Source organism: Fulvivirga ligni (assembly GCF_021389935.1).
GTDB classification, from domain to species: Bacteria; Bacteroidota; Bacteroidia; order Cytophagales; family Cyclobacteriaceae; genus Fulvivirga; species Fulvivirga ligni.
Window position 1 is genome coordinate 1,970,606 of sequence record NZ_CP089979.1, and the last position, 461,373, is coordinate 2,431,978.

Annotated in this window: 401 protein-coding genes, 2 tRNA genes and 1 pseudogene (2 of these 404 only partly in view); 260 read left to right on the forward strand and 144 right to left on the reverse strand. The window is 39.3% G+C overall.

Annotation, left to right across the window (positions count from 1 at the left end; translation table 11 throughout):
• On the forward strand, positions 1–1,885 hold the 3' portion of the coding sequence (gene galB, locus LVD16_RS08775) for a beta-galactosidase GalB (RefSeq protein WP_233773555.1). 860 nt of this gene lie to the left of the window's left edge; the window shows 1,885 of its 2,745 coding nt (coding positions 861–2,745); its start codon lies off the left edge, out of view; it ends in the stop codon at positions 1,883–1,885.
• A 15-nt stretch (positions 1,886–1,900) separates the two neighbouring features.
• A complete protein-coding gene (locus tag LVD16_RS08780; protein ID WP_233773556.1) occupies positions 1,901–3,862 on the forward strand; it encodes a sialate O-acetylesterase in 1,962 nt (653 codons plus the stop codon).
• A gap of 48 nt (positions 3,863–3,910) precedes the next feature.
• Here LVD16_RS08780 and LVD16_RS08785 read toward each other — a convergent pair whose 3' ends face one another.
• Genes LVD16_RS08785 through LVD16_RS08795 form a run of 3 tightly spaced genes read right to left on the reverse strand, consistent with a single transcriptional unit; the run spans position 3,911 to position 8,740 of the window.
• On the reverse strand, positions 3,911–6,757 hold the full coding sequence (locus LVD16_RS08785; protein ID WP_233773557.1) for a glycosyl hydrolase 115 family protein: 2,847 nt from the start codon (positions 6,755–6,757) through the stop codon (positions 3,911–3,913).
• Between the two features lie 10 nt (positions 6,758–6,767).
• The gene (locus LVD16_RS08790; protein ID WP_233773558.1) at positions 6,768–7,598 is read right to left on the reverse strand and encodes an aldo/keto reductase; all 831 of its coding nucleotides are present in this window, start codon (positions 7,596–7,598) and stop codon (positions 6,768–6,770) included.
• A gap of 11 nt (positions 7,599–7,609) precedes the next feature.
• Positions 7,610–8,740: an endo-1,4-beta-xylanase gene (locus tag LVD16_RS08795; protein WP_233773559.1), complete on the reverse strand. Its 1,131-nt coding sequence runs from the start codon at positions 8,738–8,740 to the stop codon at positions 7,610–7,612.
• Positions 8,741–9,063: 323 nt separating this feature from the next.
• Here LVD16_RS08795 and LVD16_RS08800 point away from each other — a divergent pair, with 323 nt between their 5' ends.
• From LVD16_RS08800 to LVD16_RS08810, 3 genes are read left to right on the forward strand one after another with little or no spacing between them, the layout of a single operon-like run.
• Complete coding sequence (locus LVD16_RS08800; protein WP_233773560.1) at positions 9,064–10,002, forward strand: TRAP transporter substrate-binding protein; 939 nt, start codon at positions 9,064–9,066, stop codon at positions 10,000–10,002.
• Positions 9,999–10,475 (forward strand): TRAP transporter small permease, encoded by a 477-nt coding sequence (locus tag LVD16_RS08805; protein WP_233773561.1) that lies wholly within the window; start codon positions 9,999–10,001, stop codon positions 10,473–10,475. The genes LVD16_RS08800 and LVD16_RS08805 overlap by 4 nt, the downstream gene beginning before the upstream one ends.
• On the forward strand, positions 10,465–11,757 hold the full coding sequence (locus LVD16_RS08810) for a TRAP transporter large permease (RefSeq protein ID WP_233773562.1): 1,293 nt from the start codon (positions 10,465–10,467) through the stop codon (positions 11,755–11,757). Before LVD16_RS08805 ends, LVD16_RS08810 begins: the two co-directional genes overlap by 11 nt.
• A gap of 2 nt (positions 11,758–11,759) precedes the next feature.
• On the opposite strand, the gene LVD16_RS08815 is transcribed toward LVD16_RS08810, so the two are convergent.
• Positions 11,760–12,572 carry an SDR family oxidoreductase gene (locus tag LVD16_RS08815; protein WP_233773563.1) on the reverse strand — a complete coding sequence of 271 codons (813 nt, stop codon included), beginning with the start codon at positions 12,570–12,572 and terminating at the stop codon, positions 11,760–11,762.
• A 375-nt stretch (positions 12,573–12,947) separates the two neighbouring features.
• Between LVD16_RS08815 and LVD16_RS08820 the strand changes: the two genes are divergently transcribed.
• Complete coding sequence (locus LVD16_RS08820; RefSeq protein ID WP_233773564.1) at positions 12,948–13,976, forward strand: LacI family DNA-binding transcriptional regulator; 1,029 nt, start codon at positions 12,948–12,950, stop codon at positions 13,974–13,976.
• 32 nt (positions 13,977–14,008) lie between these two features.
• On the opposite strand, the gene LVD16_RS08825 is transcribed toward LVD16_RS08820, so the two are convergent.
• The gene (locus LVD16_RS08825) at positions 14,009–16,198 is read right to left on the reverse strand and encodes a glycoside hydrolase family 3 N-terminal domain-containing protein (protein WP_233773565.1); all 2,190 of its coding nucleotides are present in this window, start codon (positions 16,196–16,198) and stop codon (positions 14,009–14,011) included.
• A gap of 190 nt (positions 16,199–16,388) precedes the next feature.
• Here LVD16_RS08825 and LVD16_RS08830 point away from each other — a divergent pair, with 190 nt between their 5' ends.
• The 10 genes from LVD16_RS08830 (at position 16,389) to LVD16_RS08875 (ending at position 29,097) form a co-directional block, all read left to right on the forward strand.
• Positions 16,389–18,521, forward strand: coding sequence for an alpha-glucuronidase family glycosyl hydrolase (locus LVD16_RS08830; RefSeq protein ID WP_233773566.1), 2,133 nt, complete (start codon positions 16,389–16,391; stop codon positions 18,519–18,521).
• Between the two features lie 21 nt (positions 18,522–18,542).
• A complete protein-coding gene (uxuA, locus tag LVD16_RS08835; protein WP_233773567.1) occupies positions 18,543–19,709 on the forward strand; it encodes a mannonate dehydratase in 1,167 nt (388 codons plus the stop codon).
• 93 nt (positions 19,710–19,802) lie between these two features.
• Positions 19,803–21,374 (forward strand): hypothetical protein, encoded by a 1,572-nt coding sequence (locus LVD16_RS08840; protein ID WP_233773568.1) that lies wholly within the window; start codon positions 19,803–19,805, stop codon positions 21,372–21,374.
• A gap of 61 nt (positions 21,375–21,435) precedes the next feature.
• A complete protein-coding gene (locus tag LVD16_RS08845) occupies positions 21,436–21,936 on the forward strand; it encodes a GNAT family N-acetyltransferase (protein WP_233773569.1) in 501 nt (166 codons plus the stop codon).
• Between the two features lie 223 nt (positions 21,937–22,159).
• The gene (locus LVD16_RS08850; RefSeq protein WP_233773570.1) at positions 22,160–22,663 is read left to right on the forward strand and encodes a DUF2911 domain-containing protein; all 504 of its coding nucleotides are present in this window, start codon (positions 22,160–22,162) and stop codon (positions 22,661–22,663) included.
• Positions 22,664–22,747: 84 nt separating this feature from the next.
• Complete coding sequence (locus tag LVD16_RS08855; RefSeq protein ID WP_233773571.1) at positions 22,748–23,188, forward strand: ATP-dependent zinc protease family protein; 441 nt, start codon at positions 22,748–22,750, stop codon at positions 23,186–23,188.
• Positions 23,189–23,238: 50 nt separating this feature from the next.
• Entirely contained in the window at positions 23,239–24,150 is a 912-nt protein-coding gene (rimK, locus tag LVD16_RS08860; RefSeq protein ID WP_233773572.1) for a 30S ribosomal protein S6--L-glutamate ligase, read from the forward strand.
• On the forward strand, positions 24,143–25,084 hold the full coding sequence (locus tag LVD16_RS08865) for a succinylglutamate desuccinylase/aspartoacylase family protein (protein WP_233773573.1): 942 nt from the start codon (positions 24,143–24,145) through the stop codon (positions 25,082–25,084). The genes rimK and LVD16_RS08865 overlap by 8 nt, the downstream gene beginning before the upstream one ends.
• A 22-nt stretch (positions 25,085–25,106) precedes the next feature.
• Complete coding sequence (locus LVD16_RS08870; RefSeq protein ID WP_233773574.1) at positions 25,107–28,109, forward strand: ATP-binding protein; 3,003 nt, start codon at positions 25,107–25,109, stop codon at positions 28,107–28,109.
• Between the two features lies 1 nt (position 28,110).
• A complete protein-coding gene (locus LVD16_RS08875; protein WP_233773575.1) occupies positions 28,111–29,097 on the forward strand; it encodes a mechanosensitive ion channel family protein in 987 nt (328 codons plus the stop codon).
• 12 nt (positions 29,098–29,109) lie between these two features.
• On the opposite strand, the gene LVD16_RS08880 is transcribed toward LVD16_RS08875, so the two are convergent.
• Positions 29,110–30,798, reverse strand: a complete 1,689-nt coding sequence (locus LVD16_RS08880; RefSeq protein ID WP_233773576.1) for a L,D-transpeptidase family protein — start codon at positions 30,796–30,798, stop codon at positions 29,110–29,112.
• 295 nt (positions 30,799–31,093) lie between these two features.
• Here LVD16_RS08880 and LVD16_RS08885 point away from each other — a divergent pair, with 295 nt between their 5' ends.
• Positions 31,094–31,831 carry a murein L,D-transpeptidase catalytic domain family protein gene (locus LVD16_RS08885; protein ID WP_233773577.1) on the forward strand — a complete coding sequence of 246 codons (738 nt, stop codon included), beginning with the start codon at positions 31,094–31,096 and terminating at the stop codon, positions 31,829–31,831.
• 3 nt (positions 31,832–31,834) lie between these two features.
• On the opposite strand, the gene LVD16_RS08890 is transcribed toward LVD16_RS08885, so the two are convergent.
• Genes LVD16_RS08890 through LVD16_RS08900 form a run of 3 tightly spaced genes read right to left on the reverse strand, consistent with a single transcriptional unit; the run spans position 31,835 to position 35,474 of the window.
• Positions 31,835–33,424, reverse strand: a complete 1,590-nt coding sequence (locus LVD16_RS08890) for a L,D-transpeptidase family protein (protein WP_233773578.1) — start codon at positions 33,422–33,424, stop codon at positions 31,835–31,837.
• The gene (gene corA, locus LVD16_RS08895; protein ID WP_233773579.1) at positions 33,421–34,539 is read right to left on the reverse strand and encodes a magnesium/cobalt transporter CorA; all 1,119 of its coding nucleotides are present in this window, start codon (positions 34,537–34,539) and stop codon (positions 33,421–33,423) included. Before corA ends, LVD16_RS08890 begins: the two co-directional genes overlap by 4 nt.
• Positions 34,540–34,586: 47 nt before the next feature.
• Complete coding sequence (locus LVD16_RS08900; RefSeq protein ID WP_233773580.1) at positions 34,587–35,474, reverse strand: alpha/beta hydrolase family protein; 888 nt, start codon at positions 35,472–35,474, stop codon at positions 34,587–34,589.
• A gap of 54 nt (positions 35,475–35,528) precedes the next feature.
• On the opposite strand from LVD16_RS08900, the gene LVD16_RS08905 reads away from it, so the two are divergent.
• Entirely contained in the window at positions 35,529–36,503 is a 975-nt protein-coding gene (locus tag LVD16_RS08905; protein ID WP_233773581.1) for a polyprenyl synthetase family protein, read from the forward strand.
• Between the two features lie 67 nt (positions 36,504–36,570).
• Entirely contained in the window at positions 36,571–37,938 is a 1,368-nt protein-coding gene (locus tag LVD16_RS08910; RefSeq protein ID WP_233773582.1) for an FAD-containing oxidoreductase, read from the forward strand.
• Here the strand turns inward: LVD16_RS08910 and LVD16_RS08915 are convergent.
• Positions 37,935–39,374: a redoxin domain-containing protein gene (locus LVD16_RS08915; RefSeq protein WP_233773583.1), complete on the reverse strand. Its 1,440-nt coding sequence runs from the start codon at positions 39,372–39,374 to the stop codon at positions 37,935–37,937. The two genes, LVD16_RS08910 and LVD16_RS08915, sit on opposite strands and share 4 nt — an antisense overlap.
• A 173-nt stretch (positions 39,375–39,547) precedes the next feature.
• Between LVD16_RS08915 and gldA the strand changes: the two genes are divergently transcribed.
• The 5 genes from gldA (at position 39,548) to dnaN (ending at position 45,044) form a co-directional block, all read left to right on the forward strand.
• Positions 39,548–40,474 carry a gliding motility-associated ABC transporter ATP-binding subunit GldA gene (gldA, locus tag LVD16_RS08920; RefSeq protein ID WP_233773584.1) on the forward strand — a complete coding sequence of 309 codons (927 nt, stop codon included), beginning with the start codon at positions 39,548–39,550 and terminating at the stop codon, positions 40,472–40,474.
• Positions 40,471–41,199, forward strand: coding sequence for a gliding motility-associated ABC transporter permease subunit GldF (gldF, locus tag LVD16_RS08925; RefSeq protein WP_233773585.1), 729 nt, complete (start codon positions 40,471–40,473; stop codon positions 41,197–41,199). Before gldA ends, gldF begins: the two co-directional genes overlap by 4 nt.
• Positions 41,193–42,884: a gliding motility-associated ABC transporter substrate-binding protein GldG gene (gldG, locus tag LVD16_RS08930; protein ID WP_233773586.1), complete on the forward strand. Its 1,692-nt coding sequence runs from the start codon at positions 41,193–41,195 to the stop codon at positions 42,882–42,884. Before gldF ends, gldG begins: the two co-directional genes overlap by 7 nt.
• 3 nt (positions 42,885–42,887) lie before the next feature.
• Positions 42,888–43,844, forward strand: coding sequence for a DUF4340 domain-containing protein (locus LVD16_RS08935; RefSeq protein WP_233773587.1), 957 nt, complete (start codon positions 42,888–42,890; stop codon positions 43,842–43,844).
• 75 nt (positions 43,845–43,919) lie between these two features.
• Complete coding sequence (gene dnaN / locus LVD16_RS08940; protein ID WP_233773588.1) at positions 43,920–45,044, forward strand: DNA polymerase III subunit beta; 1,125 nt, start codon at positions 43,920–43,922, stop codon at positions 45,042–45,044.
• A gap of 118 nt (positions 45,045–45,162) precedes the next feature.
• Here dnaN and LVD16_RS08945 read toward each other — a convergent pair whose 3' ends face one another.
• A complete protein-coding gene (locus LVD16_RS08945) occupies positions 45,163–46,728 on the reverse strand; it encodes a hypothetical protein (protein ID WP_233773589.1) in 1,566 nt (521 codons plus the stop codon).
• A gap of 162 nt (positions 46,729–46,890) precedes the next feature.
• Here LVD16_RS08945 and LVD16_RS08950 point away from each other — a divergent pair, with 162 nt between their 5' ends.
• From LVD16_RS08950 to LVD16_RS09020, 15 genes are all read left to right on the forward strand, one after another.
• The gene (locus LVD16_RS08950; RefSeq protein ID WP_233773590.1) at positions 46,891–48,057 is read left to right on the forward strand and encodes a 2-isopropylmalate synthase; all 1,167 of its coding nucleotides are present in this window, start codon (positions 46,891–46,893) and stop codon (positions 48,055–48,057) included.
• A gap of 14 nt (positions 48,058–48,071) precedes the next feature.
• The gene (leuC, locus tag LVD16_RS08955; protein WP_233773591.1) at positions 48,072–49,466 is read left to right on the forward strand and encodes a 3-isopropylmalate dehydratase large subunit; all 1,395 of its coding nucleotides are present in this window, start codon (positions 48,072–48,074) and stop codon (positions 49,464–49,466) included.
• A gap of 7 nt (positions 49,467–49,473) precedes the next feature.
• On the forward strand, positions 49,474–50,067 hold the full coding sequence (gene leuD / locus LVD16_RS08960) for a 3-isopropylmalate dehydratase small subunit (RefSeq protein WP_233773592.1): 594 nt from the start codon (positions 49,474–49,476) through the stop codon (positions 50,065–50,067).
• 84 nt (positions 50,068–50,151) lie between these two features.
• On the forward strand, positions 50,152–51,228 hold the full coding sequence (leuB, locus tag LVD16_RS08965) for a 3-isopropylmalate dehydrogenase (RefSeq protein ID WP_233773593.1): 1,077 nt from the start codon (positions 50,152–50,154) through the stop codon (positions 51,226–51,228).
• Positions 51,229–51,467: 239 nt separating this feature from the next.
• On the forward strand, positions 51,468–52,358 hold the full coding sequence (locus LVD16_RS08970) for a branched-chain amino acid transaminase (RefSeq protein WP_233773594.1): 891 nt from the start codon (positions 51,468–51,470) through the stop codon (positions 52,356–52,358).
• Positions 52,359–52,366: 8 nt separating this feature from the next.
• A complete protein-coding gene (gene ilvD / locus LVD16_RS08975; protein ID WP_233773595.1) occupies positions 52,367–54,046 on the forward strand; it encodes a dihydroxy-acid dehydratase in 1,680 nt (559 codons plus the stop codon).
• A 2-nt stretch (positions 54,047–54,048) separates the two neighbouring features.
• Positions 54,049–55,779, forward strand: coding sequence for a biosynthetic-type acetolactate synthase large subunit (gene ilvB / locus LVD16_RS08980; RefSeq protein WP_233773596.1), 1,731 nt, complete (start codon positions 54,049–54,051; stop codon positions 55,777–55,779).
• A gap of 18 nt (positions 55,780–55,797) precedes the next feature.
• A complete protein-coding gene (gene ilvN / locus LVD16_RS08985) occupies positions 55,798–56,349 on the forward strand; it encodes an acetolactate synthase small subunit (protein WP_233773597.1) in 552 nt (183 codons plus the stop codon).
• Between the two features lie 25 nt (positions 56,350–56,374).
• Positions 56,375–57,421 (forward strand): ketol-acid reductoisomerase, encoded by a 1,047-nt coding sequence (gene ilvC / locus LVD16_RS08990; RefSeq protein ID WP_233773598.1) that lies wholly within the window; start codon positions 56,375–56,377, stop codon positions 57,419–57,421.
• 66 nt (positions 57,422–57,487) lie between these two features.
• Positions 57,488–58,753, forward strand: coding sequence for a threonine ammonia-lyase IlvA (gene ilvA / locus LVD16_RS08995; RefSeq protein WP_233773599.1), 1,266 nt, complete (start codon positions 57,488–57,490; stop codon positions 58,751–58,753).
• 218 nt (positions 58,754–58,971) lie between these two features.
• Positions 58,972–59,178, forward strand: a complete 207-nt coding sequence (locus tag LVD16_RS09000) for a hypothetical protein (protein ID WP_233773600.1) — start codon at positions 58,972–58,974, stop codon at positions 59,176–59,178.
• A gap of 115 nt (positions 59,179–59,293) precedes the next feature.
• Positions 59,294–60,049 (forward strand): hypothetical protein, encoded by a 756-nt coding sequence (locus LVD16_RS09005; RefSeq protein WP_233773601.1) that lies wholly within the window; start codon positions 59,294–59,296, stop codon positions 60,047–60,049.
• A 5-nt stretch (positions 60,050–60,054) separates the two neighbouring features.
• Positions 60,055–60,900, forward strand: coding sequence for a helix-turn-helix domain-containing protein (locus LVD16_RS09010; protein ID WP_233773602.1), 846 nt, complete (start codon positions 60,055–60,057; stop codon positions 60,898–60,900).
• A 67-nt stretch (positions 60,901–60,967) separates the two neighbouring features.
• Entirely contained in the window at positions 60,968–61,363 is a 396-nt protein-coding gene (locus tag LVD16_RS09015; RefSeq protein WP_233773603.1) for a hypothetical protein, read from the forward strand.
• Positions 61,364–61,512: 149 nt separating this feature from the next.
• Positions 61,513–62,274, forward strand: a complete 762-nt coding sequence (locus LVD16_RS09020; protein ID WP_233773604.1) for a transporter — start codon at positions 61,513–61,515, stop codon at positions 62,272–62,274.
• On the opposite strand, the gene LVD16_RS09025 is transcribed toward LVD16_RS09020, so the two are convergent.
• The 6 genes from LVD16_RS09025 to LVD16_RS09050 form a co-directional block, all read right to left on the reverse strand.
• On the reverse strand, positions 62,275–62,889 hold the full coding sequence (locus LVD16_RS09025; protein WP_233773605.1) for a chemotaxis protein CheB: 615 nt from the start codon (positions 62,887–62,889) through the stop codon (positions 62,275–62,277). It abuts the gene before it with no gap.
• A gap of 128 nt (positions 62,890–63,017) precedes the next feature.
• Positions 63,018–63,587: a T9SS type A sorting domain-containing protein gene (locus LVD16_RS09030; protein WP_233773606.1), complete on the reverse strand. Its 570-nt coding sequence runs from the start codon at positions 63,585–63,587 to the stop codon at positions 63,018–63,020.
• 369 nt (positions 63,588–63,956) lie between these two features.
• Entirely contained in the window at positions 63,957–64,391 is a 435-nt protein-coding gene (locus tag LVD16_RS09035) for a MarR family winged helix-turn-helix transcriptional regulator (RefSeq protein ID WP_233773607.1), read from the reverse strand.
• Positions 64,391–64,867, reverse strand: a complete 477-nt coding sequence (locus tag LVD16_RS09040; RefSeq protein ID WP_306309389.1) for a glutathione peroxidase — start codon at positions 64,865–64,867, stop codon at positions 64,391–64,393. The genes LVD16_RS09035 and LVD16_RS09040 overlap by 1 nt, the downstream gene beginning before the upstream one ends.
• 92 nt (positions 64,868–64,959) lie before the next feature.
• Positions 64,960–65,145: a hypothetical protein gene (locus tag LVD16_RS09045; protein ID WP_233773608.1), complete on the reverse strand. Its 186-nt coding sequence runs from the start codon at positions 65,143–65,145 to the stop codon at positions 64,960–64,962.
• 70 nt (positions 65,146–65,215) lie between these two features.
• Positions 65,216–65,584 carry a hypothetical protein gene (locus tag LVD16_RS09050; RefSeq protein ID WP_233773609.1) on the reverse strand — a complete coding sequence of 123 codons (369 nt, stop codon included), beginning with the start codon at positions 65,582–65,584 and terminating at the stop codon, positions 65,216–65,218.
• A gap of 55 nt (positions 65,585–65,639) precedes the next feature.
• Here LVD16_RS09050 and LVD16_RS09055 point away from each other — a divergent pair, with 55 nt between their 5' ends.
• From LVD16_RS09055 to LVD16_RS09165, 23 genes are all read left to right on the forward strand, one after another.
• A complete protein-coding gene (locus tag LVD16_RS09055; RefSeq protein WP_233773610.1) occupies positions 65,640–66,068 on the forward strand; it encodes a DUF3052 domain-containing protein in 429 nt (142 codons plus the stop codon).
• Between the two features lie 70 nt (positions 66,069–66,138).
• Positions 66,139–67,134: a hypothetical protein gene (locus tag LVD16_RS09060; protein WP_233773611.1), complete on the forward strand. Its 996-nt coding sequence runs from the start codon at positions 66,139–66,141 to the stop codon at positions 67,132–67,134.
• Positions 67,131–69,455, forward strand: coding sequence for a tetratricopeptide repeat protein (locus tag LVD16_RS09065; RefSeq protein WP_233773612.1), 2,325 nt, complete (start codon positions 67,131–67,133; stop codon positions 69,453–69,455). The genes LVD16_RS09060 and LVD16_RS09065 overlap by 4 nt, the downstream gene beginning before the upstream one ends.
• Before the next feature lie 98 nt (positions 69,456–69,553).
• On the forward strand, positions 69,554–69,922 hold the full coding sequence (locus tag LVD16_RS09070; protein ID WP_233773613.1) for a DoxX family protein: 369 nt from the start codon (positions 69,554–69,556) through the stop codon (positions 69,920–69,922).
• 166 nt (positions 69,923–70,088) lie between these two features.
• Positions 70,089–70,550, forward strand: a complete 462-nt coding sequence (locus LVD16_RS09075) for a hypothetical protein (protein ID WP_233773614.1) — start codon at positions 70,089–70,091, stop codon at positions 70,548–70,550.
• Positions 70,551–70,567: 17 nt separating this feature from the next.
• On the forward strand, positions 70,568–71,476 hold the full coding sequence (locus LVD16_RS09080; protein WP_233773615.1) for a hypothetical protein: 909 nt from the start codon (positions 70,568–70,570) through the stop codon (positions 71,474–71,476).
• Between the two features lie 6 nt (positions 71,477–71,482).
• Positions 71,483–73,177 carry an NAD(P)/FAD-dependent oxidoreductase gene (locus tag LVD16_RS09085; RefSeq protein WP_233773616.1) on the forward strand — a complete coding sequence of 565 codons (1,695 nt, stop codon included), beginning with the start codon at positions 71,483–71,485 and terminating at the stop codon, positions 73,175–73,177.
• Positions 73,178–73,318: 141 nt separating this feature from the next.
• Entirely contained in the window at positions 73,319–74,464 is a 1,146-nt protein-coding gene (darB, locus tag LVD16_RS09090; protein ID WP_233773617.1) for a dialkylresorcinol biosynthesis protein DarB, read from the forward strand.
• 81 nt (positions 74,465–74,545) lie between these two features.
• Positions 74,546–74,971, forward strand: coding sequence for a flexirubin biosynthesis protein DarG (gene DarG / locus LVD16_RS09095; RefSeq protein ID WP_233773618.1), 426 nt, complete (start codon positions 74,546–74,548; stop codon positions 74,969–74,971).
• Positions 74,937–75,971 (forward strand): BtrH-related acyltransferase DarH, encoded by a 1,035-nt coding sequence (darH, locus tag LVD16_RS09100; protein ID WP_233773619.1) that lies wholly within the window; start codon positions 74,937–74,939, stop codon positions 75,969–75,971. Before DarG ends, darH begins: the two co-directional genes overlap by 35 nt.
• A gap of 3 nt (positions 75,972–75,974) precedes the next feature.
• The gene (locus tag LVD16_RS09105; protein ID WP_233773620.1) at positions 75,975–76,712 is read left to right on the forward strand and encodes an ABC transporter ATP-binding protein; all 738 of its coding nucleotides are present in this window, start codon (positions 75,975–75,977) and stop codon (positions 76,710–76,712) included.
• On the forward strand, positions 76,712–77,989 hold the full coding sequence (locus tag LVD16_RS09110) for an ABC transporter permease (protein WP_233773621.1): 1,278 nt from the start codon (positions 76,712–76,714) through the stop codon (positions 77,987–77,989). Before LVD16_RS09105 ends, LVD16_RS09110 begins: the two co-directional genes overlap by 1 nt.
• A gap of 28 nt (positions 77,990–78,017) precedes the next feature.
• Positions 78,018–78,287, forward strand: a complete 270-nt coding sequence (locus LVD16_RS09115; RefSeq protein ID WP_233773622.1) for a phosphopantetheine-binding protein — start codon at positions 78,018–78,020, stop codon at positions 78,285–78,287.
• Between the two features lie 5 nt (positions 78,288–78,292).
• On the forward strand, positions 78,293–79,492 hold the full coding sequence (locus LVD16_RS09120; protein ID WP_233773623.1) for a beta-ketoacyl-[acyl-carrier-protein] synthase family protein: 1,200 nt from the start codon (positions 78,293–78,295) through the stop codon (positions 79,490–79,492).
• A gap of 5 nt (positions 79,493–79,497) precedes the next feature.
• Complete coding sequence (locus tag LVD16_RS09125; protein WP_233773624.1) at positions 79,498–80,544, forward strand: beta-ketoacyl synthase chain length factor; 1,047 nt, start codon at positions 79,498–79,500, stop codon at positions 80,542–80,544.
• Between the two features lie 109 nt (positions 80,545–80,653).
• Positions 80,654–81,127, forward strand: a complete 474-nt coding sequence (locus LVD16_RS09130) for a hypothetical protein (protein ID WP_233773625.1) — start codon at positions 80,654–80,656, stop codon at positions 81,125–81,127.
• Between the two features lie 153 nt (positions 81,128–81,280).
• On the forward strand, positions 81,281–81,844 hold the full coding sequence (locus tag LVD16_RS09135) for a TetR/AcrR family transcriptional regulator (protein ID WP_233773626.1): 564 nt from the start codon (positions 81,281–81,283) through the stop codon (positions 81,842–81,844).
• A gap of 100 nt (positions 81,845–81,944) precedes the next feature.
• Positions 81,945–82,514, forward strand: coding sequence for a hypothetical protein (locus tag LVD16_RS09140; protein WP_233773627.1), 570 nt, complete (start codon positions 81,945–81,947; stop codon positions 82,512–82,514).
• Between the two features lie 69 nt (positions 82,515–82,583).
• Complete coding sequence (locus tag LVD16_RS09145; RefSeq protein WP_233773628.1) at positions 82,584–83,054, forward strand: hypothetical protein; 471 nt, start codon at positions 82,584–82,586, stop codon at positions 83,052–83,054.
• A 30-nt stretch (positions 83,055–83,084) separates the two neighbouring features.
• Entirely contained in the window at positions 83,085–83,849 is a 765-nt protein-coding gene (locus LVD16_RS09150; RefSeq protein WP_233773629.1) for a cyclase family protein, read from the forward strand.
• A gap of 11 nt (positions 83,850–83,860) precedes the next feature.
• Positions 83,861–84,763 carry an alpha/beta fold hydrolase gene (locus LVD16_RS09155; RefSeq protein WP_233773630.1) on the forward strand — a complete coding sequence of 301 codons (903 nt, stop codon included), beginning with the start codon at positions 83,861–83,863 and terminating at the stop codon, positions 84,761–84,763.
• 91 nt (positions 84,764–84,854) lie between these two features.
• Complete coding sequence (locus LVD16_RS09160) at positions 84,855–85,502, forward strand: hypothetical protein (RefSeq protein ID WP_233773631.1); 648 nt, start codon at positions 84,855–84,857, stop codon at positions 85,500–85,502.
• Positions 85,503–85,777: 275 nt separating this feature from the next.
• A complete protein-coding gene (locus LVD16_RS09165; protein WP_233773632.1) occupies positions 85,778–86,155 on the forward strand; it encodes a hypothetical protein in 378 nt (125 codons plus the stop codon).
• Positions 86,156–86,171: 16 nt separating this feature from the next.
• On the opposite strand, the gene LVD16_RS27725 is transcribed toward LVD16_RS09165, so the two are convergent.
• Complete coding sequence (locus LVD16_RS27725; protein ID WP_255697896.1) at positions 86,172–86,294, reverse strand: hypothetical protein; 123 nt, start codon at positions 86,292–86,294, stop codon at positions 86,172–86,174.
• A gap of 116 nt (positions 86,295–86,410) precedes the next feature.
• Between LVD16_RS27725 and LVD16_RS09170 the strand changes: the two genes are divergently transcribed.
• The 3 genes from LVD16_RS09170 (at position 86,411) to LVD16_RS09180 (ending at position 90,818) form a co-directional block, all read left to right on the forward strand.
• Positions 86,411–87,031 carry a hypothetical protein gene (locus LVD16_RS09170; RefSeq protein ID WP_233773633.1) on the forward strand — a complete coding sequence of 207 codons (621 nt, stop codon included), beginning with the start codon at positions 86,411–86,413 and terminating at the stop codon, positions 87,029–87,031.
• 145 nt (positions 87,032–87,176) lie between these two features.
• Positions 87,177–88,892: an amidohydrolase family protein gene (locus LVD16_RS09175; RefSeq protein WP_233773634.1), complete on the forward strand. Its 1,716-nt coding sequence runs from the start codon at positions 87,177–87,179 to the stop codon at positions 88,890–88,892.
• 177 nt (positions 88,893–89,069) lie between these two features.
• Entirely contained in the window at positions 89,070–90,818 is a 1,749-nt protein-coding gene (locus LVD16_RS09180) for a SpoIIE family protein phosphatase (RefSeq protein WP_233773635.1), read from the forward strand.
• A gap of 71 nt (positions 90,819–90,889) precedes the next feature.
• On the opposite strand, the gene LVD16_RS09185 is transcribed toward LVD16_RS09180, so the two are convergent.
• The 7 genes from LVD16_RS09185 to kduI form a co-directional block, all read right to left on the reverse strand.
• Complete coding sequence (locus LVD16_RS09185) at positions 90,890–91,561, reverse strand: bifunctional 4-hydroxy-2-oxoglutarate aldolase/2-dehydro-3-deoxy-phosphogluconate aldolase (protein WP_233773636.1); 672 nt, start codon at positions 91,559–91,561, stop codon at positions 90,890–90,892.
• Between the two features lie 3 nt (positions 91,562–91,564).
• On the reverse strand, positions 91,565–92,578 hold the full coding sequence (locus tag LVD16_RS09190; protein ID WP_370687637.1) for a PfkB family carbohydrate kinase: 1,014 nt from the start codon (positions 92,576–92,578) through the stop codon (positions 91,565–91,567).
• Positions 92,579–93,979 (reverse strand): glucuronate isomerase, encoded by a 1,401-nt coding sequence (gene uxaC / locus LVD16_RS09195; RefSeq protein WP_233773637.1) that lies wholly within the window; start codon positions 93,977–93,979, stop codon positions 92,579–92,581.
• A 10-nt stretch (positions 93,980–93,989) separates the two neighbouring features.
• Positions 93,990–95,417 carry a tagaturonate reductase gene (locus LVD16_RS09200; protein WP_233773638.1) on the reverse strand — a complete coding sequence of 476 codons (1,428 nt, stop codon included), beginning with the start codon at positions 95,415–95,417 and terminating at the stop codon, positions 93,990–93,992.
• Between the two features lie 75 nt (positions 95,418–95,492).
• Positions 95,493–96,521: a LacI family DNA-binding transcriptional regulator gene (locus tag LVD16_RS09205; protein ID WP_233773639.1), complete on the reverse strand. Its 1,029-nt coding sequence runs from the start codon at positions 96,519–96,521 to the stop codon at positions 95,493–95,495.
• Positions 96,522–96,547: 26 nt separating this feature from the next.
• Positions 96,548–97,336: a gluconate 5-dehydrogenase gene (locus LVD16_RS09210; protein ID WP_233773640.1), complete on the reverse strand. Its 789-nt coding sequence runs from the start codon at positions 97,334–97,336 to the stop codon at positions 96,548–96,550.
• 3 nt (positions 97,337–97,339) lie between these two features.
• On the reverse strand, positions 97,340–98,179 hold the full coding sequence (gene kduI, locus LVD16_RS09215; RefSeq protein ID WP_233773641.1) for a 5-dehydro-4-deoxy-D-glucuronate isomerase: 840 nt from the start codon (positions 98,177–98,179) through the stop codon (positions 97,340–97,342).
• Between the two features lie 456 nt (positions 98,180–98,635).
• Here kduI and LVD16_RS09220 point away from each other — a divergent pair, with 456 nt between their 5' ends.
• The 21 genes from LVD16_RS09220 (at position 98,636) to LVD16_RS09320 (ending at position 131,764) form a co-directional block, all read left to right on the forward strand.
• Positions 98,636–101,851 (forward strand): SusC/RagA family TonB-linked outer membrane protein, encoded by a 3,216-nt coding sequence (locus LVD16_RS09220; protein ID WP_233773642.1) that lies wholly within the window; start codon positions 98,636–98,638, stop codon positions 101,849–101,851.
• A 19-nt stretch (positions 101,852–101,870) separates the two neighbouring features.
• Positions 101,871–103,655 carry a RagB/SusD family nutrient uptake outer membrane protein gene (locus LVD16_RS09225; RefSeq protein ID WP_233773643.1) on the forward strand — a complete coding sequence of 595 codons (1,785 nt, stop codon included), beginning with the start codon at positions 101,871–101,873 and terminating at the stop codon, positions 103,653–103,655.
• A 56-nt stretch (positions 103,656–103,711) separates the two neighbouring features.
• Positions 103,712–105,256 carry a DUF5123 domain-containing protein gene (locus LVD16_RS09230; RefSeq protein WP_233773644.1) on the forward strand — a complete coding sequence of 515 codons (1,545 nt, stop codon included), beginning with the start codon at positions 103,712–103,714 and terminating at the stop codon, positions 105,254–105,256.
• 86 nt (positions 105,257–105,342) lie between these two features.
• Positions 105,343–106,692: a pectate lyase gene (locus tag LVD16_RS09235; RefSeq protein ID WP_233773645.1), complete on the forward strand. Its 1,350-nt coding sequence runs from the start codon at positions 105,343–105,345 to the stop codon at positions 106,690–106,692.
• Entirely contained in the window at positions 106,689–107,942 is a 1,254-nt protein-coding gene (locus LVD16_RS09240) for a glycoside hydrolase family 88/105 protein (protein ID WP_233773646.1), read from the forward strand. Before LVD16_RS09235 ends, LVD16_RS09240 begins: the two co-directional genes overlap by 4 nt.
• Positions 107,942–108,913: a pectinesterase family protein gene (locus LVD16_RS09245; protein WP_233773647.1), complete on the forward strand. Its 972-nt coding sequence runs from the start codon at positions 107,942–107,944 to the stop codon at positions 108,911–108,913. Before LVD16_RS09240 ends, LVD16_RS09245 begins: the two co-directional genes overlap by 1 nt.
• 6 nt (positions 108,914–108,919) lie before the next feature.
• Positions 108,920–110,578, forward strand: a complete 1,659-nt coding sequence (locus tag LVD16_RS09250; protein ID WP_233773648.1) for a glycoside hydrolase family 43 protein — start codon at positions 108,920–108,922, stop codon at positions 110,576–110,578.
• A gap of 7 nt (positions 110,579–110,585) precedes the next feature.
• Positions 110,586–111,839 carry a DUF4861 domain-containing protein gene (locus LVD16_RS09255; RefSeq protein WP_233773649.1) on the forward strand — a complete coding sequence of 418 codons (1,254 nt, stop codon included), beginning with the start codon at positions 110,586–110,588 and terminating at the stop codon, positions 111,837–111,839.
• Between the two features lie 12 nt (positions 111,840–111,851).
• Complete coding sequence (locus LVD16_RS09260) at positions 111,852–113,519, forward strand: glycoside hydrolase family 28 protein (protein ID WP_233773650.1); 1,668 nt, start codon at positions 111,852–111,854, stop codon at positions 113,517–113,519.
• Between the two features lie 73 nt (positions 113,520–113,592).
• Entirely contained in the window at positions 113,593–114,333 is a 741-nt protein-coding gene (locus LVD16_RS09265) for a rhamnogalacturonan acetylesterase (protein ID WP_233773651.1), read from the forward strand.
• Position 114,334: 1 nt separating this feature from the next.
• Positions 114,335–115,810, forward strand: a complete 1,476-nt coding sequence (locus tag LVD16_RS09270) for a right-handed parallel beta-helix repeat-containing protein (RefSeq protein ID WP_233773652.1) — start codon at positions 114,335–114,337, stop codon at positions 115,808–115,810.
• Positions 115,811–115,815: 5 nt separating this feature from the next.
• On the forward strand, positions 115,816–116,616 hold the full coding sequence (locus LVD16_RS09275) for a rhamnogalacturonan acetylesterase (protein ID WP_233773653.1): 801 nt from the start codon (positions 115,816–115,818) through the stop codon (positions 116,614–116,616).
• 3 nt (positions 116,617–116,619) lie between these two features.
• Positions 116,620–119,082, forward strand: coding sequence for a glycoside hydrolase family 95 protein (locus LVD16_RS09280; RefSeq protein WP_233773654.1), 2,463 nt, complete (start codon positions 116,620–116,622; stop codon positions 119,080–119,082).
• 1 nt (position 119,083) lies between these two features.
• Positions 119,084–120,076, forward strand: coding sequence for a pectinesterase family protein (locus LVD16_RS09285; RefSeq protein ID WP_233773655.1), 993 nt, complete (start codon positions 119,084–119,086; stop codon positions 120,074–120,076).
• Positions 120,077–120,096: 20 nt separating this feature from the next.
• A complete protein-coding gene (locus tag LVD16_RS09290) occupies positions 120,097–121,155 on the forward strand; it encodes an oxidoreductase (RefSeq protein WP_233773656.1) in 1,059 nt (352 codons plus the stop codon).
• Entirely contained in the window at positions 121,152–122,090 is a 939-nt protein-coding gene (locus LVD16_RS09295; RefSeq protein ID WP_233773657.1) for an alpha/beta hydrolase, read from the forward strand. Before LVD16_RS09290 ends, LVD16_RS09295 begins: the two co-directional genes overlap by 4 nt.
• Before the next feature lie 129 nt (positions 122,091–122,219).
• Entirely contained in the window at positions 122,220–126,173 is a 3,954-nt protein-coding gene (locus LVD16_RS09300; RefSeq protein WP_233773658.1) for a hybrid sensor histidine kinase/response regulator transcription factor, read from the forward strand.
• Between the two features lie 136 nt (positions 126,174–126,309).
• Positions 126,310–128,352 (forward strand): pectate lyase family protein, encoded by a 2,043-nt coding sequence (locus LVD16_RS09305; RefSeq protein ID WP_233773659.1) that lies wholly within the window; start codon positions 126,310–126,312, stop codon positions 128,350–128,352.
• 504 nt (positions 128,353–128,856) lie between these two features.
• A complete protein-coding gene (locus LVD16_RS09310) occupies positions 128,857–129,243 on the forward strand; it encodes a VOC family protein (RefSeq protein WP_233773660.1) in 387 nt (128 codons plus the stop codon).
• 4 nt (positions 129,244–129,247) lie between these two features.
• A complete protein-coding gene (locus tag LVD16_RS09315; protein ID WP_233773661.1) occupies positions 129,248–130,243 on the forward strand; it encodes a Gfo/Idh/MocA family protein in 996 nt (331 codons plus the stop codon).
• 84 nt (positions 130,244–130,327) lie between these two features.
• Complete coding sequence (locus LVD16_RS09320) at positions 130,328–131,764, forward strand: bifunctional metallophosphatase/5'-nucleotidase (RefSeq protein WP_233773662.1); 1,437 nt, start codon at positions 130,328–130,330, stop codon at positions 131,762–131,764.
• A gap of 198 nt (positions 131,765–131,962) precedes the next feature.
• Here the strand turns inward: LVD16_RS09320 and LVD16_RS09325 are convergent, their stop codons facing one another.
• Together LVD16_RS09325 and LVD16_RS09330 are read right to left on the reverse strand one after the other, a co-directional pair.
• Complete coding sequence (locus LVD16_RS09325) at positions 131,963–132,397, reverse strand: acyl-CoA thioesterase (RefSeq protein ID WP_233773663.1); 435 nt, start codon at positions 132,395–132,397, stop codon at positions 131,963–131,965.
• 68 nt (positions 132,398–132,465) lie between these two features.
• Entirely contained in the window at positions 132,466–133,500 is a 1,035-nt protein-coding gene (locus LVD16_RS09330) for a sodium:calcium antiporter (RefSeq protein ID WP_233773664.1), read from the reverse strand.
• A 144-nt stretch (positions 133,501–133,644) separates the two neighbouring features.
• On the opposite strand from LVD16_RS09330, the gene LVD16_RS09335 reads away from it, so the two are divergent.
• A complete protein-coding gene (locus tag LVD16_RS09335) occupies positions 133,645–134,232 on the forward strand; it encodes a porin family protein (protein ID WP_233773665.1) in 588 nt (195 codons plus the stop codon).
• Positions 134,233–134,276: 44 nt separating this feature from the next.
• Positions 134,277–134,705, forward strand: coding sequence for a nucleoside deaminase (locus tag LVD16_RS09340; protein ID WP_233773666.1), 429 nt, complete (start codon positions 134,277–134,279; stop codon positions 134,703–134,705).
• A 113-nt stretch (positions 134,706–134,818) separates the two neighbouring features.
• Here the strand turns inward: LVD16_RS09340 and LVD16_RS09345 are convergent, their stop codons facing one another.
• Positions 134,819–136,465, reverse strand: a complete 1,647-nt coding sequence (locus LVD16_RS09345) for a UxaA family hydrolase (RefSeq protein WP_233773667.1) — start codon at positions 136,463–136,465, stop codon at positions 134,819–134,821.
• A 146-nt stretch (positions 136,466–136,611) separates the two neighbouring features.
• Here LVD16_RS09345 and LVD16_RS09350 point away from each other — a divergent pair, with 146 nt between their 5' ends.
• Positions 136,612–137,034, forward strand: a complete 423-nt coding sequence (locus LVD16_RS09350) for an EVE domain-containing protein (RefSeq protein ID WP_233773668.1) — start codon at positions 136,612–136,614, stop codon at positions 137,032–137,034.
• On the opposite strand, the gene LVD16_RS09355 is transcribed toward LVD16_RS09350, so the two are convergent.
• A complete protein-coding gene (locus LVD16_RS09355) occupies positions 137,031–137,720 on the reverse strand; it encodes an NUDIX hydrolase (protein WP_233773669.1) in 690 nt (229 codons plus the stop codon). The two genes, LVD16_RS09350 and LVD16_RS09355, sit on opposite strands and share 4 nt — an antisense overlap.
• Before the next feature lie 286 nt (positions 137,721–138,006).
• On the opposite strand from LVD16_RS09355, the gene LVD16_RS09360 reads away from it, so the two are divergent.
• The 18 genes from LVD16_RS09360 (at position 138,007) to LVD16_RS09445 (ending at position 166,089) form a co-directional block, all read left to right on the forward strand.
• Positions 138,007–141,018 carry a SusC/RagA family TonB-linked outer membrane protein gene (locus LVD16_RS09360; RefSeq protein WP_233773670.1) on the forward strand — a complete coding sequence of 1,004 codons (3,012 nt, stop codon included), beginning with the start codon at positions 138,007–138,009 and terminating at the stop codon, positions 141,016–141,018.
• 18 nt (positions 141,019–141,036) lie between these two features.
• Positions 141,037–142,671, forward strand: a complete 1,635-nt coding sequence (locus LVD16_RS09365; RefSeq protein ID WP_233773671.1) for a RagB/SusD family nutrient uptake outer membrane protein — start codon at positions 141,037–141,039, stop codon at positions 142,669–142,671.
• A gap of 130 nt (positions 142,672–142,801) precedes the next feature.
• Positions 142,802–145,918 carry a SusC/RagA family TonB-linked outer membrane protein gene (locus tag LVD16_RS09370; RefSeq protein ID WP_233773672.1) on the forward strand — a complete coding sequence of 1,039 codons (3,117 nt, stop codon included), beginning with the start codon at positions 142,802–142,804 and terminating at the stop codon, positions 145,916–145,918.
• Between the two features lie 25 nt (positions 145,919–145,943).
• Positions 145,944–147,509, forward strand: a complete 1,566-nt coding sequence (locus LVD16_RS09375; RefSeq protein WP_233773673.1) for a RagB/SusD family nutrient uptake outer membrane protein — start codon at positions 145,944–145,946, stop codon at positions 147,507–147,509.
• An 87-nt stretch (positions 147,510–147,596) separates the two neighbouring features.
• Complete coding sequence (locus tag LVD16_RS09380; protein WP_233773674.1) at positions 147,597–149,093, forward strand: arabinan endo-1,5-alpha-L-arabinosidase; 1,497 nt, start codon at positions 147,597–147,599, stop codon at positions 149,091–149,093.
• 19 nt (positions 149,094–149,112) lie between these two features.
• Positions 149,113–150,663: an alpha-N-arabinofuranosidase gene (locus LVD16_RS09385; protein WP_233773675.1), complete on the forward strand. Its 1,551-nt coding sequence runs from the start codon at positions 149,113–149,115 to the stop codon at positions 150,661–150,663.
• A gap of 9 nt (positions 150,664–150,672) precedes the next feature.
• The gene (locus LVD16_RS09390; RefSeq protein ID WP_233773676.1) at positions 150,673–152,643 is read left to right on the forward strand and encodes an alpha-L-arabinofuranosidase family protein; all 1,971 of its coding nucleotides are present in this window, start codon (positions 150,673–150,675) and stop codon (positions 152,641–152,643) included.
• Positions 152,644–152,666: 23 nt separating this feature from the next.
• A complete protein-coding gene (locus LVD16_RS09395; protein ID WP_233773677.1) occupies positions 152,667–153,653 on the forward strand; it encodes an arabinan endo-1,5-alpha-L-arabinosidase in 987 nt (328 codons plus the stop codon).
• Between the two features lie 28 nt (positions 153,654–153,681).
• Positions 153,682–154,677 carry a glycoside hydrolase family 43 protein gene (locus LVD16_RS09400; RefSeq protein WP_233773678.1) on the forward strand — a complete coding sequence of 332 codons (996 nt, stop codon included), beginning with the start codon at positions 153,682–153,684 and terminating at the stop codon, positions 154,675–154,677.
• A gap of 2 nt (positions 154,678–154,679) precedes the next feature.
• Positions 154,680–154,895, forward strand: a complete 216-nt coding sequence (locus LVD16_RS09405; protein ID WP_233773679.1) for an HTH domain-containing protein — start codon at positions 154,680–154,682, stop codon at positions 154,893–154,895.
• A gap of 76 nt (positions 154,896–154,971) precedes the next feature.
• Positions 154,972–156,585 carry a family 43 glycosylhydrolase gene (locus LVD16_RS09410; protein WP_233773680.1) on the forward strand — a complete coding sequence of 538 codons (1,614 nt, stop codon included), beginning with the start codon at positions 154,972–154,974 and terminating at the stop codon, positions 156,583–156,585.
• Positions 156,582–158,246, forward strand: a complete 1,665-nt coding sequence (locus LVD16_RS09415; RefSeq protein WP_233773681.1) for a family 43 glycosylhydrolase — start codon at positions 156,582–156,584, stop codon at positions 158,244–158,246. Before LVD16_RS09410 ends, LVD16_RS09415 begins: the two co-directional genes overlap by 4 nt.
• 248 nt (positions 158,247–158,494) lie before the next feature.
• A complete protein-coding gene (locus LVD16_RS09420) occupies positions 158,495–160,189 on the forward strand; it encodes a ribulokinase (protein ID WP_233773682.1) in 1,695 nt (564 codons plus the stop codon).
• On the forward strand, positions 160,182–160,883 hold the full coding sequence (locus tag LVD16_RS09425) for an L-ribulose-5-phosphate 4-epimerase (protein WP_233773683.1): 702 nt from the start codon (positions 160,182–160,184) through the stop codon (positions 160,881–160,883). Before LVD16_RS09420 ends, LVD16_RS09425 begins: the two co-directional genes overlap by 8 nt.
• A 34-nt stretch (positions 160,884–160,917) precedes the next feature.
• Positions 160,918–162,426 (forward strand): L-arabinose isomerase, encoded by a 1,509-nt coding sequence (gene araA, locus LVD16_RS09430; protein WP_233773684.1) that lies wholly within the window; start codon positions 160,918–160,920, stop codon positions 162,424–162,426.
• 86 nt (positions 162,427–162,512) lie between these two features.
• Positions 162,513–163,691, forward strand: coding sequence for an aldose epimerase family protein (locus LVD16_RS09435; RefSeq protein WP_233773685.1), 1,179 nt, complete (start codon positions 162,513–162,515; stop codon positions 163,689–163,691).
• Positions 163,692–163,934: 243 nt separating this feature from the next.
• Positions 163,935–165,548, forward strand: a complete 1,614-nt coding sequence (locus LVD16_RS09440; protein ID WP_233773686.1) for a sodium:solute symporter — start codon at positions 163,935–163,937, stop codon at positions 165,546–165,548.
• Positions 165,549–165,675: 127 nt separating this feature from the next.
• A complete protein-coding gene (locus LVD16_RS09445) occupies positions 165,676–166,089 on the forward strand; it encodes a hypothetical protein (protein WP_233773687.1) in 414 nt (137 codons plus the stop codon).
• Positions 166,090–166,162: 73 nt separating this feature from the next.
• On the opposite strand, the gene LVD16_RS09450 is transcribed toward LVD16_RS09445, so the two are convergent.
• A complete protein-coding gene (locus LVD16_RS09450) occupies positions 166,163–167,470 on the reverse strand; it encodes a tetratricopeptide repeat protein (RefSeq protein WP_233773688.1) in 1,308 nt (435 codons plus the stop codon).
• Positions 167,471–167,576: 106 nt separating this feature from the next.
• Here LVD16_RS09450 and LVD16_RS09455 point away from each other — a divergent pair, with 106 nt between their 5' ends.
• Positions 167,577–168,110: a GNAT family N-acetyltransferase gene (locus LVD16_RS09455; protein WP_233773689.1), complete on the forward strand. Its 534-nt coding sequence runs from the start codon at positions 167,577–167,579 to the stop codon at positions 168,108–168,110.
• Between the two features lie 13 nt (positions 168,111–168,123).
• Here the strand turns inward: LVD16_RS09455 and LVD16_RS09460 are convergent, their stop codons facing one another.
• The 10 genes from LVD16_RS09460 to rpsT all read right to left on the reverse strand — a co-directional run bounded on the left by LVD16_RS09460 (position 168,124) and on the right by rpsT (position 176,142).
• Positions 168,124–168,783, reverse strand: coding sequence for an HAD family hydrolase (locus tag LVD16_RS09460; RefSeq protein ID WP_233773690.1), 660 nt, complete (start codon positions 168,781–168,783; stop codon positions 168,124–168,126).
• 70 nt (positions 168,784–168,853) lie between these two features.
• Positions 168,854–170,419 carry a ribonuclease Y gene (rny, locus tag LVD16_RS09465; protein ID WP_233773691.1) on the reverse strand — a complete coding sequence of 522 codons (1,566 nt, stop codon included), beginning with the start codon at positions 170,417–170,419 and terminating at the stop codon, positions 168,854–168,856.
• Between the two features lie 192 nt (positions 170,420–170,611).
• Positions 170,612–170,896 (reverse strand): cell division protein ZapA, encoded by a 285-nt coding sequence (locus tag LVD16_RS09470; RefSeq protein WP_233773692.1) that lies wholly within the window; start codon positions 170,894–170,896, stop codon positions 170,612–170,614.
• 11 nt (positions 170,897–170,907) lie between these two features.
• Positions 170,908–171,204, reverse strand: a complete 297-nt coding sequence (locus LVD16_RS09475) for a hypothetical protein (protein ID WP_233773693.1) — start codon at positions 171,202–171,204, stop codon at positions 170,908–170,910.
• A gap of 116 nt (positions 171,205–171,320) precedes the next feature.
• A complete protein-coding gene (gene pheT, locus LVD16_RS09480; RefSeq protein WP_233773694.1) occupies positions 171,321–173,738 on the reverse strand; it encodes a phenylalanine--tRNA ligase subunit beta in 2,418 nt (805 codons plus the stop codon).
• A gap of 137 nt (positions 173,739–173,875) precedes the next feature.
• Positions 173,876–174,178, reverse strand: coding sequence for a type II toxin-antitoxin system RelE/ParE family toxin (locus LVD16_RS09485; RefSeq protein ID WP_233773695.1), 303 nt, complete (start codon positions 174,176–174,178; stop codon positions 173,876–173,878).
• Positions 174,178–174,399, reverse strand: a complete 222-nt coding sequence (locus LVD16_RS09490; protein ID WP_233773696.1) for an addiction module protein — start codon at positions 174,397–174,399, stop codon at positions 174,178–174,180. Before LVD16_RS09490 ends, LVD16_RS09485 begins: the two co-directional genes overlap by 1 nt.
• Before the next feature lie 67 nt (positions 174,400–174,466).
• Entirely contained in the window at positions 174,467–175,072 is a 606-nt protein-coding gene (locus tag LVD16_RS09495) for a DUF1684 domain-containing protein (RefSeq protein ID WP_233773697.1), read from the reverse strand.
• Positions 175,073–175,075: 3 nt separating this feature from the next.
• The gene (gene radC, locus LVD16_RS09500) at positions 175,076–175,771 is read right to left on the reverse strand and encodes a RadC family protein (protein ID WP_233773698.1); all 696 of its coding nucleotides are present in this window, start codon (positions 175,769–175,771) and stop codon (positions 175,076–175,078) included.
• A 119-nt stretch (positions 175,772–175,890) separates the two neighbouring features.
• On the reverse strand, positions 175,891–176,142 hold the full coding sequence (gene rpsT, locus LVD16_RS09505) for a 30S ribosomal protein S20 (protein ID WP_233773699.1): 252 nt from the start codon (positions 176,140–176,142) through the stop codon (positions 175,891–175,893).
• Positions 176,143–176,263: 121 nt separating this feature from the next.
• Between rpsT and LVD16_RS09510 the strand changes: the two genes are divergently transcribed.
• On the forward strand, positions 176,264–177,244 hold the full coding sequence (locus LVD16_RS09510; RefSeq protein ID WP_370687638.1) for a zinc dependent phospholipase C family protein: 981 nt from the start codon (positions 176,264–176,266) through the stop codon (positions 177,242–177,244).
• A gap of 21 nt (positions 177,245–177,265) precedes the next feature.
• On the opposite strand, the gene LVD16_RS09515 is transcribed toward LVD16_RS09510, so the two are convergent.
• Positions 177,266–177,793 carry an SRPBCC family protein gene (locus LVD16_RS09515; protein WP_233773701.1) on the reverse strand — a complete coding sequence of 176 codons (528 nt, stop codon included), beginning with the start codon at positions 177,791–177,793 and terminating at the stop codon, positions 177,266–177,268.
• Between the two features lie 118 nt (positions 177,794–177,911).
• Between LVD16_RS09515 and LVD16_RS09520 the strand changes: the two genes are divergently transcribed.
• Positions 177,912–179,792, forward strand: a complete 1,881-nt coding sequence (locus LVD16_RS09520; RefSeq protein WP_233773702.1) for an ABC-F family ATP-binding cassette domain-containing protein — start codon at positions 177,912–177,914, stop codon at positions 179,790–179,792.
• Between the two features lie 60 nt (positions 179,793–179,852).
• Positions 179,853–180,617, forward strand: a complete 765-nt coding sequence (locus tag LVD16_RS09525) for a TMEM175 family protein (RefSeq protein WP_233773703.1) — start codon at positions 179,853–179,855, stop codon at positions 180,615–180,617.
• Here the strand turns inward: LVD16_RS09525 and LVD16_RS09530 are convergent.
• Positions 180,604–182,067, reverse strand: coding sequence for a S8 family serine peptidase (locus LVD16_RS09530; protein ID WP_233773704.1), 1,464 nt, complete (start codon positions 182,065–182,067; stop codon positions 180,604–180,606). The two genes, LVD16_RS09525 and LVD16_RS09530, sit on opposite strands and share 14 nt — an antisense overlap.
• 39 nt (positions 182,068–182,106) lie before the next feature.
• On the opposite strand from LVD16_RS09530, the gene LVD16_RS09535 reads away from it, so the two are divergent.
• A complete protein-coding gene (locus tag LVD16_RS09535) occupies positions 182,107–183,396 on the forward strand; it encodes an aminopeptidase P family protein (RefSeq protein WP_233773705.1) in 1,290 nt (429 codons plus the stop codon).
• Between the two features lie 47 nt (positions 183,397–183,443).
• Here the strand turns inward: LVD16_RS09535 and LVD16_RS09540 are convergent, their stop codons facing one another.
• Entirely contained in the window at positions 183,444–183,647 is a 204-nt protein-coding gene (locus LVD16_RS09540; RefSeq protein ID WP_233773706.1) for a hypothetical protein, read from the reverse strand.
• A gap of 54 nt (positions 183,648–183,701) precedes the next feature.
• Between LVD16_RS09540 and LVD16_RS09545 the strand changes: the two genes are divergently transcribed.
• The gene (locus LVD16_RS09545) at positions 183,702–184,124 is read left to right on the forward strand and encodes a RidA family protein (RefSeq protein WP_233773707.1); all 423 of its coding nucleotides are present in this window, start codon (positions 183,702–183,704) and stop codon (positions 184,122–184,124) included.
• Between the two features lie 47 nt (positions 184,125–184,171).
• Here the strand turns inward: LVD16_RS09545 and LVD16_RS09550 are convergent, their stop codons facing one another.
• Entirely contained in the window at positions 184,172–184,498 is a 327-nt protein-coding gene (locus LVD16_RS09550) for a HesB/IscA family protein (RefSeq protein WP_233773708.1), read from the reverse strand.
• Positions 184,499–184,509: 11 nt separating this feature from the next.
• Positions 184,510–184,923 (reverse strand): hypothetical protein, encoded by a 414-nt coding sequence (locus LVD16_RS09555; protein WP_233773709.1) that lies wholly within the window; start codon positions 184,921–184,923, stop codon positions 184,510–184,512.
• A gap of 118 nt (positions 184,924–185,041) precedes the next feature.
• Between LVD16_RS09555 and mce the strand changes: the two genes are divergently transcribed.
• Complete coding sequence (gene mce, locus LVD16_RS09560) at positions 185,042–185,449, forward strand: methylmalonyl-CoA epimerase (RefSeq protein ID WP_233773710.1); 408 nt, start codon at positions 185,042–185,044, stop codon at positions 185,447–185,449.
• Here the strand turns inward: mce and LVD16_RS09565 are convergent.
• A complete protein-coding gene (locus tag LVD16_RS09565) occupies positions 185,436–185,612 on the reverse strand; it encodes a hypothetical protein (RefSeq protein WP_233773711.1) in 177 nt (58 codons plus the stop codon). The two genes, mce and LVD16_RS09565, sit on opposite strands and share 14 nt — an antisense overlap.
• A gap of 181 nt (positions 185,613–185,793) precedes the next feature.
• Here LVD16_RS09565 and thiL point away from each other — a divergent pair, with 181 nt between their 5' ends.
• Positions 185,794–186,825, forward strand: coding sequence for a thiamine-phosphate kinase (gene thiL, locus LVD16_RS09570; RefSeq protein ID WP_233773712.1), 1,032 nt, complete (start codon positions 185,794–185,796; stop codon positions 186,823–186,825).
• A gap of 67 nt (positions 186,826–186,892) precedes the next feature.
• On the opposite strand, the gene LVD16_RS09575 is transcribed toward thiL, so the two are convergent.
• A complete protein-coding gene (locus LVD16_RS09575; protein WP_233773713.1) occupies positions 186,893–187,261 on the reverse strand; it encodes a hypothetical protein in 369 nt (122 codons plus the stop codon).
• 61 nt (positions 187,262–187,322) lie between these two features.
• Positions 187,323–187,907, reverse strand: a complete 585-nt coding sequence (locus LVD16_RS09580) for an acyl carrier protein phosphodiesterase (RefSeq protein ID WP_233773714.1) — start codon at positions 187,905–187,907, stop codon at positions 187,323–187,325.
• A 144-nt stretch (positions 187,908–188,051) separates the two neighbouring features.
• On the opposite strand from LVD16_RS09580, the gene LVD16_RS09585 reads away from it, so the two are divergent.
• From LVD16_RS09585 to LVD16_RS09605, 5 genes are read left to right on the forward strand one after another with little or no spacing between them, the layout of a single operon-like run.
• Positions 188,052–188,744, forward strand: a complete 693-nt coding sequence (locus tag LVD16_RS09585; protein ID WP_233773715.1) for a class I SAM-dependent methyltransferase — start codon at positions 188,052–188,054, stop codon at positions 188,742–188,744.
• A 42-nt stretch (positions 188,745–188,786) separates the two neighbouring features.
• Positions 188,787–190,124 (forward strand): ethanolamine permease, encoded by a 1,338-nt coding sequence (eat, locus tag LVD16_RS09590; RefSeq protein WP_233773716.1) that lies wholly within the window; start codon positions 188,787–188,789, stop codon positions 190,122–190,124.
• A 3-nt stretch (positions 190,125–190,127) separates the two neighbouring features.
• Positions 190,128–191,513 carry an ethanolamine ammonia-lyase subunit EutB gene (locus LVD16_RS09595; RefSeq protein ID WP_233773717.1) on the forward strand — a complete coding sequence of 462 codons (1,386 nt, stop codon included), beginning with the start codon at positions 190,128–190,130 and terminating at the stop codon, positions 191,511–191,513.
• Position 191,514: 1 nt separating this feature from the next.
• The gene (eutC, locus tag LVD16_RS09600) at positions 191,515–192,258 is read left to right on the forward strand and encodes an ethanolamine ammonia-lyase subunit EutC (protein ID WP_233773718.1); all 744 of its coding nucleotides are present in this window, start codon (positions 191,515–191,517) and stop codon (positions 192,256–192,258) included.
• A gap of 27 nt (positions 192,259–192,285) precedes the next feature.
• Entirely contained in the window at positions 192,286–193,572 is a 1,287-nt protein-coding gene (locus tag LVD16_RS09605) for an amidohydrolase family protein (RefSeq protein WP_233773719.1), read from the forward strand.
• A gap of 63 nt (positions 193,573–193,635) precedes the next feature.
• Here LVD16_RS09605 and LVD16_RS09610 read toward each other — a convergent pair whose 3' ends face one another.
• Positions 193,636–194,169, reverse strand: coding sequence for a DUF4924 family protein (locus LVD16_RS09610; protein ID WP_233773720.1), 534 nt, complete (start codon positions 194,167–194,169; stop codon positions 193,636–193,638).
• A 172-nt stretch (positions 194,170–194,341) separates the two neighbouring features.
• Here LVD16_RS09610 and lepA point away from each other — a divergent pair, with 172 nt between their 5' ends.
• The 6 genes from lepA (at position 194,342) to LVD16_RS09640 (ending at position 204,382) form a co-directional block, all read left to right on the forward strand.
• A complete protein-coding gene (lepA, locus tag LVD16_RS09615; RefSeq protein WP_233773721.1) occupies positions 194,342–196,126 on the forward strand; it encodes a translation elongation factor 4 in 1,785 nt (594 codons plus the stop codon).
• Positions 196,127–196,157: 31 nt separating this feature from the next.
• Positions 196,158–197,051, forward strand: a complete 894-nt coding sequence (locus tag LVD16_RS09620; RefSeq protein WP_233773722.1) for a bifunctional 5,10-methylenetetrahydrofolate dehydrogenase/5,10-methenyltetrahydrofolate cyclohydrolase — start codon at positions 196,158–196,160, stop codon at positions 197,049–197,051.
• Between the two features lie 61 nt (positions 197,052–197,112).
• Entirely contained in the window at positions 197,113–199,032 is a 1,920-nt protein-coding gene (locus tag LVD16_RS09625; protein WP_233773723.1) for an OmpA family protein, read from the forward strand.
• 161 nt (positions 199,033–199,193) lie between these two features.
• On the forward strand, positions 199,194–202,166 hold the full coding sequence (locus tag LVD16_RS09630) for a SusC/RagA family TonB-linked outer membrane protein (protein ID WP_233773724.1): 2,973 nt from the start codon (positions 199,194–199,196) through the stop codon (positions 202,164–202,166).
• An 11-nt stretch (positions 202,167–202,177) separates the two neighbouring features.
• Positions 202,178–203,572 carry a RagB/SusD family nutrient uptake outer membrane protein gene (locus tag LVD16_RS09635; protein ID WP_233773725.1) on the forward strand — a complete coding sequence of 465 codons (1,395 nt, stop codon included), beginning with the start codon at positions 202,178–202,180 and terminating at the stop codon, positions 203,570–203,572.
• Positions 203,573–203,581: 9 nt separating this feature from the next.
• Positions 203,582–204,382 carry a hypothetical protein gene (locus tag LVD16_RS09640; RefSeq protein ID WP_233773726.1) on the forward strand — a complete coding sequence of 267 codons (801 nt, stop codon included), beginning with the start codon at positions 203,582–203,584 and terminating at the stop codon, positions 204,380–204,382.
• A 57-nt stretch (positions 204,383–204,439) separates the two neighbouring features.
• On the opposite strand, the gene LVD16_RS09645 is transcribed toward LVD16_RS09640, so the two are convergent.
• Positions 204,440–205,686 (reverse strand): IS3 family transposase gene (locus tag LVD16_RS09645; RefSeq protein ID WP_370687639.1). Its coding sequence is split into 2 segments (ribosomal slippage): positions 204,440–205,335 and positions 205,335–205,686, totalling 1,248 coding nucleotides; the frame shifts between segments, so codons are not numbered across the junction.
• 348 nt (positions 205,687–206,034) lie between these two features.
• Between LVD16_RS09645 and LVD16_RS09650 the strand changes: the two genes are divergently transcribed.
• The 11 genes from LVD16_RS09650 to LVD16_RS09700 all read left to right on the forward strand — a co-directional run bounded on the left by LVD16_RS09650 (position 206,035) and on the right by LVD16_RS09700 (position 218,865).
• Positions 206,035–206,511 carry an Lrp/AsnC ligand binding domain-containing protein gene (locus tag LVD16_RS09650; protein WP_233773728.1) on the forward strand — a complete coding sequence of 159 codons (477 nt, stop codon included), beginning with the start codon at positions 206,035–206,037 and terminating at the stop codon, positions 206,509–206,511.
• Positions 206,512–206,625: 114 nt separating this feature from the next.
• A complete protein-coding gene (gene sufB / locus LVD16_RS09655; RefSeq protein ID WP_233773729.1) occupies positions 206,626–208,071 on the forward strand; it encodes a Fe-S cluster assembly protein SufB in 1,446 nt (481 codons plus the stop codon).
• A gap of 77 nt (positions 208,072–208,148) precedes the next feature.
• Complete coding sequence (gene sufC / locus LVD16_RS09660) at positions 208,149–208,910, forward strand: Fe-S cluster assembly ATPase SufC (RefSeq protein ID WP_233773730.1); 762 nt, start codon at positions 208,149–208,151, stop codon at positions 208,908–208,910.
• Positions 208,911–208,921: 11 nt separating this feature from the next.
• Positions 208,922–210,250: a Fe-S cluster assembly protein SufD gene (gene sufD, locus LVD16_RS09665; protein ID WP_233773731.1), complete on the forward strand. Its 1,329-nt coding sequence runs from the start codon at positions 208,922–208,924 to the stop codon at positions 210,248–210,250.
• A gap of 1 nt (position 210,251) precedes the next feature.
• A complete protein-coding gene (locus LVD16_RS09670; RefSeq protein ID WP_233773732.1) occupies positions 210,252–211,499 on the forward strand; it encodes an aminotransferase class V-fold PLP-dependent enzyme in 1,248 nt (415 codons plus the stop codon).
• The gene (locus LVD16_RS09675) at positions 211,499–211,933 is read left to right on the forward strand and encodes a SufE family protein (protein ID WP_233773733.1); all 435 of its coding nucleotides are present in this window, start codon (positions 211,499–211,501) and stop codon (positions 211,931–211,933) included. The genes LVD16_RS09670 and LVD16_RS09675 overlap by 1 nt, the downstream gene beginning before the upstream one ends.
• 10 nt (positions 211,934–211,943) lie before the next feature.
• Positions 211,944–212,279 (forward strand): SUF system Fe-S cluster assembly protein, encoded by a 336-nt coding sequence (locus LVD16_RS09680; protein WP_233773734.1) that lies wholly within the window; start codon positions 211,944–211,946, stop codon positions 212,277–212,279.
• Positions 212,280–212,303: 24 nt separating this feature from the next.
• A complete protein-coding gene (locus tag LVD16_RS09685; RefSeq protein ID WP_233773735.1) occupies positions 212,304–212,720 on the forward strand; it encodes a BrxA/BrxB family bacilliredoxin in 417 nt (138 codons plus the stop codon).
• Positions 212,721–213,059: 339 nt separating this feature from the next.
• Positions 213,060–214,022: an ion channel gene (locus tag LVD16_RS09690; RefSeq protein ID WP_233773736.1), complete on the forward strand. Its 963-nt coding sequence runs from the start codon at positions 213,060–213,062 to the stop codon at positions 214,020–214,022.
• A gap of 222 nt (positions 214,023–214,244) precedes the next feature.
• Positions 214,245–217,364, forward strand: a complete 3,120-nt coding sequence (locus LVD16_RS09695; protein WP_233773737.1) for a SusC/RagA family TonB-linked outer membrane protein — start codon at positions 214,245–214,247, stop codon at positions 217,362–217,364.
• Positions 217,365–217,374: 10 nt separating this feature from the next.
• Positions 217,375–218,865 carry a hypothetical protein gene (locus LVD16_RS09700; RefSeq protein ID WP_233773738.1) on the forward strand — a complete coding sequence of 497 codons (1,491 nt, stop codon included), beginning with the start codon at positions 217,375–217,377 and terminating at the stop codon, positions 218,863–218,865.
• An 80-nt stretch (positions 218,866–218,945) separates the two neighbouring features.
• Here LVD16_RS09700 and rfaD read toward each other — a convergent pair whose 3' ends face one another.
• Positions 218,946–219,902 carry an ADP-glyceromanno-heptose 6-epimerase gene (gene rfaD, locus LVD16_RS09705; RefSeq protein ID WP_233773739.1) on the reverse strand — a complete coding sequence of 319 codons (957 nt, stop codon included), beginning with the start codon at positions 219,900–219,902 and terminating at the stop codon, positions 218,946–218,948.
• A gap of 109 nt (positions 219,903–220,011) precedes the next feature.
• Here rfaD and LVD16_RS09710 point away from each other — a divergent pair, with 109 nt between their 5' ends.
• Entirely contained in the window at positions 220,012–220,428 is a 417-nt protein-coding gene (locus LVD16_RS09710) for a 6-pyruvoyl trahydropterin synthase family protein (RefSeq protein WP_233773740.1), read from the forward strand.
• A gap of 6 nt (positions 220,429–220,434) precedes the next feature.
• Complete coding sequence (gene lpxB, locus LVD16_RS09715) at positions 220,435–221,532, forward strand: lipid-A-disaccharide synthase (protein ID WP_233773741.1); 1,098 nt, start codon at positions 220,435–220,437, stop codon at positions 221,530–221,532.
• 55 nt (positions 221,533–221,587) lie between these two features.
• Here lpxB and typA read toward each other — a convergent pair whose 3' ends face one another.
• The 5 genes from typA to LVD16_RS09740 form a co-directional block, all read right to left on the reverse strand.
• Positions 221,588–223,393, reverse strand: coding sequence for a translational GTPase TypA (typA, locus tag LVD16_RS09720; RefSeq protein ID WP_233773742.1), 1,806 nt, complete (start codon positions 223,391–223,393; stop codon positions 221,588–221,590).
• Positions 223,394–223,814: 421 nt separating this feature from the next.
• Positions 223,815–223,985 (reverse strand): hypothetical protein, encoded by a 171-nt coding sequence (locus LVD16_RS09725; RefSeq protein WP_233773743.1) that lies wholly within the window; start codon positions 223,983–223,985, stop codon positions 223,815–223,817.
• A gap of 32 nt (positions 223,986–224,017) precedes the next feature.
• Positions 224,018–224,164: a hypothetical protein gene (locus LVD16_RS09730; protein ID WP_233773744.1), complete on the reverse strand. Its 147-nt coding sequence runs from the start codon at positions 224,162–224,164 to the stop codon at positions 224,018–224,020.
• 48 nt (positions 224,165–224,212) lie between these two features.
• Positions 224,213–224,359, reverse strand: coding sequence for a hypothetical protein (locus LVD16_RS09735; RefSeq protein WP_233773745.1), 147 nt, complete (start codon positions 224,357–224,359; stop codon positions 224,213–224,215).
• 48 nt (positions 224,360–224,407) lie between these two features.
• Positions 224,408–224,554 carry a hypothetical protein gene (locus LVD16_RS09740; RefSeq protein WP_233773745.1) on the reverse strand — a complete coding sequence of 49 codons (147 nt, stop codon included), beginning with the start codon at positions 224,552–224,554 and terminating at the stop codon, positions 224,408–224,410.
• Positions 224,555–224,982: 428 nt separating this feature from the next.
• Here LVD16_RS09740 and LVD16_RS09745 point away from each other — a divergent pair, with 428 nt between their 5' ends.
• From LVD16_RS09745 to LVD16_RS09760, 4 genes are all read left to right on the forward strand, one after another.
• Positions 224,983–227,016 carry an ATP-binding protein gene (locus LVD16_RS09745; protein ID WP_233773746.1) on the forward strand — a complete coding sequence of 678 codons (2,034 nt, stop codon included), beginning with the start codon at positions 224,983–224,985 and terminating at the stop codon, positions 227,014–227,016.
• Positions 227,017–227,057: 41 nt separating this feature from the next.
• Positions 227,058–227,474: a cysteine peptidase family C39 domain-containing protein gene (locus tag LVD16_RS09750; RefSeq protein WP_233773747.1), complete on the forward strand. Its 417-nt coding sequence runs from the start codon at positions 227,058–227,060 to the stop codon at positions 227,472–227,474.
• A 66-nt stretch (positions 227,475–227,540) separates the two neighbouring features.
• The gene (gene metG, locus LVD16_RS09755) at positions 227,541–229,637 is read left to right on the forward strand and encodes a methionine--tRNA ligase (RefSeq protein ID WP_233773748.1); all 2,097 of its coding nucleotides are present in this window, start codon (positions 227,541–227,543) and stop codon (positions 229,635–229,637) included.
• 73 nt (positions 229,638–229,710) lie between these two features.
• The gene (locus LVD16_RS09760) at positions 229,711–232,314 is read left to right on the forward strand and encodes an ATP-binding protein (RefSeq protein ID WP_233773749.1); all 2,604 of its coding nucleotides are present in this window, start codon (positions 229,711–229,713) and stop codon (positions 232,312–232,314) included.
• Here LVD16_RS09760 and pth read toward each other — a convergent pair.
• The 6 genes from pth to purL form a co-directional block, all read right to left on the reverse strand.
• Positions 232,304–232,864: an aminoacyl-tRNA hydrolase gene (gene pth, locus LVD16_RS09765; RefSeq protein WP_233773750.1), complete on the reverse strand. Its 561-nt coding sequence runs from the start codon at positions 232,862–232,864 to the stop codon at positions 232,304–232,306. The genes LVD16_RS09760 and pth overlap by 11 nt on opposite strands.
• 80 nt (positions 232,865–232,944) lie before the next feature.
• Complete coding sequence (locus tag LVD16_RS09770; protein WP_233773751.1) at positions 232,945–233,562, reverse strand: 50S ribosomal protein L25/general stress protein Ctc; 618 nt, start codon at positions 233,560–233,562, stop codon at positions 232,945–232,947.
• Between the two features lie 34 nt (positions 233,563–233,596).
• Positions 233,597–234,529 (reverse strand): ribose-phosphate pyrophosphokinase, encoded by a 933-nt coding sequence (locus tag LVD16_RS09775; protein ID WP_233773752.1) that lies wholly within the window; start codon positions 234,527–234,529, stop codon positions 233,597–233,599.
• A gap of 57 nt (positions 234,530–234,586) precedes the next feature.
• A tRNA-Gln gene (locus LVD16_RS09780) sits at positions 234,587–234,659 on the reverse strand.
• A 90-nt stretch (positions 234,660–234,749) separates the two neighbouring features.
• Entirely contained in the window at positions 234,750–235,331 is a 582-nt protein-coding gene (locus LVD16_RS09785) for a DUF4136 domain-containing protein (protein ID WP_233773753.1), read from the reverse strand.
• Positions 235,332–235,434: 103 nt separating this feature from the next.
• Positions 235,435–239,124, reverse strand: coding sequence for a phosphoribosylformylglycinamidine synthase (gene purL / locus LVD16_RS09790; RefSeq protein ID WP_233773754.1), 3,690 nt, complete (start codon positions 239,122–239,124; stop codon positions 235,435–235,437).
• Positions 239,125–239,335: 211 nt separating this feature from the next.
• On the opposite strand from purL, the gene argB (LVD16_RS09795) reads away from it, so the two are divergent.
• The 4 genes from argB (LVD16_RS09795) to argJ are packed head-to-tail and all read left to right on the forward strand — an operon-like array spanning position 239,336 to position 243,625.
• Positions 239,336–240,151, forward strand: a complete 816-nt coding sequence (gene argB / locus LVD16_RS09795) for an acetylglutamate kinase (RefSeq protein ID WP_233773755.1) — start codon at positions 239,336–239,338, stop codon at positions 240,149–240,151.
• Positions 240,151–241,353, forward strand: coding sequence for an aspartate aminotransferase family protein (locus LVD16_RS09800; RefSeq protein ID WP_233773756.1), 1,203 nt, complete (start codon positions 240,151–240,153; stop codon positions 241,351–241,353). The genes argB (LVD16_RS09795) and LVD16_RS09800 overlap by 1 nt, the downstream gene beginning before the upstream one ends.
• A gap of 1 nt (position 241,354) precedes the next feature.
• Positions 241,355–242,389 (forward strand): N-acetyl-gamma-glutamyl-phosphate reductase, encoded by a 1,035-nt coding sequence (gene argC / locus LVD16_RS09805; RefSeq protein WP_306309390.1) that lies wholly within the window; start codon positions 241,355–241,357, stop codon positions 242,387–242,389.
• A 24-nt stretch (positions 242,390–242,413) separates the two neighbouring features.
• Entirely contained in the window at positions 242,414–243,625 is a 1,212-nt protein-coding gene (gene argJ, locus LVD16_RS09810) for a bifunctional glutamate N-acetyltransferase/amino-acid acetyltransferase ArgJ (RefSeq protein WP_233773758.1), read from the forward strand.
• Positions 243,626–243,664: 39 nt separating this feature from the next.
• Here the strand turns inward: argJ and LVD16_RS09815 are convergent, their stop codons facing one another.
• Positions 243,665–244,030, reverse strand: coding sequence for a hypothetical protein (locus LVD16_RS09815; RefSeq protein WP_233773759.1), 366 nt, complete (start codon positions 244,028–244,030; stop codon positions 243,665–243,667).
• A gap of 75 nt (positions 244,031–244,105) precedes the next feature.
• Positions 244,106–244,897, reverse strand: coding sequence for an alpha/beta hydrolase (locus LVD16_RS09820; protein ID WP_233773760.1), 792 nt, complete (start codon positions 244,895–244,897; stop codon positions 244,106–244,108).
• Between the two features lie 69 nt (positions 244,898–244,966).
• Between LVD16_RS09820 and LVD16_RS09825 the strand changes: the two genes are divergently transcribed.
• The 8 genes from LVD16_RS09825 (at position 244,967) to LVD16_RS09860 (ending at position 254,013) form a co-directional block, all read left to right on the forward strand.
• On the forward strand, positions 244,967–245,362 hold the full coding sequence (locus LVD16_RS09825; protein ID WP_233773761.1) for an RNA polymerase sigma factor: 396 nt from the start codon (positions 244,967–244,969) through the stop codon (positions 245,360–245,362).
• Positions 245,363–245,370: 8 nt separating this feature from the next.
• Entirely contained in the window at positions 245,371–245,547 is a 177-nt protein-coding gene (locus LVD16_RS09830) for an RNA polymerase sigma factor (protein ID WP_233773762.1), read from the forward strand.
• A gap of 2 nt (positions 245,548–245,549) precedes the next feature.
• Positions 245,550–245,933, forward strand: a complete 384-nt coding sequence (locus LVD16_RS09835) for a hypothetical protein (RefSeq protein WP_233773763.1) — start codon at positions 245,550–245,552, stop codon at positions 245,931–245,933.
• A gap of 101 nt (positions 245,934–246,034) precedes the next feature.
• A complete protein-coding gene (locus LVD16_RS09840) occupies positions 246,035–246,679 on the forward strand; it encodes a TetR/AcrR family transcriptional regulator (RefSeq protein ID WP_233773764.1) in 645 nt (214 codons plus the stop codon).
• Entirely contained in the window at positions 246,669–248,018 is a 1,350-nt protein-coding gene (locus LVD16_RS09845) for a TolC family protein (protein WP_233773765.1), read from the forward strand. The genes LVD16_RS09840 and LVD16_RS09845 overlap by 11 nt, the downstream gene beginning before the upstream one ends.
• A 29-nt stretch (positions 248,019–248,047) precedes the next feature.
• A complete protein-coding gene (locus LVD16_RS09850; protein ID WP_233773766.1) occupies positions 248,048–249,220 on the forward strand; it encodes an efflux RND transporter periplasmic adaptor subunit in 1,173 nt (390 codons plus the stop codon).
• A gap of 14 nt (positions 249,221–249,234) precedes the next feature.
• Positions 249,235–252,654: an efflux RND transporter permease subunit gene (locus LVD16_RS09855; protein WP_233773767.1), complete on the forward strand. Its 3,420-nt coding sequence runs from the start codon at positions 249,235–249,237 to the stop codon at positions 252,652–252,654.
• Between the two features lie 111 nt (positions 252,655–252,765).
• Positions 252,766–254,013 (forward strand): metallophosphoesterase, encoded by a 1,248-nt coding sequence (locus LVD16_RS09860; RefSeq protein WP_233773768.1) that lies wholly within the window; start codon positions 252,766–252,768, stop codon positions 254,011–254,013.
• On the opposite strand, the gene LVD16_RS09865 is transcribed toward LVD16_RS09860, so the two are convergent.
• Together LVD16_RS09865 and LVD16_RS09870 are read right to left on the reverse strand one after the other, a co-directional pair.
• Positions 254,010–254,468: a hypothetical protein gene (locus tag LVD16_RS09865; RefSeq protein ID WP_233773769.1), complete on the reverse strand. Its 459-nt coding sequence runs from the start codon at positions 254,466–254,468 to the stop codon at positions 254,010–254,012. The two genes, LVD16_RS09860 and LVD16_RS09865, sit on opposite strands and share 4 nt — an antisense overlap.
• Before the next feature lie 8 nt (positions 254,469–254,476).
• The gene (locus tag LVD16_RS09870) at positions 254,477–254,869 is read right to left on the reverse strand and encodes a DUF3127 domain-containing protein (protein ID WP_233773770.1); all 393 of its coding nucleotides are present in this window, start codon (positions 254,867–254,869) and stop codon (positions 254,477–254,479) included.
• Positions 254,870–255,138: 269 nt separating this feature from the next.
• Here LVD16_RS09870 and LVD16_RS09875 point away from each other — a divergent pair, with 269 nt between their 5' ends.
• Entirely contained in the window at positions 255,139–256,344 is a 1,206-nt protein-coding gene (locus tag LVD16_RS09875; RefSeq protein WP_233773771.1) for a hypothetical protein, read from the forward strand.
• Here the strand turns inward: LVD16_RS09875 and LVD16_RS09880 are convergent.
• Together LVD16_RS09880 and LVD16_RS09885 are read right to left on the reverse strand one after the other, a co-directional pair.
• Complete coding sequence (locus LVD16_RS09880; RefSeq protein ID WP_233773772.1) at positions 256,341–258,404, reverse strand: ComEA family DNA-binding protein; 2,064 nt, start codon at positions 258,402–258,404, stop codon at positions 256,341–256,343. The two genes, LVD16_RS09875 and LVD16_RS09880, sit on opposite strands and share 4 nt — an antisense overlap.
• Entirely contained in the window at positions 258,401–259,219 is an 819-nt protein-coding gene (locus LVD16_RS09885; RefSeq protein WP_233773773.1) for a PorV/PorQ family protein, read from the reverse strand. The genes LVD16_RS09880 and LVD16_RS09885 overlap by 4 nt, the downstream gene beginning before the upstream one ends.
• Positions 259,220–259,287: 68 nt before the next feature.
• On the opposite strand from LVD16_RS09885, the gene LVD16_RS09890 reads away from it, so the two are divergent.
• The gene (locus LVD16_RS09890) at positions 259,288–259,893 is read left to right on the forward strand and encodes a toxin-antitoxin system YwqK family antitoxin (RefSeq protein WP_233773774.1); all 606 of its coding nucleotides are present in this window, start codon (positions 259,288–259,290) and stop codon (positions 259,891–259,893) included.
• Here the strand turns inward: LVD16_RS09890 and LVD16_RS09895 are convergent.
• The 6 genes from LVD16_RS09895 to LVD16_RS09920 form a co-directional block, all read right to left on the reverse strand.
• Positions 259,890–261,335, reverse strand: coding sequence for a POTRA domain-containing protein (locus LVD16_RS09895; RefSeq protein WP_233773775.1), 1,446 nt, complete (start codon positions 261,333–261,335; stop codon positions 259,890–259,892). The genes LVD16_RS09890 and LVD16_RS09895 overlap by 4 nt on opposite strands.
• Positions 261,336–261,421: 86 nt before the next feature.
• Positions 261,422–262,606 carry a prolipoprotein diacylglyceryl transferase gene (locus tag LVD16_RS09900; protein ID WP_233773776.1) on the reverse strand — a complete coding sequence of 395 codons (1,185 nt, stop codon included), beginning with the start codon at positions 262,604–262,606 and terminating at the stop codon, positions 261,422–261,424.
• A 9-nt stretch (positions 262,607–262,615) separates the two neighbouring features.
• On the reverse strand, positions 262,616–264,457 hold the full coding sequence (gene nadE / locus LVD16_RS09905; RefSeq protein ID WP_233773777.1) for an NAD(+) synthase: 1,842 nt from the start codon (positions 264,455–264,457) through the stop codon (positions 262,616–262,618).
• A 47-nt stretch (positions 264,458–264,504) separates the two neighbouring features.
• Positions 264,505–265,248, reverse strand: coding sequence for a ribonuclease III (rnc, locus tag LVD16_RS09910; protein ID WP_233773778.1), 744 nt, complete (start codon positions 265,246–265,248; stop codon positions 264,505–264,507).
• Positions 265,249–265,250: 2 nt separating this feature from the next.
• Complete coding sequence (gene fabF / locus LVD16_RS09915; RefSeq protein ID WP_233773779.1) at positions 265,251–266,501, reverse strand: beta-ketoacyl-ACP synthase II; 1,251 nt, start codon at positions 266,499–266,501, stop codon at positions 265,251–265,253.
• Between the two features lie 36 nt (positions 266,502–266,537).
• A complete protein-coding gene (locus LVD16_RS09920; protein ID WP_202245760.1) occupies positions 266,538–266,777 on the reverse strand; it encodes an acyl carrier protein in 240 nt (79 codons plus the stop codon).
• A 269-nt stretch (positions 266,778–267,046) separates the two neighbouring features.
• Between LVD16_RS09920 and LVD16_RS09925 the strand changes: the two genes are divergently transcribed.
• Both LVD16_RS09925 and pyk read left to right on the forward strand, forming a co-directional pair.
• Entirely contained in the window at positions 267,047–267,466 is a 420-nt protein-coding gene (locus tag LVD16_RS09925; RefSeq protein ID WP_233773780.1) for an IPExxxVDY family protein, read from the forward strand.
• Position 267,467: 1 nt separating this feature from the next.
• Positions 267,468–268,898, forward strand: a complete 1,431-nt coding sequence (gene pyk / locus LVD16_RS09930; RefSeq protein WP_233773781.1) for a pyruvate kinase — start codon at positions 267,468–267,470, stop codon at positions 268,896–268,898.
• A 54-nt stretch (positions 268,899–268,952) separates the two neighbouring features.
• Here the strand turns inward: pyk and LVD16_RS09935 are convergent, their stop codons facing one another.
• Genes LVD16_RS09935 through LVD16_RS09955 form a run of 5 tightly spaced genes read right to left on the reverse strand, consistent with a single transcriptional unit; the run spans position 268,953 to position 274,285 of the window.
• Positions 268,953–270,503, reverse strand: coding sequence for an NFACT RNA binding domain-containing protein (locus LVD16_RS09935; protein WP_233773782.1), 1,551 nt, complete (start codon positions 270,501–270,503; stop codon positions 268,953–268,955).
• 4 nt (positions 270,504–270,507) lie between these two features.
• Positions 270,508–271,269: an MBL fold metallo-hydrolase gene (locus LVD16_RS09940; protein ID WP_233773783.1), complete on the reverse strand. Its 762-nt coding sequence runs from the start codon at positions 271,267–271,269 to the stop codon at positions 270,508–270,510.
• Positions 271,266–271,541 (reverse strand): hypothetical protein, encoded by a 276-nt coding sequence (locus LVD16_RS09945; RefSeq protein ID WP_233773784.1) that lies wholly within the window; start codon positions 271,539–271,541, stop codon positions 271,266–271,268. Before LVD16_RS09945 ends, LVD16_RS09940 begins: the two co-directional genes overlap by 4 nt.
• Complete coding sequence (locus tag LVD16_RS09950) at positions 271,541–271,912, reverse strand: response regulator (protein ID WP_233773785.1); 372 nt, start codon at positions 271,910–271,912, stop codon at positions 271,541–271,543. Before LVD16_RS09950 ends, LVD16_RS09945 begins: the two co-directional genes overlap by 1 nt.
• A gap of 12 nt (positions 271,913–271,924) precedes the next feature.
• Positions 271,925–274,285 (reverse strand): PAS domain-containing sensor histidine kinase, encoded by a 2,361-nt coding sequence (locus LVD16_RS09955; protein WP_233773786.1) that lies wholly within the window; start codon positions 274,283–274,285, stop codon positions 271,925–271,927.
• A gap of 100 nt (positions 274,286–274,385) precedes the next feature.
• Between LVD16_RS09955 and miaA the strand changes: the two genes are divergently transcribed.
• The 3 genes from miaA (at position 274,386) to LVD16_RS09970 (ending at position 275,923) form a co-directional block, all read left to right on the forward strand.
• On the forward strand, positions 274,386–275,285 hold the full coding sequence (miaA, locus tag LVD16_RS09960) for a tRNA (adenosine(37)-N6)-dimethylallyltransferase MiaA (RefSeq protein WP_233773787.1): 900 nt from the start codon (positions 274,386–274,388) through the stop codon (positions 275,283–275,285).
• A 64-nt stretch (positions 275,286–275,349) separates the two neighbouring features.
• Complete coding sequence (locus LVD16_RS09965; RefSeq protein ID WP_233774635.1) at positions 275,350–275,547, forward strand: hypothetical protein; 198 nt, start codon at positions 275,350–275,352, stop codon at positions 275,545–275,547.
• On the forward strand, positions 275,483–275,923 hold the full coding sequence (locus tag LVD16_RS09970; RefSeq protein WP_233774584.1) for a thioredoxin family protein: 441 nt from the start codon (positions 275,483–275,485) through the stop codon (positions 275,921–275,923). The genes LVD16_RS09965 and LVD16_RS09970 overlap by 65 nt, the downstream gene beginning before the upstream one ends.
• Here LVD16_RS09970 and LVD16_RS09975 read toward each other — a convergent pair.
• On the reverse strand, positions 275,920–276,528 hold the full coding sequence (locus tag LVD16_RS09975; RefSeq protein ID WP_233773788.1) for a trimeric intracellular cation channel family protein: 609 nt from the start codon (positions 276,526–276,528) through the stop codon (positions 275,920–275,922). The two genes, LVD16_RS09970 and LVD16_RS09975, sit on opposite strands and share 4 nt — an antisense overlap.
• Positions 276,529–276,666: 138 nt before the next feature.
• Here LVD16_RS09975 and LVD16_RS09980 point away from each other — a divergent pair, with 138 nt between their 5' ends.
• The gene (locus tag LVD16_RS09980; RefSeq protein ID WP_233773789.1) at positions 276,667–277,095 is read left to right on the forward strand and encodes an FKBP-type peptidyl-prolyl cis-trans isomerase; all 429 of its coding nucleotides are present in this window, start codon (positions 276,667–276,669) and stop codon (positions 277,093–277,095) included.
• Positions 277,096–277,171: 76 nt separating this feature from the next.
• Here LVD16_RS09980 and LVD16_RS27730 read toward each other — a convergent pair whose 3' ends face one another.
• From LVD16_RS27730 to LVD16_RS09995, 4 genes are all read right to left on the reverse strand, one after another.
• A complete protein-coding gene (locus tag LVD16_RS27730) occupies positions 277,172–277,306 on the reverse strand; it encodes a hypothetical protein (protein WP_255697902.1) in 135 nt (44 codons plus the stop codon).
• A gap of 105 nt (positions 277,307–277,411) precedes the next feature.
• The gene (locus LVD16_RS09985) at positions 277,412–278,740 is read right to left on the reverse strand and encodes a dihydrolipoamide acetyltransferase family protein (RefSeq protein WP_233773790.1); all 1,329 of its coding nucleotides are present in this window, start codon (positions 278,738–278,740) and stop codon (positions 277,412–277,414) included.
• Between the two features lie 46 nt (positions 278,741–278,786).
• Complete coding sequence (locus tag LVD16_RS09990; RefSeq protein ID WP_233773791.1) at positions 278,787–280,052, reverse strand: competence/damage-inducible protein A; 1,266 nt, start codon at positions 280,050–280,052, stop codon at positions 278,787–278,789.
• Positions 280,053–280,166: 114 nt separating this feature from the next.
• The gene (locus tag LVD16_RS09995; protein WP_233773792.1) at positions 280,167–281,552 is read right to left on the reverse strand and encodes a sodium-dependent transporter; all 1,386 of its coding nucleotides are present in this window, start codon (positions 281,550–281,552) and stop codon (positions 280,167–280,169) included.
• Positions 281,553–281,707: 155 nt separating this feature from the next.
• On the opposite strand from LVD16_RS09995, the gene LVD16_RS10000 reads away from it, so the two are divergent.
• Positions 281,708–282,430 carry a DUF4197 domain-containing protein gene (locus tag LVD16_RS10000; RefSeq protein WP_233773793.1) on the forward strand — a complete coding sequence of 241 codons (723 nt, stop codon included), beginning with the start codon at positions 281,708–281,710 and terminating at the stop codon, positions 282,428–282,430.
• Here the strand turns inward: LVD16_RS10000 and LVD16_RS10005 are convergent.
• Genes LVD16_RS10005 through LVD16_RS10015 form a run of 3 tightly spaced genes read right to left on the reverse strand, consistent with a single transcriptional unit; the run spans position 282,427 to position 286,072 of the window.
• Positions 282,427–283,323, reverse strand: a complete 897-nt coding sequence (locus LVD16_RS10005; protein ID WP_233773794.1) for an SMP-30/gluconolactonase/LRE family protein — start codon at positions 283,321–283,323, stop codon at positions 282,427–282,429. The two genes, LVD16_RS10000 and LVD16_RS10005, sit on opposite strands and share 4 nt — an antisense overlap.
• A gap of 25 nt (positions 283,324–283,348) precedes the next feature.
• Entirely contained in the window at positions 283,349–284,239 is an 891-nt protein-coding gene (locus tag LVD16_RS10010; protein ID WP_233773795.1) for a diacylglycerol/lipid kinase family protein, read from the reverse strand.
• A 3-nt stretch (positions 284,240–284,242) separates the two neighbouring features.
• Positions 284,243–286,072 carry an LTA synthase family protein gene (locus LVD16_RS10015; protein ID WP_233773796.1) on the reverse strand — a complete coding sequence of 610 codons (1,830 nt, stop codon included), beginning with the start codon at positions 286,070–286,072 and terminating at the stop codon, positions 284,243–284,245.
• Positions 286,073–286,190: 118 nt separating this feature from the next.
• Here LVD16_RS10015 and LVD16_RS10020 point away from each other — a divergent pair, with 118 nt between their 5' ends.
• Complete coding sequence (locus tag LVD16_RS10020) at positions 286,191–287,150, forward strand: CDP-alcohol phosphatidyltransferase family protein (protein WP_233773797.1); 960 nt, start codon at positions 286,191–286,193, stop codon at positions 287,148–287,150.
• Here LVD16_RS10020 and LVD16_RS10025 read toward each other — a convergent pair.
• Positions 287,140–289,974: a S8 family serine peptidase gene (locus LVD16_RS10025; RefSeq protein WP_233773798.1), complete on the reverse strand. Its 2,835-nt coding sequence runs from the start codon at positions 289,972–289,974 to the stop codon at positions 287,140–287,142. The genes LVD16_RS10020 and LVD16_RS10025 overlap by 11 nt on opposite strands.
• A 216-nt stretch (positions 289,975–290,190) precedes the next feature.
• Here LVD16_RS10025 and LVD16_RS10030 point away from each other — a divergent pair, with 216 nt between their 5' ends.
• The 4 genes from LVD16_RS10030 to LVD16_RS10045 all read left to right on the forward strand — a co-directional run bounded on the left by LVD16_RS10030 (position 290,191) and on the right by LVD16_RS10045 (position 293,882).
• Entirely contained in the window at positions 290,191–290,994 is an 804-nt protein-coding gene (locus LVD16_RS10030; protein WP_233773799.1) for a M57 family metalloprotease, read from the forward strand.
• A gap of 321 nt (positions 290,995–291,315) precedes the next feature.
• A complete protein-coding gene (locus tag LVD16_RS10035) occupies positions 291,316–292,116 on the forward strand; it encodes a M57 family metalloprotease (protein ID WP_233773800.1) in 801 nt (266 codons plus the stop codon).
• 273 nt (positions 292,117–292,389) lie between these two features.
• Complete coding sequence (locus tag LVD16_RS10040) at positions 292,390–293,187, forward strand: M57 family metalloprotease (RefSeq protein WP_233773801.1); 798 nt, start codon at positions 292,390–292,392, stop codon at positions 293,185–293,187.
• Positions 293,188–293,357: 170 nt separating this feature from the next.
• Positions 293,358–293,882, forward strand: a complete 525-nt coding sequence (locus LVD16_RS10045; RefSeq protein ID WP_233773802.1) for a YceI family protein — start codon at positions 293,358–293,360, stop codon at positions 293,880–293,882.
• Positions 293,883–293,952: 70 nt separating this feature from the next.
• On the opposite strand, the gene LVD16_RS10050 is transcribed toward LVD16_RS10045, so the two are convergent.
• Positions 293,953–294,591: a YceI family protein gene (locus tag LVD16_RS10050; protein WP_233773803.1), complete on the reverse strand. Its 639-nt coding sequence runs from the start codon at positions 294,589–294,591 to the stop codon at positions 293,953–293,955.
• A gap of 179 nt (positions 294,592–294,770) precedes the next feature.
• Positions 294,771–295,259, reverse strand: a complete 489-nt coding sequence (locus tag LVD16_RS10055; protein WP_233773804.1) for a hypothetical protein — start codon at positions 295,257–295,259, stop codon at positions 294,771–294,773.
• A 231-nt stretch (positions 295,260–295,490) separates the two neighbouring features.
• Between LVD16_RS10055 and LVD16_RS10060 the strand changes: the two genes are divergently transcribed.
• From LVD16_RS10060 to LVD16_RS10070, 3 genes are all read left to right on the forward strand, one after another.
• Complete coding sequence (locus LVD16_RS10060) at positions 295,491–296,486, forward strand: DHH family phosphoesterase (RefSeq protein WP_233773805.1); 996 nt, start codon at positions 295,491–295,493, stop codon at positions 296,484–296,486.
• A 62-nt stretch (positions 296,487–296,548) separates the two neighbouring features.
• Positions 296,549–296,938 carry an RDD family protein gene (locus tag LVD16_RS10065; RefSeq protein WP_233773806.1) on the forward strand — a complete coding sequence of 130 codons (390 nt, stop codon included), beginning with the start codon at positions 296,549–296,551 and terminating at the stop codon, positions 296,936–296,938.
• A 489-nt stretch (positions 296,939–297,427) separates the two neighbouring features.
• The gene (locus tag LVD16_RS10070; RefSeq protein ID WP_233773807.1) at positions 297,428–298,081 is read left to right on the forward strand and encodes a hypothetical protein; all 654 of its coding nucleotides are present in this window, start codon (positions 297,428–297,430) and stop codon (positions 298,079–298,081) included.
• Positions 298,082–298,914: 833 nt separating this feature from the next.
• Here LVD16_RS10070 and LVD16_RS10075 read toward each other — a convergent pair.
• Positions 298,915–299,349 carry a hypothetical protein gene (locus tag LVD16_RS10075; protein ID WP_233773808.1) on the reverse strand — a complete coding sequence of 145 codons (435 nt, stop codon included), beginning with the start codon at positions 299,347–299,349 and terminating at the stop codon, positions 298,915–298,917.
• A 400-nt stretch (positions 299,350–299,749) separates the two neighbouring features.
• On the opposite strand from LVD16_RS10075, the gene LVD16_RS10080 reads away from it, so the two are divergent.
• The 12 genes from LVD16_RS10080 (at position 299,750) to trxA (ending at position 313,216) form a co-directional block, all read left to right on the forward strand.
• Complete coding sequence (locus tag LVD16_RS10080; protein WP_233773809.1) at positions 299,750–300,202, forward strand: ankyrin repeat domain-containing protein; 453 nt, start codon at positions 299,750–299,752, stop codon at positions 300,200–300,202.
• Between the two features lie 2 nt (positions 300,203–300,204).
• Positions 300,205–301,017, forward strand: a complete 813-nt coding sequence (locus LVD16_RS10085; protein WP_233773810.1) for a hypothetical protein — start codon at positions 300,205–300,207, stop codon at positions 301,015–301,017.
• Between the two features lie 395 nt (positions 301,018–301,412).
• Positions 301,413–301,970, forward strand: a complete 558-nt coding sequence (locus tag LVD16_RS10090; RefSeq protein WP_233773811.1) for a hypothetical protein — start codon at positions 301,413–301,415, stop codon at positions 301,968–301,970.
• A gap of 74 nt (positions 301,971–302,044) precedes the next feature.
• Positions 302,045–302,458, forward strand: coding sequence for a YybH family protein (locus tag LVD16_RS10095; RefSeq protein ID WP_233773812.1), 414 nt, complete (start codon positions 302,045–302,047; stop codon positions 302,456–302,458).
• 87 nt (positions 302,459–302,545) lie between these two features.
• Positions 302,546–303,754 carry a threonine aldolase family protein gene (locus tag LVD16_RS10100; protein WP_233773813.1) on the forward strand — a complete coding sequence of 403 codons (1,209 nt, stop codon included), beginning with the start codon at positions 302,546–302,548 and terminating at the stop codon, positions 303,752–303,754.
• 11 nt (positions 303,755–303,765) lie between these two features.
• Complete coding sequence (locus LVD16_RS10105; RefSeq protein ID WP_233773814.1) at positions 303,766–304,443, forward strand: XAC2610-related protein; 678 nt, start codon at positions 303,766–303,768, stop codon at positions 304,441–304,443.
• A gap of 322 nt (positions 304,444–304,765) precedes the next feature.
• Positions 304,766–305,884: a shikimate dehydrogenase gene (locus tag LVD16_RS10110; RefSeq protein WP_233773815.1), complete on the forward strand. Its 1,119-nt coding sequence runs from the start codon at positions 304,766–304,768 to the stop codon at positions 305,882–305,884.
• Positions 305,885–306,723: 839 nt separating this feature from the next.
• The gene (locus LVD16_RS10115) at positions 306,724–307,752 is read left to right on the forward strand and encodes a ligase-associated DNA damage response exonuclease (protein ID WP_233773816.1); all 1,029 of its coding nucleotides are present in this window, start codon (positions 306,724–306,726) and stop codon (positions 307,750–307,752) included.
• A complete protein-coding gene (locus LVD16_RS10120) occupies positions 307,752–309,341 on the forward strand; it encodes an ATP-dependent DNA ligase (RefSeq protein WP_233773817.1) in 1,590 nt (529 codons plus the stop codon). The genes LVD16_RS10115 and LVD16_RS10120 overlap by 1 nt, the downstream gene beginning before the upstream one ends.
• A gap of 20 nt (positions 309,342–309,361) precedes the next feature.
• A complete protein-coding gene (locus LVD16_RS10125) occupies positions 309,362–310,357 on the forward strand; it encodes a potassium channel beta subunit family protein (protein ID WP_233773818.1) in 996 nt (331 codons plus the stop codon).
• A 3-nt stretch (positions 310,358–310,360) separates the two neighbouring features.
• Positions 310,361–312,817, forward strand: coding sequence for a ligase-associated DNA damage response DEXH box helicase (locus LVD16_RS10130; protein ID WP_233773819.1), 2,457 nt, complete (start codon positions 310,361–310,363; stop codon positions 312,815–312,817).
• Positions 312,818–312,919: 102 nt separating this feature from the next.
• Positions 312,920–313,216 (forward strand): thioredoxin, encoded by a 297-nt coding sequence (trxA, locus tag LVD16_RS10135; RefSeq protein WP_233773820.1) that lies wholly within the window; start codon positions 312,920–312,922, stop codon positions 313,214–313,216.
• Here trxA and LVD16_RS10140 read toward each other — a convergent pair.
• Positions 313,200–314,198 (reverse strand): hypothetical protein, encoded by a 999-nt coding sequence (locus LVD16_RS10140; protein ID WP_233773821.1) that lies wholly within the window; start codon positions 314,196–314,198, stop codon positions 313,200–313,202. The genes trxA and LVD16_RS10140 overlap by 17 nt on opposite strands.
• Positions 314,199–314,420: 222 nt before the next feature.
• On the opposite strand from LVD16_RS10140, the gene LVD16_RS10145 reads away from it, so the two are divergent.
• From LVD16_RS10145 to LVD16_RS10170, 6 genes are read left to right on the forward strand one after another with little or no spacing between them, the layout of a single operon-like run.
• On the forward strand, positions 314,421–317,501 hold the full coding sequence (locus LVD16_RS10145) for a SusC/RagA family TonB-linked outer membrane protein (RefSeq protein ID WP_233773822.1): 3,081 nt from the start codon (positions 314,421–314,423) through the stop codon (positions 317,499–317,501).
• 10 nt (positions 317,502–317,511) lie between these two features.
• A complete protein-coding gene (locus tag LVD16_RS10150; RefSeq protein WP_233773823.1) occupies positions 317,512–318,924 on the forward strand; it encodes a SusD/RagB family nutrient-binding outer membrane lipoprotein in 1,413 nt (470 codons plus the stop codon).
• A 19-nt stretch (positions 318,925–318,943) separates the two neighbouring features.
• The gene (locus LVD16_RS10155; RefSeq protein WP_233773824.1) at positions 318,944–319,366 is read left to right on the forward strand and encodes a hypothetical protein; all 423 of its coding nucleotides are present in this window, start codon (positions 318,944–318,946) and stop codon (positions 319,364–319,366) included.
• A 7-nt stretch (positions 319,367–319,373) separates the two neighbouring features.
• Positions 319,374–320,420, forward strand: a complete 1,047-nt coding sequence (locus tag LVD16_RS10160) for a S66 peptidase family protein (protein WP_233773825.1) — start codon at positions 319,374–319,376, stop codon at positions 320,418–320,420.
• Positions 320,421–320,440: 20 nt separating this feature from the next.
• Complete coding sequence (locus LVD16_RS10165) at positions 320,441–321,544, forward strand: N-acetyltransferase DgcN family protein (protein ID WP_233773826.1); 1,104 nt, start codon at positions 320,441–320,443, stop codon at positions 321,542–321,544.
• 14 nt (positions 321,545–321,558) lie between these two features.
• Complete coding sequence (locus tag LVD16_RS10170; protein ID WP_233773827.1) at positions 321,559–322,626, forward strand: mandelate racemase/muconate lactonizing enzyme family protein; 1,068 nt, start codon at positions 321,559–321,561, stop codon at positions 322,624–322,626.
• Positions 322,627–322,715: 89 nt separating this feature from the next.
• Here LVD16_RS10170 and LVD16_RS10175 read toward each other — a convergent pair whose 3' ends face one another.
• On the reverse strand, positions 322,716–323,759 hold the full coding sequence (locus tag LVD16_RS10175; protein WP_233773828.1) for a hypothetical protein: 1,044 nt from the start codon (positions 323,757–323,759) through the stop codon (positions 322,716–322,718).
• A gap of 151 nt (positions 323,760–323,910) precedes the next feature.
• On the opposite strand from LVD16_RS10175, the gene pdeM reads away from it, so the two are divergent.
• The 11 genes from pdeM to LVD16_RS10230 all read left to right on the forward strand — a co-directional run bounded on the left by pdeM (position 323,911) and on the right by LVD16_RS10230 (position 331,126).
• Entirely contained in the window at positions 323,911–324,552 is a 642-nt protein-coding gene (gene pdeM / locus LVD16_RS10180; RefSeq protein ID WP_233773829.1) for a ligase-associated DNA damage response endonuclease PdeM, read from the forward strand.
• 362 nt (positions 324,553–324,914) lie between these two features.
• Entirely contained in the window at positions 324,915–325,433 is a 519-nt protein-coding gene (locus LVD16_RS10185) for a GFO_1088 family ECF-type sigma factor (RefSeq protein ID WP_233773830.1), read from the forward strand.
• Complete coding sequence (locus LVD16_RS10190) at positions 325,420–325,935, forward strand: PG0215 family putative anti-sigma factor (RefSeq protein ID WP_233773831.1); 516 nt, start codon at positions 325,420–325,422, stop codon at positions 325,933–325,935. The genes LVD16_RS10185 and LVD16_RS10190 overlap by 14 nt, the downstream gene beginning before the upstream one ends.
• A gap of 11 nt (positions 325,936–325,946) precedes the next feature.
• Positions 325,947–326,474 (forward strand): DUF4252 domain-containing protein, encoded by a 528-nt coding sequence (locus LVD16_RS10195; RefSeq protein WP_233773832.1) that lies wholly within the window; start codon positions 325,947–325,949, stop codon positions 326,472–326,474.
• Between the two features lie 58 nt (positions 326,475–326,532).
• Positions 326,533–327,039, forward strand: a complete 507-nt coding sequence (locus LVD16_RS10200) for a DUF4252 domain-containing protein (protein ID WP_233773833.1) — start codon at positions 326,533–326,535, stop codon at positions 327,037–327,039.
• Positions 327,040–327,110: 71 nt separating this feature from the next.
• Complete coding sequence (locus LVD16_RS10205; RefSeq protein WP_233773834.1) at positions 327,111–327,581, forward strand: DUF4252 domain-containing protein; 471 nt, start codon at positions 327,111–327,113, stop codon at positions 327,579–327,581.
• Positions 327,582–327,688: 107 nt separating this feature from the next.
• The gene (locus tag LVD16_RS10210) at positions 327,689–328,306 is read left to right on the forward strand and encodes an ABC transporter ATP-binding protein (RefSeq protein WP_233773835.1); all 618 of its coding nucleotides are present in this window, start codon (positions 327,689–327,691) and stop codon (positions 328,304–328,306) included.
• Positions 328,282–328,587 (forward strand): hypothetical protein, encoded by a 306-nt coding sequence (locus LVD16_RS10215; RefSeq protein ID WP_233773836.1) that lies wholly within the window; start codon positions 328,282–328,284, stop codon positions 328,585–328,587. Before LVD16_RS10210 ends, LVD16_RS10215 begins: the two co-directional genes overlap by 25 nt.
• Positions 328,580–329,380, forward strand: coding sequence for a DUF2705 family protein (locus LVD16_RS10220; protein ID WP_233773837.1), 801 nt, complete (start codon positions 328,580–328,582; stop codon positions 329,378–329,380). The genes LVD16_RS10215 and LVD16_RS10220 overlap by 8 nt, the downstream gene beginning before the upstream one ends.
• 116 nt (positions 329,381–329,496) lie before the next feature.
• Positions 329,497–330,624, forward strand: coding sequence for a sensor histidine kinase (locus LVD16_RS10225; protein WP_233773838.1), 1,128 nt, complete (start codon positions 329,497–329,499; stop codon positions 330,622–330,624).
• A 40-nt stretch (positions 330,625–330,664) separates the two neighbouring features.
• On the forward strand, positions 330,665–331,126 hold the full coding sequence (locus tag LVD16_RS10230) for a DUF4126 family protein (RefSeq protein ID WP_233773839.1): 462 nt from the start codon (positions 330,665–330,667) through the stop codon (positions 331,124–331,126).
• Between the two features lie 3 nt (positions 331,127–331,129).
• Here the strand turns inward: LVD16_RS10230 and LVD16_RS10235 are convergent, their stop codons facing one another.
• The gene (locus tag LVD16_RS10235; RefSeq protein WP_233773840.1) at positions 331,130–331,747 is read right to left on the reverse strand and encodes a DUF1684 domain-containing protein; all 618 of its coding nucleotides are present in this window, start codon (positions 331,745–331,747) and stop codon (positions 331,130–331,132) included.
• Positions 331,748–331,803: 56 nt separating this feature from the next.
• Between LVD16_RS10235 and LVD16_RS10240 the strand changes: the two genes are divergently transcribed.
• A complete protein-coding gene (locus LVD16_RS10240; protein WP_233773841.1) occupies positions 331,804–332,673 on the forward strand; it encodes an alpha/beta hydrolase in 870 nt (289 codons plus the stop codon).
• Here LVD16_RS10240 and LVD16_RS10245 read toward each other — a convergent pair.
• Positions 332,663–333,367 (reverse strand): hypothetical protein, encoded by a 705-nt coding sequence (locus tag LVD16_RS10245; protein ID WP_233773842.1) that lies wholly within the window; start codon positions 333,365–333,367, stop codon positions 332,663–332,665. The two genes, LVD16_RS10240 and LVD16_RS10245, sit on opposite strands and share 11 nt — an antisense overlap.
• A gap of 133 nt (positions 333,368–333,500) precedes the next feature.
• Between LVD16_RS10245 and LVD16_RS10250 the strand changes: the two genes are divergently transcribed.
• The 3 genes from LVD16_RS10250 to LVD16_RS10260 are packed head-to-tail and all read left to right on the forward strand — an operon-like array spanning position 333,501 to position 336,961.
• On the forward strand, positions 333,501–335,231 hold the full coding sequence (locus tag LVD16_RS10250; RefSeq protein WP_233773843.1) for an amidohydrolase: 1,731 nt from the start codon (positions 333,501–333,503) through the stop codon (positions 335,229–335,231).
• A gap of 29 nt (positions 335,232–335,260) precedes the next feature.
• Complete coding sequence (locus LVD16_RS10255; RefSeq protein WP_233773844.1) at positions 335,261–335,875, forward strand: DUF2911 domain-containing protein; 615 nt, start codon at positions 335,261–335,263, stop codon at positions 335,873–335,875.
• A 9-nt stretch (positions 335,876–335,884) separates the two neighbouring features.
• Positions 335,885–336,961 carry an alanine racemase gene (locus LVD16_RS10260; RefSeq protein WP_233773845.1) on the forward strand — a complete coding sequence of 359 codons (1,077 nt, stop codon included), beginning with the start codon at positions 335,885–335,887 and terminating at the stop codon, positions 336,959–336,961.
• A 70-nt stretch (positions 336,962–337,031) separates the two neighbouring features.
• On the opposite strand, the gene LVD16_RS10265 is transcribed toward LVD16_RS10260, so the two are convergent.
• The gene (locus tag LVD16_RS10265; RefSeq protein ID WP_233773846.1) at positions 337,032–337,463 is read right to left on the reverse strand and encodes a tellurite resistance TerB family protein; all 432 of its coding nucleotides are present in this window, start codon (positions 337,461–337,463) and stop codon (positions 337,032–337,034) included.
• Positions 337,464–337,756: 293 nt separating this feature from the next.
• Here LVD16_RS10265 and LVD16_RS10270 point away from each other — a divergent pair, with 293 nt between their 5' ends.
• Together LVD16_RS10270 and LVD16_RS10275 are read left to right on the forward strand one after the other, a co-directional pair.
• On the forward strand, positions 337,757–338,443 hold the full coding sequence (locus tag LVD16_RS10270; protein WP_233773847.1) for a head GIN domain-containing protein: 687 nt from the start codon (positions 337,757–337,759) through the stop codon (positions 338,441–338,443).
• Positions 338,444–338,868: 425 nt separating this feature from the next.
• Entirely contained in the window at positions 338,869–339,579 is a 711-nt protein-coding gene (locus LVD16_RS10275; protein WP_233773848.1) for a GH25 family lysozyme, read from the forward strand.
• Here the strand turns inward: LVD16_RS10275 and LVD16_RS10280 are convergent.
• A complete protein-coding gene (locus LVD16_RS10280) occupies positions 339,568–343,710 on the reverse strand; it encodes a S8 family serine peptidase (RefSeq protein WP_233773850.1) in 4,143 nt (1,380 codons plus the stop codon). The two genes, LVD16_RS10275 and LVD16_RS10280, sit on opposite strands and share 12 nt — an antisense overlap.
• A gap of 173 nt (positions 343,711–343,883) precedes the next feature.
• On the opposite strand from LVD16_RS10280, the gene paaN reads away from it, so the two are divergent.
• From paaN to LVD16_RS10295, 3 genes are all read left to right on the forward strand, one after another.
• Positions 343,884–345,548, forward strand: a complete 1,665-nt coding sequence (gene paaN, locus LVD16_RS10285; protein ID WP_233773852.1) for a phenylacetic acid degradation protein PaaN — start codon at positions 343,884–343,886, stop codon at positions 345,546–345,548.
• 186 nt (positions 345,549–345,734) lie between these two features.
• Complete coding sequence (locus tag LVD16_RS10290; protein WP_233773853.1) at positions 345,735–346,199, forward strand: MaoC family dehydratase; 465 nt, start codon at positions 345,735–345,737, stop codon at positions 346,197–346,199.
• Positions 346,200–346,472: 273 nt separating this feature from the next.
• Positions 346,473–348,146, forward strand: a complete 1,674-nt coding sequence (locus LVD16_RS10295) for a T9SS type A sorting domain-containing protein (protein ID WP_233773854.1) — start codon at positions 346,473–346,475, stop codon at positions 348,144–348,146.
• A gap of 123 nt (positions 348,147–348,269) precedes the next feature.
• Here LVD16_RS10295 and LVD16_RS10300 read toward each other — a convergent pair whose 3' ends face one another.
• From LVD16_RS10300 to LVD16_RS10315, 4 genes are all read right to left on the reverse strand, one after another.
• The gene (locus LVD16_RS10300; protein ID WP_233773855.1) at positions 348,270–349,130 is read right to left on the reverse strand and encodes an FKBP-type peptidyl-prolyl cis-trans isomerase; all 861 of its coding nucleotides are present in this window, start codon (positions 349,128–349,130) and stop codon (positions 348,270–348,272) included.
• 100 nt (positions 349,131–349,230) lie between these two features.
• The gene (locus tag LVD16_RS10305; protein ID WP_233773856.1) at positions 349,231–349,788 is read right to left on the reverse strand and encodes a GNAT family N-acetyltransferase; all 558 of its coding nucleotides are present in this window, start codon (positions 349,786–349,788) and stop codon (positions 349,231–349,233) included.
• A gap of 64 nt (positions 349,789–349,852) precedes the next feature.
• Positions 349,853–350,719 (reverse strand): DUF5694 domain-containing protein, encoded by an 867-nt coding sequence (locus LVD16_RS10310; RefSeq protein WP_233773857.1) that lies wholly within the window; start codon positions 350,717–350,719, stop codon positions 349,853–349,855.
• A gap of 20 nt (positions 350,720–350,739) precedes the next feature.
• A complete protein-coding gene (locus LVD16_RS10315; protein ID WP_233773858.1) occupies positions 350,740–351,339 on the reverse strand; it encodes a hypothetical protein in 600 nt (199 codons plus the stop codon).
• A 114-nt stretch (positions 351,340–351,453) separates the two neighbouring features.
• Between LVD16_RS10315 and LVD16_RS10320 the strand changes: the two genes are divergently transcribed.
• Positions 351,454–352,503 carry a phosphatase domain-containing protein gene (locus LVD16_RS10320; RefSeq protein WP_233773859.1) on the forward strand — a complete coding sequence of 350 codons (1,050 nt, stop codon included), beginning with the start codon at positions 351,454–351,456 and terminating at the stop codon, positions 352,501–352,503.
• On the opposite strand, the gene LVD16_RS10325 is transcribed toward LVD16_RS10320, so the two are convergent.
• Positions 352,500–352,979, reverse strand: a complete 480-nt coding sequence (locus tag LVD16_RS10325; RefSeq protein WP_233773860.1) for a hypothetical protein — start codon at positions 352,977–352,979, stop codon at positions 352,500–352,502. The genes LVD16_RS10320 and LVD16_RS10325 overlap by 4 nt on opposite strands.
• 810 nt (positions 352,980–353,789) lie before the next feature.
• Between LVD16_RS10325 and LVD16_RS10330 the strand changes: the two genes are divergently transcribed.
• Entirely contained in the window at positions 353,790–354,269 is a 480-nt protein-coding gene (locus tag LVD16_RS10330) for a DinB family protein (protein WP_233773862.1), read from the forward strand.
• A gap of 223 nt (positions 354,270–354,492) precedes the next feature.
• Here the strand turns inward: LVD16_RS10330 and LVD16_RS10335 are convergent, their stop codons facing one another.
• From LVD16_RS10335 to fmt, 3 genes are all read right to left on the reverse strand, one after another.
• A complete protein-coding gene (locus tag LVD16_RS10335; protein WP_233773863.1) occupies positions 354,493–355,281 on the reverse strand; it encodes an SDR family oxidoreductase in 789 nt (262 codons plus the stop codon).
• Positions 355,282–355,402: 121 nt separating this feature from the next.
• Positions 355,403–355,909: a dihydrofolate reductase gene (locus LVD16_RS10340; protein WP_233773864.1), complete on the reverse strand. Its 507-nt coding sequence runs from the start codon at positions 355,907–355,909 to the stop codon at positions 355,403–355,405.
• A gap of 225 nt (positions 355,910–356,134) precedes the next feature.
• A complete protein-coding gene (gene fmt, locus LVD16_RS10345) occupies positions 356,135–357,061 on the reverse strand; it encodes a methionyl-tRNA formyltransferase (protein WP_233773865.1) in 927 nt (308 codons plus the stop codon).
• Between the two features lie 281 nt (positions 357,062–357,342).
• Between fmt and LVD16_RS10350 the strand changes: the two genes are divergently transcribed.
• Positions 357,343–358,962 (forward strand): ABC-F family ATP-binding cassette domain-containing protein, encoded by a 1,620-nt coding sequence (locus LVD16_RS10350; RefSeq protein WP_233773866.1) that lies wholly within the window; start codon positions 357,343–357,345, stop codon positions 358,960–358,962.
• Between the two features lie 97 nt (positions 358,963–359,059).
• Here LVD16_RS10350 and LVD16_RS10355 read toward each other — a convergent pair whose 3' ends face one another.
• The 5 genes from LVD16_RS10355 to LVD16_RS10375 form a co-directional block, all read right to left on the reverse strand.
• Complete coding sequence (locus LVD16_RS10355; RefSeq protein WP_233773867.1) at positions 359,060–360,346, reverse strand: M1 family metallopeptidase; 1,287 nt, start codon at positions 360,344–360,346, stop codon at positions 359,060–359,062.
• An 82-nt stretch (positions 360,347–360,428) separates the two neighbouring features.
• Entirely contained in the window at positions 360,429–360,971 is a 543-nt protein-coding gene (locus tag LVD16_RS10360) for a DUF1569 domain-containing protein (protein ID WP_306309391.1), read from the reverse strand.
• Positions 360,972–361,047: 76 nt separating this feature from the next.
• Positions 361,048–362,763, reverse strand: coding sequence for a glycosyl hydrolase family 28-related protein (locus LVD16_RS10365; RefSeq protein WP_233773868.1), 1,716 nt, complete (start codon positions 362,761–362,763; stop codon positions 361,048–361,050).
• A gap of 13 nt (positions 362,764–362,776) precedes the next feature.
• Positions 362,777–363,604, reverse strand: coding sequence for a prolipoprotein diacylglyceryl transferase (lgt, locus tag LVD16_RS10370; protein ID WP_233773869.1), 828 nt, complete (start codon positions 363,602–363,604; stop codon positions 362,777–362,779).
• A 13-nt stretch (positions 363,605–363,617) separates the two neighbouring features.
• On the reverse strand, positions 363,618–364,790 hold the full coding sequence (locus tag LVD16_RS10375) for an exo-beta-N-acetylmuramidase NamZ family protein (protein ID WP_233773870.1): 1,173 nt from the start codon (positions 364,788–364,790) through the stop codon (positions 363,618–363,620).
• Between the two features lie 51 nt (positions 364,791–364,841).
• Between LVD16_RS10375 and LVD16_RS10380 the strand changes: the two genes are divergently transcribed.
• Complete coding sequence (locus LVD16_RS10380; RefSeq protein WP_233773871.1) at positions 364,842–366,062, forward strand: ABC transporter permease; 1,221 nt, start codon at positions 364,842–364,844, stop codon at positions 366,060–366,062.
• An 81-nt stretch (positions 366,063–366,143) separates the two neighbouring features.
• On the opposite strand, the gene LVD16_RS10385 is transcribed toward LVD16_RS10380, so the two are convergent.
• Positions 366,144–366,521 carry a MotA/TolQ/ExbB proton channel family protein gene (locus LVD16_RS10385; RefSeq protein ID WP_233773873.1) on the reverse strand — a complete coding sequence of 126 codons (378 nt, stop codon included), beginning with the start codon at positions 366,519–366,521 and terminating at the stop codon, positions 366,144–366,146.
• A gap of 214 nt (positions 366,522–366,735) precedes the next feature.
• Here LVD16_RS10385 and LVD16_RS10390 point away from each other — a divergent pair, with 214 nt between their 5' ends.
• Both LVD16_RS10390 and LVD16_RS10395 read left to right on the forward strand, forming a co-directional pair.
• Positions 366,736–367,827, forward strand: coding sequence for a sensor histidine kinase (locus tag LVD16_RS10390; protein ID WP_233773874.1), 1,092 nt, complete (start codon positions 366,736–366,738; stop codon positions 367,825–367,827).
• Positions 367,824–368,531, forward strand: coding sequence for a LytR/AlgR family response regulator transcription factor (locus tag LVD16_RS10395; RefSeq protein WP_233773875.1), 708 nt, complete (start codon positions 367,824–367,826; stop codon positions 368,529–368,531). Before LVD16_RS10390 ends, LVD16_RS10395 begins: the two co-directional genes overlap by 4 nt.
• On the opposite strand, the gene LVD16_RS10400 is transcribed toward LVD16_RS10395, so the two are convergent.
• Complete coding sequence (locus LVD16_RS10400) at positions 368,516–369,259, reverse strand: polyprenol monophosphomannose synthase (protein WP_233774586.1); 744 nt, start codon at positions 369,257–369,259, stop codon at positions 368,516–368,518. The two genes, LVD16_RS10395 and LVD16_RS10400, sit on opposite strands and share 16 nt — an antisense overlap.
• A 130-nt stretch (positions 369,260–369,389) precedes the next feature.
• Between LVD16_RS10400 and LVD16_RS10405 the strand changes: the two genes are divergently transcribed.
• Entirely contained in the window at positions 369,390–369,893 is a 504-nt protein-coding gene (locus LVD16_RS10405) for a D-glycero-alpha-D-manno-heptose-1,7-bisphosphate 7-phosphatase (protein WP_233773876.1), read from the forward strand.
• Between the two features lie 68 nt (positions 369,894–369,961).
• Here LVD16_RS10405 and LVD16_RS10410 read toward each other — a convergent pair whose 3' ends face one another.
• On the reverse strand, positions 369,962–371,362 hold the full coding sequence (locus LVD16_RS10410; protein WP_233773877.1) for a type III PLP-dependent enzyme domain-containing protein: 1,401 nt from the start codon (positions 371,360–371,362) through the stop codon (positions 369,962–369,964).
• Positions 371,363–371,519: 157 nt separating this feature from the next.
• On the opposite strand from LVD16_RS10410, the gene LVD16_RS10415 reads away from it, so the two are divergent.
• The 10 genes from LVD16_RS10415 (at position 371,520) to LVD16_RS10460 (ending at position 385,401) form a co-directional block, all read left to right on the forward strand.
• Positions 371,520–372,437 carry a dimethylarginine dimethylaminohydrolase family protein gene (locus LVD16_RS10415; protein WP_233773878.1) on the forward strand — a complete coding sequence of 306 codons (918 nt, stop codon included), beginning with the start codon at positions 371,520–371,522 and terminating at the stop codon, positions 372,435–372,437.
• Positions 372,438–372,443: 6 nt separating this feature from the next.
• Positions 372,444–373,385, forward strand: coding sequence for a citrulline utilization hydrolase CtlX (gene ctlX / locus LVD16_RS10420; RefSeq protein WP_233773879.1), 942 nt, complete (start codon positions 372,444–372,446; stop codon positions 373,383–373,385).
• Between the two features lie 28 nt (positions 373,386–373,413).
• The gene (locus tag LVD16_RS10425) at positions 373,414–374,388 is read left to right on the forward strand and encodes a deoxyhypusine synthase family protein (protein ID WP_233773881.1); all 975 of its coding nucleotides are present in this window, start codon (positions 373,414–373,416) and stop codon (positions 374,386–374,388) included.
• Between the two features lie 7 nt (positions 374,389–374,395).
• The gene (locus LVD16_RS10430) at positions 374,396–375,937 is read left to right on the forward strand and encodes a bifunctional GNAT family N-acetyltransferase/carbon-nitrogen hydrolase family protein (protein WP_233773882.1); all 1,542 of its coding nucleotides are present in this window, start codon (positions 374,396–374,398) and stop codon (positions 375,935–375,937) included.
• 93 nt (positions 375,938–376,030) lie between these two features.
• Positions 376,031–377,824 carry an arginine--tRNA ligase gene (gene argS / locus LVD16_RS10435; RefSeq protein ID WP_233773883.1) on the forward strand — a complete coding sequence of 598 codons (1,794 nt, stop codon included), beginning with the start codon at positions 376,031–376,033 and terminating at the stop codon, positions 377,822–377,824.
• Between the two features lie 10 nt (positions 377,825–377,834).
• Positions 377,835–378,728 (forward strand): 1,4-dihydroxy-2-naphthoate polyprenyltransferase, encoded by an 894-nt coding sequence (locus LVD16_RS10440; RefSeq protein WP_233773884.1) that lies wholly within the window; start codon positions 377,835–377,837, stop codon positions 378,726–378,728.
• A gap of 72 nt (positions 378,729–378,800) precedes the next feature.
• Positions 378,801–379,664 carry a formate dehydrogenase accessory sulfurtransferase FdhD gene (gene fdhD / locus LVD16_RS10445; protein ID WP_233773886.1) on the forward strand — a complete coding sequence of 288 codons (864 nt, stop codon included), beginning with the start codon at positions 378,801–378,803 and terminating at the stop codon, positions 379,662–379,664.
• 12 nt (positions 379,665–379,676) lie between these two features.
• Positions 379,677–380,042: a DUF7009 family protein gene (locus LVD16_RS10450; RefSeq protein WP_233773887.1), complete on the forward strand. Its 366-nt coding sequence runs from the start codon at positions 379,677–379,679 to the stop codon at positions 380,040–380,042.
• A 2-nt stretch (positions 380,043–380,044) separates the two neighbouring features.
• Positions 380,045–382,333 carry an FdhF/YdeP family oxidoreductase gene (locus LVD16_RS10455; RefSeq protein WP_233773888.1) on the forward strand — a complete coding sequence of 763 codons (2,289 nt, stop codon included), beginning with the start codon at positions 380,045–380,047 and terminating at the stop codon, positions 382,331–382,333.
• A gap of 62 nt (positions 382,334–382,395) precedes the next feature.
• On the forward strand, positions 382,396–385,401 hold the full coding sequence (locus LVD16_RS10460) for a sensor histidine kinase (RefSeq protein WP_233773890.1): 3,006 nt from the start codon (positions 382,396–382,398) through the stop codon (positions 385,399–385,401).
• Here LVD16_RS10460 and ypfJ read toward each other — a convergent pair.
• Entirely contained in the window at positions 385,389–386,222 is an 834-nt protein-coding gene (gene ypfJ / locus LVD16_RS10465; RefSeq protein WP_233773891.1) for a KPN_02809 family neutral zinc metallopeptidase, read from the reverse strand. The genes LVD16_RS10460 and ypfJ overlap by 13 nt on opposite strands.
• A 107-nt stretch (positions 386,223–386,329) precedes the next feature.
• On the reverse strand, positions 386,330–387,115 hold the full coding sequence (locus LVD16_RS10470; RefSeq protein ID WP_233773893.1) for a PKD domain-containing protein: 786 nt from the start codon (positions 387,113–387,115) through the stop codon (positions 386,330–386,332).
• Positions 387,116–387,318: 203 nt separating this feature from the next.
• On the opposite strand from LVD16_RS10470, the gene LVD16_RS10475 reads away from it, so the two are divergent.
• On the forward strand, positions 387,319–387,897 hold the full coding sequence (locus tag LVD16_RS10475; RefSeq protein ID WP_233773894.1) for an O-methyltransferase: 579 nt from the start codon (positions 387,319–387,321) through the stop codon (positions 387,895–387,897).
• Between the two features lie 97 nt (positions 387,898–387,994).
• On the opposite strand, the gene argH is transcribed toward LVD16_RS10475, so the two are convergent.
• The 9 genes from argH to LVD16_RS10520 form a co-directional block, all read right to left on the reverse strand.
• Positions 387,995–389,278, reverse strand: a complete 1,284-nt coding sequence (argH, locus tag LVD16_RS10480; protein ID WP_233773895.1) for an argininosuccinate lyase — start codon at positions 389,276–389,278, stop codon at positions 387,995–387,997.
• Positions 389,279–389,281: 3 nt separating this feature from the next.
• A complete protein-coding gene (locus LVD16_RS10485; RefSeq protein ID WP_233773896.1) occupies positions 389,282–390,340 on the reverse strand; it encodes a M20 family metallo-hydrolase in 1,059 nt (352 codons plus the stop codon).
• Positions 390,337–391,110 carry an acetylglutamate kinase gene (gene argB / locus LVD16_RS10490; protein WP_233773897.1) on the reverse strand — a complete coding sequence of 258 codons (774 nt, stop codon included), beginning with the start codon at positions 391,108–391,110 and terminating at the stop codon, positions 390,337–390,339. Before argB (LVD16_RS10490) ends, LVD16_RS10485 begins: the two co-directional genes overlap by 4 nt.
• Entirely contained in the window at positions 391,107–392,042 is a 936-nt protein-coding gene (locus LVD16_RS10495) for an N-acetylornithine carbamoyltransferase (protein WP_233773898.1), read from the reverse strand. Before LVD16_RS10495 ends, argB (LVD16_RS10490) begins: the two co-directional genes overlap by 4 nt.
• Positions 392,020–393,180 (reverse strand): aspartate aminotransferase family protein, encoded by a 1,161-nt coding sequence (locus LVD16_RS10500; RefSeq protein WP_233773899.1) that lies wholly within the window; start codon positions 393,178–393,180, stop codon positions 392,020–392,022. Before LVD16_RS10500 ends, LVD16_RS10495 begins: the two co-directional genes overlap by 23 nt.
• On the reverse strand, positions 393,177–393,986 hold the full coding sequence (proC, locus tag LVD16_RS10505; RefSeq protein WP_233773900.1) for a pyrroline-5-carboxylate reductase: 810 nt from the start codon (positions 393,984–393,986) through the stop codon (positions 393,177–393,179). Before proC ends, LVD16_RS10500 begins: the two co-directional genes overlap by 4 nt.
• A 2-nt stretch (positions 393,987–393,988) precedes the next feature.
• Positions 393,989–394,963 carry an N-acetyl-gamma-glutamyl-phosphate reductase gene (argC, locus tag LVD16_RS10510; protein WP_233773901.1) on the reverse strand — a complete coding sequence of 325 codons (975 nt, stop codon included), beginning with the start codon at positions 394,961–394,963 and terminating at the stop codon, positions 393,989–393,991.
• 166 nt (positions 394,964–395,129) lie between these two features.
• Positions 395,130–396,323, reverse strand: coding sequence for an argininosuccinate synthase (gene argG, locus LVD16_RS10515; protein ID WP_233773902.1), 1,194 nt, complete (start codon positions 396,321–396,323; stop codon positions 395,130–395,132).
• The gene (locus tag LVD16_RS10520) at positions 396,296–397,000 is read right to left on the reverse strand and encodes a GNAT family N-acetyltransferase (protein ID WP_233773903.1); all 705 of its coding nucleotides are present in this window, start codon (positions 396,998–397,000) and stop codon (positions 396,296–396,298) included. The genes argG and LVD16_RS10520 overlap by 28 nt, the downstream gene beginning before the upstream one ends.
• 342 nt (positions 397,001–397,342) lie before the next feature.
• Here LVD16_RS10520 and LVD16_RS10525 point away from each other — a divergent pair, with 342 nt between their 5' ends.
• A complete protein-coding gene (locus LVD16_RS10525) occupies positions 397,343–397,834 on the forward strand; it encodes a tetratricopeptide repeat protein (protein ID WP_233773904.1) in 492 nt (163 codons plus the stop codon).
• Position 397,835: 1 nt separating this feature from the next.
• Here LVD16_RS10525 and LVD16_RS10530 read toward each other — a convergent pair whose 3' ends face one another.
• The 6 genes and pseudogenes from LVD16_RS10530 to LVD16_RS10555 all read right to left on the reverse strand — a co-directional run bounded on the left by LVD16_RS10530 (position 397,836) and on the right by LVD16_RS10555 (position 403,226).
• A complete protein-coding gene (locus LVD16_RS10530) occupies positions 397,836–399,518 on the reverse strand; it encodes a glycosyl hydrolase (protein WP_233773905.1) in 1,683 nt (560 codons plus the stop codon).
• Positions 399,519–399,634: 116 nt separating this feature from the next.
• Complete coding sequence (paaD, locus tag LVD16_RS10535; protein WP_233773906.1) at positions 399,635–400,117, reverse strand: 1,2-phenylacetyl-CoA epoxidase subunit PaaD; 483 nt, start codon at positions 400,115–400,117, stop codon at positions 399,635–399,637.
• Between the two features lie 37 nt (positions 400,118–400,154).
• Entirely contained in the window at positions 400,155–400,907 is a 753-nt protein-coding gene (gene paaC / locus LVD16_RS10540) for a 1,2-phenylacetyl-CoA epoxidase subunit PaaC (RefSeq protein ID WP_233773907.1), read from the reverse strand.
• Positions 400,908–400,910: 3 nt separating this feature from the next.
• Positions 400,911–401,522: a phenylacetic acid degradation b gene (locus LVD16_RS10545; protein WP_233773908.1), complete on the reverse strand. Its 612-nt coding sequence runs from the start codon at positions 401,520–401,522 to the stop codon at positions 400,911–400,913.
• Positions 401,523–401,609: 87 nt separating this feature from the next.
• A pseudogene (gene paaA / locus LVD16_RS10550) lies at positions 401,610–402,597 on the reverse strand (1,2-phenylacetyl-CoA epoxidase subunit PaaA).
• Positions 402,598–402,641: 44 nt separating this feature from the next.
• Positions 402,642–403,226, reverse strand: a complete 585-nt coding sequence (locus tag LVD16_RS10555; RefSeq protein WP_233773909.1) for a TetR/AcrR family transcriptional regulator — start codon at positions 403,224–403,226, stop codon at positions 402,642–402,644.
• 68 nt (positions 403,227–403,294) lie between these two features.
• Between LVD16_RS10555 and LVD16_RS10560 the strand changes: the two genes are divergently transcribed.
• Together LVD16_RS10560 and LVD16_RS10565 are read left to right on the forward strand one after the other, a co-directional pair.
• On the forward strand, positions 403,295–403,801 hold the full coding sequence (locus tag LVD16_RS10560) for a hypothetical protein (RefSeq protein ID WP_233773910.1): 507 nt from the start codon (positions 403,295–403,297) through the stop codon (positions 403,799–403,801).
• Positions 403,802–404,035: 234 nt separating this feature from the next.
• Positions 404,036–405,310 carry a glycosyltransferase family 4 protein gene (locus LVD16_RS10565; protein WP_233773911.1) on the forward strand — a complete coding sequence of 425 codons (1,275 nt, stop codon included), beginning with the start codon at positions 404,036–404,038 and terminating at the stop codon, positions 405,308–405,310.
• 130 nt (positions 405,311–405,440) lie between these two features.
• Here LVD16_RS10565 and LVD16_RS10570 read toward each other — a convergent pair whose 3' ends face one another.
• The 6 genes from LVD16_RS10570 to ruvC form a co-directional block, all read right to left on the reverse strand.
• Positions 405,441–406,103, reverse strand: a complete 663-nt coding sequence (locus tag LVD16_RS10570) for a class I SAM-dependent methyltransferase (protein WP_233773912.1) — start codon at positions 406,101–406,103, stop codon at positions 405,441–405,443.
• A complete protein-coding gene (locus LVD16_RS10575; protein ID WP_233773913.1) occupies positions 406,096–406,977 on the reverse strand; it encodes a glycosyltransferase in 882 nt (293 codons plus the stop codon). Before LVD16_RS10575 ends, LVD16_RS10570 begins: the two co-directional genes overlap by 8 nt.
• Positions 406,977–407,513, reverse strand: a complete 537-nt coding sequence (locus tag LVD16_RS10580; RefSeq protein ID WP_233773914.1) for a hypothetical protein — start codon at positions 407,511–407,513, stop codon at positions 406,977–406,979. Before LVD16_RS10580 ends, LVD16_RS10575 begins: the two co-directional genes overlap by 1 nt.
• 518 nt (positions 407,514–408,031) lie before the next feature.
• On the reverse strand, positions 408,032–408,943 hold the full coding sequence (locus tag LVD16_RS10585; protein ID WP_233773915.1) for an FkbM family methyltransferase: 912 nt from the start codon (positions 408,941–408,943) through the stop codon (positions 408,032–408,034).
• Between the two features lie 3 nt (positions 408,944–408,946).
• On the reverse strand, positions 408,947–410,431 hold the full coding sequence (locus LVD16_RS10590) for a lipopolysaccharide biosynthesis protein (RefSeq protein WP_233773916.1): 1,485 nt from the start codon (positions 410,429–410,431) through the stop codon (positions 408,947–408,949).
• A 63-nt stretch (positions 410,432–410,494) separates the two neighbouring features.
• Positions 410,495–411,064 carry a crossover junction endodeoxyribonuclease RuvC gene (ruvC, locus tag LVD16_RS10595; protein WP_233773917.1) on the reverse strand — a complete coding sequence of 190 codons (570 nt, stop codon included), beginning with the start codon at positions 411,062–411,064 and terminating at the stop codon, positions 410,495–410,497.
• Positions 411,065–411,120: 56 nt separating this feature from the next.
• On the opposite strand from ruvC, the gene LVD16_RS10600 reads away from it, so the two are divergent.
• From LVD16_RS10600 to LVD16_RS10660, 13 genes are all read left to right on the forward strand, one after another.
• The gene (locus LVD16_RS10600; protein WP_233773918.1) at positions 411,121–412,029 is read left to right on the forward strand and encodes a lysylphosphatidylglycerol synthase domain-containing protein; all 909 of its coding nucleotides are present in this window, start codon (positions 411,121–411,123) and stop codon (positions 412,027–412,029) included.
• On the forward strand, positions 412,026–413,138 hold the full coding sequence (locus tag LVD16_RS10605; RefSeq protein WP_233773919.1) for a glycosyltransferase family 2 protein: 1,113 nt from the start codon (positions 412,026–412,028) through the stop codon (positions 413,136–413,138). Before LVD16_RS10600 ends, LVD16_RS10605 begins: the two co-directional genes overlap by 4 nt.
• A 65-nt stretch (positions 413,139–413,203) precedes the next feature.
• On the forward strand, positions 413,204–414,424 hold the full coding sequence (locus LVD16_RS10610; RefSeq protein WP_233773920.1) for a SpoIIE family protein phosphatase: 1,221 nt from the start codon (positions 413,204–413,206) through the stop codon (positions 414,422–414,424).
• A gap of 4 nt (positions 414,425–414,428) precedes the next feature.
• Complete coding sequence (locus tag LVD16_RS10615; protein WP_233773921.1) at positions 414,429–415,052, forward strand: polysaccharide deacetylase family protein; 624 nt, start codon at positions 414,429–414,431, stop codon at positions 415,050–415,052.
• Complete coding sequence (locus tag LVD16_RS10620) at positions 415,049–416,131, forward strand: glycosyltransferase (protein WP_233773922.1); 1,083 nt, start codon at positions 415,049–415,051, stop codon at positions 416,129–416,131. Before LVD16_RS10615 ends, LVD16_RS10620 begins: the two co-directional genes overlap by 4 nt.
• Positions 416,132–416,179: 48 nt before the next feature.
• The gene (locus LVD16_RS10625) at positions 416,180–416,950 is read left to right on the forward strand and encodes a TatD family hydrolase (RefSeq protein WP_233773923.1); all 771 of its coding nucleotides are present in this window, start codon (positions 416,180–416,182) and stop codon (positions 416,948–416,950) included.
• On the forward strand, positions 416,947–418,017 hold the full coding sequence (locus tag LVD16_RS10630; protein WP_233773924.1) for an asparaginase: 1,071 nt from the start codon (positions 416,947–416,949) through the stop codon (positions 418,015–418,017). The genes LVD16_RS10625 and LVD16_RS10630 overlap by 4 nt, the downstream gene beginning before the upstream one ends.
• Before the next feature lie 90 nt (positions 418,018–418,107).
• Positions 418,108–418,195: transfer RNA gene (locus LVD16_RS10635), tRNA-Ser, on the forward strand.
• 89 nt (positions 418,196–418,284) lie between these two features.
• The gene (locus tag LVD16_RS10640; RefSeq protein ID WP_233773925.1) at positions 418,285–419,124 is read left to right on the forward strand and encodes a MotA/TolQ/ExbB proton channel family protein; all 840 of its coding nucleotides are present in this window, start codon (positions 418,285–418,287) and stop codon (positions 419,122–419,124) included.
• 40 nt (positions 419,125–419,164) lie between these two features.
• Entirely contained in the window at positions 419,165–419,491 is a 327-nt protein-coding gene (locus tag LVD16_RS10645) for a hypothetical protein (RefSeq protein ID WP_233773926.1), read from the forward strand.
• Complete coding sequence (locus LVD16_RS10650) at positions 419,491–420,072, forward strand: ExbD/TolR family protein (RefSeq protein WP_233773927.1); 582 nt, start codon at positions 419,491–419,493, stop codon at positions 420,070–420,072. The genes LVD16_RS10645 and LVD16_RS10650 overlap by 1 nt, the downstream gene beginning before the upstream one ends.
• A 6-nt stretch (positions 420,073–420,078) precedes the next feature.
• A complete protein-coding gene (locus LVD16_RS10655; protein WP_233773928.1) occupies positions 420,079–420,540 on the forward strand; it encodes an ExbD/TolR family protein in 462 nt (153 codons plus the stop codon).
• A gap of 73 nt (positions 420,541–420,613) precedes the next feature.
• A complete protein-coding gene (locus tag LVD16_RS10660; RefSeq protein WP_233773929.1) occupies positions 420,614–421,930 on the forward strand; it encodes an MFS transporter in 1,317 nt (438 codons plus the stop codon).
• Here the strand turns inward: LVD16_RS10660 and LVD16_RS10665 are convergent.
• Positions 421,927–423,717, reverse strand: a complete 1,791-nt coding sequence (locus tag LVD16_RS10665) for an SLC13 family permease (RefSeq protein ID WP_233773930.1) — start codon at positions 423,715–423,717, stop codon at positions 421,927–421,929. The genes LVD16_RS10660 and LVD16_RS10665 overlap by 4 nt on opposite strands.
• An 85-nt stretch (positions 423,718–423,802) precedes the next feature.
• On the opposite strand from LVD16_RS10665, the gene LVD16_RS10670 reads away from it, so the two are divergent.
• Positions 423,803–424,246: a type I restriction enzyme HsdR N-terminal domain-containing protein gene (locus tag LVD16_RS10670; protein WP_233773931.1), complete on the forward strand. Its 444-nt coding sequence runs from the start codon at positions 423,803–423,805 to the stop codon at positions 424,244–424,246.
• Positions 424,247–424,287: 41 nt separating this feature from the next.
• On the opposite strand, the gene ald is transcribed toward LVD16_RS10670, so the two are convergent.
• A complete protein-coding gene (gene ald / locus LVD16_RS10675; protein WP_233773932.1) occupies positions 424,288–425,403 on the reverse strand; it encodes an alanine dehydrogenase in 1,116 nt (371 codons plus the stop codon).
• A 303-nt stretch (positions 425,404–425,706) separates the two neighbouring features.
• On the opposite strand from ald, the gene LVD16_RS10680 reads away from it, so the two are divergent.
• Positions 425,707–428,112: an alpha-ketoacid dehydrogenase subunit alpha/beta gene (locus tag LVD16_RS10680; RefSeq protein WP_233773933.1), complete on the forward strand. Its 2,406-nt coding sequence runs from the start codon at positions 425,707–425,709 to the stop codon at positions 428,110–428,112.
• Here the strand turns inward: LVD16_RS10680 and LVD16_RS10685 are convergent.
• Positions 428,109–428,852, reverse strand: coding sequence for a hypothetical protein (locus LVD16_RS10685; RefSeq protein ID WP_233773934.1), 744 nt, complete (start codon positions 428,850–428,852; stop codon positions 428,109–428,111). The two genes, LVD16_RS10680 and LVD16_RS10685, sit on opposite strands and share 4 nt — an antisense overlap.
• 43 nt (positions 428,853–428,895) lie before the next feature.
• On the opposite strand from LVD16_RS10685, the gene LVD16_RS10690 reads away from it, so the two are divergent.
• The 3 genes from LVD16_RS10690 (at position 428,896) to ade (ending at position 431,895) form a co-directional block, all read left to right on the forward strand.
• Positions 428,896–429,891, forward strand: coding sequence for an acyl transferase (locus tag LVD16_RS10690; protein WP_233773935.1), 996 nt, complete (start codon positions 428,896–428,898; stop codon positions 429,889–429,891).
• A 100-nt stretch (positions 429,892–429,991) separates the two neighbouring features.
• A complete protein-coding gene (locus LVD16_RS27735; protein WP_255697912.1) occupies positions 429,992–430,123 on the forward strand; it encodes a hypothetical protein in 132 nt (43 codons plus the stop codon).
• Between the two features lie 149 nt (positions 430,124–430,272).
• Positions 430,273–431,895 carry an adenine deaminase gene (gene ade / locus LVD16_RS10695; RefSeq protein WP_233773936.1) on the forward strand — a complete coding sequence of 541 codons (1,623 nt, stop codon included), beginning with the start codon at positions 430,273–430,275 and terminating at the stop codon, positions 431,893–431,895.
• Here the strand turns inward: ade and LVD16_RS10700 are convergent.
• Genes LVD16_RS10700 through LVD16_RS10710 form a run of 3 tightly spaced genes read right to left on the reverse strand, consistent with a single transcriptional unit; the run spans position 431,881 to position 434,845 of the window.
• Positions 431,881–433,131 carry a serine hydrolase domain-containing protein gene (locus tag LVD16_RS10700; RefSeq protein WP_233773937.1) on the reverse strand — a complete coding sequence of 417 codons (1,251 nt, stop codon included), beginning with the start codon at positions 433,129–433,131 and terminating at the stop codon, positions 431,881–431,883. The genes ade and LVD16_RS10700 overlap by 15 nt on opposite strands.
• A gap of 11 nt (positions 433,132–433,142) precedes the next feature.
• Positions 433,143–434,021, reverse strand: a complete 879-nt coding sequence (gene cysM / locus LVD16_RS10705; protein ID WP_233773938.1) for a cysteine synthase CysM — start codon at positions 434,019–434,021, stop codon at positions 433,143–433,145.
• Positions 434,021–434,845, reverse strand: a complete 825-nt coding sequence (locus LVD16_RS10710; protein ID WP_233773939.1) for a serine O-acetyltransferase — start codon at positions 434,843–434,845, stop codon at positions 434,021–434,023. Before LVD16_RS10710 ends, cysM begins: the two co-directional genes overlap by 1 nt.
• A gap of 229 nt (positions 434,846–435,074) precedes the next feature.
• On the opposite strand from LVD16_RS10710, the gene LVD16_RS10715 reads away from it, so the two are divergent.
• The 3 genes from LVD16_RS10715 (at position 435,075) to rpsA (ending at position 439,296) form a co-directional block, all read left to right on the forward strand.
• Positions 435,075–435,761 (forward strand): ABC transporter ATP-binding protein, encoded by a 687-nt coding sequence (locus LVD16_RS10715; RefSeq protein ID WP_233774587.1) that lies wholly within the window; start codon positions 435,075–435,077, stop codon positions 435,759–435,761.
• A gap of 5 nt (positions 435,762–435,766) precedes the next feature.
• Positions 435,767–437,131 carry a TolC family protein gene (locus LVD16_RS10720; RefSeq protein WP_233773940.1) on the forward strand — a complete coding sequence of 455 codons (1,365 nt, stop codon included), beginning with the start codon at positions 435,767–435,769 and terminating at the stop codon, positions 437,129–437,131.
• 173 nt (positions 437,132–437,304) lie between these two features.
• Positions 437,305–439,296, forward strand: a complete 1,992-nt coding sequence (gene rpsA, locus LVD16_RS10725; RefSeq protein ID WP_233773941.1) for a 30S ribosomal protein S1 — start codon at positions 437,305–437,307, stop codon at positions 439,294–439,296.
• Between the two features lie 336 nt (positions 439,297–439,632).
• Here the strand turns inward: rpsA and LVD16_RS10730 are convergent, their stop codons facing one another.
• Entirely contained in the window at positions 439,633–442,107 is a 2,475-nt protein-coding gene (locus tag LVD16_RS10730) for a TonB-dependent receptor (RefSeq protein ID WP_233773942.1), read from the reverse strand.
• Between the two features lie 157 nt (positions 442,108–442,264).
• Positions 442,265–442,459, reverse strand: coding sequence for a hypothetical protein (locus LVD16_RS10735; protein WP_233773943.1), 195 nt, complete (start codon positions 442,457–442,459; stop codon positions 442,265–442,267).
• Positions 442,460–442,970: 511 nt separating this feature from the next.
• Between LVD16_RS10735 and LVD16_RS10740 the strand changes: the two genes are divergently transcribed.
• From LVD16_RS10740 to LVD16_RS10775, 8 genes are all read left to right on the forward strand, one after another.
• On the forward strand, positions 442,971–446,129 hold the full coding sequence (locus LVD16_RS10740; RefSeq protein WP_233773944.1) for a SusC/RagA family TonB-linked outer membrane protein: 3,159 nt from the start codon (positions 442,971–442,973) through the stop codon (positions 446,127–446,129).
• A gap of 18 nt (positions 446,130–446,147) precedes the next feature.
• Positions 446,148–447,863, forward strand: coding sequence for a RagB/SusD family nutrient uptake outer membrane protein (locus tag LVD16_RS10745; protein WP_233773945.1), 1,716 nt, complete (start codon positions 446,148–446,150; stop codon positions 447,861–447,863).
• Between the two features lie 17 nt (positions 447,864–447,880).
• A complete protein-coding gene (locus LVD16_RS10750; RefSeq protein WP_233773946.1) occupies positions 447,881–449,029 on the forward strand; it encodes a glycan-binding surface protein in 1,149 nt (382 codons plus the stop codon).
• 16 nt (positions 449,030–449,045) lie between these two features.
• Complete coding sequence (locus tag LVD16_RS10755; protein ID WP_233773947.1) at positions 449,046–450,593, forward strand: IPT/TIG domain-containing protein; 1,548 nt, start codon at positions 449,046–449,048, stop codon at positions 450,591–450,593.
• A 222-nt stretch (positions 450,594–450,815) separates the two neighbouring features.
• Positions 450,816–454,916, forward strand: coding sequence for a hybrid sensor histidine kinase/response regulator transcription factor (locus LVD16_RS10760; protein ID WP_233773948.1), 4,101 nt, complete (start codon positions 450,816–450,818; stop codon positions 454,914–454,916).
• Between the two features lie 183 nt (positions 454,917–455,099).
• On the forward strand, positions 455,100–457,940 hold the full coding sequence (locus LVD16_RS10765; protein ID WP_233773949.1) for a TIM-barrel domain-containing protein: 2,841 nt from the start codon (positions 455,100–455,102) through the stop codon (positions 457,938–457,940).
• 138 nt (positions 457,941–458,078) lie between these two features.
• Positions 458,079–461,183, forward strand: a complete 3,105-nt coding sequence (locus LVD16_RS10770; RefSeq protein WP_233773950.1) for a SusC/RagA family TonB-linked outer membrane protein — start codon at positions 458,079–458,081, stop codon at positions 461,181–461,183.
• Positions 461,184–461,195: 12 nt separating this feature from the next.
• Positions 461,196–461,373, forward strand: partial view of a RagB/SusD family nutrient uptake outer membrane protein gene (locus LVD16_RS10775; protein ID WP_233773951.1) — the 5' portion only. Its footprint extends 1,409 nt past the window's final position; 178 of the gene's 1,587 nt are visible here — the first part of the coding sequence; the start codon lies at positions 461,196–461,198; its stop codon lies off the right edge, out of view.

A 461,373-nucleotide genomic window follows, 5' to 3' on the forward strand; every position in this document is an offset into this window, starting at 1 on the left:
AATTGAAATTGAGAATAATGCTTTTGAAGAGAAGGAAATTTCTCTGCAAACAGATGTCTATGAAATCAATGAAAAAGGCGAAAGAACGGGCGCTATAGTTTCCTCTTTTGAGCCATCAACCCTAAGGATAGCGGGTAAAACATCAGTTTCTCATGCCGGAATTACAACCTTGAAGAATCCTAAATTATGGGGCCCTCCTCCTAATCAAACACCAAATTTATATGTAGCGGTCACTACGCTTTTGGAAGATGGAGAGCCTATAGATCATTATGAAACCACTTTTGGAGTCAGGTCAATCAAGTTTGATGCTGATAAAGGCCTTTTAGTCAATGGTGAACATGTTTTTATAAAAGGAGTAAACCAACATCATGATCTGGGTGCATTGGGAGCAGCTTTCAATGCCAGGGCTGCTGAGAGACAGTTGGTAATGCTGAAGGAGCTGGGGGCTAACGCCATACGAATAGCCCATAATCCGCCGGCACCAGAGTTATTGGAAATGACTGATCGTATGGGCTTTCTGGTAGTGGATGAATTGTATGACTGCTGGGAAAGAAAAAAGAATCCGCTGGATTTTCATTTGATCTTTCCCGATTGGCATGAACAGGATTTAAGAGCCTTGATCCGAAGAGACAGGAATCATCCCTCAGTGATCATGTGGAGCACTGGCAATGAGGTAGGTGAGCAATATACAGGTGAAGATGGGGCCAGGGTAGCTCAAGTGCTCAGAGAAATAGCGAATGATGAAGATCCCACCAGGCCAACTACCACTTCTATGAATTATGCCAAGCCCAATATGCCCATATCTGAGGAAATGGAAATTATGAGTCTAAACTATCAGGGTGAAGGCATAAGAAATGCTACAGCTTACAGCCATCTAAAAGGCATTAATACCGCCCCACTTTACCCCGCCTTTCATGATAAATTTCCAAATAAAATGATTGTGAGTAGTGAAAATGCTGCAGCGCTCAGCAGTAGAGGAACATATTTATTTCCTGTGGCTGAGGAGATTAGCTCGCCCATTGGCCAAGGTATTGGCGGAGATCCTGAGAAAATGTATGTAAGCGCCTATGAATTGTATACTGCTGATTTTGGATCATCAGCTGACAAAGTTTTCGCCTCTATTGATAAGCATCCATATGTCTCAGGAGGCTTTGTTTGGAGCGGGTGGGATTATCTTGGTGAACCGACTCCGTATTATTTAGCCCGGAGTTCTTATTTTGGTCTTATTGATCTCGCCGGATTCAAAAAGGATAGGTTTTATCTGTACCAGGCCAGATGGAGACCCGATTATCCTATGGCACATATTCTTCCTCACTGGAACTGGCCGAATAGAGTAGGGAAGGTTACTCCTGTGCATATTTTTACTTCTGGCGATGAGGCAGAATTATTTCTCAATGGGAAATCGTTAGGCAAAAAGAAAAAAGGAGAGTACGAATATCGCCTTCGCTGGGATGATGTGATCTATGAGCCAGGAGAGCTGAAGGTAATTGCCTATAAAGATGGAAAGCAATGGGCAGAGGAAATAGTGAAAACGACAGAGGCGGCCAATAAAGTAATTTTAGAAGCTGATAAAAAAGAATGTTATGCTGATGGCAAGGACCTGATATTTATCACAGCCAGAGTGGCTGATCATCATGGTAGTACTGTTCCGCAAGCCGATAATCTAATTGAATTTTCAATAGATGGGCCAGGAGAAATTGTAGCTACTGATAACGGTGATCCTACAGATATGACTGCTTTTCCATCGCATTCAAGAAAAGCTTTTGGAGGTTTAGCTTTGGTAATTATAAAAGCAAAAAAAGGAGAAAGCGGCATTATCAAGATCACTGCAAAATCCTCAGAGCTTAGTGCTGGCCTGCAAAATATTGCAATAATCAACCCTTAGAAGAACCTTAATATCATGAATAAAAACTTCATCCCTTTTCTGCTACTACTCCTTATTATTGGACAGATGAACTGTGCCACTGCTGAAGTTCAATTACCTCAGCTGGTCAGCGATGGCATGGTTTTGCAACGAAATGCAAAATTGAAGATTTGGGGCTGGGCAGATACGGGCGAGAATATAAAGGTAAAGTTCAAAGGCAAAAGCTATAAGGCAAAAGCTGATCATGAAGGAAATTGGTCAGTTTTACTTTCTGCCTCAAAGGCTGGTGGCCCCTATGAAATGGAGATAGCTGGTGAGAATAATAGTATCACTTTGAAGAATATATTAATTGGCGATGTCTGGCTGTGCTCAGGGCAATCTAACATGGTTCATTACTTGGGAGTACATCAGGATAGGTATTCAAAGGAAATTGCTCTGGCAAATTATTCTGAAATAAGACAGTTTTTTGTGCCTACTCTGGCTGTTTTCCCTGGACCGGCCAAAAATTTACCAGAAAGTAGCTGGAAGGAAGCCAATCCTGAAAATGTACTTCAGTTCTCGGTGGTGGCCTATTTTTTTGCCAAGAAGATCTATGAGAAATACAAAATTCCTATTGGCCTGATCAACTCTAGTGTTGGGGGCTCTCCCATTGAAGCCTGGATCAGTGAAGATGGCTTGAAAGATTTTGATGATCTCCTTAAAACAGTGGAGCAGAATAAAGATACGGCTTATGTATATGGTACCAACAGAAAAGCTGAAGCTTACCAGAGAGAAATGGCCAAGGATATGCCCAAAGACAAGGGGTTAGAGGAAGATGTGAAATGGTATGATCCTGATTATCAGTTGAAAAACTGGAGCCAGATGAATATCCCGGGCTACTGGGAAGATCAGGGAGTAAGTAATTTGGATGGAGTGGTTTGGTTTAGAAAAGATATTGAAATACCAGCATCTATGGCGGGAAAAGCAGCCAGGGTGGCACTTGGAAGAATTGTAGATGCCGATCAATTGTATGTAAATGGAAAGGAAGTTGGCAGTACCGGCTACATGTATCCTCAGCGTAGATATGATATTCCTGAAGGCTTGTTGAAAGCAGGTAAAAATACCTTTACCATTCGAGTGACTAATAACTTTGGAAAAGGTGGGTTTGTGCCTGATAAACCATATTATCTGGCGGTTGGCAAAGATACCTTGGACTTGAAAGGTTATTGGCAATATAAAGTGGGAGCAGTATATCAGCATAAGCCGAATAACGGGCCCAGAGGTATCGCTATGAGGAATCAGCCGGCAAGCTTTTACAATGGTATGATAGCTCCATTTATAAATTATTCTATTAAAGGCATTCTCTGGTATCAGGGAGAAAGTAATGCTGGTAGACCAGGCGAATACCTTGCATTACAGAAGGCTTTGATTCATGACTGGAGAACTCAGTTTCAAAATGAAAACTTACCTTTCTTATATGTACAGCTTCCTAATTTCATGGAGGTTAATTACCTGCCATCGGAGAGTAGCTGGGCAGAACTTAGGGAGGCACAACTACAATCTCTGGAAGCCCCAAATACTGCCATGGCCGTAGCTATCGATCTGGGAGAATGGAATGATATTCACCCGGATAGAAAAAAGCCTGTAGGAGATCGTTTGGCTCTTGCCGCGGAGAATCTGGTTTATGGAGACAAAAGCATAGTGTTTTCCGGCCCTATTTTTAAGTCTGCTTCAGTGGCTGATGGGAAGGTTCAGCTAAGCTTTGATCATACAGGAAGCGGCCTGATCTCTAATGATGGGGAGGAACTGAGGTGGTTCTCCATTGCTGGTGAAGATAAGCAGTTTGTGTGGGCTAAAGCCGAAATTAAAGGTGATCAGGTGGTAGTTTGGAGTGAGGAGGTGAAAGATCCGAAATATGTCCGATATGCCTGGGCTGATAATCCTGATCAAGTGAATTTTTACAATAAGGAAGGGCTTCCTGCTTCGCCATTTAGAACCAAAGAAATAACTCAAAAATGATCCATATTCAGCCACTAAATTTTAGGTGTGGCTGAATATGGATCGTACTCATTTAAGGTTCTTGGTTACGGTAGGACCTAAATAATTCGTTTCAGATGATTCGGACCTGGTCATTGAAAGCTTTTGCAGAACCACTCCAGGGTCTACCAACCAGTACTTCAGTGTATGCTTTCCTGACTTTTCTACCATTAGTTTAGTGCTGACAGTTCTAATGTTGTTGCTCACAGATTGTCCCCAAGTGTATCCATTTTCACCTTGGTGCATATTTAAAATTTGTGGGGCCTGATCATCTATGGAAATAGCCAGGCGAAGACCTTTATTATGATATGGTAATGTAGGCGATAAGTAGGCCGTCACATTTAGTTCTCCCTTATCTAGAAGGTAAATATCATACTCAAGGTGAGGGCTATTCTGGCCAGGTTTTTCCACTGTTTTGGTCACCGGCATAGCACTAACAGCCGAGGAGGTACGACCTAGATTAGGGATTTCTGTCCAGCTAATACCTTCTGTATTTATCGCTTTGGTGTAATCTTTTGGTTCAATGGAGATGACTCCGTTTTCTTCTACATAGGCCACTCCTGTAGGGACATCAATTTTCAAGGCCTCAATATTCACAACCACCTGCTGATCTGTGCCTGAAATGGTGATGGAGCCATTATTTGAACCACTTTTCTTAAGCTGATCCCAGTTTATGCTTATCCAAATTCGTTGTTGATGTTGAATTTTTCCTTCACTGCTGGAGATATTAATCCAGGGTTGTTCGGTAGATATAGTGTATTGAAAAGGTTTATTACCAAGATTAAATATATCTAAATACCATTTGTTTAATGGATTGATGCTGCTAAAAGCTGGAAGTGCAAGTGACCCTTGAGAATATGTCTCCTTTTTGCCTTCAATGGCTATTCCCATTTCAGCTTCTTGCTTTAAAGTTACACTTTGAGTGTTCGGAATAATGTTCTTCCTGGGCTCCTGCCAGCTAGTGTAGCCGATATGGGTTTGGTCCATCATATGGTTCCATTTGCCATTCAGGAGCTGGTGGTATTCATCGGCCAATTTCTGATCTTTATTGAAAAGTTCTTCGACTCTATTAGCCAAAGAGTCAGTAGCAGACCGGCCCTGCTGAGCGTACAGATTATTGAGTGCTGCGGCATAGTAAAGTTCATTGATATTGGCACTTGCCTTCACAGGGTAAGACACCAATTGAAAGTAAGCTGCTTGATAAGGTTCGGATAGCAGCTGTTGAATGCTATCAGTTTTTTCTACCAGCTGCTGATATTCATTTACTATAGTTTCAAACTCACCGTTGGTGATATTATAGGTCTCCGGAGAGAGTAGTTCTGGTTTTCGTCTACTATTGTATTTGGTGTACTTCTCCAGTATGTCACTAATAGCTTTTTCGTGTTCTTTGCCAAACTGAGAGGCAGTCCAGTTAATGGTGTAATCTGGCAGTTTATCAGCTGAAAGAGTAGGGTCCCAGGCGTAGTCCATAAAAAAGCTAATGGGATATTCCATAGGCTTGATGTCACCCACGTTTACGATCCATATTTTATCCGCATTGTAGTTGTAGGCTAGATTCATTTGCTCCCATGTTCTTGATATCTGATTAGTATTCAGCCACTTGTAGTTTCTTGGCCCACCTACATAATCGAAATGGTAATAAATGCCATATCCGCCGCTACGCAAGCTGTCGGATAATGCGGGTAGCTTGCGAATATTGCCCCAGTTGTCGTCACAAAGCAGTAGTGTAACATCATCTGGTACGCGCATACCTTTGTCATAATAATCCTGCACTTCCTTGTAAAGTGCCCAAAGTTGAGGAGTTTCTTTGGCGGGTTTTCCTGTTACTTCCTCAATGATTTCTCGCTGATCTTTTACTATATTTTCCAGCAGCTGAATATTACTATCCTCACTCATGGGCTCATCACCGTCACCCCGCATAGCAATGGTTACGATGCTTTCATTATTCTCCATTCGCTCCATGCCTTCTCGCCAAAATTCCTGTAAGATCTGTTTGTTTTTGCTGTAGTCCCACGGTCCCTTTCCGTATCTGCTCCATTCTACATGTGCTCGCATAAGAGGTTCGTGGTGCGAGGTGCCTATCACTACACCTAGTTTATTGGCTAAACGTGCACTCAGGCTATCATCATCGTAAATCGCACGGCCCCACATGGCTGGCCAAAGGTAATTGCCTTTCATTCTAAGTATGAGTTCGAAAACATGATTATAGAACTCATGATTGAAATCGCCGAAGTTTTCCTGCACCCAGCCTGATAGGGCAGGAGCCTCATCATTGATGAAAATTCCTCGGTATTTTACCTTCGGTGCATCAGTAAAGTTTTTAGTGATATAAATATTCTGCTGATGGATTACAGGCACATCTGCCCACCAATACCAGGGAGACACTCCAATCTTTTCTGAGAGGTCCATCATGCCATAAATAGTACCTCTTTTGTCACTACCGGCAATAATCAAGGCCTCATCAACTCCTTTAAATGGCTTTTTTATTTTTTGAATGAGAAAATGCTCCCACTTTCCGTCAATGCCGCTCACATCCAATTGACCGTTTTTTACCAGCTTGTCAATCAATGGATTTCTTCCTAATGTACCAATAATCACCAATTGCTCTGATTTAGGTGCCTTTTTGTCAATGAAAATCTCAGGCTTTATATTAGTAACCCTTTGAATATCAGATTGTAACCATCCAGCTATCTCCTGCACACCTTCAAACTCACCCGGGCTGAGATAGAAGGAGGTGGCCTTATTTTTAGCCACAAGAGGAAATGAGCCAGCCACGGCATTATAACTGACGTAATTTTCCTCTGGATCGAAGTTTTTTTGAGCCTTTAGGCTAATACAGAGACAAATTAAAAGATAGGTGATTAGGAAGCGTTTCATTTGAGTAGGTTTAGAAATTGAAGTTGGCAGGGTTCGGTCCCAGCCGCCTGTTTTGGTTGAGTTGATCAATGGTCTGGATATCTTCTTCCGAAAGTTCAAAATCGAAAATGTCGCTATTTTCTTTTATTCGTCCAGGATTAGTGCTCTTGGGTATGGTAGCCATGCCTTTCTGTAAATCCCATCTTAGAATAACTTGAGCAGCAGTTTTATTATGCCTGGCACCAATTTCTTTCAGCGTAGCATGGTTAAGATCTCCTTGCATCAATGGGCTCCAGGCCTGTGGCTGTATTTGGTGCTTCTGACAAAAGTTGATTAGATCTTGCTGTATCAGTTTGGGATGGAATTCAAATTGATTGACCATCGGTACAATGTCACTAGAGCCCATCAGATCTTCAAGTTGATCAATCAGGAAGTTACTTACACCAATGGCTTTAATTTTCCCGTCATTGTAAAGCGTTTCAAGGGCCTTCCAGGTTTCTTTGTATTTGCCTTTTACGGGCCAATGAATCAAGTATAAATCCAGGTATTCTAAATTCAGCTCATTGAGAGATGATTCAAAAGCCTTGATAGTTTTATCATATCCCTGATCACTATTCCAAACTTTGGTGGTTACGAATACATCTTTACGATCCAGCTTGTGTGAGTTGACTGCCTCACCTACACCTGCCTCATTTTTGTACATAGCCGCTGTATCAATGGCCCTATAGCCGCAGTCAAAAGCAGAATGAATAGCATTAATTACTTCTTTTCCATCTTTTGCTTTATATACACCTAAGCCTAAATAAGGCATTTGTACACCGTTATGTAGTGTTACCGTTCCTTGTACGTCAGAAATATTCATGTTAGTTATGGTTATTGATTATCATTATTATTGAAATCAACAACCTCCCAATAGGCTTGTTTACGATTAAAGTTTTGATCAAAAAGTAGTGGATAATTTTTTCTTCCCGGCACGGGATAGGTATCTAGCCAGCTGTATTTGTCGGAGATGTTCCAAAAAGTGACACCGGTAATTGTGTCTTTATACTCCCTGAATACACGAAAAAACATAGCATACTTTTTAGATTGTTTTTTCTGTAGCTCAGCTGTATACTCATCAGACTCACCTGGTTTTCTTTCCCTTACGTTCTTTTCCCAAGGATAAATGGAAACGTCAAGCTCTGTGATTTGTACCTCAAGTCCGAGAGATGCATATTTTTCAATGGCTGTTTTTAGTTCATTTTCCGAAGGCTCGAAAATTGACCAGTGACCTTGAATACCTACACCATCAATAGGTACTCCATTATCAATCAATTCCTTGAGGAAAGTATAAACTCTCTCACGCTTTTCCGGTCTTACTATATTGTAATCATTATAAAACAGTTTAGCATTAGGATCGGCGGCTTTGGCGTATTCAAATGCTTTAGCCACAAACTCTTTACCGCAGATCTGGTGCCATTTAGAGTCCCTATAAATCATGGTGGAATCATCGGCCACGGCTTCATTCACTACGTCCCAGGCATAAATGGTACCTTTATATCTATTCACTACAGTAGTAATATGATCCTTCAATCTGGCTAGCAGCTCCTCTTTATTTACATCATTACCCAGGCTATCTTTAAAGAGCCAGTTAGGTGTTTGCTGATGCCAGCAAAGTGCATGCCCCCTCAGCTTAAGGTTGTTTTCTTTTGCAAATGCAGCAATTTGATCGGCGTCTTTCCAGTAATATTCATCAGGTTTAGGATGGATAGGCCCCATCTTCATCACATTTTCCGGAGTCATACCGTTAAATTCTGAGGTGATGAGCTTTGCTTCTTCTCCCTTTAAGGCAGATGGATATACGGCTACGCCCACTGGGAAATAGTTTTGATAGTAGTCTTTTAGCCCTTTTGTAGAATCTAAAGCGATCTCTCCACTCACTTTGGAGGTAGGGGAGCTACAAGATGTTATTAAAAGCACAAAAAGTATGATAACAGGGCTTATGAGGGATGATTTGATCTGCATCTTAGTTGATTAGAAATAAAAATTTTTGATTAATTTAAACAATCGATTGCGTAAATGGAAATCATTGACTTAATTAATTTTAGAAAAGGATTGAATTTTGAATATGGGACGTCAGCAGTTCCATCAAGGGTATAAATATGTCCTGGAATTAAATTTTATTTTTTTATCATTTCTTAAATGATATATTTGTGTACAATCGATTGCACACATAAATTCTATGTCTCAAGGTCGATAAAGCAAGCTACTATCTGTTATATTTAGAGAAGATGTGTTATAAACTGAAAACGATTGAGAAGTTTCACATAGTCATAATCTTGCTGGGAGTGTTACTTTCAGGATGTGGCGGTGGAGAAAATGTAAAGAGCATTAAGCTAGGACACGGTCTGGACGTAACGCATCCGGTGCATCAGGCTATGGAGTTTATGGCTAAGCGTGTAGATGAGAAGTCTGGTGGTAAATTACATATCGAAATTTATCCCAGTCAGCAGTTGGGTACCGAAAGAGAATGTCTGGAGCTCCTTCAAATAGGCAGTTTAGGTATGACCAAAGTAAGTACAGGAGTTCTGGAAAATTTTGCTCCAGGAATGAAAGTTTTTGGTTTGCCATTCCTTTTTAGAGATCGTCAGCACTTTTATGATGTATTAGATAGTGATCTTGGAAACAGCCTATTGGCCGAGGGCGAGCAATATTGGTTAAAAGGACTAGCCTATTATGATGCAGGAAGTCGTAGTTTTTATACCATTGATAAACCAATTCATAAGCCGGAAGATCTTGCTGGTTTAAAAATACGAGTACAGGAAAGTGCCACTTCTATTGACATGGTAAAGGCCCTTGGCGGATCGCCTACTCCAGTAAGCTGGGGAGAGCTATATACCGCTCTACAGCAGGGCATTGTGGATGGAGCTGAGAATAACCCACCTAGCTTTTATCTTTCCCATCATTACGAAGTATGTAAATATTACAGTCTGGATGAGCATACCTACCTACCAGATGTACTGATCATGAGCACCATTGTTTGGGATAAACTCACGGATCAGGAAAAGCAGTGGATTAGTGAAGCCGTGACGGAGTCTGTTGGTTTCCAGAGAGAACTGTGGCAGAAGGCTGAGAAACAGGCGCTTGATTCTGTGAAAGCGCATGGTGTGGAGGTGATTTACCCCGAGAAAAATCTATTTAGCGATAGGGTGAATGACATGTACAATACATACGGTTCAGAAGCTAAAATGAAGAGTTTAATTCAAGAGATTCAGAATACAAAATGATTAAAAAAGTTATAGATAAAGTACTGGCTAACCTGCTGGTGGCCCTCATGGTGGTCATGGTGTTAGACGTACTATGGCAGATTTTTTCCAGGTATATTCTGGTTTCGCCAAGCTCATTTACTGACGAGCTGGCTCGATATCTTTTGATTTGGATTGGTGTACTTGGGGCTGCTTATGCTTCAGGTCAGGGTAGTCACCTGGCTATCAACTTACTGTCCGATAAGCTTAATGATAAACAGCAGATAAGGCTAAAGATCATACAGAACATTTTGATCATCATTTTTGCCTTGGCGGCCATGATTATTGGAGGAGGAAGATTAGTTTACATCACGTATGTACTGTCGCAAAATTCCCCTGCACTCAATATACCGCTATCCTTGATTTATGCAGTTATACCGGTGAGCGGATTGCTCATTCTTATTTATAAGGTATTAGAAATTATCTCTCCTAAAAATATTACCGATGGCCAGTGAAGTTATAATCCTCGTACTTAGTTTTTTAATCCTTTTAGGAATAGGCCTGCCAGTGGCTTGGAGTATTGGTATTTCTACCTTGTTCACCATGCTTATTTCTATTGATTCAGTGCCGGCAGTGACAACTATTGCACAAAGAATGGCTACCGGATTGGATAGTTTTGCCTTGCTGGCGATTCCCTTTTTTGTGCTCTCAGGGCAAATTATGAATCAGGGAGGTATAGCTAATCGACTCATTGCCTTTGCGAAAGCACTGGTGGGTTCTTTCCCTGGTGGCTTAGCCTATGTGAACATTATTGGAGCCATGTTATTTGGAGCTATTTCAGGCTCTGCTGCAGCGGCAGCCTCAGCTATTGGAGGTATTTTAGGCCCCAGAATGGAAAAAGAAGGCTATCCGAGAGAGTTTGGTGCCGCTATTAACATTACCAGTGCTACCACAGGTTTGGTAATACCACCATCAAACATCCTGATTGTTTACTCTCTGGCGAGTGGAGGGGCATCTATCACAGCCTTGTTCTTAGCAGGATATATTCCTGGAATTATCACTGGTTTAGTACTTATGGCCGTGGCGGCATATTGGGCTAAGAAGAAAAATTACCCTACTGGAGATAAGTCATCATTAAAGGATTTGGCGGTTAAGTTTTTCCATGCATTACCTAGTTTATTCCTTTTGGTAGTGGTTATAGGTGGTATTGTTACTGGTATTTTCACCGCTACTGAAGCTTCTGGCGTGGCAGTACTTTATACGTTCGTTTTAGCAATGATCTATGGTGAAATGGACAAGAAGAGATTCTTTGATATTTTCATCAAATCCATAGTTACTACCAGCGTGGTATTGTTGCTGATAGGTACTTCTATGAGTATGTCATGGGTTATGGCCTATGCAGATATACCCCAAAGTTTCAGCCAGGCTTTATTAGGGTTAAGCGATAACAAGTATGTTATCTTGCTTATAATCAACTTGATATTGCTGTTCATTGGTGTTTTTATGGATATGACGCCTGCGGTGTTAATCTTTACACCAATTTTCCTTCCTGTGGTAAAGAACCTGGGGATGGACCCGATTCATTTCGGGATTATCATGGTGCTCAATTTATGTATTGGGTTATGTACTCCACCGGTAGGGTCTGTGCTGTTTGTGGGGGTAGGTGTGGCTAAAACGTCTATTCAGAAAGTGATAAAACCACTTTTACCACTGTTCATAGCCATGTTAATTGTACTGTTATTAGTGACCTATATTCCTGGATTAAGTTTATGGTTACCTAAGGCGTTTGATTATTAATATCAAACGCCACTAAAGGCACTGAAACCTCCGTCTACAGGAATTACAGTGCCTGTTATGAAGCTGGCTGCCTCGGAGCACAGAAACTGCACTATTCCATTCAGCTCTGTAATTTCCCCAAAGCGACCCATAGGTGTTTTGTTGATGATCTTTTTACTACGATCAGTTAACTCTCCATGCTCATCTAAGAGAAGGCTACGGTTCTGCTCACCTATGAAAAAGCCAGGAGCTATGGCGTTTACTCGTACTTTGTCTCCATATTTATGAGCCATTTCGCAAGCCAGCCACTGGGTAAAGCTGTTGATGCCCGATTTAGCCACAGAATAAGCTGGAACTCTGGTAATGGCTGATTCAGCAGCCATAGATGAAACATTAATTATGGAGCCCGATCCATTCTTAGCCATTATTTCCCCAAAAATTACTGACGGATATATGGTGCCTTGCAAATTCAATTGAACGGCGGTATCAAAATGCTCTAATTTTATGTCAAATATGTTTTGATCGGGTTGAAGAGTTGCGCCATTGGTATTGCCTCCGGCAGCATTTATTAAAATATCTATGGTTTTAAAAGTGGCCACAATTTTCTCTGCCGCCGTTTTTAGCGAGTTGACATTTAGAACATCACAGGTAATCCCTATCACCTCAGCAGAAGCGGCTTTTAGCTCATGTACTATATGATTAACTTTCTCCTCTGTCCGTCCGATAATAACGATTTTTGCACCTGCCTGAGCAAAACTTTTAGCGATATTGCTCCCCAACACACCGGAACCACCAGTGATTACCGCTACTTTATTTTCTATACTAAAATTGATCATTTATGATGTTTGAATTATTTAGGATCTAAGCTGGTAAAGGTAAAGAATTTATTTAACGGCCCGCAACCGGTTGTTTTTAGTGTTTAGATTTCAGGTCTTAAAACTTCATTGTTACATGAAAAAACCGGAGTACAGTTTTGAACTTACCCCGGTTTTATACCCTTACCTCATAAAGAATATGCGCTCATTCCTTAGGGTTGTGGTTGAAATGAACACAAGTTAAATACACTTACGAGTACAAGTTAGCAACAATATTGAATTTACACAATCGATTGCGTAATTTTTTCGTATATTCATTTTTCAATTTATTTTGTACTCTATACTTTTAATAAATAAGTTTGGACAGACAGATCGTCCTAAAAAATTGATGGAGAAATGAAAAACAAAAAGGGAGTAACCATTTATGATATCGCCAGTGAGCTAAAAGTTTCTCCATCTACGGTATCCCGTGCCTTGAAAGATCATTATAGCATTAGTAAAGAAATGATCAAAGAGGTAAAGAAGCTGGCTCAGAAAAGAGGCTACAGGCCTAATAGCATAGCTGCCAGTCTCAGAAGCAATAAGACTAACAATATTGGTGTAATTATTTCCTGGATCAATCGCCCTTTTATTTCTTCATTAATCAGTGGAGTAGAGGAGGAGGCTAATAAGGCGGGTTATAATGTTATCATCTCACAGAGCCATGACAGTTATGAAAATGAAGTGGCCAATGCCAGAGCACTCTATGACAGTAGAATTAGTGGTTTGGTAGTGTCGCTGGCCATGGGTACGCAGAACTATGATCACTTCAGTCAATTCATTAAGAATAATATTCCAGTAGTTTTTGTAGATCGGGTTACTGATGAGCTGAATTCAGACAGAGTGGTAATTGATAACTATGCTGCTGGTTTTAATGCTACAAAGCATTTGATAGAGCAAGGATGTAAGAATATAGCCCTGGTTTGTGGTTCACAATCAAGAAACATTTACAGAGAACGGGAAAGTGGTTATCTGGCCGCTATGCGCGAGCATAATATGCATATAAATGAAGATTATATCTATCATAATGATGTGCTAAATGCAGAGGAAGGCTTCCGTATTGCTGAACATCTTTTATCTATGGATACACCACCGGATGGAATCTTCACGGTAAATGATACTTCAGCGGTGAGTATTATTCAGTACGCTAAAGATAAAGGTATAAAGATACCTGATGAGCTCGCGGTTATAGGTTTTAATAATGATCCGGTATCGTTAATCATTGATCCTCAGCTTTCTACAGTGGGGCATCCTGCTATAGAGATGGGTAGGCTTGCGGCTCAGCAGGTTTTGAAGCAAGATAAGTTCAAAGACGTGGTTAAATCAGAAACGGTAATGCTACGCACAGAGCTTTTAGTGAGGGCATCTACCTTAAGAAAGAAATAGAAGATAGCCCAAAGGACTATCTTCCAAACCATTTATTTTAAAGTCAACGTAGTTTTTGCCACTTCAGGCATGCCTAATGCCTTACTTCTCTCACCAGGAAGTGAGCCACCGATAAATATATCGAAATCGCCTTTTTCTAATTTGCTTTGTCCTTCGTCATCAATGAGGTAAAGCATGTCTTTAGTGATGGTAAAAGTCACTCTTTCAGAAGCACCTGCTTTCAACTTCACTCTCTTTATGCCGTGCAAAGAGAATAATGGGGTTCTTGTACTTGCGTCTTTATCAGTGATATATAATTGCACTACCTCTTCTCCTTCAGTTTTGCCAGTATTTTTCACTAATGCGGAAACGGTTAGCGGCTCAACCTTTTTGGTTTTTGCTGTTTTGGTAGAAAGCTGAATATCAGAATATGTGAAGGTGGTGTAGCTTAAACCATACCCAAAAGGATAAAGAGGCTCCTTGGTCATGTATTTATAAGTACGGCCTTCCATGTCATAGTTTTCATAATCAGGCAACTGATCGAATGATTTCGGAAAAGTAATAGGCAATCTGCCCGATGGAGAAGTTTTTCCAAATACAATATCAGCTACAGCATTACCTCCTTCTTCACCCGGATACCACACCAAAAGTACAGCATCAGCTATTTCCTGAACCTCTGCCAGATTCATGGGGCTGCCTCCTGTTACAATGGCAATTACCGGATTGTCATTTCCATTTTTAAGCTTTCTTAAATAATCAATTTGATTCTTGGGCAAGTTGTAATCCAGGCGATCACCATAATGCTCAGAAGCAATAGATTCACCTTCTTCGCCTTCAATCAGGCCATTGATACCCATTACCATAAAGGTAGCATCGCTTAATTTAGCCACATCGCTCGACCAGTCAATGGGGTTAACATTGTTCCTGTCCAGCAAAACGCCTGGTCTGTATTGTAGCTGACTTCCCGGTTGAATGGCTTTGGTGATGCCTTCCAAAACCGTTACCATTTCAGGATTTACACCATAATAGTTTCCGACTAATGACTCCACATTAGCAGCATTTGGACCTGTTACATAATAAGTGGGAAGGTCATTTTTCAATGGAAGAACACCATTGTTTTTAAGTAGCACGATGGATTTGGAGGCCACTTCCTTGGCTAATGCTCGGTGCTCTTTGCTGTTGATTACCTCGGGAGAAATATTGTTGAAAGGTACGTTCTCTTTAGGATCAAACATGCCTAGTTTGAAGCGTGTTTCTAATAAATGAGCCAGGGCATTGTCAATGGTTTCTTCAGAAATCAAGCCTTGCTTTACAGCTTCTACCAGAGCAGGATATTCATCACCACAGTTAAGATTGACGCCCGTGTTCACTGCCAAAGCAGCGGCTTCGGTTACATTTTCAACATTTTTATGCCCCTGGTAAAAGTCTACAATGGCCCAGCAGTCACTCACCACATGCCCATCGAAACCCCAGTCTTTTCTCAGTAGCTCTTGTAGTAGATATTTATTAGAGCAGCAGGGCTCACCGTTGGTGGCATTGTATGCACACATAACTGCTTCTACATCAGCATCTACCAGTGCATGAAAGGCTGGTAAGTAAGTCTCAAAAAGGTCTTTCTTGCTGGCTACCGCATTGAACTCGTGTCTTAATCTTTCCGGGCCGCTATGCACAGCAAAGTGTTTAGCGCAGGCCGCTGTTTTTAAATATTTGGGATCATTTCCCTGAAGACCTTTTACAAACGAAACACCTAACTGGGAGGTAAGGTATGGATCTTCTCCATAAGTTTCCTGTCCACGGCCCCATCTGGGATCTCTGAAGATATTAATATTAGGAGTCCAGAAGGTGAGCCCACCATACTTTTGATGATAATCTTTAGCAAGAGCTGCATTATACATCGCTCGCGCTTCATCAGAAATGGCGGTGGATACTTTCAATGCCAGGTCTGAATCAAAAGTAGCCCCCAGAGCTATGGCCTGAGGAAATACCGTTGCTGATCCGGAACGGCCTACTCCATGCAGTGCTTCGTTCCACCAGTTGTAGGCGGGTAAATCCAGTCGCGGTATGGCAGGGGCAGTATGCATCATTTGCAATACCTTTTCTTCCAAAGTCATTTTGCTCACCAGATCTTTGGCTCTGGCTTCAATGGATTGGTTTGGGTTTTTGTAAATAGCGTCTTGCGCGAACAAGGAGCCGGAGAGAATGAATGATAATAGTGTAAATAGAATTTTAGGGTAGGTTTTCATGAGTATAACGTTTAAAGTATTGTAGCCATCTATTTCAGATAGTCTCAGAAGAGAAGTAGCTTCGAATACCTATATAGTAAAATTGACCATTTCATGTATGGATTTTAAAATTATAAACTTCTTCAATTTAAACAATCGATTGCGTAAAATATTTTTTAATTTAGGATCGTACTAATCCCTCTTGAATCAGATGAAATTTAAACTGCTGTTGTTCTTCCTTTTTGTTACTTCAATCTGCCTGGCTGAAGATGGTTATGACTTATGGTTAAGGTATAAGCCCATAGAAGATACGGCTCTTAAAAGTCAATACAAAGAGCTTTTACACAAGTATGTGGCTAATGAAAGTAGCCCTACCATGGCGGCTGCCGTTCAGGAATTAAAATGTGCCTTAAATGGACTTTTGGACTATCAAATAACAACTGAGTCCAAGCCTTCTGGTAAAACCTTGTTGATGGGAACGCCAGAAAACTCAAAGTATATTGCTTCCATGAAGCTGGATAAAGATCTGCAAAAGATTGGAAATGAAGGCTTTATCATAATATCTCAAAAAGGAAATACTGTAATAACCGCCAATACCGATGTAGGGGTGTTATACGGCACTTTTCATTTTCTTCAGCTCGTGCAGATGCATCAACCTATTGAGCGCTTGCATATTGTGAGTAGCCCTAAAGTGAAACTCCGTGTACTTAACCACTGGGATAACCTGGACAGAACAGTGGAGCGGGGATATGCCGGATTCTCTTTGTGGGATTGGCACAAGCTTCCCGATTATATTGACCCAAAGTATATTGATTATGCCAGAGCCAATGCTTCCATAGGTATAAATGGCACCGTGCTTACCAACGTAAATGCCAACGCTCTGATTTTAACTGATACTTACATTCAAAAAGTAAAGGCCTTAGCCGATGCATTCAGACCTTATGGCCTAAAAGTTTATCTCACAGCCAGGTTTAGTGCACCCATAGAAATTGGAGGTCTGAAAACTGCAGATCCTCTCAATGAAGAAGTAAAGCAATGGTGGAAGGATAAAGTAGATGAAATTTATAAGGCCATTCCGGACTTTGGTGGGTTTTTAGTGAAAGCCAACTCTGAAGGCCAACCTGGTCCACAGAATTATGGCAGAACCCATGCTGATGGCGCTAATATGATGGCAGACGCGGTATCTCCTCACGGCGGTGTAGTGATGTGGCGCGCCTTTGTTTATAGCAATGAAGAACCTGACGACAGAGCCAAGCAGGCGTATAATGAATTCAAGCCGTTAGACGGAAAGTTCAGGGAAAATGTGATAATTCAGGTGAAGAATGGTGCCATCGACTTCCAGCCCAGAGAGCCATTTCACCCTCTCTTTGGCGCTATGCCCAAAACACCTTTGATGATGGAGTTTCAAATTACACAAGAATATTTAGGGCAGGGTACCCACCTGGCCTATCTGGCGGAAATGTATAAGGAATGTCTTGATGCAGATACTTATGCTCAAGGCAAAGGGTCCACAGTGGCTAAAGTGATAGATGGTTCTCTGGATAATCATCAGCTCACTGGTATGGCTGGGGTGTCTAATATTGGAACAGACAGAAACTGGACAGGACAGATCTTTGGTCAGGCCAACTGGTACTGTTTTGGGCGTTTGGCGTGGGATCATCAGCTTACCTCAGAGGCTATTGTCGAAGAGTGGATCAGAATGACTTTTTCTAACGAGCCACAAACAGTAAAAACCATTAAAAATGTAATGTTAGGCTCACGTGAGGCGGTAGTCAATTATATGACTCCACTTGGCCTGCATCACATGATGGGCTGGGGACACCATTATGGACCGGGCCCATGGGTAGCTAATAAGCACCGGGCCGACTGGACCTCAGTATATTACCATAAAGCTGATAAAGAAGGGATAGGTTTCGATCGAACCGCTTCGGGTAGCAATGCCGTGAGTCAATATTTCCCAGAAGTGGCTAAGCAATTTTCCTCATTGGATGAATGTCCTGAGAAGTATTTGCTGTGGTTTCATCATTTGCCCTGGACTTACACCATGAAGTCTGGCAGAAGCCTTTGGGATGAACTCTGCTATAAATATCAAGCCGGAGTGGACAGTGTAGGACAGATGCAAGAACAATGGAATAGTTTGCAGGGGAAAGTGGATGAAGAAAGATTTGATCAGGTAAAGTCCTTTTTGCAAATTCAAAAGAATGAGGCTGAATGGTGGAGAAATGCATGTCTGCTATATTTTCAGACCTTTTCGGGAAAGCCCATTCCGGACGACATTCCCAAAGCAGACCATACTTTGGAGTACTATGAAGAGTTATCTTTTCCTTATGCTCCAGGGCATTAATTTAGACTAATCAGAATTGATATGAAGAAATATTTGATGGAGCAAACCATGAGATGGTATGGCCCTAATGATCCGGTAAGTTTAAGTGATATTCGCCAGGCAGGCTGCACGGGCGTGGTTACAGCCCTGCATCACATACCTGTAGGTGAGGTGTGGTCAGTGGAGGAGATTATTAAAAGAAAGCAGACTATTGAACAAGCCGGTATGTCCTGGACGGTAGTAGAAAGCCTGCCGGTGCATGAAGATATAAAAAAGCAGACCGGAGATTATGAACAGCTCATTGCTAGCTATCAGGAAAGTCTGAAGCATCTGGCTATGTGTGGTATTAAGGTAGTGACCTATAACTTTATGCCCATTTTAGACTGGATGCGTACTGAGCCATTTTACGTTTTGGAGAATGGAAGCAAAGCATTAAGGTTTGAGAAACTGGCATTTATTGCTTTTGATCTGTTTCTACTGAAAAGGCCTGGGGCTGAAGAAGATTATTCTGAAGATGAAATAAACCAGGCTAAAATTCATTTCGATCAAATTACTCAGGATCAGAAAGATGACCTCTTTCAGCAGGCTTTGCTGGGACTTCCGGGTAGTGATGAGAGGTTTACGCCAGAAGGCATCTTGTTAGCCTTGAAAAATTATGAATTTATAGATGCCAGACAGTTGAAACATCATCTGGCTTTCTTTTTACAGCAGGTAGTACCTGTGGCAGAACAAGTAGGAATACAGCTGGCCATTCACCCGGATGATCCTCCCTATTCTATCCTAGGTCTCCCACGCATAGTAAGCACAGAACAAGATCTGGATGATATTCTTGAAGCAGCACCTTCTCCTGCTAACGGACTTTGCTTCTGCACTGGAAGCCTGGGCATAAGGCCTGATAATGACATCCTTCGCATGCTGAAAAAGTATGCCAGCCATGTGCATTTTCTTCACTTGAGAAATACCAAAAGAGATGAACACGGCAACTTTTATGAAGCCAATCACCTGGATGGGGACACCGATATGGTAGCCGTAATCCAGGAAGTATTAAATATAATGAATTCAGAAAATCGGTCTATCCCTATGAGGCCCGATCACGGTCACCAAATGTTGGATGATTTAAGAAAAGTGACCTATCCTGGTTATACGGGCATTGGAAGATTGAAAGGGTTAGCAGAGTTGCGAGGGGTGGAGCGGGCTTTGGCAAGTTAAGAGTTATAATAAGTACCGCTTGCGTATTTTTCTTTTAAGATAAATCTTCATTACATAAATTGCACCTTTTTTAAACTTAAACAAGAAGATACCTTGAAGAAAATTGGCCTTTTATTTTTGTTGTTAACCTCCTTATTATCAAACTCTTCTATTGCACAGAACTTTACGATAGAAGAAAGTGAGGCATTAGAACGTGAACCTGTCGAAGGTTGGATGAAACTTTTGTATTTGTCAAATGGTAATACGGCGCTGATTCATTTTACAGAGGAGCAAGGTATTGAATTAAGGGTTTATGGCACTGATCGTAAATTGTTATTAGAGCAGGTTGCAAGACCTCAATATAATTCTAAAGGCGCCATCCATCTTGATAAGTCTAAAATAGAAGGGGTCTTTAGTTTTGGTGCTGATTTGGTTTCCTTTATCAATATTTATAGCAAGGAGGGGCCAACTCTCTATAGGGTGATCATAGACCTTAACACTGGTAAACTAAAGTCAGAAGAGGCTATAGCGACACTCATGCCGGAAAAAAAAGTATCCACAAACTACTTTGTAGTTAGAAAAGATGAAAACTCGGATAATTATGCAGTGGCTGTTTGTAATAGAACTGAATTTGATAAAAACAAACAGATAAAAATCTCCTATTATAATGGCACTCATAAAAATATAGCAGAATCTTATTTTGTAGCACCAATAAATGATTTTAAGGCATTTGATTTGGTAGATATGTATGTTTTCAGTAGCAAAAAGGTTGTTGCTTTGGCCAGAAGCTATGGGAAAGAGGAAGATCAATACGGACTTTATATCGGAGCGTTGGAAGCAGGTTCTGATTATTTTGTGGTAAAGGAAAAGGAGGCAAAAGAGCTAAAATGGATACAAGAAGGGGCATTAAGGTTTGATGCTAAGAATAATAATTTGGTTCTCCTATCTCTCTCCGCTTACAGACGAGGGTTCGATATTTACTTCACCAATATTGTAATATTCAATTCAGATAATCTTGATACCAAATTTATTAAAACCCTTGACCTGCCTGATGTAGAGTTAAATTATATAACCTATGGACAAACGTCAAAGAGATATACCGGAATACCTCAAAATTTGGTGCTAAATGATGATGGCACCTATTCCATAGTTTATGAAATAAAATTTACTCGGTCTAAAGGTAACATCGTAGAAGGAACAGGGCTTGGTGGTGCCGTGGTTTCCGTACTGAGTCCAGAGCTTAAAACACTTAAAAGTACACTTATAGCTAAAGGACACTGGCTTACAGGCGCTGTAGATGACCTTTTACCTTATTCAAATGAAAATAAGGCTACGAAATTATTTGTATCGAATCATTATAAATCCATTGCTTATGTTGATGGCGCTACTGGTAAATATGCCATATATAATGATTTCATGGAGAATGAAAAGAAAATAGAAGAAACAGGAAAGCTTCGAAATTTAAACGGTGTAACTGATACAGATGCTTTCTATATAAATTGCAGCCCTGATGCAGAGTCACATAAAAAAACCTTGCTTTATGGTGAAAATGCGACTGCAAGAGATCACAAATTTACAATGGTTGGGGTTTCTGCTTTTGATAAACAATCTCATACCTATATCACTCTAAAATTAGTTCAGAGCAGAGAAGGTAAAAAGTTGAAAGTAGTATGGATCAAAATGTAAATTTAAGATAAAATTAATCTTGATAAGCTAATCAATAGAATGAAACTCAGTAAATTGTGGCATGCTTTCCATTAATACTGAAAGACTGTCGCTTCTGGAAATTACTGAGGCAGACTGTGAATTTATACTTGAGCTGATGAATACAGCAGGATGGCTCAAGTTTATAGGAGATCGAGGAGTTAAATCTGTGGATCAGGCTAAACAATATATTGAAAACCGCATAAGAAGTAGCTATCTGGAATACGGCTTTGGGATGAATAAAATAGTCCTAAAAAATGATAATGTGCCTATCGGTATGTGTGGTTTAGTAAAGAGAGATTATTTGGAAGGGCCAGACATCGGCTTTGCTATATTGCCTGAATATGAGGGGTTTGGCTATGCTTTTGAAGCGGCCCAGGCCGTATTAAACCATGCAATTCATGAACTGAAGTTAAGCAATGTGATGGCCATTACGGATCCTGATAATGAACGTTCCCAGAAATTAATACGAAAGCTCGGTATGAAAGAAAGAAGCAGCATTGATCCTCAAGGGAAGAGTATCAGCATGTTTTCATACCGATAAAACCATAATATTTTGATATTTCAAAACCTTAAACCGTATACAGCCGTATATTATAATGGTTTACAGGTTGAAAATAAATGAAAGTTGAAAAAGGTTGAAGTCTTCGGATTTCAACCTTTTTTGTTTTTAACAATATGGTGTAAAATCCTGTTAGTGCTGTAGTGTAATCTGGCAAAGATATTGTTGATTACGACTATAGGTATAAAATGTAAAAACTATAAAAATGAGAAATAGAATATATACTACATTATTACTAATGCTTATTTCTGTTGTGGCATTCGGACAGAAGAAAATGAAAAGTCCGGCCGCAAGTTCGGAAGGAAGTATTGATGGGGTAAAGGTTGAAGTAAAATATCACCAACCCTCAGTTCAAGGAAGACAAGTTATGGGTAAGCTAGTACCTTACGGCCAGGTTTGGAGAACAGGAGCGAATAATGCCACTACTATCTCCTTTGATCAGGATGTTAAGGTGGAAGGTAAAGCCCTGCCTAAAGGTACCTATGCTCTCTTTACCATCCCAGGTGAAGGCGAGTGGGAGATCATTTTCAACAAAAATGCTAACCAGTGGGGCGCATTTAATTATGACAAGGCTGAAGATGTACTACGAGTGAAAGTGAAATCTAAAGCTACATCCTCTATGGTAGAAGCATTTACCATTACCGTGGGAAGCAATGATGTTTCAATGGCCTGGGAGAATACGGAAGTGAAATTTAAAGTGAGCAAATAGAAATTTTTCACATAAAAAGTGGAAATTCTATTTAAATGTGATTTCCTAGGGCTAATTTGAGCTCGGAAATATGAATTTGATTGAATGAAGCAAAAAATAGTTATCGGCAGAAATGATAAAATTGATCTGCCGAAATTACATTTATATGACCTGGACGCCAAGGTAGATACTGGCGCTTTTACCTCAGCCATTCATTATCACATGGCAGAAGTAATTGAAAAAGAGGGCAGAAGAGTGCTGCATTTTACTCTTTTAGATCCTTCTCACCCTGATTATAACGGGAAGAGCTTTTACTTCGAGAATTTTGAAGAAAGAGAAATAAAAAATTCTTTCGGAGATTCTGAAAGAAGGTATATTATCAGCACTATAATACATATCTTCGGCCGCGATTTTGAAACTGAATTCTCCCTGAGTAATAGAGGCAACTTAAAGTTTCCCATCCTCTTAGGGCGTAAGCTTTTGAAAAAGGGTTTTTTGGTAGATGTATCATACAAAAACCTTTCCTTTAATCAGAAGCAGAAATAATTATAAACCGGCATAAGCCATAAAATTTTAAACTAGCAAAACCAACAGACATGAAGGTAGGAATCCTATCCCGGAACCAAGATTTATATTCTACACGCAGATTAGTAGAGGCTTGTGAAGTGCGAGGGCATGAGTGTGAGGTGATCGACCACCTTAAGTGTACCCTGGTAATGGAGCAAAACAACCCTACGGTAATATACAAAGGACGTCACCTGGATGACTTCAATGCTATTATTCCTAGAATAGGTGCCTCTGTAACTTTCTATGGCTCAGCAGTGGTAAGGCAGTTTGAAATGATGAAAGTTTTCACCGCTGTGGAATCTCAAGCCTTAATCAGGTCGAGAGATAAACTGAGAAGTTTGCAAATTCTCTCTAGAGCGGGTTTGGGATTACCTAAGACAGTATTCACAAACTATTCCAGAGATACTGATGATATTTTGAATGGCGTTGGCGGAGCTCCTGTTATTATAAAGTTATTAGAAGGTACTCAGGGTCTAGGGGTGGTGCTGGCTGAAAATAAAAAAGCAGCGGCCTCTGTTATTGAAGCTTTTCATGGACTTAAAGCAAGAGTGATAGTGCAAGAATATATCAAAGAAGCTGGTGGTGCTGATATTAGAGCTTTCATTGTAGATGGCGAAGTAGTTGGTGCTATGAAAAGACAAGCTAAAGAAGGTGAGTTCAGATCTAATCTGCATAGAGGAGGTACATCTCAGGTGATTAAACTATCTCGTAAAGAGAAGTCTGCGGCCATCACTGCTGCAAAGAAAATGGGTCTGGGTGTAGCTGGTGTTGATATGCTTCAGTCATCTAGAGGGCCATTAATATTGGAGGTAAACTCTTCACCAGGATTAGAAGGAATTGAAAATGCTACCGGTTTGGATATTGCAGGTAAAATTGTTGAATATCTGGATCGAAACAGTAGCAAACAGAAAAGAATACAAAAGGATAAAGTGAATGCCTGATATTGTTATTGATGGCCATAAGGTGTCTCCGGGGCAAGATATTCAAATTAATGCCCTGATTGCCAGATTGCCTACCAGAACACCAATAAATATTCCCGTTTTTGTGAGCCGGTCTACCAAGCCCGGCCCTACGCTTTTGGTTATGGCTGGTGTGCATGGAGATGAAACCAACGGGATTGAAATCTTAAGAAGAATCATCATAAATAACTATCACAAGCCTACTAAGGGTACGGTGATAGCTATTCCTGTTTTTAACGTTTATGGTTTTATAAATCATTCACGTGGATTGCCAGATGGAAGAGATCTGAATCGATCCTTTCCTGGATCTAAAAATGGATCTTTAGCAAGTCGTGTGGCTCATTTTATGACCAGCGAAATACTGCCTCAGGTAGACTTTGGAATAGATTTTCATACCGGTGGGGCTAGTCATAACAACTTCCCGCAGATTCGAGGTGTTTTTAATACCGTGAAGGAAATGGAAGTTGCTAAGGCTTTTGGTGCGCCATTTATTATAGAATCTCCTTTTAGAGAGAAGTCGTTAAGGAAAACGGCGGATAAGGCCAATAAAACTATTTTGGTTTATGAAGGAGGAGAAACACTTAGGTTAAGGAAAAAGGTGATTGACACCGGCGTGGATGGCATGCTAAGAGTAATGAAATACCTTGGAATGAGAGATGATGCTCCGGAAATAGAGCAAAAGTCTATCTATCTAAAAACCTCCACCTGGGTAAGAGCCAAGTATGCAGGGCTACATCACGCTGATGTCCGAAATGGTAGCAGAGTCGAGAAAAATGAAGTTTTAGGCCTTATTACAGATCCTTACGGTCAATTTGAAAAGAAAATAAAATCACCTGTAAATGGTTTTGTGATTGGAATAAATAACTATCCGGTCGTAAATATGGGAGACGCTATTTTACATATAGGTAGCGAATAGAATTAATTTTTATATTGCATTAATGAATCCTGAACTTCAAGGGCAATACAACAACCTAAAAACCATCTTAAATGATAAGTTTCTCTCTGTTTTATGTAGAGAAATTAACGGCCACATTGATTTTCTTAAAAGAGTAAAGTCTTTAGAATCTAAGATTATTAAAGCTAATATCAGTACTCAACAGTATGATAAATCACTAGCCATAATCAAGGATTATAAGTCTACCCTTATTGTAGAAGTAGAAAAGCAGTTTACTCCTCCTGAGATTGTAAATTTTGATGTTGACTTCCTGAATTTTAATCAGGATATAACAGATTATATTGCACAACTAGAACTAGATTATGTAAGGAAGCAGGAAGAGTCGCGCTTTCAACCCACAGATGGTGACTCAGTTTTACTCAAGGTTAAAAAATGGTTCAAACGCTTTTTTTATAATACGAGTAAACTGCCGGTCAGAACAGGTAACGCTTTTAGAAAGCTTTTCAAAAAGCCAGTTAAGGAGCTTAAACCATGGACTCATCATATTCATTTACAGGACCTTACTGCTTATTTCTTCAAAGAGAAGCTGCCTTGTCAGCTTTTGCCGATCATTGATAAGCTCAACTTAAGATTGAGTCATGCTACTAAAGTGGCCTGGAAGATTGACGAGCAGATAGAGGTAATATGTAATCAGCTGGTAGAGCAGGATGATTACACCAGTGAACTGACCTTGGAGGTTCTAGAGCCTCTCGATCAGGCCATCACTAATCTGGAGGAGTTCAAAGGTGAACTCAAAAATGACTTAATTGAGGCATTTGAGAATGTTTTTGGTAAGTATGAAGATGCGTTTCTGAAAGTGGGAACCATGGAGCTTAGTAATAATAAGTTTAAGCCTGTGAAATCTTCTAAGCTGCATTCTGAATTACTTAAGCAATACAAATCTAAGCGAGAAGGCTGGTATCATCTATTTACCGTATTGTCAGATGACTGGGAAATAGACCTGGAACTATATTTCATTCTTTATTCGGGCTTATTGGAGTATCACCGTACACTACATATTCTTAAGCAGAAGATAGACACCGCGGTTATTTCTAAACTAGAGACTATAGCCTCTTATCTTGAAAGTATCAAAGATCAGATTCAAAAGGCCCCAGATGAGGCTGCTTTGAAAATGGTGATGGAACAAAATATGAAGGCTGTTAGGGGTGAACTTACTCCTAAAATTCTGCCCGAAACTAATGACCTTATTTTAAGGCAGGATCTTCCTTCTTTGGTAAATAATATTGAATCCAAAATTGATAAACTCATCTCTTCTGTTTCCGAAAAGAGGGCGGTTGTGAAAGGTCTCAACTATGATGAAGCTATTAAAAGTTCATCCATTAGTTATGTGTCTCCTTATGAGTTAATTCATTTTGAATCCTGGCCAGAGCTGGTTAAAGAGATTAAGGCCATCAAAATAAAGCTTACCGAGCAGCTCAGTGTTATTCAAAATGACATTTCCGGGCTGGGTCAGATAGCCGAGTTTAATTTGGAATCAGCCATGTCGCTTTTCAATGAGGAGGATAGAAAAGATCAACCTGATGTAATAGCATTACAAGGAATAGATCGCACGATCGAAAGAGTGAAGGCTATCCAGTTATCATTTCAAAGCTTTGAAAATGACGTGGAGAGTGTTTTATATGAGGGTATTCAGCAATTCAATAAAAGGCTGGTTCAGTTTACCAATAATGAGAATATCTATGACATTAGGGTAAGAATAGCCAAAGGAAAGGCACTACAGAGGAGTAAGGAGTGGCGGGAGCAGGCTATTTATAAGCTGAAGAACATTGTGCCTACGGTTATTTCTTTCGCAAGGCTCAACTATCAGAAAGTCAATCATTTTGTAACTACAACTTATAAAAAGTATGGCTTGACCAGCCAGCCTGAGAGTATTACAGCAGAGCTGGCAGACTTCCTTGCTGAGACTAAAGGTGCAATAGAAAAACTTCCTTTTGTCTATCAAAGGCTGTTTAAATTGGAGCCTTTGTCGGATATCAACTTTTTTGAAGGTAGGGCAGAGGAAATGCTTACGTTGAATACGGCTTATAATAATTGGATGAAAGGCCGTTTTGCTGCCACCGTTTTATTGGGAGAAAAAGGTAGTGGAGCTACTACGTTGCTTAATTTCTATCTAAGCGATCTTGGAACGTCAAGTGCCGTACACCGATTGGTTCCAAAGTCCAGCATTTCAAGTATTGAGGAGTTGCTTGAATGGTTCTCGATATCTTTTGAGCAAAATTTTAAATCAGCTGATGAGCTAATCATATTTCTAAATCAGAAGAAGAGAGTACTGGTGTTAGAAGATATTCAAAAGCTGTATTTGAAAAAAGTGAAGGGTTTTGAAGCTCTAAAATGGTTGTCAGAAATTATTGCGCTTACTAATGAGAAGGTATTTTATGTATGTAGCTGCACCAAATATGCGTGGAGTTATTTAGATAAGACCATTCAGTTATCAGAGCACTTTAGTTATCATATTTCATTAAACGATATGGCTGATGGTTCCGTGGTCAATGTGATAGAGAAAAGGCACCGTGTTAGTGGGTATAATCTTAAATTTGAACCCACCGTTTCCGAGTTAAATAATAAGAAATTTAAGAAACTGCCTGAACAGGAACAGCAGGTGGTTTTAAGGGAGAGGTATTTTTCTTCTATGAATAAAATTGCCAAGAGCAATGTCAGCCTGGCACTAGTTTATTGGCTTAGGTCGACCAGACAAATTACAGGTAATACCATCCATATAGGATCTCTCAAAGAGATTGATTTTTCCTTTATGAAAGGCCTCTCTATGAATAAAGTGTTCGCTTTGGCTAACATAGTATTGCATGACGGGCTTACCGAAGATGAATGTGTAGCTATTGAACGAAGTTCTGTAAGGAAGGTGAGGTCTACACTTTATCCTCTATTTGAAGACGGTATTCTCGTGAAAAATGAAGGTAAATATTATATTAACCCTTTGCTGTACAGACATACTATCCAACTGCTAAAATCTAAAAACATAGTTCATTAACGTGAAAAAAGCTTTTTTTATACTGATCTTATTCATTAACTCATGTATAGCATGGGCTCAGGCTGACTCTGTGAAAGATACTACTGTTATGGTAGTGGCGATTAAGGCAGACTCTACAGTGCCCGTTGCTGTAAAAGTAGATACAGCAACCGTTACGGCTGATGAGAAACTTAATAATGAGATCAGCGATTTGAAGAAAGATATCCCATCACTTTCTGATCTAATCTCCATTGGTAAGGTCTTTTGGGCCATTGTATTTCTATTTGGAGGATACTTTACAGTCCGCTTCATTGGGTCCATTCTGGAAAAGCTTGCAGAGAAGAGTACTAACTATCGAATTACTATTAAGGGTCTCGTCCCAGTGATAAAGATATCCGTTTGGATGATTGTCCTATTTATCATCATTATGGGGATTTTTCATCCTCCCGTGAATGGTATAATAGCCGCTACAGCTTCCATAGGTATTGCAGTAGGTTTTGCTGCTCAGGATATTCTTAAAAACATCTTTGGCGGTATCATGATCCTTTTTGACAGACCGTTTCAGGTGGGAGATAAGATTGAGATTGGAGAGTACTACGGTGAAGTCCTTGAGATTGGCTTGAGGTCTACGAGAATTGTTACACCTGATGATTCACTTGTAAGTGTTCCAAATGGAGAGTTAATGAACAAGTCGGTATCTAATTCTAATACGGGAGAGGCTAATTGTCAGGTAGTTGCAGAGATATACCTGCCTATTACCGTGGATACTGCTGAAGTGCGCAAGATCGCTATAGAATCAGCTCAGGTTTCCAGATTTATCTACCTTAATAAGCCCATTACTGTACTGTTCTTTAACGAAGTGAAGGAGCGAAGGTCATATTTGAAGATGAGATTAAAGGCCTATGTTTCTGATATAAGGAATGAGTTTGCCTTTAAAAGTGATATGACTGAGATCGTTATGAGAGAACTTTTAAGTCAAAAGGTGATTTCACCTGATGACTTAAAATAATTCCCTTATCATTTATAGCAAGCTAGCCATCTGCTGTTCTTGCATGCTTTTTAATTTCACCAACTGAATTTTATCTACATCATAGATGTCTTTTCTGAAGTTGATAAGGCCATTAGTGTCAACCCAAGAGGTTCTGTATACTAAGAATACTGGCACATCTTCAGTAAGCTTTACATTAACGGGTTCATCCTTTTCCATGTATTCTTTCACCTTGAAGCTATCCCAATCCTGATCGCTTAATAAATACTCTGCTAATTTATCCGGTTGTTCTAATCTCACACATCCATGGCTAAATGCTCTTTTGTCTCTTGAGAATAAATAATCAGAAGGAGTATCGTGCAAGTATATGCTTCTGCCGTTCGTTAGAGGGAATTTAACAAGACCTAAGGCGTTTCTTCTACCTGGCTTTTGTACAACTCTTAAATTATTTATGTTAACCGTTTCCCAGTTTACTGTTGCAGGATCAATAGGATCAGTAGAGTCCCATCCTTCAAATAAATCATAACCATTTCTGCTTAAGTAGGTGGGGTCATTCTTCATCCTACCCAACATTTCATTCTGAATGATCTTCTGAGGAATAGTCCATGTTGGGCTAAATACAAGGTAGTGCAATCTATCTATCATTACCGGAGTGGCATGATCGGTTTCTCCTGTTATAACTCTCATCTGTAGAGGAACTCTGTTGTTTTCATATACATATAGCTGATATTCAGGTATGTTTACGTAAATGAATTTCTTACCCAGATCACCAGGCATCCATCTTATTCTTTCCAGGTTTAGCTTTATTTGAGCTATTCTCTCGTCTAGAGAAATATTCATTACAGATGCTGTTCCTTTACCAACGATGCCATCAGAGGTTAAGCCATTTCTAGTTTGGAATCTTTTTACAGCGGACTCAAGTTCAGTGTCAAAATAAATTGAATCGGCTGTGGTTTTTAATTTTCTGTCCTTAAGATCATGAGTTAAGATCAGTCGTTGTTTAAGAGCCGCTACGTAGTTGCTGCTGTCACCCACTCTGATGTTGATGTCATCTGGAAGTGCCTTCCAGCCACCATTAACATTGATTGTTCTATAAAAAGCCAGGGCTTTAACTAACTCTTTATAGTTTTCATTCTTGGGAGTAACTTTCTCAATCGCATCTTGTACATCATTGGTGGCTAAAGTATGAGCTACAGGTTCAGGCGTGTATTCGCAATTCCAAAGTTTATCAATCTGAATGGGCTTTATTCTGCCATTTTGTAGGTGGTAGGCATAAGAAAGGTAAGCTATAGATAGGCGGACATCAAGCTGTATCAATTCAAACGCATTCACATTTTTAGCATTGTAAACCTCTTGTTCGTAGTTGATTAATTTTGAAATATCATAATCTGCAGTATTTAGACCTTGGGCGGAAGCATTGAGAAGTTCTCCTTCAAGAATTTTAACCTTGTCCTCTGGCTTTTTGTAGGTTAACCAAAACAGTCCTGAGTTATTTAAAGTATAAAAACTATCCAGTTCTTGCTTTATCTCAACCCGGTTAATATTATCTTTGATATAGTGGGCTGTGTTTAAAGTATCTAAAAACTGAGATAGGTAAGTTTTTAGTTGATTATCAGATAGTTTAGTCAGGTTACCTTGAGGAGGCTTTACTGTATATTTAAATGTATCATTAGGGTCATGATTCATGAGTCCTTTTGACTCAACCTTAGAAGTGGTCTTCATTCTGTTGTTACACTGGGAAAACACCAGTGGAATCAGCAAGAGTAGAAAAAAAGTTTTTATATAACGGTGCGACATACTTGTATCAATTTTTATAAACTAATACAAGTAAAAGCTGTGCCAGACTCTTGAAATGACGTTTTTTAAGAGCTTTTAAGATTGTGACAATGGAAGTTTGTGTAATTTTTTTCCCGAGATGAGAATTTTTTATACGTAACGGAAATTTTTTTGTGGTGATGTTCGTTTCTCATCTGGACATCAAAAAAGTATCAATTTTTAACCTATAAAAACCAACTGAATGACAAGAAAAGCTATTCTCTTCTTAGTAGTTGTGCTTATTCCTTTCTATAACATTTTTGCTAGCGTTCCGGTATCCGAAAAAGCTAAGGCCTTAGGGACTTACATCGAGAACAACTATGCTTCATTAATATTCGAAGGTCCTAAACCAGATTACGAGTTATTCAAAAAAGGCCTTATCGGTTATCTTAATTTAAAGAAGCAAAACAAGCTGTCAGACAATGGACTACTTACTTTGATTGACTTTAGAATGTCATCAAATAAGAAGCGTCTGTGGGTGATCGATTTAAAGAAGCACAAGGTGTTGTATCATACACTTGTTGCTCATGGTAGAAACACAGGAAATGAGTTCGCTAAAACTTTTTCTAATGTACCAAATTCTAACAGTAGCAGCCTGGGCTTCTACGTTACAGGTGAGACTTATTATGGTAAGCACGGCTTATCTATGAGATTAGACGGTGTGGAATCAGGCTTTAATAACAATGCTCGTCAGAGAGCAATAGTAATGCATGGAGCTGATTATGTAGACAAGTCTTACACTAAAAGTTATGGAAGGATTGGAAGAAGCTTTGGATGCCCATCAATACCGATGAAATATCATAAAGAGATGATTCCAAAACTGGCGAATAAAAGCTGTCTGTTTATTTACTATCCAGATGCTGAATATTTAGAAAATTCAAGCCTTATTGATGAGGAAGTGGCCTATGAGGCCATCTCCACCCTTCAATATTTGCTCTAATATTTATATAGAAGGAGGGTCTTGTAATAAGGCCTTCCTTAATATGTTATCCCTCTCATAGATATCTAACCTAAAATTGGTGTTGCCGTTTTCATCAACAAAGGCAGTCCAATATAATAAGTGAACCATAATATCTTTCTTGATCATCATGGTCAAGTTTTTTGAGGTTCTAATCACTTCATCTACACGCTTTTCATCCCATTTATCAGTATCACTGTTGAGGATGTAAGCGGCCATTTCTTTGGGTCTTGATAGTCTTATACAGCCTGAACTGAGTGCTCTGTCTGTATTTCCAAAAAGCTCCCGGTGGTTGGTATCATGCATGTACACGTTATAGGGGTTAGGGAAGATAAACTTCACTATTCCCAAGGCATTATTTAAACCAGGCTCTTGTCTTAGCTGATATGGAAAGTTCCTCGGCGTAGTAGTCGCCCAATTGATGGTATTAGGATCTATTATTTGATCTCCGTTTACTACTTTAATGTTTATGCTGTTCAGGTAGTTCGGGTTTTTGCGAATGGCTGGCAAAATATCCTGAGATAAGATGGTTGGAGGAACGGTCCAGTATGGGTTAAACACCAGGTATCTGAGCTTTTCGCTAAATACAGGGGTTTTTCTGAATGGCTTCCCTACCACCACATTCATTTTTAATTCAGTCTTACCATCTTTTACTGCCTGTAATTCAAAATTCGCGATATTCACTATGATATGTTCCTTTCCTAAATTAGTAGGCAGCCATCTGCATCTTTCCAGATTAACTATAATCATATCTATGCGCTCATCTACCGAGAAATTCATGGCGGAAAGCGTTCCTTTACCTATAGCACCATCAGACGCTAAGCCGTGCTTCTTTTGGAAATCTTTAACTGAAGCAGCTAGTCCTTCGTCATAGAATGAAATTAAAGAATCGGGCAGGTTCGGTAACTGATAGGTTTCAGTTACAGCAAGCCTCTTCCTTATGTCTTGAACTCGTGGATCAGTATCACCTGGTTTTATAGTTTCTCCTGCTGCTATGGGCTGCCAGCCTCCTTTTTCCTTCAGATCTCTATATTTTGCTAAAGCCTTTTTTAATTTGATATATGTCTCATACTTAGGCTTAAGGCTATTTATGCTTCTGGCTACCTCTATTTCTGATACGGCATGATTTAAAGTTTGCTTCAGGTCTACATCTTTGGTGCTTACAATCCATTCAGGGTCAATGGTTTTAGCGTTCACCTTACCAGAAATCAAATGGGAGGTAAGTAGTAAATAAGCATCTGTGAGCAAAATATCCTGAAGAGCCGTTACTTCTTTGGCAGTGGTAATGTTCTTTAAAAGGTAGCTCAAATGATAATCCTCAGGCTCTAATCCGTCCTCATGGATTCGCTTAATCTGCTCAATAAGCTCGGCGATATTGTCGTCATTAGTCCAGGCGGGTTCAAATCCTCTGTCCAGATAAAATTCTGGAATAGACTTCTTTCCAAATATTCTCTGACCATCTATTTCAAAGGTTTTGTTTTCAACCCATCTTCTTATTTCCTCACTAGGCTCTATAGGAGCGGCAACTAATTTTAAATTTAGTAGGATAAAAGCTGCTATTAGCAGATTTCTCATAACCAGTCTTTCTTTTTAAAGTAAAACAACATTGCAATAAATATGGAAATCATCACACCCCAGGTGACATAGTAACTGTATTTCCAATGGAGTTCAGGCATATGATCGAAGTTCATGCCATAGATTCCAGCAATAAATGTAAGCGGTATAAATATGGTAGCAATGATGGTGAGGACTTTCATTACCTCATTCATTTTATTGCTTATACTGGTCATATACATATCCATAAGACCAGTGGTAAGGTCACGATAGGTTTCCACCGTTTCTATGACATGTATGGTGTGGTCATAAACATCTGAGAAGTAAGTGAGTGTTTCATTGCTAATAATGGCATACTCACCTTTCATGATTTTGCTTATGGATTCCCTTAAAGGATATACAGATTTTCTAAGAAAAATAAGCTCTTTTTTAAGCTTTTGAATCTGCTTTAAAGTTTTTTGAGTCGGTTCTAAATAGACTTCATCTTCCAGTTCTTCTATCTTTTCACCTATTTGCTCAAGTACCACATAGTAGCTATCAACAATGGTATCTATTAAACGATAAAAGAGATAATCAGCCCCTTTTTTACGAGCTCTAATCACACTGGTAGTTTTGTCTTGCCTCAATCGACCTCTTAAACTATCAAACAAATCTCCTTCTTTTTCCTGAAAAGAAAGTAGATAGTTAGAGCCTAACACAAAGCTCATCTGCTCATAATTGATCACATCTCCCAAGTCACCTTCCTCCTGAATGGAGTGTAGTGTTTTCAAGGTAAAGAATAGATGATCTTCATAATCATCAGACTTTGGCCTTTGGTCCGGGTTTAAAATATCTTCTAGCAAAAGGGGGTGAAGTTTATAGTGTTCACCTATACTCTCAATGAGTTGAATATTGTGAAGGCCATCAACATTTAGCCAGTTTACATTCAGCTCATCGGTATGTGGGAGTATTTCGTCAATACTTTTACCAGTAGTTTCATGTATTTCATTTTCATTATAGGAAATGAGCTCAATTTGCGATTTGTCAGTAAGCTGATTTCCTGTATATATTAAAGTGCCTGGGGGCAAACCCGCTGTTTCTTTGGAGTTTCTTATGCCCAGTACTTTAGATAATTTAGTGAGGCGTGGTAAATTCATATTTACTAAATTCAGTAATCTCTATACTTAATAATTAATAAGACCTTTTAGTTATGGTCAGAGCTCGGCTGAGTGGCCTTTTTTAAGAATTCCAGTGTTTTATCAAAAGCTTTTTGAGCGTCTTCGGGTAAAATTTCACTGTCATAAGGATGACTTCCTCCCAGCACATGGTTAGCATCTTCTATAAGAAATAGCTCAGACGTAGGATTCATTTCATGGAGCATAAGAGCTTCACGGTGCTCTACAGTTTCATCGTTAGTGCCGTGAACTATGAGCTGTGGAATGGTTAAATTTTCTGCGGCCTTTGAGATAGTAAATCTTTCTTCGTTTGCGAAGAAGTCTTCCACAATTTGATAGTCAAGCGGCATTTCCTGCTTAGTCCTGCTATTTGTAATGTAGATAGTTTGATCTTTTTTCCATTGGCCTAAAGCGGCCTCGGGCCATCTCATTTTAAAATCAGCAACAGATGCCCAGGTTACAATACCTTTTATTCTACTATCTTCTGCGGCCTTTAAAATTGAAACGCCCCCGCCACGGCTATGCCCCATAATGAATACTTTCTCAAGGTCCATTTCGCTGGCAGGTAGTGGGCAATCTTCAGTAAATAAATAATTAATGACCTCATCAATGTCATCTAGCTCTATGGTGAAATTGTTTTGACCAAAGGCCTTTAGATCGCTGAATTCACTAGGGTTTTCTGGTGTGGTACCGTTATGAGAGAGATTTAGTTTTAAGAAGACAAAACCATTATCAGCGAAATTATCGGCCATTATATTAAAATAACCCCAATCTTTGAATCCTTTAAAGCCGTGAATAAATATAATTACAGGTTTTTTCTGATTATTTGATAGATATCTGGCATCTACTAATATTTTTGCAGCATTATGCTTAGCAGATAGTAGGATGTTATCTTTCAATTTAATGGAGTTGGTCATTTTATATTTTGATTAGGTCTTTTTCGTCATTATTATTGTAGCTCATTAGTCCACATGGCTTTAAAACTACGCGATATTCAGTCCCCGATAGCTTCAGAGATGGAGGAATTTGAAAAAAAATTCCGTGCCTCTATGAAGACCAAAGTGTTGCTTCTCGATAAAATAATGAGTTATATCGTAAAGCGCAAAGGTAAGCAAATGCGACCTATGTTCGTGTTTTTAACCGCCGGCACTTGTGGTGAGATCTCAGAAGCCACCTACCGGGGAGCATCATTAATAGAACTTTTGCATACTGCAACTTTAGTACATGACGATGTAGTAGATGACGCCAACTATAGAAGAGGCTTCTTTTCTGTAAACGCTTTGTGGAAAAATAAGATCGCGGTTTTGGTGGGTGACTACCTTTTGAGTAGAGGATTACTTTTATCTGTAGATAATGAAGATTATCATCTGCTTAGAATAGTGTCACAGGCAGTAAAACTGATGAGTGAGGGTGAACTACTTCAAATGGAGAAAGCCAGAAGGCTGGATATCACTGAAGAGGTTTATTATGAAATTATTCGTCAGAAAACGGCTTCTCTTATCTCTTCTTGTTGTGCTGTGGGTGCTGCTTCTGTTCAGGATAACCCTGAAGTAATTGAAAAGATGCAGCAGTTTGGAGAGAAGGTCGGTATGGCTTTTCAAATTAAGGACGATCTTTTTGACTATGGTGAAGATGAAGTGGGCAAGCCGCTTGGTATCGATATCCGTGAAAAGAAAATGACCCTTCCACTTATTCATGCTTTGCAAAAGGCTCCATGGCTAGAGAAAAAGCGTATTTTGAATATGGTGAGAAACCATAATGATAATACCAATAAGATCAACCAGATTATTGAATATGTGAAGTCTTCGGGAGGCCTCGAGTATGCTCAGGAAGTGATGTACCGCTACTATAATGAGGCGATTGCTATTCTTGATGATTTTGCAGATACACCTTACAAAAACTCTTTAAGGCAATTGGTTCAGTTTACCATTGAGCGCAATAAATAACCTTTCTTTAGTTTAAACAAAACACACATTTCCGGCGTATTACATAGGTACTTACCTAAGTGTAGTTATGGAATACGATGCGATAATAATTGGTGCCGGACAGGCTGGTCCTCCTTTGGCTTTTAAGCTGGCAAAGGCTGGTCATAAAGTAGCTATTATTGAGCGAAAATATTTTGGTGGAACTTGTGTCAATACTGGTTGCACTCCCACAAAAACCATGATTGCCAGCGCCAAAGTAGCTTATACCGTGAAAAGAGCTCAAAAGTATGGTATTAGCGGGGTTTCCAATTTCAAAGTAGACTTCCATAAGGTAAGGGAGAGGAGAGATGAAATTGTGCTCAACTCCAGAGATGGCTTGAAATCTTCCTTAGAAAATGCTGAGAATATCACAGTTTTTGAAGGGCATGCAAAATTCACCAGCAATAAATCCATTCTAATTAATAATCAGGAGCTTCATGCAGAGAAGATATTTATAAATACCGGAGGTAGAGCCAGGGTAGGAGACCATGAAGAAGGTTTGGATTGTTTAACCAATAGCTCCATGATGAAGCTGGAAGAACTTCCTGAGCATCTGGTGATTATTGGTGGTAGTTATATAGGTATTGAATTCGCGCAAATGTTTAAGCGCTTTGGTAGTAAGGTGACTATAGTGGAGAAGGGCCCTTGCCTGGTGAGTCGTGAAGATGAAGAGGTATCTAAAAACGTACAGGATATCCTGGAGAAAGAAGGAATTCAAGTACGGACCAATGCCGAATGTATTTATGCTAAACACTCTGAAGATGGCGGTGTGGAGGTAGAGATAAACTGTGAGGATGGTGATCCCAGTGTTTTTGGAACTCGTTTATTGTATGCTATAGGTAGACAGCCAAATACTGATGAATTGGGCTTAGAGAATACTGAAATTGAAATGTCTGAGGAAGGATTTATAAAAGTTGACGAGCACTTACAAACTTCAGTAGCAGGTATTTATGCTTTAGGTGATTGCAATGGCCAGGGAGCTTTTACCCATACGGCGTATAATGACTATGAGATTGCTATTGATCATGTGCTGGGTGAAGGGAAGCGCAAGCTTTCAGATAGAAAGTTATGTTACGCACTTTATATGGATCCTCCCTTGGCGAGGGTAGGTCTAAATGAAGCGGAAGTTAGAGAGAAGAATATTAAGGTTCTAAAGGCTGAAATGCCAATGGATAAGGTGGCAAGGGCTAGAGAAAAAGGTGAAACAGAAGGATTTATGAAAATCCTTATAGATAAAGAAAGTGACCTGATTTTGGGTGCAGTGATCCTGGGAACTGGGGCAGATGAAATCATACATTCTATTTTAGATGTAATGTATGCGGAGAAACCTTATGCTCTAATAAGAGATGCTGTACATATTCATCCTACCATTTCAGAACTGATCCCTACAATGCTTGAAAATTTGCAGGAGCTTTAGTTTGTATTATTATCAGCGGCCTTTCTTTGCTCCATAGCTTCATATTTCGATAAGAAATCTTCCAAGCGCTCTGCAGGTAGTTTTTTAGCTATAATTTTCTTCTTTTCATCCAGCACATAAATGGTTGGAGTAGTCATAGCGTCGTAAAGATTTTTATAAGACTCTGTATATGTTCTGGGGCCATCTACAGTAGTCCAGTCTTCCATCTTCATGGTTTTGATGTAATCCTTCATTTTTACCATAGATGTATCTGCAGAAACAGCATAGATGCCTATGTCAAAGGCTGTTTCATCATAAAACTTCTTCAACTTAGGAGTCTCTTTCTTACAGTGGCCACAATCAGGATCATAGAAGTATATAAGTGTGTACTTATTCTTCATGTCATAAAGTGATTTTGCCTGAAGATTTTCATCTAGCATAATCAGATTAGGCGCGGTCTTTCCTATCAGGCTGCCTCTCAGTTGGTTGGCTCTTTCCTTGAGGTTTTTAACAAGGCTTGCATTAGCCCAGTAACTCATTTCTCCAGATTCGAAATAAGTATCATAAAGGTGTACAAAGACCTCATCTAAGCCCATAATTTCAGGATGCTGGTATTTAATAGTTGCTATCCATATAAAATACTTGTAGGTATCTTCATTTTGTTTAGCTACCTGAGCTAATTCATCAATGGCTTTGCTCACACTATCAGGATGTTGATAGATTAACTTGTCTAGATAATCTTCCATTTTACGCTTGTATAGAGGTTCATTGAGCCTTATCATAGCAGGATCTGCCAGATTAAAGTTGTCCCAATAATGGGCTTTATAATATCTGTAGCTAAATGTAGAGTCGATAGAGCCATTATCTAATTGAGGTGCTTCAGGTACGTCTATTTTCTGATTTGCCTTTAGTATTTTAGAATATAAAGTGTTAGGGTGCTTCTTGATGATTTCATCCTGATGCGCCATTACTTTGTCATTCAGCTTGTTCAGAAACTCTCTAGATTCTTTTTTGTCAGCTTCAGAGCTGGTGCTGTCTTTCAGCGTTTTTACATAAGGCATAGCTTCTTCATTACGCTTTTCATTATAAAGCATATTCTGGAAGAAGATTTCATTATCTACATCACCATTTACTTTTGCAGACTTTACAAATTCCGGGTTGGTAGTTTCTATGCTGAATTGCTGGTCTTGATTAATGATGATATCAAAGAGCTTATTCTTATTTAAAACCAGAAAGTAAATTCCGGGCGTTAAAGTTTTTGAGCCATCAAAAGTGAATTTTCCATCATTTCCTGCCTGAGCAGTATCTGTAAGGTAGGTGCTTTCACCGAAGAAATTGCCTAAATAAATGGTGGTGTCAGCAAGGCCGTGAATCTGAAAATCAAGCTGATATCCTTGCTGGGCCTGGCTGGTGAAAAAAATGATAAGTAGTGAAAAAGTGAAAAAGAGTTTTCGCATGGCTTTAAAAAACTATTCCTTAAAAACAGGAGAACATTGACCAGGAAAGTAAAGTTTCTGGCCGTTCCTGCACAATTTTAGTTAATTTCGATCAAAAATTCCCATTATTACTAATAAGGATATTTTTTTGTATAAATACATCATCTTAATACTTTTGTCGTTCATTTGGTAATATGTCGATATCGGTCAAAAATCTCACTAAAGTATTCGGACAACAAAAGGCTATTGATAATATCTCATTCGAGGTTAAAAAAGGAGAGATCCTAGGCTTTTTAGGTCCAAACGGTGCGGGAAAATCTACAACTATGAAAATTGCTACGTGCTACCTGCCACCCACGGAAGGTACAGTAGAGGTTTGTGGTTTAGATGTAATAGAAGAATCTGTTGAAGTAAGGAAGCATATAGGTTATCTGCCTGAGCATAATCCACTTTATCTGGAAATGTACGTACGTGAGTATCTGCATTTTATCGGAAAAATATATGGATTGTCTGGAAAGAAGCTAAAAAGTAGGGTAGATGATATTATCTCACTGTGCGGATTGACTAAGGAGCAGAATAAAAAGATAGAGGCGTTATCTAAAGGCTACAGGCAAAGAGTTGGACTGGCGCAGGCGCTTATTCACGATCCTGAGGTGCTAATATTGGATGAGCCTACCACAGGTCTGGATCCTAACCAAATTGTAGAAATCAGAAATCTTATTAAAAATATAAGTCAGGATAAAACCGTGATTTTTTCTACTCACATTATGCAAGAAGTGCAAGCTTTATGTGATAAGGTGGTGGTGATTAATAACGGTAAAATTGTGGCGAACGATGAGATCAATCAACTGAAGAATACCACCCGGAAAGTAGCTGTTATTACAGTGGAATTTGGTTCTGAAGTGGATGAAAATGGTCTCAAAGAAATAGAAGGGGTTTTAGAGGTTGAGAAAATTCAACAGAATAAATATAGTATCACCGCTTCGATAGAAAAAGATGTAAGACCAGCCATATTCAATTATGCTGCGAGTAAAAATATCACCTTGTTAGGCCTTCAGCAAGAGGAGGTTACAATAGAAAATGTATTCCAGGAATTGACGAAAGGAGGGAAAGTAGAATGATCCAGATTTTTGTCAAGGAATTTAATAGCTTCCTGAATTCTCTCATTGCCTATATAGTAATAGCGGTTTTTCTTACAGGAATTGGTCTACTCATGTGGGTATTTCCAGATACCTCGGTTTTAGAATACGGCTATGCTGATATGGAAACACTATTTGTGTTGGGGCCATATGTGTTTATGTTCCTAATACCGGCCATTACCATGAGAATGTTTGCTGAAGAAAAACGTGGAGGCACCATAGAGTTATTGCTCACCAAGCCACTTACTGATTGGCAGATTATATTCGGCAAATATCTGTCTGGCCTGGTCTTAGTGATCTTTGCAATTGTACCTACTATCATATACTATTGGTCTGTTTATCAACTAGGTAGCCCGGTCGGAAATATAGACACTGCCGGAGTGATGGGTTCATATGTTGGGTTAGTATTATTGGGAGCGGTATTTACTGCCATAGGCATCTTTTCTTCAGTGATCAGTACTAACCAGATTGTATCATTCATTGTAGCAGTATTCTTCTGCTTTATCGTGTACTCAGGGTTTGGTTCAATTGCTTCTATTAATAATTGGGGAGCCTTCTCCGCTTTGATAGAGCAGCTCGGTATTCTTTACCATTATGATGCATTGAGCAAAGGCCTAATTGATAGTAGAGATGTGATTTACTTTTTAAGTGTCATATCCGTGGTTCTATTAGCAACTAAACTAGTTTTAAGTAGTAGAAAATGGTAGTGTTGAATAGTAGAAAACTAGAATCGTTCTTAAGGTTTTTCATTGGCCTGGTGGCTGTGGTGCTTATCAATATTGTAGCTGGAACTAATTTCTTCCGTCTAGATCTTACGGAAGAAGGGAGATATACGATTAAAGAGCCCACCAAGGAAATGCTTCATGATCTGGACGACGTCGTTTATATAGAGGTTTATCTTGATGGTGATCTTAATTCCGGTTTCAAGAGGCTTCAAAGATCCATAAGAGAAACTTTAGAAGAGTTTAGAATATATTCAGGAGATAATATTCAGTATACTTTTAATGATCCTACCGCAGCTATGAGCGAAAAAGCTCGAGGTGAATTTATGAGAGATCTGATGGCAAAAGGTATACAGCCAACTAATATTATTGATAATCAGAATGGTAACAGGGTAGAGAAACTGATATTTCCAGGAGCTCTGGTTTCTTATGGAGGTACTGAGGCTGGAGTAATGCTTTTGAAAGGCAACCAGGCGGCAAGTGCGGAGGAGAAGCTTAATCAATCTATTGAAAGCATAGAGTATGAGTTGGCCTCAGCCATACGAGAGCTAACCACACTTACTCGAAAGAAGGTGGCAATAGTGCGCGGCCATGGAGAATTAGATTCATTGCAGATGGCTAGTTTCACTTCCGCCTTATCTCAGAGATATGATTTGGGTAAAGAGCGCCTGGATAGAGATTTAAGTAGTTATGATGCGATGCTGATAGCTAAGCCGCAAAATAAATTTTCAGATCAGGAGAAGTACTATTTAGATCAGTACCTGATGAAAGGTGGTAAGGTAATGCTCCTTTTGGATAAGCTGCAGGCTAATATGGATAGCGCTTCGGCTCCAATGAATTTTGCTTTTCCTTATGATGAAAACCTTGATGATCAGCTTTTTAAATATGGCATCAGATTTAATAACGATCTTATTCAGGATCAACGGGCGGCTAGTTATCCTATTGTGGTTGGTAACATGGGTGATCAGCCTCAGTTAAGTCTTGAAAATTGGCCATTCTTTCCGATTGTTAATCAGTTTGCTAATCACCCCATCACCAGAAATATGGATGCGGTGTTGCTGAAATTTGTCTCTACAATGGATAGTATTAAAGTGGATGGTGTGAAGAAAACGCCGCTGCTATTTACATCACAGTATTCAAGGTCAGTGACATCGCCTGTAAATGTATCTGTGCAAGATTTGAGGAAGAATCTAACCCCTGAAATGCTCAATAAACCGCATCTTCCAGTGGCATTTTTGCTAGAAGGCACTTTTACTTCTTTATATAAGAACCGCTTTAAGCCCGAAGGAATTAATGCGGATAATGCTATTGATGATTCGGATCCAAGTGCAAAAATGCTGGTGGTGAGTGATGGCGATATTGCAGAAAATGAGATCAACAAAAGAACCGGTGATCCACAGCCTCTCGGGTTTTACCCTTTTGCACAAAGTGAATTTGCTAATCAAGACTTTTTACTCAACTCACTGGCATATATGCTAGACGACGGAGGATTGATCACCGCAAGAAACAAAGAGGTGAAAATAAGGCCTTTAGATAAAGTGAAGATCGATAGAGAGAAAACTAAATGGCAGATCATTAACCTGGTACTGCCCGTCTTGCTGATCATCATTTACGGACTGATAAGGTTTTATCTCAGAAAGAAAAAATATACTGGTTTTACAGGAGAATAATCCATGCAGAGAAAAAGAAATATAAAGCTTATCGTTGTATTAGTAGCATTAATAGTGTCTACTGTGCTGGCGTATTTCTTTACGCGGCCTGCGGATAAGATTAAGGTGGATAGAACCATTTTTGCGTACGAAGATCCTGCGGGTATCAATCAGGTGGTTTTCGAAAAAGCTAATCACAGCGATACTCTTCAATTCGATGGGTCTTTCTGGAGAGTAAATGATACTTATGATGCTGATCCTCAGCGTGTAAGTGTAATTTTTGCTATATTGAAGCAGGAGAGGGTAAGGAGAAAGGTAGCTAAGCAACAAGAGGATTCTTTACAGCAAGCTTTTGAGCAAAATGGGGTTCATGTTACCTTCTATGAGAATGGTAGTGCCGTGAAAGATTTCTATGTGCTTGGAGATGATGCGAGTAAGATGACTTACATGGCGGAAAGGCCTGATGAACAAGCATATATCGTTGAGATTCCTGGTTATAGAAGTTACCTGGCAGGTATTTATGAGCTAGATGTAAATGGCTGGAGAAACCCCAGGATATTCGATTTTAACTGGGCTAATCTTAAAGGTGTGGATGTTCTGTATCCGCAGAGTGAAAAAGGATTTAAAGTAGGGTTTGATCAAAGTTTTTATCAGGTGCACGGTTTGGCTGAGACAGATTCCTCCAGACTCACTGATTTTCTGGATGATGTGTCGTTGCTATATGCCAATGATTTCCTTGACCCAAAAGAAGTTGAAAAATATAAAAATCAGGTTTCAGTAGAGCCTCAGGCTGTTATTTCAGTATATGATGTAGGAGATAAAGCCTACACATTAGAGGTGTATGAAACCCTTCCAAATAATCGTGAAATAATCGGTAGAAAAGATTCTTCTGATTATGTTATATTTGATGTTTCACGGATTCGTAAAGTTTTAAGGCCGAAGAGCTTCTTTCAGAAAAAAGAAAGCGCTGATTTAAAATGATAACGTTTCCTGAGAATGATTTTATTTTTAACTTTACCGAGTTTTAAAATTAACTATACGTAATCAACATCAGTAATGAAATTTATAGTCTCGTCATCAGCACTTTTAAAGCAGCTTGCTAGTATCAATGGTGTAATTACTACTAATCCTGTAGTGCCTATTCTTGAAAATTTCCTTTTTGAAATTGAAGATGGTAAGCTTACAGTTACAGCATCTGACTTGCAGACTTCTATGATCACTGAGATTGATGTTGAGTCGAAGGAAAGTGGAAATATTGCCGTGCCTGCAAAAATATTATTGGAAACGTTGAAAAACCTTCCTGAGCAGCCAGTGACTTTTACTATAGATGAAGATACGTACAGCGTAGAGATTAGCAGTGATAACGGACGTTATAAGCTGGCAGGTGAAAATGCTACGGACTTCCCGAAAGTGCCTACCGTTTCTGATGATTTTTCTGTGGATATGTCTACAGAGGTGTTGAGCAGTGCTATAAATAATACGATTTTTGCTACCAGTAATGACGAACTAAGACCCGCTATGACTGGTGTTTATATGAATCTTACTGATACTAATACAACTTTTGTTTCTACTGATGGACACAGGTTAATTAGATATAGAAGAGTAGATGTGGCTTCTGATAATGGTAATGCCATCATTATCCCTCGTAAGGCGCTAAACCTTTTAAAATCTACATTGCCATCAGAAAATACGAATGTATCGGTAGAATTTAACGTTTCTAATGCTTTCTTCAGATTCAACAATATCAGAATGATCTGTAGATTGATTGACGAGCGTTTCCCAGATTACGAAAACGTAATTCCTGTTGATAATAACAATAATATGGTAATCGATCGCTCTGAGATATTGAGCTCACTAAAAAGGATTGCTATTTATGCTAACAAAACTACTCACCAGGTAAGATTAAAAATAACTGGCAGCGAGCTTCAGATCTCTGCTGAGGATTTAGATTTCGCTAACGAGGCAAATGAAAGACTCTCTTGTGAGCATGACGGAGAAGATATCGAAATCGGATTCAACGCCAAGTTCTTAATTGAAATGCTTAACAATGTAGACTCTGATAAGGTAGAACTAAGACTTTCAGAGCCAAATAAAGCAGGTCTACTTATTCCATTAGATAAAAATGATAACGAAGATATCCTTATGCTGGTAATGCCAGTTATGTTGAATAACTACGTTTAAGGAAAGATATACATATAAAATCACAAGGGTCGCAAGACCCTTTTTTTATGACCAAGAATTAACCCAATAACCAATAACCAATAACCAATAACTCAATAACCCAACAACTCAATAACCATCACCCTTCCTTCTCCTCCCTCAAAATAGCATCAGCCTTAGCTCTAATCACCTTACCCACAGGCTTCTTCTGAATCTTGCTCTCAAGCCACTCGATAATATCAAAATAGATAAAAGCACGCTTTTCGTATGGGTTTTTCTTTAATGGTATAAGCTGGTTTCTTAGTTTTTCGAATTCAGGTATCAACTCATCTTCCGTGATCTGATAACTTAGTTTTTTCAGGAAGTTGAGAATGTACTTCTGGAAATTATGTAAATCGTCTTTCTTTAGTAAAAAGCGATAAGTAGAGCGGATGTAATAGTCAATTACATCTACGTTGCCGAGCTCATAATGACTGATCAGGTTAAGGATTCTGGCGAAGGAGTGGATGTCTTCTCTGATGTCTACATTTTCTGAATTCAATATTCTGTTTAGCCAGAAGATAGCCTCATGATAATCGCCATTTCCAAAATACAGGCAAGACATTTTATAGTACATAATCAGTTTGGAATGGTTGTCTATCTGGTTGATAAACTGCTCTAAACCTGGCTTGATTTTGTTCATAAGAGCTACTCCAATTTCAAAATCGCCAAGCATAAAAAAGCGATTGAATTCATGTACGTAGGTGTATTTTAGCAGGCGCAGTTGAATATTCTCATTCATTACATTTCTAGGAAAATGCCTGATCTCCCTCAGCTGCCTGCTGGTCTGTACGAATTCATAATATTTATAAAGCTTGTACTGAGCTATTAAAAGGTTGTTAATAGCCCGGATGTAGGATTCCAGCTTTGATACTTTAATTTGCTTATACTGCTCAAAAAGATTGACCCATTTGCGTGCATACTTGTATCCGTTTTCAAAATCCTGAATAAAGAAATAATACCCCACATATAAATTGTAGAGATTTAGTTTTTCATCAAGGGATAGCTTTTGCTCTTCATATACAGGTAGGCTGGCTTTAAACATGCCAGTGATTCTGTCGTAATCACTTTCATTTCTGATGAAACCTATCTTCATGTAAGAGGCATTTAGCTTGGCCGCCAGGTTGGTGAAAATATTTATGTTGTTAATGCGATTATTGCAGTCCTGAACCTCTTCTATAATTTTATTTACACGCACCTGATTTCCAGGTCCTACTGTCTGGTTAAGGACGTTCTTTTCCCATTTTAATATTTCCAGCTGTAGCTCTAGATTACCAATTTTCTGAGCCTGCTTTTTCGCTTTCTTTAAAACGCTGGCGCACTGATCATACAGGCTTCGATTAAAGAGAATCTGGGCATAATCGATCATTTCCCTGATCTGTATGTCTATTACTGATCCTTGATTGTACTGCCTTATGCATTGTAAGATTTTTTTGTATAAATGAGATTTTAAGTTGGAAAGCTGGGTAGGATTTAATGATGAATCTTTTCTTAAAATATCATTTTCATTAAAGTGTGTTTGCGCGTCAATAAGCTCGAATAACCTTACATACTTTCTGCTCGCACTATCGCTTTCTGCATTTACAGATACCTTGAAATATCGTTTTTCACTTTTTTTAAGTGATTTTATTAATAAAAATAAAGCGTCTGATTTCTCCTTAGGCATCGTATTTATAGATATTAAAATATATGCCTAAATATAGTAATTAGCGGATTATGTTGAAAATATTACCATTTAGAAATTGTATTTAATCCCTTTTTAGGTAGCTCGTAAGCTTTGCTGGTCTGTTACATTTGATGTCAATATTTGAAACGAGACCATTTTATTATGAATAACAGAATCCAAATTTTTGATACTACCTTGAGGGATGGCGAGCAGGTGCCAGGTTGTGGCTTATCTAAAAACGAAAAAATAACCATAGCAAGAGCACTCGAAGAACTGGGAGTAGATGTAATAGAAGCTGGATTTCCTATATCAAGCCCTGGAGATTTTCAATCTGTAGTGGCTGTTTCAAAAGAAATTAAAAACGCAACAGTTTGTGCTCTTTCAAGAGCCATAGAGAAAGATATAGATGCTGCCGCTGAGGCTGTAAAACATGCTGCAAGACCTAGAATACATACAGGTATTGGTACTTCAGATCAGCACGTTTTTACTAAAATCAGAACTACACGAGAGGATATTTTAGTGAGAGCCGAAAGATGCGTGAAATATGCAAAGAAATTTGTTGAAGATGTAGAATTCTATGCTGAAGATGCCGGAAGAACAGATAATGAGTTTTTAGCTCAGGTCATCCAAGTGGCAGTGAATGCCGGTGCAACTGTGGTAAATATTCCTGATACTACAGGATATTGCTTGCCAGAAGAATACGGTAAAAAAATCAAATTCCTTTGCGATAATGTAATTGGAATAGAGCATGTTACCATCTCAACTCATTGTCATAATGATCTTGGCTTGTCTACAGCAAACAGTATAGAGGCCATTAAAAATGGTGCTCGTCAGGTAGAGTGTACCATTAACGGTATCGGAGAGAGAGCCGGAAATACTTCTTTAGAGGAAGTGGTAATGATTCTTAAAAAGCATAACTGGTTAAACTATGACACTGGTATAGATTCTACTAAAATATACCCAATCAGCCAGTTAGTGTCTTCTACCATGAATATGCCTGTGCAGCCTAATAAGGCTATTGTAGGAAGCAATGCTTTCGCTCACTCGTCAGGTATTCACCAGGATGGTGTAATCAAAAACAGAGATAACTATGAGATCATTGCTCCTGAAGAAGTAGGGGTAGATGAGTCTTCAATTATATTAACAGCACGTAGCGGAAGAGCTGCATTGAACTTCAGAGTTGGGAAATTAGGAGTACAGTTGAGTAAAGATGAATTGGAAAATGTATACTCAAGATTCCTGGAAGTGGCAGATAGAGTAAGTGTGGTGAATGATGCAGAACTTAAAAATTTGGTGAGCCAGTATTTGATCACCAATACAAACTTTTAATTTTTAAAAATCAAATGAGTAAAACGCTTTTTGATAAGATTTGGGATAAGCATGTGGTTCAGGAAATAAAAGATGGACCACAAGTTTTATATATAGACCGTCATTTTATACATGAGGTAACTAGTCCGCAGGCTTTTGCGGGACTTAAAAATAGAGGCATTGGAGTTTTCAGACCAGACCAAACCGTGGCTACTGCTGATCATAACGTGCCTACCAAAGACCAGCATCTTCCTATAAAAGATCAGCTTTCAAGGCATCAGGTTGATACACTGGTTCAAAACTGTAAAGATTTTGGTGTTGAGCTATATGGCTTGGGCCATCCATTTCAGGGAATTGTGCACGTAATAGGGCCAGAGTTGGGTATTACTCAGCCGGGCATGACTATAGTTTGTGGTGATAGCCATACATCTACACACGGGGCCTTTGGAAATATCGCTTTCGGTATTGGCACCAGTGAGGTAGAGCAGGTGTTTGCTACTCAGTGTATCCTTCAGAAGAAACCTAAAACCATGAAGATTCAGGTGGATGGTCAGCTTAGAAAAGGAGTTACTTCAAAAGATATTGTTCTGTACATCATCTCTCAAATCACTACTGGAGGAGGAACAGGATATTTTATTGAGTTCTGTGGTACTGCCATTGAATCACTTTCTATGGAGGCTAGAATGACCATTTGCAATATGAGTATTGAGATGGGGGCCCGTGGTGGAATGATCGCTCCAGATGAAATCACTTTTTCATATCTGAAAGGCAAAAAGTTTGCTCCGGAAGGAGAAGAATGGGATAAGAAATTAGCCTATTGGAAGACCCTAAAGACTGATGCTGACGCCACATTTGATAAGGAGTATGTTTTTAAGGCTGAAGACATAGAACCGATGATCACTTATGGTACTAATCCTGGAATGGGCATTGGTATTACCCAGAGCATACCTGGAGGAAACGGGCAGATGGATGCCGGGTTGAAAAAATCACTTGAGTACATGGACCTAAAAGGAGGTTCTCAGCTTTTGGGTAAAAGGATCGATTATGTATTTATTGGAAGCTGTACTAACTCCAGAATCGAAGATTTGAGATTAGTTGCTAATCTGGTAAAAGGGAAAAGAAAAGCTGAACATGTAAATGCTATGATCATCCCTGGCTCTAAGCAGGTGGAGGATCAGGCTAAGGCAGAAGGTATAGATAAAATTTTGGCAGAGGCGGGCTTCGAGCTGCGTCAACCAGGATGCTCAGCATGTTTGGGTATGAATGAAGATAAGGTGCCAAGAGGAAAATATTGTGTTTCTACCTCTAACAGAAACTTTGAAGGCAGACAAGGACCGGGTGCCAGAACTATGTTGGCTAGTCCTTTAACAGCGGCAGCTGCGGCTTTGAATGGCTATATCACTGATGTTAGAGAAATGATAGAAGACTAAAATTGAGATGGATAAATTCGATACATTAATATCAACATGCGTTCCTGTTCCCTTTCAGGATATAGATACTGACCAGATTATTCCGGCCAGATTTTTAAAGGCTACCACCAGAGAAGGATTTGGAGATAATCTGTTCTGTGACTGGAGGTATGATGACCAGGGTAATCCTAATGCTGACTTTGTGTTAAACAAGGATACTTATACTGGAAAAATATTAGTAGGTGGTAGAAACTTTGGCTGTGGATCTAGTAGAGAGCATGCTGCCTGGGCCATCTATGATTATGGGTTTAAAGTGGTGATTAGCAGCTTCTTTGCTGACATATTTAAAAATAATGCGCTTAACAATGGTCTTTTGCCAGTGCAGGTGTCTGATAGCTTTTTAGAGAAGCTTTTTAGCGCCATAGAAGATGATCCTGAGGCGGAGGTGAAAGTAGACCTTGATGAGCAAACTGTGAGCCTTTTGGGCTCTAATCTAAGCGAGAAATTTGAGATCAATCCTTATAAGAAGCATTGTCTTAAAAACGGCTTTGATGACATAGATTTTCTGCTGAGCAGTCTTGATAAAGTGGAGGCTTACGAGGCGGAAAATACAATAAAGTAATGATGGGTGAAACATGCCCCTCGTAGAGATATGGTTTAGGTTGACCTTTCTACGGGGGCTGTTTCTATTATAGCAAATATAACAATGAAGAAAAATATCGCAATATTGCCTGGAGATGGTATAGGGCCGGAAGTAACAAAACAGGCTTTAAAAGCATTACAATCTATAGAAGAAAGTTTCGGACATGAGTTTACCTATAAAGAAGCTCTTGTAGGTGCGGCAGCCATAGATGCTACTGGCAACCCTTTTCCTGAAGAAACTGAAAATACATGCCGTGAGGCAGATGCTATCTTGTTTGGGGCTATCGGTGACCCTAAATATGATAATGACCCTAAAGCAAAAGTGAGACCTGAGCAAGGTCTGTTAGCCATGAGAAAGAAATTAAATCTCTTTGCTAACGTGAGGCCAGTGAAAAGTTATGATGCTTTGTTATCAAAATCACCATTAAAAGAGAGCATTATTCAGGGTACTGATTTTGTTGTATTCAGAGAGCTTACCGGAGGTATTTATTTCGGCCAGCCCAGAGGTAGATCGGAGGATGGAAGTAGCGCTTTTGATACCTGTAACTACAGCAAAGAAGAAATAACCCGAATAGCTAAGTTGGCTTTTGAGGCCGCTGGAAATAGGAGTAAGAGATTGACACTGGTAGACAAAGCCAATGTATTAGCCACTTCGCGCTTGTGGAGAGAAACCGTGCAGGAGATGGCTGCAGATTACCCTGACATAGAACTAGACTATATGTTTGTGGATAACGCAGCTATGAAGATTATTCAAAATCCAAAAGGATTTGATGTAGTACTAACTGAGAACATGTTTGGTGACATTATCACAGATGAGGCTTCGGTAATAGCTGGCTCATTAGGTATGTTGCCATCAGCTTCAATAGGAACAGAACAAAGTTTGTTCGAACCCATTCACGGATCGTTTCCTCAGGCTGCAGGAAAGAATTTGGCTAACCCTTTCGGCGCCATTCTTTCGGCAGCCATGCTGCTGGAGTATTCCTTTGGCCTGGTAGAGGAAAGTAAAGCAATACAAGAAGCTGTTTTAAAAGCTGTAGAAGAAGGATTTGTTACTGAAGATATTAACAGCGATAATCCTAAAACTACAGAAGAGGTAGGAGACAAGGTTGCTGCCTACATCAAGGAGGCATTAGCAGTTTAAGAATAGTTATTATGGAAAAAAACATGCCACAGCGTTGTTATTTCAAAAACTATTTGGTTAGCTTTAAATCAAAGAACAAGAATGAAAAGTCTAAGCATCAATATTATTTCCCTGATTATTATTAACGTCATCGTGGTGACTTCCACGAGGGATTGGTGATGCTTTGTATATAAAATAATACTAAGCGCCAATCCTCAGGGTTGGCGCTTTTTTTATGTCAAAAAATTAAATGTATAGCCATGTATTACAACAATGAGACCACTGTATTTCAAAATGGCAAATGGTTAAAGGCCAAAGATGCCAAAGCCAGCATGTACAATCAAACATTGCACTATGGTATTGGAGTGTTTGAAGGAATAAGATCGTATAAAAATGTGAATGGCTGCAATATATTCAGAGCCAAAGAACATTATGACAGGCTCCTGTATTCTGCAGAAAAAATGCATATAGAGGTGCCTTATACTGTAGAAGAATTAGTAGGTATTACTTATCAGCTGCTTGATAAGAATAACCTTAGTGACGCATATATCAGGCCATTGGTTTATCAGGGTATGAACATGGCGCTAACACCAGCTTCTGAAACAAATGTTTTCATAGGAGCCTGGGAATGGGCTAAATATCTGGGTAATGAACCTTTAAATGTAATGATTTCATCATACCAAAGGCCAAATCCTAAGTCTTGCGTGATGGAAGCGAAAGTAGTGGGTCATTATACTAACTCGGTATTGGCTACTACAGAGGCTAGAAAGCTGGGCTATGACGAGGCTCTTTTATTAGACATACATGGTTATGTAGCTCAGGGGCCAGGCGCTAATTTCTTCTATGAGAAAGATGGTGTTTTATATACTCCACCGGCAGGAAATATTCTTCCGGGAATTACCAGAGCAACCATCATGGAGTTGGCTAAAGAATTAGAAATCAGAGTGATAGAGAGTCATTTTACTGTAGATGAGGTATATGATGCAGACTATGCTTTCTTCGCCGGTACCGCCGTGGAAATAACCCCGATCGGTGCTATAAACGGCGAGAAATTTAAGGCCAATTGGGAGGAATCTGCTGGTCATAGCATATATCAGATGTATCGCACTAAAGTGCAACACAACGAATATCAAGGACTTACAATCGTATAAAATTTATAATGTCAGAAATACTTAACAAATATAGCCGTACCGTAACTCAAGACCCTACGCAGCCAGCTGCACAAGCCATGCTGCACGCCATAGGTTTAACTGATGATGATCTTAAAAAACCACAAATCGGAATAGTGAGTACAGGTTATGAGGGCAACCCTTGTAACATGCACCTTAACGATTTGGCTAAGGTGGTGAAAGAAAGCACTAACGAGCAGGATCTTGTAGGACTTATCTTCAACACTATTGGTGTAAGTGATGGTATCTCTATGGGGACTCCAGGAATGAGATATAGCTTACCTTCTCGTGATGTAATTGCTGATTCAGTAGAGGTAGTAGTAAATGCGCAGTCATACGATGGTGTAGTTACCGTGGTTGGTTGTGATAAGAATATGCCGGGAGCTATGATTGCCCTGGGTAGATTAAACAGGCCGGCTATTTTGGTATATGGAGGTACAATTGCTCCAGGATGCTATAAAGATAAAAAACTAGATGTAGTAAGTGCTTTTGAAGCTTTAGGTCAGAAAATAGCAGGTTCTATTTCTGAGGAAGACTTCAGTGGTGTAGTTCATAATGCTTGCCCAGGTGCTGGTGCTTGTGGAGGTATGTATACTGCGAATACCATTGCATCGGCCATTGAAGTTTTAGGCTTGAGCTTGCCTTATGGTTCTTCAAACCCTGCTGTGAGCGGTGAAAAAGGTGAAGAATGTAAGAGAGTAGGTGAGGCCATGAAGTTGCTTATTGAAAAAGACCTTAAGCCAAGAGATATTGTTACAAAAGCATCATTTGAAAATGCTGTGAAGCTGATCACCGTTCTTGGTGGTTCTACTAATGCAGTGCTTCATTTATTGGCAATGGCCAAAGCATTTGATATTGATTTTGATATCAACGACTTCCAAAGAATAGGTAATGAAACGCCATTCCTGGCAGACCTTAAGCCAAGCGGTAAATACCTAATGGAAGACCTGCACATCAACGGCGGTGTGCCTGCAGTAATGAAACTTATGCTGGATGAAGGCCTGCTAGATGGTAGCTGTATGACAGTGACTGGCAAAACAATAGCAGAAAACTTAGCTGATTTACCAGGATTAAAAGAAGGACAGGATATTATTCGTCCGGTATCAAACCCTATTAAATCATCAGGTCATATTAGAATCTTGAGGGGAAACTTAGCTCCTGATGGAGGTGTAGCTAAGATCACCGGAAAAGAGGGTGAAGTATTTGAAGGGCCAGCCCACATTTTTGATAGTGAGTATGACGCTAATGATGGTATCAGAAATGGCGAAGTGAAAGCTGGAGAAGTAGTAGTTATTCGCTATGAAGGACCAAAAGGTGGCCCAGGTATGCCTGAAATGCTTAAGCCTACCGCTGCCATTATGGGCGCAGGTTTAGGAAATTCAGTGGCCCTGATTACAGATGGTCGTTTTTCTGGAGGTACTCATGGTTTTGTGGTGGGGCATATTACTCCTGAAGCACAAGACGGCGGTGCCATCGCATTGATTGAGAATGGTGATATTATAAAAATAGATGCTACCAAAGACACTATTGAGGTGATGGTAGATGAGGCCGAAATGAAGGCCAGAAAAGATAAATGGGTTGCTCCACCATTGAAAAAAACATCAGGAGTACTGTATAAATATGCAAAAAGTGTTTCATCCGCATCCCAAGGGTGCATAACAGATCTTTAATTATGGATACATTGACCAAAACAGTTGGTGAAAAACAAATTGAAAAGCAAAGTATGGCCGGTTCTGAGGCGGTCATCAGATCGTTGCTAGCCGAGGGTGTCGAGACTGTCTTTGGTTACCCGGGCGGTGCTATAATGCCGGTCTATGATTCACTTTGGCATTTTCAGGAAGAGCTTAAGCACATCCTTACCAGACATGAGCAAGGGGCTATTCATGCCGCTCAGGGTATGGCTAGAGTTACCAACAAGCCTGGGGTAGTTTTCGCTACATCAGGTCCTGGAGCTACTAACCTGATCACTGGTTTGGCAGATGCTAAGATTGATAGTACGCCGTTGGTATGTATTACCGGTCAGGTAGCTTCACCATTATTGGGAACTGATGCTTTTCAGGAAACAGATATCATCAGTATATCTATGCCAGTAACCAAATGGAATACGCAAGTAACTAAGGCTGAGGATATTCCAAGTGCCATTGCCAAGGCGTTTTATATTGCTACTTCGGGTAGGCCAGGTCCTGTATTAATAGATATAACCAAAGATGCTCAATTTGCATCTCTTGATTTCTCTTATAAAAAATGTAACGGCTTCAGAAGCTACGTACCTAAGCCTGCCTTAGATCATGATGAGGTAGAAAAAGCGGCAAGACTGATTGATTCAGCTAAAAAGCCATTCATACTTTTCGGTCAGGGTATAATACTTTCAGAAGCGGAGAATGAGCTAAAGGCTTTCGTAGAAAAAACAGGTATACCTGCGGCATGGACTGTCTTAGGACTTTCAGCAATGCCTACTGACCATCCTTTAAATGTAGGAATGCTGGGTATGCATGGAAACTATGCTCCCAATAAACTTACCAATGAATGCGATGTGCTCATTGCTGTAGGTATGAGATTCGATGATCGTGTTACCGGCGATCTAAGTCGCTATGCTAAGCAAGCGAAAGTGGTTCATTTGGAAATAGATCCGGCCGAAATAGATAAAAATGTAAAGACAGATATAGCCATTCTGGGTGATGCTAAAGAATCATTGCAGTTGCTCACTTCGCTATGTAGTGAGAACAATCATGATGATTGGGTACAGAAATTTCATGATCTGAAAGCCATTGAATATGATCAGGTCATACAGAAAGAGCTAAATCCTGATAAGCCTGGCCTAACTATGGGCGAGGTAATAAGAAGAGTAAACGGGCTCACAGATAGCGAAGCTGTGGTAGTAACTGATGTAGGTCAGCACCAGATGGTGGCCTGTAGGTATGCTACCTTCAAACAAACTAAAAGCAACGTTACTTCTGGAGGTTTGGGAACTATGGGCTTCTGTTTGCCGGCAGCCTTGGGGGCTAAATTGGGAGCTCCTGAAAGAGCAGTAGTAGCGGTAATAGGAGATGGTGGTTTTCAGATGACCTTGCAGGAATTAGGCACTATATTCCAGACTAATGCGGCGGTGAAGATTATTATTCTAAACAATAACTTCCTGGGCATGGTGCGCCAATGGCAGCAGCTTTTCTTTGATAAGCGCTATTCATCTACAGAGCTGGTAAACCCTGATTTTGTGACTATCTCTAAAGGTTTTGGAATAGAGGCTAGCTCAGTAAGTGAAAGACAGTATTTGGATGCTGCATTAAAAACCATGATGGATCATGATGGTCCTTATCTACTAGAGGTAATGGTGGAAAAAGAGGATAACGTATTCCCAATGGTTCCTACCGGAGCTTCAGTAGAAGATGTAAGATTATCATAATCTAAAAAGAAGAAGATCATGAAAGAGACATTCACCATAGTAGTATTTACTGAGAACAAAATCGGTTTGCTAAACCGTATTTCGGCTCAGTTTACTCAGAGACATATAAATATAGAAAGCTTAACTGCTTCAGAATCAGAATACCCTGGTATTCATAGGTTTACAATTGTAATCAATGAAGATGAAGAGAAGACCAGAAAGGTAGTCAAACAAATAGAAAAGCAGGTGGAGGTATTAAAAGCTTATTGCTTTAAAGATTCTGAAACCGTGCATAGTGAAATTGCTTTGTACAAAATTAAAATGGATCCGAGCCTTGATAGGCCAAAATTGGATAATGTGCTCATTACCCACGGAGCTTTTGTGCAAGAGCAGGTTGGCAGCTTTATGATCATCGCTAAAACCGGCACCAAAGAAGAGACACATCAACTCTTTGAGGATTTGTATCCATTTGGTTTACAGGGTTTTGTGAGATCAGGAAGAGTCTCCCTTTCTAACACCATGAGTACATTTAAAACATATTTACAAGCTTTAGAAACACATTCTAAAGAAATAATAACAGACAACTTTTAAAAAGAATAACTAATTCAACAAAACAATGGCAAAAATTAACTTTGGCGGAGTAACAGAAGATGTAGTAACAAGAGAGGAATTTCCTCTAGATAAAGCTCAGGATACATTAAAAGACGAAACTATTGCTATTATCGGTTATGGTGTGCAGGGCCCAGGTCAGGCGTTAAACCTAAGAGATAATGGCTTCAATGTAATCATTGGGCAAAGAAAAGAATCTAAAACATGGGATAAAGCCGTTTCTGACGGATGGGTGCCTGGTGAAACTCTTTTCGAAATTGAGGAAGCTTGCCAAAAAGGAACTATCATTCAGTATCTGTTATCTGATGCCGGCCAGATTAGTTTGTGGCCTACTGTGAAAAAGAATTTAACTGCTGGTAAAGCACTTTATTTCTCTCATGGTTTTGGTATTACTTATAAAGAGAGAACAGGCATTGTTCCTCCATCAGATGTAGATGTAATTTTAGTAGCGCCTAAAGGATCAGGTACTTCACTAAGAAGAATGTTCCTTGAGGGTAGAGGTTTGAACTCTAGCTACGCTATTTTCCAGGATGCTACCGGAAAAGCTAAAGACAGAGTAGTGGCTTTAGGTATTGGTGTAGGATCAGGATATCTTTTCGAAACTGACTTCAAAAAAGAGGTTTACAGTGACCTTACTGGTGAGCGTGGTACACTTATGGGTGCTATCCAGGGTATCTTTGCTGCTCAGTATGAAGTGCTTAGAGCTAATGGACACTCTCCATCTGAGGCTTTCAACGAAACAGTGGAAGAGTTAACTCAATCACTTATGCCGCTGGTAGCTGAAAACGGAATGGACTGGATGTATGCTAACTGTTCTACTACAGCTCAGAGAGGTGCATTAGACTGGTGGAAAAAATTCCGTGATGCTTCTAAGCCTGTATTTGAAGAGCTTTACAGCGAAGTGGCTGCAGGAAATGAGGCACAGCGCTCAATAGATAGTAACAGTAAGTCTGACTACCGTGAGAAACTCGAAGTAGAGCTGAAAGAGCTTAGAGAGTCTGAAATGTGGCAGGCAGGAAAAGAAGTAAGAAAGCTAAGACCTGAAAACGGTTAATTAATTACAATAATTTATCAGGCAGTCAAATTTTGGCTGCCTGTTTTTATCTGATAAAAGGAGATTATGAAGTCTGAAGTGAACAAAGCAAAAATATCGATAGATAACATATTAGCAGCTGCCGAGAACCTTAAAGGTGTAGCTATTCGCACCCCATTAATGCCAAATCCAATTCTTTCTGAAAGATTTGGAGCTAATATTTTGCTTAAAAGAGAAGACCTTCAGGTAGTAAGATCTTATAAAATTCGTGGAGCTTATAACAAGATTCAAAGTCTTGCTCCAGAACAGCTAACTAACGGAGTAGCCTGCGCAAGTGCAGGAAATCATGCTCAGGGAGTAGCTTTTGCATGTGCTAAAAAACAGATTCAGGGCACCATATTTATGCCTGCACCTACACCTAGTCAAAAGGTGAATCAGGTGAAAATGTTCGGTAAAGAATTTGTAAAAGTGGTGCTCACCGGAGATACCTATGATGATGCTTTTCATGAAGCCACTAAATTCTGTGAAGAGAATGAAGTGATGTTTATACCTCCTTTTGATGACCCCAAAATCATAGAAGGACAGGCAACCGTAGGTAAAGAAATTATAGAAGATAGCTCAGATCCCATTGATTATCTGATACTTCCTATTGGTGGAGGAGGCCTAGCTGCAGGCTTAAGTAGCTATTTTAAAACCCTTTCGCCCTCTACCAAAATAATAGGAGTAGAGCCAGAAGGAGCACCAGCTATGAAGGCTTCTCTCGAAAAAGGAGAGGTAGTGGTTCTCAGTAAAATAGATAAGTTCGTAGATGGAGCAGCGGTGAAAAAAGTAGGTGATCTTACTTTTGAAATCTGTCAGGAGCTGCTCGATGATGTAATTACCGTGCCTGAAGGTTTGGTTTGCGGTGAGATATTAAGACTTTACAACGAACAGGCCATTGTTGTGGAGCCTGCGGGAGCATTGGCCATCACTGCTCTTGAAAAACTAAAGGACCAGATTAAAGGCAAAAATGTAGTGTGTATTGTCAGTGGCAGTAACAATGACATCACCAGAACCATGGAGATAAAAGAAAGATCCATGCTTTATGAAGGACTTAAGCATTATTTCATAGTCAACTTCCCTCAAAGAGCCGGAGCTTTAAGAGAATTCCTTATTGATGTATTAGGCCCAGATGATGATATCTCCCACTTTGAATATTCCAAAAAGAACGCCCGCGACAGAGGCCCGGCACTAATCGGCATAGAACTTAAACGCCGAGACGATCTGGAGCCTTTAATGGAGCGCATGCAGCGTAAGAAATTTAAATTCGAATACGTGAACGATCAGCCGCATCTGTTTCATTTTTTGATTTAGCTATTGTGCCGTTAAAGAATGTTTTCATAATGTTATTAATTGGCTTTGTTCTCGAAGCCTGTAACTTGAAAAATAGTGAGAAAATTACTAGTATAACATCTTCTTCCAAATGGCTCAGAGAAAATCAGAACTGTATTGATTCTCTAATCTTCAGGGATGACATGGGATTCTTATTTGATTGCTACAATCAACATTATTTATTATTCACAACTCAAAAAATGGATTCGGATTCAATTATGCTTGAGGTTTCAACCGTTACTTCAATGCATCCTGATCACGACTCTGTTTTTATAGCAGGGCCATCAATTTCATTAAAGTATAAACTGATAGGCGATAATGATAGTATAAGGTTGATTGGTATTCAAAATAGTAATGGCTCGGTCGGGCCATTATCGGAGGAGGAACTTGTGTTCAGACGATTGTGAATTTAGCTTATTTTTTATGAGCTTTCAACCTGTAGTTTTAATTGCCTTAATATACTCCTTGTCGTAATTATATGGTAAATGGGAGGCTATAATTCTCTCTTCTCTGCACGTGTCTATGCCTATTAAAATACTTCCGCTCTTCCTTCTATTACAATTTTACTCCCACATCATCAGAGCACAAGACCCTTTTGAAGTTTATCCAGCTATTAATTATACAACCTTTGGTGACTGGATTACCTATGATAGATCGGAAGAACAGAATAAAATTCATTATACGAATACAGTTCCCGATTTCTTTGCTAATGGTGATTCCCTAACCATTCAGCTGACCACTTTTGTTGGCCAATGGGACAGCTCCTTCGTTCGAATTTATAGAAACCACGAGTTCTTGGCAAGGTATGAGGAGCCAATGGGGATAGCGCATGTAGGCGATCATATGCCTTTGATAATTATGGATGTGAATGGCGATTCCTTGAAGGATATAAAAATAGTTATTCCCTATTATGGAAATGGAATAGCTGCGCTCAATGTTCGGGTAATTTATTTCCTCAGTCAGCCTGATGGAAGCTTTGTGAAGGTTTCATACGATGATAAATTGAGTGAAAATAGGGTTGAGAGAGATTTTAATGGAGATGGAAGTTATGAGATAATAACTATGACCTTGCAGGGTTATGAAGGACATAATTATTGGCTTTATAATCTTTTTAATTTGGGTGAGGACGGCCTGGTCACGGTGAATGAACTGTATGATTATCCAATTATGATACAATTACTATTTAGGGAGAATCACCAGATAACAAAAAATTTAACAAGGGGAGAAATGAAGCAATTTGCTCATGAAAAGCCAAAGGGTTATTCTATAAGTCATTAATTGCCATGATCTTATCACGAAAAATATGGCCATATAAAGGTATTCCTCTTGTCGAGCGAGTTTCTATTCGCTTGCCATATCGTTATGAGACAGTATTTGAGGAGGAGGGGTGCTTTGTTTTTGTGAAGGATCTTGGGTCAACCGTCTTTTCAATTGATGGTACGGCCAATGTGTCGGCAAATGAAGCGATGCTTCTTAAGTGTGGAACCTATTTTGTTGACTGGGTGAAGGAAACTTCTTTGACAGAGGTGGAGGTGATTGCGGTACATTTAAATTCAACTGTGGTTCAGGAGTTATATCATGATGGGATTCCAGATGTGAGGGGTGAGCAATCTGATCTTCAGCAGGTTAAGAGGATATTGCCAAATGAAGTGCTTTATAAATTCATTGAGAGCCTGGAGTTCTATTTTGATCATCCGGAACTCATCAATGATGAAATTTTGAAACTGAAAATAAAGGAACTTGTCTTGCTTTTAATTCAGTTTGGTGGTGGTATTTCAGTGCAACAATTACTATCAGATCTGCTGTCGCCAGTTGAAATATCCTTGAAGAAGATTATCAAAGCGCATTTATATTCTAACCTGACTATCGAAGAATTGGCTAAGCTTTCGGGGATGAGTCTTTCAGGGTTTAAACGGAAATTTCAAACAGTTTTTGGGACTTCACCCAATCAATATTTAAAAGAGCAGCGCATAAAGAAAGCCTGTGAGTTGTTAAGAAACTCTTCCAGAAATATTACTGAGATTGCCTTCGAGGTAGGGTATAACGACCCTTCATATTTTACAAGGATCTTCAAAAAAGTCACCGGTACCACACCAATGGCTTATAAACTTTCTTTAGCCATGAGCTGATTGTCCTATAATCAGAGCTAAATGTCCGGAAGTTGAATTTATTAAACACTGATTTTTGAAATAAAAAATGAAAAAGTCAGTAAAAGTCATCAGCCTATTTTTGGGTGTATCTATGTTTATGTTTGGTGTCCTTAAATTTATTGATCCTTTCAAAAGCTGGTACACCGTGCAGGTGCAAAGCAGTGAATTGCCATTCCCTAGCTATTGGGCAGGTCAGCTGGGAGAGATCTTTTCTGGGATACTTTTTTTGCTGCTGGTAACAAGGTTTCATTCCTTACCGGCAAAAGCATTTAAAATCTTGTTTTTGATGGATAATCTCTTGGTAATCATTATGATGGTGGTAGCATTTTACGTGCATCTACACCCTAATGTGCCTCAGGATGTCTTGCCTTTAAAGTTCAGGCCACCGGTTATTCCAGCGGTATTTTTAATATTGGCAGTTATCAATCTTGTATTGAATTGAAGGCCAGCTCATGAGCCGTCCATAAAATGATTGAAGCTATAAGGTTGTTTCAATAGGGAATAATTTGGCATGCGAAGTTTTACTTATCGATGTTATCGCTAAACTTTCTATCACAAATCTTCTTATTATAGCAATCTTTAAAATTTGCTATGAATAAATTTCTACTCTTAACCATTACTGTTCTATCCTCTTTTCAGTTATCTATGGCTCAGGATGCCATTTTCACCGACAGGCCTAACACCACCGATGCGGCTCAGCTACTTGAACCAGGGGTTTTTCAGGCTGAGCTGGGATATGCTCGGATGAAGGATGGGGATTACTCTAAAACAGATGTTCCGAACGTGAATTTGAAATACGGAATATTGCCATGGTTAGAGATGAGGGTACAGACAAATTATAGCAGGACCCAGCTCAGTGTAGATGGAATAGATACGGTGGACTATGATGTGAATGGCCTAACTCCAATCACCCTAGCTCCGAAAATAAAGCTGATCGAGCAAAATTTCGCCATCCCGGCTATCACCTTGACTCCACTCTTAACTCCAGGTCATATTGGGGCTGAAGGCTTTCAAAATGACCACTTTAATTACGGTTTTAGGTTTCTTTTTGAGAATGTACTAAATGATAAGTTTACCTGGGGTCACGGTTTTGGTGCTGATTGGGACGATTCAAGGGAAACCACCTGGGCATATTCATCAGCCCTTTCTATGTCAATTACAGACAAGCTTGGCTCGTTTGCTGAAATCTACGGTTACTTCGCCAATGATTATCCTTCACAGCACGTTTTTGATGCGGGCTTAACCTACACGGCTACCTCAGATCTCCAATTTGATATAGCCGGAGGTATACCGCTCAACGAAAATGCACCAGACTATACTTTTACTATTGGGGTGAGCTATAGGGCTAATTAACTATTTCGGAAAGTCTGATTGAGCGGTAGTTCTTAAATCTCTGTTCTGGGCGTTTTCCACTAGGTATTTAATTAGGGAAAACATCTCATCTACCCTCATTACAAAGTCAGGATGGTCTCTTTTAATAGTGGTCATGGGCATGTCTTCGTAATGAGCCGTTGCAGGATCTTGCACTATCACCACGCCATTGTATTCTTCTATGTCTTTGCAGCCTTTACTGCCATCGTCTCCTGTGCCGGAGAGTATAATTCCTACAGTTCTGTCACCTGCTTCTTGAGCTAAAGCAGAAAATGTAGCGTCAATGGTATGGTTGATTTTTTCATCATCTTTTCGCTCAACTAATTTAAAGTGCCCGTCAGAAAGTTCAGCATAATGAGATGGAGGGCATACAAATACCTTATTGCCAGATATTTCCATATTCTCTTTAATGGCTAATATGGGTAGCCCGGTATACTTTTTAAGTATCTGAGGTAATAGACTTTTATGGCTTCTTAGGGCGTGCTGAATGATAATATAACAAATGTTTTCATCCGGCTCTACCGTTTTCATGAAGCTTTGTACTGTGTCTAATCCACCCGCCGAGGCTCCAATAGCCACAATGTAAGGGTTGCTCATTATGCAAGAAAGATTGATGCTTAACTTTATAACACAATCTACAATAGTAAGTTTGGTTTTTGGAAATAAAAAAAGCTCAAGCCGGTCGACGTGGCTTGAGCTTTAGTGGTAAACTAAATTGCAGTTATTTATAATTTGAAGTTTTTAACCTCTCCATCTATGATCACTTCCATTTCATAATCATGATTTGGAGTAAGTTGATCAAGGTTGTAAACCTCGCTATATCCGTTCTCAATCTTCTTCATATCAGAGTAGATCTCATAACCATTTTGGAAAATTCTTACTTTGGCTACTGATTTATCAGAGATGATTGTTAATTGGTATTTTTTATCTACTGGTCTTAAGCTAATGAAGTTTATTGATGAAGATCCAGTGGTGGTGTTGCCATGCTGAATAGTTTCAGTAGTGGTGCCATTGTGATCTGTAACCTTAAGCGTATAATTACCAGCAGGTAATTCACTTAAGTTATAAGGACGTTTAAATGATCCGTTAGCTTTGATTGATTCTGAGAATACAATTTTACCAGCCGGAGAAATGATTTCTACAGATACTTTTTTAGCATCTTCACCTCTATAATAAAGAGTATATACATCATTGTCAGAAGACATTTTCACATTAACAGTGGTTTTGTCTAGTTCAGTAGCGAATGCTGAGCTCGAAACTATTAGGAGTGCAGCGATTAATTTCATTGATTTCATTATAACCATTAAATTTTTTGCGGTCGTGTGAAATTTTATTTCGATGCAAATCTCCGAAAGATTATTTTTCTGGCATTTATGGAATATTCAACTGTTTATTAAGTGTCTGTAACCAGAAAGCTGCATTTTATGATGTTTATTATCATTCAATTAAATGTATTAAAAGAAGATTTTTAAGGCTGAAATAGGGAATACTGATTGAGTTTGTTTACACAAATTTCTATAGAGATATTGGTTGGTTTTGCCAAATATGTCATGGTAAACATGGTGAAATGCCAAATTCAAAATTCCTTAACATTGGCGTAACATTGGGTAACCACTTTTAACCTAAAAATTAAATTATTATAATTAAGCTGTGAAAAGCTTCCATTATTGATTGTCCAGCTGTTTCAGAATCTTCCACATCATATCCTTAAGATGAAGTAATTCATCCACTGACATATTCATGTTCTTGGCCAATTCATAAGGAATACATTCGGCACTTTCTCTTAGCGCTTCACCACTACTTGTTAGTGTTATAAAAACGGTTCTTTCATCTTCATTAGATCTGTTTTTTGTTATGAGTCCTTTAGCTATAAGTTTGGAAATCAGAGGTGTAAGAGTATTGGTGTTTAAAAATATTCTCTTGCCTATTTCAGTGACCTTCTGCTCCCCATGCTCCCAAAGTACCATCATTACAAGATACTGTGGGTACGTCAGCCCGATCTTATCTAACAATGGCTGATAGAGCCTGGTGATAAGTCGAGATGACGCATAGATGGGGAAACAGATCTGCTCACTGAGCTTTAAAATGCTGCCCTCCATTATTTTAGTATGGCTTTAATATCCCCTTCTATCTTTTCAGGTTTGGTAGTGGGAGCGTATCGTTTAAATGGTTTCCCATCAGGAGTAATTAAGAACTTGGTGAAATTCCATTTGATCTTCTTGCCGAAAGTTCCTCCTAAATTATCCTTTAGATATTTGAACACAGGGTGAGTGTCCTTCCCATTAACATCCACTTTTTTGGTTAGCTGAAAAGTTACTCCATGATTGATTTTGCAACTTTCTTCCATCTGATCATTACTAAGAGGTTCTTGCCCCATAAATTGATTGCAAGGAAACCCTAGCACTACTAGTCCTTTAGCTTGATAATCCTGATGTAACTTTTCCAGTCCTTCAAACTGCGGAGTAAGGCCACATTGGGTGGCGGTATTTACAACTAATACCGCTTTGTCTTTGAAATCACCCATAGAAATTTCTTTTCCTTGTGGGGTCTCAGCTTTTAAATCGTAAAATTCCATATTTATATCTGTTATGATTATATCGTGTGCGATATAAATTTAATAATTATCTTATGAAAGAGAAGCCTTTCGTAAGAATCTTTGCTAATAATCTAATTCTTTTCGTCTTCAAAGTCGGATTCATCATCTCTCTTTTCTACTAATTCAATTTTAATATTTTCTTTTTCAGGTCTTCGGAAAACAGGAACTATGGCACCGTTAATGCCTAACCCAGCAGAGGCCAATATGATGATAATAGCTAGCCCCAGAAGCCTGAGTAGCTTTTTAGTTTTTTGCATAGCATAGTTTTTAAGGGCGGAGGCGCCCAGTAGATGATGGAATGAAAAGATGAGGGGTTAACCCAAAAGATTAGGAAAGATCTACTTCCTTGTTACTCTGAGGGGTGGTTTTTGGCCTACCATGCATAAAGATAGTGTCGTAAGAAGGTTTAGCTTCAGAGAATAGTCTTAGTTGAGTGGCTACTTTATCTTGATAAATTGAAAGAACAATATTATAATCGGGATCACTTTTTCCTAAATTGTACGCAAGGTTTCTGTATATAAGGTAGCTAGAAGTTGTATTATCATAATTTTTAATACTTAGCTCAATATTGGAAGCAGTGGCTGAGGTATTATAAGTGATCGTCTCAAGATGAACTCCAAAGCACATTACACTTACTAAAAGTAATATAAGATGATAATTTAATGCTCTGTTTCGGTTCTTCGGCAGCCTGCTCATATTTAAAGATAAGAAGAAATCTGAAGCAACTTTATTTCAATGTCATTCGTTTGTGATGAAAAACTTAAAGCTAGATCCTATGGCGGGTTATTCTGGAACACCTTTGGCGAAAAAGCTTGGAATTAAATCTGGCCATTTTCTAAGATTACTCAATCAGCCAGCTTATTATCATGAGCTTTTTAATGACTTTCCTGATAACGTCAATTTTGAAGAATTAAATGGAAGGGCAGATATAATCCATTTTTTCACTCAGAATGCATATGAGCTAATGGAACAACTACCTTTGCTAAAAGGTGAAATCAAACAAAATGGTATGATTTGGGTGAGTTGGCCTAAGAAGGCTTCTAAAGTGCCTACTGATGTTACTGAGGATGTAATTAGAGATTTAGCTTTAAAAATTGGTTTGGTAGATGTTAAAGTTTGTGCGGTGGATGATGTTTGGTCTGGACTTAAATTGGTCATTCCCTTAAAAGATAGAAAATGAGCGATATTTTGTTTAGAAATAGATTTTCAATCATACTTTTTCACTAATTATGCTCTCTAATCTTTGAGTTTTGAAGCATATTATTATCATTTGTTTGCTGATCTGTTGTTTTTCCTGCTCCAACCCCAAACCAGAAGTATCCTTCTATCATTGGAAAGCTAAAGCAGAATATTCTGAGCCTATTAAGACTACGCTTAGGTCTTTGGAGGCCAATGATATATATCTACACTATTTCGATGTAGATGATGTGAAGGATCCGTCTTATCAAAATGATGGTTTGTATCCTGTTTATGTTCTGCGGCAGGTGGATAGTGCTTATAGAGATTATAATATCATTCCAGTGATTTTCATTGCCAATGAAGCATTGAAAAAGGCTTCAATAGATCAGTTGGCTGATCGGATACATGCACTAACAGATCAAATCAGTGGGTATCATTTTGGAAAAATCCTTACAGATATTCAAATTGATTGTGATTGGACACAGACTACAGCTAATGCTTATTTTGATTTACTGAAAAAGCTCGAGGCTTACTATAGGGTGAGTGTCACCATTAGATTGCATCAGATTAAATATAAAGATAAAACCGGCATACCGCCTGTGTATGAGGGTGTTCTGATGCTTTATAATATGGGTAAGCTCAACGATGAGAAGGCAAACTCAATTCTTAGTACTAATATCATTTCTAGTTACATTAATAAAGAGAGTGATTACCCTCTCACGCTCAAGGTGGCCCTTCCGTTGTTTTCTCAGACAGTGATTATTAATAAGAATGGAGAAGTGAAACTCATTAATCATGTGAATGAAAGTACGTTTGCTGAAAGTTCTACATATTTTGATCGGGTAAATGATCATCTTTTCGAGGTGAAAAAAGACACACTATTTCATGGCTTCTACCTTACTAATGGTTATAAGATAAAGCTTGAAAAGGCATCGCCGAATGATATTGCTAAAGCCTATCATTTAATCACGCAAAGTAAAATAAAAACAGACGGCATTATTTTTTATCACCTGGATGATGCTATTTTTAGACACACTAATCCTACTGAAATCTTAGACCAGCTATGAAGAGGTTTTTAACTGTTGCTTTTTGTTTTATTGGAGTCACCGCCTTTAGCTGCGGATGGTATCCTACTGATGATCTTTATTTCTTCTATAACCTGTTCAATCAGCAGAATATTTCTTCGAAAGCATATTACCCTTTCCTTCGGGAAGATGCTAACACCTTTTATCAAACCGAATGGGGGCAGGAGTTTCATGAGGGCAATGTGCAGTTATGGCAACAGCTTTTGCCTGGCTGGAAAGAAGCTAATGTAAGAAAGGCTCTTCACGCTGATACGGATGAGTTTAACAAGCTTTGGATAAATCATCAATCTGATTTAGAGCAGCAGGTGAAGGAGTATATGCTCTTTGCCAGAAAGTGCAGTCAGACTTTCGCTTATAGGAAAAGAGAATCATGGGATTACCAGGAAATTTTAAAAGAAAATACCTCTGATACCGAGGTGCTTACCGATGAAGGTAGTCAACTTTTTGCAAAAGCGGAGAATAGTCAATTAAAATTACGCTATGCTTATCAGCTTATTCGGGCTTATCACTACAGCTCTCGTTATCAAGAGGCCGTTGATTTTTATAATGCTCAAATAGCGGGAAAATATGATAAGAATGAGATCTTTTACTATTTGCAGGATCAGTTGGCAGGCTGCTATTATTCTTTAGGTGATTTTGAAAAAGCTGCTTATCTATTTCTGGAAGTATTCAATAACAGCCTTGATAGAAAAACCTCAGCTTATTTAAGCTATAGATTTTGTGTAAACAAAGGTGCTGATGGTCGTTCACTGTTCACCTCAACTGCTGATGAAGCAGGCTTTATCACTATCAATAGTGTGAGTGGCGTGAAAGATAATTTTCAGGCGTTGGAAGAATTATATCAGGTATCTCCGAATGATAAGCAGGTAGAGCTTGTGTTCATGCGTGCGCTGAACAATCTGGAAAGACAAATTTGGCCCACAAGAGTAGGAGTGAAATCTGAAACCTTACCTACAATCGGGGAGGAGCGAGGTAAGCTTAATCAGCTTTATGATTTTGCTGATAAAATGGCTGGTGATAAGAAAATAGATAATAAGAGTTTTTGGCTTATGGCATCTTCTTACCTGGCATTTTGTAAAAATGATATGAGCTTGGCTAACAGCCTGTTGGATAAAGTGAAAGGCTCAGATTTCTCTGATCAAAAATCCATTTTGACTAAAGTTTATACGGTTTTTTCATGGCAGGAAATGAATGCTAAACATGAGGAATACCTGTCTGGATTTTTGTCAGACATCATAACCGCAGAAGGAATTGACGACTGGCAAAATATGGAGCCTTCCTGGAAATATCTCATTATGGATCAGGTAGCCCACCTTTATTATAAAGAGGATAAGCTGGCCAAATCATTTCTTATGCATAATAAGGTTCAGCATATAATTAGGGTATCATCTTTACCTGTAATTAATGACTTGATCGCCTTCACTTCAAAGGCTGATAAAAACAGTTTTGAAAAGCTTTTGGCTAAGAGAACGGAAGGTATAGAAGGTGGTTATGCAGCGGTTGATTATCTGAAATACATAAAAGGTATGTTTTATTTGAGAAATGGACAATCTACAGATGCATACAAATGGCTGAAAGATTCTCCTTTGAATAACGGAGGTAATTCCATTTCAGAGTTAGTTTCTTCTAAAATTTTCAGTAATAATATCACTGAATGCTTTAGCTGCTCTGACGCTATCATGGAAGATTCCGTTTTCCTGGCCTCGCCTTATGCTTTTATAAAAAGCACCTTCAATAAAGCAGAACTAGCAGATTATCTCATTCAGTTAGAAGATATGGCTGCTAATAATTCTGCTCAGTGGAAACGTAAGCTGGCCAATTATCTATTGGGTAACTATTACTTTAATGTTTCTAATACAGGGTATTACCGCGGCGTGCTCATAGGCGGATCAAACTGCTGTGACTATGAATTTATACTTCGTAGTTATGATGATAAAGTAAGAGCCAGTGAGATAATCAATAAAAAGAAAGGCTATAACCTACTTGATTTAGATGGGCATTACGATACTTATTACGGGTTGTCTAAAAAATCATACATGCATTATGAGAATGTTTTAGCGCAATCTACTGATAAAGAGCTGAATGCAAGGTGCTTGTATATGATGGCGAAATGCGAACTCAATGTGATGTACAATGAATACGAAATGCCAGGCTTCGGCGGATATAATGGAGATATAACAGCGGATATTTTAAAGTATAAAAAGAGCTTTGAGCGCCTAAAAAAGGAATATAGTGATGCACAGTTTTATCAGGATATAATTGAAGAGTGCAGTTTTTTCAGGTATTATACCTCTAACTATTAAGTTTTAAAGGGGTGTCGTTATCATCCCTTCATATTGGCATTTTTACACCGGCTTTAATCTGAAATTTGTAACTACTTTCGTTAAAAATTTAATCAACTATGAAACAGAAAACTGCTAAAATCATCTTTTGGGTTACGACTACACTAATATTCTTATTCGAAGGGGTAGTTCCTGCCCTTACCTCTCAAACTGAAATGGCTAAAGAAGGTATCAGTCATTTAGGGTATCCACTATACTTTGGAAATGCGCTCATTGTCTTTAAAGTATTGGGAGCATTGGCTCTTATCATTCCGGCTGTACCGAAGCGGGTGAAAGAGTGGGCTTATGCTGGTTTTGCCTTTGATTTCATCTTTGCCTGTATTAGTCATTGGGCAGTTGATGGCTTTAGTTTCGAAGCTATATTTCCTTTGATCGTACTGGCCATATTAATGACTTCTTATTACACTTATCATAAGATCACAGCTTAACTGTTGCTATTCCTACACAATTTTTTATCAAAAATTCCATGTTGTGAGGATAGAATCAGGTGATGAAGGTGAATATTACTATTTTTAAGCTCAGTTTTTAATTTATCGGCAGGTTGGTAGCAAAATTGCATAGGTCTACCTGTAGTTAAATCATAAATAAAAGAAAATGAAATTTGTATTAAGTATACTATTCACCTCAATCCTTTTTGCAACAGAATATAGAAATGCCGTATATCCAGCTTTAAACAGTGGCTCTTTAGATAAAGTAGAATCTGTTATAGCTTCATTAAAGGGTAGCGGTGCTGAGATAGATGCCTATAAAGGAACCTTACTCATGAAGAAAGCTGATCTGGTAAAAGGACCAGCCAAGAAGCTAGACTTATTTAAAGAAGGACATGAATTACTTGAAAATGCCATAGCTGCAGACTCAGATAACCCTGAGTTTAGATTTTTAAGGTTATCTATACAGGAACATGCGCCGAAAATATTAAATTATAATGATGAAATAGAGGCTGATAAGGCAGTTATTGTCAAAAGTTACTCAAGCCTGGATTCTGATCTTAAGAAATGGGTGAAGGATTATGTTTCACATTCTACTGTGCTAAAAGCTGAAGATTTAATAGATTAGGGGGAATTTTTATCCCTATGAAGAAAATCTTGGCGATCAGCTACAGCCAATCTGGCCAGCTAGACGAAATTTTAGATAACTTTTTAAAACCTTTTTCGAGTTTTGATATAGACAGAGTGAAGGTGAAGCCTGTTAATGACTTTCCCTTTCCCTGGACATCTCCGGTGTTCTTTGATGCTATGCCGGAAACCGTATTAGAAGAACCACGTGAGCTAGCTCCCTACGAGCTGGCTCATGATCGTTATGATCTGGTCATACTTGGTTATCAACCCTGGTATTTATCTCCATCACAACCTGCGGCCGCCTTGCTACAGGATCCTAAGTTTAGAAATGTTCTGAAAGATACACCAGTAGCCACGGTTATTGGCGCTCGAAACATGTGGTTGAAATCTCAGGAGAGTATTGTGAGGGAGGTGGAGTCAGCGGGAGGATTTTTGGTAGCTAATGTGCCATTGATTGATCGCGTGCAAAACCATGTGAGTGCCTTCACGATCTTACATTGGATGCTTACCGGTCAAAAGACTAAAAAATGGGGGTTTTTGCCAGTTCCTGGTGTTAGCCACGAAGATATAGTAACCGCAGATAAATATGCTGAGCCTTTAGCCGCAGCGTTACCAACCGCCAATTTTAAAGGAGTGCAGAAGCAAATCCTGGATAAAGGTGGTATCAATGTTTTTGCCTCAATTATGTTGGTAGAGTCCAGAGGTAAAATGCTGTTTAAAGTATGGGCTAATCTAATTAAGAAAAAAAGTACCACTCCTGAGATTCGCGCTAAGTGGGTCAATCGCTTCAAGTGGTATTTAGTAACGGCCCTTTTTGTTATTTCGCCTCCAATACTTATAATATACACTTTGCTGCGACCAATTATGTTTATGAAAATTCGAAAAAATAAGCAGCATTATTTATATCTTGGAATCGAAAATTAATTGACCATGCCTGATTTTGATGTAATAATTCTAGGAGGTGGTATGGCCGGTCTTACACTGGCTATGCAGCTGAAAAAAAATGAGCCCGAATTAAACATTGCGCTGTTGGAAAGGAGAGGAAAAGCAGCTCCTGATGCAGCACATAAAGTAGGGGAGTCTACCGTAGAGCTGGGTACTTATTATTTAAGAGAGGTACTTGGATTAAAAGATTATTTAGAAGAAAATCACCTGCATAAGCACGGTCTTAGGTTCTTCCTATCACCGCAGCTAAAAGGTAAAGACATTGATAAAAGAGTGGAATATGGCGCACGGAACGAGCTGTTTGTGCCTAGCCACCAGATAGATAGAGGTACTTTTGAAAACGACCTCTTACAAATGATATCAGACCTGGGCGTTCATGTTTACATGGGTGCCGGTGTGAAGGAGGCAGAGTTGAAGGAAGATGATGTTCACACCGTGTCATTTCTGCATGATGGTGAAACTATTACAAAAACGGCCTCATGGGTAGTAGATGCTACTGGTAGAGCTAGTTTCCTCAAAAGAAAGCAAGGCTTGTCTAAAGACATCGAGCATAACATTAACTCTGTTTGGTTTAGAGTACCTGGAGAAGTGGATGTTGCTGACTGGTCTGATAATGAAGAATGGGTGAAGTTTATAAATCCAGGCCTCAGAAGGTTAGGTACCGTCCATTTAATGGGTAAAGGGTATTGGGTGTGGCTTATTCCATTATCTTCCGGAAATACCAGTGTAGGTATAGTGGCCGACCCTCGTTTTCATGATTTTTCTAGTATTAATACGCTAGATAAAGCTTATCAGTGGCTGGAGGCTAACGAACCACAGTGCGCAGAAAGACTGGCCGAGAAGAAAGATGTAGTGCTAGACTTTAAAGTGCTGAAGAAATATTCTTATGACTGCGAGGCATTTTACTCTGTAGATAACTGGGCTGTAGTGGGCGAAGCAGGAGCGTTCCTTGATCCCTTCTATTCACCGGGCACTGACTTCATTTCAATGAGTAATTCCTGGGTGGCTGATCTTATTATCAGAAGCCATAAAGGTGAAGATACCTATACACGTACGATCGTCTATGATAAGGTGCATGCCCAGCTTTTCAAAAACTGGATACCTATCTATTTAAACAAATACGAACTGTATGATAACACTCAGGTAATGACTGTTAAAATAACCTGGGATTTTGCCGTTTACTGGGCCATACCATCTTTAATGTTCACAAACAAGGCATTCATCAATATGGATGTTCTGAAAGAGCTATTCACAACCAAAAATAGCTTTGGCGAGCGTTTCGGCAAACTCAATAAAAACGTGCAGGATTTCTATCTTGACTGGGGTAGAATGGAAAATATAGAAGTAAGTGAGGCTTACATAGATCCTATGTACGTGTCATTTATGAAAGATCTACAGAAAGGTATTGAAACAGTACATTCTTCTGATGAGCTACTGGTTAAGAAGCTTGAAGAAAACCTGGCCTTGCTCGAGAAAACAGCTGCTGAATTATTCCGCGTGGTAAGTCATAAACTGCTTGGTACACCAGAAGATATGTCGGTAAATCCTTACACTATGTCATTGCAGCTTGGAGCAGAGCAGTTACTGGAGCAAAGTAAGGAGGCTGACGCCCTTGCTGTAGATGAGCAAATCAGCATGGCGGTATCACCCCTATGGATGTATGAAATGGCAGGCATGTAAAATCTGCTGTTTTCATATTAACCTCTGAGTTTGAATTGATTTACTCTAAACGAAAAGATTATTTTTTAGTCTAACTTTTGAAAAAAAAAGATAGTTTTACGATTACATTTTATTGGTTAAATTCCCCTAAATATTTTTTTAATGATAAAAGATGTTTTTATAAACAGAGCCTCAGCATTTCTTCCTAATGACCCGGTATCTAATGACGAACTGGAAGAGTACTTAGGTTATATTAATAATAAACCATCAAGATCTAAACAGATCATTTTAAGAAGGAACGGTATCAAGAATAGATATTACGCTATTACCAAAGACGGTAAAGCTACACATACTAATGCGGAGATGGTGGCGAATGCAGTAAAGGGTCTTTTTAAGGATAATCCTGCAGAACTAGCAGAGGTAGATTTATTAAGCTGCGGTACTTCAAGTCCAGATCAGCTTATGCCTTCTCATGCCGTGCAGGTACATGGCTGTCTTCCTGAAACTCAAAATATTGAAGTAGTTTCTCCATCAGGAGTTTGCTGCTCTGGGATGCATGCCTTAAAATATGCTTTCATGTCTCTTAAACTTGGAGATAAGAAGAAAGCAGTAACTTCTGGTTCTGAGAGATTGGCCATTACCATGACATCAGATAACTATGAAGATGAAGTGCAGAAATTAGCTGAGCTTGAAGAAAATCCATATATCGGTTTTGAAAAGGACTTTTTAAGATGGATGCTTTCAGATGGTGCAGGAGCATTTTTATTAGAAACAGAGAAGAATTCAGAGGGAATTTCTTTAAGAATAGACTGGATGGAAGCTTGTTCTTTCGCCCATAAATTAGAGCCATGCATGTACATGGGGGGTGAAAGAGATGAGAATGGCGTATTCCAATCTTACAAAGACTATGAGCCAAATGATTTGGTGAGCAAGTCTTTAATGAGTATTAAACAAGATGTGAAGTTATTGGGTGACAACATCGTGCCTTTGGGTAACGAGTTGCTTTTATCTTCATTGAAAAAACATAACGTAAACATTGAGGATGTAGATTATTTCCTTCCTCACATGTCTAGCTACTTCTTTAAGCAGCAAATAGCTGATATTTTGGCTGCTGACGGATTACATATTCCGGAAGAGAAGTGGTTTACAAACTTAGCTACCAAAGGTAATGTGGGCTCTGGCTCTATTTATCTAATGGTAGAAGAATTATTCAACAGCGGCCAGCTGAAAGTAGGAGACAGATTATTGTTAATGGTGCCAGAAAGCTCCAGATTCTCTTATGTATATGCTTGGATGACAGTAGTTTAATTCAGAAATTGTGAGATGTCAGCTAAGCTTAATTATAAGATTGTTTGGCATTTCATGTGATCTTTAAATAACTATTTAGGTATGAAAAAAGATAGCCTTCCACAAGACTCTTCCGCATTAAAGGATTTCACCCGTGAGGTGTGTTATGTTAAAGATGATAATGGAAAATATGAGCAGGGTTTAAGTACCGGCTGGAAGGTAAAAGCAGATGCTCTTGATGAGGCATGGGCTGATATCAACGATCGAATATTAGAATCAGCACAGGAAGTGGCGGCAGGCCAAAAAAGCCCTGTGCTGTTTTTTATGGAATTAAACTTAATGGATTTTCCTACACTTACCGGATATACTGGTTTTTGGAAATGGACCATTAAGAGGCATATGAAACCTGCCGTATTTAAAAAGCTGAGTGAAAAGAAACTGGCCAAGTACGCCAAAGCGTTCAAGATTTCAGTGGAAGAATTGACAAGTTTTGATGGAAGAAATATTGACAAGTACACCAAAAAATAGCAGACAGCATATACAAACTGCTCACTGTGAAAATGGAGTAGTTACCACTTTGCTGCAGCATCATGGAGTAGACTTCATGAACGAACCCTTGGCTTTTGGTATTGGAGCGGGCATGTTTTATGTGCACTTACCTTTCTTAAAAGTAAATAACGCACCTGCCATTGCTTTCAGAATTATGCCTGGTTATATCTTCAGAGATACTTGCAAGGCACTAGGCGTAAACATTTCCAGAAAGAAATTCCGTTCGCCAGAAACAGCCAGAGCTTATTTGGATAAAAAACTGGAAGAAGGACATCCGGTTGGTTGCCAGGTGGGAGTATTCCATTTGCCCTATTTCCCTAGAGAGTATAGATTTCATTTCAATGCGCATAACATCATTGTGCATGGTTTTGAAAACGGCAGGTACATTGTAAGTGATCCTGTTATGGAAGAGCTTACCAGCCTTTCTCCAGAAGAATTAGACGAAGTACGCTTTGCAAAGGGACCTCTAGCACCTAACGGACAGATATATTTCCCTACTCAGGTAGGCGAAATAGATGAAGCCAAACTAAAGAAAGCAGTTAAGAAAGGAATTAAGAAAACTACCTGGTGGATGACACAGGTGCCTATTGAGCAGATTGGTGCTCGTGGGTTTAATTATACTGCCAAGAAAATACGCAAGTGGAAAGAGCAACTGGGCGACCGTAGAGCGGCGCTTTACTTGGCTCAGATCGTGCGTATGCAAGAGGAGATTGGTACAGGAGGTGGAGGTTTCAGATTTATCTACGCCGCTTTCCTGGAGCAGGCAGCTGAAATCTTACAAAAAGATGAGCTAATGGCTTTTTCTGAGGAAATGACCAAGTCTGGTGATTTGCTAAGACAAAATGCTGTGCGAATGGCTCAGATTATAAAAGGAAGAACATCGGATCAGAAAGACTATGATGAGGTAGCGGATGCTATGGCTGAAATTTCTGCTCTGGAACTTAAAACATTCAAAAACCTGCGTAAACTGCGATTATAGTCAATGACCGATAATTGCATTAAAATAGAGCGCTTAACCAAAAGGTATCCTGGTGAGTCTAAGGATACCCTGTGTGGTATAGATCTTACCATCAGAGAAAAAGATAAATTCGGCATTTTAGGTCCTAATGGAGCGGGTAAAACTACCCTCATCTCTATTTTGTGTGGCATTATAGAAGCTTCTACCGGCCATGTTTATTATTGGGATCAGGTGCAAACACCTAAAGTAATCCAGCAAAAAATTGGCTTTGTGCCTCAAGAATACGCCTTTTACGGAGAGCTTACTCCCATGCAGAACCTTGAGTACTTTGGAGCCATGTACAAACTGACTGCCGCTGAAATCAAGGAGAAATCTATCGAAATATTGACCAGATTAGGACTGGGCGATGTTAAAAATAAAAAAGTTCGAGCCTTTTCTGGCGGCATGAAGCGTAGGATGAACCTGGCCATAGGTATCATTCATGATCCTGCTATTTTGTTCTTAGATGAGCCCACGGTAGGGGTAGATGTGCAGAGTAAAATGGCCATTATGAAATTACTGGAAGAGCTCAACCAAAAAGGAACTACAGTTATCTATACCTCACACCACCTGGATGAGGCTGAGGAATTCTGTAATCATATTGCTTTGATTGATCATGGCACCATCATCACTGAAGGAAACACTTCAGAACTACTCAAAGAGCATGCAGTAGACTTAAAAGGCCTTCTTATTAACCTAACCGGAGAATCATACAGAGACTGATGTTTAGATTTTGGATAGCGTGTAAAAAGGAGTTACTCATTCTCTGGAATGATAAAACAGGGTTGGCGCTGATGTTTCTCATGCCTGTGCTTTTGGTTTTTGTAATTACGATCATTCAGGATAGTGCTTTTCAAATCGTTAATGAGAACAAGATCAGCATTATTATTTCCAACAGAGACCAGGGAGAAGAAGGCAAACGGCTGATAAGTATGCTGGAGGACTCCAGATTTTTCACTATTACTGAAAATGATGATTTAGACAGCGAAAGCATAAAGAAGGAAATGAACGATGGTAATCAGATCACAGGATTGATTATACCAACAGATTTTTCTGAAAAGCTTATCCTTAAATCTCAGATGGTGGGTGATATCATGCTTGAAGAGCTCGAAATTAAAGAGCAAACAAATACCACCTCAGATCTACAGATGCCCGCACTACAGTTTTATCATGATCCTGTACTTCAGGAGAATTTTAATTCATCCATAGTAAATGTGATCAATGCCTTCGTTAAAAGCATTGAAGGTGATTTATTAATCAAAGAAATATCGGCTCAGTTAGAGTTAAAGGAAGCGCCTAAGAGACTGGAAAAGGCTTTGGCCTCTAATCAGGTAACCATACAGCAGTTTGCAGCCACACTCTCTGAAAATGAAATTATACCTAACTCTACCCAGCATAATGTGCCGGCATGGACAATTTTCGCCATCTTTTTCATGGTTATTCCTATGGGTAATAACATAGTGAAGGAGAAGTTAAATGGCAGCTTTATGCGATTAAAAACAATGCCTACCAATTTCGCCTTGGTGTTATGGGCCAAGCTGTTTGTCTATTTGCTGGCTGTAGTGCTTCAGGTATTTATCATTTTTGCGTTAGCTAAACTTACATTTCCATCTATCGGTTTGCCAGAATTGATTCTGCCATCTAATTTGCTGGCTTGTTTAGTTGTGGTGGTTATGACCGGTTTGGCAGCAATAAGCTTTTCAGCCGCTGTGGGTACTGCGGCTAAGACTCAGGAGCAGGCTAATGGCTTCGGAGCGGTGGCTATTGTGATCTTTGCTGCTATTGGCGGAGTACTAGTTCCAAGCTTTGTTATGCCTGAATACATGCAGATAATAAGCCATGGATCACCATTATACTGGTGTCTGGAAGCGTTTTATACATTGTTCCTGAGAGGGGGAGATTGGCAGGTACTAGGCCCGGATTTATTAGGTTTAGCAATTTTTTGTTTAGTTTGCTTTGTAGTAACCTACTGGCAGCTGAAAAAGAGTAGAATTATTTAAAATCAACATCAATATATTTTAATAGCATATGGCTAGTGAAGAATTAATATTAAAATTAAAGAAGCAGATTATCCAATACTTAAACCTTATGGATGTTCAGCCTGAAGACATTGAAGCTGATGAGCCATTATTTGGCCCTGAAAGTAATATTGCCTTAGATTCTATAGACGCCATAGAGCTTAGTGTGCTATTAGAGCGTGAGTATGATCTTAAAATTACTGACTCTAAGCAGGGTAAGAAGATCATGGCAAGTGTAGAAAAACTAGCTGAGTTCATCACCGAAAACGGTAAAGCATAAGCTATATGAGTAAGCGTGTTTTTGTTACGGGAATGGGCATTATTTCGGCATTGGGCAATGGCGTTCTGGAAAATAGAAACCAGCTCGAAGCAGGAGCTACGGGCATAAAGAAAGCCACCATCCTAAAAACACGTTATACAGACATTTTTCCTTTTGGGGAGGTTCCTCTTACCACCGATCAGCTGCTTGAAATGGGAGAAGTGATTGGTGAAAAAGGTATTTCAAGAACGGAAGCCCTGGCCATGGTTGCCATAAGGCAGGCCTTAAAAGATGCGGGCCTTAAGCAGGAGCAGGTGGAAGATTACAGTATGTCATTATTGTCTGCCAGTACGGTAGGAGGTATGTCACGAACTGATCAGTTGCATAAAGATGCCAATAAATTGGAGCCTGCATCAGAGTATTTGGCTTCATACAATGTTGGTGAACATACTAGCGGTATAGCCAAAAGATTAAATGTAAAGGGAGCTTCTACCACCTTTAATACAGCTTGTTCCTCATCAGCTAACGCTATAATGTATGGAGCCAAGCTAATCAAGTCTGGAAGGGCTACCCGAGCCATCGCAGGCGGTACGGATGCATTAGCCAAGTACACCGTTAATGGGTTTAACTCCTTACAAATACTGGCTGAAGAGCTATGCAAGCCATTCGATAAAAATCGGGTAGGTTTAAATTTAGGAGAAGGGGCAGCCTATCTGATCCTGGAATCGGAAGATGTAGTAGGAGATAAAAAGATATACGGTGAGGTGTCAGGCTATGGTAATGCTAATGATGCCTTTCATCCATCATCTATTTCAGATGAGGCCTTTGGGGTAATAGCGGCCATTGAAGGAGCACTGGAAACGGCTCAGATTCCACCAGAGCACATTGATTATATCAACACTCATGGCACAGGAACACCTAATAATGATATAACGGAGCAAACGGGTATGCATAAGGTGTTCAAAGGGCAGATTCCTCCCTTTCAATCCACTAAAACCTATACAGGGCATACTTTGGGAGCGGCAGGTGCGATAGAAGCTGTATTCAGCCTGTTAGCACTAAATCATAACGAATTATATACCAGTCTCAACTGCGCTGATCCGATTGATGATTACGGAGTGGTGCCTATCAATAAGTATCAGGATAATTACGAAATCAACCATGTGCTTTCTAGTTCATTTGGCTTTGGAGGTAATTGTTCATCTTTAGTATTTTCAAAAGTATAAGCTTTATGTTCATAAGAGATATGTCATGTATTTCCGCACAGGAAACTTATCACGGTGAGTTGTTTACTGATGGAGTAAAGTTTTTTGACGAATCTAAGCTTTGGGCTAAAGAACCAAACTATAAAGGCATAATTCCCATGGGCTTACTCAGACGCATGAGTAAGCTGGTAAGGATGAGTGTAGCCACCGGCATGCCACTTATAGATAAGCATCAGGATGTGGAGGGAATTATCTTCGGATCATCTAATGGTAGTGTTGATCATTCGTTACGCTTTCTTAATCAGATAGTTGAGTATAGTGAAGGTACACTTACCCCAACTGACTTTGTACAGTCTACCTCTAACTGCGTGGCGGGTATGCTGGCGCTTATGGGTAAAAAGAGAGGATATAACACTACACATGTTAACCAGGGATTATGCTTTGAATCATCTGTTTTAGATGCGAAGATGCTTTTCGAAGAAGGAAAGTATAAAACTTTGCTAATAGGTGGGGGAGAAGAGCAATCTGCCAGCAACTACAACATCGAATCTCAGCGTGGGCTCTATAAAATAGAGGAAATCTCAAGTAAAGATTTGTTAAATACCAATACACCTGGTACACTTCCTGGTGAAGGTGTGGCCATGTTTGTAGTGGAGGCAGAAAAGAGCAATGATAGTATTGCCCAGATTGTGGCGGTAGATTCTATTCAGCATGTTGATACTGAGGGACTTGCAGATAAGTTGGAGATTTTCCTTAAAAACAATGGCCTTACTGTTTCAGATCTGGATAGCGTGGTATTAGGTAGAAATGGTGATGTAGTGGCTGATCAATTCTATAATCATCTTGAAAAGGATCTTTTTACGGATCACAATATATTCGTCTACAAGCACCTCAGTGGTGACTATTATTCAGTTCCCGCTTTTTCTTTATGGCTTACAGCCCAATTATTATCAGGCACTAAGCTACCTGAAGAATGTGTTTGGAAAGATCAGGGCAAAACACCTAAGAATATCCTTCTTTATAACAATTGCGAAGGCAAGCAGCATGGATTTATGCTGATAAAAGGTTGCTAATAAAACCTTCGGAATAAAAAACTCAAAAAAAAATTCTGGAAGATGTGATTTTTATCGACTGTCATCTACTAATGGGTTAAATGATGTGAAACACATAAACTCTATTAGAATGAAAGCGATGGAAACTAATCAAAATCAAGCTCCTTTAAATTTCAATAAAATACGAAAAGGTGAAATGTCAGGACTAATGGTCACCTATGGCGGAGCCATTTGCTTGATGGTGAATTTTACCGATGTATCTGGCTTTACCATGAAGTTGTTTATGATTGTGGCCATACTGGCGCTGGTTACACTCCCCATCATTTCGCTCTATTTACTCAAACGCCTACGAAAGGCTGATCCCTCTCAGCCAAATAACCTGCTGCAGCACAAGATGAGATTTAAAAAGTTTCAAGTACTAAGCGTGTCCATCGGACTTTTCATGCTATTGATCATGACTCCTCTTCTGGCAGCCATTAAAGGTAAAAATATCACCGACGATCCATACTTCTGGACGGTACGTTTTCCCCTCGCTGTAGCCTTGTTTTTAGGCTATGCTTTCTGGGTACATAGATCGTATAAGAAAGCATTGAAAATGGTGTAGGCACACCTAACTCTTCAATTAAATAATTCACTTTACATAAAAGATGACCGGTTCGGAACTTGTCGCAATTGCGATAGATTGAACTGTACCGTTTAAACGTTAGCGTTTATAAAAATTAAATGCTAAATTATATAGACGCTAACGTTTAGAAATATGCCTCTAAAAAAGGTCCATAAAAATGAATGGCTTAAGCACGGTTTATCCCAGTTTTCTTCATTGGGTTTGGCCGGAATTAATGTAGAAAAAATGTCTAAGGCATTGAAATGCAATAAGTCTAGCTTTTATTGGCACTTTAAAACCAGACAAAATTTCTTCGAAGAATTAATTCAGTTTTGGCAGGATCAACAAGAATCTCTGATCCAAAAACTGCATATGGAACATTCACCCTCTGAACGTTTCAAGAACTATCTCAGATTTCTATTTCGTAAAAATCAATATGGAGACTTGCTATTCTTTATTCAAAGAGAGGCTTTGCATGATAAGTTCCTAAAAAAGGTCCTTCGTAATTATAATCAGCAAAATAATGAACTGGCATTTATACTTATCTTAGACTTAGGCTATGATGAAGAACAGGGCAAACAGAAGACTGATTTGTTGCTCCATTTTCATAGAGGCTGGTACGAACAGCATAAGTATCAGAGAGTTTCCAAGCCAAAGGTGGAGGATGCAATGAAGTTGGTGAATGATTTTATAGAATTTGAAGGGGAGAAGGACTGAATTTCAGAAGCTATTTATATCATTTCAGATAGATTTTTTGAATGAAAATGGGTATTATTAATAAGAGATTTATGATCCTCAAAAGAGTCATTCAGAAAATATGAAATATGTTCTTTTTACATTCCTTTGCTGTTTTGTTTTGATAAACGCATCGAATGCTCAGTCTGCTTCAGATACTCTAAGAGTAGGGTATACTTATTGGTGGCCAAAAGCAGGGCCATTTATTGGAATGTGTGGGGAGCAGTATTCATTGGTTTTTATAGGTGAGATAAAATCATTGAGCAAACCACACCTCTCTGATACTGAGAATTATACCAGTCAGGAGGGTGTAGTATCTATTGACAAGGTGCTGCATAAAAAGACATTGGACCAGGCTAGTTATAAAGGGCAAAGCTATTTCACCACCAATTGCTTTAACGAATCAGGATTGAAGGTGGGGGATAAGGTGCTGATCGTTTGCTATAGTTATGAAGAGCATTTTAGCATTCCAGGAAGAGAATCCATATTGAAAATAACAGGTAAGAAGGATCCGCTTGTAAAATCCTTGAAAAAATACATCACGTCTAACCAAAATGCCAGGGTGATAGAAAAAGATTTGTCATTATGGGAAGAACGTGGATTTGGAGATGATCTAAAGCAAATTCTGGAATGCAAAGATGTTATGAAATGAGGTCGTGCGCTCCACTTTTTATCTGTCATTAAACCTGTTATCTTCGCCACCGACTAAACAAAAAACCACATGAAAAACTTATCAACCTTATCAATAATCATTTGCTCTCTACTGGCTTTGGTATCATGCGACGCACTTACCGGTGAAGAAGTTGGCAGAATACCTGTGAATGAAGTAAGTACAGATGATGAACATCTGATCCTAAAGGAAACCTCCGTTGACTTGAAGCAAGGAGATGACGTTGGCATTTGGTCTGATATGGATTTGGAATATGAGGGTGATGTGGTGGTAAGCTTTAGAATGGAGGTGCTGAAAGACGGGGTGAAATTTGGTGGGATGGAAATAGATCCTTTTGAAAAGGATATTACCATGAATGAAACTAAAACTACCATAGGCGGCGATACCAAATGGAAGTTTAGTGGTCGCAATGCTAATTTGATGATTGAAGAAGATGGAAATTATACCTTTCAGGCCATTTTGGTGACCTCTGATAATCCTTCATTAAAGATCAATAAGGCAGAAATAGTGCTGAAAAAATAAGCACAATTCCCTGCTAGAAATAAAGCCATCATGAAAATCATCGACCTATCTAAGCCTATTCAATATAACAAGGATGATCCCTGGTTTATGAAAGTGAAAATCAAGCATAAACCTCATAAGAAAGCAAAATGGTTGATTCGCTTCTTGGGACTTCCGTTTAAGCTTTTCCCCAAAAATTTTGATGGTTGGGCAGATGATACTATTCAAAAAATGGGAGTGCATTCTACCACACATATTGATGCTCCCTGGCACTATTCACCTATAGTAAAGGGTGAAAAAGCCAAAACTATAGATGAAATTCCTTTAGAGTGGTGCTTTGGTGAAGGTCTTGTTATTGATATGAAGCATAAGCCTGATTTTGAGGCTATTGAGGTTGCTGATATTGAAGATTTTCTGGCCAAAGAAAGCTTGGAACTTGCTCCAGGTTTGATCGTGTTGATTAAAACTGGCCGTGACAAGTTTAACGGTAAGAAAGACTTTCATAAAAAAGGCACTGGCATGAGTGCGGCCGCTACTGAGTGGCTAATCAAAAAAGGGATAAAGGTGATGGGCATAGATTCCTGGGGATGGGATCTGCCACTTCCATATATGTTGCAGAAAGCGAAGGAAACCAATAACTCTGAGTTGTTCTGGGAAGCACACCTAGTGGGGCGTGACCATGAATATTGCCATATGGAGCAGTTAGTGAATCTGGATGCACTGCCCTACACAGGTTTTAAAGTGGCCGTTTTTCCATTAAAAATTGTAGGTGCCTCTGCGGCCCCGGCCAGAGTGGTAGCTATGCTGGATAATTAAAAATCTGGACGATGCGCAAAATAAGAATTATAGGCTGTGTTTGTTTTCTTATTTTAAATACATGCGTCTACGCTCAAAAATCTCATTTTGCTCCATCCAAAGATCTAAAGATTCATTATCAGGTATTGGGCATTGGAGAGCCTGTTTTAATTATAAATGGTGGCCCCGGATTTAGTAGTGAAGGCTTTTTACCATTGGCCAGGAAAATAGCCTCTCTCGGATATCAAGCTATTCTCTATGATCAACGTGGTACTGGTAAGTCATCCATCCAGCCATTAGACAGCACCACCATCACTATGGATCTGATGAATGCCGATATTGAAGCCATCCGTAAGCATTTGGGTTATGAGAAGTGGATAGTTTTGGGCCATTCCTTTGGTGGAATTATGGCCTATTATTATACCTCTAAATATCCTGAAAAGGTAAAAGGTATGATTCAGTCATCTTCTGGCGGCATAGACCTTACCCTGCTTTCGACTTCTGGTATTTTATCTCGTCTCACAACCTGGGAAAGAGACTCTCTTCAGTATTGGAATACTCGTATGTCAGAACATATTGCAGGAGCTAGAGAACATTACTACAGCTACCTAGCGCGGGCATATGTGTTAGATAAGTCTCACGTAGCGGCTGTTACAGAAAGATTATTACAGGGTAACTTATTTCTTAACGGACTCGTTTGGCAAGATCTGAGACGTATCAATTATGATTGTAAAGAACAACTGAAAAACTTTCAGGGGCCCGTTTTAATTATTCAAGGCCAGCAAGATGTAGTAAGCATGGAGCTTGCAGAGATAGCTGAAGGTACATTGCCTAATAGTGAAGTGGTGATTTTACCTGAATGTGGACACTACGGTTGGCTAGATCAGGAGGCAAAATATTTCAGTGCCATAGCATCATTTCTGGATACTTTTTAAATTCTCATTATAATTATTCTTTCTATATTATTATATTGGAGCCCATTTCTGGTTTCCGGAAATTATAAATTGTCACATTAGTTGCTTTAATATGGAAAGATCTGAACAATTAAAATTCTGTCAAGCTTGCTTAAATAGGCAGTTCGACATTAATAAAGGTGTTATTTGTGGACTAACAAACGACATAGCCACTTTTGAGGGGCACTGCCCAAGCTATGCTGAAGACTTCAAAGCTGCGGAAGAACTAAAACAACGAGAGGCCGTTTTGCAAGACGCTGCAGTTGGTCAGCCTTATGGCACATATTCTGAGAATCAGGCCGAAAAGGCAGTGAAGAGTGGTGCCAATTGGTTTTATTGGATAGCGGCGCTCTCTATGATCAATTCATTTATGTTTTTGGCTGAATCGGATTTTGGTTTTATAGTAGGGCTTGGCATAACGCAGATTGTTGATGGCATTCTTTACGGTCTCTTGGAAGAGGTTAGCTTGTGGGGCATTATCCCAACCTTATTTTTCTCTGGTATTTTCGTGATATTGGGCTACAATGCTCACAAATACAGTAAAGCCGCATTCATCGCAGGTATGATTGTGTATGGATTAGATTCCTTGATATTTATGGCAGTTGGAGATTACTTTGCTGTGGCCTTCCATGCATTTGCCGTTTTCATGATATATAAGGGCTTTAGCCATTTGAAGGAAATTAAAATAGAAGTAATGGAAAATAGACCTACTTTGGATTAGTGAAAGTTCTACTAACCACTGCCTGGGTCTTCTCAATCACCTTCTTTAATATCTCTACGCCTCTGTCGGTGTCTTCACCGACAGACTCTGTCTCATAATAATAAATCTCTCTTATGCCCCTGTCTGTGTCCCCACAGACAGGTTCTAAGATATTGACTTGAATCTCCTAAACTCTGTCTCATAAGATGAGAGCTTTCTCTTTTAATTAAATTTTATTGTTTAATAATACAACCATGAACTATTAAGTTGGGTCATATTATAAAAAATAAAAATTTATGAAAAAGATATTTGTTGCGTTTGCTTTACTGTTTGTGAGTCTGTTTGCCTGTAAAGAAGAAGACGAAGAAATCAATTTGTATAATGTACGAATTGAGAATAAGGTAGATTCAGATTTGAATGATGTAGTGGTACGTTTTGGAAGTGAAAAATTGGACTTTGATGTAGTATCATCAGGGGTTCTTACAGACTATAAATCACATTCCAGCCAAGACTATATGGAAATGGATCTCATGTATAAAGGCAGAGAATACTTTTTTAAATTTCAACCCATTGAATTCATAGATGCAGACGTGCCTGCACCATTTACCACCATAGTAATTATTTCGGATGAAAAGGGTAATGGTATAGATATGTACTTTGAAATAAGACAATAAACGAAGTATTCTCCTTCTATCTTCCTCCTTCTACGCTGGTATAGCTTGTGTTTGTGATGACACAAACACAGGCGAAAACCCATGATCTCTTGTTGGTCAGCACATCTGCGCCTCTGTCTGTGTCTTCACAGACAGTCATTCTCAAGATTAAATTTCACCAACGATCTACCAGTTCGCACAGAATGACACAAAAGACTCAAATTCATTTGTAAGCCAGAAATTGAAATATTATTTTTCGAAAAAACTTTTTCAAATATGATTAGAGCTCTATTTCTCCTCATTTTTTCAGTTTTTACTCATTATACATTTGCTCAGGAGGAAAAGTCAATTACTTATCTCAAGCTTGAAGAACGAGGTGATTATACGAATGGTTATATCATTACTAAAGATCATCACCGGATCAACGGACTGATAGAAAGGTTGGATGATAAATTGTACAAAGTAATCAGTTTTGTGCATTATGATGGACGTGAAATAGGATACCGCCCACCAGATATTTCAGAGTATGGCTTTAATGGTCATCGCTACGTGTCTGACGGGGACGGATTTTATGAAATGATTATGATGGGGACCAAAATTGGTTTGTTCATTAGAGAAAACAATGAAACTTATCTCAGGTATGATGCTTTCAATCAGCCGGGTACCGGGATAATGGGTAGCCACTTTAACGTGATAAAAAATAGAAGCGGCGTAATGATTTTTGTTAAGAAGACTGATGAGTCAGAATTCAAACGCGTTCGGCTTACTGATTTTAAGATGAATTTTATTCCCTATTTCCAGGATTGCCAGATTGTGGTAGATGCCATTGAGTATGACGTACTTACCTATAAAGACATTGAGGACATATGCACGTTATATAATACCTGTGAGGATTAAATTTTATCCTTATGCTGCTGAGTTGAGGTAAGTACAAACCTATACTTCGTTCTTGAGAGATAATTTACGCTAACCAAACCAGCAAATCCTTCCTTTTACCTTCTCCTTTTTTTATATTTCATTCTTAAACCCTAGCCTGTTTCTCATGAAAAACATATTAATCATTTTGTGCCTGCTGATAGCCAAGACAGCTTTCGGTCAATCCAATCCGTCTGTATATATTAAAAATGCCACCTATTTAGATGTAAAAAAGGGGAAATATGTCACAGGAGTCAATATCTTGATAAGCGATGACCAAATCATTGACATAGGTAAAAAGGTGGCAAAGCCAGCAGGAGCTGCTGAGTTGGACGCTACGGGTAAGTTTATTATCCCTGGACTGATTGATGCTCACATCCACTTCTTTCAGTCTGGAGGGCTATATACACGTCCGGATGCTATTGATTTAAGAGACGTGAGGTCATATGATGATGAGATAGCTTTCATGCATGAAAATTTGGATAACACGTTAGACCGATATTTAAAAGTTGGAATTACCACCGTATATGATGTTGGTGGACCTATGGCCAATTATGAGATAAGAAAAATGGCTAATGAAAAGGAGGTAGCTCCAAACGTTTTTCTTACCGGACCGCTGGTTTCGACCTATCAGCCTAAGGCCTTCGAAATTGAAGATCCACCTATTATTAAAGTGCACACAGAGGAGGAAGCAAGGGAAGTGGTGCGAAAGCAGTTGCCTTTCAAACCGGATTTTATTAAAATTTGGTATATCAATTTACCAGATTTAACTGCTGACCAAACTTTTAAGCTTATTCAGGCTGCCATCGGCGAAAGTCATAAGCATGATCTACCTGTGGCTGTGCATGCTACGGAGCTAAGTACCGCTAAGCTGGCAGTAAAGGCAGGTGCCAATTTCCTTGTTCATAATGTGGATGATGAGCCTGTGGATCAGGAGTTTATAAAGCTATTGAAAGATAACAATGTCACTTTGATACCAACTATGATAGTGGCTGGCAAATACAGTCAGGTATTTTCTCAGGATAATCATCTTACCACAGCAGACTTTAAGTATGCTGATCCTTTTGTGCTAGGGTCATTATTTGATCTTCAACACATCACAGGAAAAGATGATATGATTCAAAAGTATAAAGACTATAGTGTAAAAGGTCAAAGTAGGTTGGCTAACGAAGATGCTATGAGAAAATCTAACCTAAAAGCGTTGTTTGATGCCGGGGTGAAAATAGCTACAGGTACTGATGCAGGTAATGTGGGTACTCAACACGCCAGTTCTTATTATGAAGAATTAGAATGGATGAAAGCAAGTGGAATGACAAATCTTGATATCATAAAAGCATCTACCATAAATGCTGCAGAGATCTTAGGTAAGAGTCAGTTGGGGAGTATCAATAAAGGCATGCAAGCGGATTTGGTCATTACCAATATAGACCCATTAAAGGAAATCAATTTTGTAGATGGAATAGAGTACACAATTTCTGCGGGGCACCTTATCAAAACTGACACCCTGCTTGCGGATACTCCCGAAGTGTTAGCTCAGAAGCAACTTAATGCCTATAACGCCAGAGATATTGAAGCTTTTCTGGAGCCATATGCCGAAGACGTGAAGATATATCAGTTTCCTAATCAGTTGAGTATGGAAGGAAAAGAGGCCATGAGGAAGAGCTATTCTGGGATGTTCGAGCGCATTACTAATCTGCATTGCGAGCTGGTAAACAGAATAGTTCAGGGAAACACTGTAATAGATCACGAATCTGTAATTGGGTTTGGAGAGGATAGGTTTGAGGCTGTAGCAGTTTACAAAATAAAGGACGGTAAAATTGCTGAGGTGTACTTTATCAGATAGCAATTAAATGAGGTCTTTTATAACATGGAATATGATAAAACTTGGGATTAATTGCTATTTTTTCTACTTGCGGTTACCCGCTACTTATTAGTGTGATGTATAGTAATTATTGATAGACTATATTGGCCTTATTTAGGTACAGTTATGCATAAAAATCTTATACGTTCTGCTGCTTTTTTGATAACAATAATCGGACTTATTTTTAGTCCGTCTGTCTTTTCCCAAAAGATAGATAAAAGCAAACTGGAGCAGGATCTGAAAACGGTAGTGGAGAGCAAGGATTATGAGAAAGCTGCATATTACAGCTATCAGTTAGCTAAATCCAGCTACAGCCAAAAGGAAAATAAAGAGGCGCTGGATTACTTAGATAAATACTTTGATTATAGTAAAAAGTCTGAGGATGAGCTACTTGAATATCTCGCATATCAGTTAGAAGGTGACATTCATTTAAGTATGAACGATGCCGGCAAGGCACTGAACAGTTACAAAAAATCACTGAAAGCAGCTAATAGAATAGGTAGGGCAGACTTCGAAATAGAAGCATCATTAGCTACAGCCAGCGCATTTATGGCACAAGGCAGACATAAGCGTGCTATCAGCCCGTTGGAAGAAGGCCTTTCTTTATCTATAGTGAATCATAACATTGAAGCACAGGAGCGCGCCTATGATCTTTTGATACAAAGTCATAAAGCCTTAGGCAATTCTGATAAGGTAAAAGAATATGAAACCTTATTGTCAGATTTGGCGCCCATAGCTGAAGAGGATAATTCAGGTTTAGAGGCAGATGTTGATTCCCAAGCTACAGGTACCACAAGGAGAAGGGTCAGGAGAAATAATGGAGGCCTGGATAAATTAAGGCAGGTGGAGGATTCTTTGCTAGCAGTAAGATATTCTTTAGAGGAAACGGAACAGTCGCTCAGAAATATGGAGGCGGTAAGTGAGAAGCAGCTGCTGGAAATAGACTTGCTGAATAAGGATAAGGAGCTGGCTGATTTAGAAATAAAAGCTCAAAATGCCAGGCTGAAGAATGCGGCTTTGATCCGAAATTTCATCATTGTGGCTTTGTTGTTAACTGCAGCATTGGTAGTGGTACTTATTCGCAGTTACAGAAAAAAGATAGAGGCCAATAAAGAAATTGACAGGCAGAATAAAAACATTCAGAGTAGTATCAATTACGCTAAGCGAATTCAGGATGCTATGCTGGTAAACGCTTCAGTGCAAGAGAGTTTAATACCGGAATCATTTATATTATTCAAACCCAGAGATTCTGTAAGTGGTGATTTCTACTGGTTTTCAGAAATTAAAAGTTGGTATGACCCTGATGTGGTTTTTGCGGCGGTTGACTGTACAGGCCATGGTATACCGGGAGCATTCATGTCATTGGTGGGGATAAACGCCCTGAATAATATTGTGAACAGGGGAGAGGCGGAGTCTAACCAGATACTTGAAAACCTGGATATTGAAATACGCCAGGCCTTACAGCAAGAGACTACCGGGAACCGTGACGGTATGGATATTGCCCTTTGTATCTATAGAAAGGAAAAGAATATTCTGGAGTTTTCAGGAGCTAAAAATCCATTGATATACATTCAGGACGGAGAGCTACACCAGATCAAAGGTGATTCAAGAGCCATTGGAGGTTATAGACCTACCAAAAAGAAGCCTGGACCATTCAAAAAACATGTGGTACCTATAGATCAGCCCACTATGATCTATGTTTTCTCTGATGGTTTTCAAGACCAGTTTGGTGGTGGTGACAACAGCAAGTTTATGATCAAGAAGTTCAAAGAATTACTGTTGAGCATTCATCATTTGCCGCTAGCAGAACAGAAGAGAGAGCTTGATAAGACTATTGAAGATTGGAAAGGCAAAGAGCACCAAACAGATGATATCCTGGTAATGGGTATCCGCTTGGATGAAGTATGATGTGCTCGTGAAGAGCAGAAAATAAAAAAAAGGTCCTCAAAGTTTTTATTCTCTTTGAGGACCTTTTTTATTTAAGGTCTTACAGAATCTACCAATAACATGGTCTCCTGTACTTTATTCTTTAGGCCTTCGTAATCATTATTCGAAATGAAATTAGAAGTGATCAATTGAGATCCCATCCCTACGCAATGTGCGCCAGCTGCAAACCACGAAATGAGGTTATCATGAGTAGGTTCTACACCACCTGTAGGCATAATGCTAGCCCATGGCAATGGTCCTTTTACAGCCTTGATGAAATCCGGTCCGCCTACCTGGCTGGCAGGGAAGATTTTTACTACTTCAGCTCCAAGTTCCTCAGCTTTAGATATTTCAGAAACAGATCCACAACCAGGTGACCACATGATTTTTCGTCTGTTACAAACTTTCGCCATATCTTCATTGAGCACCGGAGATACTATAAAGCTAGCTCCAAGTTGAATATAAAGTGCTGCTGTAGGCGCATCTACAATAGAGCCTACACCTAGAATAAGACCACTAGCGTGCTGCTTGGCATACTTTTCTAGCTCTCCGAAGATTTCATGAGCGAAATCACCACGATTGGTGAATTCAAAAACTCGAAGGCCTCCGTCATAGCAGGCTTTTAATACTTTTTTACAGACTTCTAAATCAGGATGATAGAAAACGGCAACTAAACCAGTTTCTTTCATCTTTAGTGCTACTTGAATGCGTGTAAATCTTGCCATAATTTATCTTACTATTCTTCCGGAAGTATTTCCGTTCATTAAACTTTCAATTTCTTCTACAGTAGCCAGGTTAGCATCACGCTCTATTGTATGTTTCAAAATAGAAGCTGCCACGCCAAAATCAATGGATTTTTGATCATCCTCATAAACTAACTGACCGTAAATAACACCAGCAATAAAGGCATCACCTCCACCTACTCTGTCCACTATTGGGTTTACCTCAAATACTTCTGTTTTTAGCATTTCAGCTCCATCAAATAAATGTCCTGTTAAGGTATTATGTGATGCACTGATGGAATCTCTTTCCGTAGTTACTATTTTCTTCACTTTAGGAAACTGAGTGGTGATCTGACTAAAAACAGTCAGTTCTTTATGTTTGATGTCTTGAGAATCTATTCCCAAAATGTCCTTTGCATCATATGTGCTGGCCACTAGCAGGTCACAACCCTCAATAAGTTCAGGCATAATTTCAGTAGCTTTCTTACCATATTGCCACAGGTTCTTACGATAGTTTATATCACCTGAAACAGTTATCCCTTTCTTATTAGCCACTTTAATGGCTTCCTTGCAGCAGTCTGCAGCACCTTGTGAAATAGCCGGCGTTATTCCCGTCCAGTGAAACCAGTCGGCACCATCTAAAATTTTATCCCAGTCTAGCATGCCGGGTTGAATATGAGCAAAAGCAGAATCAGCCCGGTCATAAATGATTTTGCTCGGACGTACGCTGCTGCCCGTTTCAAGAAAGTATAATCCCATTCTATGATCACCATAAACAATGGAATCAGTGTTTACTCCAAAGCTTCTGAGTTGATTAGAGGCAGCCTTACCTAATTCATTATCAGGAAAGCGAGTAACATGAGCAGCCTTTAGGCCCAGCTGAGCTAAAGATACCGCTACGTTTGCCTCTCCACCGCCATAAGTAGCATCAAAGCTGGTTGACTGAACAAAACGAGAATGGTTGGGAGTAGAAAGGCGAAGCATTACTTCGCCAAATGTCACTACCTTTTTAGTCATCATTTAGAAGTTGAAATAGTTCTTGGCGTTGTTATAACAAATATTCTCCACTAATTCACCCATCCAGGCCATCTCACTAGCAGGGAGTTCTCCATTCTCAACGTCATTTCCGATTAAATTGCATAAAATTCTTCTAAAATATTCATGCCTTGGGTAGGAGAGGAAGCTTCTGGAGTCTGTAAGCATACCTACAAACCTGCTTAGAAGTCCCATGTTTGAAAGCGCATTCATTTGCTTGATCATGCCATCTTTTTGATCTAAAAACCACCAGGCAGAACCATACTGGATTTTACCAGCCACAGATCCGTCATTGAAGTTACCGATCATAGTAGCATAAAGCTCGTTCTGGCTAGGATTGAGATTGTATAAAATGGTCTTAGCCAGTTGGTTAGTATTATCCAATCTATCCATGAATTTGGCTAAAGCCGAGGCGACACCAAAGTCACCGATGGAATCAAAACCGGTGTCAGGGCCAAGCTCACGCATCATTCTGGTGTTGTTGTTTCTCAATGCACCCAGGTGGAACTGCTGAGTCCATCCTTTAACATGATCCATAACGGCCATATCATAAAGCATTGCTGATCTAAACTTGCTCACCTCTTCAGGAGAAAGAGCTTGTTTGTTAAGTGCCTTGCTGAATATGGCTTTTATTTCGCTTTCAGTATAATCATCAGCATAAACAGTTTCAAGGCCATGATCTGATAGTCTGCAGCCCATTTCATGGAAGAAATCATGTCTGTTTTTAAGGGCAGTTAAAAGATCATCATAGCTTTCAATGCCTACTCCCGAAACCTCACTTAATTTGTTAAGATAAGGTAGGAATACATCACTGTTTTCTATGGCCAGAAGTTTATCAGCTCTAAAAGCAGGCAAGATATGTACATCAAATCCGTCTTGCTTTATTTTCTGGTGATGCTCCAAGCTGTCAATAGGATCATCAGTGGTGCAAACCACTTTTACATTCATCTGCTTCAGAATATTTCTTACGCTGAATTCTTTGGTTTGAAGCTTCTCAGTGCAAGCGTCATAAATCTCTCTGGCAGATTCTGGTTTTAATATTTTATTGATACCAAATGGCTTTTTAAGCTCCATGTGTGTCCAATGGTATAATGGATTACGCATGGTATAAGGCACGGTAGCAGCCCATTTTTCAAACTTTTCATAGTCAGAGGCATCACCGGTACAGTATTTTTCATTCACACCATTGGTACGCATAGCTCTCCACTTATAGTGGTCACCGTTCAACCATATTTTGGTGAGGTTTTCAAAATTTTTATCACTGGCTATTTCATCAGGAGGTAGGTGACAGTGATAATCTATGATGGGCATTTTAGCCGCATGATCATGATATAATTGTTGTGCTGTCTTTGTTTCCAGCAAAAAATTCTCTGATAAAAATGACATGTTATCTCAATTATTGTAAGTACGATTTTTCTTTTTCAGCCTTAACCAAACTGTTAATTTCAGTCTGTAGCTCACTTTCCAGTCCCTCAACCTTGGTTAAGTCTGTATCCCACAGAGCAGTGTTAGAAAGTACCTTCTGCGCAATTTGCTCCTGATCTCCATTCCAAATTTGCCCAAAAAACTCCATCACATCTGCAGAGTCATTGAGGGCAATCTTCTCATCTCTCCATTCGCCTTTGTAAAATACTATGAGCGCAGCCAATGCATGTACCAGATGATGTGGTAAACTGTTTTTACGGTTATAGTATTCCAAAACTGATGGAAGAACCCTTACCTTATACTTAGAAGTAGAGTTAAGCGCAATGGAAATTAACTCATGTCTGATGAAAGGATTTTGAAATCTTTCCAGTACGGCATTAGCAAACTTCTCTAATTCCTCCTGAGGCAGATCCAACGTTGGTACAATTTCATCAAATATGGTTTCTTTAATGAATTCACCAGTGTAATCATCTTCCACAGATTCTCGTACCGTTCTCACGCCATGCAAATAGGCTACAGGCACCAAGGAAGTATGTGCACCATTAAGAATTCTTACTTTTCTGGTTCTATATGGCGTAATGTCTTTTACAAAAAGTACATCCAGATCAGTCTTATGAGTAGGGAAGGCCTCTTTTACGCCTTCAGGGGCGTCTATCACCCAAAGTAAGAAGGGCTCAGCCTTTACCACCAAATTATCTTCAAAGCCTAATTCAGCCTGAATTTCTTTTATATTCTCTCTTGGATATCCAGGTACTATCCTGTCAACCAAGGTGTTGCAGAATTTGTTACTGCTTTCTATCCAGCTAATAAATTCATTGGATAAGGCCCAATGTTCAGCATATTGTAATATGGCCTTTTTAAGATTCACTCCATTATTTTCAATCAGTTCGCATGGAATTAAGGTTAGCCCCTTATCAGCTGCACCATTGAAATGCTTAAATCTATGATAAAGTAAGGCAGTTAATTTACCAGGAAAGCTGTCTGGAAGGCTATCCATTCTCTTATCAGATTCATCGAATCTAATACCAGCTTCGGTGGTATTGGAAATGACAAACTCCAGATCAGGATTTTCTCCTAACTGCAGATATGCTTTATAATCTTCATAAGGATTAGAAGCGGAATTAATACTGGTGATCAATCTTTTATCATCAATTGTTTCTCCATTCTGAATGCCCTGAAGCAATACATGATAAAGGCAATCCTGGTCATTCAGCATGTTGACCATGCCTTGTTCAATGGGTTGTACCACATGAATACCACCATTGAAATCGGCCTTTTCATTTAATATATCAATTACCCAGTCTACGAAGGCCCTAAGGAAATTACCTTCACCAAACTGAAGCACTTTTACCGGATGATTCTTCTGAATTCCGGCTGTTTGTTCATTGAGGGGTTTCATATCTTATCTCTTTAAATACCTTTAAAAAACAATCGATTGTTTATGTATATTTAATCTTAACAGTAGCCTATTCTATTATCCTTTTTTCAAGGATGATTGTCTAATGATCAATTCAGGTTTAAGTACGGTTTTTTGAGGAAGCTCCTTTTTGTTGCCTGCTTTTATCTGTTTAAAGAAAAGCTCGGCACAAACTTTACCCATGGTGATACTCAGCTGATCTACAGTGGTGAGTGTTGGATCTGTAAAGGAGGTGAAAGGCTCATTACTGAATCCTGCCAGCGCCACATCCTGAGGTATATTTAAACCCTGCTCTTTCAGTACCTGCATGGCGCCCATGGCACCGTAATCACTGGCAGAGAAAACCGCATCCGGTCTATTATCTAAGGCCAAAAGCTTTTCCATGCTTTCTCTTCCATCTTCCAGCTGCATATTGCTTTCTACAATAAGATCATCATCTATTTTGATGTTATTATCTCTTAAAGCATCCAAATAACCTCTGAGTCGATCTTTATAAATGTTGATTTTTATAGGGTTAGTGAAGTGAGCGATGCGCTTACAACCTTGCTCAATCAGGTGCTCAGTAACTTTATAAGCTCCCAGATAATCATCAATCATTACCTGGCCGGTCTCTATTTCATCGGTAGTACGGTCAAAAAGAACAACAGGTGTGCCACGATCCTGAGCTTTCTTAAAGTGCTCAAAATCAAGGGTATTCTTGCTGATAGAGGCAATTATTCCGTCTACGCGTGCACTTAGAAGAGCATCAATAGTTTGCACCTCCTGGTCATAATCTTCATATGACTGGCAGATGATAACCTTGTAATTAAGCTTATTAGCGATTTCTTCAATCCCTCTTACAACAGAGGAGAAAAAGGCCCTGTTAGCTGTAGGTACTACTACACCAATGATATGGCTCTTACCATTTCTAAGTGCCGCCGCAATATTATTAGGCTGGTAGTTGAGCTCTTTAGCTACTTTTTGTACAGCTTTTCGGGTGTTTTTACTTATTCGGGGGTTATTATTTAACGCCCTGGATACCGTAGATGCCGTAATATTTAGCGCTGAAGCGATATCATGAATTGTAGTTTTTCCTTTTCCTGCCATTTTTATGGTTACGCCCGTATTATAGTTTAAGCTTCGTTAGTGGGTTTGCCTATGGTTGCTAATATACCACCATCTACATAAATAATCTGTCCATTAACGAAGTTGCTTGCTTTGCTGGCGAGGAATATGGTAGTCCCGCCCAGGTCTTCAGGATCTCCCCATCTTCCGGCAGGGGTCCTGTTTACTATAAAGTCATTAAAAGGATGGCCATCCACTCTTATTGGAGCAGTCTGGTCTGTAGCAAAATAGCCAGGGCCAATGCCATTGACCTGAATGTTATATTTTGCCCATTCCGTAGCCAGGTTTCTGGTGAGCATTTTCAGCCCTCCTTTAGCAGCAGCATAGGCTGACACCGTATTTCTTCCCAGCTCACTCATCATAGAGCATATATTAATGATCTTTCCTCTCTTCCTTTCCACCATGTATTTAGCTACCTGCTTGCTCATAATGAACGGCCCGGTAACGTCTACATCTAATACTTTTCTGAAGTCTGCCACTTCCATCTCCAGTGCTGGCACTCTTTGAATCATGCCGGCATTGTTCACTAAGATCTCAATGGGTCCGATTTCACTTTCTATCTTCTTAATGTTGCTAGCCGCTTCTTCTTCGTTAGTAACATCAAACAAAAACTCATATGCCTTATAACCACCAGCTTTGTATTCTTGCATTGCCTCTGTCATTTTAGCGGGGGTGTGGCCATTAATAACCAGCGTTGCTCCGGCATCGCCTAGTGCTTTGGCCATAGCCATACCCAGACCATGCGTGCCACCAGTGATAAGCGCTACTTTTCCGGTTAAGTCAAATAGATTGGTCATAGCTTATCTCAGGTCAGTTGGTTCTACTTTGTCCATATCTCCATAATCCAGGTTTTCTCCAGCCATACCCCATATAAAGGTGTAATTAGAAGTTCCCGCACCACTGTGGATTGACCATGGTGGTGATATCACTGCCTGGTGATTTTTCATCCAAATATGACGTGTTTCATCAGGTTCACCCATAAAATGGCATACAGCGGCATCTTCAGGAAGTTCGAAGTAGAAATAAGCTTCCATTCTTCTGTCATGAGTATGCGCCGGCATAGTGTTCCATACACTACCTGTTTTAAGTTCGGTTACTCCCATTTGTAACTGACAGGTAGGCACTACAGAGTTTACTAAGACCTTTCTGATGATTCTATGATTTGAACTTTCCATGCTGCCCAGCTCTACTGTTTCGGCCTCATCCAGAGATACCTTTTTGGTAGGGTAGTTCCTATGAGCCGGAGCAGAGTTGAAATACAACTTCGTTTCTCCTTCTAATGATGGGTGAAACAGAACCTCTTTTGTTCCCATGCCTATATATAAGGCCTCTTTGTTTCCTAGCTCATAATCACTACCGTCTACTGTTACTTTAGTAGGAGCAGCTACATTTATAATTCCTATTTCTCTTCTATCCAGAAAGTTTTCTGATTTCAGAGTGTCAAATGTTTCTAACTTTAAAGCTTTGTTTACAGGATTGATACCACCAACAATTAATCTATCATAGAGCGTATAAACGGCGTGAATAGTATCTTCTTCAAATAGCGTTTCTATTAAATAAGAGCTGCGCAATTTTTTGGTATCATAGTTTTTGCTGTCCTCATGATGAATTGCATGCCTTACTGAATATTTTATGCTCATAATGGAATAAATTAAAGTTGTGTAAACGATTGCTCAAAAATAGGGATAAATTCAAATACATGGCTACTGTTTCAGATTTATCTCCTGGCTAACATAAAATAAAATATTGATATTTCCGCCAAAATCATCCCAAAAGATTGTGTTTGAGAAAAAAGTTTCGATTTCATTTTGGATTAAGATTAATAATTGCTAAAATGCAATCGATTGCACATTAACCCCTGGTTTTTGATCAATAGCAGATGTCTTAAATTCTAAATGAAACGCACAAAGACGCTGATAAATGCTTGAAAATCAGATAGTATTATTCAGTTTGTGCAATCGTTTACATTTTCGAAGGTTGTTACATTTCTAGTTTGTAATTTTATATCGTTTGCAAAACATTAGGAATCTAATTTCCATAAAATGGAATCGATTGCACTTAATTAAATTTAAGAATAACAAACAAACCCACACGCTATGAGTAAAATTCTTCTACTGTTTAAAAACAAGATTACAGCCCTGGTGCTGCTCGGTGCAGTCCTGCTGCTGCCGTATCATGGTTACTCCCAGAGTGATATGATTACAGGGACTGTATCATCTGAAGATGGCGAAAGACTGCCTGGTGTTTCGGTCATTATTAAAGGCACAACTAATGGTACCACCACAGATATGGATGGTGCTTTTCAGTTGAAGGCAAGTTCTAACGATATACTGGTATTTTCCTTTATAGGAATGAGGTCGAGAGAAATTGAAGTTGGAGCACAGACTAATTTAAAGGTTGTGCTTATTGAGGATATAGCCCAGCTAGACGAAGTGGTAGTAGTGGGTTATGGTACGCAGAAAAGATCAGAGCTGACAGGTTCTGTAGTTTCTGTAGAAGGTGATGCCTTAAAGAAAGTGCCTGTGGCTACTGTGGCTGAGTCTTTGACCGGTCGTTTGGCAGGTGTACAGGTTACAAGTTCAGAAGGTTCACCTGATAATGAGGTTAGAATTAGAGTAAGAGGTGGAGCCTCATTAACACAGGATAACTCTCCTTTATATATAGTAGATGGATTTCCTGTAAATAGTATTTCTGATCTTACACCTTCAGATATAGCAAGTATAGATGTACTTAAAGATGCATCTTCTACTGCAATTTACGGATCAAGAGGTGCTAACGGGGTAGTTATCATCACTACTAAAAGTGGTAAGCAGGGTAAGGTTACGGTGAGTTATAACTCGTTCTACGCTGTAAACAAAATTGCCAATAAATTAGATGTACTTAGCCCGGGAGATTACGCCAGATGGCAGTACGAATATGCCATGTTGAAAGACTCTGAAGATATTTCTTCTTATGAAGATTATTTTGGTTTGTTTCAGGATATTGATCTTTATGATGGTCTTCCTGCTAATGACTGGCAACAGCAAGTGTATGGTAGAACCGGCCATGTATTCAGTAATGATTTAAGTGTAAGAGGTGGAAGCGAGAAATTTAATTACTCTGCTAACATTGCTCGTTATGATCAAAAGGCGATCATGGTAGGCTCAGACTATTTAAGAAATAACCTTACTCTTAAATTAAATAACAAGCCTCATAAAGATGTGAACTTGAATTTTTCAGTTCGTTATTCTGATACAGATATTTCTGGAGGTGGTGCTAACGAGCAAAATGAGGTTTCTTCTGCAGATTCTCGTTTAAAGCATAGCATTGGTTACTCTCCAATTCCGATAGATGGGCTTACTAGCAGTAACGTTACAAATACTAACGAGCAAACAGCCGGTGATCTAACCAATCCATTAACATCGGTTGCGGATAATAACAGAATCCAAACTCGTAAAAACTATAACCTTGCAGGTGGTGTGTCCTGGAAGATTGCTGATTTCTTAACATTAAAAAGTGATTTCGGTCTTGATAACTATTATTATAATGATAATCGCTTTTATGGTTTAACTACTTACTATGTAAATAACAAACCTTCTGCTGAGCAGCAAGGTCAGCCTGCTGCTTCTTTGAGTGATAGAAGAGATGTTCGTTACAGAACAACTAATACACTCTCTACAGAAAACTTGCTAAAAGGTGAAAATAAATTGACTTTACTTGTAGGGCAGGAATATTTACTCACCCAGAGAACACAAAATACTAATGTGATTCATGGTTATCCAAAGCAGTTTACCTCAGAAGAGGCCTTTAAATTAACTACTCAGGGTACTCCGTTTACAATTGATAATTATTTGAACCCTGATGATAAGCTCTTGTCATTTTTTGGAAGATTCAACTATCAGTATAAAGACAGATATCTGTTAGAAGGAGTTTACCGTGCAGATGCTTCCAGTAGATTTTCTGGCGATAATTTCTGGGGATACTTTCCATCTATATCAGCAGGTTGGAAGATATCAGAAGAGAACTTCATGAGAGGTGTTTCCAGTTGGGTTAATCTTTTGAAATTAAGAGCTAGTTACGGTATTGCAGGTAATAATAATATTCAACTGGGGCAGACAGTTCAGTCATATGTTTCAAACAATACATCATGGCTTAATAACATTGATACATATTGGGCTCCTCAAAGTCGCTTAGCCAATCCTGATCTTAAGTGGGAGACTACGGCTACGAAAAACATAGGTCTTGATTTTGGAATACTAAAAGGCAGAATTAATGGTTCGGTAGAAGTGTATCTAAACAACACAGATGGAGTACTTATTGACTTCCCTATTCCAGGTACTGGATATGAATCTCAATTCAGAAATATGGGTGAAACCCAAAATAAAGGTCTAGAATTAGCACTTAGTGCCATAGCTATCGATAAAGAGGATTATGGTTTCAGTGTGAATTTCAACGTGGCCTTTAATAGAAACGAAGTGAAGTCTTTAGGACTTATGGAGGAATTTGGCCAGCCTACTAACTGGGCTTCGACTCAAATCAATAACGATTACTTAATTACTACAGGTCAGCCGGTGGGTATTATGTATGGTTACAGAAATGATGGCCGTTATGAGGTGTCTGATTTTAATTACGATGCTTCTACAGGAGAATACACTTTAAAAGATGGTATTCCTGATGTAGACTTTCTTTCAGTTGTGCCTGGAATGATGAAGTTAAAGGATCTTGATGGTGACGGTACAGTTACTGTAGCTGACCAGGAAATCATTGGTAATGCTAATCCTAAGCACACAGGTGGTATTGTATTGAACGGTTATGCTTATGGTTTTGATCTTACTGCTGCATTTAACTGGAGCTATGGCAATAATATCTATAACGCAAACAAGATTGAGTTTACCACTGCTAATCAGAACAATCAGTATAGAAACCTTATAGATATGCAGGCAGAGGGTAAGCGTTGGACGAATATCGATTGGGAAACAGGTGAGCTAGTGACTGATCCTCAGCAGCTTGCAGCGATGAACGCAAACACTACTATGTGGTCTCCATATATGGATAGATATGTTTTCAGTGACTGGGCTGTGGAAGATGGTTCATTCTTAAGGTTAAATACTTTGACTTTAGGTTACACTTTACCTGCTTCATTAACTAGCAAAGCACACATTGAAAAATTAAGGTTTTATGTGACAGGTTATAACGTATTTGTACTTACTAACTATTCAGGTTTTGATCCTGAAGTTTCTACAAGGCGAAAAACAGCTTTAACACCAGGTGTTGATTATTCAGCGTATCCTAGAAGTAGACAAATCTCTGTGGGCTTAAATCTTACTTTCTAATTTATTGAAGATGATTAATATGAAAAAGATTATATATATAGCGGGAGTAATGATGGGACTGTTCTTAACATCTTGTGAAGATGGTCTTGAAGCTCCAGCAAAATCAACTTTAGATGAATCTACCATTTTTTCCAACTATGATTTGGCTAAAGGAGCGGTAGATGGCATCAAAGAACCTTTCGGGCAAACTAATTCTTACCGAGGGAGATTTTTACCCTGGTATGGAATGAACACTGATATAGAGTGGTATAACTCTTCAACAAGTGGTAATGATAATTCTGACTTGGTAACTTATGATGCCAAGCCTAATAACTCTAACATGAACTCGGCTAATAATGCCTGGGCCATGATGTATTCAGGTATTGAAAGGGCTAATCTTTGTATCAACGGTTTAAGAACTTACGGTGATGCTGTGCCTGGAACCGATATGGGATATTTATTGGGAGAAGCATTAACATTAAGAGCCATTTACTATGCAGACCTAATGAAAGCATGGGGAGATGTGGTGGCCAGATTCGAACCTATTAATACAAGTACACTCTATTTACCTAAATCTAATAGAGATATCATCTACAAGCAGCTATTAGACGATTTAGCAGAGGCATCAGAACTTGTGCCTTGGCCTAATGAATCATCATTAACAGGTACAGTAGAGCAGGTGAACAAGGCTTTTGTTAAAGGATTCAGAGCACGTTTGGCGCTAGTGGCCGGTGGGTATTCTCAGTACCCTGATGGAGTGCGCTTGAGCACAGATCCTGATTTATCAAGAGATAAAATGTATGCTTTGGCATTACAAGAATGTAAAGATGTAATCGCTAGTGGTACAACTCAGCTTGAAGGCTCTTTTGAAGAGTTATGGAGAAAATATAACCGAGATGAGATAAACGCTGGTGGAGAGTCTCTTTGGGAGATACCTTTCTCATCAGGTAGAGGTAGATGGTTATTTACATTTGCTGTACGCCATAGAAGTGTTGATCAATACACTGGCCAAGCCAGAGGTGGTCAGGGTGGTCCTACACCTTTCATGTTCTACGAATATGATCCATCAGATCTTCGTCAGGATGTAACTTGTGTGCCTTATGAGTGGGGCGATGCTGATAAAGATACTAAAATTGCTCAGCAACAGCTTACTGGTATAGACTCTTGGGCTTTTGGTAAGTTCAGATATGAGTGGAAAGATAGCTATGTGACCTCAAGTAATGATGATGGTACTAACTTCATGTATATGAGATATGCCGAGGTTGTGCTTATGGCAGCTGAAGCAGCTAACGAGCTGGAAGGTCCTGGTTCTGCAGCTCCATACTTAAGAATGCTGAGAGAAAGAGCTTTTGATCCTGCTGACTGGTCAACTATGGTTGATGGTTATATCAACGGATTAGGAAGTAAAGAGGAAATGTTCCAAGCTATAGTGAAAGAGCATAAGCTTGAATTCTGTGGCGAAATGTTGAGAAAGCAAGCGCTTATCCGTTGGAATCTTTTAGGTGATAAATTAGAAGAAGCTAAAGCTAAAATGTATGATTTGAGAAACACTACTGGCGAATATTCAGATGTACCTCAGACCGTATATTATGAGATAGGAGAGGATGGCGAATCATTAGTTACCTATGGTATAGAGCGTGGAGAAACAGATAACAGATCTGCAGATTTTGCTTATTCTATGGATTGGGCTACGCCTGATGAAATAGAAGATGAGAAGATAGAAACACTCTATACTTTTGATCCTGATCAGCATCAGTTCTGGCCAATTTGGCAAGTATTTTTAGATGCTAGCAACGGACAGTTGAAAAATGATTACGGGTATTAATCAAGGATAATAGGAGTGTTTAAGGCACTCCCATTTCTGAATAAAATTATACAAACATGAAAAAATCATTCAAATATATATTTCTAGCCTTCGGTTTACTCCCTGTGATCATGACATCATGTTCTGATGACATAGATCCGGTAATAACGGAGCTTGATACCGATAGAGCTTTTGCTCCAGTTGGCCTCACAGCTTTCGTGAGAAACCAGACTACAATAGAATTAAAGTGGGATGTAAAAGAGGGTGTAGATCATTATGAAGTAGAGTTTAGTCAGGATAGCCTGGAATTTAACTCTATCATTCGTACTGTAACAGTGATGCCTGACGAGGTGCCTATTCAGGAAGCCTTTGAAGGAGAAACTCAATATTCTGCACGTGTGAAGGCAGTGAGAGAAGATGGAAAAGAATCAGGCTACGCTACTATTGCAGTGATGACTGCTATCGAAAATATCTTCTTGCCTTTAGAAGGAGAAGATATTGCAGCTAAGGAAGTTACTCTTAAATGGCCTGCAGGTAGTGAAGTAACTCATTTAATAGTAAATCCAGGCAATGTAAACAGAACCATAACTGCAGATGAAAAAGCAGCGGGTGAAGTGACCATTGAAGGGCTTACAGGAGAAACTGAGTACACCATCACTCTTTATAACAATACTAAAAGAAGAGGTGTAGTTACATTCGAAACGCTGGTAGATATAGGTGATGCTATAGCTGTACACCCTGAAGATGATTTATTAGCTATGATTGCAGCGGCTAACGACGGCGACGTACTAGTTCTTTTCCCTGGAGAATATGGTTCTGCAGAAGCTGGGCTAACTATTAATATTGAGAAATCAATTAAGCTAAGAGGCTTGTATCCGTATGACAGACCTGTTGTTTATGGTCAAATCACCTGTAATGCTGCGGTGGGCTTGTTAGAAGTGAGAAGCATCATCTTCGAAGGAACAGGATATGGTCAGTTCTTTAATGTATCTGGTTCTGATTGTAACGTAAGCACTTTAACTGTAGAAGATTGTGACATAAGTGGTTATTCTAACAACCTGATTTACAATAACAACTCAGGAGTATTTGGTACCATCAACATCAATAATTGCTACATCCATGACATACTAGGTAGTGGCGGTGATGGTATTGATTTCAGAAGTGGAGAAATCGGTGCTCTTAATGTTACTAATTCTACTTTCGCTAATGGTTTCAGAACATTCTTAAGAATGCAGGCAGAATGTAACTCGGTTTTCGAGAGCTGCACATTCTATCAGGTAGCTAACGTAGATAGTGGAAACAACAGAGGTCTTTTCAGATCTAGTGGTGGAGGTACCATTAAAGTAAGTGATTGTTTATTTGTACGCACTGGTCTGGAAGGTACTACTACCAGAGGATGGTGGACTAAAGCCGGTGATATGTCAGCCTCAACTACTTACGCTGATAATTACTTCTTCAATGTATTCAACTTATTTGCTGATGGCAGTGAGTATACTGATCCAGCGCAGGTTGATGCCACTGAATTAGATCCTGGCTTTGTAGATGCTGCCAATGAAGACTTTACAGTGACTAACCAAACGCTTATAGATGAGCAAATTGGTGACCCACGTTGGTTAAATTAAAAGTTTAGGTTTTGTGATTTTAAACTGCCTCTGTGAATAGATTTTGTCTTAGCAGAGGCAGTTATTTCTTAATTATTAACCATTAGATGAAGAGAACAATTATGATTAAAAACACGAAGGGTCAGATAAGATTAGTATGGGTGGTTTTGTGTACAATAATGATCTCTACATCTTGCATTAGCGCTCAAACCCCAGCTTTTCCGAGTGCTGAAGGATACGGTAAATTTACCACCGGAGGCCGAGGAGGCAAAGTGCTGATAGTCAGTAATCTAAATGATGATGGCCCAGGAAGTTTAAGGGCAGCCATTCAGGAGAAAGGCCCAAGAATCATCACCTTTTCCATTTCAGGAACAATAGCACTTAAATCTAACCTACCCATAGATAATGGAGATGTTACCATTGCCGGACAGTCGGCTCCCGGAGATGGTATTTGCATCAAAAACTACCCTGTGAGAATATCAGCAGATAATGTGATAGTAAGATATGTCCGCTTTCGTCTGGGCGACGAAATGAAAGTGGAGGATGATGCTATCAATGGCCGAAGAAGTAAAAACCTTATTATTGACCACTGCTCTATCAGTTGGTCAACAGACGAATGTGCTTCTTTTTATGGTAATACTAATTTTACCATGCAGTGGTGTATTGTGTCAGAAAGTCTTAATAACTCAGTCCATCATAAAGGAAATCATGGTTATGGTGGTATCTGGGGTGGAATTGGAGCTAGCTTCCATCATAATCTTTTAGCCCATCACACCAGCAGAAATCCAAGGTTTAGTGGTTCGGCCACTACTCCCAATAGCCCTCTGGAACATGTAGATTTCAGAAATAATGTGATTTATAACTGGGCTCATAACAGCACTTATGGCGGTGAAAAGGGGAAATACAACATGGTGAATAACTATTATAAACCAGGCCCTGCCACAGATAAATCGAAAAGAGATAGAATAGTTAATCCTAGTGAGCCATACGGACAGTTTTACGTGGCTGGCAACTTCGTAGAAGGCAGTGAGGAGTTAACTAAGGATAACTGGAATGGCGGTATTCAATGCGATGATCCCGAAGCCACCAAGGCCTCGGAGCAGTTTGAATATGTATCCACAGGTTCTGAAGAGTCTGCAAAGCAGGCCTATGAGTCAGTTTTGGCTAAAGCAGGAGCTAGTCTGAATAGGGATGCCGTTGATGAGAGAGTGATAAAGGAAGTGAAAACGGGTACAGCAGCTCATAATGATGGAATAATCAATTCACCGCAGGATGTTGGTGGCTATCCTGAGCTGCAGAGTAAACCTGCCCCAAAAGACTCAGATAATGATGGTATGCCAGATAGTTGGGAAAAGAAGCATAAGCTAGACCCTAAAAATGCCGATGATGCATCCGGCTTTACTGTAGATAAGAATTATACAAATATTGAAGTATACTTAAACGAATTGGTTCAATGAGAATTCAACCTAAAAAGTACTATAAAGTATTATTAGCGAGCTTGATAGCTACATTTTGTGCAGGTATGTTCACCTCATGTTCTACCTCAAAATCTGAAACTACTTCAGCTGATTCACTGGCAGTGGAGCAACCGGCAGAAAAGGCTCACTTATCAGTGAAAATGGCACAGTCTGAGATGCACCGTACGCCGGATGCTCAGTATTTAGACTTCAGACCGAAGCCGAAGTGGGAGTATACCAATGGTCTGATGTGCTCTGCTATGCTCAGAGTTTATGATAAAACAGGTGATAAGGCGTTCTTTAATTATGCAAAGGCTTATGCTGACTCAATGGTCAATGAGCAAGGACAGGTGAAAACCTATAAACTAACAGACTACAATATTGATCGTGTAAATCCCGGTAAATTCCTTATTGATCTGTACAATGAAACCGGACAAGAAAATTATAAAAAGGCCATTGAAATGCTTCGTGATCAAATGAGGGAGCATCCTCGTACCAGTGAGGGTGGCTTTTGGCATAAGAAAAGGTATCCTCATCAGATGTGGCTGGATGGTATTTACATGGGATCTCCATTCCTTGCTAAATATGCCGCCACCTTTAATGAACCACAGCTTTTTGATGACGTGGCTAATCAGATTTACCTGATTGATAAACATAACTATGATCCCGTGACTGGCCTTTATTATCATGGCTGGGATGAAAGCAAAGAGCAGGATTGGGCCAATAAGGAAACAGGTCTATCCGAAAATTTTTGGGGCAGAGGTATGGGCTGGTTAGCTATGGCTCTTGTAGATGTTTTGGATTATTTCCCTCAAGATCACCCAAAGAGAGAAATGATTCTACAAATAGCTGATAAAATGGCTCAAGGAGTGGTGAAATATCAGGATGAGAAAACAGGAGTTTGGTATCAGGTTTTAGATAAAGGGGAAAAAGATGGTAATTATTTAGAGGCGTCAGCTTCAAGTATGTTCGCTTATTTCTTACTCAAAGGCGTAGAGAAGGGCTATTTAGATCCAAAATATAAGGATACTGCCATAAAAGCTTACGACGGTGTGGTAAAGCAATTTATAAAGAATGAGTCAAATGGTGATGTGAGCATCATCGAAGTGTGCGCAGTTGCTGGTCTGGGTGGAGATCCTTACAGAAGCGGCACTTATGAGTATTACATCAATGAGAAGAAGAGAGACAATGATCCAAAAGCCGTAGGGCCTTTCATCATGGCCTCTTTATACTATGAAAATCTGAAATAATGAGAAGGTTAGGCATCATACTATTATTCTTAATTACTAATTCGGTCAATGCTCAACAGTTTGACTTTACTGTGGCGGCTGACGGAAGTGGCGATTTTAAGATGATTCAACAAGCTATTGATGCAGTGCCGGATATGAGGAAATCCGAAACCAGAATTTTCATTAAAAATGGTATTTATAAAGAAAAGCTGGTGCTTTCAGCTTCAAAAACCAACGTTACTTTCATAGGAGAAAGCGTGGAGAAGACCATCGTCACTTATGATGATTACGCCTCTAAAAAGAATCGTTTTGGAGAGGAAATAGGCACCTCAGGATCATCAGGATTCTTCGTGTTTGGAGAAGGCTTCATGGCTCAGAACATAACATTTGAAAACTCGTCAGGCCCTGTAGGTCAGGCAGTAGCGGTGAGGATAGATGGTGATAAGGTAATCTTTGATAATTGCAGGTTTCTAGGGTTTCAGGATACACTGTACCCTCATGGCGATAGAAGCAGACAGTATTACCGAAACTGCTACATAGAAGGTACCACAGATTTTATTTTTGGCTGGTCTACCGCTGTTTTTGATAACTGCGAGATCTATTCTAAAAAGAATGGAAGCTACGTTACAGCGGCATCAACTTTAGAAGAAACTGACTATGGATTTGTCTTCCTAAACTGTAAGCTTACAGGAGATGCTCCAGAAAACTCAGTTTACCTGGGCAGACCGTGGAGACCATTTGCCCAGACAGTTTTTATCAATTGTGACTTAGGAAAGCATATAAAGCCAGAAGGGTGGCATAATTGGAATAAGCCAGACGCTGAAAAGACCACCTTTTATGCAGAATATAACTCAAAAGGTCCGGGAAGTAACGGAGAGCGCGTGGATTGGTCTCATCAATTATCTGATGATCAGGCCAATAAGTACACGTTGGCCAATATATTTAAAGACTGGAATCCTCTCGATAAACTAAAGACCGCTATGGAAAACTAGAATTTTATGAACCCTACCCAGCTAATCCGAACTACCCTTACTCTATCACTTTTAGTGCTGGCATTGCTGTCAGTTACTCAAGTCCTGGCTCAGAAAAGCTCAGGCCTGTCGCAAGTATGGGTGTCAGATCAGGGTGATGGCACTTATAAGAATCCTATACTTTATGCCGATTATTCAGATCCGGATATATGCAAAGTGGGAGATGATTTTTATATGACTGCCTCTAGCTTTAATGCTATTCCGGGTTTACCCATTTTGCATTCTAAAGATCTGATTAACTGGCAACTAATGAGCTATGCTCTGGATAGACAACCACCTTTTGATCATTTCTCTATCCCTCAGCACGGCAATGGTGTTTGGGCTCCTTCCATCAGATATCACAATGATGAGTTTTACATCTATTATGGAGACCCTGACTATGGTATTTACATGGTTAAAGCCAAAGATCCTAAAGGGCCGTGGGAAGCTCCGGTTTTGGTGCAGGAAGGTAAAGGACTCATCGATCCATGTCCTCTTTGGGATGAAGATGGAAAAGCTTACCTGGTGCACGCCTATGCTGGCAGCAGAGCAGGTATTAAAAGCATCCTGGTTGTAAATAAAATGAGCCCTGATGGAACGCATCTATTGGATGAAGGTACCATTGTATTTGACGGACACGAGAACCATCCAACCATAGAGGGCCCCAAATTTTATAAGAGAAATGGTTACTACTACATCTTCGCACCTGCTGGTGGTGTGCCTACAGGATGGCAAATGGTATTGAGATCTAAAAATGTATTTGGCCCTTATGAAGATAAAATAGTTATGGATCAAGGCGCTACCGAAATCAATGGGCCTCATCAGGGCGGATGGGTAGAATTAGAATCAGGCGAAAGTTGGTTCGCCCATTTTCAGGACAGAGATGCGTACGGTAGAATCGTGAATTTACAACCCATGATCTGGAAGAATGACTGGCCAGTCATTGGTGTTGATAAGGATTCAGATGGCAAAGGAGAGCCGGTAATTACTTATAAAAAACCAAATGTAGGCAAGAGCTACGGCAAGCAGACGCCACCTGATACTGATGAATTCAATGAAAATAGTCTAGGGCTACAATGGCAATGGCACGCTAACCCAAAGGCTACATGGGCTTTTCCTAATGCATCGCAGGGATACCTGAGATTATATACAGATCAAATTCCTGAGGATGCAAGCAGCTATTGGTCGGTGCCGAATTTGTTACTTCAGAAGTTTCCGGCACAGGAATTTGCTGTTACCACCAAGCTCAGCTTTTTTCCTAATGAAAAGTTACAAAACGAAAGAACTGGTTTGATAATTATGGGTGAGGATTATGCCCATATTAATCTGATGAGTAAAGAAGATGGTCTTTATATAGAATATGCCGTAGCTCATGATGTAAGACATGGCAATAAAGAAAATCAGCAGATCATAAAGAAAATAAAAGGTAATGATGTTTACTTCCGGGTAGAAGTAAGTAAGGGTGCGAAATGCCAGTTTAGCTACAGTGAAAACGGTAAGAAGTTTACAGATGTAGGAGATGAGTTTACAGCGGTACCCGGACGCTGGATAGGAGCTAAGGTTGGCATTTTCGCGTTAAGACAAGATAAAATTAATGATTCAGGATACGCCAATTATGATTGGTTCAGATTTACACCTTTAAATTAACATGAACATGAGTAGAAATTTATGGCTCGCGGCTTTAGTAGTGCTTTTCGGTTGCAATAGCAATACAAAAAATGAAAGTGAAAGCACTGATGCAGAAAGTATTACCGAATTCACTGTTGTGGTGAATAACCCATTGTCTCAAGTACGAACGGGTACATTGGTAATGATCAAAGCAGCAGATTTGCCTTCAAATTTTAATAAAAATGCCTTTACCGTAATGCTTGGAGAGCAGGAAGTGCCATCTCAGTATAATACTAAAGGAGAGGAAGGGATCGCTTTTGTGATAGATACTCTTGCTGCTGAGGCTAAGGTGGAGTACACCATAGATTTTGATGTGGATGGTGAGAGAAAACATGACTACCCTAAAAGAACTCAGGCCGAGCTGTCTATTAAGAAAGGTGGCAAGTTTGAGAACAGAGAATATATGGGTGGTGAGTTTGAGAACATAGATTCACTGAGAGTTCCAGATGAACACACTGATCATTCATGGTTTATCCGCTATGAAGGTCCGGGATGGGAGTCTGATCTTGTTGGCTATCGATTCTATCTTGACTGGAGAAATGCTACTGATGTGTTTGGTAAAACCGGTCATGGTATGGAATTACAGCATGTAGGGAAAGATAATTTCGATTCTTATCATGAGCTCAGCGATTGGGGCATGGATGTATTGAAGGTAGGTGAATCATTAGGCGTAGGATCAATAGCTACTTACTATAATGACAAAGCCATGAGAGTAGCAGAAACTGACAGCGTAATAAGCAAAGTATTAGAAAATGGACCAGTTTACTCTGCCGTTCAAACTGATTACTTTGGCTGGAAAGTGGCTGATACTGAGCTTGATCTGGAGTCTGTTATCAGTATTCATGCAGGAACCAGACTATCTAAAGAGCAGCTTACCCTGGAAAATAGTCTTGAAAATATCGCTACTGGCCTTCATAAAGATAAAGGTACTGATCTATTCACCTCAGAAGGTGATGAAAATAGCTGGGGCTATCTGGCTACTTACGGAGCACAAAGTTTGAACAACGACAATCTGGGTCTTGCGATTTTGTTCCCTCCTAAAAGCCTGAAAAACTTCACTGAAGATGCTCATAGTCATGTTGTTACATTAAACCCTGAAGGAAATGAAGTGACTTATTACTTTTTAGCTGCCTGGGAGAAGGAAATGGATGGCATAACTACTAAAGAGCAATTTGTTGAGTACCTGAACAAAACTGCCAAAGAATTGGCACATCCTGTGGAAGTATTAGTTACGGAATAAAAGAATTTACTTATGAAGCTACTATATAGATTTTTTACACTCTTTTTGGTGGTATCGTTTTACTCAGCTTCCGGACAAACCATGGAGGATATCTATGCCGGTGTTGAGTTTGATATGCCAAAAGTACAGGAGCCGACTTTTCCTGATCACTCGGCTTCTATTACGGATTTTGGTGCTGTGGGAAATGGTATGCATGATAATACTGAGGCCTTTGCTAACGCAATCAATGCGGTTGCTAAGAAAGGTGGAGGTAAGGTTGTGGTGCCTAGAGGAGTTTGGTTAACTGGTCCCATAGTGTTTAAGAGCAATATTAACCTTCATACGGAAGCTGGCGCTCTGATCATATTTAGCGCTGATAAAAGCAAATATCCATTAATACAAACCAGCTTTGAAGGGCTGGATACTTACAGATCACAATCACCTATTTCTGGCGAGGGTCTGGAAAATGTAGCTATTACTGGAAAAGGAATTATTGACGGTTCGGGAGGCACCTGGAGACCAGTGAAAAAGAGCAAAATGTCTCCTTCTCAGTGGAAGGCCTTGGTAAAGTCTGGTGGTATTCTTAGTGATGATGAGAATACATGGTACCCAAGCAAAGCCTACGAAGAAGCCAATAAATTGACTCAGAACTTCAATGTTCCTCCTTTTAAAACCAAAGCAGAGTTTGAGGCGGTTAAGGACTTTTTACGACCTGTGATGGTAAGCTTTGTGAAATGTAATAAACTACTGCTAGATGGTCCTACCTTTCAAAACTCACCAGCATGGAACCTACATCCGCTAATGTGCGAAAATGTTATTCTCAGAAATCTTACTGTGCGTAATCCATGGTATTCTCAGAATGGTGATGGCCTGGATTTAGAGTCATGCAAAAATGCCTTGGTGTATAATAACTCCTTCGACGTAGGTGATGATGCTATTTGCTTTAAGTCAGGTAAAGATGCTGACGGTCGTAAGCGAGGCATACCTACAGAAAATGTTATTGTAAAGTATAACACGGTGTATCATGGTCATGGTGGTTTTGTAGTGGGCAGTGAGATGTCCGGAGGTGTGAAAAACGTTATGGTGTCCAAATGTACTTTCATCGGCACTGACGTGGGCCTTAGGTTTAAAAGCACAAGAGGCAGAGGCGGCGTAGTTGAGAACATCTACATATCAGATATTGATATGATTGATATACCTACCGAGGCTATCCGATTTAATATGTTCTATGGTGGTGCTTCTCCCATTCCAGAGGAAGGACAGGAAGCTATGGATATAGGTGAAACAGAAGCCGTGCCTGTAACCGAAGAAACGCCTTCATTCAAAAATATCTTCATGAAAAATATTACCGTAACAGGCTCTGGTACAGCAGCTTTGTTTCAAGGCTTGCCTGAAATGAAACTGGCCAATGTGAAGTTGGAAGATGCTGTTTTGGAAGCTAAAAACGGCATTACGATGATAGATGCTGACCAGCTGGTATTGAAAAATGTAAAGGTGATGAATGAGAAAGGTAAAACCATCACAATTTATAATAGCTCGAACGTGTCTTTGGATCATTTTACTTACGAAACCAAAACCACAGAAGCTATAAGAATACTGGGTACAGGTACAGACAAGATTAATATCACCAACAGCGATATTAAGGAAGATGCCATCAACCAGGGTAAGGAAGTAAAGAAAAAGGCGGTAAAGCTGAAATAATCAAGTTGGAGAGCAGTAAATATCCTGCTCTCCACTTTTCTGTAATACCTGAGCCCTTCAAAGACAGCTAATCATGAAAAACCTCATACTACTACTTTTACTCATACCTCTACAAAGCTTCTGGCAAGATGATGATATAACCATTTTTTTAGTGGCAGATTCTACCGTAGCTAATAAACCTTTCAAAGATGGCAATCCTGAAAAAGGCTGGGGACAGGTGTTCCCGCTGTATCTGAAAGAAGGAATTAAGGTAGATAATCATGCTGTCAATGGCAGAAGCACCAAGAGTTTTATGGATGAAGGCCGTTGGGATAAGGTCTTATCCTTGATGAAGCCGGGTGACTATGTGATCATTGAGTTTGGTCATAATGATGAAAAGATTAAGGACCCTTCAAGATATTCAGATCCGGATACCGCCTACAGAGCTAACTTAAAAAAGTACATAGCGGATGCCAGGGCCAAGGGCGGAAAGCCCATTTTAGCCACACCAATTGTAAGAAGAAAGTTTGATGAGAATGGTGTGTTCGTAGAGTCACACGGTAGATACCCTGAAGTGGTAAGAGAAGTAGCAAAAGAAGAAAAAGTACCATTGCTAGACCTGCAAAAAGAAACCAAGGCCTTATTGATGGCTTATGGTGAAGAAAGTTCAGCCAAATTATACTTGCACATAAAGCCCGGTGAGTACCCTTCTTTGCCTGACGGCAGAGATGATGATACGCATCTATCACCTTATGGGGCATTCAGAGTGGCAGATTTAGTGGTGGCCGAGATAAAGAAAAATTTACCTGAGTTGGAGAAATTTATTAAGGAATAAGATGAAATTAAATATAAAAATATACCAGCTATTATTAGCATGCATGGTCTTCACAAGCTGCGTGGCATGTAAGGACGAAAATTCTGATGATCTAAATAAATATGTTACTAGTGTTCAGCTCATTGGTAATGACATTAAAAACGGAACTAGCAGCCAGGTTTCAGCTATAATTTTACCTGAAGAGGCGGATGACCGATCAGTCACATGGTCGTCTTCAGATGAAGCTATTGCTACTGTAGATCAAAACGGATTAGTTACGGCTACAGCCAATGGGACCGTAACCATTACTGCCACCGCTAATGACCGTGGCTCTGTGAAAGGGACAGTTCAAATAACTATCAGCTCTTTCGAAGAAGAACAGGAAGCTACAGTTGTAGTGAATACATTAGCTGCTCTTATCACAGCCGTTGAAAATGCAGAAGCTGGAGATGTTATAGAAGTGGCAGCTGGCACTTATGCTTTTACAAGCAGATTAGATATCGAAGTTTCTGGGTCAGAGAGCAAGATGATTGTTTTAAGAGCTGCCGCAGATGGAGGCAGACCTAAATTTGACTTCTCTGCCATGTCTGAAAGTTCATCAAATCAGGGGGTAATTCTGAACGCTGATTACTGGCATATCAAAGGCATTGATTTTTATAAAGCAGGAGATAATGGCCTTAAAATTCAGGGAAGCAACAATATCATTGAGTTCTGCACTTTTTCAGAGTGTTCTGACAGCGGCCTTCAAATAGATAGCGGTGGTGCAAACAATACTATACTCAATTGTGATTCTTATTTCAACGCCGATTCATCCATTGAAAATGCAGATGGATTTGCTTGTAAGCTTACGGCTGGTACAGGTAATAAATTTATCGGTTGCCGAGCATGGCAAAACCTGGATGATGGCTGGGATGGATACCTCAGAGGGGCCGATAATATCACCACAACCTATGAAAACTGCTGGGCTATAAAAAATGGATACCTTAAAAATGGCACTCAGGGTGGTGGCGATGGTAATGGCTTTAAAACAGGTGGTAGTGACGATAAGCAGCTGAAACACAATGCAGTATACCATCACTGTTTGGCAGTAGGTAACACTGCAGATGGTTTTGATCATAACAGCAACCGTGGCACCGTAACTTTATTTAACTGCTCCGCCTATGATAATGGCAACAATCTCAATTTCAGTAATACCAATCCTCTGGAGAAACTCATCATTAAGAACAGTGCTGTACTGGGTACAGTGGGTTCATTAAATGCTACCAGCAAAGAGATTTCTAGTAACGCCTGGGATCTTGGAATTACCGTTTCTGAAGAGGATTTTGAGAGCATTGATATTGACCTTCTTTTAGCACCGAGAAAAGCTGACGGAAGCTTGCCAGATGTAGATTTCATGCGTTTGAAAAGCGATAGTGACATGATTGATAAAGGTGTGGATGTTGGCTTGTCATTTAATGGTGCAGCACCTGATCTTGGGGCATTTGAATCTGATAATTAACAGGCATGTATAGACCAATAATAGGAATACTGATTTATGTTACACTGATTATCACCGCTTTTACTTTTAAGAGCAAATCGATTACAGTGTACCTCATTGGTGATTCTACCATGGCGGATTATGCAGATAATTACGAGCCAGGAAAGGACTATATGAAAACCAGATACCCGGTTACGGGCTGGGGGCAGGTTTTTCAGCAATTCATGGTGGCTGATAGCCTTTTGCAAGTGAAAGGTATCATTAAATCGGATAGTGTGCTGGTGGATGATCGGGCAAGAGGAGGAAGAAGTACCAGAACCTTTTTTCAGGAAGGTAGATGGCGGAAAGTTTATCAAAACCTAAAGAAAAATGATGTGGTCATTATGCAGTTTGGTCATAATGATGCCGCAGATACAAAGCAGGAAAGGTATGTGGATGTAGAAGGCTACAAGGAGTTTTTAAGATTGTATGTGGAGCAAAGCTTGCAAAAAGGAGCTGTGCCCATTGTTTTAACTCCTGTTTGTAGAAATTACCCATGGGAGAATGGCCATCTGGAGAATGTTCATGGCGAATATCCTCAGGCCGCTAAAGATGTAGCTGCTGAATATAAGGTGCCATTGATAGATCTGAACCAATTGTCTATGGATGCATTTAGCAAAAAGGGTAAGGAATATGTGTCAGATCATTATTTTATGAACTTACCAGCCGGAAAATATGAAGCCTATCCGGAAGGCCAAAGTGATAATACTCATTTCCAGCCAGAGGGTGCTAAGGCAGTAGCTCAGTTGGTTTTTAATGCCATGAAAGAACTGAAACTAGACCATTAAATTATGCGCAAGATTCTGATTATATGCATTTTATATTGCTTTGCCATTCAGTTGGGCTATAGTCAGGAGAGTGATCTTAAACTATGGTATAACCATTCGGCTAATAATTGGAATGAAGCCTTGCCTATCGGCAATGGTAGGTTGGGAGCCATGGTTTTTGGAGGTACGGCAGAAGAACATTTACAGCTTAATGAAGAAACCATTTGGGCCGGGGAACCAGGTAATAATATACCTCCCGGCTTTGCAGAGGTGCTACCTGAAGTTCGTAAACTGATTTTTGAAGAGAGATATAAGGAAGCGGAAGCTTTGCTCATGACTCGTGTGCCCAGGCATGCTCCTGAAAATAATAATTATGGCATGCCTTATCAGCCAGCGGGGGATCTATTCATTAACTTCCCCGGGCATGACAATGTAAAAAACTATAAGCGGGATCTGGATATTGCTCAAGCCATGGCTTCAGTAAGCTATGAGGTGAATGATGTTACTTATAAAAGGGAGATTTTCTCATCTTTCGCAGATAACGTTATTATGGTGAGGCTAACTGCCAGCCGCCCTAAAAGTATTACCTGTAAGCTCAACCTTTCCACACCACAACTGCACCATCAGGTAGTGGTGGAGAAGGATGTCTTAAAACTCTCCGGAGTATCAGGCGATGTTGATAATAAGAAGGGTAAGATAAAATATACCTGTCTTGCTAAGCCAGTAGCTGAGGGAGGGAAGGTGAAATTCTCAGAAAAAAGCATCAGCATTGAACGTGCTAACAGTGTAACCATCTATATATCAGTATCTACCAACTTTGAAAGTTATAATGATCTGGGAGCTGACCCTGAAAATAAAGCCTTGTCTATTTTAAATGCGGCCCTTAAAAGGACTTACGCAGAAGCCAGAAAGGATCATATAACTGACTATAAGAAATACTTTGATAGAGTTAGCCTTACACTGAGTGAAAAGGCACAGTCAAATGAACCTACTAATGAGAGGCTAGCAAATTTTTCAAAAGAGCATGATTTATCATTGGTCTCATTGTACTTTCAGTATGGAAGATATTTGCTGATAAGCAGCTCACAACCAGGTACTCAGCCAGCTAATTTACAAGGTATCTGGAACGATCAGCTCTCTCCACCATGGGATAGCAAGTATACAGTGAATATCAATACGGAAATGAATTATTGGCCGGCAGAGGTGACCAACCTATCTGAAATGCATGAGCCGCTGTTTGATATGATAAAGGATCTGGCCAAAACCGGAGAGCAAAGTGCGAGAGAAATGTATGGAGCACGAGGCTGGAACATGCATCATAATACAGACATATGGAGAATGACCGGCCCAATAGACGGTGCGTTTTACGGTATGTGGCCTATGGGAGGCGCCTGGCTTACACAGCACATGTGGCAGCATTATCTATATACCGGCGATAAGGAATTTCTGGAAGAGGTGTACCCAATTCTTAAAGGAGCAGCACAGTTTTATGTAGATGTGTTACAGGAGGAGCCGTTAAACCATTGGCAAGTGGTAACGCCTTCCATGTCACCCGAAAACAGACATGCTGGAGGTACATCGTTGGCAGCCGGTAATACTATGGATAATCAGCTGGTATTCGATGTGTTTTCCAATTTTATTCAGGCCTCAGAGCAGTTGCAGAAATCTGGTCCTCTGGTGGCTGATGTAAATACAAAACTCAAGGAACTACCGCCTATGCAAACTGGCAAATTTGGTCAGCTGCAAGAGTGGATGAAAGACTGGGATGACCCGGGTGACAAACATCGGCATGTTTCACATTTGTATGGATTATTTCCGTCTAATCAAATTTCGCCCTTTTATCACCCTGAATTATTCAGTGCCTCCAAGAACTCCCTGGTACATCGCGGAGATAAGTCTACCGGTTGGTCCATGGGCTGGAAAGTCAATTTATGGGCCCGCCTTCTTAATGGAGACAGAGCTTTTAAACTTATTGAAGATCAGCTTACTCCAGCTATGGAAGGAGAAAGTGGCGAAGGCGGTGGCACTTATCCTAACCTGCTAGACGCGCACCCTCCCTTTCAAATCGACGGTAATTTCGGCTGTACATCAGGAATAGCGGAGATGCTTATGCAGAGTCATGACGGAAGTATTTATATACTACCTGCTTTGCCTTCTCAGTGGAAAAAGGGAGAAGTAAAAGGATTGGTGGCCAGAGGAGGTTTCGAAATAGATCTTAGCTGGGAAGACGGTAAAATAAAGCAGATAAGAATCACCTCAAAACTAGGAGGTAACTGTAGGGTGAGAACAGAATTTTCGCTTAAAATCAATAAAGGTCAATTAAAAGACGCTAGTGGCGACAATAGTAATCCACTCTATCAGACAGCCATGATAAAAGATCCGCTCATTAATTATCCAGATCAGATTGTGGAGAACAAAATACCTGAAACTCTGCTATATGACTTTGATACAGAAAAGGGAAGTACCTACGTTTTAGAATTGAAATAATATGATAAAATCTGTCTTTTACATACTGATTATTCAATGGATCTTTTGCTGGTCAGGTGAAGCTGTCAGCCAAAAGGTGGATTATCTGATTACAGTAGCAAAAGACGGCAGTGGTGATTATAGTTCCATTCAGGAAGCCATCAATAATACTAAGGCTTTTCCAGATAAAAGGATAACTATTTATGTGAAAAACGGCATCTATCACGAAAAAGTGAAGGTTTATTCCTGGAATAATATGGTCACCTTAAGAGGAGAAAACAGAGACAGCACCATCATAACCTACGATGATTATTTCAATAAAATAGATAAAGGACGAAACAGCACCTTCATGACTCCGACCCTTTTGGTTCAGGGAAATGATTTTATAATGGAAAACCTTACCATTGAAAATACTGCTGGTCCGGTAGGGCAGGCGGTAGCATTGGCCATTGAAGCAGACCGATGCGTTGTGAGAAAGTGCAGTATCAAAGGAAATCAGGATACGCTTTATACCGCAGGTGAGGGAGATAGGCAATATTTTTATAAGTGCTACATCGAAGGAACCACTGATTTTATCTTTGGCGAAGCCACCGTTGTATTTGATAAATGTGAAATACATAGTAAATCAGATTCTTACATTACTGCAGCATCTACGCCGGAGAATATTGAATTTGGCTATGTATTTATGGATTGCAACATCACCGCAGACCGAGGAGTTTCAAAGGTTTACCTGGGGCGTCCATGGAGGCCTTATGCCAAAACAGTGTTTATACATTGTAACCTGGGTGATTTTATAAGGCCAGAAGGATGGCACAATTGGTCTAAGCCAGATGCAGAAAAAACTTCGTTATATGCTGAGTATCAAAATAATGGAGATGGGGATCATCCAGATAAAAGAGTAAGCTGGTCTCATCAGCTAAGTAAATCAGAAGCAGAAAAGTATACTGTAGAGAATATTTTGGGAAGCAAATTAACCACTCAAGCAGAAGATTGGTTTAATAGAAAAGGGAATTAACTACAGTAAAAGAAATGACCATGAAGAATATAAAAGTAGGATTAATAGGCTATGGAATGGGAGGACGTGTTTTTCACGCGCCATTGATTCATTACGTGGAAGGCCTGGAGTTGGTGAAAATTAGAGAAACGCGTGCAGAGAATATATCCATAGCTAATGAGCGATATCCTAATGCCAAAATTGTATCTGATGCTCAGGAGATTATCCAGGATAGTGCTATCGATTTAGTGGTGGTAGCGGTACCGAATAAGGCACATTACTCCCTGGCCAAGGAGGCTTTGCTGGCAGGTAAGCATGTGGTGGTAGAAAAGCCTTTTACAGTGACCTCCAAGGAAGCCGATGAATTAATCGCTTTGGCTAAAGAAAAGCAAAAAGTACTGTCAGTATACCATAATCGCCGATGGGATAGTGATTTCATTACAGTACAGAAAGTATTGAAAGATGACAAACTGGGAAGATTGGTAGAGTTTGAAAGTCATTATGATCGGTTTAGAAATACCATCAGACCTAATACCTGGAAAGAGGAGGGGAGCCTGGGTACCGGACTTTTGTATGATTTAGGATCTCATCTTATTGATCAGGTGCAGGTGTTGTTTGGATTACCACATTCACTCACGGCCTTCATTTCTACGCAACGAGATAATGGTAATATTGCCGATAATTTTGAGCTTCTTCTTCATTACGATCAACTCAAAGTGACCATAAAATCAGGAATGCTGGTGAAAGAACCGCTGCCTAAATATATCATGTTGGGTACCAATGGTGCATTCGTAAAATATGGATTAGATGTGCAAGAAGCGGCCTTAAATGAACATACAAAATCCCTTGATGATGAAGACTGGGGTAAGGAGCCGGAAAATAAATGGGGAGTTATTCACTATGAAGAAGATGGTGAAGATTTTAGGTATCCGGTAAAAAGTGAACCTGGAAACTATCCGGCGTTTTACCAAAATGTCTATCAGGCTATTGTGGGGGAAGGTGAGCTTATAGTTACTCCTGAGCAAGCAAGAAATACTATTAGAATAATTGAATTGGCTATGCAAAGTCATGAAGAGAAAAGAACAGTGAAATTCGAATGAGACTTGTCTTTACCATATTGATTTTCATCTTCAGTGCGGTGGCCTTAAAAGCGCAAGATTATCCCAGGGATACTTCATACAATATCTATAGTGCCTATCTCAAATTGAAAAAGCACAACCCTGAGGTTACGCCTATAGAACCGTTTAATTACAAGAATATTAGAGAAAACTACAATGTTCCATATGTGGATGTAGGCCGTGAACTAACGGTAGATGTATTTTATCCTCTTGATAATTCTAAGCAATACCCTGCTGTACTGTTAATTTTCGGTGGGGGATGGAGCTCCGGTGAGAAGGCCAATCAGGTGCCTATGGCGCAAAGTCTTGCCAAGGCTGGCTACGTGGCAGTGGTGCCAGATTATAGATTAAGCCCTGAAATTGCTTATCCTGCAGGTGTTCATGATTTAAAAGCAGCTATCAGATGGATGAGGGCTAATTCTTCTGATTATCAAATAGATACAACACAAATAGCGGTGCTGGGATGCTCGGCAGGTGCTCAGTTGGCCACCTTATTGGGGGTAACTGGAGACCTGCCGCAGCTGGAAGGTGAAGAAGGAGATCTGAATCATTCCAGCAGTGTGCAAGCTATTGTGAATATAGATGGCATTGTGTCATTTATTCACCCGGAAGCGGAAGAAGGAAAATATGCGGCAAAATGGCTGGGAGGCTATAAAGATGAAGTTCCAGAGGTGTGGAAGGAGGCGTCGCCGCTTGAGTATGTAGATGAAAGCACACCACCGACGCTTTTCATCAATAGTGCACAGCCCCGGTTTCATGCGGGAAGAGATGATATGCTCAGCATTTTAAACAAACACGAAATATTCAACCAAACCCATACATTACCTGATTCTCCTCACTCTTTTTGGCTGGTTCACCCCTGGTTCGAACCTACCTTGAAGTATACTGTGGAGTTTTTAGATCATGTATTCAAATAAAAAGAGAATGTAGTATGTGATTGATTTTAAGGTACGCCTTATTTCGATGACGGATCTATTATTCTCACTTCTTTAAGTTGGCTCGCTAGATTTTTCTAATGACAGAATAGTCATTAGCGTTTGGTTGATATGCTTTTAGAAGTAATGAGAAGTCATATTATCCATATCATAGTTATCTTGCTATTTGCTGTAATTCAGGCTCATAGCCAGAATAATGACTACCAGTTTAGAAACTTTACTGCGGGGTTTAACTTCTCCGGAGATAACGTTCGCTGTGTCTATCAGGATAGCAAAGGCTTTATCTGGATGGGGCTCGAATCTGAAGGACTCTGCAAGTTTGATGGCAGTAAATACGAGGTGTTTTCTGAAAATATCGCCTCGAATTACATCAATGATATTAATGAAGATGCATACGGTAATATCTGGGTAGCCACTGAAAATGGGCTCAATATTTTACAGCAGGAGTCTTCCCGTTTCACCAATCCTACCGGTCGTTCTGATGAGGTTTTCATGCTTTTTAGAGATCAACAGGACAAAATGTGGGTGGGAGATGCCACAGGCTTATTTCAATATTCAGTTACAAAATCAGACTCAGGCTATAATTACAAGCAGGAAAAGCACTCCATTACTGAGAAGCTAAAAGGTGAAACAGTCTTGTCTTTCCTTTGGGAAGATTCTGTGTCATGCTGGATAGGTACTAAAAATGGCCTTTTTTATAATTCTCCTACAGTTTTCAAACAATGGAAATCATCTAATCATAAACCATTTGCTTTAAGCGACAACGAGGTACACTCAATTGTGCAGCTGGACAATAGAGATCTGCTCCTGGCTACAGATAATGGAGTCAATATCCTGAATCATAGTAACCTACAGGTACAAAGACTAGAATTTAAGAATAGTGGAGTTTACAACAATGGCAAGGTCGGCGTGGTGAAAATTCTTAAAAGTTCAGACAATATGATCTGGATCGGAACCACCACTTATGGCATTCTCACAGGTAAGCTGATAACATCAGAAAATGGTGTTTCTCAGTCTGATTTTAAAATTCCAGAACACATCACAGGCCTCAGTAGTGCTTATATCACTGATGTTATGGAAGATCAAAACCGCCAAATTTGGGTCTCTACTAAGTTTGGCGGTCTATTTATTCATGATAGAAGAGGGCAGATCTTTCGTCACTATGAGCTAGATGAACAGGAAAATCAAAGCTTTATAATATCGGTTGCTGAGGATAATGAAGGTCAAATTTGGTTGGGAACACGAGAGGCTGGGTTGGTCAGGTTCAACCCTAACCAGAGTACTTATCAAAAAGTGGAGGTGTTTCAGAATGGTGAGGAGGTACGCAGAATTGAGAGTTTATTCTGCGATAGTGAGGGAAAACTATGGATTGGTCATAAAAAGGGTATCAATAAGTTAGATCCCAAAACACTGATGAGTGAATATTTTAATTTGCCCAAAGTCATATCAATTGCAGAAGGGATTGATAAAATATGGGTAGGTACCACGGCAGGATTATTCACATATACTAAGGATCTGGATTTTACCAGATTTAAATCCTCTCAGGTACTTTTTGATAAGGCTGATGTTAAATTTTCAAAGCTACTTTGGGATAATTCGAGCACTTTCTGGCTGGGCACCAATAGTCATGGGTTATACCAGTATTTTATTCAAAAAGACAGTTTATCACATGTTAATACCAATGATCTCGCCAATGCCACCATAAGGGAGCTTTATCAGGACAGCAAATCTAACATTTGGATTGGCACCAAGTCCTCAGGTTTATACCGTTATGAAAAAGGTGATTTTCAGTATTTTACAATTAAAAATGGACTTCCGAGCCACACTATCTTTTCGGTGCTGGAAGATAATGCTGGTAAAATATGGCTTACCACTAATAAGGGAGTTTCAAGATATGATCCATCCATAGAAGAGTTTAGAAATTTCAATAGCTATCATGGCCTTCAGGGAAATGTGTTTGAGAAAAATGCCGCCATAAAACTCCAGTCTGGATTTTTGTTAATGGCAGGAAATAACGGCTTTAACCTTTTTGATCCTCAGAAAATTAACATTGAAAATTTCACGCCACCATTGGTGATTAATGCCTTAAAGGCGAATGGCCAATTGGTCATAAAAGATGCTTTCTATAATCAGAGCCTCCAGTTGCCTTATGATCAAAACCTACTCTCTCTGGAATTCTCAGCTTTAGATTATCGTGATATTGGTGCTTTGAAGTATAAATACAGACTTCTGGGCTTGGATAATCAATGGTCTGAGGCTGGTAACAAAAATACAGTAACCTATTCTAATCTTGAACCTGGCATTTATTCCTTTCAGGTTTTCTCTACCGATGCAGATGGCAAATGGACGGATAATCTCATAAGTCTGGAAATTGAAATAGCCTCACAGCCATGGCTTTCCTGGTGGGCCAAGCTTTTATATGCAATAGCGTTAGCCGCAATCGTATTTCTGGTATATTGGGTGATTGCCCAGCGCGTTAAATATCATCAGAAAATGAAATTGAAAGACATGGAACTGAGTCATGTCTCAGAAATGAACGATCTGAAAATCAATTTCTTTACCAACATTTCTCATGAATTGAGAACGCCATTAACACTAATTATGACACCGCTAGAGAGGTTGCTCAATACTTATAAGGATGAGTCCATAACCAGCCATGTGAAAATGGCGCATGCCAGTGCCAAGAAACTACTGAATCTTACTGACCAGCTTATTGATTTCACAAAGATCGAGCATGGAGCCATGCAGCTGCAAGTACAGTTAGTAAAGGTAAAGGAGTTTTTTGATCAGCTTATCATGCCCTATTCAGATTATGCAAGAAGTAGAAGTGTGGATTTGAAGGTGCAGATTTTTAATCAGGAGCAGGAAGCTTTATTAGATGTAGATAAGGTGGAAAAGGTGTTTAATAATTTGATTATCAATGCTTTAAAATATACTCAATCTGGTGGAGAGATTATCTTAACTATTGAGGCTGATGCATACAATTTAACTTTTAGCATTAGCGATACAGGAAAGGGTATAAGCCAGGCTAATCTTCAGCATATTTTTGATAGGTATTATCAAGTGAATACCCTGCAGCCTGGAGGTGGAATTGGACTAGAATTGGTTTACAACCTGGTGAGCTTGCATAAAGGGAAAATTCAGGTGGAAAGTGAAGAGGGAAAGGGGAGTACTTTCACCGTGAGCCTACCAATAGGTAGCGAAAGTTACGGTGATGATGAAGTGAAGCGGGAACCAGGTGTCCTAAAATTTCAAGGCTTTATTGAAGGTGATTTTAAAAGAGAATACGAGATTGAGAAAAGAGAATTATCGAATGAAGCTTACAAGATTTTAATTGTTGATGACAATCAGGAGCTGTTACACATGTTAGCTGAAACCTTTTCAGATAAGTTCTTTCTAGATATAGCCGCTAGCGGCGAAGAAGCATGGAATATCATATTGAAAGAGGCGCCTGATATTGTAATTACTGACATAACCATGGCTAATGGAGATGGATTGGAACTGTGCCGACAAGTGAAGGAAAATGTGGATACAAACCATATCCCTGTGATCTTACTCACGGCAAGAAGCATGACCGATCAGCAGTTGGAAGGATTTGGTTCTGGAGCCGATGCTTATGTAGTAAAACCGTTTGACCTGGCCATATTGGAGGCACAGATTTATAGTCTGATAGAGAATAGAAGAAGATTATGGAAACATTATAATGGTCAATCTACCGAAATAGAGATTACGGAGAATCCATTAGATGATCATTTCCTGAAAAAGTTAGCTGACGTTATTAGAAAAAATTATACAGATCCTGACTTTAGCGTGGAGGCACTGGCCTTTGATTTGGGAATGAGCCGTAGTCAACTGTTTAGAAAGCTGAAAAGCCTAACTAACCAAACACCTTCAGAATATCTATACGCATACCGAATAAGAAAAGCATCTGATTTACTCAAAGAAGGCAGACTGGGAATAGCTGAAATAGCCTACAAAACTGGTTTTAGTTCGCCTAATTCTTTCACCAAAACCTTCAAAAAACACCTCGGTATTTCTCCTACCAAATACTCTAAAAACTACTGAAATTGGTGAATGGCACTTCTGTTCATGTGTGCACCCTCCATTCACTTCATTCAACCCACGGTCATACATTTGGCATTTCTAATCATATGCGTACTGGTACATTTATTCCCATTATGTTTAATCTAAACACATGGAAATGAACGCTACAAACAAAAAATCATGGTTGGCTACTGTGTTATTAGCTATGCTTTTCTTCCCCGGATTTGCATCCGTAGAAAAAGCAAAGCACAGCACAGAGACCAACGATCTTCTATTTGCTACTACCAGAATAGAGGATTCAGACGCAGGTACTGTCTCGTATGACGGTTCTTTGAAATCATATAGCGCCGCCAGCAATGGTAAAGCTATTAACCTTTCTAACGATCAGGGTAAACAAATTGTGTGGAGTTATAATGCCAGTTCTAGTGGCAGCCATACGCTTACTGTAAGGTATACGCGTAAATCAAGCATGAACCCATCAGTAAGTATAATAGTAAATGGCTCATCGCAAACATTAAATCTGCCCGTTACCTCAAGTTCTTCTTTTGCTACAGCCTCTCTTTCAGCTTCACTGAGTAGCGGTAGTAATCAGATCATTCTTCGTACCAATGCAGGTAATGAAAGCGCTGACATAGACTGGATTGAAATCAGTGATGGTGGCAGTGGTGGAGGAGGCGGAGGAGGTTGCACACCAACCTCGATTACGCCTTATCTTCAAGTGAATGGAGGCTCTTGGCAGCAAGGATCTAGTGTAACTATTAATGCAGGATCATCTGTTAAATTTGGTCCTCAGCCTACCAGCGGTGGTTCTTGGAGCTGGAGCGGATGTGGTACATCAGGCTCTTCCCGTGAGCAAACGGTTAGCCCTTCAAGTTCATGCACAGCCACGGCTACTTACACCAATAGTCAGGGATGTACTAGCACCCAAAGCTTCACTGTTACTGTAAACGGTAACAATGGAGGCGGAGGTGGCGGCAATGGCGGTGATGCCAACTATGATATCATAGGCTGGGCCACACAAGCCGGAGGTACTTCTGGTGGTCAGGGTGGTGTAACTGTAACTTGCTCTACAGGAGATTGTATCCTGAACGCGATTGATCAAAAGAAAGACGGAGTGATCACTCAGCCACTCATCATTTTCGTAAATGGTACCATTACATCTTCAAACACATCAGCTTCAAAAATTGATGTTAAAGAGGTGAGAGATGTTTCCATTATAGGAGTAGGCTCTAGAGGTATATTCAATGGTATTGGTATTAAAATCTACAAAGCAGGAAATATAATCATTCAGAATGTGGCAGTGCACCATGTGAACATTGGTGATAAAGATGCCATAAGTATCGAAGGTCCTGCTGATCACATTTGGGTAGATCACTGTGAGCTTTATGCTGAATATCAAGGAGTTGGTAAAGATTACTATGATGGTTTGCTAGATGCTAAGAAAAACTCTGAGTATATCACCTACTCATATAACTACCTGCATGACAGCTGGAAAACTATGCTCGTAGGTAGCAGTGATAGTGATAACTACGACAGGAAGATTACTGCGCACCATAACTATTTTGATAATTGTAATTCCAGAATGCCACTGTTCAGATTTGGAAATGGCCACTTTTTTAATAACTACTATTCTGGTGTAGCTTCTACCGGATTGAACTCAAGAATGGGAGCCTGTTTGAGAGTAGAAAATAACTATTTCAAAAACTCTCAAAACCCAATAGTTTCAGCCTACAGTGATGATCCTGGAGGCGTTGATGAATCAGGTAGCATCTTTGATAATGTGACCTGGGCATTGTCAGGAGATGTTGAAGAGCCTTATGATTGTAATGCTTACATTCCATACTCTTACAGCTCATCATTAAACAGTACCTCACAAGTACCATCAGTGGTTGTAGCCAATGTAGGTATCGGAAAAATTTCAGGTAGCTCCAGAAAGGCGAGTAGTGTAAATGATGCTGTATTAGAAAGTGAGTTCAGCGCTTACCCTAACCCTGTACTTAATCAGATTACCGTTACCATCCCTGAGTACAAAGGCGATGAGCAGATTAGAATAGTGAATATTATAGGAGTAGAGGTGATGAATGTAAAAGCCACCTCAGCTCAGCCCACGTTAGACATCAGCGACTTCAAACCAGGTAGTTATATCATGCAGGTGAAAACCGAAGGACATACCTACCTAAGAATGATTGTGAAGGAATAGATTACAGTTGTGGAGTTTGTAAAAAGCCATCCCACGAAAGTGGGGTGGCTTTCTTATGTATCACCAATTTTTCCTCTGAGGCTCACAAAAGCAAAGCAACCACATTTGCCTTTTCGCCCTCGTTTGTGCCCCCACAAACGAACCTACTATCCATCATAAGTTAAAGCTCTCTCCATCGAATCTCCCTGCCTTGGCCTTTGTTGGAGTTATCTCCAACAAAACTACTGACTGACCCCATCCTGCTTAGCCACTAAAACATCCCCGTCGCCCTAGTTTGTGTCCCCACAAACGAAACTACTATCTTCTACGAGCAACGTATCTCCACCAAAACCATCAGCCTTTGTTGGAGTTATCTCCAACAAAACTACCGACTGACCAGGCCCTGCTTAGCCACTAAAACATCTCAAATCCCACCCTTATAAGCATTATTAGTTTACATGAAAAGCTTATTGCACTCCACCTATTTTATCTATAGTTTTAAACCTGAATTATGAACCTTTAACAATGAAATTAGAACACTTTGCTGTAAACGTGAAAGAACCATTAGCCATGGCAGACTGGTATGTGGAGCATATGGGAATGACCATAGTAAAACAGCTGAAAGATAGCCCATACATGACTTTTCTGGCCGATGATAGCGGACAAATAATGATTGAAATATATGGTAATCCCTTGGCCGTAGTGCCAGATTATGCTAATCAGCATCCACTAATCGTTCACCTGGCCTTTGTTTCTGAAAATCCAGATGAAGATAGCCAGAGGCTACAGCAAGCTGGTGCGATTGAGCTTACTAATGATAAAATGGAAGATGGCTCACACCTGATCATGATGAGAGATCCATGGGGTCTGGCACTTCAGCTTTGTAAGAGAGGTGTACCAATGCTAAAATAATCACATGAAAAAGATAGTTGATTCAGAAGTAGTTTGGGGAGTAATAGGAGCCGGCGACGTGTGTGAGAAGAAGAGCGCTCCTGCCATGAATAAGATCCCTAATTCACGAATAGGTGCCGTTATGAGTCGGAACGAGGAGCGAATAAAAGATTATGCTTCTCGCCATCACATCCAGAAATGGTATACAGATGTTGATCAGCTCCTCAACGACCCTGAAATCAACGCTATCTATATCTCTACCCCACCAATTTCTCATGCAGCACTAGCCATAAAGGCGGCTCAGGCCGGAAAGCCAGTTTATGTGGAAAAACCCATGGCCCGTACGTATGCCGAATGTATGGAAATGATCTCAGTTTTTACTGAGGCTGATTTACCATTATATGTGGCTTATTACAGACGAGCACTACCTAATTTCTTAAAAGTAAAAGAATTGATAGATAACGGTGAAATTGGTGATGTTAGAACCGTTAGTATTGAAATGTACAAGGCATCAAACACCGACACGGTAGCTCAAACAGCTCATCCATGGCGTTTGGATCCTGATGTTTCCGGAGGTGGCTATTTCCATGATCTAGCCTCTCACCAGATGGACCTTATGAACTTTTTATTAGGCCCGATGCACGACGCACATGGCTACTCCGTTAACCAGTCACAAAGTACAAAAGCTGATGACGTAACTACTGGTACATTCAGGTTTGAATCAGGTATTCTGGGGGTGGGTAGTTGGTGCTTTAATGCATCTCAAGCCTCTGAAAAAGAGCTTACTACCATAATCGGCAGCAAAGGAAAGATAGAGTTTGCCACTTTTGATAATACTGATGTCATAGTGACTACAGAGCAGGGAAGAAGCACTCTACAGTTTACGATGCCCGAGCATATTCAGCAGCCGTTGATAGAGCAGGTGGTGGCAGATTTATTAGGACATGGAGTATGCAACAGCACGGCAGAGACCGGAGCCAAGGCTAGTTGGGTTTTAGATAAGATGACCGGCGCACTTTAGTAAATGTTAAGAATTAATTAACAACGTTTTATATACAGCTTTAATTAAATATCAGCATCATTGCTGGTCTATATTCAAACTATCATGAAATTACAGCACTTATTAATCATCTCATCATTTGCATTCCTCTCTGCTTTCAGTTGCAAAAAAGATAAAACTGATGATCCCCAACCACAGGATAGCACAGAAGTAAACGACTCTCTCACCATCTTCTTCATGAACGATATGCACGGCGAGATTAAAAACTTCGCCAAAGCAAAATACATCATTGATAAAGAAAGAGAAAAGTCAAAGGTATTAGTGGTTTGTGCTGGAGATATATTTTCTGGAAACCCTGTGGTGGATCAATACGATCCCAAAGGTTTACCTATGGTAGATATGCTCAATGAGATAGGAGTAGATGTGGCAGTGTTGGGTAATCATGAATTTGATTATGGTATAGAAACGTTAAAAGATCGCATGGCTCAGGCGCAATTTAGTTGGATATGTGCAAACATGGATGTACAACAGTCCGTGTTGCCTCAAACAGAACCATATGCCATAAAGACATTGGAAGATTTGAAAATAGCGGTATTAGGTGTGGTAGAAACAAACGGTAAACCCGGCGATACTATTCCTCTTACGCACCCGTGGAGAGTAACTGATCTAAAGTTCACGCCATTTGAGAATGAATTGCCAAAATATGAGACATTGAAAGAAGATGAAGGGGCTGATTTATATATGCTCTTAACGCATTTGGGCTCTTCGGTGGACACTAAGATCGCCAACGAGCATAAGGAATTTGATCTCATTGTTGGTGGTCACTCTCATGAAAAAATAGATAAGAAAATAGGCGGAACACCTGTGGTGCAAGCTGGAGCTAATTTTAGTCTTCTTGGTAAGTTGAATTTGGTGATAATGGATGGTGAAATATTGAGTAGTAGCACTACCTTCATTGAATTAGATAAAGAAGACAATATTGATCAGGAGTTACAGAATAAAATAGATGATTTTATGGCAGGAGTAAACCTTGATAGTGTGGTTGGATATTCTCAAAACAACATGCCTAAAAGTGCTATGGGCTGTTTTTATACAGATGCTTTAATGACTTACCTCGGCACCGATATGGCCTTACAAAACACAGGTGGAGTAAGATCTGTATTTGATGCTGGTGATATTACCACAGGAGAAGTATTTGATATGGATCCATTTGGTAATAAATGCGTTACCTTCAAAATGTCAGTAAAGGAACTGGAAAATTTCTTTGTCCAAAGCAACCAGGGCTTTTACGTTAGCGGACTTACCTTTGGAACCGATAATACAGGATTTGCTCTAATAGATATGAATGGCCAGCCTATGCCAGAAACAGATTCCATTAAAATCGGAGTAAACGACTATATCCCAGCCGTATTTGATAACTTCTTCCCCTACGAAAGAGCCAACCTTCAGGAATTAACCACCGCCGAAGCCATAGTTAATTACCTGGAAACAACCGAAGCACCAATAGACTACAACGGCTGCAATAACTATCAGTCTTATTAGTGAATAGTATTGAGTAAATAGATTTAAGTATCGAGTAAATAGATTTGAGTATTGAGTAAATAGACCTGAGTATTGAGTACTAAGTAATTAGATGTAGGCATTAAAACCATAATGAGCAACTAATAACCAATAACCCAATAACCCAATAACTAAATAACCTAATAACCAATAACTCAATAACCTATAACCAATAACCAACTACCCAACAACAAACTCCTCATCCTTCGGAAGAGTCATAAACTTCTCCGCCAGCTCCTCCGGAAGAACAGCTAGTTTGCGTTGTACCAGGTCGAGCCAGGCGCCGTCTACATTAATTTGGGCAGCTTTCACGCCATCGCTGCGGAATACTTCATGCTTTATGCTCCAGCGGGAGCCGTCTTGTCTGCATTTAACCAGGTCTGCGGTAATGGTGATGATATCATTAGGGGCTACTTCTCTCAGGTATATCATTTCTTCTCTGAATAAGATTGGTCCTATTTTTAATTTTTGAAAAGTGGCCATATCAAAGCCAATGTTCTGTAGTGCTTGCACACGAGCCTGGGCTCCAAAATCCGCGTAAGCAGAATGTCTTAAATGTTGGTTAGCGTCTATTTGTGACCAAAGGATTTTAAAAGAATAGGTAATGTTACTCATAATGAAAAAATGTTATGCATGACGAGTAAATATAAAACAAATAAAAATGAACTAAAAGAATACGCAGGTTAAGCTGCCTGACTTTCTCTTAGCCAGGACATATCTCCAAAGGTTTCTAGAATCATCCATAAAACGAACAGAGCATAGACTATCAGTAATATCCAACTCTCTAAATGGTTGATGCCCAGCTTGGTGCGCATCATAGCAAAGAGTAAAATGGTTGCGAAAGTAAGAAATAGCATGAGCGGCACGGCCAGAGCAAAATCAATTTCAGAACTTCCCGCAATAAGTACACCTACCGGTATGGCAACTAATAAATCAAAAATATTGCTGCCAATTACATTGGCCAAGCTGATCATACCTTTACCATGTCTGGCCATTTTTACACTTACAAAAGCATCTGGTATACTAGTGGCTGCTGCTATTACCGTGATACCCCAGAAAAAACTAGGGGTATTCAGATATTCTCCCAGAAATAATGAGCCTCTCACCAGCCCCTCTACGCCAGCCACAATCAGTACCAGGCTACCCAGAAGTTTCAACCATTCTTTGCCAGGTTTTATATCACTAACGTCATGATCGTCCGTTCCTTCCTTTTGATAATCAGATGTTTCCTGCTGTTGTAGGAAGATGTAAAGCACATACAAGAGCAACGGTATTAGCGCAATTGATCTGGTCATTTCGCCTACCAGTTCTTTGCCTTCTACCGGATTATAGATCACCGCCAAGGAAAAAGTTAACAACAAAACGGCAACAGAAGTAATGTAAAATTGAGCGTCTTTATAGATCAGAATACGGTCTGCGTCAAGCTTTTTAGATACCAGGCCCGAGAGTGCGGGTATCATTAAAATATTAAAAATGGCAGATCCTACAATAGCGCCCACACCCAGTTCAAACTCACCGTGAATTAACGTAGATAACACAGTGGTAGATAATTCTGGAAAGCTTGAACCAATGGCCGTGATGATGGCACCCTGGACAACCTCAGGTAATTTATAGTAGGAGGCAAGCTTTTGAGAGCTGGTTTCTAACAAGTCACTGCTCTTCCAAACTACTATGGTAGAGATTATGATTACTACGATGTAAATGATCAAAGAAGTCAAGATAATCTGGGTTGATTTACATGTAATAACCTTTGAGAGACCAATGGGTTTATAATTTTTTAAGTAGTTCCTTTTTCGGGGTTACAATTAACATGGGCAGATCAATAAATGGTCTAACGATAAAACCAACTAACGTATTTTAAAATGAAAAGAACCTTACTTGCAGCTTTCATAGCTATAGTATGTATTTCTACCAGTCAGGCACAAGTTTCTGGTGGAGCAAAGGCGGCTTTAAACATTGCAACTACTGTTTCCAAAGATGGAACACATCATGCAGATGCCAGATTAGCGCCAACTTTAGGCGGCTATTTGAATATCAACTTATCCAACGGGTTTGCTTTTCAGCCTGAATTGTTATTCTCATTTCAGGGGTCGAGATGGGAGGCTAATGGACATACTTACACGCGTAACTATGTGTATTTAAATGTTCCTTTAATGCTAGAATATCATGTAGGTAAAGTTTTTTATTTGGAAGCAGGTCCTCAATTGGGCTTTTTGGCCATTGCCAAGTTCAAAGATAAATCAGATGGACATGTGGAAATTACTGATCAGAAAGGTAATATGAACGGAACTGTGGTAAGTCTTAATCTAGGTTTAGGGCTTGATTTTAATAAAATGCATTTTAACCTGAGACATTGCTTTGGCTTATCAGACATATATGATCACGACTATTATGATGATCCGGTAAGAAATTCGGTCTACCAATTAGGCATAGGTTACAGATTATTCTAATAAATTAGGGGTATTTCAAACGAGATACCCCTAATTATTTATATATGGATTTTTATAAAGAAGCATTAAACCAGGCCAAAAAAGGCCTCCATGAGGGCGGAATTCCTATTGGAGCAGTACTGGAGAAAGACGGGCAGATTTTAGGACAGGGGCATAATCAGAGGGTTCAGCAAAATAACCCCATTCTTCATGGCGAGATGGACTGCATACAAAATGCTGGCAGACAGAGCTCTTATGAAGGAGCCACCATGTATACCACTTTGAGCCCGTGCATGATGTGCACCGGGACTATTCTTCAATTTAAGATCAAGAAAGTAGTAATTGGTGAGAATGTAAATTTTGAAGGCAATATTCCCTTTCTGGAATCACAAGGGGTGGAGGTAGTACTTTTAAATGATAGTGAAACCATCGAAATGATGAGCACCTTCATCAAAGAAAATCCTAAGCTGTGGAATGAAGATATTGCTGAATAGGAGAGGTAAGTATTCTTGATCAATGAACCCAATCTAAAAAAGGCTTTTAAAGGATTGTCATAAAAAAAGCCACTCCTTTTACAGAGTGGCTTTTCAATATGGATCGATGTAAATTAAAGCGAAACACCTCGCTTCCAGGGTATGAAATCAGCCTGATCTAATTGCATAGCCTTGGTTTTAACATTTCCGCTGGCGACCTCAATGATATGATCTAATAAAACTGTTCCCATTTCTTCAATAGTTTTCTCACCAGCAATGACAGGTCCTGTATCTACATCAATGATGTCCGGCATTTTCTCAGCTAATTTAGTATTGGATGATACTTTGATTACCGGGGTCACAGGGTTTCCCGTAGGTGTACCTAAACCGGTGGTGAATAATATTATGTTAGCGCCAGAACCAGCCATGGCTGTGGTGCTCTCAACGTCATTTCCTGGGGTACAAAGCAGGTTTAAGCCCGGTTTGGTAGCATATTCAGTATAATCCAAAACGTCAACTACCGGTGATGTACCTCCTTTCTTTGCTGCCCCTGCTGATTTAATAGCATCGGTTATAAGGCCGTCTTTAATATTTCCAGGGCTAGGGTTCATATCAAAGCCTGATCCAACTGCCTCAGCAGCGTGGGCATAAGCCCTCATAAGCGATGAGAATTTAGTGGCTATATCATCATTCACGCAGCGATTGATCAATTCCTGCTCCACGCCACATAATTCCGGAAACTCTGAAAGAATAGATTTTCCTCCCAACTCCACAATAAAATCAGACACCTGACCTACAGTAGGGTTAGCAGATATACCAGAGAAACCGTCTGATCCACCACATTCTAACCCAATAACCAACTTGCTGAGAGGTGCTGGTTCTCTCTTTTGCTTGTCAGCATCAACCAATGCCAGGAATGTCTTTCTAATGGCTTTAGCCAGCATTTCCTGCTCGGTACCTTCCTGCTGTTGCTCTAAAATGATAACGGGCTTAGACTGGTTTGCATTGATTTTGTTAAGCTTCTCCTGCAAAATGCTGATCTGTGCATTTTGGCAGCCCAGGCTAAGTACGGTTGCACCGGCCACATTAGGATTATTAATATATCCAGCCAATAGGCCACAAAGCATTTCAGAGTCTTGTCTTATGCCGCCACAGCCACCTTCGTGAGTCAAAAAGCGAATGCCATCTACGTTTTCAAATAGCCTTGTTTGCTGGGCAAGTTCAGTTTCCTGAAAGGCCAGCGTTTCTATCTCTGCTGTTTTGCCAGACTGGTAAAGGTCTACCATTTGCTGTACATATGACTTATATACATCCTGATGGCCAAAGCCAAGCTCATCCATAAAGGCTTGCTTGATGGTATTTACATTTCTGTTTTCACAGAAGACCAAAGGTATTACCAGCCAATAATTGGCTGTACCTACCTGACCATCAGCTCTATGATAACCCATAAATGTTTTGCCTTCCCATTTACTCACATCAGGTCCAGACCATTGAAACTGACCTGTCCTTTCCGTAAAGCCAGAGGCTTCATGTTTTACATTAGCGGTGGTAAGTACTTCACCCTCAGGTATCAACTCCACTGCCTTACCCACCAGATTACCGTACATAAGTATTTTATCACCTTCATGAAGGTCTACTTGTGCAAATTTGTGCTTGGCGGGTACATCATGAATTAATGTGATGTCTTTTCCCTCATATTGCACTGTTTCCCCTGCTTTCAGGTCATCTAGTGCCACCAGAACATTATCCTTAGGATGAATTTTTAGTAATCTGTGCGCCATATCTCTCTGATTTATGTGCAATCGATTGCACATTACAATTATACAAATATTTTATGGAATACAAAATTCTTTTCTGCACGTGTAAAAAAATGTTCATTCTTACTTTAGTTTTAGAAAGGATCTTTATTAACTTATCCGCCAAGCATATGAAGAATTTTATAATAGTTGTATCAAAAGATCATGCAGAGCGTGGTAAGCAGGCCGGGTTTGTACAGTCCGGGCATGGGAATAAGTTTTTCCTTAACAGAATGTCTAAAGGAGACCATGTGATTTTCTATGCCTCAAAGAAGAAAAATGGAGATACAAAGCCCTATCAAAAATTTACTGCCATAGCCAAAATTATGGATGATGAGCCTTTTCAAACTGAGGTGTCTGATACTTTTAAGCCCTGGAGGCGTAAAGCAGAATATGTGAAAACGTCAGATCAGGACATTCAGCCATTAATAGATAAGCTAAACTTTATACCACTGAAAAATAAATGGGGACACCCTTTAATGTCAGGCTTTGTAGAAATAGGGCAGGAAGATTTTGAGCTGATAGCTTCTAATATGGAGGTTTCAGAGTCTTAAACTTTGAAAGAAAAACCGTCCATGACCTTCTCCTTGTATTTTTGCTCATCAAACTTGAACAGGTAAGAACCTTTCTTGGAAGAGGTCATGTCCTTTTCATCAAGCCTTAGGAGTAAATCCATTCCATTGATCTTTTTAGTGAAGTTCCTTTTATCCAGTGTTTGATCATAGATGGCTTCATACAATTTCTGTAGTTGCCTCATAGTAAACTTTTCGGGAAGAAGCTCAAAACCAATGGGTTGAGTGGCTGTTCTGTATCGTAGTCTGCGTATGGCATGCTGTACCATGGCATCATGATCGAAAATAAGCTTCGGCATGTCTTTTAAGCTAAACCACTTAGCAGAATGGCTCTCCGTTAATTCTTTATCATGATCATTCAAATTGATCAAAGCGAAATAAGCAACTGAAATGGTCCTTTCCACCGGGTCTCTATCTAGCTCACTGAAGCTGTAGAGCTGCTCCATGTATACATCGTGTAAACCAGTGAGGTGAGTAAGAACGCGGCTGGCAGCTTCGTTGAGGGTTTCATTTTGCTTAAGGAAACCACCCATAAGAGACCATTTACCTTTTTCCGGCTCAAAATCCCTTTTGATAAGTAATAGTTTTAACTCTTCGTTATCAAAGCCAAAAATTATACAGTCTACCGCTAATAGAGTTTTATCCTCGTTCTTGTACTGGTTGATCATTAGGGTACAAAAAAATTAAATCTGAGCTTCAAAAACCAGTAAAACACAGAAATATTCATTTAATACAGAGATTGACGAACCTTTGACGTAATCTGACACTAATCACCCTAATCTTACCAATATCTTCTAAAAGTTATAATATCAATCGATTTAGATTATCAATAATCATAATTACAATCGATTACACATAAAATATTTTCAATAAGTACTTGATTATATGATAAATCTTTAAGTTATTTATAAATGTATAAAATACACTTAATATTTTATCACTAAACCTAACACCATGATAAAAACTCTACTACTACAATTTTCCTTCATTCCTATTCTCCGAAGGGGAGCCTATCTAATGGGAGTGTTGGTGCTGCTCTGTGTGTCTGAGCTTCAGGCTCAGGATGTTAGAACTGTTACAGGAAAAGTAACGTCTTCAGAAGAGAATGAGGCTTTGCCCGGTGTAAATGTCCTGATTGAGGGTACCACTAAAGGTACCGTTACAGGTGTGGATGGAACTTATTCTATCCAGGTATCCAATAATGATGTGCTGGTTTTTTCATTCGTAGGCTTTGTTACCAAACAGTTGCCGGTAGGAAATATGACTACCATGGATGTGAAACTAGAGCTTGACATTACCTCGTTGGATGAGGTGGTGGTTTTAGGATATGGTAAACAGCTGAAGTCTGATGTTACAAGCTCTGTCGCCGCCGTTAAAGATGATGAATTTATAAAAGGAAATGTGGTAGATGCGGGCCAGCTTATTCAGGGCAAGGTAGCTGGACTCACCGTTTCTATGCCTAGTGGTGATCCTACCTCCGGGACGCAGATACTACTAAGAGGGCAAAGTACAATTTTAGGAACTAACGTAAGTCCGCTCATACTTATAGATGGAATTCCTGGAGATTTCAAAACCGTGCCACCAGAAGATATTGCTTCCATCAGTGTATTGAAAGATGGCTCCGCAGCGGCCATTTACGGTACCAGAGGTACCAATGGAGTTATTCTTATCACCACTAAAAGAGCCAGCGGAAGCCTGAATGGACTGGATTATTCGGTGAGCTTCAGTACTCAGCAGATCACCAGAAAACCAGAGTTATTAACCGCCGGTGACTATCAAGCCCAGATAGCAGCAGGCGACAGGGCAGCTCAGTGGGATCTTGGAAGTTCAACGGACTGGTTGGATGAAATCACTCAAACACCTTTCAGCCATGTGCACAACCTTACTTATCGGGGAGGAAATACTACTACCAATTACTTGGCTAATATCAACTATAGAGATCTAGAGGGGATCTTCCTAAAATCTGATAATCAAACCTTTACTGGGCGTATCGATATAAACCACGCCATGTTTAATGATAAGCTTAAATTTAACTTAGGTCTATTAAGCTCAGCGAATAACTTCACTAGTACTGGAGATGGGGCCAGCTTCAACGGTTACACTTACAGACAAGCACTTCTTTATAATCCTACTTCGCCTATTTATAATGATGACGGCTATTACTATGAGCAAACCGGTTTGTTTAATTATGAAAACCCATTGGGAAGAATCTATGAATCGGATGGCGAGCACAGATCTCAAAATGTAAGGTATACTGCCTCAGTAAGCTATTTGCCCGTAACAGGCCTAGAGCTTAAATCTAATTTTTCAGTAAACAGATACAATCAAACCAGAGGCTATGCCGAATCGAAGCATCATATTTCTACTTTAAGAGATGGCAGAAATGGTTTTGTATCTAATGGCACCAGAGAAACCCAGGATAGATTAATGGAGCTTACGGCCAACTATTCTACGGTTTTCGGTAATCATAATATTTCTGTTTTGGCGGGCTACAGCTACCAGGATTTCTACTATAGAGATTATTGGATGCAAAACTGGGATTTTCCTACTGATATTTTCAGCTACCATAATATAGATCAAGGTCAGGCTATAAGAGAGGGGGAAGTAAATGTACCTATAGATGGCTTCACTTCTAAAACTAACTTAATAGGCTTTTTTGGTCGGGTAACTTATTCTTATGAAGATAAATATCTGTTCATGGCCAGCCTTCGTCATGAGGCGGCCAGTCAGTTGGTGGGTACAGAAGATCCATGGGGAACCTTCCCGGCGGTATCAGTAGGCTGGAAAATATCTAATGAGTCATTTCTTTCAGGAAGCAATATAGTAGAACTACTAAAGTTAAGAGCTGGCTATGGTGTTACAGGTTCCCAAAACTCAGCGCCTTTCGGAGCGGTAGCATTATTGTCTTATAATAATTTCTACTATTTCAATGGTTCATGGGTGCCTACACTTTCACCTTCACAAAACTTTAACCCATATCTTCAGTGGGAAGAGAAAAAAGAACAGAATTATGGGATAGATTTTAGTTTACTGAAGGGCAGGGTTTACGGATCAGTAGACTATTACATCAGAAATATTGATAACCTGTTGTATGATTTCGCTGTGCCCAGCCCGCCAAACCTCTACAATACTACCCGCGCTAATGTGGGAGTGATGGAAAATAAGGGATTGGAGGTATTGGTGAACATTGTGCCTATAAAAACTCCGGATTTTGAATGGACTACCTCTCTTAATTTCTCTACTAACCAAAATAGCCTCAAGAGTTTATCTAATGACTTGTATGAAGCTACTAATGACTGGTTTGTAACGGGAGCCACCGGTGAGCCGATCCAGACATATACTCACCGGGTAGAGGTGGGTGAGGATATTGGCAATTTCTACGGTTTTAAAGTGGTGGATGTAGGTGAAGATGGTTTGTGGATTTACGAAAATGCTGAGGGTGAGAGAGTTGCTTACGCTGATTTCACTCATGCTGAAGAAGATAAGCAGGTCTTAGGAAACGGTTTGCCCAACTATTATGCAGGTTGGAATAATACTTTCCGGTATAAAAACATAGACCTGTCTATAACCATGCGGGGAGCTTTTGATTACCAGATTCTCAATTTCCAGCGCATGTATTATGAAAATCCTACCATTCAAAACTACAATAGACTGGCTTCTTCTACTGACCCGGTATTTGGTAAGGCAGCACTAACCGCACCTTTAGAATATAACAGCTACTATATAGAAGATGGAGACTTCTGGAAGATCGATAATATTACCCTGGGGTATAACATTCCAGCCATTGGTAATAACTTCATAAAGAGAGCACGTATTTATGCCTCAGCTCTAAATGCTTTTGTATTTACTGGCTATAGTGGCATAGATCCTGAAGTGAATCGTTTGGGGCTGGATCCCGGTAATGACGGTAGAGATAAATATCCCACCTCTCGTACCTACACCGTTGGTTTTAATATTTCTTTCTAGGGCCTAAAGCATACTTCAATGAAAAAGTTAATTAATCATAAAACACTTATAGCTAGTATCTTCATAATTACAGCCCTTTTTTCTTGTACTGAGCTGGAAGATGAAAGCTTCAATAATATAGTTTCCAAAGATTTTACACCCACCACTGAGCAGGAGATTGCCTCAATTGTAGGATCTACCTATGTGGCCTGGAGACAGACCTTTTTGCTATGGAATGGTGTATGGCGCAGTCAGGAAGTATCTGCAGACCAGATAGTGATACCCGCACGCCCTAATGGCTGGGTAGATGGTGGTGTTTACAGACGGATACATGAACATAATTGGACAGCTCTCGAAGATAATGTATTCCAAGGCTGGAATAGAACTTATGCAGGTATTACTAACTGTAACAGAGTTATTTATCAGATAGAATCAGACATTTTGCCTTTAGGTGAAAATGCGGCTTCTACCTTGGCAGAGCTCAGAGTGCTAAGGGCTTCATATTATTACATTCTTATAGATTTGTATGGAAATGTGCCCATAGTTACAGACTTTGATGTGCCTGAAGGCTTTTTACCTGAGCAGAAAAGTAGAGAAGGGGTATATCAGTTTGTAGTGAAGGAAATACTGGATAACATAGATATGCTTAGCGAGGCAAACGATGGCACCACCTATGCCAGGTTTAATAAATGGGCGGCCTATACCTTATTAGCTAAGATTTACCTAAATGCAGAAGTTTACACAGGCATCGAGCAGTGGGGCAAATGCATAGAGGCGTGTGATGCTGTGATTAATTCTGGCGCTGGCTATATCTTGGAGCCTGATCAGAAAAATGTTTTTGTAACAGAAAACGAAGGATCAAAGGAAATAATTTTCGCGCTTCCTATAGATGAAACATACACCACCGATTGGAATGCTTTTGATGTACATATGCAATCTTTACAACCGGCAAATCAGGCCACTTATAAACTGCTCTTTAGCCCTTGGGGTGGTATGTGTGCCATTCCACAGTTCATAGATACATTTGACCCCGAAGACAGCCGACTGACTCAAAACTTTATCTATGGGCAGCAGTACTCCGCTAGTGGAGAAATGCTTATGGGAACGTTAGGAGCCTCAAGCGGCCAGCCTTTGGCCTATATTAATGAGCTACCTGGAGTAGATCAATCAGAAGAAATTCATGGCTATCGTTTTGGCAAGTTTGAAATAGAAGTAGGCTCATCCAATATTCTGAATAATGACTTTCCATTATTCAGATATGCAGATGTACTCATGATGAAAGCTGAGTGTCTGCTAAGAAACGGTAAAGCTGATGAAGCAGCTCAGATAGTATCTCAGGTGAGAGAGAGAAGCTTCAAGGCTAATCCCTCCAAAGCTACCGTTACCGGTGATCAGCTAATGCAAGGAAGCGTGTATGATTATGGCCTTAGAAACCACTTGGAGACTACCGCAGAAGGTGGTGCCGATGTAGAGTACGGACGCTTTTTAGATGAGCTGGCCTGGGAGTTTAACCAGGAGGGCCGCAGAAGACAAGATATGATCAGATTTGGAGTGTATACTACCAAATCTTGGTTGTCTCATTCAGCCAGTGCTGATTACAAAAAGCTTTATCCTATTCCACAGACGGAAATCAATAACAATATCAATTTGGGGCAGAACTTCGGATATGATTAAAATCGTCAACAGCAGGTTCTCATATAGGTACATGACTTTATGAGATCCTGCTTTTAAACATTCAAACTAAATTTTTTTATCTAAATAAATGTGAAAAATACACTTAAATAAAAACTAAACCTATCTACTCATGAATGAAAAATTACACTTACTGTTTAGGCATCGTTTCGGCTGCATTAGCATAAGGCTACTCGGAATGGTGATTATGCTACTATTATCATTACCCACCTGGGCACAAAATGATAAGCTCATCAGCGGTAAAGTTCTTTCTGCTGATGAAAACGAACCTCTACCCGGAGTAAATATCGTCATTAAGGGTACGCTTGAAGGCACTGTTTCAGGAGCTGATGGCAGCTATTCTTTACAAGCTTCATCTGATGATGTGCTGGTATTTTCTTTTGTCGGCTTTGCCACTAAGGAGGTAAAAGTAGGATCGCAATCTCAAATAGATGTTTCTTTAGCCTCAGATTTCACCTCTTTGGAAGAAGTGGTGGTGGTGGGATATGGTACGCAGCAAAAATCTGATATCACCGGCTCCGTGGGTATTGTGGATGCTGACGAAATGAAAAAGTTTGCTACCAGTGATGTGTCTCAGCTACTACAGGGTCGAGTATCCGGAGTGCAGGTGAATAGCGATGGTCAGCCAGGAGCTGCACCCAGCGTGCGAATTCGGGGTTTTAGTACATTCGGTAATGCTCAACCTCTTTATGTTATTGATGGCGTGCCTATTGGTACATCGCCTCGAGATTTCAATCCAAATGATGTAGAATCTGTGCAGGTACTTAAAGATGCTTCAGCAGGAGCAATTTATGGATCTCGTGCCGCCAACGGAGTGATCATTATTACCACGAAAAAAGGAAAGCAAAATACTCCTTTAAAAGTGAGCTATAGTGGCTATTACGGCATTGATAAAGTTTGGCAGATCATACCAGTATTAGAGCGAGAAGACTATCAGATGATTGTCAACGAAGTGCGATCTAATGCCGGCTTGTCTTTGTTGCCAGGAAATGATCCTAACTCACCGGTCTTTATTGATGACGTAAATACAGACTGGCAAGAGAAAGGGCTGAAAACCGGATCACGACAAAACCATAATATCAATTTTTCTGGCGGTGGTCAGAATATGACTTATAACGTTTCTTTAGATTATTTCGATAATGAAGGCACATTTGTCGGAAACGGACCTGACTACAAACGTTACTCTGCCAGAATAAATACCACTACTGAAAAAGGGATTTTCAAATTTGGTCAGTCCTTTTATTATGCACACTCGCATGAAAATACCCTGACTTATAATTCTACAGTGCTCAAGGGTAGTCGTCCACCATTAATTATTGATCTGGTGGAGGCCGTGCCAACCCAAAAAATCTATGATGACAACAATGTTGGTGGATATGGAGGTACTGAAGCAGAAATTCATAATGTTATTTCGCTGAATGCCATTGGTATCAACAGCATGTTTGAAAATTATACAGATGTAGACCGTATTCTCGCTTCTGGCTATGGAGAGCTGGCACTTATAGATAATGACAAACATAAGTTGAAATACAAGTTGAATCTCAGCTATGATAAAACAGTGGCTCATGATTTCTCTTTTATCCCTGCTTTTGATTTGGGTTATTTCTTTAACCTTGAAAATGCTCAAATGGATGAGGGAAACAGAACTTATACCACCGGCCTTGTGGAAAATACACTTAATTATAGTTTAAAGCTCGAGAAGCATACATTAGATGTTTTGGTTGGTCAGATGTATCAAAATGTGAGTTTTTATGATGCTTTCGGCCACACTGAAAATCTTACAGAGCCATATTTCCCTACTTTAAACAGTGGTTCTAATAAATCAGCGTCGGGAGGTAAAAGCGAAAGTGTGCTTTCATCTTATCTAGGAAGAATTAACTATAATTATGATGACAGATATTTATTAACGGCAACTATTAGAAGAGACGGTTCTTCACGTTTCGCACCGGATTATAGATATGGTAATTTCCCATCCATAGCACTAGGTTGGAGGCTTTCCAATGAGAGCTTCCTGAAGATGCCTACCTTCATTGACGATGTGAAAATTAGAGCCAGCTATGGCCAACTGGGTAATCAAAATATTGGTGACTACCTCTATTCTCCATACATCAACTCTAACATTCCCTATAACTTTAATGGTGTAAAGGTCATAGGCGGCCTGCAAACCAGCGTGGTTTCAGAAAGGATAAAGTGGGAGGTGAAAACTTCTACCAACATTGGGGCGGACGTATCCTTATTTAATGGCAAGGTTGACTTCTCAGCTGAGTACTATAATAGTAAAACAGAAGATCTTTTGGTAGGAGTACCTATTCCATTTACCGTAGGGTCCGTGAACTTCAGGCCTACGGTAAATGCAGGTAGTATGCGAAACCGCGGTTTTGAGTTTGTGCTTGGCTATCATAAACATAGTGGCGATTGGAATTTTGATATATCAGCCAACCTTTCTACGCTGAAAAACGAAGTACTTTCCTTAGGAGGAAACGATGAGCCGATCTACGGCGCCGGATCAAAAACGGAGGTAGGAAGTGAAGTAGGTCAGCATTTTGGATATGAGGTGCTCGGCATTTTCCAGAGTGAGGCAGAACTATTAGAGCATGCTGAGCAAAGTGCAGCTACAGCTCCGGGAGACATCAAATTTAAGGATCAACTTACTGTGGATACTGATGGTGACGGTGTGCCTGATGCTGCCGATGGTATTATAAATGCCGATGACAGAGTGTATTTAGGCAGCGCTATTCCTAATCTGACTTATGGTCTTAACGTTTCCATTGGTTATAAGAACTTTGATTTTACCTTATTTACATCAGGCGCTTCAGGCTACAAGATCAATAGCCGCATGTACAGAGATCTCATGCTTACCACCGATTACATCAACAGGCATGAAGATATCCTGGACCGCTGGACGCCAGAGAATACAGATACTGATATCCCACGATTGGTGTCTGATGATCCTAATGGAAACCAAAGAGACTCTAACCGTAAGGGATTCTTGCAAGATGGTGATTATCTGAGAATTAACACCGTCTCGCTAGGGTATACATTGCCAAGAGGTCTGGTGAAAGGGTTGGATAATGCTCGGGTGTACCTTACCTGTCAGAACCTGTATAGCTTCCAGTCTTACAAAGGTTATAACCCTGATTTTACATCAGATGTATTTTCTCCGGGGTTTGACTTTGGCTCATTTCCAAAGCCCAGAACTATCATGTTAGGCGTTCAGCTAGGTTTTTAATCAATCACCTTAGATCATAAGTAAAATGAAAATATTAAAATATTACATAGCACTGGTGCTGCTAATAATGATGGCACCAGCCTGTGACGATAAATTAGAATTGACTAACCCCAATAGTCAGACTGCGGATACCTTTTGGAAGAATCAAGATCAGGCAATAGCCGCAGTTAATGCTACCTATACCGGATTTATTACCGATGGTGGTTATATGAGAATGTTCCCTGCTCTAACAGATGGTAGGGGCGATGATTTCCGAGGAGATAGTCCATGGCCAGATCTGGTACAGGTGGCTAATTTCACCATTTTGCAAACTTCAGGACCAGTGCGCTGGATATGGGAGGCTCATTATCAGATAGTATTCAGAGCTAATCAGGTGATAGCTTATGTTCCTGGTATTGAGATGGATGATGACCTTAAAAACAGACTTTTAGGACAAGCATATTTTCTAAGAGGAATGGCCTTTTTTAACTTGGCCAATACTTACAAAGAAATTCCTATTGTAACTGAACTACCTCAATCCACAGATGACTATTATCCTGCTACAGATACTGAACAGGTGATCTGGGAGCAGATATTTTCTGATTTTGAAATGGCTAAGTCTATGCTTCCAGTATCTTACTCTAATGTGTCCGGCCCGGATCAGGGTCAATTGGGGAGAGCTACAAAGGGTGCTGCCACTGGCATGTTAGGTAAGGCTTTGCTTTACAGGCAAGAATGGACCAGAGCCATTAATGAGTTTAAGTTATTGGTAGACGGACCAGAATTAAATATTTACAGCCTGGTGCCGGAGTACAGAGATAATTTTAAGCCTTTTAATGAGAATAACTCCGAGTCATTGTTTGAAATTCAATTTGCTGATCCGAACACCGTAGGTGGTACCATCTATAACTATGGTGGAGATCCGAATGCTAACTGGAAGCAGGTGAACTCCATTGGTCATACTTATGCTATGGAAGGCTTTGGTTATTCAGACTTTCTACCCACTACCTGGATCTATGAAGAATTTAGGAAAGAGAAAACAGTAGATGATAAATATGATCCCAGGATGTATACAACTATTGCTTCTTATGAAGCAGGCGTTTCAGAAACAGCTTACGGTGGCCCATGGATAAATCCACAGGATAAGATTTACCCTAGAAAATATACTCACGATGGTATTGAAGGCTTCACTAATGAGAACAACGGTACCGAAAACTCAGGGATCAATTATCGAATTTTAAGATATGCAGATGTGCTGCTCATGTATGCCGAAGCTTTAAATGAAGACGAGAGAACTGCTGAAGCTTACCCATATATTCAACAGGTGAGAGACCGCGCCAATTTACCTGATCTGGCGGCTACAAAACCTAATATGACTAAAGCACAAATGAGAGAGCAGCTGGCTCATGAGCGCGCTTTGGAGTTGGCAATTGAAAGCATTCGCATCCATGATATTATCCGCTGGGGATGGTTGTATGATGATGCTAAGCTGGCTGAATTGCGTACGCATGATCCTGACTTTGATACCTGGAGACCAGGCCATGAATACCTGCCTATTCCTCAGGAAGATTTAGATTCTAATCCTAACCTAAGCCCAAATCCGGCTAATTAGTGACAATAAGAGATGGTGCCATACTTTTAAGTAAGGGTTTTTAGTATGGGCCATCTCTTTACTATAAAAACAACCTGAACAGTGTTTATGAAACCTAGCATATCATATAAATTAATCCTTTTTGCTTTGGCTTGGGCCATGCTTTTTTCCTGTAAGGAAGATAAACCGGGTAGTAATCCTGATCCGGAACCAGATACTACCACCGTATCAACAGATTTTGATCCCGGTACTATTACAGATACTTATGGAGCAATTGCTTCAGGGCCATCTTCTTTGTGGGGACCCTACAATGTTCATGATCCATCTATATTGAAGGATGGCGATTTTTATTATTGCTACTCTACTGATGTTGCCTATGGACAAGCTGTGGTATTTGGTACTACTGCGGGGCACCAGATCAGAAGATCAGAAGATCTTTTAGAATGGAAATATAGAGGAACTGCTTTTGGTAAATATCCACCTAAAGCTGAGGGTTTTATTAAGGCTAATGGAGGTGAACCCGTGGAGAACTTATGGGCACCTTATATCTTAAAGCATAATAATGAATATCGCCTGTATTATTCTTTAGCTTCATCCATTGGCAGGCTTAGTGCGATAGGTCTCGGCGTAGCCAACAGCCCTGATGGTCCCTTTATAGAGAGAGATACTGTGGTAACATCTTACGGGGATAACAGCCAGCATACCAATGCCATTGACCCAACCATAGTGACTACTCCTGATGGAGATCAATGGATGGCCTACGGCTCTTCCTGGGATGGTATATGGATGTTGGAGCTGGATCCTGATACCGGATTACCTAAAAATCCGGGTAGTAATGGTCAGAAAATAGCACACCGTGGCTTTACCAATAACACCATCAATGGGAATATTGAGGGAGCAGAGATTATTTACAATCAGCAGTTTGATAAGTACTACATGTTTATCGCTTATGATTGGCTGGCTACAAAATATAATGTGAGGGTGGTGAGAGCTGATCATCCTGAAGGACCATACTATGATTTTAATGGGGCGGATGCCATTGATTATCAGGATAATGCGCCAATGATTTTAGCTCCGTATAATTTTAAAGGGCACAGCGGCTGGCAAGGAGTATCTCATCCCGCTGTATTTTCGGATGGCAATAATCAATATTTTATCGCTCATCAGGGAAGGCCAGTAGTAGACCCTGCTTTCATGGTGCTGCATGTTCGCAAAATTCATTGGACAGAAGATGGATGGCCCATAGTGTCGCCAGAGCGCTATGCAGAGGTGGAGCAAACTGAAATTGCAGAGGAAGACATTGCCGGTGGCTGGGAACAGATCATTCTAGGTTATCAGGTAGTGCCTGGGTTTGGAAATGAGCAGTTGTCTCCAGATTTACAAAGCGCCTTTGATCTGACGATAAATGCTGATGGATCGCTTAATGATGATGCCGGCACATGGACCTGGGAAGCCCCATGGCTCATCATGACCTGGAATAATGGTTTTACTGACAAAGTTCATGTAGAGTGGGCGCGCGATTGGGAGAATCAGGTGGAAAAAACGCTGGTTTTTACCGGCCTGAATAATGATGGTACGTCCATCTGGGGTAAAAAAATCAATTAAAATTATAATAGATTAATTCATGAAATCAAACTTCTTATACTTAAACCTAATCATAGCTTTTTTTGCAGTGGGCCTGGCTCATGGGCAGGAGGCCACTGTAAAACTTCAGCCTGCAGATAATGCTCCGGTTATTAATAAGCACATTTATGGCCATTTTGCCGAGCACTTGGGCAGATGCATTTATGGAGGTTTCTACGTGGGCGAAGGAAACACCAAAATCCCTAATACTAATGGAGTTAGAAATGACATTATTGAGGCTCTTAAAGAACTTCAAATCCCTAATTTAAGATGGCCAGGTGGTTGCTTTGCAGATACTTACCATTGGAAAGATGGCATCGGTCCGAAAGCAGATAGACCTACCATGGTGAACCGCTGGTGGGGCGGGGTGACGGAAGATAATAGTTTCGGTACCCATGACTTTCTAAATATGTGCGAAGAAATAGGTGCAGAACCTTACCTGGCAGCCAATGTAGGAAGCGGAACAGTAAAAGAGCTTACCGACTGGGTGCAATATGTAGGTCATGAAGGTGGAAGCCCAATGTCTAAATTAAGATTGGAAAATGGGCGTAAAGAACCATGGGACGTTACCTTCTGGGGAGTTGGTAATGAAATGTGGGGCTGCGGTGGCAATATGACGCCTGAATATTATGCTAACTTGTATAAGCAATATGCCACCTTTATGACGGATTGGTCTAATAGCGATAGTCTGTTTAGAATAGCTTCCGGAGCTAACGTAGCAGACTATCACTGGACTGAAGTACTCATGCGCGATATACCCAAAAATTTGATAGAAGGAGTGGCACTTCATTCTTACTCATTTGTAGAATGGCATAAGAAAGGTTCTGCCACCGCCTTTGACGAGGCGCAGTATTTTTCTACCATGCAAACCGCATTGAAAATGGATGAATTGGTAACAAAGCACTCGGCTATTATGGATAAGTATGATCCGGAAAAGAGGATAGCTCTGGTAGTAGATGAGTGGGGCGGCTGGTATAATGTGGAAGAGGGAACTAACCCCGGATTTCTTTATCAGCAAAACACTATGCGCGATGCCATGATTGCAGGTACTACCCTGAATATCTTTAACAATCATAGCGAAAGAGTTCGAATGGCTAACCTGGCTCAAACCGTAAATGTGTTGCAGGCCGTTATCCTTACCGATGGTGAGAAAATGTTGCTCACACCTACCTACTATGTGCTAAATATGTACAAGGTGCATCATGATGCCACGCTGATACCTGTAGATCTGAAAACGGCTGATTATCAGTTTAATGGAGAAAAACTGCCGGCGGTTTCAGTATCAGCTTCTAAAGATAAGAATGGAGCCGTTCACATTACTTTGGTAAATATCGATGCAGCTAAAAGCCAGTCGGTAACTATCAATTTGGGTAATATCGACGGTAAAAACCTTACAGGACAAATCCTTCAATCAGATAAATTGCAAAATCACAATACCTTCGATCAGCCAAATGCTATACAACCAACTGATTTTAAAGATTTTAAACATAAAAAGAACGAATTAACGGTGAAGCTACCTGCGTTTTCGGTAGTAATGTTAGAGATAAAATAAGAAATGAGAATGATATCTAAATACCTATTGATTGTATGTTGCAGTCTTGCCTTATCTACGACTGTTTTTGCTCAAGAATATAACTGGCAGCTAGATACTAAGCCCAAAGCTAACATTCAGCCCACTATGTATGGTGTCTTCTTCGAGGATATCAACTTTGCCGCTGATGGAGGCCTGTATGCCGAACTGGTGAAGAACAGGTCTTTCGAATTTGATGAGCCGCTCATGGGGTGGATACAGCCTAACAGCGATAGACATTCTTTAAATGAAAAGTCGGGGATAGCCAATGTAATTAAACGAGGAGATGAACCTAACAATCATTTTGCGAGAGTTAATGTGAAAAATGCTAGTGGTTATCAATTGATTAACGAAGGTTTCCGAGGCATGGGCATCAAGGATGGAGCACAGTATAATCTTACGCTTCAAGCCAGGTTAATCGGTGAGATCAAGGCCATTAAGGTGCAGCTTATCAACGAACAAAACGCTGAAATAGCTGCAGCTATTATAAAGCCTGGCGCGAAAGACTGGAAAGAATATTCGGCTACTTTAACAGCTAATGGTACGGCAGGAAAAGCCAAAATGAAGCTCACTTTTGAAGGGGCTGGAGAGATAGACCTGGACATGATCTCACTATTTCCTGAAGACACCTGGAAGGGGCGAAAAAGAGGTCTTAGAAAGGATTTGGTACAACTATTATATGATCTAAAACCTGGCTTTTTAAGGTTTCCCGGCGGCTGTATTGTTGAGGGAAGAACCTTGGCTAAAAGATACCAGTGGAAGAAAACTGTAGGCGATGAGGAGGACAGGGAAATGCTTATCAACCGCTGGAATACAGAGTTTGGCCATAGATTGACACCTGATTATTACCAAAGCTTTGGAATAGGCTTTTTTGAATACTTTCAACTTTCAGAAGATCTTGGTGCAGAGCCACTTCCCATTTTAAGCTGTGGTATGGCTTGCCAGTTTAACACCGGAGAGCTGGTGCCTATGGATCAACTCGATCCGTATGTGCAAGATGCACTTGACCTCATAGAATTTGCAAATGGTGACACCAGCAGCAAATGGGGTAAATTAAGAGCTGATATGGGCCATCCGGAACCTTTTAATCTGAAATACATAGGTGTAGGAAACGAACAGTGGGGCCCAGACTACTTTGATAGACTCAAGGTGTTCATAAAATCTATCAAGTCTCAATATCCTGATATGATTGTGGTTTCTGGTACCGGTCCTTTCCCTGACGGAGAGCAGTTTGAGTATGCCGAAAAGCAGCTGGAAAACCTGGACACTGAAATAGTGGATGAACACTATTACCGCAGCCCAGAATGGTTCTTGGATAATGCTGATCGATATGACAGCTATGACCGTGATAGGTATAAGATTTTTGCAGGAGAATATGCAGCCCAAAGTGTGGCCATCGCCAGCCCGGAGAATAAAAACAATTGGAATTGCGCCCTATCGGAAGCTGCCTACATGACCGGCCTGGAAAGGAATGCCGATGTGGTGTATATGACCTCTTACGCGCCACTCTTTGCCCATGTAGATGCCTGGCAATGGACTCCCGATTTGATCTGGTTTGATAACCTAAAGTCTTATGGTACAGCTAATTATTATGTTCAGAAGTTATATTCTAATAACCCAGGTACTAAGCTGCTTTCCATAACCAATGGAGAACAACCCATTAAAGGGCAGGACAGACTTTATGCGTCCGCGGTGCTGGATGACAAGACAGGAGAGGTGATAGTAAAACTTGTGAATGCTAACACTACCTCTAAAAAAGTGAATATCTCGCTTAAAAGCGGGAAAATGGCCACCAAAGGTACCGTTCAGATCTTGCGATCATCAGATCTTGATGCAGTAAACTCTTTGGATAAACCTATGAATGTCAGCCCTGTACAGCAAGATTTGAAGCTTAAAGGAGGTAAATTATCAATGGAACTAGAGCCTGGCAGCTTTTATGTGATTAGAACCAAAACGAAATGATAACCCGTTTGAAATCTGCCTTTTTGATAATAATAGTTCTTATCATTTCAAATACGGTAATGAGTGCCCAGGAGTTGAGTGATGACATCATTGTTCATGATCCTGTTATGATCAAAGAGGCAGATACTTATTATCTATTTTGCACAGGTTGGGGTATTTCTGTCTATAGTTCTAAGGATAGGAAGAATTGGAAGAAGGAAAAGCCTGTTTTTGCAGCTCCTCCGGCCTGGGCATTAGAAACGGTATCAGGATTTAAAGGGCATATTTGGGCTCCTGACATCTCCTTTTATGACGGAAAGTATTACCTGTATTATTCCATTTCCGCTTTTGCTAAAAACACTTCAGCCATAGGGTTAGTGGTAAATAAAACATTAAACCCTGCAAGTCCTGATTATCAGTGGGTTGATCAGGGTCTGGTAGTTCAATCTGTACCCTATCGTGACTTTTGGAACGCCATAGACCCGAACTTGGCTATAGATGAAACCGGTCAGCCCTGGTTGAGCTTCGGTTCATTTTGGGGTGGATTGAAAATGGTGAAGCTCAGTGATGACAGAAAATCATTAGCCCAGCCAGAAGAATGGTGTTCTATTGCCAAAAGGCAAAGAACTGACTTTTTGGATGATAAAGATCCTGGTGATGCAGCTCTGGAAGCCCCTTTTATCTTCAAGAAAAATGACTACTACTATTTATTTGCCTCCTGGGACTATTGCTGCCGTGGGGCGGAAAGCACTTACAAAATGGTGGTGGGCAGATCACAGAAAATACAAGGGCCTTATCTGGATAAAAGCGGAAAAAGCATGGCAGAAGGAGGAGGCACTATACTGCTTCAGGGAAATGAAGTATATCCTGGTGTTGGGCACAATAGCGCTTATGCTTTTGACGGTAAAGATTATTTACTCTTTCATGCCTATGACATGAAGGATGACGGAAAACCTAAACTGAAAATTACTGAAATGACCTGGGATGAAGAAGGTTGGCCTATGGTGTCAACAGAAGTTTTGTCTGAATAGCCCAGGTTATTGCAAACCTAACTTACTCATGAAGAATCTACATACACTTACCATAATTGCAACTTTGATATTATCAGGCTGCCAAAACAATAATGAAACTCAGGAAGAAATTGATAAACCATCTACCGATAGTGTAGCCGCCTACAATCCGGTTTTTAAAGATATTTATACCGCCGATCCTGCGGCCATGGTTCATGACGGTACATTATATCTATACACAGGACATGACGAGCAGGCAGTGGGAGCTCAAGGCTTTCTGATGAATGATTGGCTTTTGTTTTCTACTAAGGATATGGTGAATTGGGAAAAGCATGGACCAATATTAAAAACCACCGATTTTAAATGGGCTAACGGCCAGGCCTGGGCATCTCATGTGGTCGAAAAAGAAGGCAAGTTCTATTGGTATGTCACTCTGGAGCATGCCAGTGTCCCGGGAAAATCTATTGGTGTAGCAGTGGCCGATTCACCGGCTGGCCCATTTAAAGATGCTATTGGCAAAGCGCTGATTACTAATGATATGACCAAGCAGACAGACATCGGCTGGGATGATATTGACCCAGCGGTATTCGCGGATGACGATGGTCAGGCCTATATCTATTGGGGCAATACGGTTTGTAAGTGGGCCAAATTAAAGGATAATATGATAGAGCTGGAAGGAGAAATTCATACCATCGATTTACCATCTTTCACTGAAGCGCCGTGGGTACATAAAAGGGGAGATCATTATTACCTTAGTTTTGCTGCTCAATTCCCGGAAGTGATAGATTATGCCATGGCTACTAGTCCGGAAGGACCATGGGAATACAAAGGCCGACTGAATGATTTAGTGCCTCATTCACCTACAAACCACCAGGCCATACTAGAGTTTAATGATCGCTGGTACTTCATTTATCATAACGGATTGCTGCCCCAGGGTGGAGAGTTCAGGCGCTCAGTGTGCATAGAAAATCTTTATTATAATGAAGATGGCACCATACAGAAGATAGTCCAAACCAAAGAAGGTGCGTCGGACGAGTTGGATTAATCATGTTGAAAACTACAGGTATGGATCATTTTACTTATTCTAAAAGGTTGTCATATATTTTGGAACTCATAGAAAAGAGAAGGCTAAGCTCACCGAAGGACCTAACAGATAAATTCGGATGCTCCGAAAGAACGGTTAGAAAGATGATTAACGATCTCCGACGAGATGGCCATAGCATTCGATATTCACGTAAAAATTTTAAATATTTCCTGGAATAATGTAGGCGGAAGATAGGCTTCCGTGTGGGTAGTTAACTTGGCTTGTATGTTCAACTACCTTAAATAAACCTACGTTATGAAGCAATTTAACAAACAACTGAAAGCTGGTATGGTCACGGCCATACTAGCTTTGGTGGGGCACCTGGCTTTTGCTCAATATCCGCCTAGCCATGATCCATCTACCATGATTCGAAACACGGATGGTCGCTATTGGATTTTTACCACAGGGCAGGGCATCTGGGCCATGTCTTCCAGCAATGCCAATTTTACTGATTGGCGGGTAGAGCCCACACCATTCCCAACTAACTCTTGGCCCGGGTGGATCAGTAACTATGTATCAGGCTTTGGAGGCTTCTTTTGGGCTCCTGATGTTATAAAAATTGGTAATACCTATTTCCTTTATTATTCATGTGCCGGAAATGGTGCACCGGCCGCAATCGGTGTGGCTACGGCCACTAACCTGGCAGGTCCCTGGACAGATCGAGGTATGGTGGTAGCAGGAAATAATGCCATTGATCCTGCTCTGCTTTTAGATAATGGCCGCCTATGGATGTCTTGGGGTAATTGGCAAAGTGGTATAGACATTATCGAGCTGAGTACCAGCACCGGGAAACCCATTTCTGGTTCTACTCATCTGGTGTCTGGCCAGGTAGAAGGGCCAGGACTTTTTAAGAGTGGTAGCTACTATTATCTCTTTTATCAACGAGGCCTTTGCTGTAATGGCGTTAACTCCAGCTACTACATGGTGGTGGCGCGTTCTACCAGTATTACCGGCCCATACACTGGAGAAAGGGTTTTCTTGCCTAATCAAAACGGTAATGTGGTGGGGCCAGGGCACTTCGGATATGGAGAGGGGCGGCTCACCTATCACTTTTATGATGCTAATGATAATGGTAATGCCAAGTTGATGATCCGTACTGACTTTGGAGTCTCCAATGGGTGGCCATATGTGGGCAGCCCACCGTCTTCAGGACCTGTGGTTTCAGGTGGCACCTACCGGATTACTCCACGGCATAGCGGAAAGGCAGTAGATGTAGTAGCCTGCGGAAATACCAGTGGCACCAATGTGAATCAATGGACCTGGCTTAACAATAACTGTCAGAAATGGGTGTTCACAGATGTGGGCGGATCTTACCGAATATCGCCAATAAATGCGACCAATCTGGCCTTAGATGTTGAGAACTGTAACAGTGCCAACCTCACCAATGTAAGACTTTGGAGTTGGCTCAATAATAACTGCCAAAAATGGGAACTGATAAATAGAGGAAGCGGCTATTATTCCATTCGATCGCTGGCAACCGGTAAATGTTTGGATGTCAACGGTATATCAACAGCCGATGGGGCCAATGTAATGCAGTACGATTGTATTTCGGGTAATTATAATCAGCAGTTTCGCTTCGAAAGTGCCTCCGCATCTTTATTGGCCAGGCAGGGAGGTGAAGAATCCGAAATCCAACTTGACGGTGCTTATCCTAACCCAGTATCAGATCATCTGAACATTAGAATCACCACGCCTTTCGAGGAAGAAACTACTTTTGAAGTAATTGATACATCTGGAAAAATATTAAAGCAGGGTGCTTTTAGAGGAGCAGAGTATAGCATCGATATGAATGACCTGCCGACGGGAGTTTACATTCTCAATTATAAAAATATCGCAGGTTCTCACACTCAAAAAATAAGCAAGCTATGATTACAGGAGCTTCAAATATCAGGTACTTAATGGTAATTATCGGCCTGTTTATAACTGTGCATGTACAGGCCCAATATCCACCAAGCCATGATCCGTCTCAGATTATAAGGGATGGCAGCAAATACTATATCTTCAGCACTGGTGACGGCATTTGGACCATGTCTTCGAGCTCGCCGGATTTTACTACCTGGCAGGCCGAGCCAGCACCTTTTGCTAACGGGTGGCCCTCATGGATCAATAACTATGTTTCTGGTTTTCAAGGTTTTTTCTGGGCACCGGACTGTATTTATATGAATGGGCGGTATTATTTATATTATTCAGCCTCTACCGGGCAAAGACCATGTGCTATCGGAGTGGCATCCACGGCCTCTCTCAATAATCCTAATTGGGTAGATCATGGTATGGTAGTTTATTCAAACAATAGCACCCCTTACGGTTCAATAGACCCAGATGTGTTTTTTGATCAACAAGGAAGGCTTTGGCTGGCATGGGGGTCTCATCTCATGGGCATAGTGCTTACAGAGTTGAACCCATCCACCGGTAAGCCTTATAATGCTAATAACTATTACAATTTGGCAGATAGTCCGGCCCACGATTTGGAAGCGGCCTCTATTATTTATCGAAACGGCTATTATTATTTATTTTTTAATAGGAATACCTGCTGCGCTGGTACCAGTAGCACCTATACCATCTACATGGGTAGATCCACCAGTGTTACAGGACCCTATCTGGATAAAAATGGCAATAACTGCTTGAGCTCAGGAGGCTCAGTTTTCTTAAGCTCTTCGGGGCGATTTATCGGCCCTGGACATTTTGGCTACTCCGAAAACCGGCTCACTTATCATTTCTACGACGGACAGGATAATGGAGCCCCTAAGGTTCGAGTATCTACTTTAGGCTGGGATAACGGCTGGCCTTATGCTGGCTCTACGCCGCCATCAGGCCCCGTGGTTTCTGGAGGTACTTATAGAATTACGCCTCGCCATAGTGGCAAAGCTATCGATGTAGTTAATTGTGGTAACACAGATGGAACAAACGTAAACCAATGGAGCTGGCTTAATAATAACTGCCAAAAATGGGTGTTTACAGAGGTTGGTGGCTCTTACCGAGTATCACCTGTAAGTGCTACTAATATGGCTTTGGATGTTGAAAACTGTAATAGTGCTAATCTCACTAATGTGCGGTTGTGGAGTTGGCTGAATAATAACTGTCAAAAGTGGGAATTGCTGGATCGTGGCAGTGGTTATTATTCCATGAGATCCGTGGCTACAGGTAAGTGCCTAGATGTCAATGGAATATCTACAGCTGATGGAGCCAATGTGATACAATATGATTGTATTTCTGGCAATTACAATCAGCAATTTAGGTTCGAAAGTACCTCTGCCTCATTATTAGCCAAACAGGGTGCAGTAGAAGCGGAAATTAAGCTGAATGAAGTGTATCCTAATCCCGTTGATGACTATCTCAATATAAAATTATCTGATCGTATTGATGGTGTTACGTCGTTTGAAATCATAGACAGTTCTGGAAAAGTTTGGCTGAAAGATAGCTTTAAAGGGCAACAGTATCAAATTCAGACAGACCGTCTGCCTTCAGGAATTTACATCCTTAATTATGAAAACGTGGCTGGTAGCTACACACAGAAAATCAGTAAGCCTTAGCAATTCATTTAATCAGATAGCGTAGAAACTCATATTTTATTCAAAAAGATTTGAGTATCTTATAATAAGAAAAGTACTGTATCCTGCCATTGTGCTAGGTAGGTTGCAGTGCTTTTCATCATTGTAGCACTAAGCTGATCGGATAATGAGCAGCAACAAATCATTATACTTAAATTTTAATTGTACAAAATACACTTATTAATAAATTTTTATTACATTAGCTATTACTAAACTACTGTAATCCCAAAATGAAAAACGAATACGTTATTGGCCTGGACTTCGGGACCGATTCCGTCAGGGCAGTATTGACCAATGCTGACAATGGCGAAGAATTGGCTTCACATGTCCATTGGTATGATCGCTGGAGGCAAAAGAAATACTGCGAGCCTCATTCCAATCAATTTAGACAACACCCTTTGGATCATATAGAAGGCATGGAAGCCACCATAAAAACAGTGGTGGCTCAGTCTCAGGTAGATCCGGCTTATATAAAAGGCATTTGTATAGACACCACTGGCTCTTCGCCGGTGCCGGTTTATAAAGATGGCAGACCATTAGCTTTAGTGGAAGGTTTTGAAGAAAACCCTAATGCTATGATGGTGCTTTGGAAGGATCATACGGCAATAGATGAGGCAGCAGAGATCAATCACTTAGCAAAAAGTTGGGGAGGAGAAGATTTCACCAAATATGAAGGAGGAATCTATTCTTCAGAGTGGTTTTGGGCTAAGATTTTACATATTATCAGAGAAGATAAAGCGGTTAGTGAGCAAGCTTACACCTGGATGGAGCACTGTGATTTAATGACTTACTGGCTCATTGTCGACAGGGATCTGGAATCTTTTAAAAGAAGCAGATGTGCTGCCGGGCACAAGGCCATGTGGCATGCTGCCTGGGGAGGTCTTCCCGCTGATGATTTCTTGTCACAACTGGATCCTCGCTTAATTACGCTTAAAAATAACCTGTACCAAGATACCTACACTTCAGATGAAGTGGCTGGAAAACTCAGCAAGGAATGGGCACAAAAGCTTGGCCTTACGGAGGATACAGTGGTGGCGGTAGGAACGTTTGATGCGCATTCGGGAGCGGTAGGAGCAGAGGTGGAGGAACACACTCTGGTTCGGGTAATGGGCACGTCCACTTGCGATATTATAGTGGCATCTAATGATGCTATCGGAGATAATCTGGTAGAAGGAATATGTGGCCAGGTCGATGGTTCGGTTATTCCTGGTATGGTAGGACTCGAAGCAGGGCAGTCTGCGTTCGGAGATGTGCTGGCTTGGTTTGGCGATATATTGAATTGGCCTCTGGATCATTTATTGGCTAACTCTAGCCTTATAGATGAGGCCACCAAACAAAAACTCACAGCTGAAATAAAGCAGAACCTTCTCAAACAACTTTCGGATGCTGCCGAGAAAATACCGGTATCAGAAAGTGCCCCGGTGGCCCTGGATTGGGTAAATGGCCGTAGAACACCTGACGCTAATCAAGCTCTGAAAGGAGCGATGATGAACCTTACTCTAGGCACACAGGCACCTCAGATATTTAGAGCGCTGGTGGAAAGCATCTGCTTCGGAGCAAAAAATATTGTTGACAGATTCACCAATGAAGGCGTAAGAATAGATACTGTAGTGGGAATTGGTGGTGTGGCTAAAAAATCACCATTTATCATGCAGACCCTGGCCAATGTGCTGAATATGCCTATTAAAATCGCTGTTTCAGAACAAGCGCCTGCTTTGGGGGCCGCTATGTATGCTGCCGTTGCAGCCGGAATTTACACCAATATTCAAGAAGCCTCTTCCAAAATGGGCAGTGGTTTCGAAGCTGAATATCATCCGCAACATGATCAGGTAGAGCTTTATAAAACACTGTTTACCAAATACTCTGAACTGGGAGCATTTGTAGAATCTATCACTAAAACTCAAAAGCAACCTATTCATGAGTAAATACAAAGAATTAAAAAGGGAATGCTACGAAGCCAATATGCAACTACCTGCTTTGGACCTGGTGGTGTACACCTTTGGAAATGTCAGTGCGGTGGATCGGAAGAATGGCGTATTTGCTATTAAACCTAGCGGTGTGCCTTATGACGATTTAAAGCCTGAGGATATAGTAATAGTAGATTTTGAAAATAATCTGGTCGAAGGTGAAATGAGGCCTTCTTCAGACACCAAAACACACGCTTATCTTTATAAAGAATGGAATGAAATAGGTGGTATTTCTCATACTCATGCTACCTATTCTGTAGCCTGGGCTCAGGCACAAAGAGATATTCCCATTTTCGGTACTACCCATGCTGATCATCTGGTGGCTGATATTCCTTGCGCCCCGCCCATGCCTGATGAGTACATTGAAGGCGATTATGAGCATATGACAGGAAAGCAAATTTTGGATTGCTTCGCCACTAAAGGACTTTCGTATCAAGAGGTGGAAATGGTTTTACTGGGCAATCACGGACCATTTTCATGGGGAAAAACGGCAGCCAAAGCTGTTTATAATAGTAAAGTAATGGAAGAGCTGGCCCATATGGCTTACCTCACCCTGCAAATAAACCCGGAAGCGCCACGACTAAAAGACGCACTCATCAACAAACACTATCAAAGGAAGCATGGCAAAAATGCTTACTACGGACAGAATTAAAATTAATCAACTTAAATAGACACCTCAACAAAAAATGATCGATATTTCGCAAAAGGAAGTGTGGTTTGTGACAGGAAGCCAGCATTTATATGGAGATGAAGCACTTCAGCAAGTGGCCTCTCATTCGGAAGAAGTGGCCAAAGCCTTAAACAATAGTAGTCATGTACCTCTCAAGATCGTCTATAAGCAACTACTAACCACACCTGATGAAATCACACAGCTGATGCTGGAAGCCAATTCATCACAGGTTTGTATAGGACTCATAGCCTGGATGCACACTTTCTCACCAGCTAAAATGTGGATCACCGGTTTAAATATTTTAAAGAAGCCATTGGTTCATCTACATACTCAGTTTAATGCTGAAATTCCTTGGTCTAGCATAGATATGGACTTTATGAACCTCAACCAATCGGCCCATGGTGATCGTGAGTTTGGGTTTATGATGACCAGAATGCGTAAAAACAGAAAGGTGATCACTGGCCACTGGAAGTCAGATGCTGTGCAGCAAAAAATTGGCACCTGGTGCCGCGTAGCTGCTGGCTGGGCAGATATGCAAGGTGCTAAAATTGCCCGTTTGTGCGATAATATGCGCGAAGTGGCCGTAACCGAAGGTGATAAAGTAGAGGCTCAAATGAAATTTGGCTTCTCTGTTAATGGATATGATATTCCAGATTTGACCAAGCATTTTCAGCAAGTAGGGGAGAGCGAAGTGAAGCAGCTTTTAGATGAATATGAAGCTTCTTATGATCTTACCAGTGCCTTACAAAAAGGTGGAGATAAGAGGAGTGCCCTTGAGGAGGCTGCTAAAATTGAGCTAGGTCTAAGATCATTTCTTACCGACGGAGGCTTTAAGGGGTTTACTGATACTTTTGAAAGCTTAGGTACTTTGAAGCAGCTTCCAGGTATTGCCGTGCAAAGGCTTATGGCTGATGGTTACGGTTTTGGTGCCGAAGGAGACTGGAAAACCGCCGCCTTGCTCAGAGCTATGAAAGTGATGAATGTAGGCCTTGATGGCGGCACCTCGTTTATGGAAGACTACACCTATCATTTTGGTGGTGATAAGTCTTATGTTCTGGGTTCACATATGCTTGAAATTTGTTCTTCTATAGCTCAAAGTAAGCCTTCATGTGAAATTCACCCGCTTTCTATCGGAGGCAAGGAAGATCCTGTAAGGTTGGTTTTCAATACTGCTCCTGGTAATGCTATCAATGCATCATTAGTGGATATGGGCAACAGATTTAGATTATTGGTGAATGAAGTGGAGGCTGTGAAGCCATTGGGCGATCTGCCGAACTTACCTGTAGCCAGAGTTCTTTGGGATGCTAAACCTAATTTGGAAATAGCTGCTACCGCCTGGATTTTAGGTGGTGGTGCACACCATACAGTATACAGTCAGGCGTTAACTACTGAATACATGGAAGACTTTGCAGAGATGGCTGGAATAGAACTATTGGTCATAGATAATGACACTAGGATCAGGTCGTTTAAGGATACTTTGCATGCTAATGAAGTGTATTATCACCTGTTTCAAAACGGAATCTAAATGAAATATTAATGCCGCTATAGATATGTGATTAACGGATTGAATCATATATTTATAGTTTGGCAGCACCCTAAATAATAACCCTTATGAAAACCAAAACCGCTGCTAACTTTATTAACGTTATACTGCTATCAATCATAATTATGACCACATCTTGTTCTAATCCGTCAAAAGAAACTGAATCTACCGAAGAAACTGCTGCAACAGATACTGTTGGCATCACTAAAGAAGATTTTGGAACCACAGCAGATGGAGAAAAAGTAGAAGAATACACACTTACCAATTCAAATGGTGTAGAGATGAAAGTGATCACGCTGGGAGGCATCATCACTTCATTCAAAGCACCAGACAATAAAGGCAATATGGGAGATGTAGTGCTCGGTTTTAGAGAGGTGAAACCCTACGAAACTGAAAGTCCATACATCGGCGCTATCATAGGAAGATATGGTAATAGAATTGCTAAAGGTAAGTTTTCCTTAGATGGTCAGGAATATGATTTGGTCACTAATAACGGTGCCAATCATCTTCATGGAGGCACGAAAGGTTTCGACAAAGTGGTGTGGAAAGCACAGGAGATCAAGAATCCTGAAGCTATAGGATTAAAGCTGACTTACCTGAGCAAGGATATGGAGGAGGGCTACCCTGGAAACCTGAATGTTACAGTGACTTATCTGCTAACTAATGAAGATGCTCTAGAGATAGATTACACGGCTACTACTGATAAGAAAACAGTGGTCAATTTAACTCAGCATACATATTTTAACCTTTCTGCAGATCCTAATCAGAGTATTTTAGATCATGAATTGGTGGTAAACGCCAGTAGATTTCTTCCAATAGATAGTTCGCTTATCCCAACAGGTGAGCTACGAGATGTGGAGGGTACACCATTTGATTTTACTTCCGCAAAAGAGGTGGGCACAGACATAGAAAAAGATGATGAGCAGCTCAAATTTGGGTTAGGATATGATCACTGCTGGGTGCTAGATGGTGAAGGCATGCGCAAAGCAGCTACTTTATATCACAAAGAAAGCGGCCGTTTTATGGAGGTGTGGACTACCGAACCGGCCATTCAGGTGTATTCTGGCAATTTCTTAGATGGTACCTTGGCCGGGAAAGATGGAATTGAATATCAGAAGAGATCGGCCATTTGCCTTGAAACAGAACATTATCCTGATTCACCTAATCAGGAAGCTTTTCCTTCTGTGATATTAGAACCAGGGCAGACTTACAATACCAAAACAACATACAAGTTCGCGGTGGAATAACTGATCTGTAAAATATTTTATAGAAAAGGGTTTACGCAACCGATTGTTTTTACCATATTGTGAATCGAAAAATTGACTTATGGTCAAAATTACCAAATATGAATTGATCCTAAAATCGATATAAACGCAGAATAAACAACTTAACTATTAATTAACTCATGAAATAAGCTTATTACTTTAAATTATGCTCCCTATCATAATTAAAGTCTTTGCGATTTCTATGTGACTAAACCTTAAACGCATATGAAAACACTAGACACCCTCGACTGGGTATTTATTGGTATTTATTTTTTGGTTCTTTTTGGTGTGGCCGTCTGGGTGATACTCAAAAAGCAGAAAAACACAGAAGATTACTTTTTGGCGGGAAGAAATGTGGGATGGTTCGTTGTAGGAGCTTCAATTTTTGCTTCTAACATCGGGTCAGAGCACGTGGTAGGACTGGCAGGAGCTGGTGCGGGCGATAAATTCCCTATGCTTATTTATGAGCTTCATGCCTGGGTAGTACTTATGTTGGGCTGGGTGTTTTTGCCTTTCTATGCAAGAAGTGGTGTTTTTACTATGCCGGAGTTCTTAGAGAAGAGATTCAGTTCAAAATCCAGATGGTTGCTCTCAGTATTTTCGCTTTTAGCTTATGTGTTAACTAAAATATCCGTAACCATCTATGCTGGTGGAGTAGTAGTATCATCTCTATTAGGCATTAACTTCTGGGTAGGTGCTTTAGCTACGGTTATTTTAACAGGAGCATACACCATTCTTGGTGGAATGCGAGCGGTGGTTTATACCGAAACACTTCAAACTGTGGTGCTAATTATTGGCGCAGCTACCCTTACAGTAATGGGTTTGAATGCGGTAGGTGGTTTTGAGAGTATGAAAGATACCTTAGGTCCAGAGTATTTTAACATGTGGCGTCCTGCTACAGATCCTGATTTCCCATGGCCTAGTTTATTCTTCAGTAGCACCATTGTAGGTATATGGTATTGGTGTACAGATCAGTACATTGTGCAGCGTGTGCTTACTGCTAAAAATATAAAAGAGGGTAGAAGAGGTACTATTTGGGGCGGTTTCCTTAAGCTTTTACCGGTATTCTTATTCCTTATTCCTGGTGTGGTGGCTTTGGTGCTAAAACAGAGAGGTCAATTAGAATGGGATTCACCAGATCAGGCTTTTCCTATTCTTATGAGTAATCTATTGCCATCAGGGCTTAGAGGGTTGGTAGCTGCAGGGCTTTTAGCAGCTTTGATGAGTTCTTTAGCTTCTGTTTTTAACTCTTGTTCAACATTATTTACAGTTGATATTTATAAGAAATTAAAACCTAATACTCCTGAAAATAAGCTGGTTAAGATCGGGCAGATAGCTACTGGTATTGTGGTGATCTGTGGTATCCTTTGGATTCCTATCATGGCCAATATCTCAGGGGTATTGTATGAATATTTGCAAAGTGTACAGAGTTATATTGCTCCACCTATTACGGCTATATTTTTATTAGGAATATTCTTAAAAAGAATCAATGCCAATGGTGCTTATACCACATTGGTAGTAGGACTTATAGTGGCAGCTTTCAGAATAACACTAGAACTAGTAAAAGAGGATTTAAGTGGCTTCCTATTCTATCTGGCGGACATGAATTTCCTTACTTTCAGTGCCTATTTCTTCCTGTTCTGCGTGGCCTTGGCCATTATAGTGAGTTTGGCTACTGCGGCGCCATCCAGAGAGAAAGTGGCTGGTCTTACTTTCGGTACACTTTCAGAAGAAGATAAAAAGAGCAATAAAACCAGCTATGGCTGGGTAGATGTAGCGGCATCATTAGTGGTGCTGGTCATTGTTATCAGTATTATGATATACTTTAACGGTCAATAGATAATCAATTAGGGTTTGATTAAATAAAGAAGTTCTGGCTTTCGGGTTAGAACTTCTTTGTTTATATAGGCTAAACCCTTGGCGGCATAATCCGTATATTTAGAGTTCCAAGCTAAATAAACCTATTATGACTAATCACTACGATCTTTCTGATGCGCAATTTGAGGAAGCCTTCAGCAATTGCTCATTAAATCCTTCTGTTTTCAATCATGAAGCTCATCTAAGGCTAGCATGGATTCATATTAGGAATTATGGAATAGAGGTAGCTCTGCTAACTATTCCTACTCAGTTAAAGGCCTATGTAAAACACCTGGGAGCTGAAGATAAGTATAATGCCACTTTAACACATGCAGCGGTTAAGGCCGTATATCATTTTATGCTTAAATCATATTTCGCTGATTTTCAGGCTTTTATTGAGGGATTCCCTAGATTGAAAACTTCCTTTAAAGATTTAATGGCCGCCCATTATGGATTTGATATTTACAATTCTGCTGAGGCCAGGAAAGAGTTTTTGGAGCCTGATCTTTTACCGTTTGATTAATTGCTAAAGCAGTGAGATAAAGATTGAAAATGAGTATAAAAGATAGTCAGACACTTTTATACTCATTTCCATTTTATACGGTTTTAGCCTTTTGTATTCTATTTCTGATATAAAGCACAGCCAATACCACAATTATTCCAAGAAGAATATAATTTTTCATTTCTGCTCTTGCTAGCAATTTTTCTTGTTTCTGGAGCTGAGCATTCTGATCCTCGTTTTCGTTTTCGTACTGAATCCGCAATTCTTCCATATCATTATCAGACCGAATGGATACCAGACTATCTTTCAATGTATAGGATTTTTCCATATAGGTAATAGTCTTTTCATAATGTTGCACATCTCCTGTGTAGAAAGCCATGTCTTCATAATAGTGATGGAGATGCTTATAGGCTTCCTGAATTTCCCACAAGTCATGAACTTCTTTAGCAAGCGCAAGTCCTTTATAGGCAACCTCCAGCCCTTCTGAGTAAGACTTTTGAGCTATGTAGCAATCGCCCAAATAAAAGTAGGCATCTATGAGTATTCCTGATTTTTCTACGGATTCCAAATAGGATATTGACTCTTCTAGTAGAGGCATGGCTTTTTCAAAGTCCTTCTTGGCAGCGTAAGCAGAGCCTAGAAAGGAATAGGCCGTCTGTTCGGCACCTTTGTCTTTCCGTGAAATGTTTTCCAGCATAAACTCAGAATAGTATGTGGCAGAGTCATAGTTGCCGATTCTTAAATAATTATGCGCTAGTCTCTCCGTATTGTGAGTGAGCTCCGATGACTCTTTTGCTATGAAGGTTTCATTTGCAGAAAGACCATGCAAAATGGCTTTTTTAAAGTTGCCGTCGTTCTCGTAGGTCATACTTATCTTCTCATCGGTGAAGGCTCTCATCAATGTAACTCTGCTGCTCATGTCTTTAATAGGAACAGAGGATAAGTCACTAAAAATTTTGATGGCCGATTCAAATTCAGAGATGGCCATTTTAGGCTGTGATTGAAGCCTATGCAGTTCTCCTAGCCATAAATAAGCATTGGCTTCACCTTCTTGAAGCTGAAAAATATATTCACCAGGTTGTTTTCCCGGGTATTCTATCTTCCATACGCGTATAAGTTTTTGAAAGGCGCTTTTTGATTCAATAAGGTATAATTTAGCGCTGTCATAGTGCTCACTAAAGGCATATGCTTTACCTTTAATATTATTGTAAAATGCTTTATCAGCCTTGGAGAGATTATCAAAATCCATCTCTCGAAGAGCGCTTAAAGCCGCAGAAGGATCGTGAACTGACATGGTGTTCAGTTCTTTAAAAGGAAATTTAGAGGGTTTCCTGGGTTCGGAATGACACACCTCTGACAGTAAAATCGCCAGAAGGATGACAATAGTTTTTGGGTAGTACATAGTTTAAAGCCGACAATAGTTGTGAATTAAAGTTCTTAGTTCATATAATTATAGTTACTATAATAATGTTTATAACTGCAATATGTTTAATATATTATAATTTATAATGAATTATTCTGATAATATTTTCTTTGAAAAGGCTGAGATTGAGGACGTTAAGTTATTATTGAATTTAGCCATCAAGACATTTCGTGATACGTATTCCGATAAAAACACCAAGGAAGATATGGAGATTTATGTGGCTAGTGAGTTTACACCTGAAAAGATCTTATCAGAGTTAGAAAATGAAGATATTGAATACCACTTTGCCAAAATAGATGATGAAATAGTTGGCTACCTAAAAGTGAATTTTGGTGATTGCCAAACAGAGAAGGATCATCCGAATACTGTGGAGCTCGCCAGAGTTTATGTGGTAAAGGATTATCAGGGGCGGAAAATTGGTAACTCTTTAATTGCCAAGGCTATGGATATTGGAAGACAGCGAAATGCCAAATACCTTTGGTTAGGAGTATGGGAGGAAAATCAGAAGGCCATCAGGTTCTACGAAAGGAATGGCTTTACCATTTTTGGCAAGCATTCTTTTCTGCTAGGAGAGGACCTGCAAGAAGATTGGCTGATGAAGTATGATCTTCAGGGATAGAAGTGATTACCTATCAAAAAAGCCCATCCAAAATAGAAGGAGTAAGATTGCTGAAATCACGGATGATCAGATCACAATGCTTCAGCTCTTGCTCGGAATGAGTGGTGGTAATACCTACTACTTTACAACCAGCTGCTTTTCCAGCTTGCACTCCTGAAAGAGAATCTTCAAATACAATACAGTTTTTAGGATCGTAGCCCACGGCGTGGCAGGCCTTTAGGTAAATCTGAGGATCTGGTTTGCTTTTGGTGACATGCGCTGAGTGCAAGATGGTGTGGAAGTAATCCTCAATATCCAACCCTTGCAAAATGAATTCTGCATTCTCCATAGGGGCGGAAGTACCAACGGCCATTTTGATATGATCTCTTTTAAGATGATCTAAGAAAGCTTTTAGCCCTTTTACGGGTACCAGATCTGTTTTGTATACTTCACGAAACATAGCCTCCTTTTCATCAGCGTAAGCATGCATTTGATCATCCTCTATGCCCTCGAATATGGCTGGGATCCAGTCAGCATTAGTACGACCATATACCTTTTCTCTCAGAAAATCTTCAGTTACCTCTTTGCCGTACTTCTGGCAAAACTCTTTGATGGTTTTTTGGTGGTAAGGATTGGTGTCAGCGATAACGCCATCCATATCGAAGATGGCAGCGAAGTTATGTTTTGGAGACATAGGTATTGGTATAAATTAAAAAAGCTGTCTTATTTCTAAAACAGCTTTTATGTACAATGGTTTTTTCAATTTATTTAGCGTAGGCTACAGATCTCATCTCTCTGATTACTGTGATCTTTATCTGACCAGGATACTGCATGTCTTTCTCTATTTTTTGCGAGATATCGAAAGATAGCTGTCCTGCTCTGTCATCAGTAACGTTGTCTGCGTCTACCATTACGCGGAGCTCTCTACCAGCCTGAATAGCATAACATTTATGTACGCCTTCAAAGCTCAGTGCCAGTTGCTCTAGTTCTTTCAAACGCTTGATGTAGCTTTCCATCACTTCTCTTCTAGCTCCTGGTCTTGCACCTGATATAGCATCACATGCCTGGATGATAGGAGAAATCATGGTAGTCATCTCAATTTCGTCGTGGTGAGCTCCAATAGCGTTGCAAACCACAGGATGTTCCTTATACTTCTGCGCCAGCTCCATACCAAGGATAGCGTGAGGCTTTTCTGGCTCCTCTGGCCATACTTTACCAATATCATGAAGTAATCCCGCCCTCTTAGCTTGTTTAGGGTTTAAACCTAACTCAGAAGCCATAGTAGCACAAAGGTTAGCCACCTCTCTGGAGTGCTGTAATAAGTTTTGACCATAAGATGATCTGAATCTCATACGACCCACCATCTTAATTAATTCAGGGTGCAACCCGTGGATGCCAAGGTCAATTACTGTTCTTTCACCTATCTCTATGATCTCTTCTTCAATATTTTTCTTAGTCTTAGCTACGATCTCTTCAATACGTGCCGGGTGAATTCTTCCATCTACCACTAAACGGTGAAGTGAAAGTCTTGCGATCTCTCTTCTTACAGGATCGAAGCCTGAGATAATGATAGCTTCAGGGGTATCATCTACAATAATCTCAACACCTGTAGCTGCTTCAAGCGCACGGATGTTACGACCTTCACGACCAATGATCTTACCCTTAATGTCATCACTTTCAATATTGAAGATAGACACGCAGTTTTCAATGGCATGTTCCGTAGCTGTACGCTGAATAGTTTCTAATACTACTTTCTTAGCCTGCTTGGTGGCTGAAAGCTTAGCTTCCTCTAAAATATCTTTGATAAATGAAGAGGCTTTGGTCTGAGCTTCGTCTTTAAGTGATTCCACTAACTGCTCTTTAGCTTCTTCAGCAGTAAGGTTTGAGATCTTCTCTAGAATGCTTACTTTCTGCTCGTTGAACTTGTCTAATTCCGCTTTTTTAGCATTCACTACATCCAGCTGACTTGATAGTTTATCTCTTAGATCTTTAATCTCGCCCTCTTTACGTTTTACCTGCTCAAATTCTTTTGATAAATGCTGCTCTCTCTGCTTTAGCTTGTTTTCATTAGTGATAATGATATTCTTCTTCTTAGAAGCTTCCTCTTCAAATTCTGATTTTAGCTTTAGGAATTTTTCTTTAGCCTCAAGTATTTTATTTTTCTTGATATTCTCAGCTGAGATCTCAGCTTCTTTGATTATGCCCTGCGCTTTTTCTTCTATTTCTTTCTCTTTCTGCGCGTTAACCTTTGACACCAGAGCCCTTCCTATTACAATTCCAATACCGAGGCCCACAACGCCCGCCAGTATTACGTAGATTACATCTGCCATTATTTATATATTTAATTTAGGTTGCGCGAGAGCGCCTCAGGAGTGCGGATAAATAATGACAAACGGTTTAGATCTGTCTCATGTATATGTCTAAAGGCCTGAAAAAAAGGCCTTAAAGTTCCTATTTCCTGATATTAACTCTCACAGTTAATCAACTCAGAAAAAGGTATTTACTGGTTAGAGGGGAGGACTCTATAGAGACTGGTTAATGAGATTATTCAGCTCATTTACCTTTTCTACGGCACCATCATCCGTAGAGTGCTGTTGTTCATCAGCCTCCATTTTGTCTACAAGACAATCAAATGCTACCATGGCTAAGAGATCTTGTTTATCATCTATGCCAAATTGTTCTCTATAAGATCTAATTCTTTCATTAATCTGCTTACCGGCACTACGTACCCTAGCCTCATCTTCTGCCTTTACCTTCATCGGGTATTCTCTGTCGGCAATCTTTATTCTTATTGAAAGTTCGTCCATATGGAGCGGTATTATTTACTTAAGTGTACAATACACTTATCTATCTCCTTAATATAATCGTCAATCTTCCTCTTTAACTCAGAAGTGTTCCCTTCTTCTGTTTCTATATTATTTACAATCTTACTAATTTTAATCTTATTTTGAAAGTTGTTGATCTGCTCATCTTTTTGTTTCAAACTAGTACGCAATTCCTGGTTTTCTTCCTGAAGCTTACTTACTTCCAACTTTAGCGCTTTATGATCGCCTAGCAATAAATTGATTTTACGTTCTAGTGTTTGAAGACTAACTTTTAGTTGATCTTTGTTCATTTTCAGTATTGTAATTGACCTCTAAATAGTGTTGATTACGAGCCGCTTAGCACTTCATTTTCCTCTGAAGGCTATCAACAATTAAAATGTAAATTAAAGATTAAACTTAACTTATCCTATTTACGGATTATTGCATTCAAATTATTTTCAAATAAACTTATCAAATGAGTCATAGTCTTATCAATGACTTTGTCAGTAAGGGTCTTTTGCTTGTCTTCAAGCGTAAAGCTTATAGCATAAGCCTTTTTATCCTCACCAATATTCTCTCCCTCATAAACATCAAATACATTAATGGCTTTGATCAGGGATTGTTTTTTGCCTAAGGCAATATTTTTGATCTCATCGAAACTTACTTTTTTGTCAATCACCAAAGATAAGTCTCTGCGTACTTCAGGGTATTTAGATACTTCTTCAAAGGTTACTGTATTCGTAATTTTCTTCAATACAAGATCCCAATCTATTTCTGCATAGAATACTTCCTGCTTCACGCCTATCTTCTTGCAGGTAGCCTTGCTAGCCTTACCTAATTTCGCAATCTCTTTCTCTCCAAACTTTAAAATAAGGCCATAGTCAAAAGGAGAGGTGTGAATTACCTCGGTAGAAAGCTCTTTATTGAGCAGTCTTCCTGTGATGCCTAATACGGTCTGATACAGATCGTGGAAAGTTACTTTTCTGGTTTTATTGATCCAGTTTTCATTTTCAATATCACCAGTAAGGTATATGGCTAGTTTTCTTTTCTCTACGTAATCACCATCTATAAGGAAGTAGGCTTTTCCAAATTCGAAGAGCTTCAGGTTAGCCTGCCTTCTGTTAATATTATAAGCTGCTACTTCCAAACCTGTGTGTAGCATGCTCTGTCTCAAAACGCCTAAATCTTCACTTAGCTTGTTAAGAATATGCACGCTCTGGCTTTCGTCTAGCTCAGCAGCGTTCACCGCATATTCAGGCTTAGTAAGTGAGTTGGTCAGTATTTCATAATAACCCTGACCTACAAGCATTTCTGTGATGGTCTTCTGGATTTTATCTTTATCCTTAGCCGGAAATTCAGCCAGGTAGTCAGCTTTTACATAGTTTGGTAGCTCTACATTGTTGAATCCGTACACTCTAAGTACTTCTTCAATAATATCGGCCTCCCTTTGCACATCTACACGGTATGGCGGCACAATGGCCAGGAAAGACTCTTCAGTTTCTTTAGTAACCTTTATGTCTAAGAGCTCCAGAATTTCTTTGATTCTATCCTTCGCAATATCTTTTCCTATCAGTCTGTGAACATTTTTATATTTCACAGGCACTTCAAAGTCTGCGATAGGAGTAGGGTAAATATCAGTTACTTCAGAGCTGATTTCACCTCCTGCTAGTTCTTTAATAAGTAAAGCAGCTCTCTTTAATGCATAAACAGTGATATTAGGGTCAGTGCCACGCTCATACCTGAAAGAAGCATCAGTTTTAAGCTGATGGTGCTGCGCAGTTTTACGAACATAGTCCGGAGAGAAATAGGCGCTTTCCAGGAAAATGTCCGTAGTAGAGTCTTTTACTCCGGATTGAATACCTCCAAAAACACCTGCAATACACATTCCTTCACCGTAAGCATTACAGATCATGAGGTCATTCTCTCTCAGCTTGCGCTCTTTTTCATCAAGCGTGGTGAATTTGGTGCCTTCCGGCAATGTTTTAACTATTAGCTTGTTGCCTTTAATTTGTTTTGCGTCAAAAGCATGTAGTGGTTGTCCTACTTCATGAAGCACAAAGTTGGTGATATCCACTATGTTATTGATGGGCTCTAAGCCTAGAGCTTGTAATTTTTGTTTAAGCCAGTCTGGCGACTCTTTTACAGTAACATTACTAATGGAAACTCCTGAATATCTTGGGCAAGCTTCATGATTTTCTACAACAACTGTAATAGGGCTACTGGTACTTTCAGATTTGAAACCTGAAACATCAGGCCATTTCACCTCTGACTTCAATGCTGCCTTAAGGTCTCTGGCTACACCAATGTGAGAAGTAGCATCAGCACGGTTGGGAGTAAGGCCGATCTCAATGATCATATCATAAGAAAGGTTGAAGTACTCAGAGGCTGGGGTACCGTTAGGTAAATCAGTATCCAGTACCATAATACCTGCATGGCTGGCACCCACACCGATCTCATCCTCAGCACAGATCATACCTTGAGAAGCCTCTCCTCTAATTTTAGCTTTCTTTATAGTGAACGGCTCGTGTCCTTTGGGATAAAGAGTAGCACCAACAGTGGCTACAATTACTTTTTGGCCCGCAGCTACATTCGGGGCTCCGCAAACTATTTGTGATGGCTCATCAGCGCCAATATCTACTGTAGTAACTCTTAATTTGTCTGCATTGGTGTGAGGCACGCAAGTAAGAACTTCGCCTATTACCATCCCTTTTAATCCACCTGGAACAAGTTCAAATGCTTCAAGGCCTTCTACTTCAAGACCAGTATCAGTTAAAAGCTTACTTATTTCTTCAGGTGACTGATTTAAGTCGATATATTCCTTAAGCCAGTTTAAAGATATCTTCATGCTATAAAAATGCCGTTTATGTGCTAAAATTTTAAGGAAACAAAATTACACATTTATAGCTTTTAAGGAGACTTAAATGATTTTTTTTGGAATGATATTCAAAGGGCTTTAAATCAAGGTGTTAATAGGATGTGTGATTATTCGCTTCTGTAGCGCCATGAGCTTTGAGACCGACTGGTATGGCTTACTGCAAGAATTATTATACTTTTATTATTTTCTTGAAGTATGTAATGAACTTGGAATGGGAATCTGTTGACTCCAGCACTTCTGATATTTTTATAACTAATTTGATAATGGTGAGGATGAAGCTGGATGTAATTTGGTCTGGCTTTTACATGTATGTAAAACTTCCTTCCAAGACCTTTCTTTTGATCGTCATACCATTTTAGACTTTCTCTGATATCTCGCAAAGCCGGTGGTATGAGTTTTAGCTTGTACATTATAGATCTTTTTCAAGATCATTAAGGGCATCATCTAGGTCAATTAAATCGTCTTGGTTATTGCCGTAAAAGGCTAATCTTTCATTCAAGAGAAGTTTTGTACTCTCATCTAAGTTGTTTTCATGCTGGCTTTTGAACGTATGCAAACTCTTCAGTACTTCAGGGTCTTGAAGTTCTGTTAACCAGTGAATTAGATCTATTTTGATTGATTTTATATCCATCCTTTTATAAAGTTAAGAACTTTATCTTGAAGAGAGAACTGTTCAGTATCTTATCATAGAGTAATCCTTATAGCTCTTTATAAGTCTTCTCGCCAGCTTTTATAGGTACAGTTAAAAGATTTTCACTTGGAGGTAGCGGGCAGCTGTATCCTGCGGTATAAGCGCAGTAAGGATTGTAGGCCAGGTTAAAATCAAGTAAAATGCCATTGCCACCATTGTGTTTTACTTCTAAGTATCTGCCACCACCATAGGTTTCGTCAGCACTGGTATCATCTGCGAAGGCTAGGAATAAAACATCTTCCTTCACATTTTCCATAATCAGTAGTTTTTGTTCTTTCCCATCTAAGGTGAAGCTGGCATAGCCGTATTCCAGATATTCTTCCGGCTCTCCCTCGCTGGTGGCCAGTTTTCTTATTTGAGGATCTTCCTTGGCTGTAAATTTAGCATTGATCTTATACTTCAAGTCAGCAGAAAAGAACTTCAGGCCTTCAAATTTTACCTTTTGAGCCACGAATGGGGATTCATCAGAATTCCTCATAAAAGACTCTTGCGCATCTCTTTTTTTGTCTATCTCAGCTTTGTATGATTCTGGAGATTGGCCTTGAAAGGAATAAATAAAAATGATCACTACAGTAAGCGCCACTACGCCTATAATCCACTTATTTCTGCTCATAACTTATAGCATATTTTCATCTGCGAAGCTAAAATAGCCATTGTCAGTGAAAATGATGTGATCCAATACCGGGATTTCTAAAACTCGGCCTCCTTCTGTCATTTTTTTCGTCAGGTGAATGTCTTGTTGACTGGGCTTGAGGTTGCCGGATGGATGGTTGTGTACCAGGATGATACCGCACGCCAGTTCTTCCAGGGCTGATTTGAAGATGATTTTAGGGTCGGCCACAGTACCCGTAACTCCTCCGCTGCTTATCAATTGTTTTTTAATAACCATATTTCTGCGGTTGAGTAGTAAAATCCAAAACTCTTCGTGGCGGTTGTCTAATAATTCTGGTGATATGATTTTATAAGCATCCTCGGAGCTGGTAATTTGGGGCTTCTTTTGGGGTTCGGTGTCTTTTCTGCGGCGGCCAAGCTCCAGAGCGCTTACGATGGATATGGCCTTGGCCTCACCAATGCCTTTGAATTTCATCAGATCCTTTACCGAAAGCTTGGCCAGTTGATTAAGATCATTCCCTGATTGATTCAAGATGTGCTTGCTCAGATCTACTGCAGACATGGATCGGGTGCCTGACCCGATAAGTATTCCAATAAGTTCAGCTTCTGATAATGAGGCTTTTCCTTTTAATAAGAGCTTTTCTCTGGGGCGGTCTTCTTCTGCCCAGCTTTTTATGTTGAGATGGTCGGCTATGGTCATATCACCCGTGGCTTAGTTGGATGATATATAAGTTATCACATTTTGAGTAAAAAAGATAGTAAAACAGAAAAGCCTTATCCCGCGAGAGATAAGGCTCTTCTATATATCTTAAATACTAATTAAAGGCTGTTAACCATTTTAGTTAACTTAGACTTTTGGTTAGAAGCCTTTTTCTTATGTATAATATTTTTCTTTGCTAGTTTATCAAGCATAGAAGAAACTGTTTTTAACAATTCCTGCGCCTCAGACTTATCAGTAGTACCGTTTAACCTCTTTACAAAAGTTCTAGTGGTTTTGTGTTGGTACTTGTTTCTTAATTTTTTTGCATTATTCGATCTGATTCTCTTTAATGCTGACTTATGATTTGCCATATCTGATATTTATTCGACTTCGCCTTGTTAATTTTGAGTGTGCAAAGGTAAAGCTATTTCTAATATTTACAAAATGTATCTCAAGAATAATTTTAGAAAAAATATGCTTACCTTAATATAGATGCGATTTTTGGCTAAAATATTTCTTTTTATAGCTCTGCTTATCCCGTTATCCAGTCTTTCTGGTATCTGGGGTTTTTATGGTCATCAGAAAATAAACCGATTGGCCGTTTTTACTTTACCGCCAGAAATGATAGCCTTTTATAAGCATCACATCAGGTACATTACCGAAAATGCAGTTAATCCTGATAAGCGAAGATATGCAGTAGATGGAGAAGCTCCAAGACATTTTATTGATATTGATGTATATGGTGACTCTGCCATCTATAAAATGCCACGATATTGGAATGCAGCCGTAGAGCAATTCACGGAAGATACTTTGCAAGCCTATGGAATAGTGCCATGGCATGTTTATAGAATGAAAGGCTGGCTTACTGATGCCATGAGAATTAGAGATGCAAAGGCTATTTTAAGGTTATCAGCGGAGCTGGGCCATTATATTGCAGATGCTAATGTGCCGCTACATACCACAGAGAACTATAATGGCCAACTTACTGGTCAGAAAGGGATTCATGGTTTGTGGGAATCCAGGTTGCCAGAGCTTTTCTCTGAAGATTATGATTTTCTGGTAGGTAGGGCAGACTATATCGAAAATACTCAGTTAGCTATATGGCAGGGTGTAACACACGCTCATGAGGCTCTGGATTCGGTGCTGCAATATGAAATTACGGTATCTCAAAAGTTGGAGGAAGATAAGAAGTATAGCTTCGAAACTCGTGGTGCTGCCACGGTAAAGGTCTACTCCAGAGAGTTTTCCAAAGAATATCATGTCATGCTTAATCATATGGTAGAGCGGCAGATGAGGCGGGCTGTAAAGATGGTCGGTGATTTCTGGTATACCTGCTGGATAGATGCAGGGCAGCCAGATTTAGAGGCCATCATTGGCGTGGAGTTTTCGGAAGAAGAACTAAAGCAACGAAAAGAGGAACTTCAGGTCTGGAAAGAGAAAAGATATGCTTCAAGAGCTCATGAGGTAGAATGAGCTCTTGAAAATATTAAGTTGTTATTCTACAGACTTTTTAAGGTTGGTCAGGCCTTGTTCATAATCCGGCCCTACCATTGTTTCTAAATCCATGAAATTATACATGATTTTGCTTATTGCTCCAGGTTTTTCCTCATAGGTCCAGGTAACTTCTGTAGCGCCAGCTTTGGGTTCAAACAGTAGTTTTGCATGGGCTTCACCACCATAACCAAAGTCCATTCTATTGTCTATCAGTTCATTTTCCTTTACTTCTACCGTCCACATGGAGCCCTTGCCTAGGTTCACGCTGTCGCTTTCCCAGTTCATGCGGGCATCTACGCCGCTATCGGGGCCTTCATAAGTATATTTGGCGCTGGGGTCTTTCGGATACCAGGGAGACCAATCATTGAATTCTTTCATGTTGGCAGCTTTGGTATATACTTTTTCTACGGGGGCATTGATAGTTATTTTTCTTTCCATGTACACTTCTGATGGACCAGTGAAATACATGATAAGTGCTATCACGAGTATTAAGCCTAAGATGGCTATAGCAATTTTACCGATTTTCATAAGCTGATTGTTTTTAGGCAATATAGAAATTATTGATAGTTTCATCAATAGCTACCTTTGGGTGAGTATTTTGTTGGCTAGCATGTTATGTGCGTATAAATTCATGTAGTTTTGTTGAATGAATTACTTATCTGTAGATAAAATCTCGAAATCATTCGGAGCCAGAGTGCTCTTTGAAAATATATCTTTTGGTATTGAGGCCGGTCAAAAAGTAGCCTTGGTGGGTGTAAACGGAAGTGGTAAATCTACGCTTCTTAAAATTTTGGCAGGCATTGATGAGCCTGATTCTGGTGAGGTGGTGATTGCCAATGATGTAAAAGTAATGTTCTTGAATCAGCAGCCGGATTTTGATAGTAATTTATCGGTAATTGATGCTGTGCTGGAAAGTGATGAACAGCTTCCCACTTTGGTGAAAGAATATGAGCAGCTGCTGCAAAAAACAGCTGAAGATCCTAGTGCTGTAGATAAGCTTACTTCACTAATCACCAGAATGGATGAGCTTGATGCGTGGAACTATGAAAATCAGGTAAAGGAAATTCTTGGTAAACTGGGTATTCATGATCACCAACAAAAAATTGGTGAGTTATCAGGAGGGCAGAAGAAACGCGTAGGGCTGGCAAAAACACTCCTGGAAAAGCCGGACTTGGTTATTCTGGATGAGCCTACTAACCACTTGGATTTAGAAGCTATTGAATGGCTGGAAGAGTACCTTTCTCAAAGCCAGATGGGAATAATTATGGTTACTCACGATAGGTATTTCCTGGAAAGTGTTACGAATGAGATTATAGAGTTAGATCAGCAGCAGGTATTTAAATACTCTGGTAATTATTCTTATTTTCTGGAAAAGAAAGCTGAAAGAGAACAAATACAGCAGTCTGAGAAGGAGAAAGCGAAGAACCTTTATGGGAAGGAGCTGGAATGGATGAGAAGACAGCCTAAAGCCAGAGGTACAAAAGCAAAATATAGGGTAGATGCCTTTGAAGACATTAAGAAAAAGGCCCATCAAAATCTGGAGAAGCAGAAGCTGGAACTAGAAGTGAAAGGCAGACGCCAGGGAGGCAAGGTGTTGGAAATTGATGCGATATCTAAGTCATTTGGAGAGAAAGATCTGTTTAAGCATTTCTCATACATATTTAAGAAAGGTGAAAGGGTAGGTATAGTAGGTAAGAATGGTACTGGAAAGTCTACCTTTTTAAATATTCTCACTGGAGCTCTAAAGCCAGATGCAGGTGAAATTGTAAAAGGAACTACTACAGCCATTGGTTATTATAAACAGAAAGAGCCTGAGTTTAAGGCGGGTAGTAAAGTGATAGATGTAGTGCAGGAAATAGCCGAAGTGATCACAATGGCCGATGGAAGTACAGTGACTGCCTCTCGGTTTTTGACGCTTTTTAACTTTTCTCCTTCCGCTCAGTATGATTTTGTAGATAAGCTCAGTGGTGGTGAAAAGAGAAGACTGCAGCTATTATGTGTGCTTGTAGAAAATCCGAACTTCCTTATTCTGGATGAGCCTACCAATGATCTGGATTTGATCACCTTGCGCACTTTGGAGGATTTTCTAAGTCAGTTTCAGGGCTGCTTGATTATTGTATCTCACGATAGATACTTTATGGATAGATTGGTCGATCACTTATTTGTGTTTGATAGATCTACTGAGATTGAAGATTTCCCAGGGAACTACACCGTGTACAGAGAGTACGCCAAAGCCAAAGAGGAAGCTGAGAAGTTTGCGGGCACCAAGATTGATTCTGAGCCTAAAGTTGCCAAAGTGAAGACGGAGGAGGCCAGAAAAATGACTTATAATGAAAAGAGAGAGTTTGACGCTTTGGAGAAAGAACTCGAGGCGCTGAATAAAAAGAAAGATCAGCTAAATGAGCAAATGAATTCTGGTGAGCAGGATCATGTGAAGCTCACTGGCTGGGGCGAAGAACTGAAACAGGTTGAGAATCAAATAGATGAAAAGGAAATGAGATGGCTTGAGCTATCCGAGCTGGGTTAATAGGATCAATGCTAAATTTTAATTAAACTGGCACCTTCATTGGCAGCTAAACCTAAATAAATGATCAGAGACCAGTTTAAAACCAAGAACGAGATTTCGCCAGAAGGCTTCAGGTACCGTGGGTTGGAATCCACCAGGCTAGAAGCCCTTACTGATACAGTGTTTGGTTTTTCTATAACGCTATTGGTAATATCTGTTTCTGTGCCAAGTACTTATCTTGAGTTGCAGGTCTCTATGTATGGGTTTCTGGGTTTCATCTTTTGTAGCATGATCTTGCTGGCAATATGGAATGGTCATTATAAATATTTCACGAATTATGGTCTGGAAGACGGGTTTAACCGAACTTTAAACTTCCTTTTTCTTTTCATTTTGCTGTTCTATGTCTATCCGCTAAAATACCTATTTAATGTGCTGGGCACTGTAGTTTGGCTACGGGTGATGCAGGTTTTTGGCGTTCATTCTGAGGCATTCTTGTTGAAAGCCAGAGAGATGCAGGCGGCCAATTTGGAAACGGATCAGTGGGCTGATCTTATGATCAGGTTCGGTGTAGGTTTCTTTCTTATCTATCTCATCTTTTTCTTATGGCACTGGCGAGCTTATAATCAAAGAGAGCATTTGGCCTTAAATGAAAGGGAAGTGTTGCTTACCAAATACCACCTGAAACGTTATGGCCTTATTTCACTTATTCCATTAGTATCGATGCTGGTGGTCATTCTTTTTGGAGGCACAGCATCAGGATGGGCAGGACTGATTTATCTGGGAAATGTCTTCATCATTATCTTCGATAAAAGATTTAGAAGAAGGTTGCAGGCTACTCCCAAATGATCTCAACACAGTTTTCAGGTGAAGCTACGGTGGTTCTCTTGGCTTCTTTCTGTCTTTTTACCGTTACTTTGCCATTTCTGGATATCAATAGTTTCTGAAACAGCACATTAACAGCATCTGATTTATAAAATGCTACCAGATTGTCAGAACCCATCATCACTTCTACCTCATCGGCTTTAGTCTTTATTATCTTTCTTTGGGTTTTGTTTTTCCCTCCATTCAGTATATCAATGGCCTTTTTGATATTAGGTACACCATAACCCAGATAATTATTAGGCAGCTGAGATAAATGAGCTGACTGCTCCAAAGCTTTCCTGATTTCTTGTGGTGTAGCTTCTGGAAAGCCCTGTTGCAAGCTGGCGATAAGCCCTGTGATTACCGGAGCAGCAAATGAGGTTCCTGAAACGGAATAGCAGGAGAGGTCCGGCTTTATATGTTTCAGATTTTCTGGCCCGATGGAGCTGTAATATTGTCTTTTCCAGTTACGTATGTCTGTGGCCCCCACGGTGATAACCCCTTCAGCATCAGCAGGCACGGAAACTACTTTAAATTTATTATTGCCGTCATTTCCAGCAGCCAGCACTATGGTCATGCCTTTTTCTTTAGTGGCGATATTGGCCGCTTTTGTAATAGCGCTGGATGAGCCATCTACATCAGAAGGAGAGTAGTTTTGAGAGGCATCATTGAAGCCGGTAGAATAACCCACTGAGGAGTTGATAAGGTATACACCCTGCTCATACATCCATTCTACAGCAGCAACCCAGTGGTCTTCCTCGCCTCGGTACTCTTTATCGCCCTGGTCGGTACGGGCTAAGTAGAACATGGCTTCTGTAGCAGTACCAAAGTACTTTTCAGAGCCCGATCGGCCTGCGATCATAGTCCAAACTTTGGTGCCATGATTATCCTGATATCGGGCTGACCCTGTATATGGATTAGTTACATCCTTTTCAATATAATTTTTGTAGGCAGCCACCTGCTTGTTACTGAGGATATGAATGAGTTCATCCGCTTCATCGGCACCCAGAAAGCCACCGTCAATAATTCCTATTTTAATTCCTTTTCCGAACCAGCCTAATGCTATCAGTGTATCAGCATTCATTTGATTGAGTACCTGTACAGCTTGCAGGGAGCCGGTGCCTGAGTGTTCTCTAAAATGGATTTCAACCGGGCTGAGCGCTTTTACAAAGCCTAGGTTTGAAATGGATTCATATTCATTTTGAGATAAATAGGCCGTTGTGGCATTGAGCCATTTGGAGTTAGTTCTTGCGGTTATTCCCAGTTGTGAAAGGCTATCTAAATAGGCCTGATTTACGGGTAGGTCGTAGAGCTCTGTCTTACTGAGAGTGGGGACTTCCTGCGTTTTGTCTTTGAAATATATCCAGTACTTTTGTTGCGCATGAAGGGATAATGAAAATAGCGTGATACACGCCAATAATAGTGATTTTTTCATGCTTTAATTTATTGAATTGAAAACCAACTACCAGAAGTAATGAGATACCAACCCATAAATAACGAGCTTTTTACCATAAATAGAAGTCGATTTGCTGAAATGTTGAAGCCTAACTCCATTGCAGTCTTCAATTCTAATGACATTATGCCTACCAATGCGGACGGTACTATGGCTTTCAGGCAAAATAATGACCTGTACTATCTATCAGGCATTGATCAGGAAGAAAGTATTCTGGTTATTTATCCTGATTTTCATAATGAAAGGCTAAGGGAGATATTGTTTCTAAGAGAGACTAATGATGAAATTGCCATTTGGGAAGGTCATAAATATACCAAGCAAGAAGCCAAGGAGGCGAGTGGTATAGAAACCATCTTTTGGTTATCTCAGTTTGATAATGTTTTTAATACGTTAATGGCTGAGGCTGAATATGTTTACTTAAATACTAACGAACATATCAGAGCTGCTGTTAGTGTAGAAACGCGTGATTCCAGATTTATTAAACAGTGTATGGCCAGCTTTCCGTTGCATAAATACGAGCGTGTGGCGCCTATTATGCATGAGCTTAGGGCGGTGAAATCAAATTTGGAAATAGCCACGATGCAGAAGGCCTGCGATATTACCGAAAAGGGTTTTAGAAGAGTGCTGGAATTCACTAAACCTGGAGTGATGGAATACGAAGTTGAGGCTGAGTATATTCATGAATTTGTTCGTAATGGCTCCAGAGGTTTTGCATATACACCAATAGTAGCGTCAGGATTTAATGCTTGCGTGCTTCATTATATCGAAAACAGTCAGGAATGTAAAGATGGCGATCTATTGCTGATGGATGTAGGGGCAGAATATGCTAACTACAATTCCGATATGACTCGTACTATTCCGGTGTCAGGTAGATTTACTGATAGACAAAAAGATGTTTATAATGCTGTGCTGAGGGTGATGAAAGAGGCTATGCAAATGTTAGTGCCTGGAAATGTAATTTCTCAATACCATAAAGAGGTTGGTCTATTCATGCAGAGTGAACTGGTGCAGCTTGGTCTTCTAGATCAGACAGATATTAAAAATGGAACTGATCTCATGCCAGCATACAAAAAGTATTTCATGCATGGCACATCTCACCATCTCGGCCTGGACGTGCATGATGTAGGTAATATTTATCAGGAGATGAAGCCTGGAATGGTCTTCACTGTGGAGCCTGGAATTTACATTCGCGAAGAGAATATGGGTATTCGCTTAGAGAATAATGTGGTTATCACAGAAGACGGCATCATAGACCTGATGGAAAATATTCCTTTAGAGGCTGATGAAATTGAAGACCTGATGAACTCCTGATATCGTGCTGTGGAATTATTTTCCACAACTTGCACCAAATTCATCAATTACACTTCTGGTTGGAGCTCTACACGGGGCTCCTTCACCTCTTTATTTTTACCCCAGTTTCTTTTGTAAGCTACTGCACTTTGATACTTTAAAGCTGCTCTATTCTTGAATTCTGTGATTTTTGAGGCCTTTTTCTTGATATATCGACCTAAAACGAAAAGGGCAATGGCACTATAGATAATGGTAAGTATTGTTACGAACATAGTTTTATCTGTTTAATTTTACTTAATAAACCTTCAACATAAGTGCCATAAATTATGACCGACTCTAAAAATATATTCAATTCAAGTAACGCACCTGAGGCCGTAGGATTGTATCCGCATGCTCGGAAAGTAGGAGAACTGCTGTTTCTTTCGGGGGTGGGGCCTCGTAAAAAAGGAACTAAAGAAATACCCGGAGTAACCCTAAATGCAGCGGGTGAAATTGAAGCTTATAACATAGAAGAGCAGTGTAGATCGGTCTTTGAAAATGTAAGAACCATACTTGAAGATGCAGGCTCTTCATGGGATAAGTTAGTAGACGTTACGGTTTTTCTTACCAATATGAAAGGGGACTTTGCCACTTATAATAAGATTTATGCAGAGTACTTTAATGATACTCAACCTTGTCGCACCACAGTGGAAGTAAATGCTTTACCAACGCCAATTGCTATTGAGTTGAAGTGTATAGCTACTATATAAAAAAAAGCCTCAAAAGAGGCTTTTTTATTTAATATCTAAAGTAGTCCTTAAACAGCGAAGCTTTCACCGCATCCACAGGTACGAGTAGCATTGGGGTTAATGAATTGAAAACCCTTACCATTTAAGCCATCAGAAAAGTCTAAAGTGGTACCTAGTAAATACAGTAGACTTTTCTTATCTACTAATATTTTAATTCCTTTATCTTCAAATATCTCATCTGAAGCTTCTACAGCGGCGTCAAATTTCAGGTCATACATTAAGCCTGAGCATCCACCACCTTGTACAAGTACTCTTATATTATGATCAGATGTTTTTCCTTCTTCATTTCGAAGTGAAACAATCTTGTCTTTTGCTTTATCGGTTACGTTAATCATGTTTTGTTAATTTAAGCTACTGGGTTTAAAACCACACTAAATACCGTGATGGTGTTAGAGTCACGGCCGTAATATAATTTATCCAAGGCATCATACACTCCGCTGGCTCTGAAATAAGAGGTGTGAAGCTCTTTTTCACCGTTAGCGATCCACTGTATGGTGTAGCTGCTCTCTTTCTCTTTATAGTGCTGCACATATTCCAGCATTTTTTGTAGAGCATCTACTTTGTCAAACCCTCTCACAGAGTGAAATAAGAATGACTGATGGTGCCTTGGGTTGATGGTGATCAGGTCCAGCTTCACTTTTCCCTCTACATTGCCGTACTCAAACATAAGGGCATTACTCCTTAGCCCGAGATGGCTTTTTATCTCTTTCTGTATGCGTGCTGCCTCTACGTGAACATCACTGGAAGTTTCCATCATCATAGCGGTATTTCTGATACTAATTGAATAAATTTAAAAATAAAACTTTACCAAAATTTAAAAAGTTTCAAATTTTGAGCAAAGTTAGCCAAAAGCTGGCTTATCCCCTAAACGTAGAATTATGATTAAAGTTGAACATATAGGAATAGCAGTTAAAAATATAAACAACTCAAATGAGCTTTTTACCAAGCTATTTAACCAGCAGCCATATAAATTAGAATCAGTGGAATCCGAAAAAGTGTCCACTTCTTTTTTTCAGATGGGTGAAACAAAGATAGAATTATTGGAAGCTACTGATCCGGATTCACCGATTGCTAAATTTATAGAGAAGCGCGGTGAGGGTATTCATCATATTGCTTACGAAGTTGAAAACATTGAAGCAGAGATGAAGAGGTTAAAAAATGAAGGATTTACCTTACTGAATGAAACACCGAAAAAAGGAGCAGACAATAAGTTGGTTTGCTTTTTACATCCCAAATCTACTAACGGTGTTTTAATAGAGCTTTGCCAGGAAATTACTTCTTCTTGAAGCTCTTAAATTTCTTTGGAGTTGCCTGCCCGTACTGAATAGAGTTATAGTGCTTCAGTTTCTTCTTACCCACAGCAGTTTTGTATTGCGGCTTTGGTCCGCAAGAGGTAAGAATGGCAAGTAAAGTCAGTATAAAACAAAAATATTTGATCGTGGCTTTCATAATAGTTGGTGTTCTTCTGTGCTGCTACTCGAGCAATCTGTAGATTGATAGGTTTCAAGCCACATTTGTAACCCCGAATGAAGCCGATTTAAGGATATAGCCTTACCTTTGCAGGGTAAATGACAAAATATATCGATGAATTGAAATTTTCAGTTTCATCACATGATAATAAAACTTGATAATGAGCGAAAATAGAACGGAAATAGGTAAGCTGGGAGAGTTTGGGTTAATAGATAAAATAAGTGAGAACTTTTCAATCACTAATCAGGAAACGGCTCTGGGAATAGGAGATGACGCCGCGCTTATTGATAGTGGTGATCATTACACTGTGCTGTCTACTGACATGTTATTAGAAGGAGTGCATTTTGATCTTTCTTTCATGCCATTGCAGCATTTGGGCTATAAAGCTATTGCTGTGAATGTTTCAGACATAGCAGCCATGAACGCTACTCCTAAGCAAGTTACGGTGAGCCTGGGCTTGAGTAACAGATTTTCGGTAGAAGCAGTTGAAGAGCTTTATAGAGGTATAAAAGCAGCATGTGATAGCTATAAGGTAGACCTCATTGGCGGAGATACTACTTCTTCAAGAAGTGGTTTGGTGATTTCTGTTACCGTAACCGGTATAGCCAACAAAGACGCAGTGGTTAAAAGAAGCGGAGCACAAATAGACGACGTGATTTGTGTAACAGGTGATTTAGGTGGTGCCTATATGGGACTTCAGATATTAGAAAGAGAGAAGCAGGTTTTCCTGGCTAATCCTGATATGAAGCCTCAGCTGGATAAGTATGATTACATCGTACAAAGGCAGCTTAAGCCTGAAGCCAGAATGGACATTATCCATGAACTAAAAGACTTTGGTGTAGTGCCTACTTCTATGATAGACGTTTCTGATGGTTTAGCGTCTGAGCTTTTCCACATCAGCAAGCAGTCTGAGGTAGGAATGAAGATTTATGAAGATAAATTACCGATCGATAAGCAGACTTATGACACTGGTTATGAGTTAAATATAGATGCTACTACTGCATCACTAAACGGTGGTGAAGATTATGAGCTGCTGTTTACAGTTTCTAAAGCAGACATGGAAAAGCTAAAGAAACATGCTGATATTCACTTTATAGGAGTGGTGCAAGCTAAAGAAGCTGGAAATATTATGATTACTAAAGGGGAGAGAGAAGTGATACTTCAGGCGCAGGGCTGGAACCACTTTGAATAGTAATCCAGGTTAAATAAGATTGTAAAGGTTTTTGAAGTAGTAAGAACTTCAAAAACCTTTTTTTATTTTAATCTATCGGGTAAGGAATGAAAACGAAATTGGTAAAGTCTTCATCCACCACAAAAAGACAGCAAAACTCATCAGGGTCTTTGTAGTTAGCCTTAAATTCTTCCAACGCATCTTCTGCTACAATCTCTCTCTGCACAAATTCATCTAAATAAGAAGCATTGTAGTGCCAGTTTACCGCCAGCTCAGTTTTGCCTACAAGTAATTGACCAATAGGTAATTCTATTTTTGAAATAGGAAAAATAGGGTAATCTGAAAATCCCCTTTTTCTAATTTGGTAAGAAGCCTCTTTTAGTGTGTCTGATACTACCACAAAGTCTTCAGATATCTGTCCTAAATACTTTCCGTTAAGTTCCGGATCGTTATTCATAATAATGATTCTTTTATTGTGAGCTACAAAATTAACAAAACAAGTGCTTTTGAGTATTGGTTTAGTTGTTAAGTAGCCAATCTGAGGTAAATTTCTTTATCTGTGGGAAAAATTCATTGAATTCTTCTTTAAACTCCTGCTCATATTTAATCAGTTCTTCCACTGCTTCATCCATTTTAGATTCGAACTTGGTGCGGCTACTAAGGCCTGTTAGCGCCCTATCTATGCCTTCAGTATACTGATAGCTATATAACCAATCGCCCCGTTCCATATACTTAAACATTTCTTTGGCCCGGCTGGGAATATTATCTTTCAAAGTGGCAATGGATTGGTATACACTCAGAGAAAAATCTTTAAGCCCTTTTTGGTGGAATTTATCCCACTGGCTGGCTAAAAAGTAGTCATAAAAAAGATCTACTATAACGCCGCTGTAATGCCGGTATTTCTGGCTCAAACGTTTTTTGCTCTCCAAAACCAGCGGGTGTGCATCAGTATAATTATCAATCTGCCGGTGAAGTAAAATGCCTCTTTTTAAATCTCCTGAATAGTGCTCATATCTTTTGCCCTTTACAAAATCACCGATGAGGTTTCCCACCAATAATTCAGTGTTTTCTCCAGATAAATATGCATGAGCGAGTAGATTCATAAGGGGTAATTATAAAAAAGATTTGCTTAAGATAGGTCATTTTGAGTCAGCAAAAGCACGTTTGTTATATGGTTTCTTTTTTTTAATGAATAATTAATGAAATTGAAATATATTTAGCCATCTCTTAATCACAATATTGCAAGCATGTCTAAAGATGTTTATGGTCAGGCGCTAAAAGATTACTTACAGGGTAAATTTGAAGCGCCTTTATTAATTCATAATAACTATGGAGAGCCTGAAGAAATGCCAGTGGAGGTGTTTTTTCGAGAGCCTGATGACCTTTCTGAGCTTGAACATTACGCTCTGGAACTGTGCGATGGTAAAATACTAGATGTAGGCGCTGGTACCGGCGTACATACACTAATGCTTCAGGATAAATATTATACTGTGGCGCTTGATAGCTCGAAAGATGCTTGTAAGGTAATGAGTCAGCGCGGAGTAAAGAACATCGTTCATGCAGATTTAATGCACTACAAACCAGATAGAAAGTTTGATACCATGCTTATGCTTATGAATGGTACAGGTATTCTGGGTACACTTCAGGCCTTTAAAAACTTTCTTACCTATGCTCAAAATTTGCTTAATGAAAACGGCAGGATCATAGTGGATTCCAGTGATATAGAATACTTATATGAGGAAGGAAATTACCCTGACTACTATTATGGGCAGATTGAATATCAGTTTGAATACAAGCAGGAGCTGGGCGAAATGTTCAAGTGGCTATATATAGACCAGGATTCTTTAACCAGAATAGCTGCTGAGGTGGGTTGGGCTACTCATATTGTTTTTGAGGGGGAAGAGGATGAGTACCTTGCTGTACTGCAGCCTTTTAGTTAAATTGTTGCCTTTACCTAATTAATCCTAAACTAAACCTATCTTATGAGCAGCAAACCGGAATCCACTGGCTTGAAAAAAGTACTACGTCCTATTCATTTATGGGCAATTGCCGTAGGGCTGGTAATAAGTGGTGAATATTTCGGTTGGAATTATGGGTGGGAGGTGTCCGGAACGGTAGGTTTTCTGCTGGCAACTTTGGTGATCACCGTGATGTACATCACCTTTATATTTAGCTTCACCGAGCTTACATCTGCTATACCTCATGCCGGCGGTCCGTTCGCCTATTCATACCGAGCATTTGGATTTATGGGCGGTTTTATTGCCGGATATGCCACTTTAGTAGAATTCTTATTTGCTCCACCAGCCATAGCCTTAGCATTAAGTAGTTATTTACATTTTCTCCATTCGGCCATTCCTGTTTTGCCGTCGGCTATAGTTTGCTTTGTGATTTTTATTGGTATTAACCTGTTGGGAATCAAAGAGTCAGCTATATTTTCTTTGGTAGTGACTTTGCTGGCTGTGGCCGAGCTACTTCTTTATATGGGGCTGGTAGGTCCTGCTTTTGAATCGGAAACTTTTCTTTCAGATCCTATGCCCTTTGGTGTGTCTGGTATCTTTGCGGCACTTCCTTTTGCCATCTGGTTTTACCTGGCTATTGAGGGCGTGGCCATGGTGGCTGAAGAGGTAGAAGAGCCCAAAAAGAATATTCCGAAAGGATACATCTACAGCCTCATCACCTTAGTGCTCCTGGCTTTGGGAGTAATGATATTAACAGGAGGTGTGAGTCATTGGCAAAATCTGAGCAGTATTGATTACCCTCTACCTGAGGCTTTAGGCATAGTGCTGGGTAAGGATAACTCATGGACTAAACTATTTGCTAGCATAGGCCTTTTTGGACTTATAGCTTCCTTTCACGGTATAGTCATTGGGTATTCCCGTCAGCTTTTTGCATTGTCTAGAGCGGGATATTTGCCTGGGTTTTTGGCTCAGGTCAACAAGAAATTCAGAACCCCTCACTGGGCATTGATCGGTGGGGGAGTGGTAGGCTGTGTGGCCTTGTTAACCGGCACTACAGATCAAGTAATTATAATGAGTGTTTTAGGTGCGGTATTAATGTATATTATTTCTATGATTAGCCTATTTGCACTCAGAAGGAAGGAGCCAAATTTGGAAAGACCTTTTAAGGCCCCTTTTTATCCCTGGTTTCCTGCCATTGCGCTAATATTATGTGTAGTGAGTCTCATAGCCATTATCTGGTATAATCTTCTTATCAGTGTTATCTTCTTTGCTGCTTTATTCGTTACTATGGGTGTATACTTAGTTTTGGGCAAGCATAAAAACAAAATCAAAGCTGATTTGCTATTAGAAAAGGAGGTCTGATATATGGAATACAAGCACACCTATAATAACATCACTTATCATTTCAAGAACTTGAAGGAGGTGATGGCTAAGGCCTCTCCATTGAGGTCTGGGGATGTGCTGGCCGGATTAGCAGCGGAGAGTTACAAGGAAAGAGTTGCTGCTCAAATGACTTTGGCCAATGTACCACTCAATCGCTTTTTAGATGAAGAACTTATTCCATCAGAAGAAGATGAGGTTACGCGCCTAATTCAGGAATCGCATAATGCAGATGTATTTCGATCAATCGCACATTTTACGGTGGGTGATCTAAGAGACTGGTTGCTTTCTCAAGAAGTAACTGGGGATGTGATCATGGAAACAAATCAAGGCCTGACTCCGGAAATGATAGCTGCCGTTTCTAAGCTTATGCGTAATCAAGAGCTAATAATTGTGGCCGCCAAATGCGAAGTAGTCACTCGTTTTCGAAATACGTTAGGCCTTAAAGACTGCTTCTCTACGCGGCTACAACCTAACCACCCCACGGATGATATAAAAGGAATAGCTGCTAGTTTAATAGACGGTCTCATGTACGGCAGTGGTGATGCCGTGATTGGTATAAACCCTGCTACAGATAGCCCTTCTCAGGTGCTACATCTGTTAGAGGTGCTCAATTCATTTCGCGAAAGCTATGACATACCTACTCAGACCTGTGTTTTATGTCATGTTACCACTATTTTAGAGCTCATTGAAAACAATAAAAATGCTCCTATCGATCTCACGTTCCAATCAATAGCTGGTACAGAGGCTGCTAACAATAGCTTCGGAGTTAATTTATCTATTCTGGAGGAGGCTTATGAAGCTACACTATCTTTAGGAAGAGGCACCATCGGTGATAATGTAATGTATTTTGAAACCGGGCAGGGCAGCTGTCTGTCAGCCGATGCGCATCATGGTGTAGATCAGCAGACCTGTGAAGCCAGGGCTTACGCAGTGGCCAGGCAGTTTAAGCCATTACTGGTGAATTCTGTAGTGGGCTTCATTGGTCCGGAATATCTGTATGATGGTAAGCAGATTACAAGAGCTGCATTGGAAGATCATTTTTGCGCTAAGCTCATGGGGCTTCCTATGGGTGTGGATGTTTGTTATACGAACCATGCAGAGGCTGATCAGGATGATATGGATAACCTTCTTACGTTGCTGGGTGTAGCCGGTTGCAATTACATTATGGGGGTGCCTGGTGCCGATGATATTATGCTGAACTATCAATCAACTTCTTTTCATGATGCGCTGTACATCAGGGAGTTGCTGAAGTTGACTCCAGCGCCTGAATTTGAAAACTGGCTTATAAAACAGGGTATGATGACGGCTCAGGGAGTAATCCAGCCTTCAGAGCCACTAAGGTTTTTAGAAAGTATTAATAAGCTCTGATATGGCAGAAAACGGGAAAGCATGGGAATCACTGAGAGATTATACTAAAGCCAGAATTCTTCTGGGTAGGTCAGGAACAAGCGTACCTCTGCAAGCTGATCTCGAGTTTAGAATGGCCCATGCTTTTGCAAGGGATGCCGTTTATTCCAACATGGAATCTGATCGATTAAAAGGTGAGATTGAGAAATTGGGCCAATCAGTATTGCTACTTCAAACTCAGGCAAGTGATAGAGCTAAATATCTAAAAAGGCCTGATTTAGGTCGAAAACTGGACGAGAATTCGGCTAACCTGGTTAAAGATAATGGCGCCAACTGTGATGTGGCCATAGTTCTGGCAGATGGATTGTCAGCCACCGCTTTGAATAAAAATTCAATTCCACTCTTAGAACTACTATTGCCAAAGCTAAAAGATACTGGGCTTACTGTGGGGCCAATATCAATCGTGGAAGGTGGAAGAGTAGCGGTTGGTGATGAAATAGGAGAGGCCTTGCTAGCTAAGCTGGTCATTATTCTTATCGGTGAGCGCCCCGGATTAAGTTCTCCTGATAGTCTAGGTGCATATTTAACCTACAGACCCAAAAGAGGTCTTACCGATGAGAGTAGAAATTGTGTTTCTAACATCCGTCCACATGGTTTGGTGTATGAGCTGGCGGCCGACAAAATATTCTACCTTATATCTGAAGCATTAAAAAGAAAGCTGTCCGGTGTGAAGCTTAAAGATAATATGGGTAAGTTGCCCTCCTGAAAATAATATTTTGACCTAAATTGACTTATGAAAAAGATTTACCTACTACTAATGCTGATGAGCATAGTGGCAGCACAGTCATTTGCTCAGAGAACGCTCATTCACTGCGGTACGCTTATAGACGGAAAGAGTGATAAAGTGCAGAAGGAAATGACCATTGTAATAAAAGATGGTGAGATTGAAAGTGTAGCAAAGGGCTATCAAAGTCCATCCCAGGGCGATTCAGTGATTGATCTCAAATCAAAAACGGTGATGCCAGGCCTTATGGATATGCACGTTCATTTGGAAGGAGAAACTAGCCCAACTAGTTATATCGACGAATTTAAATTGAATGAAGCTGACATTGCGTTTAATTCAACAGTTTATGCTAAGCGTACTTTAATGGCTGGCTTTACCACAGTAAGAGATCTCGGTGGTACTGGCGTAAATACAGCCTTGAGAAATGCCATTAACAGCGGAAAAGTAGTGGGGCCAAGAATATATTCGGCAGGTAAAATTATCTCCACCACAGGCGGCCACGGAGATCCTACTAATAGCTATCGTCATGATTTGATGGGTGATCCGGCACCGATTGATGGAGTGGTTAACGGTCCCTATGAAGCTAGAAAAGCCGTGAGACAGCATTATAAAGATGGTGCGGATGTGATAAAGATTACTGCTACTGGTGGGGTTCTTAGTGTAGCAAAAGATGGTTCAGGACCTCAATTTCAGATGGATGAGCTAAAAGCGATAATAGAAACAGCCAACGAATACGGCATGATTACAGCGGCTCACGCTCACGGACCAGAAGGTATGAAGAGAGCTGTGGAAGCAGGAATTACTTCTATAGAACACGGTACTTTAATGACTCCGGAAGTAATGGAGCTGATGAAAGAAAAAGGGACCTATTATGTGCCAACCATTACAGCAGGTAAATATGTAGCGGAGAAGGCGAAGATTGATGGTTTTTACCCTGCATTGGTGGTGCCTAAAGCATTGGCAATTGGTCCTAAAATTCAAAGCACATTTGGAGAAGCTTATAAGAAAGGCGTGAAAATAGCTTTCGGTACTGATGCCGGCGTATTTCCTCATGGTGAGAATGGTAAAGAGTTTGGCTACATGGTAGAAGTAGGCATGCCGCCGATGAAAGCCATCCAGTCGGCCACTATAGTTGCTGCCCAAATGCTTAAGATAGATAACAAGTATGGTTCTGTTGAAAAAGGTAAAAAGGCAGATATTATTGCGGTGGATGAAAACCCCATAGATAACATCCATACCATGGAAAACGTGTCTTTTGTGATGAAAGACGGAGTAGTATATAAAAGCAGTAAATAGTAATTATTGATGCGTTTAAATTATTAGTCTTGAGAAAACGCTAGTCTTCTCAAGACTAATATTCTAGTTCTTATTCAAGAAGTTTTTCTGCTTGTATTTGTAGCTTAGGTAGGAAAGAATATCTCCAAAAGCATTAATTCCCGGCATTACTTCCTCTGGCACTTGCTTTCCGTTCATTCTAGCCAGAAGCAGACCATAAATTCCATTAAGACAAAGTTGAACCTCATCCGTAATGGCGCCCTCTGCCAATTCAATATACTCTTTGATATATGGCTCAGCATTTTTATAAATCTTTGTAAACTCATCGTCCTCACTTTGAAGTAGAGTCATTAACTCTGAAAGTTGAGCCACATAAGTCTGCACGGATGATAAATGGCCTCTTTCTTTAATACCTTCCTCATTCATCTGCTCCATGAGCTGAACATACCATTGTGTCATTTCAGCTTTCTCCTCGTCACTCACAGGGAAATGTTTGATAACATACTGTTTAACTAGCTCAATATCAAACTCATAGACTCTTATCAAGTCTTCTGTTTGATACATGTGAATAATATATTCTGAAATGTTGTTCTGCTTTTTGCTTTCGGCAATATTCATGAAAATCAAAATTTAGAAAATGAAGCTTATACCATCAATAAATCAAAATTAATGGTTTCATTCGTCTATAAATAATTAGTATTCTGCAATGTTAGTTAAGTACATATAAATATCTACCTTTGCACTTTTAAAATTCTACCAGTTAGAATAGAAAAGAGAGGATAATTCGTACATGGAGCATATAAGAAACTTTTGTATAATAGCCCACATTGACCACGGTAAGAGTACTTTGGCAGACAGGCTTTTGCAATCAACAGGAACTGTTACTGAGCGTGATATGCAAGCACAGTTGCTTGATGATATGGATCTGGAAAGAGAGCGTGGTATCACTATTAAGAGTCATGCTATTCAGATGGACTACGTTCACGAGGGGCAGGCATATACGCTAAACCTAATCGATACTCCGGGACACGTAGACTTTTCATACGAAGTTTCTAGATCAATTGCTGCCTGTGAGGGTGCTCTTCTTATTGTAGATGCAGCTCAGGGTATTGAGGCACAAACAATATCTAACTTATACCTTGCTCTTGAGCATGACCTGGAAATAATACCGGTGCTTAATAAAATAGATTTGCCTAGTGCAATGCCAGAGGTGGTTACAGACGAGATCGTAGGTCTTATCGGCTGTGATCCTTCAGATATTATCCATGCCAGTGCTAAAGAAGGTATAGGAATCTCTGAAATTCTTGAAGCAATTATAAACAGAATTCCAGCGCCTAAAGGAAGTCTTGATAAGCCATTAAAAGCTATGATCTTCGACTCTGTATTTAATCCATTCAGAGGAATTGAAGTTTATTTTAGAGTTTTTGATGGTGAGATAAATAAAGGCGACAAAGTAAAATTCGTAAATACGGGTAAAACCTATGAGGCGGATGAAATTGGCGTGCTGAAATTAAAGCAGCAGCCTAAAGATACCATCAAGGCCGGAAACGTAGGATACATCATATCAGGTATCAAAGTAGCCAAAGAGGTAAAGGTAGGGGATACGATAACTCACGTAAATAAGCCTTGTGAAGCGGTAAAAGGTTTCGAAAATGTGAAGCCAATGGTATTCGCGGGTATCTACCCGGTGGAAACCAGTGAGTTTGAAGAGCTTAGAGCCTCTATGGAAAAGCTTCAGCTAAATGATGCTTCACTAATTTGGGAGCCTGAAACATCTGCTGCCCTTGGGTTCGGATTTAGATGCGGGTTCTTAGGTATGCTTCACATGGAAATTGTGCAGGAAAGGCTTGAGCGTGAGTTTGATATGACGGTTATTACTACGGTTCCTTCAGTGCAGTTTCATGCAGTAAGAACAGATGGTAGTATCATGAAAATCAATGCTCCTTCAGAAATGCCGGAGCCTAACACTATATCTCACATTGAGGAACCGTTCATTAGAGCTCAAATAATTACCAAGGATGAATTTATTGGTAATATCATTAGCCTTTGTATGGATAAGCGTGGTATTATTAAAAATCAGGTTTATCTAACTACAGAAAGAGTTGAGCTTACATTTGAACTACCACTTTCAGAAATAGTATTTGACTTCTTCGATAAATTGAAGACTTTATCAAGAGGTTATGCTTCATTAGACTATGAACTTATAGGTTTCAGACAGTCTACCATGGTTAAGCTTGATATTATGCTTAATGGAGACAGAGTAGATGCGCTTTCAGCCATTGTTCATAGAGATAAGGCCTATGAATGGGGTAAGAGGCTGTGTGAAAAGCTTAGGGAATTGATCCCGCGTCAGATGTTCGAGATCGCTATCCAGGCATCTATAGGCACTAAAATTATAGCCAGAGAAAGTGTGAAGGCTATGAGAAAGAACGTATTGGCTAAATGTTATGGTGGTGATATTTCCAGAAAGAGAAAGCTTTTGGAAAAACAGAAGAAAGGTAAGAAGAGAATGAGACAGGTGGGTAACGTAGAAATACCTCAGGAAGCATTTATGGCTGTACTAAAGTTAGATTAATCCTTTTTAGATAACACATAAGAATTTAATAATGTCTCAGAAATCCATCATACTGGACGGTAAGAAAGTTGCCGATGATATTAAAGATGAAATAGCTCAAGAAGTAGAGATCCTGGTGTCAGGTGGAGGCAAAAGACCGCACCTTGCAGCTATTCTGGTGGGTGATGATGGTGCCAGCCAGACTTATGTGAATAATAAAATCAGAGCCTGCAAGAGAGTTGGCTTTGAATATACATTGCTAAACTTTCCTGAGACTATTTCTGAAAATAAGCTGATGTCAGAAATCGAGCGTATCAACGCAGATGATGATGTTGATGGCTTAATAGTGCAGCTTCCTTTGCCAGAGCATATTTCTTCATCTAAGGTTACTGAGCGTATTATGCCAGAGAAGGATGTTGATGGTTTTACTAACCTTAATTATGGTAAAATCACTTCTAAAAATCCTGGACTAATGCCAGCTACACCTTATGGAATAGTGGAGCTTCTTAAAAGATATGATATCGACATATTAGGTAAGCACTGTGTAATGGTTGGGAATAGCCGTACTGTTGGTGCTCCCATGAGTATCATCATGTCGTATCATGAAAATGCAACGGTTACAGTATGTCATATTCATACTAAAAATCTGGAAGAGCATACCAAAAAAGCTGACATTCTTATTGTAGCTACCGGAAAGCCTGGTCTTATTAAAGGAGATATGGTAAAAGAAGGGGTAATTGTAGTGGATGTAGGCATCACCAGAATTACTACTGATGAGAATGATAGAGGTTATTATTTAAAAGGTGATGTTGAGTTTGAGGAAGTAGAGCCTAAAGCTAGTTATATAACTCCTGTTCCTGGCGGAGTTGGGCCTATGACCATTGCTTCTCTATTGCTTAATACACTTAAAGCATCTAAAAACAGAGCGCAGTTAAAGCAAGCCTAATTCGTAAGGCTTTTTAGTATTTCTCATAACAGATTCATAAGTTTACCATAACTATTTTGTTATGAGAGCTACTATTATATTTATAGGTTTTCTATTTGGCTTTATTTTTTCTCAACCTGCTCTTGCTCAGAAAGGACTTCATACTAAGTCCAAAAAAGCAATCGAATATTATCGGGAGGCCGATAATCATAGAGTAAGAATGCAGTATCAGACTGCTGAGCAACTTATTCAGGTTGCCATCAAAAAAGACGACAAATTTCAAGAAGCATACATGATCCTGGCTCTTATATATAGAGCCACAGGGCGTATCGATGAGGCTGTGAGTCAGATGGAGTTCGCAAAATCTTTAGATGAGAAAAACTCCATTGTCTTGTACGAACTCGCCAAGCTATATTTACGACAAGGTAAATATAATGAGGTTTTAACAACTACTCGGGAATACCTGGCTTCGTCTCCCACCTATGACAGGCGTATTGAGGATGCCAAGAAGATGGAAGCTACTGCAGAATTTGCCATTCATCACATGAATGATGCCTCTCTGTATAACCCCCATCCATTAAGCGATACCGTGAACGCTTTCCCGACACAATACTTTCCTGTGGTGACCGTAGATAAATCGGCCATTCTTTTTACAAGAAGGTTCGGAGCATCCATGGACTTTGATGAAGACCTGGTGATCAGTTACAAAAAGGATGATGGGCAATGGGGGTTTGCAAAAAGTTTGTCCCGTAATATTAACACAGATGGTAATGAAGGTACCTGTACACTTTCGGCTGACGGAAGGACTTTAATATTTACTTCTTGCTTTGGTAGGCCTGGTTATGGTAGCTGTGATTTATATGTGAGTAAAAAAATAGGAGATGAATGGACAGTGCCTGTGAACCTTGGTCCGAAGATAAATACCAGAGCTTGGGAATCTCAGCCATCATTATCAGCAGATGGTAGGACATTATATTTTGTTTCTGACAGACATAAAGGTGATGTTGGTCACAGAGACCTATATGTAAGTATATTAGATGATCAGGATGAGTGGACATCCGCTAAAGCCTTAAGTGAGGAGGTGAACTCTATGGGAGATGAGGTGTCTCCGTTTATTCACCCAAATGGAGTTACGTTATACTTTGCTTCCAATGGATTAATGGGTTTCGGTGGCTTTGATATTTTCCGTACCGAAAAAACAGATACAGGCTGGACCACGCCTGTAAATATGGGATACCCACTCAATAATAGTGAGGATCAACTTTCTCTATTCATTACTTCAGATGGTGAGCAGGGCTATTATTCACATGAAGATATATTTGAGAATCAGAAAAGAAGTATCCTGTATGAATTTGATGTTCCAGAAGAGACACAAGTGAAATATAAAACCTCTTATGTAAAAGGACATGTATATGATGCCAAAACTCAAAAACCAATCAAAGCCGAAATTGAATTATTTGATTTAAAGAAAGTACAGAAAATTTCTCAGGTAAAATCTGACTCTGTGAGCGGAGACTATTTAATGGTGCTCACGGAAGGCGCAGAATATGCTCTGTATGTGGATAAAAAAGGCTATTTGTTTAAAAGTATGTCCTTTAACTATGAAAAGGGAACAGAAAAGCCTGTGGAGGTAGATATTTTTTTAAATCCAATTAGCGAAGGTACTTCAGTTATATTGAATAACATTTTCTTCAAATTGGATAGTTATGAGTTAGAAAATAAATCCACCACGGAGCTTGACCGGTTAATCAGATTTCTTAAAATCAATGACCAAATCAAAGTAGAAATCGGAGGCCACACAGATGATTTAGGGTCCGATGAATACAATAAAAAGCTCTCCCTACAACGTGCTGAATCGGTTTATAAATACCTGGTATCACATGGCATTCCGAAGGCTCAACTTAGGTACCAAGGCTACGGAAAGACCCAGCCAGCCGTACCTAACACATCAGAGATTAACCGTCAATACAATCGACGAATAGAATTTAAGGTCGTTAAGTGACGTTATCCCCCATTTTGGGGTAATTATCAATGTTGAAACAAAATAATATTTTAAACTTCACCCAAATTGCAGTAAAATGTTGATGAAATATTTCTCGTAAAGTGATTTTTATATTATGTTTGGAAATACGAATAAATAATTCTTAAACTAAACAAAACAATATGAAGAACTTTTTACTAGGAAGTTTCGTGTTGATTCTAATGTTCTCTTTCGGAGAATCCTGGGCTCAACAAAGAACGATATCTGGGAAAGTAACCTCGAGTGAGGATGGAAGTGCTTTGCCGGGTGTGAATGTGGTTCTAAAAGGAACTACTAATGGTACAGTAACCGATATCGATGGTAACTATTCCTTGTCAGTATCTTCTTCTGACGGAATATTGACATTCTCTTTTATAGGGCTTAAAACGGAAGAGGTTGAGATCGGTTCTAAGACTGTGGTAGATGTGCAGATGGCAGACGATGTGCAGCAATTAAGTGAAGTGGTAGTTACTGGATATTCAAAGGAAAGCAAAGCTAAGGTTGCAGGTTCAATTGCCACCGTAGACGCTAGTACTATTGAAAAAGTTCCATTGGCAACTTTTGATCAAATTCTTCAAGGACAAAGCCCTGGTTTAGTAGTGACTGCCGGATCGGGTCAGCCTGGAACAAATGCGGTAAAGGTTAGAATTAGAGGTAACGGTTCCATAAATGGAGGTAATGATCCATTATATGTAGTCGACGGAGTGCCAATTGGAAGTGATGACATTGCAACACTAAACCCTAATGATTTTGGTTCTGTAAGTATTCTAAAGGATGCTTCTGCTACTGCTATTTATGGTTCTAGAGGGGCCAATGGTGTTATAGTAATAACAACTAAGAGTGGTAGAACTGATGGGTCTGCAAGAGTAACTTATAGAACTCAGTATGGTACATCGCAATTGGCTAGAGAGAATTTTAAAATGATGAATTCTACTGAAAAAATTGCCTTTGAGCAATTTGTTCAAAGAGGACCTACTGCTGGTCTAGATCCTAACGATCCGGATGATGCAGCTGAACTGGATAGATTAAGAGCAATTAATACCAATTGGAGGGATGCCTTTTTAAGAGATGGTAAAACTAAAAATCATGAGATTTCCATTTCAGGAGGTAACCAGAACATTAAATATTTCACATCAGGTAGTTATTTTGATCAGGAGGGTACAGCATTATCATCAGATTTTGAAAGATATACATTAAGATTTAATGTTTACGCTAACGCTACTGATAAATTAAGGTTTGGACTTAATTCAAGTTTGGGTTATTCACTTTCTAACTTTGCTCCTGGTCAGGGTGTGAATCTAGCAAACCCATTTGCTGCAGCTTATTTAGCTAATCCATACGAGCAGCCATATGATCCTGAAACTGGAGAATTAGTTACAGGTAATGGACGTACAGGATCTAACTCTCTTGAGCGACTTTTGAAGAATACAGATAAGCAAAATGAAACAAAAGTTGTAATGTCAGCTTTCGCAGAATATGAGTTTATTCCTGATTTAACACTCAGATCAACTTTTGGTATTGATTATACTCAAGAAGATGATGAGTTTTTTGTTCCACCAAATACTTTTGGAGGGAGAAATGTGGCAAATGGAAACCAAGGTCAGTATAGTAAGAATTTCTACCGAGACTTCCAGTACGTATGGACCAACTTATTGTCGTACTCATTTAATATAAATGCAGACCATGATTTTGGGGTAAGTCTTGGTATGGAGGCTATTGATAACTACGATGAAGGCTTCGGGTTTTCTGGCTTTGGAATCAACTCAAAATTACCAAATAGTAATAGTGGTATAACTCCAGGTTCGGCAGAAGGTTTCATTCCTACCCTAGGAGGTTATAAGACTTCTAGTTCATTGCTTTCATATTTTGGAATCTTGAATTATACATTTAATCAGAAATATAATTTGAAGTTAAGTCTTAGAAGAGATGGATCTTCAAGATTTGGTGATGAAAACCAATTTGCTACACTTTGGTCAGTAGGTGGATCTTGGAATGCTTCAAGTGAACCATTCTTAAAAGATATAGATTTTATTAATAACCTTAAATTAAGAGCAAGTTACGGTCAAGTAGGAAATCAGGTTGGTATTGGTAATTTCCAATCAATTGGTACTTTCGGTTCTGTTAGCTATGGTGCTGAATCAGGCTTAGCTCCAACGAGTATTGGTAACCCTAATTTGAAATGGGAAATTCAAAAACAGGCAAACGTTGGTATTGACTTTGGACTATGGCAAGATAGGATTTCTGGTTCATTAGATTTTTATAACTCCATTACAGATGATCTATTTATTGATACACAGTTATCAAGAACAACTGGCTTCTCTGTAATACAGACCAATGCGGGTCAGGTAAGAAACAGAGGTATTGAATTCTCGCTTTCTGCAGAAGTACTAAGAATAGGTGATTTTAGCTGGACAATTGGTGGTAACATTGCACACAATGATAACGAAATTCTGGACTTAGGTCAGGTTTCTGAATTTGAATCAGGTACAAGTATTATTAGAGAAGGATTGCCTATCGGATCACATTATGTGGTGGAGTGGGCTGGAGTTAATCCTGCCAACGGTCAGCCTTTATATAGAGATAAAGAGGGTAATTTGACATCAGTATTTGATGCAAGTAATGCTGTAGCAAAATTTGGAACATCAGAGCCACCGACTACTGGAGGTATTAATACAAAGCTTGTTTGGAAAGGATTTACCTTGACAGGTTTGATGTCTTTTGCTCATGGTTATTCTAGATTTAATAACCAAACATTCTTCCAAGAGAACCCGAACTTTGCTCAATATAATCTTTCTACTATAATGAATACAATGTGGAAAGAGCCGGGAGATGTGACTGAGGTTCAAAGTTATGCATATGGAAGACAATTTTCTTCTAAAGATATAGAAGATGCTTCTTTTATGAGGTTAAGAAATGTAATGCTTAGCTACAATTTACCTAGTACGCTATTAAGTAAAACCAAAATTATAAGAAGTGTCAGAGTGTTTGTTCAAGGGCAAAATTTAGCAACATGGACAAAGTGGACTGGTTTCGATCCAGAGGATGATAATAACATTGGTCAGTATGAATATCCTGTTCCAAAAATTTACACTATGGGTCTAGACGTAACATTTTAATTAGATAGGAGATGAAAAAAATATATAAAATACCTTTCTTAATATTGATTATAAGCTTTGTCGGATGTCAAGACATTCTTGATAAAGAGCCTATTGATATTATTGACTCTAATAAGGCATTTCAAAGTGCTGAAGATATTGATGCTGGGGTTATAGGTGTATATGCTGCTATGACGGCTACAACCTATATAGATATATCCTCAAGAATGAGTGATGACGTACGTCTAAGTCCTGAGAATAGAGGGCAAGGGGTGCAGATTCATGATTGGTCATTTGCTGCCAATGAGGGATCAACTACGAGCGCCTGGAATAATTGCTATCAGGTGGTATCGCGTATTAATAGAGTATTAGATGCTATTGAGCGGTTAACAGCGGAAGGTGTAGTAACTGAAGCAGATGTTGCTCAAAGTAAGGCTGAGTTATTGGCTATTCGCGCATTAAGCCATTTTGATTTATGGAGAATATTTTCGACTAAATATAATCCTTCAGCTCTGGCAATTCCATATATGGCCTTGCCAGAAGGGCTTCAGGTAGATATAAAACCTGAAAGAGAAACTACCGAAAGTGTGTTTACCAAGATTAAAGCGGATTTAGCTGAGGCGCAAAATTTAATGCCTGATGGTTTTGATAGCCCAACAAGAATCACTGATTTAGCTATCAGTGCATTAAGAGCTAGAGTTGCGCTTTACTCTGAGGACTGGGATGATGCGATAACTTTTTCTACTCAGGTAATAGATAACATGGAGTTGGCAGGTGCTGATGACCTTAAAAATGTATTTTCTGATGTGTCTAATGAAGGGATTGTTTTTGAATTACTTCGTGTAAGTGGTGATGAAAGAGTTGGTACATTATTTACTGATACTAATGGAGATATATTCTTTAATCCATCAAATGAAATCATTTCTGTTTATGATTCAGTTAATGATGCAAGATTCGATGCTTACATCGAAGATGATCGTACTGAAGCTGATAGAGATCAGGTGATCAAATATCCAGGAAAAGTAGGTTTGGATAAACTTAATGATATTAAAATCTTTAGAGTAGCTGAGCAATTCTTAATTAGAGCTGAGGCATATGCTAATAATAATCAAACTTCTTTAGGTAATGCTGATTTAAATACATTAAGAGCTAATAGAATATCTGGTTGGGTTAATCAGTCTTATAGCCAATCTGATCTGTTGGATGAAATTATGTTAGAAAGACGTAGGGAGCTGGCATTTGAAGGTCATAGATTCTTTGACCTTAAAAGGCGTGGTTTGGCTATCGATAGAGAGGGTGATGACTGTTTTAGAGTGCCTAATGCATGTACTTTAGAAGCTAGTAGCTTCAGGTTTGCTTTGCCAATACCTCAGTCAGAGATATTCGCAAGTGATATGGAGCAAAACCCAGGTTATTCAAATAATTAAAATATGATTATGAAAAAAATATTAAATCTGATACTAGCATTTGGCTTTGGACTCATGCTTGTGGCGTGTGATGAAGAAGAACCAGCCCTTTTGGAGGAAAGTATAATAGTATTTCAGTCATCTTCTGTTTCAATCCAGGAAAGTGGAACTACATATAGCATTAAAATTCTAGGTTCTGAGATTGGAAATTCTTCAACAGTAACAATTGAAGGTACTGCAGTTGAAGGTGAGGATTATACAACTACATTTACTAATCCTGCGACAGTTGGAGATGACTATGCCTTTTACATAGATATTACGCCTATTGATAATGCGATATCTGATGGGAATAAAACTTTAACTTTCACCTTGAACGAAGGTGGATACTCAGATAATACTGATGAAGGTAAAGTTTTTACATTAACAATTATAGATGACGATTGTCCTTATGTATCTACTAATTTTGAGGGGGCAGCTGCAACAGATGATCTCATTGGGGGTGAATCTAATGGCACCTACGATACATCTGTTGAATTAGTAAGTGATGAAAATGGTGTAGCATTGTTTAATGTTCCTGATTACGTTGCTAGCTTTTTAGATGTAGGATATCCATATGAATTCTCTATCGACTCATCAGATCCATCTAATATTAAAGTAAATGTGGAGACTCAAGAATTTTCTGCATATGGTTTTGATTGGGTAATTACGGAAATCGCAGGTGGAGAAGTTAGTACTTGTGGAAATACAGTAACAGTAGCTACAAATTTAAGGTCTACTGATAATAGTTACAACATTGATTGGAATGTGGTTTACACCATTTCGGCTGAATAATCATAGCTTGTAGATGTGACTAGTCCTAAAATAGATTGACACTATTTTAATTAAAAATTAATTAAGAACCACAGGATATTCTTCTGTGGTTTTTTCATGTATTTGATTTGGGGTTTTCATATTTAAACTCAAATGAGGTCTTATGTTATTGTAGGTGTTAATAGATTCACTTAAATAGCGTTCTAATTCTTCCACAGTTTTACATTGATGGATCAAGAATTCTCCCTTAAGAATTCCGTTTACACGCTCTGCTAATGCATTCTGATAACAGTCATATCCTTCAGTCATAGAAGGAGTAACTCGGTTATTTTTTAGTTCTCTTTGATATATTTCAGAACAATATTGTAAACCTCTATCGGAATGATGAATAAGGTCTTTGGTTGTTTTTCTACTTTTAAAAGCTTTTTTTAATGCTTTCACGACACTTTCTGCATTCATATCATTGCTTAAATGGTGGCCTACAATTTTTCTTGAGTACGCGTCTGTTACCAATGAGAGGTAATGTGTCCCCTGATCTGTTTTTATATAGGTGATGTCACTTACAAATACCTCTTCTGGTCTACTCAGCTTTCTGTTTTGATACAGGTTAGGATGCTTGCGAAGCCAATGTTTTGAGTGAGTCGTTTTTGTGTAATTTTTCTTTGGTTTAACCAACATCCTTTCTCTTCTTAAGTAATCAAACAGTCCATCTCGACCTATTTTTACTCCATTTTCAACAAAGTCAGCTTTGAGTAAAGCATATAGTTTGCGTGTCCCTAAGCGAGGCATTAACCTTCTTTTGTTCTCAACTAGTTGTTTTACAAGTAGAAGATCAGACTCTCTTTCAAGCCATGCTTTTTCGTGCTGGTAAATAGTTTGACGGCTTATCCCGAACAAGCGGCAAGCATGAGCTAAACTTAGCTTTCTTTCTTGCTGGAGTTCTCTTGCTGTCCGGGCAAGTGCTTTTTTCTGATCGCTGTTCCAAACTCTTTGTCTGATATGTCGATCATTCTATTTAAAACTAGGTTTCTTGCTTTTTCATCTGCAAGTTCTTTTTCCAAACGCTTGATTTTTTGTGCAGGAGTTTCTTCTGAATTTGGCATCTTTTTAAAATGGATATAGGGTTGACTCCAATCTAATCGTCCATGCTTTCTTAACCAAGTTAAAACCGTACTTCTTCCTTGAATACCATAACGCCTTTGTGCTTGCTTATAGGTCAGATCGCCCTTTTCTACTAAATCTACTACTGATAATTTAAAGCCTAAGGTATAATCCCGTTGGGTACGCTTTTTGGCTTTTTCTGAATTCTTTTTGTCCTGTTTCATTATAAGTCTGGTTTATGTCAACTTATTTCAGGACGGGACAATGAAATAAAAAAAGCCATCTCGAAAGAGATGGCTTTTTTTTGCTGTAGGGGAAGGATTCGAACCTCCACGGAGCAGTTAGTTCCTATTGCTATTGGATGCTTTAAGGAATTTATCCTGTTATCTCCACCCTCGAGACCGGAGGGCATGTCTGCCAGTTTCAACACCCTACAGTGTTATGTTTTGACAAGCCAAAGGTAGTGAAAGCCTCTTTTTTTTAAAATTTTTATAATCAATTGCTTAATTATTTATAATATTTTGAATATTATTGAGTATTGAATAAAAGCTCTACAATTAATCAATACTTTTATGCCTGCTAATTATGAAATTGATAACGTAGATCTCAAGATTTTAGAGATCCTACTTAAAAACGCTAAAAAACCATATACTGAAGTAGCTAAGCAAGTATTTGTGTCTGGTGGTACCGTTCACGTACGCATGAAAAAGCTCGAAGATATGGGGGTGGTTGAAGGCACTACCTTGAAAATCGACTACACAAAATTAGGTTATGATATCACCGCTTTCATAGGTATTTTCCTTTCTAAAAGTGAGCTATATGATCAGGTGATTTCAGAACTAAAGCAAATCCCTGAGATTGTGAATGTTCATTATACTACTGGTAACTATAGTATGTTTGCTAAAATTCACTGCAAGGATACCCAGCACCTTAAAGACGTTCTACACGATAAGATACAACGTGTGGAAGGAATTATCAGAACGGATACTATGATTTCCCTTGAGGAAAGTATCAATAGAAATATTCAATTAGAGATGAAAAATAATTGAATTTGCCTATCATAGTATAGGTTTTATTGATCTCAAAAAAGCCTTATGCCGGAACCCTAAAGTGTAGATTTTGTTGTACCTTTGCAGAACATTTGACAACAAGTCTACAACGGTATGAGCAAAGATAATCAGATATTAGAAGAATTTACCTCTAAAGAATACGAGCACGGATGGAACATAGATCTGGAAGCAGATCAGGCTCCTAAGGGCTTAAGTGAGGAAATTGTACATTTTATCTCGGCGAAGAAGGAAGAACCAGAATGGCTTCTAGAGTGGAGATTGAAGGCCTACCGTGCCTGGACAAAGATGGAAGAGCCGGAGTGGGCGAATGTTACATTTCCAAAGATCAACTACCAGGATATTATTTACTATTCAGCTCCCAAGCAGAAAGTGAAACCTAAAAGTCTTGACGAGATCGATCCTGAATTAAGGGAGACTTTTAAGAAACTTGGTATCAGTTTGGAAGAGCAGAAAAGACTTACCGGTGTGGCGGTAGATGCTGTATTGGACAGTGTTTCTGTTGCTACTACCTTTAAAGATAAATTGGCTGAATTAGGAATCATTTTCTGCTCATTCAGTGAGGCAGTAAAAGAACATCCTGAGTTAGTGAAGAAATACTTAGGCTCTGTAGTTCCTCAAAATGATAATTACTTTTCAGCCTTAAATTCAGCTGTATTCTCTGATGGGTCATTTTGTTATATCCCGAAAGGAGTACGTTGCCCTATGGAGTTGAGTACCTATTTCAGAATTAATGCTGCTAATACTGGTCAGTTTGAAAGAACTTTGATTGTTGCTGAAGAAGGATCATATGTAAGCTATCTAGAAGGTTGTACTGCTCCTCAGCGTGATGAAAACCAGCTTCATGCTGCAGTAGTAGAGATTTATGCTAAGAAGGAGGCTGAGGTCAAATATTCTACCGTGCAGAACTGGTACCCTGGTGATAAAGAAGGTAAAGGAGGTATTTATAACTTCGTTACTAAGAGAGGTATCTGCGCTGGTGATCATTCTAAAATTTCCTGGACACAGGTTGAAACAGGTTCATCCGTAACCTGGAAATACCCATCTTGTATATTAAAAGGAGATCATTCAATAGGAGAGTTTTATTCAGTGGCTGTTACCAATAACAGACAGCAGGCTGATACCGGAACCAAGATGATCCACATTGGTAAAAATACCAAGTCGAGAATCGTTTCTAAAGGTGTGTCAGCGGGATACTCGCAAAATAGTTATAGAGGTCAAGTAAAAGTAATGAAGAGAGCTGAAGGTGCAAGAAACTTCTCTCAGTGTGATTCATTGCTTATGGGAGATAAGTGCGGTGCGCATACTTTCCCTTACATCGATATAGAAAATAAATCAGCACAGGTAGAGCACGAGGCTACCACTTCAAAAATTGGTGAGGATCAAATCTTCTACTGTACTCAGAGAGGTATAGACGAGGAGAGTGCCGTGGCATTAATCGTAAACGGTTACTGTAAAGAGGTACTTAACCAGTTGCCAATGGAGTTTGCTGTGGAGGCTCAAAAATTATTAGCCCTTACCCTGGAAGGAAGTGTGGGTTAATTAACACCCACCTTTGGCTATCGCAAGCGTAGCTTGACATTAAATATCAAAAAGAAAATAACACAATACTTAGTAGAATGCTTAAGATAAAGAACTTACACGCATCAATAGAAGGAAAAGATATACTAAACGGTATAAACTTAGAGATTAAGCCTGGTGAAGTACATGCTATTATGGGGCCTAACGGTTCTGGAAAAAGTACATTGGCTTCTGTATTAGCGGGCAGAGAGGAATATGAAGTTACTGATGGCGAAGTAGAGTATCTTGGTAAAGATTTGTTAGATCTTTCTCCAGAAGATAGAGCTAGAGAAGGAGTTTTCTTGGCATTTCAGTATCCTGTAGAAATACCAGGTGTAAGTACTACTAACTTCTTAAAAACTGCACTTAACCAAATTCGTGAGTATAGAGGGCAGGAGCCTTTAGATGCTGTTTCCTTCCTTACTTTGATGAAGGAGAAAATGAAATTGGTGGAAATAGACCAATCATTATTGAGCAGAGCACTTAATGAAGGATTCTCTGGAGGTGAGAAGAAAAGAAACGAAATTTTCCAAATGGCAATGCTAGAGCCTAAGTTATCTATCTTGGATGAAACAGATTCAGGACTTGATATAGATGCTCTAAGAATTGTAGCCAACGGAGTTAATAAACTAAAAACTAGCGAGACTTCTACTATTGTGGTAACGCATTATCAGAGATTGCTAGATTATATAGTACCAGATTTTGTGCACGTACTGTACAAAGGTAAGATTGTGAAAAGTGGAGATAAAAACCTTGCTCTTGAATTAGAGGAGAAAGGTTATGATTGGATTAAAGAAGAAGTAGATACTACCACTGCCTAGATTTTAATTACATGAGTGAAATAACACAAGAAAGTCTGGAAAGCAAATTTGTAAATCATTTCGAAGCTCTTGAGTCAAGAATTAATGGTGCTTCAGCCTTGCCTTTTCATAAGGTGAGAAAAGAGGCCCTTGAATCTTTTAAGTCATTAGGACTGCCAGGTGTAAAAAATGAAGAATATAAGTATACACCTATCCAAAAGGTTTTAACCAAAAACTTTGATTTACAGGGAGCTAACGCAACTGATGGTGTATCAGATCAGTTTGTGAATGATGCCTTTATTCCAGACCTGAAAACGAACACTTTAGTTTTTATTAATGGAATATTGTCTGATGAATACAGCAATATCATTAGTGAAAACCTAATTATAAAAAGCTTTAAAGAGGCATTAGAAGAGAATGCTGAAGATGTGGCAGAGTACTTAGCGAAGTATGCTGATTATAAAGAAGATGCATTCGTGGCTTTGAACACTGCACTAGCAGAGCATGGCTCTTTTATTAAAATAGCTGATAAGCAAATAGTTGAAGAGCCAATTGCCCTTTACTTCATTAATGATACTTCAGCTAATGAGGTGCATATTCAGCCAAGAAACTTATTTGTAGCTGGGAAAAACAGCCAGGCTACTTTCATGGAGATCTACAAGACTGCAGGTGATAAGCCAAGTTTTATAAATATCGTTTCTGAAATTGTAGTGAATGAGAATGCTCATATCGACTTTTTTAAGATCCAAAACAATAAAGATTCTGCATATCAGGTAGGAACCACTCAGGTTTGGCAGGATAGATCAAGCTATTTCTCAGCCTATACATTTACCTTAAATGGAGCGTTGGTGAGAAATAACTTGAATATTACTGTAGATGCAGAAGGCTGTGAATCTCACATGTATGGCCTTTATCTACTTAACGGTAACACTCACGTTGATAATCACACAGCAGTAGACCATAGAAAGCCTAACTGCTTTAGCAATGAACTTTACAAGGGAATTCTAGAGGATCAATCTCATGGCGTTTTTAATGGTAAAGTTTATGTGAGACAGGAAGCACAGAAGACTAATGCCTTCCAGTCTAATAAGAACATATTGCTTAGCAATGATGCGGTTATAAATACCAAGCCTCAGCTTGAAATATGGGCAGATGATGTGAAGTGCTCTCATGGTTGTACCACTGGTCAGCTAGATGAAGAAGCTTTGTTCTATTTGCAGTCGCGTGGGGTAGGTAAGGAGAGAGCCAGAGTTTTATTATTGTATGCTTTTGCAGCAGAGGTGCTAGAAAGTGTGAAAATAGAACCATTGAAAAAATACTTGGAAGGATTAATATCAGAAAGGTTGCATAAAGATTTTTAATATGACTGACATAAGCCAGGAAACTAAGAAAGTGCTTGATATTCAAGCTATAAGAAATGAATTTCCTGTACTTGATCAGGAGGTTAACGGTAAGCCTTTAGCCTATTTCGATAATGCAGCTACTACCCAAAAACCCATACAGGTAATTAATGCTCTGGATGAATATTACAGAGGTTATAATGCCAATATTCATAGAGGTATCCATACACTCGCTGAAAAGGCTACCAAGGCATTTGAAGATACCCGTGTAGTACTTCAGCAGTTTTTAAATAGTAGAGAAAAGGAAGAGATTGTTTTTACCAAAGGAACAACCGACTCTATTAATTTGGTGGTGGCTACTTATGGTAGAAAATTCATTGGAGCGGGAGATGAAATTATTCTCTCTGGTTTGGAACATCATTCTAACATAGTGCCTTGGCAGATATTAGCCGAAGAAAAAGGTGCAATTATAAAAGTTATTCCTGTGTTCGATAACGGGGAGCTTGATTATGAAACCTTCGAAAACCTTCTTTCTGATAAGACCAAATTTGTTTCAGTAAACCACGCTTCCAATAGTCTGGGTACCATAAATGATATTAAAAGAATTATCAATGGAGCTCATGGAGTTGGAGCAAAAGTTTTAATAGACGGGGCACAGGCTAGTGCGCATATTGAGCTTGATGTTCAGGACTTTGACTGCGACTTTTATGCAGTATCATCACATAAATTTTATGGCCCTACTGGGGCAGGTGCGCTTTATGGAAAGCGTGAACTTTTAGAATCGATGCCGCCTTATCAGGGTGGGGGAGAAATGATAAAAGATGTTAGTTTCTCTGGAACTACATACAACGATATTCCGTATAAGTTTGAGGCTGGCACACCGAACATAGCTGATATAGTGGCTCTTAAAGAAGGGATCAATTTTATTAAACGTTTCGGTAAGGAGAATATAGCAGCGCACGAACTTGATCTATTGGCTTACACCGTAGATGGATTAAATACCATCGAAGGAATGAGGCTAATAGGTACGGCTAAGCATAAGGTAAGTGTACAGTCATTTTTAATAGATGGTGTCCACCCATTTGATATTGGTCAGATGTTAGATGCCAGAGGGGTTGCGGTGAGAACGGGACACCATTGTACGCAGCCGCTTATGGATAGCATGGGAATTGAAGGTACCGTAAGGGCTTCTTTTGCGATCTATAACACAAGAGAAGAGATTGATAGAATGGTAGAAGGCTTGACCCGTATAGTGAAATTTATGAAGTAATGGCTGAAGGAATTAAGGAAGTACAATATAATATAATTCAAGAGTTTTCAATTCTTGATGGGGATATGGAAATGACCAATTTTTATATTATGGAACTTGGTCAGAAACTTCCACCTATGAAGGAAGAAGAGAAAACAGAAGACAATATTGTAAAAGGTTGCCAATCTAAAGTGTGGCTAACAGCTCATTTGGAGGGTAATAAAATTTTTTACAACGCAGATAGCAACACTGCTATAACCAAAGGTCTTGTAAGCTTACTTACAAGGGTGCTGTCAGGGAATACACCTGATGATATAATTAATGCTGAGCTTTATTTTCCTCAAGAAATTGGGATGGATAGATTCATAGGAACTCAAAGATCCAATGGTTTTGGAGCTATGATGAAGCAAATGAAATTATATGCAATTGCTTTAAAAAGTAAAGTTGAGGCTTAAATAGTAGACAATGAGTGAAGAAACAAATTTGAAAGAAGCTTCTGATACCTTGAGAGATAAGGTAATGTATGCTTTGAAATCAGTTTATGATCCGGAAATTCCGGTTGATATATACGAGTTGGGCTTGATTTATGAAATCAGTGTACATCCAGTGAATAATGTATATATCCTCATGACTTTGACGTCTCCTAACTGTCCTGCAGCTGAGTCTATACCGGCAGAGGTTGAGGCGAGTATTAAAAAGATAGAAGGGGTAAATGATGTGAATGTAGAAATTACATTTGATCCTCCGTATTCTCAGGATATGATGTCTGAGGCAGCAAAGTTAGAACTAGGTTTTTTATAAAATCATTATTATAAATATATAAGTATGTATCCAGAAGAGTTAGTAGCGCCTATGCGAACCGATCTTACTCAGGTTGGTTTCGAGGAGCTTAAGACCTCAGAAGAGGTTGATAATCATTTTAATGATCACAAGGGCACAACCCTATTAGTTATAAATTCAGTATGTGGATGTGCGGCAGGTGCGGCAAGACCAGGGGTGAAATGGGCTGTTCAGCAAACTGACAAAAAACCGTCTTCATTAGCTACTGTATTCGCAGGAGTGGATAAAGACGCTGTAGCTAAGGCTAGAGAATACACTTTACCTTATCCTCCGTCTTCTCCATCAATAGCTCTATTTAAAGATGGTGAGTTGGTTCATTTCATTGAAAGACACCACATTGAAGGTAGAAATGCAGAAATGATAGGTAATCACTTATTAGAAGTGTTTAAGGAGTTCTGTTAATAGGAAACAGTTAGATATAAATAAAAAAGGAAAGCTATTTAGCTTTCCTTTTTTATTTATTGAAGTTTCGGTTCTATCCTGTAACAATTGATGTTATCTATATTTAAAAACAATTTGCTCCGGTTGAGGAAGGATTGTAATCTAGAGTTTTGCTCTAAGTCATCTTTCTTGGCTGTAGTCTCATACACCAAGTTTAATTTGTCGTCGTAAATTCTGTAATTTGAGTTGTTCATGTGAGTTAGTTTTGACCATGTGTTGTATTAATTTGACCCTTTGATGCAGTTGAGTTCTACATCTGCTCCTTTATACGTGAAAAGTAGGTTATTGTTGTAAATTTTAATGAAAAGAATGCTTAAGCCAAAGATTGACTCTTCCAGAACCGAAGATCCAGGTACAGGTACCCAGTATACTATAAACTCTAAAAGAATTATCAATAGAGATGGTTCTTTTAATGTGATTAAACAAGGGCTGGGTTATAGTACGCGAAATGTATACCAGTCTTTGATTAGAATGTCCTGGACAAGATTCTTTATTATCATATTTGCCTTTCTATTGCTGGTTAATGCATTGTTTGCCTCTATTTATGCTCTTATTGGTATAGATCAGCTTGGGGGTATTACCACCACCAAAGGATTGAATAACTTTCTAGAAGCTTACTATTTTAGCTTTCAAACATTTACCACAGTGGGATACGGTGTGCTGCACCCAGTGGGACACTTGGCTAATATTCTTGCAGTTCTAGAAGCTGTCATCGGATGGATGTGCTTCGCACTAATCACAGGTATGCTATATGGTAGGTTCAGTAAGCCCAGTGCTCATTTGCACTACAGTGATAAAGCATTAGTGTCGCCGGGTAAGAATGGATATAAGACATTGCAGTTTAGGATTGCAAATATGAGAAACAGTAATCTCATGGAAATGCAAGCTACCTTGATTCTGGTGATAGTGGAAAAGAATTCAGACGGTACGGGTATCTCCAAAAGATCATTCGTTGACCTTAAATTACAGCGTAATTCCATCATTTTCTTTCCCCTAAATTGGACTATTGTTCATGTTATAGATGAGGAGAGTCCTTTCTATGGCAAGGAGTATCAAGACTTCGTAGATATGAATGCCGAACTGATAGTAATGGTCAAAGGATATGATGATACTTTCAGCCAAACAGTACATTCCAGATTCTCCTATAAATGCAAAGAAATAGTATGGGGCGCCCGCTTCAAACCAGCCTACCAAACACAAACATCAGGTGATATATTCCTCTATTTTGATAAAATGAGTGAGTATGATGAGGTGGATTTGTAAAAATTTTCAAGTAGAATTTTTCTTATATAGAATGTGTCTTTTTAACATAAAGGCTGGTGTGATATTGATATGAACCTTTTAATAATTGAAGTTTAAAATTAAACTATGATTAAGTAGAGAAAACGTTTGCAATAAAAAAATAGGTTAAAATAATACCCCAAATTGGGGGATTATATATATTGTGAGATCCTAACAAATCAATTATTAACTTAAACAAAACAAATGAGAAGGATTTTACTTTTAACCTTTACGGTTGTCTTTGTAATGTTCATGCAAACATTGCAAGCGCAAGATCGTACCATTTCAGGTAAGGTTACGTCTTTAGAAGATGGTAGTGCATTACCAGGAGTGAACGTAGTTTTAAAAGGAACTACATTGGGTGCGGTTACCGATATTGACGGTAATTACTCCGTAAGCGTGCCTGCCAATTCGAAAACGTTGGTTTTTTCATTTATTGGTCTTTCAACAGAAGAGATAGAGATTGGAGAAAGAACAACAATTAATGTTCAGATGTCACCTGATGTTCAGCAATTGAGTGAAGTTATTATTTCTGGTGTGGCTGGAGCAACACCCAGAGAAAAACTGACCGTTTCTGTTGCGAAGATAGGAGAGGATCGCCTTAATGCGGTGACCGGGATGTCTCTAGCTACATCTTTAACAGGTAAGGTCGCTGGTGTGAGAATCAGTAATCCTAGTGGTGCTCCTGGGGGCGCTTCTAACATACTACTACGTGCTGACAATAACTTAAATAATGTGGATTCCGACCCATTGATAATTATCGATGGTCAAATTATGGTGGGTAGTTTGGCTGACATCAATGCAGATGATGTAGCCTCTATGGAAGTTATAAAAGGTGCATCTGCTTCTGCACTCTACGGATCAAGAGCAGGTAATGGTGTGATAGCAATCACTACAAAAAGAGGTTCAAGTCTCAAAAAAGGCGATGTTAGAGTAACACTTAGAAATGAGGTTGGTGTTCAACAAATTGGTAAAACATTAGATCTTGCTACACATCATCCATATGCTCTAGCTGATGATTATCAGGATTTTGTTGGTCAATATACTAAATACGATGGTGTTACTTATCCAGATGGATATAGGGATTCAGGATGGCATCCAGGTATAGCTGGTAACAGAACTATTGATGACGATCATTATATGGATAATGAATACGGCGTCGTTAGAGATCAACAGGATATGTTCTTTAGGATAGGGGTGAATTATACTAACTATGTGGCTGTGGCGGCTAATAATACCAAAAGTAGCATCTTTGCTTCTTTTGAGAATAACTCTCAAGAAGGTATTATTATGAATACTGATGGTTACGATAGACAAAACTTTAGAGTAAATTACGATTTAGATGTTAAGCCTTGGTTAAGGCTATCTACTTCTAATCTGTTTATCAATACTGAGACTAATTATCCAGGAAGTGGTGGTGGAGTATTTTTCAATATTGCACTAGCTGAACCTGACGCTAATCTAGAGGCAGAAAATCCTGATGGACAACCTTATTATTTAAGGATGAATCAGTTCAATGGTGAAACAGTTAATCCTCTTTACCCTCTTTATAAAGCTGAAAGAGATAATAAATCTCGCAGGTGGATGGGTAATTATGCGGCAAATATAGAATTCGCAGATTGGATTAATTTGGATCTTTCACAATCTATTGAGATTTATAATTATAGATATACCTTAAATAATCCTGCGGATACCTGGACGCCAACTGGCGGAACAGATGAAACTTTTGGGATGTCTTATACTAAGGGGTCTTTAAATAAATACTCAAGAGAACGAGTTACTAAAAACTCGCAAGCAACATTGAATCTGCATGGTAAAGTTGGAGATCTAACCATGAAAGGAAAGTTATCTTATTTATTTGAAGATCGCCATGATGAGAATTTTCAGGCCTCAGCTAGTCAATATGCATATAAGGCCACTCCGGATTTTGATAATTTTAGTAATATAAGTAATGCCTCTTCAGGTGAGTTTGTAGAAAAGGCGCAAAATTATTTTGCTATCCTGGGGTTAGACTGGAGGGATAAACTTCTTTTTGATGGTATGTTCAGATATGACGGTTCATCACTTTTTGGTCCAGATTCAAGATGGAATTCGTATTACCGTTTATCAGGTGCTTACAGAATTACGGAAGATGTTGAGATACCAGGTATTAATGAGCTAAAGATTAGAGCTGCATATGGTACTGCTGGAATGAGACCAGGTTTTGATTTTCAATATGAAATTTATAGAGTTAGCAGTGGTAGCTTTATTCAGGAGCAAGTGGGGAACTATGATTTAAAACCTTCAGTGACCACTGAAAGAGAGATCGGTCTTAATGCATCAATCATCAATAAGATAAATTTTGAAGCATCATATGCAAAGTCTACTACTGAGGATCAGTTCTTACGAGTGCCTTTATTTGCTCCAACTAACGAAGGGTTTGCATATCAGTATCAAAATGCTGGAACAGTTGAATCCAATACATTTGAGATGTCTCTTGGAGGGAATTGGGTAAATAAGTCTGATTTCACCTGGAACTCTAATATTGTATTTTCTAGGGTGAGACAAAAAATTACTGAACTGCCAATCGCACCTTACGTATTTGGAGATACTGATGGTGGGGCGCAATCTATATTTTATGTAAGAGAAGGTGAGACCTATGGTTCAATGTATGGTTATACTTGGGTTCGTTCTTTAGAGCAAATGGCTCAACAGTTACCGGAAGGATCTACTATTGAAGATTATGAGGTTAATTCTGATGGTTACGTTGTGCCGGCGGGAAGTATAGGTACCCCAGGTGAGCAAGCCATTAAGGTTTTGGATGAAGAAGGAAATCCATTATACACAAAAATTGGAGATGGAGTGGCTGATTTTAATATGGGTATTGCCAACACATTGACCTATAAAGGATTTACTCTTTACTTTTTGTTTGATATAAAAGCAGGCGGTGATGTATATAATTCTAAAGGTCAGTGGGTAACAAGAGATTTGCGTAACGGAATTATGGATATGAGCGGTGTGCCTGACAGCGAAAAGAAAGCTTACGATTATTATGTGAATTTCTACGATGTTAACACTCCTAATTCTTATTGGGTTGAGGATGCTAGCTTCGTTAAATTAAGAGAATTGTCACTGGGATACTCTGTTCCTACAACCTCTCTGAGCGGATTTCTTAACGGAACGTTTAAGGCAGTTAGATTTAAGTTGGTGGGAAGAAATCTTCTAACTTTCTCTGACTATTCTGGATATGATCCTGAAATTGGTACAGTTCGTCAGCCTTATGACGGTACTTATGCTTATCCGAATTTTAGAAATTATGCAGCTTCTCTAACCTTAGAATTTTAAAGAATTGAAAATGATAAATATAAATTTCAGAAAGGTATCAATTTTCGCAATATTGATACTCTTAACTATTTCTTGTGATACTTCATTAGACTATGAAAACCCTAATGATCCTGATCGCTATAGAGTGTTGTCTGATGCTAGTGATGTGGAAGCACTTGCCGGAGGTTTGTATGTGAATGTTTATTCAGGTATGCATGAATATGACGGTGTTCAAATGATGTTGGCGACTGCGGCTGATAATATTTCTTGTTCTTGGGGAAATCAGGCTATGAGAGATATGTCCTGGGAGCCAAGAAATAATGCATGGGTGAATACTCCAGCCTACTCCTACAAAGGTACAACTAAGCTTCTTTTCGATAGAATGTATAGTGCGATTAACACCTCTTCCAATATTTTATTTGTAATGGATGGTGAATTAGATTTAGGTGATAATGAAATGAAGATTAGAGCCTGGTGTAAATTTATTCAAGGTGTGGCCTATGGAAATTTAGCACTTGTATTTGATAGAGCTTTTCTAATTGATGAAAAGACCTCTGTAGAAAGTAATCTTGAAGCAGCTGTAGGTTTTGAAACTATACATGAGGCAGCAATGACCTATTTAGACGACGCTATCGACTTTGCATCGAGCAATGATTTTACGATTAGTGCTGATTGGTTGGGGCAAAGTGGCGATATGAGTAGCACTGAATTTGTTAAGCTTATTAATACATATGCAGCTAGGTTTATGTCATATACTCCACGTAACTCTGCTCAGAAAATGGCTGTTGATTGGTCTAAAGTAAAAGAATATGCTGATGCTGGGATTACCAGTGACTTTAATATTTTAAATGATAATTATGTTAACTGGTATGACGAGGCGGGTGATTATTTAACATATAATGGATGGGGTATTACAGACATGTATGTAGTTCATTTAATGGATGCATCTCAGCCTCAGCATTGGGATGATGATCCTGATTTTCCTCACCCGGCTAAATCGACTGATCCTGACGATAAAAGATTGGACACCGATTTCGCTTATGTTGCATCCAATTGGTTTCAGGCCGCAAGAGGATATTATCATTATTCAAATTACAGACATAAGAGGTATGATGCTTTTTATGTGAATGCTACAGGGTTAAAACCTGAAATTATGCTGTCAGAAAATGATATGTTGAGAGCTGAGGCTTTAGTATATTCTGGTGGTAGCTTGAGTGCTGCAGCGGATATAATTAACTCAGGAACCCGGAAAACTAGAGGTGAAATGGAGGATGTAGAACCTGTTCAAGATGACCTTATCCAGGCTATTCACCATGAGAGACATGTGGAGATGTACACTACCGGTATGGGGCTGCAGTTCTTTGAAATGAGAAAGCTTGATTTGTTGCAGAAAGGAACGCCTTTACATTTACCATTACCTGCACAAACACTACAAACTTTAGAAGTGGCTGAGCCTTACTATACCTTTGGTACTGAGGCTAAAGCAGATGGAGTGAACACTTCGAACGGAGGTTGGAGATAATATTTTATTATTAATTGTTATAAAGAAAGCCCAAGTTTCAAGCTTGGGCTTTCTTTATTTAAAGAATTCAATATTTTAATTTATTTAAGTAACAAATACCCCTTCACATAATCCTCAACCCCATCTTCTAGCTCATAAAACTTTTTGCCATAGCCAATAGATTTAAGTTTATCCATGTTGGCTTCGGTGAAATATTGATATTTATCTCTAATATCCTCTGGGGTATCTATGAAACTGATATTTTCTTCCTTATCCATGGCTTTGAATACGGCTTTGGTTAAATCCAGGAAAGTTCTGGCCTTACCACTTCCGAGATTGTAAATGCCCGAGTCTTTTCTGTGGTGCATGAGCCAAATGCATACATCTAACACATCTTTCACATATACAAAGTCTCTTTGCTGTTCGCCATCTTTATATTCAGGATTGTGAGACCTAAATAATCTCATACCTCCGGTGTCACTTATTTGATTGAAAGCATGCCAGATTACGGAAGCCATACGTCCTTTATGGTTCTCATTGGGCCCATAAACATTGAAGAATTTTAAGCCAGCCCAAAAGAATGGTTTTTCGTCCTGATCCAGCGCCCATACATCAAAATCTTGCTTAGATTGACCGTAAGGGTTTAAAGGTTTTAATTTATCAATGTTAGATTCATCGTCATCGTAGCCATATTCGCCGAGACCATAGGTGGCTGCAGAAGAAGCGTAAACTAAAGGAATCTGATATTTTACACATCTTTTCCACACCTCTTTGGTGTAATTGGTATTTAATCTCTCCAATAACTCTACATCGAATAATGTGGTGTCTGTTTTTGCTCCAATGTGAAAGAAGAATTCAACCTCTTCGTGATTTACATCAAGCCAGCTCATGAAGTCGTCTCTATCTACTTTTTGCTGAATCTTCAGGCCCTCAAGGTTCTTGTTCTTCTTCTCATTATCAAACTTATCTACAGCTATTATATAGTTGAAATTCTCTTGGTTGAGTTTGTGTATAAGTTGGCTTCCTATGAATCCTGCAGCACCCGTTACGATAATCATATTCTTCTTCTTTTTTGGCAAAGTAACCCAAACCCAACGTTATAATAAAATGCTGTTCCTTAAATCTTACTCCCTCTTTCGTATATTTGCACTTTGAAGGAAAAAGGTCATGGTTTTTGTAAGTAGGAAAGAACATTTTAACGCTGCGCATAAATTATACAATCCAAAGTGGACTGAGGAAAAGAACGTGGAAGTATTTGGTCCTTGCGCTAATTCTAATTGGCATGGGCATAATTTTGATTTAATTGTTACCGTAAAAGGTGATCCTGATCCTGATACAGGATTTGTGGTAGACCTGAAGAAGCTTAGTGTTCTTATTAAGGAACAAATTATTGAGAAGGTAGATCATAAAAACCTCAATATGGACGTTGATTTCATGCAGGGTAAAATGGCGAGTACAGAGAATCTGGTAATAGAGTTCTGGAGAATACTGGAAAGTAAACTGCCTCAGATTACTGATAATGCGGTTTTACATTGTCTAAAGCTTTATGAAACACCTCGAAATTTTGTTGAATACTACGGTTAGCCGTTAATGAAGTACTATATCATAGCCGGAGAGCGATCTGGCGATTTACACTCCAGCAATCTCATCAAAAGCATAAAACAGCTTGATTCTCAGGCTGAATTTAAAGGCTATGGTGGGGATTATATGCAGGAGGCTGGGGCAGAAATTTCTGTACATTATAAAGACTTAGCCTTTATGGGCTTCCTGGAGGTGGTTAAAAATCTTCGAACCATCAAGGGCTATCTCAAGCGTTGCAAACAAGAGATTTTAGATTACAAGCCTAATGCGATTATACTGGTAGATTACGCAGGCTTTAATCTCAAAATTGCCGGATTCGCTAAGAAACATAATATTCCAGTCTACTATTATATTTCACCAAAAGTATGGGCCTGGAATCAGAAAAGAGCCTGGAAAATTAAGGACAGAGTGGATCATATGATGACCATTATGCCTTTTGAAAAGGAATTCTATAAGAAGTTTGATTGGGAAGTTGACTATGTAGGAAACCCTGTTCTGGATGCGGTAAAGAGCCATCAGGTCAGCGCGGATAAGCTTAATGGAATTACCGATTACGTGGCCATACTTCCAGGTAGTAGAAAGCAGGAGTTAGAATCCATCTTACCTACTTTAAGTAAGGTTGTAGATGCATTTCCTGAGATGAAATTTGCCGTGGCTGCAGTAAATAATCTGCCCGAAGACTCATACTCGGTTATAGCGGATAAGCCTAACGTTCAGCTTTTTGAAGGGTCTACTTATGACTTGCTTGCAGGTGCTAAGGCTGCTATTGTAACATCAGGAACAGCTACATTAGAAACAGCCATGTGGGAAGTGCCGCAGATTGTTGTTTATAAAACAAGTGGTGTGTCATATGCTATTGCCAAGAGTTTGATCAAGGTGCCATATATTTCATTGGTAAATCTCATTGCAGATAAGGAAGTGGTGAGAGAGTTAATTCAAAAGGAAATGAATCCACAGTCTATTCAAAAGGAGCTCAATAGGGTGCTCAACGATTCTGATTACAGGCAGAATATGCTGAGTGATTACCAGAAAATTAAAAAGAAGCTGGACATCGGCAGGGCTTCTGATAATGCTGCCAAAATTATAGTGGATAGAATGAAATCATAAAATAGAAAAGGCCAACATCAAATGTTGGCCTTTCTTATATTAATCTGTTGAATGATTAACTTTCTTTGTTACTCATTCTTTTTCTCTCGTTCTCATCAAGATAGATCTTTCTCATTCTCATAGACTTAGGAGTTACCTCTAGGTATTCATCTTTTTGGATGTATTCCAAGGCTTCTTCTAAAGAGAATTTTCTAGCAGGAGCAATCTTGGCATTGTTATCAGAACCTGATGCTCTCATGTTAGTTAATTTCTTTCCTTTTTGAACATTAACTACCAGGTCATTATCTCTTGAGTGCTCGCCGATAACCTGTCCCATATATAAATCATCTCCTGGATCTACGAAGAATACACCTCTATCCTGAAGTTTATCTATAGAATATGCAGTAGAAGGACCTGACTCCATTGAGATTAAAGATCCGTTGATTCTTCCAGGTATATCACCTTTGAATGGAGCATATTCTTTGAATCGGTGAGTCATAATTGCTTCACCAGCAGTGGCTGTAAGCACGTTATTTCTTAAACCGATGATTCCTCTTGCAGGGATGTCAAACTCAAGGTGCTGTAAATCTCCTTTTGGCTCCATGATTTTCATTTCACCTTTCTTGGCACTTACAAGCTCTATCACTTTTCCAGAGCTTTCTTGAGGTACATCTACTACCAAGTGTTCAATTGGCTCGTGTTTTACACCATCTATTTCTTTGAAAAGCACTTGCGGCTGACCTACTTGTAGCTCATAACCCTCTCTTCTCATAGTTTCTATAAGTACAGACAAGTGAAGGATACCACGACCAAATACGTTGAAACGATCCTCAGAAGTTGTATCTTCTATTCTTAAAGCAAGGTTCTTTTCAGTTTCTTTATATAAACGATCTCTCAAATGTCTTGAAGTAACGAATTTACCTTCTTTACCGAAGAAAGGAGAGTTGTTTATAGTGAAAAGCATACTCATAGTAGGCTCATCAATAGCTATACGAGGCAGTGGTTGTGGATTTTCCAGACTGGTAACAGTATCTCCCAGTTCGAAATCTTCAATACCTACTAACGCACAAATTTCTCCGGAAGAGGCATCAGTAACACGTTTTTTACCTAAGCCTTCAAATATATGTACTTCTTTTACCTTGGCTCTTTTTACAGATCCGTCAGCTTTCGTAAGTCCTACAGTATCTCCTTCTTTTACAGTACCCTGGTTAATTCTTCCTATGGCAATTCTTCCTACATAAGAAGAGAAGTCAAGGGATGTAACCTGCATTTGTAAAATACCTTCATTTTGAGGAGCTGGTGGTATGAATTCCACTATCGCATCTAAAAGTGGTATTATATTATCAGTAGGAGTTTTCCAGTCTGTATTCATCCAGCCTTGCTTAGAAGAACCATATAGCGTAGGGAAATCTAATTGCTCCTCAGTAGCATCAAGGTTGAACATTAAATCGAATACCTGTTCGTGAACTTCGTCTGGGCGACAGTTTTCTTTATCCACCTTGTTCACAATTACTATAGGCTTAAGGCCTAATGAAAGTGCTTTACCAAGTACGAATCGGGTCTGAGGCATTGGTCCTTCAAAGGCATCTACAAGAAGAATTACCCCATCGGCCATTTTCAAAACCCTTTCTACCTCACCACCAAAGTCGGCGTGACCAGGAGTGTCAATAATGTTAATCTTTACATCATTATATCTTACTGAAACGTTCTTAGATACAATGGTGATACCTCTTTCTTTCTCAAGATCTTCGTTATCAAGGATTAAGTCATCTGTTTCCTCGTTATCTCTTAAGATTTTAGAAGCATGAATGATTTTGTCAACCAAAGTAGTTTTACCGTGGTCAACGTGAGCTATAATAGCTACGTTTCTAATATTTTGCATAGACTGAAATTGAGCTGCAAAGCTAATCATTTAATAGCAGAATATAGTGATAGCTATGTTAAAATTAAATGATTAATGAGGTGCTCTCAGAAGTGTTGTTTGGTCGATGAAATGCCAAAATGAACAGTTGAAATGCGGGTAAGTACCTTAAACGTATAAAATGGTGAATTGTTTTCTTAGTTATATTAATAATTAAGAAACTTCAATAGTGGATATGTAAGGTCTGTTTATAAGTATATATAATTAGGTATATACTCGTAGAGAAACAAAGGTAACCTTATTTGATAAGAGTACGTCTGTTAAATGATTCTCCTATGTATTGCTTTAAATATTATTAGGTAACCCATTGTATAACAAATTTTTATTGCAAAATGTTTTTATGAACAACGGGATCCTAATGAATATCGAACTAGATCTGGAATTAGAATTGAGTCGTGTCGCTCATTGTGAATCCTCCTACAGGTTCTTGAGTCTTAGTTGGGGTTGATTTTTCTTCTAATTTTTTTCTGTTATTTATTTTGTTTACAGGGATGAAAGCAAATGAAGCTGCAATAGCTAATATAGATGTGAGTATTAATATTTTCTTTTTCATGTTCGATATTCTTTTAGTTCTGTTGATATGTTTTAGAATCCACCAGTTTCGCGAATTACTGAACCATCTCCGCTGGTGTGGTCCACATTATTATTGGGAGTGATCTCCTCTTCAGTGCATGAGGCAAAGAATGTGATAGTAAATAATGCTAACAATAAGGCTGTAAATAATCTTTTCATGTTCAAGTTTGGTTTTATATAGTAGAAGAAATGTTATGGTAGATTGAATTAGAATCCTCCAGTTTCACGAATCACAGAACCGTCCCCGCTGGTATGTCCAGTGGTGTTTTTAGGTGCAATTTCTTCTTCCGCACAAGAGGCAAAGAATGTGATAGTAAATAATACTAATAATAGGGCTGTAAATAATCTTTTCATGTTCAAGTTTAGTTTTGTAAAGTAGAAGAAATGTTAAGGTAGGTTGAATTAAAATCCACCAGTTTCGCGAATCACAGAACCGTCTCCGCTAGTATGTCCGGTGGTGTTTTTAGGTGCAATTTCTTCTTCCGCACAAGAGGCAAAGAATGTGATAGTGAATAATACTAATAATAAGGCTGTAAATAATCTTTTCATGTTCAAGTTTAGTTTTGGGGTTTTAGAATTGTAAAGCAAGATTTGATTAAAAGAAATTGATATATTTAGGGTTGATTTATTTCTAGTTAACCATGAGGTAGGTGCTTAATTAGGTTCGAAAATTCAGCACTATTATTCCTCTAAACCTTGATTTCATTGTATAATTAGTTTTAGTTTTAGTCTTCTTTTATTTTTTTGTTTTAACTTATTGCTGGACTTGTTAATTTTTAACAAATCATACATAAATATTACATGTGTTATAGTGTCGGGGTTTTTTGTAATTGTTGTGTTTGAGTTTGTATGACACAAAAATGGATGGTTGGGTTTGTAAAAACTAATCAAAAATTAATGTAAACTTACTTGTGTGTTTCTTGTATAAATTATTGAAGAAAATAGTAGCAACACTTTTGATGTCAATTTTGATGTCAATGTCACATCTTTATGCTGATGATATTGATTCATTAAAGGCGATTCTTTCCACTCAGGATTTTGCTGAAAAGGCTGAAGTGGCAAGGCAGCTTTTTGTGGCTTATAGTAATAGTAATTTAGACTCGGCTCTATATTTTGCTAAAGTGTCTAGTGAATATGCTACATATGCAGGTGATAGTTTATTGCTGTCAAGAGCTGAGTTTTGTATAGGCTGGGCATTAGATAATAAAGGTTTTTATCAAGATGCCATTGATCACTATGCCAAATCTTTAAGCATAGCTAATAATAATAATTATGATAGCCGGAAGAAGTATATTTTAAATAATTTGGCTAATGCCAATTATCTGGTTGGTAATTATGATGATGCACTCAAATATCATTTTGAATCCCTCAGAATTAGAGAGCAAGAGGGTAATATGCTGGAAGTGGCTATTTCCCTGAATAATATAGGGCTGGTTTATTATAAAATAAGGGATTTTAAAAATGCCATTAGCTTTTTCAATCAGTCGGTTAAGATAAAAAAGGAGATTCAAAACGAGCAGGATATTGAAAGTGTTCTGGTTAATCTCGGGTTGTGTTATTCGGAATTAGAACAATATAAAAAGGCTATTGAGTATTTTGACCAAGTTTTAAATATTTGCCAGGAGGGATGTTCTGATAGGATGAAGATTGAGGCTCTTAATGGTGCAGGTATAGCAAACTATAATTTGGGGGAAATAGTTGAGGCTGACAGATATTTTAATAGCTCAAATGAGTTAGCTGTAGGAGAGGACTATCAGGTATACCGGGTTATCAATGATCATTATTTGGCAAAGGTTAAATTAGATAGAGATGAGCTGGAGGAGGCTAAAAGTTATATAAATAGAAGTTTAGCTTTGGCAGAGCATTTAGGCTATAGAACTTGGATTAGAGATAATTATCAATTACTGGGCAAAATTAAATTCGATGAAGGAGAATTTAAGGAAGCCTATAAATATCAGATTATATACGACTCCTTAAGTAGTTTAATACTAAATGAAGAGGTAATCCAAAACTTAACGCAGATTCAGGTTGAATATCGAGAGCGGGAGAATATTGAAACCATAAGTAATCAAAAATCAGAATTATCTAAACGCACTACTTTACTTGTTTTATCCGCGATTATCATCCTTCTAGCTATAGTAATTTTAGTAATCTTATATAAGAGTAATCACCACAGGAGAAAAGTAAATAAAGAACTCTCCGTGGCTAATGAAAAGCTTTCTGAAGCCAACGATACCATCGAGCGGCAGAACCAGGAATTGACAGATGTTAATTTTAAGCTAGAGGAAATTGTAAAAGATAGAACTAAGGAGCTTAAAGCTACTAACGCTGCACTTTTAAAGTCAAATAATGAGCTTGACAATTTCATTTATAAAACCTCTCATGATATTAGAGGTCCACTAGCTACGTTGCAAGGAGTCTGTAATGTGGCACTGATTGATATTAAGGATGAAAGAGCTATTGATTATTTCCAAAAATTAGGCAATACGGCACGAAATTTGAACGAAATCCTTTCTAAGCTTTTGATTATCAATCAGATAAACAACTCCTTAATTTCCGACGATAAAATTGATTTCGATTCATTGATAGATAGCATCGTCAAAGAACAGAAAACTCTGAAGCGAGCGAAGAATATTTCTGTCAATAAAGAGATTGATGATAACCTATATTTTAAAAGTGACGTAGATCTGTTAAAGATTATATTAAATAATTTGATCGGTAATTCGTTCAAGTTTTATAATACCTCTAACAGGCTTGATTCATTTGTTACTATAAGGATATTTAAGGAGAAGGATCTGGTTATGCAGGTGATTGATAATGGAATTGGCATTGAAGATAAGGCGTCTGACAAGATCTTTGAGATCTTTTCAAAGGCATCTGAAATGGCTGATTCGGCAGGTCTTGGTCTGTACTTGGTGAAACTGGCAGTGGAAAAGCTGGAAGGCGAAATAGCGTTGGTGAAAACAGAAGAGGGGCACACATGTTTTCATGTAACTATTCCTCAGGGGTAATCTTAAGCTAATAGTTTATTATCAACCGCATTAATTCATTTATGCTAGGTAAAATATGTTTAAAACAGCCTAGTGCTGCAGAAAGTAGCACGGCTTGCATCGCCTCGGTTTCTGTTTATTATGGTCTTAATATTCCTCTCCAGATCATAAGAAGGTTTGCTCCATTAGAAAATGAGAAGGCTACTTACGAAAAGCTTGTTATGGCAGCGCAGTCTGTTGGTTTCGAGGTGATTGAGCTGGTAAATGATGAGTTTTATCTGCGAAACATGAGAAAGCCATTGATTACTTCATTTGGCACTGATGATAATCCACACTTTGTAGTAGTGTATGATGTTTCAGATACCAGAGTGGCCTTAATGGATCCAAAAGATGGTAAGATACATGAGTTTTCACTAGATGAGTTTAAACAGGGTTGTGGTTCTTTCCTTTTGCAATTAAAGCCAACTCTTTTCCGATAAGGTCTATAGGTTATGGTAGGTATAAACTACCAATAAATTTTATCTTTGCAGTTATAATTCAAAGATATGACACAAGAGACCGAAACCAACTTTAAAAGACATACTATTACTGCCGCTTTGCCTTATGCAAACGGCCCTGTTCATATAGGTCACCTGGCTGGTGTTTATGTGCCGGCAGATATCTATGCCAGATATTTGAGAAGTAAAAAGGAGGATGTTGCTTTCGTATGCGGTTCTGATGAGCACGGCGTAGCCATTACCTTAAGGGCTAAAAAAGAGGGAGTTACACCTCAGGAAATCGTAGACAAATACCATACATTAATCAAAGACTCTTTCGAGAAATTCGGAATAGAGTTCGATATATATTCAAGAACATCTTCTGAAGTGCATAAAAAAACTTCAATGGATATGTTCAAAAAGCTCTATGACAAGGGCGGCTTTGAAGAGAAAACGTCACAGCAATGCTTTGATGAAAAGAGTAACCTTTTCTTAGCAGATAGATACATCGTAGGTACATGTCCTAAGTGTGGTTATGATCAAGCTTATGGAGATCAGTGCGAGAAGTGTGGCTCATCTCTGAGTCCGTCCGAGCTTATTGATCCACGTTCTGCGCTTAGTGGAGATAAGCCAGTGTTGAAAGAAACTACCCATTGGTTCTTTCCTATGGATAAGTATGAAGGCTGGTTAAAGGAATGGATACTGGAAGGACATACAGAATGGAAGGCTAACGTTTATGGCCAATGTAAATCATGGTTAGATGGTGGCTTGGCTCCAAGAGCTATGACTCGTGATTTAGATTGGGGCGTGCCAGTGCCGATAGAGGGGGCTGAAGGAAAAGTGCTTTATGTATGGTTCGACGCGCCAATCGGTTATATCTCTGCTACCAAAGAATGGGCTGAAAGAGAAGGTAAAAACTGGGAGGATTATTGGAAAAGTGATGATACTCGTTTACTACATTTTATAGGTAAAGACAATATCGTTTTCCATTGTATTATATTCCCAAGCATATTGCATGCTGATGGTGATTATATTCTGCCTGATAATGTTCCTGCTAATGAGTTTTTAAACCTGGAAGGTAATAAGATCAGTACATCTAAGAACTGGGCGGTTTGGCTGCATGAGTTCTTGGAAGATTTACCTGGTAAGGAAGATGTTCTTAGATATGTTTTATGTGCCAATGCACCAGAAACAAAGGATAACGACTTCACCTGGAAGGATTTTCAGACCAGAAACAATAGCGAGTTGGTAGCCATTTTTGGAAACTTCATCAATAGAGCGGTAGTTCTTACCAATAAGTACTATGATGGTGAAATTCCTGAAAGAGGAGAGCTTTTTGATATTGATAAGGATACCATTGAGAAATTGAAGGCCGCTCCAGTGAAGATTGCTAATGCCTTGGATTCATTCAGGTTTAGAGAAGCAATGTCTGAATTTATAGACCTGGCCAGAACAGGTAATAAATACCTGGCTGATACGGAGCCTTGGAAGCTGATCAAAGAAAACCCTAATAGAGTAAAAACTATTATGAATATTGGTCTGCAAATAGCAGCTAATCTTGCTGTAGTGGGTAAGCCGTTACTTCCAAAGACTATTGACAAGCTTTGTGGTATTTTAAATATAGAAAATAAGTTCTGGGAAGAAGCTGGGTCCATTGACTTATTGGCGGCAGGTCATAAAATTAATGAGGCAGAGCTTTTATTTGAAAAGATTGAGGACGAAGTAGTAGAAAAACAGATGGCTAAATTAGAAGCAACAAAGAAATCAAATCAAGAAGAAACAGCGGTAGCTGCGGCTGCTGCGCAAACTCAGGAGCCAGAGGCTGTAGAGGAAAGTAAAAGCCAGATCACTTATGATGACTTTGTGAAGCTGGATATGAGAGTAGGAACTATTTTGGAAGCCGAGAAAATGCCTAAGTCTAAAAAGCTTTTGAAGATGCTAGTGGATACAGGTATTGACAAGAGAACTATTCTTAGTGGAATTGCCGAGCATTTTAGTCCGGAAGAAGTTGTGGGTAAGCAGGTTTCAGTACTGGTGAATCTAGCCCCAAGAAAAATGATGGGAATAGAGTCCCAAGGTATGATTCTTATGGCTGAAGATACTGATGGCAAACTAAAATTTATCCAACCATCTGAGGCGGTGGCCCCAGGGTCAGGAATAAGTTAATTATTAATTAATCAATATTTTTTTAAGGGCGTTTAAGATCGCTTATATTTAATATGATCTTAAGCGCCCTTATATGTTTAAAAAGATTATATCCACAATAGTAGGGTTCGGCATAGTTGAAGATATGCCATTCACACAGGCCAAGCGGGTGAAGCTGGTGAACGTTTGTTCATTTCTGGCGGCTCTTTCTACCTTCCCCTACATCTTTCTATTTATTGGCCAGATCACCTATCTGGGAATTGCCTCATTGACTTTCTTTCTCGCGTTTATAGGTACATTGTTATGGAATTGTGCTGGTAAGTACCAGGTAGCTAAATTTTGGATACTGGTTAATAGTCATGCCTATATATTGCTCACGGCTTCATCATTTGGTAGATATGCCGGTGAGCAACTCATTCTCATTCCAGTGCTTTTTGGTGCGGTACTGGTTTTTGAGTTCAAAGAAAAGCTGAGCTTATACTTTTCCATAGGTCTCACAGTCGCTTGCTTCCTATTTTTGGAGTATACTAACTATTCACTGTTGAATCTTGACATTTCCCCTGCTGAGCAATTGGAATATTATCAGGGTAATCTGGTCATTACAGTTGCTTGTTGCGTAACCATTGCAATTTTCTATTTCTACCTCTACGGACAGCAACTGGATGAAAATCAGCGGGCTATGAATACTAGTAAGGAGATAGAGGAGATGATCAGCTATTTTTCTAATTCATTGTATGGTAAGAATACCGTGGACGAGATATTGTGGGATGTAGCTAAGAATTGTATTGGTAGATTGGGCTTGGTGGATTGTGTAATATACATGATGGATGAAGACAGGCAGGTTCTGGTTCAGAAAGCAGCCTTTGGAGATAAAAATCCTCATGACTTTGAGATTTTTAATCCCATAGTGATACCGGCAGGTAAGGGCATAGTAGGCCATGTGGCGAAAACGATGAAGCCATTTATTGTGCAGGATACCTCCAAAGAACCCATGTATATCGCTGATGACCGAGTGAGGCTGTCGGAAGTGGCTGTGCCATTAATTTACAACAATAAGACTATTGGGGTTATTGATTCTGAGCATCCAGAAAAGAATTTTTATAAGCAGCGCCATGTAGATTTATTAAATATTGTAGCTTCATTATGTGCTAATAAAGTAGTGAGAGCCATGGCTGATGAAGAGCGAGCTAAGGCCTTGAAGATTAAAATGGAAGCTGAAAAGATAAAGGCCTTTGATGAATTTAAAACCAAACTATTTGCTAATGTTTCTCATGAATTAAGAACGCCACTTACATTAATAAAAGGCACAGTTTCAAAACACCGGGAAGAATCAGAAGATTGGATACTTATGCATAGGCATACTGATCATCTATTGAGACTGATCAATCAAATACTGGACCTTACCAAAATAGAGTCGGGGCATTTTGAATTACATCATCAGCCGAATGACATAACAGCATTCTTTAAAATATTAGTTTCTACTTTTAGCTCATTGGCTAGTCATAAACAAGTGGAGATTATTGACAATATAGGAGATGATCCGTTTTACCTTTCTTATGATCAGGATGCTTTGGAGAAGATAATGTTCAACCTTTTCTCTAATGCCATTAAGTTTTCGCCTCACCATTCCTCCATAGAGTTAAAGGTCACTTATGATGATGTTCTCGTTATTCAGGTGATAGATAGGGGACCTGGTATACCTGATTTACTTCAAAATAAGATTTTTGAGAGGTACTATCAGGTGCCATCAGTAACTAGTGGAGGAACAGGAATAGGCTTGGCTCTGACCAAAGAACTGGTGGAATTGTTTAATGGAGATATTTCTGTATCTAACGCCTCTGATGGTGGAGCTGTATTTACAGTGAAGTTACCTGTTCCTATCTCAGGAGCATCTGAGAATGAGGTGCAAATGGAAGTGGAAGATTCACTTTCAGAGGTAGATAGTAAGCGTTTGGTCTTATTGGTAGAGGATAATGTGGAGCTGCTTGCCTACATCCGGAATGAGCTAAAAGAAAGCTTTAAGGTGATAACAGCTGCTGATGGTGAATTGGCTAAAAAGAAAGCCCAGGATCAGTTGCCTGATGTTATCATCAGTGATATTATGATGCCTAATACAGATGGGATAGAGTTCTGTAAATGGTTGAAAAATAATGAGCTTACCAGCCATATTCCGATAATGCTGCTTACGGCAGTTGCTGATCAGAAAAAAAGGCTTGAAGGCTATGAACAGGGTGCAGATGATTATCTTACTAAACCATTTGATAGTCATGAGCTTAGAGTTAGGGTAAATAACTTATTAAGATCTCGGGATAAGTTGAAAGAGAAGTATCAAAATGTATTAAAGATGCCTTCTCATGATATTGTAATACAGAGCTCGGATGAGCTTTTTATGAAAAAGGTTTTAAAGGCAATTGATAATAATATTGAAAACAACGACTACAGTGTATCTCAGCTATGTGAAGAGGTGGGGCTAAGTAGAATGCAGATGCATAGAAAGCTGGTAGCACTTACTGACTTTTCTGCGACTTCTTTTATCAGAGAAGTGCGTTTGCATCGAGCTATGGAATTGCTCTCCTCAGGTGAGCCAGTGTCTCAGGTGGCCTATGCTGTTGGATTTAACAGCCTTTCTTATTTTAGTAAAATCTTTAAGGGTAAGTTTGGTCACTTACCTTCGGAGGTAGTTGCAGTTAATCGTTAAAGTTGTTCATGGTATGAACAGCTCCTACTGTACAGAATGATAAGCACATATCAATGGCTTTGTCCATCATGAAAGGCAGCTCTTCAAATTCTTTTTTTGTGAAAGGACTTAAAACGAAGTCAACCTGCTTTCCTTTAGAATAATCATCACCAATACCCATTTTAAGTCTTGAGTAATTGCTTCCGCCTGTTACTTGCTCTATGTTCTTTAATCCATTATGGCCGGCTGCAGATCCTTTGGTTCTTAACCTTAGATTGCCGAAAGGAATAGCAATATCATCTACCAATACCAGGAGATTTTCTTTAGGTATTTTTAGCTCTTGCAGCCAGAAATTGATCGCCTTGCCACTTAAATTCATATACGTGGTAGGTTTGATGAGGTGAATGTGCCTCGACTTATGTTTAAACTCTGCTTTTTCTGCTAATCGAGTATTTTCAAAGGTAAACCCCTCCTTATCAGCAAGCCTATCTAAGGTAAGAAAGCCAATGTTATGTCTTGTAAGCTCATATTCAGCGCCAATATTTCCCAGTCCGGCTATTAGATATTTCATGTTTGTGTAAGTCTTGTGTAAAACAAAAAAATCCTGCACTAATAAATAGAGCAGGATTTTTAATATTATTCAGGTTAGGCTTATTCAGTAGCTTCTTCTGCTCCTTCTTCAGCTGCTCCTTCTTCCTCATCTTCCTCCATTTTCTTACCTCTAAGAGCTCTAGGTATCTCAACCACAGCCACAGAAGCAATTTTAGTATCAAGGATTTCAAAGTTGTTTTCTTCGATCTCTTGTACTTTGATAGCTTTACCAAAGTCCAAAGTTTTAAGGCTTACCGAAATATGCTCAGGCATATCTTTTGGTAAAGCAGAAACTTGAAGATATCTTCTTTTCTTAATTAAAGTACCACCTTTCGCTACTCCAGGAGCTTCTCCTTCGAAGTGAACAGGTACGTTCATTTTGATTTTCTTTCCTTCAAATAACTGTAAGAAATCAACGTGTAAAAGAACTTCACTTACAGGGTGGAATTGAAGATCTTGCATGATTGCTTCATATTCTTCACCTTCAATGTTCAAGTGAACAAAGTGAGCCTCATCAGTATAAACAAGCTCTCTAAAAAGAATCATTGGTGCGGAAAAGTGAACTTGTTTGTCACCACCATAAAGTACGCAAGGAACGTTACCCTCAGCACGAAGCTTTTTAGATTCAGCTTTGCCGAGATTTGCTCTTTTATACCCTATAATCTCAACTGTTTTCATAATGAATATAATTTATAGTTTTAAAAATAAGTTCTTAAGAATGGATGAACAATGAGCTTATAGACTCATGATCATGAATTTTTCTGATTGCTTTTGCAAAAAGATCAGACACTGACAATACTTTGATTTTGCTACGCTCTTCTTTAAGCGGTAAAGTATCAGTGATAACTAGTTCTTCCAAGGCAGAGTTCTGAATGTTTTCATACGCATTTCCTGAAAGAATAGGGTGAGTAGCTACAGCTCTTACTGAAGTCGCTCCTTTATCTTTTAGAAGCTGAGCTGCTTTGCAAATAGTGCCTCCTGTATCGATAAGGTCATCTACCATCACCACATCTTTGCCTTCTACATCACCAATTAGCCTCATAGAAGCTACTTCATTGGCTTTCTCTCTGTACTTATCACAAACTACCATTTCAGCTCTAAAGAATTTAGCGAAACTTCTGGTTCTCTTCACACCACCCACGTCAGGAGATGCAAAAATAATGTTTTCTAAGTTCAGAGATCTGATATAAGGAATAAAGATTGAAGTACCATCCAAGTGATCTACCGGAATGTCAAAGAAACCTTGAATCTGATCGGCATGTAAATCGCAAGTCATAATTCTATCCGCTCCGGCTGCTGAAAGCAGGTTGGCCATAAGTTTTGCTGCTATAGCAACTCTAGGCTTGTCTTTTCTATCCTGACGTGCATATCCAAAGTAAGGAACCACTACAGTAACATACTTAGCACTTGCTCTTTTAGCTGCATCAATCATTAATAGCAGCTCCATAAAGTTGTCAGAAGGAGGAAAAGTAGATTGGATAAGAAAGACGTCGCTTCCTCTTACAGATTCAGTGAAAAATGGAGACATTTCTCCGTCGCTAAATTGTTGGAGGATTACTTCTCCTAAGGGTTTGCCGTATGCCAAAGCAATTTTATCGGCTAAATATTTAGTTTCTTTTCCGGAGAAGATTTTAACTGAAGACATCTTGTATTTATTTGCCGTTTTTAAACAAAAAAGGCGGACTTTTTATGTCCGCCTGAGTTGCCCGACTAGGGCTCGAACCTAGACTCTTCTGAACCAAAATCAGACGTGTTGCCAGTTACACCATCGGGCAATCTTTTGTTTCCCTCATTTTTGGGATGGCAAAAGTAAAATTAATTTTGAAAAATGAAAACACTGAGCCCGAAATAATTTAACTTTTTTTTCAAGGTGTCTGAGATAGTATCTTTTTTTGTTCATCAAGGAACCCATCCGCAAAGAATTGATACTTGTTTAGGATGGATTTTACGGCATTATTTACATCTCTATAGTCAGAGAAATTAACTCTGCCATAGTAGTCAGTAGCATATCCTTGCCAGATGGAAGTTTTTTGTTTTCTATCAAAAATCTGAATAAGAAGGGTGCCTTCCTTCATACCTATCTTAAGTCTGTCATACTCAAGGTCTCGATCTTGCTTGGCCATCCAGTCTTCTATGCGGGGCTGATTATAGCCTCTGAAGTTAAGACTGTCTACAAAAACTCTGAAAGATAGAAGTAAATCGGGCTTACTGTCCTTACGCTTATATCCCAGAAATTTCATGTGCGATTCTATGGCAGTCTGAATGATCTTGCCACCACCTTCCAATTCTTCATTCTCTGATTGTATTAGGAAGTCATAGTTACTGTACTTATCAAATCTTCCCTTGTAGCTGTAGTCATATTCTACGGGAAGTTCACGGTAGGAAAAACAGGACGCTATCACCACAGATAACGCACCTATCATAATTAAATGAGAGCGTGATTTCATATAAAAGGGATTTAAACAGAGCCTATATAAATATAGTATAATAGGCTCTGTTTTAATAGTGTTTACCCCAAAATGTTGGTGAAGCCACGCTAAATGCGGGAAACTACTTATGTGTTTTTATCCACTCTTTTGCGTTTACAAATGCCTCTATCCAAGGTGTAATCTCATCGGCATTTCTGCCCTCAGGATAGTTAGCCCAGTTATGCGGATAAAGTGATCTTTCCAGGTGAGGCATAATAGCTAAATGGCGGCCATTTGAAGAGCATACAGCGGCTGCATTGTGATCTGAACCATTAGGGTTAGCAGGATATGCATCACTAGCATAATTGGCCACAATGTTATATTCTGCTGCAGCTCCAGGTAGATCAAATTTACCTTCTCCATGAGCTATCCATACACCCAGCTTAGATCCACTTAAAGAGCTAAACATAACGGTGTCATTTTGTGGGATCTCTACGTTTAAGAACGATGATTCGAACTTATGAGAGATGTTATGCTTCATGGTAGGATGATCGCTCATATTAGGGTATAAAAGCCCTAGCTCCATCATGAGCTGGCATCCATTACAAACACCAAGGCTTAGTGTATTTTCCCTTGCGTAGAAGTTATCCAATGCCTGTTTTGCCTTTTCGTTATATAAGAAAGCACCAGCCCATCCTTTAGCTGATCCTAGTACATCTGAGTTAGAAAATCCTCCTACAAATACGATCAGATTTACGTCTGTAAGGTCCTCTCTGCCGCTGATGAGGTCAGTCATGTGAACGTCCTTCACGTCAAAGCCAGCAAGGTGCATGGTCCAGGCCATTTCACGGTCTCCATTAACTCCTTTCTCTCTGATGATGGCCGCCTTAATGCCGCTCTTGTCTTTGCGGTTAAGATCAAGGCCAAATTGGCTTAATTTACCTTCAAAGTTCTCTGGGAATTCATAAGAAAGAGCTTGTTTCTTATAGTTGTCAAAACGTGCCTTAGCTAGCTCTGATCCTGACTGTTTTCTGTCGAGTAAATAAGAGGTTTTAAACCAAAGGTCTCTTAGCTCTGCTACATCGAAAGTTAAGGAGCCACTGGCATGGGTAACATTCACTGATCCTGTGTCAGTAGATTTACCTATTTTATAAGCATTTATACCAGCTGTTTTAAAGTCATTTAATATGCTTTCATCAGTGGTTTGAATGATGACTCCAGGCTGCTCACTGAAAAGTAGTTTACAGATGTCTTTTTCCTCTATTGCAGTAAGGTCTATATCCAAACCTCCTTTTAGGGTAGGGAAGCACATTTCTAATAAAGCAGTGATCATACCACCAGCAGAAATGTCATGACCGGCAAGTATCTTATTGTCTACTATTAACTCTTGAGTTTTAGTAAAGGCCTTTTTGAAGTATTCAGCATCTTTTACTGTTGGTGCAGAGTTTCCAATTTTATTGAGAGCTTGCGCAAAGCTACTTCCTCCCAGCTTGTAGTCATCACCAGAGAAATCTACATATATGATGGAAGAATCCGTGTTGGCCTTTAGGTCAGGGCTAATAACATTAGTGATGTCGCTTACCTCACCTACAGAACTTATAATTACAGTTCCTGGAGAGTATACCACATCTCCATTCGGGTATTTCTGCGTCATAGAAAGGGAATCCTTTCCGGTAGGGATATTAATTCCCAAATCCTGAGCAAATTGGCTCACAGCTTCTACCGCTTTATAAAGGCGATTGTTTTCTCCTTCTATTTTTGCTGGCCACATCCAGTTGGCACTAAGCGAAACACCTTTTATGCCATGGCTTAGCGGAGCCCATACTAAATTGGTCAAAGCTTCAGCGATGGAAAGCTTAGATCCTGCATCCGGATCAGCCAGCGCTGACACTGGTGCGTGACCTATAGAGGTAGCTACACCTTTCTTTCCTTTATAATCAAGGGCCATTACAGCTACATCATTTAAAGGAAGCTGAATAGCTCCACATGTCTGTTGCTTGGCCACTTTCCCAGATACAGAGCGGTCTACTTTGTTAGTTAACCAATCTTTACAAGCTACGCCTTCAAGTTGAAGTACAGCTTCTAGATATTCTTTGATATGGTCAGCACTGTAGGTAATGTCTGAGAATGAGCTTGAAGTATCATCATCTTCCAAAATTGTCTTTGGTGACGAGCCAAACATATGCGAAAGATCCCAATCAATAGGGTTTTTACCTGTTTTCTTATTCTCAAATTTGAAATGATTGTCACCAGTAGCGTTTCCTACAGCGTACATTGGAGAGCGCTCTCTATCGGCAACATTTTTAAGAAGATCAAGGTCTTTGGTTTTCATAACCAAGCCCATTCTTTCTTGAGATTCATTACCCACTATTTCTTTATCAGAAAGGGTAGGGTCTCCTACAGGTAGTTTATTTACATCTATTGTTCCCCCGGTTTCTTCAACTAACTCAGAAAGACAGTTTAAGTGACCACCTGCACCATGATCATGGATTGAAATTATTGGGTTTTCATCACTTTCTACCATGGCTCTGATGGCGTTCATTACCCTCTTTTGCATCTCAGGGTTAGATCTTTGAATGGCGTTTAGCTCTATAGAGTTGCCAAATTCACCAGTGGCTACAGAAGATACTGCTCCTCCGCCCATACCAATTCGGTAATTATCGCCACCTAAAATAACGATCTCATCACCCACTTCTGGCGATGCTTTCAGGCTATCAGCTTTTTTACCAAAACCGATACCTCCAGCAAGCATGATCACCTTATCGAAGCCATACTTCTTATCGTTTTCTTCGTGCTCAAAGGTGAGTAAACTACCGCAGATAAGTGGCTGGCCAAATTTGTTTCCAAAGTCACTGGCTCCATCAGATGCCTTGATCAAAATGTCCATAGGCGTTTGATACAACCATTTTCTTGGCTCAATATTCTCTTCCCATTTTTTGCCTTCTTCTAATCGAGAATAAGAGGTCATATACACAGCGGTACCAGCTAGCGGTAAACTACCTTTACCTCCTGCCAGTCTATCTCTTATTTCTCCTCCAGAGCCTGTAGCAGCACCATTAAATGGTTCTACAGTAGTAGGGAAGTTGTGTGTTTCAGCCTTTAAGCTGATAACAGTTTCTATATCTTTAGTTTGGAAATAATCAGGTTTGTCTTGTGTGGCCGGTGCAAACTGCTCAGCCTTAGGTCCTTGTATAAAAGCTACGTTGTCTTTGTAAGCAGATACAATGTAGTTAGGATTTTTGACGGAAGTTTCTTTGATCATTTGGAAAAGAGACTTGTCCATTTCTTTCCCGCTAATGATAAACGTACCGTTGAATATTTTGTGACGGCAGTGCTCTGAGTTTACTTGTGAAAATCCGAAAACTTCACTGTCAGACAATTTTCTGCCTAGTTTTTCGCTAACACCATTCAGGTATTCAACTTCTTCTCCACTAAGTGCCAGGCCTTCTTTCTTGTTGAAGGCATCTATATCTTCAATTTCTATTACCGGATCTGGACTTTTGGCAATGGTGAAAATACTTTGCTCCAAATCATGATACAAAACCTCAAGCATTGGGTCATGTGCTGCAGACTGATCTGCCACCTGAGTAAATTGCTCAATCCTTTTAATGCCTGAAATGCCCATATTCTGGGTTATTTCAACTGCATTAGTACTCCAAGGAGTGATCATCTCTTTTCTTGGCCCTATAAAGTAGCCCGATAAAGTAGAAGTTTCAATCAGTTCTGCCTGTCCGAAAAGCCATTTAAGTTTGTTTAAATCGGCTTCCTGAAGGCTGGTGGTGAGGTCTACTGCATAATACTGTTGACCTTGAGATCGGAAAAACTGGATCATTAATAGAGGATTTGAATAGTAAATGTCTTTCAGCCGCAAAAGTAGAAAAAAGAATTATAATATGCTTTAAATAAAGCCGCTGTAAAACGGTGTTGTTCAGTACGCTGTAAATTGGGAATGTTCTAATAAAACTGTTTAAAAGTTGATTTTTTGAGAAATTTTGAACATTAATAAGGGCATTCTTTTTAATTAATAAAGCGTAATCAATTTCATGAACAAAATTAAGGTACTGATAAAGTATGGTGGAAACGCTATGCTGAACGAAAGTTTGAAAAATCAGATAGCCAGGAAAATCAAAAAATTACAGGATCAGGGCTATGAGGTGCTACTAGTGCACGGTGGTGGCCCATTTATTAACAAGGCCCTCGAAGTGGCCGGCATAGAGTCAGAATTCTTTGACGGACAGCGACATACCAGTGCAGAAGCTTTGGTACACATAGAAAAGGCGCTGAAAGGGGAGGTGAATAGCTCTCTGGTAGGTTTGCTGAATAATCACGGTCTCAAAGCCGTAGGGCTGTCAGGGAAAGACGGACAGTTAGTTCTCGCAGAGAAGAGATGGCATGAGCCTCTGTCTGGTGGCGATAAGATCGACTTGGGACAGGTAGGAGATGTAAAGCAAATTAATGCTGAGCTGGTAGAAGTTTTATTGAAGTCAGGATTTACACCGGTAATTACCTGCATAGCCTCCGATGAAGAAGGGGCTGACTATAATATTAATGCAGATATGTTCGCAGGGCACCTTGCTGCAGCATTAGGGGTGGATGAATTTGTGTTGCTCACAGACGTTGATGGGCTGTTTGAGAATTATCCAGACCCTGAATCTATTCTGCATCAGGTGAGCTTAAATGAGTTGGAATCTATGTATGGCAATGTGATCACCGGAGGCATGATTCCGAAGCTTGAGTCTTGCGAGATAGCGCTAAAGGGTGGAGCAGGTAAAGCTGTGATACTCAACGGCACTCAGCCTGATCAGATTACAGATCATTTACTAGATAATAAATCAATAGGTACAACAATTAATAAATAATGAGTTTTACTAACGAAGAATTATATCAATTAGATAGAGAAAACTATTTGCCAACATTCAAGCGGTTTCCATTGGCTTTTTCAAAAGGGAAGGGCAGCAAGCTGTACGATGTGGAAGGTAAAGAATATATAGACCTGCTTGCAGGAATAGCGGTTTGTAATGTAGGACACTGCCACCCAGATGTGGTGAGTGCCGTACAAAAGCAGGCAGCAGAACTAATGCATATTTCTAACTTTTTCGTGACCCCCGCACAGGTGGAGCTAAGTAAGAAGTTAAACACAATCAGTGGATTAGATCATACTTTCATAACCAATAGCGGAGCAGAATCTGTAGAAGGTGCTATTAAAGTGGCGCGTAAATATGCTCACAAAAATGGCCGGGGAGGAGAAGTGATATCCATGACCAAGTCATTTCACGGACGTACTTTAGGTACTATAGCTACAGGTCAGGCCAAATATCAAAAAGGATTTGAGCCCATTCCTTCTGGTTTTAAGCAGGTGGAGTTCAATGACTGGCATACTTTAAAATCGATGATCACCAATGAGACGGCAGCTATAATTTTAGAGCCCGTACAAGGTGAAGGTGGTATAAATCCAGTGAATAAAGAATTTTTAAAAAACGTAAGAGAACTATGTGATCAGGAAGGCATAGCACTGATTTTTGATGAGGTGCAATGCGGTATTGGACGTACTGGAAAATGGTTCGCTAAAGATCATTACGGAATCCAGCCAGACATCATGTCTCTGGCCAAAGGTCTTGGTGGTGGTTTCCCAGTAGGAGCATTTTTATGCTCTGCGAAGATTGGAGAGGCCATTGATTTTGGTGATCATGGTACCACGTTTGGAGGTAATCCTTTAGCATGTTCAGCTGCATTGGCTACCCTTTCGGTGATAGAAAAGGAGAATCTGATAGAGGAAGCTGTAAAGAAAGGAGAGTGGATTAAAGCTGAGTTTGAAAAAATGAAATCTACTCATCCTGAGATCAAAGAAATAAGAGGCTTGGGTTTAATGCTTGGAATAGAATTATCTCAGCCAGCAGCACCTTTGGTTAAAATGCTGCTAGAGAGAGGAATAATTGCAAATGCCACTGCAGATACAGTGTTAAGGCTGGTTCCTGCCTTAAACATTCCTATGGATGACCTGAAAGCGGTGATGAAAGAAATAGATAAGTGTTTATTAGAAATGGTGGTGGAACATGGGTAATATGCGTAAAAAAGTAGCAATAGTAGGTGCCTCAGGGTACACAGGATCGGAGTTGGCAAGGTTTTTACTTCATCATCCGTTAGTAGAGATCATGATGATCACTTCGGAGACTCATGAAGGAAAGCCTTTTTCATCATTACACCCACAGTTTGCAGGGCAGCTGGATATGCCACTGGTATCTGCACAGAAAGTGGCTGATGAAGATTTAGATATTGTTTTTCTGGCGCTACCACACGGCGTTTCCATGAATTTCGTGAAGCAGTGGGCCGATAAATCATTCAAAATTGTCGACCTGAGTGGTGACTTCAGGTTAAAGAATGCCGAAGTGTATCAGGAATGGTATAAGAAAGATCATATTTACCAGGAAGGTTTTGATAGTGCTGTTTATGGCTTGCCAGAGCTTCACAGAGATGAGATAGTGAAAAGCAAGCTGGTGGCTAATCCAGGTTGTTATCCCACTACGTCTACTTTAGGAGTAGCGCCATTGGTAGCCGAAGATCTTATTGATGTCACCAGCATCATTATCGATGCGAAATCTGGAATCACAGGAGCAGGTATAAAACCGAGCCTCACCACACATTTCAGTAATGTAAATGATAATTTCAAGGCCTATGGAGTAAAGAGCCACAGGCATACCATAGAAATAGAAGAGCAGCTTGGCTTCTTAAAGCAAGCTGATGTAAGAGTTCAGTTCACGCCTCATTTACTTCCGGTAGATAGAGGCATCCTGGCCACAAGTTATTCTACACCAAAAAATGGCATGACTCAGGAGAAACTAGACGATCTTTATAAAACATTTTATCATGATAAGCCTTTTGTAAGGGTAAGAGAAGACTTACCTACCTTAAAAGATGTAAGAGGTAGCAATTATTGTGATATCCATCCTGTTTGGGATGAGCGTACCAATCGAATTATGGTGTTTTCGGCTATCGATAACCTTGTAAAAGGTGCTGCCGGACAGGCCATTCAAAATATGAACCTGATGATTGGTGCAGATGAAACTACAGGTCTATTATTAAATCCGTTAAAACCTTAAATTAACAATATTATCAGCGATCAAATGATTCAAAATATCACGAATGTAAAAGGTATCAAATGTTGGGGTGCTCATACCGGTATTAAATCTATGAGACGAGACCTGGCTATTATTTATTCAGAGGTGCCTTGTGCAGCTGCAGCTTGCTTTACGCAGAACAAGGTGCAGGCAGAGCCTGTAAAGCTTAGTATTAAGCACATTAAAGACAATAAGGCTCAGGTAATAGTCTGTAATGCCGGTAATGCCAACGCATGTACCGGAGAGCAAGGTAAAAAGGGTGCGGAAGCTATGGCTAAGGCTGTGGCTGAAGGACTTAAAATACCTATAGAAGATGTAATTGTAGCATCTACCGGGCTTATAGGTGAGCCTTTTCCTACAGATGATATAGTGAAAGGAATTGAAGAAAATATTCCTAAATTATCGAATACAGCCAAGGCAGGATCTTTCACGGCTAATGCAATTTTAACCACAGATACTTTCGCCAAAGAAGGTTTTCTGGAGTTCGACTGTGATGGTTCTAAAGTAGCACTTGGAGGTATGGCCAAAGGGTCTGGTATGATTCACCCAAATATGGCTACTATGCTATCTTTTGTGGTTACAGACCTTCATATAGATGAGAAACTACTGGACGAAGCGGTAAAATATTGCGTAGATCGTACTTTTAATATGATCACAGTAGATGGCGATACTTCTACTAATGACATGGTAGTAGTTATGGCTAATGGGCTAGCAGGGAATAAAAAAATAACCCAAAAGACTGATCCTAATTACAAACTGTTTGAAGATAAACTAATGCAGTTATTAACTCACCTGGCTAAACTGATTGTTTCCGATGGTGAAGGCGCTTCTAAGTTTGTAGAGTATAAAGTAGCTAAAGCCAAGTCTGAAGATGTAGCTCGTACTTTGGTGAGAGCCATATCAGATTCAACACTGGTAAAAACAGCCATGTTTGGTAGAGATCCTAACTGGGGTAGAATAGTTTCTGCTTGCGGAAATGCCGGCGTACCGTTCAATTATGCTAAGGCAGACCTGTTTATTGGAGACAATAGCAATTTGGTACAAGTGCTTAAAAAAGGAACGCCTGCAGATTATGACAGAAATTATATTAAGAAGTTATTGAGAGAATCTCATATAAGAATACAGCTAGACTTAAACACTGGTGAGGAGGAAAGTACCGGATGGGGTACAGACCTAACCACAGATTACGTAATGTTTAATTCAGTGTATACTACTTAAAAGTATTAGGAACTAGCCGCGTTGTAGAGCGGCTAGTTCTTAAAAATATTTCTTGTAATTCTCTTCGTCTTGCCAGAACGCTTTGCATTTCTGAATCTGCTCCTCTTTAAAAGCCTCATCATTCTTTAGCTCTTTCCAATCTCCAAAGCCTAGTTGTTCTGCTAATTTGTAAAAGCGATCTCCCTGACCGTTCTTTTTATCTTGTACCATTACACTAAGTAAAGGTCTTTTATCCTCATACTCCTCTTCTGAAATTTCATCAAGGATGGTCCCCAAAAGCTGCTTTTCATGCTTTATGTCAAGGTTGAGACCCAGTTCTGTTGTGTTAATCAATCTTCGGTACGAAATAGGTGCACTATCAGTACGTGCAAGTTGAATTAGTTTATTTCTTACTCTCGTGTTCAAACCTGTATGGATCTTGTTTAGTTAAAATAATAGCCAATTTTAACAAATATTAGAAATTTTAACCACTTAGAGCCATTAAATATCATTAGAAACGTTCTGTATCAGGTTATTATGGCCACTTTTAACCATTATTACCTTGGTTGAGGCAGATTTTTTGGTGAGAGACTCCATAATTTTCGCTGTTATGATCTTATCGTAAGTGCCCAGATAGATCTTAACAGGCAGATGATATTGATCAATAATCCGAGCTATATTATTCATATTGAAATTCAGCTTAGAAAAGATCATCCAGGTATAGTACACTCTTTTCCTGTTTTCAATGGTCAGCATCTGAGTTGCAGCAAACTTAACCACCCCCTTGTCTATGATTTTTAGTTTCTGAGCCAGTTTTATGAGGTTATAAAAACGAGTTGGCTTGTGGATCATACTTTTAAAATAGCTACTTATCAATGGGTTAGTAGTAGCAAGTTTATACCACAAGTTGTTCTTAATGCCGTCGGGGGCCAGCAGGTAGATGCTTTTGATGCTTTCAGGTACGGCCTCAATAGTTGCAAGTGCTAATTTTGCTCCTATGCTGTAACCCATGAGCGAAAACTCTGAAATTTTATTTTCTTTAAGGAATGAGGTGATTATTTTACCCCAATAAATCTTGTCTATTGGTTTTTTCTCTTCTTTCCAAGTGCTATTTCCATGAAAAAAAAGATCAAATGAGAAAAAAATGAAATCTTCAGCCCAATTTTTAGCCATTTGACTAAAAAACTGACCGTTCTGGCCAAATCCATGGAATGCCAACATCACTTTAGGCCCATTTCCGTAGGTATAATAGTGTAATTGTGCTCCTTCGTACGTGAAATAATTCTCGGGCATGAATTAAAATGAAAAAAATTTCTTAAACATATAAAATATTTTTCTCAGTCACCCGACTACACAAAGGAGATGACAGTTGAGAATACCATATTGATAGATATTCACATGGCGCAGAGTCAAAAAGAGACCATAGAGAAGGAAAAGGGAAGACTGCTGAATTTTATTCGCGCAAGGGTGAATAGTGTGGAGGATGCTGAGGATATTCTGCAGGATGTGCTCGTGCAGTTTATAGATGGTTATGGTACCATTAAGTCTATTGAAAAAGCCACTTCTTGGCTATTTAAGGTGGCCAGAAATAAGATCATTGATTCTTATAGAAAAAGAAGTGTAAGGTCTGAAAGTGTAAAGTTAGATCAGGAAAGCTATGATAGTGAAGATGGCAGCCTGATGCTAAAAGACATTTTGCCAGACATGGGAGACTCTCCGGAGGAGGTTCATTTAGAGAAGCCATATGGGACGCCATAAACGCCGCTTTGGACGAACTGCCAACGGAGCAAAGGGAAATATTCATTCTTCATGAATTAGAAGATGTGAGTTTTAAGGAGTTATCAGAAAGATACGGATTGCCCGTAAATACGCTGATATCGAGAAAAAGATACGCCATACTGGCGCTAAGAAAGAAACTGGAAAATTTATATAAGGAGTTATAGTTATGAGACCTGGTAAAGGTAAAAAGATCGCGTTGGGCATAGTAGCCGCAATAGCTTTTGTGACCGTTTTTGGTTGGGTAGTAATGTCTTTGTGGAACTGGCTGGTGCCAGAGTTATTCAACGGCCCTGTTGTTACATTTTGGCAAGCTATAGGTTTACTTATTTTGAGTAAGATTCTATTTGGAGGTTTTCACGGAAAAGGCGGGCATGGTCCGAAAGAAAAATGGAAAGAAAGATGGAGAAACATGACTCCCGAGCAAAGAGATAAGCTGAAGCAGAGATTTTCCAGCCGTTGGGCGGATTGCGAAGGACCAAGATGGGGCAAAAAGAGAGAGTTCTCTAACCAGGATTGGTCTGAAGAAAATATTGATAAAAAAGATCAATAAAAGCTGAACAAAAAAAATCAATGGCCGTTATGCTAAGAAACTATGGAAACTATTGACATGTTTAAAGTTTCCTTAGTTTCTTAGCATAAATTTTAAAACCGTTGGATACAAGAGCTAAAATTATAAAAGGTGCAGCTGAGTTGTTTACAAAATACGGGGTGCGTAGTGTTACTATGGATGATATAGCCCGAGAGCTATCCATCTCTAAAAAGACTATTTACCAGTATTTTAAGGACAAAGATGAGATAGTACTGATGGCAGTACAATCTCACGCGGAGAATGAGAAGGAGGATTATAATTACATCTTTAACAGATCTAGAAATCCTATTGAAGAGCTCACCTTAATGACCAGATGCATGCGTGATGACTTCAGAGATATGAATCCATCTTTGATATTTGATTTACAGAAGTATCACCCGCAGGCATGGAAGGTCATTGAAGATTTTAAGAATTCATATATAAAAAATGCCCTGGTCAAAAACTTAAGAGATGGTATACAGCAGGGCTTATATCGTGAGAATATGGATCCGGAAGTGTTGGCCATTATGAGGCTAGAGCAAGTGCAACTGGCCTTTGATAGTCGGCTTTTTCCGCCGGATAAATTTAACCTCGCGGATACCCAATTACAGTTTTTAAGCCATTATGTAAATGGAATAGTAACTGAAAAAGGAAGGGAGTTATACCTGGAATATTTAGATAAATTAGAATTACATCAAACCAAAACGACTTATAATAATGAGATTTAATTTAAGTTTTATACTTGGATTTTTGCTTTTAGCTGGCACCCTCAGAGCACAAGAGGCTGTGCCTAGCACCTTTACACTGCAACAGTGTATAGATTATGCTTTAGAGCATAATCAGGATATATTGAATAAAGCTATAGATAAGGAAATAGCTGAAACTCAAGTGAGAGAAACTTTAAGTGAAGGCTTACCTCAAGTAAGTATAGGGGCTGGAGTTAATTACAATTTTGAAAGACAAAAGTCATTGCTAGACGCAAGTACCTTTGATCCAACTATTCCTGAAGGCCAGGAGGTGGTATTGTCCTTTCAACAAAAGTATGATGGAAATGTGGCCCTAACTTTAAGACAGTTGATTTTTGACGGATCGTTCTTTGTTGGGTTACAAGCTTCTAAAACCTATAAAGAGTTATCTTCAAAGGAATTCATTAAGAGTCAAATTGATGTGGTTGAGGCTATTTCAAAAGCTTATTACAATGTTCTGGTAAGTGAAGAAAGATTTGCTCTAATCAAAACTAACTTTAGCAGAATAGATACCATTCTTTATGAAACTAAAATCATGAGAGAGAATGGGTTTGCTGAAAGAATTGATGTGAATAGACTTCAGGTTCAATATAATAATTTGAAAGTGCAAGTTGAAAACACTGAAAAACTTCTTGAGCTAAGTAGAGATATATTGAAATTTCAAATGGGAATGCCTCTTTCGAATACAATTGAACTAACTGATAAGCTTGAAGAAGTTGTTTTTGATGATCCAGAAGGTAACGGCGGTTTTGATTATGCTCAAAGAATAGAATACTCTCAGTTACAGACTAATATGGCTTTGGCTAATCTTGATTTAAAGAATAATAAAATCAAATACCTGCCAACTCTATATGCTAACTTTAATTATGGCTATAATACTCAGACTGATAATTCTGATCAACTTTTTGAATCAGACAGGTGGTTAAACTTTGGCTTAGTAGGGTTATCACTTAACGTTCCGGTGTTTGATGGATTTCTTAAGAGTAATAAAATACAGCATAATAAACTTCAAATCAGGCAATTAGAGAATTCTTTTGATCAATTGGAAAACTCAATTGACTTAGAAGTTCGTCAAGCTAAAATTAACATGGAGACTTCTCTAAAGCAGATGAAAGCACAAAGAGAAAACATGGAGCTTGCTGAGGATATCTACAACGTAACCAGCATTAAATTTAAAGAAGGAGTAGGCTCTAATTTAGAATTAGTAGAGGCCGATGCTGACTATAAAGAAGCTCAAACCAATTATTATAATGCCCTTTATGATGCTCTTATTGCTAAAGTGGAGCTAGAAAAGGCTTATGGTCAATTACTTAAAAAATAAAATAACCCAATCCAGAAAATAAATCAGAAATGAAAAATACAGCAATCTATTACGCAGCTATTTTTACTTTATTCCTTGCTGCATGTCAGCAGAAGGAAGGCTTAGAGGCCAAGAAAGAGCAGCTTCAGTCTTATAAGAGTGAGGTGAAGGACTTAAATTCTAAAATTAAGCAACTGGAGGAGGAAATTGCTAAAGAAGACACTACAGCTACACCTGGTGGTAATGTAAAAGCGGTTTTGGTAAATACTCAAACCGTGCAGCCATCTAATTTCAATCATAAGATTGAGGTGAGAGGAGCCGTAGAATCTCGTAGAAATGTGATGCTTACGTCTGAAACTGCAGGAACTATAGAAAGTGTAAAAGTTTCTGAAGGACAGAGGGTGAAAGCTGGCCAAACATTGGTAGTGCTAGATGCAGACATTCTTAGAAACAGCGTGGCTGAGTTAAAAACTTCTTTAGAATTGGCTAAAGCTGTATATGAAAGACAGTCTAACCTATGGGATAAGAAGATTGGGACAGAGATTCAGTATTTAGAAGCTAAAAACAATAAAGAGTCATTAGAAAGAAGATTGGCTACCGCTTATTCTCAACTAGATCAGGCGATAGTGAAAGCACCTTTCTCCGGGGTTATTGATGAAGTGCCTGCCAGAGTAGGAGAAATGGCTCAGCCTGGTAAAAACCTTGTGAGAATAGTGAGCCCTGAAATGATGTATATAGATGCTGACGTTTCTGAAAGATATGTTTCTGACTTTAAGCAGGGAGATGAGGTAGAATTATACTTCCCTACACAAGATAAGCATGTGAAGTCTAAAATATCTGCAGTTAGTGAAGTGATCAATAGCTCTAACAGAACATTCTCAGTAGAGGTGAATCTGCCTAAGCTTGATTTTCCGGTAAAGCCTAACCAGGTAGTGGTATTGAACTTAACTGATTACACTAAAGAAGGCGCCATTACAGTGCCTACTGAAATCATACTTACTGACGGTGACGGCAAATTTGTATTCATTACTGAAACTAAAGGAGATCAGGTAGTTGCTAAGAAAACGGAAGTAGAAGTAGGTGCCAGCTATGATGGTAATACAGAGGTGATTGAGGGTATAAAACAGAACGACGTAATAGTTACCGAAGGATACAGAAGCTTAAGTGATGGCGTAGCTATTAAATCTGTAGAAAGATCTACTAAAACTGCCCAATTAAATTAAAAAGCTCTAATTGTATGTCAGATACTAACATTAATAAAGATAATCAACCCCAAGTGCAAGAAGAGCACAAGGAAAAGGAATTTGGGCTCACCAAATTATCCTTGAACAACAGGAATACGGTTTTCTTCCTACTGTTTTTGGTGGTGCTTATGGGTATTACATCCTATAATAACCTACCTAAAGACAGTTACCCTGAAGTAGAGCAGCCAATGGTTTATGTGGGTACTACTTATCCGGGTAACTCACCAGTGGATATAGAAAACCTGATTACAAGGCCTATTGAAAAAGAGATAAATGACATTTCAGATGTCGATAACATAAAGTCTACCTCCGTGCAGGATTATTCTACCATTATAGTAGAATTTGAGTCTGATATGGATATAGATGACGCCCTGCAAAAGGTAAAAGATGCGGTGGATAAGGCTAAGCAAGAGCTGCCTAGTGACTTAGATACTGATCCTAATGTTTTTGACATGGACTTTTCGCAAATGCCAATCATGAACATTAACCTTTCAGGTAATTTTAGCATAGAGAAGCTGGAAAATATTGCCGAAGACCTTGAAGATGAGCTGGAGCGTATCAGTGAAGTATCTTCTGTAGAGGTTAGAGGTGTAGACGACAAGGAAGTGAAAATCATGGCTAATCCATATCTGATGGATGCCAGGGAGATAAGCTTTTCTGATATTGAGCAAGCGGTAGCCGCTGAGAACGTAACTTTTTCTGCGGGTAACCTAAAGGAAGGTGAGCAGAGAAGAACCATAAGGGTAGTAGGTGAATATAAAGATCCTCAAGACCTGCTTAATATCGTGATCAAGCATCAGGATGATAATATCGTTTACCTGGGAGATGTAGCTAAAGTAGAATTTGGATATATAGATCCTCAAAGTTATGCCAGATTAGCGTTAAAGCCGGTGGTGTCTGTAGACGTTATAAAAGGTAGTGGAGAAAACCTGCTTATCGCCACTGATAAAATTAATAAGGTACTAGATGAGATGAGACCTCAGTTTCCTGAAGGTCTTGAGATTACCATTACCAATGACCAAAGTCAGATGACCAGAGACTTGGTAAACAGCTTGGAGAACAACATTATCTCTGGGGTAATTCTGGTAGTATTGGTATTACTTTTCTTCCTGGGTACACGTAACGCCCTTTTCGTAGGAGTCGCTATTCCGGTGTCCATGTTCATTACCTTCTTGATAATGAGTGTGTTGGGTATCACTATTAATATGATGATCCTCTTCTCGCTGATCTTAGCATTGGGTATGTTGGTGGATAATGGTATTGTAATCGTGGAGAACGTATATCGTCTTATGGAGGAAGGACTTTCTCCTTGGGAAGCTACCAGGTTAGGGGTTAGTGAGGTAGCTTGGCCTATTATTACATCTACAGCCACTACATTGGCAGCCTTCTTACCGTTAGCCATGTGGCCAGGACTTATGGGTCAGTTCATGAAGTACCTACCTATCGGTGTAATGATTACGCTTACCTCGTCATTATTTGTGGCACTGGTAATCAACCCGGCTCTTATCTCTGTGTTTATGAAGATAGAGGATGGTAAAAAAGTGAACCATAATAAGATATTAAGAAACTCTGGTATCCTTGTTCTTCTGGGTACATTAATCTTGATATTTGGAGCGGCTTGGTTAGGTAACTTGCTAGTATTCTGTGGATTATTAATCCTTTTGAATGTTTACGTATTGATGCCTGCCAGTAGAAGATTCCAGTCTGGGTTCTTACCATGGTTAGAAGATTTATATTCCAGAACACTTTCTTTCGCTCTTAAAGGCTGGAGACCTTGGTTGTTCTTCTGGGGTACTATCGCGCTGTTGATATTGTCCATTGCCTTAAATGTGATCAAGCCACCAACCGTACTGTTCTTCCCTGAGAACTTACCAAAATATGTGAACGTATTTATTGAATTCCCTATAGGTACTGACATTGATAAGACCAACGAATTCTCTAAACAAGTGGAGAAGGAGGTGATGGAAGTGGTGAAACCTTATGGAGAAGTGGTAGAGTCAGTAATCGCGAAAGTAGGGCAAGATACTGCTGATCCTAACGATCCAGGATCATTCGGAGCTACTGATACACCGAATAAGGCTCGTATCACTGTAAACTTTGTTGAGTTTAAGGATAGAGATGGAGTAGATACCAGAGAGATTTTTGATGAGATTCGAAATGCTATTCAAGGGTACCCAGGTGTATCAATATCAGTAGATAAAGATGCAGCAGGACCTCCTACCGGAAAGCCTATTAATATTGAGGTGTCAGGTGATGATATCAATACTTTGATTTCTATTACTGATAGAATGAAAAACTATATCAATACATCAGGCATTGAAGGTATAGAAAACTTACAGACTGACTTAGAAACTGGTAAACCAGAGCTTCTGGTAAACATTGATAGAGATAATGCCAGAAGATTTGGGCTCTCTACCATGACTATTGCTAGTGAAATAAGAACAGCTCTTTTCGGTAAGGAAATCAGTAAGTATAAAGAAGGAGAAGATGATTATGATATCGAGCTGAGACTTCAGGATGAATATAGATATGATATAGAAACGTTGAAAAACAAGGAAATTACTTTCAGAAATAACAGCGGTCAAATCATTCAGATTCCAATCAGTTCGGTAGCCAATATGGAGCTAAGCTCTACTTATGGTTCTGTTAAAAGAAAGGATTTGGAGAGGGTGATTACTTTATATTCTAACGTGCTTCAGGGCTATAACCCTACGGCTATCAATGATGATATTAAGGTGTTACTTGAAGATTTTGAAATGCCAGCTGGTTATGACTTCAAATTTGGTGGTCAGCAAGAGAAGCAGGCAGAAGAGATGGCCTTCTTAACTCAGGCACTTTGGTTAGCAGTATTCATTATATTCCTGATCATAGTAGCACAGTTTAACAAGATTACCACACCGATCATCATCATGTCTTCAGTAGGTTTGAGTACGGTGGGAGTGTTCTTAGGCTTGTTCGTGTTCAGCATGGACTTCGTAGTGATCATGACCATGATTGGTATCATTTCACTGGCGGGTGTGGTTGTAAACAATGCCATTGTATTGATAGACTTTATAGAACTGATCAGAGCAAGAAAGCAGAAGGCGTTAGGAGTGGATCGATTAAGTTTTGACGAGATAGATGCTGCCATTGCAGAGGCTGGTAAGACAAGGCTTAGACCTGTATTATTGACCGCGATAACCACTATCCTGGGGCTTGTACCGCTAGCTATAGGTTTGAACTTTGACTTTATTAAGTTCTTCACAGAGTATCACTCAGATTTCTATATGGGTGGTGATAACGTAGCATTCTGGGGACCAATGTCCTGGACTATTATATTCGGACTTACCTTCGCTACGTTCTTAACCTTGGTAATTGTACCGATCATGTATCAGTTCTTTGCTAAGATTAATAGAAAGCTGAATATCAGTTAATACATTGATATAAATTAAGAAGGCTGTTTCTCCCCATGATGAAACAGCCTTTTTTTATTCAAATACATTGAACCCGAAGTAAAATTCTTAAGTTGGTATCATAAATAGAAAATGCAGAAGCTAATGGTAATTGTGATGTTGATGGCAGTAATGCTGCTGATTGATTATTATGTTTTTCAGGGTATTACATTTTTAATGCAGAATAGCTCTGCTACCGCCAGGAAGGCAGTGAAGTATGGATATTGGGGCCTAACTGTAGTTTCTTTCCTGGTTATACTGGTCTACAATTTTGGTGATCCTGAATGGTTTAAAGGCTCTTCGCGTAGCCTTATTTTTACTGGTCTATTCATCAATTATTTTTCTAAGGTATTTGCAATGCTCTTTTTGTTCATGGATGACCTCATTAGAGGTGTAAAGTGGATCATATCGCGTTTTTCCAGCCCTTCTCCATCTGGTGATGGTGAACCTATTACACGATCAGAGTTCTTGACTAAAACAGCAATTTTAGCCGGTACAGTGCCATTAGTGGCCATGAGCTATGGTATCATCTCTGGAGCACATGATTATAGATTTAGAAGAAAAACTATCTATCTACCTAACTTACCTAAAGAGTTCGATGGTATAACTATCGGTCAACTGTCAGATATCCATTCCGGCAGCTTTTTTAATAAAACGGCCGTTAAAGGTGGAGTAGAAATGTTCCTGAGAGAAAAGCCAGACTTAATATTTTTCACTGGTGATCTGGTAAATAATGAAAGTGGCGAAGTAAAAGACTATATCAACATATTTGATAAGCTAAAGGCTCCTTTAGGTGTTTACTCAACCACGGGTAATCATGATTATGGTGACTATGCTACATGGTCTTCAGAGACAGCCAAAAGGAAAAACTTTCAGGATTTGATCGCTGCCCATGATCAGATGGGATATGACCTGTTAATGAATGAGCACAGGTTTATTCAAATAGGCAATGAGAAAATAGCTGTGCTTGGTAATGAAAATTGGGGTGCCGGCAGATTTTCTAAATATGGCAATCTGGAAAAAGCTTATGCAGGAAGTGAAGAAGCGCCAGTAAAATTGCTTTTATCTCATGATCCAAGTCATTGGGATGCACAGGTAAGACCAAAACATCCGGATATTGATGTGATGTTTGCCGGGCATACACACGGCTTTCAGTTTGGGGTAGAAGTGGGTGGTTTTAAATGGAGCCCTTCTCAATACGTGTACAAGCAGTGGGCAGGACTGTATCAGGAAGATAATCAATACCTATATGTAAACCGGGGCTTTGGGTATTTAGGATATCCCGGGAGGGTTGGAATGCCTCCCGAGTTAACCATTATAACATTGAAAAGAGAGGCCTAGTTTTCTGTTTCCACCTTCTTGATCCAATCATCAGAAGAAGATACAGCTACTGTTCCGTCTTTTTTAACTAAAATAAAATCTAACATCACAGGTGTTCTACAGCCTTGAAACTGTGTATCGCCTGTGCTTTTCATTAATATAGGATAAGAAAGGCCATATTCTCTTTGAAACTTAACAATTTCATTGTTTTCGTCTAAAAGAAAACCCCACTCCATTTGAATAGCTCCTTTTTTGCATGATTCTGGCGCAAAGCCAAATACATCATAGTTATAGGTGCCTGTACCGTCATCATTAAGCTGTAAGTAGCCAGTTTTACGGCCAGTATACTTACCGTAAAGTTCAGAAGGTATATTGAAGGTGGTTTTTACAGGAGTGCCGTTATATTCAATTTCTCGAATCTTTTCTCCTGATGTAAATAGAGCCAGACTAATTAGTATAGATAAAAGTGCTTTCATGTATCAGATTAAAACGGTAAATCATCTTCATCCCCACCTTCAGAAATCCAGCCTGGTTCTTCCATTTGATCCATGCCATTATCCATTGGAGGAGGAGTATTGCCACCACCTGCAGCAGGAGCAGTATTTCCTTCTAGTTTCCAGGCTTGTAACGAATTGAAATACTTTACTTCACCTTTAGGGTCAGTCCACTTACGACCTTTTAAGTTGAAGTGTACATTTATCTCGTCTCCTGTCTTGAAACTATCTAAAAGTGCGCATTTATCCTGTATCATCTCAAATTTGATAAACTCAGGATACTGTGGATTTTCTGCGTACTCTAAAACGAATTCTCTTTTTTGGAATGAACTGGTAACTTGTTGTGTGTTCGAAATTTCTAAAATTCTCCCCTTAACGTTCATGAAAACTTTATTTTTATTTTTTGATACTTAAATGAAAAGCAAAGGTAATGGAATATACTAATCTTATCTTTTTTTTCTGAAGATTGCCCAGAAAATAACGACAAAAATGATTCCACCTACTACCATAGCCAGTATGGTGCCTGAGTCTATTAATTCTACTGCGTGCATAATTCAAATCTTTGCTACAAAGATAGTAGATCAGCCCTAGTTAAGTTTTTAAATATTGCTTCTTTTGATAAACTTGTAGATATAAACCTCAGATAAGCCTTTTGAAAGTCAGTCAGCGTAATCATTTATTCGGAGCATTTTTGATCATAGTGATTATAGCTGTTCTTTGCCTCAGAATTTCTGTGGAGGCCACCCATTATCGATCGCCAGATTCTGATTTCTACATTCGCGTGGCAGAAAATATTCTGGAGGGAAAAGGCCTACGAGGCCCAAACACCTTTCCTTTTGATGAAAATACACCTGAACAACACTTCGCAGCCTGGGCGCCAGGTTATCCTATTCTCACGGCTTTTGTTGCCTGGTTAACGGGTGGAGTCTCTGTATTTTGGGCCTCTAAAATGGTCAATTTCATAGCGCTGATAGCCATATACTTTTTATTATTTAAATGGGTGGGCAGCAGGGCATGGTTCCCATTTCTTTACTTCTGCTCGTTTGCCATGTTGGAAGTGTATTCATACTCCTGGTCAGAGCCGATTTTCCTGGTCTTTGTGTTGTTGCTAGCTTATCAGCTGAAAAATGCCTGGTATGAACGGGAGAGGCTTTTCTTTTTGAAATTGACGGTCACCTTATCTCTACTTTTCTTCATAAGGTATGCCGGTTTGGTCTATTATTTTGGAGTAGCCTTTTATGCTATAGCAGCCTTTTTCATGAACCGCAGAAAGCTGAGTTTTCAATGTATTATCAGCCTGGCAATATGTTCTATTTTGGCCCTTGGCTATTTTTATTATAACTACCTGCAAGTGGGGGATTATACAGGAGGAGAAAGGGTGTTTCCAGATTGGATCAATAACCTTGATTTTATTGGCAACTTACTTCACGGCTTCCTGAATTCTGCTTCTCTGGCCCGCAACTTTTATCTAGCGACAGATGAGTACCTGTATTTTGCACTTATGCTCATTCAGTTGGCTGTTATCGGTTATATGATCACGAAGAGAAGGTTGATCAATGGCCCATTGCTAAAAACTAATGAAGATGTCTATGCCTTGTGGGGTACGAGCTTTTCTTATATGCTCATCTTGCTCATTTTAAGGCGTTTATCTCCATTTGACCCTTTTGACTATAGAATATTGAGCCCCTTTATTCTTCCTTTTTTCGTTGGATTATTTATGGCCATTCTGAAAAAGGAAGCCTTTTTTCAGAAAGTATACAGGCCTATAGTAGCCTTTATGATGCTCTGCCTGGTAATGAACCTGCCTAAGGTTTATCTTCTTGAAAAAGTGAAGGCATTATTGTCTATGATCCTTTAAAATCGCACCCTCAACTGACATTTGATGTCGGTCTTGGTGCTTCCTTCTATTTCTTCCAACCCTGAACTAATAGAGTCTTGATTACGGTATTGGGTTTGCGCATATTTTACCCAGATATCAAAGTGCTGGTTAATCTTGTACTGTAGAAGAATGTAAGTTCGGGTACCGCGACCATGGTATGCTGGGATGGCAAACGAATACAAGACATCTCTTTCATATGCATATTGCCTATTCTCATAGTCATCGGTATCAAATAACGCAAAACGAGTACTGATTCTGAATTTATTAAGCCTCAGATTCAGATCCTGAATCAGCGCCAAACCTTCTGAATGGCGGTGATTCAGGTTGTAATTACTAAATTGTATTCTTGTTTTTAGTGTGATATTATCGGTGGCGTCAAGATCTGCGGAAATTATCCAATTGTTTTTTATGCCATTGGCCGTAAGTACCATCGGTCTTTCTAGTATGGTAATGTCAGTGGCTTTTGATTCTTGCCTGAACTGAGCATATAATAAAGCCTTTCTTGTGGGCTGATAGTTGAAGCGAACCAAATATTCATAACCATCGGAAGGGCGACTGACGCCAAATTTTAGCCACGGAAAGCTAAATTGATCAAAATATGCTGTTACTAGATACTTTCTGTTTGGTGAGTATTTCAAGCCCCAATACCAGCCACTTTCATTGCTATTGGTCCCGGCTGCTTCAGAAAAGGCACTGCCATAGAAGCTGTGAAAATCCTTTTCATAGTGACGTAAAACAATGGAGCTCTGCAGGCTCTTACTTAAATTGATAATAAAACCACCAACAGCACCTATTCCGCCACTTTTAGATCTGGCAGCTTCTGTAAAGAGAGCCAGGTTATTCCAGTTGTATTGCCCTGATATTCCGATGTTATAATTGTCAGTGCCGCTAAAGGCATATCTATTATAGAGCTGGTCAGATTTTATGAGAGGAGTGCTGTAATGATTACCAATGACTGTAAACCCAACTTGCAGATTATCAGCGGCATCTTTGAATAGTAAATGGCTTCCATAAGTTTGTTCATTGATCTGGTTTTTGGCATTAATTTCACTGTCAGTTCGGTGAAAACCACTGCTTTGAACGGAAGAAATAAACTCGTAAGCATTCCTCGCAGAGTCTGATCTTAGCACAGCATCCTGCTGAAGTCTGGAGTAGAAGACAGTGGTTTCCAGATGTTTATTGATCTGATAAGAGGCCGTGGCACCTCTGAAAAATCCGGTTTCAAGGACAGAAGTGTAAGGCCCGGCTCCCATATTACTTCTTCTCACGGTATTGATAGTCTCAGATCCCTTACCCACATTGAAGCCTGCCGAAAGTAGCAGGCCTTGACCAAACTGCATTTGATAATCCCCTACGATCAGATTTTTTAAACGACCTTCATTCTGAATTTGAAAATGCAAGCTGTAGAAATCAAATCCTTGATTTTTGTTATTTAATGAGAAGGTTTCTCCTGCATCTTTTTCAGCGGTAAAACCTAAACTAAAGTCATTGGTGTGACTCACTCTAAAGCGGCTGTATAATTTGTAAGGACTACCGGCATAGAGTGAAATACTGCTTTCGTTAGGCTCAGTATAGCCCTTTTTTGTTTCTAATGTTCTCTCTACCCTAAGTAATAAATAGTTGTTCGGTTCTGTAGTAATTCGCTGCCACAGTGGTGTATTATCTTTGTTCAAATACTCATCTACCCTAATGAAAGGCAGAAGTGACCTGATATCATCCAAACTCAGAGCAGGAATAGTTTGTAACTCATAGACAGACAGTAAGTTTCCATACTTTTTAATATGCTCAATGATGGCATCTATTTGCTGGTCATTGAGTATATAAAGAGCCCGAAGATCTTCTTTCGTAGCTTTGTTAATATTAATCGGATTGGAATAATAGAGCAATAGAGATTCATATAGCTCATCATAACTTAAGTCACTATCCTGAAAAGCAAAGATCTTCTCTATATATTTTTGAATATCAACGTCTTGTCTAGTATTCTGAGCTGCTAGTGGTAAGCTTATCAATATCAATATAGGTAAAATAAGCAGCTTCATTCTGCCAATTTTAAATAATAAATTAGCCCTACTTGATGGCTTAGTCCCAGGTTACGGCTGTTAGTGATGGCATAGTCAATAGAAAGTTTTCTGGACCGAAACCCCAAGCCAGCAAACTGCTTAAAGGCATTGGTCTGGGCTCCAATTCTTATGGCTAGTCGGCTTAAAAACAGATATTCTAATCCTGACTGGATAGATAGATCATAATCCAAATCTTTTTCTACTTCCACGTTGAAAATGACCTTTTGAGTTGGTCGGTAGGATATCCCAACCTGCATGATGGTGGGTAGTCTTTCATCTTCAAAGTCTGAAATTTTGGCTTGATTAATATTCTTAATATATGCTCCAATAATGAATTGTTCTGACAGAGTGGTAATCCCTCCGAAATCTATCGAGAGTAAGTTTTTATTGCCGTAACCTTCCAGATGATATTGATTATAATTCACCCTGATACCAAGACTGGTTATTCCGAATGTGTTAGCATAGCTGGCCGAAAGCTGTTGTTCATGATACAGATCATCTCCAAACTTCAGTACAGAAATTCCAATAGAGCCAGTTGTTAATGGTTTATTAATTCCAGCGGCTATTGTGTTTAATCCTTCAACTCCATACCTGTTTTCAAATCCTCCGATAACGCTCATATTTTTGAGCTCTGAAAGTCCTGCAGGATTGTTGAGCAACGACCATTCATCAGCCATGGTGCTGGAGGTATAGCCCATACCGGTGCTTCTGGCTCCAAACTCTACAATGTTTTGTGCAGAAGTTTTGATGAGCTGGGTCAAAAGCAATAAACTAATCAGGATTAATTTTTTCATAATGACGCTAAGGTTGTATACTTAAAATACTAAAACCTCCGTATGAGTAGAAGTGAATGTAACTAATCATGATTAAGCTATTTATTTTAATGAGTATGCTGCCTTTCACGCTTTTAGCACAGGATACTCTTCGCTATGAAAGTGGTGCTGAAAAGGCGGTTGGAGCGCTTAAAAATGGGAAAAGAGAAGGTGAATGGGTATTTTATTATCCTGATGGAACCTTAAGTGCTTACCAAACCTACAGTAGCGGCGCTTTAAATGGAGACGTAAGTTATTTCAATTTTCAGGGAAACCTCACCGGGAAGGAGTATTGGCGCAATGATCTTCTAGTGGATTCTGCCACGTATTATCATGATAATGGAGTTGTAGAAAAAGCCGGTAAGTATGACTTGGGTAGGTATGAAGGAGTGTGGCGCTTTTATCATGAAAATGGTAGATTAAAGCGCATAGTAACCTACGTAAATGGCTGGCCAGAAGGAGATTGGCAAGTGTTTAACAATCAGGGGATACTCGTACAGAAAGGCTCATTTTCTGAAGGTAAAGAAACCGGAGAATGGAAGTTCTACACAGATAAAGGTGATCTGGAGTATGTTGGTAATTACGAAAATGGAGAGAGAGTAGGGAAGTGGTACAGAGTAACTGCCAAAGGCAAGCGAAAGGAAGTAGATTATTAAAATTCCTTCTTCAAATGTATGAATACGCCACTTTCTCCTTCACGATTCACTGAATATTCAAAACGGATAACGGTGTCATAGTAAGATACTATATCAAGACCCAGTCCTGTCCCGAATAAATACCGGTCAGAAAGGGTTTTGTTTTGATAATAATTGGTCAGGTTTTCAGCATAGGCCATATCGAAATAGGTCTTTAAATAGATATCTATTGGTATATTTTTAAACTGGTCTATAGGCAGAAAGCCAAGGTGAGTGGTAAAGCTCAGCAGCTTCTTTTTAAAGGTGGTTCGGTTGAGGTAAAATGACTTGGCTTCAACCACATAAAGTTCATACCCTCTAACCACATCATGTTTATAACCCAGACCGCGTAAGTTGGCATAAGGCTGGTCTTTAGGCGTGCTAACATACACAGAGCTGAAATTGGATAAATAATAGGATTTTCCAAGATCAAAAAACTTAATATTCCTCAGGCCAATATCCAGCTGGTTGATATCATCAAATATGCCCAGGCCATATTTACGAATGAATGCATCAAATTTAACGCCTCTCAAAGGATAACTGATGTTGTTACGTTTATCATAAGTGAAATCATAAGCGGCGCTGAAGTACCTCTGGGTGAGGTCACCATTGAGGTAGTAATTGGGGTTTTGCTCCGTCACTTCACTGCTTACCCAGTTGTCATTATAGTAGATATCAAAGTTATGCTGAGTATAAAAATTGTTTCTGAACTTATAACCTAAACCGTACAAGGTCTCCACCCTTAAGATATTTTCTGAATCAAGAAATTCTCTTTTATGATCTTCGGTGGCTATGGCAATGTTCTTATTTTCAGCATATGAGAATAACACGGATAAGCCATGCCTTTGCGATCGGTCCAGATAGGGGATGTTGTAGCCTACATCAAATCGCTTGGTATAGCCAAACTGTAGCAATAGACGCAGGCTTTCGTTACGGCCTCTCATATTGTTTTTGAAGAGCTTTACTCCATAATTAACCCGGCTGAAATCATGATTCTGATTTTGCCACCAATCGTTAAAATTACGATCTACCAGGTCAAATATGGGCACTGGAAATGTGTACCATCGTTCAGTTACCTTTATCACAATGTCCACCGCATCGCTACCCAGTTCTAACAACGAAACCTCAACTGTATTGAATAATCGGGTATTAAAAATCTTATTCCTGTCCTGTATGAGAATGCTATTCAGGTCTTCTTCATAATAGAATTCACCCTGGCGCACACTCATTTCACGCAAAATGATTTTCCTTTTGGTCTTGGTGTTACCAATGATGAGAATATTATCTATGTAAAGATTGCGACCTAAAGTAGTGTCTTGCTCATGCTGAACAGAAGGGATACTGTCCTGACTTATTACGGTAGAATCGCCTGCATACGAAGTCGCAAATAGTGAAAATAAACATGAAATTAAGTATGCCAGCATCTTCGATTCCTACCCAGGAAATGGTTTTTGGTTTAAGGTTTAGTAGATAAAAATATGAATTGTATATCATAAACTAAACGATTTCGCTATTCTATTTTAGGCTCGGGATCATTCTTTTTCTTTAATCCGCGTATAAGAAGAATTAGGCCTATAACTACCAGAGGAATACTTAGTATCTGCCCCATGTTAAGAGCCAGATCATCTTCAAAACCCACCTGATTCTCTTTTAAAAACTCATAAAGAAAGCGCATAGTAAACACCACGGTCAGGAAAATGCCGAATAGCAGTCCTTGAGGAGTTTTGTTCTTCCATTTATTCCAAAGGAAGAATAGCAAAATAAATAGCACCAGGCAGCTAAAAGCCTCATAGAGCTGTGCAGGATACCTTGGGATTCCGAAGATGTTCACCTCGGCAGTGTATTCACCGGCATTATTTTGTGATATTTTATTTATAAATTCAACACTATCAGATACATAGAAATGTTCTCTCAGGTAGCTTTTCCCTTTTAGCTGAGCTTTAAATGATTTATTAAGATAGCTCTCAACACCTTCTTGAGTCCTTACGTCAGGATGATTTTTGAAGTTGATCTCAGCGTGGATTGGAACGTGTCCAGTTTCATAGCTTTGGTTAGATTGTGCCTTTTTATAGGTGACTTCAGCAATGGGAGTCGGGAATTCCTGAACAAATTGGTTGAGATTAGCGGCAAAAACAACGCCTTGTTCAGAGTCAGTTGGTTTTCCTACAATTTCAGAATTCATAAAATTACCTACCCTTATAAGGCAGCCGCAAATGGCAGCAAGGATGGCTACTCTATCTACCATTTGTAGAAACGATTGATTGGCTCGCTTCTGTTTCTTAAAAACAAACTTGTCTCCTTTACCGAAAGGATTGATTACGAACTTAAAGTTAGTGTAAAACCAAAGTGCGGTGAGCAACCCTATAGCGGCTCCATGACTGGCAAGTCCACCTTCCCATATCTTAAAAATATACAACGGGTCACCCAGGAACTTTGCCGGATTATTCGGGAAGTCGTAAAAGAAAACATGTCCTAAACGTGCACCTATAACGGTGGCTAGCACCAGATAAATGGTTAAGGTTTCAACGTCTTTTTCTGGTTTACCTTCTTTTTTATAGATGTAAAATAAGATCTGCTGACTTATAACCAGGCTTAGGGTGAAGAGTAAACCATAGTATCTTACCGGATGATCATTGAATGGCAAATGAAAGAATACGGGATCAGTATCCCAGATGATGTAGTTCAATAAGTTCATCCTTGGATTTTATAGGTTGTTTAGTTCTTCTAATTCTTGCTTAAAGCTTCCAGACAGTATTGGGAATCTGCACCAGGTTCTGGGATCTACGTTGAAATCATCTAAATGGAATGATGGAGCTATTCGCTCTCTTTTCCATTGATTTCTAGACCATAGCGTATAAAAACGAGTAATATGCTGCTTTAGAAGGTCATCATTTTCCAGATTCCTGGCACTTAGATTATTGAAAACCTCTACCGGAGATTGATGTTCTTTGATGGCCAGCTTTTCTATTTCCACTATAATGTGATAAGGCATAAGATCGGCCTCATCAGTTTGATGTGATTCCAGAGGTCTTAACTCAGCACTTGGCTGCAATAAGTTTACATGAGATAAGGCGGTATAGCCTAATTCTTTCTCTGCCCACTTCAACCAATTGATAATGAAATGCTTATCCACTGCCGCTATAGGAGAAATACTACCACTAGTATCACCATCCATGGTGGCGTAGCCCACATCACCCTCACTTCGATTAGAGGTGGTGAGGAGCAAGGCATTGTTAATATTTGCCAACATCCAAATGATTGGAGAACGAGCTCTGGCTTGAATATTCTGTAGTGCGATATCGTCCTTCTCCCAGGTTAATTCTCTAGCTAATGCCTTTTCTATTTTACCAGTATAAGATGAAACTTCATCATCTATTAACCAATGATGGAAAGTGGCTCCCAGTTCAGTGGCCAGCTCCTTGGCAGAATTAAAAGTATCTTCAGAACTGTTTACAGTGCCCTGATAAGCACAAGTCAGAATTTCAGCTACAATGCTCTTTAAATCCGTACTTTTTATATGTTGAAGGCCAGCTTTTTCAAGAAAAGCCTGAGTTCCTAAGGCTACGATTCCTCTTTTTACCATCTCACCTACTAATACTGCTATAGTAGAGGAATCAGCGCCACCACTGAGTGATAGTACATAACCTTTGCTTCGGCTCTTTCTGAGGTAATCGAATAAGGCTAAAGTCTCTGCTTTTAAGAACTCTGTGTTCTTGTCTCTTATGTATTCTACAGGAGCAGGGTAGACCTCATCCTCATTATTGAAGTCAACTTCGGCATACTGCAGTTCTACACTTTTAAAAGAGAGCCAATCGTTTCTTTGAATGAGTTTTCCATGACGTGCGATCAGTATTTCTCCGTCATAAATCATTCTACCCGCTTCATTACCCAAGAGATTGGCATAAACGTATGTACAATGAAAGTTTTTTGAGCTCAGCACTACCAGTTCTTCTCTCGCTAGTGTTTTGTCAAAAGCAAAGTGGCTGGCACTTGGGTTTAATATCAGGTTTACGCCCTTTTCATAAAGTTTGCAGGCCGGGCGTATCTGGCGCCAGGCATCTTCACAAATCTCAAAGCCCATTTTTATAGGGCCAAATTCAAAAATGACATCACCAAGGTCGTAGGTTTCACCGAACACTTCTAGTGGTTTTACCACCTCAGAGGGCCATGGAGTAAACCACCTTGGTTCGTAATGCACACCGTCATTAGCCAGGTTTTGTTTGGCATAGAACCCCAAAATTTCAGTGTTCTTTACTATACAGCAGGTGTTATAGTTCTTCCCTTCGTACTTTATGGGCACACCAATAGCCACTGTAATATTCTCACACAGAGGGATGATCTTCTCTAAAATCTCTAACGAGCGAGCATAGATCCAGTCACCCAGGAATATGTCTTCACACCCATAGCCTGTAATGCAAAGCTCAGGCAGGCATAAGATGTCCACCTTGTTTTTCTGGGCTGTTTCAATAGCCTCACTTATGTTTTTGAAATTGTTTGCCCAGTCTAGAGCGGTTTGGTTTAAAGTAGCTCCTGCTAATTTAGTCATTGGCTAAAATTATGAGTGTGAGAATGTAGGAGCGAATATCGGTAATTTTACTCCAAATTCAGGAGTTCACAGGTTTTTTGAGCGGCACTTTGTTCTGCCCTTTTTTTACTGGAACCTATGCCTGTGGCCATGGGCTCTTCATTAATATAAACCTGAGCGGTAAATTCCCGGTGTTGCTTATCGCTTTTCACTGCAATAATTTCAAATTTAAGATCCTTATTTTCCTTTTGAGACCATTCTATGATCTTACTCTTCCAGTTAGGATTAGATCTTATAATTTCGTTGATATCAAAGTAGGGGATAATGAGCTTCTCAAGTACAAACTTAGAACAAAAACGGTAGCCTTTGTCCAGATATACTGCACCTACCAGAGCTTCTAAAGTATCACCATACAGAGACTTGTGAGAAAGATTTCCTTTCTTATTCTGATCGTATTCCACCACCTGATTTAGGCCAATTTTCTTACCCAGATTATTAAGAGATTCACGATTTACTATTCGTGCTCTTATTTCGGTAAGAAATCCTTCTTCTTTAAAGGGGAATGTTTTGAAAAGGTAGTCAGCTACAATAGCTCCCAGAATGGCATCGCCCAGGTATTCCAGCCTTTCATTAGATTCTTTTAGGCCTTTGCTGTTTACCTTGGCAATAGAGCTATGCTTTATAGCCAGCTCGTACAGCTTTAAGTTAAAAGGCTTACTACCGACAATTGTAGTAATTGCGGTAATAAGCCTTTTGTCCTTTTGTGATTTTTTTCGAAAAATGTTAACCAGTCGAGTTACACCACGACGCACTACTATTGGATTTTTCTGAAAATTATAGAGGTATTGTGACCTCCAAAACCAAAAGTATTGCTAAGAGCAACATTAATGTCACGCTTTTGCGCTTCATTAAAGGTGAAGTTTAGCTTGTTATCCAGGTTATCATCATCAGTAAAGTGATTGATAGTAGGAGGAACAAGACCTTCTTTAATAGCCATTATACTAGCTACAGCCTCTATAGCACCGGCAGCACCTAAAAGGTGACCAGTCATAGATTTTGTAGAGCTAATGTTAAGCTTATAAGCATGGTCGCCAAACACCTTTTTGATTGCTAGCGTTTCGCTAATGTCACCAAGTGGAGTAGATGTACCGTGTACGTTGATATAGTCTACATCTTCCGGTGAAATTTTGGCGTCAGCTAATGCATTGATCATCACGTTAGTAGCTCCTAAACCCTCTGGGTGTGGAGCGGTAATGTGGTGAGCATCTGCTGACATACCACCGCCAATAATTTCGGCATATATTTTTGCACCTCTTGCTTTGGCATGTTCGTATTCTTCAAGAATTAATGCTCCAGCTCCTTCACCTAACACAAATCCCTCACGGTCTTTATCAAAAGGTCTTGAAGCAGTTTCTGGAGAATCATTTCTTTCAGAAAGAGCTTTCATGGCGTTAAATCCACCAATTCCAGCTTCAGTAACTGCAGCTTCACTTCCGCCAGAAATGGCGATATCCATATGTCCTAATCTGATGTAATTTAATGCATCGATTAGAGCATTGGTGGCCGAAGCACACGCAGATACGGTGACAAAATTAGGGCCGTGAAACCCATATTTTATCGATATATAACCTGCACTGATATCAGCAATCATTTTCGGGATGAAGAATGGGTTAAAACGCGGCGTGTTATCATTGTTCGCGTAACTCTTCACTTCTTCCTGAAAAGTCTTGAGGCCTCCGATACCAGAGCCCCATATAACCCCAGCCTTATTTAAGTCAATAGATTCCAGATCGAGCTGAGCGTCTTTAACAGCCTCATCAGCTACGATTAGGGCATATTGGGTGAAAGGGTCCATTTTTCTGGCTTCCTTTCTATCAAAATGATCTTCTGGATTATAGTTTTTTATTTCACAGGCAAACTGTGTGCGGAATTTCTCGGGATCAAACCTAGTGATGCGATCAGCCCCACTAACACCATTTTTCAAGCCTTCCCAAAATTCAGGAGCTGTATTTCCTATGGGAGTAAGGGCGCCTATTCCTGTGACTACTACTCTTCTCAACGTCATAAAGGAGGGTTAGGGATTATATAAAAGGAGTTAAAATTAACTTTTTACGTTTTCTTCTAAATAAGAAATTGCCTGTCCAACAGTAGAAATGTTTTCTGCCTGATCATCAGGAATTGAAATGTTGAATTCTTTCTCAAACTCCATAATTAATTCAACTGTGTCTAGTGAGTCTGCTCCTAGATCGTTAGTGAAGCTAGCTTCAGGAGTAACCTCTGATTCCTCAACTCCTAATTTATCAATAATAATTGATTTAACTTTTTGTGCTATTTCAGACATGTTTTTAATGTTTTAATAGTTAAAATATCTGCAAAGAAATGCATTAAATATAATAATGTCAAACAATTTATTTAAAGTTATTAATGCAGGCAAAATGCCGAATATTCCCTTAAAAACTTATAATATTTGCAAATTTTAGAGAACTTTGCACCGGAATTTACAATTCAAAATTCGGGTTGTAAAGATGACTAAATAATTTAAAAGTGTTGTTTGAGCACTATTTTATTTTAGTTAAAACACAGGATCGCACATATTATTATATAATATAAGTGAAAAAGACTAAGCTAATTATTGAGCATAGTTATGATTTTGATCTGCTCGGAATCATATCTACCATTCGTTTTTATAAGGCAGCCTGGTCTATAAATAATTGTCTGAATATAAGATTTATTAAAGACGAGGACCTTACACTAGAGATAAAAGATGCAAGACCCTCTATATTCGGCAGTTATATCTTTGAAACAGAATATTGCTGCATACAGCTATATAAAAATAAATCGATAGATGGTGAAAACGCTTACCTTATTCCTGAAATGCAACATTACGATTATATATTAAAGACCTCACAGGAATCACAATCGTTTGCAGGAGAAGAAATAATGAAAGCGCTAAAAGAAGTCCCATGGATTCAATATATTGCCGCCATCGAAGTAAATAAACTAAAGTCTAAAGACAATCTTTTAACTTAATATGGATCAGGAAATACACTTTAACAAAACAAAAATTGTGGCTACAGTGGGCCCAGCCTCTAATGATAAAGACATGCTTCGTAAGCTGATGAAGGAGGGGGTAGACATTTTTAGATTAAACTTTTCTCATGGTACGCATGCAGATCACGCACAGGTGATACAGTATGTACGTGAGCTAAATGAAGAGCTAGGTAGTCATGTTTGTTTACTTCAGGATTTGCAAGGCCCTAAAATTAGGCTTGGTGAAGTAGAAAAAGGTGCTAAAATTAAAACAGGTCAGAAGTTCGTGATCACCACTGAAGATATGGTGGGTAACAGCGAAAAGGCCAGCACTGTATACCAAGGCTTGCCAGATGATGTAGAAATCGGCGATATCATTCTTATAGATGATGGTAAAATAGAGCTAAAAGTTACTGGTAAAAGCGGTAAGGAAGTAGAAACTGAAGTTGTTTTCGGTGGTAAAATAAAGTCTAGAAAAGGTATTAATATGCCTTTTACTAAGGTATCTGCTCCATCTTTAACAGAAAAAGATGTTAAAGATCTTGAGTTTGGACTACCTCATGATATAGAGTGGGTGGCATTATCTTTCGTAAGAACAGCTGAAGATATCCATGACCTAAGAAGTAGAATTCAAGCAGCAGGTAAAACAAGTCGTATTGTGGCTAAAATTGAAAAGCCTGAGGCGATTAAAAATATCGATGCTATCATTGAAGCTACAGATGCTGTAATGGTGGCTAGAGGAGACCTTGGTGTTGAAATCTTCATGGAAGAAGTGCCAATGGCTCAGAAAATGATTGTAGAGAAGTGTAATAAACTGTCTAAGCCGGTAATCATCGCTACTCAAATGATGGAGAGTATGATTGAAAACCCTAGACCAACCAGAGCGGAGACCAATGACGTGGCTAACGCTGTAATGGATGGTGCTGATGCTTTAATGCTTTCTGCAGAAACTGCTGCTGGCTTATTCCCTGTAGAGGTTATAAAGAGTATGGTGAAAACCATTACCAGCGTAGAAAGACAGGCTAATGTATACTACAAGCATGACTTACCAGATAGAGAAGATCCTTTATATAATCATGATGCACTTATCTTAGGAGCATGTAGATTAGCTAAAGCTACTGGTGCTAAAGCGCTTATCGGTATGACAGCTTCTGGTTATACTGCTTTTAGATTGGCAGCTAGAAGACCAAAAGGACATATCTTTATATTCACTTCTAACAGACCTTTATTAAACACTATGAACCTAATCTGGGGTGTAAGAGGTTTTTATTATGATGAAGAGGAATCTACAGATAAAACTTTTGCTGATATCGAAGATATTCTGGTTAAGAATGGCCACTTAGAGAAAGGTGATGTATTTATCACTACTGCTAGTATGCCTATTCAGGATAGAGCAAGAACTAACACCATTAAATTTAACGTGGTAGATTAAGTTCTTTTAAATAAGATAATTGAAAGGTGTTTCTAGAAAGAGGAACACCTTTTTTTATACCTTATTACTAGGCGGAACGAGTATTACGCTTTCTTCTTTGTCTACAGCCACCATGCCAGCCGGGTCTCCTTTTCTCTTGCGCACGTATTTCCTCGGAGTGACAATAACAGGGCATAAGGTGTCTGTTTTTCTTTTGCTGTAATAAGCGGCAATTTGAGCGGCTTTCTCTATCACATCATTAGGGAAGCCTTTTCCCGCCTGGTGTTTAATCAGCACGTGAGAGCCAGTTACATCTTTAGCATGCAGCCAAAGATCTTCTTTATAGGCATATTGCTGCAGAAGTAAATCATTATTCTTAGCGTTTTTACCTACCCAGACATCATAGTTGTTTACCTTAAACTGATAAAATGGCTTGTGACTGGTTTTTTCTTCTTCTTCTTTATTTTTATCCTTAACAAAAGATTTGAGTTGCCTGAAATCCTCAGTCTGCTCTATTTCTTCTTTTTTCATCATCAGTTCCAGAAGAAAATCGTCTTTGTCTGATATGTTTTTTTTCAAAGACTTGATCTCAATGGCCTGATTCTTTGCCTTTCGGTAATAGTTCTCCGCATTTTTTTGAGGTGAGAGATCCCTTTTTAATTTAATGGTGATGGGAGCGTAGTCCGCATAGAAATTATCGAGCGTAGTTTCTGTGCTGTGAGGAGCAATGTTGTGCAGGTTAGCCATAATAATATCGGCTAGCTGACTGTAATTCTGCTGATTTTCAATGCCTTTGAGCTTATCTCCGGTCTTTTTAATATATCCTTCGGTTTGCCTGATGCTCTTTTCCAAACCGCCCAAAAGCTGTTTTTTTATGTGCCTTGCACTTTCTTCAGAGATATATTTTATGAAAAATTGAGTAACAGCGTCAATTGGGTTCTGGTAGCTGGCTTTAATGTCACCGAGCTTAAGTAAGCTAAACTGTAAGCTTTCATCTAGTTCTGTAAGGTGAAAGATGCCTTCATTCAGTTCTTTGAGAACACTCTGAATGATTTCCCATTTCTCTTCAATATCTTTCTCTTGATAAGATTTATTCTTGAGATAATCCTTGATCAGTGGACCGAAGGTTGGGAAAAGGGTTTTTATATCACCATTTTCAGCTATGAAATTATCCTTACTTTGATCTAATGGCCTGTCTAATTCATCAAGCGTTAAATTAAAATCATTTTTAAGGCCCTTTTTAAATACTTCTGTGATGTCATTATTCTGAAAAAGAATGATGTTAGACCTATTGCCATGCATTTTAAACAGAAGGTGGTCATCATCTTCAAAAATGAGAGCAAAACATCTTTCGTTCTCGTACATTTTAATGTCAGAAACCTTTTTGCCAATAATCACTTGAAAAAGGTCAACACTGTTTCTTCTCGCTCGGCTGAATTCATTTGGAAATGACAGGCAGCAAAAGGATGGAGATAAAGATGCTTTTATATAAAGATCTTCTTGTCCGCTAAACCCGAATATCACCTCATTTTTATTTTGAGAGAAACATTCTACCAGCTCTGCGTTTTGCAGGCGTGGAGTTAAGGCAGCTGAAAGTTGCTTTAGGAAATAGTAATTATTGTGCATGTAACTACATTTCTATAGTTAGACCATCATGGGCTAGGTGCATATTATCAGGAAGTTCGGTTTTTACTTCTTTATGCAGCCCCATTCTATGGCTTATGTGTGTGAAGTAGGTTTGTTCGGCGCCAATTTCTTCAGCTAAAGCTATGGCCTGCTCCAGATTAAAATGAGAAATGTGTGTTTCTTTTTGCAGTGCGTTCAGCACCAATACCTTCGAGCCTTTTACCTTTTCTTTTTCTTCCTCGCTAATGTAATTGGCGTCTGTGATGTATGAAAAGTCTTTCACTCTAAAGCCGAACACCGGTAGTTTCAGATGCATCACCTGAATAGGAGTGAAGAGTACACCCTCTACTTCAAAAGGTGAATTGTCTATTTCATAAACTTTGATTTGAGGAACTCCGGGGTATTTTTTCTCGCCAAAAGCGTAGCTAAACTCTTGTTTTAGCTGTTCTATTACGTTGTGCTTGGCATAAATAGGCATGTCTTTTTGTTGCCTAAAGTTAAATGCCCGTACATCATCGAGGCCTGCAGTGTGATCTTTGTGCTCGTGGGTGAAGATAATAGCATCCAGCTGCTTTATTCTTTCTCTGAGTACCTGATTTCGGAAATCGGGTCCGGTATCTATGATAAAGCTTTTGCCTTCTGTTTCTATGTGAATAGAAGTGCGGGTACGCTTATCATGGTAATCTAATGATAAGCATACCTCGCAATCACATGCTATCACAGGTACGCCCTGAGATGTTCCGGTGCCTAATGTGGTCACCCTCACAGCTCTAATGTTGGTTGTACTAGTTCGTGGTAAAGTTTTTGGTTCTTTTCGCTTAGCTGGCCAGGATTAATCTCCACCGTCTTGATTATATCTAGCAGACAGTTGATTTTCCCATCTAAAGCAAAATACTTATTCACTACCACCACCTTATTATCGTTCAGGATGCACCACCCTGATTTAAAGTTACCCTTCTCATATCTTAAAATATAGTCGGTTTCTGCAAGCAGATCTTCGAGCTTGTTTAAAAAATGATTAGAGTACTTAATTGTCATTAGCTAGTGTATTTTTTCACCGCGTTTACTAACGCATCATAGTCTAGTGGCTTAATGAGGTACTCATTTATGCCCACATCATCGAAATCTGACTTAGCGTAGTTTTTGTAGTTACCAGAGATAGCTATAATAGGCATATTAGCTTTCTTAGAGTCACTTAACTCACGAATTTGCTTAGCTAGCTGCATACCGTCTGCACCTGGTAATATGATGTCTAATATTATAACATCATAATCATTCTTCTCAATTTCCTCAATTACCTTAGTCCCTGACTTGATCCCCTTAATGTGGTATCCCTGACCTGAGAAAATCTTCTTCGAAAGGGTCTGAATAACAGGACTGTCATCCGCAAGTAAAATTCTTTTTGCCATCTATTCTACAGTTTAATTCATTAAGTTTTCAACCTCATTTAAAAATGATTGATATAAGACTCGCAAGGTAGATAAACCTTCCTCAAAGTTATAATACTCTTTGGTTTTTAGCCTATCCTCCATTAGCTCAGCCTGTTGCGCCATTTTTTCAACACCTAAAGTAGAAGCGTTTCCTTTTAGGGCATGTAAAATGTTCAAAGTTACATCAAAATCTTTGTTTTTAAAGGAGCGAGCAATGTCAATTAATTGCTTTTTGCTTTCTTTCTCAAACTCTTTCAGTGTCTCATTTAGAACTTCAGTACCTGCATATTTACGCAAAGTTTCTAAAGTAGCCATATCAATATCGGATAAAAGTGTGCTTTGAGGCACATCTTTTTCTTTTAAAACGCTATTTTCTCGTTTATTGGTCCATGATTCTACCTTTTGTATTAATATGGACGGTTTAATGGGTTTAGCAATGAAGTCACTCATGCCGGCATCTGCAAACCTTTCCTCATCGCTATCCAGAGAATATGCAGTCATGGCTATCACTGGCGGAGCCTCATTACACTCAGCCACTATCCGAGCGGTGGTTTCATAACCATCCATATCAGGCATTTGTATATCCATTAGTACCAAATCATAATGATTGGTCTTACATTTTTTTAAAGCCTCATCACCACGCATGGCTGTATTTACCTTGCAGCCTGCATTTCTCAGTATTTCAGAGGCCAGGTCCAGATTTACCTTATTATCATCTACCAATAATATCAGTGGAGCATAAGATAGGGTGGGGTTTATAGAAGCATCATTAGGTTTTGCTTCCAGATTATCTGCCGTTTTAGTTTGGAAAGTGAAAGTAAAACGGCTGCCTTTTCCTACCTCTGACTCCAGAGTTAGCTTTCCTTTTAATAATTTAATTAATTTTTTGGATATATGCAGGCCTAAACCGGTGCCTTTGTAAGATTTACTACTTGAACTATCAAGCTGAGTGAAGCTAGTAAATATCTTTTCCTGATCTTTCTTATCTATCCCTATACCGTTATCTTCTACACTCCCTTCCAGCACAATGTTAGTTCTATTTGATCTGCGATCTGCTAACGTCAGATTTACATTTACAGTACCTCCTTCGGGGGTGAATTTTATACTGTTGCTTATAAGGTTGGAATAGATTTGAATTAGCTTGGTTTCATCACAGAAGATATATTTCGGCACGTGCTGGCCAATGCTGAATTTAAGAGCAATGCCATTTTCTTCCGCCTGCGGATGGTATAGTAGCTCCAGCTTATTCATTAATGCCCGGGTATGCATATTAGTTTTATTAATACGCATCTTTCCAGCCTCAATTTTAGAGAGGTCTAGCAGGTCATTAAGAATGTTAAGTAATATCTCTGATGAGCCTTTTAGGGCTTTTATATGTTGTTTTTGCTTGCCACTGAGGTTAGAATCATCCAATAAATGCAACATTCCCATGATACCATTTAAAGGAGTTCTTATTTCATGACTCATGTTAGCCAGGAAACGCTCTTTTACTTTTAATGATCTTTCGGCAAACTCCTTACTGCGCTCTAACTCCTGGTGAGTCTTTTTCAACTCGCTGATATCTCTGGCTACACCTTCTACATATAAAGGAGTATCTTCATCATCGCTTATTATTCTGATGTTGCAGATGCAGTGAACAATCCTTCCGTTTTTATGCAAAAGGTCAGTTTCAAAGTTTCTCACCCGTTTTGAGGCGGTGAGCTTTCGTATTAAAAAGGCCGTTTTTCTGTTACTTCTATAGTAATCGATGATGTCCATGCCCAGAATTTCTTCTTCTGTATAGCCGATAATATCTACCACAGAAGGGCTCAGCATGATTAGCTTACCATCAAAATCAAACCTGAAATATAGATCCTGGAATGACTCGAATATGTTCCTGAACTTTTCTTCACTGATAATCAGATCTATTTTAGACTGCATCTTATCAGTAATGTCATGAGCCAGGCCTGAAATTCCAGTAATCTCACCTAGTGTATCGTAGATAGGTGTTAGAAAAACCTCTTTCCAGGAATATTTTCCATTGATATCTATCCGAATTTCAAAGTTAGTGCTGGCACCGGTGAGGGCTTCTTGATAATGCCTTTTCCAGAAACGGTCAGCATCTTCGCTTTTTATTCGGCCTTTGTTTTCATAGGCCACCAGTCCATCAGAGTATTTTTGAAGGAAGTGTCTGAAATAGTTCTGGTTAAATGAAATGAGGTTTAGATCAGTGTTTACGGCCCATATTATGAGTGATCCACCTTCGAGTATGGCATTAGTAAAGGCGTTTTTGTTCTGCTCCTCGTAAAGTTGCTGTTTTAGCTCATCAACTTTGTTCTCTAAACTCAGTTCTTTTTGACCCTTACTATTCATCGCTGTGAATATAATAAATATATCTTAATGTAGGATCGACACATTATAGATATTGGTATAATAGGGCTATTAGCAGTAGCTTTGTTGAAAATATTTTTTTGTGAAAAGTTTAATTGTTGTGGTAGGTCCCACTGCGGTGGGTAAGACAGATCTATGTATAAGGCTCGCTCAAGAGTATAAAACAGAAATAGTTTCTGCGGATTCCAGACAGGTTTTTCGAGAACTGGAAATTGGTACTGCGAAGCCATCTGCTGATGAGCTGCAACAAGTAAAGCATCATTTCATAAATTCTCATTCCATCCATGAAGATTTCAATGCTGGTGATTATGAGCGGGATGCGCTTGAGTTGCTGGAGCGTTTATTTGAGATTCATGACGTAGTAATCCTCACCGGAGGATCAGGCCTTTATGTAAAAGCTTTGACCGATGGTATGGCTGATATGCCTGAAATAGATCCGGAAGTAAGAAGTCAGTTAAAGGCAGAGTTGGAAGGAAAAGGGCTTTCTTTTCTGGTGGAAGAGCTCAAAGAGGCTGACCCGGATTATTATGGACAAGTTGATCTTCAAAATCCACAAAGGGTGATCAGGGCACTGGAGGTAATCAGAAGTACAGGGCATAAGTATTCTGAACTTAGAACAGACGAGAAAAAACAAAGGCCATTTAAAATAATTAAAGTAGGCTTGGAGCGCCCCAGAGAAGAACTTTATCAGCGAATTGACCTGAGAATGGATATCATGATAGGGCAGGGGTTATTTCAGGAGGCAAAAGATTTTCACCATTTAAAGCATATTAATGCACTGCAAACCGTAGGTTACAAAGAAATTTTTGATCATCTGGATGGTGAATATGACAGGGGTGAGGCCATTAGATTACTGAAAAGAAACTCTCGCAGGTATGCCAAGAGACAGTTTACATGGTTCAGAAGAGATGAAGAAATGAAATGGTTTCACCCTGACAATTATGACGGAATATTACATTACATCAGTGAACAAATAGGATAGATTACTATATTTAACTGATGAAATTATTTTATATTAAATCTCGTTTAGAGGTAAAATGATGAATATGACACATACTTTTTCAACTTATATTAAATCGGCTTTATTGATAATTTTCGTAGTAAGCTCGGCTTTTGTTGGAGCTGAAAGAACTGAGCCAGCCAAGTCTACTGAAGAGGAAGGCGTGCACTGGTACACTTTTGAAGAAGCAGTGGAGCTTTCTAAAAAAGAGAAAAAAAAAGATTTTTATAGATGTTTATACTGACTGGTGTGGATGGTGTAAGAAAATGGATAAAGATACCTTCAATAAAGGTGAGATTGCAGCATATCTAAATGAGAATTACTATCCTGTAAAGCTCAATGCTGAGCAGGAAGAAGATATAATTTTCAAAGGAAATACCTTCAAATTTGTAGCGTCTGGCAGGAAAGGATACCATCAGCTTGCGGCTGCGTTGCTTCAAAATAAATTAAGCTTCCCATCTTTCGTTATTCTTAATGAAGATTTCGAAATCATCAATATAACCCCTGGATATCAGCAGCCAGCACCTTTTCATAAAATCATCACCTATTATTATGGTGAGTATTATGCCTCTCAGGATAAGTCAAAACAATTTGAAGAGGAGTACAAATCTCCTTTCTAAACCTTCATTTTAGGAAGTGAAAGGTTGAATTTTATAGCCACTACTCTTATGATAATAATGGTAATGATGGTGGCTATATAGTTGATGTTTTGACTGAAAACTTCATAGTGTTCGAGTAGGAAAAATACGATGGCACCCACCAGGCAGGCTGTGGCATAGATTTCTTTTCTGAAAATTAGTGGAATCTCATTACAAAGAATATCTCTTATAACACCACCCACCACAGCTGAAACCATACCCATGGTAATTGCTAACCCCGGATGAATACCAAGGTTTAATGCTTTTTGCATGCCACTGATGGTAAAAAGAGCAATACCCACTGTATCAAACACAAAAAAAGTACGACGCATGTTAACAATGTACTTTCGAAATATAAAAGTGAAAGGAAGTGCCAGTAGGATGGCAATGGGGTAGTTAATATCCTGCACCCAGGCTACAGGATAGCTGCCTAATAAAACATCTCGCGTGGTACCTCCGCCCACGGCCGTAACAAAGCCGATAACGGTAACACCAAAGATATCCATCTCCTTCTTTGCGGCCAGCCTAATACCACTTATGGCAAATACGAATGTACCTATAATTTCTAATGTGTAGAGTAATGTCATTTCGGGTGCGAAATTAGTTAGAATTTAAATATTATAATAGAGAGCTCCAAGTGTTGATTTTTTATTGGAGGCTCAATTCTGTAACTTTGCGGTACCTTGAAAATCAAGGATTAATTCAAAACAATAAATAAGGAAAACATGTCTGAAGCAAAAAAAGGCGACAGAGTAAAAGTACATTATACAGGGAAGTTAACTGATGGATCTGTTTTTGATTCTTCAAAGGACAGAGAGCCTCTTGAATTTGAATTAGGTTCAGGAATGATGATTGCAGGTTTTGACAAAGCTGTTACTGGAATGAAAGTAGGCGATGCTAAAACTGCAGATATACCAGCAGATGAAGGTTATGGACAAAGAAATGATGAGATGGTGGTACAAGTACCTAAAGCTCAGCTTCCTGCAGACCTTAATCCTGAAGTAGGACAGCAGCTTGCAATGCAGCAGCCTAACGGCCAGTCTGTGCCAGTGCTAGTTACTAAGGTAGAGGCTGATAACATCGAAATCGATGCTAACCATCCGCTAGCTGGAAAAGATTTAGTATTTGATATCGAATTGGTTTCTATTAACTAATAGAACTAGTTCATTAGACATAAAAAAAGGCTTAGATAAAAATCTAAGCCTTTTTTGTTTCAAACCAAGGAAGAAATTAAGCTTCCTCTGATTTATTGTCTTTATTAGCTTTTAACACATCTAATAAGCCTAGTGCAGCTCCAAATCCAGCCAGGCATGCCACTATTGTGATAAACAAATCAGCGCCATCTCCTATATATGAAATATCCATAATTATAAACTTTACAGGGTTTTCTTCAAATAACGAGGCCAAATTTAAATCATAATCTCGGTATATTAAAGTATTGTTTCTCCTTTTTAGACGGAGTATGAATTCTTACGAATTCATACCTCTCTGCATATCAAATTGCTCCAAATAGTCAGCTACTCTACGTACTAGCATGCCTCCTAATGAGCCGTCTACTACTCTGTGATCATAGCTGTGAGAAAGGAACATTTTATGTCTTACAGCTATAGCATCTCCATGTGGAGTTTCTATCACTGCAGGTTTTTTTACGATAGCACCTAATGCTAAAATACCTACCTGAGGTTGCATAATGATTGGTGTACCCATTACATTACCAAAAGAGCCTACGTTGGAAATAGTAAATGTACCTCCTGAAAGCTCATCAGGTGTAAGCTTATTAGCACGAGCTCTTCTTGCTAAATCATTTACCTTTTTGGCCAGGCCAGTAATGTTAAGCTGATCAGCATTTCTAATTACTGGTACTATTAAGTTACCAGATGGCAATGCCACAGCCATTCCTATATTAATGTCTTTTTTCTTTATAATTCTGTCGCCGTCTACCTGAACATTAATCATCGGGTAGTCTTTGATGGCTTTAGATACAGCCTCGATGAAAAGAGGAGTGAAAGTTAATGTATCGCCTTCTTTCTCTTTAAAATCCTTTTTATAACGGTTTCTCCAGAAAACAAGGTTAGTAACATCGGCTTCTACAAATGATGTAACGTGTGGTGATATTCTCTTGCTATCTACCATGCGCTCAGCAATCATTTTACGCATACGATCCATCTCGATGATCTCGTCCTCAGCACCGATAGAGACATTTACTCTTTGAGGTTCTCTTGCAGGTGCTGCTGGAGCTTTGGTGGCTACACCATTACTTGAAGCGGCAGGAGCACTAACAGGTGCTGCCGATCTGTTTTCTACGTAAGAAAGGATATCCTTTTTAGTAACACGACCTTCTTTACCTGTGCCAGGTACTTTTTCTAGCTCAGCCATGGCTATACCTTCTTCTTTGGCAATATTTTTTACCAATGGAGAATAAAAACGACCATTTTGATCTTTAGTAGCAATATCGCTGGCCTCAGCAGAAACTTCGGCCGCTACAGCTTCCTGAGGTTGAGCTTCTGTTTTAGTACTTGCAGCTGAGTCATTGTCAGATTTAGGGGCTGCTTCGTCTCCATCGGTAGCAATAATGGCAATAGGCTTACCAACCTCTACCACTTCGCCATCTTTGGCCAGAATTTCTTTTAATACACCAGCATGGGTGGAAGGTACTTCTGTATCTACCTTATCAGTAGCTACTTCCAGTACAGATTCATCTTGCTCAATAGTATCTCCTTCATTTTTGAGCCATGTAAGCACAGTGGCTTCCATAATACTCTCTCCCATCTTGGGCATTATTAATTCTACTAGTGCCATCTATTTATATTTTAATCCTTCTTAAAATTTCTGCAAAGGTAAGCTTTTACCCTTTTATTTCAATCGTTTCCGAAAGGCTAATTCTTACCAGGTTTAATACCGCCGCCGCTGTGGCTCTGATATTCACTTGCCTGTCTTTCCATAACTGTAGTTTCCTGGTTATTGTTTGCTCACCATCGGCAAAAGCAATCCAAACCGTGCCTACAGGCTTTTCAAGAGTACCTCCCGTCGGGCCGGCAATCCCGCTCGTAGCGATACCAATGTCAGCCCCAAGTTTCTTTCGGACATTATTGGCCATTTCATGAACAGTTTCCTCGCTTACTGCACCATGAGCCTCTAATGTTTCTTTTTTCACCTCTAAAATACCAATTTTTGCATCATTATGATAAGGGATGATGGATCCTCTAAAATAGGTGGAGCTACCAGGTATTCGGGAAATGAGATGTGAAACATAGCCGCCAGAACAGCTTTCTGCCAGGGCTATGGTTTTATTTTGATCCCTTAAGAGTACTCCTATGGCAGACTCGATGGTGTCCTGATCATAACCATAAATATATTTGCCTACTAGAGTGTGCAATGAAGCAACCTGATCAGCTACCTCAGCTATTAGCTCTTCTTTACTATTGCCAATGGCAGTTAATCGAAGCTTTACTTCTCCAGTGCTCGGTAGGTAGGCTAGCTTAATATGTTCTGGTAAATTCTGCTCCCAGTCCTGTATCTGGTCTGCCAACCATGATTCTCCAATACCAATGGTTTTAACCACTCTATGGTAGATGACATCCGTATTGAAAACTTCTTGAAGTTTCGGAATGATGGTGTCAGTCATCATTCGTTTCATTTCATGAGGTACACCAGGCATGGAGACGAAAACTTTGCCGTTCCTTTCAAACCACATTCCCGGAGCGGTACCTAAAATATTGCTGACCATTTCGCAGCATATAGGTAAGGCCGCCTGAAGTCTGTTTACAGGGGTAAGCTCACGTCCTTTGCTGGCGAAAAAAGCAGTAACTTCTTCTAATGCCTTTTCATTTATTTCAACTTCGCAATTGAAGTATTCGGCCAGACAAGGTTTTGTGAGGTCATCATTGGTAGGACCAAGACCACCCGTAATCAGAACGATGTCAGCTCTGGATTCTGCTTCCTTAAAACTTTGTAGTATATCTTCTCGGGAGTCACTTACGGTAGTTTTTCTAACCGTTTTTATGCCCACTTTATCAAGTTCGGCACTCATCCACTGTGAGTTGGTATCGGTAATCTGGCCATAAAGGATCTCATCTCCAATGGTCAGTATTTCAGCTTTTGTTTTATGCATTTCTAAAATTATGCTATTACAATCATGAAAGACCACCACGATCTTACCGCTGCAAAACTAAGCTATTATAGAAATAAAGTGCCGCTAATATCAGGTTAAAAAACCATTACCTTTCTAGAAGATGGAAACCCCAAAAAACTTTTGTAATACGGTGAGTATGAACATAAAACCTAAGACTACAGGACATACCATAGTGATCATTAAATTGAAATATTTTTCAATAACTGAGCCTTTGTAAGACGCATAACCCTGAGAAATTTCTTCAGAAAGGCTCTTTGCTTTCCAGTGTCTGGCAATGAATATACTCAGAAGGAAACCACCAAGAGGTAAGCTTACCACAAAGAATAAGTCCTGAACTACATCCATAAACGTTTTGGATGTACCCTCGTAATAGGCAAAGTTTGAGAACAAGTCTGATGCCCCATAGCTAAGCATGCTTGGTAGACCTAAGGCAAAAATGATGGCAGACATCACTATTACTGATTTCTTTCTGCTCCATTTCTTTTGATCTACTAAGAAAGCAACGGGTACCTCAAGTAATGAGATAGTAGAGGTAAGTGCTGCAAAACAAAGTAAAAGGAAAAAGCTACAGCCTACTAATTTACCCAGCAATGGAGGCATGTTTTGGAATATGCCTACCAGAGCGATGAATACTAATCCAGGCCCTTCACTAGGTGATTGTCCTTGTGAGAATACCAGCGGAAAAATCATAAGACCAGCCAGAAAGGCTACAAGAGTATCAGATATAGTAACCCAGGTGGCAGAGTTCACAATATTGTCTTCTTTGCTGATGTATGAGCCGTAAGTGATCAGAGCTCCCATTCCCAGGCTTAAAGAGAAAAATGCTTGTCCCAGAGCGGAATATATGGTCGCACCATTGATAAGGCTAAAGTCAGGAACCAGATAAAAAGCTACACCATCAGCAGCATTGGGTAGATTAAGGCCATATATGATGATGAGAATAAGTATAATGAACAAGGTGGGCATCAATACTTTAGAAGTACCCTCGATACCTTTTTGAACTCCTCTGTAAACTATGAAGCCCGTTAATACCATAAATACCAGACTGTAGATCAGATTATCTGAAAAGTCTGCAGTGTAGTTATAAAAATAATTGCTCAACTCTTTTTGTTGAAGTAGGTCTCCAAAGCTCAGTTGCACAAAGTATCCGAATGCCCAGCCAGCAACTACATTGTAGAATGAAAGAATCATTACACCGCATAAAATGCCGAAGAAGCCAACCCAGGCCCATTTCTTTCCTCCTAATTTCTTGTAAGCACCAAAAGGATTTGCGCCAGTGTTTCTTCCTACAGCTACTTCACCCACCATTATAGGTAAACCAATAAGGAAGATCCACGCTACGTAAATTAGAAGAAAGGCTGCTCCTCCGTTTTCTCCAGCTACATAAGGAAATTGCCAGATGTTACCCAACCCTACTGCTGAGCCGGCCGCAGCCGCAATAAATCCTATTTTACTGGAAAATCCACCTCTTGATGCCATGATAAATTGTTGTCTTAAAATTAAAAGGAGCGCAAATTAATGAAAAAAATCACAAAGGGAGGGTATGAATTTATGTTCTGTAGTATATTGTGGCCCGTTTCTATGGTTTTGTTGGTGATTAAGATGCTCTATATACATTTTAAATTAAAATAATTATGAAAAAGGTACTGCTATGCCTCTTTGTAGTGGCAATTATTGTTTCATGTACTACTACTCAGATAAATAAAACTATAGGTGATATTAATGATGCCCTGGGTAGTGGCGGAGGTCTTACTACAGAACAGGTGGCGGCCGGGCTGAAGGAGGCACTTACCAAAGGAATATCTAATGGTTCCGCGCAGGCATCTCAGTTAGATGGATATTTTAAGAACCCCAAAATCAAAATTCCTTTTCCTCCAGATGTGCAAAAGGTAGAGGATAAGTTAAGACAAATTGGCCTTGGAGGTGAGGTTGATAAGTTTGTAAAACAATTAAATAGAGGTGCGGAAGATGCGGCTAAAGAGTCTAAAACCATTTTCGTGACAGCGATTAAAGCTATGACTATTCAAGATGCCTGGAATATATTAAAAGGTGAAGATGATGCCGCTACTCAATATTTAATGAAGACTACTTCCGCCCAGCTGAAAGCGAAGTTTAAGCCAGTAATGAAAAGTAGCCTCGATAAGGTGAATGCCACTAAATATTATAGCGACATCATTAACACATATAACAAAATTCCATTGGTGGAGGATGTAAACCCTAATCTTGATGACTATGCTACAGATAAAGCCATTGAAGGTTTATTCTATCTTGTAGCTCAAGAAGAGGAGAAAATACGTGAAGATCCTATTGCAAGAACTACGGAGCTTTTGAAAAAGGTATTTGCTGCTCAGGATTAATGAGCTCCTTTTACATTCATCTTTAGCGTATAAACACTGGTGCTGGCGGTAATAAATAAGGTGTTTCTCTCTTTGCCGCCAAAGCATATGTTTGCAGTCCAGTTTTCAGGAACAGGTATATACGCTATCTTTTTTCCTTTTTTGTTGAATACGGTTACACCCTTTCCTGTCAGGTAAAGATTGCCCTGCTCGTCAAGTGTCATGCCGTCAGATCCCATGTTTGTGAAGAGTTTCTCTTTTGAAAGGGAGCCATCTTTTTTTATTTGATAGCTGAATATTTTTCCAGCCCCAATGTCAGCCACATAAAGGGTTTTTCCATCTGGGGTTCCAACTATGCCATTGGGCTGATTGTAGTTATCGGTTACTGGTTTTACTTCACCATTTGAATCCAGAAGATATACATATTTGCCTTGCTGTTGCATTTCAGGGTTTCGTGTCCAGTAATCTCTTTTGTATAGAGGGTCTGTGAAATATAAATTGCCATTAGGAGCTATCCATAAGTCGTTTGGTCCGTTTAAGAGTTTGTCATCTACCTGATCTAAGATTACTTTATGGTTACCCTCAGAGTCTATAGACCAAAGCTGATTTTCCATATCTGCACAGGTAATTAATAGGCCTTCTTTGTTGAAGTACATACCATTTGATCTACCTGATTTAGATAAGAATTTGGTGAGTTCTCCACTTTCTGCATCCCATCTAATGATCTGATTGTTAGGCTGATCTGTAAAAAATACGTTGCCTTCCTTGTCTGCTGCTGGCCCCTCTGTAAACGAATATTCATCACTGAGCTGAATTAATTCAGCGCCATAGACAATAAGATCCTCATCATCAAATTCTTGAGCATAACATGATGATGCCAAACCACAGACTAATAAAAGGAATATGTTTTTCATGGGATATACACTAAAGATTTAAGTTTCAGGCCCTGCAGGCTACCCTCAAAGATAGTGGATTTACTTCTAGTTCAATATCATCTTTGAGCTGATAGGGATCACCATCTAAATGGATGTTTTTGTTCTTTTCGCTCTCAAGCAAATGAATGTGGGCGGCTTTACCTTGCCATGTTTTATAATATCTGGATCTGGTAAGCGTACCATTAAATAGGTGAAAAACCAGGGTGGGGTAGTACCATAAAGGTACTTTTCTCATTACACAAATATCCATAAGGCCATCAGAGATTTCAGCACCAGGAGCTATATGGGCATTATTTCCATATTGACTAGAGTTGGCAATGGATACCAGAAATGGAGCCTTTTCAAACTTTTCTTCACCATCTATGGTAAGCTTAAAATCGGTGCTTTGAAATCTTAGAATTTCCTGCAAGGCTAACATACCATAGGAGAAAAAGCCTCTTTTTTTACTCTCTGCAAATAAGCTGGCTATGTGAGCGTCAAACCCTACACCGGCTACATTCACAAAGATGTCTTTGTTGAGCCTGATGGTGTCTATTTTCATTGAGGTTTGCTGGTTGAGCAGCATGATTGCTCCTTTTGGTGATAATGGTACCCCCAAATGTCTGGCTAAACCATTACCTGAACCCATAGGTATAATGCCCAAAGTGGTATTGGAATTAATCAGCGGTTTGGCAATTTCATTTATGGTGCCGTCACCACCTACTGCTACTATAATGTCATAATGATTCTTTTCCCTTTCAGCAATCTCAGAGCCTTCTCCAGCATATTGAGTATAAATAATTTCTGCTGATACCTTGTTAGAATCCAGGTGAGCTTTTATCAGCTCTGGAAAGTTCGCTTTTCTACTGGTCCCTGATTTAGGGTTAATGATAAAAAGTGCCTTCTGTGCGGTCATAGATTACCTATGATTATAATCTCTGTAAAGTTTTTGAATGTATGACAAGCTCGGCCACAATTGCTCTTCAGTATTAGCTCCCTCTTTGATAAGATATTGCTTTCCTGTTTGGTCATAAGTAAGCTTCTGATTGTCATCTATGTAAGCATAACCATTATTGAAGATAAACACAGCAAAATCATGATAGTTTTTGTCTAAAAGATTGTTGCTGAATATATAGTCATTATTCACAGTAGATACTTGCCCGAGGATGGTGTTAGGAATATCTGTTTGACTACCAATGTTGTGAATAACTCTGCCTTTTTGTGCTAAAGCTCCACCAGTCCAGATTAGGGGTATTCTGTAACGATCTGGGTTGGCTAACCCTTCATTATCAGGAGTAGGGTGACCATGATCTGCTGTAATTACAATCAGAGTGTTGTCCCACCAGTCAGAGTGCCTGGCCTTATCCATAAATTCTCCTAAAGACTTATCAGTATAATGTGCCGAGTTTAAGAATTTGGAAACTTCATCATCTCCTTCGAAAACCGTCTTCATAGGCACATTAAAAGGCTCGTGGCTGCTGAGGGTTAACATTACCTTAAAAAACGGGCTTTTTAGCTCGTTGATTTCTTTATAAAATTTCTCAAAGACAGGTCCGTCATGTACTCCCCATTTGCTGTTATTCAAAGAATCAGCGAACTGTGATGAATGTGTTAAATGATCGAACTGAGCTGTGGTGAAGTAGGATCTGAAGTTAGCGAAGTCGATGCTTCCACCATATGTGAAGCCTGTTTCATACCCCATTTCATTAAAATTTTTACTAAGGAAGGGGAGGTTTTGAGTCTTTTTAGGATACTTAATAATCGAACCCGTGGGTTGAGCCGGGTAACCACTAAGTACACTTACTATACCTTTGTCTGTTCTGTCTCCAGAAGCATAGATATTATCAAAAAGAAGTCCTTCGGTAGCTATTTTGCTGAGGTTTGGAGCTACTCCTGGAATCCCACCTAAAGGTTCTATCAGTCTGAAGGTGAAGCTTTCAATTACAATTACTATTACATTTGGTCTATCGGTGGTCAGCACCTTTTCAGTTTCTCCCGAAGACGTATACAGTTGCTTGAAATATTGATCAGTTTTATCCTCATCTAGGATGTTTTCCGGATATTCCAGTTTCTCCAATTTTCTTAAGGCATACCCAACATTCCAAACCACATTAATGGCGCCATGATTGCCAAAAAGGTGTTCATTATCATAATAAACGGTGCCCACATTTATAGGAGCCACACCGAAAGAACCACGAATGGGGGCTATAAGCAGTGCCGTAAGAATAAGAGGAATGAATGAATGCTTCCAGGTTGACTTTGAGATGTCTACCAGATACGGATAAATGTAAACTGAATATAGGTACATAAAAACACCAAAAATCAGTAGCCAGATGAAGATGAGTAAACTCAAAGCGGGTGCTTCAATGGCAATGGTTGTGTCCTGCCCAATATATAATAAAGGTGTAACATCTAACCTAAAGGCCCAGTGCTTGTACATCTCAAGATCCATGACCACAATAAATGATGCTATGAAAAGCATAAGACCTGTGTAGATATGGAAGAAAAATCTTACTGGTTTGTTAGTGATGTACGGTGAAATAGTAAGGAATAAGCCTGGTAAGAGTAGAAAGTAGCCTGTGGCGGATAAGTCTAAACGAATACCATGGGTAAACATGAGCAGTATCTCAGTGAAAGATAGCTCAGCGGTTTTGTCGTAGTAGTAAGTCAGGAAAATAATTCTGGTTGATATAAAAAAGATTAACCAAAAAAGGCCGTAGTGTAAAAATAATTTAATTCTTTCTCTCATTCCCCTTATTCCTAATTATTAATTGAATGCAAAGATAATATTAATTTAATATTATGTGGGTCAAATCTATATAACGGTAAGTCTGGCCCTAAGGGTTCTTTTTCTTTTATTTGTAACTATGAATTCTTATGAATATAGGGTAGAAGGGCAGTCTTTATTAAAGGGCTTTTTTAGAAAAGCACTCAGGCCGCCAAAATTATCTTCACCGTTGGTCCTTACCGTAGCAGGTCATCTGGCAATATATTTAGCTACCTATTTGGCTTATGCTCAGGTTTTTGCGTCTACGCTTAATTTTACCGTTATAGCTGTATTGATCGTTTTTCAAGTCATCTGCGATCATCTGGATGGTGAGATGGCTAGAGCTACTCATTCGGATTCAGCAATGGGCGAGTTTACAGATCACTTTTTTGAATTACTTAATCAATGTGCTTTTGCGCTGATATTCATCTTCTTATTTAATGTAGAGCATTCGTTGGTTTATATAGTGTCGGCAATTAGTGTGGGTGCAGTAAATACTGCTAAATACTACGACCAGTATAAAAGAAATTTATTGGTAAAAGCGAGATTAGGCTTTGCCGAAGTGAAGGTTTTAGGCGCTTTGATATTATTACTTTGCATTTTTCCGAAGGCTTATGCGTTTATCAACTTACCTGATGGTAGCTCATTTTCTGTAATAGAAGTTCTTGTGATGGCCATTAGTTTTATGAATCTAATTCAGATCATTAGGGCATTATTAAGAATTCCACATATCTCCTATGGTATGTGGTTGTTTCAAGGCTTTCATGTTATCATAGCTGTTTTGGCTTTTCTTACTTATGACGGCCTCACTGCTATGCTGATAGTTTTTGGCTATTCTATTTTATATGTTGGGCGCTTATTGAGTGCTCAGCTTACCGATGGTGTGGAAAAGAGCCCTGATTTCTTCCTCTTGTTATTTATTGTTATCCAATACTTTACTTCATTCTTTGATAGTAGCAATACCAGATTGATTATCCTTATCTATCTAGTAGTGAATGTTTTACTCGTAGTTTTAAAAACTTACAGGGTTTTGAAGATGCATAAACAAGCTACTCAATAACCAATTTGGATTTATAGTTTATGTTATCACCTGAAATGGTGTAGATATACAGGCCTTTCTGTATTCCATCTAATGGTACAAACTCTCTTTCTGAAAGTAATGTAGTAGCAAATACCTGTTGGCCTTGAGTGTTGTAAAGGCGTAAAATATATTTATCACCCGGATTATATTTAGTATAGACTGATATGGCCTGCTGTTCCTGTACCGGGTTAGGGAAAATGAGTACAGGTTGGTCAGAAAGGAAGTAAACCAGCGCTTCTTCACTCATAACTTCCAGACCCGAGTTGAGCGTAATGATTGCTCTATATCTACTCAATCCTTGGATTGGGTTTGAATCAGTATAAGATATGGTGGTGCCATCTGGAGATAGAGTGGAGATGTTGGTAAATTCTGAGCCATCAGCCCTCTGGAAAGTGATTTCTTTTACATTATAGGTGGTTCCAATGCTTAAAGTGAGGTTCACCAGCTCGTTTTGCTGGTCTTCAAGTGCTAAAAAGCTTCCCAGGTAGCAATCAACCCCTTGAATTCTATAGTCGAAAACAGCATTTTGAGCGCCTTCATATTCGTTTGACAGCACGGGTCGAATAGAGAATAAATTTTGATCATAATCGGATTTGCTAAACATGAAGGCAGTATCGCTAGTGGTAGCAATGGTTTCTAAATATTGTTCTCCAAGTGTGTAAATGTTGTAACGCTCCACTCCGGATTGATTGTTCCAGATTAGCAATACACTATCTGCGCAGTTGAAGCCCACCTGAGCCTCAATAGGCCGTGAAATGGTGAAGGTGGGGGAGGTGAATGAGGCTTCGGTGGTAACTATGCGTGCCTGAGCTAGAGTATTTACCTTCGGAGGAGTCCATTGATAAAAGCCTTTTTTCAGATCAACTTGATTGTCAATGATCGACCAGTTGGCGCCATTATCATAACTGATTTCTAAAGTGCCATTATCTGTAAAAGTAGATTCCCATCGAAAGTATGAAAGCTGATCATAGGCAGGCATGTTATCACTGGCGGTTGGGTAAACCCACTCAAAAGAGCTTTCATAATCCCACTGATATATAAGGTGAAACCTTTGACTACTAAGAGCGTGGATGCTGTTCACCTTAATTGAGTAATCACCACTTTCAGGCTTACTGATGGTGATCTGCTCCATGTTATTTAAATGATCTTCCATTCTTTTGGCGGGTAAAGCCAGAGAGTCGTTATGAGGGTAGCTATTTAATACCCAGGGCAACCATGTTTCACCCCCGAACTCTAAAGATAAGTCAAGGTCGTTGACTAAAGCTTTATCTGCATTTACTGTAGCGGCAGGATCATTCCAGATGAGCATGAGTTTGAGGTTTCTGGCATTTTCAGGCATGTTAAGTACAAAAGTCTTTTCATCATCAGGAGGCATCTCATCACTTGTAAAACTTTGATTCTTAATAACTTCCACTGCTCTTTTGGAATTGACGCTCCCAAAGCCTGATTTAAAATCAATACCTTCAGGACCAGCCTCATCTGCACTATTAAGTAAAATGCCTTTTATTAAAGAGGCCTCTGGAATTGCGTCATATTCACTAACGTAGTGCTCTTGCAATGTAGTGGCAATGCCGCTTACCAGTGCTGAGGCTGACGAAGAACCAAAGGTGCTATAGGCAGAAATTTCTGGTTTAATACGTCCATCATAAGCAGGACCTCTTGAAACATAGGGGTCGGGTTTATAAGTGGTATCTACTGAGGCTACCGTGATTATGTTTTTAGCCATTTTAAAATTGCCCGTTAGGTTGGCGTAGTTGGTGGTACCAGCATAGGTGTATACCGTGTCGCTCGCAGAACCATTATTCCCGGCTGAGAAAATATGAAGGATTTCGGGGTTATTATGAGAGAATAGGTCGTACGCTTCAGCTTCTGCGCCATAAAAATTCTCCAGTTGTGTGCCATAAGAGTGGTTTTGTAAATAAATACCCCTGCTGCTGAAATACTCAAGATCATCCGGAAAGATATTATCGTAGCTAGATGAGAAAAGCTCTGCGCCGTAGGCTACTCCTTTACTTTTAGGAGAGGTGTTACCTGCACCGGCTAGAATAGTGCCCATTTCAGTGGCATGTCTTGATTGGGTTTCGGTATTAGTATTTTGCACCCTGCCCAATAAATCGATATCTGTTAGATCCATACCCTGCTCTTTTATAGAAACGTGCTGTCCCACGCCTATGAAGTTGGGGTATTTATCATGATTGTAGCTTACTTTATTCACTGATAAGTTCAGGTCTATTACTGAAGTCTCATCCTTGGGAGTGCCATAAGAAGGATTAATAAAGATCACATCATCATTAGTGACCAGCGATTTTAAAAAATTGTCATCTTTAATAATTACTCTAAATGTATTAGTTTTTTTGTATTCTTCTATAATCTCTATGTATTTGGAATCTAGCCAAGTTTCCTTACATTTTTCGAAATTTCTCACATTGATAATAAAAGAATTAAAAAGAGAATTTTCTATACTATTTACATGCTTCTTGGTGAATTTCCAACGATTGTTGGCTGGTCCAATTATGTGATTGATTTTCAGTCGATTATAAATATAGGAGGCTTTAATGTAAATAATGCTGTATGCGTTGTTAAGCTGTCGGCTAAGCTCTATTTCTTCAGAATTTATAAGATCTCGCTCCTGCTTTAAGGTGTGCTGAAGGATGTAGTAACCCGGTTTAAATCCATCTATTTTAGTGTTTTCGCTGCTTTTTATCTGTTCGAAGGCTTCTTTGTTAAGATAGGCTTTCCAGTAGGTTGAGTCTTGAATTTGAGCAAAAGTGTCATTGGTAAAAATGCTCACAAGAGCAGTCAATAATAACAATTTCAATATTGTATGAAACATATATAATGATGGGAAAATATGGGTTAGATTGATGATTAAATATTATTAAATAATTATCAGATTACTTTCTAATATTTATCATTTTATTACATGATTAATTTAATGTTAATAAAGCGATTTTTATTGGGCTAAACCTTTGGCTACCTTGCGGCTGCAGAAATGCAATTCAACCTAAACCAAATTTTTATGAAATCAAACATTTTCAAAGCAGGGATGCTTTCTGCATTCCTACTTGGTAGCGCTATGGTTTTCACTTCTTGTGAAGATGCTACCGAAGCAACCCCAGAAGTAAATCAAGGAGACGAAATTTCTGCATCTGTTTTGCAGAGATTGGAAGATTTACAATTCAATACCGAAGGTATTAAAAAAGTGGGTGATGATTACCTTGTAGAAGGTGATATGATCATTACTCCTGAGGCATTAGCTAATATGGCTGAGCCTACTATTGTGGAAGGTCCACAAGGAGAGCAGTACAGAACTTATAACCTGGTAAGTACTCCTAGAACTATCAGAGTTAGAGGTTATGGTCTTAATAGCACTATGAGTCAAGGTCTTGATATGGCCATTGCTAATTATAATGCTTTAAACATCGGCTTAACTTTCGTTAGAACTACTGGTAGCTATGATATTCTTGTAAGAAGTTCAGGTAGCGGTGCTGGTGGTGTAGCTGGTTTCCCTACAGGAAATGGTGCACCTTACAACAGTGTTAACGTTTATCCTGGTACTGCTAGCTACGGTGTAAATGTGGTAGAGCACGTAATGACTCACGAAATGGGTCATTGCTTAGGTCTACGTCACACAGATTATATGAACAGATCTTATAGCTGTGGATCAGGTGGTAACGAAGGTTCTGGTGGTGTTGGAGCAGTTAACATCCCAGGTACTCCTACAGGTATCGATTCGCAGTCTATCATGCTATCTTGCTTCAGCGCTAATGAGGACGGTGAGTTCTCTTACTATGACAGAGTAGCTTTAGAATATTTATATTAATAGTTTAACCCATCATTAATCATTGAATTGTATTTCTGCAAGCCAGAGCGTTAGCTCTGGCTTTTTTGCTTGTGTAATTAATTACTCCTGTTTAAAGTAATTACCTTTTTTTATAAAGCATTCTGACTTTTTTAAAGGATGCAATATCTTATATAAAATTGTGACCTACTGAGGATGAAATGATTAGCATATTCTGATGAATGCATGATGTAATTTTCATGCCGTATCTGCCAAATGACTTTTGTGATGAAAGTGGTTTTAAAAAGGCGTTTGAAATGAATATTTTATTTCAAGTTTATTTTTAACCTAAACCATAAAGTCATGATAAAAGTATCATTGAAATCCGGACTCGTAATTGTAAGTCTGGTAGTTGTCAACTTCATTTTCTCCTCATGTTCAGATCCTGCAGTGGAGGAGCCTGTTATGTCGCAAAACGATATTCCTGAATCTATTATTAAGAAACTGGAAGAACTCCATTTTGATACTTCTGATATAATGCGGCATGGAGATGATTACTTGGTGGAAGGAGATATGGTTTTTTCTGAGGAAATGATTGACGCCCTTTATGAAGAGACTATTAGTGACGTAAATGGCGAACATTATTATTCATGCACGGCAGGGATTGTTTCTCATCCAAGAGTAATTACTATAAGGGGTTATAGTCTAAATAGTACTATGAACAGTGCTTTAAATCTCGCCATATCCAGATACAATGCATTAGGACTGGAAATTTCCTTTCTTCGAGTTACGGGTGCTGCTGACATAACTGTATACAGTAGTGGTAGTGGTGCAGGTGGCGTGGCAGGTTTTCCTTCAGGGGGTAATCCATATCCTTATATCAATGTTTTGCCTGGCACTACCAGTTATGGAATGAATGTAACTACTCATGTTATGGTGCATGAAATTGGTCATTCTATAGGTATTAGACATACTGATTGGTTTAATCGTTCTTATAGTTGTGGATCAGGTGGCAACGAGGGTGACGGAGGTGTGGGTGCTTGCCATGTTCCTGGCACACCTACAACTTATGACAGCCGATCGGTTTTTCTTTCATGTTTTTCAGCAAATGCTACTGGGCAATTTTCATATTATGATGAGATCTTATTGCATTACTTGTACTAAACATGTTAATGGAATAAAATGAGTGTAATAAATCACCATTATTTAAAGTCATAAACCATCATAGGTCAGGAAATCTCATAAAAGATGATATGTATAAGATTACTTATTTTCATAAATCACTTACTATCATCTTTTTATATTTTTAGAGAGGTGATTCCATGTAATTTTGGTTAATTCTTGTGTGTATGATTTTTGAGGGAAAATTCGATTTCAATTGGTTTTTTGATTAGGTACCTTATTATCAAATTATTTTACAACCTAAACCAAAAAACCATGATGAAAAAATCATTCAGATCTGGTATGGCATTCCTATGTCTTGTGGGATGCAGCTTTCTAAACTTTTCTTGTAATGATCCTGCTGCCGAAGAGGTAGAAGTAAACAGAGAAGAAATTCCGGAATCCATCATTCAAAAACTTACGGAGCTTCACTTTGATACTTCTGATATTATGAGGCATGGAGACGATTATCTCGTAGAGGGTGATATGATATTTAGTCCTGAACAGATAAATCAGTTGTACGAAGATAGAATCGTAAATGCTAAGGATGAGCAATACTATACTTGTAATACAGGTATTGCTAGTTCAGGGACTATTACTGTTAGAGGTTATGGTCTAAATAGCACTATGAGCACAGGCTTAGATTGGGCCATTGCTAACTATAATCGAATAAATTTAACTATTCAGTTAGTTAGAGTAAATGGTAGTGCTGATATTACTGTGTACAGTAGCGGTAGCGGTGCTGGTGGTGTAGCTGGATTCCCTAGTGGAGGAAATCCATATCCATATGTAAATGTGTATCCCGGTACTGCTAGTTATGGTACTAATGTGGTAGAGCATGTGATGACTCACGAAATTGGTCACTGTCTTGGCCTTAGACATACAGACTGGTTTAACCGTGCTTACAGCTGTGGTTCTGGAGGTAGTGAGGGTACAGGTAGCTATGGAGCTTGTCATATACCTGGGACTCCAACAGGTGTAGATCCTAACTCAATTATGCTTTCTTGCTTCAGTGCCAGCGAAGATGGAGAGTTTTCAAATTATGACGTTATCGGGCTGCAGTGGCTATACTAATCCACTAGTCTGATTTAGAGATAAGAAGCTGTTTCAGAGGTGATTAAGTTTTTTTCCTGATGAAGCAGCTTCTTTTTTATTTAATTAATGTTTGAACATTGAATTAATTTTTCTAACTTCGTTTTATAATAATGTTTAAACATTGATTTTGAAATTTAAAGAATTATAAAATGGAAACTCTAGTTAAAACTACATGGGCGATTGACCCAACACACTCTGAAGTAAGCTTTAAAGTAAAGCATATGATGATCTCCACCGTAACAGGACATTTTGAAAGTTTTAGTGGTACAGTAGAAACGGAAAATGAACAATTTACAGATGCTAATGTGGAATTTACAATTGATGTGGATTCTATCAATACCAAAAATGCAGACAGAGATGGTCACTTAAAATCTGAAGACTTCTTTGCTGCTGATCAGCATCCTAAAATTTCATTTAAATCTAAGTCTTTTGATGGTTCTACTTTAGTGGGAGACTTGACTATCAGAGATATAACTAAGGAAGTGGCTTTAGATGTAGACTTTAACGGAGTTGCTGTAGATCCTTACGGACAGACCAAAGCAGGCTTTGAGGTAGAGGGCAAAATAAACCGAAAAGACTTTGGTTTATCATGGAGCGCAGTAACGGAAGCAGGAAATATTGTGGTTTCAGATACTGTAAAGCTGGTAATGAGCGTTCAGTTTATTAAGCAGTAAATGAAAGTTACGGTTTTGATGTAAACAAAGAGGTTGTATCCATATTAGTTTGATACAACCTCTTGTTTTATTATTTCTTCTCGAAGTTGATTTCAGCTTCTAAAGCCACTTCACTCCATGTTTTGCTTACACCGTCAGGACCAGTGTGCAGGTCTTTGCAAGCATTGTTAATTGATTCTACCGCTGCAGTAGCATCCCAATCTTCCAGGTTCATTACACCTTTAAAGCTATAGTAAGTCTCTGACGTTACTTCATAAGTGAAAGGAACACTCACTGTTTTGTCATTTAAAGTAATGTCTACCACGCAGGTTTTGTCATCATTTAATTTGAAAGTTCCAGATATGGCATCAGTATTTGCCATAGCTCCGAAGAAGTGCTCTATAATTTTTGGATCTCTTGTACCTGTAGCATCATTGGTAAATAAGCTTTTTACAGGGATATTGAATTCAGTTCCATCTAAGGCTTCCAACGGCGTGGCGGCTTCCTTAGTATTAGAGATTTCTACGGTTTTAAAAGTACCGCCAACAGGTTTTTTCTCAGTGGTCTTGTAGGCTGTAAATTTAACTTCCGCTGACGACTTTATCAGTGAATACTGTGTAGCGGTAGCTGTAGTATCTTTTTCTGAAGTGTCGGCATCTTCTTTCTTAGGTGAGTTACAGCTGGCAGCTACAACTATGAAGCCTAGAAAAATCATTGATAATCTTTTCATGTGATCTGATTTTGAAATGATAGTTTATGAATAATAAGCGATATGACTTGGTAAGTCTTATTACGCAAAGCTATTTCATAAAAATGATCATCAATATTATTTGGTCATATAAATGGTCAATTTTATATCAGTCGGGCATGAGGTGGATCAGTGGAACTATAAATCGATTTTTGGTAGGCTTAAAATGCATAGCCGAAGGAGAGGCCGCTGTATATCGGTATGTAGGAGCCACAGCAACCTACAGGTGCTACCCAATATATCCGAAATAGTAATCCATTTTTTAAATTCTGGTACCTGTAGCCTATGATCAGCTGCATGCCATTATCAAAATTTGCATCTTCTTCATCATCCATGTCAAATTGCCCCGCATCATAATTCATTAAATAACTTGTGCCTATCTCAGCACCTGAAGATCTGCCGAAAATATAGCTCAGTCCTAGGTGGGAAGACATTTTAGTGAAGCTATCAACGCCTCCAAAACCACCTCGTAACGTAACACGATTCAGTCTGGAGAGAGGAAGGGTTCTTTCGTAGGCCGCACCTATACCAATTACTACAGGTCCGCCTATTTCTAGCATAGCAGCATTTTTTCTGGGGAAAAGATCATCTTGGCTAAAGGCTGTGAGCTGCAGTGCGACGCATGTGATAAGTAGTAGTAGCTTTTTCATGGTGATGGTTTTGGCTCTATTCAATTGTGAGCAAGGTTGTAAACGTAATGATTATAATTTGTATGTTCTTTAGACCTTCATTTTATACAAATGGTTGGAAAAGTATAATTAGAAAATTAAGATTTATCCTCCATCGCCTGAGGATGGCAATTAATTGGTATCTTCGAGGCTTTGTTTTTTGGTGGCATGGGTAGAAGATGGCCATCATTATGTATTAATCAGAATCGTTAAATGAGTATTTATAAAGAAATAGAAGCAGAAATATTAAATGCTTCAAACATCGTAATCACCGCACATAAATCACCAGATGGAGACTCCATTGGTTCTTCTCTGGGGCTTTTACGCTTTATCCAGAAGTTCGGTAAGGAAGCTGCCGTTTGTCATCCAGATCCGGCGCCTGGTTTTTTACATTGGGTAGATGTATCGGCCATTATTCCAATGTCAGAGCAGCCTGAAAAAGTGGTGGAGCGGATGAATAATGCTGATTTGATTTTCTGTTTAGATTATAACAGTGCGGACAGAGTGGGAGAGGATATGCAGGTGCTTTTAGAGAATTCAAAAGCCAAAAAAATAATGATTGACCATCATTTAGATCCGGCTGATTTTGCTGATATCATGGTGTCAGAGGTTACTGCTTCATCTACCAGTGAGCTTATAGTAGAGCTGATTGTACATTCAGGAAATGAGAGCCTTTTGGACGAACAGATAGGTATACCGCTATATTTGGGCATACTTACAGATACAGGAGCTTTTAGATTTTCATCAGTACGGCCACGAACCCATGAGATTTTGGCCATTTTACTAAAAGCGGGCGTAAGGCACCATCTCATCCATGAAGTAATGAACGATAATAATACGCTAAGCAGATTAAGACTTCAAGGTTTTGCGCTCAGCGAGAAGCTGGAGGTATTGGACGCATATAAAGTGGGCATAATTGGGCTTAGTAAAGAGGAACTGGAGAAATACAGCTACCAAAAAGGAGATACTGATACCTTGGCTAACCAGATATTATCCATCAAAGGCATGAAAGCAGGTATAGTTTTTACAGAAAGAGATGGCATGATTAAAATATCTTTCAGGTCTAAAGGTGATAATCACGTGAACATGCTCGCCGCCGAGCACTTTGATGGCGGTGGTCATGCTAACGCTGCTGGTGGTAGAAGTGATCTATCAGTAAATGAAACTATTGAGAAACTGAAAAGGTTGGTGCCGGAGTATTTTGGGTGAGTGAGTTGAAAAAAGTAGCATTAAATTTATAAGAATGCTGATATAGTATATATTTTCATGAAATGAATCAATACGCCAAGCTCGGAACAAGATTAGCCTGTCATTTAGGTGATTTGATCATTATCCAAATCATAGTGTTGCCACTATATATGCTCTTAGAGTTTATGGATTGGTTAATTGATTATGAGTTGGTGACAATGGTGGTATGGGCGGTTTATTCGACCATTATGAATTCAGGAAGGCAAAAGGGGACGTATGGTAAAAGATTAATGGGAGTAAAAGTGGAAACGGAGGATGGTGAACGGCTAAACTTTGTGCAGTCACTGGTAAGATATATTCTGGGTTTTCTCTTATTCGGAATCTTTATAGGAATGCTGCCAATCTTCTTTAATAGTAAGAAGAAGGGGCTTCATGATATAATGATGGGGACTGTGGTTAGGTATAGGTTTTAGATGAAATTAGGACATCCAATTGTGAAAATTCTTAAAGTCATATTAGTAGCTATTCCTTTGTTTTTTATAGGAGTTATCACAGCATATGTGCTTGAATCATTTTTTAGAGGGGTTATTCAAGATATTTTCATGTGGTCGACTTCAGGAAAAATTAAATTTATTGGTAAAGATTTTCATTTGTTTCCACACGCTATGTATCTCGTAGCTTTTGGTCTAGGTATTCTGATTTTATTTTTTGAGAATAGGCTTAAAGCGGATGGGGAAATTTTTAAGCATGTAGTTCTGAATCTTATTGTTTTTTTCTGCTGCTTTAGTAATCATAGCATCTATAGATGCGAATTTAAAAGTAGTCGAATGCACACTTTGTGATGATGGAATAAGACAGTTGCATTGGAATGAAGTTAATTATGAACTGATCTTAACTTTAAGTGTATCGGCCTCACTTTTACCCAACTTATTAAGGATCATAAAACAAAGGTCAAGTCTAAATTGAAAGTCGGCATCATTATCATATTGATTTCTATTACATGTGGCATAGTTCACTCTCAAGGGATACCGAATGATACGGTGAGCTATGGTATACGAGAAGAAACGTTACGTTTTAATAAATTCTTCAGGCCGTTTGATTCCATTAATGATTCACTGTTGGTTAGAATATGGGTGTCAGGCCATTGGTTTTCTTCGAAATTTGTAGAGTTTCGCTTGAATAAAAATTCTGATATATGTTTTAGAAGAGGATTTATTGACTATGAAACAGATAGTATAATTACACTTCCATTTAAATCAGATTCTTTAGACTATATTTTCAATAAATTGATTGAGAATCATGTATTGACCCTTCCCGATGAAAAGAATGCAGAAGTTACAATACAGAAAAATGGTAAAAGTTGGCTCATGCCATATGATGGTAAAGAGCGCATAATAGAGTCGCAAAGGGGAGATTTATTTATCATTGAAATCTATAATGTTCAAGATTACAGAGATTATGGCTATACTGCTCCAGTAGAACTTTATCAGGCTTTCAAGAGAAATAATTACGAATGTAAAGACTATTACTTCATTAATAATATTGCTAACAGTATCTACGAAGATTTAAAAATTATAGATTTAGTAAGGGCACAGATTAAGTTACATAAGGAATAACCAAGCCAATATGAACTCAATACCTACTTTCTTTGACCAACTTAACTACCGGTTTTTCTTCCGATATATAATTCCTATTTCTTGTGTTATCCTATGCATACTAGCTGGCAGTGATGTCATAAATGGTATTGATACAATTAATGTAGTGGTAGGCGCTTTCGGATGTTATCTTATAGGATGGATTTGGTTGTTTATGTATGCTAAATACAAGCTAATGACTAGTGCTGACAATAGACTCAATAAATCTAAGAGGATAAGCTTAAATGATATTATGTCGAGTAAGTTCATGAACTTGACTAATTACGAGAAAAGCGTTTTTTATGCTTGGTTGGTATTTATATTCAGAGTTATACTTCTAATAATTAACTGATTGCCGGAGTCATCAGAAGGGATGCGAGATTACGGGCACACCGGACTCAAATAGTTTATACAAGAATTAGCTTATGCAAAGTCATCCTGAGGCACTCGAAGGATAGACTTTCTGCTTACTGAGAAGACCCTTGCAGCAAATCTTAGATTCAGAATGCCTGACGCTATTTGAAGTTTCATTTGTAAACCTAACTTGTTTAGGCACCTGACCGTCTACTCTTCGAGAACCTCAGAGTGACTCTTTTCGTGGTTTAATTTATTGATATCAGGTAAGGATTTTTAAAACCAATTGCATCCTGAAATTATCAAAGTCATCCTAATGTCCTCGAACAATAGACTTTCTTCTTCTAGTGCAGGTTTGCAGTTCTAAACCGGCGGATCCTAGAGTGCCTCAGAGAGATTTTATCTGAATTCAGTAGATAAGGCTGTCAAGAGGGATATGTGGATGCATCTTACCTTCAAACTTAAATATAGGTACTGCTATCTTCTTTGAATTGACAGTATTCTATATTTCCTGCAAATGAATTTGAATAATAGAGTGTGTCAAAACCTAATATTTTATATCTCAGCAATGTTTTATAGTCACCCGTTGGAGCTTTTGACATAAGGCTTAGGCTTTGTCCTTTTTTAAGATCAATTCCGTCATAACTATTACCACACCAACTCAGAGGCCAATATTCTATAGGCAGCCATTGATTGTTTTTATTTAAAGCTTCCATGGTGCAGATAAGGGCATTGTCTTGAGTTTGTAGCGGGATCGAGTCATCAGAATGATGAATAATATCAATTCGTAGAATTGTATCCTGATTTAATAAGGATACAATAATTGAATCCCCAGATATATGCGAGAATTCATCTGCTGATTGTATATTTTGATCGTAGTATTTAGCTTCTCTCATCAAGCCCTCGTTGCAAGTATCAATCGCTACTGGGTGATTATTCTTGTTGCAAGAAAATAACAATGCGGTCAGACAAATGAAGTTGATTACTTGAACTTAATCATAATACAATGATAACCAGGTCTTGGTGAGAAGTCACAGCATTAGATACAAATTATTGGTATGTGCTGAACGAAGTATATTTTCCTAAAGAAATTTACGATCAAGATCTATTCGACGGATAATTTAAACAACAGTTAAAATAGACTTATATTTTACTTTTGCGCAGTACAAATTTTATGGTAAAATTAGTACTGGAAGAGTGATTCGCGTATATGGATATCTATGGTTATTCTAATTCCATATTTACCTATTCAGAATTCTGGATGTGAAACGAATATAACTGTCGATAATATTTAAAATGGCATTGTTCAATTTTCTTCGAAAAAAGTCCTCTAAAGAGTCAAAATCCGCTATTTTAACTGAAATAAATGAGTTAGATCTTTTTGAAAATCAACTTAGCAGTGATCAATTTCTTCTTAAAGTTGGCCAGCTCAGTGATATTAATAAGAAATTTCAAAAAGGATTCAACTTACTACATTTTGCCGTCGAGTTTGGAGAATTGAAATTAGCGAAGGTATTACTTGAGAGAGGTATTAATATTAATGATAAGAATGATTTTGGAAACACACCCCTTTGGATAGCTACCTTTAATGCCAGAGGTAGCTATGAAATGGTTGACCTACTTCTTTCTCATGGTGCAGATCCGTATTTAAAAAATCATGCAGGCCGTTCTCCAGTTGCATTTGCGAAAATCATTGAAGATAAAATACTGATTGAGAAGTTGATAAAAAACGATTTTAACCAACTATAGAGATGAGTAGATCAAATTGGTCTAGTGAGAAAATTTTGCAAAGACTTCAGTTAAACAAAACGAAAACAACTTATTGGGATAACATTCAAGAATTGAGAAATAGACCTGATGAAGAAATTTTTCAAAAGGTGTATGACTTTTCGCAATCAGAGAATAGAAAGAAACGTATCATAGGAATTGATGTTTTAGCTCAGCTAGGTCCAGGGCGTCCATATTACAAGCAGAATATTGAGTTGTTTTTCAATCTTTTAGGTAATGAGAAAGATAATGATGTGTTAATATCTCTCCTCTATGCTATTGGACATAACAATGATTATTTACATGCAAATGAAATCAAAAAAATGGCCAATTTTAAGTCTGTTGATAATGCTGCTGTGCGGAAAGCTCTTGTTTTTGCACTGCTTGGCGTGGATGATGAGTTAGCAATAGATGTATTAATTGAGTTGTCCACTGACAAAAGTTCTGAGGTAAGAAGTTGGGCTACCTTTGGCATTGGCTCGCAGGTTGAAGTAGATAATGACAAGATTAGAGAAGCTCTATGGAATCGAGTGAATGACAAGGATCAAGAAACAAAATTGGAGGCAATTGTTGGATTGGCTGAAAGAAATGATCTCCGTGTAAAGGAAGTGATTAAACGAGAGTTGATTGATGGAGAATACGGAAAAATATTATTTGAGGCTATTGAGCTCATACATGGGGTTGAATTTATTCCCTTGCTAAAAAATAATCTCAGCTCAGGGAAGAATACTTCTGGGGTAGAAGCTGAATGGCTGAAGGATTTAGAAGAATTAATCGCTAAGTTGGAAAATAAGTAAAGAGTTTTTACACAATGTGATACATCACTGAAGTTTATCCATTCGATGGCTCTGAGCCATCGGATGGATAATTGAGCAACAGTTAAAATAGCCTTATATTTTACTTTTTGCGCAGTACAAATTTTATGGGTAAAATCTGAGCTGAACTTACGGGCTTACCATTTTTCATGGAGGAGTAATTGTTGCGACCTGGTAAAAGGTGTTTTGAAGCGTATCTCCCCCAGTTAGTGAGAGGTAGAGTTAATTTTCCATTTTCGTCGATCTTTTCTCCCATTTCAATTGTGTATATGGATTTTTGATCAGATGAAAATGGTCTACCCTCCATTCAGAAAATTTACTCTCTCACACATAACCAAATCATTAGGTTTATAACTTCAATCATTAGATATTAAGGCATGAAAAAAATGTTAATATTATTCGTGGGGATGTTATTTATCACCTCTGCATATGCTCAGCTTAAAGAAGGACAAAGCTTTTGTGATGAGAATGAGGATGGGAGCTATTTTCCGCTGATTTTTAAAGAGAGGAAGATATTTTGGGTTAACACCTATTACACTGAAACTAAGATTGGTACAAAAGAACTCAATGGAAGGACCTATTTTGAATATGCACAAACCTGGGAAAATGGAGCTGTAGATACATTGTATCTTCGGGAGGATGAGGGTGTGATATATCAGTATGCAGCCTGTTGTGAAGAGGAGACTATAAGGTATGATTCTAAGTTTGAAAAGGGCCACCAATGGAAAAATATGAATGGTGGTAAGTATAAGATAATAACCTATGACGGTACCTTAAAAACAAGACTTTGTGAATATAAAAACCTGATGGTTATGGAGGCTGACATGGGCGATGTGATTTTTCAATTTTACTACCTCAGAGGTCACGGTTATGTTGGTGCTACCGTAGATGATACTGTTATTTCGTTCGCTACTCCAACCTTCGATCTGGATTAAGAGTATTATCTAATGACTGAAAATTGCTAGATAACCCGTTTTATTAATGCTAGTATATCCAAAATCAACAACTAATGAATAATCCTCAAGACTTTTTCACTATCTATTCTAAAGCTGCCTGGAATAAGGATGTAGGTGAAATGACAGCCCTATATCATGATGATGTGATCATTTTTGACATGTGGAATGACGCTTATAGTATAGGCATAGAGGCATGGTCTGAAGTTATCAAAGACTGGCTGGGTTCATTGGGCGAAGAACGAGTTAAAGTCATTTTTGAGCAAGTAAAGGTCAGGGGAAATGAAAGTACTGCTTTTGCTAGTGCTTTGATTGGCTTTCAGGCCATTTCTAAAGACGATAATGTGATCAGGAGTATGAAAAATAGAGTGACTGTTGGCTTTGTTTATGAAAATGGGGCCTGGAAAGTGGCACATCAGCATACGTCTTCACCCATCAATTCTGAACTTAAAGCCATTTTGAGTTTCTGATTGAGTTATCATTTAGCAACCTAGTTCACAATCGAATCTCCTAATTTTGATTCGTACATTTCATCATTAAACTAATCCACTTGAACCATGACCAATACCAAAGACAATAGAAGAGATTTCCTAAAAAAGAGCAGTCTTTCTGCGCTGCCTTTTCTGTTTCCGGTAATGGGTAAGGATAGTTTGAATGCCGACAAATCGAAGACCTCAACTCAGTTTGTAAAAGGTAATAAGCCTGTGGTGAATTTTGTGCTTGATGGACTACATTTCTCACCGGGTGAATATTTGCACAAGCTTCAGGAGATCAGTAAAACAAAGGCCATTGAACCTGACTTTTATGGAGCAGGAGGGGCTACCAAACAGCTGGAAGAGCAATTTGCTCAACTCACCGGCAAAGAAAAGGCTATTTATCTTCCTTCAGGTACTATGGCTAATCAATTGGCTATTAAGCTGTTGAATGGAAATAGTACTAAAGTGATGGTGCCGGAAAATTCTCACATTTACAGAGATGAGGCTGATGCAGCACAGAGTGTGCATGGCGAGAGATTGATGCCTGTGGGAGAGGGAAAACCATATTATGACCTCAAAGATTTACAAAGTACTATTGCTTATTCTGATAAAAACGAGGTGTTCAAGAGTGGTTTAGGTACGGTGGTGATAGAAAACCCCGTAAGACGCGCTGACGGTGCTTATGTGCCCTTAGAAGTCATTAAAAATGTTTCTAAATACTGTCAGGATCATGACTATAAAATGCATTTGGATGGTGCTCGCATCCATATTGCCTCCGCTTTTAGTAATGTATCGGTTGCTGAGTATGCCTCTTATTTTGATACCGTTTATATCTCTCTATACAAGTATCTAAACGCTGCAGGCGGAGCCATACTTTGTGGAGATGCTGCGCTTATTGATCAGATTCCTCACCTGATTAAGATCTATGGTGGCACCATGTATCAAAGCTGGACCAACACAGCTATGGCTTTACATTATTTTGAAGATATTGATTCCAAATGGGAAAAAGTAGCCAAAGTGGCACAACAGCTGATTGCCGACCTTAATAAAATAGAAGGCATTACCATTACAAGCATTCAAAATGGATCTAACATATTTGATCTTGTGCTCAGCAGTAAAGTAGACTTAAAAGCATTGGCCAACAATCTGTATTCCGAGCATGGCATATGGCTGGGGAGAGCAACTGATAAAGGCATTGTGAAATTTACCGTCAATGAAAGTTTATTAACTCGAGACTACAATGATATTCTAAGCGCCTGGAAGAAAGCGATGGATCAGGTGATTAAATAAGCTAGATTAATGTGAATAAACTAAACCTTTTACTCATAGTTGTTATACTTTCCTGTACATCCAAAGGTAAGAAGGAGGTGTCTGATAAATCAAGTATAGAAAGTATTGTTGACAGCACTATAGTTATGTCTGCGCATACCAGCATTTTAGAAGAAAAGTACGTTGGCTTTACCACTAGTGGAGGAAAAATCATTGTTCTAAATGCTAAGCGTGATACAGTTTTGAGTCAATTCACTCCATATCCTGACTTTGAGTTTAAAGACTTTAATGCTGATGGTTTGAATGATGTGATAGTCAAATACCTGAACAATACCCCTGGCCAAAAAGACTTGTTTCTATTTAATAAAGCGAAGAAAACTTTCGCAGAGGTCAAAGACTTCAATAAGTTTCCAACGCCAGAGGCCATCGAGGGAACCCGCTATTATTATTCCTATCACAAAAGCGGCTGCGCAGATAATTATTGGGACAGCGACTTATTTTACATAGAGGATTCTGAATGTCATTTAATAGCCAATATCTCAGGGAATGAATGTGAAGGAGAAAAAGGAATAATCGTATCACAGGTGTATAACGGAGTGAAAAAACAGATTGATAAATTCAATATAGATGTCCTGAACAAATACGAGGACGGGAAATGGGGATTCATCGAAGATTACTGGACTAGAAATTATGCCAGGTTTGTAAACTAATGCTATATCTACCCAAGTTATCCGGTGTTTTTACTCACAGCTTTAGAATTAAAGTGAGGCAATTCACAAAGTCCATCCTGAGGCACTCGAAGGATAGACTTTCTGCTGACTACAAGGAGCGTTACCTCACCCAAACACCAAAGTCGGATTTGTAGCACTCGTTTGTCGGAATTTTTATAGAGGGCTCCAGGTGTTTCAAAAAGCAGGATTTTGCTTGCCGTGAGGGCGGCAATTTGTCTTAAGATGCCGGATTTTTGCTAATTCAATAGCGATATTGATATGTAACTTTACAGCTCGTTAATAAGCTTAATTTCAGTACTTTATGATATCATCTCCCGTTGCACCGTCCCCATCTGATGCAGTTACCACTTTCCTTAATGCCAAGAAATTCGCCTTCCTCATTCATCTGCGTCATACTTATAGTGATGACATGGGATTATACTGGAAGCCACTGCGTAAAATCCCTAACAAGGTGTATAGAAAGATATTCACCAAACTACAGGCGCCCTCGGTAAAATGGAGCGACATCTATTTAAATGGCTCAGCAGGAGAGAAGTGGCATATAGGTAGGAATGAAATAATTTTATTGAATGGTAAAGATATTCTTGATCAGGGCCCCAAGAATATGAGTAAAAATATAGAAAGGGTTATTGATAAGATGACGCAAAAGGGCTACACAAATATAGGGCTTGGCGCACTCACCTCACCTATGACACTAGGAGGGGCACTCTTAAAGCATAGGCAGGATGTGAGCATTACCAATGGCAATGCCTTCACAGCCACAGGTCTTTTCAGGGCCATTGTCAAGCTTCTGGAAGCGAGTCCTAATTTGATGGACCATCAAACTATTGTAGGGGCAACCGGTAGTGTAGGTTCTTGTTTGGCTGGTCTATTGGTAAAGAAGAATTATTGCGACAAGCTGTTGTTAGTAGCTCGAAATCTTTCAAAACTAGAGAAGCTAAAAAATGATTTAAAAAGCATTAATCCAAATGTACAAATCGAAGTTTCTAACCAAATAAGTGAAATCAGGAAGTCTAATCTTATTACTTTACTCACTGCCAGCGCCGATAATATTATTGGGCCAGAAATATTAAAGTCTAATGCCGTTATTCTGGATGGAACACAACCTCGCAATACTTCACCAGAGCTACTGGTTCAAAGGCCAGACGTCACGGTGATTGACGGAGGCATTATATCTATTCCGGGCATCACCATGAGTAATGGTGGTATCGGTTTGCCTTTAAATCACTATTATGCATGCTTCTCAGAGACCTTATTATGGGCGTTAGATGGACAATCTGAGCACTTCTCCATTGGAAACCCCACACTGGAACAAGCAGAATACATGGATACACTAGCCAGAAAATATAAGATGTTTGGATTTGAACTGGCTGATTTTACCTCTTTTGGTAAGCCATTGACTAATTCTTTTATCTCTTGATGTAGCTCTTTGTTTGGAAGTTTTATTTGTAGCCTAACTTGTTTAGGCACCTGACCGTCTACTCTTCGAGAACCTCAGAGTGACTCTGTTCGTGGTTTAATTTATTGATATCGAGAAATGGTTTATTAACCCAATTACTCCCTGAATTTATCAAAGTCATCCTGAGGCACTCGAAGGATAGGCTTTCTGCTTGCGATGAAGACTTTTACAGCACATCGTAGATTAAGAACACTTGACTCTCTTGAAGTTTTATATGTAGCTCACCGTGTTTAGATACCTGATCGTCTACTCTTCGAGGACCTCAGAGTGACTCTGTTCGTGGTTTAATTTATTGATATCGGGTAAGAATTTTTAAAACCAATTGCACCCTGAAATTATCAAAGTCATCCTGAGGCATTCGAAGGATAGACTTTCTGCCTACGTGGAAGGCCTTGTAGCACATCTTAGATTAAGAACGTTGACTTTATTTACAGTTTCATTCGTAGCTCATTTTGTTTAGTTACTTGACCGTCTACTCTTCGAGGACCTCAGAGTGACTCCGTTCGTGGTTCAATTTATTGATATCGAATAGGGTTTATTAATTCAATTGCACCCTAAAATTATCAAAGTCATCCTGAGGCACTCGAAGGATAGACTTTCTGCTTGCGTGGAAGACCCTTGCGGCACATCTTAGATTGAGCATGCCTAACTCTATCTACAGTTTTATTCTTAGCTCAACTTGTAGCAACACTTCACCGTCTACTCTTCGAGAACCTCAGAGTGACTCTGTTCGTGAATTAAGTTATTACCCCTCTAAAACCCATCCCCAACATTCCAACCATTCATCTGTTCTATTTCTGATGTTATTAGAATTCACAGAAATAGGAATATATTGTCCGCAGGCAGATATCTACATAGATCCCTGGAAGCCGGTAGATAGGGCGCTGATTACCCATGGGCACTCTGATCATAGCCGCTGGGGGCATAAATATTATTTGTGTACTGAGGCTGCCATGCCAGTGATTAAATATAGGCTGGGGCAGGATATCAATGTGGAAACTGTAAAGTTTGGTGAGGTAAGAACCATCAATGGCGTAAAGTTTTCGTTTCATCCGGCCGGTCATATTATTGGTTCTGCGCAGATCCGAGTAGAGTACAAAGGCGAGGTTTGGGTAGCTTCTGGAGATTATAAGGTGGTGGAAGATGGCTTCACGGAGCCCTTTGAACCGGTGAAGTGTAATACCTTTATCACGGAGTCTACTTTTGGGTTGCCGATTTATAAGTGGAAGTCACAGGAGGAAGAGTTTAAAGAGATCAACAATTGGTGGCGTGCCAATCAGGAAAATGGCAAAGTTACGGTGCTCACAGGCTATGCTTTAGGCAAAGCGCAGCGCATTATTCAAAACCTGGATGATTCCATCGGTACTATTTATACCCACGGAGCAGTGGAAAATGTTAATGAAGTAATTCGTAATCAGGGCATTAACCTAAAGCCTACAGTAAGAGTAACACCAGAAATCCCGAAAGAGAAATTTAAAGGAAATATAGTAGTGGCCACACCCTCAGCGGTAGGTTCACCATGGATGAAGAAATTTATGCCCTACAGCGTAGGTGTAGCCTCCGGCTGGATGAGCCTACGTGGAGCCCGCAGAAGACGTGCGGTAGATCGCGGCTTTGTGCTTTCAGACCATGCCGATTGGGATGAACTCAACACCGCCATAAAAGCCACGGAAGCTGAAAGAGTTTTTGTTACCCATGGTTACACCAGTATTTTCAGTCAGTGGCTCAATGAGCAAGGCATAGAATCTGGTCGTGTAGAAACTCAATATGAAGGTGAACTCAGCGAAATAGGAGAATCAACTGTGAAAGAAGAGGAGGAGGAAAGCTGATGAAGCATTTTACTGAACTATTCACCCGCCTGGATCAGACCACAAAAACACTGGTAAAGGTAGATGCCCTCACCGAGTATTTCGAAAAGGCTCCTGACAAAGATAAGCTTTGGACCATAGCACTCCTTTCTCATCGTAGACCTAAGCGAACGGTTAATCGAAATTACATCAAACAGTGGGCAGCAGAGTTCAGCGGCCTGCCTTTCTGGCTTTTTGAGGAGAGCTACCACGTGGCAGGAGATTTGGCTGAGACCATCGCCCTCATATTACCTAACCCGGATACCAGAACTGACTTCACGCTCACTTACTGGATAGAGTTTATACAGTCACTGGGAGGACTGGAGGAAGAAGAGAAAAAGGCTAAATTAAAAGACGCCTGGCTTTCGCTGGATGCCATTGAGCGCTTTGTGTTCAATAAGCTGATCACTGGTGGTTTTAGAATGGGTGTTTCCCAAAAGCTGATGACAAGGGCTTTGTCAAAATACACCGGCATAGATGAAAGCAGCCTGGCACATCGCCTTATGGGTAATTGGACTCCAGAGACAACTACTTTTCATGACCTGGTGCTGTCTGAAGATCCCAATGAGGATAATTCAAAGCCATATCCTTTTTATCTGGCCTATGCTTTAGAAGATGAGGTGGACTCACTGGGCAGCCCTGATGAATGGATTGCTGAAAGAAAGTGGGATGGCATCCGCGGACAGATCATAGTGCGAGATGATGAGCTCTATGTTTGGTCCCGAGGTGAAGAGCTGGTAACAGATAAGTATCCTGAATATGAGGTGCTAATAGATAAACTACCCAACGGCACTGTGTTAGATGGTGAAATTCTGCCTTATAAAGACGGGCAGCCACTTTCATTCAATTTATTACAAACCAGAATAGGTCGTAAAAATCTGACTAAGAGTGTATTGCAAAAGTCTCCTGTAGTTTTTAGGGTGTATGATGTTTTGGAATGGCAAGGAGAAGACATTCGTCAAAAGCCTATGCAAGAAAGGAGGGAGCTCCTGGAAGAAATTGTGAGCCAGGTGAATGATCCTGTTATGCCAATTTCTGAGCTGGTAGCATTTGAAAGTTGGGAACAGCTGGCAGAGGAGAGAGACAAGAGCCGGGAATATGTCAGTGAAGGAATCATGCTCAAGCGCAAGGATTCAATTTACCGTGATGGTAGAAAAAAAGGCGATTGGTGGAAATGGAAGGTCGATCCTTTAACCATAGATGCCGTTATGATCTACGCTATGCGAGGCAGCGGCCGAAGAGCTAATTTATACACCGATTATACTTTCGCTGTCTGGGATGGAGAGATGCTGGTGCCCTTTACAAAGGCTTATTCTGGCCTCACTGATAAAGAAATTGGCCAGGTAGACCGGTTTGTGAAGAAAAATACCATTGATAGGTTTGGGCCGGTAAGAAGTGTAAATCCTGAATTGGTCTTTGAAATTGCCTTTGAAGGCATCAATAAATCTACTCGCCACAAATCAGGTGTGGCCCTTAGGTTTCCCCGAATAAAAAGATGGCGACATGATAAAAAGAAAGAAGAAGCCAATACTTTAGAGGAGCTGCATCAGCTTTTGGAAGCATATGGTTAATTTTAAAAGTAAAAATTGCAATGGAATATAACAGACTTGGAAAATCAGGTTTACAAATAAGCAGATTGTCATTTGGTTCATGGCTTACCTTTGGCAAACAGATTGGTGACAATACTGCAGAAGATCTAATGAGAATAGCCTATGATGGTGGTATTAACTTTTTTGATAATGCGGAAGCTTATGCTGGCGGCAAATCTGAAGAGGTAATGGGCGAGGTGCTTAGTAAAATGGGTTGGAGAAGAGATTGTTACATTGTTTCGAGTAAAGTTTTTTTTGGTGCTGATGAAGGTACGGGAAACTTAAAACCTACCCAAAGAGGTCTGAGTAGAAAGCATGTTACCGAAGCTTGCCATCAGGCACTGAAAAGATTAAAGGTAGATTATTTAGACTTATATTTTTGTCACCGGCCTGATAAGGAAACTCCTATAGAAGAAACGGTCTGGGCGATGCATAATCTGATTCAGCAAGGTAAAGTGCTCTATTGGGGTACTTCTGAATGGAGCGCGCAAGAGATCATGGAGGCTCATATGGTAGCCAGACAATACAATCTCATAGGCCCTACCATGGAGCAGCCTCAATATAACATGATGGTGCGAGATAAAGTGGAGGTAGAGTATTCGCAGATATATAAAACTGTAGGGTTGGGTACTACAGTGTGGTCACCACTGGCTTCAGGCTTGCTAACAGGAAAGTACAACAATGAATCTCCGGAAGATACTCGCTTTAAGTTTGAAAGCTTAGGATGGTTAAAGGATATAACTCTTGCAGAAGAAAAACTTGAGAAAGTAAGAAAACTAACCGCTTTTGCTGCTGAATTGGACACCTCAATGCCCTTATTAGCTTTGGCGTGGTGTTTAAAAAACGATAATGTGAGCACTGTGATTCTGGGTGCTTCAAAAACCAGCCAATTGGAAGAAAACCTGAAAGCTATTGATGTAAAAGATAAGCTCACCCCAGATGTAATGGAGCATATTGAGCAAATTCTAGATAATAAGCCTCAGCAACCAGCATTCTAACGTATGGGGCAGGAGCTTATTCAAATAGGTGAGAGCTGGTTTAATAACCAAAACTGGAAGCCTTTTCAATTTCAATTGGAGAGCTGGCAGGCTTATTTGGATGGTTATAATGGGCTGGTAAACGCGCCTACGGGTAGTGGTAAAACTTATTCTTTGGTGATGCCTATTCTGTTAGAATACATTAGGGAAAACGGAGGGGCTACTTCATCTATTGGGAAAAATGGCCTTCGCGCCATTTGGATTACACCTATTAAAGCACTGGCCAAAGAGATCAGTAATTCAGCCCAGCGAGCGGTAAACGGGCTTGGTCTTGATTGGCAGGTGGCGCTCAGAACAGGAGATACATCACCAGCCGACCGGCAAAAGATGAAGAAAAATCCACCTGAGTTTCTGATCACCACGCCTGAGAGTTTGCAGCTTATGTTAGCTCAAAAACAATATCCTAAGTTCTTTAAAAACCTCAGAGCCGTAGTGTGTGACGAATGGCATGAGCTGCTAGGCTCTAAACGTGGAGTGCAAATGGAGTTGGGCTTGTCCCGATTAAAAAATATTTGTACGGATCTGAAGGTATGGGGAATATCAGCAACCATAGGTAATATGGATGAGGCTGTTCAGGCGTTGCTGGGATCTACTTTAGAGCAAGGTAAAAGCAAAATTATTCGCTCAGATATAAAAAAGGCGATTGAGGTAGAATCTGTGCTACCAGACACTCTGGAGAAATTACCCTGGGCCGGACATTTGGGGGTTAATCTCATAGATAAGGTCATTCCTATCATAAAGAACAGTAATAGTACTTTAATTTTTACCAACACACGGTCTTTCGCAGAGATTTGGTATCAAAAGCTTTTAGAAAGAGCACCTGAGTTGGCCGGAATAATGGCGATGCATCATGGCTCAATCAGTAGAGAGCTGAGAGATTGGGTGGAAAATGCACTGCATCAAGAGCAGCTCAAAGCCGTGGTATGCACCTCAAGCTTGGATCTGGGGGTAGATTTCCGACCGGTAGAAACGATTATTCAGATAGGGAGCCCCAAGGGCGTAGCCCGGTTTATGCAGCGAGCAGGTAGAAGTGGTCATCAGCCAGGCGCGTTGAGTAAAATCTTCTTTGTACCTACTCACTCTCTTGAATTGGTGGAGGCAGCTGCGTTGCGGGAGGCTATTAAGGTGGGCCTTGTCGAGGATCGTATTCCTTATATCCGTTCTTTTGACGTACTCATCCAGTATCTGGTAACACTAGCCGTATCTGATGGCTTTAACGAAAAGGAAATCTTTGAAGAGGTAAAAGGCACTTTCAGTTTCAACAGCATCAATCGTGAAGAATGGGTGTGGTTGCTTAGCTTCATCACTACTGGCGGAAACGCTCTTACCGCATATGATGAATACAGGAAAGTTGAGGTTGAGGATGGTCTTTACAAGGTGAATAACAGAAGGATAGCTATGCGACATCGCTTGTCCATCGGTACTATTGTGAGTGACTCTTCCTTAAAAGTGAAGTATGTTACCGGTAAGTATATCGGTACTATTGAAGAGTGGTTCATTGCGCGCTTATCCCCGGGTGATGTTTTCTGGTTCGCCGGAAGAAATTTGGAGTTTGTGCGTATTAAAGAAATGGCTGTTCAGGTGCGTAATACCAACAAGAAAGCAAAGGCCGTTCCTTCCTGGATGGGCGGCAGAATGCCGCTTTCCAGTCAAATGTCAGTGATGCTGCGCAAAAAGTTGCATGAGGTCACCTTACCGGGAAAGAAAGAAGATGTAGAACTCAACTTTCTTCAGCCCTTGATGGATTTGCAACGAAAAAGGTCTCATTTGCCCTCTAAAGATGAGTTTTTGATTGAATATTTTAAAACCAGAGAGGGGTATCACGTACTGATGTATCCTTTCGAAGGTCGTTTTGTTCATGAAGGTATGGGAGCGCTGTTGGCCAAAAGAATTAGTGAGATTACTCCTATCACGCTGAGTATTGCCATGAATGATTATGGCTTTGAACTACTTTCTGATAAAGAAATTCCTATTTATGAAGCCCTGGAAATAGATATCCTTTCCTCTGATAACCTCTATCAAGATATTCAGGGAAGTATGAATAGTGTAGAGATGGCCAGAAGGCGATTTAGAGATATTGCTGCCATATCAGGCCTGGTGTTTAAGGGGTATCCTGGTCAGCAGATTAAAGACAGACATTTGCAGTCGTCCTCACAGTTATTTTTTGATGTTTTTCATGACTATGAAGCTGATAACTTACTGCTGCTTCAGGCCTATGAGGAGGTGATGGATTTTCAATTAGAAGAAGCACGTATGCGAAAGGCTCTGGATAGAATCCATCATCAAAAAATCATTGTTAAAGAGCCTGAAAAGCCCACACCATTTGCTTTTCCTATTATGGTAGATAGAATGAGAGAAAAACTGTCATCTGAAAAGCTCGAAGACAGAATAAAAAGAATGACCCTCCAGTTTGATGATTAGATAATATTATTAACTCAAGTTAAGATAAACGACACATATTGTCGGTGAATGACGTATACTTTTTTAGGTGGTGATTGTTAAGTAGTTGTAAATAAGAAAGCTATGTCGAAATTCGCAGATTTAATAAATAGTAATAAGCCGGTGTTAGTAGATTTTTTTGCTAGTTGGTGTGGCCCGTGTAAGGCTATGGATCCGGTTTTAAGTGAGTTGAAATCAGAAATGGGAGAAAAAGCTCGCATAATAAAGGTAGATGTAGATGCTAACAAGCATGCAGCATTTACATATGGAATAAGTGGTGTGCCTACTTTTGTTCTTTTTAAGAACGGAAAGGTTATCTGGAAACAAAGTGGCGCTACACCGAAGCATCAGCTAAGCAATATTATTAATCAATTTGTTTAAGTGATGCCAATCTATTCAGCTCTTCCAAAGAGTGAATGTAATTGGTGGTGATGATATTATCAGAACTTGATCTAAAGAAATTAAGGATGTGGAAATCTTCAGAGGCTTCATCCAGAGCCTGATCAAAGGGGATTTCCACACCTTCGTATTGATCATAATTATAGGGGACTCGCTGTTTTAGAAGTAAGTTTTTTATGGCAATGGCATGCCCCTTTCTGTTAAGTGTGTTTGAAACTCCACTAATCACTTCCGGGTTGGTTTCAAAACCCAGATTGAATATATAATTCTCTTTTTCATTCCAGTCCAGATTCTCACATTCTATATATAAGGCTCCATCTCTGATTACCATATAAGTGCTCTTGTATCTGTGGCCCAGAGTTTTGGTTTCTACCATCACTATCTCTTCCGAATGCTCTTTAATAATAAAAGGTGTTTTTATGAGCACCGGGCTTCTGTCAGATTTTTGATAATAACGGAAATAGTGCCCTACAAAATGTTTTCGCAACAGGTAAAGCGTGCCGTTGTTGTTCTTTTCATTATGCCAGGTAGGTTTTCCATTCGAACTGGTTTTCCAACTATCCCAATCATTGCTGTGAATGCCTAAAAAAGAAAGCAGCACATTGAGCTTTTTATCCTTGGCATTACTGTAATTCCAATAGCATTGCAGTGTTTTACCACTGATCCAGTTATAAGGTCTTTGTTGATTCATGGATTTCAAGAGATCAACAAAATCATCCATAGAGCTGAGCTTATATCTGAATTTAATGTTGTCAAATTCATTCTCCCCAAATAGCAAGAAATCTTTCACCAAATAGGTGTTTCTGATCACCTGCTGAGTTACCTCCTGATTGATCCTTCGGGCTATTCTCTCAAATACTGTTCGGGTGCAATTTTTCCAGTCCAACCCTTTGGCGGGAACTCCTGTAACCTGCAAGAGTGATGGAGAATTTTCAATCTCCGATTTTATTCTGGACGGGATCATTATTATCTGAAAATGAATTATTTATTAAGAAACATAACCGTATTTCTAATCATTTCAAAGTCATATTATTACTTATAACAATCTTATGACGCATATCTGACTTAATTTAAATCATAAATCATTGATTATCAATTAATTGAATGAATATTTAAAAATAATCTGACGGTTTTTAATTTATATCTGCCCTGTATAACTAGTAGGCAACTAACTAATAACCAGCCTATGAAGAAGTTCTTTACTTATTTATTATTCTTGCTATTTGTGCTCTCGGTGCACCTGGGTTTAGCCCAGTCGCAAACCATAAATGGTCAGGTTTCTACCGAAGATGGAGAGGCTTTGCCTGGTGTTTCAGTGCTAATAAAGGGGAGTAGCACCGGTACCGTTACAGATGTAGATGGCAAGTATACATTGCAGGTAAGCGATGAAGCGGCCACACTAATTTTCTCATTTATCGGCTACGAAACTGCCGAAGTGTCTATCCAGGGTCGCTCAAAAATTGATTTCACCATGACCCCAGATATCACTGAATTGAATGAGGTGGTAGTAACGGCTTTGGGGATTTCCCGGGAAAAGCGTGCCTTAGGATATGCTGTTGAGCAGGTAAACCAAACCGCTATTGAAAATAGTGGGCAGACTAATATTGTTAACACTCTTCAGGGACGAGTGGCAGGTGTTACAATTCGTAACTCCAGTGGCGCACCTGGTTCAGGTGCTGACATTATTATACGTGGTATGACCTCCCTGGATCCTAATAGGACTAATAGACCTCTATATGTGATAGACGGAATAGAAATGAGTGATGACGTTGATGCGCTGCCTATTTTGCCGAGTGCCGGTTCAAATGCTACAACTTCTGAATCTCAAGCCAGCGTTGGGAATAGAGCTATTGATATTAATCCTCGAGATATTGAATCATTGACCATATTGAAGGGAGCCCAGGCTACTGCTTTATACGGTATAAGAGCAGCCAATGGAGCCGTAATTATCACTACGAAGAAGGGTAAGAAAGGTGCTCCTCAAATCAATCTGTATTATGGGGCAGGATGGTCTGAAGTAAATAAGGCGCCAACTGTTCAGAGAAACTTTATTGATGGAATTTACTCAACCACAGCTAAAAGAAATGGCTATTTATGGGATACCTGGGGTGCACCTGTGAATCCTGAGCTTCCGGATCCTACCCATGACATTTATGATGATTTTTTTCAGAAGGGTACCGAGTCAAGCTTTGGTGGAAGTGTGGCAGGAGCTAATGATATTTTCAATTACCGATTTTCTATTGACAAACTTTATCAAACCGGAGTTATTCCTAAAACTGACTGGGGAAAAACTAATTTCAGTTTTTCCACGGGTATAAATATTTCTAAAAGATTAGAAGCCACTGCAAGTATAAGATATGCAAATACCGGTGGTAATAAGCCTCATGTTGGTGATAAGTCAATTTTGAGTAATCTTGGATATGTTACTACAGTAGCTGATGTGAATCATTATGATGAGCCGTATGACTATAGCAATAATATCTTCGCCGGTATTATTGATCATCCTCTGTATTTGGTAAATAATAACAAATATACTGATGATGTAAATAGATATATTTCAGGAATTGGGCTAAAGTATAAATGGAATGATCAGCTATCATTTAACTATAAAGTTGGTACAGATGTATACAGCGATGAGCGTACGAGGATAGTTGACAGTGAAACTGATGAAGGCTCTCAAGTAGGTGGCTTTGTGGTAGAGCAGCGTAATAAAAGTGCCTCATTTACATCTAATCTATTTGCCCAGTTTAAATATGATCTACCGTATGATATGAGCTTGTCAGGTGTTTTGGGTCAATATTTATTTATTAGTGATAAGAACTATCTTACTACTCGTGGTGAGGATCTTGTTCTGGATAATTTTTATAATCTAGATAATGCTATAAATATTTATCAGGCAAATGATAAGACCAGATACAGAAATGCTGCCGTATATGGAGAGTTAACCTTTGGTTTTAAAAACTATTTATTTCTTTCACTTACAGGTCGAAACGACTGGTCATCCACTCTTCCTAAGCAGAACAATTCTTATTTCTTTCCTGCAGCCAGCTTAAGTTGGGTAGTTTCGGATATGTTTGAAATCCCTGAGTATATTTCTTTTGTAAAATTGAGAGGTTCTTATGCCATTGTGGGTAAAGATGCTTCACCTTATCAAACCGGAGTATACTTTCAAAAGGCTACCAATTTTCCATTTGGAGATGCCTTGGGCTTTCGTCAGTCTACTTTAATAGGTGATGAGGAGCTGAAACCGGAGTTTACTAAAACTACTGAGTTTGGTGCCGATCTAAGGTTTGTTCAGAACCGTCTTGGCATCCAATTTACATATTATAAGAGTGATCTTACTGATATGATTTTGTCAGTGCCTATCAGCAACACTACCGGTGCCGCCAGATTTGTTACTAATGCCGGCTCTATGACTAGTGAAGGAATAGAGTTGAGTTTAAACGCATCGCCAGTCAAAATGAATGATTTTTCATGGGATGTAAACCTTAATTGGTCCACCCAGGAGGGAAAAGTAAATGAAATAGCAGATGGCATTGAGGAAATTGAATTATTTTCTTCTTTCGGTATCACTAATAAGTATGTGAGAGGTGGAAAAATCGGTGATTTATACGGTTATGTGTATCGTAGAGCCCCTGATGGTCAATTAATTGTAAATGACAGTGGCCTTCCTGAGGTCGATTGGGATAGTTTACAGTTAGCAGGTAATGCAATTCCTGACTGGTCTGCTGGCCTTACCAATACTTTTCGCTACAAAGGCTTTGAGCTATCTGTATTGCTCGAGTGGAAGAAGGGTGGAGATGTGCTTGATATGGGTAGAAGGAATAGTATGAGAAATGGTCAGTTGAAGGAAACAGAGCGACGATTTGAAGAGGTAGTTTTTACAGGAGTGAATGAAGTTACTGATGAAGAAGGTGAGGTAATCGATTATGTGCCAAATACTACACCTGTAGAAATAACGCCGTCGTTTTATCGCTCCACTACCAACTATAATTATGCGGCAGAGGTCCTTCTTGAGGATGCTTCCTGGTTTAGGGTAAGGAATATCAGTTTGTCTTATAATTTCCCTAATCAATTGCTTGGAAAGATTGGATTGAACTCGGCCAAGCTCTCGCTAACTGCTTACAATGTATTCTTAAGTACACCGGTGAAAGGCTATGATCCTGAGACCAATTATTTCGGTAGTGGAAGCAATATCTATGGATACACTGGTTTAAAGACTCCTGCTACCAGAAGTTTTTCAGTTCATTTAAATCTTGGAATTTAAAAACCAGACTATGAAACTTATCAATAAAAATATCTTTTTATTACTAATAATGGCGCTTTTTACATTTTCATGTAATGACTTTCTTGATGTAAATAGTGACCCAAATAAAGTAGATGCGGAGCAGGTAAACTTAAGTTCTTTGCTCCCTACAGCTCTGGAGGCCACTTCGGAAACACATTATTCCACAATATATACGGCATCTAGAGTGACGCATCAGGTAGACCATGTAGCTGGATATTACACGGAGTTCACCATGGATGCGGACTGGTCTAGAATTTATCTGGAGAGTTTAAATACACTGAAAGTAATTGCGGATAAGGCTGAGGAGGAGGAGTCGCCTCATTATTTGGGCATCGCAAGGGCTCTTCAAGCATTGAATCTAGGAATTCTTACAGATTCATGGGAAGATGCACCCTATTCAATGGCACTCACGGGTTCTAAAAACATTACTCCTGAGTATGACTCTCAAGAAAGCCTTTATGGAATGATTTTCATCTATTTGGATGAGGCAGAAGCTGGTTTGATGGCTGAAGAATCGTTCAATGAGCCAGGTCAGGATGATATGGTTTATGGTGGTGATTTATCAAAATGGTTAAAGTTAGTCCATTCATTGAGAGCAAGATACATGCTGCATCTTCATCAGAAGGGTGTATTTACTGCGGCACAGATCTTAGCTGAGATTGATGAAGGTTTTGAATCTAATGCCGATAATTTCCAACTCTTTTATAATGATGTCAATCTAAACCCAGTTCATAGTAAAGTTGCTCTAGCGAATGAAACCGGAAACCTGACCATCACTCATGGTAAATACCTGGTCGATTTAATGAACGGGCGATTGTATACTGTTTTTGATCCGAGATTACCCATCATAGCAGATACTACAGGGAGCGAAAAGCCTACTTATGAAGGATTGGCCTCTTATGATTCTAATTCACCTGTTCATAGTACGGAAATAACCAGATCTACCTGGTATGCCACTGCGGATGCGCCCATAATTATGATGAATTACTCTGAATTAAAATTCATAGAAGCAGAAATGGCTCTGTCTACGGATATAGCCAGGGCGAACGAAGCTTATTTGGATGGCATCAGCGCTCACATGGATATGCTTGGGGTAAGTGAAAGTGATGAAAATGATTATCTCACTGATCCTAATGTAGACATGGGAGGCTCTCCTGATCTAGAGCATATTATGAAGGAAAAATATTTAGCCTTGTTTTTGAATTTTGAGACATGGAATGATATGAGAAGGTATGGATTTAGCACTGATGTTTACAAGGGGTTTGAAGAGCCTGAGTACGATGGCCGTGATGAGCCAGCAACACGTGCTTTATACCCTATTTCCGAACTCAATAGAAATGGAGCCAACTTGTTTGCTCACATCAAAGATTTCACAGATACCATGTGGAAAGATCAAAATTAAGCAACCTAACAAATTAGCAATGAAGACTTTATATATAATATTCTCAGTATTAGTGTTGTCATCTTTAACCTCATGTTATGAGGAAGAGTACTTCTTAGATGATAATTCTACCTCAGAAAATAAGCATTTCCCAGTAGTGCAGTCGGTTGTGGTGGAAGGAGAGGTAGATGAAGATAGTAGCATAAATTTACTTACACATTATTGGTCTCAAGATCCTATAGATCATTATGAGCTGTACTCTACTGTTGAAGGTGGAGAAGAATCATTGGTGCTGGAAATGCCTTATCAGTATAATTTTGATGAAGAGGCGGGAAGCGAACTTGTTTCGTTGCCTTATACCATTCCCTCATCAACTTCTGGCAAAACAATTGATTTTAGAGTGTTGATAGTGAACCAAAATGGTCTGTCAAAAGACCGAACCACCTCCATCACCGTAAACTAAACCAGCCTTGACATCCAGGAGAAACTTTATTGGTGGGGCCGCAATTTTATCGCTGGCCCCTGCTTTCAATTTAACTGCGAAGGAGAGATTTTTCATTCGATCAGAGAAGATAATCAAGCCTCCGAAGCTCAAGCAAGGTGATGTGGTAGGTCTCATAAGCCCTTCAGGGGTGATTCATGAGACAGAACCTTACGAAATAGCCATTGAAACCTTGCAAAGCCTTGGTTTTAAGGTGAAGCCAAGTGAGCATTTGTATGATAGGTATGGATATTTAGCCGGCACCGATCAGGATAGGGCTGATGAAATTAATAGCATGTTCAGGGATAAAGAGATCAAAGCTATTTTCTGTATTCGCGGTGGTGCTGGAGCAGCCAGAATATTGGATCTTCTTGATTATGAATTAATTAGGAAGAATCCCAAAGTCATGATTGGTTATAGTGACATCACAGCATTATTGCTGGCCATTTATGTTAAAACGGGTCTGGTTTCATTTCATGGGCCTGTGGCCACTTCAGATTGGAATGATTTTACACTGGATTCATTTAAACGGATTCTGTTTCAGGGAGAAGCTATCACTTTTACTAATCCTACAAAAAGAGCTGATGAGTTGGTACAAACTGAAGACCGGATTAGAACTATACATCCCGGAAAGGCTTCAGGCGTATTGGTAGGGGGTAATCTGTCCGTATTGTCGGCATTAGTAGGCTCTGCTTACTTACCTGATTGGAAAGGCAAAATTCTCTTTCTGGAAGATGTAGGTGAGGAAATGCATCGGATAGATAGAATGATGTCTCAGCTTAAGCTGGCTGGTATTTTAGATGTTCTCTCTGGCTTTGTGTTTGGTAAATGCTCTCGATGCACACCGGTGGAGGGATATGGATCACTCACTTTTGAAGAGGTAATCGATCATTACATTAAACCCTTGGGAATTCCAGCCTATAGCGGTGCTATGATCGGTCATATAAGTAAAAAATTCACTATTCCGGTAGGCTGCATGGTAGAGGTAGATGCCAGTAATGGCACTATTGAGATGAAAGAATCGGCCGTAATTTAATTTGTTAAAAGCCTTTAATTATGATAAACGATAATGACTTTCACCAAGCTCTGAAAGGAACAGCTTGTATTATTACTGGTGGATTATTTGATACCATTCATGCTAAAACTACTCACGGATTACTGAGAGAATCTAATCGATTCAAGATTAAATGTATAGTGGATGATAAATTTGCAGGGCATTCGGTTGAGGATGTGGTGCTGGGGCTGGTATCTTCCGTGCCCATTTACAGCTCCATAGCCTCTATGTGCGAGGCTGGCATTAAGCCTGATTATGCCATTATTGGTATGGCCACCAAAGGGGGAGTGCTGCCACAAAGTTTATATCCGGTCATTCTCGAGGCCTTAAGTTCTGGGATCAATATTGTTAATGGGCTTCACCAGCCACTGTCTGAAGTGGAGGAATTGAAAAGTGCTGCTGAAGAACATCAAGTTCATATTTACGATATCCGTAAACCGAAGAAATTTGATCAACTGCACTTCTGGAGTGGGAAAATTATGGAGGTTAAGGCTTTGAAATTGGCTATCCTGGGTACTGACTGCTCTGTGGGAAAGAGAACTACCGCCAAGTTGCTGACCAATGCCCTCAACCAGGCAGGTATTAAAACTCAGATGATTTATACCGGGCAAACCGGATGGCTGCAAGGCACGAGGTACGGTCTTATATTTGATGCCACACCCAATGACTTTATCCCTGGGGAGATAGAGCACGCCATTTATCAATGTTGGACAGAAGAAAAACCTCAGGTGATCATTGTGGAGGGCCAGGCTTCCCTGTTGAATCCGGGTGGCCCTTGTGGTTCGGAATTTATAATTTCAGCTAAATTAGATGGAGTCATTCTTCAGCATCATCCAATAAGAGAAAAATATCATAACTTGGAAAAGTTACAGGATAGAATCAAAGATCCATCAACAGATATTGAAATCATCAGGCTGATGGGGAGTGAGGTCTGGGCTTTGACTTTAAATATTGCGGATATGAGCCAGACTGAGATTGCACATCATACGGATCAGCTTACCGAGCGATGTTCTATTCCCGTGGTGAGTCCGTTAACTCAGGGGATTCAACCTTTAGTGCATCTGATAAATTCTAAATTAAGCCTGGAAAAGGCAGAGATTTCTTAATGGTATAAAATTATATGAAAATAAAGAGTATTGATGTTTGGCGCATGAATCTGGGAAACACCAGACCCTACACCATAGCGTTCAAAACGGTAAGTGATGTGGATAGTGTGTTTGTTAAGCTAACATTGGAAAATGGCATCTATGGAATGGGAGCGGGCAACCCAAGTCAGCAGGTGGTAGGAGAATCATTAGATGATACACTGAACACGCTCTCTGAGGAGAATCTTCGATTTTTAATTGGAAGAGATATTCGTGAGTTTAATGGTATTCTTCATGAGGTGATGACCAGATTTCCTAAGACACCGGCAGCCAGAGCGGCTCTTGACATAGCTCTTCACGATGGCTTTTGTAAATACCTGGGCGTTCCTGTGGCGGCCTTTTTAGGTCAGAAAATCAATAAAATGGAGACATCTGTAACCATTGGGATAAAGAATGTGGCCGATACACTGGAAGAGGCTCAAGAATATTATGATATGGGCTTTAGGTGTTTAAAAGTGAAGACTGGGCACGATGTAGATGAGGATATTGAAAGAATGGTCAAGCTCAGAGAGGTGTTTTCAAGTCAGATGAAAATTCGAGTGGATGCTAATCAGGGGTATGAAAAAGAAGATTTATTCAAATTTTTTAATGATACCAAAGCCTTAGATATAGAGCTGATAGAGCAACCTTTAAAATCCTCAAACATCATGGAAATGAAGGCCTTGCCCGATGAGGTGAAAGGTCTGATTGCGGCTGATGAAAGCTTAAAATCACCTGAAAATGCGTTTGAATTGGCATCTCCTCCAGTGGCCAGTAAAATCTTTAATATCAAACTAATGAAGTCAGGAGGCATATATCCGGCCATACAGATTGCCAACATTGCAAGGGTTTCAGGAGTAGAGCTGATGTGGGGTTGTAATGACGAAAGCGCTGTAAGTATCTCGGCGGCTCTTCATGCAGCACTTTGCTTTTCTAACACTAAGTACATTGATCTTGACGGAAGCCTAGACCTTGTGCAAGATGCCGTTTCAGGAGGCTTTAAAATAGAAAATGGATGGATGTCCGTAACGGATAAACCAGGATTGGGAGTGGAGTTAATATAAAAAAAAGGCTGTTTCAAAAGTAAGTTCTCAGTCAGATGAGGCATTAATTCATCTGAATTCTACTTTTGAAACAGCCTTTTTTTTAGTTTTTAGACTAAAGCTTTCTTCTTAGTCACTTCCCAGATCATATTGATGTTCTTGATCAGTGTAGTCAGCTCTTCAGGTTTTAATGACTGTTTAGGATCATCACCAATACCATGTTTAGGGTCTACGTGAGTTTCAATAATCAGTCCGTCAGCACCGTAAGCCATAGCGGCCATAGAAGCAGCGGATACATATTTTGCTCTGCCTACAGAGTGAGAAGGGTCTACAATTACCGGAGCCCATGTTTTTTCCTTAATAAGCGGAGTAATGCTCTCATCAGGATTGTTTCTGTAGCCATCTACTTGAGGAATAGTACCTCTTGGGCATAACATTACGTTAGGGTTTCCTCCGGCAGCAATATATTCAGCCGCAGCTATCAGTTCGTTAATCGGACCCATAGCGCGTGATCTTTTCAATAATACTGTAGTTTGAGTTCCAGCTGTTTTTTCACCTATTTTCTTAAGAAGAGAATAGTTTAATGCATTTCTGGTACCAATCTGAAGGATATCCACTTGAGCTTCAAGAGCTACTTCAAGCTGGTGCTCATCCATTACTTCTGTATCTACAGGTAAGCCAGTTTGCTCTCTGGCTTCAATAAGTGTTTTTATAGATCTATCATCACCTTGGAAAGAGTAAGGCATAGTTCGAGGCTTCCAAACACCACCACGGATGGCTTTGGCTCCTGCCTCTTTTACAGCATGAGCTGTCTCAAGGAAGTAATTAGGATTGTTAGGGTCAATAGTACACTGACCAGCTATAATAAATGGTTCTGCACCCACTATACTGCTTCCCACACGTATTTGATGATTAGCAAGCTCAGAGTGTATGTCCATTAGTTTGTATGGAGAATCTATGGCATCAAATCGATCAATATAATCCAACCCAAGTATTCTGTTTATCATAACTTGTTCTCTCTCTTCACCTAATAAGGCATAAATAGTTCTGTGGTGGCCTTCTATAGGCTGGAGCTTGCAACTATACTCGTTGACAATCTCCTTAATTTCTTCTAACTGTTGGTCTGTTAATTTTGGTTCCTTAGGTATGATCATATCGCCTAGATTTCAATTCAAATTCAAAATTACCGCTAATTAAGTAATTTCAAATACAATTATCATAGTTTCGATTAAAACTTGACTATTTTTGTGATTTTAATAAAAAAAGCGGTGGAAAATTACGAAGCTGGAAAATTAGGAGTGGAATATGGTAGCTGAGATTAAAGGGGAGCAGTTTCTTCTACTCTCCGAAAAAGCTCTTTTTTGGGAGAAACATAGAATCTTATTAATCGCGGACTTACACTTGGGTAAGGCCAACCATTTTCGCCGGTCTGGTATTGCCGTTTCGCAGCAGGTGAATGACCATAATATAGAAAAGCTGATTCAGGTTTTAAATCAGTGCCAGCCAGCGCGAGTGATTTTTATGGGTGATCTGTTTCATAGTCACTATAATCAAGAATGGGAGGTGTTTGGGCAGGTGTTAAAATATTTTCCAGCCATATCGTTTGAACTCATTATTGGCAATCATGATATCATGAGTGAATACCAATATCTAAAACATCAGCTTAAGCTTCATCAGGAGCCACTTATCATTGCTCCATTTTCTTTGTCTCACGAAACTATGGAAACGGAAAGCGAAGACCTTTATAATATAGCAGGCCATTTGCATCCGGGAGTAAGGCTCACGGGTAAGGGCAGGCAGTCAGTAAAGCTGCCATGTTTTTACTTTGGAAAGGAATTTGGATTATTACCGGCCTTTGGTGAGTTTACAGGCTTGGCTATCGTAAAACCTAAAAAGGATGATCAGGTGTATGTGGTGCTGGATAAGCAGATTCTGAAAGCCCAATAAAAAAGCCCCTCGAAAGGGGCTTCTTCATTATTATATAGTACAGATTTTTTTAGTTTTCCCCTGCATTAGCCAAAAGGCTGGTTTTCAAATTAAAAACATACCTCTCTGATCTTCAATAATGCATTCACCTCAGGAATGCCAAATATTTTCAGCACTAGGAGAATCACCTTCAAAGTGATAAGATATTAAATCTAAATAAGTAAAAACAACTATTTAAGACACTCATTTGAGGTATAATCATGCTTTTTTAAATGCCAATAAATGAGCCTAATTTAGTTGTCGAATGGTACCGAATGAAAAATGTTTATTTTTTTTCATTGGTCTTGTAACATTCATGAAACACTGTCGTCTTGCCTGTGAATATGAGTTTGGAAGCATTTAAAATCAGGGTATTACCCGTAAAGAATAAGCTTTATCGTTTTGCGCTCAGTTTCCTGAAAAATGAAGAAGAAGCTCAGGATGTAGTGCAGGAGGTGCTTATTAAGGTATGGGATAAGCGGGAAGAAATGAACCAGCTGGAAAATATGGAGGCCTGGTGCATGAGGATTACCAGAAACCTGTCTTTAGATAAGCTCAAATCAAAACATAAAAAATATACTGACCCTATAAGTGAGGGTTTTGATATCAGTGGTGGTGATGTAGGTACACCTTACAGAACTACCGAAATGAGTGACACAATGAATAGTATAGGCCTTTTCATAAAAGCATTGCCAGAAAAGCAGAGGCAGGTGATTCAACTCAGAGATGTTGAAGGTTACAGCTATCAGGAGATTTCCGACATTATGGAAATAGATATGAATCAGGTGAAGGTAAATCTGTTTAGAGCAAGAAAGGCTATTAAGGAAAATCTATTAAATATCAATGCATATGGACTTGGATAGAATAGAGCAACTGTTAGAGAAATATTGGGAATGCGAAACTTCTGGGGAGGAAGAGCAGGAGCTAAAAGAGTTCTTCAATAATAATGAGGTTCCAGAGCATTTAAAGTCTGTTGCGCCATTGTTTACCTATTTTTCAAAGGAAGAGGCTGTTGGAGATTTAGGTGATGATTTTGATAATAATATTATAGAAAGGCTTCAAACAGAGAAGGCTCCTAAAAAAGGAAAAGTTGTAAGCCTGATATTTAATGCGATGAAAGTAGCTGCTGTGGGTGTTATTTTAATCACGGCCGGCTATTTTATGAAGCAGGAATATATAGATAAAAAGGATTCTATAGACCCTTATATGACGGGCACTTTTGAAGATCCTGAAAAGGCTTTTGAAGAGACGAAAAAAGCACTAATGCTATTATCTAAAAATATGAATGTAGGTAAAAAGCAGGTGCAAAAAGTAGGCGTATTTCATGAGGCGCAAGAAAAAATTAAAGAAACAGAGACATTATAAATAAAATGGTGATGAAGAGATCAGTTATAATATTGGTATTAGGAATGTTAATGGCTACTGGCGTTCAGGCGCAGGATGCTATCAGCAAGTTTTTTAGCAAGTACGAAGCAGACGATAGTTTTACACATGTATCGATTAATAAGCGGATGATTGAGTTATTCACTAATCTGGAAATCGAAACCAAAGAGGATGAGGAGATTATGAATGCCATTTCTAAACTTCAAGGTCTTAAGATTTTGGCAAAAGAAGATACCCCAAATGCTAAAAAGCTTTATGATGAGGCATTTAAGCTGATTTCTTCTGGAGGATATGATGAGCTTATGTCAGTAAGAGATGGAGATACAAACATGAAATTTATGATTAAAGAAAGCGGCAGTAAAATTAGTGAGCTTCTTATGGTTATTGGAGGTGAAAAGGAATTCTTCATACTGAGCCTATATGGAACTATTGATTTGAAACAAATTGCTAAAATGTCTAAGGCAATGGAAATAGACGGTCTTAAGGGACTTGAGAAACTTGGAGATCAAAAATCTAATTAGCCCTACTTCCAGGTCAAAATAAAAACAACAACACATTAACAACTCAAAATAAATAATTATGAAACAATTAGCAGTAACAGCGGTAGCTTTGATTTTTAGTGTAAGTTTTACGATTGCTCAAAGCAAAACGGTACAAAAATTCCATGATAAGTATAAGGATAATGAAGATGCAAAAGTAGTGTCTTTAAATCATGGATTATTTGAATTATTGGCCTCGGTAGCCTCTTTTGATGAAGATGATGAAGATGCAAAAGTGATTGCTAGAATAGCTGACAATATCACATCTATGGATCTTTTAGCTATTCCTTTGTACAAATCCGGATTCAACAATAATGACATTGTGGATATGAGATCTGCATTGAAGAAGGAAAATTATGAAGAAATGATGACAGTAAGAGATGGTAGCGATCATGTATATTTTCTTACGCAAGGCAACCAAAATGAGGTAAAAAACATGTTAGTGCTTATCAGTGGAGATGATGAGTTCATGGTGATGAACATAAATGGAACCCTTAACATGAAAGATCTTGCTTACCTTGCAAAAAACAGAGAAAAGTGGGATTAAAGTAAAATACTTAGTTAATTAAAGAAATGCCTGGCATGTATTATGTCAGGCATAACCTATTTATAAATATTATGCAGAAGATTATTTTCTTATTGGCTTTTGTAATGCTTCCAATGCTTTCTGAGGCGCAAAGTGAAACCACTCAACAATTCTCCAAAGAACATGAGGAAGCCCAGGTTTTCTTCTTTTATAAGAATACACTCAAGATGCTAAATCAAAACGACAGTGAAGAATTTGCTGAGCTGATAAAGGATATTGATAAAATGAAATTCATTATAGCAGATAAGGCCAAGAGTAATGTGGGCGATAATGATTACAATGAGTTGGTAAAAGGATATAAAAGTGAGCACTTTGAAGAGCTCATGACCATGCGCCACCAGGGAATGAAGGTAAATGTATACATACAAGAAGATGATGGTGTAACTACAGGTCTGGTATTTCTGATGACTGATAATGAAAAACTTTCTATACTTGACGTAAAGGGCTCAGTACCTTTAAATAAGCTAGCCAGTATCATCTCCAAAGTGCAAGAGTTCAAGTAGCATTTTGGCCTTATACCTTCTCAATATACCGTAGATGAGTTAAAGCTAATAAATTCAAGCGCCATCAGGTATATTTCATAAACATGTAAAATCTTAATCAAAACCTTTTGGAAACTGTACTTCAAATAAAGAACCTCACCAAAAGATATGGGCGCCTCACAGCAGTAAATAAACTGAATCTGGAGATTCAGAAAGGCTGTGTTTTTGGTATTCTGGGGCCTAACGGTAGTGGTAAAACTACAACTCTTGGTATTTTACTCGATGTAATTAATAAGACCGATGGGGATTTCTCTTGGTTTGGTCAGCCGGCTACTAAGGAAATGCGTAAGCGAGTGGGAGCTATTTTAGAGACTCCTATTTTTTACCCTTATCTCTCGGCAGTCAAAAACCTTGAAATTGTAGCGGCTATAAAAGGAGCTCCTGTAGCGAATATAGAGCCTGTGCTTAAAAAGGTAGAGCTTTATGAAAGACGTTTTGATAAGTTTAGGACCTACTCGTTAGGTATGAAGCAGCGCTTGTCAATAGCTTCAGCATTACTTTGCGACCCAGAAGTTATGATTCTTGATGAGCCTACCAATGGCCTGGATCCGCAAGGAATAGCAGAAATAAGAAGATTAATTAAAGAAATAGCCGCTGATGGCAAAACCATAATCCTGGCGAGCCATCTCCTTGATGAGGTGCAAAAAGTATGTACCCATTTTTGCATACTGAAAAAGGAAATCTGATTCATGTTGGTGGGGTAGAAGATGTTACCAAAGGGGCTGAATTGGTAGAGGTAAGATCTGAAAGCGCTGATCTCAAACAGGTTATGGCCAAATTTGAAGGGCTTGCTAAGCTGGTAGAGGAGGAAAACCAGGTGGTAGTAACCTTAAAAGATGGCGCAAGTGCCGGTCAGTTAAATAAATTTTTATTTGAAAACGGTATTGTGGCTACGCACCTTGTCACACAGCGAAAAAGCTTGGAAAAGCAATTTTTAGAATTATTAGCCGAATCAGATCATGCTTAAATTATTAAAAATAGATTTAAAGAAATTGGCCAATTACAGAGCTTTTTGGGTGCTGAATATTTTGTATGGCTTTCTTATCCTGAGTATACCGATATCGGTTATTGAATTTCTGAAATGGTTAAAGGCCTCCGGGGTTGATTTTGATAGGTTCGATCCTATGAAGATTCCCGTACTTCACTTTCCTGATGTATGGCAGAATATCACCTGGGTATATTCTTTCCTGAAAATTTTCCTTGCCATTGTAGTGGTGATTTCAGTATCTAATGAATTCAGTTATAAAACGGTTCGTCAAAATATTATTGATGGCATGAGCAGAGCCGATTTTCTTATTTCTAAACTGTCTACGGTATTACTTTTAAGTGTAGGGTCTACAGTGCTAGTGTTTCTTACTGGCCTTGTTTCTGGCCTTATCTACACTTCAGATTTGGCAGATGCGTCTATCCTAGAAGGATCAGAATTTGTATTAGCCTATTTTCTGGATCTGTTCACTTATCTGGTATTCGCATTTTTTCTCACAGTCTTATTTAAAAGGTCAGCGCTCACTGTATTCATGCTTTTGCTCTATAGCCCTTTTGAATATATTGTAGCAGCCTTTTTCCCTAATAACCTTGAGTTCATAACAGAATATTTTCCGCTACACGCCATCAATAATCTGATAGAGATACCTTTTCCAAGGTATATTTTCCGAGAAATACAGGATTATGTGAGTTTCTCTGCCGTGGCAGTGGTATTATTTTATCTATGCTTGTTTATATATGTTATTTATTATAAGCTCAAGTCAAGCGATTTGTAAAATTCAATAAGTAATATCACGACATTTATTTTCTGGTATAATAACCAATGTATATATTAGTGTATTAATTAATGTTGAAAATATTAATATACTAATAATTCATTTCAGCCTATACTATGAAAGCCCACGAATTAATTAGAGATTATAAGGATTCTATAATTGATAACTGGATGAAGGAGGTTAAAACAGAACTTCCTGGTTCTAAAGAGCATGATAATGTGGCTTTAACGAACGATATCCCTACGTTAATTGACAATTTGGCGGATGCTCTTGAAAATAAAAACATAGAGTTTACGCATGAAAGTATTGAGCATGGCCGCTTAAGAGCTTTGTTCAAGAACTACTCATTACTTCATGTAATTAGAGAATATCGAATTCTTAAGCGAACGATATTTCGGATATTAGATTTGCAGAGTCAGGTATCGGTAAAGGATCGAAATCTGATTATGGAGTCTATAGATTTGGTGATAGAGCAAGCTGGTGAAATATTCTTTCAGATTAGAAATCAGATTGAATCTGATGCCCGAACGGTGGCTGAAGATAACTACCAAAGGCTTCAGGGTGATGATAACTTGAGGAACGAGTTTATAGAAGGCCTTTCTCATGATATGAAAAACCCTATTACAAACATTAAGTTGGCAGTGGATATACTGAAAAGCAAGGTGTATGATGAGGAGCTGATCCCGGTGTTGAACCTGCTGGAAAAGAATACCGATAAGACGGAAGTGTTAATTAATAGCCTCAAAAATATAAACTTCGTTAGCACTTCTGAGGGGTTTCCTATCCAGATTTCGCCAACTAACCTCACTTCGCACTTGTCTGATTTTATTCAGTCGAATACTATTCAATCTAAGTACACCTTATTGTCTGATCTTCCTGAAGTACAGATCAGTGGATTTTGGGATGTAGATGCTATACTAAGAGCTATCGGAAACCTATTGCAAAATGCCATTAGGTATGGAAACACTCAAATGCCAATTACCATTGGAGCCAATGAGGTGAATAATACAGTACTGATTTTTGTTCATAATCATGGGGAAGCTATACCATTTGAAGAACAGGCAAAAATCTTTTCTCGCCTCTATCAGGTAAATAATTCCACAGGAGTAGGGCAGGGATTAGGTCTTTTCACGGTAAAAAATATAGTTGAAGCCCATGGCGGAAAAGTAGAATTAACTTCCTATGAGGGGCATGGGACCACTTTTAGAATGGTATTGCCAAAGGATTCCAGACATATCGGATAGAGGTAATGGCTTCCAGCATCATATTTGCCTTTCATAGCATATGATATCATTAGAAGCCAGAACTATAGGACTAGGGGCCATTAGCGGATTGAGATCCATGATGGGCCCTGCTTTACTTTGCTATTATTTAAACAGAGAACCCGAACCGAGTTGGAAAAGGAGGTTAATTAAGCTTCCTAAATTACAGACAGTCACAGCTGTTTTGGCTGGAGGCGAGTTAGTCGGTGATAAATTGCCTAATGCGCCAGATCGGATTAGTCCAATAGCCTTAGCAGGAAGAGCTATTTCCGGGGCTTTAATAGGAGCCATTCTCTATAAAGAGGCTCGAAGAAGCACCAGAACAGGTGCTATTATGGGTGCTGTTTCAGCAGTCGTTTCGGCTGGTGTTGGGTTTTACCTGAGAAAGAAGGTTGGTCAAACTACAGATGTTCAAGATCCGATTATCGGCGGTGCTGAAGATCTACTTGCTTTAGGTGCTGGCTCACTGCTGGTAACTCATTGATATTTAATGGTGCGTTAGCTCATAAGCTTTTACACCTGCTCTCATATAGGCCAAAATCCGGTTTTGTCTCGGTACTAAAGGACAGGAATATTTATCGCTATAGGCACAGTATGGGTTATAGGCCTTGTTAAAATCAATAACAATTTGATCGTTTTCGGGTATTCTTAGCCCAATATATCTACCGCCACCATATGTTTCCTCGCCATTAGTTTTATCTGTAAAGGGTAGGAATAAGTAGTCTTTGTACTCCTCTGTTTTACGAAGGTCATGGCTTTGGTAAATTTCTAACACCACCTCTATACTATCAAGAGTAAAGTGCGCTTCACCATACTTCTCATAAATGGGAGAGCGATCGCCTGAAGTGGCCATTTTGAAAGGTTTTTGATTGGGAGTACGGATGAACTTTGCTGTGATATGATAATTAGTATCGATAGGAAAGAAATCGAGTCCTTTAAACTTTTTTCTATCTTCTTTCGAGAGGGGAGATTCCTTTTTACTAGCAAATTCATGATTGATTTCTTTTTGAAACTCCTTAACATCTTTAACTACTTCAGAGGTTTGACTCATTGAAAGGTGAGTAGCACCCAGTATTAATATTAAAGAAAAAACGATTTTCTGCATAGTCTAAAAAAGTGATGGCTAATACTTAACTTAAAGAATCCTATTCCTGCAAATCTATGAAAACTATTCACTTTCTATATTTCGTGCTCATGTTTACCACTTCTTGTGTTCAGACCAATCCAGAAGTTATTCCTTTATATCCCAATGGTGTACCAGGAGCATTGGGGCAGGAAGAAAAAGATATGCCTAAGCTTTACTATTACGGCTCTGAATCCGCAAAGCCAGGTCCGGCGGTAGTTATTTGTCCGGGAGGTGGTTATGAACACTTAGCTATGGAAAAGGAAGGATTCAAAATGGCCAAATGGTTTAATACTTTTGGAATGTCCGCCATTGTTCTTCAGTATAGGCTGGGTGGTGATGGTTACAAGCACCCCATTCCTCTTGAAGATGTTAAAATGGCCATGCGTACGGTGAGGTCAAAAGCTAAGGAGTGGAATCTCGATGAAAATAAAATAGGAGTTATTGGCTTTTCTGCTGGCGGGCACTTGGCATCTACTTTAGCAACTCATTGGGATGACGGAGTAAAAGGGAGTGATGATTTACTTGCTATCAGTAGTAAACCTAACTTTGCTATATTAGGCTATCCGGTAATTACACTAAAAGATGATTTTACCCATAAAGGATCAAGAAGAGCACTGCTTGGTGATCAGCCTGATTCCACACTAGTGTCTTCATTATCAAATGAAACACAGGTGACAAATCAAACACCTCCAACTTTTCTATTTCATACCTATGAAGATGGATCTGTTCCGGTACAAAATAGTTTGCAGTTTTATGCTGCGATGGTTAAAGCGGGTGTCCCTGGCGAGCTCCATGTATATCAAAAAGGAGGACATGGACTAGGCTTTGGGCCAGGTGAGTCATCTTATCACACCTGGCGTGTTACCTGTGAGCAGTGGCTCAGAAATATTCAGATTATTGAGTAAATAAAATACCGATTGATATTTCCAGGCCAGTGTAATCTACTTTTGCATCAGCCCAATCTACCTGTCTGGTTTCCAATGACCCAGAGGCACTACCTCCGGTGTAGCTTCCTTCTAGTGGTAGATCAGCATCACCTATGAAATAATTGGCCTCTAAAGATAATCCCCAGGCTCTGGTCACATACACTACATATTCTGCACCGAAATAATAGCCAAGCCCTAAGCCATGCTTATAGTCAAAACTGGAATTTGCCACATCCCAATTCTCAAACTTTCTGATGGCTCTATCCATATTGCCATAGTTCAGTTTGTTGTCAAAGCCATAAAAGGCAAAGCCACCACCCTTGATTCTGAATTCTTGCGTTTTACCAATAAACTGCATCACTAATTCCAATGGCACCATGATGGTGAAATTTGGACCTAACAATGATTTGTCACTTTCAAAATCATCAATATCCTTGATGTTCAAACCACTCATTCTATATAATGAAAATCCCGTTTGTAACGCAAAGTAATCGTTTAGATCTACACCTACACCTCTTATTGAAAAAGGACTTATAGGAGTAGAGAAATCCCCGTTTTTTGGTAAAAAATAAGAAAACGAAAGGCCAACCTCCTGCGCTTGAGACTTTGGAATGGTAAAAATGAAAGCTAAACCAACTACTAGCGCACACCGCTTAAATGTTTTCAGGCTCATTACTATAATTGAATTTGTTAAATTGATAGATCAATCAATCTTTGCAATTGATTTCACAAAAGAAGGGAAAAGCGGACTACCATCCGAGTATTCACTATCAATTGTGATAAGGTCAGTAATATAATCAATGAATATGTTTTTAAAATATTTAAGTCAAATAAGTTTAATAGGCCTCATCCTGTTCTGCGCCGCGTGCGGTGGCAAAGAGACTAAAAATGCTGCTGACCTTATCCTTCAAGGTGGCAATATCTACACCGTGCAGGGAGAGTCATCTAAAGTGGAGGCTGTTGCCGTAAAAGATGGGAAAATCTTGGCATTAGGTTCTAATGAGAGTATTCAGGCTTTCCTTGGTGACAGTACTAAGGTAGTGGAGCTACAAGGTTTAACCGTTACCCCTGGCTTGATAGAGGGGCATGGCCATTTTATGGGGCTGGGATACAATGAGTTAAATCTAAATCTCATGGAAGTGACCAGTTATGAGGAGTTAGTGGAAAAAGTAAAGGAAGCCGTAGATAAGGCCGAGCCCGGTCAGTGGATTGTAGGTAGAGGGTGGCATCAGAGTAAATGGACTCCTGCACCAGATCCTATGATAAAGGGATTTCAAACTCACGAGAAATTAAGTGAGGTTTCACCTAATAACCCTGTATATCTGGCTCATGCGAGTGGTCATGCTGGTTTTGCCAATGCGAAGGCCATGCAGATGGCGGGTATAATGCCTTTATCTACCGAGAGTTTAGCCCAGCAGCAAGTGGAAGGCGGTGAAATCATACGGGATGAAATGGGTAACCCTACGGGTATCTTTAATGAAAGAGCCATGGAGGTTATCACCAAACATATTCCTGAGTCTACTCCGGAAAGAGATTTGCAGGCACTAAAATTGGCCATTAAGGCATGTCATGAAAATGGTATCACCAGCTTTCATGATGCCGGGATAGATGGAAAAACTATAGACCTGTATAAAAAAGCTAAAACCAATGGAGACCTTGGCCTGCGCATGTATTCTATGGTTACAGGTGAAGATACTACGCTGGTAGAGCAGTGGTATAAAACAGGGCCAGAAATTGATACTACAGATAACTTACTTACCATCAGATCAATAAAGCTTCACTGTGACGGCGCATTAGGTTCACGTGGCGCGTGGTTGCTGGAGGAATATTCTGACAGAGATGATCATTTTGGAATGGCTACAGTACCTATGGAATATGTTGAATATATCTCGGATAAAGCCCTAAAAAACGGCTTTCAGGTATGCTCACATGCTATTGGCGATAGAACTAATCATGAAATCTTAAATATTTATGAAGCAGCATTCAAGGCTAACCCTGAGGCTGCTAAAGATAGTCGCTTTAGAATAGAACATGCACAGCATTTGGCTCCATCTGATATTCCAAGGTTTGCTGAGCTTGGTGTTATCCCATCAATGGAGGCGATACATATGTCCTCAGATAGACCTTGGGCCATAGATAGACTAGGAGAAAAACGCATAAAAGAAGGTGCATATATGTGGCAAGCTTTACTAAAGTCTGGAGCCAGAATTGTAAATGGAACGGACGTGCCAGTGGAGCCCATTGACCCTATTGCTTGTTTTTATGCCAGTGTAAGTAGAAAGACATTGAAGGGTGAACCTTCCGGAGGCTATGAGCCTGAACAGAAAATGACCAGAGAGCAAGCCTTGAAGTCTTATACGCTGGATGCAGCTTATGGAGCTTTTGAAGAAAACATCAAAGGATCTATTGAAGTAGGTAAGTTGGCCGACTTTACCGTCTTTTCACAGGATATACTTACCGTTCCTGAAGATCAGATACTGGCCACCAAGATAAAAATGACTATTTTAGGCGGCCAAATTGTTTATTCGGCTGATTAATCAACTTAGTAAATTTTAATTTTTTATATATGAGAATTCTTACAAAACAGTTATTACCCGTTGTCATCTTTTTTGCTTTAATAGCTTCTGCTTGCGGTCCTAAAGGCGGTCAGGAAGAAGGAACTGAGGCAGACTCAACTGCAGCAGATACTACTACTGTAGTTGAAAAGAAGGAGGAGCCAATAAAGAGCCCAAGAAAACAAGCTGAAGGCGAGATTGGTGACGTGAGCATTGTTGTAGATTATGGATCGCCAGCAGTAAAAGAAAGAGTAATCTGGGGTGGCCTGGAGTCTTATGATTCAATATGGAGAGCAGGAGCTAATGAAACTACTTCTTTTGAATTCAGTAAAGATGTTACTATTAATGATACTGAAGTGAAAGCCGGAAAATACGGTTTCTATCTTATCCCTAAAGAATCAGCTGATTGGGTGGCTATCATTAACACTGATTGGAATAGAGAAGAGCACGGAGCTTTTGGTGCTTATAACTACAAAGAAGAACATGATGTAGTAAGAGTAGAGGTTGCTCCTGAGTGGAAAGAGGATGTTACTGAAAGACTTACTTACTCTGTTATTGAAGAAGGAATAGTTTTAGAGTGGGAAAAAATGAAACTTACTATCCCTGTAAGTGCAGTTGCAGAATAACAAATGAATATGAAAATCACTGAACCCACCTTAATATTAGATGAGCTCAAGTGTAAGCAAAATATTCAAAGAATGAAGTCAAAAGCCGATGCCTGTCATCTGGCTTTTTGGCCTCATTTTAAAACACACCAATCAAAGATAGTAGGGCAGTGGTTTAGAGATGTCGGCGTTCAGCACATAACCGTTTCCTCTTTAGGTATGGCCGAATACTTTGCTGCTGATGGTTGGAAAGAGATAACAGTAGCTTTTCCAGTTAATATCTTGCAAGAAGAAAAAATCAAATCTTTAGCTCAGCGCATTGAACTCACCCTTCTTGTTGATCATTTAGAAATAGTAGAAAAACTCAACGCTTTAGGTGTTTCTATTAACCTCATGGTCGAGATTGATATAGGTAACGGGCGCACAGGTATTTTACATTCTGAAGTAGATGCCATCCATACCCTAAAAGCAGCGATTAACAAATCTGATAATCTCACCTTTTCAGGTCTTTATACTCACGCTGGTCACTCTTATAGTTGTAAAGGCACTGATGAAATAGAGGCATTACATACCATCATTCATGAAAGACTGCAGGAGCTTAAGCACTCCTTCTCTGAAGATGTTTTTATATGCATGGGTGACACTCCCACATGCAGCATTGGTAAGTCTTTTCCAGGCTGCGATGCTATAAGTGCGGGTAATTTAGTGTTTTATGATGCCATGCAAGCTCAGATAGGATCGTGCGATTTTAGTGATATTGCTGTGGCTGTTGCTTGCCCTGTTGTTTCAAAAAATGAAGCCAGAAAGGAAATATGCATTTATGGTGGTGCTGTTCATTTCTCAAAGGACTTCTTAGAAATAAATAACCAAAGAGTGTTTGGATTCCTTGCATCGTCTCATGCTGCTCATACTTGGGAAAAGATGATTGATGGATGTTATTTAAAATCCATTTCTCAAGAGCATGGAATTCTCGCAGTGACGGAAGAGATGTATGAATCTATAACTATGGGGGATGTAGTAATGATTTTGCCTATTCATTCGTGCCTTACCGCACAGGCTTTAGGTGGATATGTTACTACAAGCGGTCAGAAGATTGACCATTATTAAGTAAAGAAAATGGGTGTTTTAATTGCAGACTCACATAGCAAAAGTCTGATGCTAAAACACCCATTTATTATTATTTTAAGTACTTCTGGGCTTTCGCTTTAAGCATCTCTCTGTCGGCAGTAATTGAAGGATCACTGAAAATTCTAGAAGATAATTCAGCAATAACACCCTTCTTGTATCCTAGTCTCTCTGCAATATCCTGGCAGAAAACTATTTCACTTTTAAACACTTGTCCATCAATTTTCATTAATTGAACAATGTGATATAAATGTTCAAACTTTTGATCAGGAGTAAGCATGCTCAAGTTACCGATGGGTCTCTCAGGGTTTTTAAGCATTTCTTCAATCTCCTCTTTAGTCACTCCATTGGATTGACCAATCATCTGAATAAGTTTTGCTTCTTTATCCGCAACCTGATTGTCACTGGCAGCCAGCTGAATTAGCACATTTAATTGTTCCTTAACCATGTCTGTAAAGTTAATTGTGTTGATTTCTGTTTCCATTATTCCTAATAAAGTTATTAAATAATGCTTTACAAGGGTTATTAAACATTAGATTATTATGGATCATAGCACTTAGGCCAATGTTTATTCTTGTAAAAGCTATAATGATTACTTTTATATATAGTGTTTAGGGCCAGAAGGTAATCGGTTTAGTTTTGGGAATTATGTCTTTCCTTTATATTAGTGTCCTCTTTTTGGCTGAAAATTTGATTCTGCTTAGAGAACTAGAAAGAAATGATGCAACTATTGATTAAGTAGATGGTCTTTAAGATGAATTACAAATAGTACTTAAGATGAAGAAAGAAATTATTTTAATGATAATCCTTTTTGCCTTCATGGGTTATGTGGGCAGAGCTCAGGAGAGTGAAACAAGAGATGTAGGTACATTTAGCGGGGTGAAATCTGGGCAGGCTATAGATGTATATCTTACTAAGGGGGCAAAAGAATCTGTTAAAGTTGAAGTAAGAGGTATAGATTTAGATGATGTAGAAACAAAAGTGTCCGGTGGAGAGCTTAAGATAGAATTGGGCAGCGGTCATTTTAGAAATCATAGTGTAAAGGTGTACGTAACCTATGTAAACTTACAATCCATATCAGCCAGTTCTGCCGCTAGTATTTATGGTGAGGGTACCATAGAGAGTCAGTACTTGGATATCCGAGTGGCCAGTGCCGCGGATATAGATGTTACTGTAGAAGCTGGTAGCTTGGATCTTTCAGTTTCAAGTTCGGCAGATATAAATATTAAAGGGCAGGCAAACAGGATGGAAGTCTCCGTAAGTAGTGCAGGCAGTGTTAATGCCTACGATTTACAAGCTAAAATAGCTACTATTAAGGTAAGTAGCGCCGGTAGTGCCAAGGTATATGTTACCGATGAAATTGACGCTAGGGCCTCGAGCGGTGGAAGTGTGAGATATCGTGGCAATCCTTCTAAGTCGTCCACGAACTCCAGCAGTGGAGGATCGGTGAATAAATCAAATTAAAAAATGGGCCTGTTTAGTTTTTAAACAGGCTTTTTAGATTCTAAACGGCCTTTTAACTCTTTCCTCTTGAAGGTTCAATTCTAAATTTGTAAGAGCATCATCAAAGTGTTTCATATAAGACCTGTCCACAGATTTTTGCATGGCTCTTCTTATGTTCCAACTAGTTTTTTTTAGCGAAAAATTGATCATAAGCGTGATTTTTTCAAGTTATACGGTAAAAATTCACTTGGGTTTCCCTTGGTGTTCAAATATAAGACAACCAAAACGCGCGTGAAGTTGCTATACAAACGAGAAAAAATGCAAATTTAGTTTGTTAATTACGTTTATTGGGAGATATCGCGGTTAATTAGCATATATTTTATGCAAATGAATATCTTTTTAAGTGCTAATACGTCTGCATAATTCAATATTTAACTTCTTTTAACATGCGCAAAAGGCTTTGGATTCTCTTTTTCTTGTTCGCCATTCCTGCTATATTACTTTGTTTATTCTATGTAGGTATTTTAAGATTCAACTATCCATCTGGTGAAGATTTTCCTATTAGGGGTATAGATATTTCTCATCATCAGGGAAATATTAAATGGAGTAAGTTGCCTGGAAAAGAAGTGCGTTTTCTGTTTGTGAAAGCTACGGAAGGAGGGGATTTCATAGATCATAAATATGTAGCCAATCTAGATAGTGCTTTGAAATATACCATTCCAATAGGTGCGTATCATTTTTTCACTTTCTGTAGGTCAGGTGAGGACCAGGCTGAGCATTTCATCAAAACAGTAGATAAAAGCAAAATCAATCTCCCGCCAGTGATTGATGTAGAATATGGAGGGAATTGTAAAGTGAAGGATAAAGCTAAGGTTAGCAAAGAGCTACACATTATGAATAAGATGATATATGATCACTATGGTACTTATCCCATCTTATATGCAACAACGGAATTTTATAATGATTATCTCATTGAAGACTTTCATGAGAACGCTATTTGGATCAGAAATATCTATCACCAACCTGAACTAAAGGGCAACAGACAATGGTTGTTTTGGCAATATGCTAATAGAGGTCATCTGAAAGGAATAAGAGACTATGTTGATCTGAATGTTTTTAAAGGTTCCGAGGAGGAATTTAATAGCTTATTGTTTTAGCAGTTTAAATACCTGTGAATTCACACCACTTGTTACTTTAAGCCAATATATTCCACTGCTTAGATTTTTAATAGATAGTATTTGATCATCTACTGATTTTCTTAACAAGATTTGACCAGCTGCACTGTAGATTTCTACATCTACTTTATTATTGAATTGAATATAATCTGTGGCAGGATTTGGGAAGAATTTCAATTCATCTTCTAAGTGATCTATTCCGCTTACTATTTGTGATCTAGCGCTCAGCTCACTAGTAAACAGACTGGAGCATCCGGCTTCGTTTATCGCAACCAGAGTCAAATGATACTGATCATTTTCTTCGAGTTCCAGTATCGGAGTTTTCTCATAACTAACGGTATCAGCGTCTAGCATCCATATAAATTGACTGGCTTCAATGCTGCTGTTCTCAATGATAGGAGAGAGGCTATTTTCAGTAATGGTAAAAAGTGCTTGTGTTTTGTATGTTTCTATATTGATTTCAGCTATTTCACTTTCAATTAACCGGTTCATCGATGTGAAATAGAAAACAGAGTCACTATTGATGTTGCTTACGTTCCAGTTGCTGCCTTTGTGAAGAAGTGTCTCTGCATTGGCGTCCTGATAGAAGTAATAAATTTCATTGTTTTCAGGTGTAATGCTAACGGTTTCACTGGTACATGTCTTAATAGTAAGGTCATTAGGCCTTACCTCTTGAAATGGAGATATGAATTGCTCATATCTATCAAAACATCCATTCTCATCTTCAGCCACTAGAACTATTCCAAAATTTGATTGGTTAGTAAAGTCGTAGGTTATGTCTTCGTTGGAGCCTTGAAATACACCATTGACATACCATGAACAATTGGAATTGTTTTCGCTACTATTTTTGAGATTCAAGAGTTGCTTTTGATTTAGGTCTAAGGTGTCAAGCCCATAGGAGAAATCAGCTTTTACCTTACTTACTTCAATTACTACTTTCTTAGGGTTGCTTTCATAAGCACTGTCAATACTCGTAATGTAAAGCGTTGTATCCTGAGCTAAGGAAGGTATAAAAAGCGAGTTGCCTGAATATACCTTTTCATTGAGATTAGCATCACTATAAAAGTTTAATAATGAGGCATTTGAAGCCTTGAGTTCCACATCTGCCTGGCTGCAAAGTTTTTGATTGTCTATATCCGGTAAATTGCTTCTATAATATACTGTAATGTCCTTTGAGGTCGTTTCTACACAATTTAGATCATTTGTGGCAGTGAGTGTGACGTGATAAGTGCCTGGTTCTGTATAATGCACCAAGGGATCTTTGTTGTTAGAATAAATGCCATTGCCCAAATCCCATTCCCACTTCACAGCGTCTTTACTAAGGTCGGAAATAGTAGCTCTGGTGTTTCCGGTTTCGTCTAAAAGCAATGGATTAGGGTTAATTGAAAAATCCGCTTTTAATAATTTGGGGGCTGCTATAACCCTTACAACATCGTCATTGTAGGCTTTATCTTTGTTTACTGCATAATATGTCTGGGGCTCGTTGATAATCCCTGTGTTAATGAATGAGCCTGTGGTTAATGAGTCTTGCAGTAATGAATCTGAATAGAATGTGAATATATCTCCAATAGGAGGGTCTAATACCATGCTGCTGCCCTGGCAAGTGAGCCCGGTGTATAATACTGGAGGATTATACTTGTAATGGTTATAATTTGCCTTTGCTTTATTGATATTCTGTACAATGTTCTCAAAGGATGAGGCTACAGAGATGGCTAAAACAATTTTGGCGGATTCGTTCACCTTCAGGTTAAATGATGCCCCATTGATTTGAGATACATCATTACCTGTGTTGGCAGCGCCAGCTTCTGTGAGGTAAATGCCATTAGTAAGGAAATTTAATTTATTTTCGTCAGTGATCAGCGAAAGAATGTCACCACTGTTGCCGTTAAAGTTCCGGTTATCCAGAGCGGAATAAACAGGGTTATTTCCATCAAGTAATGCTACCGCAGCAACAAGGGTGTCACTCAGATTATCCACGGTATAGCCCATGTTGAGTTCATCATTCCAATAAGCAGCGTTGAAGTTTTTATTATTTAGATTCCAGTCTGTAAAGAGCCCTGCGCTTACATTGGTCAGGTCTTCAGTGCCTGTATTGGTTATTCTGTACTCTAGAATGAGATAACTTTCGTTTTTGTTGGAGAGCGTTTTTTGCTCTACTCTTAAGGTTGCACTTTGGTTAGAAAAGGTATTTCTCACATCGATTTCTGCTTCAGAATTGCGATATAATTTGAGATAATCAACAGTATTGAAATCGTCATCTCTTTGATGTGTATTCAGATTGATTGGAAAGTTATCGTGAACGAGGCCATTGGCAGCAATTGCAAAGCCTATATTGTCCAGCACTTTATTGTTTTTGTAAAGCAAGCCTATGCCACGATTATAACCATCTAATTTATAGCCCAGTTTGCCATTGCTCACCACTGTTAATGCTAAGGAATCATTACGGACTGTAAGGTAATCAGGAGAGCTCTTCAATGTGAAAATCTGAAAATCCTGATAAGCACCGCCTACAAAATCTACTCTAAACGAGATGTCGGTGTCGGGAGGTAATTCTTCACTAATTAGTATTTGGAAAGGGGTAGAAGCATTGTTAATTGACTTTAATGTGCCTAATTCTCCAATGTTAAAAGTATTGTTGAGCACAGTAACATAAGGAGAAGTACTGCTAATAGTAGCCTCAGTACTAGCTGCAGATTTAATCAAATAATTAGTGAAATCCATTGAGATGGATAATGAATCACCATGGTATAAAAACTGACCTGATCCGTTATTGTAATCAATATCAGAGATACGAATTGATGGAGACGTGTTATCGGTTAATGCTCTGAACATATTTAGCCTTCCCTTGCCTAGCATGCCCTGGTAAGCAGGATTTTTTGAATATATATCGTCTGTTGTTACTCTTACCTTTTCCATAATTTGATGCGCATTCAATTCTGGATATCTGGCTCTGAGTAAAGCCACGGTTCCAGCCACGGCTGGCGATGAAAATGAGGTACCCTGAGTATAATCATATTGGCCATTATTGAATGTTGTAAATATGGCCACTCCGGGTGCTACCAAATCTATTTTATCACTGTAGGTGCCAAATGATGCCTTTTTATCATTATTATCTGTAGCCCCTACTGATAGAACATTTTCAAAAGAGGCAGGATAAAAATCCAGGTCACCGTGTGTGTTGCCTGCGGCTGCAATAATGGCGACATCTTTTTCAAGCACAGCGTAGTTGATAATGTCTTGTCCATAAGCACTATAAGCGCCAGCACCACCCCATGAAAGGTTAATTACCTGGCAGCCCAAATCCGCAGCAAGCGCGATAGCTTCATATCCGTTATTAAAAGCACTGGTGCCACTCTTGAATATCTTTATGGGTAAAAATTTACTCTTAAAGCCAGTGCCTGCTATACCAGTACCATTATTGGTAGAAGCTGCAGCCGTACCAGAAACTTTAGTGCCATGCTGATCTGTATCTGCTTCCGGGCGGTTATCATTATTGGCAATATCCCATCCTTGAAAGTTATCTACCAGGCCGTCATTATCATCGTCAATCCCGTTGACGGGGTCATTGTAATTATATTTTAAATTATTCTTTAAATCAGGATGATCTAAGTCAACACCGGTGTCTAATATGCCTATTACTATTGTGGTGTCACCTGTTTCGATGTTCCATGCTTCGTAAGCTTTTATTACGCTGAGGTAGCTTTGTTTGCCATCATCGGTGTTGGCTTCCGGGTCTGAGGGAACATTAAGCGGTCTGAGATTGAAATATGGCTCAGCATAAACTACCTGGTCTGATTGAAGAAGCTCATTAATCGCTTCTATAACGTCTTTATTTTCAGATACTTCTACCTTAAAAATATTAGATAAGCGGTGTGAGGAAGAGGTTCTGGCGGAAGTGCTGGTATTGATGGTTGGAATGGCAGGCTGTACTTGTTTTATGGAGCCGTTTAACCTTCTGTAGATGATTTCTGGTGAAGCAGAGGCGGATACACGTCCTGTAGTACTTGAGGTGGTTTTTACTTTTACAATGATAGTAGAAGCTGCATAATCCTCACTTGATATACCTTGTGGGAGTTGGTATATTCTGGTTTGCCCTAAGGCAATGCCAGTCATTAACAAAAAGCCAAATATTAAAACAGATCTTATCACACGCACTTCATTTCCTTCATTAATATACTTTTTGTAGGATAGGTAAACTGTTAAGTTTTGAGGTTAATCTATTTGTAACGATTGCAGAAAATAGGTCCATATATCTTAACTTAGCTTGTGAGAGAAACGAACATAATATGAACTTATACGAGAAACATAAAGAACTTATTAATAAGGCCATCACAGCCTTACATAATAGAACTTTTTTTGCCGCTTATCCTGAGCACCCATCTCCTAAAATATACGGAGAAACTGCCGATGCGGATGGCAGGGAAAAGTTTCAGGCTAGCATGGGTAATAAATTTGAAGAACTATCTCAAACTGGAACATCTGGCTGGATGGGAACAGAGGAATCTCCGTATTTGCAAAAAGATTTGGGGATCACTTATCCATCTGCAGATGTAGATACTCTGATAGATAATGCCGAAAAGGCTTTTCACGTATGGAGAAAGGTGTCAGCGGAAGATAGAGCTGGCATCTTAGTAGAGTCTTTGGAGCGAGTGAAAAATAGATTTTTTGAAATAGCGTATGCCACTATGCATACTACAGGCCAAGGATATATGATGGCTTTTCAAGCCTCAGGCCCACATGCGGCAGATCGAGCTTTAGAGGCTGTTGCAGCAGGTTTTGAGGAGCTTAAACGATTCCCAAGTGCAGCTTTCTGGGATAAGCCGATGGGTAAATTCAACATTCAGCTAGATAAAGAATGGAGAGCTGTTCCAAAAGGTATAGCCATGGTGATCGGTTGTTCTACTTTTCCCACCTGGAACTCGGTGCCAGGCGTTTATGCGAGCTTAATAACGGGTAATTCTGTGATTGTGAAACCGCACCCAGGAGCAGTGCTGCCCATGGCAATTGTAGTGGCTGAAATTCAGAATGTATTAAAGGAAAATGGTTTTGATCCTAACATTTGCCAGTTAGCAGTGGATACAGTAGATAAACCATTGGCTAAGGAACTTGCTGAGCATAAAAAGATGAAGATCATTGACTTTACAGGTAATTCTGAGTTTGGTAGCTATTTAGAAGGTCTTCCAGGTAAGCAGGTGTTTACAGAAAAGACGGGTGTAAACTCGGTGATTCTTGATTCTGTGGAGAATGTTGATAAGGTGGCAGGCAACCTTGCTTTTGCTCTTTCATTATATTCCGGTCAGATGTGTACCGCCCCTCAAAATTTTTATATACCAGAAGGTGGTATTGATACCCCGGAAGGTAAAGTTAGTTTCGAAGAGTTTGCTCAAAAGTTCATTGAGAACATCAACGGATTGGCGGATAATCCTAAAGCCGGGCCATTCGTATTAGGAGCTGTGCAAAATAAAAATACATGCGCCAGAGTAGCGGATGCAAGTAAACTGGGGAAGGTGTTGCTGGAATCGCGAGCTATTGAAAACCCTATGTTCAAGGATGCCAGAATAGCTACGCCAGTAGTATTAGAGGTAAGCGCAAGTGAAAAAGACAAATTTGCTACTGAGCTTTTTGGGCCAATAGCTTTACTTATAAAGACCAAGGATGTAGATGAATCAATCGCTTTGGCAAAGGAAATGGCGGAGCAACATGGTGCAATTTCTTGTGGTGCCTACACCACCAACTCAGAGGTGAAGGAAAAAATTGCTGATGAAATGTCTTTAGCAGCTACACCAGTATCATTTAACCTTACAGGAGGTATCTACATGAATCAAAATGCGGGTTTTAGCGATTTCCATGTAACAGGTGGTAATCCGGCAGGAAATGCTTCTTTTACTAACCCTGAGTACGTCATTAAAAGATTTACCTGGGTAGGACACAGAGAACCAGCTAAGGCGTAACTCTATAATGGTGTGTGAAAAGGAGGTTATCAGTTATCTGATAGATCAATGAGAACTCTCAGTTCTAGCTTTTTCACACACCTTATTTATTGGTGTCAGCTAATGGCCTGGGCGAGGAGGTGGAATTTTTAAAACTTTTGTGTAATATTGGCCTCTTTTAAACGATCTGGCTAAAAAATATAAGTTATGGAAAAGGTAATCATTAATAATCACGCTGAATTCGAAGAGTTTATTGGAAAAGAAATTGGTGTATCTGATTATCTGAAAATAACACAAGAGCAAATTAACCAATTTGCAGAAGCTACTCTTGATCCGCAGTGGATTCACATAGACCCAGAAAGAGCAGCAAAGGAAAGCCCGTTTAAATCTACAATTGCTCACGGTTATCTTACGGTGTCTGTAGCTCCCTACCTATGGAAGCAAATTGCAGAATTTAAGAATGTGAAGATGATGATCAACTATGGTATTGAAAAGTTGAGATTCAATCAGCCCGTTTTGGTGAATAGTGAAGTGAGATTAGTAGCCAAATTAGAGTCTTTAGCTAATTTAAGAGGTGTTTCTAAAGCACAGTTACATGTAACTTTGGAGATCAAAGACAACCCTAAGCCTGCCTTCACTGGGGTTTTAGTTTTCTTATATCATTTTGCTTAATTAAGTCTTATCAATAAGAGTTATATGTACCTGTCTATAAGTCAGGTAATAATAATCTATTAGTTTTCTAATAATAGGTGAAGTAACAGCTTGCCCAATTCCTAAATTTAGTGGTGCGTTCCTATTTCGTGGAGTGACCACTTATGAGCATGTCGTTCTACTTCTTTCTCTATAATTCACATCTCATTTATGTAACTTTTGGATTTATTTCGTCCTGTAAATTATGTAAAAAATTATATAATTTTACTTGACATCAATCTAAATCCAAAAATCATGAAAAATTTTATTATTGCTTTAATGTGCTGTTTATCAGCTACTTCTGTCTTTGGCCAATTTCAACATTCTTATGGTACCGAAAAAAACGACATCGGAGAGTCATTAGATGCTCTCTATGATTCTGATGCCCGATATATTGTAGCGGGACGTTCTGATGGACTGTATTTCGGAGGGGTAGATGCTTCCCTTACAAAAGTTCAGGCATCAGGCGCACAGGTTTGGAGTGCCGTGTATGGATGGGATAATACTGATCTTTTTAACTCCGTAAGGCGCGGCGCTTTCCTTCAGGATCAGGTGGCTTATGTGGCTGCTGGATATACTAACAGTGTAGGCTTTGGAAACGCAGACGCCTGGATTCTGGGGGCGAATAGAAATGGAGCTCCTTCTTTCAGTCATCTCTACGGAGGTAAGGGTACTGACATTTTCCACGACATCAAAAATAGTTATAAAAAATCCTTAGGGCAGGATGGTTATGTGGCTGTAGGTCAAACCAATAGTTATACCAATTTCTTTCCTGGCAACAGCATGTATGTGGTGAAAACCGATGTATTTGGAGTACTTACCAGAGCTACAGTAATAGGAGGTCAGGGAGGACAAACTGGTTACTGGATAGAGCAAACCAAAGATGGCGGTTATATCATAGTAGGGTCTAGTTTTAATAACCAATGTCATTCAGGTGTATTTCTTAAGCGTCATCAAGATATATTGGTAGTTCGTTTGAGAGAGGATTTAACTATGATGTGGAGCTTCACCTATGGCTATTCAGGTCCTGCTAAACCATTAAGTACGAGAAGCATAGGACGATGTGTAAAAGAGGATGCTGAAGGAAATTTTTACATTACTGGTGAAACGAATGCTTTCGGTCTAAATAATACATATGATGCTTTCTTAATGATTCTTGATAGGTTTGGAAGTTTCAGACTAATGAAAACCTACGGTACAGAATGTGACAATGAGTTCGGTAAATCACTATTACTTGGAAAGAATAATGCGGGTAAAGAAGTGGTTACTGTAGTAGGTTCTAATAATCCTCTTTCGCAGCCAAATTATGATGCTTTAATGTTTCAAACTGATCGTTCCTTAAATCTGGTATGGGCTAAGGAATATGGCCGTGATAGTGACGATACTGGAGCAGAGTTAACAACTTATGCAGATAAAACTTATGCATTCACTGGCTATACCTATTCTTTAGGTGTTGGTGGTCCGGATATCTATCTCACAGAGACTGATCTAGATGGTAAGTCTGGTACTAGTTGTGAGAGAAGGGTGGAGTTAAAGGAGATATATCATCAGCCATGTCAGGTGAGAAATGTGGAGCAGGTTTTTGTGGATGACTGGCAAAGAGTTCAAGGACCGTACGAGAGATTCTTATATGCTGAGGATAGATGTACTACAACTCTAAAGGCTGGTGAAGCAGAGGATGATGGAACTTCTAAGTTATTTCCTAATCCTACAAATGATGTACTTACATTAGAAGTGCCTAAAGGTTATGATGCTGCCTCAATGAAGGTAATTAAGCTTGAGACTGGTAAAGAGATCATGATTGATTATGAATCAACAGATGAGGATCACGTTAAGCTGGAGACCACCACATTGGAGAAAGGAGTTTACATATTAGAAATGACTACCGAGGATGGAAAGGTTTTTAGACAAAGATTTATCAAAGAGTAAGGGTTAATTAGTTTTGCATTGTTAGATGAGGTCAGCTTGCAAGGGCTGACCTTACTTTGTAAAATAAAAAGAGGGTTAATGATCCATGATCATTAACCCTCTTTTTATTTTAATAGAAACAGATTATTGAATAGCAATCAAATCTATTTCAAATACTAATGGGGTGTATGGGCCAATGCTATTGTTACCATCACGACCATAGGCAAAGTTATATGGTAAGAACATAGTTATAGAACCACCTTCACTTACATATGGCATTAAAACTTTCCAACCTCTGATTAGGTTGCTCAATGCGAAAGTAGCACTTGGACTACTGTCAAATTCAGTACCGTCAAGTAACGTACCTTTATACTTTACAGTCACAGTACTCGATCCTGTAGGATAATCTCCTGTTCCTTCTTTAGTAATGATGTATCTTAAGCCTTGGGTGGAATCAATTTCAGCAGTAAGACCTTTATCCTCGATGTATTTGTCTATTCTACGTTGATCATAATCAAATGGAGAAATTGCCTCCATAAGTTTTACATCCAGTCTCATAGGAGTATTTCCTGGTAGTTTACCATCAAATCCACCATTAGCGCCATATCCATAAAGCGATGGAATAAACATAGTAACATCACTACCTACCTTAAACTGTGGTTGTAATACATAATAACCGGCAGTCCAGGCATCTATGTGAATGTAAGTGCTGTCGTCAACTATAAATGAGCTCCCATCTAAAGTGGTTCCTTTAATATTTACGAGTGCCACATCATCATTTTCAGGATATTCTCCAGTGCCTTCAACGTTTACTACGTATCTCAATTGAGCATTTGAGGTGTCAATTTTTGCGTTCAAGCTATTAGCCGCAATGTACTCATCAATCTGCGTTTGCTCTTTGTTATATTGGTCTGAGCTGCTTATCGAATCATCATCAATACATGATGAAAGCATTAGGGTACATGCTGCCAGGCCTAATAATATCTTTTTAGAATTAGTTATCATTTTGAATTTATGGGGTTTAACGATTAGTCAATAATTAAAGTATCTAAGGGAATAATTTTGCTGCAAAAATAGCCCATTTTTTTACATTACGAGGCTTATTTTAGTTCCATTGCCATCCAATGATGTACCATTCGTCTGTAACATCCCGGAATGTATGAATAGTTTTGAAACCGATTTTCTCATGAGCTCGCATGGAACGAGGGTTGCTAGAAGAAACTTCGGTTAAAATAATATCATAGGCCCCAGAATACACTTCTTTGTGTTTGGTGTACATGGCTGAGACTAATCCCATGCCTCTAAAATCTTGAGCCACACAGATTTGTCCCATCACATAGTATTTGTACTGAGAGAGTTTAATGCCGTCTAAATCAATGGTGTCAAACGTGTCAAACATAGGAGTAAGCACTGGGATGAGCTTGCTAAATTCGGGAACCATTACCAAAGCGTAGGCCACCACTTTGCCATCATATACAGCAATAATCTGTTTCGCCTTGGAGTTCATTTGTTTTAAATCCTCCAGGCTATGTTTTACTGTAACAAAGCCCTCTTTGTTTTTAATATCAGCAGAGATATTCTGCACATGATTATCTTGCTGAAGCTGAAGTATGCCTTCTAGGTCATTCTCAGATTCAGCTAATCTTACAACAGGTGTATTCAAGGATCATTAGTTTAGATTATGAAGTTAAACGATCCAAAATACATCAGGTTACTCCGCCTATAATTTATTTTAAATACTTCAGCGGAGATACAATTTCATAATTCGGATTTTCCTCAAATAAATCCTGAAGTACGCCAATGTGGGCCTGCCCGAACATGATGAGTAACCGTTTCTTACCTGTCTTGAGCTGTGTATTTAGAATGTTAGAATAGATCTTCAGGTTCCTATTGTAAAATAGTGTGATATATTCAGCTCCGATGTACTTGTTATCTATTTCGCCTATATCTATGGTGTTAAGACCATCACTAAACTCACCGTTCACAACATATGCTGGTAAGTTGAAAACGAGGTGATGCGTCATGTCAATCAGCTCAGGTTCATTCATGTATCTGATATAGTCGTAAATAGACATGCTGTCGTTCTGTACGCTTTGCTTTAATGGCCTGGCGGTGGCCTGCAGTTTCTTCAAACCATTCATAAATAACTCAAAGTTATCACCGCTTTTAAGGAGCGATTGTGAGGTGGAATTTTCATTATCAACCGCGTAGATGTGTTCCAAACCTAACATCTTTCCAAGGCGATAGCCAACTTGATAGCTTTCGCGGGCGCCGCTTTTATAATCTTTAAATTTTACATTTCCCTTTAAATATGCACTATAAAGGCTGTCCTCAAAACTCTGAAGTTTAGGGTCATCTTCTACACCAATAAAGTCAGGCTTATATTCGGCCAGGGCATTGGTCAGCTTGATAAGCTCCGCTTGCTTTTTGTCACTAAAGATATTGGATGTGGGGGATCCATTATACATTTGATTCAGGTGATCGAAACCAACGAACATGATCTGTATTTTTTCCTTCTCCTGAGCATGTAGTTTGCTACAAATGATAAAAAGAAGAAATAGGGTTATAGTTTTTGTTGGAATAGTTATTTTCATTTAACAATAATACTCTTTTATTATTCAGCTTTCAAACTTTCATATATAGGAACCAATCCTGCTGGAATATTTACGTCATCGTAGTAAATACATACACCTGCACAGTTTTCTTCCTGATCAAATTCAAAGGCTATTCCACTGCTAGCACCATAGAGGTTGTAGTCAGCACTCTTTTCCTGAAAGGTGCCAATCGGCTTGAGCTTAAACTCTGTTTCAATTTCTTGTTTGGTGGATCCTGTACCTAAATGTTTTTGAGTCAAATATTTGGGAGAAGTAGTTCTCATAATCTTGATTCTATCTATGTCTTCCACTCCCATTTGCCGAGTAGTATAAGCGCTTAAAATGTCTGTAGAGTCAATATTCCATGTTCTAACTGATTTGCCCATGCCGGCATTGCTGTCATCTGGTTGGCCAAGTTTGTTCTGTATTTGCTCAATGCTGCCATTAAGTTGATAGTGTGCCAAAGATTTGCCGGGAATAATTAAATGAGAATTATCTATTGTATCAACTTCTGTCTCTTGTTTTTTAGCTGTAATAACCTGGTCTTTTTCTTTATTGGAATTGCCTTCACATGCCATTAAGCCTAGGATAGAAAGCACTATAATTGTCTTTTTCATCATCTTCTTTATTCAATAAGAAGGGCAGGAATAAATTGTTCATAGATATAAGGTGAAAGTGAAGTTGTTTATCCGCTCAAATATTTTTTTCTTTAGTGTCCCAAAAATGAATGGATCGTGAGTAGACTTAAGAAAGCCTTTATAAAATCAGAGTCAGGTATTGATATTTTAAAGTTCAAAATCAAAGAAAAGCTGAACCTGGCTAGCCCGGTTTTTATTTATCCCTATCGGGGTTTTGGCACGCCTGAGCTGGTGCACCTGCACGGAAGAATTCTTGAAAAAGAGGCCATTATTCATGAGCCGTCAGATAGGCCAGATACTACCTGGACTAACTTGAAAAAGGTTTGGAAGCGATACGAAAGTGATGAAGTGCCTGGTGTAGAGGTGAAAGGTGTGCTTTATGGCGAGGAGGCCACGGCCGTAAGTGATGATGAAGGGTATTTCACTTTAAGGTTTGAGAAGCTAGACCCTGCCAAGCTCATCAATGGATGGCATACAGTAGATTTAGAAATTACTGATATGCCCTTTGATCTTGATTTCATAAAAACGGCAAGCGCAGAAGTGATCATTTCTGATGAACAAAAGACTTTTGGAATCATATCAGACATAGATGATACCATTATTCAAAGCGATATACTGAAGCCTTTGAAGATGATATCAAATGTGCTATTTAAGGATGCTAAAAAGAGGGTGCCTTTTGAGGGAGTGCAGGAATTGTACGTACGACTTTCTAAGAATTACCTCAATCCGCTGCTGTTTGTTACTGGCAGCTCGTATAATCTGTTTGATATGCTTACTGAATTTTGTGAGCACCATGGAATACCCAAAGCTCCGTTTATTATGAGGGATTTGGGTTTTGGGCCAGACCAGTGGCTCAAGCAGGATTCGCAAGAATATAAAAAGCAAAGTATTGAGCTGATTTTGAATATTTTCCCACACCTCAATTTTATTTTAATAGGTGATAGTGGTGAAAAAGATCCTGAGATTTATTTGGACATTCATCAATGCTATCCGGGTAGAGTAATGGCCATTTACATCCGTCATGTACATTCTGACTTACGAAGAAATGAGATAGATGAGCGGGTGAAAGATTTAGATATCCCCTTCTTGCTTATGCAGGATTCACAGGAGGCCATTGATCATGCTGCTGAGAGAGGCTGGATTTAAAAGTAATCTGCACTAAGCTTGAATCGCTTTCCTATCTTGTACTTCCTTTTTTTAAGATATTTTATGGCGAAGGCAGTTGAAATAAGTACTCCGGAAGCTATTAATACACCAGGATTCCAGGTGCCTTTCTGATCATTGATTACCGTTTCGTTGAACCGATCTAAGAAGGGGAGAAGCACCCCTGCAGTTAATAACTTATAGTGAAAATTCTTATTGAAGGATTCTTGGGAGTAAATCACTTCGATCTCACTCACATCAACCTTTGCTTGCTCAACAACTATCTCATTTGACTCTGCCTTTACAGCGTTTAATTTGCCAGTATAAATATCTTTATCGCCTTTCAGTTTAAATGCAATGACATCATCTATAAAAAACTCTTCTTTCACCTTATTCGACTGCTTTCTTACGGTAAGGTGAGATTGGCTGAAGGCTGAAAACTGAATAAGTAATAGTAAGGTTAGGGCAAGAGGTTTCAATTTTATTATAAGTAGGTAGTTTAGACCTCAACGTAATGCATTTAATTATATTATTTATGTATTTGTTAATATTGAATTTCCCACTTTTGAAAATTCTCGCTTAGTAGTGTGGAGAACTTACGTTTTGATTCGTGTAGTTTTTGAAAAAAGAGAGCATAAGGGATGAGAAGCATGAATAACCATATATACGAAGATGCCGAAGAATTGCCGTTGACAAGCATAAAATACACAGAAATTATAATGACCGTTATTAAAAACACTCTAAGTATCAAGAGCATAAAAGCTAATGCCATAGGAAATGTATATTCAATTTTTGCTACAGTAGATTCCTGGTTTTCTTCTATCCTAATCTTGAATTTGATATTGTCTCTACGTTTAATGAAAAATGAATTATTGACCCGTTTTAATATTATTTCATTGTCTGTTGTAGAGCCTTCATAATAATTATCATATGCGATTGTCTTAATTCTTTCGATAAGAGAATGCTTGGTCATAAAGAATTTAATTTCCTGATTAATCTTGAGGGTGATAAAAGATTTTAAAAATTGTCTTAGTTCTGTCAATGATTCCACGATTTAATAAAAAATGAGGCAATAATAATTAAAATGATTGGAAGAAGAGTTGTGATAATTATGCCTGTGATCCAATTCTTATCCATATAATGAGTGACTTTTCTATTGTTAGAAATAAGAAGAGCATTACAGATTGCGCCTAGATTTAACAACCATTTAGGTTTTCTCATTTGGATTATTTGTAAACTGAGAGCTAAAGTTATTGTTAATTAAGTGATTGTCAAAAGCTGATATAACTATGGAATCCGATAAGCCAATAATAACCCAACTCATAAAACTCCTAACAGAAGGAAACGCCCACGCTACTTTCGAGCAAGCCGTAGCTGATTTGCCAGAAGAATACAGAGGTAAAAGACCAGATGGACTGCCTTATAGTGTATGGGAGTTGGTGGAGCATATTCGCATAGCCCAGTACGATATACTGGATTTTTCAATCAATCCTAATTATAAAGAAATGGTCTGGCCTGATGATTACTGGCCTGAAAATCAGGCTCTAATAGATGACGCAGCCTGGCACTCATCCATCAAACAGATTCAAGAAGATAAAAAGAAATTCATAGCAGTAATATCCGATCCAAACGCAGATTTATATACGCCCTTCAAGCACGGCACCGGCCAAAATCTACTGCGAGAAGCCCTACTCATCGCTGACCATAACAGCTACCATGTAGGCCAGATCGTTCTTATAAGGAGGCTCCTAGGGCAGTGGGGTGAATAGTATATAGATTTTAGTATTGAGTATTTAGTATATAGACTTTTAGTGTTGAGTAATTAGTATCTAGATTTTATTAGGGAGTATTGGCAAAGAGTAAAATATTCTAATAATAACCGATAACCCAATAACTAATAACTTAATAACCCAGTAACCAATAACTTATTAACCCAATAACCAATAACTCAATAACCCAGTAACCAATAACCAATAACTGAACAACCACCCCCTACCTAACTCTAACCCCCCTAACCATCCTAGCAAAATACCCCGGCAGAAACCTCTTCAAATAAACCCCAAACCTCTCCTTTCCACCAATATAAACCTCGAGTTTTTCCTTTTCAATGGCCTTTGTTATTTGTCTGGCACATTCTTCAGGGGACATGCCATTGGCTTGAGCTTCATCCATCTGGTTGAGTTTGTCACCTTTTTCCGTCAAGGCATTTATGGAGACATTGGTATGAATGAAACCTGGGCAAATTATGCTGACTTTGATATTGTCATTAAAGACCTCTGCCCTTAAAGAATCGAAAAAGCCATGAAGAGCGTGCTTGGCCGCAGAATACCCAGATCGGTAGGGAGTGCCGAATTTCCCGACCAGGCTAGTAATGACAACGAAATGACCGTTTTTACGCTCTGCAAAATGAGGGAGCAGATATTTGGTGATGGCAATTGTACCAAAATAATTCACCTCCATCAGCTTTCGATAAACCGATAGATCAGTGTCTTTAGTTAGTGAACGTTGACTGATACCGCCATTATTGATGAGTATATCTATATGCCCGAAAAGCTGAATGGCCTGCTGTGTGGCTGTCTGCAGGCTATTCGCTTGAGCGAGATCCAGAGGCAGGATTTTAATGTTTTCAGGTGAACCTTCGCACTGACTTTTCACCCTCTCCAGTTCGTCAACTCTCCGTGATGATAAAATCAATTGAGCCCCTTGCGCAGATAAATGATAAGCAAGCGCCTCGCCAATACCCGAAGAAGCCCCCGTAAGCCAGATAGTTTTGTTAGTCATTGGTCAATAGTAAATAGTAATTAGTACTGAGATTTTAGTATTGAGATTTGAGATAAGTTAAAAACTCAACAACAAATAACCAATAACTCAATAGCCTAATAACTCAATAACCAATAACTCATTAACCAATAACACTCACATAAGTCACAAAATCAAAAGCAAACTCATGCCTTTCATCTTTGCTGTGCGGTATTCTTTCTGCCTCTTTCCATTCTGATTTGTCGAACTCGGGGAAGAAAGCATCGCCATCGAAAGTGGCGTGTATTTCGGTGAGATACATGGTGTCTGCGTATTTAAGGCCTAATTCATAGATTTGTCCACCGCCGATGATAAATACCTCTGGCTCACCATTTTTCCTGGCTATTTCCAGCGCATCTTCCAGAGAATGAACTACCTCAACACCATCTGCCGACCAGTCATCTTTTCTGGTCATCACTATGTTAGTTCTGTTAGGCAGAGGACGATATTTTTCAGGAATAGAATCGTAGTTTTTTCGGCCCATGATTACATGATGTCCTGATGTTTTTGTCATGAAAAACTTCATATCATCCGGTAGGTTCCAAACCAGATCATTGTCCTTACCTATTACATAATTTTCGGCAATAGCCGCTATCATCGATATTTTCATCTCTTAGTAAATAGTGGTTAGTAGTAAGTGTTGAGTATATAGACTTGAGTATTGAGAAATTGATTCAGTTACATAAATAATGAAATGTAAAGATAATATGTTTACCCCACAGCCAAAATAACCAATAACCCAATAACCAATAACCAATAACCAATAAATAACCCAATAACCAATAACCCAATAACCAATAACCCAATAACCAATAACTAATAACTTAATCACCAATCACAATTGATTCCCCCTCAAAAATTCATCAATCGTCATTCTTCTTTTTCCCTGTAACTGAAGCTCTTTCACATCAATGGCGCCATCTGCGGTGCGGAAGTGTAGGTAGTTTTTATTGTCAGTATCGTACTGTCCGGGAGCTAAGCTTTTGAGTTTTTCGTTTAACTCAAGTTTCTCAATAATGTAAAGCTTTAAGTTTTTATCCAGAATTTCTGTCCAGGCAGCAGGGTAGGGGGAAAGGCCTCTGATATGATTGTATACCTCTTCGGTTGACTTGCTCCAGTTGATCTCGCAGGTTTCTCTAAAGATTTTCGGGGCTGATTTCAATTCCTGATTCTCATCCTGATCGATCTGAGGATAGTCTTCTTCCTGAATTGCCTGTACGGTTTTTAGCACCAACTTAGAGCCTAAGGTCATTAATCTGCCATATAGATCCCCCACAGTGTCATCTTCTTTAATGACTTCTTTTTCCTGGAAAATGATCTTTCCGGTATCAATCTCATGCTGAAGGAAGAATGTGCTCACGCCCGTTTCCTTTTCTCCGTTCATAATGGCCCAGTTAATGGGCGCGGCACCACGGTACTGAGGTAATAATGAGGCGTGTAGATTAAAAGTGCCGATTTCAGGCATATCCCACACCATTTCAGGAAGCATTCTAAAAGCCACTACTATCTGCAGGTTGGCATCGTAGCTTTTTAGCTCTTCAATAAAAGCAGGATCTTTCAAGTTAGTAGGTTGCAACACAGGAATGTTATGCGCTACTGCACAGTCTTTCACAGGTGAAGTAGCCACTTTCTGCCCACGACCTTTTGGCTTGTCTGGAGCCGTGATCACAGCCACTACGTTAAATTTATTCTCAATCAGAATTTCTAATGATGGCACAGCAAATTCTGGTGTGCCCATATATATAATTCGTAAGTCTTTCATCCTGTGTTAGTTATATTTATCTATTTATGGGCTTTTGGTATGATGTCTAGTCTTCGAGTGCCTCAGACTGATATCTATGGTAAGTTCGTTTTTCAGCCCAGCCTCATATGCGTGTCTCCACAAACATGTTACAGCTATAAACCCATTAATTTCCTGCAAAGATTTCCTCTTATCGTGGTCTTTCCAATAAAAATCCATGAATCCTTTGCTATTATTAGCACATGCTACCAATTAAATCATTTTCTTTGCACTTTATTTGAGGTCATAACAAAACAATCAGAATGCTTTCAGTACAGAATGTCTCCCTGCAGTTTGGAAAACGCGTATTATTCGATGAGGTAAACATGAAGTTTACCGAGGGTAATTGCTATGGTGTAATTGGTGCCAACGGTGCAGGTAAGTCTACTTTCTTAAAAATTTTAGCGGGTGATGTAGATCCTAATTCAGGTTCAGTTTCAATGGAGCCGGGAAAAAGGATGGCAGTATTAAGACAGAACCACTTTGAATTTGATGAGTTCTCTGTTTTAAATACAGTGATGAAGGGCCACAGCCAGTTGTGGAAGATCATAGAGGAGAAGGATGCTATTTATGCTAAGCCAGATTTTGATGAGAAGGATGGAATAAGAGCTTCAGAGCTGGAAGCAGAGTTTGCTGAAATGGATGGCTGGAATGCTGAGTCTGATGCAGCGGCCTTATTGAGCGGCTTGGGAATAACTGAAGATATTCATTATTCTCTTATGAAGGATCTTAGTGGTACACAGAAAGTAAGAGTACTATTGGCGCAAGCTTTATTCGGTAACCCTGATGTACTTATCCTGGATGAGCCTACCAACGACCTGGATATCCATACGATCTCCTGGTTGGAAGACTTCCTATTAGATTTTAAAAATACAGTGATTGTAGTGTCTCACGACCGTCACTTTTTAGATACTGTGTGTACGCACATTGTGGATATTGACTTTAGTAAGATCAGCACCTTCACCGGTAACTACTCTTTCTGGTATCAGTCTAGCCAACTGGCTCTAAGTCAGCGATCTGCAGCTAACAAAAAGGCTGAAGAGAAGAAAAAGGAACTACAAGAGTTCATAGCCAGGTTTAGTGCTAACGCATCAAAATCTAAGCAGGCTACTAGTAGAAGAAAGTTGTTGGATAAGATCAATGTGGAAGATATTAAGCCTTCTTCAAGAAGATACCCTGCCATTATTTTTACACAAAATAGAGAAGCAGGAGATCAGATTTTACAGGTGGAAGGTTTAACCAAGTCTGTAGAAGGTAAAACCTTGTTTAAGGATGTTGATTTCTTCGTGAACAAAGGTGATAAAATAGCCATCATCAGTAAAGACAGTATGGCGACAACTGCTTTGTTCAAGATATTAGCAGGTGAAAGTCAGGCAGATGCAGGTGAATTTAAATTTGGACAGACTATAACTACTGCTTATTTACCAAACGAAAACGAAGAGTTCTTTAAAAATGACCTTAACCTGGTAGACTGGTTGAGACAATACTCTGAGAAGGAAAAAGACGAAGTTTATATCCGTGGATTCCTGGGTAAGATGTTGTTCTCTGGACAGGAAGTGTTGAAGAAGAGTACCGTGCTTTCCGGAGGAGAGAAAGTAAGATGTATGCTTTCAAAAGCTATGCTTACTGGCGCTAACTTCCTAATCCTGGATGAGCCTACGAACCACCTTGACCTGGAATCTATTCAGGCCTTAAACAACGGTCTGGCTGACTTCCCTGGAACAGTGATCTTCACATCTCATGACCACGAGTTTACTCAAACTATAGCTAATCGAGTAATAGAAATTACGCCTAACGGCTTCTTAGATAAGCTCATGACCTTTGATGATTATATCGAAGATGATTACATCACAGAGCAAAGAGATGCTTTGTATGCAGGATAAGCATTAAGTAAATAATTTGGAAAGGCCTCGGAAGAGGCCTTTTTTGTTTGGAATTGTAACAAGGAATTTAATATTTAAAATAGAAACAGTATAATATTTAATAAATCCACTGCTTGAAAAACTCACTCAAATCTCTCTGCGATGATTTTTCTATTGATTGTTGAAAGAGCTCTGTGTTCACAGATTTTCCATAGTATTGCTGACTGTAACTTTTAATGGCGGCCCAAAAGGCATCATCTCCCAATTCCTCTCTTAGTAAATGCAATACATAGGCGCCCTTAAAGTAAACCAGGTTGCGATCATCGCCCGTGGGGTGGATCCAGTCTTTGAAAACCAGTGGCTTATCTGCTCCTTTGCTTTTTACTTTTTGGTAAACATCATAATAGGCATTAATATTTTCCAGATACTTATCTCTTCCAAACTGGCGCTCATTATAAGCGGCTGACATAAAAGTGGCAAAGGCCTCATTGAGCCAGAAGTGGCTCCAGCTTTCACAGGTAATGGCATTTCCCCACCATTGATGCGCCAGTTCATGGGATATCAAATTGATCTCAGTGCTGTCTTTTAATATTAAGTTGCCATAGTTTTTCTTCAGTACGGAAAAGCCTGACATCTCCTGATAATGGCTGCCCATAAGCACCTGCGAATAGTCAGTTTGAAAGTAGGGAACTCCTGAAATTTCCTCGAAAAACTTCAGCATAGCTGGCGTGTGTTTGAAGATGCTGGCTAGTGTATCTGAATTGTAATCAGCTGAATAATAGTTGAATATGTTTCCGTTAATACTGTCAGCGGCCTTGTTAAAAGAGCCAATGGCAAAACCATAAGTATATGCTGGAGTAGGGCTGGTCTGTTTCCAGAAGTATTTGGTTTTATTGTTCTCAGCATCTGTACTATTCATAAGCATGCCGCTGGCCACTATATCTAAGTGATTAGGAATAATTAACTCCATCTCAATGGTGGCCTTGTCATCAGGATTACTATTGCAAGGCATCCATTCTTCAGTGCTGAAAACAGTGTAGGCCTGCTCTAATTCAGATGAAAACTGTGCTCCTCTTGTTGGTGTTCCATGATAGAATATTTGTAAACTATTCCTTGAAGAACTTTTATTAAACGCTATACTGAGTTCCGCTTCATTCTGAATGAAGCTGTTCACCGTTTCACCTTTAACACTATCAATGGTTAGTTGACCGCAGTCAAAACTAACCTGCTTTGGATCCTGAGATGAAAATTCAATAATCACATTCCCCTGAATCGATTGATTGGTGATGTTGGGTTCCAGACTTAATTGATAATTACTAACGTCCACTTTTTCAGTCTGAGCAAAGATTTTAGAAGATGATAATAGTAAGAATAGGGTAGTGTATATAATTTGTTTGTCGATCATTATCATAAAATTGGCCATTAACAATAACGCTGTTAATGGCTAATGAAACGGAGGGTAAGGTAACTTATTATCGGTCAGTGATTCAAACACCAAATTGAGTGAGGTGATGATCCAGATGCTTGTAAAACATGTTGTTCCATTCATTTACAATTAATGGACCAAATGAATGAGATTCCTTGTTGTCAAAATTATGAGCGCCGAGTTCCTGCGTTCTGGTTATGTAATTTATGATTCGGGTCTTTTCAGTTTCAAACTCTCTGGTATCAGTGATTTTGAGAGCTGGGGCGGTCTGAGAGTTCTTTTTATAAGGGGTTTCGTTAGTTACAATCTTCTTCACAAATGATTTCAAAATAAACCCCATAAAGAAATTAGGCTTAGGATGCTTGTCTTCATACACCATCTCGTAAACTGCATTGCAGTGGGCAAGCATTTCTGAAACACTCATTTTACCCCACTTGGGCTGTGAGCTCGGAGTCAGCTGGTTGATCCTATGGATCACATTTTCTGAAACTTCTTTGCTGAAGATGTTAGGTAAGGCCATGGTATTTTGATTTTCGTTCAATAATTGCTCATTAAAGGAGGTTCCTGAAATTGATTGTCCCGTGCTGATCATAGATGTTTTCATAGTGATAATGTTTATTTTCTTCTATGACGATCGGGTATTCAGGAATAGGACATAATCATTGAAAAACCTATTTGGATCATTTTACCTCAAACCTATCACCCTCATTCTTAACCTGCATCTTTTTCTCTGTATCTATGGTTAATTCACCTCTCGCAGCTGGTGATATCCATAGCTCATGAGAGGCTTGCTCGCCAAGTCCTACATTGGCAATGGTAATATTCTTAAGAGTGGCTTTTGTAAGTGCCGAATTAATCCTGTCGTCAGTATTAGCTCTTATATTGATGGCATTGCTCAGGCTATTCGTTATTTGAATATTCTCCATCCACAGCCCATCAATATCCTTTTTATCCAGGCATATTTCAATAGCCCCACGCCAGTCCCAGGTGTGGTCAAAGCCGCCGCTGGTGGTTATACTGCAGTTGGTGACTTTGGTGATGCCGGTGAAGTTATTATCAATATTCCTGCTACTATCTGAGGTGGGGAAGGTGGTGCTGATCAAAATGGCTGATCCGGGTGATATGTCTTTGAAAAAGCAGTTTTGTACGCTGTTACTTTGTGCGCCATAAACGGCAACTCCATTGGCCAGAAAAGGAAGCTCGCCAGTGCAGTTGGTGATCAGATTATGCCCTGGGGCATAGTTTTGCTCCATAAAGGCGGCTGGCCAAATGGCAAAGCAATCATCACCAGTGCCTCGTGCCGAACAGTTTTTTATGGTGGAGTAGGTTATGCCCACACAGAAATTAATTCCATCGGCTATAGTATTTCTAAACCTACAGCCCTCGACTATTAAGTCGCTCGAGTTCTCAACCCAAATGCCGACTTTGGTGTGCTCTATCCATATATTAGAAATGCTTGATCCTGAGCCGAATGAGCCTACTATGCCATCATTGGGTTCATTGTCATTACGGTAGTTGAGTTTGCCGATAATAGAAAAGTCAGACAGGTGTATGTTGCTTCCGTTTCCTTTCAGACGAACTCTTTTGGTGGCATCAGTATAGAAAGATTCACTTCCCACAAAGATGCTATGCCAGATTCCAGCTCCTTTAATGATAATATTATCGGGAATAATGATGTCTTCTGACAGCTGGTAGGTGCCGGTAGGTATCCAAATAGGTTGCCCGGTCTCCGTCGCTATAGAAATACATTTCTTAAGTGCTGCTGAATAATCTTTTGGAATGGTCTTGCCGATTATAGCGGTATCAGTAAGGGCAATGGCCTGTTCGGGTTTGCTTAGTTCTGGGGTTATATTTTCAATGTCAACCAGGTCGATAATACAATGATCGGCAGTGCTGTTCTTATCTTTTTTCAGCTGGAATCTAATGACATCTCCTTTCTCAATCTCCAGGTCTTTTACTCTCACTTCATCATAAAAGTTTCGATGCGCTTCACCTTTGGGATCATTGGTGAAAGGGTACTTGCCATACAAATGAGCATACTTAGAGGTTATACTAATCTCTTTTACCAGGTCTCCATTTTTAGAGATAATAAGCACGGCTGTAGTTCCTCCGCCCACTGTGGCATCGGGTAAGCTGTATCTGGTTATCAGGCTATTAGCCTTGAAGGGAGCTTTAAATTCCAGGTATTGTTTGCCTTTGATTTTCACGCATCGCTGGCCTGAAGATTCGGTCTCTACCTGATATGGTCCATAAGTAGGGCCTAAGATTTGGCCATTGGTAAGCATAGATTCGGCTTCTACAGTAGACCAGGATATGGATGCTCCGGTTTTGCTCTGAGCGGAAGTTAAGAATGGAGCAAGGAGAAGTAAAAAAGCAATGCCTTTACGTAAAGACATTGCTTGAAAATTTTTATTCGGTTTTGGCGGCATTTTCTTCGGGGTCTCGTTTTCCTCTTTTAAGGTACATCATTACTATACCAAATATAATAAAAGGAATACTTAATAGTTGCCCCATGTTAAATAGCCAGCCCGCTTCAAAAGCAGATTGATCGGCTTTTACAAATTCTATCAGGAAACGTGCTATGAAAAGCAGTGTAAAGAATAGACCAAATATGAATCCGTTATGTCTATTACTTTTCTTAAGTACTATGCTTAAAATAGCGAATATACTGAGGTAGGCTAATGCTTCATAAAGCTGCCCAGGGTGTCTGGGTACATTGTCTACTTCCTTGAAAATAAAAGCCCAAGGCACATCAGACGGACTTCCCACTATTTCTGAGTTCATTAAATTACCCAGTCTGATACAGCAACCAGCCAGTGCACCTACTACACTTAATCTGTCTAGTAGCCAAAGTGGTTTCACCTTGTATTTTCTGCAGAATAATACAGTAGCTATGAATACACCTAAAATTCCACCATGACTGGCTAATCCCTGGAAGCCAACGAATCTGAAGGGATCGAACTTCACTGGTAAGAATATTTCTAGTATATGCTGTGAGTAATAATCAAAGTCATAAAATAAACAGTGAGCTAGTCTGGCACCAATAACAGTAGCCAGCACCAAATACATGGTCAGCTTTTCAAGATAAGATTCATCTAGTTCTGCTTTTTTAAATTGCTTTCTTAGTAAGTAGAAGCTCAGTACAAAGCCTAATGCGAATAATAAAGAATACCATCTTAAGGCATAGAAGCCCAGGTCAATAATTTCTTTGTCAGGAGCCCAAGTAATGTAAGCCATTGAAAAAATAGGGTTAATTAAAGTCTGGATATAGTAAATATTTAGTTCTTATTTGTTTGAAATCTTTAAGCTCTTTCTGCCATGATTTCTTAATCTCTGCTTCAGAGAGACCGTTTTTAATCTGTTCTTGCAATATTTTATTTCCGGCAAGGGTGTTAAAATAGGGTTTAAAAAAGTCTTCACCCTTATATTTTTGGTAAAAATCAATTAAATAATTCAGATGAAGGCCGCCTTCTATGTTTTTTTTATGTGAAAAGTTAATGCCGTAACATGTTTCCCCTTCCAGTGGTGGATATACTGACATACCTTTAATACTCACGGGTTTAAAGCTATCTTTCATGTCTGTAAACTGCGGGTGACCAATTTGTAGAAACGGTTCGTAAGTGCCTCTGCCCACACTAATAACCGTACCCTCGAACAAACAAAGGGTAGGATAAAGCTCAATGGCCAAGTCATTTGGTAAGTTGGGCGACGGCTTTACTGGTAAGGCATACTTGTCCTCATGCTTGTAATCCTTTACTGGAATCACTTGCAGGTCGCACTTCACCTTATTATTGAGCCAGCCTTCTCCATTGATCATGAGCGCCAGTTCGCCTACGGTAAGTCCATGCAAAATAGGAATGGGATCCATAGCTACAAAGCCTTGAAGCTCAGCCGTTCTGATGGGGCCATCTATGTACATGCCATTGGGGTTGGGGCGGTCTAGCACCATAAAATTTACATTATTTTCGGCACATGCTTCCATTACCAGGTGCATGGTGCTGATGTAGGTGTAAAAACGTGTGCCTACATCCTGTATGTCAAATATGATGAGGTCTATCCCCTGTAAATCTTCTTTAGTTGGCTTTTTATGCTTACCATAAAGCGAAATAATGGGCAGCTTGGTTTTGGTGTCAACGCCATCTTTTACCAGCTCGCCATCGGCAGCCTGACCTCTAAAGCCATGCTCAGGAGCAAATACGGCTTTTATCTTAATTCCATAATCCAGTAGTGAATCTACCAGGTGAGTACCACTAATTTCAGAGGTTTGGTTAACAACCAGGCCTATATTTTTGTCTTTTAACAATGGCAGGTAAGCAGGTAGGTTATAGGCTCCAGGAGTGATGTGCGGTGTGTCCTGAGATTGAGAAACACCACATGAACTGAAAGCTATAAAAAATGATACCAATAAAATGAGCCTGTTCATAGTTAATTATTTAATTTGCGGTAAACTGCGGGTCTAAAATTAAACATATTCTTGAACCTCTCTTATTTTATATCTAAAAGAATCACTGCAGGTGGAAACGACAGTTTTTCATCTACCATACACAAAATAGCCGTTGGCAGTATTGGTATTGGTTTGGCAGTAATGATCGTTTCCTTTTTGATCCTTAAAGGCTTTCAAGATACCGTTACTGAGAAAATATATAGTTTTAGTTCGCACTTTAAGGTAACGAAATACACCCTCGGAAATTCTTACGAGGAGTCTCCAATTTCTATAAATAATGAGCTCTATAATAACTATAAGAAATATGGTTTTATAGACCATGTGCAAGAATACAGCCATAAAGCAGGCCTGATAAAAACTGAAGAGGAAGTACTCGGCATCATATTTAAAGGTGTAGGCACTAGTTTTGACCTCGATCGTTTTGCTCCTAACCTGAAGGAAGGCCGTTTTGTCAATTTTGATTCGACCGGTTATTCTAAAGAAGTGGTTATCAGTAAGATAATATCTGATAAATTACGTTTGAATGTGGGTGATGATGTGGTTATTCACTTTTTCCAAAATCCACCTAGAGTGAGAAAGCTGAAGGTAGTGGGTATTTATGAGACTAACCTTTCAGAATACTACGATGATAAATTCATCATAGGTGATATCGACCTTATCCAAAAGCTGAATAACTGGGCCGATAGCGTTGCAGGAGGTATGGAAGTGTTCGTTACCGATGAGAGCAAGCTGGATGAGGATGAGAAACTACTAGATGATATTGTGGATTATGATTTGTTCGTTGAAAAGGTGAATGACAAGTACATTCAAGTTTTTGACTGGCTTCATCTTATCAGCCGGCAGGTAAACATATTTCTGGCTATTATCCTTTTTGTAGTTTGTGTGAATATGATTTCCATTATCCTTATTCTTATCATGGAAAGAACACAAATGATAGGTCTTCTAAAGGCTTTTGGGGCTAATAATCAGCTTGTGAGAAAGATATTCACTTTTAATGGTATGCACTTGATAGTGAAAGGTTTAGCCTTAGGAAACTTGCTGGGGATAGGTATTGGTGTTATCCAATACTACCTGAAGGTGATTCCATTAAATCCGCATGATTACTACATGAGTTACGTGCCGATAGGCTGGAGTTGGGAAATTATCATAGCGCTAAATGTGCTAACTTTTGTGGTGGTGAGTTTAATCATCATTGTGCCTACCACAGTGATAGCCAGTATCGATCCTATTAAGAATATTAAGTACGATTAAATAAGATTGTATCTAAGTGGGTAGTAGTAGAATTCTTAGATACAACCTTACTCTGTTGTTATTGGATCTAATTCTGAGTTGTTATTTTTTGTAAATGGCCGTTAATATAATAAGGCCTACTTTTCCTAATAAGAAAATTACAGTACCATATAAGGTAGGTAACATAGAAACCTTTAGGCCTCCTGCTAGTAAGGCGGCCGATACTGTGCCAGATTCCATGACCTGAATGGCCTCAAAAGCTCCAAATAAACCTAGGAGCTGCCCAAATATTCCAAATACCAGAATGAAAATGCTGAGCTGGTTGATAATGGCATTATTTTGCACAAAGCTCTTCTCAGGAGCTTTTTTCGAAATGAGTAAACCCCCTCTGGCTATTATTGCCAAAAGCACTAAACCGAATATGGTTAAAGGCCCCATGAACATTGTACCTCCCTGAATGATAAATTCGCTAAAACTCATAATTATATTATTTCATTAAACATGCTTCAATGATAGTTCTCAAAATAAGGCGAAATATTCTTTTGCGGTCAATGACAATTTTTCATACCGAATATACATGATTCTAAATAGATAGGGCGCCACGGTGCAAATGAATGTTAAAACCCGAAGTAAACAGGTAATCTGTCTATGTTTTAAGGAAAATTATGATTTTTAAGGCATCTTGCATGATTATATGACAATAGCTGAAGTGAAAAATAGAGTGATGACCATTGCTGCCCATATCATCTTTTGGGTACTCACTTTTTTATTTTACGTCTATTATTTCGGATATAACAGCTCAGACATTACCTACGTGTGGGGCTTTGTCGGTTTTTTTATGCCTGTAACTATTCTTTCTACTTATTATGTCAATTACTACCTAATACCCAGGTTTTTATTGGCAAAACGCTATTTAAAATTTGCGCTATATGCAGCATATACATTTATCATCACCTCATTTTTTGTAACTATATCCATTTTTCTAGCTTTCATCTTCTTGGCTAATTACTATGTAGATCAAATGGCTCCCCTAACAAGGAGCTACATGTTCATTTTTATTGGAATTTTTATAGTTATCTTTCTCGCCACCGCCATTCGTCAGCTACAACATGCATATCAGGTGCAGGCAAAAAATAATGAGTTGCAAAACCTGATGTTAGAAGCAGACTTAAAGCTTAAAACCCAGGAGTTACAATATTTAAAAAGTCAGGTACATCCGCACTTTCTGTTCAATATGCTCAATACGCTCTATGGCATGGCTTTAAAGAAGGATGATCAGTCGCCAGATACTATTCTCAGGCTGTCTAATTTACTTGATTATGTGCTTTATAGAGTAAATCAGCCCCATGTAACGCTAGGAAAGGAGTTGGAGCATTTATATGATTACATAGAACTTGAAAAGCTCAGAATTGGTAGCCTGCTGCACCTGGAAGCTGACACATCAGAGGCTGATAATGATTTTATGATGGCTCCATTACTATTAATCCCTTTTGTTGAAAATTGCTTTAAGCACGGTGGTTATAAAGAAGGGAAACTTCATGTACGTTTGAAAGTGGAAAGTAAAGCCGATGGACTGCACTTCATGGTTAAAAATAGCGTGTCTGCTCAGGTGGAGCAAAAGGGTGGAGGTATTGGTATATTGAACATAAAAAGAAGGTTAGAGCTACTTTACGCAGATCACTACGATCTAGCCATTAAAGAGTCTGATCAATGGTTTGAGGTAAATTTGCATTTGGGTAAAATGAAGATGAAAACTAATAAGGAGACTGAAAAGAAGGAATTATGAACTGTCTGATAGTAGATGATGAGCCCATTGCAAGAGAGGTGATCAGAACGCACCTGCAGAAGTTAAATGATGTTCATATAGTGGCAGAATGTGCTTCTGCCATGGAGGCCTTTGCTCAGCTACACCAGGCTCAGATCGATTTGATATTTCTGGATATAAATATGCCTGAAATCACGGGGCTTTCCTTTATGAAATCATTGAGTAAAGATGTAAAAGTGATCTTTACCACTGCCTACCGCGAATATGCTGTAGATGGATTTGATCTGGAAGCAGTAGATTACCTCCTTAAGCCAATCTCTTTTGAAAGGTTATTGCAAGCGGTGTCTCGGTATTATAAAGTGGATACAAAAAAGGCTGATGACTCTGCCTCTACGAAAGAAGAGCCAAAAGATCATTTCTACGTACGTGCAGATCGTAAAATGGTTCGGGTGAATTACAGCGATATTTTATACATAGAAAGCTTCAGCGACTATGTGAAAATTCAGACGACAGATAATACTGTTGTGAGTAGAGAGAACATTAGCAACCTAGAAAGCAGCCTTCCAACAGCTCAGTTCGTGCGGATTCACAGATCTTATATAGTGGCTATTAATAAGATTGAGGCTTATACTCATGAAATTATTGAAATCCAGGAGAGGGAGCTTCCTATCAGCCGTAGTTATAAAGATGAGGTGCTGCAGAAGCTTACTCAGGCAGCAGGCTGATACTTTTTAAACCAGCTATTGATTTTTAATTGGATAACACCAAAAAATGCTTCTTTAAAGATAGATCCAGACATTTTTGATTTTCCACGCGTACGATCGGTGAAGATAATTGGCACTTCATCTATTTTAAAACCATACTTCATGGTGGTAAACTTCATCTCTATCTGGAAAGCATAGCCAATGAATTTGATCTTATCAAGCTCAATGGTTTCTAATACTTTTCTTCTAAAGCATACAAAACCAGCAGTAGTGTCATTGATAGGCATGCCGGTAATAAAGCGTACATACATACTGGCAAAGTAGCTCATCATAACACGGCCCATGGGCCAGTTTACCACATTTACACCAGTAATATATCTTGACCCGACAGACATATCATATCCACCAAGAGCGCAGGCTTCATATAAATTGATAAGATCTTTTGGGTTATGCGAAAAGTCAGCATCCATTTCAAAGATGTACTCATAACCTTTCTCTAAAGCGAATTTAAATCCGGTGATGTAAGCAGTGCCTAAGCCTAATTTGCCTTCTCTTTCAAGCAAATGCAGTGTTCTGCCATCAAAATCCTTCTTCTGAAGTTCTTTAACAATGTTGCCAGTACCATCAGGGCTGCCATCGTCTACTATAAGGATATCAAACTTGTGACTTAACTTAAAAACAGCGTTGATAATGAGTTCAACATTTTCTTTTTCATTATATGTAGGGATAATTACTAAGCTGTCAGTCACTATAGAGTCGCGTTTATAAATAAAGTCGCTAAAAATAGGAAAAGTTGAGGTAAACCAAATCAAGGGAATTTGATTTTCTTCATTTAAATCTGATTTTTGTGAGTCATTATAAACTTTAAATTCATTCATTTTGAACAAGTGTATCTTCCTTGATCGTGACGGGGTCATTAATAAAGATTATGTAGATTATGTGTATACTCCAGAAAAGTGGGAGCTCCTCCCTGGGTTAAAAGAGGCACTCACATCACTGAAAAAGGCTGGTTATAAGCTGGTTATAGTTACTAACCAGTCAGGCATAGCCAAGGGTATTTACACCAGAGAACAAATGCATGAATGTCATCAGCTTATGCAGAAGCAGCTAGACTTCGCCATAGATCATATTTACTACGCGCCATGGCATGAGTCAGTGACTAACAGCCTTACCAGAAAGCCTGGCTCGTTAATGTTCGAAAAAGCTATGGCTAAATTTAATGTAGATCCTAAGCTCTCCTGGATGATTGGCGATAAGGATCGGGATTTAATACCTGCTAAAAAGCTTGGAATTAAAACTATTCAGGTAGATCACTCAGACAGTAAAAATGCGGATTATAAAGCGGCAAACTTGCCAGACGCTTTAGAAATTATATTCGGATAAAATAAAAGAGGTTGTACAAAAGTGCCTTTCAGCCTTTCTGTACAACCTCTTTAAGTTTATTGTTATGATTACTTGTTATAACCTAAGAGCTTAAGCATAGCTTCGCTTTCCTGCTCTTCAGTAAATAACTTCGTTTCTATTTCTCCTTTGCTGTTTTTATTAATCAAAACATGCTTTGGCGCTGGAATAAGACAGTGCTGAATACCTCCGTATCCTCCCAATGATTCCTGGTATGCACCAGTGTGGAAGAAGCCGATATACAGTTTCTCTTTTCCTTTAGGGTCTACCATTGGCATAAATACATCGCCTGAATGTGCTTCTGAATTATAATAATCCATACTATCACAGGTCAATCCACCCAGGTTTACTTTGTGGAACATATCATCCCATTTGTTTACTGGTAGAAGAATGTACTTTTGGTTTAGTCCCCATGCATCTGGCAGATGAGTAATGAAAGAACCATCTATCATATACCAAAGCTCCTTATCATTCTGAAGCTTCTGATCCATGATACTATAAAGTACAGCACCACTTTCACCTACAGTGAAGCTACCAAACTCAGTGAAGATATTTGGAACGGGCACATTGTTCTTGCCACAAATCCACTTAATGTTTTCAATGATTTGCTCTACAATATACTTGTAGTCATATTCAAAATGAAGGGATGTTTTTATAGGAAAGCCACCTCCAATGTCAATGGTGTCTAACTCAGGACATTCCTTTTTAAGTTCACAATATTTAAAGATAAATCTGCTTAACTCACTCCAGTAGTAAGCAGTGTCTTTTATTCCTGTATTAATGAAGAAGTGAAGTAACTTAAGCTTAGCCTTTTTACTTGGTTTAATCTGATCGCGGTAAAGCGTATTTACATCGCTATACCTAATGCCAAGTCTTGAGGTATAAAACTCAAAGTTAGGCTCTTCATCAGCGGCTATTCTTATACCTACGTTAAACTCGCCATTTACCTTATCTTCATAGTATTCCAGCTCGTTTAGGTTATCTAATACTGGAACACAATTTTTGAAACCATCATTTAGTAAATCACTGATATACTGTTTGTAAAGAGGTCTTTTAAAACCATTACAAACCACAAAAGTATCCTTGGTTACCTTATTTTCTTCGTGCAGCTTTCTTACAATAGGAATGTCAAATGAACTTGACGTTTCTATGTGTATATCATTTTTTAATGCCTCTTCGAGTACAAAGTTAAAATGTGATGATTTCGTGCAATAACAATACGTATACGACCCTTCATAATTATGCTTTTTCATAGCATTGCTGAAGATTTTCTTCGCGTAGTTTATGTTTTCGCTAATCTTAGGTAAATAACTAAGCTTTAATGGAGTACCGTACTTCTCAATAATATCCATCAAAGGAACTCCGTTAAAGAACAATTCATTGTTCTCGACTTTAAATTCCTCCTGTGGGAATTCAAATGTCTGCTCTATTAAATCAATATATTTTTTCACACTATAACATTAATGTATTCTAGGGGTACAATGTTACAAATTTTAACATTAGATTCTATAAACACCAAGTATGAGCGGCACATTTTTTATAAGAATGAAATTATGCAATCACAGCGCATATATTTAAATTTGGCGTCTTGAAAATAGACACTACTATATGTTAGAGATTTATGTTAATGATGAGACTTCTAAGCTGCAGGCCGTGATCCTGGGTACAGCTAAGGGGTTTGGTGGAGTGCCTAAGTTGGAAGAGGCTTATGATCCAAAATCCATAGAACACATAAAAAACGGAACTTACCCGCAGGAAGCTGACGTGCAAGCCGAAATGGAGGCATTTGCAACAGTACTGAAAAAGCATGGCGTGGAGGTATATAGACCGGAAGTAATAGAAGATTACAATCAGGTTTTTTCCAGAGATATTGGTTTTGTAATAGAAGATAAGTTTATAAGACCGCGCATCTTAAAAAACCGAAAAGAAGAAATTAGAGGCATACAATATGTGCTTAATAAAATAAATCCTGAGCAGCAGCTAGAGGTGCCAGAAGGTGGTAGAGTAGAGGGCGGAGATGTGATGCCCTGGAAAGACCATTTGTTTGTTGGATATTCTAAAAAAGAGGATTTTGAAGAGTATATCGTAGCTAGAACCAACGAAGAAGGAGTTAACTTTTTACAAGAAAGCTTCCCGAATAAAAAAGTAAAGGCTTTTGAGTTAAAAAAGTCAGACACAGATCCTAAAGAAAATGCTTTGCATTTAGATTGCTGTTTTCAGCCTATTGGCGAAAATAAGGCCATTATTTACAAGGGCGGCTTTAAAAATGAAGAAGACTATCAATTTTTAGTTGACTTTTTCGGTAAAGAAAATATTATTGAGATCACAAAAGATGAAATGTATCAGATGAACTCTAATGTATTTTCTATCAGCAAGCAGGTAATAGTTTCAGAGCAGAGTTTTACCAGGCTTAATGCTGAGCTGGAAAAGCATGGTTTTACGGTAGAAAAAATACCTTATTCTGAAACATCAAAAATGGAAGGACTGCTAAGGTGCTCCACGTTACCATTAAGAAGAGAAAAGTAAAAAATAATGTCACGGCAAACTACTAGTACAATAATGATGATCAGGCCGGTGAAGTTTAGGTATAATGAACAAACGGCCGTAAATAATTATTACCAAAAGGTTTTAGATGAGTTGGACCCTGAAGAAGTGCAGGCAAAGGCACTGCAGGAGTTTGATAATTTCGTTGAAAAACTGAGAGGCAAAGGTGTTAAGGTGATTGTGATTAACGATACACCAGATCCTGATACCCCAGACTCCATTTTCCCCAATAACTGGGTTTCCTTCCATGCTGATGGCAAAGTGGGATTGTATCCTATGTTTGCCGAAAACAGAAGGCTGGAGCGCAGAGATGATATATTAGGGGCATTGGATAATGAGTATGGTCTTAATGTAGCAAGTATTGAAGACTTTTCTTTCCATGAAAAAGAAGATAAATACCTGGAAGGCACCGGAAGTATGATTCTGGATCGTGTAAATAAAATTGTTTATGCGGCCATCTCTCAGCGAACAGATGAGGACGTACTTGATGAGTTTTGTAGGAAATTTGCCTTTAAACCAGTAAAGTTTATTGCCAACCAAACCGTAGAAGGAGAGCGACTGCCTATTTATCATACTAACGTAATGATGTGCGTGGCAGAAACTTTTGCAGTAATATGCCTGGATTCTATCGATGACGCTGATGAAAGAAAAGCGGTGATTGATAGTTTAGAGGCTTCCGGCAAAGAAATTATAGAGATTACAGAAGATCAGGAGCATCATTTTGCGGGGAATATGCTTCAGGTAAATGCAGAATCAGGAGAGAAGTACCTGGTGATGTCAGAGGCGGCATATCAATCACTTACCGCCAAACAAATTTCAGCGATTGAAAAACATTGTCCTATCATACACAGTTCTTTAGATACTATTGAGGCGTTAGGCGGCGGTAGTGCCAGATGTATGATGGCAGAAGTTTTTTTACCCGCTCACTAATTTTGAAATATTAAAACCAGAATAGAAAATGGCTCAAAAACCCATTACAGAATTTATTGAAAAACATTATTTACATTTCAATGCCGCAGCACTAGTAGATGCTGCCAAAGGATACAAAAAGCATTTAGAAGAAGATAAGAAAATGCTGGTATCATTGGCAGGTGCTATGAGTACAGGTGAGCTAGGTAAGTCACTGGCAGAGATGATCAGACAAGATAAGTTGCACATTATCTCATGTACAGGCGCTAACCTGGAAGAAGATGTAATGAATCTTGTAGCCCATTCACACTACGAAAGAGTGCCTCATTATAGAGATCTTACTCCTAAAGAAGAGTGGGATTTATTAGAAAAAGGACTTAACAGAGTTACAGATACTTGTATACCTGAAGAAGAGGCTTTCAGAAGAATTCAGAAGCATATTTTTGAAATATGGAAAGATGCTGAAGAGAAAGGTGAGAGATATTTCCCTCATGAGTTCCTGTTCAAATTACTCAACTCAGGTGTTTTGGAACAATACTATGAAATTGATCCTAAAAACAGCTGGATGATAGAAGCTGCCAAGAAAAACTTACCAATGGTAGTGCCAGGATGGGAAGATTCTACACTCGGAAATATTTTCGCTTCATACTGCCTGAAAGGTGAGCTTAAGCCTTCTACCATGAAGTCTGGTATTGAGTACATGGTATGGTTAGCTGATTTCTACACAGAACAAGCTACAGATCAGGGGATTGGCTTCTTCCAGATAGGTGGAGGTATAGCAGGAGATTTCCCTATTTGTGTAGTACCAATGCTTTATCAGGATATGGAGCGCACAGATACTCCTTTCTGGAGCTATTTCTGCCAAATTTCAGACTCTACTACCAGTTATGGATCTTATAGCGGGGCTGTACCAAACGAGAAAATCACGTGGGGTAAATTAGATATAGATACACCAAAATATATAGTGGAATCAGATGCTACCATAGTAGCACCACTCATTTTTGGTTATGTGTTAGGATGGTAATAATTATATGACGGAGAAACAAGAAGAAAGCTCACAACACTTATTAGTCACCCGAACTTTAGAGATGGGTGACTATGACAGAATAGTTGAAATTATGCATAAATGTTACCCTATGATGAAGGGTGACATTTGGCTGAAATCTCAAATCAAAAAACTCATTAAGATTTTCCCGGAAGGACAGATTTGCGTGGAAGATCATGGTGAAGTTGTAGCTTTTGCCCTCTCCATTATAGTAGATTACAAAAAGTATGGTGATAGCCATAGTTACGAGCAGATTATAGACGACTCTAACTTCGGTACTCATGATGATGAAGGCGACGTGCTCTATGGTATAGATGTATGTGTAGACCCTGATTATCGTGGTATGCGCCTGGGTAGAAGGTTATATGATATGCGCAAGGAACTATGCGAGAAGCTGAACCTGCGCTCTATCGTGGCAGGTGGCCGCATTCCTAATTACCACAAATACAAAGACGAATACACCCCAAAAGAATACATTCAGAAAGTAAGGTTCAAGGAGATTTATGATCCTGTACTTTACTTTCAAATGAGTAATGAATTTCACGTAAAAAAAATCCTTAAAAACTATATTCCTTATGATAAGGCATCTGGTTCTTATGCGGTGCTTATAGAGTGGAATAATATCTATTTCAACGAGGAAGAAATTCATTTCGGTTCTCAGAAGAACTTTGCCAGAATAGGCGTGGTGCAGTGGCAGCTAAGGTCTGCCAGATCAGTGGCCGCCTTTTTTGAAAATGTAGAGTTCTTCGTAGATGCAGTTAGTGGCTATAAGGCTGATTTTCTGGTGTTTCCAGAGCTTTTTAATGCTCCACTAATGGCTGAGTTTAACGAAGATAATGCTGCCAAGGCCATTCGTAAATTGGCCCAATATTCCATTGAAATACGCGATAAAATGGTGGAGTATGCCGTGTCTTATAACATCAATATCATAGCGGGAAGTATGCCTATCTATGAAGATGAAAAGCTCTACAACGTAGCTTATTTATGTAGAAGAGACGGTACTTATGAAGCCCAATACAAAATCCATGTTACCCCTGCTGAGCGCAATGACTGGGGTATGGTTGGTGGAGACAAAGTTAAGGTCTTCGAAACTGACACCGCCAAGATTGGAATTCTCATTTGTTATGATTCAGAGTTCCCGGAGCTTAGCCGTGAGCTTGCAGATCAGGGTATGGAAATCCTTTTTGTGCCTTTTGCCACAGATATGCATAATGGCTATAACCGTGTGAGAGTCTGCTCCATGGCCCGAGCCATAGAAAATGAGTGCTATGTGGTAATATCTGGTAGTGTGGGCAACCTGCCCAAAGTGGTGAACATGGATATTCAATATGGTCAGTCTGCCGTGTTTTCACCTTCTGATTTTGCCTTCCCTCATAATGCTATTGTTTCTGAGGGTACCCCAAATACCGAAAATACAATCATTGCAGATGTAGATCTTAATGACCTGAAACACCTGCATACGCACGGTAGCGTTCGTAATCTTCTAGACAGAAGAAAGGACTTGTATCAGGTGAAGTTTAAGAAGTAATTACCGATAGTACATAAACGTAGTAGCTTTTCAGTTTTTTAGCTAAGAGTGTGTTAACTTTGCCCGCAAATTAAGTTAACAATACGTTTATAAATGAGTCTGGAATTACAACTTAAACAAGACATCTCTAAGGCATTTAGCAGCCTTTTTAATGCAGAACTGAAAGTAGAAGATATTACTTTACAGCCTACAAGAAAGGAATTTGAAGGTTCTCATACCTTCGTATGCTTTCCTTATGCCAGGTTGTCAAAGAAAAATCCAGAGGAAACGGCCAGGCTCATTGGCGAATATCTTAAAGAGAACGCCGAAATAGTAGCTGACTTTAATGTGGTGAAAGGCTTCTTAAACGTAGTACTTTCTGATGCCACCTGGATCTCGCTCTTCACAGATATGTGGAAAGATGAGCACTTTGGTCAGTATCCTTCAAATGGTAAAGAAGTAATGGTGGAGTATTCTTCTCCAAATACTAATAAGCCATTACACTTAGGGCATTTAAGAAATAACTTCCTGGGGTGGTCAGTAGCTGAAATACTTAAGGCCAACGGGTATGATGTGCATAAAGTACAGATTATCAATGACCGTGGTATACACATCTGTAAATCAATGGTGGCCTGGTCTAAATTTGGTAATGGCGACACTCCAGACTCTAGCGGAAAAAAGGGAGATAAGCTGGTAGGTGATTACTATGTGAAGTTTGATCAGGAATATAAGAAAGAAATAGCTGAGTTAGTTGATGGCGGCATGGATAAAGCCGTGGCTGAAAAAGAGGCGCCCATCTTCAAAGAAGCTCAGGAATTATTAAAAAAATGGGAAGCTAAAGATCCTGAAACATACCAGCTATGGGAAACCATGAATGGATGGGTTTATTCAGGCTTTGACGTTACTTATAATACTATGGGCGTAGATTTTGACAAGTTATATTACGAGTCAGAAACGTTCCTTTTAGGTAAAGATGAGGTGCTTAAAGGTTTGGAGCAAGGCATTTTCTTCAAGAAAGAAGATGGTTCTGTTTGGGTAGATCTTACTGATGACGGTCTTGATCAGAAGCTTTTATTAAGAGCAGATGGTACCTCTGTTTACATGACTCAGGATATTGGTACGGCTATTTTACGATTCCGTGATTTCCCTAAAATTGCCCAGCAAATCTACACGGTTGGAAATGAGCAGGAATATCACTTCAAAGTGCTCTTCATAATCCTTGATAAGCTAGGGTATGAGTGGGCAAAAGAATGCTATCACCTTTCTTATGGTATGGTGGACTTACCTTCCGGTAAAATGAAATCTCGTGAAGGTACCGTTGTGGATGCAGATGATTTGATGCAGGAAATGACAGATACTGCCCGTCAGCATACGGAGGAATTGGGTAAAATAGAAGGTTTTAGTGAAGATCAAGCTACTGAACTGTACCACACGCTTGGAATTGGAGCTCTAAAATACTTCCTGCTAAAGGTAGACCCTACTAAAAGAATGCTGTTCGATCCTAATGAATCTATTCAGTTTCAAGGAAATACAGGACCATTTATTCAATATACACATGCCCGTATCTCTGCCATTTTAAGAAAAGCAGAGCAGATAGGCGTTGAGGCTACTGAGGAAGATCTTAAAAAATTAACATCGCTTCAGCCAAGTGAGAAGAACGTGATTTTCATGTTAAATGACTACATGAAAAAGCTGGCAGAAGCCGGAGCCAACTACTCACCGGATATTATAGCGCAGTATGTTTATGACCTGGCCAAGGAATATAACCGCTTCTATCAAGAGGTGTCTATCTTTAATGAAGATGACCAAACAGCGCTGAAGTTTAGAATTGCATTCTCTAAAATAGTGGCTCAAACCATTGCTAAGGCTATGGGTGTGCTAGGAATAGTGGTGCCGGAAAGAATGTAACTAAATACACATGAAAGCCTGGATTATAGCATTTAGATTAAGAACATTACCATTAGCACTTGCCAGTATCTGTATGGGTAGCTTTTTGGCTGCAGCTAATGGTTTTTTCAATGGTCTGGTATGTGCATTCTGCATACTTACTACCGTATTATTACAGATTTTATCTAACCTGGCTAATGACTACGGCGATACCATTAACGGTGCCGATAGTGCTGATAGGGAAGGCCCTTCCCGGATGGTGCAGTCAGGTGCTATCACGCTGCCAGCCATGCGCAGAGCTATCGGCCTTTTTATAGTTATGACGCTGGCTAGTGGCATCTATTTGTTATACCTTTCCTTTGGCTTTGATGTAAAAGCGTTTGCCTTTTTCTTTGTGCTAGGCCTGCTCTCCATACTGGCCGCACTGGCTTATACAGCAGGAAGAAAACCGTATGGCTACATTGGTCTGGGAGACCTTTCTGTATTGCTATTCTTCGGTCTTACCGGTGTATTGGGCTCTTATTATCTATTTGCTCAGCAGGTAAACTGGCTCTTATTATTCCCTGCACTTAGCTGTGGGTTGTTTTCAGTGGCCGTTTTGAATGTAAACAACATCAGAGATATAGAATCTGACAAGAAAGCAGGTAAATATTCAGTTCCAGTAAGACTAGGAAGGAGCAAAGCGGTGGTTTATCATTACTTCTTGCTTACCATTGGCATTCTGTCGGCCCTGGCTTTTACAGCCTTGGAATTTCACTCATGGACCCAGCTATTGTTCATAGTGACGGTTCCATTATTCATTGTGAATGCCAAAGCAGTAAAGAACAAAACCAAAGCTGCCGATCTTGATCCATATCTTAAACAGATGGCCATGAGCACACTGCTTTTTGTGCTTCTATTTGGTTTAGGATACCTTATCGCTTAATCAGCTTCATTTCACGTATCATTTAGAATTCTTTTTACAAGTTAATTCTTCAACAACCCGTATATTTAAAGTATGAGTAATACCAGGGTTGGAGCAACGGAGATAATAAAAAATTACAAAGGAGATTACACCAGTCGTCCTGATTTATTGGCTACTGAAGAGCCCCTGGAAATAAGGGTGGGCTTTGGAGAGGAGCATAACAGAAGAGAGGAAAAGCTGGCCGTAACCATGCGCACACCAGGTAATGATGCAGAACTTGCTATGGGCTTTCTTTTTACAGAAGGTATTATTACTAACGCGGAGCAGGTGGTAAGTGCCCTTCACTGTGAAAATGTGAAACCGGAGGAAAAAGGTAATGTCATTCGCGTCGAATTACACCCAGAGCACAACTTTGATCCAGCCATTCTGCAAAGAAATTTCTATACTAATTCCAGTTGTGGTGTTTGTGGAAAAAGCTCCATCGAATCTATTCATCAGCTTTGTAATTATATTGATACAGACCTTGTTATAGAAGAGAGCTACATCAGAAGTGCCCCTGAAAAGTTGAGGGCCGGACAAGATGTTTTTGAGCATACCGGAGGGCTCCATGCTGCTGGCTTGTTCGATAAGCTGGGGCAGCTATGTTTTATAAGAGAAGATGTAGGTAGGCATAACGCTATGGATAAGCTTGTAGGTACAGCACTGTCTAATTCTTTGCTACCACTGTCAGAATATTTTATATTGGTAAGTGGAAGGGCAAGTTTCGAACTGGTGCAGAAGGGAGCTATGGCTGGTACGGCTTTAATGGCTGCCGTGGGTGCACCATCTAGTTTGGCCGTTAATCTTGCCAAGGAAACAGGTATGACTCTGGTAGGTTTTCTTAAAATGGATGGTTTTAACATCTATTCAGGCATAGAAAGGATTAACCTGCAAGCAGATAATTATTTAAAAGTTTAGACTTTTAGGAACATGAAAATCAGAATAAAAGGAAATACATTAAGATTACGTTTGGCACCGGCCGAAGTAGAAGAAATAGCAAAAGAAGGGCTGGTTAGTGATAAGATTGATTTTGGTTCTAACCAATTGATTTATTCACTGGAATCTACTCAGGAAGCGACTATGTCAGCTGATTTTAATGGCTCTTTCATAACAGTAAGAGTACCAAATACGATCATTGATAGCTGGACCAGCACTGATCAGGTGGGCTTTAACTATGAAATTCCGCTGGGAGAAGATAAAAGCCTGAGCGTATTGGTAGAGAAGGATTTTCAGTGTTTAAAGCCTCGTGCGGGTGAGGATGAATCCAAATTATATAAGAATCCATTGGCAGAATAGATATGAGTAAAGACGGAATAAAGGCACAACCACCGGAAGACAATAATAAACTAGAGCTTAATGACCCGAAATCAGTAGCAGGAGGGATGCCTGCCATAACATCTTCCTTGCAGCATGTGTATGGAGAGGTGGGCATTGTAGAGGGTACCAAAGCCTTACTAAAACTTAATCAGTTCGATGGGTTCGATTGTCCTGGTTGTGCATGGCCAGATCCGGATAAGCATAGATCGGTGGCTGAGTTTTGTGAAAATGGCGCCAAGGCTGTTGCTGAGGAGGCTACCAAAGCCAAGGTGAATGCTGATTTCTTTAAGAAATATTCCGTACAAGAATTGTCAGAATGGTCTGATTATGAGATCGGTAAGAGCGGTAGGATCACTGATCCTATGGTATTAAATCCTGGTAGCAGTCATTATGAGCCTATCTCATGGGAAGGGGCCTTCAAACTGATCGGCCAGCAGCTGAATGCTTTGGGCTCTCCAAACGAAGCGATTTTTTACACCTCAGGCCGAACCAGTAACGAAGCAGCCTTTTTATACCAGCTTTTTGTACGCCAGTTTGGAACTAACAATCTGCCAGACTGCTCTAATATGTGTCATGAATCGAGTGGCGCTGGTCTTTCGGAAACAGTTGGTATTGGTAAAGGATCGGTAAAACTCGATGATTTTTATATGGCCGATGTGATTATGATTATTGGTCAGAATCCAGGTACCAATCACCCCAGAATGCTCACAGCGTTGGAGAAAGCTAAGAAGAGCGGAGCAAAGATAGTAACGGTGAACCCGCTGCCAGAAACGGGCCTCATAGGTTTTAAGCACCCGCAGAGCCCTAAAGATATGTTGGGCTCCGCCACTAAAATAACAGATCATTTCTTGCAGGTAAGAATAAATGCAGATGTTGCCTTGCTGAAAGCCATCATGATTATGCTTTATGAAATGGAGGAGAAGGCACCAGGCACTGTGCTTGATCATGATTTTATAGCCAATAAAACGGCAGGTTACGATGATTTTAAAGCTGACCTGGATAAGTATGATCTGCAGACTTTGATCTCACAAACCGGATTGCAGGAGGCAGCCATCCGTGAAGTGGCTGATTTGTTAGCTAGTAAAAACAAAATTATAGTATGCTGGGCAATGGGATTGACCCAACATAAAAATGCAGTAGATAATATTAGAGAGGTAGTAAACCTACTCTTGTTGAAAGGTAGTATTGGAAAGCCGGGAGCAGGTACCTGTCCGGTGCGTGGCCACAGTAATGTGCAGGGAGATAGAACCATGGGCATATGGGAAAAGCTTAAGCCTGAATTTGGCGAGAAGCTGAAGGCCACTTTCAACTTTGAGCCGCCTAAAGAAGATGGATATGATGTGGTGAATGCCATAAAAGCCATGCATGAAGGAAAGGCTAAGGTGTTTTTTGCTATGGGTGGCAATTTCATTTCGGCTACGCCAGATACAGAATACACTGCAGAGGCTTTGATGAATTGTGATTTGACCGTTCATGTGTCTACCAAGCTGAATAGAAGCCATTTGGTGCATGGGAAAACAGCCTTAATTTTGCCATGCTTGGGTAGAACAGAAAGAGATGTGCAGAATGGCGAAGAGCAGTTTGTGTCTGTTGAGAACTCAACAGGAGTGGTGCACAGTTCTAAAGGTAATAAAAGGCCTATTTCTGATCATCTCTATAGCGAACCGAAGATAGTAGCTGAGATGGCGAAACATACGCTCGGCAGCCGATCTACCGTAAATTGGGACGCTATGGTGGCCGATTATGACCAAATTCGCGATAGCATAGAGCAAACATGTGGTGGTTTTACAGATTATAACAAAAGGGTGCGTGAGCCTGGAGGGTTTTATCTGCCTAATGGAGCTAGGGAAGGAAACTTTGCTACTAAAACCAATAAGGCAAACTTTACGGTAAACCTTCTGCCAGATTATACCTTGGAAGAAGGCCAGTATTTAATGATGACCATACGCAGCCATGATCAATACAACACCACTATCTATGGTCTGCACGACAGATATCGTGGGATACATTATAACAGGAGAGTAGTTTTAATGAACCCGGAGGATATGAAAAGCGCAGGTATAAAAGCAAGAGATAAGGTAGACTTGATCAGTGAATATAATGGAGTGGAAAGAGTGGCGAATGGCTTCTTGGCTGTTCCGTATGACATTCCAACTCAGTGTGTTGCGACTTATTTTCCTGAAGCAAATGTATTGATACCATTTGATCAGTACGCTCGAAAGAGTAATACACCTATTTCAAAGTCGGTAATTGTCACTTTAAAGTGTTAAGTTGTATTAAAGCTTTAAATGGGTATATATTGCCGGTCACTTTTTAGAGTGATGGATTTTTTATGAGGAGATTTTTATTAGTTGGCATTTTCGTGGCTTTATGTCTTACCGGGCGTAGCCAGAGCTACCAGAGGTTTACCTACGGTGTAAATGAAGGCCTTGTTACTCACCTGGTAAAAACCGCTGAATTTGACTCGTTGGGCTTTTTATGGATTGGTACTGATGAAGGCTTGGTGAGATATGATGGTAGAAATTTCCAGAATAATCTCAATGCTACACCCAGCCGTTATATCAAAGATATTGTCAATGTAAACGGTAAAACCATTGTTATAAGTGACCTTGGCCTCACTGAAATCATACCCAGGCTTGATACAGCACGGTTCAAACCGCTGGTAAGTGGAACCAGAACTATGGAAGATAGTACGCTTTGGTATCCAAAAGACCTATATCAGGATAGTCGTGAGCGTGTTTGGATCTCTGAGCCAGGCAATGTGGTGAGAATGGATAATTCTTTCAAGCGCTTCAAAAGATATAAGTTTGGTAAGGAGGATTTTTCACACAGCTTTTTCTCTTCATTTACTTTTTTTGAGATAGGTTCCGAGCTCTTCGTTACTTCTCATGTTGGCAGAGTTTTTAAGTACAATGCCGAAAAAGATTCATTTGATTTGGTCGAGTTGGAAACTAAGGTGCCAATAAATGAGGTAAATACTGCTTGCAGTTTGGCAAATATGGCGCTCATTGGTGGGAGAAATGGAGTGCATAAAATATGGTATGAGGAAGACAAATTAAGGGCTCAGCTGATTGAAAGTATTGATATCAATATCATTTCCAAAATATTCCAGGTAGATGAAGAAACCTTGCTTGTAGGGAATTTTAGTACAGAATTGTTACAGGTGAGATTGCCAGATTTTAAAGTTGAAAACAGAATTAAAGTCTTCAGAAGTAATGACATCGTAGCCACTTATGATGGAAGCATTTGGGTAAGTTCAGATGAAGGTATCGTTCTATTCAAGAGAAATTTTTTCGGAAAGATTACACCTGATAATCATTATATAGAATCTATTGTACCTGTAGGAAAGAGCCTCTACTACAGCTACAAAGATGGCTTTTTTAAGATAACAAGGAATAAGGGAGATTACGCTCAACACAGAATACTGGAAGGTAATAATGAGTATTTTTTAAGCATTGCAGGTGACACGTCAGATCTTTTTCTAAGCAATAAATCCGAAATTCTTCATTTGCAGGATGACCAGGTGGTAGATACATTAAGGCTGAACAGAGGAGATAAATTTGTTTTTTATCTCTATTATGATTCAGATAAGAATCTATGGGGACAGCAGGAGGACGCTTATGGTATTACAAAGATTGATCCAGATAAAAACATCACTCAATATAGTCAAGATCAGGGGTTAGATGCACGGGTAATATGTGCTTATGAGCTAAAGAACAGCATATTCTTCGGGACTATAGGAAATAGTTCGTATCTCTATGAGTATGATAAAAGTAGCAAAAAGTTTAAAAATGTGTCCGTTCCTCTGGGATTCAACACCACCACAGAATTTGAAATAAATGATATTATTTCAAAAAATGATACCCTCTGGATGGCTTCATCCTGTGGTTTAGTCTATTATGCTAATCATGAGATTAACAGATTAAATACCGGTAGTATGACCGAGCTACCTGTAAAGGCAGTGAGCTGTGAGGGAGATTACCTTTGGCTTTCAAATACCCAAGGTGTTTTAAGAATCAATCTAAAAGATAAAAGTAACGTTATTGCTTTCAATGAAAACACAGGATTACCATCAAGATCAGGTAATAGTCAGGCACTGAGGGTGGATAATTATGGAACTAAATGGGTGGGAACGGCTAATGGGATTTCTTATTCACTAAGCAATAATCAGGAATTTTATAAGACTAAGACTCCGATCTTGACATTCATTTTAATGAATGGTCGGGGAATACCGTTATATGATTTGGGAAAGGAACCACTTCCGAATAAAGCCTTCCTGGAGCTAAGTGTGATATCTCTCACCTTTCCAGGCAAGCTACTCAGATATCAATACAAATTAGATGACGCAGAAGACTGGATAGATGCAGGTGCTGAGCATTATTATACCATGACAGACCTTGAAGCAGGTGAACATGTGGTGCAAGCCAGGGTAAAGCAAAGAGGTAATTACTTATGGAGTGATCCGGCTACGTATCATTTCACAGTATCTAAACCACTGTATTTAGAGTGGTGGTTCATTTGCCTTATCATTTTTAGTGTGGCCTTACTTATAGCCATTGCCTATCAGATTTATAACCGCAGGCTCATAAGAACCAGACAGCGGTTAAATTCCCTGGTGGAGGAGCGTACGGCGCAATTAAGGCATTCTAATGATGAGTTGATGCGGACCAATAAAGAGCTTGACATGTTCGTGTACTCCGCTTCCCATGACTTAAAAGCACCGCTGTCTTCCATGATTGGTCTGCTCAACATTTATGACATGGAAACCAGTGAGGAGGTGAGAAGAGACCTGATTTCCAGAATGCGTCAGAGCATATTTAAGCTGGATTCTTTTATTAAAGACGTCATTGCCTACTCTAAAAATTCCAGATTGGAAATCATAAAAGAACCAGTGGACTTTGATGTGGTGATTAAAGAAGTGCTGGATTCTTATAAGTATTTGGATCACTACAATGATATTTTCTACGATATTCAGGTAGAACAGAAGTTATACGTTTCAGATAAAAATCGGATAAGAATCATATTTAATAATCTCATTTCCAATAGTATAAGATATTGTGATCTATCCAAAGAGCGGCCTTTCATCTATATCCGAGTATCTGAAAGTTATGGTAAAATAATTATTGAGGTGGAGGATAACGGTATGGGTATATCTGACCAACACCTGAAAAGAATATTTGAGATGTTCTATCGTGCTGATGAGTCTAGTGCAGGCTCTGGATTGGGATTATACATCGTAAGAGAGGCCATCAACCTTTTGGGAGGATATATTAATGTGGCGTCAACTCCTGATATTGGCACCACATTCATCATACAGCTGCCTAATTATAAAGATTGAGCTTTGAAGGTATCACCATCTTCTAATTGACCGCTAACAAAGCCTTTTTTGAACCACCTTACACGTTGCTCAGAAGTGCCGTGGGTAAAGGCATCAGGTACTACATAACCTTGGGATTTTTTCTGGAGACGGTCATCACCAATGGCGTTGGCAGCATTAAGCGCTTCTTCAATGTCTCCTTCCTCAAGCATTTGAAAATCATTTTGAGCATAATGAGCCCACATTCCGGCCAAATAGTCGGCCTGTAATTCTAGCTTTACGGATAAAGCATTATATTCTGTTTGAGATAAGGAGCCTCTCTGTGCCTGCACTTGTTTGCTTATGCCCAATAAATTTTGAATATGATGCCCCACCTCATGTGCCACAACATAGGCCATGGCAAAATCTCCTGGTGCATTCAGCTCATTTTTCATCTGCTGGTAGAAACTCAGATCTATATAAACTTTGGAGTCTGCAGGACAGTAAAATGGACCTACCGCAGCACTGGCACCACCACAAGCAGATTGTACTGCACCAGTAAAGTAGACTAAGTTAGGTTCTTGATACACATCACCTCTCTCTTGAAACACTTCATGCCACACATCTTCAGTGTTGGCAAGCACCACACCTACCATTTCTGCTAACTCTTCTTCCTCAGCCGTAGCTTCATAACCACTGGATGAGGTGTCTTGCTGCATAAGCGCAGAAGGATCGCCTCCCATTACTAAATAAAGTATCACAAGGATAACTCCACCAATGCCGCCACCTACGGCAACTCTACCGCCTGACCGCCCTCGGCGATCTTCGATATTAGAACTAGATCTGCGTCCACGCCATTTCATATGCTATAAAAGCATTTTAAGGTGGTTTTGTTTAAAACTGCCTGGTTTTAAACTAAAAAAGCACGGAGACTGAGGGTTTCCGTGCTTTTTTTATTGTTATTTCTGAGTTAGTATTTCTGAACTTTGATATCCACTAATAAGCGGTCGCTATTCACAGCCTTAGTTTTAATGGCACCTTTTCTTCCATCAGCCAGTTGAAAAAGGACTACATTTGGGATAGAGCTATTGCCAAAGCTATCTTCCGTACCATCAATAGTAAGATCAGCTAATTCAGAATCATCAGCCATAGCATCAAATTGCGTAGCATTGAAAGTTGGTTCAGATTCGTAATTAATTACTTGAGTAACAGTAGCATTAGGAACATTATAATCTTCGGCAGAAGGGCTTTCGAAGTAGTACATTGTGTTGCCCATGCTACCAAATGCAAGACCTATCGATGCTCCATTCGCCTCGGTTATCTCACTGTCTTTGTAAATTTTCCCATCTTCAAAAGAGAATAGACGGCCATAGGTATCATCACCTGCATCTAATCCAAATTCTAGGTCAGTGTACGTAACAATGGCGTTATTACCAGAAATAGTAACTGTTTGCGTCATTTGATCTTGCTCGCTACCATTGCTAGCCACTAAACTAATTTCAAGGCTACCTGTTTTATCCACTGTGATACTTGGAGCTTCGTCAGTAGAAGTTTCAAGGTTAGAACCTTCACCGAAAGTCCATACATAGGTTCCGGCATCAGTAGAGTTATTTGTTATAGTTACAGTGGCATTAGGCGCATCTCCACTTACTGTTGCAGTGAAATCAGCCACAGGAGCTTTAGTTTCATTATCGTCAGAACATGAGTAAAAAAATACTACACTTACTAAAAGTAAAAGTTTTGATAGTTGCTTCATGATTTAAAAAATTGAATAATTAAAACTTTGTTTTTTCTAAAAATATTTATGCCAGTGTATTCTTTGAAATCTGTTTAAGTAACTGGTGCTTACGGATTAAATGATATTTAATCAGGGGTTTATTGTCATATTTAATGTTATAGTTTAAGTTAATTTAATGGTATTGATTGCAACTTTTTGGTCAAATACTTTTATTTTAAAGCATGAACCAAGCAGATATAAAATCAATACCCATTCATTACTCGTCTTTAGTTGCCAAGTGTAAGGAGGAAGGTTTCACTATGCCTTCAGATATCTACATAGGTACGCTCCTTACAACATTAATTTCCTCTAAGCCAAAAGCAAGAGTACTCGAGCTGGGCACAGGCATAGGTCTGTCACTCGCCTGGATGGTAGATGGCCTTGACGATGATGCCTCGATAATAAGTATTGATAACGATCCTAAGCTTATCGAAATAGCTCAAAGTTTCTTTGGTGAAGATAAAAGAGTGGAACTGCTATGTGCGGATGGCACTGAATGGATCAAAAATTATCAGGGAGAGCCTTTTGATTTGATTTTTGCGGACGCCTGGCCAGGAAAATACTCTGAGTTGAACGAAACCATCTCGATGATAAAGAAAGGCGGATTTTACATCATTGATGACATGACAGAGCAACCCAACTGGCCGGAAGGACATGCTGAAAAGGCTAAAAAGCTGGTATCCGACCTAGAGGCAAGGGAGGACTTGATAATCACTAAGATGGTATGGTCTACCGGAGTTATGATTTGTGTGAAGAAGTGAAAGATAATCACCTCTTCCAAACCTCGAAGAGGTGATACAATTTTAAAAAGTAAGGCCTTATATATAACCCCGAAGGGGTGTAATTATACCACTCAGCTTAGCTTAAAGCCTTCTCCATTTTCTCTACAATCTTATCATTGCAAAGATTACCGATGCTTCCTTCATGAGTATGATGAACCTCTTTACTCGGTGAATATTTGCCTTCTTCAATCTCTTTACCCACTTTTTGGTAAGCCTCACGGAATGAAAGTCCATTTTGAACCTCTTTGTTCACCACCTCTACGCTGTACAAGTAATCGTATTTCGGATCATTAATGGCATCTTCGTTTACAATAATGTGCTGTAGCATAAACTCACATATCTGCAGGCATGATTTTAACTCAAAAAGGCCTGCAAACAGGCTCTCTTTAAGAAGTTGGAAATCACGATGGTATCCACTTGGTAAGTTGTTGGTAATCAGCATTAGTTCTGTTGGTAATGCCTGTATTTTATTGCATTTACCTCTGATGAGTTCAAATACATCAGGGTTCTTTTTATGAGGCATGATGCTGGATCCTGTAGTCAGGTGAGCCGGGAAAGTAAGGAAACCAAAATTCTGACTCATATAGAGGCAAACGTCCATAGCGAATTTTGACAATGTTCCAGCAGTACTAGCCAGAGCAAAACTCACTGACTTTTCTAATTTACCACGGCTCATTTGAGCGGCTACTGAGTTGAATTTCAGTGTACTAAATTCCATTTTCTGGGTAGTAGAAGTCCTGTTAATAGGAAAAGAACTACCATAACCAGCGGCGGAACCCAACGGATTTTGATCAGAAATTTTAAACGCGGCATTCAAGAAATGAACGTCATCAACCAAAGCTTCTGCATAAGCGCCAAACCACATTCCAAAGGATGATGGCATAGCTATTTGCAAGTGAGTATAGCCAGGAATTAGAATACCTTTATGCTCATTGCTCAGCGCAATAAGTCTGTCAAAAAGGTTTTTCACTAATGATTTAATGGTGCCAATCTCTTCTTTGCAGAAAAGGTGCATATCCACTAAAACCTGATCATTTCTGGAACGGGCAGTATGGATTTTTTTGCCTGCTTCGCCTAATTTCAGCGTGAGCTCATGCTCTATTTTAGAATGGACATCCTCAAAATTCTCATCAATGCTGAAGTTGCCTTCTTCTATATTTTTAAGAATAACTCTTATCTCCTTATCAATGCCTTTGATGTCTTCATCTGTTAAAATGCCCACCTCATGAAGCATTTGAGCATGTGCCAGCGATCCTAAAGCATCATATTTTGCCAGATGCAGATCGAGCTCACGGTCATTGCCTACGGTAAATTCTTCAACAGCAGTTTCTATTTTATATCCTTTGTCCCAAAGTTTCATTCTTCAGTTTTTTAAAAATCTTTCTAATAAATCAATATAGGTATCAATACCTTCTTCTATCTGCTTCACATAGATGAACTCATCGGCCGAATGTGACCGCTCTGAGTCTCCAGGGCCCAGCTTTATGCTAGGCGCATTGATCAGCGCCTGATCAGACATGGTTGGTGAGCCATAAGTCTTCATGCCCTTTTCAATGGCTATCTTGACTATCGGATGCTCCAGACTAATACCCGATGGCTTCAATCGTGTAGAACGAGCAGTAACTTCGCTCGAAGTATGTTCACTGATGATTTGCAGTATTTCTTCATGGCTGTAAGTATCTGTTAATCTTACATCAACCACAAAATGGCATTCGTCAGGCACCACATTGTGCTGAGTTCCTGCGTTTACCTGAGTCACGTTCATATGCACGGGGCCCAGAGTAGGGGAGACTTGAGCAAATTCATACTTTCTGAACCACTCAATGTCTTTTATGGCTTTATAAATGGCATTCTCACCTTCATTCCTGGCGGCATGTCCGGCTTTCCCTCTAGCTACACAGTCTAGCACCATCAGTCCTTTTTCAGAAACGGCCAGATCCATACTAGTTGGTTCGCCCACTATCGCCAAATCTATTTCACCCAAGCTGGGTAAAATGCTTTCTACACCATCTTTACCTGACACTTCTTCTTCAGCCGTGGCGGCATAGATCAAATTATGACTTAAGCCTTCCTGATCATAAAAATGAAGGAATGTAGCTAGCAACGAAACTAATGGTCCGCCAGCATCATTACTGCCCAGTCCATAGAGTTTTCCATCAATCACCTCCGCTAGATGTGGGTCTCTGGTGTAGCTGGCATTTGGCTTTACTGTATCATGATGAGAGTTGAGTAAAAGTGTGGGTTTGTCTGCCGAAAAATGCTTATTCTTCGCCCAGACATTGTTTTTGCTTCGCTCACAGGCAATACCCCTTCCATTCAAAAATTCTTCCATGAGATCAGCTGTTTTATCCTCTTCTCTGGAAAATGATGGAATGTTAATCAGGGATTTCAGTAAGCTAATCGCTTCTTCTGTTAAACTCATAACAAGCTGGTACCTAATGGTGATGTCAAATTCAAAGCATGTTTTACGGTTACGTTCACGCCTTGTCTTTTGGCAAGAAAAGCATTGTCAAGCTTTGGTATCATGCCTTGATGAATAACACCATCATCCTTTAATTGCTGAAAGTGAAGATAATTCAACTCACGGATGAGCGTGTTGTCATCTTCAACATCCAATAAAACACCATTTTTTTCGAAGCAATATATCAGCTCAGTATCATAACCTTCAGAAAGAGCTATGGCCAAAGAAGAGGCCATGGTATCGGCATTCGTATTAAGCAAATGCCCCTGATTATCATGGGTTAAGGCACAGAATACTGGCACTAGTCCGCCATCTATCAGGTAGCTTAGTCTCTCGGTATTGATATGGGAAGTATCTATATCACCAACAAAGCCATAGTCAATGTCATTGACAGGCCTTTTATTGGCAGGAATAGTATTGGCATCCGCTCCGGTTAGCCCAATGGCATCGGTACCATAGCTTTGCAGAATGGCTATTACGTTTTTGTTCACTAATCCACCATACACCATAGTAACTACTTCCAGGGTAGCGGCATCAGTAATGCGCCTGCCATCCACCATTTGAGTAGGTATTTTTAATCTTTTAGAAATGTCAGACGCAATTTTACCACCTCCATGGACTAAAAGCTTAGCACCCTCCAGCTGACCAAACTCTTTAAGTACAGTTTGTAACATTTCGGGGTCATCAATTACGTTTCCTCCTATTTTTACTATGGTTAGTTTGGGCTTCATAGATTTTCTAAAATTTCCTTCAACACGGCCTGTGCGGCATATTCTCTATTTTTTGCTTCCTGATAAACAATAGAATTGTCTATTACGTCATCAGTGGCTATTACATTTCTTCTTATAGGTAAGCAATGCATAAACTTACCATTGTTTGTGAGCGCCATTTTTTCTGAAGTGATTCTCCAGTCTTCTTTCACCTCAGGTTTTTCACCATAATGGTGATAGCTGCTCCAGTTTTTTGCATAAATAATATCAGCCCCACTAAAAGCTTCCTCCTGATCATGCGTAACGTTAGCTCCAGCCATAAATTCATCGGCCAGTTCATACCCTTTTGGGCAGGCTATAGTGAGCTCTGCATCAGTTACTTTTACCCACTCGGCAAATGAATTAGGTACTGCCTGAGGCAAAATACGTGGATGTGGAGCCCAACTTAATACTACCTTTGGTTTTTTGACGCCAATTTCCTCAATAGTCACTAAATCAGCCAATGATTGCAGCGGGTGGCGTGTTGCCGACTCCAGGCTTACAATGGGCACATCACTATATTTTATGAAGTTAGATATTACTTCTTCGTTATAATCTGAATCTCTATCCTTAAGGCCAGGGAAGGTTCTTACACCCAGTATATCCACATACTGGCTCATCACTTTCACCGCGTCTTTAATATGTTCCTGACTGTCACCATCCATCACGGCTCCGTCATTAAACTCTATCTTCCAGCCGTCCTTATCAATATTCATGTTGATCACATTCATACCCAGGTTCATGGCCGCCTTTTGGGTACTCATCCTTGTCCTTAAGCTGGGGTTGAAGAATACCAACCCCATGGTTTTGTTTTTTCCTATCTGGTTAGAAAATGGATCTTTTTTTAATTCTAATGCTTTTTTAACTAACCCTTTCGGGTCTTCTGTGTCCTTAACGGATATGAATTGCTTCATCAGCCTTTACTTTTGCTATTGCTCTATTTAATTTCTCTATAAACAAATTAGCATCATTTTCACTTAGACTCAAAGGTGGAAGTAATCTAAGTACATTGGGATTGGATGCTACACCCGTAAAAACATGCTCCTCTTGCAGTAGCACCTGCCTTAATTTTTTAATTGGAAAATCAAACTCAAGGGCTATCATGAGTCCTCTTCCCCTTATTTCTTTGATCTCCGGGATCTCTATGAATTTACTAAAAAAATAACTTCCTAGGTGTGAGGCGTTTGTAATTAATTTTTCACTTTCCATCACCTCTAACACCGCCAGGCCTGCCGCACATGCCAAATGGTTGCCTCCGAAAGTAGTGCCCAGTTGCCCATGCTTGGCTTCAAACTTAGGACTTATCAGCACGCCACCGATTGGAAACCCATTACCCATTCCTTTTGCCACCGTAATAAGGTCTGGTTTAATGTTAGCATATTGATGTGCGAAGAACTTACCAGTTCTCCCATATCCTGACTGAACTTCATCCAGAATAAGGATGGCATCATATTCCTCGCAAAGCTGCTTTAAGTTTCTAAGGAACTCATCATCAGGTAAATGTATTCCACCAACACCTTGAATTCCTTCAATAATAACAGCACAAACATTTCCTTTGTTTAACTCAGTTTCTACCGCATCAAGATCATTCAGCTCCACGAAAGTGGTGTTTGTAGTCTTGTTTACAGGAGCAATGTAATTGGTATTATCCGTAACAGAAACTGCTGCTGAAGTACGACCGTGAAAAGCCTTTTTGAATGCGATCACTCTACTTTTGTTAGTATGAAAAGAAGCCAGTTTTAAGGCGTTTTCATTGGCTTCAGCCCCGGAATTGCATAAAAAAAGGTCATAATCTTCATAACCTGAGAGTTGACCTAACTTTTGAGAGAGTTCTTTTTGAATTGGTATCTGCACTGAATTAGAGTAGAAACCTAGGTTCTGCAGCTGCTCGCTAATTTTCTTTACATAAACGGGGTGTGAATGACCAATGGAAATTACAGCATGACCGCCATAATAATCCAGGTATTCAGTGCCGTTGCTATCTATAATTTTACACCCTTCTGCTTTTACAGGCTCTATGTCCAGGAGTGGATAAACGTCAAATGGGTTCATGATTTTTTCATTTTGTTAATTCGATCATAAGAAGTAACCAAACCTTTGATAAGGGCGGAGCTAAGTCCATTATGCTCCATCTCATTAAGTCCGGCAATGGTACACCCTTGAGGAGTAGTTACTCTGTCTATTTCCTGTTCTGGGTGGCTGTCGCTGCCGTCTAGCAGGCTAGCGGCTCCAAGGCAAGCTTGAACAGCTATCTTCTGAGCATCTTCAGCATCAAAGCCCAACTGCACGCCACCTTGTGTGGTAGCTCTGATGAAACGCATCCAAAACGCAATGCCGCTGGCACATACTACTGTGGCCGCTTGCATTAGGTTTTCTTCTATGACCATGGTCTTTCCTACGCAGTTAAAGATGGTTTGTACAGCGTCTAACTGCTTTTTACCAGCTGCATTATAAGCTATGCAGGTCATGGACTGCCTTACGGCAATGGCCGTGTTGGGCATGGCCCTTATAATCGGAAATTGAAAGCCAACCATATTCTCTATCTCTTCAATAGCGATAGCAGTTATTACTGAAATGAGCGTGTGCTTGTCCTGATCTAACGCAGGCTTCACCTCATTAACCACATCAGCTAACTGCCTGGGCTGCACAGCAAATATTACAATGTCCGCCTTTTCTACAGCCTCCTTATTATTGGTAGTAACCGTAGTAGATTTATGGCTAATGTCTTTTATGCTGCTAAGGTCCCTTCTGGTAAGAATAGCCTGATTAGTTTCCAGTAAGCCACCGGCTTCCAGACCCTTATAAATGGCTAATCCTAAGTTTCCTGCTCCAAGAATGGCTATGGTTTGCTTTTGCATGGTTAGAATAAGTTAGCTTTTAGTTTTAATCCTGTGCTTTGGTCAAGGCCAAACATCAGGTTCATATTTTCGACCGCCTGGCCAGAGGCTCCTTTTAAAAGGTTATCTATAATGCTGGTAATCAATATTTTGTTTTTGTGTTTCTCTACACTTACCAGAGCATTATTAGTATTAATCACCTGCTTTAGATGAATGCCTTGATCTGTTACTGTAGTGAAAGCAGCATCTGCATAAAACTCCTGATAAAGCTTGAGCGCATCACTAGCAGAGCCTTCAAAAGTGGTGTATACAGAAGCCAGAATACCTCTTGAGAAATTACCTCTTACCGGAATAAAGTTGATATCCTGATCAAAGGCAGGTTGAAGACTTTTTACACTTTCCGTAATTTCTACAAGATGCTGATGTTCAAATGCTTTATAGATGGACACGTTATTGTTTCTCCAGCTAAAGTGGGTAGTCGCTCCTGGAGCCTGACCGGCACCGGTAGAACCCGTAATGGCATTTACATGAACCTCATCTTTTAGTAAACCGGCCTGAGCTAAAGGTAGTATGGCTAGCTGTATAGCAGTAGCAAAGCAACCTGGATTAGCTATGTTTTTAGCGGAAGTTATTTTTGACTTGTTTAGTTCTGGTAAGCCATAAACAAACGTTCTGTCATCCCACTGAGCCTTTGTCTGATGTCTGAAATCCTGACTAAGGTCAATGATTTTAGTTTGAGCATTGAAAGTGTGGTGATCTAAAAATTCTCTGGATTTACCATGTCCCTGACAAAGAAATACAACATCAGTTTCTTTGATTTCGGCACTGAACTTTAGATCCGTTTGCCCCAGTAGGTCATCGTGAACACTGGTAATGTCGCGCTCGGCCTGACTGTTGCTATATAAATATGTGAGTTCAATATCAGGGTGGTTGATCAGGATTCTGATAAGCTCCCCAGCAGTATAACCTGCTGCCCCGATAATTCCTACTTTGATCATTTCTTATTGGTTTTGTTGATGTTAAGGCCTGCAAAAGGTTGTGCTGACACAAACCTCAGCTATACCTTGGCTTTTTAATTTAGATGCGGTTCGTGAAGACACGAACCTAGGCTTTAAGGTTTATTTGGCCAATGTTTGTGTCTCCACAAACATTCAACATCATTATTTATAATTCATTTACAGCGTAAAAGATCTTAGTCTGATTTGCCAATATTTTGGTAAATCCTTTCACATCTTCTCCGCTCCAGCCTTTGTTCATTTCTCCGTAGTTACCAAACTTAGAAGTCATTAAATCATGCTCAGATTCAATGCCTTGCAAAGCAAATTGGTATGGGCTTAGCTTCATGTGCACCTTTCCTGTTACAAACTGCTGAGTGTCTTCCATGAACTTTTCAATGTTACGCATCACGGGATCAAGATATTGTCCTTCATGCATCATCATGCCATACCAGCTGGCTAGTTGCTCTTTCCAGTGCTGCTGCCACTTGGTGAGTGTATGTTTTTCAAGTAGGTGGTGCGCTTTGATCAATAAAATTGGTGCTGCTGCCTCAAATCCTACTCTTCCTTTTATACCAATAATAGTGTCACCCACGTGTATGTCTCTTCCAATAGCATATTCACTAGCTACTTTATTTAATAGCTGAATAGCTTTGGTAGGAGCCATGCTTTCGCCATCTACGGCTACAATTTCACCCTCTTTAAATTCTAAAGTAATGCTTTTAGGTTCCTTGTTTACTAACTGACTTGGGTAAGCCTCTTCTGGTAATGCATTTTTAGAAGTAAGCGTTTCTGCTCCACCCACGCTGGTTCCCCAAAGGCCTTTGTTGATAGAATATTTCGCTTTCTCCCAGTTCATTTCCACCCCGTGAGATTTCAAATAATCGATCTCCGCTTGTCTGGATAGCTGAAGGTCACGGATAGGAGTGATGATCTTCGCTTCAGGGGCCATAATGTTGAAAACCAAATCAAAACGAACCTGATCATTACCTGCACCAGTACTACCATGAGCGATATATTCTGCTCCATGTTCTTTGGCGTACCTGGCTATGGCCATGGCTTGAAATACCCTCTCTGCACTTACAGATAGAGGATATGTGTTGTTTTTTAGTACGTTACCAAAAATAAGGTATTTGATAGCTTTTTGATAGAACTCATCTACCACATCAATGCTTTCATGATGCGCTACTCCAAGTTCCAAAGCATGTTTTTCAATTGCTTTAAGCTCTTCCTCACCGAAGCCACCAGTGTTTACAAGCACCGAATGAACTTCAAGGTTCAGTTCGTGTTTTAAATATTTTACACAATAAGTGGTGTCTAGTCCACCACTAAAAGCTAAAACAACTTTACTTTGGTCAGCCATGATAAATTTTTAGAATTTTTAGGGTCTTGATTATTAATTTTTAATTTAATTTTTCCTTTCAAACGGTCAGCACCATCTTTTAAAAAGCCTGTGAAGCGCTGCCATCTTTCTTCTTTACTGGCTTTAGCTACGCCACTTTTTGCTTGCTTGGCAGGATCATAGATCATGCCTGTGCATAGACAGTGAGCTCTGTTTGTACGGGTAAGAATGTCGTAGTTTTTACAGCTCTGACAGCCCTTCCAGAAGTCTTCATCAGTAGTAAGCTCAGAGAAAGTGGTTGGTTTGTAACCTAGTTCTGAGTTAATCTTCATTACTGCTAAGCTGGTAGTGATACCAAATATCTTTGATTCAGGATATTTCTTTCTGGATAGTTTAAAGATCTCATCTTTAATACGTTTGGCTAAACCAGTATTTCTGAAATCGGGGTGCACAATTAAGCCTGAGTTAGCCACATATTTACCATGTCCCCATGTTTCTATGTAGCAAAATCCTACGGGTTGATCGTCAGAAACAGCGATTACGGCTTTTCCTTCCATCATTTTGGCGCTCACGTATAATGGTGAACGTTTTGCAATACCGGTTCCGCGCTGGGCAGCAGCGGTTTCCATCATGTTGCAAATTTCTTCGGCGAAACGCAAATGCGTTTCATTAGCTATTGTGAGTTTTACTTCCGACATTATTGAAAATCGAAATTATATTTGTGAATGCCTTGCGGCAAAAATTTAAAATAGGAAATAATAAAAAGATATGTGTGTGCACGATGGGACGTACCCCCGGCTAGATGCTATTACCCCAACAGGGGCCTAAATGGCCTAAACCTAAGCACAGGAGTATACACAACCGCAGCTGGAGAAGCCGGGCTATTCATGGGTGTATATGTGCTTGAGTTAATCATTTGCATCAAAGGTTAAAAACTTATTTGGATTTACCAAATAAGTTGAAGTTTTTTAATTTTTCTTAAACTTTGTTCGTTAGACTGTGTAGTTGATTAAAAGTCACACGTTTGAATGTTAAATAATATGAAATATTTTATTGCCCTTTTTATTGTAATATCTTCTACCATAGTAAGTCATGCTCAATCGGCTGATGATTTGCTGGATAAAGGTTATGATGAATATTCTAATGGGAATTTTGAAGCTGCCATAAAACTTTTTGAACAAGCCGTTGAAAAAGATGATTCTAACGCAGAGACATTCTATTTGATAGGTGTCTGTAAATCGCAGCTGAATGAAAATGATGATGCTATTACATATTATGATAAAGCTATAGCCCTTAAGCCCGCATATGCCGAAGCATTTTATGAAAAAGGTTACTCATATTTCATTATGAATAAATATACAGAGGCTATCACTGAGTTTTCCAGAGCACTGAAAATTAAGCCAGACTATGTGGAAGCATGGCTCAACAGAGGCAGTATCTACTGCATTATGGGCGAGGGCGTGAAAGCGAAAAATGACTGGGATGAGGCCCGATCTCTTGGAGCCGAGTTTCCAGAGCAGGAGTGTAACTAAATCACTCCTTTAATATTTTTCTGTTGACGATCTGGTTATCCTGAATCATTCGGATAATATAAATGCCTGATTCTAAGCTAGTCATATCTATGGTTTGGCTGGCTTGTGGATCAAATATATCCTGCAACACCTGACCTTGCATGCTTATGAGCTGTATCCGGTTAGTACTGGAAAGTAGCTCTACTGTTAAATTGGCATGAACGGGATTAGGATAGATTTTAAATGAAGGTATTCCGTCAATAGCAGTAATTTGCTCTTCCACGTTCGGTTGATTAACATAGGTAGCAATGTTGGGTAGTTCATCCAAAGTGATTACATAATCATGGTTAAATACTTCCACCAAATGACTTTGAGTGTTATAGTTGCCATCTTTAATAAAGCCACCTTCCCAGGTGCAAAACCAGTTCCAATAGGCACCTTCATTTTCTAAATCAGTAGGGGTAGGGATAGTACCCGTCTCAGACAGCGTAACGATTTTCTCTCCATTAAACTGAGCTACGATATTATCAAACATGCTAAAGCTTGTACTATAGTTGCCAGGGCTTAAATAAATATCAGCACCAACAATGTCCACATATTCATCCCCTGGATACCAGTTCATGGCATTCTCAGAGTCTGTGGTGGTCCACACCCAGATCAGATTATTAATGCCGTGATAGTTGATCATTCGATCAAACATTACTCTCCAGAGCCATTTGCATGGTTCGGGGCCTTTTGCTCCCCACCAAAACCATTCGCCTTCAGCCTCATGAAGCGGCCTGAACAGTACCGGAATGTTAGCTTGTTGCAGGGTTTTGAGCTCTTGTGCTATTACATCTATATCTCGAATTAATAGTTGGTATTCCTGAGAATTACTGTTATTCATGGCGATAGAGACATCAAAGGTGGTGGCATAGGTATAGAAGCCGCGCCACCATTCTTTATCTACCTGATCAATCAAATCTTTTGGGGCATTCCAATGCCAGCAAGCAGTGACAATTCCACCTTGATTATGCCAATCAATAATATCCTGGGTTTCATTAGAAGAGGCACCATGCTCTACTCTGGAAGGGGAGTAGTCAATGAAATCAAAACCTCTCACCGCAGGGAGCTTTCCGGTAACTTGCTGAATATGTTGAATGTTAGATAAATCACTGCCCTGCTGCCCTGATAGTATTTTAGATCCATAAATATCTCCCAGGTAGGCATATAGCCTTTTGGTAATATCTGCGGCGTTAGTTGTAACTAGTGTAGGTGAAATATTATCGAAATCTGCGGGGGCGGTGCTTTCTAAAGATATATAATCCACGTCTGTCCAGCCCCAGAAATGTTGGATAGCTATAGTATTGACACCCTGATTAAGCTGGACTTTACCAAAGGCTTTTGTTTTAAACGTGGCAGAAGTTTCAAACTGCATACTGCCTACGTTTTCACCATTGATAATGATATAATTTTCTTTATAGCTATCGGCAGCGTAACCTACTGATAAAGTGTACAGACCAGCTTGGTTCATGTTTACCTCGATGGCCAACATGTCTCCTTCCTGATCAAAGCCAGTGACATAGCCATTGCCAGAGTAGCCACTTCTGCTGTTGCCAACATGAGTACCTGTTAATATTCCTGTCTCTGCTTCCACTCGTTGTCCGTAAACGTAGGTGGAGAGAATTAATAATACGATAGTTAATGAGGGTATAGGTGATTTCATAGCGGTAATTCTTATACCTAATTATAAGTATATGCTATGACAACCAATAGGATCATTGTCTCATTTACGAGACTATGGAGGTATGCCCTTTAACAAAGTTATATTTACCCTGCTTGTTACAGAGGTTTAAATTGCTCAAAGGTCTCTTTACATGAATAACAATGATGAATAGAGCGACAAGCGGTGGGGCCAAAAGGGGACCTCAGCTCAGTATTTGTACTACCGCAATTGGGACACTCTATATTGGTGAGGATATCTATATCAAAGATGAGGTTATGTTTAGGGGGAGGAGCCAGACCGAAATCTTTGAGTGCTTTACGTCCTTTTTCAGAGATGAGGTTAGAGTTCCAACTTTTCTCAAACGAAACTTCCACGTCTACATAATCAATACCATAGCTATTTAAAGTCTCGATGATATCCTGCTTCATATAGTCAATGGCCGGGCATCCGGTAAAAGTAGGAGTGATGGTAACTTTTACCCTATGATGATCAATGTCTATGTCGGTAATTACTCCGAGGTCTACCAGTGATAAAACAGGTATTTCAGGATCTTTCACCTGCTCCAGCCATTCTAAAATATTTTCCTTGGTATGTATCACTAAGAGGTCAAACGCTTTAAGATAAAAGTAAGTTCAATTACCATTCCGCAGTAGGATCGATTTTGAAAACTTCAGACATTTCATCTAAAAGAGGCTGCAAATGTTCCGTGTGATGCCCAAATCTTCCTCCGTAAATGGCTGCAGGATCTGAGGTAGGTAGTTTCAGCTCTGTTTGAGCAATAACCTTCCTGATCTTTTCTTCCCACATTTCTTTTAACTGTTTTTCACCAGCAAAGATACCTTCATCAATGAGAACTTCTTCCATTGGTGACGGTTCAAAGATGCCTAAAGCAAAAGGATAAGCCTCATTAAGGGAAGACTGTAGTCTTAATATGCTTTCTTCAGTGGCTGTGCCTAATTGATTAATCCAGGTGTTGGCATGCATAGAATGATACCTGATTTCACCCTGAATCTTCCGGGCTAACTGAGCCAGAGGCTCGTATGTAGAGTTAGCAAGTAGTTCAAACCTGACACTTTCAGCCGTGTCAAACAGAAAATGGCGGATAAGACTAAAATCATACTCTCCATTTGGAAGCTCTACTAGCTGGCAGTTTTTGAACTTCTCCGCTGATCGCATAAAGGCAATCTGATCAGGATCTTCTTCTCCTAAATCGTTTAATAATTGATAGAGCGAATGACTTTGACCAATCTTATCCTGAGCCATGGAAGAAAATGCAATGTCTTCTTCCAAAATAGGACCCATTCCTGTCCACTCACTATTTCTATGTCCTATAATTAGCTGATCATCAGCTATTTTATATAATAACTCTTTTAATGCTTCAGTATTCATGCTTTAAGCTCTAGATTCTTTAAAAGCTTTGATTTTGTCTGCTGCCTTATAGGCAATGGCGTCTCTAAATTGCTTTTCAGGCAAGGTGCTCCAAATGATCTGGTCTTCGTCTGAAGAGAAAAGTATATCGCTGGTTTTGATAACCCACACATTATAAACAGGCTTCTCTTCGATGAAGGCTGGCTTGGCCATAGCCAAAGCTTCTTGAGGGTTTCTGGCTTCTACAGAGCCTACACGCTGGTGCTGTTTTCCTCTTTTCATCAAATGAAAAAACTCATATTCCTCAGCTTCTCCTTCTTTAGGAAATTCATCTGAAATCAAACTATACAGATTAGTCTCATCTTCGGTAGTATCTGTAACGAAAACATTCCTGGTTTCCACAACAAAAAGTCCGGAGCAAGTCATTCGCCTGCTGTATTGTTCTTTAGCAAAAATAAAGGCCATATCAGCATTAGGAGCATGCACAATGCCTTCATGCTGATATGGTTTATCTTCTTTCAGCTGGGTGAATACCTCATAAGTACCAAACTGATCTAGTGGTACTTTACGAGTAAGCCCGGCAGGGTGATCTTCTATATTTAAACGTTGTACTCGTGGGTCTAACGAATCCTTCATACTCTTATAAATAGCTTAGTCTTCAAAGTTGTTTTATAAATATTATTTTTGCAATCGTTTACGAAAGCAGTTAAATAAAAACTTTGACTAGGCCAGTGGAGTAACGTACTCTGTTTTTGGTTGTAAAAGTGCCTGGCGAACCCATTGCCCTCTTTCCTCTGCCACTCTTCTCACTGCCAGTCTTTCTTTATTGCATGGTCCATCACCATTGATTACCCTTTTGAATTCATTCCAATCAGGTTCAGTATATTCCCACGTTTTTGTTTCCGGGTTCTTTTTAAGCTTAGGGTCAGGAATAGTAAAACCTAGTTCCCAAATTTTGGGCACATACATATCTAAAAACTGATTTCTACAATCGTCATTAGAAGACATTTTTACTTTCCATTTCATGAGCACCTCTGTGTGAACCGAAACTTTGTCTGGTGGTCCGAAGAAATGCATCATAGGTCCCCACCATCTGTCAATGGCTTCCTGCATCATATTACGCTGAATTTCAGATCCGGTGGCCATGTGAATAACGCAGTGATGTCCATATTTCAAGTGGAACGATTCTTCCGCACAAATCCTTTCCAGGGCTCTGCAATAAGGGCCGTAGCTGCCTCTGGCGTTTGCTAATTGGTTAACGATAGCTCCAGCATCTACGAGCCATGAGATAAAACAGGCATCTGCCCAGGTAAAGGTAGGGTAGTTAAATATGTTAGAATATTTTGATTTGCCGTCTAGCAAATCATCGATCATCTGCTCTCTGGATTTTCCTAAGGTTTCAGCGGCCGCGTATAATAATTGTGCGTGGCCTACTTCATCCTGGACCTTGGCCATAAGCGCTAGCTTTCTTTTTAAAACCAGGCGCTCTGGTTATCCATGTGCCTTCAGGTAGTGCACCTATGATTTCACTGTGAGCATGTTGCTCTATCATTCTGATCAGCTGCTTGCGATAAAGTGCAGGCATCCAATCACTTGGTTCAATTTTTTCCCCTCTCTCAATTCTGGCTTCGAACTCAGCTAATTTTGCGGGATCTTCGTTTTCTAGCCCTTCGAATTTTGTTGATTCAAAAGTGTTTCCTCCTCCGTACATATTAAAGTTATTTTGTTGCTTTTAAGTTACAATAAAATAATGATTTATTTCGTTTGGAGACCGTCAATCAGCATATCAGCCAGCTGATTTCCTAGTTCTATGGGCTCTATAATTCCGGAAGGATCATACCAGTGTGGCATCCAGTTTAAAGAGGAAAAAAGAGTCATTACGGCCAATTTGGTATCTAGTTTTTTAAATTCACCAGATTTAATACCGCCCTCTATAATCTTCTTGAACCGGTTTATGTAATTGATTCTAAGTAATAAAAAGGCTTTAAGGTGAGGATCGCTAAGGTGCCTGTGTTCATTCATGAAAACTGCTGAAGCAGTAAGCTCCTGAGCCATCACCTGAATGTGACCAAGTATGCCTAGTCTTAATTTTTTAGAAAAGGAATTATCCGCTTTTTCCACCTCTTCTAAAGAATTTCTAAACTTTTCAGCCATGTCAAAGCATAAATGCTGAAGAATTTCTTCCTTAGATTTAATGTGAGAATAGAGGCTGGCTGCTTCAATGCCTAAGGCATTGGCGAGGTCTCTCATGGATGTAGCTGCATAACCTTTTTCTTTAAAAAGCTCAGCTGCTGTACGTATTACTTGTTCCTTTCTACTTAGGTTTTCTGTTCCAACCATCACACAAAAATAACGATTATTGCTTTCGATGGAAGTAATTTACTAGTTTTAGGGCAAAATTTTGGTGTATGACATTTAAGAGCCCGGAGGAATTTCACAATAAAACAGGTTTTATCTTTCACGGAATGCTGGCTTTGCCGTTGGCAGTCTTTGCATATCTCTTTCTGGAAATTAAGAATAATCATATGAACCCGGTCTTGCAAGATGGAACCATTACCATGGCTATTTTAATAGCTGTCCCCATCTTATCAGCCATCATATTTTGGGTAGGTTTCAAGCGCTTCAGAAGAGCTTCTAAAGATATTAAAGGAGTGCCTTTGGCAGAGAAGCTGTCGTTATATTATGACTGTACTATTAAATTTTACATGTCCTTAGGGTTGGCCTCTGTGCTCTTGGTGACGGGCTTATACTTAACCACATCGGCCGTTTTTATTCTTGGCTACGTATTTTTGCTCTTTTTTATGTCATTACATAGGCCTACGCCTCAAAAATACGTGAAAGACATACCATTGACGGAACAAGAGAGGCAGGTAATCCTAAATAAAGGACGCTTCGAGGACCTGGAGAATACCTGATAAGTCTACATTAACTAATCATAGGCTGTGCATTGGTGCTTAAAATAATGATGAGTACCACTATTAGACCAATGATCACGGTTAAGGTTCTTTTATTCATAGTAGGTTAGGTGGTTTATTATTTTAGACAACAGCTTTGTGATAAAGGTTGCTTTGCCTTCGGAAATAATTTTAGGAGGCAAGTTATGAGTCATTTTTGGCTAATAATGATAGGCTAATCCTATATTTGCCTCTATGGGTAAAGTTTTAATTATAACTTATTATTGGCCTCCTAGTGGTGGTAGCGGAGTTCAGCGATGGCTAAAGTTTACAAAGTATCTTCCTGAATTTGGTTGGGAGCCATTCATATTCACCCCTGAAAACCCATCATTTGAGGTCAAAGATGAAAGTCTGGTAAACGATATCTCTGATGAGGTGGAAGTTATAAAAATGCCCATCTGGGAGCCGTATTCTGTGTTGGATAAGTTCAAGAAAAAAGGACAAAGCCAACAGAGTGATATGGTGAAAAAAAATGGCAAAGGTTTCATGAGCAAGCTCATGTTATGGACCAGAGGCAATTTGCTGATACCTGATCCTAGAAAATTTTGGGTGAAGCCCTCAGTAAAAGTTCTGGGAGATATTCTGTCGTCTAATGGTATAGACACCATCATTACTACTGGTCCGCCCCATAGTATGCATTTAATTGGTCTAAAACTCAAGGAAAAATATGGTGTAAAGTGGCTGGCGGACTTTAGAGACCCCTGGACACAATGGGACCTTTTCGATAACTTCTACCTAAGTAAATGGGCAAGAAATAGGCATGCCGCATTGGAAAGAAAGGTGTTGCAGCGGGCTGATAGGGTTATCTCAGTAAGTAATCATTATGCTGCAGATCTTGCAAAACTAGGTGGGAGAAAAGTGGAAGTGATCACCAATGGCTTTGATGCAAGCGAATTTGAAAAACATAGCCACCTCCAACCTGAGGAGTTTGTCATCCGTCATGTAGGTGTAGTAGATGAACTTAGAGATCCAAGGCCATTATTACAGGCTGTAAAAGAATTGAAATCTGAAGGCAAGGGCTTTCGGGTGGAATTTATAGGCAATATTAACCAAACGCTGAGGAGCGAGATAGAGGAGGATGCTTATTTAAAAGAGCTGGTAAGTATAAAGCCATATATTCCTCATTCAGAGGTGCTTAAGGTTTATAGACAGTCCGCAGTGTTACTTTTAATACTCGCACATTCGCAAAATGCTCCTGGTAATATACCAGGGAAGTTATTTGAATACCTTGCGTCACAGAGGCCAATATTGGCTATTGGTGCAACCGATGGTGATTCGGCTCAGATTATTAAGGAAACAGGGGCAGGTGTAACATGCAGGGCTGAAGATACTGAACAGATTAAGAAGTCACTAGAAGATATGTATGATCAATTCTTAGCTGGAAATGTAAGTCATGAAGGTGATGTGAAGGCTTATTCTAGAAAAGGATTGACTCAGAAGTTGGTTGGGGTTTTAGATTCGATCATGTGATTTCAGGATATGAAGCGAATTTTGACTTCATAGATCAATGCTTGAGTATGTGTTTAGTATCTATTGAAACAGTGATCATTGTATTAATAGATACTAAAGCGTATTTAAATTGAGAACGAGACAAACTAAACTAGCTTTTCATGCATACTATACCGAAGTTTGGTGCATAGTATCTTCTAATTTTATACATCATTCTACTAATTCCAGTAAGTATTTTGCTTGTAAAAGTTTTGGGAGCTTCGTGTTCTTTAATCCAAGCAAAGTCAGAGATTTTCAACCCACTTCTATCTAAAACCTCAAACATTACATAAGGATCTAGATAGCAGGTGTGCTCTACGTTAATAAAAGGCCGCTTAAAGAAAAATATATTTAAAATTTGCCTGAAACTGAATGGATTAGGTGTGGTGATGACCATTTTACCTCCAGGTTTCAGATGCTTTGCGTAAAATTCCAGAAATATATTGACATCACTTACATGTTCAATAATGTCTCCCATTACTATCACGTCAAAATGATGTGCATTTGTTAATTCAGTGGTGTGAAAAATATTATAACCAGCTTTTTTGACTTCGATAATTTTTTCTTCATTAATATCAACGCCAACAACATTGTCAGAATGTTGACAGAGTATACCATGAAGCCATGAATTCGACTTGTTATCAATGGCTTGCCCTATACAGCCAACATCCAGCACTGAACTTTCTTTTGAAAATTGCTTTAAAATAAAATCTTTTTTGTTTTCAATGGATCCTTGAAGGATGAAGTTATTTAGAAGATGCTCTTTATCAGTCATTGGATTTGTTTAAAAAATTAAAGATAGCCATTCTCAATTTTAATGGTATAAGAAGCCTTAGGATGTGCCTTACTTGATGTTTTATTTCTTTGAAAGATTGAAAGTTTAAAAGCTTATTGCTTACTCCAAAGTCACTTTCTATATCGCTGATTCTTTTAACCGATCCACGCATAAAATTCACCATATTTCCCTCATGAATGATCTGTGCCCATAAAGGTCTTTCCTGAATTTGGATGGTTGAGGAGATATTTAAATAATCTCCATGTTTTTTATTATAAACTCCAAGGGCTTTATCTGTTTGTTCAATTAAAGAGACGAAAGGCCCATCTTTCAATGTTAAGGTAGTGATAATTTGAATTTTGTTCTCTGAATTTAAATTAAAACAATAACCCTTTGCCAAATTAATTGGAGTGTTGTGAACAGGGATGAAGTGGTCTTTAATGGTTAATGAGGCTTCTGTGTGAAGACTGTCATCATTATCTAGTCTGGTGGTTATGATATAAGGTTTGTTGGGAGAGTAGGCTTTAATATCCTGATTAATTTCTTTCATAAAGTGATTATAGCTGGGTTTATAAATAGGAGTGAAAAACTCCAAATCTGTTTCCCATTTGCTTATTTTTTGCTTATATGCCTCAGGGGTGTTTTCATCAAAATATACGAGCCATTTAAAATCCTTTTCTGTTTGATTTACAACGGAAGGTAAACAAAAGGCTTCAAATAGATTGAATCGTTCTTTCAGCCATTGTTCTGTTTGTACCTCACGATTTTCACGATCCCTTGTCCATAGAGCATCTATAACGCTGCTGGTCGAGGTTACTTTCAGATTGAAACGGGTGATAATAAGGTGTTGAAATGGTAAATTAGGAGAAGACATTATGATTGAAATGTTGAAAGAAATGACTGGGAGAAAACTTCATTGCTATATGGTATATAATGTTCTATGCATCTGTCATACGCTTTTTTATATTGCTCAAAGCTGAAATCCTCAAAATCATCATAAAAAAATCCACAGCCGCTTTCTATAAGTTCTTTAGTAGTTTTTCTTTGATTACCTAAGATAGGTATTCCCATGGCCATGTAATCTATGTCTTTATTTGCATTTTGCTCGCTGTAACTCTTATGCGGCTCCTGGATAAGGCTTACCCCTAGTAGATTAAAATCTTTTCTGAGTTCAAATAATTTCGTCTTTAACTCCATAGCTTCAAAATTGCCAAGATATGTACAAAATGTAGATTCTTCTACTTTTTTAGTGATGTAGTGATCCTTTATTATACCACATACAAATAGTTGTCTTTTTTGTCTTTCAAGGAACTCAAAAAAATCAGGAGCTATTTTTTCTTCTCTGAGTTGACCTAAATATAAATAAGCAAAAGGTAAGTTTTCCTTGGGCTGGGTTACATTACCTTCCAAGGGAGATGTATAAAATATTAGTTTGGAGTGAGGGAGTAGTTTTAATAGAGATTTTGAATTGACAATGGTTGCTTTTACCTGCTTTGAGAGCTTAAACTCCAGATTAAAAAAAAGATGATGCAATATCTTTTTGCACCGCTTTAGGATTATGTTACGTTTAGATAACTCATAAACATGGTAAGTGACATCATGATTCAACGTTTGGTAAACGCATTTGGATCTAATGTGCCTGGGAAGGAAAATAAGTGGCAAAAAGACTTGAAGCCCATAAAGGAAGATTAGGTCATAGCTTTGATGCTTCTTTTTAAGAATTTCAAAGGCTTTGAAATTAATGAATTTTAAAAAGAATAGACTCAACAACTTTTGTTTAAAATCTAATGTAGAATTTCCACAATGTATAATTTCTGTTTTGAATCCCTTTTCTGATAAAATTTGATTCTCAAATTCCAGCCGTGCATGTTTAGTTCCTTTGGGATAGTTGGTGATTATGAGAATTTTTGACCCAATCGAATCCATGGTTATGATTTATAAGCTCTTAAAACTCCCCTTCTTAGATATGGTTTCACAAAGTTATTGTCAAAATAAAAAAGCATGTAATTATCAGTTGTTCTACTTGAATAGCTTTTGTTTTTAAAGTACTGGGTAAACATGTGCTCATCTTCTTGTTTATGGTAAGTGCAGATGGCTATTTTGGTTTTGGTGTTTTTATCACTTAATGTTTTATCGAAACCTTTAAGAAGATTCATTTCTTCACCGTCGACATCAATTTTAACAAAATCTATTGGGCCATATTCTTTGACAATATCATCTAAAGAAATAGAATTATCTCCCGTGGAGGACGTAACGAATTTATTAAAGATGGTTACTTTATTGCCCCATGGCTTAAAGGTGTGTTCCAGAGCTTCAATCCATAATGGATCAGTTTCAAATATGTATATTTTAGAGGCCTCTTCCACTGCATCCAGTGAAAACGAAGCTTCTGCTGACCCAGCTTCTACCACTACGTCTTTTGGTTCAATCTTAAACAAGCTGTCAGTATATCTGTGAGGTGACTCGGGATCTTGCTCAATGGTTAGACCTCTATACATCTTATGAATTTTTTCCGAAGACATAGTTCGTTTGAAATACAGCCTTTTGCTATTATGAATGACGTATTTAAGGCCTGACTCCACATCTACCTGAATATCAATATTAAGATCTTTATACTTATCCTGATAATTCCCTGGAAAAACTGTAAGTCCATTTTTTTTCAAATATTCAAGGGCCTTATACTCCTCATTGCTAAGTGAAGCTTTAGCTTCCAGATATGAGATTACCTTTTTGAAAATTATCTTTCTATGAATTTTAGTAAAAATTGGGACTAAGCCAGTCCTTACAAATTTTGGAGTTACTGAATGATAAATTTTTTGAGCTTTAGAAAATGCGGACATGTTTTATTTCTTCTTGGAAAAACCCACTCTATGAAAGAATGACAGAATTAATTGATTTATTTCAACGGAAATTTTACTGAAAAAAATTAAGCCAACAAAAAGAAATACTAATATGGTTGATTTAATGAAACTATCTATCCAAATAGATTGAGTTTTTGGAATTGCAAGAGCAATTCCAACCACAGCAATAATAATGATAATGCCTTTCAAGTAATTTAAATCAAAGGGACTAAGATTCATTTTTATTTTAAGAAAAGCATATTTTAATAAGTTGAAAACGGTAATCGAAAATGCCGTGGCAAATGCAGCTCCTTCTACGCCATACATGGGTATTAGATACATGTTGCTAACAAAGGTAAGAGCTAGTAAAACGCATGACAAAATGGTGTCTACCCGGAAGAAACTGCTGTTTAAAATGATTGGGCCATTCATGCCGAAGGCAGTATCTATAACTTTCGCCCCGCCCAAGAAGAGAAATATATAGAAGCTATCTTTGTAGGATGGAGGTAAAAATTGAATAATTAAATTATAGTTGATAGCAATTAAAACAAAAACAACAGACCCTAAAATGAGTTGATTGAGAGCAGTTTTTTTATATAGTAAGATTAGGCTTTCAATATCATTTCTTTTAGCGGCATCTGCTAAAAGTACGGAAACAGTTCTGGAAATGGCTTGAGAAGGCACCAATATCACAGTACTCATGTTAAATGCAATGGCGTAAATAGCAACCTCATCTAGTCCAATATATTTGCCCACCATCAGTATATCTAGCCTATTTATAAGATAGAAGGAAATGCCGCTTGCAATAGTGAAAACCCCAAACCAGCCGATAGTAGAGGCATTATCCACCATTAATGTTTTCAGATTAAAGCTAAGATTAAACTTCTTTAAATAAAGCAAATAGCCCGCACAGATGATTGTGATGAAGATTTGAGCTCCAACATAAAGAAAGAGAAAAGCGGTTATATCAATCCACTCAAAGTAGTATAATATTACTATTGCTAACCATGCTATTCTTAAAACAATAAAATTGAGAAAGACAACAAATACATTTTTGAAGATTACTCTCAAATAGGCATCAAATAAATTGAAAAATACTAATGCAATGACATAAGGGACGAGTAAATAGGAGTATTCTACAAATAAGGAAGATTTTTCAGAGTACATCTCCAAAAAGTGCTCTCGGAATATGAATATGGCAATACCTATGATGGTTAATCCGAGTAAGGATAACACGAGGCCAATGGATAAAATTACATTTTTCTTAAAATCCTTAAAGTAGGGTGAGAAACGGATTATAACATTATCACCCCCTAAAATTGCAAACTGAGCAATGACCGCAGAAGCTGAAGCAAGAATTCGAGTTAAACCAAATTGCTCTTCGCTCAAAATGTTAGGGAAAACAATGATAGTATTTACATATCCTAAAACTATTCCCACATAAAGAATGATGGTAAACTTGACACCACTTTTACTAACTACGCCCATAAATTACTTTTGGTATTGCCAGCAAATATATGAGTTTGACGAAAGGAGTGATGCATTTTTAGCTTATTTCACCCTCCCCGGATTATCACTAATAAACGCTTCCCAACTTTTAGCTTTCTTAGTAACTAAGCTGCCGCTCTGGAAGTGATGACATACCGCTACGGCCAGTGCATCGGTGGCGTCTAAGAGTTTAGGCACTTCTTTGAAGTTTAATAGTGTTTTAAGCATGTTAGCTACTTGTTCTTTGGAGGCGTTACCGTTGCTGGTAACGGACTGTTTCACTTTTTTAGGGGCATACTCTGTAATGGGAATATCTCTGGAAAGGGCGGCTGCCATGGCTACTCCTTGGGCTCGGCCTAGTTTTAGCATGGATTGAACGTTTTTTCCAAAAAAAGGTGCTTCCAGTGCTACTTCATCAGGATGAAAATCGTCAATAATACTGATGATACGCTCAAAGATTTTCTTGAGTTTTAGTTCATGGCCTGAGTATTTAGAGAGATGGATGACTCCGAATTGTAGTAAGGTGATTTTTTGCCCTATGACAGTAATGAGACCATAACCCATAACATTGGTACCCGGATCAAGCCCTAAAATAATTCGTTCCCTTTCTGATTTTTTCTCTAATTTGCCCACCGGTGCAATTTAGGTATATGGCGTGGGTTAAAAAAGCTTCCTCTAAGGTTATAATTATGAACTTAATAAAGCTGGTGGTGCTTTTTGGTATCCTCATCTTTATCTACTATAAGTTTAAAGACCATCAGATAGAACTTGCCGATGCTGTTTATCATCTCCAAAATAAGTTTTCGGAGAATCCAATTATCTTAATTGTCGTGGTTTTGCTAATGCCTCTGAACTGGGGGGTAGAAGCGTTGAAGTGGAAAGTGCTGATAGGGCAGTTGGCCACTTTTAAAGAAGCTTTTAAAGGAGTTTTGCTTGGTCTTAGCCTAAGTTTTATAACTCCTCATGGTCTGGGAGATTATTTCGGTAGAATGTTCTACTTGCAAAATGAAGAAAGGCATCATTACATCGGTAATGTTTTGGTAGGGCGTATATGCCAAATGATTCCTACATTGATGTTTGGTATGGTCGGTTTGCAATACGTTTGGTTTAAGGAAAAAGGCTTGTTCGTTATCATAGTTATTTCATGTATTTCAGTAATAGTAATGCTCCTTTTTCCTTTAAGGAAGATCGTTTTAAGGCTTTTAACCAAGATTAAAATAGTGAGGCAGTTGTTCATTGGGTTAGCGGATAACAGCTTTCAATCCATCTTGTCTGTTTTAACACTGTCCTTTGTCCGATATCTAATTTTTACTTCACAGTTTTTGTTGTTGCTCACCCTCTTCGTTCCTGAATTAGACATTTATACACTTTTTGCAGGTGTTTCTTGGATTTTTCTGGCTAAGTCCATTATTCCCACCTTCAATTTCTTAAGCGATCTAGGGGTTCGTGAGGGTTCAGCTTTATATTTCTTCGAAAATTATAATGTTGATCTATCTCTAATTTTTAGTGCCAGTATAGCTCTGTGGCTTGTCAATATCTTGGTGCCAACCGTTATTTCTACACCTTTAATCTTTAAAACAAAAGGAGGCCGATCGTGACTATATTAATAGGAGTGATTATAGGCTTTTATGCTATTCTTATTTTTGCTTTGGTCATTGCCTGGGGCCGCCTACCAGCTTTTAATGATGAAGGTAATTGTACGTCTTCATTCAGTATAATTATCCCCTTTAGAAATGAAGAAGACAACTTACCTCAGTTATTAAAAGCACTTTCTTCTATCGATTACCCTTCTGAAAAATTTGAAGTTATCTTCATCAATGATCATTCTACGGACCAAAGTGTTGATATTATTAGCAAATTTACTGAATCAGCTTGGTTTAAGATCAAATGCTATGATTTGGAAGCCACTAAAACAGGAAAGAAGGCCGCTTTGAACTTTGGTATTAATAATGCGGGTCATGATTATATTCTGACCACTGATGCCGATTGCTCTTTTTCTAAAAACTGGCTAAGAAGTTATAATAGAATATATCAGCAAGGTGATGCTCAGATGGTTACAGGGCCAGTGGCCTTCTATGATGAAAAATCATTTTTTCAAAGGCTTCAATCTATGGAGTTTGCCTCATTAATAGGCACCGGAGCCTCAAGTCTGCAACTTGGAATTCCTAACATGTGCAATGGGGCTAACCTAAGTTTTAGCAAGTCAGCCTTTTTTGCTGTTAGCGGATACGCAGGAAATGATAAAATAGCCAGTGGTGATGATGAGTTCCTCATGCATAAAATTTATCAACAGTTTGATGGTAAAGTTTTCTTTAACAAAAGCAATGATGCTGTGGTAAATACGTTTCCATTGCGGAGTTGGAGAGATTTTTATCATCAAAGGAAGCGGTGGGCAAGCAAATGGAAGAGCTACGGCAGGGTGTCTACCGTTATTACGGCACTTTTTGTAGCAGTCTTTAATCTTTGTATGCTACTGGCTTACAGTTTCTTACTGGTGAATTGGTCGGGTAATAGTTGGCTTATTGTTCCCATAATTTTTAAAGTTATAGCGGAAGGTATATTCTTGTATTTGGTGATGAAATTTTCTGGAAAACGGTTCTATTTTCTTCATTTCATAATTTTAGAATTATCTTATCCTTTCTATGCATTATTTTTCGGAATAGCTGCTAACTTTGGCTCATACACCTGGAAGGGCAGAAGACACTGATCTCAATTCTCTTTTATACCTTTATTTACTATCTTGTGAAATGAGGCGAAGGCGATAATTTTTTCATGGAGACATTATCTTTACAGAACAAGTACAACTTAAAAGAGCTGGAGCTTAACGCTCTTTTGGAGATCACACAGGCTATTAATAATAACCTACCTGAAAGATCTTTGTATAAAATTTATGATTTTACCCTTCGTGCTAATCTGAATATCCGAAGGCTTGCCTTGTATGTGCTTGATGAAGCATGGGATTGTAAAGTGAGCTATGGTACCTCCATAAACTGTTTTGAAACACCTGTTCCCCCTGAGTTTTTAGAGCTCAATGCCGTATCTACTATAGATAAATCCAGAGATGATATTTTCGGTGAGTTTGAATATATAGTGCCCGTGAGCCACAAATCGGCCATCTTGGCCTTGGTGTTTGTGGGAGATATTGATGAAGAAGATGAGTCTATGAAAAAGAGCAGCATGCGCTTTATTCAGGCTTTGAGCAATATCATCATTGTGGCTATAGAGAATAAAAAGCTAGCGAGACAGCAACTAGAGCAGGAAGCCCTTCGTAAGGAGCTTGAAATTGCTAGTGATGTACAGCAGTTTCTCTTTCCTGAGCAGCTGCCTTATGGTATTAGACTGAAAGTGGAGGCTAGTTACTTGCCTCATGATAGGGTAGGGGGTGATTACTACGATTATATTCCTATTAATAAAAACCAATTTCTGATTTGTATTGCGGATGTATCCGGAAAAGGAATACCTGCGGCATTAATGATGTCTAATTTTCAGGCTTCGTTACATACTTTGATCAGGCAAACCGGTAATTTAAGAGAAATTGTAAACGAGCTCAACTACCATGTGCTTGAAAACGCCAAGGGAGAGAAATTCATAACCTTCTTCGCTGCTATTTATGACCATACCTTGAAAACATTGGTTTATGTAAATTCTGGTCATAATCCGCCCATGCTAGTTGATAAGAAAGGGAATATCCAGCTTTTAGAAGATGGATCAACTGTATTAGGCGCTATTCATCCATTACCTTTCTTAAACGAGGGCTTTATAACGGATCTTGAAGATTTTCTGATATTCTGCTATACTGATGGTCTTACCGAAACGGAAAGTGAGTCTGGTGAAGAGTTTGGAATGGAACGTCTTATGAGCTACCTCGAGGAAAATGGAGACAGAGACCTGAAACGCATTCATCAGGATATAATCATAGATTTAGATACGTTCAAAGGGAAAAATGGCTATCGAGATGATATTACCATGCTTTCTTGCCGCATAGAATCTTAATTTTATGTTTTTGCACAAAACGCCTTTGGTTCTAAAGTGGATTTATCCGCAGCTTACCTGGTCTAAACCCACCAAAGAAAAAGTGCTCTACCTTACCTTTGATGATGGCCCTATTCCTGATCTAACTGAATTTATCATTGCTACTCTAAATTCATTTAATGCTAAAGGTACCTTCTTTTGCGTGGGCGATAACATTAGAAAACATAAGGAAATAGCTGAAAGAGCAATTGAAGCAGGGCATAGTTTGGGAAACCACACCTATAATCATATGTGTGGCTGGAAAACTGAACTCGACACTTATATTAATAATGTTAATTCTTGCCAGCAGGAGCTAGAAGATTTAGGCGTGAAAAATACTTTGATGAGACCTCCATATGGTCAGATAAGTAGAAAGCAGATTTCAGAATTAAAAGACAGATTTGATATTACTATGTGGGATGTTCTGAGCGGTGACTTTAGCTCTAAAATTACTCCAGAGGTCTGTCTAAATAAGAGCATCAAAGCTACTCGAAATGGTTCTATCGTGCTCTTTCATGATAATATAAAGGCAGAGAAGAATATGAAATACGCTTTGCCTCGCTACCTGGAGCATTTTTCTAAACTTGGATATGCCTTTAAAACACTATGATGATTGTAGAATCTCTTCTTGTAGGTGCTATCTCAATTGTACTACTGATAGACTTCTTGCTCATTATTTTATGGAAACCTAAGTCTCCTGAAGCCACAAAAGAAACCCCGCCATTGGTTTCTGTATTAATTGCTGCCAGAAATGAAGAACAGACAATTCAAAGATGTCTGGATGCCACCCTCCAACTGAATTATCCTTCAGACAAGCTAGAGATACTCGTCGGAAACGATGGTTCTACAGATGCCACTTACACTTTAGCCCGTGCCTATGCTAAAAAGTATCCGCACATTAAAGTGTTGAATATTACGGAAACTAAAGGATTAGCCAGGGGCAAGGCTAATGTGCTGGCTCATTTAGCCTCAATAGCACAAGGTGATTATTATTTCATTACAGATGCTGATACTGCCGTGCCGTCTACTTGGATTCATGCCATGCTGGAGGGTTTTAGCTCTAATACGGCTATAGTTACGGGTGTCACGGGTATCCAACATTCATATTTGCAGAATACAGACTGGCTATTTGCTTTAGGAATGGTGAAAGTGATCACTGACTTAAATCAGCCCGTTACCAGCATGGGTAATAATATGGCCATTATTAAAGAGGCGTATTTAAGCGTTGGTGGCTATGAAAATATTCCATTTAGCATCACAGAAGATTTTGAACTTTTCAAGCAGGTGAGAAAAAAGGGGTATCATGTAGAGCAGTTATTTAATACAGGCGTTTTGGCATATTCCTTACCAGCCTCTAGTGTTCATCAAATATTAAATCAGCGTAAAAGGTGGATGAAAGGAGCTGTTCAGCTGCCCTTTAGTATCGTAGCTCTGCTTTTTTTTCAGGCACTTTATTTTCCAGGCATTGTAACGCTGGCTATTTTTCAGTGGAAAGCAGCACTCTTGCTCATGTTCCTGAAAATTATTTTACAATCCATCTTTATTTTAAGAGTAAAGGCCACTTTAAGAATGAAGACAAATCCTTTGAAATTGGCTTTCTACGAGGTTTATTCCTTCCTTTTATCAGTTTCTTCATCAATTTTCTTTTTGTTGCCTGTAAAGACAGTTTGGAAAGGGCGGAAATATTAACTTTGGAAGCTGTGACTTTTTAAAACGTTTTAAATTATAGAATTGAATATGCCTGAATTTGCTGACAGCCATGCACACATTTATGCAGAGAAGTTTAAAAATGATCTGCCAGATGTTTTAGAGCAGTCTTTTGAAAATGGTGTAAACAAAATTTATATGCCAAACATAGATCATACTTCTATAGATGATATGCTTGAGATAGAAAACAAATATCCTGAAAACTGTTTCGCCATGATGGGGCTTCATCCCTGTTCGGTAAATAAGGATTTTGAGAAGGAGCTATATATCGTGGAAGAGTGGTTAGCAAAAAGAAAATTCTGTGCTATAGGTGAAATGGGGACAGACCTTTATTGGGACAAAACCTATTGGGAGCAGCAGAAAGAGGCGTTTAAGATACAGGTGGAATGGGCAAAGAAATACGAGCTCCCCATAGTAATACATTGTAGAGAATCTATAGATGAGACTATAGAAATGGTAGAAGAGTTAAAGGATGATCGTTTAACCGGCGTGTTTCACTGTTTTACAGGCTCTGCAGAACAAGCTAAAAGAATCACAGAATTAGACTTTTATTTAGGAATCGGGGGAGTAAGCACTTTCAAAAATGGAGGAATGGATACAGTAATTCCTGATCTGGATTTGAGTACTTTGCTATTGGAAACAGATAGTCCTTATTTGGCACCAACACCACATAGAGGAAAAAGGAACGAGCCGTCATTCATACCTTTAATTGCTGAGCGGGTGGCTTCTTTAAAATTATGTGAGGTAGATGAGGTGGCAGAGGTGACTACAGGAAACGCTAAAAAGCTATTTGGGGTATGAGAGACTATTCAAAGATAAATATTATCACATCTGTACCCAAAGAGCCTGAGGCCTCGATACTCATTATATATACAGGCGGTACTCTAGGTATGGTTCATGATAAAAATGGAGCGCTGATACCTTTTGATTTTAGCTCTATCCTGGATCATGTGCCGTCTTTAAGACAATTGGAGCTTAATCTTACGGTGATTTCATTTGAAAAACCTACTGATTCGTCTAACATCAATCCTGATGATTGGAACATGATAGGGCAGATGATACATGACCATTATCATGAGTTTGATGGTTTTGTGGTGCTACACGGTACAGATACCATGGCCTTTACAGCTTCAGCGATGAGTTTTATGCTTGAGAATCTGGATAAACCAGTAATATTTACCGGTGCCCAGTTGCCTATTTCATCATTGAGATCAGATGCACGTGAAAACCTGATTACTGCGATAGAAATAGCTTCTTCAAGAATAAATAATAAACCTATTGTTTCAGAAGTGTGCATCTATTTTGATTATGTATTGCTTAGAGCCAATAGGAGTAAAAAGGTAGAAAGCCTTCATTTTGATGCTTTTCAATCTGAAAATTACCCTGTGTTAGCAGAGTCTGGGGTAGTTATCAATTACCATCATGCCGTGATTAAGAGCTTTCAGTCTGAGAAAGATTTGATTTTGCACAATAAATTCGATCGCAATGTAGTTATACTCAAATTGTATCCTGGTATTACTGAGGATGTTGTGCGAGTGATAACACAGATTCCAAATTTAAGAGGAATTGTGATGGAAACGTTTGGCTCCGGCAATGCCCCAACCTCTCCTTGGTTTATCGAATTGTTAAGAAAAGCGATAGAGAAAGGGGTGACGATTTTAAACGTTTCCCAGTGCCCTGGAGGACGGGTAGTGCAAGGAAGATATGACACCAGCCAACAATTACAGAGGATTGGTGTTATTGAAGGGGCCGATTTAACGCTGGAATCGGCAATAAGTAAGTTGATGCTCATATTAGGAGAGGAGCAGGATATAGAGATTATCAGAAAAAGATTAATGGAGCCAATAAGCGGTGAATTGACGCTATAATAAACATTATTAAATTTATTTTATGCTTGCATAAAGCGTTTTTTATTGATTTATTTGTGCTTCTTGCGGAGCGAAAGGCTGTGCGAAACTAGAGAGGTGACCGAGTGGTTGAAGGTGCTCGCCTGGAAAGTGAGTGTGCCCCAAAAGGGTACCGGGGGTTCGAATCCCTTCCTCTCTGCTAACATTTAATTTTATCTAACTTTAAACTATAAATTGTAATCGTTAAACAATCTCTGCAAAACTGAGAAATATTTTAAAACTTGAATTATGAAAAAACTATTTACATTATTGGCGCTCGTAGGGGTTCTTACCCTTGGATATCAGGCTAAGGCTCAAGATGAGTCTATGGATACAGATACTTCGTCAACAACCGTAGATTCTACCGTAGCTGAAGAACCAGAACCAGTGGTAGAAGAGCCAACAGTTGTTACCGAAACTGCAGTGGAAGACGAGGCCACAGAAGATTTGTCTTTTCATCAAACAATAAAAGAAAAATTCATTGAAGGTGGTGTTGAGTGGATGACGCCAGTATTAATTTGTTTGATCTTAGGTCTTGCTATTGCTATAGAGAGAATTATCACTCTTAATATGGCTACTACCAATACCGATAAATTATTAGCTAACGTTGAAGATGCTTTAGCTAACGGTGGTATCGAAGCTGCTAAGGAAGTTACTAGAAACACTAGAGGTCCTGTAGCATCTATCTTTACTCAAGGTTTAATGAGAATGTCAGAAGGTATCGAAATGGTTGAGAAGTCAATCATCGCTTACGGTTCTGTTGAAATGGGTAGACTAGAAAGAGGTTTAGTTTGGATATCTCTTTTCATCGCTCTTGCTCCAATGCTTGGTTTCACCGGTACTGTAATTGGTATGATCGGAGCATTTGATGCTATCGAGGCAGCTGGAGATATCTCTCCTCAAATTGTTGCTAACGGTATCAAAGTAGCACTTTTAACAACAGTAGCTGGTCTATTTGTAGGTATCATCCTTCAAATATTCTATAACTACTTAGTATCTAAAATTGATTCTTTAGTTAACCAAATGGAAGATGCTTCTATCAGCTTGGTTGACTTACTAGTGAAGCATAAGCTTACAGGAAGAGCTTAATTGTTGAAATCAATTTTAGTACTTAATATAATTAAATGATATGGATACTTTTATAAATATTGCCTTATGGGTTGCAATGGGTATGGTAGTAATAGCTGCTTTGGCTTCTATCTTCCTTCCGTTGATCAACTCTTTAAGCAACCCTAAATCATTGCTAAAAAGTGCTATAGGTGTTGTTGCATTACTAGTGTTGTTCTTAATCGCATGGGCAATATCTGGTAATGAAGTTACAAACACATATGTTAATTTTGGTCTAGATGCTACCGGTTCTAAATTAGTTGGTGGCTGCCTTATTCTTATGTGGATATTGCTAGTTATTGCACTTATTGGTGTAATAGTTTCTGAAATTAATAAAGCAATTAAGTAATGGCTAAAAGACAAAGAGAAGAGCCTCAAATTAACTCAAGCTCGATGGCTGACATCGCTTTCTTACTGTTGATCTTCTTCTTGGTTACCACTACTATAGCTAATGACAGAGGTCTTAGTCTTCAACTTCCTCCAAATCCTGAAGATATTGTGGATGTTGATGTTAAGATTCCAGAAAGAAATCTTTTTAAGATTCTGGTAAACTCCTCTGATAATCTATTGGTAGAAGGTGAGCCTCTAGAAGATGTGTCAGCTATTAGAGAGATGATTAAGGAATTCGTGCTTAATGAAGGTAAAGATCCTACAAGCTCTGATAGTCCTAAAGAAGCAATTGTTTCTTTTAAGACCGATAGAGGTACTAGTCAGGAGATGTTCATTAAGGTGTTAGATGAGATTCAGGGTGCATATTACGATATGTACGCTGATAGAATTGGTGTAACCAATGAGAGATGGAGAGAGATTGCTAATGATCTTTCTGATCCTGAGAATAAGAGATTGTATGATCAAGGTAGAGGTTTGAAAGATGGTGCTTTGGAATTCCCAATGAACATCTCAATAGCTGATCCTTCAAAAACTAACTAAGGAGATATGTCTAAATTTAAGAAAAAAGCAAATACGAAACAGGAAATACCTACTTCTGCTTTACCAGATATTATCTTCATGCTCTTGTTCTTCTTCATGGTAACAACCGTAATGAGAGAAGTAACAATAAATGTAAAACAAAGAATACCTGAAGCTACTCAGCTGAGAAAGCTACAACGTAAATCTCTTGTAAGTTACATTTATATCGGAGAGCCTAAGAAGGCATCTGAGTTTGGTAGCGAACCTAAAATTCAAATTAATGATGCTTTTGCTGACCCTAAGGATATCATCCAGTGGGTGAATGAGCAAAAGGATGAATTAGCTGAGAATGAAAGAGATCAGCTTACCATCGCCATGAAAGTGGATGAGGAAGCTAAGAGAGGTTTGGTTTCAGACGTAGAAATAGAATTGCGTAAGGCAAATGCTAGAAAACTGCTTTACACTACTCTACAAAGTTCAGAAGATTAATTAGATTTCTAAATCTTTGAGAATATAAGGGCTATTTGCTTTACGCAATAGCCCTTTTTTTTATTATAACCCGATGGAGCTTAACAATAAGAAAATTATCAACGGCTGGTGTATGTATGACTGGGCTAACTCAGTATATTCATTAGTAATCACCTCAGCTATATTTCCAGTTTATTATGACGCCGTTACCACCACAGACGGACCCCAGGGGGACATGGTGGAGTTTTTTGGATTACATCTAAAAAACTCTGTGCTGTATGCCTGGTCGCTGTCATTTTCGTTTCTATTTGTTGCCTTCATTTTACCCTTACTTTCTGGTATAGCAGATTATGCCGGCAAGAAGAAGCTGTTCATGAAAATATTCATGTACCTCGGCGCATCGGCCTGTTTGGGGTTGTACTTTTTTACAGGCAAGGTGAACATAGAATTGGCCATTATTTGTTCTGTATTGGCCAGTGTGGGATACTCTTCTAGCTTGGTATTTTATGATGCCTTTTTGCCTGAAATAGCTTCTGCCGATAGGATGGATAAGGTAAGTGCGAAAGGATATTCTTTGGGGTATATAGGAAGTGTTATTTTGTTGATTGTAAATATATTGATGATCAATCAATATGAGGTCTTTGGATTTGAAAGTGATACAGGAGCAGTGCGGTTTTCTTTCTTAACCGTAGGCTTATGGTGGATAGGGTTTTCACAATTCACTTTCTTGAGATTACCTGATAATGTATTTAAAAGGAAATCTGATAAAGGATGGCTTACAGGAGGCTACAAGGAGCTGAAGAAGGTTTGGAATAGCCTTGGAGAGCAAAGGGTGCTGAAAAGGTTTTTATGGGCCTATCTTTTCTATAATATGGGGGTGCAAACCGTGATGTATCTGGCAGCTACGTTTGGTTCTAAAGAATTGAAGCTCGAAGGAAAACAATTGATAGGCATTGTATTAATTATTCAACTAGTGGCCATAGCTGGTGCCTATCTATTTGCCTATATATCTAAGGTACGAGGAAATAAACTTTCGCTGATGGTTATGATTGGCATCTGGATAGTCGTCTGTCTTGGCGCTTATTTTGTTACTAATGTTGAGCAGTTCTTTGCGTTGGCTTTTGTAGTAGGCTTGGTAATGGGAGGTATACAATCACTTTCAAGGTCCACTTACGCTAAACTTATCCCTGAGAACAGCATTGATCATACTTCGTACTTCAGCTTTTATGATGTTACCTTCAATGTTTCTATTGTAATCGGTACACTGGCGTATGGTGCAATAGAGCAGATAACAGGAAGCATGAGAAATAGCACCTTAGCACTGATGCTCTTTTTTATTATAGGGATGATCTTTTTACTATCGGTAAAGATGCCTCACCTTAAAAATGACGCTACCAAAGCTGACAGTTAAAAGAAAACTTCTTTGAATAGAAATACGATAATAGTGGTTGATAATCCTAGATAGATCAGAGTCACTGGTAATCCTATCTTTAAGAAATCCTTAAAATTATATCCACCTGGTCCATAGATGATCAGGTTAGTCTGATAGCCTACAGGTGTTAAGAAGGCAGCGGAGGCAGCAAAAGCAAGCCCGAGGTAGAACGGAGCTGCATCTAGCCCTAGTGAGCTTGTAATGGCCAGTGTAAGAGGAAATGCTATTGATACTGCTCCCACGTTAGTAATGAAGGAGGTCAAAATGGTGGTGATCAGCATAATACCGCACAGAATAGCAATGGGGCCATAGGGTTGTAATAGGCCGAGAACATATTTGGCTACAAACTCACCTGTTCCCGTACCAATGATAACTTCACCTAATGCAAGAGATAGTACAAGTATTGACACCAGATTGACGTCCAAATCCCTTTTAATGTTCTTCATAGTAATGAGCCTCATCGAGATCATTAAAGTGAAGATGATTAGTAGAGATACAAACAGTGAGAAGACTTGTGTAACGGCTAATAAGGCTACTACAGCCAAAATGACCATGAGTTTGTAAGAGTTCTTCTTATTGGGTTCTATTTCTTTGTTTTCCCCTGTAATGACATATAAGTCTTTATACATGTCGACTCGGTCATTAAAGTTGTTTCCAACATATAGAAGAAGTACATCACCAGCTTTAATTGACATTCGACCGATCTTTCCGCTTAGTTTTTCACCATTTCTGTGAACGGCTACCACGGCTGCGTCATATCTTTCACGGAAGTTAGAGCTCTTAATAGTCTTTCCTATAAGGCTGCTATTGGCACTTACTACACTTTCAACCACCTGGACCTTTCCGTTGGTGTTAGGGGACAGTTTCTCAGGTAATTCTACACCTATATCCGTTAAGGTAAGATCCACGATGTTATCCGTATTTCCTGCAAAGATCAAAACATCGTTAGCAATGATTTTTTCCTTTGGAGTAACAGGAGAAATGATCTGATTGTCTCTCACTATTTCTACAAGATAAACGCCATTAAGGTTTCTAAGGCCACCTTCGGCCACAGTTTTACCAATTAATGGACTATTGTCGCTTAGTCGTTTTTCAATTAGATATTGCCTTTTATTGGCTTGGAATTTTTCAATAAAATCAGTGTGATCTGGTAATAAATATTTACCAAAGAAGCCAATAAATAATACACAAACAAGGGCCACAGAAGAGCCGGTGATGAACAGTGACCAGGTGTCTAATCCTGTAATATTTCTTTCTGTTAAAAAACCATTTAAAACCAGCGTGGTAGATGTACCAATGATCGTAATCATACCCCCGATAATGGTTGAGTAGGATAGTGGTATAAGCAGTTTTGACGGTGATATTTTATTCTTTTTTCCCCAATTGAATACATAAGGTGTAAGTAAGACAACTACGGGAGTGTTATTTACAAATGATGATAGTATCGCTACCTTACTCATCATGCTAAATAGGAATCCTCTGTAGGTCTTTGCCCGTCCAAATACTTTGTTTAAGAATATCTCAATATTGAAGTTACTTCTGATGCCGGCCGTAATTAAAATTAGAAGTACTACACTTGCGATGGACTGATTAGAAAAACCTTCCAATACCTTTGCCGGCGTAAGTGTTCCAAACATTACAAAAATGATAATAGCAAACAGGAAGCTTACCGCTGGTTTCACTACTTCCAGATAAATGGCTATGAAAAGTATTAAAATAATGCCGAGTACAAAGTAAGGCTGGAAATCTGCAGGGATTATGTTCATGGGTTTAGCATAAAGTTAAATCAATTTTTTAGGTAAACATCTGGTTTTGGTTCGTTGAGAATTTTGATTTAACTAATTTTGAACGATGGTTACTTTAAATCTCCCCAAATTTGATTGTAATATCAGAAAAAACGAGGGGAAAGTTGAAATTTTTGACGTCATAAGGAAAAAATATATTGTGTTAACACCCGAAGAATGGGTGAGGCAGCATATTATTCATTTTTTACTTAATGAAAGAGGATATCCCCGGTCTTTGTTTAGGGTGGAATCCGGTCTTAAATATAATAAGAGGCAAAAGCGCTCTGATGTGCTGGTCTATAATAGAGAGGCGAGGCCATTTCTTATTGTAGAGTGTAAGGCGCACGATGTTAAAATAACTCAAGCTGGGTTTGATCAGGTGGCGGTATATAGTAAGCAGTTAGATGTTGACTTTTTGGTAGTGACTAACGGAATTAATCACTTCTGCTGTAAACTCAATAGAGAATCATCTCAGATGGAGTTTATAGATGATATACCATTCTATGAATAAAAAAAAGCCGCTAACAGCGGCTTTTTTTGGGTTGTTATTATTTAGTTAAGAAATTTCTCAACATCTGTATATTCAAGGTTGAAGGCTTCGCCCACAGCTTTGTAAACGATCTCTCCTTTAATTACGTTAAGTCCTAGCTTTAATTCCTGATTATCAGCACAAGCTTTCTTCCATCCTTTGTTTGCTAGTTGTAATGCATATGGTAATGTTGCATTAGTAAGCGCTAGGGTAGAAGTGTAAGGAACAGCGCCAGGCATGTTAGCTACACAGTAATGAAGTACATCATCAATTACATAAGTAGGGTCTTCATGCGTAGTAGGCTTACAAGTCTCAATACATCCACCCTGATCTACTGCTACGTCTACAAGTACCGTTCCTGGTCTCATATCTTTTAGCATGTCTTTAGTGATCAAGTGGGGAGCCTTAGCACCAGGTATAAGTACAGCACCTACAATAAGGTCATGAGTACCAATAAGTTCTCTGATGTTATATTCGTTAGACATGAATGTGTTAACGTTAGCAGGCATTACATCATCTAAGTATCTTAATCTTGGTAAGTTAAGATCCATGATAGTAACGTCAGCTCCCATGCCAGCAGCCATTTTAGCAGCGTTAGTACCTACTACACCACCTCCTAAAATTAATACTTTAGCAGGTCTTACTCCTGGTACACCACCAAGAAGAATACCTCTTCCTTTAAGTGGTTTCTCTAGGAATTTAGCACCTTCCTGAATCGCCATTCTTCCGGCTACCTCAGACATAGGTATAAGTAGTGGTAAGCTTCTGTCAGCTTTTTCTACTGTTTCGTAAGCCAAACATACCGCTTTGCTTTCAATCATGGCCTTAGTTAAAGGCTCATATGAAGCGAAATGGAAATAGGTGAACACTAGCTGATCTTCTTTAATGAGCTTGTATTCAGCTTCTATTGGTTCCTTTACCTTCATGATCATCTCAGCGATGTCATATACTTCTTCAATAGTAGGTAAAGTGGAGGCACCTGCTGCAATGTATTCAGCATCTATGAAACCACTTCCTTCTCCAGCGGTTGCCTGAACGTACACTGTGTGACCTGCCTTTACTAATTCCTGAGCTCCTGCAGGAGTTAGCGCTACACGATTTTCGTTGTTCTTAATCTCTTTTGGTACACCTATTATCATTTCATAAACAGTTTAATAAGGGCTACAAATATAGGAAGTACATAGGCATTAAATGTTGGTTTTGTATATATAAAATCAAGTAATTAAAGAAATAAAAATTAAATTTTAATTAATTTTATTAAGGCAAAATAATATTCTGCTTTTCCTGTCTAAACTTTATTTTTCATCCACTTATGGGGCTTCTCATCTTTGTAAATGGAAGATCATTTTGATTTCGGTAATTTGAAACGATCTCTTTTTTGGTTATTTTTGTTATGATTTAGAAAAAAAGTGTACATGGACTAAACTTTAAAAATAAGCGATTTGAGCACTACTGATATTATTAAGAAAAGCACGAAGAAGAAGACTGAGGTTATTGCAGATTACAGGTTGGCTTGTCAAAGTAGAGAAGCTAGCTTATTAGGCAGAAAAGAGGTTTTCATGGGGAAAGCTAAGTTCGGCATTTTTGGGGATGGTAAAGAGGTGGCTCAGATAGCCATGGCGAAAGTTTTCCAGGATGGTGATTTTAGATCTGGTTATTACAGAGATCAAACGTTCATGCTGGCCATTGGCGAGCTTACTTTGGAGCAGTATTTTGCACAATTATATGCCCATACCGATGTGGAGGCAGATCCTGCTTCAGCTGGTCGTTTAATGAACGGGCACTTCGCCACCAGAATGCTGGATGAGAATGGCGAATTAAAGGAGCTTAGTAAGCATAAAAACAGTAGCGCTGATATTTCACCTACTGCAGCTCAAATGCCAAGATTAGTTGGTTTGGCTTACGCATCTAAATTGTTTAGACAAAACAAAGGTCTTCATAAATATAAAAATCTATCTATTAAGGGTAACGAGGTGGCTTTCGGAACCATAGGAAATGCTTCTACATCCGAAGGTATTTTTTATGAGTCCATAAACGCTGCTGGTGTACTACAAGTGCCAATGTTGGTGGCTGTGTGGGATGATGATTATGGAATATCAGTACCTCAGGAATATCACACTACTAAAGGAAGTATTTCAGAAGCCTTAAAAGGATTTCAAAGAGAAAATGGTAGTAATGGATATGAGATATTCACTGCTAAAGGTTGGGATTACACAGGCCTGATAGATACATTCATTAAAGCATCTAAAGTCTCCAGAGATGAGCATGTACCTACCTTGGTTCATGTTAAAGAAGTAACGCAACCACAAGGGCACTCTACTTCAGGTTCGCATGAGAGATACAAGTCTAAGGAGAGATTAGAGTGGGAAAAGGATCATGACTGTATTAAGAAAATGCGGGAGTGGATACTTGAAAATGATTTAGCCACCTCTGCGGAACTAGATGAAGTAGAAAAAGAGGCGAAACAATTTGCTAAAAACGCGAAGAACTCAGCTTGGAAAGCATTCAACGAGTCTTTAAAAGCTGACGAAAAAGAGGCGTTAGAGCTTTTAACAGAAGCAATTCACGAAAGTGCTCATAAAGAGGCGCTTCAAAATATTAGAAACGGTCTTAAAAATGCACTTAATCCTATTAGAATGGACAGTGTAAGAGCTGTGAAGAAAGCTCTCCGTTGCATTAGAAAAGAAAACATCTCTACCAAGGCAAAATTACAAGACTGGGTAAAAAGAGTAGCTGCTGATAATTTTGAGAATTTCAGTTCTAACCTTCATAGTCAGTCGGCACAGGCAGCCATGAATGTGCAGGTGGTAGATCCAGTATATAATGATGATAGCCAGCTGGTTGATGGAAGGGAAGTATTGCAGGCTTGTTTTGACAATGCTTTAGCAAGAGATCCAAGAGTACTTGCTTTTGGCGAAGATGTAGGTAGAATCGGAGATGTGAACCAGGCTTTTGCTGGCTTGCAGGAGAAGTACGGCGAATTAAGAGTTACAGATACTGGGATTAGAGAGGCTACGATTATAGGGCAGGGTATTGGTGCAGCGCTTAGAGGTTTAAGGCCAATCGCTGAAATTCAGTATCTTGACTATTTGATCTACGCTATCCAGATCATGTCTGATGACTTGGCTACATTGCAATACAGAACCAGAGGTGGTCAAAAAGCACCATTAATTGTAAGAACAAGAGGGCATAGATTAGAAGGTGTTTGGCACGCAGGGTCTCCTATGGGTATGATTCTTCATAGTTTGAGGGGGATGTACGTGTTGGTGCCTAGAAATATGACCCAGGCAGCTGGTTTTTATAACACACTACTTCAGTCTGACGATACGGCACTAATTATCGAGTGTCTGAACGGATATCGATTAAAAGAAAGAATACCAGAAAATATTGGTGAATTTACGGTGCCTTTAGGTCAGCCAGAAGTGCTAAGAGAAGGTAGTGATGTAACGATCGTTACCTACGGTTCTATGTGTAAGATAGTGATGGAGGCCGCTGATCAACTTAAAGAATACGATATTTCTTGCGAAGTGATTGACGTGCAGACCCTATTGCCATTTGATATTAATCACACCATAGTAGAATCTTTGAAGAAGACAAATCGAGTTATTTTTGCAGATGAAGACGTGCCAGGTGGAGCTACGGCATTTATGATGCAAAAGGTGCTTGAAGAGCAAAATGGATACGCTTACTTAGATAGCAAGCCAGTTACACTTGCTGCGAAAGAGCACAGGCCTGCTTATGCTTCTGATGGTGATTACTTCTCTAAACCAAATACAGAAGATGTATTTGATGTGGCTTACACCATCATGTCAGAGGTAAATCCTGAAAGATATCCTGAGATATATTAATTGACACGAATGTCCTGAAGAGTAAATTCAGGACTTTCTACTACATTGCTAGGATTGCCTTCTCGGTCATAAATAAATACTCGAAGCCTTAGTGTTTCGCTCTGGAATTTATCATTGAATGCAATCTCGGCAATGGCGTACCTGATAGAGCCCTCAAGCGGACTTGGTTTGCTGAGGTCATCAGAAAGAATAGGAAACCTGCCACTGAAGGTGGTGCTGCATTCTAACTCCGTTCTTTCATTATAGTCACGGAATTCTCCATTTTCCTTAATTTGTAGTTGGATGATGAAGTTGTTGTATCTCTGATTGAACTCATAGTAGACAGTGTCGTTTACTTGAACTTCTACACCGTCAATTCTCCTTAACGTTGGATTGATGTCGTAATTAAGACATATAAAATCTCCGCTATAAGGAGGTAAGCCTAAATCATCTGCATCAGAAAAAGTTGCTAATTCATCAGGTAGTACGTCAAATTGCGGGTCAAACCTTTGACCTGATTTATTGAAATATATCTTATTGCTGAAGGGGTAGTTACTTTCTTCAGGGCCTAAACCTACATCGCCGTCGCCATCTTCAAAGTCAACACTCACAATTAGAGAGTCTGCATCAGGAAAATTTCCAAGTTTAAACTGAACGTAGTTAAAGTCTATATGCGGTTGATCAGGGTAGTTTGGAGCATCAAAACATGAGCTGGCTGTAAGGCCAATAGTAATTATAAGAAGTAAAGTGTTTATCTTCATGGCGTGGTTTTATAAGCACAATTGTACTAAAATTAACTAACGATTGAATTCTTTTAAAAGTTTTTCAAAACAAATATTTGATTTACAGCCTTCAGGTTTTGAAACATTAACTTTAGAAATATTCAAATACCAGGCCGAAAATAATGAGGTATATAAAAACTATTTGAATCATTTAAAGATTCAGCCAAAGGATGTGAATCAAACATCTGATATACCATTTTTGCCTATCTCATTTTTTAAAACTCAAAATGTAATTACAGGTAGCTGGCAACCTTCCGGCTATTTTGAAAGCAGCGGTACCACAGGACAAAGTACCAGTAAGCATGCGGTATATGATGAAGTGTTTTACCTGAAAAATACAGAGAAAATATTCAATCATTTTTACGGACCATTGGAGGGGTATCATTTTCTAGCCTTGTTGCCTGCATATCTTGAAAGAACTGGCTCTTCGTTAGTTCTAATGGCTGATTATTTCATCAAGGAGTCGGGGTCAGATATGAGTGGGTTTTACCTCAATAATTTGGATGCTCTGGTGAGTCAAATCGAAGCTATTCGCAGGAGGGAGGATGGTAGGCAGATTGTTCTTTTAGGTGTTTCGTTTGCTTTGCTGGACCTGGCTGAGGAATACAACTGCGACCTTTCAGATGTAATAGTTATGGAGACTGGAGGGATGAAAGGCAGAAGGAAAGAAATGATTCGGGCAGAATTGCATCAGGTATTAAAAAGTAGTTTCAATACACATTCGGTGCATTCAGAATATGGTATGACAGAGCTTATGTCGCAGGCTTATTCAGACGGTGATGGTAAGTTTAAAACACCACCCTGGATGAGGATAGTGCTACGTGATTTAAATGATCCTTTTGATTTAAAATCTGGTAGAAGGTCTGGAGGGATCAATGTGATAGACCTGGCTAACTTCCACAGCTGTGCGTTCATTGAAACTCAGGATATAGGTAGTTATGTGTCTGATGATGAGGTAGAAATACTGGGCAGATTTGATAATTCTGATATCCGTGGCTGTAATTTAATGGTAAGTTAAGTTATTGTTTTATTGCTAGGTAAATTCATATTTATTTTGAATATTACGATTTAGTTTAATACATTTGATTCGCGTTGTACATTGTTAAATCATCTTTATTATGAAATTTAGACTGCTTTTAGTGCTTTTAGTTGTTTTTGGATTGTCTGCTTGTAGCCAATATACTTGCCCTACATATTCTAAGAAGGATGTAGAGAAAAAAGAAAACACTATTAGTCAGGAGAAAATATAATTCTGCTTTTTTCTAGGTCATATGGCCTAGAATTTACAGTTTTTTGAAAAATATTTAATCACACCCCTCAAGGTGTGATTTTATTCTTTATACCGTGTTCACTTTAATTTTTGACTGTATATTTTAGTGGAAATTAAATATACAGTGATATGCATAAAATTGAAGGCAAGATAGTAGATGTAGTCAATAGAAGAATCTTTGAAGGCAGCATCTCTATTGAATCAGGTAAAATTACAGAGGTAAATGAGCATCCTGTAAGTGACGCTCGTTTCATTCTTCCTGGCCTTGTAGATGCTCATATTCATATTGAGAGCTCTATGTTGGTGCCTTCAGAGTTTGCTAAGCTGGCCGTAGTTCACGGTACCATTGCCACAGTATCTGATCCTCACGAAATTGCCAATGTTTTAGGCGTTGCTGGTGTTGAATTTATGATTCAGGACGGCCAACAAGTGCCCTTGAAATTTAATTTTGGAGCCCCATCTTGCGTGCCTGCCACCCCTTTTGAGACTGCTGGCGCAGAGATCAATGCTGACGACATTGTCTATTTGTTAAAGAAACCAGAAATTAAATATCTGGCCGAAATGATGAATTGGCCGGGCGTACTTAATAGAGATCCTTTGGTAATGACTAAGATTAATATAGCCAAAGAGCTGGGCAAGCCTATAGATGGTCATGCTCCCGGATTAAAAGGGTATAATGCTAAAAACTATATAGACGCTGATATTTCTACTGACCATGAGTGCTTTACCATAGAGGAAGCGCTGGATAAGTTAAAATATGGAATGAAAATACTGATCAGAGAGGGGAGTGCTGCCAAGAATTTCGAAGCACTTATTCCTTTAATGAAAGATCACGCTGCTCAGCTGATGTTTTGTTCTGATGATAAGCACCCCGATAATTTAATAGAAGGCCATATCAATCAATTGGTGAACAGAGCCTTGGCTTATGATCATGATTTGTTTGATGTGCTCACCGCAGCCTCCGTTAACCCTGTAAAACATTATAATCTTGAAATGGGCTTGTTGCAGCCAGGTGATGCCGCTGATTTTTTAGTGGCGGATAGTATTGAGCCTTTGAGCATAGTAGAAACCTGGATAGATGGTGAAAAAGTGGCCGAAAATGGAAAGGCTTTATTTGATGCTGTTTCGCCCGAACCTATTAATGCTTTTAAGGCTACAGCTAAGAACCTAGAGGAATTTAAGCTTGATGTAACAGGTGCTGAAGTTAGGGTAATAGAAGCACTCGATGGACAGTTGGTAACAACTGAAAAATGGGTTGATTCAGCCCTAATAAATAATCCAACTCAATCTTCTACGGAAGCAGATGTGTTGAAGTTTGTGGTGGTTAACCGTTATCAGGATGTAACGCCGGCCTTAGCTTATATCGCTAATTTTGGATTGAAAGAAGGGGCCATAGCCTCATCTGTCGGTCACGATAGTCATAATATTTTGGCGGTTGGTGTAGATGATGAAAGTATTCAGCGGGTAGTCAATTTGCTTGTTGAAAATCAAGGTGGGGTAGCAGCTGTCGGGAAAGGTAAAGAAATGGTTTTGCCATTGCCTGTAGCTGGTCTTATGTCACTTGAAGATGGAGTGAAAGTGGGAAAGAAATATGAGGCCATTGATGCCTATGCTAAAGAATTGGGATCTCCATTAACCTCGCCTTTTATGAGTTTGTCATTTATGGCGCTCCTTGTGATTCCTTCTCTGAAGTTAAGCGACAAAGGGTTGTTTAATGGAGATCAATTCGAATTTGTATCACTTTTTAGGTAAAGCATCAGCGGAAGCTAATAAATCGTCATGGCCGAATTCTTCATAATATCTCTTGAAGAATTCTGTCATTACCAGATTGGAAAATTTGGAAGGTGCATTGGTTAAAATGCATATGCCAATATTCTTAGATCTGTCTAATGCTACGCCGCTTTTAAAGCCATTGGCATATCCTCCATGGTACACCAAAGTATCTTTTGGGTATTCCATAATTCTCCATCCCATGCCGTAATAGCCCTCGCGCGGGGTGAATAGCTGGCTGAAATATGGATTCTTGACTCTAATTTGAATTACTGGCTTAAACACCTGATCCAATACGGATGAAGGGATTACCTCTTCATTATTGCCAGTAATCGCTTTAAGCCACTGAGCCATATCATTAATGCTTGCATTGATTCCACCTGCAGCAGCTGTGTTGTAATAGCTTCTATGGAGCTGAGTTGGTACGTAAGACTTATTGCGATAGCCATGAGGTTCTGCCCGGTCCGTTTCGTTAATCATAGAATCATATGAAATTGATGCCGTTTTCATGTGTAAGGGCAAGAATATTCTCTTATAAATCAAGTCTTTAAAGTCCTGGCCAGTAGCTTTTTCTAATATGGGCTCTATAATCGAGTAAGCAATATTCTGATAGCTGTGTATTTCACCAGGATTTCTGCTCAAGCTTAAAGTAAATAGATTTTTTATCAAGGTATCTCTCGGTAGCTCGTCTTCTATTAAGGTAGAGAAGGCCTGATATTGAAAGCCAGCAGTATGAGATAATAAATGCCTTATAGTGATGCTGTCACAATAAGCAGGTAATGGTTGCGGGAGATAGTCAGATACATGGTCGGTCCAACGTATCATACTGTCTTTTACCTCCAGTCCAGCCAAAATAGCACTAAATCCTTTGGATACAGAAGCTAGTCTGAATAGGGTATTGGTGTCTACTGAATCTTTGCTATTGGCAGATTTAAAACCTAGGGCTACCTTATAAACCGGATATCCATCTTTTACAATGACTACTGATGCCCCTGGTGTGTTCGTGCTGTTGAATTTATCATGGACAAACTCATCAAAGCTCTTTAGAAAGGCTTCTTGCTGATCGGTGAGTTCTAAAACCTCTGGCTCATTTTTTTTTGGTTCGCCGATAGGCTTTAATGATAAATGTCTTTCGTTCATTCCTATCAAAACCACGGCTAATACGGCCAATATGGAAGTGATAGAAGTGTATATAAATATGACTTTACTTTTCTTCAAATTACATTCTCTTAATCAAAAAGGTCCGAGCTTAAATAACGATCCCCTCTGTCACACACAATAAAAACTATAGTTCCCTCATTAATTTCTTCAGCTACCTGAATGGCCGCCGAAAGTGCTCCTCCTGAGCTCATGCCTGATAATATGCCTTCTTCCTTGGCTAGTCTTTTGGCCATAGTTCTGGCACTGTCCTCGCTTATGTCGATAGTTCTATCCACTCTTGATGCATCAAAAATTTTCGGAAGAAATTCGGGAGACCATCTTCTGATCCCAGGAATCTTTGAGCCTTCCGTAGGTTGTGTGCCAACTATCTGAATATTAGGATTTTGCTCTTTTAAGAATTTAGAAACCCCCATAATAGTTCCCGTGGTACCCATGGCAGAAACAAAGTGAGTCACCTTTTGGTTAGTGTCTTTCCATATTTCCGGGCCGGTAGTATTATAATGCATCCCGTAGTTATCCGGATTTGCAAATTGGTTTAGCATGAAATAACCCTCTTCGTTGGCCATTTTTTCAGCTAACTCTCTAGAATACTCTATGGTTTTATCTGCAGGAGTTAAGACTACTTCAGCGCCATAAGCCTTCATAGCAAGTACTCGCTCTCGGGTAGAATTCTCTGGCATAAGCAGAGTCATGTTTAAACCAAAAGTCTGAGCTATCATGGCTAGTGCAATTCCTGTGTTTCCGCTGGTAGCTTCAACAAGTTTATCGCCTTTTTTAATTTCTCCTCTGTCTAGCGCACCTTTGATCATGCCATAAGCTGCACGATCTTTTACGCTGCCGCCAGGATTATTACCTTCAAGCTTACCAAAAATCTTTACGTTGGGTTTATTATATATATTTTGGATCTCCACTAAAGGAGTGTTTCCAATAAGTTCGAATAGAGTCATTATGGTTTGTAAATAATAGTGTCTACACTTTTGTCTAAATCGTTATGCATGTGCGCTTTATAGTAGAGCTTGCTCTTCGGAGCCACGCTACTGGTGAGCCAAACATTTCCGCCAATTACAGAGTTATGACCAACTACAGTACTACCTCCCAGAATAGTAGCACCGGCATAAATTACCACATGGTCTTCTATGGTCGGATGCCTTTTTATGGATGCATCTTCTTTGTTTACACTCAAAGCTCCTAAAGTCACGCCTTGGTATATTTTTACATGCTGCCCGATTTCGGTGGTCTCTCCAATCACAATGCCTGTGCCGTGGTCAATGCAAAAATATTCAGCAATACTAGCGCCAGGATGAATATCTATACCAGTTTTGCTATGCGCATATTCGGTTATGAGTCTTGGTATATTATTGATGTTCTGTTTGTATAGCTGATGAGCCACGCGGTAAGCAGCGATAGCATAAAAGCCAGGATAGGCTCTGACAATTTCATCCTTACTCTTTGCTGCCGGATCACCCATGAAGGTGGCTTCAATATCTGTTTCCAGCTTTTTATATATGGTTTCTAATGCATCATAGAAGGTTTCTATTATGTCAGCATTATGTTGGCCATTATTATTCTTGGCTAATATTCTATTGAGCTGCTGTTTGGATTCCTGAATGTTGGCTTCCAAACCTTCCAAAGTATCAACAGGAGTATTAGCGAAACTTGGAAAAAGTATGCCTATAAGATGTTCGAAATACTGATGAATCATCGAAGAAGTAGGGCACTCGGTACAATTAGAATGTGATTGATATAGTCGGTTGATGAAATTCTTGTCCATGGGTTAACGCAAGATTAACACTTTAATTTCAATATGAACGGGCAGATGTGTTGAATGTTTCATCGTGCGGTCACTATGTTTGATATCGGACACTCTGTTTCATTAGCGGACGTGAAAATGAATAGATTAAGTTATGGAAATCCTTAAATTAGCCTTTCTGAGCCGATTGTAGTACTTGGCATATTTATTGGCAAACAGGTAATTGATGTTAAATCAGAAACGAACAGGTATGATCAAACTAAACAATGTTGATAAGTACGTAGACTCCCGTTTTCAGCGGACCTTTATACTGAAAGGTGTAGACCTTGAAGTGGAGCAAGGGGAGTTCGTAACAATAATGGGGCCTAGTGGAGCCGGAAAATCCAGCTTAATGAATATTATAGGTATGCTGGATGAGCCTTCGCAAGGTGAATACTTCTTCTTTGATGAGCCTGTTCATAAAATGAAGGAAAGAAAGAAGTCTGAAATGCATAAGCATTACATCGGCTTTATCTTCCAGGCCTATCACCTGATAGACGAACTTACAGTTTATGAAAACATTGAAACACCACTATTATATAAAGGTGTGAAAAGTGCTCAGCGTAAGAGTATGGTGGCAGAAATGTTAGATCGTTTTCAGATGGTGGCTAAGAAAGACTTATTTCCAGAACAGCTATCAGGTGGTCAGCAGCAGCTGGTGGGTGTGGCGAGAGCCATTATCGGCCAACCGAAATTATTGCTTGCAGATGAACCTACAGGAAACCTCCATAGTGAGCAAGGTGATGAGATCATGAGCATTTTCCAAAAGCTCAACCAGGAGGGGATGACTATTATACAAGTAACACACTCCGAAAAAGCAGCATCTTATGGAAGTCGTGTAGTGAGGCTGGTGGATGGTGCTATAGTTTCTGATACCAAAGAAAAAATGCATTCTTAAAAATTATGAAAAAGATATTCGTTTTTATACTAAGCCTTTCGGGGTTTGCGCCCCTTTATGCCCAAAATTCAGGCTCAGATACCACCTCTCTCACTTTTAAAGAGGCTGTAAGTCTTGCCGTGAAAAATAATGTGGTATTACAAAAACAGGAAAATGAGCTTGAGTTCAGTCAAGCACAAAAGGCTTCTGGAATTGCTTCTCTCGGCCCATCAGTGGAATTGAACGGCTACATGAGTCGTAACGATGGTAATTCTTTTAACCAGCAGGAAGGACGTGTAATCAATGGTAAACTTGATTATATGAATGCTAGCGTTGATGTTCAAATGGCTCTTTTCAATGGGTTTAACAGAGTGAATACCATGAGACAGAGGAATTTATTGGTTGACTATCAGGCCTATGCCTCCAAAAGATCTAAGCAGTTGGCCATTCAGCAGGTGGTAGCTCAGTATCTTCAATGTCTTTTAGATAGAGAACTCAATTACATCGACAAAAATAATCTTGAAGCCCAGCAGCAGAAGCTTGAGCAAATTACTGAGCAGGTGAAAGCAGGAAGTATAGCTGAGGTTGATCAGTATAATCAAACTTATCAGGTGAAGAATGCTGAGCTAGCGGTTTTACGTTCAAAAAACACTTTAGTAAATGATAAGGCGGCTCTTGCTTTGATGATTCAGAAGAACCCGGCAGATCCTTTCGTTTTGGTAGAGCCAGGATGGGAGCTGGATGAAGTTCAGAATTTGGATTTGAATGAATTATATCAAAAAGCTATTGAGAATAGAGCAGATCTTAAAAGTGCAGAAGCTTTTGAGAGAGCTTCTCATTTAGGTTACAAGGCCGCACAAGGATTCTATTATCCTTCTCTATATGCTTTTTACTCTTATGGTTCAGCTTATAACTATGTACATGCTTCAGCAGCTATACCTGATCCTGCCAATAGATCTTTCGAGCAGCAGTTTACAAAAGATAATACGCAAACTGTATACGGCCTAAGTCTTAATGTGCCTATTTTCAATGGCTTAAGAACTCGCACCAATGTGTCGCGGGCTAAAATAGACAAAGAAAATGCTGAATTGGATGCAGAGAATACCAAGCTCCAAATAAAGTCTGATGTGCTTAGCGCTTATCAAAACCTGAATGATGCTGTAAATGCATATTTGGTATCTCAAACCCAACTTGAAGCCGCTGAAGTATCATTCGAGTTAGAAAGCGAAAGAAACAGATTGGGAATATCAGATTTAGTGCAATATACGCAGGCCAATCAGGATTATTTAACCGCTAAGAATGATGCCGCACAGGCAAAATATACCTTAATGTTTCAAAACCTATTATTAGAGTATGCCATTGGTACGCTACAGTTTGAAAGCATACCTTAAAATCTTGAGATTCTTAAATTCTTCCAATGCTATATTTATAAAATATATTTGCTAACTTTGCACTCCCGTTCGAGTGGACGGCTTTTTCTGAACTTTTTCAGGGGGAGAATTTTATATCAAATTTGTTATCTGATTGCTCTAAGGTAACATGTAAGTAGAGCAAAAGTTATATTATGGCAAACGAAGAAAAAAACACTGCAGCTGAAGAGAATGTAGAAGCTGCAAAAACAGAAGCCAAAGAAACAGCAAAAGCTGAAAAGCCAAAGGCTCAGGAAAATGTAGCTCCAGAAGATTTCGACTGGGAAGCATTTGAGACTAAAGGTTTCGGCGAAGGCTATTCTAAAAAGAAAAAAGAAGAGATGGCTGCAATGTATGAAAATACATTAACTACCATCGAAGAAAAAGAGCTTGTAGAAGGTACTGTAGTAGGAGTTAACGCACGTGACGTAATCCTTAACATCGGTTTCAAATCTGATGGTTTAGTATCAGCTACTGAATTCCGCGACATGCCTAACTTAAAAGTAGGTGATGTAGTTGAGGTTTTCATTGAAGAGCAAGAAAATGCTAACGGACAGTTAGTTCTTTCTAGAAGAAAGGCTAAGATTGTTCAGGCATGGGATAAAATTACTAAAGGTTATGAAAATGATCTAGTTATCGAAGGTTTTGTGAAACGCAGAACTAAAGGTGGTTTGATCGTAGACATATTTGGAGTAGAAGCTTTCTTGCCAGGATCACAAATTGATGTGAAGCCTATTAGAGATTTCGATGTATTTGTAGACAAAGCTATGGAAGTGAAAGTTGTGAAAATCAACTACACTAACGATAACGTAGTAGTATCTCACAAAGTACTTATCGAGAAAGATCTAGAAGAGCAAAAAGCTGAAATTCTTAACAACCTTGAAAAAGGTCAGGTACTTGAAGGTACTATTAAGAACATGACTAACTTCGGTGTATTCATCGATCTTGGTGGTGTTGATGGTCTTCTTCACATTACTGATATTTCTTGGGGTAGAATTAATCACCCTGAAGAAGTACTTAACCTTGATGAAACAGTTAAGGTAGTAGTTCTTGACTTTGACGAGGATAAGAAGAGAATTTCTTTGGGTATGAAGCAATTGACTTCTCATCCATGGGATTCGCTTCCTGAAACTCTTGATGTAGGTTCTAAAGTAAAAGGTAAGATTGTTAACGTGGCTGATTATGGTGCATTCCTTGAAATCCAGCCAGGTGTAGAAGGTCTTATCCACGTTTCTGAGATGTCTTGGTCTCAGCACTTAAGAAACCCACAAGACTTCATCAATATTGGAGATGAGTTAGAGGCAGTAGTTCTTACTCTTGATAGAGAAGACAGAAAAATGTCTCTAGGTATCAAACAATTAACTGAAGATCCTTGGACTAAGCAAGATGTATTAACTAAGTATGCTGTAGGTACTAAGCACAAAGGTGTGGTTAGAAACCTTACTAACTTCGGTTTATTCATCGAGCTAGAAGAAGGTATCGACGGTCTTGTACACGTATCTGATCTTTCTTGGACTAAGAAAATTAAGCACCCTTCTGAATTTGTAAAAGTAGGAGAGGAGCTTGAAGTGCAAGTTCTTGAATTAGACGTTGATAACAGAAGATTGGCACTTAGCCATAAGCACCTTGAAGAGAACCCATGGGATACTTTCGAAACAGTATTCACTCCTGGTTCTGTTCACAAGTGTACTATCCTTGGTCAAAACGAGAAGGGCGCTACATTAGAGCTTCCTTACGGTATTGAAGGATTCTGCTCTAGCAAGAACCTTCAAAAAGAGGATGGATCTAAAGCTGAAAATGGTGAAACTTTAGAATTTAAAGTATTAGAATTCTCTAAAGATGATAAGAGAATTGTATTGTCTCACAGAGCATTATACTCTAAAACTGAAGAAGCTCCTAAGCCAGCAGCAGCTCCTAAGAAGAAAGCTAAGAGTGGTGTAGCTAAGGTTAATAATGACACTGAAAAGTCTACATTAGGTGACCTTGAAGCTCTAAGTGCTTTGAAGGATAAAATGGAAGGTAAAACTACTGAAGAGGCTCCAGCTGAAGAGAAAGCTCCTGCAAAGGAAGAAGCTCCTAAGGCAGAAGAGGCTCCTGAAGCTGAAGACGCATCTGATGATGCAGCAGACGCTGAAGAGAAGAAATAAGTAGTTAAGCTTATAAATACTAAAGCCTCTGAAGGAAACTTCAGAGGCTTTTTTTGTGCCTTTGTTTTTAGATCCTTAATGCTGGTAGTCATTACACGTTTTAACCACTGACTCATATGAACTAAAGATATGATACCTGGCCATTTCTTTACCATTGATAATACTATCTCTCATTGAATAGTACGATTCGGATTTAAGGCTTTATAATTTACTCTAAGTTACCTGGCTCCAATATCAGTATCTCGCCAGGATAGCTGTAGCGGAGTTGGAATAGAAAGGCAATAAAAAGCCGATTCAATATTGAATCGGCTTTTGAATGATCTATATCAAGGATAATTAGAATCCTCCGCCCTGGTTATCACCACCTTCTTTTTGATCGTTGTTATCGATACGGCTTCTTCTCTGTCTTTGTTTGAAGTCTAGCTTACCGAATTTATAACTTAAGTTAAATCCGAATGATCTAAACGGCACATCATAAGAGCTGGTCTGATAATAAGTGTCTCCTTTGATTTCACTACCGAAATTCTGGTATTTAGTGAATGGCTGAGTAACATTGATACCTATGCTTCCTCTATCTCCCCAGATTTTCTTTTTGATACCCATGCTAAAGATAGAGAATGATGGGTTGTAGCCCTGTAATGTCTGTCTCCTTGGTCTGTAGAAGCCGAACATATCAATGATCCAACTTTCACCAAGACTAATGTTAGAGTTAAGGTTACCGTCCCAAAGAATAGCATTATTGCTTACAGATTGACCATTAATCACACCTTTAGCGTTATAGGTATACACGTTAAGTCCGCCACGTAAAGTCCAGATTTCAAATAAGTTTAATGATGTGAATAAGTTTACACCAATAGAGTTGTTCTCTCCGATATTTAAATATCTTGTTCTGTAAATATCATCTTCTTTAGTAAGATAGCTTTCTATTACATCAGTAGTCTTTTTGTAGAACACGCTGGCGTTAACACTTACCTTCTTTACAAATGCACTATAGCCAATTTCATACTGGTCAGTAAGTTCTGGATGCAATTCAGGATTACCAGAGCTCACGTTTTTGTTATTATTGATTTGCTCGTAAGGGTTAATGAATCTTAAGCTAGGTCTTTGAATTCTTCTGCTGTAGCTCGCTTTTAAGCTATTCATTTTTCCGATCTTTCTGCTTAATGTAACACTTGGTAGAAAGTTGTCATAATCATTGCTGAAAGCATTTTCCGGAGTGTCTCTGAAATCACCTTCTATCTTTGTGTACTCATATCTTAAGCCTGCTAACAATCCGTATTTAGTTCCAAATTTGAAGTTACCAGATAAATAACTAGCCAAAACATCCTGACCGTAGTCAAAATAATCACTTCTGCTTTGGTCTGTTATAAAAGTGCCTGTGCTCTCCTGATAGGTCTCATAGCTGAAATCACTGGTTACAGTTCTTAAGATGCCTTTAGCCCCAGCTTCTAAGGTGAACTTATCACTGATTGGGTTAGTATAATCTACCTGGAAGGCGTGCTCATTATTGTCGCCATCATTCAGGTTTTTCTCATTTCTTTCAAAAGTGTTAATAGTTGAGAGTGACGGATCATACTGCACTATTCTATAATCCTGATCCTGAGTATTCTTATCTAGCTTGTAAGAAACTGATAGCTCATGGCCTTTCTGCTCAGGGAATTTGAATACGTAGTCTACTGACCATTCATAACCACCAAATGCATTTTCATTGTCAGTATTACGCTGGTATCTGCTTATATCATCAAGGCTGTCATACATACCTTCTACCTTGTTATCACTATCAAAAGAGAAAGTTCTCAGTCTCAAAGAGGTGGATATACTGTGATAAGCATTGAAGTCATAGAATGCTCCGATGTTACCGAAATAGCCCCTTCTGTTAGAAGTGTTAGTTCCTATTTCCTCTTGTATCTGATCATTTACATAGTCTTCTGTGAAGTAGTAAGACTTTCCTTCCTGTGGCCATTGCTTAAATCCACTGAGGTTAGCGTTAAAACCAAATCTTCCTTTACCGGCTGTAATACTTCCTGATCCACGGTTCAGTCTGGTACCCACCGTTAAATCTACATTACCTGTAAAGCCCTGAGCTTCACCTTTTTTGGTAATGATATTGATGATGCCAGCCGTTCCATCTCCCTCATATTTGGCAGATGGTGTAGTGATTACCTCTACACTTTTAATATTATCAGCAGGAATCGCTTTTAATGCTTCGCCCGGGTTGCTGGCAAACATGCTTGATGGCTTACCATTAATAAGGATTTTAACATTTTGGCTACCGCGCATTGAAACATTACCTTCTAAGTCTACATTAAGAAGAGGAGCTCTTCTCAGTACTTGAGATGCATCACCACCTGCATTGGCTACATCACGGTCAGCGTTGTAGACTATTTTGTCTATCTTGTTTTCGATTAATTCCTTTTCACCTTTTACCACTACTTCTTCAAGTTCGGTAGAAGTACCTGTAAGTTTTACAGTTTCCAGATTAGCATCCGGGCTTTTAGGTGTAAGCGTAACTTCTCTTGTTATTGTTTCATAACCTACAAATGAAATGAGCAGGTCATATTTGCCTAGAGGTACATTACTAAGCTTAAAAGTACCATCCTCTTCTGAAATAGTACCGTTAATGTCTTTATTGGATTCGGGGTTTCTTAATACTACTGAAGCAAAGGACAGTGCCTCCCCGGTGGTAGCATCTACCAGCGTTCCTGTTACTTTGCCTTTTAGTTCTTGCCCTCCAGCTGCCATTCCGCCTCTTTGCTGGCCAAAAACTGAAATGCACATGATTAGTGCAATGCTTGTTAAAATCGTTCTCATAAAATCAATTAGTTCTAGGTAGTAATACTACCAAAAGGGGTGAAGGTTTTTTAAATAATGACCAATGGTCAGATAACTTTTGTATTGGAAGAAGAGCCGTGATTAGTGGTGGAGGGTAGCTCTATAAAAAAGGGAAGAAGCTAAAGTGTGGGAGTTCTTACGAATCCCACTTTTTTATAATATCATCAATAGACGATAGCAAATCATCTCTGCTATCTTCGGAAAGTAAATATTTTCTTTCCAGCAATCTTATGGCCATCTCATTCATGATGAAGTGATTTCTTAAAAAATCCAGTCTGTCATTAATAGAGCCAAGGCCTTTGTATTTATTTCTCTCGGTAGGTGATTCCATAATTAGTTCTACCTTGCTTATAAATACATCAGAATCATGAAGCATAACTATAGCAACTTTTATTTATAACGTAATATATCAAAGTATTACCTTTTGACCTCTCAAATGTGCATTTTAATTTCAAAAATTAATACTTGTATTTGTAGATTTTTTTATTACTATATTATGTGTATAGTTTAAGTGAAAGTATAAAAAATTATATAATATTATCCAGCTAACCACCTCCATTTATTAAATCTGATAATTGAAAAATGGTAGTTCCTCCACTGGTATATCCATTGTTTTTATAACACATATTTTTCAATTATTGGCCTCCAGGCATATTTAAGGGTGTTTGTAACAATCTACAAGGGCATTTATACCAACCTATGGTAAGATTGCTCAGGACTGTTAAATTGGTTTTGAAATCGATCTTGACATTTTATTACATGCAATCGATTGAGTGAATTAAAAATCATGTTTCATTCGATTGTAAAACGTCAATATCAGTTAACAATAAACCTACCTTAATATGAAAAAACTTTTACTCTTAATGCTGTGTTTTTGCTCGGCCAGCCTGGTCATGGCTCAGGAGCAAACCGTGACAGGTAAGGTTACTTCAGCGTCTGACGCAGAAGTATTACCTGGCGTGAACGTGATAGTAAGTGGTACCACAAAAGGTACTACCACAGATTTTAATGGGGAATTCTCCATTAATGTACCAGGCAACGCCTCATTGGTATTCTCATTTATTGGATATAAAACCACTGAGGTCCCTGTAAACGGACGATCTGTTTTAAACATTACTTTAGAAGATGACATCGCTCAGCTGGATGAAGTAGTGATTACCGGGTATGGATCTATCCGAAAGAAGGATCTGACCAGTGCACACACCACGGTGGGTGCAGAGGAAATTCAGAAAACCGTAAATACTACTATCGAACAGGCTATTCAAGGTCGTGCTGCTGGTGTTTATGTAACCCAAAACTCAGGTCAGCCGGGTGGAGGTATGTCCATTAATATTAGAGGTGTAAGCTCTATTAATGGTAATACACAGCCTCTCTATGTTATTGACGGAGTTCAGATAGAGGGTTCTCAAGTTTCTGGCGGAGCCCAGAGTTCATCTAATCCGCTTTCAGGATTGAACCCTGCAGACATAGCTTCTATGGAGATATTACAAGGACCATCAGCTACTGCATTATATGGTTCCAGAGCCACGAATGGCGTGGTGGTTATTACCACAAAAAGAGGTAAAGCGGGAGATATACGAATCAGTTATGGCTTCCAATACAGTCTGCAAACCGAACCTCAAAAGCTGGATGTAATGAACTTGCGTCAGTATGCTCAGATGGTGAATGAGTACAAGGAGATAGATGGTGGAGACACCCCTACCGAATTTTTAGATCCTTCCATACTCGGTGAAGGAACTGACTGGCAGGATGAGTTATTCAACCGAGCCGCTATGAACAAACATCAACTAAGCCTAAGTGGTGGTAGCGATAAAACCAGGTATTACTTTTCAGGAGAATATTTAAATCAGGAAGGTATAGCCATTGGTTCTGGATTTGAGCGTTACAGCACCCGTGTTAATTTGGATAATGATGCTAACGACTGGCTTTCCATTGGTGTGAACTTAAGTTTCAATCAAACGCATGAGCAACTAACTACCAGCCAGGAAAATATCATTTCTAATGCACTACGTCTTTCTCCCCATATTCCTGTAAAGAATTTTGACGGCTCATTTGCTGGTGGAGACGTTTCAGAAAACCCTGCTGAGCAGTTTATACCACCAAACCCTATTGGACTAGCTACTATTACAACTAACGACCTTACAAAGCGTCAGCTCCTGGGTGGTGTAAACCTTTCTTTCAAAATTATGGATGGGCTTACTTTCAGAACTAGTTTGAATAGCAATTGGGAGTCTAAGCAATCTACTTATTTTGTGCCTGAGTATGAGTTTGGCTATCAGAGAAATGATAATGCTACACTTTCTAATAACTCAACTACGAGCACTTATTGGAACTGGAACCAAATGCTTCAATATGAGAAAAAGGTTGGTAGTCATAATTTCAATATCATGGCCAGCCATGAAGCACAACGTTCTCACTGGGAGAGTGTAACGGCCGGTATTTCAGATTTCGTGGTAGATGGAATCATCGATCTTAACCTTGGAAATTCTGATACAGAAACCAATGCAGGAGGTAAGGGCAGCTGGGCCATGGAGTCTTTCCTGGGTAGAGTAAACTATAATTTCAAAGATCGCTACCTGTTGATGGCTGCCATAAGAGCCGATGGATCGTCAAATTTTGGTAGAGAAAACAAATGGGGTTATTTCCCTTCATTCTCAGTGGCTTGGCGTGTATCTGAAGAGCCTTTCTTTGATGTAGACTTCATCAATGACTTTAGATTGAGATTCGAAAATGGTCTTACCGGAAATCAAGGAGGCGGAGGCTACATTTATGGACAATTGGGTGCTAATAACACACCTTGGGGTACAGGTTTTTCTGTGTCGAGATACTCTAACCCGGCTTTAAAGTGGGAAGAGACTAACACCAATAACTTTGGATTGGATATGGCCTTTTTTGAGAACCGTATTCAATTTGAGGTGGATTACTACATCAAGAAAACAGATAATCTTTTAACACCAGCTGCTAACCCGTGGTATATGGGCGTAGCAGGAACTGGTAGCATAGCTAATCCTCAGGTAAACCTGGGCTCATTAGAAAACAAAGGTTGGACTATCTCTTTAAACACCATCAATTTGGATAGAGATGGGTTTACCTGGCAGTCAAACTTCAATGTCTCTCGTGTAAATACCAAAATCACAAGTTTGAGTACAGAGTCTGGCTATTATGCTCGTACATCATGGTGGCTGGATGACTGGACACAGAGAGCAGCAGTAGGTGAGGCACCATGGTTATTTTATGGTTATGTCGCTGATGGTATTTTCCAAAGTGTAGAAGAGATTGAAAATAGTCCCACACCTACTGACAATAATGGCAATAAGTTGCCTGTCGCAGAAAATGGTATATGGGTGGGCGATGTAAAGTATAAAGATATCAGCGGACCTGACGGTGTGCCTGACGGTGTAATTAATACTTACGATCAGACCTATATTGGAAATCCATGGCCGAAGCTTTTTGCTGGTTTAACTAATACCTTTTCTTATAAAGACTTCAGTTTGAGCATATTACTTACCGGTGTTTTCGGAAACGACATCTATAACTATGTTGCCCGCACGAATACTAATCCTAATAACATCAACCTGAGTAGAAACCTTTTGGTAGATGTGCTGGACTATGCCAAAATAGAAACCAATGAGGAGGGAGATCCTTATCTATCTAATCCCAACACAGACATAGCCAGGATTTATAGCAGTGATCCGAATGGTAATTATGATAGACACACTACCAAGTATGTGGAAGATGGTTCTTACATCAAAATAAAGAACATCAGTTTAACCTATAATGTGCCAGCGTCCATCATAGGAAAGCAAAAGGTTATTAGAGGTGCCAGGATCACATTTAGTGGTCAGAACATAGCCACTTTTACCAAATATTCTGGTTATGATCCTGAAGTAGGAGCTTATGTAGGTCGTGATGTAGATGCCAGTAATCAGGCCATTGGTCTTGATAATGGACGCTACCCACTTACACCAGTGTATTCTATGAGTCTGGGTATTGATTTTTAATTGATAATGACTAAAGACATGAAAAATATAAATTCAGTAAAAAATATATTCCTTGCTTTAGGATTGGGGGCTATGATCAGCTGTTCTGATGACTTTTTAGAAGTACCACCTGAAGACACTGTAGTTGATGCTAACTTCTACAAAACTAATGATCAACTGTTGGCAGCCACAGCACCATTATATAACCTGGGATGGTTTGACTATAATGATAAAGCTTCCTATAATCTGGGCGATTTTAGAGGTGGATCTGCCTTCAGCGCTTATAATGATCGTGAAAACGTAGAGTTCAACACTACAGAAAATACGCCGGAAAACGGAGCTGCCTGGAGGGCCTTTTATAATGTAGTAGGTCAGTCCAATATGACGATAGTGAACATCAACCAGTATGCCACTGAAGGTGTGTCTGAGGAAGTGAAAAAGGTATGCATTGCCGAGGCCAGATTTATGCGAGCTTTGGCTTACCGCTATCTGGTAATGAACTGGGAGGCTGTGCCGATAATAGAGAATAACCTTGAGATTCTAGATAATCCGCTGGTAGTGAAAAGAAATACAGTGAGCAGCATTTGGGGGTTTATTACAAAAGAATTTAGGGCTGCGGCTGCAGATTTACCAGAAACCCCTATGCTGGAAGGGCGGTTAACAAAGTGGGCCGCAGAGGCCATGCTGGCTCGTACTTATCTTACCAGATCTGGAGTGCCTGATAATTACGGAATGGGGGCTTCTGAGCAAGTAATCAACCGAAATCAGGACTATCTGGATAGTGCTAAATACTACTCTCAAAGAGTGATTGAATTTAGCGGAGCCGCTCTACTACCTAGCTATTCAGATCTCTATCATTATCCCTATGATAACAATTCTGAGTCATTATTCTCTTTGCAGTGGGTGTTTACAGATAATACAGCCTGGGGTACTCAAAACAGTACACCAGCTTATCTTACACCTACTTCAGAACTAGGAAATGGTGATGGCTGGGGTGGCGATAAAGGAGCTACTTTCTACATGTTGAGTTTATATGAAGGATTTGAAAATCAGGGAGATACCATATTGAGAGGTAGAACCGTAGATGCTAGACTTAAGGCTACTTTTATGCTGCCCGGAATGGAATATGATGAGCTTTCTTTTCAAGGTGGTGATGGTTTAGAAACCGGATATACCGTGCCTTATAATGCAGGTACGCCAGGTGAGGCTGTAAATTTTGCAGCAGTCAAAAAGTATGTGGTAGGTAAGCTGGCCGCTACTGAAGCCGCTTCTCAAAGATACGGACATGATACCTACATGATAAGATTGGCTGAAATGTACTTGATATATGCTGAGGCTGCTCTTGGTAATAATTCTAGCACTTCAGATGCCCTGGCTATGGAATACTATAACCTCGTTCATGAAAGAGCTACTAATCAGGTAGAAACAGATCCACTGACCTTTGATATGATCTATGAGGAACGCCTGAAAGAGTTTGCAATGGAAGGTATGGCCTGGTATGATTTAGTAAGACTACATTACTACAATCCTCCATTGGCTTATGCTAAAATAGGCGAGCAGGACAGAGGGTTTTATTTCATTCAACCGGATCAATATCCTGATCCTACAGAATGGACCATCCGAAAGACAAGTTGGGATGACAATCGGTCTTTCAATGCAACCTCCGGTAACTTTAGAATTCCGCTACCCGCGGCAGAAGTAAGTGCAGCTCCTAACCTGCTAGACGAACCGGTTCCATATGACTTTAGTGAATAACTATAACAGACATTAAGATGAAAATAAGATATAATACAATAGTTTATTTCATGCTGTCACTGGTATTTGTAGGTGCAATTATCAGCTGTACAGATGATGATGAATTAAATGGTGGAAAACCAAGGATAAGGTATGTGCGTCTGGTAGATCCTAATTCTTCAGACTCTTTGTTAGTGGCTGGCTATCAGAATAATATGGTGGCTATCATAGGTGAAAATCTGGGAAAAACTGAGCAAGTATGGTTCAATGATAAGAAGGCTGGCTTGTCCCCAACTTATGTCACTAATTCTTCTATTCTAACCACTATTCCGGGAGACATTCCTGATCAGATTACCAATAAAATGGCATTGGTGTTCAGTAATGGCGATACACTTTTCCATGATTTTGAAGTGGCCATTAGTGAGCCTGTAATTAATTCTATGAAAAGTGAGTATGTATTTGCTGGTGATGTAGCTACTATTCGCGGCAACTTTTTCTATGAGCCTGTCACAGTTACATTCACTGGTGGGGTAGAAGGTACTGTGTCTACAGTAGATGATGATGCAGCCATTCTTCAGGTGGTGGTTCCAGAAGGTGCAGAGCCGGGTCCTATCACTATTACCACTCCATTTGGTGAGACAGAATCTGATTTCTGGTTTAGAGATAACCGAAATATCTTCATCAGCAGCGATCCTTTTACAGGCTGGTGGAATGAGTCCTTCGTAGTTTCTGCTCCAGAGGCCGGTGATCCACCTTCTATTAACGGTAATTATATCAGAGTGAAGCAGAATATTGGTAGCTGGAGCTGGCTGGAAGTAGCAGGCGGACCACCAAGCGCCATGGGCGATATCAGTAAAAATATCCCTGATGAGGCCATCATAAAACCTTCTGATTATTATCTGAAGTTCGAAGTCAACACCATGAAGCCTTTTGATAACAATGTAATAAAGCTCAATGTAGGCTTGAGTAATGACTTTTATAACGATGGCTACCAGTGGCTGCCTCCATATGATACAAAAGGTGAATGGCAAACTGTGGTGATTCCATTGGAAACTGTTATGGCAGATTTCGATACTTCTGTTAGTGCGGATGGGTACTATGCCAGAATTCTATTCCATGGCCCTGGTGATCTGGATGCTGATATCTCTTTTGATAACTTCAGAGTGGTGCCTAAATCTCTCGATTAACTAAATACCAATTGAAATGAAATTCATAAATAGATTATATATTCTATTCGTCTTATTTACTATCATGGGATTAGCCTCATGTGGTGATGACGATGATAATAATACGCCAGATAATATCATGCTACTGAGCTTTGGGCCTACCGGCGTTCAGCACGGTGAAATGATAAAGTTTATTGGAGAAAATTTGGACAGAGTAGAGTCAGTAGAGCTGGGAGGTGGAGTGGTTATAGAAAAAGCAAGCTTTGATTCACAAACAGATCAAGTGATAGAATTAGTGGTGCCGGCACAGGCTGAGGCAGGTGTGGTAACACTCCATAGTGCCGAAGGTGATGTGGTGTCAAAAACAGTTTTGAGTTTTGAGGTGCCAGTAGTTATTACGGCTTTTACAGGGGAAGTGAAGCCGGGTAATAACATCACTATTACAGGTAATTTCTTGAACTGGGTGGAGTCAGTATGGTTTACCAGAGATGTCGAAGTTACCGATTTCGTAAGCCAGAGTATGACCGAATTGGTGATTAAACTGCCTATGGAAGCAGAGACAGGGCCTATTGTTTTTATGACCGGAGGCACTGAGCCATTAGTGATAGAAACGGAAGAGGATCTGATAGTTACTATGCCAGTAATATCTTCATTATCACCACTTTCACTGCAACATATAGATGAATTAACAATCAGTGGAACCGACCTGGATTTAGTCAAAGAGATCAGGTTTCCTGATGGATCTACAATGTCAGAATTCAGCAGTCAGAGCGAGACGGAAATAAAGTTAAATATTCCGGCTACCGTTACTGATGGTAATATTGTATTGGTCCTTGCTTCTGGGGTGGAGGTGAGTAGTGATGACGCTATAAGTATCATCTTACCCATCACTACCAGCATCACACCAGAAAATGCTGAGTTGGGAGATGATGTTACCATTACAGGCTCTAATCTTGATCTGGTGAAGAGTATTACATTTAAAGGTTCTGCCGCTGTTATTACAGAATTTGTATCTCAATCGGCTTCAGAAATAGTAGTAACTGTACCTGATGATGCTAAAAATGGCACCCTCACCTACAAGACTATTCACGATTTCGAAGTGGTGTCAGAAGTGGAGGCCTCATTGAATGTGTCTGCCGTATATTTTATCTATGACGATGCGCTGAACGCTAACTGGCAGCAATGGGGAGGTTGGGGTACTGACCTTCAGGATATGGCTAATACAGAACAGCCGGAAGCGGGATCAAATGCCTTAAAGATAATTTATAATGATGCTTATGGAGCTGTGCAGTTACACCCTCTGGCTACTGACGCCGGGGTTCTGAATAACTTTAGCAAGCTGGTTCTTTCTGTATATGGTGGCGCTAGTAGTGATGGAAATACTATGGCTATTCAACTCAAAGATGGTGATGGCAACTCTAGTTCTGAACCTACCTTTACTGTGGCAGCAGGGGTGTATACGGAGATTACAATTAATCTAAGTGCATTTACCGGAGTTGATCTTACTAACATTGTTGAGTTCTATATTAAAAATTATGGCGTCGCTAGTAATACGGTGTATATAGATAATATTCAGCTAAAATAAATTTTCTCGTATATAGTAAGTTGTAAGGGACGGGCAGAAATGCCCGTTTTTTTTATGCTGCTCAAAGCTCGCCCTTCTTACGGGTAGCTCACTTTTTTTAACCTGAAAGAAAACCTATATTTAACTTTACAAGTGTGAAAAATACACGAACTGATTTTTCATATTGTCTGTTTAAGGTTTGATTTATAGATAGTTAACTATGAATTGATTTAAGGTATTCCAATGAAGACCATTTCATTTTTAAAAATCTTTTTATTGCTCACATTCGTGCTATCCCTGGAAAGCAACGCCCAAATCCCTTTACCCTATCAGTTCGAACATTTAGATGTGAAAGATGGCCTTTCACATGGGCAAATCAACTGTTTTTTTAAAGATAGCAGAGGCTACGTGTGGATAGGAACCTCCACAGGCCTAAATCTATATAATGGTTATAGCATCAAGACCTTTAATAATCTTCCTGGTGATGCTCAGACCTTAAATGCTAATGATGTTGAAAGAATATCTGAAGATCCTGAAGGTAATATATGGGTGAGTACCTATCAGGGAATTGGTGTTTATAATCCTGTGAATGAGACTTTTAGTCAGAATATTGAGGCCTTTGTAGCTCAATACCAATTGCCCAATACTGATGTGTTTAAAATTCTTAAAGGTGATAGTGGTCAGTATTGGTTTCTGAATGAAAATGCAGGCGTCACCTATTTTAATGCCGAAAATGGAGAAACTAAGCATATCAAACTCAGTACTTCAGAGGTGTCTGATATTCAGCTGGATGGCAACGGTGATCTGTGGGCTATTCACACCAATGGCCTATTACAAAAGATTGATCATCAAAAGCTGCAAGTTAGATCTACCTATTCGGAATTAGCTCATGTTGTGGCGTCTCAAGAGGTTGATTATCAGTTTAATATTGATGCTGATGGTCATTTATGGATTTATCAGCCTAATTATAGCAGAGGCGTTTATTTCTTTGAACCACAGTCCGGGCGATTGACTCATTACAGCAAAAACATCAAAGAACATAAGTTGGATAATGATCTGGTGACAGGTGTGGTAGAAGTTTCTCCTGGTATAATATGGGTAGGAACCAACCATGGAGGCATCAATGTGATTGATAAAAAGCAGAACACCATTAAATATCTGGTTCATCACCCTGAAGTGCCCAATAGCTTGTCTCATAACAGTGTATACTCTTTATATAAAGACGAGGATGATATTATCTGGGTAGGAACCTATAAGAACGGTATCAACTTTTATCACAAGAATATTAAACGGTTCAATCATTATAAGCACCTGATTTCGGAGCCTGCCAGTTTACCATATAATGATATCAATCGCTTTGTGGAAGATGATGAAGGAAACTTATGGATGGGAACCAATGGTGGCGGTCTTCTTTATTTTAACCGACAAACAAATACCTTCAAACAATATAAAGCTGACCCTAATGACCCTAATAGTCTGAGTAGCGATGTAATTGTAAGCCTGTTGATAGATAAAGATAATGTCCTTTGGGTAGGCACGTACTTAGGAGGGTTGAATAGGTTTAATGGAAAAGGGTTTGATCACTTTCGGGAAGATAATCAGGATAGCACCAGCATTTCTGATGATAATGTGTGGGAGCTATTAGAAGATTCTTTTGGAAACCTCTGGGTGGGTACACTTGCCCATGGTGTGGATCTACTTAACCCTGATAATGAGCAATTTACTCATTATGATGTAGATACAGTTAATCAACGAAATTCATTACATTCCAATTACATATTAGCCCTGGAGGAAGACGCCAATGGCAATATCTGGGTAGGTGGAGGAAACGGGGTTGATGTTTTTAATCCCAAAACAGGCTACGAAAAGCATTTTCTCCATGACCCGAAAGATTCTCTGAGCCTGGCCAGCAACACAGTGCTATGCCTGCTCCATGATAGTGAAAATAGAATGTGGATGGGAACCCAGCAGGGACTAAATGTATATTCTCCTGAAGATGGTCTGTTTAGAAAATACACTACTCAAAATGGCCTTCCTCATAATACCATTCTCACCATTTTAGAAGCAAATGCTAATAGCATTTGGGTGAGTACACCCAATGGATTATCAAACATTGAACTATCTGAAAATGGAGAGGCCCGGTTTATTAATTATGATGAAAGTGATGGTCTTCAAGGCCGGGTTTTTAATGAAAACGCAGCCTATAAAACTTATGACGGAAAGCTCATATTCGGTGGGCCAGAAGGATTTAATATCTTCGATCCGGACAATATTGGTGAAAATGATCAGAAGCCAGAGGTGGTATTCACAGATTTTCAGCTGTTTAACAAAAGTGTAGAAGTAGGCGCAAAGGTTGATGACAGAGTGCTGCTCACAAAATCACTTTCATTTACTGATGGAATAACCTTAAATCATGATGAAAACGTATTTTCTATTGAGTTTGCAGCGCTAAACTTTCTTCATGCGGGTAAGAATAAATACAAGTATAAGTTGGAAGGGTTTGATAAGCAGTGGCGTACCACCTCATCCAGAAAAGTCACTTATACTAACCTTGATCCTGGGAATTACACCTTCAAAGTGCTGGCATCAAATAACGATGGCCTTTGGAATGATCAGGAAACCAACTTATCGATTCAGATTTTACCTCCTTTTTGGAAAACTACCTGGGCCTACGCTCTATATGCCATTATCATTTTAGGGGGCTTATACCTTACTCGCAGCATCATATTACAGCGTGAGCGTATGAAGTTTCAGATAGAGCAGGAGCGAAGAGAAGCGCGGCAGCTGCATGAATTGGATCTATTAAAAATTCGCTTTTTCACCAATGTAAGTCACGAATTTCGCACTCCTTTATCATTGATCCTGGCACCTTTAGAAAAGCTGCTGAAGAATGATAAAGATGATATGCAAAGTAAGCAGTATCAGATGATTCACCGGAATGCAAGGCGACTATTGAACCTGGTGAATCAGCTTTTGGATTTCAGAAAGCTGGAGGTAGATACTATAGATTTACATACTTCTGAAGGCAATATCGTGAAATTTATAGAAGAGTCAGTTCATTCTTTTTCTGATCTATCTGAAAATAAGAATGTTGAGTTGGTCTACGAGAGCACGATCAATGATTTTTTTGCCTCCTTCGACATGGATAAGCTGGAGAAGATACTGTTTAATCTACTTTCAAATGCCTTCAAATTCACCCCTCAAAATGGTAAAGTGCATGTACAGGTCAATGCCTATGAAAGTGACAGTGGCACAGAGGAGCTAAAAATACTGGAGGTAAAGGTAAGTGATACAGGCATTGGTATTTCAAAGGAGCAACAGGAGCTTATTTTCGATAGATTTTTCCGTAGTGATACACCAGGCAGTGTGGTGAACCAGGGGAGCGGCATCGGGCTATCCATTACAAAGGAGTTTGTGAAGATCCATGGAGGCACCGTGTCTGTAGAAAGTGAGCCAGGTGAGGGTACTTGCTTTACCGTGCGTATTCCGGTGAAAACGGTGCCGGCTCAGGAAGTGAAGAGCCAGTCTACTCCGGATCAGCCATTAAGTGAAACGGTACATTCAAAACCTTTGCATGATCAGGAAACACCTTTGGTACTTCTGGTGGAGGACAGTGAGGATTTTAGATTTTACCTGAAAGATAACCTTGGAGTACACTTTAAAATTATTGAGGCTAAAAATGGTAAAGATGGCTGGCAAAAGGCTTTAGCGAACCTTCCGGATTTAATAGTCAGTGATCTTTCTATGCCTGAGATGAATGGTGTGGAACTATGCGAGAAGGTAAAGTTAGACGCCAGAACCTCGCATATTCCATTTGTGCTGCTAACAGCGCATAGTGCTAATGATAAAAAGCTAAAGGGCCTAAATGTTGGGGCTGATGATTATGTCACCAAGCCCTTCAATTTTGAAATACTGCTTTCCAGGGTTAAGAACCTCATACAGCAGCGCCAGGCTATGCAGGCCGTTTATAAAAAGAAGATAACGGTAGAAACCAGTGAAATAGACATCACCTCTCTGGATGATAAACTGATTCAGGATGCCATTAAAGTGGTGGAAGAAAATATTTCAAATCCAGACTTTTCTGTAGAGCAGCTCAGTCGAGAACTGGGCATGAGCAGAACACATTTGTATAAGAAGATGGTAGCCATTACTGGGAAAACACCAGTAGAGTTTATCAGAAAGATAAGGCTGGAGCGCGCTGCACAATTTCTACAAAAGAGCCAATTAACCGTAGCTGAAGTAGCCTATAAGGTGGGCTTCAATAATAGAAAGTATTTCTCCAAATACTTTAAAATGGAATACAATATCCTCCCTTCGGCTTACGCTGATCAGTATTCTAAATAAGAGGCCCTCTTTTTTACTTAAGAATCCCCTTTAAAACAATTTATACCCCAGAAATGGCTCTGTTAACCATTTGAGCCCTCATTTGAAACATTTGATACCCCTAAGAATACATCATTATTTCTACATTGGATCCTGCAAACGATTGATAATTGAGTGTTGCTGGATTTAAACCATGAATAAATAATGAAAGTAGTAAAGGCAAGTATTTTAATCTTACTGTGGTGTAGTCAACTGATATGCTTTAGTGCGGGAGACCCTGTTCTTCAAAGCTATGAAAAGCTACCCGACGGACTAATCCTGAAAATAAAACCTGCTGAAAAAGGACAGGCTCAGGTGGTGAAGCTAAGAGTGATTTCTGATAATATCATTCAGGTAGTTTCCACACCGCAAGCCAGTCTTTCTGAGGAGGAAAGTCTGATAGTGATCAATAATGAAGGATCTACTGACTGGCAATTTGCCGATGACAAGAATACCCTTGAGATCAATACTAAAACCTTAAATGTAAAAGTGTCTGCCGCTACCGGGCAGGTGTCATTTTACGATAAAAAAGGCAAGAAACTTTTGGGAGAATTGAAAGAAACCAATACTCAGGGTGGCAACTACAAGTTTGTTAAATATTTCAGCACTGATGATAGTGAAGCTTTTTACGGATTGGGTCAACATCAGGAAGGTATAATGAACTATAAGGGCTATCAGGTAGATCTTACACAATATAACTCAACAGCCGTGGTTCCTTTTGTGGTTTCTAACAAAAGCTATGGCATTCTGTGGGATAACTATTCTATTACGAAATTTGGAGATATCCGTCCTTATAAGCCTCTTTCATCATTTCAGTTGTATGATAATGAAGGTGAAAAAGGTGGACTTACAGCTACCTACGGCTATCAGAATAACAGTAAGCCACATGTGGTAAAGTCAGAAAATGAAATTGACTATGAATTTCTAAGCTCACTATCCAACATGCCTGAAGGTTATGACATGTCAAATGGTAAAATAGTGTGGGAAGGAAAAATAGAGAGTGATCAGACAGGTAAGCATACTTTTCTAATGCCTGCTGCCGGTTATGTGAAAATATGGATTGACGGTGAATTACTACTAGATAAATGGCGGGAAGCCTGGAATCCGGGATTTAACATTTTTAGAAAAGAATTAAAAGCCGGTACCAAAACTGATATTAAAATAGAATGGATTCCAGATGGAGGCCAGTCTTTTATTGCGCTAAGATATTTGCCACCTGTAGCTAAAGAAATGTCTGATAAGTTCGCTTTTGCCTCCGAAGGTGGAGAGCAAATGAGCTATTATTTCGTGCACGGTGAAGATTTGGATGAGGTAATTAGTGGCTATCGACAGCTTACTGGTTCTGCTCAGATAATGCCTAAATGGGCTATGGGTTTTTGGCAAAGTAGAGAGCGCTATAAAACTCAGGAGGAGATCATGACCACCATCAAGGAATTCAGAAAAAGACATATTCCTATCGATAACATAGTTCTCGACTGGTCTTACTGGAAGCAGGATGAATGGGGAAGCCAGGAGTTCGACGCAAGCCGTTTCCCTGATCCTGAGGGAATGATCAAAAGTCTGCATGATGATTACAATGCACATTTTATGATTTCCGTGTGGCCTAAGTTTTACGAGGGTATCGATAATTATAAGATGCTGAATGACAAAGGCTTACTCTATACTCAGAACATCAAGAACCGAGAAAGAGATTGGATAGGAGAAGGGTACGTATCAACCTTCTATGATGCCTATAACCCTGATGCGCGCCAATATTTCTGGGGCCTGCTAGACAAACACTTATTTTCTAAAGGTGTAGATGCCTGGTGGCTGGATGCCACTGAACCAGACATCCTTTCTAACTCATCCATAGAGCACAGAAAAACTTTGATGAACCCTACTTTCTTAGGCTCTGCCACCGATTATTTCAATGCCTACTCTGTAATGAATGCCAAAGGAATTTATGAGGGGCAAAGAGCGGAAGCCCCTAATCAAAGGGTATTTATCCTTACGCGTTCTGCCTTTGCCGGTTTGCAGCATTATGGTGCAGCCACCTGGAGCGGTGATATCTCTGGCAGGTTCGACGAACTGGAAAGACAAATACCTGCGGGCCTAAACTTCTCATTATCAGGGCTTCCTTATTGGACTACTGATATTGGCGGATTTTTCGTGGAGAATAAATATGACCGACCTGAGCCAAAAGGTGAAGCACTTGAAGAATGGAGAGAGCTGAACACACGTTGGTATCAGTATGGCACTTTCACGCCGCTTTATCGTTCTCACGGTCAATTTCCTTACAGAGAGGTGTTTAATATTGCCCCGGAAGATCATGCCGCCTATAAGTCAATTGTTTATTACAACAAGCTGAGATACAGGCTTATGCCGTACATCTATTCACTTACTGGTCAGGTATACCATCAGGATTATACCATCATGAGAGCGCTGGTAATGGACTTCCCTGAGGGTAAAGAAGTGGCTGAAATTGGCAATCAGTTTATGTTTGGCCCGGCACTTTTGATTAATCCTATAACTGAATACAAGGCCACAACCAGAGAAGTTTATCTACCCAAGTCAGCCGGATGGTATGATTTATATTCTGGAAAGTTCATCAAAGGTGGCCAGCACATCTCCGCAGATGCGCCATATGAGCGAATGCCTATTTATGTGAAGGCTGGTTCCATCATTCCTTTCGGTCCTGAAATAGAGTACACCACCCAAAAGCCAGCTGATGAAATTACGCTTTATGTATATCAGGGAGCCGATGGAGAATTTGAACTCTACGAGGATGAAAATGTGAACTATAACTATGAAAAAGGGAAGTTCAGCACCATCACTTTCAAGTATAACGAGGCCAATAAATCCCTGACCATTGGTGAAAGCAAAGGCCAGTTTGAAGGTATGCTTACTGAAAGAACCTTTAAGGTAGTGCCCGTGAGCCAGTCAAAAGCTCAGCCTTTAAATTTTAATGCTCAGCCTCAGCATACTGTCAAGTACACAGGCAAAGCAGTAACTCTTAAATTGAACTGATTCGAATAAATTAATAGTCTGATAATGAATGAAATACACTACGAATGGTGCGTCTGAATAGGTCCAGATAAACCTCACTTACTAAACTACAACAGCAGTGATTTCACTGCTGTGATTCAACTAATTAAACCTCATGATATGAAAAAAATACTACTGATGCTATTGTCATTTTGCTTCTGTGAAATGGCATATGCCCAACACACTGTAACAGGTAAAGTCTCCGCAGGCGGCGAGTCAGTACCTGGAGTTAGTGTAGTGGTGCAAGGAACTACTAAAGGTACTACCACAGACATTGAGGGTAAGTATTCTTTAGATGTAAACACGGGTAATGAAACCCTGGTGTTTTCATTTATCGGTTATTCTACCAAGGAGATAGCTATAAATGGACGAACAAGTATAGATGTGAATCTTGAAGAAGATATCACCGAGCTGCAAGAAGTGGTGGTGATAGGTTATGGTACTGTTCAAAAGAAACTTTTAACCGGAGCTACCGGCCAGGTAAAAGGTGATAAAATAGATCAGCTGAGCACTACCGGAACCTTAGATGCGCTTCAAGGTCAGATTGCCGGTGTCAATATCGCTGCTACCTCTGGCCAGCCAGGAGATAATTTAAAAGTTACTATCAGAGGTGCCGGTACCATAGGAGGCTCTAACCCACTGTATATTGTGGATGGTATTCAAACCGGTGATATTTCCTATTTAAATACCGCTGATATAGCCAGTATTGATGTGCTTAAGGATGCTGCCTCTGCTGCCATTTATGGAGCCCAAGCCGCTAACGGCGTAGTACTGATTACTACCAAAACAGGGTTTGCAGGAAAGGCAAAATTTAGCTTTGATAGCTATTACGGCGTTCAAGAGCCCTCTAAGCAGATTAGCATGCTCAACGCTAAAGAATATGCTGTGATCATGAATGAAGCGGCTATTAACTCTGGCAAGGTTCCTCATTTCACAGAGGAGGAAATAGATGCCATGGGAGAAGGCACTGATTGGATCGATGAAATGATGTACAACAATGCGGTAATGCAAAACTATGTGTTGGGTATTAACGGTGGATCTGATCGATCAATTTATTCATTATCAGGTACATATACCAGTCAGGATGGGATTGTTGGTGGACCTGGAGTATCCGAATATGAGAGATACTCTATCCGATTAAACAGTGAGCATAAGTTCTTCGATGATATTCTGACCTTTGGCCAGCACCTGACGGGAGCCTACATGAAGAAGAATGGTATTTCTGTAGGAAACCAATATAACAACACTTTGAGGGGAGCTTATAATACCAGCCCTTTCCTGCCAATGTATGATGATGATGGAAACTTCCTGAATAATACAGCAGGTGTTGGTGTCATGTATAACGGTGAGCCGTGGCAGCCATGGTTCAACGGCGAGAGTAATCCCTACGCCAATATGATCCTCAATAATCAGAGAAACAATAACAATCAGAAAGTATTCGGAGATTTCTATGCGGAGGTAGAGCCTATAAAGAATTTGAAATTCAAAACACGCTTTGCATATGATTACTACGTATCCGAAAGTAGAAGCTATCTACCTGAATATGAGTTATCTATATATAGTCAAAGATTATTTGATCAGGCAAGTCAGGGAATGAGTAAAGGTATAGCCCTTACCTGGGATAATACGCTTACTTATGATTTAAAAGTAAACCAGCATAACCTAAGCTTTCTATTGGGCACTTCGGCGTATAGTAACAAGAGCAACTGGATCAATATTTCAAATGCCGGATTAATCTTTTCAGATCTTGATCATGCTTTTATTGATAATACTACTAACACTGATTTTACTCGCCTCTCATTTGGAGGAGGTCCGTCTGATCCTTATAAATTACTCTCTCTATTCGGAAGATTGACCTATGATTATGCTGGTAAATACCTTTTCAATGCCACACTAAGAAGAGATGGTTCTTCCAATTTCGCAGAAGGAAACAGGATAGGTTATTTCCCCTCTGTATCGGCAGGTTGGGTGCTTTCTGAAGAGGACTTTTGGTCTGGAGCACCAGAATTTTTAGGTTTTATGAAGCTTAGAGGTAGCTGGGGTCAGGTGGGTAATGCCAATATTAGTGCCTTTCAATACTTGGCTCCTGTAAGCATTGGTACATCTAACTACTATTTCGGAATAGAAGATTTTAATGCTTCCGGAAATGCCATTGGTGCTTACCCTTCTCGCTTGCCAAATACAGAAGTAAAATGGGAAACTTCGGAGCAGATAAATATTGGTTTAGATGCCATGATGTTTCAAGGCAGGTTAGAAGCCAACATTGACTGGTATAAAAAGACCACTATTGATTGGCTTTTACAGAAGCCAGGTTATGCCACTGATGGAGCAGATGCTCCCTTCTTCAATGGAGGAAAGGTGGAGAACAAAGGGATAGAACTAGTGCTATCCTGGCAAGATCAGATCGGTGATGTCAATTACTTTGTAACCTTAACAGGGTCTAAAAACAAGAATACCGTTAAAGAAGTACCCACAGAAGATGGTATCATCCATGGTCTTACTAACATGTTATATGATAACGCCGGGGAGTTCTATCACAGAGCTAAAACAGGCTATCCTATCGGGTATTTCTGGGGCTGGGAGACTAATGGTATTTTTCAAAACGAAGAGCAAGTGGCTTCCTACAGAAACTCTGAAGGCACGCAAATACAGCCCAATGCTAAGCCAGGTGATCTGATCTATGTAGATCAGGATGGCAATGGCGTAATCAACGATGCTGATAAGGGAATGATAGGTGATCCTAACCCTGATTACACTTACAGCTTAAATTTTGGATTTGATTATAAAGGTTTTGACTTTTCTGTAATGGGTTATGGTGTAGCTGGTAATCAGCTCGTACAGTCTTATAGAAACCATGCTAATGCCTATTCTAACTACACCACGGCTATCTTAGGCAGGTGGCACGGAGAGGGTACTTCCAATAGCACTCCTAGAGTAACAGAAACTAATGTTAACTACCAGTTTTCAGACATTTTCGTGCAGGATGGAGACTTCTTCAGAATCAATAACATGACGTTAGGTTACAACTTCACTTCTCTGCTTCAAACTAAGTTTTTTACGAAAGTTCGCTTGTACGCCACCGTGCAAAATGCCTTTGTATTCACAAAATATGATGGTATGGATCCAGAGGTAGGTTACGGCCTTGAAAACGGCTCTTCAGGTGTAGATGTAGGGTATTATCCCAGACCGAGAACGTACATGCTAGGTTTAAACGTGAACTTTTAATCGAATATAGTCATGAAAAACATACATATATATTTACTGGTAATGATTACGGCTGTGTTCACCAGTGGCTGTTCTGAGTTTTTAGATACTGAGCCGCTCACCACCGTAACGGATGAAAACTTTTATAAAACCAAAGAAGATGCTGAGATGGCCATCATCGGTTGTTATGATGGGGTGCAAGTGCTCTATG

Bases quoted from the DNA above. Each gene is read 5' to 3' on its own strand.
- LVD16_RS08780 (WP_233773556.1), top strand. From the start codon at position 1,901: ATGAATAAAAACTTCATCCCTTTTCTGCTACTACTCCTTATTATTGGA.
- LVD16_RS08785 (WP_233773557.1), bottom strand. From the start codon at position 6,757: ATGAAACGCTTCCTAATCACCTATCTTTTAATTTGTCTCTGTATTAGC.
- LVD16_RS08790 (WP_233773558.1), bottom strand. From the start codon at position 7,598: ATGAATATTTCTGACGTACAAGGAACGGTAACACTACATAACGGTGTA.
- LVD16_RS08795 (WP_233773559.1), bottom strand. From the start codon at position 8,740: ATGCAGATCAAATCATCCCTCATAAGCCCTGTTATCATACTTTTTGTG.
- LVD16_RS08805 (WP_233773561.1), top strand. From the start codon at position 9,999: ATGATTAAAAAAGTTATAGATAAAGTACTGGCTAACCTGCTGGTGGCC.
- LVD16_RS08810 (WP_233773562.1), top strand. From the start codon at position 10,465: ATGGCCAGTGAAGTTATAATCCTCGTACTTAGTTTTTTAATCCTTTTA.
- LVD16_RS08815 (WP_233773563.1), bottom strand. From the start codon at position 12,572: ATGATCAATTTTAGTATAGAAAATAAAGTAGCGGTAATCACTGGTGGT.
- LVD16_RS08820 (WP_233773564.1), top strand. From the start codon at position 12,948: ATGAAAAACAAAAAGGGAGTAACCATTTATGATATCGCCAGTGAGCTA.
- LVD16_RS08825 (WP_233773565.1), bottom strand. From the start codon at position 16,198: ATGAAAACCTACCCTAAAATTCTATTTACACTATTATCATTCATTCTC.
- LVD16_RS08830 (WP_233773566.1), top strand. From the start codon at position 16,389: ATGAAATTTAAACTGCTGTTGTTCTTCCTTTTTGTTACTTCAATCTGC.
- uxuA (WP_233773567.1), top strand. From the start codon at position 18,543: ATGAAGAAATATTTGATGGAGCAAACCATGAGATGGTATGGCCCTAAT.
- LVD16_RS08845 (WP_233773569.1), top strand. From the start codon at position 21,436: ATGCTTTCCATTAATACTGAAAGACTGTCGCTTCTGGAAATTACTGAG.
- LVD16_RS08850 (WP_233773570.1), top strand. From the start codon at position 22,160: ATGAGAAATAGAATATATACTACATTATTACTAATGCTTATTTCTGTT.
- LVD16_RS08855 (WP_233773571.1), top strand. From the start codon at position 22,748: ATGAAGCAAAAAATAGTTATCGGCAGAAATGATAAAATTGATCTGCCG.
- rimK (WP_233773572.1), top strand. From the start codon at position 23,239: ATGAAGGTAGGAATCCTATCCCGGAACCAAGATTTATATTCTACACGC.
- LVD16_RS08865 (WP_233773573.1), top strand. From the start codon at position 24,143: ATGCCTGATATTGTTATTGATGGCCATAAGGTGTCTCCGGGGCAAGAT.
- LVD16_RS08870 (WP_233773574.1), top strand. From the start codon at position 25,107: ATGAATCCTGAACTTCAAGGGCAATACAACAACCTAAAAACCATCTTA.
- LVD16_RS08880 (WP_233773576.1), bottom strand. From the start codon at position 30,798: ATGAAGACCACTTCTAAGGTTGAGTCAAAAGGACTCATGAATCATGAC.
- LVD16_RS08885 (WP_233773577.1), top strand. From the start codon at position 31,094: ATGACAAGAAAAGCTATTCTCTTCTTAGTAGTTGTGCTTATTCCTTTC.
- LVD16_RS08890 (WP_233773578.1), bottom strand. From the start codon at position 33,424: ATGAGAAATCTGCTAATAGCAGCTTTTATCCTACTAAATTTAAAATTA.
- corA (WP_233773579.1), bottom strand. From the start codon at position 34,539: ATGAATTTACCACGCCTCACTAAATTATCTAAAGTACTGGGCATAAGA.
- LVD16_RS08900 (WP_233773580.1), bottom strand. From the start codon at position 35,474: ATGACCAACTCCATTAAATTGAAAGATAACATCCTACTATCTGCTAAG.
- LVD16_RS08905 (WP_233773581.1), top strand. From the start codon at position 35,529: ATGGCTTTAAAACTACGCGATATTCAGTCCCCGATAGCTTCAGAGATG.
- LVD16_RS08910 (WP_233773582.1), top strand. From the start codon at position 36,571: ATGGAATACGATGCGATAATAATTGGTGCCGGACAGGCTGGTCCTCCT.
- LVD16_RS08915 (WP_233773583.1), bottom strand. From the start codon at position 39,374: ATGCGAAAACTCTTTTTCACTTTTTCACTACTTATCATTTTTTTCACC.
- gldA (WP_233773584.1), top strand. From the start codon at position 39,548: ATGTCGATATCGGTCAAAAATCTCACTAAAGTATTCGGACAACAAAAG.
- gldF (WP_233773585.1), top strand. From the start codon at position 40,471: ATGATCCAGATTTTTGTCAAGGAATTTAATAGCTTCCTGAATTCTCTC.
- gldG (WP_233773586.1), top strand. From the start codon at position 41,193: ATGGTAGTGTTGAATAGTAGAAAACTAGAATCGTTCTTAAGGTTTTTC.
- LVD16_RS08935 (WP_233773587.1), top strand. From the start codon at position 42,888: ATGCAGAGAAAAAGAAATATAAAGCTTATCGTTGTATTAGTAGCATTA.
- dnaN (WP_233773588.1), top strand. From the start codon at position 43,920: ATGAAATTTATAGTCTCGTCATCAGCACTTTTAAAGCAGCTTGCTAGT.
- LVD16_RS08945 (WP_233773589.1), bottom strand. From the start codon at position 46,728: ATGCCTAAGGAGAAATCAGACGCTTTATTTTTATTAATAAAATCACTT.
- LVD16_RS08950 (WP_233773590.1), top strand. From the start codon at position 46,891: ATGAATAACAGAATCCAAATTTTTGATACTACCTTGAGGGATGGCGAG.
- leuC (WP_233773591.1), top strand. From the start codon at position 48,072: ATGAGTAAAACGCTTTTTGATAAGATTTGGGATAAGCATGTGGTTCAG.
- leuD (WP_233773592.1), top strand. From the start codon at position 49,474: ATGGATAAATTCGATACATTAATATCAACATGCGTTCCTGTTCCCTTT.
- leuB (WP_233773593.1), top strand. From the start codon at position 50,152: ATGAAGAAAAATATCGCAATATTGCCTGGAGATGGTATAGGGCCGGAA.
- LVD16_RS08970 (WP_233773594.1), top strand. From the start codon at position 51,468: ATGTATTACAACAATGAGACCACTGTATTTCAAAATGGCAAATGGTTA.
- ilvD (WP_233773595.1), top strand. From the start codon at position 52,367: ATGTCAGAAATACTTAACAAATATAGCCGTACCGTAACTCAAGACCCT.
- ilvB (WP_233773596.1), top strand. From the start codon at position 54,049: ATGGATACATTGACCAAAACAGTTGGTGAAAAACAAATTGAAAAGCAA.
- ilvN (WP_233773597.1), top strand. From the start codon at position 55,798: ATGAAAGAGACATTCACCATAGTAGTATTTACTGAGAACAAAATCGGT.
- ilvC (WP_233773598.1), top strand. From the start codon at position 56,375: ATGGCAAAAATTAACTTTGGCGGAGTAACAGAAGATGTAGTAACAAGA.
- ilvA (WP_233773599.1), top strand. From the start codon at position 57,488: ATGAAGTCTGAAGTGAACAAAGCAAAAATATCGATAGATAACATATTA.
- LVD16_RS09000 (WP_233773600.1), top strand. From the start codon at position 58,972: ATGGATTCGGATTCAATTATGCTTGAGGTTTCAACCGTTACTTCAATG.
- LVD16_RS09005 (WP_233773601.1), top strand. From the start codon at position 59,294: ATGCCTATTAAAATACTTCCGCTCTTCCTTCTATTACAATTTTACTCC.
- LVD16_RS09010 (WP_233773602.1), top strand. From the start codon at position 60,055: ATGATCTTATCACGAAAAATATGGCCATATAAAGGTATTCCTCTTGTC.
- LVD16_RS09015 (WP_233773603.1), top strand. From the start codon at position 60,968: ATGAAAAAGTCAGTAAAAGTCATCAGCCTATTTTTGGGTGTATCTATG.
- LVD16_RS09020 (WP_233773604.1), top strand. From the start codon at position 61,513: ATGAATAAATTTCTACTCTTAACCATTACTGTTCTATCCTCTTTTCAG.
- LVD16_RS09025 (WP_233773605.1), bottom strand. From the start codon at position 62,889: ATGAGCAACCCTTACATTGTGGCTATTGGAGCCTCGGCGGGTGGATTA.
- LVD16_RS09030 (WP_233773606.1), bottom strand. From the start codon at position 63,587: ATGAAATCAATGAAATTAATCGCTGCACTCCTAATAGTTTCGAGCTCA.
- LVD16_RS09035 (WP_233773607.1), bottom strand. From the start codon at position 64,391: ATGGAGGGCAGCATTTTAAAGCTCAGTGAGCAGATCTGTTTCCCCATC.
- LVD16_RS09040 (WP_306309389.1), bottom strand. From the start codon at position 64,867: ATGGAATTTTACGATTTAAAAGCTGAGACCCCACAAGGAAAAGAAATT.
- LVD16_RS09045 (WP_233773608.1), bottom strand. From the start codon at position 65,145: ATGCAAAAAACTAAAAAGCTACTCAGGCTTCTGGGGCTAGCTATTATC.
- LVD16_RS09050 (WP_233773609.1), bottom strand. From the start codon at position 65,584: ATGAGCAGGCTGCCGAAGAACCGAAACAGAGCATTAAATTATCATCTT.
- LVD16_RS09055 (WP_233773610.1), top strand. From the start codon at position 65,640: ATGAAAAACTTAAAGCTAGATCCTATGGCGGGTTATTCTGGAACACCT.
- LVD16_RS09065 (WP_233773612.1), top strand. From the start codon at position 67,131: ATGAAGAGGTTTTTAACTGTTGCTTTTTGTTTTATTGGAGTCACCGCC.
- LVD16_RS09070 (WP_233773613.1), top strand. From the start codon at position 69,554: ATGAAACAGAAAACTGCTAAAATCATCTTTTGGGTTACGACTACACTA.
- LVD16_RS09075 (WP_233773614.1), top strand. From the start codon at position 70,089: ATGAAATTTGTATTAAGTATACTATTCACCTCAATCCTTTTTGCAACA.
- LVD16_RS09080 (WP_233773615.1), top strand. From the start codon at position 70,568: ATGAAGAAAATCTTGGCGATCAGCTACAGCCAATCTGGCCAGCTAGAC.
- LVD16_RS09085 (WP_233773616.1), top strand. From the start codon at position 71,483: ATGCCTGATTTTGATGTAATAATTCTAGGAGGTGGTATGGCCGGTCTT.
- darB (WP_233773617.1), top strand. From the start codon at position 73,319: ATGATAAAAGATGTTTTTATAAACAGAGCCTCAGCATTTCTTCCTAAT.
- DarG (WP_233773618.1), top strand. From the start codon at position 74,546: ATGAAAAAAGATAGCCTTCCACAAGACTCTTCCGCATTAAAGGATTTC.
- darH (WP_233773619.1), top strand. From the start codon at position 74,937: ATGGAAGAAATATTGACAAGTACACCAAAAAATAGCAGACAGCATATA.
- LVD16_RS09105 (WP_233773620.1), top strand. From the start codon at position 75,975: ATGACCGATAATTGCATTAAAATAGAGCGCTTAACCAAAAGGTATCCT.
- LVD16_RS09110 (WP_233773621.1), top strand. From the start codon at position 76,712: ATGTTTAGATTTTGGATAGCGTGTAAAAAGGAGTTACTCATTCTCTGG.
- LVD16_RS09115 (WP_233773622.1), top strand. From the start codon at position 78,018: ATGGCTAGTGAAGAATTAATATTAAAATTAAAGAAGCAGATTATCCAA.
- LVD16_RS09120 (WP_233773623.1), top strand. From the start codon at position 78,293: ATGAGTAAGCGTGTTTTTGTTACGGGAATGGGCATTATTTCGGCATTG.
- LVD16_RS09125 (WP_233773624.1), top strand. From the start codon at position 79,498: ATGTTCATAAGAGATATGTCATGTATTTCCGCACAGGAAACTTATCAC.
- LVD16_RS09130 (WP_233773625.1), top strand. From the start codon at position 80,654: ATGAAAGCGATGGAAACTAATCAAAATCAAGCTCCTTTAAATTTCAAT.
- LVD16_RS09135 (WP_233773626.1), top strand. From the start codon at position 81,281: ATGCCTCTAAAAAAGGTCCATAAAAATGAATGGCTTAAGCACGGTTTA.
- LVD16_RS09140 (WP_233773627.1), top strand. From the start codon at position 81,945: ATGAAATATGTTCTTTTTACATTCCTTTGCTGTTTTGTTTTGATAAAC.
- LVD16_RS09145 (WP_233773628.1), top strand. From the start codon at position 82,584: ATGAAAAACTTATCAACCTTATCAATAATCATTTGCTCTCTACTGGCT.
- LVD16_RS09150 (WP_233773629.1), top strand. From the start codon at position 83,085: ATGAAAATCATCGACCTATCTAAGCCTATTCAATATAACAAGGATGAT.
- LVD16_RS09155 (WP_233773630.1), top strand. From the start codon at position 83,861: ATGCGCAAAATAAGAATTATAGGCTGTGTTTGTTTTCTTATTTTAAAT.
- LVD16_RS09160 (WP_233773631.1), top strand. From the start codon at position 84,855: ATGGAAAGATCTGAACAATTAAAATTCTGTCAAGCTTGCTTAAATAGG.
- LVD16_RS09165 (WP_233773632.1), top strand. From the start codon at position 85,778: ATGAAAAAGATATTTGTTGCGTTTGCTTTACTGTTTGTGAGTCTGTTT.
- LVD16_RS27725 (WP_255697896.1), bottom strand. From the start codon at position 86,294: ATGACTGTCTGTGAAGACACAGACAGAGGCGCAGATGTGCTGACCAAC.
- LVD16_RS09170 (WP_233773633.1), top strand. From the start codon at position 86,411: ATGATTAGAGCTCTATTTCTCCTCATTTTTTCAGTTTTTACTCATTAT.
- LVD16_RS09175 (WP_233773634.1), top strand. From the start codon at position 87,177: ATGAAAAACATATTAATCATTTTGTGCCTGCTGATAGCCAAGACAGCT.
- LVD16_RS09185 (WP_233773636.1), bottom strand. From the start codon at position 91,561: ATGGCAAGATTTACACGCATTCAAGTAGCACTAAAGATGAAAGAAACT.
- LVD16_RS09190 (WP_370687637.1), bottom strand. From the start codon at position 92,578: ATGATGACTAAAAAGGTAGTGACATTTGGCGAAGTAATGCTTCGCCTT.
- uxaC (WP_233773637.1), bottom strand. From the start codon at position 93,979: ATGTCATTTTTATCAGAGAATTTTTTGCTGGAAACAAAGACAGCACAA.
- LVD16_RS09200 (WP_233773638.1), bottom strand. From the start codon at position 95,417: ATGAAACCCCTCAATGAACAAACAGCCGGAATTCAGAAGAATCATCCG.
- LVD16_RS09205 (WP_233773639.1), bottom strand. From the start codon at position 96,521: ATGGCAGGAAAAGGAAAAACTACAATTCATGATATCGCTTCAGCGCTA.
- LVD16_RS09210 (WP_233773640.1), bottom strand. From the start codon at position 97,336: ATGACCAATCTATTTGACTTAACCGGAAAAGTAGCGCTTATCACTGGT.
- kduI (WP_233773641.1), bottom strand. From the start codon at position 98,179: ATGAGCATAAAATATTCAGTAAGGCATGCAATTCATCATGAGGACAGC.
- LVD16_RS09220 (WP_233773642.1), top strand. From the start codon at position 98,636: ATGAGTAAAATTCTTCTACTGTTTAAAAACAAGATTACAGCCCTGGTG.
- LVD16_RS09225 (WP_233773643.1), top strand. From the start codon at position 101,871: ATGAAAAAGATTATATATATAGCGGGAGTAATGATGGGACTGTTCTTA.
- LVD16_RS09230 (WP_233773644.1), top strand. From the start codon at position 103,712: ATGAAAAAATCATTCAAATATATATTTCTAGCCTTCGGTTTACTCCCT.
- LVD16_RS09235 (WP_233773645.1), top strand. From the start codon at position 105,343: ATGAAGAGAACAATTATGATTAAAAACACGAAGGGTCAGATAAGATTA.
- LVD16_RS09240 (WP_233773646.1), top strand. From the start codon at position 106,689: ATGAGAATTCAACCTAAAAAGTACTATAAAGTATTATTAGCGAGCTTG.
- LVD16_RS09245 (WP_233773647.1), top strand. From the start codon at position 107,942: ATGAGAAGGTTAGGCATCATACTATTATTCTTAATTACTAATTCGGTC.
- LVD16_RS09250 (WP_233773648.1), top strand. From the start codon at position 108,920: ATGAACCCTACCCAGCTAATCCGAACTACCCTTACTCTATCACTTTTA.
- LVD16_RS09255 (WP_233773649.1), top strand. From the start codon at position 110,586: ATGAGTAGAAATTTATGGCTCGCGGCTTTAGTAGTGCTTTTCGGTTGC.
- LVD16_RS09260 (WP_233773650.1), top strand. From the start codon at position 111,852: ATGAAGCTACTATATAGATTTTTTACACTCTTTTTGGTGGTATCGTTT.
- LVD16_RS09265 (WP_233773651.1), top strand. From the start codon at position 113,593: ATGAAAAACCTCATACTACTACTTTTACTCATACCTCTACAAAGCTTC.
- LVD16_RS09270 (WP_233773652.1), top strand. From the start codon at position 114,335: ATGAAATTAAATATAAAAATATACCAGCTATTATTAGCATGCATGGTC.
- LVD16_RS09275 (WP_233773653.1), top strand. From the start codon at position 115,816: ATGTATAGACCAATAATAGGAATACTGATTTATGTTACACTGATTATC.
- LVD16_RS09280 (WP_233773654.1), top strand. From the start codon at position 116,620: ATGCGCAAGATTCTGATTATATGCATTTTATATTGCTTTGCCATTCAG.
- LVD16_RS09285 (WP_233773655.1), top strand. From the start codon at position 119,084: ATGATAAAATCTGTCTTTTACATACTGATTATTCAATGGATCTTTTGC.
- LVD16_RS09290 (WP_233773656.1), top strand. From the start codon at position 120,097: ATGAAGAATATAAAAGTAGGATTAATAGGCTATGGAATGGGAGGACGT.
- LVD16_RS09295 (WP_233773657.1), top strand. From the start codon at position 121,152: ATGAGACTTGTCTTTACCATATTGATTTTCATCTTCAGTGCGGTGGCC.
- LVD16_RS09300 (WP_233773658.1), top strand. From the start codon at position 122,220: ATGCTTTTAGAAGTAATGAGAAGTCATATTATCCATATCATAGTTATC.
- LVD16_RS09305 (WP_233773659.1), top strand. From the start codon at position 126,310: ATGAACGCTACAAACAAAAAATCATGGTTGGCTACTGTGTTATTAGCT.
- LVD16_RS09310 (WP_233773660.1), top strand. From the start codon at position 128,857: ATGAAATTAGAACACTTTGCTGTAAACGTGAAAGAACCATTAGCCATG.
- LVD16_RS09315 (WP_233773661.1), top strand. From the start codon at position 129,248: ATGAAAAAGATAGTTGATTCAGAAGTAGTTTGGGGAGTAATAGGAGCC.
- LVD16_RS09320 (WP_233773662.1), top strand. From the start codon at position 130,328: ATGAAATTACAGCACTTATTAATCATCTCATCATTTGCATTCCTCTCT.
- LVD16_RS09325 (WP_233773663.1), bottom strand. From the start codon at position 132,397: ATGAGTAACATTACCTATTCTTTTAAAATCCTTTGGTCACAAATAGAC.
- LVD16_RS09335 (WP_233773665.1), top strand. From the start codon at position 133,645: ATGAAAAGAACCTTACTTGCAGCTTTCATAGCTATAGTATGTATTTCT.
- LVD16_RS09340 (WP_233773666.1), top strand. From the start codon at position 134,277: ATGGATTTTTATAAAGAAGCATTAAACCAGGCCAAAAAAGGCCTCCAT.
- LVD16_RS09345 (WP_233773667.1), bottom strand. From the start codon at position 136,465: ATGGCGCACAGATTACTAAAAATTCATCCTAAGGATAATGTTCTGGTG.
- LVD16_RS09350 (WP_233773668.1), top strand. From the start codon at position 136,612: ATGAAGAATTTTATAATAGTTGTATCAAAAGATCATGCAGAGCGTGGT.
- LVD16_RS09355 (WP_233773669.1), bottom strand. From the start codon at position 137,720: ATGATCAACCAGTACAAGAACGAGGATAAAACTCTATTAGCGGTAGAC.
- LVD16_RS09360 (WP_233773670.1), top strand. From the start codon at position 138,007: ATGATAAAAACTCTACTACTACAATTTTCCTTCATTCCTATTCTCCGA.
- LVD16_RS09365 (WP_233773671.1), top strand. From the start codon at position 141,037: ATGAAAAAGTTAATTAATCATAAAACACTTATAGCTAGTATCTTCATA.
- LVD16_RS09370 (WP_233773672.1), top strand. From the start codon at position 142,802: ATGAATGAAAAATTACACTTACTGTTTAGGCATCGTTTCGGCTGCATT.
- LVD16_RS09375 (WP_233773673.1), top strand. From the start codon at position 145,944: ATGAAAATATTAAAATATTACATAGCACTGGTGCTGCTAATAATGATG.
- LVD16_RS09380 (WP_233773674.1), top strand. From the start codon at position 147,597: ATGAAACCTAGCATATCATATAAATTAATCCTTTTTGCTTTGGCTTGG.
- LVD16_RS09385 (WP_233773675.1), top strand. From the start codon at position 149,113: ATGAAATCAAACTTCTTATACTTAAACCTAATCATAGCTTTTTTTGCA.
- LVD16_RS09390 (WP_233773676.1), top strand. From the start codon at position 150,673: ATGATATCTAAATACCTATTGATTGTATGTTGCAGTCTTGCCTTATCT.
- LVD16_RS09400 (WP_233773678.1), top strand. From the start codon at position 153,682: ATGAAGAATCTACATACACTTACCATAATTGCAACTTTGATATTATCA.
- LVD16_RS09405 (WP_233773679.1), top strand. From the start codon at position 154,680: ATGTTGAAAACTACAGGTATGGATCATTTTACTTATTCTAAAAGGTTG.
- LVD16_RS09410 (WP_233773680.1), top strand. From the start codon at position 154,972: ATGAAGCAATTTAACAAACAACTGAAAGCTGGTATGGTCACGGCCATA.
- LVD16_RS09415 (WP_233773681.1), top strand. From the start codon at position 156,582: ATGATTACAGGAGCTTCAAATATCAGGTACTTAATGGTAATTATCGGC.
- LVD16_RS09420 (WP_233773682.1), top strand. From the start codon at position 158,495: ATGAAAAACGAATACGTTATTGGCCTGGACTTCGGGACCGATTCCGTC.
- LVD16_RS09425 (WP_233773683.1), top strand. From the start codon at position 160,182: ATGAGTAAATACAAAGAATTAAAAAGGGAATGCTACGAAGCCAATATG.
- araA (WP_233773684.1), top strand. From the start codon at position 160,918: ATGATCGATATTTCGCAAAAGGAAGTGTGGTTTGTGACAGGAAGCCAG.
- LVD16_RS09435 (WP_233773685.1), top strand. From the start codon at position 162,513: ATGAAAACCAAAACCGCTGCTAACTTTATTAACGTTATACTGCTATCA.
- LVD16_RS09440 (WP_233773686.1), top strand. From the start codon at position 163,935: ATGAAAACACTAGACACCCTCGACTGGGTATTTATTGGTATTTATTTT.
- LVD16_RS09445 (WP_233773687.1), top strand. From the start codon at position 165,676: ATGACTAATCACTACGATCTTTCTGATGCGCAATTTGAGGAAGCCTTC.
- LVD16_RS09450 (WP_233773688.1), bottom strand. From the start codon at position 167,470: ATGTACTACCCAAAAACTATTGTCATCCTTCTGGCGATTTTACTGTCA.
- LVD16_RS09455 (WP_233773689.1), top strand. From the start codon at position 167,577: ATGAATTATTCTGATAATATTTTCTTTGAAAAGGCTGAGATTGAGGAC.
- LVD16_RS09460 (WP_233773690.1), bottom strand. From the start codon at position 168,783: ATGTCTCCAAAACATAACTTCGCTGCCATCTTCGATATGGATGGCGTT.
- rny (WP_233773691.1), bottom strand. From the start codon at position 170,419: ATGGCAGATGTAATCTACGTAATACTGGCGGGCGTTGTGGGCCTCGGT.
- LVD16_RS09470 (WP_233773692.1), bottom strand. From the start codon at position 170,896: ATGGACGAACTTTCAATAAGAATAAAGATTGCCGACAGAGAATACCCG.
- LVD16_RS09475 (WP_233773693.1), bottom strand. From the start codon at position 171,204: ATGAACAAAGATCAACTAAAAGTTAGTCTTCAAACACTAGAACGTAAA.
- pheT (WP_233773694.1), bottom strand. From the start codon at position 173,738: ATGAAGATATCTTTAAACTGGCTTAAGGAATATATCGACTTAAATCAG.
- LVD16_RS09485 (WP_233773695.1), bottom strand. From the start codon at position 174,178: ATGTACAAGCTAAAACTCATACCACCGGCTTTGCGAGATATCAGAGAA.
- LVD16_RS09490 (WP_233773696.1), bottom strand. From the start codon at position 174,399: ATGGATATAAAATCAATCAAAATAGATCTAATTCACTGGTTAACAGAA.
- LVD16_RS09495 (WP_233773697.1), bottom strand. From the start codon at position 175,072: ATGAGCAGAAATAAGTGGATTATAGGCGTAGTGGCGCTTACTGTAGTG.
- radC (WP_233773698.1), bottom strand. From the start codon at position 175,771: ATGACCATAGCCGACCATCTCAACATAAAAAGCTGGGCAGAAGAAGAC.
- rpsT (WP_233773699.1), bottom strand. From the start codon at position 176,142: ATGGCAAATCATAAGTCAGCATTAAAGAGAATCAGATCGAATAATGCA.
- LVD16_RS09510 (WP_370687638.1), top strand. From the start codon at position 176,264: ATGCGATTTTTGGCTAAAATATTTCTTTTTATAGCTCTGCTTATCCCG.
- LVD16_RS09515 (WP_233773701.1), bottom strand. From the start codon at position 177,793: ATGAAAATCGGTAAAATTGCTATAGCCATCTTAGGCTTAATACTCGTG.
- LVD16_RS09520 (WP_233773702.1), top strand. From the start codon at position 177,912: ATGAATTACTTATCTGTAGATAAAATCTCGAAATCATTCGGAGCCAGA.
- LVD16_RS09525 (WP_233773703.1), top strand. From the start codon at position 179,853: ATGATCAGAGACCAGTTTAAAACCAAGAACGAGATTTCGCCAGAAGGC.
- LVD16_RS09530 (WP_233773704.1), bottom strand. From the start codon at position 182,067: ATGAAAAAATCACTATTATTGGCGTGTATCACGCTATTTTCATTATCC.
- LVD16_RS09535 (WP_233773705.1), top strand. From the start codon at position 182,107: ATGAGATACCAACCCATAAATAACGAGCTTTTTACCATAAATAGAAGT.
- LVD16_RS09540 (WP_233773706.1), bottom strand. From the start codon at position 183,647: ATGTTCGTAACAATACTTACCATTATCTATAGTGCCATTGCCCTTTTC.
- LVD16_RS09545 (WP_233773707.1), top strand. From the start codon at position 183,702: ATGACCGACTCTAAAAATATATTCAATTCAAGTAACGCACCTGAGGCC.
- LVD16_RS09550 (WP_233773708.1), bottom strand. From the start codon at position 184,498: ATGATTAACGTAACCGATAAAGCAAAAGACAAGATTGTTTCACTTCGA.
- LVD16_RS09555 (WP_233773709.1), bottom strand. From the start codon at position 184,923: ATGATGATGGAAACTTCCAGTGATGTTCACGTAGAGGCAGCACGCATA.
- mce (WP_233773710.1), top strand. From the start codon at position 185,042: ATGATTAAAGTTGAACATATAGGAATAGCAGTTAAAAATATAAACAAC.
- LVD16_RS09565 (WP_233773711.1), bottom strand. From the start codon at position 185,612: ATGAAAGCCACGATCAAATATTTTTGTTTTATACTGACTTTACTTGCC.
- thiL (WP_233773712.1), top strand. From the start codon at position 185,794: ATGAGCGAAAATAGAACGGAAATAGGTAAGCTGGGAGAGTTTGGGTTA.
- LVD16_RS09575 (WP_233773713.1), bottom strand. From the start codon at position 187,261: ATGAATAACGATCCGGAACTTAACGGAAAGTATTTAGGACAGATATCT.
- LVD16_RS09580 (WP_233773714.1), bottom strand. From the start codon at position 187,907: ATGAATCTACTCGCTCATGCATATTTATCTGGAGAAAACACTGAATTA.
- LVD16_RS09585 (WP_233773715.1), top strand. From the start codon at position 188,052: ATGTCTAAAGATGTTTATGGTCAGGCGCTAAAAGATTACTTACAGGGT.
- eat (WP_233773716.1), top strand. From the start codon at position 188,787: ATGAGCAGCAAACCGGAATCCACTGGCTTGAAAAAAGTACTACGTCCT.
- LVD16_RS09595 (WP_233773717.1), top strand. From the start codon at position 190,128: ATGGAATACAAGCACACCTATAATAACATCACTTATCATTTCAAGAAC.
- eutC (WP_233773718.1), top strand. From the start codon at position 191,515: ATGGCAGAAAACGGGAAAGCATGGGAATCACTGAGAGATTATACTAAA.
- LVD16_RS09605 (WP_233773719.1), top strand. From the start codon at position 192,286: ATGAAAAAGATTTACCTACTACTAATGCTGATGAGCATAGTGGCAGCA.
- LVD16_RS09610 (WP_233773720.1), bottom strand. From the start codon at position 194,169: ATGAATATTGCCGAAAGCAAAAAGCAGAACAACATTTCAGAATATATT.
- lepA (WP_233773721.1), top strand. From the start codon at position 194,342: ATGGAGCATATAAGAAACTTTTGTATAATAGCCCACATTGACCACGGT.
- LVD16_RS09620 (WP_233773722.1), top strand. From the start codon at position 196,158: ATGTCTCAGAAATCCATCATACTGGACGGTAAGAAAGTTGCCGATGAT.
- LVD16_RS09625 (WP_233773723.1), top strand. From the start codon at position 197,113: ATGAGAGCTACTATTATATTTATAGGTTTTCTATTTGGCTTTATTTTT.
- LVD16_RS09630 (WP_233773724.1), top strand. From the start codon at position 199,194: ATGAAGAACTTTTTACTAGGAAGTTTCGTGTTGATTCTAATGTTCTCT.
- LVD16_RS09635 (WP_233773725.1), top strand. From the start codon at position 202,178: ATGAAAAAAATATATAAAATACCTTTCTTAATATTGATTATAAGCTTT.
- LVD16_RS09640 (WP_233773726.1), top strand. From the start codon at position 203,582: ATGAAAAAAATATTAAATCTGATACTAGCATTTGGCTTTGGACTCATG.
- LVD16_RS09650 (WP_233773728.1), top strand. From the start codon at position 206,035: ATGCCTGCTAATTATGAAATTGATAACGTAGATCTCAAGATTTTAGAG.
- sufB (WP_233773729.1), top strand. From the start codon at position 206,626: ATGAGCAAAGATAATCAGATATTAGAAGAATTTACCTCTAAAGAATAC.
- sufC (WP_233773730.1), top strand. From the start codon at position 208,149: ATGCTTAAGATAAAGAACTTACACGCATCAATAGAAGGAAAAGATATA.
- sufD (WP_233773731.1), top strand. From the start codon at position 208,922: ATGAGTGAAATAACACAAGAAAGTCTGGAAAGCAAATTTGTAAATCAT.
- LVD16_RS09670 (WP_233773732.1), top strand. From the start codon at position 210,252: ATGACTGACATAAGCCAGGAAACTAAGAAAGTGCTTGATATTCAAGCT.
- LVD16_RS09675 (WP_233773733.1), top strand. From the start codon at position 211,499: ATGGCTGAAGGAATTAAGGAAGTACAATATAATATAATTCAAGAGTTT.
- LVD16_RS09680 (WP_233773734.1), top strand. From the start codon at position 211,944: ATGAGTGAAGAAACAAATTTGAAAGAAGCTTCTGATACCTTGAGAGAT.
- LVD16_RS09685 (WP_233773735.1), top strand. From the start codon at position 212,304: ATGTATCCAGAAGAGTTAGTAGCGCCTATGCGAACCGATCTTACTCAG.
- LVD16_RS09690 (WP_233773736.1), top strand. From the start codon at position 213,060: ATGAAAAGAATGCTTAAGCCAAAGATTGACTCTTCCAGAACCGAAGAT.
- LVD16_RS09695 (WP_233773737.1), top strand. From the start codon at position 214,245: ATGAGAAGGATTTTACTTTTAACCTTTACGGTTGTCTTTGTAATGTTC.
- LVD16_RS09700 (WP_233773738.1), top strand. From the start codon at position 217,375: ATGATAAATATAAATTTCAGAAAGGTATCAATTTTCGCAATATTGATA.
- rfaD (WP_233773739.1), bottom strand. From the start codon at position 219,902: ATGATTATCGTAACGGGTGCTGCAGGATTCATAGGAAGCCAACTTATA.
- LVD16_RS09710 (WP_233773740.1), top strand. From the start codon at position 220,012: ATGGTTTTTGTAAGTAGGAAAGAACATTTTAACGCTGCGCATAAATTA.
- lpxB (WP_233773741.1), top strand. From the start codon at position 220,435: ATGAAGTACTATATCATAGCCGGAGAGCGATCTGGCGATTTACACTCC.
- typA (WP_233773742.1), bottom strand. From the start codon at position 223,393: ATGCAAAATATTAGAAACGTAGCTATTATAGCTCACGTTGACCACGGT.
- LVD16_RS09725 (WP_233773743.1), bottom strand. From the start codon at position 223,985: ATGAAAAAGAAAATATTAATACTCACATCTATATTAGCTATTGCAGCT.
- LVD16_RS09730 (WP_233773744.1), bottom strand. From the start codon at position 224,164: ATGAAAAGATTATTTACAGCCTTATTGTTAGCATTATTTACTATCACA.
- LVD16_RS09735 (WP_233773745.1), bottom strand. From the start codon at position 224,359: ATGAAAAGATTATTTACAGCCCTATTATTAGTATTATTTACTATCACA.
- LVD16_RS09740 (WP_233773745.1), bottom strand. From the start codon at position 224,554: ATGAAAAGATTATTTACAGCCTTATTATTAGTATTATTCACTATCACA.
- LVD16_RS09745 (WP_233773746.1), top strand. From the start codon at position 224,983: ATGTCACATCTTTATGCTGATGATATTGATTCATTAAAGGCGATTCTT.
- LVD16_RS09750 (WP_233773747.1), top strand. From the start codon at position 227,058: ATGCTAGGTAAAATATGTTTAAAACAGCCTAGTGCTGCAGAAAGTAGC.
- metG (WP_233773748.1), top strand. From the start codon at position 227,541: ATGACACAAGAGACCGAAACCAACTTTAAAAGACATACTATTACTGCC.
- LVD16_RS09760 (WP_233773749.1), top strand. From the start codon at position 229,711: ATGTTTAAAAAGATTATATCCACAATAGTAGGGTTCGGCATAGTTGAA.
- pth (WP_233773750.1), bottom strand. From the start codon at position 232,864: ATGAAATATCTAATAGCCGGACTGGGAAATATTGGCGCTGAATATGAG.
- LVD16_RS09770 (WP_233773751.1), bottom strand. From the start codon at position 233,562: ATGAAAACAGTTGAGATTATAGGGTATAAAAGAGCAAATCTCGGCAAA.
- LVD16_RS09775 (WP_233773752.1), bottom strand. From the start codon at position 234,529: ATGTCTTCAGTTAAAATCTTCTCCGGAAAAGAAACTAAATATTTAGCC.
- LVD16_RS09785 (WP_233773753.1), bottom strand. From the start codon at position 235,331: ATGAAATCACGCTCTCATTTAATTATGATAGGTGCGTTATCTGTGGTG.
- purL (WP_233773754.1), bottom strand. From the start codon at position 239,124: ATGATCCAGTTTTTCCGATCTCAAGGTCAACAGTATTATGCAGTAGAC.
- argB (WP_233773755.1), top strand. From the start codon at position 239,336: ATGAACAAAATTAAGGTACTGATAAAGTATGGTGGAAACGCTATGCTG.
- LVD16_RS09800 (WP_233773756.1), top strand. From the start codon at position 240,151: ATGAGTTTTACTAACGAAGAATTATATCAATTAGATAGAGAAAACTAT.
- argC (WP_306309390.1), top strand. From the start codon at position 241,355: ATGCGTAAAAAAGTAGCAATAGTAGGTGCCTCAGGGTACACAGGATCG.
- argJ (WP_233773758.1), top strand. From the start codon at position 242,414: ATGATTCAAAATATCACGAATGTAAAAGGTATCAAATGTTGGGGTGCT.
- LVD16_RS09820 (WP_233773760.1), bottom strand. From the start codon at position 244,897: ATGCCCGAGAATTATTTCACGTACGAAGGAGCACAATTACACTATTAT.
- LVD16_RS09825 (WP_233773761.1), top strand. From the start codon at position 244,967: ATGACAGTTGAGAATACCATATTGATAGATATTCACATGGCGCAGAGT.
- LVD16_RS09835 (WP_233773763.1), top strand. From the start codon at position 245,550: ATGAGACCTGGTAAAGGTAAAAAGATCGCGTTGGGCATAGTAGCCGCA.
- LVD16_RS09845 (WP_233773765.1), top strand. From the start codon at position 246,669: ATGAGATTTAATTTAAGTTTTATACTTGGATTTTTGCTTTTAGCTGGC.
- LVD16_RS09850 (WP_233773766.1), top strand. From the start codon at position 248,048: ATGAAAAATACAGCAATCTATTACGCAGCTATTTTTACTTTATTCCTT.
- LVD16_RS09855 (WP_233773767.1), top strand. From the start codon at position 249,235: ATGTCAGATACTAACATTAATAAAGATAATCAACCCCAAGTGCAAGAA.
- LVD16_RS09860 (WP_233773768.1), top strand. From the start codon at position 252,766: ATGCAGAAGCTAATGGTAATTGTGATGTTGATGGCAGTAATGCTGCTG.
- LVD16_RS09865 (WP_233773769.1), bottom strand. From the start codon at position 254,468: ATGAAAGCACTTTTATCTATACTAATTAGTCTGGCTCTATTTACATCA.
- LVD16_RS09870 (WP_233773770.1), bottom strand. From the start codon at position 254,869: ATGAACGTTAAGGGGAGAATTTTAGAAATTTCGAACACACAACAAGTT.
- LVD16_RS09880 (WP_233773772.1), bottom strand. From the start codon at position 258,404: ATGAAGCTGCTTATTTTACCTATATTGATATTGATAAGCTTACCACTA.
- LVD16_RS09885 (WP_233773773.1), bottom strand. From the start codon at position 259,219: ATGAAAAAATTAATCCTGATTAGTTTATTGCTTTTGACCCAGCTCATC.
- LVD16_RS09890 (WP_233773774.1), top strand. From the start codon at position 259,288: ATGATTAAGCTATTTATTTTAATGAGTATGCTGCCTTTCACGCTTTTA.
- LVD16_RS09895 (WP_233773775.1), bottom strand. From the start codon at position 261,335: ATGCTGGCATACTTAATTTCATGTTTATTTTCACTATTTGCGACTTCG.
- LVD16_RS09900 (WP_233773776.1), bottom strand. From the start codon at position 262,606: ATGAACTTATTGAACTACATCATCTGGGATACTGATCCCGTATTCTTT.
- nadE (WP_233773777.1), bottom strand. From the start codon at position 264,457: ATGACTAAATTAGCAGGAGCTACTTTAAACCAAACCGCTCTAGACTGG.
- fabF (WP_233773779.1), bottom strand. From the start codon at position 266,501: ATGACGTTGAGAAGAGTAGTAGTCACAGGAATAGGCGCCCTTACTCCC.
- LVD16_RS09920 (WP_202245760.1), bottom strand. From the start codon at position 266,777: ATGTCTGAAATAGCACAAAAAGTTAAATCAATTATTATTGATAAATTA.
- pyk (WP_233773781.1), top strand. From the start codon at position 267,468: ATGGATCAGGAAATACACTTTAACAAAACAAAAATTGTGGCTACAGTG.
- LVD16_RS09935 (WP_233773782.1), bottom strand. From the start codon at position 270,503: ATGCACAATAATTACTATTTCCTAAAGCAACTTTCAGCTGCCTTAACT.
- LVD16_RS09945 (WP_233773784.1), bottom strand. From the start codon at position 271,541: ATGACAATTAAGTACTCTAATCATTTTTTAAACAAGCTCGAAGATCTG.
- LVD16_RS09950 (WP_233773785.1), bottom strand. From the start codon at position 271,912: ATGGCAAAAAGAATTTTACTTGCGGATGACAGTCCTGTTATTCAGACC.
- LVD16_RS09955 (WP_233773786.1), bottom strand. From the start codon at position 274,285: ATGAATAGTAAGGGTCAAAAAGAACTGAGTTTAGAGAACAAAGTTGAT.
- LVD16_RS09965 (WP_233774635.1), top strand. From the start codon at position 275,350: ATGACACATACTTTTTCAACTTATATTAAATCGGCTTTATTGATAATT.
- LVD16_RS09975 (WP_233773788.1), bottom strand. From the start codon at position 276,528: ATGACATTACTCTACACATTAGAAATTATAGGTACATTCGTATTTGCC.
- LVD16_RS09980 (WP_233773789.1), top strand. From the start codon at position 276,667: ATGTCTGAAGCAAAAAAAGGCGACAGAGTAAAAGTACATTATACAGGG.
- LVD16_RS27730 (WP_255697902.1), bottom strand. From the start codon at position 277,306: ATGGATATTTCATATATAGGAGATGGCGCTGATTTGTTTATCACAATA.
- LVD16_RS09985 (WP_233773790.1), bottom strand. From the start codon at position 278,740: ATGGCACTAGTAGAATTAATAATGCCCAAGATGGGAGAGAGTATTATG.
- LVD16_RS09990 (WP_233773791.1), bottom strand. From the start codon at position 280,052: ATGCATAAAACAAAAGCTGAAATACTGACCATTGGAGATGAGATCCTT.
- LVD16_RS09995 (WP_233773792.1), bottom strand. From the start codon at position 281,552: ATGGCATCAAGAGGTGGATTTTCCAGTAAAATAGGATTTATTGCGGCT.
- LVD16_RS10000 (WP_233773793.1), top strand. From the start codon at position 281,708: ATGAAAAAGGTACTGCTATGCCTCTTTGTAGTGGCAATTATTGTTTCA.
- LVD16_RS10005 (WP_233773794.1), bottom strand. From the start codon at position 283,323: ATGAAAAACATATTCCTTTTATTAGTCTGTGGTTTGGCATCATCATGT.
- LVD16_RS10010 (WP_233773795.1), bottom strand. From the start codon at position 284,239: ATGACCGCACAGAAGGCACTTTTTATCATTAACCCTAAATCAGGGACC.
- LVD16_RS10015 (WP_233773796.1), bottom strand. From the start codon at position 286,072: ATGAGAGAAAGAATTAAATTATTTTTACACTACGGCCTTTTTTGGTTA.
- LVD16_RS10020 (WP_233773797.1), top strand. From the start codon at position 286,191: ATGAATTCTTATGAATATAGGGTAGAAGGGCAGTCTTTATTAAAGGGC.
- LVD16_RS10030 (WP_233773799.1), top strand. From the start codon at position 290,191: ATGAAATCAAACATTTTCAAAGCAGGGATGCTTTCTGCATTCCTACTT.
- LVD16_RS10035 (WP_233773800.1), top strand. From the start codon at position 291,316: ATGATAAAAGTATCATTGAAATCCGGACTCGTAATTGTAAGTCTGGTA.
- LVD16_RS10040 (WP_233773801.1), top strand. From the start codon at position 292,390: ATGATGAAAAAATCATTCAGATCTGGTATGGCATTCCTATGTCTTGTG.
- LVD16_RS10045 (WP_233773802.1), top strand. From the start codon at position 293,358: ATGGAAACTCTAGTTAAAACTACATGGGCGATTGACCCAACACACTCT.
- LVD16_RS10050 (WP_233773803.1), bottom strand. From the start codon at position 294,591: ATGAAAAGATTATCAATGATTTTTCTAGGCTTCATAGTTGTAGCTGCC.
- LVD16_RS10055 (WP_233773804.1), bottom strand. From the start codon at position 295,259: ATGAAAAAGCTACTACTACTTATCACATGCGTCGCACTGCAGCTCACA.
- LVD16_RS10060 (WP_233773805.1), top strand. From the start codon at position 295,491: ATGAGTATTTATAAAGAAATAGAAGCAGAAATATTAAATGCTTCAAAC.
- LVD16_RS10065 (WP_233773806.1), top strand. From the start codon at position 296,549: ATGAATCAATACGCCAAGCTCGGAACAAGATTAGCCTGTCATTTAGGT.
- LVD16_RS10075 (WP_233773808.1), bottom strand. From the start codon at position 299,349: ATGAGAGAAGCTAAATACTACGATCAAAATATACAATCAGCAGATGAA.
- LVD16_RS10080 (WP_233773809.1), top strand. From the start codon at position 299,750: ATGGCATTGTTCAATTTTCTTCGAAAAAAGTCCTCTAAAGAGTCAAAA.
- LVD16_RS10085 (WP_233773810.1), top strand. From the start codon at position 300,205: ATGAGTAGATCAAATTGGTCTAGTGAGAAAATTTTGCAAAGACTTCAG.
- LVD16_RS10090 (WP_233773811.1), top strand. From the start codon at position 301,413: ATGAAAAAAATGTTAATATTATTCGTGGGGATGTTATTTATCACCTCT.
- LVD16_RS10095 (WP_233773812.1), top strand. From the start codon at position 302,045: ATGAATAATCCTCAAGACTTTTTCACTATCTATTCTAAAGCTGCCTGG.
- LVD16_RS10100 (WP_233773813.1), top strand. From the start codon at position 302,546: ATGACCAATACCAAAGACAATAGAAGAGATTTCCTAAAAAAGAGCAGT.
- LVD16_RS10110 (WP_233773815.1), top strand. From the start codon at position 304,766: ATGATATCATCTCCCGTTGCACCGTCCCCATCTGATGCAGTTACCACT.
- LVD16_RS10115 (WP_233773816.1), top strand. From the start codon at position 306,724: ATGTTATTAGAATTCACAGAAATAGGAATATATTGTCCGCAGGCAGAT.
- LVD16_RS10120 (WP_233773817.1), top strand. From the start codon at position 307,752: ATGAAGCATTTTACTGAACTATTCACCCGCCTGGATCAGACCACAAAA.
- LVD16_RS10125 (WP_233773818.1), top strand. From the start codon at position 309,362: ATGGAATATAACAGACTTGGAAAATCAGGTTTACAAATAAGCAGATTG.
- LVD16_RS10130 (WP_233773819.1), top strand. From the start codon at position 310,361: ATGGGGCAGGAGCTTATTCAAATAGGTGAGAGCTGGTTTAATAACCAA.
- trxA (WP_233773820.1), top strand. From the start codon at position 312,920: ATGTCGAAATTCGCAGATTTAATAAATAGTAATAAGCCGGTGTTAGTA.
- LVD16_RS10140 (WP_233773821.1), bottom strand. From the start codon at position 314,198: ATGATCCCGTCCAGAATAAAATCGGAGATTGAAAATTCTCCATCACTC.
- LVD16_RS10145 (WP_233773822.1), top strand. From the start codon at position 314,421: ATGAAGAAGTTCTTTACTTATTTATTATTCTTGCTATTTGTGCTCTCG.
- LVD16_RS10150 (WP_233773823.1), top strand. From the start codon at position 317,512: ATGAAACTTATCAATAAAAATATCTTTTTATTACTAATAATGGCGCTT.
- LVD16_RS10155 (WP_233773824.1), top strand. From the start codon at position 318,944: ATGAAGACTTTATATATAATATTCTCAGTATTAGTGTTGTCATCTTTA.
- LVD16_RS10165 (WP_233773826.1), top strand. From the start codon at position 320,441: ATGATAAACGATAATGACTTTCACCAAGCTCTGAAAGGAACAGCTTGT.
- LVD16_RS10170 (WP_233773827.1), top strand. From the start codon at position 321,559: ATGAAAATAAAGAGTATTGATGTTTGGCGCATGAATCTGGGAAACACC.
- LVD16_RS10175 (WP_233773828.1), bottom strand. From the start codon at position 323,759: ATGATCATACCTAAGGAACCAAAATTAACAGACCAACAGTTAGAAGAA.
- pdeM (WP_233773829.1), top strand. From the start codon at position 323,911: ATGGTAGCTGAGATTAAAGGGGAGCAGTTTCTTCTACTCTCCGAAAAA.
- LVD16_RS10185 (WP_233773830.1), top strand. From the start codon at position 324,915: ATGAGTTTGGAAGCATTTAAAATCAGGGTATTACCCGTAAAGAATAAG.
- LVD16_RS10190 (WP_233773831.1), top strand. From the start codon at position 325,420: ATGGACTTGGATAGAATAGAGCAACTGTTAGAGAAATATTGGGAATGC.
- LVD16_RS10195 (WP_233773832.1), top strand. From the start codon at position 325,947: ATGAAGAGATCAGTTATAATATTGGTATTAGGAATGTTAATGGCTACT.
- LVD16_RS10200 (WP_233773833.1), top strand. From the start codon at position 326,533: ATGAAACAATTAGCAGTAACAGCGGTAGCTTTGATTTTTAGTGTAAGT.
- LVD16_RS10205 (WP_233773834.1), top strand. From the start codon at position 327,111: ATGCAGAAGATTATTTTCTTATTGGCTTTTGTAATGCTTCCAATGCTT.
- LVD16_RS10220 (WP_233773837.1), top strand. From the start codon at position 328,580: ATGCTTAAATTATTAAAAATAGATTTAAAGAAATTGGCCAATTACAGA.
- LVD16_RS10225 (WP_233773838.1), top strand. From the start codon at position 329,497: ATGAAAGCCCACGAATTAATTAGAGATTATAAGGATTCTATAATTGAT.
- LVD16_RS10230 (WP_233773839.1), top strand. From the start codon at position 330,665: ATGATATCATTAGAAGCCAGAACTATAGGACTAGGGGCCATTAGCGGA.
- LVD16_RS10235 (WP_233773840.1), bottom strand. From the start codon at position 331,747: ATGCAGAAAATCGTTTTTTCTTTAATATTAATACTGGGTGCTACTCAC.
- LVD16_RS10240 (WP_233773841.1), top strand. From the start codon at position 331,804: ATGAAAACTATTCACTTTCTATATTTCGTGCTCATGTTTACCACTTCT.
- LVD16_RS10245 (WP_233773842.1), bottom strand. From the start codon at position 333,367: ATGAGCCTGAAAACATTTAAGCGGTGTGCGCTAGTAGTTGGTTTAGCT.
- LVD16_RS10250 (WP_233773843.1), top strand. From the start codon at position 333,501: ATGTTTTTAAAATATTTAAGTCAAATAAGTTTAATAGGCCTCATCCTG.
- LVD16_RS10255 (WP_233773844.1), top strand. From the start codon at position 335,261: ATGAGAATTCTTACAAAACAGTTATTACCCGTTGTCATCTTTTTTGCT.
- LVD16_RS10260 (WP_233773845.1), top strand. From the start codon at position 335,885: ATGAAAATCACTGAACCCACCTTAATATTAGATGAGCTCAAGTGTAAG.
- LVD16_RS10265 (WP_233773846.1), bottom strand. From the start codon at position 337,463: ATGGAAACAGAAATCAACACAATTAACTTTACAGACATGGTTAAGGAA.
- LVD16_RS10270 (WP_233773847.1), top strand. From the start codon at position 337,757: ATGAAGAAAGAAATTATTTTAATGATAATCCTTTTTGCCTTCATGGGT.
- LVD16_RS10275 (WP_233773848.1), top strand. From the start codon at position 338,869: ATGCGCAAAAGGCTTTGGATTCTCTTTTTCTTGTTCGCCATTCCTGCT.
- LVD16_RS10280 (WP_233773850.1), bottom strand. From the start codon at position 343,710: ATGACTGGCATTGCCTTAGGGCAAACCAGAATATACCAACTCCCACAA.
- paaN (WP_233773852.1), top strand. From the start codon at position 343,884: ATGAACTTATACGAGAAACATAAAGAACTTATTAATAAGGCCATCACA.
- LVD16_RS10290 (WP_233773853.1), top strand. From the start codon at position 345,735: ATGGAAAAGGTAATCATTAATAATCACGCTGAATTCGAAGAGTTTATT.
- LVD16_RS10295 (WP_233773854.1), top strand. From the start codon at position 346,473: ATGAAAAATTTTATTATTGCTTTAATGTGCTGTTTATCAGCTACTTCT.
- LVD16_RS10300 (WP_233773855.1), bottom strand. From the start codon at position 349,130: ATGATAACTAATTCTAAAAAGATATTATTAGGCCTGGCAGCATGTACC.
- LVD16_RS10310 (WP_233773857.1), bottom strand. From the start codon at position 350,719: ATGAAAATAACTATTCCAACAAAAACTATAACCCTATTTCTTCTTTTT.
- LVD16_RS10315 (WP_233773858.1), bottom strand. From the start codon at position 351,339: ATGATGAAAAAGACAATTATAGTGCTTTCTATCCTAGGCTTAATGGCA.
- LVD16_RS10330 (WP_233773862.1), top strand. From the start codon at position 353,790: ATGGAATCCGATAAGCCAATAATAACCCAACTCATAAAACTCCTAACA.
- LVD16_RS10335 (WP_233773863.1), bottom strand. From the start codon at position 355,281: ATGACTAACAAAACTATCTGGCTTACGGGGGCTTCTTCGGGTATTGGC.
- LVD16_RS10340 (WP_233773864.1), bottom strand. From the start codon at position 355,909: ATGAAAATATCGATGATAGCGGCTATTGCCGAAAATTATGTAATAGGT.
- fmt (WP_233773865.1), bottom strand. From the start codon at position 357,061: ATGAAAGACTTACGAATTATATATATGGGCACACCAGAATTTGCTGTG.
- LVD16_RS10350 (WP_233773866.1), top strand. From the start codon at position 357,343: ATGCTTTCAGTACAGAATGTCTCCCTGCAGTTTGGAAAACGCGTATTA.
- LVD16_RS10355 (WP_233773867.1), bottom strand. From the start codon at position 360,346: ATGATCGACAAACAAATTATATACACTACCCTATTCTTACTATTATCA.
- LVD16_RS10360 (WP_306309391.1), bottom strand. From the start codon at position 360,971: ATGAAAACATCTATGATCAGCACGGGACAATCAATTTCAGGAACCTCC.
- LVD16_RS10365 (WP_233773868.1), bottom strand. From the start codon at position 362,763: ATGTCTTTACGTAAAGGCATTGCTTTTTTACTTCTCCTTGCTCCATTC.
- lgt (WP_233773869.1), bottom strand. From the start codon at position 363,604: ATGGCTTACATTACTTGGGCTCCTGACAAAGAAATTATTGACCTGGGC.
- LVD16_RS10375 (WP_233773870.1), bottom strand. From the start codon at position 364,790: ATGAACAGGCTCATTTTATTGGTATCATTTTTTATAGCTTTCAGTTCA.
- LVD16_RS10385 (WP_233773873.1), bottom strand. From the start codon at position 366,521: ATGAGTTTTAGCGAATTTATCATTCAGGGAGGTACAATGTTCATGGGG.
- LVD16_RS10390 (WP_233773874.1), top strand. From the start codon at position 366,736: ATGACAATAGCTGAAGTGAAAAATAGAGTGATGACCATTGCTGCCCAT.
- LVD16_RS10395 (WP_233773875.1), top strand. From the start codon at position 367,824: ATGAACTGTCTGATAGTAGATGATGAGCCCATTGCAAGAGAGGTGATC.
- LVD16_RS10415 (WP_233773878.1), top strand. From the start codon at position 371,520: ATGTTAGAGATTTATGTTAATGATGAGACTTCTAAGCTGCAGGCCGTG.
- ctlX (WP_233773879.1), top strand. From the start codon at position 372,444: ATGTCACGGCAAACTACTAGTACAATAATGATGATCAGGCCGGTGAAG.
- LVD16_RS10425 (WP_233773881.1), top strand. From the start codon at position 373,414: ATGGCTCAAAAACCCATTACAGAATTTATTGAAAAACATTATTTACAT.
- LVD16_RS10430 (WP_233773882.1), top strand. From the start codon at position 374,396: ATGACGGAGAAACAAGAAGAAAGCTCACAACACTTATTAGTCACCCGA.
- argS (WP_233773883.1), top strand. From the start codon at position 376,031: ATGAGTCTGGAATTACAACTTAAACAAGACATCTCTAAGGCATTTAGC.
- LVD16_RS10440 (WP_233773884.1), top strand. From the start codon at position 377,835: ATGAAAGCCTGGATTATAGCATTTAGATTAAGAACATTACCATTAGCA.
- fdhD (WP_233773886.1), top strand. From the start codon at position 378,801: ATGAGTAATACCAGGGTTGGAGCAACGGAGATAATAAAAAATTACAAA.
- LVD16_RS10450 (WP_233773887.1), top strand. From the start codon at position 379,677: ATGAAAATCAGAATAAAAGGAAATACATTAAGATTACGTTTGGCACCG.
- LVD16_RS10455 (WP_233773888.1), top strand. From the start codon at position 380,045: ATGAGTAAAGACGGAATAAAGGCACAACCACCGGAAGACAATAATAAA.
- LVD16_RS10460 (WP_233773890.1), top strand. From the start codon at position 382,396: ATGAGGAGATTTTTATTAGTTGGCATTTTCGTGGCTTTATGTCTTACC.
- ypfJ (WP_233773891.1), bottom strand. From the start codon at position 386,222: ATGAAATGGCGTGGACGCAGATCTAGTTCTAATATCGAAGATCGCCGA.
- LVD16_RS10470 (WP_233773893.1), bottom strand. From the start codon at position 387,115: ATGAAGCAACTATCAAAACTTTTACTTTTAGTAAGTGTAGTATTTTTT.
- LVD16_RS10475 (WP_233773894.1), top strand. From the start codon at position 387,319: ATGAACCAAGCAGATATAAAATCAATACCCATTCATTACTCGTCTTTA.
- argH (WP_233773895.1), bottom strand. From the start codon at position 389,278: ATGAAACTTTGGGACAAAGGATATAAAATAGAAACTGCTGTTGAAGAA.
- LVD16_RS10485 (WP_233773896.1), bottom strand. From the start codon at position 390,340: ATGAGTTTAACAGAAGAAGCGATTAGCTTACTGAAATCCCTGATTAAC.
- argB (WP_233773897.1), bottom strand. From the start codon at position 391,110: ATGAAGCCCAAACTAACCATAGTAAAAATAGGAGGAAACGTAATTGAT.
- LVD16_RS10495 (WP_233773898.1), bottom strand. From the start codon at position 392,042: ATGAAGCAATTCATATCCGTTAAGGACACAGAAGACCCGAAAGGGTTA.
- LVD16_RS10500 (WP_233773899.1), bottom strand. From the start codon at position 393,180: ATGAACCCATTTGACGTTTATCCACTCCTGGACATAGAGCCTGTAAAA.
- proC (WP_233773900.1), bottom strand. From the start codon at position 393,986: ATGCAAAAGCAAACCATAGCCATTCTTGGAGCAGGAAACTTAGGATTA.
- argC (WP_233773901.1), bottom strand. From the start codon at position 394,963: ATGATCAAAGTAGGAATTATCGGGGCAGCAGGTTATACTGCTGGGGAG.
- argG (WP_233773902.1), bottom strand. From the start codon at position 396,323: ATGGCTGACCAAAGTAAAGTTGTTTTAGCTTTTAGTGGTGGACTAGAC.
- LVD16_RS10520 (WP_233773903.1), bottom strand. From the start codon at position 397,000: ATGTCGGAAGTAAAACTCACAATAGCTAATGAAACGCATTTGCGTTTC.
- LVD16_RS10525 (WP_233773904.1), top strand. From the start codon at position 397,343: ATGAAATATTTTATTGCCCTTTTTATTGTAATATCTTCTACCATAGTA.
- LVD16_RS10530 (WP_233773905.1), bottom strand. From the start codon at position 399,518: ATGAAATCACCTATACCCTCATTAACTATCGTATTATTAATTCTCTCC.
- paaC (WP_233773907.1), bottom strand. From the start codon at position 400,907: ATGAATACTGAAGCATTAAAAGAGTTATTATATAAAATAGCTGATGAT.
- LVD16_RS10545 (WP_233773908.1), bottom strand. From the start codon at position 401,522: ATGAAGGATTCGTTAGACCCACGAGTACAACGTTTAAATATAGAAGAT.
- LVD16_RS10555 (WP_233773909.1), bottom strand. From the start codon at position 403,226: ATGGTTGGAACAGAAAACCTAAGTAGAAAGGAACAAGTAATACGTACA.
- LVD16_RS10560 (WP_233773910.1), top strand. From the start codon at position 403,295: ATGACATTTAAGAGCCCGGAGGAATTTCACAATAAAACAGGTTTTATC.
- LVD16_RS10565 (WP_233773911.1), top strand. From the start codon at position 404,036: ATGGGTAAAGTTTTAATTATAACTTATTATTGGCCTCCTAGTGGTGGT.
- LVD16_RS10570 (WP_233773912.1), bottom strand. From the start codon at position 406,103: ATGACTGATAAAGAGCATCTTCTAAATAACTTCATCCTTCAAGGATCC.
- LVD16_RS10575 (WP_233773913.1), bottom strand. From the start codon at position 406,977: ATGTCTTCTCCTAATTTACCATTTCAACACCTTATTATCACCCGTTTC.
- LVD16_RS10585 (WP_233773915.1), bottom strand. From the start codon at position 408,943: ATGTCCGCATTTTCTAAAGCTCAAAAAATTTATCATTCAGTAACTCCA.
- LVD16_RS10590 (WP_233773916.1), bottom strand. From the start codon at position 410,431: ATGGGCGTAGTTAGTAAAAGTGGTGTCAAGTTTACCATCATTCTTTAT.
- LVD16_RS10600 (WP_233773918.1), top strand. From the start codon at position 411,121: ATGAACTTAATAAAGCTGGTGGTGCTTTTTGGTATCCTCATCTTTATC.
- LVD16_RS10610 (WP_233773920.1), top strand. From the start codon at position 413,204: ATGGAGACATTATCTTTACAGAACAAGTACAACTTAAAAGAGCTGGAG.
- LVD16_RS10615 (WP_233773921.1), top strand. From the start codon at position 414,429: ATGTTTTTGCACAAAACGCCTTTGGTTCTAAAGTGGATTTATCCGCAG.
- LVD16_RS10620 (WP_233773922.1), top strand. From the start codon at position 415,049: ATGATGATTGTAGAATCTCTTCTTGTAGGTGCTATCTCAATTGTACTA.
- LVD16_RS10625 (WP_233773923.1), top strand. From the start codon at position 416,180: ATGCCTGAATTTGCTGACAGCCATGCACACATTTATGCAGAGAAGTTT.
- LVD16_RS10630 (WP_233773924.1), top strand. From the start codon at position 416,947: ATGAGAGACTATTCAAAGATAAATATTATCACATCTGTACCCAAAGAG.
- LVD16_RS10640 (WP_233773925.1), top strand. From the start codon at position 418,285: ATGAAAAAACTATTTACATTATTGGCGCTCGTAGGGGTTCTTACCCTT.
- LVD16_RS10645 (WP_233773926.1), top strand. From the start codon at position 419,165: ATGGATACTTTTATAAATATTGCCTTATGGGTTGCAATGGGTATGGTA.
- LVD16_RS10650 (WP_233773927.1), top strand. From the start codon at position 419,491: ATGGCTAAAAGACAAAGAGAAGAGCCTCAAATTAACTCAAGCTCGATG.
- LVD16_RS10655 (WP_233773928.1), top strand. From the start codon at position 420,079: ATGTCTAAATTTAAGAAAAAAGCAAATACGAAACAGGAAATACCTACT.
- LVD16_RS10660 (WP_233773929.1), top strand. From the start codon at position 420,614: ATGGAGCTTAACAATAAGAAAATTATCAACGGCTGGTGTATGTATGAC.
- LVD16_RS10665 (WP_233773930.1), bottom strand. From the start codon at position 423,717: ATGAACATAATCCCTGCAGATTTCCAGCCTTACTTTGTACTCGGCATT.
- LVD16_RS10670 (WP_233773931.1), top strand. From the start codon at position 423,803: ATGGTTACTTTAAATCTCCCCAAATTTGATTGTAATATCAGAAAAAAC.
- ald (WP_233773932.1), bottom strand. From the start codon at position 425,403: ATGATAATAGGTGTACCAAAAGAGATTAAGAACAACGAAAATCGTGTA.
- LVD16_RS10685 (WP_233773934.1), bottom strand. From the start codon at position 428,852: ATGAAGATAAACACTTTACTTCTTATAATTACTATTGGCCTTACAGCC.
- LVD16_RS27735 (WP_255697912.1), top strand. From the start codon at position 429,992: ATGAAATTTAGACTGCTTTTAGTGCTTTTAGTTGTTTTTGGATTGTCT.
- ade (WP_233773936.1), top strand. From the start codon at position 430,273: ATGCATAAAATTGAAGGCAAGATAGTAGATGTAGTCAATAGAAGAATC.
- cysM (WP_233773938.1), bottom strand. From the start codon at position 434,021: ATGACTCTATTCGAACTTATTGGAAACACTCCTTTAGTGGAGATCCAA.
- LVD16_RS10710 (WP_233773939.1), bottom strand. From the start codon at position 434,845: ATGGACAAGAATTTCATCAACCGACTATATCAATCACATTCTAATTGT.
- LVD16_RS10715 (WP_233774587.1), top strand. From the start codon at position 435,075: ATGATCAAACTAAACAATGTTGATAAGTACGTAGACTCCCGTTTTCAG.
- LVD16_RS10720 (WP_233773940.1), top strand. From the start codon at position 435,767: ATGAAAAAGATATTCGTTTTTATACTAAGCCTTTCGGGGTTTGCGCCC.
- rpsA (WP_233773941.1), top strand. From the start codon at position 437,305: ATGGCAAACGAAGAAAAAAACACTGCAGCTGAAGAGAATGTAGAAGCT.
- LVD16_RS10730 (WP_233773942.1), bottom strand. From the start codon at position 442,107: ATGAGAACGATTTTAACAAGCATTGCACTAATCATGTGCATTTCAGTT.
- LVD16_RS10735 (WP_233773943.1), bottom strand. From the start codon at position 442,459: ATGGAATCACCTACCGAGAGAAATAAATACAAAGGCCTTGGCTCTATT.
- LVD16_RS10740 (WP_233773944.1), top strand. From the start codon at position 442,971: ATGAAAAAACTTTTACTCTTAATGCTGTGTTTTTGCTCGGCCAGCCTG.
- LVD16_RS10745 (WP_233773945.1), top strand. From the start codon at position 446,148: ATGAAAAATATAAATTCAGTAAAAAATATATTCCTTGCTTTAGGATTG.
- LVD16_RS10750 (WP_233773946.1), top strand. From the start codon at position 447,881: ATGAAAATAAGATATAATACAATAGTTTATTTCATGCTGTCACTGGTA.
- LVD16_RS10755 (WP_233773947.1), top strand. From the start codon at position 449,046: ATGAAATTCATAAATAGATTATATATTCTATTCGTCTTATTTACTATC.
- LVD16_RS10760 (WP_233773948.1), top strand. From the start codon at position 450,816: ATGAAGACCATTTCATTTTTAAAAATCTTTTTATTGCTCACATTCGTG.
- LVD16_RS10765 (WP_233773949.1), top strand. From the start codon at position 455,100: ATGAAAGTAGTAAAGGCAAGTATTTTAATCTTACTGTGGTGTAGTCAA.
- LVD16_RS10770 (WP_233773950.1), top strand. From the start codon at position 458,079: ATGAAAAAAATACTACTGATGCTATTGTCATTTTGCTTCTGTGAAATG.